We start from the raw sequence: 330,915 nt of genomic DNA, 5'->3' as shown, positions 1-330,915 counted from the left end.
CGCCCCCCGCGGGGCGGGGGCCGCCCCCCCCCACCCCCGGGGGGCGGCGGCCCCCCCCCCCCGGGCGCCCCCCCCCACCGCCCCCCCCCGGGGGGGGGGGGGGGAAAAACACCCCCACCCCTACCCCTCCCCCTCCCGATACGCCGCCGCCTCCTCCAAATCCAGCCTGCGCAGCAACGTCCGCATCATCTCGTCATCAATCCGCCGCGCATCCCGCAGGGACACGAACACCTCCCGCTCCGCTTCGATCATCGCCCGCGACAACCGCCGGTAGGTGTCGTCCGCCGACTCCCCCGTCTCCTCGTTGACCGCTCCCAGCCGCTCCCACACCGCGTTGCGCCGCCGCTCCAGAACCGTCCGCAGCCGGGCCGCGAGCGGCGGTGGCAGGGTGTTGCGCGCATCGGCCAGCAGCTCGTCGAGGCGGGCCTCTGCCGCGCGTGAGGCCTCGCTCTGGGCCTGCGCCTCGGCCAGCGTCTCGGCCTGGACGTCGCGCCCCGGCAGCTTGAGCAGCCGGATCAGCGGGGGCAGCGTGAGCCCCTGCACGACCAGCGTGCCGATCACCGTCGTGAACGTGAGGAACAGCACCAGGTTGCGGGCCGGGAAGGCCGAACCGTTCTCCATGGTCAGCGGGATGGAGAAGGCGATGGCGAGCGAGACCACGCCGCGCATCCCGGCCCACCCCACGATCACCGGCGCCGTCCAGTCGACCTCCGGCTCCCGCCGCCTGACCCTCTCGGACAGCGTGCGCGGCAGGAAGGTCGCCGGGAAGACCCAGACGAACCGGGCCGCCACCACCAGCGCGAACACCCCGACCGCGTACCAGATCGCCTCGCCGACCCCGTACTCCCCGAGCCCCTTGAGCACCACCGGCATCTGTAGTCCGATCAGGGCGAACACCGCCGATTCGAGGACGAAGGCGACCATCTTCCAGACCGCCTCCTCCTGGAGCCGGGTCGCGAAGTCCACCTGCCAGGAGCGGTGGCCGAGGTAGAGGGCCACGACCACGACCGCGAGCACCCCCGACGCCCCGACCTGCTCGGCCGCGGCGTAGGCGACGAACGGGATGAGCAGGGACAGCGTGTTCTGGAGCAGGGCCTCGCGCAGATGGCGGCGCAACCAGTGGATCGGCAGCATCAGGACGAGCCCCACCCCGATGCCGCCGACGGAGGCCAGCGCGAACTCCCTGAGCCCGCCGCCCCAGGTGGCCCCGGCTCCGACGGCCCCCGCGAGCGCCACCTTGTACGCGGTGATCGCGGTCGCGTCGTTCACCAGGGACTCGCCTTGGAGGATCGTGGTGATGCGGCTTGGCAGCCGCAGCCGGCGCGCGATGGCGGTGGCCGCGACCGCGTCCGGCGGTGCGATCACCGCGCCGAGCACGAGCGCGGCGGTGAGCGGGAGATCGGGCACCAGCAGGTACGCGAGAGCGCCGACCGCCACCGTCGCGAACAGGGTGTAGCCGACGGAGAGCAGCGCCACCGGCCGCAGGTTGGCGCGCAGATCGAGGTAGGAGCTCTCAAGGGCCGCCGTGTGCAGCAGCGGCGGCAGCACGAGCGGCAGCACGATGTGCGGGTCGAGGGTGTAGGCCGGGACGCCGGGCACGTACGCCGCGATCAGTCCCACCGCGACCAGGAGCAGCGGCGCGGGCACCGGCGTCCTGCGGGCGCCCCCCGCCACCGCCGCGCTCGCCGCGATCAGCGCCACCAGCGGCAATGCGTCCATCAGAACCGTCCGTCCCCACTCACCCGCTCCGGGCGCTCCGTCGTAACCTGGCCATCATGAGCGAGTGTCCGCACGTTGCAGAACTGCCGCGCCCCGAGCCGGTCCCGCTGAACGACACCTGCCCCGAGTGCTTGAAGGAGGGTACGCATCCCGTACAGCTGCGCCTGTGTCTGGTCTGCGGTCATGTCGGATGCTGCGACTCCTCGCCGCACCAGCACGCCACCGGCCACTTCAAGGAGACCGGGCACGCGGTGATGCGGACCTTCGAGCCCGGCGAGAGCTGGCGCTGGTGTTTCGTGGACGGACTGCTGGTGTGACGGCGGGGGTTCGACCCCCCGACGCCTGGGTACGTCAACCCGGTCCCGGTTCACAGCAATTGGGCACCGCAAACCTCTAGCCACTGTCCGTACTCATAGGCCTACCATGAGTGACAGCCGCCGGGAGAGCTTCCGGCGACAGGGCACCATGGATCGCGATAGCGTCGCCAGTCCAGGTACGGACCCCGTACCCACGGCCCCGGGACCTCCCCCCTCCCCGGGCCTTGACAGAGCTTGTGCCACCTTGGAGGTGAGGGTGTCCCAGATCGCAGGCGAGCCCGGGAATCAGGACTTCGTGGAAGTCCGGCTGCCGGCCGCGGGTGCCTACCTGTCGGTGCTGCGTACGGCCACGGCCGGACTCGCGGCACGGTTGGACTTCACCCTCGACGAGATCGAGGACCTGCGCATCGCGGTCGACGAGGCCTGCGCGATCCTGCTCCAGCAGGCCGTACCGGGCTCCGTGCTGAGCTGCGTGTTCCGCCTCGTCGACGACTCACTGGAGGTCACGGTCGCGGCGCCGACCACCGACGGCCGCGCCCCGGAGCGCGACACCTTCGCCTGGACGGTGCTCTCCGCCCTGGCCGGCAAGGTCGACTCCTCCGTGGCGGAGGACCGCACGGTCTCCATCAGCCTGTACAAACAGCGCGGCGCGGGACCCGGACCGGCGTGAGCGAGGAGGGTCCGGTGCGGGACGACGAGCGCATCCCCGACGTGCCGCGCTCCGCGGACATCCCGGAGCAGCAGGCACGGCCGCACCCGGTGGACAGCCCTGTGGATGGCCCAGATGGCGTTTTGTACGCGGCGGAGCAGGCGGAGCGGGCGGCCCTTATGAGCGAGCACACCGAGCACAGGCACCACGATCCCCACGATCGCAGCGGGGCGCGGGCGATGTTCATCGAGCTGCGCAAGCTGCCCGAGGGCTCGCCGGAGAAGGCCGAGCTGCGCAACCGGCTGGTGCGGATGCACCTGCCGCTGGTCGAGCACCTGGCACGGCGTTTTCGCAACCGGGGCGAACCGCTCGACGATCTGACGCAGGTCGCCACGATCGGCCTGATCAAGTCGGTGGACCGGTTCGACCCCGAGCGGGGCGTGGAGTTCTCGACGTACGCGACGCCCACCGTGGTCGGCGAGATCAAGCGGCACTTCCGCGACAAGGGCTGGGCGGTGCGGGTGCCGCGCAGACTTCAGGAGCTGCGGCTCGCGCTCACCACGGCGACGGCGGAGCTGTCCCAGCAGCACGGGCGCTCACCGACGGTGCACGAACTGGCCGAACGGCTCGGCATCTCCGAGGAGGAGGTCCTGGAGGGGCTGGAGTCGGCGAACGCCTATTCCACGCTGTCCCTTGACGTGCCGGACACGGACGACGAGTCACCGGCGGTGGCGGACACCCTGGGCGCCGAGGACGAGGCGCTGGAAGGCGTCGAGTACCGCGAATCCCTCAAGCCGCTGCTCGAAGACCTTCCGCCGCGCGAGAAGCGGATCCTGCTGCTGCGTTTCTTCGGGAACATGACGCAGTCCCAGATCGCCCAGGAGGTCGGCATCTCGCAGATGCACGTCTCCCGTCTGCTGGCCCGCACGCTGGCTCAGCTGCGCGAGAGGCTGCTGGTCGAGGAGTAGCCGGCCATCCGCGGGCCGGTGCGCGGCTACGCGTCGCGCACCGGCCCGCGGATGCCGAGCGCTTCGGTCGTGGCCGGGTTCACCAGGAACACCAGGCCGGTGACGGCCACCGCGGCGAGCGCGATGCCGGCCGGGATCCACGGGGCGCCGTCGGAGTGGAGGAACATCCAGGCGACCGGCAGCGCCATGATCTGGGTGATCATCGCGGGGCCCCGGCTCCAGCGGCGGCGCAGCAGCAGGCCGCGGGCGGCGATCAGCGGGATCAGGCCGAGGACCACCAGGGTCAGGCCGCCCGTCTCGGCCTGGGTGGGCCGGTCGGGCTTGCCGGTCAGGCCCATCACGAGCATGAAGAGGCCACCGGCGACCAGGGCGAGCCCTTCCAGCGCGGACAGCGCTGCCGCGGCGGTCAGCCGGCCGGGGCGCGGTCCTGCGGGGGCTTCGGGGGTCTGCTCAGTACTCACCCAGCCAGGGTAGCCCGCTCGGCGGGCCCTGCCCGGGTCCGGGCAGGGCGGCCCAGGTACGCCCCTGTACCCCCCGGTAGGTAGTCTGGCGCCCATGCGTGCACTTCTCGTGGTCAACCCGGCGGCTACCACCACCAGTGCGCGCACGCGTGACGTCCTCCTCCATGCCCTGGCCAGCGAGATGAAGCTGGAGGCGGTGACGACCGAGTACCGCGGTCACGCCAAGGACCTCGGGCGGCGGGCCGCCGAGAGCAATGACATCGACCTCGTGGTGGCGCTCGGCGGCGACGGCACGGTCAACGAGGTCGTGAACGGTCTGCTGCACAACGGACCGAGCCCCGAGCTCCCCGAATTCGCGGTGGTCCCCGGCGGCTCGACCAATGTCTTCGCGCGGGCCCTCGGTCTGCCCAATGACGCTGTGGAGTCGACCGGTGTCATTCTCGACGCGCTGCGCGAGAAACGGAGCCGGACGGTGAGCCTCGGTCTCGCGTCGGGAGTCCCGGGAAGCGTCGACGAGGGCGTTCCTGAACGCTGGTTCACTTTCTGTGCCGGGTTCGGATTCGACGCGGGTGTGGTCGGCCGGGTCGAACAGCAGCGGGAGCGCGGAAAGCGCTCGACGCACGCCCTCTATTTGCGCCAGGTGGCGCGCCAGTTCTTCGGCGAGCCCCACCGCAGACACGGCCAGATCACGCTGGAGCGGCCGGACGGTGAGACCGTCGAGGACCTGGTCCTGTCGATAGTCTGCAACACCTCCCCCTACACCTACCTGGGCAATCGTCCGCTGTACGCCTCTCCCGAGGCCTCCTTCGACGCGGCGCTCGACGTCCTCGCGCTGACCCGGATGACGACACCTTCCGCGACCCGGTACGCGACCCAGTTGCTCACTTCCACGCCAGAACGTGGTCCGCACGGCAAGCACGCCGTATCACTGCACGACTTGACGGACTTCACCTTGCATTCCAAGGCCCCGCTCCCCTTCCAGATGGACGGCGACCACCTGGGCCTGCGTACCAGCGTCGCGTTCACAGGCGTACGCCGTGCACTGCGTGTGATTGTGTGAGTGGAAGGGCCCAAAGTCCTTTCACTCGAACGTTTAGGCTGGCATCCACCCCATGGAAGTACGACTGTGACCCAGTCGACACCGAGGAATCCAAAAAAACTTTCCGGAAGGGGTTGTATCCGCCGCCGAGGTTTGCGAATCTCTACATGGCGATCGGGACGGCCCGCAACACCGGCCTCCACTGAAAGCCAGAACCCCTCCTCAAAACCAGGACCACCACCAGTCCAACTGGAAGATGGCCCTTCCGTTGTTGAGGGATTCGTGAAAGCGTTCACATTCACAAGCACCCCCCTGCACGTAACACCAAGAGAGGTAGCAGCCATGGACTGGCGTCACAACGCCGTTTGTCGTGAGGAAGACCCCGAGCTGTTCTTCCCCATCGGCAACACCGGTCCTGCGCTGCTGCAGATCGAGGAAGCCAAGGCCGTCTGCCGCCGCTGCCCCGTCATGGAGCAGTGCCTGCAGTGGGCGCTTGAGTCCGGCCAGGACTCCGGCGTCTGGGGTGGCCTCAGCGAGGACGAGCGCCGCGCGATGAAGCGCCGTGCCGCTCGCAACCGGGCGCGCAACGCGACCGCCTGAGCCCCCACTTCCTGCCTTAGCCCTGCGCGGCGCGTACAGAGCGTACGCATTCACCGCCCCCCGAGCCGCAGCGCGCAGCAGTAATGAACCCACAGCATTCGAGCCCCGAACCGTGTCTCATGGTTCGGGGCTCGCTGCTGTGCGCATGGCGGGGGGGTGTGGCCCGTCGGGCGCGGGGTACGCGTTATTTCTCGGGGCCGACCGGGATGTCGAGCACGACCTTCGTGCCGCGTTCGGCCGCCGGCACCATGTCGAAGTTTCCGCCCAACTCGCCCTCCACCAGGGTCCGTACGATCTGGAGGCCCAGGTTTCCGGTGCGCTGCGCGTCGAAGCCCTCGGGCAGTCCCCGGCCGTCGTCCCGCACGGTGATCAGCAGCCGGGAGTCCTCGCGGGTACCGCCGCGCAGCGCCGCGACCTCCACCGAACCCTCGTCGCCGGGGACGAACGCGTGCTCAAGTGCGTTTTGCAGGACCTCGGTCAAGACCATGGAGAGCGGGGTGGCGACCTCGGCGTCGAGTATCCCGAAGCGGCCGGTGCGGCGGCAGTCGATCCGGCCGGGTGAGATCTCGGCGACCATGGCGAGGACCCGGTCGGCGATCTCGTCGAACTGGACGCGCTCGTCCAGGTTCTGGGACAGCGTCTCGTGCACGATCGCGATCGAACCGACGCGCCTGACCGCCTCGTTGAGTGCTTCGCGGCCCTGGTCGGAGTCCATCCGGCGGGCCTGGAGCCGGAGCAGCGCCGCGACCGTCTGGAGGTTGTTCTTCACCCGGTGGTGGATCTCCCGGATGGTGGCGTCCTTGGTGATCAACTCCCGCTCGCGGCGGCGCAGTTCGGTCACGTCGCGCAGCAGTACGAGCGAGCCGATGCGGGTCCCCTTGGGCTTGAGCGGGATGGCGCGCAGCTGGATCACCCCGTCGCCGCCCTCGACTTCGGCCTCCCTGGGCGCGTAACCGCTGGCCAGCTTGGCGATGGCCTCGTCCACCGGGCCGCGCGAGGGCGCGAGGTCGGCGGTGAGCTGGCCCAGGTGCTGGCCGACGAGGTCCGAGGCGAGGCCCAGCCGGTGGTAGGCGGAGAGCGCGTTGGGCGAGGCGTACTGAACGACGCCCTCCGCGTCGAGCCTGATCAGGCCGTCCCCCGCACGCGGCGACGCGTCCATGTCGACCTGCTGGCCGGGGAAGGGGAAGGACCCGGCGGCGATCATCTGCGCGAGGTCGGAGGCGGACTGCAAGTAGGTGAGTTCGAGCCGGGAGGGTGTACGGACAGTGAGCAGGTTGGTGTTCCGGGCGATGACGCCCAGGACGCGCCCCTCACGGCGTACCGGAATGGACTCGACGCGGACCGGGACCTCCTCGCGCCATTCCGGGTCGCCCTCGCGCACGATGCGGCCCTCGTCGAGCGCCGCGTCGAGCAGCGGGCGCCGGCCGCGCGGGACCAGGTGGCCGACCATGTCGTCCTGGTAGGAGGTGGGGCCGGTGTTGGGGCGCATCTGGGCGACCGACACATAGCGCGTGCCGTCCAGGGTGGGGACCCAGAGCACCAGGTCGGCGAACGAGAGGTCGGAGAGCAGCTGCCACTCCGAGACCAGCAGATGCAGCCACTCCAGGTCGGACTCACTCAGAGCGGTGTGCTGGCGGACGAGGTCATTCATGGAGGGCACGGTGCGAGCGTACCCGCGTGCACCGGCCCGACATGACTGCGGGCCGCGGCGCCGGGACGGGACCCTCAGCCCGTCCGGGCACCGCAGCCCGATGGCCGGCCGGCGGGTGTGCGGTCCCCCCGGCCTCCAAGAGAGGTCACGACGCAGTCAGGGCAGAGAGCGCCGGGGCCTCGGTTCCGCCCGCCTGTGCGGGGTGGGCGGAAGTGCGATGTGTTCATTGTGGACTAGACCATTCCGTCATGTCCATCCATGTGCACCGGGCTGTTTCCGGGTCCGTCCGCGTCCCTCCATGCCCACGGGGCAATATTCCGGGTGGGAACGGAAGCCGCAACCCTCAGGCGCGGCCGGGTTTCTCCATCGGCCAGGCTCGCAGGGCCAGGTCGGCGACGGCTTCGAGTTCCGCGCGGGTGGCGCCGTCGCGGGCCTGCTGGGACATGCCCTGGAGAACGGCCCCGATGAACCGTGCGAGCGCGCCCGCATCCGCGCCCTCAAGGAGGCGGCCGGCCGCGATGTCCTCGGCGATCCGGCGCTCCATCGCGGCGAGGTTGTCGGCGCGCCGCTCGCGCAGCCCGTCGCTCACTGCCTCGGTGGCGCAGTTGGCGGCCGCGCTGGTCACCAGGCAGCCGTAGGGGTGGGCGGGGTCGGTGAACTCGGCGGCGGCCTCCCGCAGCAGGCGGGCCACGCCCGCCCGCGCGGTCGGTTCCTCGGCGAGCGCCCGCGCCCCGAAGGATGCGTAGGTCGCTCCGTAGGCCCGCACGACCTCCTCGAAGAGGGCCCGCTTGTCGCCGAAGGCGGCGTAGAGGCTGGGCGCGCCGATGCCCATGGCCCGGGTGAGATCGGCGACCGATGTGGCCTCGTAGCCGCGCCGCCAGAACTCCATCGTGGCCTGCTCCAGCGCCCTGTCCCGGTCGAAGGAGCGGGGGCGCCCGCGCTGTTTCGTCGCCATGGGCCCCACTGTACCCCTGTTCTGTAGCGGCCATTAGAGAATGTGTTACGTTCTTTTCGTAGCGACCGCTACAGAAATCTTTCGGGGTGGAAGGGGCGCGGCATGGGCTCGCTCGACGGAAAGACGGCGCTGGTCACAGGCGGTAGCAGGGGGATCGGGCGAGGCATCGCCGAACGGCTCGGCCGGGACGGGGCGCGGGTGGCGGTGCACTACGGCTCGAACGAGACGGCGGCCAAGGAGACGGTCGCGGCCATCGAGGCGGCCGGTGGCTCGGCGTTCGCCCTCGGCCAGGAACTGGGCGTCGCGGGGGACGCGGCCGCGCTGTGGGAGGCGTTCGACCAGCAGGCCGACGGGCTCGACGTCCTGGTGAACAACGCGGGGATCGGGCGGCCCGCGCCCTTCGGCGAGGTGACCGACGCGGCGTACGACCGGCACTTCGGCGTGAACGTCAAGGCGCCGTTCTTCGTGGCCCAGCTCGGCCTGTCCCGGCTGCGCGACAACGGCAGGATCATCAACATCTCCAGCGGGCTCTCGCGGGCCGCGATGATGCCGGACCAGATCACGTACGCGATGACCAAGGGCGCGCTCGACGTGTTCACGCGGTATCTGTCGAAGTCGGTCGGCACGCGGGGAATCACGGTCAACGCGGTGGCGCCCGGCATCATCGACACGGACATCAACGCGGACTGGCTGCGCACGGACGACGCGGCCCGGGCGCACGCGGCGGACTACTCCGTGTTCGGCCGGGTGGGCGAGCCCTCCGACATCGCGGACGTGGTGGCCTTCCTGGCGTCCGAGGACGCACGCTGGATCACCGGCCAGTGGCTGGACGCGACGGGGGGATCGCTGGCCTGAGACTCCCGGGGCCCCCGGCCGCCCGGCGCGTCCCCGGCGCATCCCCGGCGCGGGCGGGGCGGGCGGCGGGTGTGGGGTGGCCCGACGGCGGACCGTGGGACGGGGCGCGAGCACCCGGCGCAGGGGCGACCACTCTGCTAGATTGGTCTATACCACGCCCGTTGTAGTTTCACGTCTCCAGATCGGCAGGCCCACGTGGAAGTTGTCATCGTCCCGGACGCCAAGGCAGGCGGCGAGCTCATCGCGGAGTCGATCGCCGCCCTGTGGCGGCGCAAGCCCGACGCACTGCTCGGCGTGGCCACCGGATCGACTCCGATCCCGATCTACGACGCGCTGACCGCCAAGGTCTCCGCCGGTGACGTGGACGTGTCCCGGGCCCGCGTGTGCCAGCTCGACGAGTACGTCGGGCTCCCCGCCGGGCACCCCGAGTCCTACCGCGCCACGGTGATCCGTCAGGTCGTCGAACCGCTCGGGCTCGGCCAGGACTCCTTCATCGGCCCGGACGGCTCCGCCGACGACGTGCAGGCCGCGTGCGAGGCGTACGACCTGGCGCTCGCCTCGGCCGGCGGGGTCGACCTCCAGATCCTGGGCATCGGCACGGACGGGCACATCGGGTTCAACGAGCCCTGCTCCTCGATCGCCTCCCGCACCCGGATCAAGACGCTGACCGAGCAGACCCGGGTCGACAACGCGCGCTTCTTCGACGACGACATCGACCAGGTGCCGCACCACGTGATCACCCAGGGCATCGGCACGATCCTGGAGGCCCGCCATCTGGTGCTGCTCGCCACGGGTGAGGGCAAGGCGGAGGCGGTGGCGCAGACCGTGGAGGGGCCGGTCGCCTCGGTCGTGCCGGCCTCGGCGCTCCAGCTGCACCGGCATGCGACGGTTGTCGTGGACGAGGCGGCGGCGTCCAAGCTGAAGCTGGCGCCCTACTTCCGGCACACCTTCGCCAACAAGCCGGTGTGGCAGGGGCTGTAGCGGTCCCCGGGGCGCCGGGGTGGCACGCGGCCGCGCCCTTCCCCGCGCAGTTCCTCGCGCCCCTGGCACGCGCTCCGCGCCAGGGGCCGCCCCTGCCCCGCGAACGATGCCGCCAGTTCGCGCAGTTCCCCGCGCCCCCAAAGGCCTGCGCTCCGCGCACAGAGCCGCCCGTCACCTGCGGACCCACGGTGGCTAGTCGCGCAGTTCCCCGCGCCCCTTCAGGGCGCCTCGCACCGCCCCCCTCAGGGGCGCGAGGAACTGCGCGACCAGCCCACGACGACCCGCAGCCAAAAACATCGCCCCACCCCCCAGGGGCGCGGGGAACTGCGCGACCAGCCCACAACCACCCGCAGCCAAAAACATCGCCCCACCCCCCAGGGGCGCGGGGAACTGCGCAACCAGCCCACAACCACCCGCAGCCAAAACGTGGGGCCCCAGGGCCGCAGGGCGGCGCGGCATTGAGCGGACCGCCGCGCGCCGCAGGCAGCCCGCACTCCACCCGCCCCCACCCCGGAGGGGCTACGCGTCGGCCAGGGCGGGGAAGCGGATCCGGGTGCTGCACAGGGAGACGACCAGCGCGGAGACCGCGACCGCCCCCATCCCCCAAGCCAGACTCGTGCCGCTCGCGATGAACCCGATCATCGCGGGCCCGGCCAGCAGCCCCGTCGTCCCCATCGCCGCGACCAGCGCCAACGCGTCCGAGCCCTGCCGGGCCGCGGCCACGTACACGCACGGCGTGACCGCCGCGATGCCGAGCCCGACGCACGCGAACCCGAGCAGCGCCGGGACCACTCCCCCGGCCAGCAGCGCGACCGCGAGCCCCGCGCCGGCCAGCGCGCTGCCGAAGCGGACGACGCGCTCGTCGCCCCACTGGGTGCGCCAGCGGTCCGCGAAGAGGCGGGCGAGGACCATCATCACGGAGATGACGGCGATGCCCAGCGGCGCCAGTTCCGCCGGCGCGCCCGCCGTGTCCTTCAGATAGAGCGCCGACCAGTCGTTCATGGCGCCCTCGGTCACCGTGCCGAAGGCCATCGCGAGGCCCATCCAGATCGTCACCCGGGTCGGCAGGGTCAGCCCGCGCCGGGTCTTTCCGGCCGGCTCGGCGGCCCGCTCCGGCGTCGGGTCCTCCATCAGCAGGCCCGAGCGGGCCGCGAGGACGAGCAGGACCAGGACGACGGTGGCCGTGCCGAAGTGCGCGGGCAAGGATGAGGACAGCGCGGTGACGCCGGAGGCGAGCAGCGCGGCGGCCAGCGAACCCGCGCTGAAGGTCGCGTGCATCTTGGCCATCGTCGTCCGCCGGTACCTGACCTCAAGGGCCGCCGCCTGCGCGTTCATCGCGACGTTCAGACAGCCGACCGCGATGCCGTCGCAGCACACGATGAGCAGGGTGACCGGATAGTTCGGTGTGACCGAGAGGGCGAGCAGGACGGCCCCGAGCGCCAGGGCCGAAAGGACGGCGAGCCGGCGCGAGCCGAGTCTCCTGGTCAGGATCGCCACCAGCGGGAAGGAGATGGCCGCGCCGCCCCCGCAGACCATGAGGAGCAGCCCGAGTTCCGCCTCGGACAGGTCGAGTCTGGTCTTCAGCGTGGGTATCCGCGAGACCCAGGTGGCGTACTGGAAGCCGAGGAGACAGAAGAGTGCCGCGATCGCCACTTGTGATCGACGGTATTCATCGCGAGCGCGAAACATACGGATTTAGCCTACTTCCATGGACATGTACATCGCGTTCGTGCCGTAGCCCGGCGGTAGTTCGACCTCGGGGTGGGGGCGGTAGCCCAGGGGTGCCCATACGACGTGGGCTCCCCTGACGGCCACCATGGAGATCCGCTCGAAGCCCAACTCCCTTGCGGCGCACAGGAGATGGGTGAGGAGTCGGGGGCCGAGCCCTTGGCCGCGCAGCTCCTCGGCGATGACGAGGTCGTGCGCGTGCAGGTTGCGCGACGCGTCCGGTGCGGCCCCGTGCTCCTCGGCCCTGCTGAGGTCGGGGCTGGTGAACGGCGGGTACGGTAGGGCGAGGAGGTAGCCGCCGACGCGCCCCTCGTGCTCGATCACAAAACATGTACCGGCCGCGTGCCGGGACTTGAGGACGTCACGTCCTTCGGACAGGCCGTCCCGTGCGTAGGCGCCCGCTTCCAGGGCCACGATCGCGTCCCAGTCGTCGTCGGCCAGCGGACGGATGAGCATGTCGGTCTCCACCAGGGGCAGCAGGGGCATCTACCGCGCACCTCCTACACAGGTGTACGGCAGCGGGTCGAAGCCGTTGAAGCCCTGGGTCGTGTAGCCGATGGCGTAGGCGCCGCAGGAGTGGATCCACACCGGGTCGCCGGAAGCGGCCGCGGCGGGGACGCGCACCAGGCCGCTCTCGTGGCCGAACGCGTCGTCGCTGTCGCAGGTGGGTCCGGCGACGACGGCCGCAACGCGCGGGCCGTCAGGGTGGCCGGGGAATTCGAGGCGGTACTGCAACGCGTCCATCTCGTACAGGCCGTTGAACTTGCCGCAGCTCAGATACAGCCAGTGCCGGCGCTCACCGTCGTGCCCGCCGCGCGCCGAGAGCCGCGAGACCCGGGCCCGGATGGCGCCGTGGTCGGCGACCAGGTGGCGGCCGGGTTCCATGAGGAATTCCAGCGGGGACGCCGACTCCTCGCGCAGGCGCTGGATGCCTTCGCGCAGCACGGCGAAGATCTTGTCGATCGGGGGGTCGAGCGGCCTGCCCGCCGTGTCCAGGCAGCCGAGCGCGGGCAGCCCGCCGCCGAGGTTGATCCGGTCGAGGAGGATCCCGCGCCCGTTCAGGACCACGATCAGGTCGCTCAGGTCGTCGAGCGCGCTCTGCCAGGCCTCGGACGTCATCTGCTGCGAGCCGACGTGCACGGAAAGGCCCGACGGGACGAGACCGGCGTCCCCGGCCGCCTCCAGGACACGCACCGCGTCCTGTGCCGAGCAGCCGAACTTCCGGCTCAGGCCCCACAGGGCGCCGTCGCCGCTGGTGGCCAGGCGGCAGAACACCCGGGAGCCGGGGGCGTGTTCGGCGATCGCGGCGACGTCCTCGACGCTGTCGGTGGCGAACTCGCGTATGCCCATGCGGTACGCGTCGGCGATGTTCTCGTCCGACTTGATCGTGTTGCCGTAGTGGATCCGGTCGAGCGGCACGCCGGTCCGTACGGCCTGCTCGATCTCGTTGGGGCTCGCCGCGTCGAAGCCCGCGCCCTGCCGGGCCAGACAGTCGAGCACCTCGTCCACGGGGCACGCCTTCATGGCGAAGCGGACGGAGATGCCGGGCAGTTCGCGCAGCAGCTGCGCGTACTGGTCCTCGATTCCGGTGAGGTCGAAGAAGATCCGGTCGTCGGTGGCGGCGGCGAGGGCCGCCCGGATGGCCGTGCTCTCACGCATCGTCGACACCCCGGGCCGGGTTCTCGTGCCTGGCGGCCGCGACCAGCGGTCCCCAGGCCTCGATGAGCAGGGCGAAGTCCTCGATGTCGGCCTGCGCCTCGTCGAGCAGGCGCTCGCGCAGGGGTACCAGGTGGTCGGCGAACTCGGCGTATTTGCCGCCGAGTCTGCGGTAGCAGCGGTCGAGGACGTCGAGCCTGCGGACGTTCTCGGCCCGGTCGGCGCCCGCGCTGCGGCCGGCGAGCTCGGCGATCACGGCGGCGCGTACGTGGTGGTTCTCGTCGAGCAGCGCCCCGCGTGCCGTCTCCATCGCCGTGTAGATCGGGTAGAAGTAGAGCATCGACAGGAGGAACTTGGTCCACCGCAGCTGGTAGGCGGTGAAGCCGGGGCCCGTGCGCCGGTCGGGCGTGTAGTAGTTGACGATGTTGCGGTTGTGCACCACGCCGGGCAGGGTGGCGTCGCGTACCAGGTGCAGCAGGAAGTAGTCGCTTCCTATGGTGCTGGTGGCGGGCGGCAGCGGCACGCGTTCGTAGACCTCGTGGTCGAGGCCGATGTTGCACATGTCGACCCGCCAGATGTCGGGGGTGCCGAGCGTCGACTCGTCGTGGGTGAACACGTCGTCGCCGGCGCCGGTGAACGACTCGTCGACCAGCTCCCGGCGCTCATCGGGCGGGGTCCCGGCGTCGGCCCAGAGGCCGACCACCTCGTAGTAGGTCTCGGGGTCCAGGTCCCGGATCTCACCGATGTCCACGGACAGCTCGCCCACGAAGGAGCTGCCCACCATCGCGACGGGCTTGTGGACGTCGGCCGGGTCGAGCCGGGTCCGGGTGACCTCGGGTACGGCGTCCACGGCCCGCTTCCCCAGCGACAGCAGCTCGTGGTGGATGGGGTGGACGGGTTCGCCGGCCAGGATCTGGTAGCTGCTGTCGGAGTCCCTGCGGTGCACGGACCGGCAGCCCAGCGCGCTCGCGATCAGGAACGCCCGATTGGTGCAGGCCCCGTACGACAGGGCGGCGGGCAGCATGAGGTCGAGCAGCAGCTCGGGCTTGGTGGGCTGGGCCCGCTCGATGACCCGCTGGAGGAAGTCCCGCTGGCGCGCTTCGTCGAAGTGGTGCACGACGACCCCCGCGGGGGAGGTCAACTCGGCGATCGTACGGGCGTGTTCGGCGCGGTCGGCCTCGCCGGACGAGTCAAGGACGAGCAGGTGCACTTCGACGTCGAAGTGGGTGGCGGCGTGGGCCGCCTCCTCGTGCACCGCCACGATGGTGGCCGCGCACGCCCGGTTGGTGGGCAGGGTCAGGCAGACGCGTCGCACGCGGGCTCCTCGGTCGGTGTCGCGGGCCCGGTGGCGTGCCACGATTCGAGGCCGAGCAGCTTCGCACCGAGGTCGTTGAGGGTGGCGGTGGGGTACCGCAGGGACTCGGGCCGGCGCGCGTCGCCGACGAGCGTCTTGTTCCAGTTCGGGGTGGCGAGGCTGCGCCAGGACTCGACGCGGGACGTGCGCACCTCGTGGTCCGATTCGAGGGCGGGCATCATCGAGAGGTACTGGACGGCTCGGACACCGTTGTCGGAGGTGTTGCGGGCCACGCCGTGCGCGAGGAGACCGTTCCAGATCAGCAGGTCACCGGCCTTGAGTTCGGGCCGTACGACGGGGAACTCGGCGCGGTCGGTGCCCGGCCTGATGGGGTCACGGTCCCGGGGCTGTGCGACCTTCCACTCCTCGAAGCGGCGGAACAGCTCCGGCGAGCACTGGAAACCGCCGTGGTCCTCCTGGGTGTCGTTGAGCGCGATGATGCCCTGCACCCGCTGCGGCAGGACGCCGAGGGTGGTGTCGACGTCCCAGTGCAGCTCGATGTCGAAGCCCTTGTCGGTGGGTTCGATGTGCGCGCGGTCGCGGTCCTTGATGTTGGGCGGGTTCAGGTTGAGCCGGTCGAGGGTGACCCAGAGCTCTTCGCAGTCCCACACGTCGGCGAACGCGTCGTAGACCCGCTGGGACTGACGGCTGTCCCACAGGAGCTGGTGGTGGTACGCCTCGACGAACCCGTACACGTGCAGGTGCTGTTCCAGCTCGGAGGCGAACACACGGTCCTCGGAGTACCAGGTCTCGGGCCGCTCGGGGTCCAGGCCCTGGAAGTCCCAGGTGAAGTCGAGGAGGCGCCGGGCCGCGGCGGCCGGGATCGCCTCCTTCACTATGACGTAGCCGTACGTCTGCCAGAACGCGAAGTCGTCGTCGGACAGCACGCGCAGCGGGCGTGACTTCTCGATGTCCCGCAGCGGGGTGCGGGCCAGATAGGTCTCGCCGCCGTCCGAGCTGAAATACGGCACGTCGGAGGCGGCTCGGTAGAGGTATCGGTCGGGGGCCGGCATGCGATCACTCCAGGGGTCGGATGGTGGTGGCTGGGCGGATCCCCGGTGGCACAGGGAAACGGCCCGGGCGCGGGCGTCCTGAGGGTGGGGTCGGCGGGGTGCGGGCCGGAACGGGTCACGCGGCCGGCCGGGTGCGGTCACGGTCGGCGGCGAGGCGCTGCGGCTGTCGGGTTCGCCATCGGGCATCACGAGGGCAAACGGGCGCACGGCGACCGGACTCGGCACACGCGGCGCCTCGTCGCGCCGGCCGGTCACCCGGTGGGGAGGGTCGGTCTCCACGACGGCAGGGCCGGGGTGGCCACCTCCTTGCGCTCGGTGCCGCTCATGGGTCGAGGGCACCCCCACCGATCTTGCGTACCTCCAAGGTGGACTAGACCAACTTCTGGTGTCAAGCCCAGAGTTGGCGCCGCACACGTCCCGAAACGAACCGGTTCACGCACTGGAAGCACGAGGGATACGTACTGTCAAGTAGGCCTGTCCGCAAGCGAGTTGGCGACCGTTCGGGCAAGACATCCGGACCATCGCGCTCCGGATCGGCGGCACAAGTCGGCCCTCGCGTACACCGGAAGTCGGCCCCTTCGTACACCCTCTCCACCCGGCGCGCCCCGTACCCGCACATGCAAACGTGGCGGGGGGGGGGGGCGGCCCCCCCCCCCCCCCCCCCCGGGCGCGGGGGGGGGGGGCCCCCCCCCCCCCCCCCCCCCCCCCCCCCCCCCCCCCCCCCCCCCCCCCGGGGGGGGGGGGGGCGCCCCCCCCCCCCCCCCCCCCCGCCACGTGTCCTCGGTGGTGTCAGACCCCCGCGACGGCCTCCGCCGCCGCCCGGCCGCACACCCGCGCCGCGCCGTGCGTGGCGATGTGCAGCGCGCCGCGCGGGGTCGCCCTTGGCACCCCCATCTCGACCACGACCGTGTCCGGCCGGGCCGCGAGGAGCGCGTCGAGGGCCGCCGCCATCCACGGGTGGCGGTGTTCGTCGCGTACGACCGCGACGATCCGGCGCCCGCCCGCCGCGGCCAGCACATCGGCGGCGGCCGCGTCGGCGCCGTAGGTGCCGCTCTCGGTGCCCGGCAGCAGCGCGGCCAGCTCGGCGCCGATGCTCCAGGGAGTCTCACTGCTCACCGCGATGTTCATCACCGGCGTGAACGTCGCGACGTACGGGGCGCTCGTCAGGGGGCGCCACGACGGCGCGACGGTGACCCGGGCGGCCCGGCGCGCGGCCACGAGCCCGATGTCACTGTCGGTGCCGGGCGCGGTCCCCTCCTGCACTGCCGCGCCCGGCCCCGTCACGTCCCCCCTGGCCCGCTGGGCCCAGGCCGCCAGCGCACGGACGCGCGCCGCGGCGTCGGCCAGTCGCTCCTCCGCGAGCTCCCCGTCCCGCACCGCGGTGACCAGCGCGTCGCGCAGGCGCAGCACGGTGCCCTCGTCGCACAGCCCGCCGCCGACGCACAGGGCGTCGGCACCGGCCGCGATGGCGAGGACGGAACCCCGCTCGATGCCGACCGTCCCGGCGATGGCCTGCATCTCCACCGCGTCCGAGACGATCAGACCGTCGTAGCCGAGCTCGTCGCGCAGCAGTCCGGTGAGGATGCGCGGGCTGAGCGTGGCGGGACGGTCGGGGTCGAGCGCGGGAAGAAGGATGTGCGCGCTCATGACCGACTTGGAACCCGCCGAGATGGCCGCGCGGAAGGGCACCAGCTCACGCCGGTGCAGGGTGTCGAGGTCCACGTCGATGCGGGGCATCGCGTGGTGCGAGTCGACGTTGGTGTCGCCGTGGCCGGGGAAGTGCTTGGTGCAGGCGGCGACCCCGGCGGCCTGAAGGCCCTCGATGTAGGCGGCGGTGTGCCGGGCCACGAGCGCGGTGTCGGCCCCGAAGGCTCGTACGCCGATGATCGGGTTGTCCGGGTTGGAGTTCACATCGGCGGACGGCGCCCAGTTGAGGTTGACGCCGCATTCCGCGAGCCGGCGGCCGAGCTCGCGGGCCACCGCCCGGGTCAGGTCCAGGTCGTCGACCGAGCCGAGCGCCAGGTTGCCGGGGAAGGACGAACCGGTGCGGACCTCTATGCGGGTGACGTCACCGCCCTCCTCGTCGATGGCCACCAGGACGTCGTCCCGTTCGGCCCGCAACTGGGCGGTCAAGGCGGCCACTTGGGGCGCGGTGACGATGTTGCGGCCGAACAGGCCGACGGAGGCGAGGCCTTCGCCGATGCGGCGCAGCACCCAGTCGGGCGCGGTGGTGCCGGTGAACCCGGGCTGGAGGACGGCGAGCGCGTCGCGCGTCAGTGTGTCGGAACCCGTGGTCATAGTCGTCATGGGGCGGGGTTATCCCTTCACTGCGCCGGCCGTCAGACCCGCGGCCATCTTGCGCTGGACGAGGAGGAAGAGAATCACGATGGGCACGGCCATCATGGTGGATCCGGCCATCATCGGGGCGTACTCGGTGCCGTGCTGCGTGGTGAAGCTGGACAGCCACACCGTGGCCGTCTGGTGGTTCTGGCTCATCAGCATGAGGGCGTAGAGGTATTCGTTCCAGGCCTGGATGAATCCGTAGACCGAGGTGGCCACCATGCCGGGGGCGAGGAGCGGGAAGACCACGCGGATGAAGGCGCCGGTGCGGGTGCAGCCGTCGACCATGGCCGCCTCCTCCAGCTCCTTGGGGACGTTGACGATGAATCCGCGCAGCGTCCACACCGTGAAGGGGAGGATGAAGGTCAGGTACGTGATGATCAGGCCCGAGAGCTTGTCGTACTGACCGAGGTCGTTGAGCAGCAGGAAGACCGGGATGATCATCGCGACCAGCGGCACCATCTGGACCGCGAGGATGCCGACGATGACGATCTTGCGGCCGCGGAAGGCGAACCGGGAGATGGCGAGCGCGGCGAGCAGGCCGACCGCGATGCCGATGACCACCACGACGAGCGAGACGATCAAGGACCGGCCGATCGAGCCCCAGAAGTCGCCGATCTGGAGGGCGCGCTGGAAGTTGTCGAGCGTGAAGTGCGTCGGGAACAGATGCGGGTTCGGGTCGATCGCGTCCTTGGCGGGCTTGAACGCGGTGTTCAGCATCCAGTAGACCGGGAAGCCCGCGGTGGCGAAGACCAGCAGGCCGAGCACGTTCCAGCCCAGCTTGGTCTTCTTGCGGGGGGTCTTGTGGCGCGTGGCGGCGGGCGCCACGGCGGTCGAGGCAGCCATCGCTGCGCCGTCCTTTCCGATCGTGGCGCTCACTCGACGTCCCCGATCTTGAGCATCTGCCGCATGTAGACCGCGATCACACCGAGCAGCAGGACGACGGTGAGCAGGGCGATCGCGGAGCCCTGCGAGTAGTCGTTGACGACGAAGGCCTTGTCGTAGGAGTACGTGGTGAGGAGCTGGTACTCCGGCTCGGGGTGACCGCCGCGCATCACGAAGACCTGCGGGAAGACACCCATGTCCCAGATCACCGAGAGCGTCGCGAGCATCACGATGATGGGCTTGAGGATGGGCAGGGTGACGTGGCGGAACACGCCCCAGGAGCCTGCGCCGTCGAGCCGGGCGGCCTCTTCGAGCTCCTTGGGCACCTGGGTGAGGCCCGCGCTGAGCGTGATGACCACGAACGGCACCGCGCCCCAGACCACGAGCAGCATGATCACGGCGAGGCCCTGGGTGCTGCTGATGAACCAGTTGTGTCCGGTGACGTCCACTCCGGGCAACTGGCTGAGCAGCCAGTTCAGTACGCCGTAGTCGCTGTCGAACATCCACTTGAAGATGGTGATGGCGACGACGATGGGCATGCCCCAACTCGCCACGAGCGCCACGTTGATGAGCGTCTTGACCCAGCCCGAGACCTTCTGGAGCAGCAGGGCTATGAGCATGCCGATGACCATGGTCAGGACGACCGCGGATGCGGCGAAGAGGACGGTGCGCACGACGACGCGCCAGAACTCGGCGTCACCGAGGACATTGCTGAAGTTGTCGAAGCCGACCGACTCGGCGGCCTGGAAGCCCCACAGCTGGGGCTGCCCGAACTTCTCGAAGGGCAGGGTGACGAGGCGTACCAGCGGATAGCCGAGGACGATCGCGAGGACGATCAGACAGGGCGCGAGCAGTGCCCAGGGCACCGCCGCTCCCCCGCCCGTGCCCCGCTTCTTGTCCGGCTTTCCCGGCCGGCCGGACCCGGCGCCCGGTTGTGGGTCGCGCCGCGCCGGCGGCACCTTGGCGGTGGTTGTCTCTGCGGCACTCATCGCGCGCTCCTGGGGATCCCTCTCTGGAACTGGTCAGGCAGGGCCCCGTCGTGGTGCTGACGGGGCCCTGCCCGGAGGTCACTTGGTGTTGATGACCTTGTCGATCGCGGCGTCCGCGTCCTTCGCGGCCTGCTCGACCGTCTTCTTGCCGGTGCCGATCGCCTGGAGCATGTCCTGGAGGGTCTTGGCCTTCTCGACCTGGCCCCAGCCCGGCGCCATCGGGACGAACCAGCTGGACTCGGCCGCGGTGGCCGGCACCGCCGTCTTCGGGTCCGCCTTCAGGGGCGCGAGGTCCGTCTTGTTGTTGGGCAGGTTGCCCTTGGCGACCAGGCCCTTCTGGCCCTGGGTGCCGGTGAGCGCGTTGATCCACTCGGCCGCGAGGCCCTGCGCCTTGGACTTGACCGGGACCGCGAGGTCCGAGCCGCCGAGGAAGACCGGCATGGCCTTGCCGGACGGCGCCGGCATCACAAAGCTCTCGATCTTGGAGGCGAGCCCGCCGACCTTGTCGTTCTCCGGCAGGGCGGCGTTGGCGCCCTCCCAGGCCGGGCTGAAGACGAGGAAGGACTTGCCCTGGCCGTAGACGATCGGGCGGTCCGCCTCGTCCTTGGTCTTGTCGCCCTTCATGTACTTGTCGACGACGTTCTTGAACTCGGTGAGGCCCTTGATGGACTCCGGCGAGGACAGGTTGGCCTTGAACTTGTCGCCGTCCTGCTTGGCGATGGAGCCGCCGGCGTCGTACACGAAGGACATGGCCGCGTACCAGTCACGGGTGGGCTGGTACCAGGCGCTGAACTTGTCGCCCTGCTTGTCCTGCACCTTGTCCAGGTCGGCGGTCAGCTCGGCGTAGGTCTTCGGGGTGGCGGTGATGCCCGCGTCGGTGGCGATGTCCTTGCGCCAGGTCGCGGTGCGGCCACCGGCGTAGTAGGGGACGCCGTAGGTCTTGCCGTTGTACGTGACCGAGGCCTTGAGGCCGTCCAGCCAGGCGGCGGAGTTGTCGAACTTCGACGGGTCGACCTCGGCGAAGGCACCCTTGACCGAGTAGGCGAGCATCTCGGTGTTGCCCATCTCCACGACGTCCGGCGCCTTGTCGGTGGCGAGGACGGCGTCCAGCTTGGCGTTCTTGTCCGGCCAGCCGTAGTACTCGTGGTTGATCTTCAGACCGGGGTGCTTGGCGACGATCGCGTCGTCCGCGGCCTTCACCAGCTCGGGCCAGTTCTTCTGGGCGTCGACCGTCAGCCAGACGGTCAGCTCCTTGGCGTCGCCCCCCGCGGCGCCGTCCTTGCTGTCACTGCCGCCGCATGCCGCGGCACCGATCATGATGCCCGCGACGCCGATCGCCGCGATGAGCTTGCGCTTCACGCCACTCTCCTCAGGGATGAGAAACCCCCCGCCCACCGCGATGCCACATACGCGAAGTACTACCCGTGGGACTGGGATCTGGTCTTTAATGGTTTAGACCAGTACCGGGAGCTTGGCCTAGACCTATTGGGGTGTCAAGGGTCGATAAGAACGCTGAGACCGTCCGTTATCGGACCGACACCTCACCGTTCGCCGGGCCCCGCGACTCGGTCCCCACGGGCCCCGGCCGCCCCACTTCGAGCTGCCTCCGAGAGCCGCCTGGGCTTTAATGGTTTAGACCAACTTGCATACTCCCCCGCACGTCCGCCGCGCGGCGGTGTATAAGAAGGGCTTGTCGATCGCGTTACCGGACCGACCCCCTGACGGAGGGCGACGACCCGTGACCGGTCCGTGCCACCATGTGAGCCGCGACAGACGGAGGAGCCGGTGACGGCAGCAGCGCAGCACTCGGGAAGGCAGACCATGGCCGCCGACGGGAGCGGCACGACGGAGGCGGGCGCCGGCGTCCGCACCGCCCGCGTGCCGAAGTACTACCGCCTCAAGCGCCACTTGCTGGAGATGACGGAGACCCTTCCGCCCGGCACCCCCGTGCCGCCCGAGCGGACGCTCGCCGCCGAGTTCGACACCTCCCGCACCACCGTGCGCCAGGCCCTGCAAGAGCTGGTCGTCGAGGGCCGCCTAGAGCGCATCCAGGGCAAGGGCACCTTCGTCGCCAAGCCCAAGGTCTCCCAGCCGCTGCAACTGTCCTCGTACACCGAGGACATGCGCGCCCAGGGCCTTGAGCCGACCTCCCAGCTCCTGGACATCGGCTACGTCACCGCCGACGACACCCTCGCCGGGCTGCTCGACATCACCGCCGGCGGCCGCGTGCTGCGCATCGAGCGGCTGCGCCTGGCGAGCGGCGAGCCGATGGCCATCGAGACCACCCACCTGTCCGCGAAGCGCTTCCCCGCGCTGCGCCGCTCCCTGGTGAAGTACACCTCCCTCTACACCGCGCTGGCCGAGGTGTACGGAGTGCATCTGGCCGAGGCCGAGGAGACCATCGAGACCTCCCTGGCCACCCCGCGCGAGGCCGGGCTGCTCGGCACCGACGTGGGCCTGCCGATGCTGATGCTGTCGCGGCACTCCCTGGACGGCGGGGGCGAGCCGGTGGAGTGGGTGCGGTCGGTGTACCGGGGCGACCGCTACAAGTTCGTGGCCCGCCTCAAGCGCCCGACCGACTGAGCACGCCTCCACAACCGAGCCGCCACTGGGCCGTTCGGGCCCTTCCGGCACGTCCGGAATCCGGACGGGGGTTCCCTTGACCGAATCTCTCCCCTAGATTTCCTGCGCATTACAAGTGATCCAACGCACAGGTGATCGCGAGGGGACGGAGCCACCCAATGCCGGAATCGACGGAAATGAAGAGACCGGTGATCACGCCCGTGCGCGTGGTCATCGCGCTCTGCCTGATCGCGCCCCTCGTGGCGATGATGTGGGTGAGCTCGTACGCCAGGACCGACCCGAAACTGGGCGGCATCCCGTTCTTCTACTGGTACCAGATGCTCTGGGTGCTCATCTCCACCGCGCTCACGATGATCGCGTACAAGTTGTGGCAGCACGACCAGCGTTCGCGCCCGGCCTCCGCATCGCGCGCCTCCGACAACACCAAGGGGGGTGCGTCCAAGTGAAGGACGGCGTGAACGGCGTCGCACTCGGCGTCTTCATCTTCTTCTTCGTGGCCGTCACGGTGATCGGCTTCATGGCCGCCCGCTGGCGCAGGGCCGAGACCGAAGCGAGCCTGGACGAATGGGGCCTGGGCGGCCGGTCGTTCGGCACCTGGGTCTGCTGGTTCCTGCTCGGCGGCGACCTCTACACGGCCTATACGTTCGTGGCCGTCCCGGCAGCGATCTACGCGGCGGGCGCGGCCGGCTTCTTCGCGGTCCCGTACACGATTCTCGTCTACCCGCTGATCTTCACCTTCCTGCCGCGCCTGTGGTCGGTCTCGCACAAGCACGGGTACGTGACCACCTCGGACTTCGTGCGCGGCCGGTTCGGCTCCAAGAGCCTCTCGCTCGCGGTCGCGATCACCGGCATCCTCGCCACGATGCCGTACATCGCGCTCCAACTGGTCGGCATCCAGGCCGTGTTGGACGTCATGGGCGTGGGCGGCGAGTCCAGCAACTGGTTCGTCAAGGACCTGCCGCTGCTCATCGCCTTCGCGGTGCTCGCGGCGTACACGTACTCCTCGGGCCTGCGCGCCCCGGCACTGATCGCGTTCGTCAAGGACGGGCTGATCTACCTCGTCATCGCGGTCGCGATCATCTACATCCCGATCAAGCTGGGCGGCTTCGACGCCATCTTCAGCGCGGCGCAGCACAAGTTCGCCGGGCCGCCCGGGGGCAAGCCGACCGGGGCGCTCGTGCCCGGCGAGAAGAGCCAGTGGACGTACGCCACCCTCGCGCTCGGCTCGGCGCTCGCGCTGTTCATGTACCCGCACTCGATCACGGCGACGCTCTCCTCGCGCAGCCGCAACGTGATCCGCCGCAACACCACGATCCTGCCGCTGTATTCACTGATGCTGGGCCTGCTCGCGCTGCTCGGCTTCATGGCGATCGCGGCGGGCGTCAAGGTCACCAACGGGCAGCTCGCGATCCCGCAGCTCTTCGAGGACATGTTCCCCGACTGGTTCGCGGGCGTCGCCTTCGCGGCGATCGGCATCGGCGCTCTCGTGCCCGCGGCCATCATGTCCATCGCGGCCGCGAACCTCTTCACCCGCAACATCTACAAGGACTTCATCAAGCCCGACGCGACGCCCTCGCAGGAGGCCAAGGTCTCCAAGCTGGTCTCGCTGGTGGTGAAGGTCGGCGCGCTGGTCTTCGTCCTGACCATGGACAAGACCGTGGCCATCAACTTCCAGCTCCTGGGCGGCATCTGGATCCTCCAGACCTTCCCGGCCCTGGTCGGCGGCCTGTTCACGCGCTGGTTCCACCGCTGGGCGCTGCTGGCCGGCTGGGCGGTCGGCATGGTCTACGGCACGCTCGCCGCGTACGGGGTGGGCTCGCCCACCCAGAAGCACTTCGGCGGCTCCTCCAAGGAGATCCCGGGCATCGGCGAGATCGGCTACATCGGGCTCACCGCGTTCGTCCTGAACGTGGTGGTCACCGTGGTCCTCACCTTCGTCCTGCGGGCCGTGAAGGCCCCGGACGGCGTCGACGAGACGTCGCCCGAGGACTACACGGCGGACGCGGGCGACCCGGGTGTCGCGACCGAGCTGCCGCCGGCGACGGCGGGGACGGCGCACTGAGTTTGCGTTGAACGACGACGGGCCGTGGCACCCGGGGTGCCACGGCCCTTCGTCGTGAGCGGGTCAGCGCACCCAGTCCTTGAGCTGCTCGGTGGGGAGGGTGATGCCGACGGGCTCGGGAAGGTCGATGTCCTTGCCGAAGGGGACGGTACGGATGCTCTCGTACCGCATGCCGTCAGGCTCGCTGCGGACGATGACCTCGCAGCGCTCCCGGTCGATGAGGAGGTACACAGGAATGCCGGTCTCCGCGTAGGCGCGCGGCTTCTCGTTTCGATCACGCGCGTCCGTGTCGGAATCGTACGAGGTGACCTCGACAACCATGAGGACGGGTGCCGGATCGGCCCACTCCCCCTGCCCCACAAACGCGTCGTCCGGGGCCATGGACGCGTCCGGGCGCGCGCGACCCGAGCGGTATTCCTGAACCGCCAGACCCCGCTCGACGTGAAGCCACAGCTCAGGCCGGTGCTGCATACAGATGCGAGCCAGCCACAGCACGATTCGGTCGTGGTCCCCGTCCGGCACGGCCTTGACCCCCAGCTTCCCGTCAATGAATTCAAGCCGCAGCCCCTCGACCTCGCGGGCACCTATGCGCGCGAGGGTCTCGAAGTCTTCGGTCTGCATCTGGGCCCGGTGCGTCATGACGACCATGCCTCACTCGCCTTCCTCAAAGGTCTGTCATCGACGATAGCGGAGGCCAATGACAGTTGCCTGAGTTCCGTCCGACGCCCCCCACGAACACAGCGACACAACATGTGGGGGGTGCTCGATGAGGCAGCCCCCACATGTATGCTCGTCCTCGCTGTCGCCGCAGGGGAATCCGGTGCGAATCCGGAACTGTCCCGCAACGGTATGACCCGTACCCTTTTGTACGGGCCGAGTCCGAAGACCTGCCGATGGCGCATCCGGTTCGACCGATCCGGGTGCCAGACGTCCGGGCCTCGCGGTTGGGCCGGTGGACGACGCGCTGCGGGCTGCCCCGACGCGCGCCGACGCCTCCCCCGAAGGCCCCGTGCCGAGCGAGGGAGTGCCCCCACGTGACCATCGCCCCAGCGGATCCCGCTTCAGCGATCACCGATGAGCTCGCGGATGCCCCCGGGACCGCGCTGCTGCGGACCCTGACCGAGTTCACCGCCGACCTCCCGGACACCGACCCGGGCCGGGTCGCCGCCGCCGCGCTGCGGGGCCGCAACGCCCGCTCCGACACGGCCGAGCTGCGTGAGCTGGCCACCGAGGCGGCCGCGGGGCTCATCTCCGAGGACCCGGCGTACTCCCGCCTCGCCGCGCGCCTCCTCACCGTCACCATCGCCGAAGAGGCCGCGAGCCAGGGCGCGGTGTCGTTCTCCGCGTCCGTGGCCGTCGGCCACCGCGAGGGCCTGATCGCGGACCGCACCGCCGACTTCGTACTCGCCCACGCGGAGCGCCTGAACGCCCTCGTGGACGCCGCGCTCGCCGACGGCGCCGACGACCGCTTCGGCTACTTCGGCCTGCGCACCCTCTTCTCCCGCTACCTGCTGCGCCACCCGATCACCCGCAAGGTCGTCGAGACCCCCCAGCACTTCATGCTGCGCGTGGCATCCGGCCTCGCCGAGGACGAGTCGGTGCGCGCGCTGGACGAAGTGGCGTCCCTGTACGGCCTGATGAGCCGCCTGGACTACCTGCCGTCCTCCCCCACGCTCTTCAACTCCGGCACCCGCCACCCGCAGATGTCGTCCTGCTACCTGCTGGACTCGCCGCTCGACGAGCTCGACTCGATCTACGACCGCTACCACCAGGTGGCGCGGCTCTCGAAGCACGCGGGCGGCATCGGGCTCTCCTACTCCCGCATCCGTGGCCGCGGTTCGCTGATCCGGGGCACCAACGGCCACTCCAACGGCATCGTCCCGTTCCTCAAGACGCTGGACGCCTCGGTGGCCGCGGTCAACCAGGGCGGCCGGCGCAAGGGCGCGGCCGCGGTGTACCTGGAGACCTGGCACTGTGACATCGAGGAGTTCCTTGAGCTGCGCGACAACACCGGTGAGGACCAGCGCCGTACGCACAACCTGAACCTCGCGCACTGGATCCCCGACGAGTTCATGCGCCGCGTCGACGCCGACGGCACGTGGTCGCTGTTCTCGCCGGCCGACGTGCCCGAGCTCGTCGACCTGTGGGGCGAGGAGTTCGACGCCGCCTACCGCAGGGCCGAGGCCGCCGGGCTCGCCCAGAAGACCATGCCGGCCCGGGACCTGTACGGCCGCATGATGCGCACCCTCGCGCAGACCGGCAACGGCTGGATGACCTTCAAGGACGCCTCCAACCGCACCGCCAACCAGACGGCCGAGCCCGGCCACACGGTCCACTCCTCCAACCTGTGCACCGAGATCCTGGAGGTGACCGACGACGGCGAGACGGCCGTGTGCAACCTCGGCTCGGTCAACCTCGGCGCGTTCGTGGACACCGCTTCCCAGGACATCGACTGGGAGCGTCTGGACGAGGCCGTCCGCACCGCCGTGACCTTCCTCGACCGGGTCGTCGACATCAACTTCTACCCGACCGAGCAGGCCGGGCGCTCCAACGCCCGGTGGCGTCCGGTGGGCCTGGGTGCGATGGGCCTCCAGGACGTCTTCTTCAAGCTGCGGCTGCCCTTCGACTCCCCCGAGGCGAAGACCCTGTCGACGAAGCTGTCCGAGCGGATCATGCTGACCGCTTACGAGGCCTCCGCCGACCTCGCCGAACGGTCCGGCCCGCTGCCGGCGTGGGACAAGACCCGCACCGCGCGCGGAGTGCTCCACCCCGACCACTACGACGTCGAGCTGACCTGGCCGGAGCGCTGGGCCGCCCTGCGCGAGCGCATCGCCAGGGTCGGCATGCGCAACTCGCTGCTCCTCGCGATCGCGCCGACCGCGACCATCGCCTCCATCGCGGGCGTGTACGAGTGCATCGAGCCGCAGGTCTCCAACCTCTTCAAGCGCGAGACGCTGAGCGGTGAATTCCTCCAGGTGAACGGCTACTTGGTGCAGGAGCTCAAGAACCTCGGTGTGTGGGACGCCCAGTCCCGCGAGGCGCTGCGCGAGGCCAGCGGCTCGGTGCAGGGCTTCGGCTGGATCCCGGCCGACGTACGCGCCCTGTACCGCACGGCGTGGGAGATCCCGCAGCGCGGCCTGATCGACATGGCCGCCGCCCGCACCCCCTTCCTCGACCAGTCGCAGTCGCTCAACCTGTTCCTTGAGACGCCCACCATCGGCAAGCTGTCGTCGATGTACGCGTACGCCTGGAAGCAGGGTCTGAAGACGACGTACTACCTGCGCTCGCGTCCGGCGACCCGCATCGCCCGCGCCGCCCAGGCCAGCGCCACCATCCCCGTCCAGCAGGCCGCGCCCGACGCCGACGCGGTCGCCTGTTCCCTGGAAAACCCCGAGTCCTGCGAGGCCTGCCAGTAATGAGTTCCACCGACAAGGCCCCGATCAACAAGAACCTGCTCGATCCGGGCTTCGAACTGACCCTGCGTCCGATGCGCTACCCGGACTTCTACGAGCGGTACCGGGACGCGATCAAGAACACCTGGACCGTGGAGGAGGTCGACCTCCACTCCGACGTCGCCGACCTCGCCAAGCTCACGCCGGGCGAGCAGCACATGATCGGCCGCCTGGTCGCGTTCTTCGCGACGGGCGACTCGATCGTCTCCAACAACCTGGTGCTCACGCTCTACAAGCACATCAACTCCCCCGAGGCGCGGCTCTACTTGAGCCGTCAGCTCTTCGAGGAGGCCGTGCACGTCCAGTTCTATCTGACGCTGCTCGACACCTACCTGCCCGACCCGCAGGACCGCGCCGCCGCGTTCGACGCGGTCGAGGAGATCCCCTCGATCCGCGAGAAGGCGCAGTTCTGCTTCAAGTGGATCAACGAGGTCGAGAAGCTGGACCGGCTGGAGACCAAGGCCGACCGGCGCCGTTTCCTGCTCAACCTGATCTGCTTCGCGGCGTGCATCGAGGGCCTGTTCTTCTACGGGGCCTTCGCCTACGTGTACTGGTTCCGCAGCCGGGGCCTGCTGCACGGCCTGGCGACCGGCACCAACTGGGTGTTCCGCGACGAGACGATGCACATGAACTTCGCCTTCGAGGTCGTGGACACCGTCCGCAAGGAGGAACCCGAGCTCTTCGACGACGAGCTGGAGCAGCAGGTCACCGACATGCTGAAGGAGGCGGTCGCCGCCGAGCTCCAGTTCGGCCGCGACCTGTGCGGCGAGGGCCTGCCCGGCATGAACACCGAGTCGATGCGCGAGTACCTGGAGTGCGTCGCCGACCAGCGGCTGACCCGGCTCGGCTTCCCGCCGGTGTACGGCTCGTCGAACCCGTTCTCGTTCATGGAGCTCCAGGGCGTCCAGGAGCTGACGAACTTCTTCGAGCGCCGCCCGTCGGCCTACCAGGTGGCGGTCGAGGGTTCGGTGGGCTTCGACGAGGACTTCTAGTCCGTCGTGAACGGCCGAGGCCCCGCTCCCCCAGGCGAATTCCGGGGGGGGCGGGGCCTCAACTCGTGGGCGTACTACGTCAGTTGTTCGGGACCGTCTCGTAGCGGGCGGTGCCCTCCGCCATCTGCTTCAGTGCGTCCTTGCGGTCGCGCTTGGAGAGGCGGTCGATGTAGAGCCGCCCGTACAGGTGGTCCGTCTCGTGCTGGAGGCAGCGCGCGAAGTAGCCGGTGCCGCGCACCTTGATCGGGTTGCCCTCGGCATCCTGGCCGCTGACCTCGGCGTAGTCGGGGCGGGCCAGCTCGGCGTACGCGGTCGGCACCGACAGGCAGCCCTCGTTGGACTCGTCCAGGACGCGCAGCTCGGCGGGGAGCTCTTCGACGACCGGGTTGCAGACGACGCCGACGTGTCGCACGCCCTCGTCGTCGAGGCAGTCGTACACGAAGACCTTCAGGTCCACGCCGATCTGGTTGGCCGCGAGGCCCACGCCCTCGGCCGCCTTCTGGCTGGCGAACATGTCGTCGACCAGCTGGGCCAACTCGCCGTCGAAGGCGGTGACGTCCTTGCACTCCTTGTGCAGGACCGGGTTGCCGACGACCGTGATCGGTCGGGCGGTGCCGCGCTCGCGGTGGGCCAGCTCACGCGCCTCGCAGTCCTCCGTGTCCACGACGAACCCGTCGTTCTCGACCTGCTGGTCCGTCTGCTGCTGCGCCATGTCCGCCGTAAGCCTTCCTCAAAAACCCGATTCCGATCCCGTACAGCCTAAGGCCAGGCCCGGCCGGGTTCCGCTGCCGTTCAGCAGACTTCTTCCAGATCCCGCCACTCGCGGCTGTCCGGATTGTCGGCCACCCAGCCGTCGAGGAGCCCGCGCACCAGACCTGCCGGGGCCGCGATGCCGCACTCGCGTTCCGGGACCCACAGGTCGCCGTTGGTGCGGTGGCCCAGCGGGCCGGGGTGGCCGGGCTCGCTGTGGTCGTGCGGGTCGAGGTGTTCGCCGTCGCCCTCGTCGCTCGGCATCTGCGATTCGGAGCAGGCCCGGCACAGCAGGCGTACCGACGAGGACCAGTCCTCGGCGGCGAAACCCGCGTCGGCGGCCAGGCGCTCCAGGGCGTCCCGGTCGGCCTCGGTGGCCGCTTCGAGGAGGACCACCCAGGTCGGCACCGGCGAGGGCGCCCACAGCTCGATCTCGTCGAACACGGGGAAGGACGGACCCGCGGCGGTGGTGCGCTCGCCGTGCGGGACGCCGTCGTGCAGCACGACCTCGCCCCAGCGCCGGCCCGACGACGGCAGCGGGATGGACAGGACCTCCATGCGGGCCGGGTCGAGCCTGCGGCCCCACACCACCTCCGCCTCCCCCTCCGGCGAGAGGCGCACGGCGGCGCTGCCGAGCTCCATGCCGACGGGCTCGCCGCTGCCGGTGGCCTCGCCCGGCACCTTCAGGCCGTACGCCTGCCAGGCGCGGCGGGCCAGCGGCCAGTCCTGGAGCGCGGTGGCCGCGATGCCCACGTTCCACCAGTCGGGGGCGCCGGACTCCTTGTCGAGCAGCGCCACGGCACGCAGCCCGGCCGCCCGCGCCTGCTCCCAGTCGTGCCGGAACTTGTGGAGCAGCGCCAGGTTGAACCAGGACTCCGAAAGCCAGGGCTCCAGGTCCGCGGCGCGCGTGAGCAGCGCCCCGGCGTCCTCGTACCTGCCGTCGCCGATCAGCGTGAACGCACGGTCTGTGGCCTGCCGCCACGAGGCGGAGGGCCGGTGCCGTCCCTTGCCGAAGATCCTCACGATTCCCGCCTGCCCAGACCGGCCCCGGCTACCGGGTCGGTCTTACGGTCTCCCAGTTTTCTGGGTTCTTTCGCATCCAACCATGCCCGGCCGGAAGGCCGCTCATTACTCCTGGGTTACCCAGGCGGCACCCGGGTCAGACAGCCCCGGGCCAGCACGCGTGCCAGGGATTCGACCACGCGGGGATGGTAGTCACGGCCGGTGCCCAGGCGCAGCTGTTCGAGTGCGTTCAGGGAGCTGCCGGGGCCGTCGGCGCCCTCCGCGAGATCGTCGTAGGCGTTGACGGCGCGGATGATCCTCGCGGCGAGCGGCTGCTCCCAGTAGGGGTCGGCCTGCCGCTCGACGATCAGGGCGACGTCGGCGGGCACCCCGGTCTGGCGCACGACGGCGCCGCCGAGCAGGGCGATGCGGCGCTGCTCCGTGACGGGCAGGGCGGCGGTGGCGCCGGCGGGCACGGGGTCGAGCAGGGACAGCTGCCCGATGTCGTGCATGAGCGCCGCGTACTCCAGGACGGTCAGCTCGCTCTCGCACAGTCCCAGCTCGCGCCCGACGGCCCGGCTGAGCTCGGCGACCCGGCGGGCGTGGCCCGGCTTGGTGTATCCGGCGATCTCGGTGGCGCGGGCCAGCGAGGTGATGGTCTGGCGGTAGGTGGTGCGTACGGCCGCGTACCGCCGGAAGGCCAGCTGGGTGAGGAGCAGCGGCACGCAGAACACGGGCAGTGCCCACAGCCCGGCGACGGCGACCGCGAGGGCGATCACGGTGCCGGTGGCGCACACGGCGGACCCGATGCCGAGCAGGCCGCGCAGCTCGTCGCGCAGGAGCGGGCCGAAGGGGTACCGCGTGCGGGCGTACAGGAGCAGGGCCGCGACCACCGCGTCGCACAGGGCGGTCAGCACGAGCAGCAGCAGGAGGACGAACGCGAAGGACGGGCCGTGCCCGAACCAGTCGTCGAGCAGTCCCGCGTGGTAGAGCGGCTGGAAACAGACGGCGGCGAAGGCGACGGTGAGCACCCGGCGGGCCATCTCGTCCGCGCTCGGACCGCGCCCCACGGCCACGTGCGGTACGGAGCCGAGGAGCATCGCGGCCACCACGACGGCGATGACCTGGAGCACCCCGTGCCGGCCGGCGTGCCCGGCGACCTGGCCGAGCAGTGCGTAGGCCAGCGCTCCTGCGGACGCGAGCGGCGCGGGGTCCCGCTCGCCGTCCCGTGCGCCCCACCGGGCGAGTTCCCCCACCGCGATGAGCGCGCCGAAGGCGGCCGCGGTACGGGGCTCGGCGAGACCGTGCCGCAGGGTCGCCCCGAGCGCCCAGGCGGTGAGCGCCCAGGCCAGGGCGTGGGCGGCGAGCACGGGGGCGGTCGGCCGGGCGGCCATGTCAGGCCCCCCGGGCGTTGGAGGGCCGGTGTGCGGGGCGCGGACCGGCCGAGGACGGCGCGGCGGGGGACGGGGTGGCCGGGGACGGGGCCGCCGCGGGCGGGGTGGCCGGGGGTGGGGGCGGTGTCGTTCCGGGGGGCCTGGGCGGAGGCACGTTTCCGCGCGAGGCCCCCGCCTCGTCGGCGGTGACCTCCACATGCCAGCCGTACCTGGAGAGCGCACGGACCAGGCCGCGCACCATCCGGGGGTCGAACTGCGCGCCCGCGCACCGCTCCAGCTCGGTGACGGCCGCCGCGACGGGCCTGGCCCGCCGGTAGGAGCGGGTCGAGGTCATCGCGTCGAACGCGTCGGCCACCGCCACCACCCGCGCCGCCTCCGGGATCTGGGCGCCGACGAGCCCGTAGGGGTAGCCGCTGCCGTCGATCCGTTCGTGGTGGTGCAGGATCGCCGAGCGCGCCTCACCGAGGAAGCCGATGCCGCGCACCATCTCGTGCCCGTACTCGGGGTGCAGCTCGATCACCGCCCGCTCCTCCGGCGTGAGCGGCCCGTCCTTCCTGAGCACCCGGGTCGGCACCCCGAGCTTGCCGACGTCGTGCAGGATCCCGGCGAACCGGATGACCTCCAACCGCCCTTCCTCCATGCCGAGTTCACGCGCGATCATCTCCGAGGCGCGGCCGACGCGTTCGCTGTGGCCGCGGGTGTACTTGTCCTTGATGTCGACGGCCTGGACGAGGGCGCGGATGGTGGCCTGGTGGGCGGCGCGCTCGCGGTGGTACTGGGCGAAGACCCAGCAGGAGATGTACATGGGCAGCAGCACGAACAGCGCGGCGGGCGGCCCGAACCGGCTGCGCCACAGCACGGCCATCATCAGCCCCGCGAGCCCGTGCACACAGTGCGGCGCGAGTGAGCGCAGCAGCAGGCCGCGCCAGGCGGTACGGGCCGGGCGGTGTTCGGCGGTGCTGAGGATGAGCCCGTCGAGCGCGGTGAGCACCAGGCAGAAGACCAGCGCGGCGGCCCCTGCGGGCAGCAGGGCGTACGGGAAGTCGGGGGCCGCCCCCGCTCCCCCGCCGCCCAGCGCGGCCCGCCCGCCCAGCAGCGCGTGGATTCGGGCCGCGGCCGTCGCCGCGATCGCGAGCTGTGCGGCGTGCCAGACCCTGCGCAGTCGGCGCGGCTCCTCCTCGACGTACGCGATGAGCGCGCCCGGCACCGCGACGAGCGCGGCGGCGGCCGGCGGGAGCAGGAAGACGGCGGCGAGCAGCACGGGAAAGAAGGAGCCGGAGGCGATCGGCACGTTCACGCGGCCGGCGAGCACGGGGCAGCGGGCCGGCCATTCGCACAGCGCGTACAGGCCGGCCAGGAGCGCCACGGCCGGCCAGGGCGCAGCCTGGCGCAGTACGGGCAGGGCGCACGCGGCCCCGCCCACGACGGCGCCCGCGACGGCGAGGCGCGCGCCCGCCGGAATGTCACGCGGCCCCCGCGGCTCCGCCATGGCCACCACCTCCCCATCCGCCCGGGCAGCCCGTTGCGTACAGCTTCGCGAGGATAGGCCCGTGCGCGGCGGCGGTCAGGCGCATGGTCCAAATAGGGGGTTTCGGGCCGCCCGGATTAGCACCTTCGGGTGATGCGGGGGCCCAGAGGCGGACGGAAACACAGGAGAGCGGCCACGACACCCGGTCGTGGCCGCTCTCAACTGCGCTGCCCCGGGCGGCGGTTCAGCACCCGGGGGCGTGCGGGGCGCGCCCGGTCACTCGGACCTGAGCGTCGGTACCTCTCCGGTGACGACGTCCTGCTCGGGCACGGCCTGCCCCGAGCGGATCAGGTCGATGCGGCCCATCACCTTGGAGCGCAGGTCGCTGGGCACGTCGTCCGAGCCGCAGCAGCGCTTGACCAGCTTCTTCACGGCCTGTTCGAGGCCGTACTTCTCCAGGCACGGGTTGCACTCCTCGAAGTGCACCTCGAACTTGTTGCAGTCCGTGTCGGGCATCTCGTGGTCAAGGAACTCATAGAGATGGTCCAGGACCTCAGAGCAGTCCGTCTCGTGCGGCTCTCCGCAGCTCATGAGCCCGAGCCTTTCGCTTCGTCCGACTCGCCGGCGCCGGCCGGGACGAGCCCGCGGTCACGGGCGTAGTCCTCCAGCATTCCGCGCAGTTGGCGGCGGCCCCTGTGCAGTCGGGACATCACCGTACCGATGGGTGTACCCATGATGTCCGCGATCTCCTTGTACGCAAAGCCCTCTACGTCCGCGAGATACACGGCGATGCGGAACTCCTCCGGAATGGCCTGGAGCGCGGCCTTGACGTCCGAGTCCGGCAGGTGGTCGAGCGCCTGCGACTCGGCGGAGCGCAGCCCTGTGGACATGTGGGACTCGGCGCGCGCGAGCTGCCAGTCCTCGATCTCCTCCGCGGCGCTGCGCTGGGGCTCGCGCTGCTTCTTGCGGTAGGAGTTGATGAAGGTGTTGGTGAGAATCCGGTAGAGCCAAGCCTTCAGGTTGGTGCCCTCGCGGAACTGGTGGAACGACCCGTACGCCTTGGCGTACGTCTCCTGCACCAGGTCCTCCGCGTCGGCCGGGTTGCGCGTCATGCGCAAGGCCGCCGAGTACATCTGGTCGAGGTAGCCGAGGGCATCCCGCTCGAAGCGCGCGTTGCGCTCGGCGGTGGTCTCTTCCACGTGGCCGTCGTCGGTCCCTGTGACCGGACCCACCTCCTCGAACGGTGTGCTGAGCCCGAATGCGGACCCACTCGAATCGGAGGATAGACGACGATCCGCTCCGCCCGCCGCTCGGTCAGGAGCGGTCCTGGCCGCGGAAAGCACCGTCCACTCCAGGTCAGAGGCGGCCTTGCGGCTCGGGCAGATGGTCGAACCCATGCGACGGACTCCCTCTCCACAGCTGGTCTGCGTATCCCTTACGTCGGCCATAACAGCCGCCCCGCACCCGGCATTCCCGGCGTCACAGGGCAAGCCGGCCGAGCCACGCACCGGCCGCCGCGATGATCACCTCAAGTGCGTCCTGCTGGGTGAGGGAGGCCCGTTTGGGCACGGCGAACCCGTGGTCGGCGAACGGCACTTCCGTCAGCTCGTACGGCCCTTCGGGGAACTCGGCGGGCTTGCCGAAGGGGTCGTTGCCGCCCTGCACCACGAGGGTGGGCACGCCCGCGCCGAGCAGTTCCGGCGCCCTCGTCTTCTCGGGCCGGCCCGGGGGGTGCAGCGGGAAGCTCAACGCGAGGACGCCGGCCGCGCCCAGCTCCCCCGCCGTGCGGCAGGCCACCCGCGCCCCGGCGCTGCGCCCGCCCGCGACGACGGGCAGCCCCTGCGCGGCCAGGGCGGGCCACAGGTCGCGCCAGCCCGTGTCGAGCGTCTTCGGCGCCGGGGCCAGCCTCTTGCCCGCCACCCGCCAGGGCTGCTCCACCAGGGCCACGCTCACCCCGAGCGGGGGCAGCGCGGCGGCGAGGGCCTGAAGGTCGCGCGCCTCGATGCCGCCGCCCGCGCCATGGCTCACGGCCAGGACGAGGCGGGCCTTCGCGGCGGGCCGCCAGGTGATGCGCGCCTCACCGGCGCCGGTCTCCACGATCTCGCTGTCGCTCACGGGGTCCATCCTGCCGCCGGGGCGGGCGTGGACGGCGTACGACATGGGCGGCGCCCCGGGAGGACGGGGTCGGAACGACGGACGCGGAACGACGGGTGCGGAACGACGGGTGCGGAACGACGGGGTCAGAACAGGGTGCCCTCTTCCGGGCCGTCCAGTTCCTTCAGGAGCTCGGGGCCGTTGTTGCGTACGTTGCTGACGGCGGTGGACACGGGGTACGCCCGCATCAGGCCGCCGGGCGGCGGGGCGAGCAGGGCCCGCACCTCCTCGATGTCCTGGCGAGCCGGGTCGAGCCACGAGGACCAGCGGTCCGGCGTCAGCATCAGCGGCATCCGGGGGTGGATGTCGGCGAGGGAGGAGGGGCCGTCCGCGGGGGCCACGCCCAGCGGTCCTGCCTCCGCCTCGGTGGTGACCACCGCGCAGGTCACCCACCACGCCGACGGGTGGTCGTCGGGCAGGGTGCGGTCGCGCCAGAACTCGTAGAGTCCGGCCATCGCGAAGACCGAGCCGTCCGCCGGGGTCACGAAGTACGGCTGCTTGCGCGGTCGCTTCTTCTTGCCCTCGACCTCCAGCTCCCGCTCGCCCGTGCCGGTGACCCACTCGTAGTAGCCATCGGCGGGGATGATGCAGCGGCGCGAGGCGAACGCCTTCTTGAAGGAGGGCTTCTCGTGGATCGTCTCGGCACGCGCGTTGATCATCCGGGCCGCGCCCTCGGGCGACTTCGCCCACGAGGGTACGAGCCCCCACTTCAGCCTGCGCAGCTGACGGACCGGGCGGGGCTCCTCGGCGTCCTTCAGCGGGCGCTCAAGGACGACGTAGACCTCCTTGGTGGGGGCCACGTTGAAGTCGGGCTCCACCGTCCCGGCCGGATCCCACTCCCCGGGACTCGATCCCGCTCCGCCAGGGGGGACCCCCATCTCCACGTCGAAGATCCCGGCCAGATCCTCCGGCCCGCGACTCGCCGCGTACCTACCGCACATCTCCTGCCTCCCCTCTGAGCCGCACCCGCGCCGGCTGTGCAGCAGTGTCCTGCACCGAGCCGCCGCGGTGCCACGTGTTGGCAGCATCCAAGGGTGGCAGACCGCCGCCGACGGCTGTCGAGCGAGCCCGGCGGGCCCGTTCCGTACGGGGCGCCAGGGAGGAACCTTTCGCACGGCGGCGTTCGTCCTACCCGGCACACACCAGCGCAGTGCCCGGTGCCAGACTGCCACGGCGCCCGTACCTCATGAGGAGCCGTCCCCGACATGTCCCCGCTGCAAGACTTCCAGCTCTTCGGCACCCAGAGCGCGCCGGCCTCGTGGCTGGTCGTCGCGACGGGCGTGGCCGCCCTCGCCGCGGTCGTGCCGCACAGCCTCTGGCGCCTGTCCCGCAACGCCATCACCATCGCCCACGAGGGCGGCCACGGCCTGGTGGCCCTGGTCTCCGGCCGCCGCCTCGACGGCATCCGGCTGCACTCCGACACCAGCGGCCTCACCGTGAGCCGGGGCAAGCCGTACGGCCTGGGCATGATCCTCACCGCGGCCGCCGGCTACACCGCGCCCCCGCTCCTGGGGCTCGGCGGTGCCTGGCTGCTGGCCGCGCACCACGTCACGCTCTTCCTGTGGCTGGCCACGGCCCTGCTGCTCGCCATGCTGGTGATGATCCGCAACGCGTACGGGGTCCTGACCGTCGTGCTGACCGGCGCCGCGTTCCTGCTCGTCTCCTGGCTGACCGGCCCCGACGTCCAGTCGGCGTTCGCGTACACCGCCGTGTGGTTCCTGCTCATCGGCGGCGTACGCCCGGCCTTCGAGCTCCAGCGCAAGCGGCGCCGGTACAACGACGGGGACTCGGACGCCGACCAGCTCGCACGGCTCACCCATGTACCACCGGCGCTCTGGCTCTTCCTCTTCCACGCCGTTTCTGTCTGTTCGCTGATCGGCGGTGGCCGCTGGCTGCTCGGTCTCTAGGGCACGGCCCCATTAAAGTGAGGACCATGACCGAAACGCCCGTGCACCCCGCCCTCTGGCCCGCCCCCCTCGCGAGCAAAGCCGTCGACGCGACGGTCACCGTGCCCGGATCGAAATCGGTCACCAATCGAGGCCTGGTCCTGGCCGCGCTGGCCGCCGAGCCCGGCTGGCTGCGCCGCCCGCTGCGCTCCCGCGACACCCTGCTGATGGCGGAGGCCCTGCGCACCCTGGGCGTCGGCATCGAGGAGGGCGTGGGCCCGGACGGCTCGGGCGAGGCCTGGCGCATCATCCCGGCCGGCCTGCACGGCCCGGCCACCGTGGATGTGGGCAACGCCGGCACGGTCATGCGCTTCCTGCCCCCGGTCGCGGCGCTCGCCGACGGCCCGGTCCGCTTCGACGGCGACCCCCGCTCCTACGAGCGCCCGCTCGGCGGCGTCATCAACGGGCTCCGCGCGCTCGGCGCCCGCATCGACGACGACAACCGCGGCGCGCTCCCGATGACCGTGCACGGCGCGGGCGCCCTCGAAGGCGGCCGGGTGGAGATCGACGCCTCGTCCAGCTCCCAGTTCGTCTCGTCCCTGCTGCTCTCCGCACCCCGCTTCAACCAGGGCGTGGAGGTCCGCCATGTGGGCGCCGCCCTGCCGTCGATGCCGCACATCCGGATGACGGTGGACATGCTGCGCTGCGTCGGCGCCCAGGTCGACGAGCCCGAGACGGGCGGCGAGCCGAACGTGTGGCGCGTCACCCACTCCGCGCTGCTCGGCCGCGACCTGACCGTCGAGCCCGACCTCTCCAACGCCCAGCCGTTCCTGGCCGCCGCGCTCATCACCGGCGGCACCGTCGTCATCCCCGACTGGCCGGCCCGCACCACCCAGCCCGGCGACCAGCTGCGCCAGATCTTCACGGAGATGGGCGGCACCTGCCAACTGGCCGACCGCGGGCTGGTGTTCAGCGGTTCGGGCCGCATCCACGGCATCGACGTCGACCTGAGCGAGGTGGGCGAGCTGACCCCGGGCATCGCCGCCGTCGCGGCCCTCGCCGACTCGCCGTCCACGCTGCGCGGCGTCGCCCACCTGCGGCTGCACGAGACGGACCGCCTGGCCGCGCTCACCAAGGAGATCAACGAGCTCGGCGGTGATGTGACGGAGACCGAGGACGGCCTGCACATCCGCCCCCGCCCGCTGCACGGCGGCGTCTTCCACACCTACGACGACCACCGGATGGCGACGGCCGGCGCGATCATCGGCCTCGCGGTCGAGGGCGTGCAGATCGAGAACGTGGCGACGACCGCCAAGACGCTGCCCGACTTCCCCGACCTGTGGGAATCCATGCTGGCGGGGTCCGGAAGCTGAGCGGGACTTAAGACCATGCGCCGCTACGGCAAGAACCCGGACGAGGACGACATCCGCGTCCGCCCCAACCCCAAGGGCAACCGCCCCCGCACCAGCATCCGCCCCAAGCACGAGGACGCCGCCGAGGGCATGGTCCTCACCGTGGACCGCGGCCGGCTGACCTGTCTGGTCGGGGACCGCACCATCCACGCCATGAAGGCCCGCGAACTGGGCCGCAAGGCGGCCGTGGTGGGCGACCGGGTCGACATCGTGGGCGACCTGACCGGCAAGAAGGACACGCTCGCGCGGATCGTACGGATCGGCAAGCGTGCCTCGGTCCTGCGGCGCACCGCCGACGACGACGACCCGTACGAGCGCGTGGTCGTCGCCAACGCCGACCAGCTCGCCATCGTCACCGCGCTGGCCGACCCGGAACCGCGCCCCCGGCTCATCGACCGCTGCCTGGTGGCCGCGTACGACGGAGGCCTGGAACCGCTCCTGGTCCTGACGAAGTCGGACCTGGCATCGGCGGACGAACTCCTGGAGATGTACGGCGCGTTGGGCGTCCCCTACGTGGTCACCTCGCGCGAGGAGCTGTACGAGGGGGATGCGGCGGACCGGGTGCGCGAGCATCTGCACGGCCGGGTCACCGCGTTCGTGGGCCACTCGGGCGTGGGCAAGACGACGCTGGTCAACGCGCTGGTCCCGGAGGCCAAGCGGCGTATCACCGGTCATGTCAACGCGGTCACGGGGCGCGGCCGTCACACCACGACCTCGGCGCTCGCGCTGCCCCTGGACAGCGCGGACGGCGGCTGGGTCGTCGACACCCCGGGCGTACGGTCCTTCGGCCTTCACCACGTCGACCCGTCACGGGTGATCCTGGCCTTCCCCGATCTCGTACCGGGCACGGAGAACTGCCCGCGCGCGTGCAGCCACGACGAGGCGGAGTGCGCGCTGGACCAGTGGGTGGCCGACGGTCACGCGGATCCGGCCCGACTGTATTCGTTGCGCCGGCTGCTCGCGACGCGGGAGCGCCGCGAGGGCGACTGACCCTGTTGTGCGGGGCGCCGGGCAGCTGCCCCGGGTGCGGCCGGCTTGCTGTCCCGGGTGCGCCGACTGCTGTCCTGGGTGCCGCTGCCTGCTGTCCCGGGTGCCGGCTGCCTGTTGCGTGGTGCGGCCGCACTGGATTCTTACGAGTGCGGCCTGCCTGCTGCCCTGGGTGCGGCCTGCCTGCTTTTGCGAGTGCGGCCGGCTTGCTGTCCCGGGCGCGGTCTGCCTGCTTTTGCGCGTGCGGCCGGACTGATTGCCGAGAGCTCCGGGCGGGTTGGCCGGATCTGCCGGGGTGGTTCCCCGGGCGGTGGCCTGCCCTGCGTTGCATAATCGCACCAAGTGTTGACCATGCAGTCGGTTCGACGACGCGTTGCGGGAGGCCCTGGACATGGCGTGGCTGCTGGTCGTGGTGGCGGGAGTCCTTGAGACGGGGTTCGCCGTCTGTCTGAAGCTGTCGCACGGTTTCACCCGGCTGTGGCCGACGATCGCGTTCGCCTCGTTCGCGCTCGGCTCCTTCGGTCTGCTGACGCTGTCCTTGAGGAAGCTCGACGTGGGTCCGGCGTACGCGGTGTGGACGGGCATCGGGGCCGCCGGGACCGCGATCTACGGCATGGTCTTCCTTGGCGATGTGGTCTCGACGCTGAAGCTGGTGTCGATCTCCCTGGTCATCGTGGGTGTGATCGGCCTTCAGATCTCGGGCTCAGCGCACTGAGCCCGCGTCCCGAAGGCCGTTGAAGGAACGTCACGTCGGACGACGGGTCAGGCGAGGCGCCCGCGCGTCACCCGTCGAGCCGCTGTCCCATCGCGCGCACCGGCAGCCGCGCGAGCACCGCGCGGACGTACCCGGCGTGCCCCTCGCCCCGCCCCAGGGGTGCCACCACGAAGGACAGGCCGAGCCGCACCGCCGTTTCGCAGTACCGGGCCAGCTCCACCGGGTCGGCGCCCGGCGCCTCCCGTTCCAGCGCCGCGAGCGCCCGGTCGCGCACCGCGGCCACGAGTTCGGCGGGGCCCGGCACCCCGGCGTCGGCGCGCCGCTGGGCGGGCACCGCCGAGACCGAGACGACGGCACGGGCCGACGGCGCCGGGAGGCGTTCGCTCCAGCAGCCGGTGAGCAGGGCCCGCACAAGAGCGCTGGAACGGGCCGAGCCGCAGGTCCACTCCGCGATGCGGACCAGGCGGTCCGCGGGGTCGGTGTGCTCGGCGAGCGCTCGGTCGACGCCGCGCAGGTAAACATCGGCCTCCCGGCGCACGAGCGCACGGGCGAGGCCTTCCTTGCTGCCGAACTCGTTGTAGAGGGTCTGCCGCGAGACCCGCGCGGCGGACGCCACGTCCACCATCCGGACTCCCGACCACGGCAGTTCCGCCAGCGCCGAGAGAGCGGCGTCCAGCAGGGATTCCCGCGCTGTGGGCATGGTCGCCTCCCGAGCCCCCGAGGCCGTGCGAACGGCTCCGGATTCAGAGTTGACGGGCCCGGTGGGAGTGTCAAGGGGCGCCGGGGGCGGGCGCGGGGGCGTCCCGGAGTGCGGGCGCTGTGGTCCGCACAGCGGGCGGTCGCTACGGTGGTGGCCATGCCCGACTATCACGATGATCTGCGTCTCGCCCACGTCCTCGCGGACGCCGCCGACGCGGCCACCATGGACCGGTTCAAGGCGCTCGACCTGAAAGTCGAGACCAAGCCGGACATGACGCCGGTGAGTGAGGCCGACAAGGCGGCCGAGGAGGTCATCCGGGGGCATCTGCATCGGGCGCGGCCACGGGACGCGATCCTGGGCGAGGAGTTCGGCCTGGAAGGCACGGGCCCGCGGCGCTGGGTGGTCGACCCGATCGACGGCACCAAGAACTACGTCCGCGGCGTGCCGGTGTGGGCGACGCTGATCTCGCTGATGGAGGCCGGCGAGAACGGTTTCCAGCCGGTCGTCGGCGTCGTATCGGCGCCCGCCCTCAACCGGCGCTGGTGGGCGGCGAAGGGGCACGGCGCGTTCACCGGCCGCAGCCTGACCTCGGCGACGCGCCTGAAGGTCTCCAACGTCTCCAAGCTGGCCGACGCCTCGTTCTCGTACTCCTCGCTGAGCGGCTGGGAGGAGCGGGGCAGGCTCGACGACTTCCTCGACCTGACCCGGGAGTGCTGGCGCACCCGGGCATACGGCGACTTCTGGCCGTACATGATGGTCGCCGAGGGTTCGGTGGACTTCTGTGCGGAGCCCGAGCTGTCGATGTGGGACATGGCGGCCAATGTGATCGTGGTGCAGGAGGCCGGGGGCGTCTTCACCGGCCTCGACGGGCGGCCGGGCCCGCACAGCGGCAATGCGGCCGCGTCCAACGGGCTGCTCCACGAGGAACTGCTCGGCTACCTCGGCGATGCCCCGCAGGCCCCCGAGGCCCCCCGGGCCCCCGAGCGTCCGCAGTCCTGACGGGGGGCGGGGCACGCGCGCGGAGCGGGCTCGGAGGTCACGGCCGAGGTCCCCGAGGGGCGTGAGTCGTACTTTTACACGCCCCTCAACTGGCCTCTACCCACCCCTTGTTGACGGCCGGTCCGGATGCGACTCTGAGAGCTCCCCCACTTGTGAACTTGTGAATTCGTTCCGGAGCGGGCCGTGTTCGCCCTGCCGGAAGCCGAATCCGCCCAGGAGGTGGCTCCTTCCATGCTCGTCCGTGACGCCATGAGCACGATGATCCTCACCATCGGCCCCGACCACACCCTGCGCCAGGCCGCCCGGTTGATGTCCGCGCGCCGCATCGGCGCGGCCGTCGTCCTCGACGCCGACACCAGCGGCCTCGGCATCCTCACCGAACGCGACATCCTCAACTCCGTGGGCCTCGGCCAGGACCCCGACCTCGAGACGGCGAGCAAGCACACCACCACCGACGTCGTCTTCGCGGCGCCCTCCTGGACCCTGATCGAGGCCGCCGAGGCCATGACGCACGGCGGCTTCCGGCATCTGATCGTGCTCGACGGCCACGGCCCGGTCGGCATCGTCTCGGTCCGCGACATCATCCGCTGCTGGGCCCCGGCGCGCCGCGAGAGCGCGCTGGCCGGCTGACCACCAGGCCCGTGCGGCACCGGCGGACGCCGAAAGGCCGGACCCCCGAAGGGAATCCGGCCTTCCGTCCACCCTCGGCAGGCGGCCGTCCGTCAGCCGCGCAGGGCCTGGACCGCGGCTTCGAGCCGCTTGCCGAAGTCGGGGTCCGCCTGGCGGAAGTTGTTGATCGCGCGCTCGGCGATGTCGTCGCGCGACACCTTGGCGATGAAGCCCGAGAGGTTGTCGATCAGGCGCGCCTTCTCGTCCTCCGAATACAGCCGGTAGAGGTTTCCGGCCTGCACGAAGTCGTTGTCCTCGGCGTGTACGGGCGCCTGGGTGCTGCCGGTGACCCCGGTGACCTGGCTGCCCTGCCACAGCGGGCGGTCCGTCTGGAAGGGGCCGCCGAAGCTGTTCGGCTCGTAGTTCTTCGCGCCCTTGTGGCGGCCGTCGTACAAGTAGCCGTCACGGGAGTTGGTGCGCGCCTCGGTGGCGTGCGGGCGGTTCACCGGCAGGTGGTCGGCGTTGATGCCGACGCGGTAGCGGTGGGCGTCGCCGTACGCGAAGAGCCGGCCCTGGAGCATCTTGTCCGGGGAGGGACCGATGCCGGGCACGAAGTGCGCCGGGCTGAAGATGGACTGCTCGACCTCGGCGAAGATGTTCTCCGGGTTGCGGTTCAGCTCCAGCTTGCCGATCTCGATCGGCGGGTAGTCCGCGTGCGGCCACACCTTGGTGAGGTCGAACGGATTGAAGCGGTACGTCGCCGCGTCCGCCTCCGGCATGATCTGCACCTGCACGGTCCAGGACGGGAAGTCACCGCGCTCGATGGCCTCGCGCAGGTCCCGCTGGTGGCTGTCGGGGTCCTCACCGGCGAGCTTGTTGGCCTCGGCCTGGGTGAGGTTCTTGATGCCCTGGTCGGTCTTGAAGTGGTACTTGACCCAGAAGATCTCGCCGGCCTCGTTGTTCCACTGGAACGTGTGCGAGCCGAAGCCGTCCATGTGGCGCAGGGTGGCCGGGATGCCGCGGTCACCGAAGAGCCACGTGACCTGGTGGGTGCTCTCCGGGCTCAGGCCCCAGAAGTCCCAGACGTTGTCCGCCTCCTGGCTGCCCGTGTACGGGTCGCGCTTCTGGGTGTGGATGAAGTCGGGGAACTTGATGGCGTCCTTGATGAAGAAGACGGGCGTGTTGTTCCCGACCAGGTCGTAGTTCCCCTCCTCCGTGTAGAACTTCAGCGCGAAGCCGCGGGGGTCGCGCACCGCGTCGGCGGAGCCGAGGTTGCCGGCCACGGTCGAGAAGCGCAGGAAGGTCTCGGTCTCCTTGCCGACCTCGGAGAGGAACGCGGCGCGCGTCCACTGCGAGACGTCACGGGTGAGCGTGAACGTGCCGTACGCACCCGCGCCACGGGCGTGCACGATGCGCTCCGGGATGCGCTCACGGTTGAAGTGGGCGAGCTTCTCCAGGAGCGACTGGTCCTGGATCAGAACCGGACCGCCGGCGCCCGCGGTCGCGCTGTTCTGATTGTCGGCCACCGGCGCGCCGGCCTCCGTGGTGAGCGGTCCCTGCGTCATGTGCGCCTCCTGCGTCATGTCCTGCGCGTCCTGTCCCTGCATGTTCATCGGAATTGATCCTACAATGGACATTGTCTAAGTCAAGCAGAGATCCAAATCCACACCTGTTCGGAACTGGACCCTCTCCCCTGTTAGGCTGATGCTCATGAGTGACCTGTTGGAGCGACTGCGCGGCCGCGGCTGGCGCATGACCGCGCAGCGGCGCGTCGTGGCCGAGGTGCTCGACGGCGACCACGTCCATCTGACGGCTGACGAGGTGCACGCCCGCGCGGCGGAGCGACTGCCCGAGATCTCCCGGGCGACGGTCTACAACACGCTGGGCGAGCTGGTGACGCTCGGCGAGATCATCGAGGTCTCCACCGACCGCCGCGCCAAGCGGTACGACCCGAACGCGCACCGGCCCCATCAGCACCTGGTGTGCGCCCAGTGCGGCGCGATCCGCGACGTCCACCCGCAGGGCAACCCGCTGGCGGACCTCCCCGACACCGAGCGCTTCGGCTTCACGATCGCGGCCGTCGAGGTCACGTACCGGGGCACCTGCCCCAACTGCGCCGCGGCCTGACGGCGAGCGCCACAGTCTGACGGCGAGCGCCACGGTCCGACGGCGAGCGCCGCACCGGAACAGCGCCCTGAACTTGCCAGAACATGGCGGAGCCCTCCACCTCGCGAGTGGAGGGCTTCGCCATTTCTTGTGCGTGGGCCGGGGGCGGGGGCCAGTGGGTTGAGCCAGCGGCGGGGGCCAGTGGGTTGGGCCGCCTGTGCGAGACGCCCGCGCGTACCGGTCGCACGTACCAGTCGCACGTATCGGTCACGGCGCCGGTCGCGCCGGGGGCGCCAACGACTGAGGCCCGGATCCTCAAGGGATCCGGGCCTCAGTCTGCAAGTAGCGGGGACAGGATTTGAACCTGCGACCTCTGGGTTATGAGCCCAGCGAGCTACCGAGCTGCTCCACCCCGCGTCGGTGAATACGACCTTACGGGACACTGCCGACCAGCGCAAATCTGTTCCCCCGGGCCATCCGCAGGCCCGGCCCCCACTACGCCGTGAGCTCCTGGTGCAGCGCCTCGCGCAGGCGTGCCGCGCGCTCCGCGACCTCCGCGGGACCCAGCTCGACCGCCCGCGCGCACCAGCGCTGCCCCTCGCTCAGCTCGCCGTGCCGGGCGGCGAGCAGCGCGAGGCGCAGGGCGGCCCGGCCGTGTCCCGCGTGGGCGGCGCGGGTCCACCACAGGGCCGCCTCGCGCTCGCGGCCCTCGCGGGCCAGCAGCAGCCCGAGGTTGAAGGCACCGTTGCGGCTGCCCGCCTCGGCTGCCTCCCCGTACCAGCGTGCGGCCGCCTTCAGGTCGCCCCGGTCCGCCGCCAGCATGCCGACCCGGACCTGGGCGCGACGGTGTCCCTGCTGCGCGGCCCGCTCGTACCACTCCTCGCACTCGGTCTTCTCGGCCATCGGCTCGCCCAGCGCGGGCGGGCCGGGCGGCGGCTGGCGCGCGTCGAGAAGGGTGGCGAGCCGGAAGGCGGCCTCGGCGCTGCCGCCGCCCGCCGCGCACCGCAGATGACGCTCGGCGGCCTGCTCCTCGCCGTCCCGCAGCAGCGCGATGCCGACCTGGAGGGCGGCGTCGGTGTGCCCGGCGGCCGCGGCCCGCTCGTACCACTTCAGGGCCGTACGGTCGTCGTCGCGTCCGGCGAAGAGGATGCCGAGGTTGAAGGCGGCGTCCACGCTGCCGGCCTCGGCGGCCTTGGAGAACCAGGGCTCGGCGCCGGTCGGGTCGCCGGCCTGGAGCAGCAGGATGGCAAGCGCGTTGGCCGCCTCGCGGTGCCCGCTGTAGGCGGCCCTGCGGTACCACTGCTCGGCCTGCGCGGTGCGGTTCTGGGCGGCGCAGAGCAGCCCGAGGTTGTACGCCCCGTTCACGTCCCCGGCGTTCATCGCCTCCCGGTACCAGCGCTCGGCGGTCTGCTGTTCGCCGCGCGCGGCGTGCAGCGCGCCGAGCGCGTTGGCGGCGTTGCCGTCGCCGTCCTGGGCGGCGCGCAGCCACCACACGGCGGCGCTCTCCTCGTCACCCGCGTCACGCAGCAGGAAGCCGAGCGCGCAGGCGGCCTTGGCCTCGCCGTCCTTGGCGGACGTCAGGTACCAGCGGCCCGCCTCCCTGAGCTCGCCGCGCTTCTCCAGGATCGCGCCGAGGTGCAGCGCGGCCCGGCGGTGCCCTCGCGCGGCGGCCTGCCGGTACCACGGCTCAGCCTCGTCGAAGACCCCTTCACCCTCCGCCGTCGGCGCGACAGCGATGTCACCGGGCCCCTCGCCGCCGGCCTCCCCCTCGGCGCGCCGGTCGATGAGACGGGCCAGCCGGTAGGCGGCCTCCCGGTGGCCCTGCTCAGCGGCGGCCCGGAGCCAGCGCTCGGCGCCGACGTCGCTGCGGTGCTCCAGGAGGTCGGCGAGCGCGTAGGCGCCGAGCGCGTGGCCCTGCTCGGCGGACTGGCGCAGCCAGTACTCGGCGGCGGGTTCGTCGCCGCGCTCGCGGTAGTGGCGGCCCAGCGCGTGCGCTGCGGCGGCGGAGCCGGCGACGGCGGCGATGCGCCACCATCCGGCCGCCTCGTCCGCGTAGCCGCGCTGGTGGAGCAGGACACCCAGGTTGTTGGCGGCGGCCCGGTCGCCCTCGGCGGTGGCTCCGCGCAGGTAGGGCTCGGCGCTGTCGAGGTCGCCGCGGCGCAGCAGCAGGGAGCCGAGGACGCTCATGGACTCGGCGTCGCCGCCGTCGGCAGCACACCGGTGCCGCGCCTCGGTTTCGGCGTCGGCGGTGTCAGCGTCCTCATCGGAGCGTGTCTGCACAAACCGCCCTGTTTCCAACAGAGTTGCCCTGTCCCCCATAAATACCATCGTCGCACCACCCGCAACCCGCGTACACCTGGTATACCGCAGCCAGTGAGGTCACTTCAGCGTTTTGTCGACATGCCCACAGAGAGACACACCAAACCCCGTGTACCCCAACTCCCCCCGACAAGACCAGATTTCACGCCATAGGGTTCCAGCCACCGGCGGTCGGTTCTCTTCGATGGCACAGGGCCCGAACGCGACGAGGGCCCGGATCCTTGAAAGGATCCGGGCCCTCGTCAGTGAGTAGCGGGGACAGGATTTGAACCTGCGACCTCTGGGTTATGAGCCCAGCGAGCTACCGAGCTGCTCCACCCCGCGTCGGTAAACCCAACGCTACCACGGTGCGGGGTGGCCCCAGGACCGGAGCCGGCCAGGTTCCCCCAGGTCAGCTCCGGTCCGGCCGGGTCAGCTCGCGGGCTTGGCCGCCTTCGCCTCCGCGTCGGCCGCCTTCTGAAGGGCGTCCTGGAGCGCCTTCTGGCTGTCGCCGTACGCCTTCCAGTCGCCCTTGGCGAGCGCCTGCTGGCCGTCGTCGTACGCCTTCTGGGCGTCCTTGATGGCCTGGTCCACGGTGGCGTTGCCGGAACTCGGCGGGGTGGTGGGCGGCGTGGTGGTGGACGGCGGGTTCGTCGTGGACGGCGGCGTCGCCCCGTCGGCTCCGAAGGCCGCGCTCAGCGCGTCCGCCAGTGTGTTCCTGAAGACGGTCGTGTCTCCGTAGGAGACGCCGACCTTCTTCAGGAGCGGATAGTTGGCGCTGCCACCGCGTGCGTACACCGGCTCGATGTAGAGGAAGCCTCCGCCCAGCGGCACCGTCAGCAGGTTGCCGTAGTCGATCTCGGAGTCGGTGCCTCTCAGGTTCCGTACGAACTCGGCGACTTCGGGCAGGCCGTTCAGCTTGCTCTGCACCTGTTGCGGGCCCTGCACGTTGTCGGTGACGCGGAGCAGTCTGATCTTGCCGTAGTCCGGGCTCGCGGCATCGGCGTCGACCGCCATGAATCCGCCCAGGTTGGGCCGGCCGTTGGGTGTGAACGTCGTGGTCAGGGAGAACTTCTTGCCCTCGGACTCGGCGCCCGGCACCTTCATCGACAGGTAGTACGGCGGGACCGCGCTGCCATCCTTGTTGGTCGGGTCGTCCGGGACCTGCCAGGCGTCACTGCCGCTGTAGAACTGCGCGGGGTTGGTGACGTGGTAGCGGGTCAGGAGCTCGCGCTGGACCTTGAACATGTCCTGCGGGTAGCGCAGGTGGGCGCGCAGGTCCTCGGGGATCGCGGACTTCGCCTTCACCGTGCCCGGGAACGCCTTCATCCAGGTCTTGAGGACCGGGTCCTTGTCGTCCCACTGGTACAGCGTGACCGTGCCGTCGTACGCGTCGACGGTCGCCTTCACCGAGTTGCGGATGTAGTTGACCTGGTTCTGCTGGGCCACCACCGCGCGCTGGTTGTCGGTCAGCGAGTCCGTAGTGGTCTCGCCGAGCGTGGTGCGTGAGGCGTAGGGGTAGCCGTTGGTCGTCGTGTACGCGTCGACGACCCACTGGATGTGCTTGCCCACGACCGCCGGATAGGCGTCGCCGTCAATCGTCAGCCAGGGAGCGACCGCTTCGACGCGCTCCTTCGGGGTGCGGTTGTAGAGGATCTTGGATCCCTTGCCGATGGCACCCGAGTACAGGATCTGCGGCTCGTTGAAGGTGACGGCGTACGCGGCCCGGTTGAAGGGGTTGGACAGGCTCACGCCGCCCTTGCCCTCGAAGTTCGTGGTGACCTGGCCCTTGCCCTCGCTCTCGTAGTCGAGCTCCTTCTGGGGCCCGCCCACGATCGAGTACTGGTCGGTCTTCTCGCCGTAGTAGATGCGCTGCTGGTAGTCCGAGGGGAGCTGGCCGCTGGTGGGGAGCCCGGACTCGGTGAAGTCGGGCGCGCCGTTGACGTCCACGCTGGTGCCCTTGGCCGCGATCGCGCCGTAGCCGTGGGTGTAGGTGAAGTGGTCGTTGATCCAGTTGCGCTTGTCGATGCCCTTGAGGTCGAGCTCACGCAGACCGATGACGGTGTCCTGCTCCTTGCCGTCCTTGTCGTTGTAGCGGTCCACGTCCAGGGTCGAGGGGAACTGGTAGTACTTGCGCTCCTGCTGGAGCTGCTGGAACGCGGGTGAGACGACATTGGGGTCGATGAGGCGGTAGCTGGCCGCCGAGTCGGCGTCCGAGCGGAGCTTGGCGTTGTCCTTGGTGTCCGTCGTGCCCTTGTAGGGCGTCACATCCGCGTTGTCGATGCCGTACGCCTTGCGGGTGGCATCGATGTTCTTCTGGATGTACGGCGCTTCCTTGGCCTGCTCGTTGGGCTGGACCTGGAACTTCTGCACGATCGCCGGGTAGAGCCCGCCGATCAGGATCGCCGAGAGCACCATCAGGCCGAAGCCGATGACGGGCAGCTGCCACGTCCGGCGCCACAGGGTCGCGAAGAACAGCACCGCGCAGATGACCGCGATGCAGAACAGGATGGTCTTCGCCGGGAGATAGGCGTTGGCGTCGACGTAGCGAAGGCCCGTCCAGTTGTTGGTGGCCTTGAAGTCACTGGACTTGACCGCGAGCCCGTACCTGTCCAGCCAGTACGCCACGGCCTTCAGGAGCACGAAGACGCCCAGCAGCACCGAGAGGTGCCCGGTGGCCGCCCCCGTGGCGCGCGCGCCGGGGCTGGTGATGCGCAGGCCGCCGTACAGATAGTGCGTCAGGGCGGCCGCGATGAGCGACAGGACGGCGGCGGCGAAACCGAAGCCGAGCATGAAGCGGTACCAGGGCAGGTCGAAGGCGTAGAACGACACGTCCAGCTTGAACTGGGGGTCCTTCTGACCGAACGGCACCCCGTTGACCCACATCAGCCAGGTGCGCCACTGACCGGACGCGGAGGCACCGGCGATGAGCCCGATGATCGCGGCGACCCCGAGCAGCATCCACTTCTTGTACGGGGCGATGCCCATCCGGTAGCGGTCGAGGCTCTGCTGTTCGAGGGACATCGCGCTGAGCGGCGGCCGCAGCCGGTGCGCCAGCCAGATGTTCAGGCCGACGGCCACGGCCATCAGCAGCCCGAAGACGAAGAACAGCCCGATCTTCGTCCACAGCTGGGTGGTGAACACCGACGAGTAGTGGACCGAGCGGTACCAGAGCCAGTCGGTCCAGAACCCCGCGAACATGACGAAGGCCATGGCAAGCACGGCCAGAATGCCCAGTGTCATGAGCAGGGTCCGGACCCGGCGGGACGGCCGGCCGACTCTGATCCGTGGCCCGGACGGGCCTGAGCCGCGGTCCGGCATCTGGAAAGCCAACGTGCGCACCTCGAAGTTCGCTGTCGTATGGGCGGGCCCCGCGATCGTAGAGCCCACTCATGCAACTTACTGAGGCTTTACTCAGTTCCCGATCGGGGGGTGAAAGAGGGCAGGATGTTGTCCATGTCCAACGTTTCCCCCTCAGGCCCCCCGATGGCCGCGAGCCCGCTCACCCGCGCGGTGCTCGAAATCGACGAGTACGCATCCGGTCTGGGCTGGGACAAGCCGGCCCGTCTCTTCGCGCTGGTCGACACCGCGAAGCTCCGTGCCCAGGCGCCGAACCTGGTCTCCCCCGCCGACGACGCCCCGGTCTCCGGGCTGACCCCGATCGAGCAGGAGGAGATCCCTCGGAACAAGCCGCTGGACAAGTTCCTCGGCACCATCGCCTGGCCCGACTCGGTGGCCGGCTGCGCGCTCACGGTCGAGCGCCTGATGCTGCCGCCGTCCGCCGAGACCTCCGTGCCCGAAGGGCTCAGCGACAAGGAGCTCGCCAAGTGGGTGGCCACCCACCCCGACCGCCAGGAGGTGCGGATGACGGTGGCGGTGCTGCGCGGCGGCGCCCGCGAGTCCGCCATCCGGCTGCGCGAGAAGGACGCGGCCACGGAGGTCCTGACCGGCCCCGACCTGGTGCCGGGCCTCGCCGAGGCGCTGGCCGCGACCTTCGCCTGACGTACGTGCGGGGGGCGCCTGCGGCGTACCGGCGTACCGAGGGGCGTCTTCGCCGTACGGGCGTACGGGCGTACGGGGGGCCGCCTGCGCCGTACGGCCCGTCTCGGCCGTACCGGGGCGCGGCCTCAGCTCCGCAGGCGGGGGGCCCGCGGAGAAGGGGCGGCCCGGCTTACTTGGCCGAGCAGCTCGGCAGACCGGCCTTGTCCCCCGTGCGGATCTTGTCCAGCGCCTGGCGGGCGTCGTGGATGGTGTCGACCTTCACCAGGGTCAGGCCCGAGGGGATGTCGGCCGCAGCGGCGGCACAGTTGTCCTTGGGCGTCAGGAAGTAACGGGCGCCGGCCTTCCGCGCGCCGATGAGCTTCATCTCGATGCCGCCGATCGGGCCGACCTTCCCGGCGTCGTCGATCGTGCCGGTGCCCGCGACGAACTTCCCGCCGGTCAGGTCCTCCGGGGTCAGCTTGTCGACGATGCCGAGCGAGAACATGAGGCCCGCGCTGGGTCCGCCGACGTCGGCGAGCTTGATGTCGACGGTGAACGGGAACGCGTGGTCGGTGCCGGCCTGGATCCCGACGATCGCCCGGTCGCCGTCCGGCGCCTTCTCCGTGGTGAGGGTGACCTTCTCGCCGCCTTCGGGCTGCTTGCCCTTCTTCTTGGCGGCGTCGGCCTCCTTGGCGGAGACGATCGTGAAGACCACGTTCTGGCCGGGCTTGTGCTTGGTGACGAGCGTCGCGACGTCGGCCGGCTTGGTGACCTGCGTGCCGTCGACGGCCTGAATGGCGTCACCGGCGTGCAACTTGCCCTCGGCCGGAGTGCCCTTGACCACCGAGGAGACGATCACCCAGCTCTTCACGGGGATGTTCAGCTCGTTCAGGGCCGCCACCTTGGCGCTCTCCTGGGACTGGCTGAACTCCTCGGCGTTCTCCTGGTTGGACTGCTCGTCGGTCTTGCCGTCCGGGTAGAGCGTGTCGTGCGGAACGACCACGTTGTCGTGCGCAAGCCAGCCGTAGACCGCCTCGACCAGGTTCATGCGGTAGTCCGCACCGGTGACCCGGACGGTCGTCATGTTGAGGTGCCCGGTCGTCTGGTACGTCTTGCGGCCGGTGATCTGCAGCACCGGCTCGCCGCCGGAGTCTCCGAGCGTGTTCACGGTGGGCCCGGGGGACATCTCGGCGTACGGCACTTTGATGAGTACCCCGGCGCAGAGCAGCGCGATCAGCACGAGGGTGGAGGCGAGCATCGTCGCGGTGCGGCGTGGCATGGAACGACAGTACGGGACCGGTCTGTGCGCCCACCCCTGGGGCCGGTCCGTACGGGGTCCGTCGCGGACGGCGTACGAGCGAACGGCGGTGCGGGGTGCGGGTGGTGCGGGCCGGGTCGGCGGCGTACGGGGTGCCGGGGGCGAGGGCGTGTGCGCCGGCCGGGCGCCGGATCATGTGCCGTGGCCGGATGCCGCGGGGCCGGGCCGGGTCGAGCGGCGGGCTCTCAGGCGGCGTCGGTTCCGGAGTGCGATTTCTCCATCGCTTCACGGAACCGGCTGTAGCCGGCGAGTTCGGACACGTCGCCGATCGTGCGGTTGCGGGCTATCCAGCGCGCCCATATCGCCGCACCGAAAGCGGCGAAGAGCGGTATCAGCAACCAGACAAGTGCAGCCATTTCGACCTCCGTCCCCGATGAGCCGCGACTGACGGATCAGCAGACCAGTCGTCCGCGGTTCAACGCTGGTGCCCCGGGAGCGGTTACGCAAATCGGGGCGCGTGACACCCGACGGGGTTTCAGATGCGGGACCCCTCCAAGGAGGCGCTACGCCACCACCCCTCAACGAGGCGCTACGCGCCCACCCGACCACCACCCCCCACAGAGGCGCTACGCGCCCACCCTCCCACCCGTCGCCCGACCACCGCCCCCCAACGAGGCGCTACGCGCCCACCCACTCTTCTGTGCCGTCCGAGAACTGCTGGTGTTTCCAGATCGGGACCTCGTGCTTGAGGGCGTCGATCAGTTGGCGGCAGGCCTCGAAGGCCTCTCCGCGATGCGGGCAGGACACCGCCACGACCACCGCGATGTCGCCGACCTCAAGTTCGCCCACACGGTGGACGGCCGCCAGCGCGCGGACCGGGTACTCCGCGATCACCTTCTCGGCGATCCGGCGCATCTCCGCCTCCGCGGACGGGTGACAGGAGTACCCCAGCCTGTCGACGTCCGCGCCGCCGTCGTGATTGCGCACGGTGCCGACGAAGAGCGTGGTGCCGCCCGCCGCCGAGTCGCCCGCGGCGGCGAAGACCTCGTCCACGGACAGCGGGGTGTCACGGATCGCGAGGAGCCGGATGGGGTCCTGCGCCGGCTGCTCGCCGGGGTGCTCGGGGTACGTGCGTGCCATGGTTCCATCGTGCCGCACCCCACCGACATCCCGAAATAGCTCTTTCACCCGGGTGCCGCGATCGTCCGTAGGAGGGTCCTACAGCTCGTGGCGGGCGTCCTGGGAGCTCAGCGGCGGCGCGTCCTACAGCCCCCGGCGTTTGCGGGCCCTGCGCACCACGGCGGCGGCGCCGAGCAGCGCGACGGTCGCACCCGCGGCCCCGGCGGCGGTGGCGTCCTTGCGGCCGAGCCTGCGTCCCGCCACGGTGTGCCGGCCCGCGACCTCCTCCAGGAGCTCGGCGAGGACTTCCTCGTTGGTCCACTGCGGCCGCCAGCCGGCGTCGTGCAGCCGTCCGACGCTGACCACCCACGGGTGCATCGTGTACGCGAGATCGCCGGCGGGCGAGGGGGTGAGCCCGATCCGGTGCAGCCTCGCCGCCGCGCCGAGCGCCACCGCGGAGGGCAGCTCCATGCGGCGGATCCCGCTCAGCTCCTCGACCTCCTCCTGTTCAAGCCAGCCGTCGCAACCGACCGCGAACTCGCCGTCGGCCTTCTCCAGAGCCGCGTACTCCAAGGCGCTGCACAGGTCCTCGACGTGGCAGAACTGCCAGGTGGGCCGGGAACCGGCGACGACCAGGAGGCGCGGCGACTCGAAGTAGCGGGTCAGCGCGGTGTCGGTGCCGCCCACCAGGACGGCGGGCCTGACCACCGTCACGTTCAGGCCGGGATGGGCGCGCGGGGCCCGCCGTCCCAGGCGCTCGATCTCCAGGAGGTCGCCGACGCCCGTCGCCTCGGCCGTGGCCCGCAGCTCGGCGTCCTCGGAGAGCGGGATGTCGTTGTCGGGCAGCGCCCCGTAGACCATCGCGGAGGTGCACAAAACCACCCGGTGCACCCCTGCGGCGGCCGCCGCGGTCAGGACGGTCTGGGTGCCGCGCACGTTGTACGCGGTGCGCGCCGCCGCGTCCGTCTCCAGGTCGAGGTCGAGCGCCAGGTGCACCACGACGTCGGCGCCCCGCAGTTTCTCCGCGATCGCCGGGTCCCGTACGTCCAGGATGTGCCAGGTGGCTTCCGAGGTATCGCCACGGCGCTCGTCGATGGCGACGACCTGCTTGACCTCCTCGGACGCGGCGAGCCTGGCGGTCAGGAGCGCGCCGATCCCGGACGCCGCACCGGTCACGGCGACGACGGGACCGCGCGATGTCGAGGTTGAGAGGTTTCGCGCTGCGCGAACCTGCGGATCTGGGGAACTCACCGGGCGTCTCCAGCGGTTGTCTTCAGTACGTACGTTAATGACGCGTACGTACCAGGTGGCGTCCATCCTGCCGCAGGCCGCGAGGCGGCGGAGCACCGAGCCCCCATCCCGCTCGGATGTCTACGCTGGTGGTGTTGTGGGCCAGCCGCCGCCGGCAGGAGCCGGCGGCCTAACGAGCCGAGGAAACCCGTGAGTGACACCCCATTCGGATTCGGCCTTCCGCCGGAGGAGCCGGACAACGGCGACGGCAAGAAGAAGGACCCTGCCGGAGGCGGTCAGGGTGCCGGTGGCCAGGGCGGCAATCCCCTCGGCTTCGGCGGCCCGGGCGGCGCGGACAATCCGTTCGCCGCGATGTTCGGTTCGATGAACCCGAACGATTTGGGCGCCGCCTTCCAGCAGCTCGGGCAGATGCTCAGCTACGAGGGCGGTCCCGTGAACTGGGACATGGCCAAGCAGATCGCCCGCCAGACGGTCGCCCAGGGCACGGCGGACGGCACGAAGGACGCGAGCGTCGGCCCCGCCGAGCGCGCCGCGGTCCAGGAGGCCGTGCGCCTGGCCGACCTGTGGCTGGACGACGCGACGTCGCTGCCCTCGGGATCCACCACCGCCGTGGCGTGGAGCCGCGCGGAGTGGGTCGAGGCGACCCAGCCGGCCTGGAAGGAACTGGTCGATCCCGTCGCCGAGCGCGTGGGCGCGGCCATGGGCGGCGTGCTGCCCGAGGAGATGCAGGCCATGGCGGGCCCGCTGATCGGCATGATGCGCTCCATGGGCGGCGCCATGTTCGGCCAGCAGATCGGGCAGGCCATCGGTGTGCTCGCGGGCGAGGTCGTCGGCTCCACCGACATCGGGCTGCCGCTGGGCCCGGCGGGCAAGGCCGCGCTGCTTCCGCTGAACATCAAGGCCTTCGGCAAGGACCTGGGCGTCCCCGAGGACGAGATCCGGCTCTACCTGGCGCTGCGCGAGGCCGCTCACCAGCGGCTCTTCGCCCATGTGCCGTGGCTGCGCTCGCATCTGTTCGGTGCGGTCGAGGGCTATGCGCGCGGCATCACGGTCGACACGGCGAAGCTGGAGGACGCCGTGGGCGGGCTCGACGTGTCCAACCCCGAGCAGCTTCAGGAGGCGCTGCAGCAGGGTCTGTTCCAGCCCGAGGACACCCCGCAGCAGAAGGCCGCCCTGGCCCGCCTGGAGACGGCGCTCGCGCTGGTGGAGGGCTGGGTCGACGCGGTGGTCCACGCGGCCGCCAAGCCGCGCCTCACCTCGGCCGACGCGCTGCGCGAGATGCTGCGCAGGCGCCGGGCGACCGGTGGCCCCGCCGAGCAGACCTTCGCCACCCTGATCGGCCTTGAGCTGCGGCCGCGCCGGCTGCGCGACGCCTCGCGCCTGTGGGCCTCGCTCACCGACGCGCGCGGTGTGGACGGCCGGGACGACCTGTGGGAGCACCCGGACATGCTGCCGACCGCGACCGACCTGGACGACCCGGACGGTTTCGTGCACCGCGAGCACCTCGACTTCTCGGAGCTGGACAAGATGCTGGGCGAGGCCGCCGAGCAGAACGGGCCCTCCCTGAAGAAGCGCGAGGACAAGGGCGCGGCGAAGGACGAGGACAAGGGCGATCCGAAGAACGAGCCGAAGAACGAGCCGAAGGACGACAAGGGCGACGAGAGCGGCGCAGAGGGCGAGTCCGGCACGTGAGCCTGCATGACGACGCGGTCCTCGTGCTGAAGGCGTACGAGGACCAGCCCGAGCTGCGCCAGACCTACCTGGACCATCTGTCGGCGCACCCCGACGGCATGTGGAAGGCCTGCGAGGCGGGTCACCTCACGGCGAGCGCGCTCGTCATCGACCCGGAGCGGGGCCGTGTCCTGCTCACCCTCCACAAGAAGCTGAACATGTGGCTCCAGATGGGCGGCCACTGCGAACCGGGCGATGCCACGGTGGCGGCCGCCGCGCTGCGCGAGGCCGAGGAGGAGTCCGGTGTCGCCGGTCTCACCCTGCTTCCCGGCGGCCCGGTCCGGCTCGACCGGCATCCGATTCCGGCGCCCTGCCACTGGCACCTGGACGTGCAGTATGCGGCGCTGGCCCCGGCCGGCGCCGTCGAGGCGATCAGCGACGAATCGCTGGACCTGCGCTGGTTCGGCTACGACGAGGTGGCCGGGGTGGCCGACACCTCGGTGGTCAACCTGCTGGAAGCGAGCCGCGCGCGGCTGTAGCCGGAGGCGTCAGTGTCCGGACGGGGCAGTGTCCGGCACCCCGGCGCGGCTCAACCGCCGTACAGGTAAGGGGCGTTCGCCATGGCGAGCGCCCCTTACCGCGCCTTGGCCCCGCCGTGGGGCGGCACCCCCGGCCATGATCCACCAGACACCCCCTAGCTCCAGGCGTTGCCCTGGTTCTGCGCGTGGGCGCCCTGCTGGCCCATGCCGTACTGGGCCCGCAGGCCCTGGCCGATCACCGCGTTCTGCGGTGGCAGCACCTCGCTCGGCTGGACGAGGGCGAAGCCCTGGCCGAGGAAGCTCAGCTCCCATCCCTCACCGGTGTTGCCGCGGCGCCGCCAGACGCCGGTGGAGTGCGTCTGGGCCTGCATCTGGACGCGCAGCGACGTCGACCAGGCCACGATCGCGTCCGCGTCCGCGTTGACGTACTTGTCGGGTGTGACCTGGAGCACCAGCGGTTGGCCCGACGTCATCAGGACGACCTGGCCGGTGCCGGTGATGTTGAGCTGGTACTTGCCGGTCCCCGAGACGCCGTACTGGCTGTCCACGGCGATGACTTCGTGGTGCAGCGAGGAGTCCATCGCGAGGACGTAACCGCTGTCGACGGTCAGTCCGTCCCGGTCGACGTCCACGACGTGCACGTGCTGGGCCAGGTTGGCCAGGTAGACCGTGCCCTGCCCCGAGACGCGCATCAGGTCGAGCCCTTCGCCGGTGCGGGCGCGGGCGTTCTGCCGGCCGCTCGACTGGTACTCGCCGTCGAACTCCAGGAGCCCCTGGTAGGCGACCATCGACCCCTTGCGGGCCACGAGGTCGTCGTGGCCGGTGAGCACGGCGCGCAGCAGCTGCGGGTTCTGCGCCGTGTAGCGCTCCTGGGACTGCTGCTCGGTGTAGCTGAAAAGCGGGCTCTGCATGATGTCTTGCTCCCCTCAGCCCCGGGCCCGCAGGCGGTCCGTGCTGTCCTCACTCGGCTGTACGACGACGATGCCCTTGCCCGAGAAGGCCATCTGGTACGCCTCTCCGCTGCCCCGGCCGATCAGCGAGGACGCCTTGAAGCTGCGCTTGCCCTTCACCTTCAGGTTCGGTGACCAGGCGACCAGGGCGTCCGGGTCGACGTACGTCTCGTCCTCCCCGCTGCCGCAGTCCACGACGACCGGGGTGCCGCGCGAGGTCAGGGCGACCCAGCCGGTGCCGGAGATCTTCACATTGAACAGGCCCTGGCCTGCGAACTTGGCGAGCCCCTTGACCCGTTCGACGCCCCACTGGAGGCTCGCGTCGAAGGCGAGCACATTGGTGCCGTTGACGGAGAGCGCGTCGTTGTTGAGGTTGACGATCACGACGTTGGCACCGTAGTCGGCGAGGTAGAGCAGCCCGTCGCCGGTGCACTTCATGAGGGGCGCGCCCTCGCCGGTGATCCAGTCCCGTGCGATCTGGCGCACGGCGGGCGGGTTGGGCTCGTACTGGATGAAGCCCTCGTACGCCACCATCGAGCCGACCCGCGCGAACAGGTCCTGGCCGGTGGCCATGGCCACCTTGAGCATGGCGCTGCCGTGGTTCTCCATCCGGGCCGTGACGGGGGTGGGGGCATGGCCCGCGAGTTGCTGGTTCATTTCTTCGGGCTCCCTCAGACCTCGTACGGCTGGACGACGATGAAGTTGCCGGGGGCGCCCCGGAACTGGAGATTGACGGACTCGCCGCTGTGGCCCGGATAGGCGTTGCGGCGCAGCCGGACCTGACTGGAGACGATCACCTGGGACGCGGCGGACCAGGCGACGATCGCGTCGCTGTCGGCGAACGTCGTCGGGGTGACCGGCAGCACCACGGGGGTGCCCTGGGTCATCACGACGACGGTGCCGGTGCCCTGGAACAGCATGGTGAACAGGGCGCCGCCCGGAATGCCGTGACCCTCGATGCGGCGGACCTCGTACTGAAGCGACTCGTCGAAGGCCAGGACGTGCTCGGCGGAGACGCAGATGCCGTCGCCCTGGAGCTCGATGGGGTGCAGATGGGCGCTGTTCTCGGCGAGGAAGACCTGGCCGCGGCCGCTGCACCGCATCAACTGCATTTCCTGGCCGGTCGCGTTGCCGACGATCCGGCCGGCGAAACCGGCTCCCTTGTACCCGAAGTCGACCTTGCCCTGGTACATGACCATGCTGCCCTGGCGGGCGAGGACGGGCTGGCCGCCGGCCCCGAGGTCGACCCGGACCAGCTGCTTGTTCTGCGCGGTCCACCGCTGTCCGGTGGGCACTTCCTTGTACGCCTGGATGGCGGCGTGGAGACCGCCACCGCCCTGGGGCGCGCCCTGCGGCCGGCCATAGGGCGCGGGCTGACCGTAAGGCGCGGGCTGACCGTAAGGCGCGGGCTGACCGTAGGGCGCGGGCTGACCATAGGCAGCGGGCTGGCCGTACGGGGCGCCCGGCGGTGGCGTCTGACCCGGGATGTGGCCGGGGCCCTGCCCGAACTGCGGCTGCTGCGGCGGCTGTCCGTAGGCGGGCTGTTGCGGCTGGCCGTACGGCGCCGGCGCGGGCGGCGGCACGGTGCCGGGCACCAGATGCATCGGCGCGGCGATGGTCGGCGCCGCGTGGATCTGCGGGCTCGGCGCCGGAGCCGGGGGCGGCGTGGAGCCCTGGGGCGGCGGCGCGTAGTGCTGCGGGGCGGCCGGGGCGGGTGCGGGCGCCGGCACGGGCGCGGGCGCGCTGAAGGAGGGGGCGGGCTGCGGGGCCTGCGCCGGACCGCCGAACTGCGGGGCGGGCGCGCCGGACTGGGGCGGCGGCGCGAAGCCGGGGGCGGCCCCCTGCGGCTGCGGCTGCTGTGGCTGCTGGGGCGCGGCGGCGGGCTCCTCTTCCAGAACCTCCCCGCCGAAGTTCTTCAGGAGGGCTTCGAGGCCCCCGTCGAAGCCCTGCCCGACCGCGGCGAAGCGCCACACGTCCTTGAGGTAGAAGTCGCCGAGCATGACGGCGCGCTCGGTGCTGAACTCCGCGCCCGTGAACGCGTACCGCACCACTTCCGCACCGCCGGCGACCACCCGGATGTAGCCCGGGCCCACCTGTGACATCTGGCCCGCGCCGTCGAGCGTCGCGGTGAAGGACAGCCGGTGGACGGTCGGCGGGACGCGGTCCAGGGTGACGCGGAACGACTCGGTGTCACCGGACTGGGCACCGAGGAGCTGGATCGACCCCTCGGGAGACTGCGGCTGGTTGAAGAAGACGAAGTAACGGTCGTCGGACAGCTGCTCCTGGGCGTCGAGCCCGAAGCAGCTGATGTCGAAGGTCAGCCCTGGACCGCCGATCTGTACACCCACGTACAGATCCGTCCCTGCGGTGAGATCACTGACCTTGGCCTTGTGGCCGCGCTGGAATTCCCTGGCCATGCGTACCGACCGTCCCCCATCCCGAGGTGATTGCGTCGCGCCAGGCTAACGGCTGCCTCGGACAATCGGCCAAGCCGCTACACATTCGGTACAGAACCGCCGACGGCTACTCGCCCCGGGCGGCCGGCAGGTGCGGGAGCCGGTCGGCGGCCACCACGCCCTCCAGGTAGCCGCGGGCCCGCTCGGTCCGGGGGTAGGCGTCGAGCAGCTGCCAGAACCGGGGCCCGTGGCCGGGGACGAGAAGGTGCGCCAGCTCGTGGCAGAGCACGTAGTCGACGACGTACTCGGGCATGCCCTGCAACCGGTGCGAGAGCCGGATGCTGCCCTCGGCCGGGGTGCAGGAGCCCCAGCGGGTGTTCTGATTGGTCACCCAGCGCACCGAAGCGGGGCGGGCCCGGCCCTCGAAGTACTGCTCGGACAGCCGCTCGGCGCGCTCGGTCAGCTCCGCGTCGCCCAGCATGCGCTTGCTCTCCTGCGCGGCCAGCTTGTCGAGCATCACCGTCACCCAGCGCTGCTCCTCGGCCTCCGACATCCGGGCCGGGATCAGCACGATCGTGCGGTCGCCCTCGCGGTAGGCGGAGACCGTCCTGCTGCGCCGGGCGCTGCGGCGCACCTCGACCGCGCTCGTCACCGGGCCGCGTGGCGGCAGGCCGGCGGTGCGGCGAGGCGGGCTTCCGGCACTCTGCAGTGGGTCGGCGGGCACGCCCCGACGTTACCCGCTGTCAGTGGGGGAAGTCCCGCCTCCGGGGCGGTTGAGCCATGATCCATCCGCTGAGGTGCACCATTTGAATGACTAATACCCCTCGCCTGTGGACAACTTTTCACGCCTCGTGACGCGGCGGTGCATGGTGGCCTCATGCCGCGCGACGGCCTGCGAACGGGCAGGTTCCAAGGAGGCGCGGACGGGGACGACACGGGGGTAGGACCATGCATCCGATGCTCAAGCCGGCACTGCGCCGGGCCTGGCGGGACCGGGGGACCGTGCAGTTCGGGATCACACCCGCGCAGGCGGTGGTCCTCTCACCGGTGGACCCGGCGACAGGCCACTTCCTGGAGCTCCTGGACGGCACCCAGGGCATGCCGCTGCTGTACGAACGGGCACGCGCCCTGAACCTGACGCCGGTCCAAGTCGACGACCTGGTCGGGCGGTTGGCGGCGGCCGGCGTCGTGGACGATCCTGCGGCGGGGAGCCCCAAGGTCGAAGCGTTACGCGATCGGACGGACGCGCGGGAGCGACTACGGCCGGATCTGGCTTCTCTCTCCCTGCTCCACCCGGATCCTGGCGACGCGGCGAAGAGACTCGCGGCCCGCAGGGCCATACGGGTCCAGGTGCGCGGCGCCGGGCGGGTCGGCGCGACGATCGCCGCGGTGCTCTCGGGCTGCGGAGTGGGCCGGGTCGACGTCCTGGACGGAGGCGTCGCACAGCCCGGCGATGTGGCGCCCGGCGGCCTGCCCGGGCAGGCCGTCGGTGAGCGGCGCGCGACGGCGGCCCGGCAACTGGTGCGACGCACGTCGCCCGACGGCCCACCGCGCCAGGGGACGGACACGGATCAGTCGGCGCTGTCCTTGATCGTGGCCGCCCCGCGCGAGCCACTGGAGATGTACGCGCCGAACGCGATGGATGCCGAGGACTGGATCCGGGCCGGAATCCCCCACCTGTACGCGGGAGTTGTGGAGACGACGGGGGTGGTGGGCCCCCTGGTGCTGCCCGGCGGCACCGGGTGCGCGGGGTGTCTGGCGCTCGGCCGCGCGGATCGCGATCCCGCCTGGCCGCGGCTGCTAGCACAGTGGAGCTCGGGGCGGCAACGTACCTCCGTGCCCGCCTGTGATCTGGCGCTCGCGACGGCCGTGGCGGGTCTCGCGGCGGCGCACGCCCTGGCGTTTCTCGACGGCGATCTGCCGGCGAGTACCGGCAGCCGGTGGGAGGCGTCACTGCCTCAGCTCGACTGGCGGTCCACCCCGGTCCAGGCGCACGGCGACTGCTTTTGCGGCGCGGTCGGCAACACTCGGGGGGAGCAGGCCTCAACGGCCACCGAGCCACACGACACAATGGCCCGGTAGTGCCTGCGAGGGCGTGGCTGTCTGGGATTTGGAGGGGCGCATGTCTGATCTTCCCCGGAAGGCGGTCACCCGGACCGCCAAGCTGGCCGCACTGCCACTTGGCTTCGCCGGACGGGCCACCTGGGGGCTCGGGAAGCGGATCGGCGGAAAGTCCGCGGAGCTGGTCGCCCGCGAGCTCCAGCAGCGCACCGCCGATCAGCTCTTCAAGGTCCTGGGTGAGCTCAAGGGCGGCGCGATGAAGTTCGGGCAGGCGCTGTCCGTGTTCGAGTCGGCCCTGCCGGAGGAGGTCGCGGGGCCTTACCGGGCCGCTCTGACCAAGCTCCAGGAGGCGGCGCCTCCGATGCCGAGCCGCACGGTCCACGCCGTGCTGGAGGAGCGGATCGGTGCCGACTGGCGCGAGCTGTTCCTGGAGTTCGACGAGAAGCCGGCGGCCGCCGCCTCGATCGGGCAGGTGCACCGGGCGGTCTGGCACGACGGGCGCGAGGTGGCCGTCAAGGTGCAGTACCCGGGGGCCGGCGAGGCGCTGCTGTCGGATCTGACGCAGCTGAGCCGGTTCGCCCGGCTGCTGGGGCCGCTGATTCCTGGGATGGACATCAAGCCTCTGATCGCCGAGCTGCGCGACCGGGTCTCGGAGGAGCTGGACTACGGCCTGGAGGCGCGGGCCCAGCGGGAGCACGCGGCGGAGTTCGCCGGTGACGACGACGTGCTGGTGCCCGATGTGGTGCACCAGAGCGAGCAGGTCCTGGTGACCGAGTGGATGGACGGCATGCCTCTCTCGGAGGTGATCACCAACGGCACACCCGAACAGCGGGACCGGGCTGGGCAGTTGCTGATGCGGTTCCTGTTCTCCGGTCCCGCGAGGACCGGTCTGCTGCACGCCGATCCGCATCCGGGCAACTTCCGGCTCCTCGCACCGAAGACGGCGGGCGGCCCCGCGCGGCTCGGCGTCATGGACTTCGGCACCGTGGACCGGCTGCCCGGCGGACTGCCCCCGACGATCGGCGCGGCCCTGCGGATGACGCTTGAGGGCGATGCCGAGGGGGTCTACGACATGCTGCGCGAGGAGGGCTTCGTCAAGGAGTCCATCGACCTCGATCCGGAAGCGGTCCTCGACTATCTGCTGCCGATCATCGAACCGGCGCAGGCCGAGGAGTTCACGTTCAGCCGCTCCTGGATACGCGGACAGGCGGCCCGCATCGCCGATCCGCGCTCCCCCGCCCACCAGTTGGGCAAGCGGCTGAACCTGCCGCCCTCGTATCTCCTGATCCATCGGGTGACGCTGTCCACCATCGGGGTGCTCTGCCAGCTGGAGGCGACGGTCCGCATGCGGGACGAGCTGGAGGAGTGGCTGCCGGGGTTCCTGGCGCAGGGGCCCAGCGCCGCGGAGCCGGGAGCCGAGTCGGGCGCGGAGGCCGGGGCGGAGGCGAAGGCCGTGGCGGAAGCCGAGGCCGAGGCCGAGGCGGCGAGGGTGGTCGATGAGGCGGGCCTGGACGACCATGGCAGCCTGGCCGAGGTTCCCGAGGCGGCCCGGGAGGGGTGACGGCGGGCCCCGGGGGCTACCACCAAGCGGCGTCGAGTCTGCCTTCGATGGCCCTGATGTTGGCGCGGGCGCAGTCGTCGCAGTAGTAGCGGCCGGTGCCGTTCTCGACCGAGTAGGTCCAGGTCGCCGGCGGGCCCTCGGCCGGGGCCGGGGTCCCGCAATGGGAGCACACGATGGTTTCGGCCATGGGCCGATTCTGGTCGTCCACCTGCCGACAATACCGCCGCGCCCGGGACTTGGGGGGCACAACGCACCGCGGGGGCCGGTCCGTTCGGACCGGCCCCCGCGTTCAGCTTCGGGTTTGTTCTTTTTCGCTGCGTGATTCCTGGGTCCTGCCGGCGGGCGCCGACCGTCAGTGCATGACGGCCATGGCCAGCGCGCGACGGGCGCGCATCGACGCGCGTTCGGCGCGCCGCTGCAGTCGCCGGGCGGCGACCAGGCGCAGTGCCTGGCGCTCCACCTCGGCTTCCCGCAGCCGCTGATGCATATGCGCACGGGCCAGGGCTTCTGGCATGAGTTGCATTTCGAGGGTCCTGTTCTGGCGCGACTCGTTCGCGCCGGTGGTGGTGAAGTCTGGGGTCGCGGAGCCGGTGGGCTCGCTGGCGGACGTCGTCATCGGGGCCTGCTTCTGGGGGTCGTTCGTTCGGGGATGGTCGATGGTTCCCGGGCGGTTCATGCCGCGACCGGGTTCTTGCGCGGGCGACCACGCGGCCGCTTGCGGGCAACGACCACACCCTGGACGAAGAGCTCTCCGCCCCAGACGCCCCACGGCTCGCGCCGCTCCTTGGCACCCGCGAGGCAGGCGGCCATCAGGGGGCAGGTCTGGCAGAGGGACTTGGCGTACTCGACATCGGCCGGCGACTCGGCGAAGAAGACCTCCGGGTCGAAGGAGCGGCAGGGGACGGGTACGCCGAGGTTCTCGATGGCGTCGTCGAGCGCGGTGAGCGCGGTGAGGGGAGTCAAGGCGGGGTCCTCCGTGAGACCGGACGGGGGGAGAGTCGGGGCGGGCGGTACGGACGGGGCGTGCGCTTCGAGTTGCACGGTGTTTTTCTTCCTCGTCTTGTCGGCTGTGTCGGCCCGGCCGGTCGGCCGGGTTGCGGCTGGTACCGAGGCCCCCTTCACTCCGTCCGTCCCGTTCGGGACAAACAGAAGGGCCGCGGATCCCGGGTGGGGTTCCGCGGCCCTGAAGGCGCCTGCCTGATCTGCATCAGGCTGGATCACTCCAGGGTTCGAGCCCACGGAAGGCCCACATCGTGTGGTGCTGGTACTGCTTCGTCTGCTTTTCCGCTCCTGCGCCGGTCGCCGCAAAGGCGTGGGCCTGGGCCCGTCCCTTCGCTACTGCTGCTGCCGACGCCTGAATCGGTCGCTCATTGCGCTCATCACGCACGGGGAGGCTCGCCAGAGACGCCGGGGCTGCGACACACAGGCCGAGCAGACCGGAGACGCCGGTGGTCAGACCGGTGCCCTGGAACGAAGAGCCGAGTGTGCGGGTGGCGACGACCGAGCGGTCCGTCACTTTGGTGCTGATGTAGCTGGTCTTGGTCTCGATGTAGCTGGCCACTGGTCTCGCCTCCTCTCGGCGTCTCGGGGACTTCGGCCTTGGGGGCCTGATCCCATGCGTATTCGGATGAGTACAGCTAAGTACAACACGGAGACCCGGCTTCGTAGAAGCTCTCGTTTCCGTGGTTAAGAACCTATGGGGATTCCCGGGGCGGGCGCAAACTATTTTTCCGACGAGTTTTCAAGAGCCCTCCTCTTCGACTCCTCCAGGCTCCTCACCTGCACAGATGGCCAGCACATCGGTGCCGAACCGGTCCAGCTTGCGGGCGCCGACTCCTGAGATCACCGCGAGCTCGTGGCCGTTGGACGGCACGGCCTCCGCGATCGCCATGAGCGTCTTGTCGGTGAAGACGACGTACGGCGGCATGCCGAGGTGCCGCGCCTGGTGGGAGCGCCAGTCACGGAGCCGCTCGTACAGTGCCTCGTCCATGTCCGACGGGCAGTCCTCGCAGCGCATCAGCTTCATCTCGCCTGCTTCGGTGAGCGTCTTCCCGCACACCCGGCACAGGACCGGCCCGCGGCGGGTCCGCTTGCGGGCGGCGGGGCCGCGCTCGACGCCCGCCGCGCCGGCCGCGGTCGACCGGCCCGCGCGGGAGCCGGAGCCCGGGCGCAGGCCGTTGAGGAACCGGCTGGGGCGACGCGAGGCCCGGCCGCCGGGAGAGCGCGAGAGCGACCAGGAGAGCCCGAGGTGGACCCGGGCCCGCGTGACACCGACGTACAGCAGCCGGCGCTCCTCCTCGATCTGCTCGTCCGTCTTGGCGTAGGTGATCGGCATCATGCCCTCGGTGAGGCCGACCACGAACACCGCGTCCCACTCCAGGCCCTTCGCCGCGTGCAGCGACGCCAGGGTGACGCCCTCGACGGTCGGGGCGTGCTGGGCGGCCTCCCGTTCGCGCAGCTCCGTCACCAGGTCGGACAGTGTCGCGCCCGGCTTCGCCCGTGCGTAGTCCTCGCCGAGCCGGACCAGGGCCGCAAGCGACTCCCAGCGGTCGCGCACCGCGCCGGAGCCCGCCGGGGCCGTGGCCGTCCAGCCCTTGGTGCCGAGCACGGCCCGCACCTGGGAGGTCAGGTCCACGGCGTCGTCGAGCAGCGAGTCGTTGCCGCCGGCGCGGGCGGCGCCGCCGAGGGCGACGACCGCCTCGCGGACCTCGGGTCGTTCGAAGAACCGCTCGGCGCCGCGCAGCAGATAGGGCACGCCCGCGTCCGCGAGGGCCTGTTCGTAGATCTCGGACTGGGCGTTGATGCGGTACAGCACGGCGATCTCGCCGGCCGAGACTCCGGAGGCGATCAGGTCGCGGATGCGGCGGGCGACGCCCTCGGCCTCGGCGGGCTCGTCCCCGTACTCGGTGTAGACCGGCTCGGGGCCCGCAGGGCGCTGCGAGACCAGTTCGAGACGGTGCTCGGCGGCCCGGCCCGTGGCCTGGCTGAGCAGTCCGTTGGCGAGGTGCACGACCTGGGGGGTGGAGCGGTAGTCCCGGACCAGCTTGACCACCGTCGCGTTCGGGTGGCGGGTGCGGAAGTTCAGCAAATGGTCGGGGGTGGCGCCGGTGAAGGAGTAGATGGTCTGGCTTGCGTCGCCGACCACGCACAGGGTGTCGCGGTCGCCGAGCCACAGGTCGAGCAGGCGCTGCTGGAGCGGGCTGACGTCCTGATATTCGTCCACCACGAAGTGCTGGTACTGGCGGCGCACCTGGTCCGCGATGTCGTGCCGGTCCTGGAGCACGCCGACCGTGAGGAGCAGCACGTCCTCGAAGTCGATCACCGCGCGGTCCTGCTTCAGCTGCTCGTACATCCGGTAGATCTGGGCGATCTCGGCCGGGTCGCGCGGCGCCTCGCGGTGCGATTTGGCGACGGCCGCCGGATAGTCGCCGGGGACGGTCTGGGTGACCTTCGCCCACTCGATCTCGCCCGTCACGTCGCGCAGCTCATTGCGGTCGAGCCTCAGCCGGCAGCGGGCGGCCGCCTCGGCTACGAGCTGCACCTTGCGCTCGACGAGCCGGGGCAGCTGGCCACCGACCGCCTTGGGCCAGAAGTACTGGAGCTGGCGCAGGGCCGCCGAGTGGAAGGTGCGTGCCTGGACACCGCCCGCGCCGAGCTGACGCAGCCGGCCGCGCATCTCGCCGGCCGCGCGGTTGGTGAAGGTGACGGCCAGCACGCTGGACGGCTGGAGGATTCCGGCGCGCACCCCGTACGCGATCCGGTGGGTGATCGCGCGGGTCTTGCCCGTGCCCGCGCCGGCCAGCACGCACACCGGGCCGTTCAGGGCCGTGGCGGCCTCGCGCTGCTCGGGGTCGAGCCCGTCGAGCACCGCGTCGGCCGTCTCGGGGACCTGCGGGAAGAAAGTGGAGTGCGTTGCTGCTGTCACCCCGCCATGCTGCCAGGTCGCCCGGGGCGGTCGCGCCGCGTTGTCCACAGGGGGCGCCCGTGGTCGTACTAATCAGGCCTCGGCCGCGCACTCGTGCACCCCCGGCGCCAAGGGGGACGGCCCGGGCGCGGCAGCGCCGGGCGACCGTGCCGATTCGGTCACGCCGCAGCGCCGGGCAACCGTGCCGATTCGGTCACGCCGCGGCGACGGGCGACCGTGCCGATTCGGTCACATGCGGGAATGGCGGTCACCCTTCGTACGTTCTAGGCCGTGCGGAACCGCATTGGGCGGGGCGCGCACGCCATTCAGCGATACAGAGGAGCGCGAGAGACATGCCGGGCACTGCGACGATGTACAGCACCACCTGGTGCGGCTACTGCACGCGGCTGAAGAAGCAGATGGACCGCGAGGGCATCGCATACACCGAGGTCAACATCGAGCACGACCCGGCGTCGGCCGCGTTCGTGGAGAAGGCCAACGGCGGCAACCAGACGGTGCCGACCGTCCTCTTCGACGACGGCTCGACGCTGACCAACCCCTCGCTCGCGCAGGTCAAGCAGAAGGTCGGGGTCTGACACCGCTCGCCCCGGCCACGCGGAAGGCCCCCGTCGCGACCCTCATGGGGTGGCGGACGGGGGCCTTCCGCGTGGCTGGATCCGGTGCCTATGGGAGACCGCGGATCCGCGGGGTCCGCGGGTCCGCGGGTCAGCGGGATCGCGGGTCAGCGGGATCGCGGGCCCGCCGGCCAGCGGGCCCGTCGGTCAGCGTCAGTGCGTCGCCTTCGGCAAGGGTTCGCCGTACCAGAGCTCGATGAGGCGGGCCGCGATCGAGATGCCGTACGGGGGCAGGACCTCGCCCGAGGCGAAGGCGGCGGCCAGGTCCTCGCGGGAGAACCAGCGGGCCTCGTGGATCTCCTCGCCGTCCACGGTGATCTCGGACGACGTGGCCTTGGCCATGAAGCCGAGCATGAGGCTCGACGGGAAGGGCCACGGCTGGCTGGCGACGTACTCGACCGGGCCGACCGTGACGCCGGCCTCCTCGAAGACCTCGCGCCGCACCGACTGCTCGATGGACTCGCCGGGCTCGACGAAGCCCGCCAGCGTGGAGAAGCGCCCTTCGGGCCAGTGGACCTGACGGCCGAGCAGGGCCCGGTCCTGCTCGTCGGTGACCAGCATGATCACGGCGGGGTCGGTGCGCGGGTAGTGCTCGGCGCCGCAGGCCTGGCACCTGCGGATGTGGCCGGCCGCCGCGATCACCGTGCGCTCGCCGCAGCGGGAGCAGAAGCGGTGCAGGCGCTGCCAGTTCTCCAGGGCGACGGCGTGGGTCATCAGGCTCGCGTCGCGGGCGGAGAGCAGCAGGCCGGCCTCGCGCAGTCCCGCGGGGCGGGCCGACTGGTCCATGCGGCCGGGCAGCGAGTCCTTCTGGAGGGCGAAGTAGCTCACGCCGTCCTCGTCGGTGCCCAGGAAGTAGCGGTGGGTCTCGGTGACCGGCGCCTCGAAGGCGGGGGTCATGACGAGTTCCGTACGCCCCTCATCGCCGTCGGCGCCCGTGGCGGCATCGTCGATCAGGACCTGGCCGCCGGACACCACGAAGACCCGGGTCGTCGGGTGGCTCCAGGCAGCCGCGAGCCACGCCTCGTCGAGGCGGTGGTGGGCGGCGCGGTCGATGCCGCTCGGCTCGGTGAGGCCGATGGGCGTGGCGAGTCCGATCGGCCGGTCCGTGAAGACTTCACTGCTGGTGGTGCTCACAGGTGCTTCCAACTCCCCCGGGTGGATGGTGTGTTCAGCGATTCGTGTCGGCCGTGGCGCGGGCCGGCGGGTCAGGCCGTGGTGGCGGCGAGGTCGCTCCACAGGTGGGCGGCCGTCTCGACGCCCTTGAACAGGAGGTCGAGCTCGACCTTCTCGTTGGGCGCGTGCCAGCCGTCCGACGGGACCGAGATCCCGAGGAACAGGACGGGCGCCCCGAGGACGTCCTGGAGGTCGGCGGCGGGGCCCGAGCCCCCCTCCCGGGTGAAGCGGACCTTCGTGCCGAAGGCCGCGCTCATGGCCCGCACGACCGACGTGAGCGCCGGGTGACCGAGCGGCGTCAGGCACGGACGGGTGCCCGCGCTCCAGGTGATCTCGTGCCGGATCCCGGCCGGGACCTGGCTCGCGGCCCATGCGGTGACCAGTTCCTCGACGCGTTGCGGGTCCTGGCCGGCGACCAGGCGGAAGGACAGCTTCACCATCGCCGACGCGGGGATGATCGTCTTGCCGCCGGGGCCCTGGTAACCGCCGCCGATGCCGTTGACCTCGGCGGTCGGGCGCGCCCAGATCCGCTCAAGGGTGGAGAACCCGGCCTCGCCGTGGGTGGCGCTCGACTTGGCGGTGCTCAGCCACTCGGCCTCGTCGAACGGCAGCTCGGCGAAGAGCTCGCGCTCGGCTTCGCTCAGCTCGGCGACGCCGTCGTAGAAGCCGGGGACGGTGACGTGGCCGTCCGCGTCGTGCAGGGCGGCGACGAGGCGGGCCGCGGCCGTCGCCGGGTTGGGGACGGCGCCGCCGAAGGAACCGGAGTGAATGTCCTGGGCCGGCCCGTACAGCTGGATCTCGCACTCGGCGAGCCCGCGCATGCCGGTGCACACCGTGGGGGTGTCCTCGGACCACATGCCGGTGTCGGACACGATCACGGCGTCCGCCGCCAGGCGCTCCGCATGCTGCTCGACGAGGGCCCTGAAGTGCGGCGAACCTGACTCCTCCTCGCCCTCGACCAGGAGCTTCAGGTTGACGGCGGGGGCGGTGCGCCCGGTGGCCGCGAGGTGGGCACGGACCCCGAGGGTGTGGAAGAACACCTGGCCCTTGTCGTCGGCGGCGCCGCGTGCGTACATCCGGCCGTCCGCGATCACCGGCTCGAACGGGTCGGTGTGCCAGCCGTCCTCGCGGGCCGCGGGCTGGACGTCGTGGTGGCCGTAGACCAGGACGGTGGGCGCGCCCGGCTCGCCGGAGGGCCACTCGGCGTACACGGCGGGCGCGCCCGGGGTGTCCCAGATCTCGACGGCCGGGAAGCCGGTCTGCGTGAGCTTGGCGGCGAGCCAGTCGGCGCTGCGGCGCACGTCGCCGTCGTGGTCGGGCTGGGCCGACACGGACGGGATGCGCAGCCACTGCGCGAGGTCGTCGAGGAAGGCGGCACGGTGCTGCTCGATGTACGTGCGCACCGCCGCGCTGACGGTCTGGACGGCGTTGTCCGGGGTCGTGCTCATGCCCTTGAGCCTATCCGGCCGTGGACGGTGGCCGGTCGGCCGGTCCGCTCCGCGGACTGCGCCCGAGCAGGATCGCCTCCAGCTCGGCACGGCCCGGCAGATGCCCCGGACGCACCGTCTCACCTGTGCGTACGTACACAAACGCGGCCCCGACCGACTCCGGCGGGACACCCAGCTGCTCGGCCCAGGCGACCCGGTAGACGGCCAGCTGGAGGGGGTCGGCGGTAGCCTGCCGCCCGGTCTTCCAGTCGACGATCTCGTACGTGGCGAGCGCGCCGTCGCCCTCCTTGTAGACGGCGTCGATCCGGCCCCTGATCACCCGGCCCGCCAGCGTCAGCTGGATGGGGGCTTCGGTGCGGTACGGGGTGCGCGTCGCGTACGGGGTGCGCTCGAAGGCCTCCTTGAGGGCGGCCAGGTCTCGCTCGTCCGCGATGTCGGCCTCGCTGTCGTCGGCCCCGGGCAGCTCGTCCGGGCCCAGCATGGGCAGCGGCAGCTCTTCGAAGCGGGACTCCACCCAGGCGTGGAAGCGGGTGCCCCGGCGCGCGGCGGGCTGCGGACGGCTGGGCATCGGGCGGGCCAGCTCCTGTGCGAAGCCGTCCGGGTCGGCGGCCAGCCTCAGCAGCTCGGACGCGGTGAGCGAGGCCGGCACCGCGATCTCGCGGGTGGTGGCGCGGGCCCGCCGGAGCTCGGTGGTCAGCGCCTCCAGATCGCGGTCCCAGGAGTGCAGGGTGCGGCGGTCCTCGGGGGTGAGGCGGGGAGCGGGGACGGCCACGGGGGCCTCGGTACGGGTGTGGTCCCTGGCACCGGGGATGTCGCCGCCGGGCCGGCTCCAGGTGTGTTTCGGGTGCTCCGTCGGGTGCTTCGCTTCGTGGTGCGCCGGGTGCTCCGACTGGTGGTGCGCCTGGCGCTCCGTCAGGCGCTTCGTCTGCTGGTGTGCCGGGGCGGGCTCCTCCCCGAAGGGGGAGCCGGACGCGGACTCGCCCTCTTCGTACGGAGGGACGTCCTCGTACGGGAAGGGCTCATCGTCGGGCGGGAACGGCTCGTCCTTGAAGGGCGCGGCGTCCTCGAAGGGTGCGCTGTCCCCGTAGGGCTCGTCGTCCCCATAGGGCTCGTCGTCCCCGTAGGGCGTGCCTTCGTACGGCGTGTCTTCGTACGGCGTGTCTTCGTACGGCGTGCCTTCATGGGGAGCGTCCTCGGAGGCCGCAGCCTCATAAGAGGGGGAGGCCTCGTCGAGGGGCAGCGGGGCCGCCAGGTGGGCCAGGACCCGCTCCGCGGCGGCGCGGCGGCGGGCCAGGGAGTCCGGGTCGAGCGGCAGCGGCCAGGCGTGGCCCGCGGCGGACTCGTGCAGGGCCGGGTTCTCCGCGTCCTCGGCCGGTTCGTCGGCCCACGCCTCGATCTCGCCGTGGCCCGCCGCGCAGTGCTCGTACAGCGCGTGCAGGAAGGCGGAGGGTCCCCGGGGCTTCTTCTGGTTCGGGCCCCACCAGTGGCCCGAGCCGAGCAGCAGGGTGCGGGGGCGGGTGAACGTGACGTATCCCAGGCGCAGTTCCTCGGTGTGCTGGTGGTCCTTCATCGCCTCCTTGAAGGACTTGAGGCCCTTCGCGTCCCAGCCCTGGACCTCGGGCAGGGTCGGAGCGTCGCCGCGCAGCGCGTGCGGGAGGACCTTCGCCTGGGCCGTCCAGGCCTCTCTCGCCCTGGTGGAGGGGAACGCCCCGGTGACCAGGCCGGGGACGGCCACCACGTCCCACTCCAGGCCCTTGGACTTGTGGGCGGTGAGGACCTTCACCGTGTTCTCGCCGCCGGGCAGCGCGTTGTCCAGGCCCTTCTCGTACTGGGCCGCGGTCCGCAGGAAGCCCAGGAAGGCGAGCAGGGATGCCTCGCCGTCGAGCGCGGCGAAACCGGCGGCCGTGTCGAGGAATCCGGAAAGTGTTTCGCGCCGGCGTGCCGCCAGGGCGTGCGGCGACGCCGAGAGCTCGACTTCGAGGCCGGTGACCGTCAGGACGCGGTGCAGGACGTCCATGAGCGGGTCGGCCAGCGAGCGGCGCAGGTCGCGCAGTTCGGCGGCGAGGCGCGCGAAGCGGACGCGGGCCTCGGCGGAGAAGGGCAGGCCGTCGTCCTCGGCGCCCTCCAGGAACGTGTCGAGGGCGTCGGCGAGGGAGATCACCTCGGCGGGGTCGACGCCCTCGACGGCGTCGGCGAGACGCTGGTCGGGATCGTCGGAGTCGTTCGGCGTGCGCCGCACGAGATGGCGCGCGCGGCGGCCGAGCAGCGCCAGGTCGCGGGCGCCGATGCGCCAGCGCGGGCCGGTCAGGATCCGTACCAGGGAGGCGTTGGCGCCCGGGTCCTGGAGGACTTCGCAGACCGCCACCAGGTCGGCGACCTCGGGCAGGTGGAGCAGCCCGGAGAGCCCGACGACCTCGACGGGGACGTCACGGGCCACCAGCGCGCCCTGGATGTTCGGGAAGTCGCCCGCGGTGCGGCACAGGACGGCGATCTCGCCGGGCGCCTTGCCGGTGCGCACCAGGTGGGCGATCGAGTCGGCCAGCCATTCGATCTCCTGCTCGTGGGTGTCGAGCAGGGCGATGCGCACGCTCCCGTCCCGCTCGGCGCCCGGCGCCGGACGCAGCGCCTGCACTCCCTCGTGCATCGAACGCAGCGGCGCGGCAAGGGAGTTGGCGAGGTCGAGGAGGCGGCCGCCGCTGCGGCGGTTCTCGGACAGCGCGTAGCGGGTGGCGGGGCTGCCGTCGGCGTACGGGAAGTGGCGGGGGAAGTCGTCGAGGTTGGCGACGGACGCGCCGCGCCAGCCGTAGATGGCCTGGCAGGGATCGCCGACCGCGGTCACGGCGTGGCCGGTGCCGCCGCCGAAGAGGGCGGCGAGCAGCCTGCGCTGGGCGACGGACGTGTCCTGGTACTCGTCGAGGAGCACCACTTTGAACTGCTCGCGCAGGATCCGGCCGACCTCGGGGCGGGTGAGGGCGAGCTCGGCGCAGAGGGCGATCTGGTCGCCGAAGTCGAGCAGGTCGCGGCTCTTCTTGGCGGCCCGGTAACGGGTGGTGAGGTCGAGCAGTTCGAGCCGGGCGGCGGCCGCCTCGGGCACCTTGCGCAGCTCGGCGTTGCTGAGCTTGGCAGCGGCGAGCGTATGCAGCAGTTCGCGGTCGTGCGCGGACAGGCGGTCCGGGTGTACGAGGTGTTCCGCAAGCTCGCCGTCCAGCGCGAGCAGGTCGCTGACCAGGGTGGCGAACGACTTGGTCAGCGCGGGGTACGGGCCGGGGGCCTCGCGCAGCACCCTGGCGGCGAGCTGGAAGCGGGTGGCGTCGGCGAGGAGGCGGGAGGTGGGCTCAAGGCCTATGCGCAGGCCGTGATCGGTCAGGAGCCGGCCCGCGAAGGCGTGGTAGGTCGAGATGCCGGGCTCGCCCTGCTCGGGCTCCGGGGCGTCAGGATCGGTGATGCCTGCCCTGATCAGCGCGGTGCGCACACGCTCGGCGAGCTCGCCGGCCGCCTTGTTGGTGAAGGTCAGGCCGAGGACCTGCTCGGGCGCGACCTGGCCGGTGCCCACCAGCCACACGACGCGGGCCGCCATCACCGTCGTCTTGCCGGAACCGGCGCCGGCCACGACGACCTGCGGGGCGGGCGGCGCGATGATGCACCCCGTCTGCTCCGGGGTGAAGGGGATGCCGAGGAGTTCTTTGAGCTGGTCGGGGTCGGTGAGGTGGGTGGGCACGTCAGGAAGGGTAGTGGGGGGTGCTGACAATGGGGGATTTGTGCCGGTGAGTGGGGGTGGGGGGGCGCCTGCGGCGGGCTTGTCCCCCACCCCGCCCCTTCCCGAAACCCTCCGGGGGTGAGGGTGGTGGAGGGGGCTTTCCGGGTGCTCCGCCCCGGCCCCCGCGGGGGCTCCGCCCCTCGACCCCGGGCGGCCGTCGGCAGGGGGGGTTCGGCTGCGGGCCGCCGGCAGGGGGTTCGGCTGCGGGCCGTGCGGGGGGCGGCCGCGCCCCTGAGAGCGCGGGCGGCGCGCTACTCCACCACCTGCCGTCCCTCCGGCTGGGCCGTGCACGAGGCCCTGAAGGTGCAGTGGGTGCAGTGCGTTCCCGGGGTCGGGGTGAAGTGTTCGTCCAGGACCTTGCCCGCCGCCGTGGCCAGCAGATCGCCCACCCACTCCCCCGCCAGCGGTTCCTGCGCCTGCACCTTGGGGTACGCGTCGCCGCCCTCCCGCTGGGGGGCGGCCTGGCGCAGGTGGACCAGTTCGGCGCCGCCGGGGCTGGGGCGGCGGCCGTCGAAGGCCTCGTCGAGGGCGCCCTCGCGGACCGCGAGCTGGTAGACGGCGAGCTGCGGATGGGTCGCCACGTCGGCGGCGGTGGGCGCCTGCTTGCCGGTCTTGAAGTCGACCACGTAGGCGCGGCCCTCGACGTCCTTCTCCACGCGGTCCATGGAGCCGCGGATGCGGACCTCGTACTCGCCCGCCTCCAGGGTCACGTCGAAGCCGTGCTCCGTGGCGACCGGCGTGCGGCCCGCGCGGTCCAGGGTGTGCCACCGCAGGAAGCGTTCCAGCGCGGCGCGCGCGTTCTGCTTCTCCTGGAGCGACTTCCAGGGCGCGTCGAAGGCGAGCGCGTCCCAGACCGAGTCCAGGCGTTCCATGAGGACGGCCAGGTCGGCGGGCGTACGGCCGGACGCCACCTCGTCGGCCAGGACGTGCACCACGTTGCCGAAGCCCTGGGCGGCCGTCGCGGGGGCGTCCGCCTTCACCTCGCGGCCCAGGAACCACTGGAGGGAGCAGGTGTTGGCGAGCTGGTCGAGGGCGCTGCCGGACAGGGCCAGCGGCAGGTCGCGGTCGCGCAGCGGGACCTCGGAGCGGGTCGGCTCGTACAGGCCCCACCAGCGGTGCGGGTGCGCCGCGGGGACCAGTGGCTGGCCCTCGTCGTCGGTGAGCGCGGCGAGCCGGCCCAGGCGTTCGGCGGCGGCCTCGCGCAGCGCGTCGGAGGCGGCCGGGTCGACCGTGGTGGCGCGCAGCTCGGCGACGAGCGCCGCGACGGCGAGCGGGCGGCGGGGCCGGCCCGTGGTGTCGCGGGGCTCGACGCCCAGCTCGGTGAGGAAGCGGGAGGGCTGGTCGCCGTCGTCGGCGGGCGCCTTGACGGCGGTCACCACGAGGCGGTCGCGGGCGCGGGTGGCCGCGACATAGAAGAGGCGTCGTTCCTCGGCGAGCAGCGCGCCCGGGGTGAGCGGTTCGGCCAGGCCGTCGCGCCCGATGCGGTCGGCTTCCAGGAGCGAGCCGCGGCGGCGCAGGTCGGGCCAGAGTCCTTCCTGCACTCCGGCGACCACGACGAGGCTCCACTCCAGGCCCTTGGAGCGGTGGGCGGTCATCACCCGTACCGCGTCCGGGCGTGCGGCCCCGCGCGTCAGGGTGTCGGCCGCTATGTCCTGCGCGTCGACCTCTTCCAGGAAGTTGAGCGCGCCCCGGCCACCGGTGCGTTCCTCGGCGCGGGCCGCCGTGTCGAACAGGGCGCAGATCGCGTCGAGGTCGCGGTCGGCCGCGCGGCCGCCGGCTCCGCCGCGCAGCGCCGACCGTTCGAGGCGCTGCGGCCAGGGCGTGCCGTTCCACAGCTCCCACAGCGCCTCGGCCGCGGTGCCGCCGCCCTCCAGGAGTTCGCGCGCCTTGCGCAGCAGCGTGGCCAGGCGCTGGGCCCCGCGCGCGTACGAGGGGTCGTGTGCGACGAGCCGTTCGGGTTCGGCGAGGGCTCGGGCGAGCAGCACGTCCGAGGGGGCCGGCACGCGGGTGCCCGCGGCCCGCTCCTCGTCGCGCAGGGCCCGGCCCAGGCGGCGCAGGTCGGCGGTGTCCATGCCGCCGAGCGGCGAGGTGAGCAGGGTGTGCGCGGTCTCGGTGTCCAGCCACGCGGGGAGCTCGGCGCCATCGTCCTCGGCCCGCTCCCGCGCCGGGTGGCGCCCGGGGTGGACGAGGCTGACGGGCGCGGATGCGGCGCCCTCCACGGTTGCCGCCGGCCCCGGCGCGGGAGCGGGCGCTGCGCCCTCCACGGTGGCCGCCGGCCCCGGCGCGGACGCGGCGCCCGCCACGGTGGCCGCCGGCCCCGGCGCGGACGCGGCGCCCGCCACGGTGGCCGCGGGTCCGGACTGTCCGGCCGTCCCCTTCAGGGCGGCGTGCGCCACCGCCCGCAGCGCCGTCAGGAGCGGCGCCACCGCGGGTTCGTCGCGCAGCGCGGTGTCGGCGCCCGAGGTGTCCACGGGGACGCCCGCGGTGGTCAGGGCACGGCGAAGCGCCGGGACGGCACGGGTGCTCGCGCGGACCAGGACCGCCATGTCCTGCCAGGGGACGCCCTCTTCGAGGTGGGCGCGGCGCAGCAGGTCGGCGATGTTGTCCAGCTCGGTCGAGGCCGTGGGGTAGGTGTGGGCCTCCACGCGCCCGCCCGTGCGGGTGGGCCGCAGGTCGCGGTGGGCGCGGACCTGCTCGGCCGGGAGCCGCGGCAGCGGCATGCGACGGGTCAGCAGCCGGGTCGCGTCCAGGAGTGCGGTGCCGGAACGGCGCGAGGTGGTGAGGACTTCGACGGGTGCCGGGCTCCCGTCGGTACGGGGGAAGGCGTCGGGGAAGTCGAGGATGCCGTTGATGTCGGCGCCGCGGAAGGTGTAGATCGACTGGTCGGGGTCGCCGAAGGCGACCAGGGTGCGCCCGCCGCCCGCGAGCGCCGTCAGAAGTCGTACCTGTGCGGGATCCGTGTCCTGGTACTCGTCGACGAACACCGCGTCGTAGGAGGGCAGCGCGGTGCGTTCGGCGAGCAGCACCGCGCGGTGCACCAGCTCCGCGTAGTCCAGGACGCCCTGGAGGTCGAGGACGTCCAGGTACTCGGCGAGGAAGGCGGCGGCCGCCTTCCAGTCCGGGCGGCCCGCCCGCTCGGCGAAGCGGGCCAGGGCGTCCGGTCCGAGGCCCAGTTCGCGGCTGCGGGCGAGCACCGCGCGCACCTCGTCGGCGAAGCCCCGGGTGGTCAGGCAGGCGCGCAGTTCGTCGGGCCAGCTCACGTGCGCGAGGCCGGCGCGCTGGAGGCCGATCTGTCCGGCCAGGAGGTCGCGTACGGCCACGTCCTGCTCGGGTCCCGACAGCAGGCGCAGCGGCTCACGGAACAGCTTGGCGTCCTGATGGGCGCGGACGAGGGCGTAGCAGTACGAGTGGAACGTGGTGGCCTGCGGGCTCTTCGCGGCGGCGCCGAGCCGCAGCGCCATGCGGTCGCGCAGTTCGACGGCGGCCTTGCGGCTGAAGGTGAGCACCAGGACGCGCTCGGGGTCGGCGCCCGCCGCGATTCTGGCCGCGACCGCCTCGACCAGGGTGGTGGTCTTGCCGGTGCCGGGCCCCGCGAGCACCAGAAGCGGCCCCGCGCGGTGGTCAACCACCCTGCGCTGGGGCGCGTCAAGGAGGGGGGGATCCACCGGGTCCGGCGGGGTACGCACCAGCCGGTACGCGCCGGGGGTCGCCCGGCGTACCTGCTGGTACGCCGTACGCCCGGTGGAAGAGAAGGAGCTCACGTGGATCGCCGGTCCTGGTGGGTGTGCTGGTGGTGAGGGTGGGGGTGAGGCCCGCGCGGTCGGCGCGGACCCTCGACGGTACGCCGAACCGTGTCCGCGACGCAGCGAGTCATCCGTACGGTCCTCAGGCCGCACCGGGCGACGCCGGATGGCCCAAGCTGTCAGGTATGAGCCGCCTCGCCGCCGAGCACGCCGGACGCGCCGCCGCCGGAGCCGTCCCAGCGCGCGCGCTTCATGTCGAGCCGCGGCAGATGGCCGTCGGCGGACCGGGCCGCTTCGCGCAGCGGCGTGCCCTCGTCCCGGTAGTGCCCGAGGGCGCGCAGTTCGTGTCCGGGCAACAGCGCGCCGTCCGAGCGGACCACGCGCCACCAGGGCACCGCTGCGCCGTAGAGCGACATGACCCGGCCGACCTGGCGCGGCCCGCCCTCGCCGAGCCATTCGGCGACGTCCCCGTACGTCATCACCCGGCCGGGCGGGATGTGCTCGGTGGCCTCCAGCACCCGTTCCGCGTACTCGGGAACCTCGGGCAGCGGCTCGCCCGCCCGGTCCCTGCGCTGCTCGCTCATCCGCTCCATCCTGCCGTACGCCACCGACAGTCGCGTCGAGTCGGGTCATATCCGGGCGGAGCCGGTGCGCGGAGTGACGAAGGGGCGCAACTCACACAGCGCACGCCGGGGCAATGCACCCTGATGCCCCTCCGGGATCTCTGGACATGCCACCATCATGCGGGCGGTGAGCGGTGATACGAGACAGAGACAAGACGGACGAGTCGGCGAAGGAGCGGGGCGTGCAGCCACCCGAAGCGGCGGCGAGCGGCAGCCCTGAAGCCGGGCGGCAGGCCGCCGCATCCCAGGACCCGGCGCGTCCGGCCGAGGACGGACCGTCCGGCGGCACAACCGGACCCGAAGGCTCCAAGGATTCCGGTGCGGCCGCAGGACCCGAACGCTCCGAGAACCCCCGCGGCACCGCAGGCCCCGAAGACCCCGAGGACCCCCACCCCGCCGCAGGGCCCAAAGGCTCCGAAGGCCAGGAACGCCCCGAGGGTTCGCGCGGTGCGCGGTCCGGTGACGACGCCGGGATGTGCGAGGACTCGGGGTCCATCGAGCGCGTCTCCGTGGACGAACCGCTGCTGCCCGCACGCGTGCACCGTCCATCGGACCTGCTCCGGCTGCTCACCGGCATGCTGGCGATCGCCGTCGTCCTGGCCGTCGCGGCGTTCGCGCACGGCACCACGTCGGGCCTTGAGGACGACATCACCAAGGGCACCACCGGCACACCCGACGTCCTGATCCGCCTCGCCGGGCTCACCTCCAGCATCGCCGTCCTCGTGCTGCCCGTCGCCTTCGCCATCGAGCGGCTGATCAAACGGGACGGGCTGCGGATCGCGGACGGGGTGCTCGCCGCGGTGCTCGCGCACGGCGTGGCGCTCGCGACCGACCTGTGGGTGTCCAAGTCGGCGCCCGGCTCGATCACCGAGGCACTGACCCGGCAGTCCGCGTCGGGCGCCCTCACCGACCCCGTGCACGGCTATCTCGCCCCGGTCATCGCCTATATGACGGCCGTCGGAATGGCCCGCAGACCCCGCTGGCGGGTGGCCCTGTGGGCGGTGCTGCTGCTCAACTCCTTCGCGGTGCTCGTCGGCGGGCAGACCACCCCGTTCTCGATCGTCGTGACGATCCTGATCGGCTGGACCGTCGCGTACGGCACGCTCTACGCGGTCGGCTCGCCCAATGTGCGCCCCACCGGGCAGACCCTGCTCGCGGGGCTTCGCCACGTCGGGTTCAACCCGGTGACCGCGCTGCGCTCCGAGGACGTGCCGGACTCGCTGGAGCAGGGCGAACGGGGCCGGCGCTATCTGGTCACCCTGGAGGACGGCCCGCCCCTGGATGTCACCGTCGTCGACCGTGAGCAGCAGGCGCAGGGCTTCTTCTACCGGGTGTGGCGCCGTCTGACGCTGCGCTCCATCACCACGCGCCGCTCGATCCAGTCGCTCAGACAGGCCCTTGAGCAGGAAGCGCTGCTCGCGTACGCGGCGATCGCGGCCGGGGCGAACGCGCCCAAGCTGATCGCCACCTCCGAGCTCGGCCCGGACGCCGTGATGCTGGTGTACGAGCACACCGGTGGCCGTTCCCTCGACTCCCTGGAGGACAAGGAGATCACCGACGACCTGATGCGCGAGACGTGGCGCCAGGTCGAAGCGCTTCAGTCGCGGCGGATCGCCCACCGCAGGCTGGCCGGCGACGCGATCCTGGTGGATCGTTCCGGCAGGGTGATCGTGACCGATCTGCGCGGCGGCGAGATCGCGGCGGGCGACATCGTGCTCAGGATGGACGTGGCCCAGCTGCTGACCACCTTCGGGCTGCGGGTCGGCGCCGAGCGCGCCGTCGCCTCGGCCCTGGACGTGCTCGGGCCCGACGCGGTCGCCGACAGCCTCCCGCTGCTCCAGCCCATCGCGCTGAGCCGTTCCACCCGCGCGACGCTGCGCAGGCTCGGCCGTGAGCAGGCGCAGCGCGAACGCGAGGCGGTCCTTGAGGCGTCGGACGCGGCGCGGGAGGCCAAGGCCGCGGAGGCGGCCGCCGCCAAGGAGGCCGCCGCGCACCCCGAGGCGCTGGCCGCGACGGACGACCGCAAGGCCGTGAAGGCCGAGAAGAAGGCCGAGAAGCTGGCCATCGACGAGGCCCTTGAGGAGGCGCACGAGGACGATCTGCTCACCCAGATCCGCCGCCAGGTGCTGCTGATCCGCCCACAGGCCCCGGTGGAGCCGGTGCGTCTTGAGCGCATCAAGATGAAGACGCTGATCAGCTTTGTGGCGGGCGCCTTCGCCGCGTACTTCCTGCTGGTGCAGCTCACCAACATCAAGTTCGGCGATCTCGTGGCGAACGCCCAGTGGGGCTGGGTCGCGGCGGCGGCGCTCTTCTCGGCGCTGTCCTACCCGGCCGCCGCGGCCAGCCTGCTCGGCTTCGTGCCGGAGCGGGTGCCGTTCTGGCGGGCGGTGGTCGCGCAGGTCGCCGGCTCGTTCGTGAAGCTGGTGGCGCCGGCCGCGGTCGGCGGTGTCGCCCTCAACACCCGGTTCCTCCAGCGCGCGGGGGTGCGGCCGGGGCTCGCGGTGGCGAGCGTGGGCGCGTCGCAGCTGTTCGGGCTCGCCTCGCACATCTCGCTGCTGCTGATCTTCGGCTATGTGACCGGGACCGAGCAGACCTCGGAGCTGTCGCCGTCCCGGACGGTGATCGCGGGGCTGCTCACGGCGGCCGTGCTGATCCTGGTGGTCACCGCGGTGCCGTTCCTGCGGAAGTTCGTGGTCAGCCGGGTCCGCTCACTGTTCGCGGGCGTGGTGCCGCGCATGCTGGACGTGCTTCAGCGGCCGCAGAAGCTGGTCACCGGGATCGGCGGCATGCTGCTGCTGACCGGCGTGTTCGTGATGTGCCTCGACGCCTCGATCCGCGCGTTCGGCACGGGCAGCGAGCACACCCTGAGCTATGCCAGCGTGGCCGTGGTCTTCCTGACCGCCAACGCGCTCGGGTCCGCGGCTCCGACGCCGGGCGGTGTGGGCGCCGTCGAACTGGCGCTGTCCACGGCGCTGACGATCGCCGGCATGACCGCCGAGACCGCGACGTCCGCCGTACTGCTGTACCGGCTCCTGACGTTCTGGCTCCCGGTCCTGCCGGGGTGGCTGTGCTTCAACTACCTGACCAGGAAGGGTCAGTTGTAGTCGGATACGCCTGCTGCCGGGGCGGGCCGGCGGCGAAGCAGCACCACCCGCATGGGCCGCCCCGCTCGCGCGCCCCCCGTGCCCGCGCCGCAGGATGGGGGGATGGAACACCACCGTGCCCCACGCAAGCGGACCCGGGCCACCGCGCTCGGCGCCGTCGCCCTGCTGCTCGCCGCCGTCGGCTGTTCGGGCGGGGACAAGGACGACAACGGGATCAGCTCCGGCACCGCCGACCCGGCCAGGCTCGGCACGCAGAAGCTGAGCTGGAAGGCGTGCCAGGCACCCACCGCGGCCGAGGGCACGGGCGCGGCTCCCTCGGCGCCGCCCGGCGGCGGCCAGTGGAAGTGCGCCACCATGAAGGTGCCGCTGGACTACGCCGACCCCAAGGCCGGCACCCTCGATCTGGCCCTCATCCGCGCCGAGGCCACCGACAAGAACCAGCGCATCGGCTCGCTCGTCTTCAACTTCGGCGGCCCCGGCGGCTCGGGCGTGACCACCCTGCCCGCCGCGGCGACCGACTACAAAGCGCTGCGCGGCCGCTACGACCTGGTCAGCTTCGACCCGCGCGGGGTCGGCGCCAGCGCCCCGGTGCGCTGCGAGAACGACTCCCAGCTCGACACCTACTTCGCGCAGGACGCCACCCCTGCCACCCTGGCGCAGGAGAGGACGTACCTCGACGGCCTCAAGTCGTTCGCCACCGCCTGCCAGGACAACTCCGGCAAGGTGCTCCCGCACGTCGGCACCACCAGCGCGGCCCGCGACATGGATCTGCTGCGCCAGGTGCTCGGCGACCGGAAGCTGAACTACATGGGGATCTCGTACGGGACCGAGCTCGGCGGCGTCTACGCCCACCTGTTCCCCAAGAACGTCGGACGGGCCGTCTTCGACGGGGTCGTCGATCCCACCAGCGACGTCGAGCAGGGCGCGCTCGGCCAGGCCAAGGGCTTCCAGCTGGCCCTCGACAACTTCGCGCAGGACTGCGTGAACCGCGGCGACAAGTGCCTGCTGCGGGGCGCGAACGTGAAGGAGGTCGAGGACGTCATCGTCAAGCTGCTCGCCCAGCTCGGCGCGAAGCCCATCCCGGCCGGCAACAGCGGTCGCCAACTCACCCGGACCCAGGCCACCAACGGCATCGCGCAGGCCCTGTACTCCAAGGAGTACTGGCAGCTGCTCGAACAGGGCGTCGACGACGCGGAGGGCGGCGACGGCGCCCTGCTCCTCGTCCTGTCGGACGCCATGAACGGGCGCGCCAAGGACGGCACGTACAGCAACATCCAGGCGGCCAACGCGGCCGTCAACTGCGCCGACTTCAAGCAGCGTTACTCGGTGGAGCAGGCCAAGGCCAAGCTGCCCGAGTTCCGCAAGGCCTCGCCCGTGTTCGGCGACTTCATGGCCTGGGGGCTGCTCGGCTGCTCCCAGTGGCCGGTGGCCGGGCAGTGGACCACACCCGACGTGAGCGCGCCGGGCGCCGCCCCGATCGTGGTCGTGGGCAACACCGGCGATCCGGCTACGCCCTACGAGGGCGCCAAGAACATGGTGGACAAGCTGGGCCCGGGGGTCGGCGTGGAGCTCACCTACAAGGGGCAGGGCCACGGCGCGTACGACAGCGGCGACAAGTGTGTTCAGGGCGCGGTGAACGCGTATCTCCTGGAGGGGAAGGTGCCCTCGGCGGGGACGGTTTGCGAGTGACCCGGCGCGGCCGCTTACGACCGCGGTCGAGTTCGTTCGACCGCGGGCCGTTGTGGGCTGGTCGCACCGTTCCCCGCGCCCCTTGGGTCGTGCGGGCCGACCCGAACTGCTCGTGCGGGTCGGCCCCTTTGGCCGGTGGCGGCGCGGGGAACTGCGCGGACGGCCCCACCGGCCCACGGTCGAAAGACCGGGCGTCTAGTAGATCGGCTTCTCGGGTTCGATCTGGTTGACCCAGCCGATCACGCCGCCGCCCACGTGCACCGCGTCCGAGAAGCCCGCGGACTTGAGGACCGCGAGGACCTCGGCCGAGCGGACGCCCGTCTTGCAGTGCAGGACGATGCGCTTGTCCTGGGGCATCGACTCCAGCGCCGTGCCCATCAGGAACTCGTTCTTCGGGATCAGCTTGGCGCCCGGGATCGAGACGATCTCGTACTCGTTCGGCTCACGGACGTCGATGATCTCGATCTTCTCGTCCGCGTCGATCCACTCCTTGAGCTGCTTGGGAGTGATCGTCGAGCCGAGGGCCGCCTCCTGGGCCTCCTCGGACACGACGCCGCAGAAGGCCTCGTAGTCGATGAGCTCGGTGACGGTCGGGTTCTCACCGCACACCGCGCAGTCGGGGTCCTTGCGGACCTTGACCTGGCGGTACTGCATCTCCAGGGCGTCGTAGATCATCAGGCGGCCGACCAGCGGCTCGCCGATGCCCGCGAGGAGCTTGATGGCCTCGTTGACCTGGATGGAGCCGATGGACGCGCACAGCACGCCGAGCACGCCGCCCTCGGCGCAGCTCGGGACCATGCCCGGCGGCGGGGGCTCGGGGTAGAGGCAGCGGTAGCACGGGCCGTGCTCGGACCAGAACACCGACGCCTGGCCGTCGAAGCGGTAGATCGAGCCCCACACGTACGGCTTGTTGAGCAGCACGCAGGCGTCGTTGACCAGGTAGCGGGTCGCGAAGTTGTCCGTGCCGTCGACGATCAGGTCGTACTGGCTGAAGATGTCCATCACGTTCTCGGCTTCGAGCCGTTCTTCGTGCAGGACCACGTTCACATACGGGTTGATGCCGAGCACGGAGTCACGTGCGGACTCCGCCTTGGAGCGGCCGATGTCGGCCTGGCTGTGGATGATCTGGCGCTGGAGGTTCGACTCGTCGACCTCGTCGAACTCCACGATGCCGAGCGTGCCGACACCGGCGGCGGCCAGGTACATCAGGGCCGGAGAGCCGAGACCGCCGGCGCCCACGGCGAGCACCTTGGCGTTCTTCAGCCGCTTCTGCCCGTCCATCCCGACGTCCGGGATGATCAGGTGGCGCGAATACCTGCGGACCTCGTCTACGGTGAGCTCAGCTGCTGGCTCGACCAGGGGTGGCAGCGACACGAGAACCTCAATTACCAGTCGGTCGGTATGTCAGTACGGTTGTTCTTGTCCGTAACACTGCCACGCCCCTTCTCATTCCGAGATAGCAGGTCCGATCCGCGAGACAATTTCGTCCCAGTAGCCGGGCAGCGTCTCGAACGGGTCGACAGTCCCCGTTCCGCGAGGGGCCCGATCGGCGCGGTCCGTGAAGAAGATCGTGCCCGCGCCCTGCCAGCGGGCGATCCGCAGCGCCTCCTCCAGATGGGTCCTCGGCACCCCGTGCACCAGGTGGCAGAAGCGCTCCGGCGGGTGGTCGGCGGTCCATTCGGCCACCTGTGACCAGCGGTAGTCACGCCATGGACCGGCGTAGGTGATCAGCTGGTCGGCCGTCTCGGCGTAGCCGGGGCAGGGGTGCGTGCCGTGCCCGAACACGAGGTGGGCGTCGTCCCGCAGGGAGCGCAGCGCATCGGCGGTGTACCGCATTCCGGGAAGCTCGTCCCGCCCTGTGGGACAGCGGTCCAGGAGGAAGCCGGCGACGCGGTACCAGTCGAGGTAGCGGTGTGCTTCGGAGATCTGCTCCGCGAGGGCGCGCGTGCCGTATGCCGTGTCGAGGTGGCCGAGCACCCGGATCCCGGCGTTGCGGAGTTTGCCGGCCGCTTCGAGGCAGTGCGGGTCGGGGCGGCTGCCGGGCCCGCCCGGGGCTCCGCCGGACACATTGAGCACCGCCCAGTGCAACGGCGTTCCCGGGCGCGTGAGTTCGGCCCATTCGACGGGGGCGACGAGCGGATGGGCGTACCCGGGGATCCCGAGGCCGAGCCGGTCGGCGCCGGTCGCCGCGCGCTGTCGTGCGGTCCGGGTCAGATGCGGCATGCCGCCTCCATCCAGATGTCGGCGAGCGATTCCTCCAGGTTGATCCGGGGCCGCCAGCCGAGCCGGTCGCGGGCGGTGCGCACATCGGCCTGCTGCCAGCTGCCGCAGCCGTCGGGGTACGGGGAGGGCGCGGCGAGGTGGTCGAGCCCGGCGTCGCCGGAGCGCGGTGAGCCGATGAGGCCTGCTCGCATGGACGGCGGCCCGTCCAGTTCGTGCAGGGCGCCCCCATAGCCGGCGACCCGGGCCAGGACCGCCGCCGCGTCGCGGAGCTTCACCGAGCGTCCGGTGCCGATGTTGACCACGCCCTGGGCGGCCGAGAGCGAGGCGGCGTGTACGGCCCGTGCCACATCGCGTACGTCGACGAAGTCCCGCTGCACTCCGAGCCCTCCGAGCTTCAGCTCTCCGTCGCCGGACTGCATGGCGCGGCGCATCGCCTCGGCGAGTCGGCCGAGCGGGGAGCCGGCCGGGGTGCCGGGCCCGACGGGCGAGAAGACGCGCAGCACGATCGCGTCGAGCCCTGAGCCGAGGACGAGTTCGGTCGCGGCGAGCTTGGAGACGCCGTACGGTCCCCCGGGGCGCGGCACCGCGTCCTCTGCGGTGGACGAGCCGGGCTGCGAGGGCCCGTACTCGGAGGCGCAGCCGATCTGCACCAGGCGGGCTCCGCAGCCGCTGCGGCGCAGGGCCTCGCAGACGGTGGCGACGGCGACGGTGTTGTGCCGGGTCAGTTCGCGGGCGCCGCCACGGATGGCCCCGGCGCAGTTGACGACGACTCCCGGGTGCACGGCGTCGAGGAAGCGGGTGAGGGCTCCCGGGCTGCCGGTGGCGAGGTCGAACCGTACGTCGGCGTCGTCGCCGCGCCCGAGGGCGGTGAGCTGGACGGCGGGGTCGGCGAGCAGGCGGTCGGCGACGAACCGGCCGAGGTATCCGTTGGCTCCGAGCAGCAGCACCCTCATCGCACGGTCCTTCCGTGCGGGCGGCGGGAGGCCGATGGCAGGGCGGTCATGTGTCGTTCTCCTTCAATGGCGTGCCGCCTGCTCCGTGATGTGGTCAGGCGGGTTCGGCGCTTCGGTGGAGTGGGCGCGTCGGTCATCGGGCGCCTCACTGGTCACAGTGGGCCGAGGCGCGGGCGAGGACCGCGGCGGCTCGGGCGAGCAGGGCGAGGGCGGCGGCGCCGCACACGGCGGCGGGCAGTACGCCTGCGCCCCAGTTCTGGACGGCGGTCGCGACGGGCCGGCCGATGAGGGTCAGACCGGGCAGGCGCCCGGTGAACACGCTGCACAGCGCGAGCAGTTCGGCGCCCGCGGCGGCCGCGAGGACCTTGGCCGCGGCGCGCGCGAATCCGTGTGCGGCGAGCAGCCGGGCGAGCCACAGCAGCATCCCGAGCGCGGCGGCTCCCGCGAACGGCCCTGCGCCGTAAGCGAGTTGACCGATCAGCAGGCATCCGCCGAGGCCGAGGGCGAACAGTGCCGCGGTCCCCAGGAGCAGCGGTCGTGAGCGTCCGGTGAACTCCGCGAGGCCCCGACTGGTCGCGAGCTTGCGGCGGGCCTGTACGGAGAAGAGATGGGCACACCACAGGGCGGGGACGACGGCGAACGCGAGGCCGGTGGCCGCCGCGGGGTCGAGCGGCCAGCCCCCGTCGGGGCCGCCGTGTACGGCGTCGGTGAGCAGCCCGTCACCGCCGACCGCGTACGCCGGCAGCCAGCCGGCGCAGAGGCGGACGGCCAGTCCCGCGCGCGGCCCCGCGCGCAGCGGGCCGCGTCGCAGGGCCAGGGTGAGGGCCGCCACGAAGGCCGCCGCACCCAGGGCGCCCACGGCAGGCCGGACCCCGCCGGCCGCGAGCCGGACGCCCGCCACGGTGAGGACGGCGACGGCGCCCGGCAGCAGCGCCCACAGCGCCCATCCGGCGGGCGAGGGCGTCAACTCCTGTGCGGCGGGGGCGGTTTCGGCGCCGCGTGGTACGCGGGCGTAGAGCTCTTCGGCGAGCGAGAAGACGTCGCGGTGCCTGAAGCGCGCGGCGGTGCGGTCGGTGACGCCGTGCGCTTCGAGTCCCGCCGCGATCTCCAGCGGGTCGACGGCCCGCTCGCAGAGTTCACGGTGGCGGTGCATGAGCGCCTTGACGGGGTCGGCGGGGCCCCGCCGGGCGGCACCGCGTCCCGTGCCGTTCTGGGCGGTGGCGGGGGCGGGGGTGGAGTCGGGGTCGGCGTCGGCGGCGGCGCGTCCGGTGACGTTCTCGGCGGAGGCGGAGGCGGGGTCGGCGGCTGTGCCGCGTCCGGTGTCGTTCTGGGCGGAGGCGACGGCGGAGGTGGGAGCGTCCTTCGGGCGGGCGTCCCGGGGGGCGCCGTCGGCCGGAGCGGCGGGGATGTCACGCACGCGCCTCTCCCTCCGCCACGACCTCTTCGGCTCCTGCGACGCCTGCGGCTGCTGCGGCCGCTGCGGCTCCTTCGGCTACCTCGGCTCCTTCGACCGCATCGCCGTCGAGGCGTTCCTGCGTCAGGAGGGCGGCCCGGCCGCCCGCCCGGCCGGGGCCCGGGCCGAGCGGGGCGGCCGGGCCGCGGGCCGCGGTCGGTGCCGCCCAGCGTCCGGGCACATGGGCCTCGGCGGGGTGGGCGAAGGGCTGCGGGGCGGCCGTCTCGTCGGCGCTTTCGCGGTGCACCGGGTTGTGCGACATGAGCTCCAGGTACATGCCGCGAAATGCCGCGAGGTTCTGCTCGACGGTGAACAGTTCGAGCGCGCGGGCCCGGGCGGCCGCGCCCAGGCGCGCGCGCCGTTCGGGGTCGCGCAGCAGCGCGAGGCAGGCGTCGGCGAGCGCGCGGGGGTTGCGCGGGGGCACCACGAGGCCCGTGCCGCCGATGACCTCGACGACCGCGCCGGTGTCGGTGGAGACGGTGGCCCGGCCGCAGAACATCGCCTCGACGAGGCTGATCGGGAAGCCCTCGACGACGCTCGACAGGACGACGACGCTTCCGGTGGCGTACGCGTCGGCGAGTTCGGGCGCCTCGGGGCCGCCGATCTCCTCGAACGAGACGGGGTTGTCGCCGACCGCGTGGGCGCCCGTTGCCTCGTCCGGGAAGAGCTGGGCGGCCAGCGCGCGGCAGTGGGCGAGGTAGCCGGCGGCCCCGGGGTCCTGGGCGGGCGCCGCGAACAGCCGCAGCCGGGCCGCCGGTTCGGCCTTGCGGACCCCGGCGAAGGCGTGCAGCAGGGCGATGAGGTCCTTGGCCGGCTCGATCCGCCCCACCCACACCAGGGTGTGCGGGTCCCCGTCGTACGCGCCCTCGCCCACCGCGTGGAACCGGTCGGCCGGCATGCCGGGATAGACGGTGCGCAGCTTGGCGCGGTCGGCGCCGCAGCGCTCCTGCCAGCGCCGGGCATGGGTGTTGCCGGGGGTGATGAGGTCGGCCCGCGCGTAGACCTCGGCGGCGAGACGGAGCTGGAAGCCGGCCTGCAACGCCCGTACGGGAGCGGCGAGTTGGGCGTTGGCGAGGTACTGGGCGCGCAGCTGGACGCCGTACTCGGTGACCAGGAGCGGGACCCCGCAGAAGCGTTTGGCCAGGAGCCCGGGCAAAGCCGCCCGGCCGCCGGACGTGGCATGGCCGAGATCGACCGAGCCGAGGGCGTCGTCGCCGTACCAGTCGAGTGAGAGCGGGCGCAGGGCGCGTTCGAGGAGGCCCGCGAAGGCGAGGTGGTCGGGTACGCGGGCGGCCCGTACGGCACGGTTCGCGCCCGGCGCGCGGCAGGCGGCCTCCAGGATGCGGACGGCCGCCTCCGAGCGCAGCGCACCGCCGAGCCCGCCGTGGTCCCGGGCGAGGGCGGCGAGTCCGTAGAGCCCGTCGGCGAAGCCCTCGCCGCCCGGCTCCCCCGGGGCCGCCGGGCGCTGGGCGCAGATCGCCGTGGCCAGCAGCGCGAAGTGCGCGGCGAACTCCCGGCGTTCACGCCGTCCGTAGCCCCGCGCCTCGGCGCGCCCCCGGCCGGTGCGGCGCTCTTCGGCCGGGGCCCGGAGCGGGGCGGTGCGCACCTGGCGCACCTGGGGCGGCAGCGGGACAAGGCCCCGTTCCTCCTGGCCGGCGCTCCGGCTCAGCGCGTATATGTCGAACTCGTGCCGCGCGAGCCCGCGCACGAGCCGGTCGCACCACAGCCTCGACTCGCCGGTCGTGTACGGATAACCGCCATCCGTGAGCAGTCCGATCCGCATGTGCGCACCCCCGATCTCCCTTGTGGGCGGCCACCGTTGGCAACGGCGACTCGCAGCGGGGACGAACGTATGCGGATATGCCGATGACGCGACGGACGGTTGTCCATCGCGCCACCAGAAGGGGTGAATGCACGTAACTTTCCCGACCCGGTGGCGTTCGGTGGCGCTACGGGGCGATGTGCTCACGGATGGTCACGTCGGGGCCGCTTCTCGCGGGCGCCGCGGGGAGGAGGGGCCCCTCCGCGCGCCCCCGCGCGCCACCGGCCGCCCGCTGCGCACGCTCCCCGTCAGCCTTCGGGGTACACCCACGGGTTGGCCAGGCACTTGATGCCGTTCAGGTCCAGGGTCTTGGTCTGCTGCTGCATCACCGGGGCGAGCGTGCCGGCCGTGCGGCAGCTCTCGTGGTCGTGCCCGAGCCGGTGGCCGACCTCGTGGTTGATGAGCATCTGCCGGTACGCGTGGATCGCCGCGTCGCCGAAGGTCACCGAGCCCCGCGCCCACCGGTAGGCGTTGATCATCACCCGGTTGGTGGCGGCGGAGTCGCAGGAGACGTTGTCCTCCAGGGTGTCGAGCCCCGACTTGGCGCACCAGGTGCCGGTGGTCCCCGGGCTCGCCAGCGTGATCACGAAGTCCGGCTTGTCCGTGGAGACCCGGGCGAACGTCATCTTCCCCGCGTGCGACCAGCTGCGGTCGTCGTTGAGGGTCTTCTGGACGGCCTCGGCGAAGAGCGCGCCGTCCAGGCCGAGCCCCTGCTCCACGTCGACCCGGTAGTGGTAGACGTGCCCCTTGCCGGGCGCCGCGTCGGACCCTGGCACGGGCTCGAAGCGTCCCGACGCGGTGAGCTTGGGGTCGAGCGGGAACAGCTGGGCCATCTTCTGGTCGTACGTCGCGACCGCCGGCGCCACTTGGGGGGTGGAGCGCCCGCCGCCCCGCGAGGCGGAACCGTCGTCGTCCCGCGCCTTGTCGCTCGCGGACTGGTGGGCGACGTCGTGCTTGCCGCCGTCGGACGTGACCTGTCCTGCGACGACGACCGCGAGCACGGTGGTAACCGCGGCGGCCGCGATCCCGGTGTACGTCCGCCCCTTGGACACCTTGCCGGCCCCGCCCGCGGTGCCGGAGCCCTTGGCGTCCTCGCTCCGGGCGCCGGGCACAAGCGTGTCGGGCCCGTCCGGGGGGCCGTCCTTCGGGAGCGGCGCCGGCGCGGGGACTTGGACGGTGCGGCGCGGGCCGGAGCCGGCGGCCCCGGGCCCGTCGAAGGCGTCGGTGTAGGAGCGGCGCGGCCCCGGGATGCGGGCCGCCCCGCCGACGGGGCGCTGCTGCACCGGGTAGGGCCTGCCGTGCCGGTCGGGCGCCCCGCCCGCGCGCTCGCCCTCGCGGTGCTGGGGGTGTCCGCCGCGTACCTGCGCGGTGCCGAAGGCGGGGGTGCCCGGCCCGTGGTGCTGGGCGGGCCCTTCGCCGGGGACGTCGCGCCTGCGCCGTCCGCCTCCGGAAGGCCCGGCCTGCTCCTGCTGCCCGGTGCCCGGCGCCCCGGGTGCTTCGGGTATCGGCTCCGCGCCGCCGGAGCCCTTGGGTCGGCTGTGTCGTCCCACGCCCCGGATCAGCTCCTGTTGTCTCGGTCGTCGCCGCGGCGTCCGCCGCCGCTGTTCTCTTCGATCAGTTCCCGCACGGCCTGGGCGACCGTCTCGGGGTACTCCATCATCGCCACGTGCCCGCCGTCGGGCAGCGTGAGGAGGCGCGAGTCGCGGAAGGCGGCCGCCGCCCGGCGGGCCATCCGGAACGAGACGAGCTGGTCGCGCGCCCCGTACACCAGCAGCGTCGGCGCGAGCACCCGCTCCGCCTGCCGCCACAGACCGTGCTGGCCGCCCAGGGTGTAGGCGTCTACGATGCCACGGGCCGTGCGGGCCATCGCATCCCAGAAGTACGGCAGTTGGAGACGTCGCTCCATCTCGTGGACGGCGGCCTCGAAGCCCTCCGGGCTCACCCGGGCCGGGTCGCCGTAACAGAGCGCCATCACTCCCCTGGTACGGTCCTCCGCGCTCCAGCCCCTGGTCAGCCGGGCGAACAGGGAGGCCACGCCGGGCAGCGCGTCCAGCGCGGTCGGCCAGGCGTTGCGCTGGACGCGGATCTCCGGCAGCGCGGGCGAGATGAGTGTCAGGGTGCGCACCAGGTCGGGGCGTACGGCCGCGACGCGGGTCGACACGGCGCCGCCGAGGGAGTTGCCGACGAGGTGGACCGGGCCGCGCCCGGAGGCGTCGAGCAGACGGATCACGGCGCGGGCGTGCCCGGTGAGCGAGTAGTTGCCGTCGTCCGGCGGCGGGGAGTCCCCGAATCCGGGCAGATCGAGCGCCTCGCCGTCGAGCCGGTCCGCGAGCAGCGCCATCAGCGCCGACCAGTTCTGCGAGGAGCCGCCGAGCCCGTGGACGTACAGCGCGGGTTCGAGGCCGGGTGCGGCGCCGGGCCGGGACCGCACGTGCAGGGTGAGGCCCGGCAGGCTCACACAACGCATCTCCTCGCCCTCGGCCACCCGGACCGCGCTCACCCGTGGCGCCAGGGCGGCAGCGGCGGGGGTTTCCGGCAGCTCGGTCGAAGACATGCGGGCAATGTTACGAGACGATCACACCGTGGTTCATGTGTTCGCCGTCACAGGCCGTATAGCGACTTGCCCGGGGAACTCCTAGGCTCGTAAGGAAGCCCCCGAAGCACTCGAAGTGGACGAAAAGGGAGCAGTCATGCCGGTCGATCCCAGCGATCCGGAAACCTTCCAAGAAGAAGACGAGACCTCCACCGAGCTGCCCGAGGAGACCCCCGAGGCGGACGCGGCCGAGCAGCACAGGGATGTACGGCCGAGCCGCGACGACCCGCTGACCCGCGTCGACCCGGGTGCCGCCAACGAGGCGGACGCCGCCGAACAGGCACGCGTGGTCGCGCTCGACGAGGACGACTACCGGTGATGTGGGCGGGTTCCTGCCCATACCTCCGGCTACCCAGCGCGTCCGGTCCGTGAAATTCTGCGTTCGCACCGCGCACAGCCGGGTTACCCAAAAGTACGATGGCGGCGCGTGCATCGCGCACGAGAACAACTTTGGGAGGCGGCGTGACAGCCATCGAGCAGACCGAGGCGGCGCGCCCGCGAGGCACGCGTCTGCCGCGCCGGGCCCGCCGCAATCAGCTCCTGGGCGCGGCCCAGGAAGTCTTCGTCGCGCAGGGTTACCACGCGGCCGCCATGGACGACATCGCGGAGCGCGCGGGCGTCTCCAAGCCGGTGCTCTACCAGCACTTCCCCGGCAAGCTCGACCTGTACCTGGCCCTCCTCGACCAGCACTGCGAGTCACTGCTCCACGCGGTCCGCACCGCGCTGGCGTCGACCTCGGACAACAAGCTCCGCGTCGCCGCGACGATGGACGCCTACTTCGCGTACGTCGAGGACGAGGGCGGCGCGTTCCGTCTGGTCTTCGAGTCGGACCTGACCAACGAGCCCGCCGTGCGCGAGCGCGTGGACCGGGTCAGCCTCCAGTGCGCGGAAGCCATCTCCGACGTCATCGCCGAGGACACCGGCCTGTCCAAGGACGAGTCGATGCTGCTCGCCGTCGGCCTGGGCGGAGTGTCCCAGGTGGTGGCCCGCTACTGGCTCTCCAGCGAGTCGACCATCCCCCGCGACAAGGCGGTCACGCTGCTCACCTCGCTGGCCTGGCGCGGCATCGCGGGCTTCCCGCTGCACGGCACCGAGGGGCACTGAAACGCCCCTCGCGCGCTCATTCCTGGATTCTGTTCGCTCCTGGCGTTCAGCGGCGGGCCGTTCCAGGTCCCCTCTCCGGGCTAATGTGTGCAGCGTACGGCGCGGCTGACCGCGCACCGCACGAGGTCGGAGGGACATAGCCGTGGAGGTCAAGATCGGCGTGCAGCACGCACCCCGGGAGATCGTTCTGGAGAGCGGGCAGTCCGCCGAAGAGGTCGAGAGCGCGGTTGCCGACGCCCTCGCCGGCAAGGCGCAGCTGCTCAGCCTCACGGACGACAAGGGTCGCAAGGTCCTGGTACCGGCCGACAAGATCGCATACGTGGAAATCGGCGAACCGGCGGTCCGCCGCGTGGGCTTCGGCGCGCTGTAGTACACCGGACACCACACAAGGGGTGCCACCCGTTCGCACGGGTGGCACCCCTTGTGCATGCCCGCGGCGCGTTCCCCCGGGGGTCCCTTGGCGTATTGCTTCCTCCCAGTGAGGGGAGGGTTGCGTTCCGCGAGCCTCGGGTAGGACGGCTGTGACCGGTTCCGCCCTGGCCACCCTGGGAGGCGACGTACATGCTTCTGGAAGCCCTCGGCTCCGTACTGCTGGGATTCGCGCTCGCGTGGGCCGCCGCCGCCCGGCTGCCCCACCGGCTGCCCGACCGCCGCCTCGTGCTGGCCGCGGGCCCGCTCGCCGCCCTCTTCGGCGCCTTCCTGACCCACTCGGCGATCGGCCCCGGCCACGGCGTGACCACCGTGCTCGGCGCCGTGTTCGTCGCGGCCGTCCTGCTCTCGCTGCTGCTGCGCCCCACGCGCCGCCTGCGCCGGTCGGCGGCGTAGGCGGCATCGGTGAACCGGCGGAGCCGGATGGACTGACGGATCGTCACCACCCGGGCGCCGAGCGCCGGTGATTACGCGGCGAGCCCCAGAGCCGCCATCCGCTTGGTGTGGGCCTTGGTGATCCGGGTGAACATCTCGCCCACCGCAGCGAGATCGAAGCCCGCGGCCACGCCGTCCACCCCGCCGACCAGCATCGTGGAGAGCGCGTCGCGCTCGGCGACCACCCGCTGGGCCTGCGACAGCGCCTCCCCCATCAGCCGGCGCGCCCACAGCGCGAGCCGCCCGCCGACCCGCGGGTCCGCGTCGATCGCCGCGCGCACCTTCTCCACGGCGAAGTTGCCGTGCCCGGTGTCGTCGAGGACGGCGAGCACCAGGGAGCGGGTGTCGGAGTCCAGGTGGCTGGCGACCTCGCGGTAGAAGTCGCTCGCGATCGAGTCGCCCACGTACGCCTTGACCAGGCCCTCCAGCCAGTCCGATGGCGCGGTCTGGTGATGGAAGTCATCCAGGGCCTTGGCGAACGGCTCCATGGCGGCCGTCGGCTCGGCGTCGATCTGCGCGAGCCGGTCCCGCAACCGCTCGAAGTGCAGGAACTCCGAGGAGGCCATCTTCGCCAGCTCGGCCTTGTCCGCGAGGGACGGCGCCAGCTTCGCGTCGTCGGCAAGCCGCTCGAAGGCCGCGAGCTCGCCGTAGGCGAGGGCGCCGAGGAGGTCCACCACCGCCGCGCGGTACTGCGGAACCGCGGAGGCCGCCTCCCAGTCCTGGGCGGCGATGCCGGTGCGCTCGGGCTCCGGAGTGGTTTCTTCGGCCGTAGTGGCGTGCTCAGACGTCTCCATAAGCCGCACAATAGCCCGCCCGGGACAGGGTGTAAGGGCCTACTCGATCACACCCGCCGCACCCGCCTCGCGAATTCTCCCAACACACATGCGCGAATCCGGGGTACAGTGGTAATGCGCCTGCCGAGTATGTCGACGGGCTGCACGAATGAGGATGCCCGGTCGGTTCCCCGGTCGGCTCCGACCCGACAGCCCTCCGCAGGGCACGTTTCCCCACGTGTCACCGAAGAGGGATCCCTCAGCGGCACGAGCGCTTGAGCGACGGCAGTGGTCCCGCGCCACCCGGCAATCCGATCGAAATCTGATCTCCGCCGGACGAAATGGGCACGGTAGATCCGCCGCGTTCGCCTCCGTACCGCGTCTCACAGAAGAGGCAGCACCCTGACTACGTTCCGAGAGCTCGGGATCCTTCCCGAGACCGCCGAAGCCCTTGAAGCCGTCGGCATCGTGTCCCCGTTCCCCATCCAGGAGCTGACGCTCCCGGTCGCGCTCTCCGGCGCCGACATCATCGGCCAGGCCAAGACCGGCACCGGCAAGACGCTCGGCTTCGGCCTTCCGCTCCTTGAGCGCGTCACCGTCCCCGCCGACGTCGAGGCGGGCCGTGCCACGCCGGACAAGCTCACCAACACCCCGCAGGCCCTCGTCGTCGTCCCGACACGCGAGCTGTGCCAGCAGGTCACCAACGACCTCCTTACCGCGGGCAAGGTCCGTAACGTCCGCGTCCTTGCCATCTACGGCGGCCGGGCCTACGAGCCGCAGGTCGAGGCGCTGAAGAAGGGCGTCGACGTGATCGTCGGCACCCCGGGCCGGCTGCTGGACCTGGCGGGCCAGCGCAAGCTCGACCTGTCCCACGTCAAGGCCCTCGTCCTCGACGAGGCCGACGAAATGCTCGACCTCGGCTTCCTGCCGGACGTCGAGAAGATCATCCAGCACCTGCCGCCCAAGCGTCAGACCATGCTGTTCTCCGCGACCATGCCGGGCGCCGTCATCGGCCTCGCCCGCCGCTACATGTCGCAGCCCACGCACATCCGCGCCACGTCGCCGGACGACGAGGGCACGACGGTCGCCAACACCGAGCAGTTCGTCTACCGCGCCCACTCCATGGACAAGCCGGAGATGGTCGCGCGCATCCTTCAGGCCGAGGGCCGCGGACTCGCGATGATCTTCTGCCGCACCAAGCGCACCGCCGCCGACATCGCCGAGCAGCTCGCCAAGCGCGGCTTCGCCTCCGGCGCGGTGCACGGCGACCTCGGCCAGGGCGCCCGCGAGCAGGCGCTGCGCGCCTTCCGCAACGGCAAGGTCGACGTGCTCGTCTGCACCGACGTCGCCGCTCGCGGCATCGACGTCGAAGGCGTCACGCACGTCATCAACTACCAGTCGCCCGAGGAGGAGAAGACCTACCTCCACCGCATCGGCCGCACCGGCCGCGCGGGCAAGAAGGGCATCGCGATCACGCTGGTCGACTGGGACGACATCCCGCGCTGGCAGCTGATCAACAAGGCGCTCGACCTGAAGTTCCCGGACCCGCCGGAGACGTACTCGACGTCTCCGCACCTGTTCGAGGAGCTGAGGATCCCGGCGGGCACGAAGGGCGTTCTGCCCCGCGGCTCCCGTACCCGCGCCGGCCTCGCGGCCGAAGAGGTCGAGGACCTGGGCGAGACCGGTGGGCGCGGGCGCAAGTCCGCCGCGGCGGCTCCCGTCGTCACCGAGGAGCGCCCTGAGCGTACGCGGACGCCGCGTCAGCGTCGCCGCACCCGCGGCGGCTCGCACTCGGACGCCGCAGAGACCACGGCCGCGCCCGTCGCGGCGCCGGTCGCCGAGCCCGTCGAGACGGGTTCAGAGCCGCGTACCCCGCGTCGTCGTCGCCGTGCCCGGGTGGGTGCGCCGTCGGCCGCGCCGCAGGCCGCCGCAGCGCCGGTGACCGAGACCGCGCCCGCCGCCGCCGTCGCCCTCGCTGAGAAGGCCGTCGCGCAGGTCAAGGCCGAGCCCGTCGTCGCGCAGGTCAAGGCCCAGCCCCGTCGTCGTCCGGCGCCGGTCGTCGAGACCGTGGCCGCGCCGGTCGAGGCCAAGGCGCGTCGTCGTCGGGTGCGCAAGCCCGATGCGGCCTCCGAGGTCGGTTTCATGACGCCGGAGTCGGCCGCTCTTGAGCTGGCCAGGGCCGCGAAGGCCGCGACCACCGCCGCGATGAACGTCGTCGCCGATGCTCCGGCCGCCGTCGTGGCGGAGGAAGCCCCGGCGAAGCAGCGGCGGACCCGGGCGAGGAAGGCTGCCGAGCCCGTCGTCGAGACGGTCGAGGCCCCTGCCGCACCGCGCCGGACCCGGGCGAAGAATGCCGCCGAAGCCGTCGTCGAGACGGTCGAGACCGCCCCCGTCGCCCCGGCCGAGGCCCCCGAAGCCCCGGCCAAGCCCCGCCGCACCCGCGCCAAGAAGGCCGCCGAGCCCGTCGTCGAGACGACCGAGGCCCCTGCCGCACCGCGCCGCACCCGGGCCAAGAAGGCCGCCGAAGCCGTCGTCGAGACGGTCGAGGCCGCCCCCGTCGCCCCGGCCGAGGCCCCCGAAGCCCCGGCCAAGCCCCGCCGCACCCGCGCCAAGAAGGCCGCCGAAGCCGTCGTGGAGACGGTCGAGGCCCCTGCCGCACCGCGCCGCGCCCGCGCCAAGAAGGTCGCCGAAGCCGTCGTCGAGACGGTCGAGGCCGCTGAAGCTCCTGCCGCGCCGCGCCGGACCCGGGCCAAGAAGGCCGTGGAGGTCGCCCCCGAGGCGGCTGCCGAGGCCGAGGCTCCGGTGAAGCCGCGCCGCACCCGCAAGAAGGCCGCCGAGGCCGTCGTCGAGCCGGCCGAGGCCGTCGAGGCTCCGGCCAAGCCCCGCCGCACCCGCGCCAAGAAGGCGGCGGTCGCGCCGGAGGCGTAACCAGCACCACGCGAACGGCCCGGTCCCCCCTCGGGGGTGCCGGGCCGTTCGCGTGCCCGCCGCGGGATCTCGTACGGGCTCCCGACCGGGCGCGGCAGTGGGGCCTGGAGGGCCCGGTGGGCCCGCTGGGCAGGGCGGATACGCTCTACTCATGAGTAAGCCGCGCTCCCTCGACCTCCCCGCGCGTACACGTGCGTACCGGCTCGGCACGCCGCGCCAGGAGTTCGCGGTGCTCGATTCGCGACCCGGCGGGCAGGCGCGCGGGACCGTGCTCCTGGTGCCCGGCTACACCGGAAGCAAGGAGGACTTCCTCGCCCTCCTCGATCCGCTTGCGGACGCCGGTTACCGGGCCGTGGCCGTCGACGGGCGCGGGCAGTTCGAGAGCCCGGGGCCCCGGCGCCTCTCCGCGTACACCCCGCGCGCCCTCGGCGGCGACGTCCTGGCGCAGGTCGCCGCGCTGGGCGAGGGACCCGTCCATCTCGTCGGGCACTCCTTCGGCGGTTTCGTGGCCCGGTCCGCGGCCCGCCTCGACCCGACGGCCTTCCGTTCGCTGACGCTGCTCTCCTCCGGGCCCGGCCGGGTCGGACCGGAGCAGCGCACCAAGATCCGCATGCTTCAGGCGGCGCTGCCCGTGCTGCCGCCGTCGTGGGTGTGGGCGGTGACGCAGTGGCTCGACGGCAGGGACCCGGTCTACGTCGCCGACCCGCCCGAGATCGTGGCGTTCCTCGGACGACGCTGGTTCAGCACTCAGCCCGCCCAACTCATCGCAACGGGGCGGCAGTTGAGGATCGAGCCGGACCGCACGGAGGGGCTGGCCCGGCTGCCGCTGCCGCTGCACGTCGCGTACGGGGACGGAGAGAAGGTGTGGACGGTGGAGGAGCTGGCGCACATGGCCCGCAGCATCGGCGCCCGCCACACCGTGCTCCGCGGCGCCGACCACTCCCCCAATGTGTCCCACCCCAAGGAACTGACCGCCGCTCTGACGGAGTTCTGGACGACGATGTGCGGGGCGCCCGGCACGGAGTAGCCGGGGGCGCGGGGAACCGCGCGAGGAGCGGCCACGACCCGCAGACGAACCGGGTTCACAGGCACAGCGGACACAACGGGCACAGGGGTCACAGGGTGCTCAGTACTGGCCCTGCAAGTGCTGCCAGAACCCGTCCCGCAGCGCCCGGCGCAGGTCCGCGTGGCCGCGCAGCGAGTACTGGAGCAGCCGTTCCGCCTCGATGAGGAGGTCCTGGTCGACCGGGCCCGGCAGATAGGGATGGCCGGGCAGGAGGTCGGCGAGGGCGGCGCGGCCGCGCTCGGAGAGCCAGGTCGCCGCGATCCGGGCCCCGACGAAGCGCACGTCCTCGCGGCTCGGCGCGGGCCCCTCCCGCTCGTACATCGTGACGGGGCGCCGGGTGACGTACGGCTTGCAGAATTCGAGGTCGAAGGTGCGCTGGCTGTCGACCTCCCAGAGCAGCGGCTCCGCCTGGTTGCGCCCTTCGGCGGCCTCGATGCCCCAGAGGTGGACGCGGGCGCCGTACCCCTGCGCGGCCTCGACGGCCGAGACGAGGTCTTCGTCGCCGCCGATCAGCGCGGCGTCGCTGATCGCCCGGTGTCTGGCCAGTGATTCCAGGTCGGAGCGGATCAGCGAGTCGACGCCCTTCTGCTGGTTGTTGGCGTTCAGGTTGCCGAGCCGCACCTTGACGTCGGGGAGCTCGGCGATCGACTGCTGTTCGGTGGTGTGGATGCGGCGGCGGGCGCCGTCGTACCAGTAGACGCGGAGCAGCCGGCTGTCCGCGAAGATCGTGCGGGCCTTGTCGATGAAGGCTTCGATCAGCCCTTCCGCGTCGAGGTCGAAGGAGCGGCGGTCCTCGGTGCCGGTGACGAGGAGCCCGGCGGCCGCGTAGACATAGCCGGCGTCGACGAAGATCGCGTGCGTGGAGGGCGTCTTCGCGACCTCGGCGAGCATGCGCTGAAGCAGCTCGTTGGCGCGGTCGAGCTTGCGGTCCAGCTGGGCGGCGATGCCGTGGAGCGCCTGGGGTTCCTGGGAGTCGTCCATACGCTCCCCATTGTCCGCGCCGTGACGGACGGGGCACAACCGGGCACATGCGGTCGCCGCCGGGGCCCGGTCCTTAGCAACTCGAAAAATTTCCTTAGCGTAGGGAATGTTTGCTGGAGGCAACTCGTTACTCCTACGGAACGTGGTGCACAGCAGCCCCGCAATCCACTCTTAACGGGCGGGCAACCGCCTTGACGCCTCGCCGGGGCAGGCTGAGTATCAGCACCCCGCACCAGTAGTTCTCCTAGCAGGAGGATCAGACGAAGGGAGAAGCCATGCGCTTCGAAATCATGCGCCTGGACGACGTCGACGGCATCGCCGTTGACAGCACCGTCGTGGACGCCGCCTCCGTCAACCGGATCGTGCAGCAGGCCGCCGCAATGGGCCAGCGCATCTACATCCGCCCGGCCGAATCCACGGCCTCGTAACGCGTTAGAGGTAGTGCCCCCGCGAGCCGACGACCGGCCGCGGGTGCCGTATGCAGGAAGCGCCCCCGTACAGAGGTACGGGGGCGCTTCGGTCTGTACGGGGCCGCGCGACGGCCCGGGACGGCCCGCACTGCGCCGCACCGGGGCGCTCCGGGGGTGTCAGTTGGCGTGGATGACCTGGGTGATGCCGTTGATGATCTGCTGGACCGCCAGGGCGGAGAGCATCATGCCGGCGAGCCTGGTCACCAGGACCACGCCGCCGTCCTTGATGACGCGGATGATCAGCAGCGAGTACCGCATGGTCACGTACAGCACGACGTGGATCGCGATGATCGCGGCCCAGACCGAGACCTGCCCCGACACCGAGTCGTGGTTCTGGACGGCCAGGATCACCTGGACGATCGCGCCGGGCCCGGCGAGCAGCGGCATGCCGAGCGGCACGAGTGCGACGTTGACGTCCTTGGTCTGCTTGGGCTCGTCGGTCTTGCCGGTGAGCAGGTCGAGCGCGATCAGGAGCAGCAGCAGCCCGCCCGCGATCATCAGGGCGGGGACGTCGATGTGCAGATACGTCAGGATCTGGTGTCCGACGAGCCCGAAGAGCGTGATCACTCCGAGCGCGACGGCGGCGGCCTGCCAGGCCATCCTGCGCTGGACCTTGGCCGCCCGGCCGGCGGTCAGCGCGAGGAAGATCGGCGTGATGCCGGGGGGATCCATGATGACGAACAGAGTGAGGAAGAGGGAGCCGAAGACGGCGGCGTCGAACACGGTGAGCCTTGCAGGATGAGGGATGTACGGAGGAGGGCAGGCGCCGCGTGCCGCGCGGGGCCGGCCGGGCCCGGCCACCGTCAGCGCACGCGGGCGTGCCGGACGGAGGTTCGGGGAGCAGGGGATGGTGCCGGGGATGGCACCCCGGACGGCGGACGGGACGGATCCCGCTACGGGCGGTCGCTTCCGCCCGCGCCCGGCACGGGGAAGGCCCCTGTGGCGCGCCGGGTGATCTCGCCGTAGATCTCGGGGTCGGTGGTGAACTCCCCGAGCCGCACGGTCTTGCGGCTGCCGTGGTAGTCGCTGGAGCCGGTGGTCAGCAGGCCGAGCTCGTCCGCGATGGCGCGCAGCCGGGCCCGGGTGGGTGCGTCGTGGTCGGTGTGGTCGACCTCTATGCCGTCGAGTCCCGCGGCCGCGAGCTCGGCGATCACCGACTCGGGCACGACCTGGCCGCGCTTGACCGCGAGCGGGTGGGCGAACACGGTGACGCCACCGGCGGCCTTGACCAGCCGGATCGCGTCGAACGGGTCGAGCTCGTGCTTGCCGACGTAGGCGCGGCCGCCGTCGGCCAGCCAGTCGGGCACGAAGGCGTCGGAGACGGAGGCGACGACGCCGAGTTCGACCAGCGCCTCGGCCACGTGGGGGCGGCCCACCGAGCCGTCGCCCGCGATGCGCGCGACCTGTTCCCAGGTGACGGGCACGCCGAGCTCCTGGAGCTTGGTGACCATGCCCTGGGCGCGCGGCACCCGGTCGTCCCGTACGAGCTCGCGCTCGCGGGAGAGCTCGGGCTCCTCGGGGTCGAAGAGATAGGCCAGCATGTGCAGGCCGATGCCGTCGATGCGGCAGGAGAGTTCGGCGCCGGTGACGAGGGTGAGGTCGAGGTCCGGGAGCGCGGCGACGGCCTGCGCGTACCCGCGGGTCGTGTCGTGGTCGGTCAGCGCGACCACGTCGAGCCCGGCGGCCGCTGCGTTGCGGACCAGCTCGGCGGGGGTGTCCGTGCCGTCCGAAGCCGTGGAGTGGGTGTGCAGATCGATGCGCACGACGCGTACTCCAGGGCATAAGGGGCGGATCAGGGGGACAGCCAAGGATAACCGCCCGGCCCTCTCCCTCAGGACAGGATGCGCGGGGTGAGGGCCCCGCACGGCACCAGTTCGACCTCGGCGCCCGCGTCGCGCAGATCGGTCAGGACGAGCTCGTCGTACATGAGAAGCCCGGACTGCTCCGGCCACACGATCGCCCACAGCCACAGGCCGCGTGCCTCGCCCGCGAAGACCGCGCGGTCGTCCGGCGTCCGCGTGACGTGCCACAGCGGGGTCGGCCGGCCGGCCGCGAGGACCTTGCTGTGCGGGGGCTTGTCGACGCTCATGTACGGCCCGGGGTCGGGTCCTTCGATGCCCGCGTAGCGCGCGCCGAGCCCGACGCCCAGTTCCTCGGCCACCAGGATCAGCTCCCCCAGGCCGCCCAGCGGCCCGGGGCCCGAGCAGGCGACGGCGGTCGCCCGGCCGCCGGTACGGTCGTCACCCGCGTACCCGACGCCCGTGAACAGCCAGCCCACCGGCAGCGGCCAGGGCATCCACACCGGCACCTGCGCCCGGCGCACGACGACCTCAAGGCCCTCGACGCTCGGCGGGAGCACCGGCTGGAGCGGATGGACCGGGCCGTGGGCATCGCACTGCCAGGTATCGGCGAAGAGACCGGGCGCCCTGACCCGGCCTCCGCACTTCGGGCAACTGGGTTCGCCCCTCATAGGGCCCCACGCTCCTCCCCGCCCGTCGCCCCGTCAAGGACGATCACCCGTCCGGAGGGCGCCGCGCCCGTCGGCACCCCGGAACAGAAAAGTAGTTTCATGTTGCATTCATTAGCTTGGCTAAGTTATTGTGTGTAGTGCGCAACGATCTTGTGACCACACCCTCCACCGGAAGCGGGAGCAGCCATGCGGCAAGGAAAGGACCCTCTCGACGACGGCGCGGGAGCCGGCAGCGTCAGCCTGCTGCGTCAGCCCAAGGCGGTCTGGGCGACCGCGGGCGCGTCCGTCGTCGCCTTCATGGGCATCGGCCTAGTCGACCCGATCCTGCCCTCCATCGCCAAGGGCCTGGACGCCACACCCAGCCAGGTGTCCCTGCTCTTCACCTCGTACTTCCTGATCACAGCCGTCGCCATGCTGGTCACGGGATTCGTCTCCAGCCGCATCGGTGGCAAGAAGACGCTCCTGGCGGGCCTCGCCCTGGTGGTCGTCTTCGCCGCGCTCGCGGGCACCTCCAACTCGGTCGCCGAGCTCGTCGGCTTCCGGGCGGGCTGGGGGCTCGGCAACGCGCTCTTCGTCTCCACCGCGCTCGCCGTCATCGTGGGCGCCGCGGCCGGCGGGAGCGCCGCGGCGATCCTGCTGTACGAGTCCGCGCTCGGGCTCGGCATGGCCTGCGGACCGCTGGTCGGCGCGATCCTCGGCGACATGAAGTGGCGCTACCCGTTCTTCGGCACGGCGGCGCTCATGGCGATCGGCTTCGTCGCGATCACGGTGTTCCTGAAGGAGCAGCCCAAGCCGGCGCGCAAGACCTCGCTGCTCGATCCGGTCAAGGCGCTCGGCCACGGCGGCCTGGCCTCGGCGGCGGCGTCCGCCTTCTTCTACAACTACGCGTTCTTCACGGTCCTGGCCTTCACGCCGTTCGTCCTGAACATGTCGCCGTACAAATCGGGCGGTGTGTTCTTCGCCTGGGGCGTGCTGCTCGCGGTGTTCTCGGTGCTCGTCGCGCCGCGGCTCCAGAAGCGGTTCGGCTCGCTGAAGGTGCTCGGGGGATCGCTGGTGCTGCTCGCCGCCGACCTCGTCGTCCTCGGCTACGGCAACCACGCCACCGCCGTCACGGCGACCGTCGCGTCCGGCGCGTTCATCGGCCTCAACAACACGGTGTACACGGAGCTGGCGCTCGGCGTCTCCGACGCGCCTCGGCCGGTGGCGAGCGCGGGCTACAACTTCGTGCGGTGGTTCGCGGCGGCCGCGGCGCCGTACTTCGCGCCGAAGATCGAGGAGTGGAGCGACATTCACGTCCCGTTCGTGGTGGCGGCCGTCGCGGCGGTGCTCGGCGCGGTGATCGTGTGGGTCCGCCGTGGATCGCTCACGCACGAGGCGGAGGGGCTTGGGCCGGCGCATGCGGCCGAGGACGGCGTGTCCGCCTTCGCAACCTGAGCGCCCATCCCCCACCCCTCCGGCTGCTCGGTACGGGCCAGCGCGGCCTCCCCCAGCCCCTCCGGCTGCTCGGCTCCGGGCGGCACGGCATCCGTTCAGCCCCTCCGGCTGCTCAGTGCTGGGTAGCGCGGCCACCCCCAACCCCTCCGACTGCTCGGTACCGGGTAGCGCGGCCTCCTCCAGCCCCTCCGGCTGCTCGGCTCCGGGCAGCGCGGCCTCCCCCCAGCCCTCCGGCTGCTCCGTACCGGGCGACATGGCCATCCTCAGCCCGTCCGGCGATTGAGGACGAGCGCCGTTCAGGCGCGGCGGGGTCTGGGGCGCAGCCCCAGGGGTCCTCGCCTTTCGAGTGCGGACCGTGCGGGACTGATCGCGCAGTTCCCCGCGCCCCTTAGGTGCCCAGTGCCGACCCGCGTCGGGATCCTCAGCCCGCCCCGGCTGTTCGGTGCCGGGCGGCACGGGCCACCTCAGCCCGTCCGGCGATTGAGGACGAGCGCCGTTCAGGCGCGGCGGGGTCTGGGGCGCAGCCCAGAGGCCCGGCCTTCACGTGCGGACCGTGCGTGGCCGGGCGCGCAGTTCCCCGCGCCCCTGGCGGCACTGGCACAGACCCGCATCCCCAGCCCCAACCCCCCGCGGCACTGGCGCAGACCCGCACCCCCAGCCCCCGGCCGCGCCGGCGCCGCCCCGCATCGAGATGCGAGATGTCAGTCCAGCGGCACGGACTTGCGCAGCGGGTCCCGCAGGTCCGTGCCGTGGGACAGCCAGCGCTCCTGGAGCTCCTGCGCACCCCGCACCCGCTTCCACGCCGCCTCATTCGTGGTCATGGGCAGCAGCGGCAGGAAGCGGACCGGGTCCATCGGGGCGTCCAGGTCCAGGTCCTCGACCAGGCCGCCCGGCTCCGCGACGAGGACGGAGGTGAACGGGGCGCCCGGCCACAGTGGTTCGCCCGTGTCGAGCGAGGCGCCGGGGGCCACCACCAGGCCCTCCACCTGCGGGGAGGCGGCGAGCACCGCGAGTGCGCGGAGCACCTTGTCGGTGTCGGCGAGTCCCACGCGCACGGAAAGGATCAGTTCGGCGCGCGGACCCTTCACCGGATCGGCGAGCGCCGACGTCGGGTCGGCCATCGGCTGGGCGGACATGCCGAGGGTCGCGTACCGGACGATGTCGCCGTCGGTGAACCGCAGCACCTCGATCCGGTCCGTACCGAGAAAGGTGACCGCGGCGCGCGCGTCCGGCTCGCCCAGCGCGGTGCGCAGCCGGGCCTCGACCAGAGCAAGAACATCAACCATGGGCCGAGCATAGAAGGCGTATGCAAGCGGCAAAGACGGGGCTTGACGTGACGGCGGGCTGATAGTCTTGGCCGCTGTTCGGGACAGCAGGAAGTTCCCCACGGGGGACCGGCTGGAGGAGGTGGGGCTGCGATGGATCGAAGTCGGCCTGGCAGTACCAACCGCTCTTCCGCACGGCTGCGTTGTTCCCAGTGATCTGAGTTCTCGGTGATCCGAGAGCCTGTTTACCCGGCCCACGCGCCCGGAAACACCTGAACCTCATGGCGTTTCGCCCAACGGAAGAGCACATCGCCTCGCCCCGTCCGTTTCAGTAGCGAACGCCGTCCACGCGTGCCCCTGTGGTGCCGCCCGCTTTGCGAACGTGTGCAATCGACGCCTTCCGGGGTGATCCGCCCCTTGGTCTCCTTCGCCGCAGCACGTCCCCATTCCGGGCAGTTCCAGAGCGTCACGCCCTACGACGGCCCTCCGTGAAGGAGTCCTGCCATGTCGATGATCCGTGACCTGCGTGCCGTGGTCCGCCCCGCGCTGCGCAAGACCAGCGCCCCGTACAACGGCTACGACACCACCCGCGACCCGTCGGCGAGCAGTGCCGTCGTCGACTGCGCGGTCTACCGCGACGGGCAGCGCGTGCAGCCCGCCGAGTGCGCCGGAGCCCGCCCCGCCCAGTCCCCGTCCCACCAGTCCGCGTCCAGTCAGTCCGCGTCCAGTCAGTCCCCGTCCAGCCAGTCCGCGCAGGAGGCCGGATGCCTGACGCCGCGGGAGGCGATGCGCCGGGTGCGCGAGGACGGGGGCTTCGCCTGGATCGGCCTGCACGAGCCGACCGAGGCCGAATTCGCCGGTATCGCGGCCGAGTTCGGGCTCCACCCGCTCGCCGTGGAGGACGCGGTCCACGCCCACCAGCGCCCGAAGCTGGAACGCTACGACGACACCCTGTTCACCGTCTTCAAGACGATCCACTACGTGGAGCACGCCGAGCTCACCGCGACCAGCGAGGTCGTGGAGACCGGCGAGGTGATGTGCTTCACCGGCCGGGACTTCGTCATCACCGTCCGGCACGGCGGCCAGGGCTCGCTGCGCGCGCTGCGCAACCGCCTCCAGGGCGATCCGGAACTCCTCGCCAAGGGCCCGTCCGCCGTGCTCCACGCCATCGCCGACCAGGTGGTCGACGGATATCTGGCGGTCGTGGACGCGGTGCAGGACGACATCGACGAGGTCGAGATCGAGGTGTTCTCGGCGCCGGCCAAGGGCAGCCCGCGCGGTGTGGACGCCGGCCGGATCTACCAACTCAAGCGTGAGGTACTGGAGTTCAAGCGCGCCGTCTCGCCGCTGTTGCGGCCGATGCAGCTGCTCAGCGAGCGCCCTATGCGGCTGGTCGACCCCGACATCCAGAAGTACTTCCGTGACGTGGCCGACCACCTCGCCCGGGTACAGGAGCAGGTCATCGGCTTCGACGAACTGCTCAACTCGATCCTCCAGGCCAACCTCGCGCAGGCCTCGGTCGCCCAGAACGAGGACATGCGCAAGATCACGTCCTGGGCGGCGATCATCGCCGTACCGACGATGGTGTGCGGCGTGTACGGCATGAACTTCGACCACATGCCGGAGCTGCACTGGAAGTACGGCTACCCCATCTCGATGGGCCTGGTGGCGGTGGCCTGCTTCGTCATCCACCGCACCCTGAAGCGCAACGGCTGGCTCTGAAGCCCTAGGGGGTGTCTGGTGGATCATGGCCGGGGGTGCGGCGCCTGGCACGGCACCCTGACCGACCCTGATCCACCAGACACCCCCTAGGCCCTGCTCGCCCGTACGACGAGGGCGAGCCCGGCCAGGATCACGAGCAGCGCCGGGTAGGCGAGGACCGGCGGCTGCTGGCCGAGCCAGAGGGCCGCGATGAGGGCGGCGCCGGGGGTTTCGAGCAGGATCGCCGTCGAGGTGACGGACGCGCCCAGACTCGCCACCACCCGGTTGAGCAGCGAGTGCCCAAGGAGCTGGGCGGCGAGGGTGAGCACACCGAGCTTCAGCCAGGTCGCGCCGTCGTACGCGGTGAGTTCGGCCCCGCTGACGAGCGCGGCCGTCAGGAGCCCGGCGGCGGCCGTGCCGTAGCAGAGGTAGGTGTACGGAACGGTGTCCACGGTTCTGCGGACCTCGGCGCCGAGCAGCACATACCCGGCGGCCGCGATGCCACCGCCGAGGGCCAGCGCGTCGCCCGCGAGTGCGCGCGGCGACAGGCTGAGGTCGACGCCGGTGAGCATCACGACGCCGACGCAGGCGGCCAGGGTGCCGGCCCACACCAGGGCCGGGGGGCGGTGACCGCGCAGGCGCAGCGCGATGGTCGTCCAGATCGGGGTGGTGGTGCACAGCGCGGTCGAGGAGGCGACGGACGTCATGCTCAGGCTCGGCAGCCACAGCCCGAAGTGCAGTGCGAGCAGGGCGCCCGCGCCGATGGTCAGGCCCACCTCGCGCCGGGTCAGCGCGCGCAGCCTGGCCCGGTACTTGAACCAGGCCACCGGCGTGAGCGCGCCGACCGCGAGGGCGTTGCGCCAGAACGCGATGGCGAGCGCGGGCGCGGCGGTCGCCGCGATGAGCGGCGCGGACAGCGAGACGCTGGCGATGGCGACCCCGAGCAGGACGACGTCGATACGGGGGACGGCCGCGAGCTGCGGCGCCGGTTCGGTGGCGGTGGTGGTCACCCCCGCAGAGTAAGGGGCATGGGGCGATTACGGAACTGACTATTCCCCCGGGCCTCTACTGTGGTGCCATGACGCAGACGTTGCTCGACGAGGCCCTTGTCGAGGAGGCCACCAAGAAGTCCGGGCTCATCTGGGTGCGCGGCACCGGGGTGCCCGAGCGCGCCCTGTGGCACGCCTGGATCGACGGAGCGGCGTACGTCGTGGGCGGCGGCCCGGGCGAGCAGCCACTCGACGGGCTGGCCGACGGCGGCACGGCGCAGGTGCTGGTCCGCTCCAAGGACAAGGGTGGGCGTCTGGTGGCCTGGACGGCCCGCGTCCGCGAGATCCCGCCGGGCTCCCCCGCGTGGGACACGGCGGTGGCGGAGCTGAAGGGCAAGCGGCTCAACGCGCCCGACGGCGAGGCGATGCCGGCGCGCTGGGCGGCCGAGTGCCGCCTGCTGGGCCTGACGCCGCAAGGCTCCCTCGAACCCGCCCCGGACGGCTCGCTCGCCGCGGCCCCGGTCGCCTCCCCCGCCACGACGCGACACCCGGTCCCGGCCGCGCTGCCCAAGCTGCTGTTCCGACGCAAACGCCGCTGAGCCGGGCCGGGCGCCCTACAGGGGCGCGGGGAACTGCGCGGGTGCCCCAGCACGGTCCGCAGACGAAAGCGGCACGTTCCGCAGACGAAAGGCCCGCTACGTCGCAGGGAGCTGCTTGCCGTAGTCCACCGTCGCATCCTTCGCCGGCGGCGCAAGCGCGAAGTCCTTGTTCCAGTCGGCCAGTTCGAGGACACCCGCCCGGCCGGCCCGCTCGAAGCGCAGCGGGTAGGGCGTGCCCTGGAGGGCGACGTCCAGGGTGCCGCCCTCGCCGTCCTTGCCCGCCTCGATCCGTACCGTACGGACCGAGCCGACCTCGGAGTGGTCGCCCTTGGACAGCGTGCCCTGAAGGCCGAGCATGCCCTTGAGCAGTACCGCCTTCTCGGTGAACCCGCGCAGCTGCTGGTAGGCGGGGTCACCCGACGGCACCTTGACGTACTTGTCGTCGAGCTTGCCCGCGGCCGAGGCCCCGCCCCCCGACTCGCTGTGCGACCAGAACCCGGCGTCCGCCTTCAGGAACAGGTCCTCCCCGACCCGCAGCAGCCCGAACGTGCTCTTCTGCGAGGTGACGGTGCCCGTACCGCCGCTGCCCTTCAGCCTCATGTCGATCCTGTACGAGCCGCCCTTGCTGACCAGCGTCCCCGACAGGCGCACCGCGTCGGCGCCGTCGGCCGCGGTCCGCGCCTTGTTCTCGATCTCGGGGGCGGACAGCTTCCCGACGCCGTTGGTCCCCTCGTCCGGGTCCGAGCCGCACGCGGTGAGCGCCGCGGCGAGTCCCGCGCACAGCACGACGGGCAGGGCGGCCCGGCGGGCCCGTACCCGCGGGGACCAGGGGGATGAGGTCACCTGCGCACTGCCTCTCACATGGATGTAGGGGGACGGCAGACCGCACCCTACCCGCACGGTCCGCGCCGCCGGCCAGGGCGCCGGACGGACGACCCGCAAGGGCGTACCGCGCGGCCACCGGCTAGCCTGAAGCCCTTGTCCCGGGGTGAATCGCGGCACCTCGGACACCCGGAACAGAAGGAGGCGCACACATGGCGGCAGGCGCCCCCCGGGTCTTCGTCTCGCACCTTTCCGGTGTCGCCGTCTTCGACCCCAACGGTGATCAGGTCGGCCGGGTGCGCGATCTGGTGGCGATGCTGCGGGTCGGCCGCAGGCCTCCCCGGATGCTCGGCATCGTCGTCGAAGTGGCGAGCCGGCGGCTGATCTTCCTGCCGATGACCCGGGTCTCCGGGGTGGAATCGGGTCAGGTCATCACCACCGGCGTGGTCAATCTGCGCCGGTTCGAGCAGCGCCCCACCGAGCGTCTGGTGCTCGGTGAACTCCTCGACCGCCGGGTCACCCTGGTCGAGAGCGGCGAGCAGGTCACCGTCCTGGACGTGGCGATCCAGCAGCTGCCGGCCCGCCGCGACTGGGAGATCGACAAGGTCTTCGTACGCCGCGGCAAGGCGGGCGCGCTGCGCCGCAAGGGCGAGACGCTGACCGTGGAGTGGTCGGCCGTCACCGGGTTCTCCCTTGAGGAGCACGGGCAGGGCGCCGAGAACCTGGTCGCCACCTTCGAGCAGCTGCGCCCGGCCGACCTCGCCAACGTCATGCACCATCTGTCGCCCAAGCGGCGCGCCGAGGTGGCCGCCGCCCTCGACGACGACCGGCTCGCCGACGTCCTTGAGGAGCTGCCCGACGACGACCAGGTGGAGATCCTGGGCAAGCTGAAGGACGAGCGGGCCGCCGACGTCCTGGAGGCGATGGACCCGGACGACGCCGCCGACCTGCTCTCGGAGCTGCCCGAGGAGGACAAGGAACGCCTTCTCACCCTGATGCAGCCCGACGACGCGGCCGATGTGCGCCGGCTGCTCTCCTACGAGGAGCGCACGGCGGGCGGCCTGATGACGACCGAGCCGATCGTGCTGCGGCCCGACGCCACGGTCGCCGACGCCCTGGCCCGGGTGCGCCAGCAGGACCTCTCACCGGCGCTCGCCGCGCAGGTCTATGTGTGCCGGCCGCCCGACGAGACGCCGACCGGCAAGTACCTCGGCACGGTGCACTTCCAGCGGCTTCTGCGCGAGCCGCCGTTCGCGCTGGTCAGCTCGGTGGTGGACAGCGATCTGAAGCCGCTGCCGCCGGACGCGTCGCTGCCCTCGGTGACCAGTTTCCTCGCCGCGTACAACATGGTCGCCGCGCCCGTGGTGGACGACAGCGGCTCGCTGCTCGGCGCGGTCACCGTCGACGACGTACTGGACCACCTGCTGCCGGACGACTGGCGCGAGACGGAGTTCCACGGGCCGGAAGGGGTGCCGGATGGGAGGCACTGACCGGACCGAGGAGCGCACCCGGGCCAGCGGCGCCAGCGCCCTGCCGCGCAGCCGCACCCGGCTCGACCAGCCGCGTGCGCGGCGCGTGCGGCTGCTCCCGGAGTGGGACCCCGAGGCGTTCGGCCGGTTCAGCGAGCGGATCGCGCGCTTCCTCGGCACCGGGCGCTTCATCGTCTGGATGACCCTGATCATCATCCTGTGGGTCGCCTGGAACATCTTCGCGCCGGGCAGCCTGCGCTTCGACAACTACCCGTTCATCTTCCTCACCCTCGCCCTGTCCCTCCAGGCCTCGTACGCGGCGCCACTGATCCTGCTCGCGCAGAACCGGCAGGACGACCGCGACCGGGTCACCCACGAGCAGGACCGCAAGCAGAACGAGCGCTCGATCGCCGACACCGAATACCTCACCCGGGAAATCGCGGCGCTGCGCATGGGCCTCGGCGAGGTGGCCACCCGCGACTGGATCCGCTCCGAACTCCAGGACCTGGTCAAGGAGATGGAGGAGCGCAGAAACGTATTCCCGCCCGAGCGCGCCCACGGACGTGACGAAGGCGACCGCTGACAGGGCTTTCCGTACGGTGCGGTAGGCGCCGTACCATCGACCGTATGGCTACGGAAGACGCGGTGCTTGAGGCACTGGCGACGGTGAACGACCCCGAGATCCACCGACCCATCACTGAACTCGGCATGGTCAAATCGGTGGAGATCGGTGCGGACGGGGCGGTTGCCGTCACGGTGTACCTGACCGTCTCCGGCTGCCCGATGCGCGAGACCATCACGAAGAACGTGACGGAGGCGGTCGAGCGGGTCGAGGGCGTCAGCCGCGTCGACGTGACGCTCGACGTGATGAGCGACGAGCAGCGCAAGGAGCTGGCGTCCGCGCTGCGCGGCGGCACCGCCGAGCGCGAGGTGCCCTTCGCCCAGCCCGGCTCGCTGACCCGCGTCTACGCGGTGGCCTCCGGCAAGGGCGGCGTCGGCAAGTCCTCGGTGACGGTGAACCTGGCGGCCGCGATGGCGGCGGACGGCCTGAAGGTCGGCGTCGTGGACGCCGACATCTACGGCCACTCCGTGCCGCGCATGCTGGGCGCCGACGGCAAGCCCACCCAGGTCGAGAACATGATCATGCCGCCGTCCGCGAACGGCGTGAAGGTCATCTCCATCGGCATGTTCACGCCGGGCAACGCGCCCGTCGTGTGGCGCGGCCCGATGCTGCACCGCGCGTTGCAGCAGTTCCTCGCCGACGTGTACTGGGGCGACCTGGACGTGCTGCTGCTCGACCTGCCGCCGGGCACCGGCGACATCGCGATCTCGGTGGCCCAGCTGGTCCCGAACGCCGAGATCCTGGTGGTGACCACCCCGCAGCAGGCCGCCGCCGAGGTCGCCGAGCGGGCCGGCTCCATCGCCGTGCAGACCCACCAGAAGATCGTCGGCGTCGTCGAGAACATGGCGGGCCTGCCCTGCCCGCACTGCGACGAGATGGTCGACGTGTTCGGCACCGGCGGCGGCCAGAAGGTCGCCGACGGCCTGACCAGGACGACCGGCGCCACCGTGCCGGTGCTGGGCTCCATCCCGATCGACGTCAGGCTCCGCGAGGGCGGCGACGACGGCCGCCCCGTCGTCCTGTCCAACCCGGACTCCCCCGCGGGCGCCGCGCTGCGCGCCATCGCGGGCAAGCTGGGCGGCCGCGCCCGCGGCCTTTCGGGCATGTCGCTGGGCATCACCCCGCGCAACAAGTTCTAGTTCCCGTACGCCCACGGCAGCGGCAAGGGGCGCCCCGCGACAGCGGAGCGCCCCTTTGCGCGTGCCCGCGGCACGCACCGGCTCACTCGTACGAGGCGATGTCCTCGACCACCGAGAACGCGAGGCCGTAGGCGCTGAGGCCGCGCCCGTAGGCGCCCAGGTGCACGCCGCTGCGCGCCGAGCCCGCGAGGACCCAGCCGAACTCGGACTCGCGGTAGTGGAACTCGGTCGGCTCGCCGTCCACGGGCAGCGAGAGCGTCGACCAGTCGGGGCCCGCCAGATCGTCGGCGAGCTCCCAGGCCGTCTCGGTCTGCTGGTCGAGCCAGTCGCCGCGCAGCACGTGGTCCATCTGCGCGGGCCAGGTGAAGGACAGCAGGCCCGACCCGGCGAGCCACGCGGCCGAGGAGACCGAGGTGGCCTCCAGGACACCCGTGCCGTCCCCGCTGCGGCGCACCGGGTTCGCGGGAATGCTCACGACCACCGCGAACCGCTCCCGCTCGGCCGTGGCCGCCGCGTCGGGCCGTGTCGACGGCTCGTCGCCGTGCCCGATCGAACCGTGCTGCACGGTCCCGTCGGCGGCCAGGGCCACCTGCATCAGCCAGCGCCGGCCGGTGAACGCCTCGTCGAGGCCGTACCAGGGGAAGGGCGCGCGCAGAAAGCCGTCGACCGTACGCCGGGCCCCCGGCACTCCCTCCGGTGTGGTCTTGGCGCCCTGAGGCGCCTCTTGAGCGGACTGCCCCGCTGCCCGGCTTGTCGTCTCCATCTGCCCGGCCGCCTCCTAGATCAGTAGCGTCCGGAGCGGCCCGCCCCCCTCGGGCGTCCTGGCTTCCGGACAGATGGAGAATAGCCACCTGATCGCGGCTCGCCGGAAAAGCCCATGTGGGATTGGCGTGTATCAGCGTGTACGAGCGCTTGTCAGGTGGCGTCGGCGTCGAACGGAGGACGCTCGCCCGGGTCGAGCCCCTGGCGCTTCTTCACCAGGTCCGGGCCGCCCGAGCCGTTGACCGACCCGTTGGCGGCGGCCGTGGCCGGGGCCGACTCGCGGCCGTGCACGGCGTCCGCGACCTCTTCCATGTCCTTGCGCAGGTCGAAGCTGCTGCGGATCTCCTTGAGACCCAGGTCGTCGTTCTCCATCAGCTGCTTGCGGACGAACGTCTTGGGGTTCAGGTCCTCGAACTCGAAGTCCTTGAACTCCGGGCCGAGCTCGGCCCGGATGTCCTGCTTGGCGCTCTCGGAGAAGGAGCGCACCTTGCGGATCACGTTCGAGACGTCCTGGATCAGCTTGGGCAGCTTGTCCGGGCCGAAGATGAGCACGGCGAGGATCGCGAGGGTACCCAGCTCCATGGGCCCTATGTCAGTGAACACCCGCTGCTCCTCGTGTTCTCAGTGCTCGCGGTCCCGGCGCCCGTTCGGTCTCAGCTCCGCGTCCCGTCATGGACCGCTCCACGGTACCCGGCCGAACTGTCGACGCGGTACCTCCGGGGTGACCATTGGACATCGGAACAGGGCCGATCGCGCGGGAACCGCCCGTACGGCGGCGTCCCGGTCTCAGGACGCCGAACCGAGCGTGAGGGTCAGCTCCCGCTGCTTGCCGCCCCTGAGCACGGTCAGACCCAGCCGGTCGCCGGGGCGGTGCGCGCGGATCTTCACTATCAACTCCTCGGCGCTGTGCACCCGCTGGCCGTCCACCTTGGTGATCACGTCCTGCGCCTCGATGCCGGCCCGTGCGCCGGGTCCTTCGGGGACGACGGCCGGCTTGCCGTCGCTCGCCTTGTCGCCGACGCGGGCACCGTCGCCGCTGTACTTCATGTCGAGCGTGACACCGATCACCGGGTGCGTGGCCCGGCCCGTGTTGATCAGCTCCTCGGCGACCCGCTTGGCCTGGTTGACCGGTATGGCGAAGCCGAGCCCGATCGAGCCGGCCTGGCCGCCGCCTTCCGTGCTGCCGCTCCCGGCGGACCGGATGGCGCTGTTGATGCCGATGACACGCGCCTTGGAGTCGACGAGCGGGCCGCCGGAGTTGCCCGGGTTTATCGGAGCGTCGGTCTGGAGCGCGTCGACATAGCTGACGTCACTGCCGTCCCCGCTCTCGCCCCCGGCCGTGATCGGACGCTCCTTGGCGCTGATGATGCCGGACGTCACCGTGTTGGAGAGGTCGAAGGGCGCGCCGATGGCCACCACCGGGTCGCCGACCATCACGTTGTCGGAGTTGCCGAGCGCCAGGGGCTTCATTCCCGCCACGCCGTCCACCTTGACGACCGCCAGGTCGTACCCGGCGTCGCGCCCGACCACCTCGGCGGCGGCGCTCTCGCCCCCGCTGAACGTCACGGAGATCTTCCCCGAGGTGCCGGCGGGCTGCACGACGTGGTTGTTGGTCAGGATGTGTCCCGCGTTGTCGAGGACGAAGCCGGTGCCGGTGCCGGACTCGCTGGCGCCGGTGACATGGATCGTGACCACGCTCGGCAGCGCGCTCGCGGCGATCCCGGCGACGCTGTCCGGCGCACGGCCCTGCGGCTCCTTCCCGGCCTGCGGGAGGTGCACGCTGGTGATCCCGCCATTGCGCTCCACGTACGCCCCTACGCCGCCGCCGATGCCTCCGGCGACCAGCGCGAGCAGCACCGCACCCGCCAGCAGCGCGCCGCGCCGCCGCTTCCTCGGCTCGGGCCGGCCGGCCGAACCGACCGGCCCCAACGGCGTGCCCGGCATGCCCGGCTCGCCCCAGGGGTCGTACTTCGCCCACTGCGGCGCCGCCGCGGGCTGCAGCCCGGCCTGCGGAGGGACGGCGTACGGGGGGTGGGGCGGCGTGGGTGCGGTGGGGGTGGGGGCGTGGGGCGTCGGCGCGTGGGAGGTCGACGCGTGGGGCGCGGGTGCCTGCGGTACGGGTGCCTGGGGCACGGATGCCTGGGGCGCGCTGTAGGTGGGCTGTGGGGGCAGCACGGTGCCGCCGGGCGGCGTGGGCACCGGGCGCTGCACGGGCGGCGCGGGCGCCCAGGGCCCGGGCCCGCCGTAGGGCGGGGTGCCGTAGGGGTCAGGCGCGTGCAGGGGGCCCCGACGCTCGGTCTGCGGTACGCCGGGGGCGGCGGAGGCCGGGTGGCTGGACCCCACCTCCGGTGCCGGCTCGGGTGTCGGCTCCTCGGACGTCGGCTCGGGGTCCGTCGGCTCGGGGTGCGTCACCTCTGAGGCCGGCACCGCCTCCGCGTGCCCGGGCTCGGAGCCGGATCCGGCCCCGGACCCCGGCGGCGGCCCGTCCGCGGCTGCCGCCGGCGGGGCCAAGTCGTACGTGTCGGCCTCCGCTTCGGCGGGGTCTGCGGCACCCGGCGTCACGACGGCGTCGGCCGGGGCCGGGGGCTCGCCGGGCCGGGGGTGGTCGATCTGCGGACGGCTCCACCATTTGGGCCTCGGCCCGGTGGGCTTCTGCTCGTTCATGCTCTCCCCGCAACTGACCCCGCGTGCTCCGACGAGCACCCCTCCCCCGGATTCAACCAGGTCGCCGGGGACGACGGCAGGGCGCGGTCAGCGCCGGGCGGAGAGCGGCAGTCCGGAGGCCTGGGGGGCCGCCATCAGACTCACCGGCGCCGAGGAGACCGCGGGCCGGGCGACGGCGAGCACACCGCTGGACAGATCCGTCGTGGTGAGCGGGAGCGTCGCGACGGCCGGTCGTATCAGCGGGGGCAGGGACGAGCCGTTCAGGCGGCCCATGGGAAACGCGCCGCCCAGCGGCCGCACCGGCCCGTGCTGCCCCGGCATGGCGTCGAGGGCGCGGAAACCCGGCGGGACCGGGGCCCCGGGCTGGGCGGACATGGCGGACACCAGCTGAGCGGTGGCGCCGCCGCGGCGACGCTCCTCGGCGGGACCGCTGCTGCTCGATGCCGGGCTGCCCGGACGGAGCGGCACGACACTGCTGCCGCCGCCCGCGGCTCGGGCCCCGGAGGACGAGCCGAGCGGAAGGGTGCCGCCGAGCGCGATGGCCGCGAGGGACACGGCACTCGCGGCGGCGAACGCGAATCTGCGCCCGCGCCAGGGCGAGCTTGAGCGGTCCTGCTCGGATCTGCCCACCTCGTGGATGCGGAAGCCGCCGGCCAGCGCGTCGGGCAGGACCGTGGCGTGGGAGCCTGCCGGTACATAGCCGAAGTCGCCCGACCGCGGAGCGCGCGGGTCCACGGAGCCTTCGGCGGCGGGACTCGGCGCCCCGAGCCCCGCGAAGAACGCGTCGGCCCGGCGCCCTTCGGCGAACGGCCCGCCGGGACCGTCGTCGTCACGCCCTCTTCCCACGGAGCCACCGGGCAGCCCCTGGAGCCGGGCGAGGAAGCCCTCCGACGGGGGCGGCGGGGCCGCTTGGGCGAAGACGTTCTTCAGGGTGCGCTGGGCATCGGCCTCGGCCTTGCACTTGGCGCAGGTCGCCAGGTGGGACAGGACCCGCTCGCGGGCGTCGTGGTTCAGCTCGCCGTCCACCAGGGCCGCGAGCCGGTCCCCGAGGTGCTGTTCGGCCGGGGTGGGACTCGTGCCACTCACGCCATCCCCTCTCCGGCCACCCCGAGCGCTCCCGGCGCCACCCCCGCCAGCGCACGCTGCTGCTCGGCGCGGGCTTCGGGCGAACGGTGCTGGAGGGCCTTGCGCAGATGGGAGCGGCCACGGTGGATCCGGCTGCGGACGGTGCCGAGCTTCACTCCGAGGGTGGCCGCGATCTCCTCGTAGGAGAGACCTTCGATGTCGCACAGGACGACGGCCGCACGGAACTCGGGCGCCAGCGTGTCGAGCGCCTGCTGCACGTCGGCGTCGAAGTGGGCGTCGTTGAAGGCCTGTTGGGGGTTGGGCTCACGGCTGGGCAGCCGCTCCGCCGCGTCGTCGCCGAGCGCGTCGAAGCGGATGCGCTGACGGCGGCGGACCATGTCCAGGAAAAGGTTGGTGGTGATGCGGTGCAGCCAGCCCTCGAACGTGCCGGGCGTGTACGTCGACAGGGAGCGGAAGACACGGACGAAGACCTCTTGCGTGAGATCTTCGGCATCGTGCTGATTGCCCGTCAGGCGGTAGGCCAGGCGGTAGACGCGGCCGCTGTGCGTGCTGACGATCTCCTCCCACGTAGGGGGAGTCCACGCCTGGGAATCCGCGTCGGCGAACGTCGCGGTAGTAGCGGAGCTGGTAGCGCGGGAACGGTCAGCAATGTTGGTCACGGATTTCGGCTCACCCACCGACCTGAGGAAGCGCCGCAGCACTCCTCCCCGATCCACAGGCGCAGCCGCACCTCCCCTGTCGGCTCTGGTGGTGTCCAGCGGAGCCCCTACCATAGCCACCTCGCCCGTTAGCTCCGGATAAGAATCTTTACGTGCATTTGGGGTCGGCTTCCGCCCCTGTTCCGTGATCGCGCCCATGTGCTCCCCCCGCGGTTCCCCTGTCCTGCATAACGCGCGGTCCCATCTGCGGGTTCCCGACTCCAGCGGATACAGTCACCGTTGCGCCAACCAAGGGGACAGGAGAGGGCCATTACCGCCAACCGGCAGACGAGCTGGGCGTTCGCCGACGCCTTTGTCGCCGAGGACGACGCGCTGCGCTGGGCCCGGGACCGGGCGCGGGACGCAGGCCTGCGTTCGGTGTCCCCGGGGACAGGCGCCGCGTTGCGGCTGCTCGCTGCCACCGCGGACGCCAAGGCGGTCGCCGAGATCGGCACCGGAACCGGCGTCTCCGGCATCTATCTCCTGCAAGGCCTGCGGCCGGACGGCGTGCTGACCACCGTCGACCCGGAGCCGGAGCGCCAGCAGTTCGCCAAGCAGGCGTTCCGCGCGGCGGGCTTCGCGACGAACCGGGCCCGCTTCATTCCGGGCCGCGCCCTGGACGTGCTGCCGAGGCTCGCGGACGGCGGGTACGACCTGGTCTTCTGCGACGGCGACCGCCTGGAGTCGCTCGACGTGCTGGCTGAATCGTTGCGTCTGCTGCGCCCCGGCGGGATCGTCTGCTTCGAAGGCGTCTTCGCCGACGGCCGTACGGTCGACTCGGCGGCCCAGCCGGCCGAGGTCCTGCGCCTGCGGGAGCTGCTGCGCGCGGTGCGCGAGAGCACGGAGCTCGTGGCGTCGCTGCTGCCGGTCGGCGACGGACTGCTCTGCGCGGTACGGCGAGGCTGACCCGCCCGGCACGAATCAAGGCGCGCCGCGGCCCCGCCATGGCCCCACCGCGGCCCGCATCACGCCGGACGCACCACGGCCCCACACCACGCCCGGCACGAACCAGGGGGGCACACCGCGCCACCGTGGCCCCACCGAGGCCCGCATCAACCCGGGCACGACCCCGAGCGCACCACGGCCCCGCACCACACCCCGCACGAACCAGGGGGCGCACCGCGCCACCGTGGCCCCACCGAGGCCCGCATCACCCCGGGCACGACCCCGGACGCACCACGGCCCCGCACCACACCCCGCACGAACCAGGGGGCGCACCGCGGCCCCGCCATGGCCCCACCCGACGCCCGGCCCTCAGCCGTACCCGCACAGCCCGCACAGGACATGCCCTCACGCGCCGCGGCCGCACACCCGCACCCGGCCCGCGCCCGCCCCCACGGCGGCCCCACGCACAACACCGCCCCGGCACGGCATGCACTGTCGTGCATACCGAACCGGGGCGGCGAAGAGTCTGGGTCGAATCCGCTACCTCAGCCGACGACCTTCTTCAGGGCATCGCCGAGGGCATCGGCCTCGTCCGGAGTCAGCTCGACGACAAGCCGACCGCCGCCTTCGAGCGGAACGCGCATGACAATGCCCCGCCCCTCCTTGGTCACCTCGAGCGGGCCGTCGCCCGTCCGCGGCTTCATGGCCGCCATGCTCGTTCCCCTTCCTGAAACCAGCTCATCGTCAGCCGACGGCCCCCGGGATTGGGCACGCGTCACGGCATCGAACACATTGCTTCCAGGTCATTATCCCGCATCGCAGGACCCGATGACCAACATCGGTCCGCATCGCTTGAGCAACGCGCTCTATCAAAACCACCCAATTCGGCGATCCGCCTGCGATACTTCGCCGCCGCGGGTTCCCCGAAGCGGCCCGATTGTTTGACGCAGGTCACATGCCCAGCGCTCGTGATCTCCGCCATGCTGAGCGGATACGACGACCGAGAAGCATCCGCGACGGAGGGGACCCCCACCATGGCCGACACCGTGCTGTACGAGGTGAGCGACGGGCTCGCGACGATCACGATCAACCGGCCCGACGCCATGAACGCCATGAGCACGGAGGCGAAGGTCGCGCTCCGCGAGGCGGTGCGGGCCGCCGCTTCGGACCCCGCGGTGCGGGCCGTGCTGCTCACCGCGACCGGCCGGGCGTTCTGCGTCGGGCAGGATCTCAAGGAGCACGTCGCCTCGCTGACGGCGGACCGTGCGGCGGGCACCGGGCAGACCATGAGCACCGTGCGCGAGCACTACAACCCGATCCTGACGGCGCTCACCGAGATGCCCAAGCCCGTGGTGGCCGGCGTCAACGGGGTGGCGGCGGGGGCCGGGCTCGGGTTCGCGCTCGCGGCGGACTACCGCGTCGTCGCGGACACCGCCTCGTTCACCACCTCGTTCGCCGGGGTCGCGCTGACCGCCGACTCGGGCGTCTCGTGGACCCTGCCGCGCCTGATCGGCCAATCCCGCGCGGCCGATCTGCTGCTGTTCCCGCGTTCGATCTCCGCCCAGGAGGCGTACGAGATCGGCCTGGTCAACAAGGTCGTACCGGCCGACGAGCTGGCCGCTGCGGCCCTCGCGGTGGCGCGCACCCTGGCCGAAGGACCGACGGTGGCGTACGGCGCCCTGAAGGCCTCCCTGGCGTACGGGGCGGGCCACACGCTCGCCGAGACGCTGGAGAAGGAGGACGAGCTCCAGGCGATGGCCGGGGCGTCCGAGGACCACGCCATCGCGGTGGCCGCGTTCCTCGCCAAGGAGAAGCCGAAGTACGTCGGCCGCTGAGCGCCGGTCCCGTGCGGGGCGGTGCTCAGGCGCCGCCCCGCGCCACGCGGTCGGTCCGTGCTCAGGCACCGCCCCGCGCCACGCAGTCGGCGAGGTGGTCGTCGACCAGGCCGCACGCCTGCATGAGGGCGTACGCCGTGGTCGGGCCGATGAAGCGCAGACCGCGCTTCTTCAGGGCCTTGGACAGGGCCGTGGACTCGTCGGTGACGGCGGGCACCTCGGCGAGGGTGCGGGGGGCCGGGCGGGTGGCCGCGTCCGGCGCGTGGGACCAGATGAGGGCGTCGAGCTCGCCGGGCGACCAGGTGGCGAGCGCCTGCGCGTTGGCGACGGTCGCCTCGATCTTGAGGCGGTTGCGGATGATGCCCGCATCGGCCAGCAGCCGCTCCTTGTCGGCCTCGGTGAACTTCGCCACCGCCGCGATCTCGAAGCCGGCGAAGGCGCGCCGGAAGCCCTCCCGGCGGCGCAGGATCGTGATCCAGGAGAGACCCGACTGGAAGGCTTCGAGACAGAGCCGTTCGTACAGCGCGTCGTCGCCGTGCACCGGGCGGCCCCACTCGCTGTCGTGGTACGCCACGTAGTCCTCGGCGGAGAGGCCCCAGGGGCAGCGCAGCCGGCCGTCGGGGCCGGGGATCGCCTCGCTCATCGCTGGGGCTCCTCGTCGGAAGGCTCGGCCTCGGGGTGGCCCTGCGTGGTGCCCTGCGAGGTTCCCGGCATGGTGCCCTGCGTGGCGCCCTGCCGGGCAGCCGCGGGCCCCTGCCGGCCCTGGCCGGCCGCCGCGGACTGGAGCTCGGCGATCCGCTCGTCACGCTCGGCGAGCTCCGCGCCGAGCCGGCTCAGCACGTCGTCGACGTCGGCCATCCGGTAGCCCCGCAGCGCCACCGGGATGCGCAGCGCCTCCACGTCGGCCCGGGCCACCGGGCGGTGCTCGGGCAGCGGGTCCACCAGGTGCTCCGGCTCGGCCTCGGGCAGCACCCCGGCGTCGTCTCCGCCGCCCACCACGGCGAGGGTCACGGCGGTGACCACGACGACCATCGCGATCAGCAAGAACCAGAACACGAGCGAGCCTCTTCCCGACGCCGGAAACTGTCGGGTCCGATCGTGCCATGCGGCACTGACAGTTAGGGTCGCAGGCGGACAACGGCCCGGACCACAGCAAAGGACACAGGGGATGCACAGCGGAACGGACCGCGGGACGCTGCGGCTTGGCGGGCGCGAATTCACCGCGTACGAACCGGTGATCATGGCGATCGTGAACCGGACCCCCGACTCCTTCTACGACCAGGGCGCCACCTTCCACGACGAGCCCGCGCTGGCCCGCGTGGAGCAGGCGGTCGCCGAGGGCGCGGCCATCATCGACATCGGCGGGGTGAAGGCGGGCCCCGGCGAGGAGGTCACGGCCGAGGAGGAGGCGCGGCGCACGGTCGGTTTCGTGGCCGAGGTGCGCAAGCGGTTCCCCGACGTCGTCATCAGTGTGGACACCTGGCGGCACGACGTCGGCGAGGCGGTCTGCGAGGCCGGGGCCGATGTGCTCAACGACGCCTGGGGCGGCGTCGATCCGTTGCTGGCCGAGGTCGCGGCGCGCTACGGGGCGGGCCTCGTGTGCACGCACGCGGGCGGTGTCGAGCCGCGCACCCGGCCGCACCGGATCGCGTACGACGACGTGATGGCGGACATCCTGCGGGTCACCGTCGGCCTGGCCGAGCGTGCGGTGGAGCTCGGGGTGCGGCCGGACGGCATCATGATCGACCCCGGGCACGACTTCGGGAAGAACACCCGGCACAGCCTGGAGGCGACGCGGCGCCTCCAGGAGATGGCCGACACGGGCTGGCCGGTCCTGGTCTCGCTGTCCAACAAGGACTTCGTGGGCGAGACCCTGGACCGGCCGGTGAAGGAGCGGGTGATCGGGACGCTCGCGACGACGGCGGTGTCCGCCTGGCTCGGCGCCCGGATCTACCGCGTGCACGAGGTGGCGGAGACCCGGCAGGTGCTCGACATGGTGGCGTCCATCGCGGGCCATCGCCCGCCGGCGGTGGCCCGCAGGGGACTCGCCTAGGGGGTGTCTGGTGGATCAGGGTCGGTCAGGGTGCGGCGCCTGGTGCGGTGCATCGCAAGGCGCCGGAACGTCGTGATAGCGGAGCTATCGGGGCGTTTCGGCAACGCCGCGAGGTGCCGTGCCAGGCGCCGCACCCCCGGCCATGATCCACCAGACACCCCCTAGGGGGCGCGCGCCGGGCCCCGCCGGGCCGGCGGGACTGTCAAGGCACGGCCCAGGGCGGCCTGTCCGCTCAGGCTCCGCCCGTCTCCTTGGTGACGAGGGCGACCGCCTCGTCCACGTCGTCCGTGACGTGGAAGAGCAGCAGGTCGCCCTCGGATGCCTTGCCCTGGGCGATCACGGTGGTGCGCAACCAGTCCACGAGCCCGCTCCAGTACTCCGTGCCGAACAGCACGATCGGGAAGCGGGTGACCTTGCGCGTCTGGACCAGCGTCAGCGCCTCGAACAGCTCGTCCAGGGTGCCGAGTCCGCCCGGCAGCACCACGAATCCCTGTGCGTATTTGACGAACATGGTCTTGCGGACGAAGAAGTACCGGAAGTTGATCCCGATGTCGACATGCGGGTTCAGCCCCTGCTCGAAGGGGAGCTCGATGCCGAGCCCGACGGAGACGCCGTTGCCCTCCCGCGCGCCCCTGTTCGCCGCCTCCATCGCGCCGGGTCCGCCACCGGTGATCACGGCGAAGCCCGCGTCGACCAGGGCGCGTCCGATCCGTACGCCCGCCTCGTACTCGGGTGAGCCGGCCGGCGTGCGGGCCGAGCCGAACACACTGATGGCGCTGGGCAGTTCGGCCAGCGCGCCGAAGCCCTCGACGAACTCCGACTGGATGCGCATGACCCGCCAGGGGTCGGTGTGCACCCACTCGGAATCGCTCTCGGTGTCCAGGAGACGCTGGTCCGTGGTGCCGGCCTGCACCTGATCGCGGCGGCGCAGTACCGGTCCGAGCCGCTGTTCGAGCCGCTGCTCCGCCGGAAACGGTGCTCCCTCGGGGTTGGCCATGCCGTGCTCCCTCCGCTGACGATGTTGCGCGTGCTCAGCCAGGGTAGGTCGCCGAACGTTACGAATGGCGGAATTCCGGCGGGCCACACCCTGGCCGAGGCCCTGAACGACAGGCGCTCACGCCGTGCGCGGGCCGTCGGGACACCGACCCGGCGGCCGGGGCCGCCCCACGGGGTTGCCGCCGGGACACGGCCCGGCGCCCGGGGCCGCCCGGAGGGGTTGCCAGGTCGCTCTGCCCCGGCCTCAGTCGGTCAGCCAGGCCCGCAGCCGCTGCTCGCACCGGGTGATCCGCTCGACGACGACGTGCTCGTCGCGCTTGTGGGCCAGAAGCGCGTCGCCCGGCCCGTAGTTGACGGCGGGGATGCCGAGGTCGCCGAAGCGCGAGACGTCGGTCCAGCCGAACTTGGGGCGCGCGGTGCCGCCGACCGCCGCCATGAAGGCCGCCGCGGCCGGGTGCGAGAGGCCGGGCAGCGCGGCTCCCGAGTGGTCGTCGACGACGAACTCGGCGATGTCGCAGTCGGCGAAGACCTCGCGGACATGGGCGAGGGCCTGCTCGCCGGTGAGGTCGGGCGCGTAGCGGTAGTTGACGACGACCGTGCACGCGTCGGGGATCACGTTGCCCGCGACGCCGCCCTCGATGCCCACGGCGTTGAGTCCTTCGTGGTATTCGAGGCCGTCGATCACCGGCCGGCGCGGCTCGTAGGCGGCCAGCTTCGCGAGGACGGGGGCGGCCGTGTGGATGGCGTTGGACCCCATCCAGCTGCGCGCGGAGTGCGCGCGCTCGCCACTGGTCCGCAGCAGGACCCGCAGGGTGCCCTGGCAGCCGCCCTCGACCTCGGTGTCGGAGGGTTCCAGGAGCACCGCGAAGTCGCCGGCCAGCCAGTCGGGGTGGGCCTCGGCGATCCTGCCGAGGCCGTTGAGGTGGGCGGCGACCTCCTCGTTGTCGTAGAACACGAAGGTCAGGTCCCGGTTGGGCGCGGCCACCGTCTGCGCGATGCGCAGCTGCACCGCGACGCCCGACTTCATGTCGCTCGTGCCGCAGCCCCACAGCACGCCGTCCTCGTCGAGCCGTGCGGGCACGTTGCCTGCGATCGGCACGGTGTCGATGTGCCCGGCCAGGATGATCCGCTCGGCCCGGCCCAGGTTCGTGCGCGCCACGACGTTGTTGCCGTACCGGTCGACGGTGAGATGGGCCAGTTTGCGCAGTTCGCGCTCGATGGCGTCCGCCAGCGGCCGCTCGTCGCCGCTCACGGAGGCGAAGTCGACAAGGCGCGCGGTGAGCGTGGGCGCGTCGGCGGTGAGATCCAGGGTGGTGTCGGCCATGCGCCCGACCCTAACTCGACCGCGGGGGCTCTCTTCGCGCTCCAGTACGGTGGGCCCCGTGTCCGAGCCGATCAACCTTCCGCGCCCCTCCCGACGCGGCCGCCTCTTGCGTGTCGGGGCGGCCTTCGCCGTGCTGCTCGCGCTCGCCGGATACCTGGTGGTGCAGTACGTGAGCGGGGGCCCCGGCGCCCCGGAGTGCGTGGCGGGCGCGGGCGACGGGCGGGGTTCGACGTTCGAGCTCGGTCCCGAGCAGGCGCGGAACGCCGCGACGATCACGGCGGTGGGCGCCTCGCGCGGGATGCCGGAGCGGGCGGTGACGATCGCGCTGGCGACCGCGCTCCAGGAGTCGGGACTGCGCAACCTCGACCACGGCGACCGGGACTCGCTCGGCCTGTTCCAGCAGCGGCCCTCGATGGGCTGGGGCACCGCGGAGCAGATCATGGATCCGGTGTATGCGGCCGGGAAGTTCTACGAGCACCTGGCCGAGGTGCCCGGCTACGCGCGGCTTCCGCTGACCGTGGCCGCGCAGGAAGTCCAGCACAGCGGCTTCCCGCAGGCGTACGCGAAGCACGAGCCGGACGCCGCGGTCCTGATGGCCGCGCTGACCGGCCGCGAACCGGCCGCGCTGACCTGCACGGTGGCCAAGAACGCGCAGCCGGGCGACCCGGCGCAGGTGCGCGCGGAGCTGACGAAGGCGTTCGGGGACGGCGTGGCGCCGACGGGGAAGCCCGGGGACACGGGCCGGGACGTCGCCGTGCCGGTGCGGGTCACCGAGGGCGCCGCCGCCTCGGGCACCGGCGGTGAGCAGCGCGGCTGGGCGCTGGCGCACTGGGCGGTCGCCCAGGCCGCGGCCCTGCACATCGCGCAGGTCTCGTACGCGGGCCGCACATGGAGCGCGGAGGACTCCTCCGAGGGCTGGTCCGGCGCGCCCGTGCAGGGCGGCGGTACGCAAGAGGTGCGGATCACCCTCGCACCCTGACCGGGCACCTGTTCGTACCGGCACTCGGCCGGGGGACGGCACTCCTCGCGTGCCGACGGTTCGCACCCGCGTCCGGACGCCGACCCGGAGAATCGTCCATTCCCTTGCGCACCAAGGGATCTGACGGTCAATCAGGAAATGCCCGGGTGAATCATTTGCCCGTTTTTATCCAGAGTAGATAATGCGACGCATTACGAACTCTTTACCCCGGTCCACCGCAACCTCTCCTCCCCTCACGGCGGTTGTCAGGGCGTCCGAACGCCGGACAGCGACACATTTCCAACCCGTCTGAAGGAGCATCATGTCCCTCCCCCTGACCCGTCGGATCGCCCGCGCCGCGCTGCTCATCGCGGCAGGTGCAGCGCCCGTGGTCGGTGCGGCCGGCTCCGCAAGCGCCGTGGAACTCCCCCAGGCCGCGCCGAACCTGAGCGGCCTGACCCAGATGGACCCCAGCTCGGTAAGCAACGCCGTCGACGGCGTGACCCAGAAGGCCACCGGCATGGCCGGCACCACCGGAGCCGCCGCAGTCAAGAAGACCGTGCCGGCGGCGGGCAGGACGGTCGGCCAGACGGGCAAGGTGGCGACCCCCGCCGCGCAGAAGGCGGCCGGTGACGCGGCCGGCAGCGCGGGCGACATCCTCGGCTCGACCGCCAAGACCGCCACCGGAGCCACCGGAAGCGGCCTCCCGACCGGCGGTCTGCCCACCAAGGGCCTGCCGAGCACCGACCAGCTCCCCCTGAAGGGCCTGCCGCTCGGCTGATCCGGCCACAGGTGATGCGAAGGCGCCCGGGGAGTACAAACTCCCCGGGCACCTTGCGCGTCTGCCGCCCCTGCGCCTACCGCGCGAGGCGCTTCACGGCCGCCTCGACGCGCTCGTCGGTCGCCGTGAACGCGACCCGCACGAACCGCTCGCCCGCCGCGCCGTAGAAGTCGCCCGGCGCCACCAGGATGCCGAGCTCCGCGAGGTGCTTCACCGTCTCCCAGCAGCCCTCGTCGCGGGTCGCCCACAGATACAGGCTCGCCTCGCTGTGCTCGATCCGGAAGCCGTGCCCCTCCAGCGCCTCGCGCAGCGCCGCCCGCCGGGCCGCGTACCGCGCCCGCTGCTCCTGTACGTGCGTGTCGTCGCCCAGCGCCGCGACGGTGGCCGCCTGCACGGGCGCGGCGGTCATCATGCCGCCGTGCTTGCGGATCAGGAGCAGTTCGCCGAGCACGTCCGCGTCACCGGCGATGAACGCGGCGCGGTAGCCCGCCAGGTTGGACCGCTTGGACAGCGAATGGACGGCCACGACACCCTCGAAGGTGTCGCCGCACACGTCGGGGTGCAGCACCGAGACCGGCTCCGCCTCCCAGCCCAGCTCCAGGTAGCACTCGTCGGAGAAGACCAGCACGCCGTGCTCGCGGGCCCACGCCACGATGCGCACGAGCTCGTCCTTGGCCAGCACCCGGCCGGTCGGGTTGGACGGCGAGTTGAGCCAGAGCAGCTTCAGGCGGGTGGGGTCGAGCTCGGTGGGGTCGTCGCCGTAGACGACCGGCTCCGCGCCGCACAGCCGCGCGCCGACCTCGTAGGTCGGGTAGGCCAGGCTCGGGAAGGCCACCTGGTCGCCCGCGCCGAGGCCGAGCTGGGTCGGCAGCCAGGCCACCAGCTCCTTGGAGCCGACCACCGGCAGGATGTGGGTGTGCTCGACCGAGCGCGCGCCCAGGCGCTGCTCCAGCCATCCCTTGATCGCGTCCCGCATCGCGGGCGTGCCCCACACCGTGGGATAGCCCGGCGAGTCCGCGGCGCCGGTCAGGGCCTCCTGGACGAGCGCGGGGACCGGGTCGACGGGCGTGCCGACGGAGAGGTCCACGATGCCGTCCGGGTGGGCCGCGGCCGTCGCCTTGTACGGCTCCAGCTTGTCCCAGGGGAAGACGGGAAGGCGTGAGGAGACTGCGCTCACGGAAGGTGCTCACTTTCTCGTACGTACGGTGCTGTGCGACGGCGCCGGGAAACACCACGGCCCCGTACGGCAACTGAGCCGTACGGGGACCGGGGAAGCGCGATCAGCCGTTCTGCGGCGGCAGCGCTGCGATGAAGGGGTGGTCCCGCTCGATCAGGCCGAGCTTGGAGGCACCACCGGGCGACCCGAGCTCGTCGAAGAACTCCACGTTCGCCTTGTAGTAGTCCTTCCACTCGTCCGGAGTGTCGTCCTCGTAGAAGATCGCCTCAACCGGGCACACCGGCTCGCAGGCGCCACAGTCGACGCACTCATCCGGGTGGATGTACAAGGACCGGGAGCCCTCGTAGATGCAGTCGACCGGGCACTCTTCGATACACGCCTTGTCCTTGACGTCGACACAAGGCTGCGCGATGACGTAGGTCACGCTGTCGTTCCTCCTCGATAGGGCGCGGCGGGCCGATCTGCGGCTCCGTCCACGTGGCGCGCGGGAGCGCGGCGTCGTCGATGCCCGCACCTAGTATCTCCGGTTCGGGGCACGATCCGAACAGGAGGGGCGGAGAGACCTGTGGAATTCACCACCGGCGGGCGGCTTGAGGTCCGGATTTCAGCGGCCGATACGGGCAAACGCGTATCAGTCCGGCGCGTGAGCTCCAGTGGAACTCCGGGCTCCACGTTCACGGACACGGTCGGCGTCCTCACCTCCTGGGACCAGGGTGTGTTGTCGATCACACGAAAGAGCGGTGAGACGGTGCGGATCGAGGAGTCCACGCTCGTCGCCGGAAAGGTCGTTCCGGCCGCCCCGGCACGCCGCCGCGGCCCCGCCGCCTCCTTCGACGAGCTCGCGCCGGTCATGGCGCGCGCCTGGCAGCCGCTGGAGAGCGAGCGCCTGGGCGGGTGGACGCTGCGCGCCGCCGCCGGATTCACCCGCCGGGCGAACTCGGCCCTCCCCCTGGGCGACCCGGGCCTGCCCGTGCCGGACGCCCTCGACCGCGTACGCGCGTGGTACGCCGCCCGGGAACTCCCCGCCTACGTCCAGGCCGCGACGGGCGCCGATGGCACCCAGGAACGGCTCTGCGCGGACCTCGAACGCCTCGGCTGGGAGCGCGAGGTGAGCGCCGAGGTACGGATCGCGGCGCTCGCGCCGGTCGGCGACCTGGACGCGGACACCACCCGGGTACGTCTGGCCCGCACGGTCGACGACGCGTGGCTGAGCCGCTATCAGCGCTCGTCGGCTTCGTCGGAGCACGTCCTGAAGGTCCTCGGCAGCGGCCCTTCGGTGTGGTTCGCCTCGGTACCGGGCGAGGGGCCGCTGCCCGCGGCGATCGGACGGTGCGTGGTGGACGGGCGCTGGGCGGGGTTCATGGCGGTCGAGGTGGACCCGGCGCTGCGCCGCCAGGGCCTCGCGAGCGCCGTGATGACCGCGCTGGCCCGCCGCGCCCTGGACGAGGGCGCGTCGGCGGCCTGGCTCCAGGTGGAGACCGACAACGAGGGCGCTCGCGCGCTCTACGGGCAACAGGGCTTCTCCACACACCACAGCTACCACCACTTCCGGTCCCGCTGACCGGGTACGAGGCCGACATGGAACCGGAAACCACCGACTGGCGGCGGGAGTTCGCCGACCGGGCCCGCTCGGAGCGCCCCGATGTGGCGGCGCTGTGCCTGCTGCTCGGCGCGGTCGCCGACCCCGCGCTCGGCCAACGGGGCATCGACGAGGCCCACATCGAGCTCGACCGACTGGCCGGCCTGCTCCCCTTCGGCCTCACCGGCGCCCGCCCGTGGGCCCTCGCACTGGCCCGGCTCCTCGGCGGCGACTGCGGGTTCCGTGGCGCCGCCCACGACTACGAGCGCCTGGAGTCGTCGCTGTTGCACGAGGTGCTGCGGCGCCGTCGCGGCCTGCCCATCCTGCTCTCGGTGGTGTGGATCGAGGTGGCGAGGCGGGCCGGGGCGCCGGTGTACGGGGTGGCCCTGCCGGGCCATTTCGTGGTGGGCTTCGGGCCGCCCGAGCACCGGGTCCTGGCCGATCCGTTCGACGGGGGACGGCTCCTCGACCCCGCCGACGCGGAGCTCCTGGTGGCCGGCGCGACGGGCGCGCCGCTCACGGATTCGATGCTCGGCCCGGCCGAGCCGCTGGACATCGTCCTGCGCGTCCTCACCAACATCCGCGCCTGGGCCGCGGCCCGCCCGGAGCGCAGCGACGTGGGTCTGTGGGCCGTGGAGCTCTCGCTGCTGCTCCCCGCCCACCCGGCCACCCTGCGCTACGAACACGCCGAACTCCTGGTCCAGCGGGGAGACTTCCTGACGGGCGCCGCCGAACTCGACGACTACGCCGACGTGGTGGAACCTGTGGAGCCGGCCGTCGCGGAGACGGTGCGGCGCCGGGCGCGAGCGGCCCGGGCGATGCTGAACTGATCCGCCCCGGCGGCGCAGTTTAGGGTTCCGCCATGAACGACCGCCCGGCGCCGAGCACCGTCCACCCCGCCCCCTACCACGCCCAATGGGCCTCGCCCGAGCTGGTGGAGGCGATCGTCACCGGGTCGCTCGACGCGGCCGACGACCCGCTGTGGCGTGCTTACGGGGCTACGAGCGCCGAGGAGTACGCGTGGTGGTCGTGGCGGCTGTGCGGGGTGGCGTGCCTGCGGATGGCCCTCGAATTCTGGCAGGGCACGGCCCCCGGCGCGATGGAGCTTGCGCGGGAGTGCCTGGCCGCGGGGGCGTACGTACGCCGCGGTGACGGCCTCGACGGCCTGATCTACGCCCCGTTCGCGGCGTACGCCCATGAACGCTGGGGCCTGAAGGCGGTGGCCCGCCCCCATCTGCCCCTCGCGGAGCTGCGCCGGCTGATCGAGGCCGGGCAGCTGCTGCTGCTCTCCGTCCACCCCTCGATCCGGGAGCTCGCCCCCCACCCGGAACGCAGGGGCGGACATCTGGTCCTCGCGGTGGGGGCGGGCGAGGACGGCCTGGTCTTCCACAACCCCTCCGGCTTCAAGGGCCGCTCCCAGGAGTTCGTCTCCATCGCGTGGCAGGACCTGGAACGGTTCTACGCGGGGCGGGGCGTCGTACTGGGCCCCGGGACGGGGCGCCCCACGCACTGACCCCGCAGCACGCGGCCCGCCCGGCCACCGGGCACGGCCGCCGCTGCGGCCCGCCCCGGCCCACCGGGGCACGCGCGACGCACCACCCCGTCCTCCCCGTCCACCCCGCGCGGCCCGCCCCGGCGCCGGCCGCGCGCCATACCGCCACATCCAGCCATTTCCCGCGCCCCTGCGGAAAACCCTGCCGGAACGGCGACCGACGGTCACAATCTGTTGACGCACCCTCAGCAGGCCGTATGCCAGGGCCTGTTGAGGCGCACAGCCCTGTCCCGTTCCATGCCGTCGCGCCCCCGGGAGACCCCCTTGTCACGCTTGTCACGCTTGTCACGCCTGAGACCCATAGCCGCACGCCTCGCCCCCGCCCTGCTCCTCCCCCTCCTCGCCCTCCTCGGGCCCGCAGCACCGGCCCACGCGGACTCCGCGCAGGCCGATCTCTCGGTGACCCTGGCCGTCTCCCCCCAGGGGCTCGCCATCAACGCCGCCACGTTCAGCGCGCATGTCACCAACGCCGGGCCGTCCGACGTCAGCGCCGCCCGGGTGTGGTTCAGCTATCCGGCCGGCCTCACGGCGCCGTCCGCCTCGGGCTGCACGATCGACAAGGCGAACCGGACCGCGGTGTGCGCCCTCGGCGCGATCCCCTCCGGCACGACCGTCACGAAGAAGCTGACACTGCACGCGGGCCTCCTGACGATGAGCGGCAATCTGCCGGTCACGGCCGCCCTCGTCGACCTGGCTCCCGCCGACCCGGATCCGGGCAACAACGCGGCGGTACACGTCTGTTCGGCCCTCACGCTGCTCCTGCTGAGCTGCTGAGCTGCTGAGCCAGTGAGCTGCTGACGCCGGAGCGCGGCCTACAGCCAGCCCTTCTCGCGGGCGATGCTGACCGCCTCCGCCCGATTGCGGGCCGCCAGCTTCTGGATCGCCATGGAGAGGTAGTTGCGGACCGTGCCCTGCGAGAGGCGCAGGGCGGCGGCGAGCTCGGCGTTGGTCGCGCCCTCCTGGGCGGCGCGCAGCACGTCGCGCTCCCGGTCGGTCAGGGGGTTGGCCCCCTCGGCGAGGGCGGCCGCCGCGAGGGTGGGGTCGATGACCCGCTCCCCCGCGAGCACCTTGTGCACCGCCGTGGCGAGTTGGGCCGCGGGCGCGTCCTTGACCAGGAACGCGTCCGCGCCCGACTCCATGGCGCTGCGCAGATACCCGGGGCGGCCGAAGGTGGTCAGGATCACGATCTTCACGGCGGGCAGTTCGCGGCGCAGCAGGGCCGCCGCCTCGATGCCGGTCAGGCCCGGCATCTCGATGTCGAGCAGGGCGACGTCCACCGCGTGGGCGCGGGCCGCCGCCAGGACCTCGTCGCCCCGCGCCGCCTGCGCCACCACCTCCATGTCCGCCTCAAGGCCGAGCAGTGCGGCAAGGGCCTCGCGGACCATGGACTGGTCTTCCGCCAGGAGAAGTCGGATCATGCTCCGGATCCTAGAGGGACACCGGACGGGTCCGGCGTCAGCGGGATGCGCGCGGTCAGCGTGAAGCCCTTGCGACCGGCTTCGGCGTCCAGGACACCGGACACCTTCTCCAGGCGCTCCCTGAGCCCGGTCAGGCCGTTGCCCGGGACGGGCGTCGCGGATCCGGGCAGGCCCGGGCCGTCGTCCTTGACGCACAGTTCGAGGAACCGGCCGTCCAGGGTCTGGAGTTCGGCCAGGGTGACCGTGCAGTGCCGGGCGCCGCTGTGGCGTACGACGTTGGTGGCCGCCTCGCGCAGGACCCAGGCGAGCACTTCCTCCTCCGCCGCGGGCAGCCCTTCGGGTGCCTGGGTCGGTACGTCCGCCTGGATACCGGCGGCACACAACACCGTGCGGGCTCCCGCGAGTTCGGCGGGCAGCGTGGCCCTGCGGTAGCCGGCCACGGCGGCCCGCACGTCGGCGAGTGCCTGCCGGCTCACCTGCTCGATGTCGGCCACCTGCCGCGCGGCCTGCCCGGGATCCCCCGGCAGCATCCGCCCGGCGAGCTCACTCTTGAGCGTGATGAGCGAAAGGGAGTGGCCGAGCAGGTCGTGCAGATCGCGCGCCATCCGCAACCGCTCCTCGTTCGCGGCGAGTTGGGCGACGGTGGCGCGGGCCTCGCGCAGTTCCACCGAGGTACGGATGAGATGGCGCACGCCGGTCATCGCGAAACCGCCGAGCAGCGTCGGGACGACCAGGCTCGGCACGACACCGCCGACGTGGTCGACACGGACCCCGATCACGGTCATCGAGGCCGTCGCCGCGAGGATGGCCCAGGTCGCGAGGGCCAGCGGCAGTGTCGCGCCGCACGAGACGGACACGTACACGAAGAGCACGAGCCACGGACCGCCGAGGGTCAGCGAGAGCGTGAGGGCCAGGGCCGCGAGGAAGCCGAGGAGAACATGACCGGCGACGGTGGCCGGGGGCCGGGCGGTGTGCCGCAGCACCAGGGCCAGATAGACGGTGACGAAGCCGCCGAGGCCGAGCCAGCCGAGCACGGTGGGCACAGTGCTGTGGTCGCCGTCGAGCAGATCGCCGATCGGCGCGCCCATGAAGGCGAGCCAGATGCCGACCCACATCAGCTTCTGCACCACCTGGCGGCGCGTCTCGGGCCGCATCCCGATCCGTGCCGCCGGTGCCGTGTCGGGGCCCTGGTTCACGGCGCTCACGCCTTCAGGGTGTCCTTCCGGTACAGCCATGCCGCGCCGCCCGCGAAGAGCAGGAAGTAGGCGACGAGGATGGCGAGGTCCTTGCCGTGCGGGGCGTCGCCCAGCTCGATGGCCTGTCCCAGGGCAGCGTACGCGTGGGTGGGCAGCCACTCCGCGATGTTCTGGAGCCACTGCGGAAAGACCGTGCTCGGCATCCACAGGCCGCCCAGGATCGACATGCCGAAGTAGATGATCATCGTGATCGGGCGGACCGCGTCACCGCTTGCGATGTAGCCGATGGCCACGCCGAGCGCGGCGAAGCAGAGCGAGCCGGCCCAGATGGCGACGGTCAGCGCGCCCCACTGCCAGGCATCGAACCGTACGCCCTTGACGGAGGCGGCCACGAGGAAGACGACCACGATGCACGGCAGGGTCACGACGGCCGCGCTGGCGATCTTCGCGAGGACGTAGCCGCGGCCCGGCAGGGTGGTCAGGCGCAGCTGGCGCACCCAGCCCTTCTCGCGCTCCTTGGCGATCTTCTCGCTGTTGCCCATGAGGACGGCGGTGATCGCGCCGAAGGACGCCATCGAGACCATGTACAGGGCGGGGAAGGTGAGGTCGGTGCCCTTGACCTTGTCGGTGCCGTTCTGCGAGGCCGCGAAGAGCAGGTAGAGCGCCGAAGGGTAGATCACCGAGAAGAACATGAACTTCTTGTTCCGCAGGGTGCGGGTGATTTCGAGCTTGATCAGCGTGTTCATCGTGCGGTGGCCTCCTCGGCCGAGGTGATGGCGACGAAGGCCTGTTCCAGGCCGAGGCCCGCGACTTCGAGGTGGCGCGGGTAGAGGCCGAGCCCGTACACAGCGTGCATCGTCGCGTCGGCGTCGTGCGACTGGATGCGGACGGTGCGGCCCGAGATGTCGATGGTGGACAGGAAGGGAAGCCCGCGCAGGGCGGCCTCGGCGGGCCCGTCGACGGGTCCCTCCAGGTCGAAGCTGACCCGCCGGGCGCCCGCCTTCGCCTTGATCTCGGCGGCGGTGCCGTCGGCGAGGAGGCGGCCCTTGTGCAGCACGAGGACCCGGTCGGCGATCGCGTCGGCCTCTTCTAGGTAGTGCGTGGCGAACAGGACGGTACGGCCCTGGGCCGCCTGCTCGCGCATGGTCGCCCAGAACGCCTGGCGGGCGGTGACGTCCATGCCCGTGGTCGGCTCGTCCAGGACGATCAGGTCGTTGGCGCCTGCGGTGGCGAGCGCGAAGCGGACGCGCTGTTCCTGGCCGCCGGAGAGCTTGTTGACCCGGCGGTCGGCGATGCTGGTGATCCCCGCGCGGTCCATGACCTCGGCCACGGGGTGCGGCTCGGGGTGCAGGTCGCGGCCGAGCTTGACCAGCTCGCGCACGGTCACGTCCTCCATCAGGCCGCCGCTCTGGAGCATCGCGCCGACCTTGCCGGCGTTGATGGCCTGCGCGGGCGTCATGCCGAAGAGGCTGACCGTGCCGGAGTCCGCGGTACGCAGGCCGAGCAGCAGGTCGAGCGTGGAGGACTTGCCCGCGCCGTTGGGGCCGAGCAGGGCGACCGTCTCACCGGGGTTCAGCCGCAGCGAAAGTGCGTCCACGGCTCGTACGTCGCCGTAGCTCTTGCTCACGTTCTCGAAACTCACCACGGCGTGCGCGGTCGTCCGCTCGGTGGGGGGTGCTGTCTGCGTCATGCCCCCAGCCTCGCGCAGCCGCGCGGCGGCCGTCAGTGCCGCGCGTCGTGACTCCGCCATGACGAATGTCATGCCGCCGCCATGACGTGCCGGGTGCCCTACGGGGCCGCGGGCCCGCACCATCCACGCGGCTCCGCCACGGCGGGCGCGACCGACCCCGGGTGCCTTACAGGGCGCGGGCCCGCACCGCCTACGCGGCCCCGCCACGGCGGGCACGACCGGTCGACCCCGGGGGCCCTACGGGGGCGCGGGCCCGCACCGCCTACGCGGCCCCGCCACGCCAGGCGCGACCGACCGACCCCGGGTGCCCTACAGGGGCGCGGGGAACTGCGCGGCCAGCCACGCACGGTCCGCACCGGAAGGCGGCGGGGCTGCTGGGGCTTCGCCCCAGACCCCGGGAGTCACCCCACCCCGCCCCTTCCCGAAACCCTCCGGGGGTGGGAGAGGGGCTGAGGTCCAGGCTCCTGGGGCTCCGCCCCAGACCCCGTTCGCGCCTGAACGGCGCTCGTCCTCAAACGCCGGACAGGCTGAAGATGCCCATGCCGACCGGCACAGACCACCCAAGGGGCGCGGGGAACGGCGCGACCAGCCACGCACGGTTCGCACACCCCACGGCCCCCGGGGCCCCCGCCGCACCTGAACGGCGCCCGGCCGACACCAACCCCCCAAGGGGCGCGAGGAACTGCGCGACCAGCCACGCACGGCCCGCGCCCAAAAAGCGACCCCCCAAGGGCGCGAGCAGCCCGCACGGCCCGCGCCCCGGGGGCGGGCCGCTTACTGGATCGTGACGGTCCGCTCCGCCGACGTCTTGCCCCGCAGCGCCGTCTTCATGGCAACAGCCACGTCGTCCGCGGACACCTCGTGCTTCTGTCCGCCCTGGCTCACCAGCACGCCCTTGAACGTGCTGCCGATCAGCTCGGTGATCGCCTGCTTGTCGTAGACCTCGACCAGCTTCCCGTCGACCGCCTTCATCGAGAGAATCTTCGGCAGCGACTTCTTCGGCCCGAAGGGAAGCGACTTCCCGCCCGCCTTGATCGTCACGTTCGCCGACATCGCCGGCTTCGCGAACTCGTTCATCGCCCGGTCGATCTCGGCCTGGCCGACCGTCGGCTGACGGACCGAGACGGGCAGCGGCACCGCCCTCGCCTGGCCCGTCTGCACCAGCGTCCGATAGGCGTCCTTCACCGCGATCAGCGAACGGTTCACATCGAGCGCCTTGCCCGCCTTGCCCGGCACGGCCACCGCGTTGCCCGGTACGAACTTGATCGTGCCCTCGGTCGCCGAGCCCGAGGCGCCGGCGAGGTCGGTCAGCGCGACGCCCAGCTTCTCCTCGTCGACCGGGATCACCGGCTCGGCGACGCGCTTGCCGCCGAAGAGCGAGCCGATGACGGACATCGGGTTGTAGTCGGTGCCCGCCGCGGCCCGCACGGTGGCCTGGCTGTCGAGCGAGAGACCGGCGATCTCCGGCTTCAGCTGCTCCTGCTTGCCGTCGACCGTGAGGTTCAGCGGCTGGTTGGCGCGCTTGCCGAGCGTCTGGTCGAGCTTGGAGACCGCCGCTTCCTTTGTGCCGCCGCCGATGTCGACGCCGAGGACCGTGGTGCCCTTGGGGACCTCGGAGTGGTTCAGGACGAGCCCGGTGCCGTACGCCACCGCGACCAGGGCCACCAGGGCGCCGCCGAGCAGCCCCAGCTTGGAGCGGCCCTTCTTGGCGGGAGCCGCCGGGGTGCTCGTGCGGGCCGGCGCCGCCGGGGGCTCGGCGTCGTCGTGGTCCGGGCCGGGGGGCGGCGTGAGGTGCGGGCCGCCCGGGCCGGGCCCGCCGGACGGGAAGGACCCGCCCCGGTGCTCCGGCGGGACGACCGGGATGCCGCTGGTGAGCGTGTCGCCCGAGACATGGCCGCCGGGCGCGGCGGCCGCCGGGTTGACGGACGGGTTCGCGAGCGGGTTGCCCACCGACTGCGCGAACGGGCTCGGGGCCGGCACCTGCGGGGTGAGGATCGCCGTGTCGTCGGACAGCAGGGGCGCCTGCCCCTGTCCGCCGGGGGCGAAGGGATGGCCACCGCCGATGCCCGAGTCCTGCCCCTGCCCGGGGCCCGCGCCGTCGCCGGGAACGGGGGCGCCGGGGCCCGGACCGTCACCGCGGCCCATGTCGCCCACCGGGCGCGGTCCTTGACCGGGGGCGCGGCCCATGTCCGCTCCCCGGTCCTGAAGTTGCCCCGGGCCCGGGTCGAGGCCCGACGGGTCGGGGCTCCAGCCACCCTGGGCGTTGCGAGCGCCTTGTGCGTTCTGGGAGTTGTGGGGGTTCTGGGGGTTCTGGGGGTTCTGCGCGGAGGCGGCACCCTGGTTCATGCCCGTGCGGTTGCCGACGGGCCGGGTGGGCAGTGCGGCATGGCCGGTGACGGGCCCCGTGGTCGGGCCGGACGGCGCGGCAGGACCGCCAGCGCCTCCGAGCCCGGCCCCCCCGAGCCCGGCACCCGAACCGTCCGAGCCGTCCGAGAAGTACGGCAGGCCGGGCACCGGGGTACCGGACGGCGGGGTCGCCGAAGGGGCGGGCGCCGCCGGGGACTTGCGCGGCGCGAACCAGTTGCTGGTGGGCCCCTCGTCGGCGGCCGGCTCCTCGGGCTCCGCCTCGGGCGCCTCGGGCCGCGGCAGCGAACCGGTGCGCTCGCTCACGCCGTCCGCGTCCGCCGCTCTGGTGGCGTCACTCATCGGCGTACGCATCACGACCGGCGGGATGGGGCGCGAGCCCGGGATGTTGATCCGGATCCGCGTCGTCAGCGTGGTCTCGGTCTTCGGCTCGTCCGGCTCCGCGGCGGGCTCAGGAGTGTCCTGGCCCGCCGGTGACGGGGTCCCGTAGGGCGGAGTACCCGACGGATACCCGGCTGTGCCCCGCCCCTGCGGGCCGGAGGACGAACTGTCAGTTTCACGACTCAAGGCTGGTTCTCTCCCGATTGGCTCCGCCACCCGGTTTCGTTCGTGTGGTCCTTCTGTGCGGGCGGCTCGGCGGCGCGCACCACCATACTGGCCGCCGCCGTTGCGTACGGGGCGGGCCAGGGAAGGCGCACCCCGTCCCCTTCTACTGCGTCGCGGCGCCCGCGCACGTCACTTGCCCAGTCGGGTTGCCGGGCCGCCGGGTTGCGTGAACCCGCCGATCGTGGCGCAGATCACAGCGCCGGCCATGCCCCCGAGGAGGAAGACGTACGAGCCGATTCCGGCACCGAACACGAAGTCGCCCTCGGGACGCGAGGCGGTCAGCAGGATGACGGTGACCAGCCAGCCGGCCGCGGGCGCTCCCACTCCGCCCCGCCCGCCGGTCAGTTGCGTCCCGGTCCAGAAAAGGCCGACGGCGCCGGCGAGGGCCAGCACGAGGCCGCCCGGGAACCAGGCCGCCTGGACGAGCGCCCCGGCGGCGGCCACGAGTGCGCCGAGCACGACGAGCAGCGCGTACAGCGCGATGCGGGCGACGGTGCCGCCCGTCCTTGCGTCAGCCATGGCGGTACGACTACTCACTTGTCCACACCTTCAAACAGATCGTGCTCGCGCCGGCCGGCCGGAGCTCCGGAAACACCCGCCGCCAACTGGTAGTACTCGGTGGTGAAGATCGGCTGCCCCAGGTCGTTGGAGAGCGCGAACCAGGGCCCGTCGACGGCGATCTGGGTGGCGTGCGCCCGCATCGCCGCGCTCTTGGCGGCCGCGTACGCGCCGCCGTCGATCTCGGTCGTGATCTTTGACTCGTCCACCACGCCCGGCACGTCGTCGATGGCCGCGATGCCCGGAAAGGCCGGGTTCGCGGCGCGCAGCTCGGCGAAGGCGCGTTCGGCGACGGGGCGGGGCACACGGTTCCAGTAGATCTTCGCGATGGTGTGCGGCTCGCCCAGATCGGGGCGGTGGCCGGGCTCGGCGGCGCGTTCGGCGGCGCGCGTCGCGACCCGGTGCGCCTGGATGTGGTCGGGGTGGCCGTAGCCGCCGTCCGGATCGTAGGTGATCAGCACCTGCGGGCGCACCGAACGGATCACCTCTACGAGGGACACGGCGGCGGCGTCCACGTCGGTGTTCCAGAACGCGCCCGCGCGGTGGTTCTGTTCGACGCCCATCATCCCGGAGTCGTGGAACCGGCCGGTGCCGCCGAGGAACCGGTGGTCGGTGACGCCCAGTTCCTTCATCGCGGCGGCGAGTTCGCCGGCCCGGTGGGCGCCGAGGCCGCCGTCCCGGTCGGACGCGAGATGGGCGAGTCCGGGCGGAATGACCTCGCCCTCCTCGCCGAGGGTGCAGGTCACCAGGGTGACGTGCACGCCTTCGGCGGCGTACTTCGCCATGGTGGCGCCGTTGTTGATCGTCTCGTCGTCCGGGTGCGCGTGCACCAGGAGAAGACGGCGGGCGGGGAGTTCCGACATGGGGCAAGACTACGAGGCCCCGGCCCGGCCGCGCCTCCGGCACGGGCCGCCCACCGCTTTCAGGAGAGCCGCTAGAACTTGATCCCGCCGATCATCCCGGCGACATTGCTGGTGACTTGGCTGATGGTGGGGGCGATGGACGAACTCGCCAGATAGAAGCCGAGCAGGATGCAGACCGCCGCGTGTCCACCCTTGAGCCCGGATTTCCGGACCAGCAGGAAGACGACGATCGCCAGCAGCACCACCGCCGAAATCGAGAGTGCCACGGCGGTTCACCTCCATCTGTTCCGGTGGTCGAGCGGACCCAGCAGTGCGTACAGCCGGCAGGCTTCCTACCCACCGAGCGCTACGGATCATAACTATCCGTGGGACCGCATTGATCGGGGCATGGGGGCACAAGGGGCGCACGTGACTCGCTCCCGAGCGGGTCGCACGGGGGCCGACTAGGTTCCCCTCATGACGACCACCGCATCCAGACACCCAGAGGACTCCGGGCACCTCTCCTTTCCCCGGCACTCAGCACGGACCCAGCGTTTCACCCTCGGTGCGCCCCGCGCCTTCACCGTGTCACCGGACGGCGAGCGGGTCGCCTTCCTGCGTTCACCCTCCGGTACCGAACGCAGCCATCTGCTCTGGGTGCTGGACTTGGTGCGCGGTGGCACGGAGCGGATCGCGGCGGACCCCGGCGCACTCCTCGGCGGCCACGGCGAGCGGCTTTCCGCGCAGGAGCGGGCGCGCCGCGAACGCAGCAGGGAGGGATCGGCCGGAATCGTCGGCTACGCCACCGACGCGGCCGTGGAACTGGCCGCGTTCGCCCTCTCCGGGCGGCTGTTCACCGCCGAACTGCGCGCCGGCACCGCCCGCGAACTGTCGGTGCCGGGGCCGGTGCTCGACCCCCGCCCCTCCCCCGACGGCCGCCATGTGGCCTATGTGGCCCAGGGCGCGCTGCGGGTCGTGGGGGCCGAGGGCGGGGGCGACCGGGCGCTCGCCGAGCCCGAGTCGCCCGAAGTGACGTACGGCCTGGCCGAGTTCATCGCCGCCGAGGAGATGTCCCGCTCGCGCGGCTACTGGTGGAGCCCGGACTCGGACCGCCTGCTGGTGGCCCGCGCGGACGAGGCGCCCGTACGCCGCTGGTGGATCGCCGATCCGGCCAACCCCGGGCAGGAGCCGGCGCGGGTCGCCTATCCGGCCGCCGGCACGCCCAACGCCGAGGTGCGGCTCTTTCTGTACGCCCTGGACGGCAGCCGTACCGAGGTCGTCTGGGACCGGGCCCGCCACCCCTATCTGGCCCGCGTGCACTGGTCGTCCAACGGGGCGCCGCTGCTGCTCGTACAGGCCAGGGACCAGCGCACCCAGCTCCACCTCGCCGTCGATCCCGCGTCGGGCACCACCCGTACCGTGCATGTCGACGAGGACCCCGACTGGCTCGAACTCCTGCCGGGCGGACCGGCCTGGGCGCCGGACGGCCGGCTGGTACGGATCGCCGACGAGGGCGGCGCGCGGGTGCTCGCCGTGGGCGACCGGACCCTGACCGGGGCGCAGTTGCACGTCAGGGCGGTGCTCGACATCGGTGACAGCGATGTCCTGGTCTCCGCGTCCGCGGGGCGCGAGGCCCCCGCCGCCGCGGCCGACGCCTCCGAAATCGGCGAGATCCATGTGTACCGGGTCAATGAACTGGGCACGGAACGCGTCTCCCAGGACCCGGGCGTCCACTCGGCCGTGCGCTGCGGGGCGCTCACCGTGCTGAGCTCCGACCGGCCCGACCGGGCGGGGTCGGCCGTCCGGGTGCTGCGGGACGGCAAGGATCTGGCCACGATCGCGTCATATGCCGCCACGCCGGGTCTGTCGGTGCGACTCCGGCTGACCGAAGGGGGCGCACAGCGCATCCCGTGCGCCGTGCTGCTTCCATCCCACTACCGGGAGTCGGACGGTCCGCTGCCCGTACTCATGGATCCGTACGGCGGCCCGCACGGACAGCGGGTGCTGGCCGCGCACAACGCGCACCTCGCCTCGCAGTGGTTCGCCGACCAGGGTTTCGCGGTGGTCGTCGCCGACGGCCGCGGCACCCCTGGCCGCTCCCCCGGATGGGAGAAGTCGGTCAAGGACGATTTCACCCTCGCCCTCGACGACCAGATCGAGGCGCTGCACGGACTGGCCGGCGCCTTCCCCCTGGACCTCGGGCGGGTGGCGATGCGGGGCTGGTCCTTCGGGGGGTACCTCTCCGCGCTCGCCGTGCTGCGGCGCCCCGACGTCTTCCATGCGGGGATCGCGGGAGCCCCGGTGACGGACTGGGAACTGTACGACACGCACTACACGGAGCGGTACCTGGGTACGCCGTCCGAGCGCCCCGACGTCTACACGGCCAACTCCCTCGTGCGCCACGGCCAGTTGACCCGGCCCGCCGACCCGGCGCGGCCCTTGATGGTCATCCACGGCATGGCCGACGACAACGTGGTGGTGGCGCACGCCCTGCGGCTGTCCTCCGCCCTCCTCGCCGCGGGCCACCCCCACGAAGTGCTGCCCCTCACCGGGGTGACGCACATGACCCCGCAGGAGCAGGTCGCCGAGAACCTGCTGCTGGTCCAAGTCGACTTCCTGCGGCGGTCGTTGGGGATCACCCAGGGCTAGGACGGGGACGGAACAGGACCGGACGGGGGCCCGCCAGGGGCCCTCGGCGGGGGTCGGCGGGGGCCGGCGGGGCCGTGCGCGAGCGGCCCGGCCGGCCCCCGCGCCCGTGCCGCCGTACGGTGCCGGTCATGGCGTGTTCGCATATCGGGGACGCAACCGGCAAGATGCCTGCCCATTACGGAAATTGATGGGTATTTAACGCGAGATTCCGGGTATGCCGGAAGCCTGTCAAGCACGCGACCGCACCAAAGACGAAAATCTTGAGCCAAGTTAATCGATGAGTTCTACTCGGCCTGCGCAAACCCCTTGACGCCCACCGCCGGACGGTTGAATCTTCCGATCAACAAAGGACGCCACTCGGCGCTGATGAAACCTTCCGGTGCGGGGGGCAATGCGAAATGACGAGTTCCACAAGAGCTGCCATGGAGCCAACCGATCCACTTTCCGGAGAGGGCGACGAGCCCACCCCCGAAGGTGGTATAGGCGTAAACAAGAGTGAACTTGTCGGACGCTCTCCAGGACGTCTTGCGTGGGTCAGGTTCAAACGCGACAAGGTCGGAATCCTGTGCGCGTTTACGGTTCTTGGATTCATCCTGGTGGCACTGGCCGCTCCGCTCATCTCCAAGCTGTACGGCAAGGACCCGTATCAGCTGTACGGGCAGGACTGCGGGCTCCTGAACAGTTACGGCATTCCGCTCAAACCCAACGGCGGCATCGACGGCGACTTCTGGTTCGGCGTCGAGCCGAGGCTGGGCCGTGACGTCTTCACGCTGCTGGTCTACGGCATCCGCACCTCGCTGCTCATCGCGCTGGCGGTCACGGTCGTCGCGGTGTTCATCGGGGTGCTGGTCGGTCTCGTCCAGGGCTACATGGGCGGCCGGACCGACTACTTCGTCGGCCGCTTCTCCGACCTGATGCTGTCCTTCCCCGCGCAGCTGTTCTTCATCGCCTTCACGCCGGTGATCGTGGCCCTGTTCGTCTCTCCCACCGAGGAGGAGCCGACATATGTGCGGGTGGTCGCGCTGATCCTGGTGCAGCTGCTCCTCGGCTGGATGACGATGGGCCGGCTCATCCGGGCCCAGGTGCTGTCGCTGCGCGAACGCGAGTTCATCGAGGCGGCCCGGCTCAGCGGAGCCTCGGGCTGGCGGATCATCCGCAAGGAGCTGCTGCCCAACATCTGGTCGACCGTGCTGGTGCAGGCGACGCTGCTGCTGCCGGTCAACGTCACCGCGGAGGCGGGGCTCTCCTACCTCGGCGTCGGAGTCCACAGCCCGACCCCCGACTGGGGTCTGCTCTTCCAGTCCGGGGCCACGTACTACGACTCCGATCTCACCTTCATGTTCTTCCCCGGCATCGCGATGGTCGTCTTCGTCGTCGCGTTCAACCTGCTCGGGGATTCGGTCCGGGACGCTCTCGACCCCAAGACCGTGCGCTGAATTCCGATCATCCTGACAGGCAGGAATCCATGAGAATAAACAAGGCGCGCCAGGTTTCCGCGGTTCTGGCGGTGGGGGCCCTGGCGCTGACGGCCGCGTGCAGCAGCGGTGGGTCCGGCGACAGCGGTTCGGGCCCGGACTCGGGCAAGAAGGCCGAGGTGCAGAACTTCGGCGTGGGCACCAAGGCGGACTCCACGGGCCCCGCCGTCGCGGTCGACGGGGCCAAGACCGGCGGCACCGCCTACAGCCTGGACCAGGCGGGCTTCGACTACCTCGACCCGGGCCAGCAGTACGTGAGCGACCAGCTCTCGGTGCAATTGCTGTACAACCGCTCGCTCACCGGCTACAAGATCGACCCGAAGACCGGCAAGACGACCCTCGTCGGCGACCTCGCCACCGACGCGGGCACCCCGTCGGACGGCTCGAAGACCTGGACGTACACCCTGAAGGACGGGGTGAAGTTCGAGGACGGCACGCCGATCACCGCCAAGGACATCAAGTACGGCATCGAGCGGCTCTTCGCCGACTACCAGACACAGGGCCCCAGTTACGTCCAGAAGTGGATCTACGGCCCCGACTACCGCAAGGCGTATGCCGGTCCCTACGACGGCAAGGAGATCCCGGACAACCTGATCTCGACGCCGGACGACAAGACGATCGTCTTCCACTTCCTCGCGCCGCACGCCGACACTCCGTACGCGATGGCGATGCCCAACATCTCGCCGGTCCCCAAGGCCAAGGACGACCAGCAGAAGTACAACAACCACCCGGTCTCCTCGGGCCCGTACAAGATCGCGGACTACAAGCCGGGCAAGTCGCTGACGTTCGTGCGCAACACCAACTGGGACCCGAAGACCGACCCGATCCGCAACGCCTACCCGGACAAGTGGGAGTTCCAGCTCGGCATCCAGGAGCCGGGGCTCACCAACCGGCTGGCCGCCGACACCGGGACCGACAAGTTCGCCATCAACATGTCGAACTCGGCCGACCCGTCGAAGATGCAGTCGCTGACGTCGGACCCGAAGTACAAGAGCCGGACGGTCAACGAGTACCAGCCCTACGTCGAGGTGTTCAACCTCAACACCAAGCGGATCAAGGACCCGAAGGTCCGCCAGGCGCTGGCGTACGCCTTCCCGATGCAGCAGGTCCAGCAGGCCTTCGGCGGTGGCGCGCAGGGCGACCTCGGCACCACGCTGATCAGCCCGACGGTGTCCGGCTGGAAGAAGTTCGACCCGTTCGGCAAGCTCACCAAGCCCATGGGTGACCCGCAGAAGTCGCTGGACCTCCTCAAGGAGGCCGGTGTCACCACCCCGTACAAGATCTCGCTGGCCTACGCGAACACCCCGCGCTGGGACAACGTCACGCTGACCATCCAGAACGCGCTGGAGAAGGCCGGCTTCAAGGTCGAGCGCAAGGCCATCGACCCGACGTCGTACTACACCGTGGTCGGCAAGGTCGACACCCCGTACGACATGTACCGCACCGGCTGGGGCGCGGACTGGCCCAGCGGCTCCACGGTCATCCCGCCGACCCTCGACGGGCGCAACCTGGCGGACGGCACCAACAACTACTCGTTCCTGAACGACCCGAAGGTCAACTCCGAGATCGACCGCATCATGAAGATCACGGACTTGACCAAGCAGGCCGACGAGTGGCGCACGCTCTCCGAGTACGTGCTGAAGACCGACACGTCGCAGATCCCGTTCATCTTCGACAAGTACTTCAACCTGTACGGTTCCGGCCTCGGCGGAGTCACCTACAACGAGGTCTACGGGACGATCAACCCGAACACGATCTTCGTGAAGCAATAACACCTGCGGCTCGGTTTCCCCGGCCCCCGGCGGGCCGGGGAAACCGCTTAGCGACGGAAGAGTCAACCGATGTTGCGTTTCCTCGTGCGCCGCGTGCTCGGTGCCATGGTCATCCTGCTGTTGATCAGCATGATCACCTATTTTCTCTTCTTCTTCCTGCCCGCCGACCCGGCCCTGCTTTCCTGCGGAAAGCAATGTGATCCCCAGAATGTCGCCCTGATCCGCAAGAACCTCGGCCTCGATCTGCCGATCTGGACGCAGTACTGGCATTACATGGTGGGCATATTCGCGGGCCGGCACATGCCGATCGGTGACTGCGCGGCCCCCTGTTTCGGATACTCGTTCGCCGATCAGCAGCCCGTCTGGAGCACGATCTCCGACAGCTACCCGACCACGCTGACCCTGGCCATCGGCAGTTCGGCGGTCTTCCTCACCGTGGGCGTCTCGCTCGGCCTCATCTCGGCCTGGCGCCAGGGCACGGTCTTCGACCGGATCGCCAGCGCCACCTCGCTGCTGGGGCAGTCGGTGCAGATCTACTTCATCGGCCCGCTCGCGATCCTGCTGTTCTCCTACAAACTGGGGTGGCTCGACCGGGGCCACGACGTGGACTGGCGACATGACATCACCGGTTCGATCAGCGGCATGATCCTGCCCTGTCTGGTCCTCTCGGTGATCTTCTGGTCCAACTACAGCCGTCAGACACGGTCGTTGATGGTCGAGCAGCTGTCGGAGGACCACATCAGGGCGGCCCGCGCCAAGGGGATGTCGTCCCGTTACGTCTTCCTGCGCTACGCCCTGCGCGGCGCGATGGCCACCATCGTCACCATCTTCGGCGTGGACCTCAGCGCGGTGCTCGGCGGCGCGATCATCACCGAGGTCACCTTCGGTCTGCACGGCCTCGGGCTGCTCTCGGTACAGGCCGTGCTCCGCAGCGACCTGCCGCTGGAGATGGCCGTGATGCTCATCGGGGCCACCCTCATCGTGCTCTCCAACATCGTCGTCGACATGGCGTACGCCTTCATCGACCCCCGGATCAGGCTCACCTGACACCCGCAGACCCACAGGAGAACCGCCCGTGTCCACCTTGAGCCAGACCGCCGCCGAACCGGCGGCCCGAGGGGCCTCCTCCTTCCTCTCGGTCCGAGACCTGTACGTCCACTTCGCCACCGAGGACGGCACCGTCAAGGCCGTCGACGGCCTCTCCTTCGACCTGGAGCGCGGCTCCACGCTCGGCATCGTCGGCGAGTCGGGCTCCGGCAAGTCGGTGACCAACCTCGCGGTCCTGGGGCTGCACAATCCGCGCAACACCACGATCCAGGGCGAGATCCTGCTGGACGGGCAGGAGCTGACCGGCGCCACCGAACGGCAGCTGAACCGGCTGCGCGGCAAGAAGATGGCGATGATCTTCCAGGACTCGCTGGCCGCGCTCTCGCCGTTCTACACCGTGGGCCGTCAGATCGCCGAGCCCTTCATGAAGCACACCGGCGCCTCGCGCCGCGAGGCACGGGCACGGGCCGTGGACATGCTGCGCAAGGTCGGTATCCCCCAGCCCGAGCTCCGGGTCGACGACTACCCGCACCAGTTCTCCGGCGGCATGCGCCAGCGCGCGATGATCGCGATGGCACTGGTCTGCGACCCGGAGCTGGTGATCGCGGACGAGCCCACCACCGCGCTCGACGTGACCGTCCAGGCGCAGATCCTCGATCTGCTCAAGGACCTCCAGCAGGAGACGGGCGCGGCGATCATCATCATCACCCACGACCTGGGGGTGATCGCCAAGACCGCCGACGACGTGATGGTGATGTACGCGGGCCGGTGCGTGGAGCGGGGCACGGTCAAGGAGGTCATGCACCACCCCCAACACCCCTACAGCTGGGGCCTGATCAGTTCCATCCCGCGCCTCGACTCCTCCGTGGACATCCCGCTCGTCCCCATCCCCGGCTCCCCGCCGAGCCTGCTGTCACCACCGCCCGGCTGCCCGTTCCATCCCCGGTGCGGCTTCAGCGGCGAGGTGTCGGGCGACGCGTGCGGCACCGTCCGGCCTGCCCTGCCGCAGGACCGGCGGCGCGGCGCCGCCTGCCATCTGACGGACGCCCAGAAGGACGTCCTGTTCACCGAACAGATCCGCCCCCGGCTGCGCTAGAAGGATGCGGGACATCGTCATGAGTGAGAAAACCACCAGTGTCGCCGAGTCCCCGGCCGCGTCCGCCGGGTCCGGCGACACGACCCCGCTGCTTGAGGTGAACGGGCTCGCCAAGTACTTCCCGATCACCATGGGGTCCTTCTTCAAGCGGCACGTCGGCGACGTGCGCGCCGTGGACGGGGTCGACTTCCAGATCGGGCGGGGCCAGACCCTCGGCCTCGTCGGGGAGTCGGGCTGCGGCAAGTCGACGACCGGGCGGCTGATCACCCGGCTCCTGGAACCCACCGGGGGCCGGGTCGTCTACGCAGGCCAGGACATCACGCACGCCTCGCGCCGGGCGCTCGCCCCGATCAGGTCCGAGATCCAGATGATCTTCCAGGACCCGTACGCGTCCCTGAACCCGCGCCAGACGGTCGGTGACATCATCGCCAACCCGATGGTCGTCAACGGCATCAAACCGGCCGGCGGCATCGAGCGGCGGGTCCGCGAGCTCCTGGAGACCGTCGGCCTGAACCCGGAGCACTACAACCGCTTCCCGCACGAGTTCTCCGGCGGTCAGCGTCAACGCATCGGTGTGGCACGGGCGTTGGGCATGGGCCCCAAGCTGATCGTGGCCGACGAGCCCGTATCGGCGCTCGACGTGTCCATCCAGGCGCAGGTGGTCAACCTGCTCCAGGAACTCCAGCGGGAGCTGGACATCGCGTTCCTCTTCATCGCCCACGACCTGGCGATCGTGCGGCACTTCTCGCAACGGGTCGCGGTCATGTACCTGGGCCGGATCGTCGAGGTCGGCGACCGCGAGTCGATCTACCGGCGCCCCCGCCACCCGTACACCCACGCCCTGCTCTCGGCCGTGCCGGAGGCCGTCGTGGAGGAGGAGGGCGAGGGCCGCGAGCGGATCCGCCTCGCGGGCGACGTGCCGTCGCCGGTCAACCCGCCGTCCGGCTGCCGCTTCCGCACCCGCTGCTGGAAGGCGCAGGACAAGTGCGCCGCGGAGACGCCTCCGCTGGTGCGCATCGAAGGCAACCGGGAGGGGCACCTGACCGCGTGCCACTTCCCGGAGGAACCGACGGTCGCGGCCCGGGACGAGGACGTGGTCCTCGACCCGGCGCTGGTCGCGATCGAGGAGGCGACGGACACCGCCCGTTGACCCGAGTTCGTCGAGCCTCCGCTCGGAGGGCCCGGGTCCGCGCCCGCACACCCCGCCCCACCGCGGCCGCGGACCCGGCGCCCGACCCCGCCCGTTTGCGCAGTTCCCCGCGCCCCTTCAGTGCCCGCCTGCGGACCGTGCGGGGTTGCTCGCGCAGTTCCCCGCGCCCCTTCAGTGCCCGCCTGCGGACCGTGCTGGCCCACTCGCGCAGTTCCCCGCGCCCCTGGGGGGCCGGCTCCGGCCTTCGTGTGCGGACCGTGCGGGGTTGCTCGCGCAGTTCCCCGCGCCCCTGGGGGGCTGCCCCGTCCTTCGTGTGCGGGTCGTGCGGGGTTGCTCGCGTAGTTCCTCGCGCCCCTTGGGGGGGGCCGGCTCCGGCCTTCGTGTGCGGACCGTGCGGGGTTGCTCGCGCAGTTCCTCGCGCCCCTTCAGTGCCTGCCTGCGGACCGTGCGGGGTTGCTCGCGCAGTTCCTCGCGCCCCTGCAATGGTTAGCCTGCGGCCCCCGCCGGGGCGCGGGCGGACCGGGCTCAGTCCGTCGGTGGTACCACCCGTTTCTCCTCCGCGAAGTGGCACGCGGACGGGTGCCGGGCCGGGCCGGAGGTCAGGCGGAACTCGGCCGGGACCGCGAGCAGGGGCACTTCCTGCGCGCACCGCTCCCGCGCCTTCCAGCAGCGGGTGCGGAAGCGGCACCCCGAGGGCGGGTTCGCGGGCGAGGGCACGTCGCCGGTGAGGATGATGCGCTCGCGGCGCTCGCGCGCCGAGGGGTCCGGCACCGGCACCGCGGAGAGCAGCGCCTGGGTGTAGGGGTGGGTGGGGTGGTCGTAGATCTCCTCGTCCCGGCCGATCTCCACGATCCGGCCCAGGTACATCACGCCGACCCGGTCGGAGATGTGCCGCACGATGGACAGGTCGTGGGCGATGAAGACGTAGCTGAGGGAGAACTCGCTCTGGAGACGGTCCAGGAGGTTGACGACCTGGGCCTGCACCGAGACGTCCAGCGCGGAGACCGGCTCGTCCGCGACGATGATCTCGGGCCGCAGAGCCAACCCCCGTGCGATGCCGATGCGTTGACGCTGGCCGCCGCTGAACTGGTGGGGGTAGCGGTTGATGTACTCGGGGTTGAGCCCGACCACGTCGAGCAGGTCCTGGACCTTGGTGCGGCGGTTGCCCTTCGGGGCGACCTCGGGGTGGATCTCGTACGGCTCCCCGATGATGTCGCCGACCGTCATGCGCGGGTTGAGCGAGGTGTACGGGTCCTGGAAGACCATCTGGATGTTGCGGCGCACGGCCTTGAGGGCCCGCCCCGACATGGACGTGATGTCCTCGCCCTTGTACCTGATCTGTCCGGCCGTCGGCCGCTCCAGGTTGACCAGCATCTTGGCGACCGTCGACTTGCCGCAGCCCGACTCTCCGACGATGCCGAGCGTTTCGCCCGCGGCGAGGTCGAAGGAGACCCCGTCGACCGCCTTGACCGCGCCGATCTGCTTCCTGAAGAGGATGCCCTGGGTCAGCGGATAGTGCTTGACCAGGTCCCTCACCTCCAAAATGGCCTCAGCCATCGAGGGTCTCCTTCCAGAAGAAGCACGCGCTCTGCCGGTCGGGCGCCACGTCGAACAGGGGCGGCACCTCGGTGCGGCAGATGTCCTGGGCCATGGGGCAGCGCGGGTTGAAGGCGCAGCCCGGCGGGATGTGCATCAGGTTGGGCGGCAGACCCTTGATCGCGTACAGCTCCTGGCCCTTCTGGTCCAGGCGCGGGATCGATTCGAGCAGGCCCTTGGTGTAGGGGTGGGCGGGGGCCCGGTAGATCTCGTGCACCGGGGCCTGCTCGACGATCCGGCCCGCGTACATGACGGCGATCTTGTCCGCGACGTCGGCGACCACGCCGAGGTCGTGGGTGATCAGGATGAGCCCCATGTTCAGCTCGCGCCTCAACTCGGCGAGCAGGTCCATGACTTGGGCCTGCACGGTGACGTCGAGCGCGGTGGTCGGCTCGTCCGCGATGATGAGCGAGGGTTCCAGGGCCATCGCCATCGCGATCATGATGCGCTGGCGCATGCCGCCGGAGAACTGGTGGGGGTACTGGCCGACGCGTTCCTTCGCGGCCGGGATGCGGACCCGGTCCATGAGTTCGACCGCCTTGGCCCTGCCGTCCTTGCGGGACAGGCCCCGGTGGACGGTGAACATCTCCGAGAGCTGGTCGCCGACGCTGAGCACCGGGTTCAGCGAGGACAGCGCGTCCTGGAAGATCATGGCCATCTCGGAGCCGCGGATCTTGCGCCGCTCGTCCTCCTTCACCGTGAGGAGGTCCGTGCCCTTGAAGACGATCTCGCCGCCGGCGATCCGCCCGGGCGGCATGTCCAGGATCCCCATCACGGCCTGCGCGGTGACGGACTTGCCCGAGCCCGACTCGCCGAGCACGGCAAGCGTCTCGCCCGCCTCCACCGCGTAGGTGACCCCGTTGACGGCCTTGGCGACGCCGTCCCTGGTCCTGAACTCCACCTGGAGGTCGCGTACTTCCAGCAGCATGACGGGGCTCCTCACCGCAGCTTGGGGTCGAGGGCGTCGCGCACCGCGTCGCCGAGCATGATGAACGCGAGCACCGTCAGGGCCAGCGCACCGGCCGGCCAGAGCATCATGTGCGGGGCGTTGCGGATGTACTGCGAGGCGGACGAGATGTCGATGCCCCAGGAGACGGTGGGCGGCTTCAGGCCGACGCCGAGGTAGGAGAGCGTCGCCTCAAGGGCGATGTACGTACCGAGCGCGATGGTCGCCACGACGATGACCGGGGCGACCGCGTTGGGCGTGATGTGGCGCAGCAGCATGCGGGAGTTGGAGGCGCCGAGCGCGCGGGCGGCCTGGACGTAGTCGTTCTGCTTGGCGGTGATGACGGAGCCGCGGGCGATGCGGGCGATCTGCGGCCAGCCGAGCAGGATCATGAAGCCGATGACCGGCCAGACGGTGGAGGAGGTGACCACCGAGAGGAAGACCAGGCCGCCCAGGACCACCGGGATGCCGAAGAAGATGTCGGTGACGCGGGAGAGCAGCGCGTCCCAGCCGCCGCCGAAGAACCCGGCGAGCCCACCCACGAACGAGCCGAACAGGGCGACGCCGATGGTGGTGCACACGCCGACGGTGACCGAGGTGCGCGCGCCGTAGACCGTACGCGTGTAGACGTCGCAGCCCTGCCCGTTGAAGCCGAAGGGGTGTCCTGGCTGGGAGCCCTCCTGCGCCTTGGCGAGGTCGCACTGGAGGGGGTTGCCGCTCGCGATCAGGGAGGGCCACAGCGAGATGACGACCAGGAAGAGGATGACGAGGCCCGAGATGATGAAGACGGGGTTGCGCCGCAGGTCGCGCCAGGCGTCCGACCAGAGCGAGCGTGGCCTCTCCGCTGGGCCGGTGCCCCGCGGTCCGCCCGGGGTGCGCTCAAGGGTCGTCGCCTCGCTCGCCGCGAGGTCCATCGCCCCGCCGGCCCCCGTGCCGGCGATCGCTCCTTCGTCGAACGGCTCAGGCATAGCGGATCCTCGGGTCGAGTACGGCGTACAGGAGGTCGACGATGAGGTTGGCGACCAGGAAGACCAGCACGAGCACCGTCACGAAGCCGACCACGGTCTGGGTGCTCTGGCGCAGAATGCCCTGGTAGAGCTGGTAGCCGACGCCGTGGATGTTGAAGATCCGCTCGGTGACGATGGCCCCGCCCATCAGGGCGCCGACGTCGGTGCCGATGAAGGTGACCACGGGGATCAGGGAGTTGCGCAGCAGGTGCCGGGTGATCACGCGGCGCCTCGGCAGCCCCTTGGCGACGGCGGTGCGGACGTAGTCGGCGCGGGAGTTCTCGGCGATCGAGGTCCGGGTGAGCCGGGTGACGTAGGCCAGCGACACGGAGGCGAGCACGAGCCCGGGGATGAGAAGTTCGTCGAAGGGCGCCTCCGGCGACACGGTGGGCCTGACGACCCCCCATTCGACGCCGAGCAGCAGTTGCAGCAGCAGTCCCGTGACGAACACCGGGATGGCGATCACGATGAGGGTCAGCATCAGGACGACGGTGTCGACGGGCCGGCCGCGCCGAAGGCCGGTGACCACGCCGAGGCTGATGCCGATGACGATCTCGAAGACGATCGCCACGATGGTGAGCCGGATGGTGACGGGGAAGGCGGCGGACATCAGCTCGGTGACCTTCTGCCCGTTGAACGCGGTCCCGAAGTCGCCGGTGAACACGTTCCCCATGTACGTCAGGTACTGCTGCCACACCGGCTTGTCGAGCCCGAACTCCTTCGCGAGCTGCGCGGCGGTCGCGGGGTCGCACGCCTTGTCGCCGCAGAGGCCGGCGATCGGATCCCCCATCACGTTGACCATGAGGAAGATCAGCAGGGTGGCGCCGAAGAAGACCGGGATCATCTGGAGCAGACGCCGGATCACATACCGTCCCATGAGCCCTCCGGGGTTCTCGGACCTCTCAACGGCCGTGGCCCGGCGCCGCGTTGAGCGCCGGGCCGCGCGCCTACGGCGTCAGCTGACCTTGATCTGGTCGTAGACCGGGACGCTGAAGGGGTTCAGCGAGACGTGGGAGACGCGGTCCGAGTAGCCCGCGCTGCCGTTCTGGTACCAGAGCGGAATGGCCGCCATCTGGTCCCGTACGACCCCTTCGGCCTGCTGGAAGTCGGCGATCGCCTTCGCCTTGTCGGTGTCGGCGTTGGCCTGGTCGACCAGCTTGTCGAAATCGGCGTTGGTCCACTTGCCGTCGTTGGACGAGGCGCCGGTGTAGTACAGCGGCTGGAGGAAGTTCTGGATCAGCGGGTAGTCCATCTGCCAGCCCGCACGGAAGGGGCCGCTCATCTTGGACTGGGTGATCTGGCTGCGGAAGTCGGCGAAGGTGCCGACCGGGCCGCCGACGCACGCCTTGTCGTTGCCGAGCGCGTTGTTGATGCTGTTGCAGACGGCGTCCACCCACTCCTTGTGCGAGCCGGTGTCCGCGTTGTAGGCGATCTTCAGCTGGCCGCCGGGGATCCCGCCGCCCTCGGTGATGAGCTTCTTGGCCTCGGCCGGGTTGTAGTCGCAGCCGTCCCCGCAGAGCCCGGCCTTGTAGCCGCCGGCCTCGCCGAGCACGGGTGAGGTCCAGTCGGTGGCGGGGGTGCGGGTCTTCTGGAAGATGGTGTCGGTGATCTGCTTGCGGTTGATCGCCATCGAGATGCCCTTGCGGACCTTGGCCGCGTCCGGGGTGTTCCAGGCCGCGTCGTAGTACGGGAAGGCGAGGGTCTGGATGATGCCGGCCGGGGTGTTGATGTACCGGTCGCCGAGGTCGGCCTTGACGTTCTTGAGCTGGGAGGCGGGCACGTCGTCGACGAGGTCGAGGTTGCCGGCCGTCAGATCGGTGTAGGCGGTGTTGTTGTCGGTGTAGACCTTGAGGTCGATGCCGCCGTTCTGCGCCTTGTCCGCGCCCATGTACCCGGCCCACTTGCGCATCGAGAGCTTGGAGCCCTTGGTGTACGAGTCCACCGTGTACGGGCCGTTGCCGACGGGCTTGGACAGCCACGCCGCGTGGTTGTCGAAGAACGCCCGGGGCAGCGGCGCGAACGCGGGGTAGCCGAGGGTGTCGGGCCAGGTGGAGAACTTCTGGTTGAGCTTGACCGTGAAGGTCTTGTCGTCGACGACCTTGAGCCCGGACAGGGTGTCGGACTTCGCGCTGCCGCTCTTGGGGTGGATCTGGTCGTACCCGTCGATGTAGGAGAACATCGAGGCGTTCTTCTGGTTGTTCTTCAGGTTGGCGCCGTAGTTCCAGGCGTCCACGAAGGACTTGGCGGTGACCTTCTCGCCGTTGGAGAACGTCCAGCCGTCCTTGAGGGTAACCGTGAAGTTCTGCGAGTCCGATGTGTCGATCTTCTCGGCGAGCATGTTCTGGGCCGCGCCGGTCTTCGGGTCGTACCGCTTGAGCCCGCGCATCAGCATGTCGAGGACCTTGCCGCCCTGCACCTCGTTGGTGTTGGCCGGCTCAAGGGGGTTCTGCGGATCGCCCCAGGAGGAACTGACGATCCCGTCGGCACCTCCGGCGCCGCCGCCGCCTCCGCCACCGCAGGCCGTCGCCGCCAGGGCTACGACCACCGCACCTGCGGCCCACTTGGCGTGCGTGGCTCCGCGCATGGAGTCCTCCTAGAGTCCCACTGGGGTCCAAGTCTCACTTAGGCCCACATATCACCCCAGAATCATGCGTACCGCACCTTTACCGGCGCCGTACGGGCGCACAAACGGGTGGGCCCGCGGTTCCGGTCAGGAACCGCGGGCCCACCCGTGCGGAGATGCGTCAGGCCGCGCCGACGACGTCCTTCTCCTCGGCGAAGTGACACGCCGACTCGTGCGCCACCGGGCTGTCGAGGCCCTGGAACCGCTCGGGGATCGCGAGCAGCGGGAGCTCGGTCGCACAGCGGTCCTGCGCCTTCCAGCACCGGGTGCGGAAGCGGCAGCCCGACGGCGGGTTGGCCGGCGAGGGGACGTCACCGGTGAGGATGATCCGCTCGCGGTGCTCGCGCGCGTCCGGGTCGGGGACCGGGACGGCGGAGAGCAGTGCCTGGGTGTACGGGTGCGTCGGGTGCTCGTAGATCTGCTCGTCGGTGCCGATCTCGGCCATCTTGCCGAGGTACATCACGCCGACCCGGTCGGAGATGTGCCGGACGATGGACAGGTCGTGCGCGATGAAGAGGTAGGAGAGGTTGAACTCGTCCTGGAGCTTCCCCATCAGGTTGATGACCTGCGCCTGCACGGACACGTCCAGGGCGGAGACCGGCTCGTCGCAGATGATGATCTCGGGGTTGAGGGCCAGGCCGCGGGCGATGCCGATGCGCTGGCGCTGACCGCCGGAGAACTGGTGCGGGTACCGGTTGATGTACTCCGGGTTCAGACCCACGACGTCCAGGAGCTCCTGGACCTTGCGCCGCCGCTCGCCCTTCGGGGCCACCTCGGGGTGGATGTCGAAGGGCTCCCCGATGATGTCGCCGACCGTCATGCGCGGGTTCAGCGAGGTGTACGGGTCCTGGAACACCATCTGGATGTTGCGGCGGACCGCCTTCAGCGCGCGCCCGGACAGCTTGGTGATGTCCTGGCCCTTGTAGAAGACCTCACCGGCGGTGGCCTGCTCCAGGGTCATCAGGAGCTTGGCGACGGTCGACTTGCCGCAGCCGGACTCACCGACGATGCCAAGGGTCTCGCCCTTGTACAGGTCGAAGGAGATCCCGTCGACGGCCTTGACGGCGCCGACGTGCTTCTTGACGAGGATGCCGCTGGTCAACGGGAAGTGCTTGACCAGGTTGCGCACCTGGAGGATCGGCTCGCCCCGGTCGGCCGGAGCGTCCAGGATGGCCTCGACCTCGGAGGTCGTGGAGGCGTCGTGCTGTACGACGTCGGTGACGTTCGGGGTCTCGTCCGTCTTCTTGAGCTCAGCCATCGATCGTCTCCTTCCAGAAGTGGCAGGCGCTGCCGCGGCCGGTCAGCTCGGTGCCGTCCCGCTCGGTGACCGGGAGCAGCGCCGGGATGTCGGTGCGGCAGATGTCCTGCGCCATGGTGCACCGCGGGTTGAAGGCACAACCCGAGGGAACCTTCAGGAGGTTGGGCGGCAGGCCCTTGATCGCGAAGAGTTCCTGGCCCTTCTGGTCAAGGCGCGGGATCGAGGCGAGGAGTCCCTTGGTGTACGGGTGCGCGGGGCGCTTGTAGATCTCGTGCACCGGGGCCTGCTCGACGATCCGGCCCGCGTACATGACCGCGATCTTGTCCGCGACGTCGGCGACCACGCCGAGGTCGTGGGTGATCAGGATCAGGCCCATGTTGTACTCGCGCTGCAACTCCGCGAGCAGGTCCATGACCTGGGCCTGGACGGTCACGTCGAGCGCCGTGGTGGGCTCGTCCGCGATGATCAGGTCCGGTTCCAGGGCGAGCGCCATGGCGATCATGATGCGCTGGCGCATGCCGCCGGAGAACTGGTGCGGGTAGTCGTCGACCCGGGCCGAGGCGGCGGGGATCTTGACCCGGTCCATCAGCTCGATGGCCCTGGCCTTGGCGTCCTTCTTGGAGAGGCCCTGGTGCACCCGGAACATCTCGCCCAGCTGGTAGCCCACGCTGAGCACGGGGTTGAGCGAGGAGAGCGCGTCCTGGAAGATCATCGCGATCTTCTGGCCGCGGATCTTGCGGCGCTCCTCGCCGGACATCTTGAGCATGTCCTCGCCGCGGAAAAGGATCTCGCCCTGCGGGATCACACCCGGCGGCATGTCCAGGATGCCCATGATCGCCTGCGCGGTCACGGACTTGCCGGAGCCGGACTCGCCGAGGACGGCGAGGGTTTCGCCGGCGTTCACCGAGTAGTTGACGCCGTTGACCGCCTTGGCCACGCCCTCACGGGTGTGGAACTCCACGTGCAGGTCGCGGACTTCGAGCAGCGGACCCTGGTGGCTTTCCTCGCCTCGGGGGGCCGGGATGGTGGCGGTGTTGTCAATGATGCTCACGTCTATGCCCTCCTCAGCGCATCTTCGGGTCGAGGGCGTTGCGGACCGCTTCGCCGAGCATGATGAAGGCCAGCACGGTGATGCTGAGCATGATCGACGGGTACAGCATGATGTGCTGCGCCGTACGGATCTGCGCGATGCCGCCGGAGATGTCCACACCCCACGAGATGGCGGGGGCCGACAGGCCGAGTCCCAGGTAGGACAGGGTCGCCTCGGCCGAGATGAAGACACCGAGCGAGATGGTCGAGACCACGATCACCGGAGCCATCGCGTTCGGCAGGATGTGCCGGAACAGGATCCGGGGGGTGGACGCGCCCAGCGCCTTGGCGGCGTGCACGTAGTCCGACTGCTTGATGGTCAGCACCGCGCCGCGCATGACGCGGGCGGTCTGGGTCCAGCCGAGGAACGCCAGCGACAGCGACACCACCCACACCGAGCGGGAGGTGAAGGACTGGAGGACGACCATCGAACCGAGCAGGAAGGGGATGCCGAAGAACACGTTGGTCACGAAGCCGGAGAGCAGCGCGTCCAGCCAGCCGCCGAAGTAGCCGGCGATCAGTCCGACGAGCCCGCCGATTACGGTCACCAGCAGGGTCACGGAGATGCCGACGATGATCGAGGCACGGGTGCCGTGGATCAGACGGGCGTACACGCTGCGGCCCTGGCCGTCGTAGCCGAGCCATTCGCCCGAGCCGACCTTGCTGAGCTCCGGCTTGCCGAGGTAGTGGTGCACCAGGTCGCCCGTGGTGGGCGACACGTCGGTGAACAGCGTCGGGAACGCGGCGATGATCAGCAGCAGCAGGATCAGCACGGACGACACGATGAAGTACGGGTTGCGCCGCAGGTCGGCCCAGGCGTCGCCCCAGAGGCTGCGTGCCTTCTCGGGCTTCGCGGCGGGCGGCGGGATGGCGGGCCCGGCCTCGTCGGCCTCCGGAGCGGTCTTGATCAGGTCAGGCATAACGGATCCTCGGGTCCAGGACCGCGTACAGCAGGTCGACGATCAGAGCCATGACGAGGTAGACGATCACGAGGATGGTCACCAGGCCGACGAGGGTGGTGCCCTCGCGCCGGGCGATCGACTCGTAGATGGTTCCACCGATGCCGTGGATGTTGAAGATGCTCTCGGTGACGATGGCGCCGCCCATCAGCGCGCCGAGGTCGGTGCCGAGGAAGGTGACGACCGGGACGAGCGAGTTGCGCATCAGGTGGACGCCGATGACGCGCCGCCGGGGCAGACCCTTGGCGACCGCCGTGCGCATGTAGTCGGCGCGCAGGTTCTCGGCCATCGAGGTCCGGGTGAGCCGGACGACATAGGCGAGCGAGAGCGAGCCGAGGACCATGGCGGGCGCGATCAGTTCACTGGTGTTCTCGTCGAGGCTTACGGCCTGGACCCCGAAGACACCGGTGACGATGTTGCCGATCACGAAGACCGGAACCGAGATGATGATCAGCGTGAGGATCAGGATGGCGTTGTCGGCCAGCCGTCCGGCGCGCATGCCCGCGACGATGCCGAGGCCGATGCCGACGACGATCTCGAAGACGAACGCCAGACCCGCCAGACGCAGGGTGACGGGGAAGGCGCTGCCCAGGATGTCGGTGACCGGGCGCCCGCTGGCGATCTGGTTGCCGAAGTCGAAGTGCAGCACGATGCCGGACATGTAGTCCCAGTACTGCTTCAGGACGGGTTGATCAAGACCGAGGTCATGTCTGATCTTCGCGACGGTGCTCGGGTCGGCGGCCTTGTCGCCGAACAGCGCCGCCACGGGGTCGCCGGGCAGCGTGTAGACCATGAGGAAGATCAGCAGAGTTGTCCCGAGGAAGACCGGGATCATCTGGAGCAGTCGTCGTGCGACATAGCGCCCCATCGTGCCTCCATAGAAGTGGCAGCGGCAGCCCACGGGCCCTTCCCGCGGCCTGTGCCGAGCGGCGCAGGGGATCATGGAAGGGCCCGGGCCACAGCGTACGGCCAGGTGCGGGACCGGATGTGCGAGTCGCGGTCCCGCACCGCGTGCGAACTACGCTTCGGTGATTACTTCTTGTGAACCTGGACGTCCGTCAGGACCGGGTCACCCTGCTGGTTGTAGTCGACGCCGGAGACCGACTGCGAGTAACCGGCGTTGACCTTGTAGTACCAGAGCGGGATCGACGGCATGTAGTTGACCAGGTCCTTCTCGATGGCCTGGTACTGCTTCACCGAGTCGTCCAGGGAAGCCGCGGAGTCCGCCTTGGCGATCTTCGCGTCGAGGTCCTTGTTGGAGAACCCGCCCTGGTTGCCGCCGGCGTCCGTACGGAACAGGTCAGAGATGAAGTTCGCGTTCACCGGGTAGTCGAGCACCCAGCCGGAGCGGTACATCGACTTGACCGTCTTGTTGTTGCGGGCCTGGTTGTCGGCCTGGAAGTCGGGCTTGCTGTCGCCCGTGCACTTGACGCCGGTGGCCTGGGTGATGCTGTTGCAGACAGCCTCGACCCACTCCTTGTGTCCGCCGTCCGCGTTGTACTGGATGGTGACCTCGTTGCCGGGGACGCCACCGCCGTCCGCGATGAGCTGCTTGGCCTTGGCCGGGTCGAACTTGGTGATGTCACCGGCGGCGTCGGGCTGGTAGCCCAGAACGCCCTTGGCGACCCAGCCGGTTGCGGGCTCACGCGTGCCGTTGAGCACGGTCTTGGTGATCGTGTTCCGGTCGATCGCCATCGAAAGGCCCTGGAGCACCTTCGGGTTGGCGGTCTTCCACTGGTCCTTGTAGAACGCGAACGCGATCGTCTGGATGGCCGAGTACGGCTTGTCCACGGCGCGGTCGCCGAGGTCCTGACGGTACTTCGGCAGGTCCTTCGGGCCGATCTGGCGCAGCACGTCGACGTTGCCGGCCTTCAGGTCCTGGTAGGCGACCTCAAGGGTGGTGTAGTTCTTGAAGATCACACCACCGTTCTTCGCCTTGTCCGGACCCTTGTAGTCGTCGTAGCGGACGACCTTGATCTGCTTCTTGTGGTCCCAGCTCTCGAACTTGTAGGGACCGTTGCCGATCGGGTGCTCGCCCGCGGCCTTCGGGTCCTTGAAGAACGAGTCGGGCAGCGGCGAGTAGGCCGTGTAACCCAGCTTGTACGCGAAGTACGGCAGCGGGGCGTTCAGCTCGATGGTGAAGGTGTTGTCGTCGACGACCTTCAGGCCCGACATCGTGTCGGCGGTGGGCTTGGCGCCCTTGTCCGCCGGGTGGACGTCGGTGTAGCCCTTGATCGCGTCGAACCACGACGCGTTGATCTGGGCGTTGTTGACGTTCGCGGCCCAGTTCCACGCCTTGACGTAGGAGTTGGCCGTCACCGGAGTCCCGTCGTGGAACTTCCAGTCCTTCTTGAGCTTGACGGTCCAGAGCTTGCTGTCCGAGCTGGTGACGGACTCGGCGTTGACCATCGTGAGCTTGCCCTGCGCGTCGTAGTCGACGAGCTGGGAGAAGATCGAGTTGACAGCGAGGCTGCCGTTCGACTCCTGCGTGTTCGACGGAACCAGCGTGTGCTCCGGCTCACCGAGCTCCACGGAGAAGATGCCGTTCGGGTCGACTGCCCCCTTGGCCCCGCTGTCGCTCTTACCGCCACCGCCACAGGCGGTCGCAGCCAGGGCGATGATTGCCGCTCCCGCGACCCACTTGGCGCTCGTAGCACCACGCATGGGTTTCCTCCTCATGAGTCCACTTGTCACTACAAGAGAGGCACTTCTACGCGCGCTGACACCCCTGACAGCGCTGGTACGTCAAGTGCCCCGAGTGTGCTCGTGAGTCGGCACTCCCCACAGTGCGTGACCCATTGACCCGAGCTCAATGGAGCCAACTATTAAGTACGGCCGGGCTGTAAACCACACTTAAAGGGTCTCGTTTTGACAACATCAGTACCGGGCAACGGCCCGAAATCCGGACAAAATGAGCACAGACAGACACCCCCGAAACGGACCGTTAACGCATCTTCCGGAGAGCGACGGTCGATATCCGAACAGGGTGCCCCTTAAAACAACTTGACCCTAGAGGACCCCGAGGGCGGTTCGCGAGGCTCTTCCACACTCCTTCACACACCACCACCCGCGCGTGTGCACCCGGCCGTCCAAACCTCTTACGACAACGCCGAAGGCCCGGCTCCGCGGTGGGCGGGGCCGGGCCTTCGGGACTGTGCGGGGTACGTCAGTTCCGCTTGGCGCGGGACGCGGTGCGGCCGCGCTCCTTGGCGTCCAGGACGACCTTGCGGATGCGCACGGCCTCCGGGGTCACCTCGACGCACTCGTCGTCGCGGCAGAACTCCAGGGACTGCTCAAGGGAGAGCTTGCGCGCCGGCACCACGTTCTCGGTGTTGTCGGCGGAAGCGGCACGCATGTTGGTGAGCTTCTTCTCCTTGGTGATGTTCACGTCCATGTCGTCGGCGCGCGAGTTCTCACCGACGATCATGCCCTCGTACACCTCGGTGCCGGGCTCGGTGAACAGCACACCGCGCTCCTGGAGGTTGATCATCGCGAAGGGGGTGACCGAGCCGGCGCGGTCGGCGACGAGCGAACCGTTGTTACGGGTCGTCAGGGTGCCGAACCACGGCTCGTGGCCCTCGTGGATGGAGTGGGCGATACCGGTGCCGCGGGTGTTCGTCAGGAACTCCGTACGGAAGCCGATGAGGCCGCGGGAGGGAACGACGAACTCCATGCGGACCCAGCCGGAGCCGTGGTTGGACATGTTGTCCATGCGGCCCTTGCGGACGCCCATGAGCTGCGTGACCGCGCCCATGTGCTCCTCGGGGACGTCCACCGTCAGGCGCTCGACCGGCTCGTGCGTCTTGCCGTCGACCTGCTTGGTGACCACCTGCGGCTTGCCGATGGTCAGCTCGAAGCCCTCGCGGCGCATCTGCTCGACCAGGATGGCGAGCGCGAGCTCACCACGGCCCTGGACCTCCCAGGCGTCCGGACGCTCGGTGTCGAGCACGCGGAGCGAGACGTTGCCGATGAGCTCGCGGTCCAGGCGGTCCTTGACCTGGCGGGCGGTGACCTTGCGGTCCTTGACATGGGACTTGGCGTCCGCGCCCTTGCCGGTACCACCGCCGCGGCCGACCAGCGGCGAGGTGTTGGTGCCGATGGTCATGGAGATGGCCGGCTGGTCGACCGTGATCAGCGGCAGCGCGATCGGGTTCTCCGGGTCGGCCAGGGTCTCGCCGATCATGATGTCGGGGATGCCCGCGACAGCGCAGATGTCACCGGGACCGGCCACCTCGGCCGGCTTGCGGGTCAGCGCCTCGGTCATCATCAGCTCGGTGATGCGGACGTTGGAGATGGTGCCGTCCCGCTTGATCCACGCGACCGTCTGGCCCTTGCGCAGCTCGCCCTGCTCGACACGGAGCAGCGCGATGCGGCCGAGGAAGTTGTCCGCGTCGAGGTTGGTGACGTGCGCCTGGAGGGGGGCGCTCTCGTCGTACTCGGGGGCCGGGACGCTGGAGAGGATCGTCGAGAAGAACGGCTCCAGGTTCTCGCTGTCGGCCGGGACGGTGCCGTCCTCCGGCTTGGTCAGCGACGCGACGCCGTCACGGGCGCAGGCGTAGACGATCGGGAACTCGATCTGGTCCTCGTCCGCGTCCAGGTCGAGGAAGAGGTCGTACGTCTCGTTGACGACCTCGTCGATCCGCGAGTCGGGACGGTCCGTCTTGTTGATGCACAGGATGACGGGCAGGCGCTGCTGGAGCGCCTTGCGCAGCACGAAGCGGGTCTGCGGCAGCGGGCCCTCGGAGGCGTCCACCAGGAGCACGACCGCGTCCACCATCGACAGGCCGCGCTCGACCTCACCACCGAAGTCGGCGTGGCCGGGGGTGTCGATGATGTTGATGGTGATGACGTCGCCGCCATCCTTGGGGTGGTACTTGACGGCCGTGTTCTTGGCCAGGATCGTGATGCCCTTCTCACGCTCCAGATCGTTGCTGTCCATCATGCGGTCGTCGAGCGACTCGGCGGCGTGCGCGGCGAAGGCGCCGGCCTGCTTGAGCATGGCGTCGACCAGCGTGGTCTTGCCGTGGTCGACGTGGGCGACGATGGCGACGTTACGGATGTCGTGGCGCGTGGGCATACTGACTGGCGCTTCTCTCGATCGTGGGATCAGGCGTCTGACGCGGTCGAGTCCTCGTCCGCCCGCCGGGCAGACAGGCCACGGCTGCCTCCCATGGTACGGGGCGGCCGCGCCGACGGCCTCCCGGGCCGATTCCGGCGATCTTGAGCAGGGCGTCCGCCGGGGTCTGCGACGTGATTGAGCCTGGGTCAGGGGCGTGACCGACCTTGCCCGCCGGCGAGGCCGGCGGGCAAGGGAATTGAGCAGGTTCTGAGCTTGGACTTTCGTCGGCACGCCCCTTCTGACCTGCTGGTTTTCTGTTCTACTTCTTACTGTTGTTCTTGCTGTTCGCCGATCCTTCGTGCGCCGTTTGCGGCTTCTTGAACCCGATGTCCTGGAAGTGCGGGACGGCGAAGCCGAAGGCTCCCGCATTGGCCACGGTCGGTTTCACGGCGACCAGTTGCGGGCGCTGGTACAGCGGGATCGAGCCGGCCGCCGCCCAGATCCTGGCGTCGGCCTTCTGCACGAGGTCGCGGGCCTCGTCCGCGTCCAGCTCGCCGGCCGCCTGGTCGAAGAGCTGGTCGATGTGGTCGGTGCCGACCCGGCTGTAGTTCTGTTCGACGAGCAGCGAACCGTCCGCGGCGGGCTCCGGCTTGGCGTAGATCGGGCGGTCGTCGGTGGCCGGATAGGCGGTGCCGGGCCACGAGTACAGGGCCAGGTCGAAGTCGCCGGACGCGATGTGGTCCTTGAAGTAGCTGTCGTCGGCGACCTTGATGAGCTCGGTGTTGATGCCGACCGTCTTCAGCATGGCCGCGATCTTGTCCCCGACGTCACGCAACGTCTGCGAGCCGGGCCCCGAGGGCAGGACGAAACGCAGGGTGAGCGGCTTGCCGTCCTTGCCGAGCGGCCCGCTGTGGGCGGCGGGCGCCGCGGTGCCCTTGGGGGCGTACGCGCCGGGGGCGCCGCCCTTGTGCCTCGCCTCGGTCTTGGTGTGCTTGTCGGCGCCCTTCTTCTGCTCGGCGGGCTCGGTGTCGAAGACCCGGGCCTGGCTCAGGAGCGCGGCCCGCTGGAGGGCGGCGTCGCGGCCCGGTGCGAGCACGTACGTACCGGACGCGGCCCCGGCGCCCGAGCCGCCGTTCTTGTCGTCGCCGACGATGTAGGTGCCCTCGTCGTTGGGGTGGTCCCCGCTCGCCCGCCGCTTGCCGTCCTCGGACTCCTGCCCGGCCGCGGGCCTGCTACCGGCCTTGGCGGCGTCCTGCTTCGGCTTCTGCCGGGCCCCGTCGGCCGTCCACCCGGCGTCGGCGAGCAGCGCCCGCGCCTCCTGGGTGTCCTGGGTGCCGAGCGCGTCGCTGCTGTCGCTGTAGGCGTCCTGTCCGGCAAGGGCCAGGTGGCTGCCGGGGGGCTGGGCGGGCAGACCGAGCGGTTTCAGGACGGTTTCGGCGATCTCCTTGCGGTTCAGGGCGCGGGCCACCGCGCGCCGGACCCGTTCGTCGGAGAGCGGCCCGGACGCGCCGTTCAGGGCGAGCTGGGTGTAGGCGGGCTCCAGGGTCTTGCGGATGGCGAGGCCGCGCAGGCCGGCCTGCTCCGTGGCGTACTTCTCGACGGCGGCCAGGGTCTCCCTGCGGGCCCGGCGCTCCGCCTCGGCCTTCTCCTCCTCGCCGCTGTGGGCGATGGCCCAGGAGCGCAGCGCGGAGGCCGGCGTGATGGCGGCGCCGGGGCCGTGCGTGACGGCCTGGCCCTTGTCGCGTTCGGCGAGCGTGATGCGCTCGGCGTCCGCGCGGTCGATCTCGGCGATGTCGACGGTGCCCGCCGCGAGCTCTGCGGCCCGCTTGTCGCGCGCCACGGCCGTCAGGACGAGGCTGTCGAGCTTGGCCGGCCGGCCCCACCAGCGCGGGTTGCGTTCCAGGGTGACGGTGCCCCGTGCGCGGTCGGCGTCCTTGAGGGTGAAGGCTCCCGCGGTCGCCTTCAGCTTGGTGCGCGCCCCGTCGTTGAAGGCGTCGGGGGTGCCGGTGACGTCCTTGGGGTAGAGCGGGCTGAAGAGGGAGCGCCAGTCGGCGTACGGCTTGGCGAAGGTGACCTTGACCTCCAGGTCGTTGGCGCCCTTCTCGATCCTCTCGATGCGCTCGTACCCGGCGTTGCGTGCCGTCCAGTACGCCGAGTCCTTGCCGCTCAGGGCGCGCCACTGGGCGACGAAGTCGGGGGCGCCGATCTCCCGGCCGTCGCTCCACACCGCCTTCTGGTTGAGCTTGTACAGCACGACCTGCTTGGGCTCGCGCTTGACGACCTCGGCGGATTCCAGGTAGTCGGGGTTGCGCTGCGGCCGGCCGCGTTCGTCCAGCGTGAACAGCGCGGGCAGCACCGCCTGCGCGACCCGCTGGGTCGTGCTGTCGGCATCGGCCTGGAAGGTGTTGAGCGTTTCGGGCATCGCGTCGACGGCCCACTTCAGGGTGCCCCCGTCGGCGACGTGCGACCGGTCGGCGGCCCCGATGTCCTGGGGTGCGGCGCCTGCCGCGGGGCCGCTGTCGGCGGAGCCGCAGCCGGTCAGCACGGGGAGCGCGAGCACCCCGCTGGTCAGGAGCGCTACGGAACGCGACCGCCAAGAGGCCGCGGTCCGGATCGCCGCGACGATCCGGGGCGCCCTCCCGTTCGGGTCACCGACGTGGGACATGGCTTGTACCTCTTCGTCAGATTTATGGGATTTGATGCCATTTCGCGATGATCACACGTATCCCAGCCACTGAAGAGGACGGCTGCGCCCTTGGGGCCGCGACACGGCGCAGCGGGCCCCGAACCCCACCCGTGCGGCCGAACGCCGTGCGGACCCGGCCGCACCGGACCGCCCGTGTGGCCGACACCCGCTCCCCAGGGGGCGCCCACGGATCGCGCGACCCCACAACCCCGTGCACGCACCTTCACAACCGCGCGGGTGAGGCGCGACACTCTCAGGCGCATGAACATTGCCACCCGCTCCGGCGAAAGGCAGGCAAGTCATGTCCCTGCACGACGAGTTGACGGCCGCCCAGCGCTGCCTCGACGATCTGGTGCGCACCGTCGGACGGCTGGAGAAACAGGTCGGGCACGGCCTGGACATCCGGCGGGTACGGACCGACGCCGACCATCTGCGCGAAAGCCTGGCCCTGCTCCGCGAGGCGGCACCGCCCGGCGGCGCCCCCGCGCGGCCCGACGTGGTCACCATCCCCGACGCCCCCTACGACACCTCGCTCTGGACCGACTCGGACGACGAAGGGCTCGGAAGCACCCGGTCCCGCGGCCGGCGCACCCCCTGACCTCCACGGGCCCTGACCTCCACAGGAGTCACTTTGGCCACAGGTACCCAACCCTCTGCCCCGAGCGGGGACAGCACCGGCGTCCATGACGCCTCACGCGCCGCCATCGCCCCCCGCCACCTGCGCACCGACCGCTGGTGGCTGGCGCCGGCCGTGACCGCCGCGGGGCTGCTCGCCTTCGTCGTCTACTCGACCTGGCGGGCGTTCGCGAACGCGGACTACTACCACGCGCCCTACGTCTCGCCGTTCTACTCCCCGTGCCTCGCGGACAACTGCGCGCCCATGCGGCACGGCCCGAACGCCGACGTCTTCGGCGACTGGTGGGGCCTGTCCCCCGCCCTGCTCATCCTGATCTTCCCGCTCGGCTTCCGGCTGACCTGCTACTACTACCGCAAGGCGTACTACCGGGGCTTCTGGGCCTCACCGCCCGCCTGCGCGGTGGCCGAGCCGCACAAGAAGTACTCCGGCGAGACCCGTTTCCCGCTGATCCTGCAAAACGTCCACCGGTACTTCTTCTACTTCGCGGTCGTGGTCGCCTGCATCCTCACCTACGACACGGTGCTCTCGTTCCGTGACGAGCACTACCGGTGGGGCCACATGGGGCTCGGCAGCCTCCTGTTCCTGATCAACATCGCGCTGATCTGGACGTACACCCTGTCCTGCCACTCCTGCCGGCACATCATCGGCGGCCGGCTGCGGCACTTCTCCACCCACCCGGTGCGCTACCGGCTCTGGGGCTGGGTCGGCAAGCTGAATGCCCGTCACATGCTGCTCGCCTGGGCCTCGTTGATCAGCGTCGCGCTCGCGGACTTCTACGTGTACCTGCTCGCCACCGGGGCGTTCGACGATCCGAGGTTCTTCTAAGTGAAGGCAGCGTAGATGACTCAGCTGGAACGGCAGCAGTGGGACGTCGTCGTGGTGGGCGCGGGTGGCGCCGGACTGCGGGCCGCGATCGAGGCGCGCGAGCGGGGCAGGCGTACGGCGGTGATCTGCAAGTCCCTCTTCGGCAAGGCGCACACCGTGATGGCCGAGGGCGGCATCGCCGCCTCCATGGGCAACGTCAACTCCGGTGACAACTGGCAGGTCCACTTCCGCGACACCATGCGCGGCGGGAAGTTCCTCAACCAGTGGCGGATGGCGGAGCTCCACGCCCGCGAAGCACCCGAGCGCGTCTGGGAGTTGGAGACCTGGGGCGCTCTGTTCGACCGCACCCCCGACGGCCGGATCTCGCAGCGCAACTTCGGCGGCCACGAGTATCCGCGCCTGGCGCACGTCGGCGACCGTACGGGTCTGGAACTCATCCGCACCCTCCAGCAGAAGATCGTGAGCCTCCAGCAGCAGGACAAGAAGGAGTTCGGGGACTACGAGGCGCGCCTGAAGGTCTTCCAGGAGTGCACGGTGACACGGGTCCTGAAGGACGGGAACCGGGTCTCGGGCACCTTCTGCTACGAGCGCGAGAGCGGCCGGTTCTTCGTCCTTGAGGCGCCCGCGGTGGTCCTGGCCACCGGCGGGATCGGCAAATCCTTCAAGGTGACCTCCAACTCGTGGGAGTACACCGGCGACGGGCACGCCCTCGCGCTGCTCGCCGGGGCGCCGCTCCTCAACATGGAGTTCGTGCAGTTCCACCCCACCGGCATGGTCTGGCCGCCCTCGGTCAAGGGCATCCTGGTCACCGAGTCGGTGCGCGGCGACGGCGGGGTGCTGCGCAACTCCGACGGCAAGCGCTTCATGTTCGACTACGTGCCGGACGTCTTCAAGGAGAAGTACGCGGAGTCCGAGCAGGAGGGCGACCGCTGGTACGAGGACCCGGACCACAACCGGCGCCCGCCCGAACTGCTGCCACGCGACGAGGTCGCCCGCGCCATCAACGCCGAGGTGAAGGCGGGCCGGGGCACCCCGCACGGCGGCGTCTTCCTGGACGTGTCCACCCGGATGCCCGCCGAGGTGATCCGGCGCCGGCTGCCGTCGATGTACCACCAGTTCAAGGAGCTGGCGGACGTGGACATCACGGCCGAGGCGATGGAGGTCGGGCCCACCTGCCACTACGTGATGGGCGGCATCGCGGTCGACTCCGACTCGGCGGCGGCCCGCGGGGTGCCGGGCCTGTTCGCCGCCGGTGAGGTCGCGGGCGGCATGCACGGCTCCAACCGGCTCGGCGGCAACTCGCTCTCGGACCTGCTGGTCTTCGGGCGGCGGGCGGGGCTGCACGCCGCCGAGTACGCGGCCACGCTCGCCGTGCGCCCCGCCGTGGAGGAGAGCCAGATCGACACGGCGGCCGCCGAGGCCCTGCGCCCCTTCAGCGCGGAGGCCCCCGAGGACGGCTCGCCGGTCGAGAACCCGTACACCCTGCACCAGGAGCTCCAGCAGGCGATGAACGACCTGGTGGGCATCATTCGCCGGGAGGGCGAGATGCGCCAGGCGCTGCGCAAGCTGGCCGAGCTGCGGGCCCGGGCCCGGCGGGCCGGGGTGGAGGGGCACCGCCAGTTCAACCCGGGCTGGCACCTGGCGCTCGACCTGCGCAACATGCTCCTGGTGAGCGAGTGCGTGGCGCGGGCCGCCCTGGAGCGCACCGAGAGCCGCGGCGGCCACACCCGTGAGGACTGGCCGTCGATGGACCGCTCGTGGCGCCGCGTGAACCTGCTGTGTCACCTCGCCGACCCCACCGACGGCCTGGCGCCGCCCGAGTCGGAGCGCGGCCAGATCAGGCTCGCCCGCGAGGAGACCGACCCCGTCCGTGCCGATCTGCTCTCCCTCTTCGAGAAGGAGGAGCTGGTCAAGTACCTCGCCGAAGAGGAGCTGTACGAGTGACTACGTACGATGCGAGCTTCCGGGTCTGGCGCGGCGACACCGGTGGCGGTGCGCTGACCGATTTCACGGTCGAGGTGAACGACGGCGAGGTGGTCCTCGACATCATCCACCGCCTCCAGGCCACCCAGGCGCCCGACCTCGCGGTGCGCTGGAACTGCAAGGCGGGCAAGTGCGGTTCGTGCAGCGCGGAGATCAACGGGCGGCCCCGCCTGATGTGCATGACCCGCATGTCGGTGTTCGACGTGTCGGACGTCATCACGGTAACTCCCTTGCGGGCCTTCCCCGTTGTGCGCGACCTGGTGACGGACGTGTCCTTCAACTACGCGAAGGCCCGGGAGGTCCCGGCGTTCGTGCCTCCCGAGGGGGTGGCGCCCGGCGAGTACCGGATGCAGCAGATCGACGTGGAGCGCTCGCAGGAGTTCCGCAAGTGCATCGAGTGCTTCCTGTGCCAGGACACCTGCCATGTGGTGCGCGACCACGAGGAGAACAAGGAGGCTTTCGCCGGCCCGCGCTTCCTGATGCGCGTCGCCGAGCTGGACATGCATCCGCTGGACGCCGCCTCCGCCGCGGGCCTCGACCGCAAGCGGACCGCGCAGGACGACCACGGGCTCGGCTACTGCAACATCACCAAGTGCTGTACGGAGGTGTGCCCCGAGCACATCAAGATCACCGACAACGCGCTGATCCCGCTGAAGGAGCGGGCGGTGGACCGCAAGTACGACCCGCTGGTGTGGCTGGGCAGCCGGATCGGGCGACGCACATCCTGACGGGGGTGCGGGGGCCGGTCAGCTCCAGCCCTTGCGGTAGGCCGCCCAGTCCTCCTTGCGCTCCGCGAAGTCGACGTACAGGGCGACGCCGAAGTGCTGACGGTGGCGGTCGGTGCGGGCGAGCCCGAGCCGGGCTCCGCGCACGGCCGCCTCCACGGTCTCGGCGGAGCCGTGGTGGGTCATGCTCTCGTCGTCGTAGAACGGCAGCCCGATGAGCAAGTCGGTTTGTTTCGGGGTGACTTGCAGGGCGAGGGCGGTCTGCCGGGCGACGTATCCGCCGTACAGGCTCTGGAGGGGCATCGACGTGTCGTACGACATCACGGCGATCTGGTCGACCCGGCGGGCGACTTGGCCGAAGTAGGCCTGCGACCACCACTTGCCGTGGCCGGTGAGGTCACTGGCCGCGGTGTGCAGGGCGGGCAGCGGGTCTATCTGGTGCGCGGCCACGGACAGCAGGGCGCCGCGGGGCCGGGTGAGGGCGCGCAGCGAGTCGAGCAGGGCGAGGTAGTTCCGGTCGCCGGAGGGCAGGGGCTCCAGGTCGAAGTGGACACCGTCGACGTGGGCGCCGTCCAGCACCTGGCGGGCGGTGGTGACGACCGCGGCGCGGGTCGCGGCGTCGTCGAGCCGCAGCCCGACGGGTCCCTCACTCGCCAACTCGTCGCCGAGCCAGGCCTGTACGCGCACGCCGGGCAGCCTGCGGTGCACGCCTTCGACCAGCCAGGAGGCCCTCGGGTAGCGGGCGGCGGGAAGGGTGCCGTCGTGGTTGAGCGGTCCGGTGTGCACGAAGAGGTCCTTGATGCCGCTGCCGCGCACCTTGGCGGCGAAGGCGTCGAGATCCTGGTCGCTTTTGCGTCCGTCGACCCAGGCATGCCCGAGCCAGTACGCGTCCCGGTCGCGGGTCCTGGTGTCGGCGCCGGGAACGCCTGCGTACTGGGCGCGCAGGCCGACGCCGGCCGCGGCGACGGCCACGGTGAGGGTGAGGGCGGTGGTGAGCAGGGTGCGGCGCGTCCGGCGTCCGCCGCGGCCCCGCCACCAGGTACGTATCCCCGCCATGCTGCCTCCCCCTGCGCCCCCTGCCCCGGCGGCTTACCCTAGCCGCACGCGCCCGTCCGCCGGGCGGGCCGCCCCCCACGCACCCCGACTGCGCCCGGCCCCGGCGCGCCGCGGGGCCCCGGGTGCCTGCCGTCCCTGCCTGCACGCCGTGGATGGCTGAGCGCGCAGTTCCCCGCGCCGGCCCCTGGCGGGGTGGAGGCGCGCCCACTGCACCCGGGCCCGGTGCGCCGTGGGGCCTTGGTGTCTGCCGTCCCTGCCTGCACACCGTGCACGGCTGAGCGCGCAGTTCCCCGCGCCCCCTGGCGGGGTGGAGGCGCACCCACTGCACACGCGCCCGGTACGCCGCGGGGCCTTGGTGTCTGCCGACCCTGCCTGCACACCGTGCACGGCTGAGCGCGCAGTTCCCCGCGCCCCCTGACGGGGTGGAGGCGCGCCTCCTGCACCCGGGCCCGGTACGCCGCGGAACCTTGGTGCCTGCCGTCCCTGCCTGCACACCGTGCACGGCTGAGCGCGCAGTTCCCCGCGCCCCCTGACGGGGTGTGACTCGACCACCTCTCCGAGCGCGGCACCCCCTGGGACCGCATGCCGCCAGGGGCGCGGGGAACTGCGCGCCCGGCCACGCACGGTGCGCAAGCCGAAAGCCGTACCGGGTCCACCTGAGACCTGAGCCCGTCCGGCGATTGAGGACACAGGGTGCCCAGCCAACCCACGGGGCAAGCGTCGGCAACCCAGCCCGTCCGGCGATTGAGGACGCAAGGTGGGCAGCCGACCCACGAGGCGGGCGCCGGCAACCCAGCCCGTCCGGCGATTGAGGACACAGGGTGCGCAGCCCCCCGGACGCGGGAGGCGGCACTTTCCGGTCGCGAGGGATCCGTTCCAGCCATACGCTCGGTCGTGTGACGCCGCCCGCCAAGAGAGCCCGGCACCGTGCCGCCGCCCAAGGCCTCGCGGTGTCCGCGGCACTGTGCTGGACGCTGCTCACCGGCCCCGCCGCCCACGCCGCCCACGCCGGGCATCCCGGGCACGCCGCCCACCTTGGGCACCCCGGGCACCCCGGCCCCGCCGCCCACCTCGGGCACCCCGGCCCCGCCGCCCACGCCGGGCAGCTGGGAACAACCCCCCGCAGAACAACCCCCCGCACGAGCCCCGCACAGGACTCCGCCCGCCCCGCGCTCGCCAACGGCACCCACGGCGGCGGGAGTTCAAGCAGTGACCTCGTGCTGCCCATCGGCCTCGTCGTCGTGGCCGGCGCCGCCGCGGCCTACGCGTACGGCAAGCGGAAATGGCGTACCGCGTCACGGACCACGCCCGGCGGCTCGGCCGTGCACAATCGCTCCGTACCGCCCGCCCCCGTGGAGTTCGACGTGCTCGACGGCGAGGTGCGCGCCGCGCTGGTCGGCGCCGACGAAGCGGTCCGTACGCGCGAGCAGGAGCTGGCCCGCGCGCAGGAGCGGTGTGGCCCGGAGGCGGTACGCCCCCTCGCCGACGCACTCGCCCGTGCGCGGAGCGAGCTGGCCACCGCGTTCCGGCTGCGGCAGGAACTCGACGAAGGCCGGCCCCCAAACGAGGCGGCCCGGCGCCACGTACTCGCCGAGATGGCCGCCCGCTGCGACGGAGCGGGCCGGCATCTGGACGCGGAAGCAGAGGCTTTCGACCGCCTGCGCGCACACGAGCTGAGCCCCGCGCGGGCCCTGGCCCCCACCGAGGCGGCCTTCCGTGAGCTCACCACCCGTACCGGCGCCGCGGAAGCCTCGCTCGGCGCGCTGCGGCGGGAGTACGCCTCGTCCGCGTCGGCTCCGTTCGCCGGGCACATCGAGGACGCGAAGGACCGCCTGGTGTTCGCGACGACGAGCCTCAACGGCGCTCGCCAGGCTCTCGACGCGGGGGACGACGAGGCAGCCGCGGCCCGCGTCCGTGACGCCGAGGACGCCGTCGGCCAGGCAGACGTCCTGGTCGCATCGGTCGAGCGGCGCGGACGCGAGCTCGCCGACGCGGCACAGCAGCTGTCCGCGTCACTGACCGCGTGCGAGGCCGATCTCGCGGACGCCCGGCGGCAGTTGGAGGGCTTGAGCGAGCCCCCGGCCGGTCTGCCTGAGCGGATCAGTCGGGCGGAGTCCGTACTCGCGGGCGTTCGCGAGGAGTCGACCGCGGGCCCCTACGATCCCGTCGCGGGGTTGCGCCGGATCCTGAACGCCGACGCCGACGCCGACGCCGCACCGGCGGCTGGGGCGCACGAGGGCGAGGACGCCGTGCTGCGCGCGCCCGCGCTCCTCGACGCGGCGGACCTGACCGCGCGCGCCTCGATCGCCGCAGCGGACGACCACATCGCCACCCATCGCGGTGTGGCCGGCAGCGGGTCCCGTACCCGGCTCGCGGCGGCCCGGACCCGCCTGGAGCAGGCGCCGCCCCGTGCGACGGACGCGCCGGGCGCCCTGTCGGCGGCCCGGGCGGCCGACGCCCTGGCGCGAGAGGCCCTGGACCTCGCCGAGCAGGACGTGGCGGCGTATGCGCAACAGGGCTCGGCCGGCAGAGCCGGGAACGGCGCCCCGGGTGCCACGGCCAACAGCGAGGCCGCGGACGGCAATCCGGTTGCCCAGCCCCGCGGCAGGGCCGAGACCGACGCCCCGAGCACCAGCACACCCCACGCCGACGCCCAGGGCGGCAACCCGGGCGCCGCACCGAACCCCAAGGCCCCGGACGCCGCACCCCACCCCGAACCCCCCGACGCCACCCCGGACAGCCCGCCCGACGTCAAGGACCTGAACGACGGCCCCGCGTCCCGCCCCGGGCGGGCCGACGGTGGCGGGCTCTGAGCCGCACGGCGGGTGGGGATTCCCGAGACAGCTACGCGCGAGGAGAGAGCGATGAGCGACAAGCAGTCCGTGCTCGGCCGCGTCGTCCGGCTGGCGAACACCGACGTCGGCGCCCTGGTCGAGCGCGCCGAGGACCGCGGCGCCGTGCTCGGGCGGCTCGTACGCGACTACACCGCCGCCATCGCCGACGCCGAGCGGGCCGTGTCCACCACGCTCGGCACGCTGCGGCTGCTCGAACAGGACCATGCCGAGGACGTGAAGGCGGACGCGGAGTGGGGCGCGCGGGCCCGCGCGGTCAGCCGGAAGGCGGACGCGCTGCGGGCAACGGGGTCGGACGCGGCGGCGGACACCTTCGACCGGCTCGCCAAGGTCGCGCTCGGCAAACAGCTCAGGGCGGAGCGGGAGGCGACGGCGGCGGAGCCCGCGATCGCGGCCCAGCGGGACCTCGTCGCCCGGCTCGGCGCGGCGCTCGACGGGATGCGGACCCGGCTCGGCCGGCTGAAGTCGCAGCACGACGGGGTGCCGGCGCGCGAACGGACGCGGGATGCGGCCGACAGCGTCAACGTCCTTGACACCACGACCGAGTTGGGGCGTTTCGAGGACAAGGTGCGGCGCGAGGAGGCGCGGCTGGCGGGCGAGGGGGAGCTCGCCGCCTCCTGTCTGGACGCCGAGTTCGAGCGGCTTGAGCGCCCGGCCGACACGGCGGAGGTCGAGGCGAGGCTGGCCGCCCTGAAGGCGACCACCTGAGCCCAGCCCACCCCCGTGGCGTACCGACAGAACGTGACGCACTCCCGGCCGGCCACCCATCACGCCCCGCCCCGCACAGGGGCCGGGGCGGGGCGAGGCCCGCCGTCCTGAGGGCGACCGCCACGCCCACCCCGGTGTCATGCCGGGCCGCCGGGCGTGACGCAGCGTCAGAACATGCTCAGGATCTGCTCCTCGGTCAGCTCCGGGGGGCCCGAGTCCCCGTCCGGCAGGGCGAGTTCGAACCAGACCGTCTTGCCGCGCGGGGTGCGCCTGGCCCCCCAGGCGGCGCTGAGCAGCCCGACCAGTTGGAGTCCGCGGCCGCCCTCGTCGGTGTCGCGGGCCCTGCGCCGCCTCGGCTGCACAAGACCGGCGTCCCACACCTCGCACACGAGCGTACGGTCGCGAAGGAGCCGGAGCCTGATCTCCCCGTCGCCGTAACGCAGGGCGTTGGTGACGAGCTCGCTGACCAGGAGTTCGGTGGTGTCGACGAGGTCGTCGAGGTCCCAGGCGAGCAGCTGGGTGCGGGCGAGTTCGCGGGCGCGGCCCACCGAGCGGGGCTCGCGCGGCAGCCGCCAGTCGCCGACCGCGTCCGCGGGCAGGCCCTGGACGCGGGCGAGGAGCAGCGCGATGTCGTCCTCGCCGTGGCGGGTGTCGAGTGAGCCGAGCACCTGGTCGCAGACGTCCTCAAGGGGCCGGTCGGGGTCGGTGAGCGTCTTGCGGAAGGCGGTGAGTCCTTCTTCCAGCGGGTGGTCGCGGGACTCGACGAGCCCGTCGGTGTAGAGCGCGAGCAGGGCGCCCTCGGGCAGATCGACCTCGACCTCCTCGAAGGGCTCGCCGCCGACGCCGAGCGGCAGCCCTGGCGGCACGTCGAGGAGCATGGCGGGCTCCCCCGGGTCGTCGCCCGGCTCGACCAGGACGGGCGGCAGGTGCCCGGCGTTGGCGAACGTACAGCGCCGGGTGACCGGGTCGTAGACCGCGTACACACAGGTCGCGAGGTAGACCTCGGAGAGGTCGGCGTCGCGGGACTTGTGCGAGACCCGGGGTGCCTGCTGGCTGCCGCCCGGGGCGCCGAGACCGCGGGCGATCTCGTCGAGGTGCGAGAGCACTTCGGCCGGCTCCAGGTCGAGCAGTGCCAGGGTCCGCACGGCGGTGCGCAGTTCGCCCATGGCGACGGCGGCGCGCAGGCCGCGGCCCATGACGTCGCCGATGACGAGCGCGGTGCGGTGTCCGGGCAGCTCGATGACGTCGAACCAGTCGCCGCCGACCTCGGACTCGGCGCTGCCGGGGAGGTAGCGGCAGGCGATGTCGAGCCCGGTGGCCTCGGGGTCGCCGGGCGGCAGCAGGGAGCGCTGGAGGATCAGGGCGCGCTCGTGCTCCCTGCGGTAGAGGCGGGCGTTGTCGATGCAGACGGCGGCGCGCGAGGCGAGCTCGGTGGCGAGCGCGCGGTCGCGCTCGCCGAAGGGTTCGCTGCCCTTGGCGCGGGCGAACTGCACCAGGCCGACGACGGTGTCGTGGGCGACCATGGGGACGGCGAGGGTCGTGTGCACGAGGCCGCCGGGCGCGGGCACGGTGTGCACCCGCGCGGTACGCAGGGCGCTCGCGTACGGGGAGTGGAACCGGTAGCGGTGCACGTCGCCGACCTCCACCTCCACCTCGCCACCTGTCGGGGGTCCGTCCGACACGGCGCTCGCGAAGGCGACCCGGCGCAGTTCGCCCCGTCCGTCGGAGCTGCCGGGGCCGGGGTCGTCGCCGGCGAGCAGGGACTGGTAGAGGTCGACGGACGCCAGGTCGCAGAAGCCGGGGACGGCGATGTCGAGGAGTTCCCTGGCGGTGGTCTCCAGGTCGAGGGTGTTGCCCATCCGGGCGCCCGCCTCGTTCAGGAGGGCGAGGTTGCGGCGGGCGTCGGCGGCTTCGCGTGCCGCGTTGTGACGGCGGGTCACGTCGATGCCGAGGCCGGCCACCCCGATGGGGCGGCCGGTGCCGCTGTGCACCCGGTAGAGGTTGATCGACCAGTGCCTGCGGTCCTTGCCGCCGGGCGCCGAACCCACGATCTGGAGGTCTATGACGGACTCCCCGCTCTCCAGGACCCGGCGCAGGGCGGCGGACATCCGGTCGGCCTCGGGGCGGGAGAGGTAGTCGTGCACCGTGTGGCCGCGGTGCTCGTCGGGGGCGCCGCCGAAGACGGTGGCGAAACGCCGGTTGGCGCGCAGCACGGTGAGGTCCGTACCGAACAGCAGGAAGCCATAGGGAGATTGACCAAAAATGGCCTGCGATGCGGCCAGGTCGGTCTCGATCCCGCGCAGGGCGCGTACGTCCACGACGATACAGAGCGCGGCCCGCTCGTCGGTGGCCGTCCGGCTCGGCATGACGTACAGCTCGGCCAGACCCTGGGCGCGTTCGCCGCCCTCGGGTGACGGCACGCGGAACGGGACGACGCCCGTCCACTCCTTGCCGTCCAGGATCTCGGCGACCCGGCGGTGGCCGCGCGGGCGCAGCTCGGGGGGCATGAACGCCTCGACAGGATCGCGCCCGATCACGGCGGCCGCGGCAAGGCCGAACTGCTCCTCGGCCCGCAGGCTCCACTGCTCGATCAGTCCGTCCGGCCCGATCGAGAACGAGGCGACGCGGATGTAGTCATAGATCGAGCCAGGCGGGCTGCTCTGCCACACGACATCGCCAGCCGTCTCAGGTATCTCGCTCACGCGACCGTCCCCTCCAGCTCACCGCACCGGACCGGCCTTGACCGCAGTATTCAGCACTACGGCCCCAGTCGGCACGGCGTTCACGATCACATCCCGGTCTCGTTCTTTTCCGGCCGTTGTCGGCGCGTTTCCGTCGCCGTCGTGATCGTCCGTCCCTCACTCCTTCTAACCATGCAGAGCCAGCTCGAACCACACGGTCTTGCCCGTTCTGCCGCGGCGTGTCCCCCAGCGCCGCGCGGAACAGGCCACCAGCTGCATTCCCCGGCCCCCTTCGTCGTCGATTCCGGCGGTGCGTTCGACGGGCGCATCCGGAAGCGGATCGGAGACTTCCACCAGCAGGGTGGCACTGTCGAGCCGGTCGAGCCGGACGCCGATGGGTCCCGACGCGTAGCGAAGGGAGTTGGTCACCAGCTCACTGACCAGGAGGACCGCCACGTCCACGGCCCCGTGGTCGAGGTCCCAGCCGCGCAGCGCGTCCCGGACGGCATGCCTGGCGGTCCGTACGGCCCCCGGCTCAGCAGGGAAGGTCCACTCGGCGCACTCGCCCGAGGTGTCGATCACGCCGATCACCCGCATCCGATGGTTCGGGGGGTTTAGAAACGATTAATAGGCACATACCCGGTATTTGGGACGTCGTATCCCCAAGTGGGGCGGATGGCGGCACTAATGACGCAGGTTCCCCAGGATGCGCATCGCTTCGGCGACCGCGGGCAGGTCCTGAGGGAGCCAGTCGACGGCATCGGCCTCGTCGGGGGCGAGCCAGCGCAGTTCGTCGTGGTCCTGGAGCGGGCGGGGTTCGCCGTCGAGCAGCCGCGCGGTCCACGCATGCAGGACGAGCCCGGGCCTGAGCGGCCATTCCCCCGCGATCCGCTCCAGCGGCTCGGTCTCGATGCCCAGTTCCTCGCGCAGTTCGCGTACGAGCGCCTGCTGCGGGCTCTCGCCGGGTTCCACCTTGCCGCCGGGCAGTTCCCAGCGGCCGGCCAGCTCGGGCGGGGCGCTGCGGCGCGCTGCGAGCAGCCGGCCCCGGTCGTACACGGCTCCGGCCACCACGACGGTGTCATTCATGCGCCGGAGCGTAACGCGCACGCCCGCGCCTCTCCGCATCCTGTCCCGGGCCGACCATCGGAGACCGCCGGAGGCCGCCGCCGGGTATCTCTGTCGCGCGTCACCGTTGGACGCCACCAACGCAGGTCCCCGCCACACGCTCCCATCGCACGTCCCCGCCGCACGCCCCGCCGGAACGTCACTGCTGAGCGGGGGCGCCGATCCGCTCGACCCAGTAGAGCTGCTTGTGCCCGCGGTCGTCGAGGCGGTCGGCCATGCGCTGCGCCTCCGCCCGCGTGGCGTACTTGCCGACGCGGTACTGGTTGCCGTTGTCGTCCTGACGTATCACCAGCCAGGCGAGCACAGCACCACTGTCGTTCATCGCATCTCTCCCGGCGTCGGCGTGCAGGTCAGTAGGCATCCCCAGGGAACCGCAATCCGCATATGCCCGAGCCTACGCCTGACCTTTACTCAGCGGATCCGTGTTTGCACAAAGAGATACGAATTCGGTCAACGCGGCCCATGCGAACGGGGGCGCACCCATGGGTGCGCCCCCGTGTTCCGCGGCACGCCTCGGCGTGCGTACGGCAGTGGCAGTGGCAGTGGCAGTAACAGTGGCGGTCGTAGTGGCAGGGGCAGGAGGGGCCGGGGTTACTTCACCGGCAGGTGGTAGGCGATCCGGTAGCGGTCGGCGGGAACGACGACGTCCGCGGTCTCGACCGCGAGCCCCGACGCGTAGTAGGTCCGCTCGATGACGATGACCACGTGCCCGGGGACACCGCCGAGCGCCAGAAGCTCCTCCGCGAGCCCCGGCCGCGCGCCGACCTCCTCCACCACGTTGTCCACCACGATGTCGATCGCGGCCATCCGCTCGACCACCCCGCAGCCGCCGAGCGGCCCCTCCTCGGGCAGCATCACCGGGGTGCGGCCGGTGACGGACAGCGGCTCCCACGACGTGGACAGCATCATCTGCTCCCCCGCGTCCCGGAATCCGTACCGCGTCCGCATCACGCGGTCGCCGGGGCGGATGCCGAGCCGCTTGGCGATCTCCGGGGTGGCCTCCTCCTGCTCGCTGCTGGACTCCCACGTCCCGCGCGCCGCCTCCTCCGCCTGCTCCTGGCGGAACGGGCTCGCGCCCTTCGCGGTCCGGTACCCCGAGCGGGCGACACGGCGGGGCACCGGGCGCTCGCGCACATACGTGCCCGAGCCGGAGCGCCCCTCCACCAGGCCCTCCGCCATCAACACCTTGCGGGCCTCCAGGGCCACGGTGTCCGAAACCCCGTACTCCTCGCGGATCCTGGCCTGCGAAGGAAGCCGGGTGTGCGGCGGCAGCGAACCACTCACGATCTTCTCCCGCAGATCGCTGGCTACGCGCAGATAGGCCGGCTGCTCACCGAATGTCACTGGCCACTCCCATCAGGTTGACAGACTGCAACAGCGTGGCAACCGTGGGTTGACTCCCGCAAGCAGAGGCCAAACATTCACTCGAAGTGATGACTTGCCTCTGCCCAGGGCGTACCCGCGGTACAGCGGATACGTTCTGCCCCCCTCGCGACCTTCTCAGACGCTCTTGGAACCACCGGTTCCGGAACCGGTCCCGCTTCCGTCGCCCCGACCGCCGCCGGAGCCGCCACCGGAGCCGCCACCGGAGTCACGGTCGGTCGACGGCGGAGTGGTCGCGAGGGCGAGCGCACCGCGCGCGGCGATCTCCGCCGACTGCTTCTGCGCCGTGCCGGCCGCCGCGGAGTGCCGGTAGAAGGTGTCCGCGTCGGTGGCGTCCGCCGCCTTCGCCCACTCCTTCTGCGCGACCCTCAGCCCGTCGATGTACGGCTGCACGGCGGTGGCGGACGTGGACGGCCAGGTGTGTGCGCTCAACTCGCCCGTCTGCGTCTCCAGTACGCCGGCCACCTTGCCCGCCCACACCTTGAACCCGAGCAGGTCGTCCTCGACCGCGTCCTCGTCGGGCGCCTTGGCCATGACGTTCTCGACGGCGTCGGCCGCCTTCAGGAACGCGAGCTGATCGGCGTCCAGGGTGGTGTCGTCATTGCGCACGGAACCCTGGAGCTTGGCGCCCTGCGAGGCGAACGCGCAGGTCACCGTGTGGTCGCCCATGGCCCAGCTCTGCCTGCTCGGCGTGTAGTAGTAGGGGTCCGCGTTGGCCGGCACCTTCCACCGGTCCATGGCGTACGCCTGCTCCAGGTCGAGGCAGCGCGAGTCCGCCTGGGTGGAGATCGCGCTCTCGCCCGGGTAGAGGCCGTTGGCGTTCAGCCGGAACGAACCGGAGACCTCGGCGTCGTGCCGGTCCGCGCACGGCACGATCCGCACCGAGGCGACCTCACGCTCCAGCTTGCCGCCCGGCACGTCGAAGCAGTCGCCCTTGTGCAGGTTGAGGGTGCTCCGCGAGGAGGTGGAGTCGTTCCAGCCCTCCTTGAAGCTCTGCCAGTTGTCGGCGAGGCTGCCCGTCACGATCGAAAGGACCAGCAGGATCGTGGAGATCGTGGAGAGTGCGACGCCGGCGATGGCCAGGCCCTTGCCGCGCTGCCCCTTCTTCTTGATCTTCCCGAGGGCCAGTACGCCCAGGAGCAGACCGAGCGGGGGTATGCAGCACACGATGCCGGTGACGAACGAGGCGATGGCGAGACCGCTCATGGGCGGCTGCTGCGGCGCCGCCGGATACGGGTACCAGGGCCCGCCGTTCATCGGCTGCCCCGGGTACGGGCCCGGCGGGCCCCCAAGTGCCGCCGGATACGGGCCCGGCTGGGCCCCCGGCGCCTGGTTCGGTGCCGGCCATCCGAACCCCTGCCCCGGCTGCGGCTCCTGGGGCTGCCCGGGTGCGGGCGGCGGCGGTATCTCCACGGGAACGGTGCTCCTCATCGGGTGGTGCGAACGGTTGCGCGAATGCGCATCGTACGCGGGCGGCGACGGGGTGCAGCGGGCTGGCCCGCCCAGGGTCGGTCCCCGGCCGGGCGTGCCTCATGACCGCCTACGCGGCGGGCCGGCCCCCGCCCACCGGGTCGTGCCGCCCGGCCGGTGCCGTGCGCAGGACGGCTCGCGGCGCGGCGCCCGTCTCGTGCAGGTCACGCAGCATCGGCTCGGCCTCCCGCGCCGCGCGCAGCCGGCCGGGAAGCAGGTCGGCGACGACCAGTTCCTCCTCGGTGGGGCTCCCCTCGGCGACGACACGGCCGTCCGGTCCCCACACCGCGCTGCTCCCGCACGTGCGCCAACCGCCGGTCACGCCGATGTGGTTGGCGAGCACCGCGTACACCGTGTTGTCGAAAGCCCGGGCCGGGAACCAGATCCGGGACTCGTGATGGCCGTTGCCCTCGCTGAACAGCGCGCCCACGACGTAGGCGTGGCAGCCGTCGAGCGCGGCGGCGCGGGCGTGCTCGGGGAAGCCGGAGTCGTAACAGATCCCCAACCCCAGCCGCCAGCCGTCCACTTCGAGGGTGGCCCCGGCCGGGCCCTGCCGGTAGAGCGCCCGTTCCTGCTTGAACAGGGTCTGCTTGTCGTAGCGCCCGACGATTCCGGTCCCGTCCATCACGAAAGCGGACACGTACAGCTCTCCGCCGTCCAGGACGGCGGCTCCGACGACGGCGATGACCCCGGCCGCCCGGCACGCGTCGGCGATCGGGGCCAGCCGGTCGTCGCCCGGGTGCGCGGCGCAGCGCTCGGGGTCGGCGCGGATGAGGTCGGGCTCGTACCCGCTGAGGAACTTCTCGGGGAACACCACGACCCGTGCCCCGGCGTCGCCCGCGGCCCGCACCAGCCGCGCCACGGTGGCCGCGTTGACCTCGACCTCCCCCGGGGCGGCCTGCGCCTGCGCGGCGGCGATACGAAGGGGGGTCCCGGGAAGCTGGAATTCAGTCACGGGCCTCGACCCTACCGGCCGCCCGGGCGGCGCCCCCGGGCGCCAGCGCGGCGGCAGTTGCGAGGGCATTCGGGGTGCCGACGACTGTCCGTAATCGCTTGAAATGCGATGGAAGTCCCGTCGTGGCACGCTGATCGAGGCCCGGTGGAGCCGTGGGAAAAGCCCCGGTCCCCCAGCCCCTCAGACCTTGTAGGAGTGACCGCAGATGGGCATCAAGGACCAGTTCGACGACAAGGCGCAGGAGCTTGCGCGGAACGCCAAGGACGCGATGGGCTCGAAGGAGGACGAGACGCAGGAGCGGGCGCGTCAGGTCCGCGAGAAGGGCCAGGGCGACCCGCGGCGCTCCGAGCAGGACGCGCAGAGCGGCCTCGACCAGGACTACGAGGTCTGACACGGCGCTCCCCCCAGACGGAAGCGGCGCACCCGCGACACCGGGTGCGCCGCTTTCGCGCGCCGCGGCGACGCCGTCCGGCCGAGGCGTGAGGACGGCGGACGGGGTCCTCGCGGCGTGCCGGTGCAGGGAGCGCGCGCCGCCCCGGGGCCACCGAACGTGGATACGATCCCCTGAGCCACGGGTAACGAGGACTGAACGAACCCCAGGGGGAGCCCACATGACCGGCGCTGTCATCGCCATCGCCATCGTTTTGATCGTCATCGGCGGCATCACGGCGAGCGTGGTCGCGTACTTCGGGTTGCAGCGCCACCGCGCCGACGCCGTCGCCATGGCCGAGTACCGCAGACTCGCCGAGGAGGCCGTCGCCAACCAGGCCGCTCTGCAAGGGCAGTTCAGCGAGCTGCATGACCGCGTCAAGTCGGTCGAGAGCCTGCTGCGCAGCGTCGACTGACCACCTGCCCCCGGCCGCGGTCAGCCGCGGCCGGGGGGTGCGCCGGGCGGGTTCACTCGCGCAGGGCCGCCCCCGCGCCGGGCCGGCCGCGCAGGACGAGCGCGGCCGAGAGCAGCGTGGTGAGCAGTGTCAGGGCGAAGGCGGCGGCCACCACCGCGGCCAGGATCCACGGCGAGCCCTCGGGGACCGGCGAGCCCAGCACGCTCAGGCTGAGCGGCACCAGGGTCAGCGTCGCGACCAGTCCCCCGAGTACGAGCCCGGCCACCGCGACCAGGATCGCCTCCACCGTCATCATCCGCAGCACCTGGCGGCGGGTGGCTCCGACGAGCCGTTGCAGCATGAACTCCCCGCGCCGCTCGGCGGTCGCGAGGACCTGGGTGTTGACCAGGGCGATCGCCGCGTAGGCGATGACCACGCCGAGCACCAGGTACGCCATCCAGGCCTGGGTGTCGTCCTCGCTCTCGTGCACGGCGCCGACCATGGCGCGGGGCAGCACGGTGAGGCCGGGGTGCTGCCCGGCCAGCGCCGACAGGCTGTGCGCCAGGGCGCCGGGGTCGGTGCCGGGCGCGGCGGTCACCGTGATCTGCGGGACGAGGCCCGCGTCGGTGTGCTGGACCAGGAGCGAGGCCGGGAGCAGCGCGGTCTCGTAACCGCGGCGCGCGTCGAGGGTGGCGACCAGTCTCAGCGAGACCTCGGTGCCGTCGCCGAGCCGCATCGGGACCATGTCGCCGATCGTGAACCCGCCGGCTTCGGACGCCGGAAGGGCGACGCTGTCGCCGTGCAGCCCGTCGAGGCTGCCGGTCCTGGCGCGGAACGCGGTGGTGCCGCCCACGCCTTCGGCGGTGACGCCCTGCATCGGCATCTCGGTGGGCTCGAAGTCGCCCTCGTCGATCTCGGACCGGGAGGGCGGGGTCTTGGGCTCCAGGTAGCCGAGGCTGGAGATCTGGGCGGAGGCCGCCGCGACTCCGGGCTGTTTCCTGATGGTGTCCACCATGTCCGCGGGGAGGCCGCCCGCCACCGAGGTGACCGCCAGGTCGGCCCGCATGTTCTCGCTGAACGCCCGTTGGGATCCGCTGGACTGGGTGGTCTGGAGGTAGATCAGCGCGGTGGCGAGGCCGGTGGCGAGCATGACCGGCATCACCGCTGCGGCCGTCCGGCCGATCCGTGCCCGGGCGTTGAGGGTGGCGAGCCGGCCGGCGAGTCCCGTCACCGCACGCAGCGGCCAGTGGATCGCGGCCGTGATCACTTTGGCGAGGCCGGGTCCGAGCAGTCCGAATCCGGCGGTCCACAGCATCGCCGCCGGGGTCGCCGTGCTGCCCGCCATGGGGCCCGACATATGGGCGGTGACCAGGGCGAGCGTGGTGCCGCCGCCGAGGAAGAGCACGGCGAACACCAGCCGCGGCACGCTGACCCATCTGCGGTGCAAGGAGGCTTCGGCGAGTGCTTCGGTCGGCCGGGTGCGCGCCGCGCCGCGGGCCGAGATGAAGGCCGCGCCGAGCGCCGTGAGCAGGGCCGCGCCCACGCCCGTCACCATCGGGATCCAACCGGCGCGGTACGCCAGGGCGTCGGGCACCACGCCACCGCGGGCGAACGCGGCGAGCAGCCACCTGCCGACCCGCGGCCCGGGGTAGCAGGCGAGGCCGGTGGCGATGACGGCGATGAACAGGGTCTCGCCGAGGATCAGCCGGCGCAGCTGGCCGGGTGTGGTGCCGATGGCTCGCAGCAGCGCCATCTCGCGCTGTCGCTGCTGGATCGAGAGACCCGTGGTGCTGGACACCACGAAGACGGTGACCATCGCGGACAGGCCGCCGAACACCGAGGCCAGGGTGACCAGTTTGGTCCCGTCGGTGACGATGGAGGGGTTCTCGGCCCACCCGCGCCGGTCGCCGGTCAGTACGGAGACGGGGCTGCCCGCGGTGGCCTTCTCGATGTCCGCCACGATCCGGCCCCGGTCGGCCCCCGGCGTGGTGAGCACGCCGATGGTGTCGAGCGTGCCGGGCCGGCCGTCAACCTGTGCGGCCGACTGGTCGGAGAGGAACAGGGTGTCGCCGTCGCCGCTCGCGGTGGCGAGGCCGGACACCGTGAGCGTCTTGGCGCCGCCGTGCACGAGCAGCCGGATCCGCTGCCCGGCGCCGATGCCGGCCTTCGCGGCGAGCCGCGCGTCGAGCACGACCTGGCCGGGGCCGGTCGGCGCGCCGCCCGTGGTGAGCCGGTACGGGGCGAGGCGCGCGGAGGACCAGCCGTGGCCCGTGACCCGCACGGGAGCGCCACTGCCCGACTCGGGCGCCACGGCGGCGTCGAAGGAGACGTCCGGCACGGCGTCGGCCACGCCGGGCACCGCCTTGATCGTGGCGGTCAACGAGGCGTCCAAGCGCACGCGTTCGGTGAAGACGCTCTCGCCGTGGGTGCCGGGATGGCTCTGGTCGCCGGTGACGACGATCGGGGCGGCGCCGAGCCGCCCGGGGGGTGCGGCGCTGTGCAGACCGGTCTCGAAAAGACCGCCGCAGCCGATCACGATCGCGGCGCCGAAGAACAGCGCGATGAACGAGGCGATGAAGCCGCCCTTGTGGAAGCGCAGGGTGCGCAGCGCGATGCGGATCACCGGGGCGCCCCGTGTCCGGCCCGGGCCGCGACGGAGTCCTGGCCCCACGCGCCGAGCCCCGTCATGCGTTCGGCGACCTGGTCGGCGGTGGGCCGGTCGAGATGGCTGACGAACCGGCCGTCGGCGAGGAACAGCACGCGGTCGGCGTGCGATGCGGCGACCGGGTCGTGGGTGACCATCACCATGGTCTGGCCGGCCTCCCGCACGGCCTCGCGCAGCAGCATCAGGACTTCGCGGGCGGCGTAGGTGTCGAGCGCGCCGGTCGGTTCGTCGCCGAAGATCACCGCGGGCTCGGTGATGAGTGCCCGGGCGATGGCGACGCGTTGCTGCTGGCCGCCGGAGAGCTCGGCGGGGCGGTTGTGGCGCCGATCGGCCAGGCCGACGCGTTCCAGCGCCTGCGCCACGGCGGCCTTCTTGGGCCGGTGGCCCGCGAGCCGGAGCGGCAGGGCGACGTTGTCGACCACGCTCAGGGCGGGCAGCAGGTTGAACGCCTGGAAGATGAACCCGATCCGCTCACGGCGCAGCTTGGTCAACTGGCGCTCCTTGAGCGGCCCGAGGTCCACTCCGTCGAGCAGGACCGTTCCCGATGTGGGCCGGTCGAGTCCCGCCGCGCAGTGCAGGAACGTGGACTTGCCGGACCCGGAGGGGCCCATGACCGCGGTGAAGGTGCCGCGCGGCAGGCCGAGGGTCACCCCGTCGAGGGCGGCCACCCGGTTCTTGGAGTTTCCGTAGAGCTTGTGCACGGATTCGAGCCGTACGACGTCCTGGTGGTGCGGCGGGGTTGGCGTCCCCATCATGGTCGGTGTCCTTCGCTGAGGGTGGGCCCGGACCGCGGGCGCGTCGCTACGAGCGCCAGGGGGCCGGGCTCGGTGAGGATCTGCTTGGCCCGCGCCAGCGGGTCGGGCGGCGGGCGGAGCAGGGTGTGGGCGACGGTCAGGTGCAGCCGGGCCGCCGCGACCACGAGGTAGGAGGCGTACAGGACGAGCGCGAGGCAGAGCGCCGAGGTGACCAGCGCGGCCGGCCAGCTGTCGATCCACCCGCCCGGGGCGCCGTCGTCGGGCCCGCCGATCCACACTCCCCTGACGGAACTCCCGTCACTCTGACGGGAGTTGACGCTCCAGAACCACAGCGGCAGCGAGACGCCGGCGAGGAGCCCCAGCCACACCGTGAGCGCGAGGAGGTCGAGCAGCAGCAGGAACGGGAACAGGAGGACCACGCAGGCGATGTCCCGCAGCGTGACCGGGTCGGCGCAGCGCGCCCTGAGCTGCCCCGCGAGGCCCGGCTTCGCCGGCTGCCGGTAGGCGTACGGGACCGGCGCGTCGATGAGCACGGCGCGGCCCCGCTCGACCTGGGCGCAGCAGCGGACGACCCAGGCCGCGCCGACGGTCAGCGCCAGCGTGACGGTGAGCTGCATGAACACCAGGCCCAGCAGCAGGGCGGCGCCGGCGACGGCGAACAGAGCGGGGCCCGCCACCAGATAGCCGGCCAGATAACCCGTGGCGCGCCAGGGCGTGGCCGAGAACAGCATCCGCACCGGATGACGGTGGACGGGCAGCCGCCGGGCGGCCCTCAGCGCGCTCATCCGACGCTCCGCAGCAGGTTCTCGATGGAGCGCAACCGCTCGTCGAGGGCGCCCAGTTGGCTGTGCAGGGCCTGCTGTACGGCGGGCAACTCCTCGGCCAGTCGGCGGAATTCGGCCATGGCGACCGCGTCCGCCCGGTGCCTGAGCAGCCGGAAGTAGGCGACCACGCTGCCCGTGATGCCGCCCACGACGAGCAGCGTGATGGTGATGGTGATGACGGCGCCGGTCATGCCGCGGTCCCCTTTTTCATGGTGGCGGGCCCTTCCCTGTCCTGGGCGACGGCCCCGGCGATCGTGGCGGGGTCGTCCACGTACAGCTCGAACGGCGCCGACACGACGTACGTCGACACCCCGCAACCCCGGGGCCTGTAAGCCGAGACTTACACATGACTGCACACGCGGTCAAGGCCGGGCCTCCGCACTCCCGCACCCCCTCGGACCTGCATCCTGGCGCCTCCAACTCCCTTCACACACAAGGGGAATGGCGCGCGCGAGGGGCCCACCCGGCGCCCACGTCGAGGGTTGACGGCCCACCAGACCACGTGTAACTCTCGACTTACACCCGTCGGGTAGTAGTGACTTCTGTAAGGAGCTGGGTCAGTGAAGAGACAGCCAATCACCGTGAAGGTGGCGAGCTGGAGTGCCCTGCACCCAGGACGGGCCCTCATCGGCTGGTTCGTGTTCGTCGCCCTGTGTCTCGTCCTCGGCGGCGCGGTCGGCACGGTCGACGCCGGCGACAAGGACTACTGGGTGGGCGAGGCGGGCCGGGCCGAGGCCATCGCATCGGAGGGCAACCTCCAGCACAAGCCCGCCGAACGGGTCATGATCACCGACCGCTCGGGCGCCGCCCCCGGCACGGCCGCCCAGAGCGCCGCGCGGGACGTCGCCGCCCGGATGAAGCAGCTGCCCGAGGTCGCACAGGTCGCGGACCCCGTGCGGTCGGCCGACGGCACGATGCTCATGGTCGAAGTGACCATGAAGGGCCTGCGACTTGAGGCCCAGAAGCACATCCAGCCGCTGCTCGATGAGACCGCCGAGGTCCAGAAGAACAACCCCGGCCTGCGCATCGAGGAGTCCGGCGACGCCTCGGTCTCCAAGGGCCTCGACTCGTCGCGCGACGACGACCTCGCGACCTCCGAGGAGATCACCTTCCCGGTCACCCTGATCACGCTGCTGGTCGTGTTCGGCTCGCTGATCATGGTCGGCGTACCGCTGCTGCTCGCGGTCTCCTCGATCGGCGCCGCCATGGGCCTGTCCCAGCTGATCTCGCACCTGGTGCCCGACGCGGGCGTCGGCAAGAGCGTCATCCTGCTGATCGGGATGGCGGTCGGCGTCGACTACACGCTCTTCTACCTCAAGCGGGAACGGGAGGAACGGGCCCGCGCGGGCGGCCGGCTCAGCCCCGAGGCCCTGGTGGGGATCGCCGCCGCGACATCGGGCCGGGCCATCGCCGTCTCCGGCCTCGCCGTCGCCCTGTCCACCGCCACCCTCTTCCTCGCCACCGACATCATCTTCACCTCGCTGGCCATCGCCACCATCGTGGTCGTCCTGGTCGCCGTCCTCAGCTCGATGGTCGCGCTGCCCGCCCTGCTGGTCCTCATCGGCCGGCGTCTGGACCGCAGGACCGCCCGCGCGACAGCGCGCGGCAAGCGGATCAGGGCGCACAAGTCCGAAGAGCTCGGCCGGGTGTGGAGCGCGCTGCTGCGGCCCGCCAAGAACCATCCGGCAGCCACCCTGCTGGTCTCCGTGCTCGTGATGTGCGGCCTCGCGCTCCCCGCGTTCGGCATGCACCTGCGGGTGCTGAACACCGCCACGCACTCCCGGGCCATCCCGCAGATGAAGGTCTACGACCGGCTCAACGCGGCCTTCCCCGACCTGCTGGCCGAGCACTGGGTGATGGTGCGCGACAACAACCCCGGCGAGAAGGCCGAGGTGCGGTCGGCCCTGAACGAGCTGGCCGCCAAGGCCCAGGCCGACCCGATGTTCGCCAAGAAGGCCCCCCGGCTGGAGACGTCACCGGACGGCAGGATCAGCGTCCTGACCCTGTCCGTGCCCCACAACCTGAGCTCCCCCCAGGCGCACGACTCGCTGAAGGAACTGCGCCAGGACTTCCTGCCGGAGACCCTGGGGAAGGTGAAGGGCGCCGAGTTCGCGGTCAGCGGTCCCGTCGCCCAGGACGCCGACTACCTCGCCCACCAGAACGACAAGCTGCCCATCGTCGTCGGGTTCCTGCTCCTGCTGACCTTCATCCTGACGCTGTTCGTCTTCGGCTCGGCGACCATCGCCGCGCTGGGTGTCCTGCTCAACCTGCTGTCCGTCGGCGCCTCGTTCGGGCTGGTCGTCGTCTTCTTCCAATGGGGCCTGGCCTCCACGGTGTTCGGCTTCGAGGACGGCGCCACGCACGCCATCGGCTCCCGTGTACCGCTGTTCCTCTTCGTGATCCTGTTCGGCCTCTCGATGGACTACCAGGTCTTCGTCGTCAGCCGGATCAAGGAGGCGGCGCAGCGCGGAGTGCCCACCCGGCAGGCCGTGATCGACGGGATCGGCCACTCGGCCAAGGTGGTCACCAGCGCGGCGATCGTCATGGTCACCGTCTTCGCCAGCTTCATGTTCCTGCACCTGGCCGAGATGAAGCAGATCGGCTTCAGCCTGGCGGTGGCGGTCCTCCTGGACGCCTTCGTCATCCGGGTCATGATCCTCCCCGCCGCCCTGATGCTGCTCGGCAACGCGAGCTGGTGGCCGTCCCGCACGATGCGACGGGCACAGCGCCACGCCACCACCGCCCCGGCCGGTGACCCGACGGCCCTGAGCCCGGCGGTCCGTACCCATCATTAGGTCGCCGGGCGCCTGCGGCGGACGCCGGCCCGGACATCCCTCCGGTCCGGCGTCCGCCCCTTCCCGGGCCGGTGCGCCTGTAGGGCACGACGTACGTTTGACAGCCGTTCATGTCATGGGAAAGTCTCGACCTACAGGTTTCCGGAATGCCAGAGGTGGGGCCATGACCAGCGAGGAGCTACTGGCCGTACTTGCCGCCGTCGGCCACGCCCAGCGGCTCAGGGTCATCGCCGAACTCTCCGACGGCCGCATGTACGTCAGCGAACTCGCACGCCGTCTCGGCATGTCCCGGCCCCTGCTCTACATGCATCTGGAGCGGCTGGAAAAGGCCGGGCTCGTCCTCGGCAGCCTGGAGCTCTCCGAGGACGGCAAGGCCCTGAAGTACTTCGAACTGGCCCCCTTCGACCTGCATGTGAACGTCGCCACGATCCTCGCGGCCGTGGCGCAGGACGCCGCGGCGGGCCCCGTGGCAGGAGAGGCCGAAGAACCCGGACCGGCCACCGCGCCCAAGGCGAAGAGGAAGCGCGCCTAGGGGTGTCTGGTGGATCATGGCCGGGGGTGCGGCGCCTGGCACGGCACCCTGACCGACCCTGATCCACCAGACACCCCCTAACCCGCTCCCCGACGAAGTCGCCCCCGCCCCGGTCAGCCGCGGCCGGGGCGTACCGAACGGAGGATGTCCTCCAGTTTGGCGCGCCGGGCCCCGTCCCTGAGTACGCCGGTGTCCGTGGCCCGTTCCGGTGCGACGGCCTCGCTCCCGGCGAACACGGCCTGCCCGGTGCCGAGGAGGCGAAGGGCGTGTTCCTCGCACTCGGCGCGGATCGCGTCGAGCCGGTCGCGCAGGGTGCGGCGGCGCCCGCCCGCCGCGGACCTGATCTGTTCGCGGACCTGCCAGGCGTGCCCGTACAGCGCGTGGACCAGGTGGTAGCGGGCCTCCACATTGCCCGGGTCCGCCACGCACAGCTCCCGCAGCTCGTCCGCGAGCGGCCCGGCCCCGTCGGGGCGGTCGCGGTGCGGGGCCATGACCGCGCCGACGACCAGGACGCGACGGTTGTCGACCGTCTCGGGGTCGCTCCACCGCGCGAAGTCCTCGGCGATGCGCCGCGCCGGTGGTACGTGCTTGCCCGAGCTGATCCAGTGGTTGTACGCCTCGACCAGCAGCCGGCGCAGCCACGCGTCGTCGAAGCCGCCGTCCAGGAGCGCCCGTATCCGCGCGACGGCCTCCGCGTACGCGCCGCGTGCGATGTCGAGGCGGACGAACGACACGGCCAGTTGTCGTCGTCCGCGCTCCCCGAACGCCTCGTCGCCCGCCTTCGACAGCACCTCATGGGCCTCGTCGTGCCGGTCGAGACTGGTGAGCAGTCTGGCCAGGGCGCGGGCGGGCCCGGTGGCGCCGGGCAGTCGGGCCACCCACCGCGCGAGGCCGGTCACGCCGGCCTCGACGATGCGGCGCTCGCCGTCGTCGGCGGGGACGGCGGACGCCCCCAGGATCGCGAACGCGGAGCGCGCCGATGGGCGGTAGAGCTGCACCGGGTCGTCGAGCAGATCGGCGTACCGCTCGGGAATGGCGTCGCCGTTGCGCCCCCAGGAGCGTGCGGTACGTCTGAACCGCTCGGGGAAGTCCTGGGTGACCGGCCCCGCGGAGGTCTCCTCCGCCGCGCCGAAGATCTGGCCCAGCGCGAACGTGCAGGCCAGGACGGCGAGTTGGTTGTGGCGCCCGATGGTCTCCGCGGGGTCGCCCGGCACCCCGAGCAGCCGGGCCGTGCGCTGCACCAGCTCGTTCGCCGGGTCGAGGGGCAGCGCGTCGACGAGACGCAGGTTCGCGATCACGTCACCGGAGTACTCGGTGAGCGGCCACTCCGCCCGCTCCCCCGTGAGCGCGTCCGCGAGCCGCAGCTTCCACAGGACCCGCCGGCGCAGCCATTCCTCGTGCGCCCGCTCCTCGGCCTCGTCACCGGGCCTTCGGGTGCGGCGGTGCGTCTGCGACGCCTCGTGGTACGCCTCCTCGACCCGCTGCCCGCACAGCTTCGCGAACGGCTCCCGCACCCGGGCCGGCAGCGCCCGTACGGCCGCGTCGACCGCCTCCGTGGCGCGTTCACGTGCGGCGGCAAGCTCCGCCTCGCCCACCGCGCGGCCGACCCCCAGCAGGAGGGTCGGACCGCGGTGCGAGAGCGTGTGGTTGAGCTCTTCGAGGCGCAGGTGGGCGGTGGCGATCGTGACCTTGCCCGTGCCGGCCAGGACGGGTGGCACCTCGCGCAGGTCCCCCTCCAGTTCACTGCCGGGCGCGAGGGCGCACAGCGGGCCCGTGCCGAAGGAACCGGCCAGCACGCGGTGCGTCTCGGCGCGCTCGGCGGCCCCCCGGCGGATGTCGCCGTGTGCCAGGTCCCGCAGGTACAGCGCCTCCAGGTGGCGCCGCCACGCGGAGGCGGCCGGGGCCGGATCCCCCGCCACGGTGTGCGCCACCGCGAGGTTGCGCAGCACCGCGGGGTGCAGCGGGTCGTCCTTGAGCATGGCGACCCAGCGCCGCCGGGCGGCCGTGCTGCGGCCCAGCCGCAGATCGGACTCGGCCTGCTGTCCCCCGAGGTAGGCGCGCAGCAGGGTGACGGCCTCGCGGTGTTTCAGGTGCGGCGGATAGGCCTCAAGGGTCCGCCACGCGTCGTCGAAGTTCGCGTCGAGGCGGGCCTCGGCGGCCCCGAGTGCGTGGGCGACGCGTTCGCGCGGACCGGCGTCGGCGGGCGGCGGGGGCGGTTCGGGGATCCGGTCGGCCCCGGCGGCGCTCGCGCCCGCGGCCGCGATCCCCGGGGGCTGCCACGCCTCCAGGGCCGAAAGGCGCTCCCCGAGTGCCAGGGCCTGCGCGGAGGCGGCGGGCGCGGTCCCGGCGAACTCCTGCTCCCTGCCTGCCAGTTTCCGCTCCACCTTCTTGTGGAGGATGCTGCGCAGACTGCCCAGGGGCTGCTGGAACAGCGCCTCGCACTCCTCCACCCGTCGGCGGAATGCGTCGAACTCCATGACCAGACCGGCCGGTTCGGCGTCCTTGAACCGCTGGAGCGCTTCGAGCCACGCCTGCCGCACTCCTTCGAGGCCGCCCACCAGGCCACTCAAAATCTCCGTGTCGCCCAAGGCCCGGGCGAAGGCGGCCGCGTCGCTCACCGCGCTCTTCGCCAGCGTCTTGGCGTGGCCGAGCGCGTCGTCGCCGAGGGAGCTCAGCCGCGCGGCCGCCTCCTCGAACACCGCGAGCCGTTCATCGGGCCCGGCCGCCTCCCGCGCGGCAGCGGCGGGCGCGGCGGCGTCCTCCATCGGCGCGGGCGGCCCGGCGCCGAGCGCCTTGTGTGCGCAGCGCAGCGCCTTCTCGTGCCGGGCGGGGTCCTCGCCGTCCGTGAACGCCCTGGCCGCCGCGTGCGCGCCGAGGTCGGGGAACCGCAGCGGCCGCCAGAACAGGCGGTGCCGGTGGATCAGCGCGGTGAGCGTGTCCGGCAGCGACCCGTCGGCGAGGCACGCCGCGAGACGCCGCGGGAGCTCGGCGCGGTCGGTCTCGAACAGGTCGCAGACCAGGTTCAGGAGCCGGATCGCGGGCCCGTCGTCCTGCCTGAGCGGCTGCGCCAGGCGGCGTACGGTCGCGCTCGGATAGCCGTACACCATCCACTGCACGGCGAGCACGGTGAACGCGGCCGTGCCTCCCCGGCGCCGGGCCGCCAGTTCGGCGACGCTTTCCAGTTCGGCGGCCAGTACGTCCCGGCTGCGCTCGGCGGTCCGGCCGCGCAGCCGTGCGTCGGCCGCCATGTCGTGGACGCCGGACCAGCGGCACTCCCCCGGCCGCAGCAGCGGCAGCGCGGGCTCCGCGGCCCGCGCGGCTTCGGGGTCGAAGTCGTGGCGGCCCGCGCGGATCGTCTCGGCGATCGCCTCCGCGCGCGTGCGGTTGTCCTCGTGGCCGTCGTGGCCGTCGGCGCCGGACGCGGCGAGCTGTCGGTGCGCGAGGCTCAGATGGGCCCAGACGCGGTGGTGGGTCGGTGACAGTTCGGCGGCCGCGGTCAGCCAGCGCACGGCGGCGTCGAGGCGCCCGTGACGCAGGTGGAGCAGCCCCACGTGATAGGAGTGCTTGGGGTTGGCGTTGTCCAGGCGGTGGGCGCGGACCAGCAGGGTCAGCGCCCGCGCGGGCTCGGTTGCGGGGTGCACCCCGAGCCGGAAGGACGCCTCCACCAGAGCGTCCAACTGGCCCTGGGTGAGCGGGATGCGCTGTTCGTGGTCGGCCCACAGCCGTTCCGCCGTGCGCTCCAGGACATCGGGCCGGCTCTCCAGGGGCCGTGCGGCCCTCATGCCCGTTCCGCCTGCGTCGGGCCGTCGCCCAGCTCCGGCGACGGCACGACCAGCAGCCGTTCCCCGTCCGACACCGCGGCCCGCAGACCGTCGTCGGACACGGTCATCGGATGCCGGGACACATAGGTCGTACGGCCGTCGCGCACCAGCGCGTGCGAGCCGTCGGGGTGTTCGACGACCAGCAGCCACCCTCCTTGGGCGCAGGCCACCGGCCGCGCTCCCGGCACCGTGTGGAAGCCGACCCGCACCGCGAGCTCGGCGTCGAAGCAGACCCCCCGGCCCGCCGCGTCGACGATCGCGGTCAGCTCACCGCCGGCCAGCGCCCCGGTGACCGCGCCGACGGGCTGGGACACCTGGAGCAGCCGGCCGCCCGCCGGGTCGAGCCGGTGGATCCGCCGCTCGCCCACGACCAGCACGAAGTCGCGCACCTCCGTCATGGCCAGCAGCATCGGCTCCACGCTGTGCCGGGACACCGCCTGCCCGGCCGCGTAGCGGGTGAGGACGCCGTCGAGGCCGCCCACCAGCAGACCGTCGCCCGCGGCCGTCAACACCTGGACGCCCGCCGGGTGTTCGAGCACCCGCTCCGGCGGCCCGCCGTCCAGGGTGAGGCGCCACACCGTCCCTCCCCACAGGCCGGCGTACAGGGCGTCGTCCCCGTCGAAGGCCAGTGCTCCCGGCACGTTGAACCGTGCGCCCCGCGGGGCCGGAAGGTCCTCGGCCCGGACCCGGCCGTCCGGTCCCGCCAGGATCACCCGCCCCGACCAGTCGGCGACGGCGAGGCAGCGCCGCCCGCGCGCCCACAGCCGGGGCCGGTCCCTCAACTCCGCGACGCCGACCGCCTCGTACGCCGCCGTGTGGACCGTCAGGGCGCGGCCGTCGAGGACGGCGAGCGCCCGGCTGCCGGGGAAGAACACCGGACGTCCACGCGTGGCGAGCGCGGGCCGGTCCGCCTCGTCCCACGACGTGGGCTCCTCGGGTGCCCGTACCGGGAAGGGCGCGCTGGCGGCCGGTTCGCAGCCCGGCGCGGTCGCGACGAGCCGCACCTCGGCCGCGGTCGCCCGGAACGCGAGGCCGGTGAAGACGGCCGTGTTCCGGGCGACCGGCGCGGTGAGCGTGCCGGTCAGCTCCGCATCGGCCGGTTCGGCGCTGACGGTGACCGCGGCGTCGACCGGCCACGCCGGGGCGCCGTCCGCCACAGACCCGCTGACGCTCACCGCGGCCAGTGTGTGGCCGACGACGGCCTCGGTGAGCGATGTGTCGAACCGCAAGGTGGTGCGCGCCCCCGCGGGGCGCAGCCCCACCGCCCGGCGCACCTCGTCGATCCAGTGCGGCCGCGAGGTGGGGATCCAGTTGATCCGGTTCACGATGTAGGGAACCTTCGCGGCGGCGCCCGGGTCCATGAGCAGCGGAATGAGCCGGCCGCCCTCCGGCGGGTTCAGCTTGTACGCCTCGTGCAGCTCCCACTGGCAGACGGGCTTGTCGAAGTACGTCTGCGAGTAGAGCGCGACCACGTGCCGGCTGCGCGGCAGGGCCTCCTCAAGGAAGGTCTGCCAGTCCGCGCCCAGCGGGGTGCCGCTGGTGCGGGACACGTCGAGGTAGATCCTCGGCGCCCCGCCGTGCGCGGTCACGCAGCCGCTGAGGGCGTCGTGCAGGTCCTTGGCCTGGATGTAGTCCTCACGTGCGTAGCTGATGAACACGTCCCACTGCCCGGCGCCGGCCGGGGCCGGACCGCCGTCCGTCGCCGGGGCGCTCCGGCTGTCCGTCGTCATCGCAGCATCCCGGAGATCGTCCCGATCAGTTCGTCGAGGAGCGCCTGGTCACGGGCGTCCAGGGTGCGCTTGGCGCCGCGGCGCAGACTGCGCGCGTCGTCGAGGATCCGGCTGAGCCGGGAGCGCACGACGGCCGGCGGTTCGGGGCGCAGCCGCGCGAGGGGATCGGACAGCTGCTCGGCCAGCGCGTTGAACCGCCGTACCAGGGCGGACACTTCGATGCCCCTGGTCACCTTCTCGACCTCCGCACGGCGGGTGGCCACGAGGGCGGCCAGTTCGTCGACCTGTGCGCCCGTGCTCTTCGCCGCGCCCTTGCGCACGGCCTTGATCTCGGCGGCCAGCCCGTCCAGCAGCCGCCCGAGCCCGGCCGCCTGCCCGGCGTCGCGGATGCCGCCCTTGGCGGTGGACATGACGCGGTCGTACTTCTCGTAGAGCCCGCCCACGAGCATGGCATCGGCGACCTCCGTGAGCCGCTGTCCGACGGCCTGCCCGAGCTCGCGGACGATCCGGATGCCCGTCTCGCTGTGGACGGCCGACGACAGGGCGGGGAGTACGCGTTCCAGTTCGGTCAGGCGCAGCCGCAGCGCCGCGAGGCGTTCGACGCTCACCGCGCCGCGTACGGATTCCATCGCGGCGACGTACTCGTCCACCACGGGGTTGACGAGCGATGCCTCCTGCCAGCTCCTGATCGCCTCAAGGAGCTCGCCGGCCTGCGTGAGGGTGGGGTCGCGCAGCGCGATCCGCGCGCAGGAGGCCGCCCGGTCCGGGTCGCGCAGCAGGCGGTAGAGGCAGGCGGCGTACAGGAAGTTGAGCCAGGGGAAGCGGGGCACCAGCGCGAGCATGGGGGCGAGCAGCCGTTCGGCGTGTTCGGCCTGGCCGGCCCGCATCAGCTGGGCGGCGACCTGTCCGTCGGCGTCGGCGATCAGCGAGTAGAGGTCGTCGGTGCGGTCGGCGGGCAGCCGGGGCGCCGGGGGCGGTGTGCGCGGGTCCACCCGGGCGGGCAGGACGGCCAGATACGCGTCGAAGTCGGCGACGACGACGCTGTGGCGCCACCGGGGGTCCATCCGGGCCAGCTCGCGCCGGGCGCGGTCCAGATCACCGGTCTTGAACGCGGAGACGGCCGGCGCGACCTGGGGCGCGAGCAGCACGAGCAGCAGTCTGCGGGCGAGGGACGCCACCTGTTCGCGGTCGGTGTCCGCCTGTGCGGCGCCGCGCTCCGCGGTCTCAAGGGCCCGCTCCAGATCCCCTTCGCGTGCCTGGCCGAGGGCGAGGAGGTAGGACAAGGTGCCTTCCTCCGGGGCCAGTTCGACGAACGCCTCGACACGGGCCAGCGCCCCGCGCGGGTCACGGTGCGCGCTCTGCGTGTAGGCGGTGACCTCCGCCGGGGTGAGCCGGCGGCGCAGTTCGCGGCGCAGGTCCCGGATCCGCTCGCGCAGCCCGTCGTCGGCCAGGGACTCCTCACGCAGCGGACGCAGGATGCGCAGGGCCTCCAACTGCCGTGGCGCGTCCAGGTGGTAGAGGCAGTACGCGTGCAGATAGCGGCCTTCCTGGTGCTCGGGGTGCGCGCCCAGGTACTCGGTGAGCAGGTCGACGGCGAGCTCGTACTCCTGGGCCGCGGCGTTCGCCCGGGCGTCCTCCAGCAGGTCCTCGTCGTCGCTGCCGAGGTCGAGGGACATCTCCAGGAGCGCCGCCACGGGGGGCGCGAGGACCAGGGCGGTCTCCGACGCGGCCGAGGCCGCCGCCTCGCGGGCCAGCTCCTCAAGGCGCCGGTCGTGTTCGGTGAAGTCGCCGAGCCCCGCGACCTCGGCGAACTCGAAGGCAGGCGCGTGGAGCGACTGCACGGGACGGATTTCCTGGAACGTGTGGTCACGGCCGGTGCCGGTCATGTGCGGCGCTCCCCCTCCTCGGGTGCCTCGCCGGGATCGGGGACCGCGCCGAGCGCGTGCTCGGCCAGTTCCCGGCACAGCAGGTACTCGGCTTCCTGGTCCACCTTCACCATCAGGAGCAGCACCCGGGCGAGCGAGCTCTGCTCGAAGAGCTGGTCCTCGTCCGCCGCGGGCCGGTGCTCCACCGGCGGCAGCCGGTCGAGCAGGGCGGCGTGATCGGCGGCGGCGTGCTGGTGCGGCAGGAGCTTCCGCAGCCACCCGCGCGCCGCCCCGGACCGCCGGGTGGGCAGGTACCTGGTCACTGATCCCCCTCGGGCCGCTTGGCCTGCTCGGGCCCCTGGACCACCCAGGGCTCTCTGGGGTCGCTGGGGCGCCCGGGGCCGCTGGTGTGCCCGGGCTGTCGGGACGCTCCAGGTCGTCCGGGCTCTCCGGGGCCTGCGGGGCCTGCGGGGCCTGCGGGGCCTGCGGGGCCTGCGGGGCCTGCGGACACCTTGAGCTCCTCGGGCTCACCGGGCTCACCGGGCTCCTCGGGCAGCAGGATCTCTCCGGTGCTGGTGATGAGCCTCTGCTCGGCGCCGTGCAGGATCTCGGCGCCCTCGGCGTAGACCCCGCCGGCCCGGTCGAGGTCGGCGAGCAGTTCACGCAGGGCGCGCTTGGCCGGGGCGTCGTCGGGAAGGTCCCGCACGCGCGGGTGGACGATGAGCTCGATGCGCCTGCGCAGCGCCTGGGAGCGGCGCCGGTGGTCGTCGGGCGCGGCCCGCTGCTGTGGAACGATCCCCTCGTCGAGGTCACCGGGGTCGCCGAACGCAGTGAACTTGGCTTTGAGGCGCCGGAATTGGGCCCGGTCCTCGTCGGAGCGGTCGGGATCGTCAAGGAGCTCCGCGACGAGGGTGAGATAGCGGGAGATGGCGTCCCCCTCCCCGCCGAGCGCGCGCTCGCGCTCCATGAGGTCCAGCACCTCGGGCAGCATGATGCCCTTGGCCTGCTCGGTGCCGCCGTCCAGGACATCGAGTGCCTGCTCGCGCTCGGGCTGGCCGAAGGCGAAGTAGTAGCGCACAAGGCCCTCCACGAGGGCGGCGTCGCCGAGTTCGGGATCCGCCGCGCGCACCGCGCCCACCCGTCGCCGCAGCTCGTCGAAGTCGGCGGCCGACGGCGCCCCGGACAGCGCGGGCCTGGCCAGCCACTCCCGCAGGAGCGCGACGAGCCGCAGGACGGCGATGCCCGCACGCAGCCGTTCCACCGTGTCGTCGCCCTTCGGGGCGGGCTCGGCCTCGCGGGCTCCGCCACCTTCCTGGACGGAGGCGCCCTGCTGAGCGGGATCAGTTTGCCGAGCAGGGCCACCCTCCCGGCCAGAGCCACCCTCCCCGCCAGGGCCGCCCTCCCGGCCTGAGCCACCCTCCCGGCCAGGGCCGGCCTCATCGCCCCGACCGCGCTCGATCCGCTCCGCGAGCCGCGCCAGCCTTTCGGCGAGCCGCGCGGGCTCACCGTCCGCCCAGTCGCAGACGAGAAGCCCCAACTCGGCCTGCACGACCGTGACATCGCGCTCACCGTCCCGCATACCACCGCGCTCGGCTCCCCGCGCACCGGCACCCTCGGCGCCACCCGCAGTGCCCCCCTCACCGACACCCTCGGCGCCACCCGCAGTGCCCCCCTCAGCGGCACGCTCCACGGCACGCTCACGCGCATCGCCGAATGCCTCACGCGCGTCCTCGATGCGCCCGTCGAACACCGCCTGTACGCCCTTGACGAGCTGGAGGTCGTTCACCTCGGGCGGGATGGACTCGGTGAGTTCGCCGAGCTCCCGCACCCGGTCGAAGTGGTGCAGAGCCCCGTCGGTCTCCCGCCGGCGCCAGTGCGCGGCGGCCAGCCGCACGTGCGAGACGGCGGCGATGCGGCGGCTCTGCGGCCGGGCGTCGAGCAGGGCCTGGTGCTCGGCGTACAGGTCGGTGACGCGGTCGTGGTTGCCGAGCCGTGCCTGGACCCACAGTTCCAGGTAGGCGGAGTGTTCCGTGCGTCCGTCGGCGGTGATCAGCTCGTCGAGTACGGTCGCGGCGGCGCCGTAGCGGGCCGGTTCGTAGGTCCCCAGCATGGCCCGGACATAGGCCTGGGCGAACCGGATCCGGTTCAGCGCCCGGCCGCGCGGCCCCTCGTTGACGGCTCGCCCGAGCAGCCGGTCGGCGCGTTCGAGGGCGTCACGGTCGTCACTGGCGAGCAGGGGCAGGGACTCCTCGTACGGCACCCGCCAGCGGCTGGGCAGGACGAGCAGGAAGTACCCGGCGCTCGCCACACTCGTCAGGAACAGCACCGGCAGGACGGCGAACAGCAGAATCGTGGTCATGCGCGTGCCTTCCCGTGCCGTGCCTCGTGCAGCCGCAGATCGAAGTCCGCGAGCCGCATGCCGTGCTCGTGGACCTCGCCCCGGTCCATCCCGCCGGTCTCCCGCACCCGCCGCAGCCCCGCCCTGACCTGCTCCGAGATCTGGGCGGCGGCGTCGAGGTGGCCGAGGCCGAGGAAGCTCTCGCCGTAGTCGAGCATGAGGTCGAAGCGCCACCACATCAGCGTGGTCCCGTCGTGCAGCCACTGGTGCGCGAAGGCGTTGGCCTCGGCCAGTTCGCCCTGTCCCAGCAGGCAGGACGCCATCTCGTGCGCGTGCTCGCGGCGCTGCTCGTGCGGCAGCCGGCCGAAGGCCGCGCGGGCCGTCGCCTGGAGCCGCCGCGCGTAGGAGCCGTCGGTGGCACCGGCGAGGCGGACCCGCACCGCCGCCCAGCCGCCGATGACGGACAGCTGCGCCGCGTACGCCTCGGTGCGCTCCGGATCCGTCTGCACGGCGCGCTCCAGGAGCGACAGCGCCTCCAGGGGTTCGCCCAGGTCCCGGTGGGCGATCTCGGCCGCGAGCAGCAGGAGCGGGTAGCCGGGCCGGTCGACGAGCGCGGCGTGGGCCAGCGCGACGGCCCGGCGCGGTTCGCCCGCGTCGCGCAGGGCCCGTACCGCCGTGAGCGGGTCCATCGCGTGGCGCGCCCGGTCGAGGGCGTCGGCAAGTCGTTGCACCTCCTCATCGCCGAACACGGCGCCCCGTGGCCCGGTGAGTTCGCGCAGCTCATCGCGTACGGCCTGTACGGGCTCCACGCGCCGCATCCAGGACGCCAGGCGGCCTTCGCGCCGGGGCGGGGCGAACAGGTCCGCGCAGGCGACCCGTTGGAGCAGCCGTTCGGGCCCGTCGTCCGGCAGGGGCTCGAAGCAGCGCAGCGCCGCGACACCGAGGCTGTGCAGGCCGGGGTCGCGGTCCTCGGCCGGCAGCCCGCGAGCCCCCTGAGGCGTGAGGTGGGCGATGCGCTCCGGTTCGGCGAAGACCTCCGTGAGCGAGGGCGAGCCCCAGGCGGGCAGCGGCAGCAACAGCGGGCGGCGACCGGCCAGCACGATGTCGGCGGGCAGCGCGACGAGTCCGGCGCCGACCGCCGCGCGCCAGCCGGGGAACGCCCGCAGCGCGGCGGTCACGGAGGCGACCCGGTGGGCGGGCTCGGGCTCGGCGACGGCGTCGGACAGACTGCGCCCCGCGTCGGTCTCGTAGCTGACGATCTGGAACCAGCGATCGGCCAACTGCCGTTGCTCACCCCGCTCTTCGCGCACCACGGGCACCAGGTCGGGCCGGCGCGGGCGGGTCTGCCAGGCGAGCAGTTCGGCCCGCTGTTCGCCGCTGACCTCCTCGACCGGGATGAGCCGGTACCAGCGCCTGCGCCGGGGCGCGCGGTAGAGCGAGCCCCACCAGCCGGTCCCGGCGTACTCGGCGCCCAGCTCGTCCTCGATGGCCCGGGTCCGCTCACCGACGGCTGTGGTCATATGCGTCCTCTAGCCGGTCGGCGAGATCGTCCAGGGTGTCCTCGTCGGCGCCGGTGCGCACCCCGCCGAGGAACGCGTCCAGCGCATCGGTGAGCGCGGCCGTCGCATGACCGTCCCTGGCGGCCCGCAGCGCCTTCTTGACCATGCGGCGGTACTCGGCCGGCACGTCGCCGGGATCGGTCCCGGCGGCGGGCGCGGCCGCGGGCACCGGCACCGGCACCGGGACGGGGCTCTGGACGGGCTCCGGCACGGAGACGACGGGCCCCGGGAGCGGCGCGGCCACGGCTGCGGCCGCGGGCGGGGCGACGGGCGGGGGAACGGTGAACGCACCGGGCCCGGCGCCCGAACCGGCACCCGAACCGGCACCCGGGCCGGCACCCGGACCGGCACTCGACCCGGCACTCGGACCGGCACCCGGCCCGGCGGTCGGCCCCGCCCCAGGCATCTGGCGCGCCCCAGGCACCTGGCCCGCTCCAGCCGCGTCCGCAGCCGATGCCGCGTGTGCCACCGATGCCACCGATGCCGCCGCCGATACCGCCGGTGCCGCCCCGCCGGGCCGGACCGTGGCGTACAGGCCCATCAACGCCGCGCGCCGCTCGGCGAGTTCGTCGACCTTGCCGATGGTGGTGCTCTGGTCGAAGGTCGCCTGGTATTCGCGCCCGGTGTTGGTGTGGGTGACCTGCACCCCGAGCAGCCCGTTCACATCGAGCGAGAACTCGACCTCGAACTGGTGGTATCCCTCGGGCCTCGGCTCGATCTCGTCGAGGTGGATCGTGCCGATCAGCGCGTTGTCGTAGACGTAGTCGCCCTCGCCCTGGTAGATCGCCGCTTCGATGCGGTGGGCCTGCTCCGGGTTGGTGTACGTCTTCACCTGGCGGGCCGGGATCTTGGTGCCGCGCGGGATCAGCGCGTTGAACCGGCCCTGCTGGACCCCGACGCCGAGGGTGTGTTCGGTGATCAGGGTGACGGTGTAGTCCTGCTCGTCCGCGGACCGTTCGGCGTTCGGCCGGGTGGCGAGGTCGAACGCGGGCGACGGTTCGAACCGGTTGGCCACGATCGCGGCGCCCCGCGCGACCAGGGTGTCGGGGTTGGCGTCGCCGCGTACGAACCCCTCGTCCTGGTCGAAGTAGTCGAGCAGCATCTGCTTGACCCGGGGGATGCGGGTCGAACCACCCACGAGCAGCACGGCGTTGATGTGGTCGCGCTCCACACCCTTGGCGGTCCTGGCGAACCGCAGCGCCTCGTCGACCTGGTGCAGGGAACGGTCGAGGATGGGCTGGATCAGCGCCTCGAAACCGGCCCGGTCGAGTTCGAGAGGAGCGGTGGCGCCGCCGAGCCCGATGGTGGTGGTGGAACGCAGGGACAGCTCACGCTTGGCGACCTCGGCCGCGGCCTTGATCCGCAGCCGGTCCATGTCCTTCGGCAGCGTCTCGCCCAGGCTGTCGACGATCCACGCGGCGATCGCGTCGTCGAAGTCGCCGCCGCCGAGCCGCTGGTCCCCGGCGGTCGCGATGACCTCGATCTCGTCGTCCCGGGTCTCGATGATCGACACGTCGAACGTGCCGCCGCCCAGGTCGAAGACGAGGTAGATCTGCCGCTCGGACTCGGCCCGGTCGACTCCGTAGGCGATGGCGGCGGCGGTGGGCTCGGGGATGAGCTGGCGGGGGTAGAGCCCGGCGAGCAGGGCGGCTTCCTCGGTGGCCTTCTTCTGCCGCTCCATGAAGTACGCGGGCACGGTGACCACGGCGTCGTGGATCTCGGCGCCCAGCGCCTGCTCGGCGATGCGCTTCATCCGCATGAGCACGAGGGCGCTGATCTCCTGCGGCCGCAGCCACTCGTTGCCCAGCCTGGCCCGTACGGGGTCGTCGACCGCGTAGACGCCGCTCGCACCGAAGTGCTGGAGCAGTTCCGGCGTGAAGACGGCGCCCATCTCCCGCTTGATCTCGACCAGCGCGTCGCCCGCGCCCGCCTCCTGGCTGATGGCGTTCTTGGCGTCATGGCCGACGACGAGCGCGCCGGTGGCGGGGTCGATCCGTACGACGGAGGGGGTGGCGACGGCCGCCGCGCCCTCGTGCTCGGGGTCGGCGAGGATCTTGGGCGCGAAGTCGTCGGGGTCGTAGGCGGAGACGGCGGAGTAGGTGGTGCCGAGGTCGATGCCGACGACCCGGTGCAGCTCGTCTTCCATGCGGGATCCTTTGGGGTCGCTCGTCTTCACTCGTCGGCGAAGCCATCGAGCAGGTGGGTGCGGGTGAAGTCGCTGGTGAAGTCGGTGCGGGTGGTGTCCGTCGGGTGGTGGACGCTCTCGCCGGCCGCCGCGAGGAAGGTCTCGATCTCCCTGCGCAGCACGGTGAGTCCGGCGTCGCGGTCGTCCAGGACGGGCTCCCAGGTCGGCGCGAGGCGCAGCAGGGGCAGCGGCGGGAACCGGGCGTCGTGCGCGGCGCGGGCCTCGGCGCTCTCCAGGCTGACGGCGTGCGCGGCGATGATCTCGTCCTCGCTCGCGCCACGCGCCTGAAGCCTGGCGTCGTACCGGGCGGCGGCCGCGCGGATCTCCTCGGCGGTGGCCTCGGGCGCGACGCCGAGCCGGGCGTACTCGGTCGCCCGGGGCACGACCATGGGCAGCCCGAACAGCCCGCCGTCCCCCGTACCCCCAGCCGCCATCCCGCAGCCCCCGTTTCCCCGTGCCTGTACGCGTACCCGTGGCCCGCCGACCGCGCGCCGTCCTGCCGCGCGCCGCCCGTCCTGCCGGGCGCCGCCCGTCCTGCCGCGCGCCGCCCGGGACCGCCGGAGCCGCCCGCCCGGCGCCGAAGCGGGTCTCGACGAAGCGGATCGCGACGAAGCGGATCGCGACGAGGAGCGGCGCCCACCCCTCCCGAACCCACCTCTGACGTGCGGTCGATTGTAAGGGCGTACGCCACAACTTGCTGCTGATCCAAGGCAGTTGGTGAACCGTGAACGGATGTGGCCGAAAACGGTTTACCCCTGCGGCGGCCGGGGACCGCCCGGAACAGGCACGCGGACGGGCCGTCACCCACCACACCCCCGGCTCCCCCAGCACCCGGCACACGCAAGCCCGCCGCCCGACCACGAGGATTCGTGATCGGGCGGCGGGCTCAGTCTCTGGGAGCGGTCTCTCTGGGGCCTGAGGGACGTCGGTGTCCGCGAGTGGCGCCCGTCAGCTCGCCACCCCCGCCAGTACGGCTTCCGTCTCGGCCAGGAACTGCTTCAGGTCGTCCGGGGTGCGGGAGGTGATCAGCGGCCAGCCGTTCGCACCGCAGTTGAACACGGCCTCGTCGACCCAACTGCCGCCGGCGTTACGGATGTCGGTGGCCACGGAGGCGTACGACGTGAGGGTCTTCCCCTCGGCCACGCCGGCCTCCACCACGAGCCAGGGGCCGTGGCAGATCGCGGCCACGGGCCGGCCGGAACCCGCGAAGGCCCGTACGGTCTCGACCGCCTTCGGCTGAAGCCTGAGGGAGTCCGCGTTGACGGTGCCGCCGGGGATGAGGAGGAGGTCGTAGGAGGAGGCGTCGACGTCGGAGAGGGCGAGTGCAAGATTTCCGCAGCGCAATGAGAAGGAAGGTCTCACAATCGGCGGACATCGTACTCACAACCAAGGGAACAGTGGGACGTGTCGCCATGATTCCTGACGTCTCGCCAGAATTCGTCTACAGTCCTCAAGTTTGCTTCTTTCGGACACTCGACGAAAAAGTAATTACCGCCAAGTACCTGTACTACTGGCTACGCAGCGACGATTTCCGCCACCAATCTGCCGGCATGAAAGGGCAGACGGACATGGCGGACTACTTGAACCTGACCGATATCGGATCACTCAGAGTGTCCGCTCCTCCAATGGATGACCAGCGGGGCATCACCGAAGTCCTCGGAGCCCTGGACGCCAAGATCTCCGCCAATGAGCACATGCTCGACACCCTCAACGAATTGTGTTCAGCTTGGTACGAGCGCGTCATCAACTCCACAAATATTGGTACCTCTCGCCGCACGCTGGCACAACTCGTCGACGGCGGATTCATGGATCTCGGAGACGGATACCGAACCAAGCAGTCCGAACACGGCAAGCCCGGGATCCCGATTCTTCGGGTCGCCGATGTGGGACGCGGAATTATCACTCCCAGTTATACCCATTTCGTCAGTAATTCATACCGGTCTTCCATGGGTCCGAAGGTATCTCAACGAGGCGACGTAATCCTGACAACGAAGGGAACTGTCGGCCGCGTAGCACTTATCGAAGCGAGCCATCCGGAATTCGTATACAGTCCACAAGTCTGCTATTTTCGTCTCGCAAATGAAAGCCCAGTCTCCCCCTTTTACCTGCTTCATTGGTTCCAGGGAAAGGAGTTCTGGAGTCAGGCAGGGGGACTCAAGGGCCAGACGGACATGGCCGACTATCTCAGTCTTCGCGATATCCGCTCGCTCCAAATCACCATCCCATCGGCTCCCGACCTCGCTGAGTTCGACAGGATTTGCAACCCGATGCAGGAGCAATCCGAAGCCGGACGTCGCGAGAACGACACCCTCGCCGCGTTGCGCGACACCCTGCTACCTCAGCTCATCACCGGAAAGATCCGCGTCAAGGAAGCCGAACGCTTCGTGGAGGATGTCGCATGACCACCGACGGGGAGACGGGCGCTATGGAGATCGGCACGGCCGCTGGCCGTGCCATGTCTGAGGCGGACTGGGAGCAGCATGCACTCGAGCAGCTCGCCGTGCGTGGATGGCAGCACATTCGCGGCAAAGATCTCCGCCCCCGCGATGGGTACCGGAAAGGGTGGGACGACCTCATCCTCTACCCCCGGCTGCGCGCAGCCATCACGTCGCGCTACCCCGAACTGCCCTCGCCTGCAGTGGAGGACGCGATCGAGCGGCTACTCGATACCTACCCGGCAAACGAGGTCCGCCTGAGCTGGAGCTTCTACCAGAATCTGAAGGCTGGCGTGAAGGTGTCCTACACCAACCCCGTCACTCAGCAAGAACGGCATGTCACTGTCCGACCTGTCGATTTCACCAACCCTCACGGCAACGATCTCGTCGCTGCGAACCAGGTCCGCGTCAAGGGAGCCCGAGGACGCGTCTTCATATTCGACATCGTCCTGTACGTCAATGGAATCCCACTCGCGATCATCGAGTTGAAGAGAGCGGGCGGCACGGACGATTCCCGTTCCGCATACGACCAGATCCAGAACTACCGCCGCGAGCTCAAACTCGACCGCGTCTTTCGTACGCTGCTCCTCTCGCTCGCGAGCGACGGGATAACCGCCCGCCTTGGCACCCCGCATACCCCCTGGCAGCACATGGCCCCCTGGCACGCGGAGGAGGACGGTACTCTCCTCCGCAAGCATGAGCGGAACGACGACCTGGCGCTCGACCGCATGGTCCACGGCGCACTCGAGCCCGATCGCTTCCTCGACCTGATCGCGAACTTCCTCTCGTTCTCCGCCGAGGGGATGGGTGGTGAGGTCGACACCGTAAAACTTGCCAAGGCCCACCAGTTTGTTGCGGTGAGGCAGGCGATCACCGCCACCGCCTCAGCCGTCGCCACTGACGGTCGGGCCGGCGTCATCTGGCATACCCAGGGCGCGGGCAAAAGCGAGGAGATGCTCTTCTACACAGGACTCGCCGCCACCATCCCCGAGGTCGCAAACCCCACGGTCCTGCTGCTCACAGATCGCATCGACCTGGACTCCCAGCTCTTCGACACCTTCGCGCAAAGCAAGAGCCTGGAAATGGTCAGCGGCAGCCCGAAGAAGGCAACCAAGGCCAGCCAGTTGCGCAAGCTACTGACCCGCCGAGCAGACAGCGGGGGCATCGTCTTCTCAACGCTTCAGAAGTTCCGTGTGAGCGAAGAGGAACGGAAGGCCGGCGCCCGGCATCCCGTCATCACAGACCGACGTGACGTGATCGTTGTGGTCGACGAGGCCCACCGCAGCCACTATGACCTGGAGGATGGCTTCGCCCGAAACCTCCGCGACGCCCTCCCGAACGCCACCTTCATCGCCTTCACCGGCACCCCCATCGACAACCGGACTGGTTCCACTCACCAGGTCTTCGGGCCAACTATCCACACTTACGACCTCACACAGGCCGTCGACGACGGGGCGACCGTGCCCGTCTTCTATGAGCCGATCCTGCACAAGGTCAATCTCCCCGCAGGGATAGACCTGGACGAGCTCAACGCCAAGGCCGAAGGGCTCGTCGAAGGGCTCACTGCAGAAGAGCAAGCCCGGGCACGCGGCATCTTCGCCCGCTTCGAGGACCTAATCGGTGCCCCAGAACGTATTGGCTCCATCGCCGACACGATCCTCTCCCACTGGGACATCCGCCGCCAGGAGATGATCAAACTTACGGGCAGCCCCGGCAAGGCCATGATCGTCTGTTCCTCACGCCGTAACGCCGCCCGCCTCTTCCGAGCTCTGGCAGAACGCCGCGGGGAGTGGACCGGTACTCCCGATCCTGAGACGGAGCTCTACCCGGACGACTCCGGGAAGATCCGGGTGGTCTTCACCGGCAATCCCGGCAGGGACACGTCTGACATCGCAGACTACGTGCGCACCCCAACTCAGCTCAAGAAGATCCAAGACCGTGTGGGCAAACCTGAAGACGAACTTGAGTTGATCATCGTTCAGTCCTTGTGGCTGACAGGCTTCGACGCCCCTCCCCTGCACACTATGTACCTGGATCGCCGCATGCGCGGCGCCGCCCTCATGCAGGCCATCGCGCGCGTCAACCGCACCTGGGACGAGAAGCCCTCCGGCCTAGTGGTGGACTTCCTAGGCGTAGCCAGAGAACTCAAATACGCGCTGGCCACGTACTCGGAGGCCGACCAGGAGCAGGAGACTATCGGCGCGCACATCGCCGAGGCGGTCAAGTCTGTACGCGGCATGCACAGCAAAGTCGACGCTGTACTGCGGGACTGCTCCTGGCGCACAGCTCTGCGGGATGTCGGACACCGCGAAGCACTCCGTGAAGCCCTGGACCTTCTGGAGACCGCCGAGCCTGCCCTGCCACCGGGCGAGCCCACCCGGGCACAGCGCTTCCTGCACTTCGGCCGCCTGCTCTCCCAGGCGTTCTCTCTCTGCCCCGCCCATCCCGACGTGCAAGACCTGCTGCCCGACATCCACTTCTTTGCGACCCTGCGTACGACTTATCAGAAGCTGGCCGCGGAACATCGGCAGCAGCTCGGCCTGGCCACCGAAGCGGACGTTCGCCGCATGATCGAGCAGCTCAACGCTGAGATGGTGGCCGCGGACGGTGTCGTGGACATCTACGACGCCGCCGGCCTCACCAAACCCGATCTCTCTCACCTCGACGCGGGCTTCGTGCAGCAGTTGAGGGACAGCCGCCATCCGAACCTGGCGCTCAAGGCCCTGCGGGACGCCATCGCCCGCGAAATCCAGGAAGCGCACCCGAGCAACCTCACGCGACAGAAGGAGTACTCCGAAGCGATGAAGGCGGTGATGAACCGTTATCACAACGGCCTCATCGGCTCTGCCGAGGCAGCTCGACTCCTCGTCGAGATGGCCCAAGAGGTATCCGGTTCCCGCACGCTTGCTGCCGAACTCGGCTTGTCCGAACACGAGATGGCCTTCTACGACGCCATCGCAGCCAATCCGAAGGCCCTGGAAATGGGACAGGACATTCTGTCCAAGATCGCCCGCAAGCTGTACGAGCAGGTCGCGGGAGACGTCACTATTGACTGGCGCGTCAAGAGCCAAGCCCAGGATCGCATTCGCGCCAAGGTCAAACTGCTGCTCAACTTCTTCGGCTACCCCCCGGACGAGGAGCCGGACGCGGTCGACCGCGTCCTGAAGCAGACTGAGGTCATCGCGGACGATCTGGCCTGACGTCCGGCCGCTACCAGCATGCGAACGCTGACGGTGAGGTCTGAATCTCACCTTGTCAGAGGGCTGGGCGCGTCTCGGCGAGGAGCTGTCCGAAGCATCGGAGCCGAGGCAGATGGCAGTGTCAGCAGCTCATGAGAGGCTGACACCGCCATCCCCACTGGGGGAACAGAGGATCGGTAAGGAGGGCTGTGTGTACGTTACAGAGTTCGGCCTCTCCAGTGTCCGGGGTTTCCATGGAGCCCGTGCAGTTGACACACTCGCCCTGCCCCAGCCCGGCGATGGAGGCAGTTGGACTGTAGTCGCGGGACGCAACGGCTCCGGAAAGTCCACATTCCTGCGCGCCTTGGCCCTTGCGCTCGCCGGCCCGCGAGTCGCTCGTACCCTCACCCAGAACTTCAGCGGCTGGATCACTACTGGCGAGACAGCCGCCTGGTGTCAGGCTGCTGTCTCACCTGACTACGCAGTCGACCAGCTCACCGGCCGAGGCCGCGGACCGGACGGCCGCATGATGCTCGGTCTGGACTGGACGCTACCGAACGCCGACGACCTCCAGCGCGACACCTTCGGCGGCGCCGTACAGCCCTCGCTATCCCCATACGACGGCGTCAAGTACGGGTCTCCGTCAGCCGAGCGCGGCCCCTGGTCTGACAATCCGCAAGGTTGGTTCTGTGCCGCATACGGCCCCTTCCGACGCCTGATGGGGGGCAGCGGGGAAGCCCAACGGCTCATGCTCTCGCCGGGACCCGCGGGACGGATGGCCTCGCTCTTCCACGAGGACGCCTCGCTCGCCGAGGGCGTCAGCTGGCTCAAGGAGCTGCGGCTGCGGAGTCTGGAGGGCAGCGAGGAGGCCACGCAGCTCCTGGATACCGTTAAGGAGCTACTCTCCGACGGCCTGCTGCCCAACAAGTATCGGGCACTGCGGGTCTCGTCAGAAGGACTGTGGGTGGCACCGGCCGACGCCCCAGACCGGGCCTATCCCCTAAGGGAGATGAGCGACGGCTTCCGAACCGTCGTGGCCCTGGTTCTCGACATAGTCCGACAACTCCAGACCGCTTACGGGACCCTCGATTCCGGGACCAACAGCACCGGCCGTCCAATCGTGCGGATGCCAGGAGTGGTCATCATCGACGAGGTGGATGCCCATCTGCACGTCACCTGGCAACGGGCGATCGGCGACTGGCTGAAGTGTCACTTTCCACGAATCCAGTTCATCGTTACCAGCCATAGCCCCTACATCTGCCAGGCCGCCGATCCAGGTGGACTAATTCGGCTGCCGGGACCTGAGGAACAGCGTGCACCTGAGGTCGTAGCACCGGACCTGTACCAGCGGATCGTGTACGGAAGCGGCGAAGATGCCGTGCTCTCCGAGCTTTTTGGCCTAGAGACCCCGTACTCCGAGCACGCAGACAACCTGCGAAAGAGGCTCGTGCGTCTCGAAGAGAAGGTCTTCGATGAGGAAGCGAATGCCGACGAAGTCGCGGAGTACAAGGACCTGGCAGCCAAGCTGTCGAGTTCCCGCACCGCACGGATCTATGAGATGGCGGCGCACCTCGCAGGTGACGAATGATCCCCGTCCAACGCCTGCCTGCCACTGACGCGATGACCGAGCTCTGCGACTCCCGCACAAAGAAGATCCAAGACGCAGGAGCCACAAGCAAGGCAGCCGATGCACAGTGGAAGGGTGCGCGAGCTGCCAGAAGACATATCAAAAGTCTGCTGGAGCAGATGGCCCCCGGTCGTATCCGTTGCATGTACTGCCTGGATAACCAGGGAACCGACATCGACCACTTCGAGCCGAAGGCTCGTACCCCACTTCGGACCTTTTGCTGGGACAACCATCTGCTGGCCTGCTCTCACTGCAACAGCAACGAGAAACGCCACCTGTTTCCCTGCGACCCCGAAACAGGCGCTTTCCTGCTCATCGACCCGACAGTGGACGACCCTGCGGATCATCTGAAGCTACTGCCGAGGACGGGCAAGCTGAAATGCCTTACACCCAAGGGCAAGCACAGCATCGAGGTCTTTGGACTGAACCGCGAAGAACTGCGGAAGGGTCGCGCGGATGCCTGCGAAATTTTCATCTCCGGACTCATCCGATGGCACGACCAGGTACAGCTTGGGAAGGTCGAGGCCGCCACGCGCACAGCCGTACGACTGCACCGGGCAGACTTCCCAGAGGTGCTTCGCACTCTAGAAGGTCTGGCAGGAAATCCTCTCGCCTCCGTCCTGGAAGACCGGTTCTTTCCTGAGGCCCTGTCAGGCTGGGTCCTTCACCACAACAACGCGGCAACGATTCCTCATTCCCGCACGGGACTGGCTGGTCAACGCACCGCACGGCCGTAAGCAACTCCCGCGTAGCCCAATGTGCAATCGCTCAATAGGGTCATTGATCTCAACCGGCACGCCCAGGCACACATCAGTAGCCCTCAACGATGAAGCACGCCCGTTCGTATAGTTCGTCGAAGGTGATCACTTCGACGTCCTGGATAGACCGCCTGTACTGCTCGAATGAAGTGATCTTCTCTGCGTTCGCCCCACCTTGTTCTGTGAACTCGCTGAGGCTTCCGATCACCAGAACCTGTCGGGGACGGATGGTGGAGATCTCGATGTCGGTCGGGGCGCCATCGTCTCTGTAAAGCCTGTGCAGTTCGCCGGTAACCAGCCGAAGAGCCTTGTAGGCAGTCTTCTGAACTTGAGCCACAGCGCCGACGACGTCCTTGGAAACCTGATACACGTCCGGGGGCCGATAAGGCGCATTGGCCAACAAGGGGGTCAAGTGAGTCTTTATCTCGCAGAGCAGCAAACTACTGATGAAGCCCTTAGAGCGCATGACGGCGTCACTACGCTTACCCGCCCCAGTGAAGATGTTGGCGCCAGCCGTGATGCGCTCCAACTTGCCGCCGTCGAGCGGTTCGCATGCGACAAGGTTGAGGCCGTACCCGAAGATCCACGGGTTCTCTTCGAAGAAGCCCTGCCAGACCGCCTCTGGCCCTGCCACCCGGCTTCGCTCTCGCTCGAAGACCTCTGAGTCGGTCAGCAATTCCGCGAATCGCCGGAGTTGCGACTTCCGGTTGCCGATCCGTCTAATGTCCTCATCTGTAAGCGTGCCACCAATAGCGCTCCTTACTGCTTCGAGCAGTGTCCGGCGGTCTTGGTCAGCCAGCAGCCGAACCAACTCCGCCTCGTCGCCTACGACCAGCCGTCGGCTACCGCCAGGGATGTTGTTCAGTCCAACGCAGTTCTGGATGAAGCAGATGACCTTCCAGAAGTTTTCGTGTACGCCGTTTGTGTCGACGAGTGCTTTGATGACCTGCGTGGAATCGGTACCGGGGATGGCCTCCATGACCGCAGTCCTCGCGGCCTTGGTCTTGTCCTTCTTCCAGAGTTTGATTCTGGGTGAGAGGACGCCGTCCTTGTTGATGAGGGTGACTTGACACAGAGTGGCCACAAGAGGCCGGTCATCAAGCAGGAAATCCGTGATCTTTCGATGCGTGCGGGTGTCGTAGAAGTACGTGTATCCGTTGCCGCGGACCTCAAGATCGGAGAAGTCCTGCCGTGTGACATCGAACTCTGTGGACGGAAAGCTGATGCGGAAGCTTCTGCTGGCCCGCACTACGGGCTGGGCTGCCGGGATGGCTGGCAGCCCCCTAACGTCGCCTTCGACCACGAGGGACTGCACATCCTCGCGCTGGAGCCACGTGAGGAGAGGTTCGAGCCGGTCCCAGATCGTATCTATGACTGGTTTCGTGAACTCTGGCAAGAGCGCATGATCCACCGCCAGGACTGCCTCATAAGTCTCGGTCGTCCATCCGTCACCGGGCATGGGGTGATAGAAACCACCGTCACGGCGCAGCGATAGGACGGCAGTACGAAGCAGGTCCCGGGCCGTCTCCTCACCGTCCCGGTCAAGGAGGCTGTAGGTCTGCCCGAGGATCAGGTCGAGCTTCCCGGCGTCGCTGTCTTCGAGTGGTAGCGATACCAGTGGTCCGGTGGCATCTGCAGGGATCGGCGTGTAGATCGGCCGGCCCGAGAAGAACTCGAAGACACGGAGGGTCCAGCCGTCTGGACCCAGGAGCCGGTTCAGGTGCTCAACACGTTGTGTCGACTGATCTACGTCGGACTGCACTTCTGGATGCACGAGTCGCGCCAGGAAGTCGAGGAGTATCTGGTCCGAGCCTTCCAGGAGTTGGAATCGCGGGTCCTCGAAGATCCAGTCGTCGGGCCAGTCCATCGGATTGGTGATCCGGTGCTGGATGATGTCAGCTCGTGCAGTAGTGAACCTGCGATCCATTGACGGCAGCCCGTCAAGGTCGTAGAGACTCTCCAGGAAGTATGTCTCCTCGAGTTGTCCCCACCAGGCCCCCCGTCACCGCGCAGGTAGTCAAAGATGTCGCGTCGCGTCACCGCTGTGATCCTCGGCGTGCCACCCTGCACAGAGGAGTGATCGGACTGAGTCATACACCCAGAATGGACGCACCTCGGCTAGCCCGGCAGGTTATTGACGACTCTTGAGTCCGTCGGCGTCGGAGCGCGAGGTTTGGCAGTGCGGCAGTTAGTTCCCACATCCGCCCACCCTCAAGACTTCGTACGCAATTCGGGGTGCCCCACACACAACACAATGTCAGCACGGGACGGCATCCCGAGGGTGAGCACAGGTGCCGACAGGTGGTCAGATCCGGCCCTCCGGGACAGCACCCAGCGCCAAAGCACCGTCCGACCATCGATGGACCTGCAAGAGGGGCCCGCCTTGGGTTGATGGGCCCCTCTTGACCTGCGGTTATACGGGAAGAAATTTAGTTGAATATTTAATTAGACGTTGAAGCGGAACTCCACCACGTCCCCGTCCTGCATGACGTACTCCTTGCCCTCCATGCGGGCCTTGCCGCGCGAGCGGGCTTCCGCTACTGAGCCGGCGTCGATCAGGTCGTCGAAGGAGATGACCTCCGCCTTGATGAAGCCCTTCTGGAAGTCGGTGTGGATGACACCGGCCGCCTCGGGGGCCGTGGCGCCCTGGGGGATGGTCCAGGCGCGGGTTTCCTTCGGGCCGGCCGTCAGGTAGGTCTGGAGGCCCAGGGTGGCGAAGCCGACGCGGCCGAGGGTGGCGAGGCCGGGCTCCTCCTGGCCCATCGACTGGAGGAGTTCGAGCGCCTCGTCGTCGTCCAGCTCGATCAGCTCGGACTCGATCTTCGCGTTGAGGAAGATCGCCTCCGCCGGGGCGACCAGGGCGCGCTGCTCGTTCTTGAAGTCCTCGTCGACCAGCTCGTCCTCGTCGACGTTGAAGACGTACAGGAACGGCTTCGTCGTCAGCAGGTGCAGCTCGTGCAGCAGGTCGCCCTGCTCCGTGCCCTTGGTGATGCCCGCCGAGAACAGCGTCTCGCCCGCTTCGAGGATCTTCTGCGCCTTCTCGACCGCGGCCAGCACCGCGATCTTCTCCTTCTGGAGGCGGGACTCCTTCGTCAGGCGCGGCACCGCCTTCTCCACCGACTGGAGGTCCGCGAGGATCAGCTCGGTGTTGATCGTCTCGATGTCGTCCTTCGGGGACACCTTGCCGTCGACGTGGACGACGTTCTCGTCCTTGAAGGCGCGGATGACCTGGCAGATCGCGTCCGACTCGCGGATGTTCGCGAGGAACTTGTTGCCCAGGCCCTCGCCCTCGCTCGCACCGCGCACGATGCCGGCGATGTCGACGAAGTCGACCGTGGCCGGCAGGATCCGCTGCGAGTTGAAGACCTCGGCCAGCTTGGCCAGGCGGGCGTCGGGGACGCCGACGACGCCGACGTTCGGCTCGATGGTGGCGAACGGGTAGTTGGCCGCCAGTACGTCGTTCTTGGTCAGGGCGTTGAACAGGGTCGACTTGCCGACATTCGGCAGACCGACGATTCCGATCGTGAGCGACACGTGGCGACTTCCCGGTACGAGGGCGGTGGACGGTCCGGAGGGTGGACCGCCCACCAGTTTACGGGCGCGCGATCCCGGCCGTGACGCCCCGGCCGACGTGCCGATACGGGGCCGCGGCTCCGGCCGACGTGCCGATACGGGGGCGACGGCTCCGGTAACGGCATGCGCGACAGCGGGCGCGCGGCCCCGGCCCACATACGCGACACCGGACGCGACCGCCCCCGCCCACATACCCGGTACCGGACGCGACCGCCCCCGCCGACGTGCGCGAGCCCCGCCCCGGCCCGGCACACGCGGCCCCATCCGTCGCGGGCTCCGAACGTCGAAGCCGCTCCCCGCCGTCACGTCCCGCGGCCGCACCCCACGCTCGAACACCGCCCTCCGCAACCGCGTCGGAGCGTCGAACGTGAGGGCAAGCTCGGCCAAAGGGCGTGTCCAATGGGTGGTTCCTCCCCCGTGGCGACCTACGTTGGTGCGGTGGAGCACTACAGGACACGCACCCCGCAGCGCGGACAGCGACCCCGGACATCGGCGCCGGCGGCCTCCCGGGCGCCCCTCGGTGGGCCCGCCGGCGCGGCGGCGAGCGATGACAGCGCCGCCGTCCATCGAGCGGCCGGCCGCACCCGGCCGGTGCCGCCCGTCGTCCTCGCGCTGCGCAGACTGCCGTCCCCCCGGCTCACCGGCCTCGGCGGCGGCCTCTTCGCGGCGGCCCTGATGTTCGCGCTCGGCACGCTCGACTGGCTGCTCCTCGACGGCTCACCAGTGGTGTACGGGGTGCTGTTTCTGCTGGTCAGCGCGGTCACCGCGTTCTGGGTGCGGCCCGCCGACGTGGTGACGGCCCCGATCTGCGTACCCATCGCCTTCGCCGTCGGGATCATCCCGATCGCGGGCGGCACCGGAGGTTTCGGCGGGCAGACCATGGCCGTGGTCACGGCGCTCGCCCTGCACGCCGGGTGGCTGTACGCCGGAACGCTCGTGGCCGGGGTGATCGCCACCCTGCGCAAGATCCAGCAGATGGGACGCCGACGCACCCTCAAGAAGCCCGGCATCCCGGCCGGCCCCGCGAGTCCCGGCAGCGTCGGCAGCCCCGGCGGAACCGGTGGCTCCGCCGGCCCGGGCAGGCGCTGACCCCGCAATACGAACTCCGGCGGCCCCGCCAAACACTGACCCCGCAGTACGAACTCGCCGGCCCGGGCAGTCCGGCCGCGCAGCCATCGGCACCGTCCCCGCGGGCGCCAACTCCCCGGCCGGGCCCGGCAGTCGGCGCCTCGCGGGCGCCGCACCCTCTCAGGCGCCGCACCCTCTCAGGCCGCGGCCGCCCCGCACGCGTCCAGGCGGGCCGCCCGCGGCTACCGCTCCGCCGCCACCATCGCCGCCCCCACGATCCCCGCGTTGTTCTGGAGCTGCGCCGGGACGATCTCGGCCGTGATGCCCTCGATCAGCGGGACGAACTTGTCGGCCTTGCGGCTGACTCCGCCGCCGATGATGAACAGCTCGGGCGAGAACAGCATCTCCACATGGGCCAGGTACTTCTGGACCCGGCGCGCCCAGTGCGACCAGCTCAGGTCCTCGTCCTCCTTGACCTTGGTCGAGGCTCGCTTCTCGGCCTCGTGGCCGCCCAGTTCCAGGTGGCCGAACTCGGTGTTGGGGACGAGGTGGCCGTCCACGAAGAGCGCGCTGCCGATGCCCGTGCCGAAGGTCAGCAGGATCACCGTGCCCTTGCGGCCCCGGCCCGCGCCGCAGCGCATCTCGGCGACGCCCGCCGCGTCCGCGTCGTTCACGACGGTGACCGGCAGGCCGCCGAGGCGGTCGGCGACGAGGCGGGCCGCGTCGACGCCCACCCACTCCTTGGAAACGTTCGCGGCGGTCCGTACGGTGTTCGCGGCGATCACCCCCGGAAACGTCATGCCGACCGGGCCCGACCAGCCGAAGTGTTCGACCACCTGCGCGATGCCGTCCACCACCGCCTCAGGGGTCGCGGGGTGCGGGGTCAAGACCTTGTGGCGTTCCTGCGACACATCGCCGCGCGCCAGGTCGACCGGGGCACCCTTGATGCCGGATCCGCCGACGTCCACTCCGAACACGTTCCTCATGGCGTTCATGGACCCACCGTACGGGTGGACGGGGCGGACCGGCGGGGCTACTCGCCCGAGAGCTCGGCGGCCTCGGCGCGCAGGTCGCGGCGGAGCTCCTTGGGCAGCGAGAAGGTGATCGACTCGTCGGCCGTCTTCACCGTCTCCACGTCGCCGTAGCCGCGCTGGGCCAGCCATTCCAGGACGCCGTCGACCAGGACGTCCGGCACGGAGGCCCCCGAGGTCAGGCCGACCGTGGTGACGCCCGCCAGCCAGGCCTCGTCGATCTCGTCGGCGAAGTCCACCAGATGGGCGGCGGGGGCGCCGGCGTCGAGGGCGACCTCGACCATGCGGATCGAGTTCGAGGAGTTCTTGGAGCCGACGACGATGACCAGGTCCGCGTCCTCGGCGAGCTTCTTGACCGCGACCTGGCGGTTCTGCGTGGCGTAGCAGATGTCGTCGCTGGGCGGCGAGAGCAGGTTGGGGAACTTGTTCTTGAGCGCGCCGACCGTCTCCATCGTCTCGTCGACGGAGAGCGTGGTCTGGGAGAGCCAGACGACCTTCGACTCGTCGCGGACCTCGACGTTCGCCACGTCGTCCGGGCCGTCGACCAGGGTGATGTGGTCGGGGGCCTCGCCGGAGGTGCCGATGACCTCCTCGTGGCCCTCGTGGCCGATCAGGAGGATGTCGTAGTCCTCCTTCGCGTACCGCACGGCCTCCTTGTGGACCTTCGTCACCAGCGGGCACGTCGCGTCGATGGTGGCCAGCCTGCGCTCGGCGGCCTCCGCGTGGACGGTCGGGGCCACGCCGTGGGCGGAGAACATCACGATGGAACCCTCGGGCACCTCCGCCGTCTGCTCGACGAAGATCGCGCCCTTCTTCTCCAGGGTCTGCACGACGTACTTGTTGTGGACGATCTCGTGCCGGACGTAGATGGGCGCGCCGTACTGCTCCAGGGCCTTCTCCACGGCGATCACGGCACGGTCCACGCCCGCGCAGTAGCCACGGGGAGCGGCGAGGAGAACCCGGCGGGCAGCAGTAGCAGTCATGCCGTCCATGGTAGGGGCTGGCGCCGACAACCCCGCCGGGCCCACGCCCGCCCCGGGCGCCCGGCGGATCGGAACGCTCCGGCCGGTACGCCCCGGGCGCGCGCCCGACCGGCGTGCCCGGCGGCCCAAAGATCGCCCAGTCGGTGAGACTGGCCGCATGAGCGGCGTACGCGAGGAGCACCAAGGCCCGGGAGAGCCCCGTCACACGGGTGGGGCGGATCCGGGTGACGTGGCCGAGGGAGCCGGGCAGCTGCGGCGGAGTCTCGGGTTCCGGGACCTGGTCGTCTACGGGTTGCTGTTCATCGCCCCGATGGCCCCGGTCGGCATCTTCGGCACCCTGGACGCCAAGTCGCACGGCGCGGTCGCGCTGGTCTACCTGGTGGCCACGGTCGCCATGGGGTTCACCGCGTACAGCTACGCGCAGATGGTGCGGGTCGTCCCGCTGGCCGGGTCGGTGTTCGCGTACGCGCGCAAGGCGCTCGGCGAGGGGCCGGGGTTCATCGCCGGGTGGATGGCGATGCTCGACTATCTGCTGATTCCGGCCGTCGCCTACCTCTTCTCGGGCATCGCGATGAACTCCCTGGTGCCGTCCGTGTCGCGCTGGGTGTGGACGGCGATCGCGGTGGGGATCACCACGCTGCTCAACCTGTGGGGCGTACGGGCCGCGGCCCGGGTCGGTTTCGCGGTGCTCGCGATGGAGATCGTGGTGCTGCTCGTCTTCGTCGTGAGCGCGGTGGTCGTGCTCGTACGGGACGGTGCGCAGCGCGGCTGGCTCTCGCCGCTGAGCGGGGACGCGGGGTTCACGCTCGGCGCGGTCCTGGGCGCGGTGTCCGTCGCGGTCCTGTCCTATCTGGGCTTCGACGCGATCGCGACGTTCGCCGAGGAGGTGACCGGGGGCTCGGCGAAGGTGGCGCGGGCCGTGCTGTTCTGTCTGGTGCTCGCCGGGTCGCTTTTCATCGTGCAGTCCTATCTGGCGGCGCTGCTCGAACCGCTGTCGTCGGCCCAGCTGGCGGCCGACCCGGTCAAGCAGGGCTCGGCGTTCTACGACACCGTCGAGACCTCGGTCGGTGGCTGGCTGCACACCCTGGTGGCGGTCAGCAAGGCGATCGGGGCGGCGTTCGCGGCGCTCGCCGGGCAGGCCGCGGCGGGCCGGCTCGTCTTCGCGATGGCCCGCGACCGGCGGCTGCCCCGCGTCCTGTCGCACACCGGCTCCGGGGTGCCCCGGCCCGCGCTGCTGCTCGCCGCGGTGGTCACGCTGGTCGCGGCGGTGTGGGCGGCCCGGCGCGACGACGGCATGGACCACCTGGTGTCGGTCGTCGACATGGGCGCCCTGACCGCGTTCTTCCTGCTGCACGTCTCCGTGATCGCCTGGTACGCGGTGCGCCGCATGGAGGGCGCGCCCGACTGGCTGCGCCACGTGGTGGTTCCGGTGCTCGGCGCGGCCGTCATCGTCGCGGTGATCTGGGAGGCGACGGCCACGGCCCAGCTGGTCGGCCTCGGCTGGCTCGCGGTGGGCCTTGTGGTGCTGGCCATGCAGGGGGGCCGGCGCTCGGGACGCGATGCGGAGCCGCCGGAGCGGGGCGGGAGTGTCGGTGGCGCGGGCTAGCCTGCGTGCATGGCTCTGAATACGAGTGCGGACGCGCCCCTGCCCGTGGGCGAGGTGTCACGGCTCATCGGGGGGTGGATCAACCGCCTCGGCGCGGTCTGGGTGGAGGGGCAGATCACCCAGCTTTCGCGGCGGCCCGGTGCGGGCGTGGTGTTCCTGACGCTGCGCGACCCCTCGCACGACATCTCGGTGGGCGTCACCTGCTACCGCCAGGTGTTCGACGCGGTCGCCGACGTGGTGTCCGAGGGGGCGCGCGTCGTCGTCCACGCGAAGCCCGAGTGGTACGCGCCGCGCGGCCAGCTCTCGCTGCGGGCGGTGGAGATAAAGCCGGTCGGCATCGGTGAACTGCTCGCCAGACTGGAGCAGTTGAAGCGGAGCCTGGCGTCGGAGGGGCTTTTCGCCCTGGACCGCAAGCGTCCACTGCCCTTCTTGCCGCAGCTGGTCGGGCTCGTCGTGGGGCGGGCGTCGGCGGCCGAGCGGGACGTCCTGGAGAACGCGCGGCGGCGCTGGCCCGCGGTCCGCTTCGAGGTGCGCAACGTGGCGGTGCAGGGGGTGCACGCGGTGCCGCAGGTCGTGCGGGCGGTGCAGGAGCTGGACGAGCTGCCGGACGTGGACGTGATCATCGTGGCGCGGGGCGGCGGCAGCGTGGAGGATCTGCTGCCGTTCTCCGACGAGGAGCTGGTGCGGGCGGTCGGCCGCTGCCGTACGCCGGTGGTCTCGGCGATCGGGCACGAGCCGGACGCGCCACTGCTCGACCTGGTGGCGGACCTGCGCGCCTCCACGCCGACCGACGCGGCGAAGAAGGTCGTGCCGGACGTGGGGGAAGAGCTCGACCGGGTGCGCATGCTGCGCGACCGCGCGCGGCGCCATGTCGTCGGGCTCGTCGACCGCGAGGAGCGGGGCCTCGCGGGGGTGCTCGGGCGGCCCTGGTTGGAGCGGCCGCAGCGGATGGTGGACGACCGGGCCGACGAGGTGGACGCGCTGCTCCACCGCTCGCGCCGGGTGCTCGGCCACCTCCTGGACCGGGCCGACTCGGAGCTCTCGCACACCCACGCCCGCGTGGTGGCGCTCTCCCCCGCGGCCACCCTTGAGCGGGGGTACGCGGTGCTCCAGCGGGCCGGCGGCGAGGTGGTCCGCTCCCCCGGCGAGGTCGCTCCGGGGGAGGATCTGCGCGCCCGGGTCGCCGAGGGCGAGCTGCACGTCACTGTCGTACCGCGGACATAGGGTGGATCGCATGGCCAAGACGGAGGAGCCCGCGTCGGGTGACGCGGCACTGGGGTACGAGCAGGCGCGGGACGAGCTGATCGAGGTCGTACGGCGGCTCGAAGCGGGGGGCACGACCCTGGAGGAATCCCTCGCGCTGTGGGAGCGGGGCGAGGAGCTGGCCAAGGTGTGCCGGCGCTGGCTCGAAGGAGCCCGGGCCCGCCTTGACGCGGCGCTGGCAGACCCAGCCAAAGAAGCCTGACCACCCACCCCGCCAGGCCCGCGGGGCGCAACCCCGGCCCATCCCGACCCCGCCAGGGGCGCGGGGCGCGACCCCGGCCCACACCAGCCCCGCCAGGCCCGCGGGGCGCAACCTCGCCCCATACCGACCCCGCCAGGGGCGCGGGGCGCGACCCCGGCCCACACCAGCCCCGCCAGGCCCGCGGGACGCAACCTCGCCCCATACCGACCCCGCCAGGCCCGCGGGGCGCGACCCCGGCCCGCGCCGACCCCGCCAGGGGCGCGGGGGGTGCAACCCCGGCCCGCGCCGACCCCGCCAGGGCTGCGACCCAGGCCCGCGCCAACCCCGGCGGGGGCTGCGGGGTGCAACCCCGGCCCACGCCAACCCCGCCAGGGGCGCGGGGAACTGCGCGCCCAGCCGCGCACGGTCCGCAGCCGCAAGCCGGAGCTGGGGTTCCGCCCAAGCCCGGACCCCACCCCGCCCCTTCCCTAAACCCTCCGGGGGTGAGAGGACCTGGGGCTCCGCCCCAGACCCCGAACGCGCCTGAACGGCGCTCGTCCTCAAACGCCGGACGGGCTGAGGAGGCCCACACGGCCCAGCACCGAGCAGCCAGGGACGCGAGGCCCCCGCGAAAAGCGACCACGACCCGCACACGAAGTACGAACACTCAAGGGGCGCGGGGAACTGCGCGAAAAGCGACCACAACCCGCACCCAAAAGACAGCCACCCAAGGGCCGCGAGGAACCCGCGAAAAGCGACCACGACCCGCACCCGAAGTACGACCACTCAAGGGGCGCGGGGAACTGCGCGAGAAGCGACCACGGCCCGCACCCGAAGGACGGCCACCAAGGGGCGCGGGGAACCGCGCAAGCCACCCGGCACGGCCCGCACCGCACCGCACGGCCCGCACCGCACAGCCCGCGCAGCGCACCGCACAGCCCGCGCAGCGCACCCGCTGTGACCCTGGTCACGCCAACCCAGATTTAGTTGAAAGTTAACCTAACCCTGCCGTACCGTCGGAGACATATCGCTTGATCAACATTCTGGAAGGTATGACACAGATGTCGCTCGTTCTTGACCCCGCCGCCCAGGACCTCCTCTTCCGCGAGGCCCGCACCGCCAACACGTTCACCGACGAGCCGGTGACCGACGAGCAGGTCCAGGCGATCTACGACCTGGTCAAGTACGGCCCGACCGCCTTCAACCAGTCGCCGCTGCGCGTCACCCTGGTCCGCTCCCCCGAGGCCCGCGAGCGCCTGGTCAAGCACATGGCCGAGGGTAACCGTCCGAAGACCGCCGCCGCGCCGCTCGTCGCGATCCTCTCCGCCGACAACGAGTTCCACGAGGAACTGCCGGCCCTCTTCCCGGCCTTCCCCGCCGCCAAGGACGCCTTCTTCTCGGAGCGCCCGGTCCGCGAGGGTGCGGCCCTGTTCAACTCCGCGCTCCAGGCCGCGTACTTCATCGTCGGCGTCCGCGCCGCCGGCCTGGCCGCCGGCCCGATGACGGGTTACGACGCCTCCGGCGTCCAGAAGGAGTTCCTGGACGACGACCACACCCCGCTGATGATCGTCAACATCGGCAAGCCGGGCGAGGACGCGTGGCACCCGCGCAGCCCGCGTCTGGCGTACGACGACGTCGTCACCACCGTCTGAGCCGACCGCACGACGCACGCGCGGGGGCACGCACGACACCCCCACAGGGCACACTCAGGGCGCCCAGGGCACGTACCGCGCCCGCGTACGACGAGGGCCGCCGCACCCACCCGGTGCGGCGGCCCTCGTCGTACGCCCAAGCCAGGACGCCCATCGCGGCGCCCACGATCCCGGCGCGTCCCGACCGCCGCCGCGGAGGGTCAGGCCGCCGTCTTCTTGGACTCCAGCGCGCCCGCCATCGCCACCAGCTGCTCATACGGCGCCGTGCCCGTGACCACCGTGGTGGAGCCCTGGTCCTGGCGGACGAGGGCGTCGTACTTGGGGCCGTCCCAGAAGGTCCAGGTCGCGCCCGCGATCCGCTGCGACTTCTCGGTCTTCTTCGCCCGCTTGCTGACCTCGGTGACGAACTTGTCCGTGGCCGCGGTCGACTGCTCGATTGCCACGTACTGGTTCTGCGGGTCGAGGAAGCCCAGGTGCCAGGCGTTGTCCTTGGGGCCGTCGTACGAGACCGACGTCGCCTTCCACTTGTCCTGGTCGGGCAGGCCGACCGGGGCCGCCACCGGGTACGGGGCCGCCCTGCGCACGGTGGTCAGCTCCACCGTGTAGTTGACCGCCTTGAGCGGAGGGGCGTCCGCATCGTCGTGCGGGATGAACACATAGATCACAGCCGCCGCGATGCCGATCACCGCCAGCGACTGCAGCATGTTCCGGACTGTCTGCTTGGTGCCGCGCGTTCCTGCCACGACCCCATGTTCTCAGGTCATGTCGCCGCTCATACGTGGGCCCCTCTGCTCAATTTGTCGACGTGCCGATAGAGTCCTAGCACCCTCTTACCTTGCGGCCGTCGCCGTACAGAAAGGTGCGCTCCGATGACCGAGCATCATCTGCCGTCCGAACTTGAGGTCTCACCCGAGGCTCCCGACCGCAACCTGGCCCTGGAACTGGTCCGGGTCACCGAGGCGGCCGCCATGGCCGCGGGCCGCTGGGTCGGCCGCGGGGACAAGATCGGCGCGGACGGCGCCGCGGTCAACGCCATGCGGACCCTCGTCTCCACCGTCTCGATGAACGGCATCGTCGTCATCGGCGAGGGCGAGAAGGACGAAGCCCCCATGCTCTACAACGGGGAGCGCATCGGCGACGGCACCGGCGCCGAGGTCGACATCGCGGTCGACCCCATCGACGGCACCACCCTGAACGCCAAGGGCATGCCTAACGCGATCGCTGTGCTGGCCGCCGCCGACCGCGGCGCCATGTTCGACCCGTCCGCGGTGTTCTACATGGACAAGCTGGTCACCGGGCCCGAGGCCGCCGACTTCGTCGACATCAACGCCCCGGTCTCGGTGAACATCCGCCGGGTCGCCAAGGCCAAGAACTCCTCGCCCGAGGACGTCACCGTGGTCATCCTGGACCGTCCCCGTCACGAGGGCATCGTCAAGGAGATCCGGGAGACCGGCGCCCGCATCAAGTTCATCTCGGACGGCGACGTCGCCGGTTCGATCATGGCCGTGCGCGAGGGCACCGGCGTCGACCTGCTCATGGGCATCGGCGGCACCCCCGAGGGCATCATCTCCGCCTGCGCGATCAAGTGCCTGGGCGGTGTCATCCAGGGCAAGCTGTGGCCCAAGGACGAGGCCGAGCGGCAGCGCGCGCTCGACGCCGGGCACGACCTGGACCGTACGCTCTCGACCGACGACCTGGTCAGCGGCGACAACGTGTTCTTCGTCGCCACCGGCATCACCGACGGCGAGCTCCTTCGCGGGGTGCGCTACCGCGCGGAGACCGCGACCACCCAGTCGCTCGTGATGCGCTCGAAGTCCGGCACGATCCGCCAGATCGACTCCACGCACCGGCTCTCCAAGCTGCGCGCGTACAGCCAGATCGACTTCGACCGGGCCAAGTAGCCCTCGGCACAAGGCAGTTCGTACGTGAATGAAGGGGCGTCCCCGTTGTGCGGCGGGGGCGCCCCTTCATGCACGCGGAGCTGGGCGACGGAGCGTGGCGCCACGCTAGGCGGCGGACGCGGGCTTCTTCAGTTCGACCTCGCGCCGGCGTCGGCGGGCGATCACCACACGGCGTTCCGCCGCGGTCAGGCCGCCCCAGACACCGTACGGCTCGGGCATGAGCAGAGCGTGCTCGCGGCACTCGACCATGACCGGACACCGGGCGCAGACGCGTTTGGCGGCTTCCTCGCGAGAGAGCCGTGCCGCCGTCGGTTCCTTGGAGGGGGCGAAGAACAGGCCCGCCTCGTCCCGGCGGCAGACCGCCTCCGCGTGCCACGGGCCCGCTTGATCCTCCCTGGCTGGACCACGCTGCGGCGGAACGGCGGCGACCTGCAGGGAATGATGCGGCGGATGCAGCACGGTCTACTCCTGACGACGGCTTCGCGAGCGAGCGACGATGGCACAGTCCCTACCCGCTGTACGCGGGCCTATGCACTGAGTTCCGTAAGGCGGAACTGCGCTCGGGTGCCCGTTGGCCTGAACTCGCCGCCGCCGTGCGCCGGGCCCGCCGTCAGGATTCCAGCCGCTTGCGCAGCCGCTGGTGGAGGTCGGCGATCAGCTTGCCCCGCTTGGGCCTGGCCTCGATGTTGCCGAAGACGGAGTAGCCATTGACGACGACCACCGGAGCCTCGGGATCGTCGGCCTCCAGGGTGTGCACCTCGAAGTTGCCGAAAATTCCGGTGCCGTTCCCGCGCAGGCTCAGGTTCTCCGGGACCCGCACGTCCACATTGCCGAAAATCGCGGTCGCGTTGATCACGGTCAGGCGCTGTTCGAACAGCGCCTCGGTGAGGTCGATGTCCACGCTGCCGAACAGCGAGAAGACGTTGGTGCGCCGGCCCACCCGCCAGCGGCCCTTGCGGGTGGAGGCGGAGAAGATCGCGACCAGGTTCTCCGCGTCGACGGGCATCTGGCTCTCCGCCGCCTCGCGCGGCGCGGGCGCGGCCACCGGGCGGGTCCTGGCCCCGCTCGCCGGCAGGTCCTGGACCAGGGGTTCCAGTTCGCCGACCGTCTTGGCGCGGTAGACCGCGTCGATGCGCTCGGAGTGCTCGACGGCGTCGAGGCGGCCCTCGGCCAGCGCGTCGCGCAGGATGTCGGCGATCCGGTCCCGGTCGGCGTCGGATGCCCGCAGCGCCGGGGGCTCGGCATGCTTGATGAGGTCGGGCTTCGCGGGGCGAGCGGGGTCCGCCTTGGCGTGCTTTTCGAGGTCCACCAGGGCAGCGTACCCAAACGCGATAGATCGCGACTAGGGGGTGTCTGGTGGATCATGGCGGACTTGCGGGGCCCGGCCCGGAGGACAGGCCGTGCACGCCCGACGGCGGCGACGCGGCACCCGGGCGGCCGACTGAGCCCTACCTCACAGGACCGGCCCCCGGGCCGCGGCATACGCTGGTCGGTGCTGTGCCAATGGAGGCACAGCAGTCTGCCGAGTGAGGAATGGCCGTAATGTCCCTTGTCCCCCGCCCGCCCAGCCCGGCGTTTCAGTACTCCGACCTGCTCCCCCTGGGAGCGGACACCACGCCGTACCGCCTGGTGACCGCCGAGGGTGTCGCCACCTTCGAGGCCGACGGGCGGACGTTCCTCAAGGTCGACCCGGAGGCGCTGCGCACGCTGGCCGCCGAGGCGATCCACGACATCCAGCACTACCTGCGCCCGGCGCACCTCGCCCAGCTGCGGAAGATCATCGACGACCCGGAGGCATCCGGCAACGACAAGTTCGTCGCGCTCGACCTCCTGAAGAACGCGAACATCGCGGCGGCGGGCGTCCTGCCGATGTGCCAGGACACCGGCACCGCGATCGTCATGGGCAAGCGCGGCCAGAACGTCCTGACCGAGGGCGGTGACGAGGAAGCCCTCTCGCGCGGCATCTTCGACGCGTACACCAAGCTGAACCTGCGCTACTCGCAGATGGCGCCCCTGACCATGTGGGACGAGAAGAACACCGGCTCCAACCTGCCCGCGCAGATCGAGCTGTACGCGACCGACGGCGGCGCCTACAAGTTCCTCTTCATGGCCAAGGGCGGCGGCTCGGCCAACAAGTCGTTCCTCTACCAGGAGACGAAGGCCGTCCTGAACGAGGCCTCCATGCTGAAGTTCCTGGAGGAGAAGATCCGCTCGCTCGGCACCGCCGCGTGCCCGCCGTACCACCTGGCGATCGTGGTGGGCGGCACCAGCGCCGAGTTCGCGCTGAAGACCGCGAAGTACGCCTCCGCGCACTACCTGGACGAACTGCCGTCCGAGGGCTCGGAGTTGGGCCACGGCTTCCGGGACGAGGAGCTGGAGAAGAAGGTCTTCGAGCTGACGCAGAAGATCGGCATCGGCGCGCAGTTCGGCGGCAAGTACTTCTGCCACGACGTGCGTGTGGTGCGTCTGCCGCGGCACGGCGCCTCGCTGCCCGTCGCGATCGCCGTGTCCTGCTCGGCCGACCGCCAGGCCGTCGCGAAGATCACCGCCGAGGGCGTCTTCCTGGAGCAGCTGGAGACCGACCCGGCGCGGTTCCTTCCGGACACGACGGACGAGCACCTTTCGGCGGGCGACGACAACGTCGTGCGCATCGACCTCAACCAGCCGATGGACGCGATCCTGGCCGAGCTCACCAAGCACCCGGTCAAGACCCGTCTGTCGCTGACCGGCCCGCTGGTCGTGGCCCGCGACATCGCGCACGCCAAGATCAAGGAACGGCTCGACGCGGGCGAGGAGATGCCGCAGTACCTCAAGGACCACCCGGTGTACTACGCGGGCCCCGCCAAGACCCCCGAGGGGTACGCGTCCGGCTCGTTCGGCCCCACCACGGCCGGCCGGATGGACTCCTACGTCGAGCAGTTCCAGGCGGCCGGCGGCTCCAGGGTGATGCTGGCGAAGGGCAACCGCAGCAAGCAGGTGACCGACGCGTGCGGGACGCACGGCGGCTTCTACCTCGGCTCCATCGGCGGCCCGGCCGCGCGGCTCGCGCAGGACTGCATCAAGAAGGTCGAGGTCGTCGAGTACGAGGAGCTCGGCATGGAAGCGGTGTGGAAGATCGAGGTGGAGGACTTCCCGGCGTTCGTCGTCGTCGACGACAAGGGCAACGACTTCTTCCAGGCGCCCGCCGAGCCGCCGACGTTCCTGAACATCCCCGTGCGGGGCGCGGGACAGGCCTGATCCGGCGCGGGCGCCGACGGGCGCCCGCCCCCTCCCCCGCCGGTCCGCCCGGCGCGAATAGGGTCCAAAGGCCCTAAGGGCCCGGTGAATTGGCTGCCTATCCTGGCATGTGTCCGCAATCGCCCCTGCCGCCGCATCGGCCGGGGCGGTTCAACCACCGGGAGGGGTGGCGCAGTTGGGGTGGTTCACCGAGCCCGGCGGCTTACTGACGGGCCTGGACCGGACGCTGCTTCGGCGCCGGGCCAGGACGTCGCCGTCGGCCGAGGCGATGGTCGGCGCCGCGGGGCGGGTCGTCACTCCCATTCCGCGCGGCGGGTACGGCGAGGTGCTGTTCTGCGTGCACGGCCGGCCGCTGAAGTACGCGGCCAGGGCGCGCACCCCGCTCGGTTTCGGCGCCCGCGTGCGGGTGTCGGCGGCCCTGTCCCCCTCCGCCATCGAGGTGGCGCACCTCGGCCCCGCCGCGGACGGATGTCCGTGACGGGGCCGGGCGGTCGTCCGGATCAGGCGAAGCGCTGGCTCGCGGTGCCGTCGCAGGCGCGCAGGGTCAGCGGGTCCTGGGCTGCGCCGAGGGTGGCGCACAGGCCGGTGGCGGCCGCCGGGCGCAGGGTGTCCGCCACGCGCAGCCACTCCTGGTTCGCGGCTCCCGAGCAGTTCCAGATGATGAGCTCGGCGCCGGCGCTGTAGCGCGCTCCCGGCACGTCCAGGCAGCGGTCCTGGGTGAGCTGGGTGTGGACGGACTTGCGGTCGGCGTCGTACCACCAGTTCTGGTTGCGTCCGCCGTGGCAGCCCCAGCCGATGACCGCCGTACCGTTGGCGCTGGTCCCCCCGGTGACGTCGAGGCAGCTGCCGTTCGCCCCGTTCTTCAGCGGCCGGTAGGCGTCGTCCCAGGCGAGCGGGTAGAGCGTCGGGCTGCCGGTGGAGGCGGCGTCGGCGCAACTGCCTTCACGGACAGCGGAGTTGTAGAGCTGGGTGAGGCAGGAGGCGAAGGCGCCGTGGCCCCGGTAGTTGGGGTGGAAGGACTGGCGGACCGAGTTGGCGTCCGGCAGGCCCGGCTTGGACAGGTCGATGTAGAGGCCGCGGGCCCAGGTGTCCTCCATGCAGACCTCGTGGCCGTTGAAGAGTCTGGAGTTGTCGAGGTAGGTCACGCCGGTGTCCTCGGCGGCCTTGCGCATGCCGGTCTCGAAGGCGGGCACCGCGGTGTTGCGGCCCCACACGGTGTCGGAGTCGTAGCCGAGGCCGCCGCAGGCGAGCTTGCCGGGGAAGCCCGGGTTGTCGTGGAAGTCGGGGCCGATCGGGCTCGGGTAGCCCATCACGACGAGCTTGTACGAGCCGTCGGCGTAACCGGCGTCGCGCATCACCGTCTTGAGGTCGCTCACGGTCCCCTCGACCTTGGGCACGAGCGCGTCGACCCGGGCCTGCCAGCCGGGCTCGTACTTCGACTGGCACGGTCCCTGGAGCAGCAGATAGCGCTCGACGCAGTCGGTCATGACCGGGCCGAACTGGAGGTCGTCGTTGGCGCCCGCCACCAGCAGCACCATCTTGATGCGGGTGTTGCGTGCCTTGATGGCGAGGCTGTCGCTCTGCACGAGCTCGTCGGCGTACTGCTTGGTCCCGCCGATCCTGATGTTTCCGGTGTACGCGCCGGAGCAGGCGACGTTGTACGTCTCGTCGGCCGGGATGCCGGTGCGGTGGATCGCGGAGTCGGGCGAGCGGTGGCACCAGTTGTCGGGGCCGTTGGTGCCGGCCTCGTAGGTGCCGACGCCCTCGCCGGATATCTCGCTGTCGCCGAGCGAGATCAGACCGGTCTTGCGGTCGGCCATCGGCCGCTCGGCCGGATCGCCGTACAGCTGGGTGGCCTCCGCCGCCCGGATCTTCTCCAGGTCGGGCGGGAGCGGTGTGGACTGGACGGACGACGTGGCTGCGGCCTGCGCGGTGGTCGCGCCGGCCGCCATGCCGCCGAACGCGGCCGCCACGGTCACGGCGGCCGCCAGTGTGCGGCGAAGTCTGTGTCTCATGCGCGTCATGACGCCTCCCCGGTGGGTTCCCGGGGTACGGGGGTCGTCCCCCGGGAAAATGGAGCACCCCCGGTATTTACTGGCCGGTAGGGCGTGTTGGGAATAGGTAGAACAAGACAACTGCTCAACTTTCGTAGGAGGTTCCACCCCATGAGCGACAGCGAATACCGGACCGAGCACGACTCGATGGGCGAGGTGCGGGTGCCCGCACACGCCAAATGGCGGGCCCAGACCCAGCGGGCGGTGGAGAACTTCCCCGTCTCCGGGCAGCGCCTTGAGCGCGCCCACATCGAGGCGCTGGCCCGCGTCAAGGCGGCCGCCGCCAAGGTCAACGCCGGGCTCGGGGTGCTGGACAAGGACATCGCGGGCGCCGTCGAGGACGCGGCGGGCGAGGTCGCCGACGGCCGCTGGGACGAGCACTTTCCGGTCGATGTCTTCCAGACCGGATCCGGCACCTCCTCGAACATGAACATGAACGAGGTGGTGGCGACGCTCGCCACCGAGAAGCTGGGCCGCGACGTCCACCCCAACGACCACGTGAACGCCTCGCAGTCCTCCAACGACGTCTTCCCGTCCTCCATCCACATCGCCGCGACGGCCGCCGTCACCGGTGACCTGATCCCCGCGCTCGACCATCTCGCCGACGCCCTGGCCGCCAAGTCGGCCGCGTTCGCGGACGTGGTCAAGTCGGGCCGTACCCACCTGATGGACGCCACTCCGGTGACGCTCGGCCAGGAGTTCGGCGGCTATGCGGCGCAGGTGCGGTACGGCGTCGAGCGGCTGCGCTCCTCGCTGCCCCGCCTGGCCGAACTCCCCCTCGGCGGCACGGCGGTCGGCACCGGCATCAACACCCCGCACGGCTTCTCGGCGGCCGTGATCGCCGAGGTCGCGCGGACCACCGGCCTGCCGCTCACCGAGGCCCGTGACCACTTCGAGGCGCAGGGCGCGCGCGACGCTCTGGTGGAGACGAGCGGGCAGCTGCGCACCATCGCCGTCTCGCTCACGAAGATCTCCAACGACCTGCGCTGGATGGCCTCGGGCCCGCGCACAGGATTGGCCGAGATCAGTCTTCCCGACCTCCAGCCGGGCTCGTCGATCATGCCCGGAAAGGTCAATCCGGTCATTCCGGAGGCCGTCCTGATGGTCGCGGCCCAGGTCGTCGGCAATGACGCGACCATCGCGACGGCGGGCGCGGCGGGCAACTTCGAGCTCAATGTGATGCTGCCGGTGATCGCCAAGAACCTCCTGGAGTCGATCCGGCTCCTGTCCAACGTCTCCCGGCTGCTCGCCGACCGCACCGTCGACGGCATCACCGCGCATGTGGAGCGCGCCCGCGAGTACGCCGAGTCCTCGCCGTCCGTGGTGACCCCGCTCAACAAGTACATCGGCTACGAGGAGGCCGCCAAGGTCGCCAAGAAGTCGCTCGCCGAGCGGAAGACCATCCGCGAGGTCGTCCTCGAATCGGGGTATGTCGAGCGCGGCGATCTGACGATCGGCCAGCTCGACGAGGCGCTCGACGTCCTGCGGATGACCCGGCCCTGATCCGGTCGCGGGCAGCACGTCGTGATCCACGTCGCAGCGGGGTCTTGACCGCACTCCGTAATATCTGCACATGGCAGGCACAGGAGGCGGCACCCCACACTGGGCGCCGGGGGACCAGATCCTCTGGCGCTATCGCGACCATGCCCCCGGCGTGAAGGGGCGGGTCCACATCTGCCGCCCTGTGACGGTCGTCCAGGACACCGACGACCTGCTCGCGGTGTGGATGGCACCGGGCACGCAGTGCGTACGCCCGGTGCTCGCGGACGGCCGTCCCCTGTACAAGGAACCGCTGGCCACGCGGTACACCGCACCGCGCACCACGGAGCGTTCGCAGTGGTTCGGCAGCGGCGTGCTCAAGCTGGCCCGCCCCGGCGAGCCCTGGTCGGTGTGGCTGTTCTGGGAACGCGGCTGGCGTTTCAAGAACTGGTACGTGAACCTGGAGGAGCCGCGCGCCCGGTGGTCCGGCGGCATCGACTCCACGGACCACTTCCTCGACATCGCCGTCCACCCGGACCGCAGGTGGCACTGGCTGGACGAGGACGAGTTCGCCCAGGCCCAGCGGGTGGGCCTGATGGACGGCGAGCAGGCGGCGCGGGTCCGGGCGGCCGGGCAGGATGCGGTCGAGGTGATCAAGGCGTGGGGCCGCCCGTTCTCGGACGGCTGGGAGGCCTGGCGGCCCGATCCGCTCTGGCCCGTTCCCGCGCTCCCGGTGGACTGGGATCGCACTCCGGCGCACATGTCGTCGTGAGACCCTTGATGCGCCCCCGGGGTTCAAACGTAGGATCGTCCTCCGCGGGGCCGCGCAGTGCCTACCCGCGCCAATCGGCGGTCCCGGTGCAAGAATTGACCGTATGTCACCACAGGGGGGTGGAGCGTGCCCGGTGTCGCCGCCGCCCGGACGGGACCGCCTCCCTGCCTCAAGGACCTGGGGGAGGGTAGTGCGCGTGACGCGAACGCATCGCGCATCCTTACCCTGCCGCTGCCACTGCCGCCGCTCGCGGCAGGGCGGATGTCTCATCCCGGACGGACGGAACCCGACGCGTGACGGAGCCCCAGCCCACCTCGCACGAGAGCCGGCACAAGGAACGCGGCCGGCCCCCCGAGCAGACCCTCTCTCACGCCCTTGAGGAGCAGGGGAGGCCCCATGCCGACACACCGGCCGCCGCGCCAGCGGCGGCGGAGCCGTCCGGCGGGCGCGGCGCCGCGCCCGCCGGCCAGGACGCCGCGCGCGCCCAGGCCCGCGGGCCTGCCGGGCGCGGCCCGCTGGGCGCCCGCGCGGACGGCCGGAGCGGCGGCATGACCGCCTCCGTGCCCGGCCAGCCCGAGCGCGCCGGACGGGACGTGGCGGCCGCATCGGCCGTCCCCGGCCTCGGCCTGCCCGGCGACAGCCCTTCGGGCGGCGGATCCACGGCCCCCGCGCCCGGCGAAGGCGCCGACGCGGTGGCCCGCCGCGAGGGCGACCGGCTGCGTTTCGTGGGCGCCGCCACCCGCCGGATCGCCCGCGGCATAGACCTCGACGAGATCGTGCTGGGCCTGTGCCGGGCCACCGTGCCCACGTTCTCCGACGCCATCCTGGTCCACCTGCGCGACCCGCTGCCGGTCGGCGACGAGCGGCCCGCCACCCCGTTCGTGCTGCGCCTGCGCCGCACCGACCGGCTGCGTTTAGTCGATGAGGCGCTGAGCGAGAGCGCGGAGGCCGAGGGCCTGACCGTGCTCGGCGGGTCCGGCCCCGACCTCACCCCCGCGTCCGAGCTGTGCGAGGTGCGCAACGGCGGCGAGCTGAACGAGGTCCTGCGCGGGGTCCGCCCGGTCTTCGCCGAGTCCTCCGCCGCACGGGCCGCGCTGGCCGAGCTGCTGGGCCCCGACCGTACGGTGCCCGGTGGCCGCCGCGCGATCCTCGCGCCGCTCCGCGGCCGGCGCCGGGTGATCGGCGCCGCCGTCTTCGTGCGCGGCCCCGAACGGCCCGCCTTCGAGGCCAACGACCTGCTCGTGGCCGCCCAGTTGGCCACCCACACCGCGCTCGGCATCGACAAGGCGGTGCTGTACGGCCGCGAGGCGTACATCGCCGACGAGCTCCAGCGCACCATGCTGCCCGACAGCCTCCCCCAGCCGACCGGGGTGCGGCTCGCCTCGCGCTACCTCCCGGCGGCCGAGACCGCCCGGGTCGGCGGCGACTGGTACGACGCGATCCCGCTGCCCGGCAGCCGGGTCGCCCTGGTCGTCGGCGATGTCATGGGCCACTCCATGACCTCCGCCGCCATCATGGGCCAACTGCGCACCACCGCACAGACGTTGGCGGGTCTGGACCTGCCGCCCGCCGAGGTCCTGCACCATCTGGACGAGCAGGCCCAGCGGCTCGGCACCGACCGCATGGCGACCTGCCTGTACGCGGTGTACGACCCGGTCGCGCACCGCATCACCATCGCCAACGCCGGCCATCCGCCGCCGGTGCTGCTCCACCTCGGGGGCCGCGCCGAGGTGCTGCGGGTGCCGCCGGGCGCCCCGATCGGGGTCGGCGGGGTCGACTTCGAGGCGGTCGAGCTGGACGCCCCGGCGGGCGCCACGCTGCTCCTGTACACCGACGGCCTGGTCGAGTCACGCCTGCGCGACGTGTGGACCGGCATCGAGCAGCTGCGGGAACGGCTCGCCGCCACCGCCCAGTTGACCGGCCCCGACCACTCGCCGCCGCTCGAAGCGCTCTGCGACGACGTGCTGGACATGCTGGGCCCCGGCGACCGGGACGACGACATCGCGCTGCTCGCCGCCCGCTTCGACGGGATCGCGCCGAGCGATGTGGCGTACTGGTTCCTCGACCCGGAGGAGACCGCCCCCGGCCGGGCCCGGCGCCTGGCCCGCAGGGCCCTGGAGCGCTGGGGCCTTGAGGAGCTGACCGATTCGGTGGAGCTCCTGGTGAGCGAGGTCGTCACCAACGCGGTGCGCTACGCCGAGCGTCCGGTCACGCTGCGGCTGCTCAAGACCGACGTGCTGCGCTGCGAGGTCGGCGACGACTCGCCCCAACTGCCGCGCCAGCGGCGGGCCCGCGAGACCGACGAGGGCGGGCGCGGCCTGTTCCTCGTGAACCGGCTCGCCCGGCGCTGGGGCGCGACCCGGCTCTCCGGCGGCAAGGTGGTCTGGTTCGAACTGCCCACCCGCCCCTGAGCACGCCGGGCGTCCGCCCGCGGCACACGACGGCCCCCGCCCCCGGTTTCCCGGGGACGGGGGCCTCGGCCGTGTCGGCCGGCTACGTCAGTCGCCGCGTCCGCCGGGATTGAACGGGTCGTCCGGCAGGGACGGCTTGATGGAGTCGGACGGCGACGCCGGAGGCGACTTCGGCGGACGGTGCGAGACCGGAGCGCTCGGCGTGTCCGACGGCGACTTGGACGCAGGGACGCTCGGGGACTTGGAGATCGAGGCACTGGGCGACTTCGACGTCGAGGCACTGGGCGACTTCGACGCGGACGCGCTCGGCGACTTGGGCGGCGTGTAGGCGGGCTCCACGGCCGCGCCCTGGTCGGTGTCGAGGTCGAACTTGGCGGCGCCGCCCTTGACCGCGTCGAAGGTGTACGCGGCCCATATACGGGCCGGAATGGAGCCACCGTTGACACGGCCGTCCTCGCCGGCGCCGTCGATCATGGTGACCTGGCCGCCCTTGGGGACGTTCACGTCCTTGCCGTCGACCTTGACCACGCGCGGCGTGGCGGCCTCGCCCCACATCCCGACGGAGGTGACGAGGTCCGGGGTGTAGCCGGTGAACCAGGCCGACTTGTTGTCGTCGGAAGTACCGGTCTTGCCCGCGACCTGCTTGCCGTCGCGGTTGTCGGCGTCGGCCACCGACTTCTGGGCCGTACCGTCGTCGACCACGCCGGTGAGCACCGAGGTCACGGCGTCGGCCGCGTCCCTGCTGATGACCTGGCTGCCGATGGGATCGGGCCTGTTGTACGTGTGGTCCTTGTGCTCGGCCGATTTCACGATCGACGGCGTGACCTTCTTGCCGTGGTTGTCGAGCGTGGCGTACACCCCGGCCATCTGGAGCGGGCTCGCGCCGAGGGAGCCCAGGGTCATGGAGGGCACGGGGGCCTTGCCCTTGATGGACTCCATGCCCATCGCCACGGCGGTGTCGCGCACCTTGGAGAGGTTGGCGTCGACACCCATCTGCGCGAAGACGGAGTTGATGGACTTGTTCATCGCGACCTGGACACTGACGGGCCCGTAGCTGACGTCGTCCTCGTTCGGCGGAGCGAAGGCGATCTCGCTGCCCTTGACCGGCCGCCTGCTCTTGCCGTCATAGACGGTGTTCGCCTTGATCGGCTTGCCGTCCTGCGTCTCGGCGCCCTGGTTGAGCGCCGCGGCCAGGATGACCGGCTTGAAGGTGGAGGCGGGCTGGTAGGTCTCGTTGGTGGCGTTGCTGAGCTGGTGCTTGATGTAGTCCTGGCCGCCGTACAGGGCGACCACCGAGCCGGTCTTCGGGTCCACCGAGGCCGCTCCGGCCTGGAGGTCCGCGTCGACCTTGCGCTTCTTGGGGTCCAGCTTGCTGGTCAGCTTCTCCTTGACCGCGCTCTCCAGGAGCTTCTGCTTGGCGGGGTCGATGTTCAGCGTGATCGTCCAGCCGCCGCGGGCCAGCAGGTCCTCGCCGATCCTGTTGGCGTCCATCTCGGCGTTGGCGGCCTTGACCAGGTAGCCGGTCTGCCCCTCCATGCCGGGCGCGACCTTGGCGTCCATCGGCGGTTCGAACTTCATCTTCTGGCGCTCGTCCTGGGTGAGCCACTTCTTCTCGACCATGTTGTCGAGCGCCTTGTTCCAGCGGCCCTCCACCAGCTGCTTGCCGACGGGGCCCGCCGTCTGCCAGTCGTACTGGCTGGGAGCCTGGAGCAGCGCGGCGAGGTAGGTGCCCTCCTCCAGCGTCAGCTTGGAGACGTCCTTGCCGTAGTACGCCTGCGCCGCGGCCTGGATGCCATAGGCGTTCCGGCCGTAGTAGCTGGTGTTCATGTACCCGACGAGGATGTCGCTCTTGCTCTGCTCCTGGTCCACCTTGAGGGAGATCACGATCTCCTTCAGCTTGCGGGTGACCGTCTGCTCCTGCGTCAGGTAGTTGTTCTTGACGTACTGCTGGGTGATGGTCGAGCCGCCCTGGGCGCCCTTGCCCATGAGGGTCTTCAGGATGCCGCGGGTGGTGCCCTTGAAGTCGACGCCCTTGTCCTCGTAGAACGTCTTGTTCTCCAGCGCGACGAAACTGTGCTGAATCGGCACGGGGACCTTGTCGAGGGCGACCGCCTCGCGGTTCACCTGGCCGGAGCGGGCGAGTATCTGCCCGTTGGAGAGCTTGTAGATGTTGCTCTCCAGGTGGGCCTGGGCGTTGTCCTTGGGGATCGGCACCATCAAATAGATGACGTAGAACGCGCCCATCGCGAGGAGGCAGAGCCCGAAGAACGTGCCGAGCATCTTCTTCCAGGTGAAGAACCGGCGTATGCCCTTCTTCTTCACCTTCTTGTTGGCTCGGCGCGCCCCGCCCTGCCGGGCGCGCCGCTCTTCCGCTCGGCCCATAACCTCAGTCGCTCGCCTTCATATGACTCACCAGACTCGCCAGATCAGCTCAGAAAACTAACACCGCACGTATGGACATAGCGGATTCGATCACGCCTTTTCCGTACGTGAGAATCAGCACCTGCCCCATGGGAACCGACGATCGAATCGTCCCAAGGGTTGCGAGAGTTCAGGACACCGCCCCCTTTTGTCCCGTAATGACATGGTCTTCGGGCGCTATGCACCCCGGGTATACACAGTGGGTATACCTCGTGCGTATAGTGCTCCTCATGAAGCGACGCCTCCACGATCTCGCCCTCGGCACCCGGTTCGCCGTCAGCGGTGGCCGCGAGGGCTGGGTCCGCACCGTGCTCACCGCGGTCGGTGTCGGCCTCGGGGTCGCCCTGCTCCTCGGCGCCGCCTCGGTGCCGCACCTCACCGGCCAGCGGGCGCACCGCATCCACGACCGGCAGCCGTTCTCGGCGGGCTCGGACAGGAACGCCGGGCACCTGAAGGCCTCGCTCCTCTACACCACCGCCGACACCGAGTACCGCGACGACACCATCGGCGGGAAGCTGCTGCGCCCGGCCGGCGCCGATCCGGCGCTGCCGCCCGGCCTGACCGCGATACCGGCCCCCGGCACGATGGCCGTCTCCCCCGCGCTGCGCGCCCTGCTGTCCTCCCCCGAGGGCGACCTGCTGCGCCCACGGCTCCCGTACCGGATCACCGCGACGATCGGCGACGCGGGTCTGGTCGAGCCGTCGGAGCTCTACTACTACGCGGGCAGCGCCACCCTGGCCGCCGGCGGGGCCTCGTCGGCGGCCGGTTTCGGCAACATCTCCGATGCGCGGCCGCTCGATCCGATGCTGGTCGTGCTCGTCATCCTGAGCTGCGTCGTCCTGCTCATGCCCGTCGCCATCTTCATCGCCACCGCCGTGCGCTTCGGCGGCGAGCGGCGTGACCGGCGGCTCGCGGCGCTGCGTCTGGTCGGCGCCGACATCCGCGGCACCCGCTGGATCGCCGGCGGCGAAGCGCTGGCCGGAGCCGTACTCGGGCTCGTCACCGGCACCCTGCTCTTCCTCGGCGGCGCCCAACTCATCGGCCCGCTCGGCCTGTGGAGCTTCGGCTTCTTCCCCGGCGACCTGAGGCCACTGCCCTGGCTCGCGCTGCTGGTCGCGGTGGCGGTGCCCGCCCTCGCGGTGGGCGTGACGCTGACCGCGATGCGCTCGGTGGTGGTCGAGCCGCTGGGCGTCGTACGCGGTGCACGCACCCGGCGCCGCAGGCTGTGGTGGCGGCTCGCGCTGCCCGGCGTCGGCGTGGTGCTCCTGCTGGTGTCGCAGAGCCCCGATCTCCGGACGGCGCCGCTGTCGGCCGCGCCTCCCGACATCGCCTTCCAGGTGGCCGAGTACATCTCGCCGGTCTCCATCGGCGCGGGCGCCACCTTCGTCCTCACCGGGCTGATCACCCTGCTGCCCTGGCTGGTCGAGGCGGTGGTGGGGCGGCTGCGCGGGGGCTCACTGGCCTGGCAACTGGCCGTGCGCAGGCTCCAGTTGAGCAGTGGTCCGGCCGCACGCGCGGTCAGCGGGATCACGGTGGCGGTCGCGGGTTCGGTGGCATTGCAGATGTTCTTCGTCGGCATCCACGACGACTTCAACAAGGCGACGGGCGCGGACGCGAGCCGCGCCCAGTACACCGTCTTCGCCGAGTATCCGGACGCCGAGCTCGCCGAACGCATGATCGGGGCGTTCCGCGAGACGCCCGGCGTGCGGAAGGTGACCGGCTCCGTGAGCAGCTACGTGTCCTGGCCGGGCCCCGTCCCCCCGGACGACATCCGGCCCGTGACCACGCTGACCCTCGGCGACTGCGCGACCCTGCGCGAGCTGGCCCGCATCGACTCCTGCAAGGACGGCGACACCTTCGTGGTGCACCCCTCCGGCGACCGCGAGCAGGCCGCCCGGGTCGACCGCACGGCCCGCCTCGGCAAGCCGGTCAACACCGCGTCCGACGAGCCCGGCGTCCCGCAGAAGCTGTGGACGCTGCCCACCTCCGCCCGTACCGTCATCGCCCGCCCGGACCCCACGGGGGACATGCAGTACGGCATCTTCGTGACGCCGGGCGCCATCGACACCTCCCTGATGGCCTCGGGGGCGCGCACCACCGCCATGCTGACCGTCGACCAGCGGGTGCCCGACGCCGCCGAGCACATCCGCAACACCGCGGCCGCGCTCTCCCCGCAGCTGCGGGTCGACACGGTGCGCACCATCGAGCGGGACCGCCAGTACGCCGGCATCCAGACCGGGCTCCAGGCCGCCTCCCTCGCCACGCTCGGTGTGATCGCCGCCTCCATGCTCGTCGCGCAGGTGGAGCAACTGCGCGAACGCAGGCGCCTGTTGGCGGCACTGACCGCCTTCGGCACCCGGCGCGGCACGCTCGCGGGGTCGGTCCTGTGGCAGACGGCGGTGCCGGTGGTCCTCGGGATCGTGCTCGCGGTGGCGGGCGGCATCGCGCTCGGCGCCCTGATGCTGCGGATCATCGACAAGGCCGTCACCGACTGGTGGCTGTTCGTGCCGCCGGCCGGGGCGGGCACCGCGGTGATCCTCGCGGTGACCCTGCTGAGCCTGCCTGCCCTGTGGCGCCTGATGCGCCCGGACGGACTGCGTACCGAATGACGTTCACCAACTTCCCCAGCACGCAAGGCAGTTGAGAAGAGAGGAACATCCCATGTCCATCGGCCACACCCTCCTCGGGCTCCTTGAGTCGGGCCCCCGCCACGGGTACGACCTGAAACGCGCCTTCGACGAGAAGTTCGGGCACGACCGTCCGCTGCACTACGGGCAGGTCTACTCGACGATGTCCCGGCTCCTGAAGAACGGCCTCGTCGAGGTCGACGGCGTGGAGGCGGGCGGCGGTCCCGAGCGCAAGCGGTACGCCATCACCGAAGCCGGCGTCACCGACGTCGAGACATGGATCAGGCAGCCGGAGAAGCCCGAGCCCTACCTCCAGTCGACCCTCTACACCAAGGTCGTCCTCGCCCTGCTGACCGGCCGCGACGCCGGCGACGTCCTGGACACCCAGCGCGCCGAGCACCTGCGCCTGATGCGCGTGCTCACCGACCGCAAGCGGCGCGGCGACCTGACCGACCAGCTGATCTGCGACCACGCCCTGTTCCACCTGGAGGCCGATCTGCGGTGGCTCGAACTGACCGCCGCCCGCCTCACCCAGCTCGCCTCGGAGGTACGCGCATGACGCCCGCCGGATCCCTTCTGGTCGCCCAGGACCTGCACAAGGCCTACGGACCGACACCGGCTCTCGACGGCGCCGGGTTCTCCATCCACCCGGGCGAGGTCGTCGCGGTGATGGGGCCCTCCGGCTCCGGAAAGTCGACGCTGCTGCACTGCCTGGCCGGGATCGTCACCCCGGACTCGGGCACGATCATGTACGACGGCCGTGAGCTGTCCGCGATGTCGGACGCCGAACGCAGCGCGCTGCGCCGCACCGAGTTCGGCTTCGTGTTCCAGTTCGGCCAGCTGGTACCGGAGTTGACCTGTGTGGAGAACGTGGCGCTCCCGCTGCGCCTGACCGGCGTCAAGCGCAAGGAGGCCGAGCGCAGGTCGCTGGAGTGGATGGAGCGCCTTGAGGTCGCCGACCTCGGGCACAAGCGGCCCGGCGAGGTCTCGGGCGGTCAGGGCCAGCGGGTGGCGGTGGCCCGCTCGCTCGTGACCCAGCCCCGTGTCGTCTTCGCCGACGAGCCGACCGGCGCGCTCGACTCACTCAACGGCGAGCGCGTGATGCAGCTCCTGACCGACGCGGCCCGTTCCACCAACGCGGCCGTCGTCCTGGTCACCCACGAGGCCCGGGTCGCGGCCTACTCGGACCGCGAGATCGTCGTACGCGACGGAAAGTCCCGCGACATGATGCTGGAGCACTCCGTATGAGCCTGCGCCGCGACCTCGCACTCGGCGCCAGGTTCGCCCTCGCCGGGGGCCGCGAGGGCTGGATCCGCACCCTGCTGACCGCGGTCGGCGTGGGCCTCGGCGTCGCCCTGCTGCTCGGCACCACCGCGCTGCCGGGCGCCCTGAGCGCGCGCAACGCCCGCGACGACGCCCGCAGCGACTACGGGGCCTCGGTCAACAGCGGTCCCGCGCAGGACACCCTGCTGCTCGGACGCGCGGACACCCAGTACCAAGGTGACAGCGTGCGGGGCCGTCTGGTGCAGCCGGAGGGCCCCAAGGCGCCGGTCCCGCCGGGCATGTCGGCTCTTCCGGCGCCCGGCACCATGGTGGTGTCGCCCGCCCTGCGCGATCTGCTCGCCTCGCCCGGGGGAAAGCTGCTGCGCGACCGCCTTCCGTACCGGATCACCTCGACGATCGCCGACCAGGGCCTGCTGGGCCCGCACGAACTCGCCTACTACGCGGGCAGTGACGGCCTCAAGCAGCGCAAGGACGTCAACGACGCGGTCGAGGTGCTGCGCGTCAACGCCTTCGTGCACACGTCGCCGCAGGAGAAGATCGACCCGATCCTCGCGCTGCTCATCGTCATCATCTTCGTGGTGCTGCTCATGCCCGTCGGCGTGTTCATCGCGGCCGCCGTACGCTTCGGCGGCGACCGGCGCGACCGGCGGCTTGCGGCGCTGCGCCTGGCGGGCGCCGACCGCCGCATGACCCGGTGGATCGCGGCCGGCGAGGCGCTGGCCGGGTCCGTGGTCGGGCTCGTGATGGGCACCTTGTTCTTCGTGATCGGCCGCCAGTACGTGGGCGCCATCTCGATCGCCGGTCTCGACGTCTTCCCGGCGGACGTCGACCCGAGCCCGCTGCTCGCGGTGGGCGTGGCGCTCGCGGTGCCCGCCTCCGCGGTCGCGGTGACCCTGATCGCGATGCGCTCGGTGGTGGTCGAACCGCTGGGCGTCGTCCGCACCTCGGTGCCCCGCAGACGGCGCATGTGGTGGCGGGTGCTGCCGCCGCTGGCCGGCCTCGGCCTGCTCGCCCCGATGATGGGCCACGGCCGCGACCGCGGGACCTTCAACCAGATCCAGGTGATCAGCGGCACCGTCCTGCTGCTCATCGGCGTGACCGCCCTGCTGCCCTGGCTGGTGGAGGCGGTCGTGCGCAGGCTCGGCGGCGGCTCGGTGGGCTGGCAACTGGCCGTACGCCGACTCCAGTTGACGTCCGGTTCGGCGGCCCGCATGGTGAACGGCATCGCGGTCGCGGTGGCCGGCGCGATCGCGTTGCAGATGCTGTTCGGGGCCATCGAGGGGGACTACGTACGGTCGAGCGGCGAGGACACCAGCCGGGCCCAGCTGATGGTTCCGCTCACCGACCCCTCGCCCGACGCGCAGTTCCGCCGGATCAGTGCGATCAAAGACACCGCAGGGGTGACCGGCACGGTGGCCCTCGGCTCGCTGGAAGCCGGCGAGAAGGCCAAGGAGCCGGAGCATTTCACCCCGGTCACGATCGGCACCTGCGAGGACCTGAGCCAGGCCGCCGTCCTGCCGGCGTGCAAGGACGGCGACGCCTTCGTCGCGACCGGCGGCGACTGGGAGCCCGAGCGCGCCCTGACTCCGGGCGCCACGCTCTACCTCGACCCCACCAACGGCGGCTCCACCACCAGGGGCGCCGAGGTCCGCTGGACCGTCCCGGCCGGTACGCGCAAGGCGACGGCCCGGCCCGATCCGCTGGGCCAGCGCCGTCCCGGCCTCCTGATCACCCCGAGCGCGCTGCCGCACGACGCGGGCCTCCCGGTCCACTACACGGTGTTCGTCTCGACGGCTCACGGCGACAGCTCCGCCACGGAGCGGGTGCTGAACCTGGCCGCCAAGGCCGACCCGCTCACCCCGGCGCGCTCCCTGAAGGACGTCCAGACGTCGTTCCGGTTCGCGGGCGTCCGCAAGGGCCTCTACATCGGGGCCGCGGCGGTGCTGCTGCTGATCGGCGCGAGCCTGCTCGTGTCGATGCTGGAGCAGTTGCGCGAGCGCAAGAAGCTGCTGTCCGCCCTGGTCGCGTTCGGCACCAGGCGCACCACTTTGAGCTGGTCGATCCTGTGGCAGACCGCCGTGCCGGTGGCGCTCGGTCTCGCCCTCGCGGCGGCGGTGGGCCTCGGACTCGGCTCGGTCCTGCTGAGGATGGTGGGCCGGAGCGTGTCGGTCGACTGGGTGCCCGTGGTGTCGATGGTGGGCATCGGCGCCGGGGTGATCCTCCTGATCACGGTCCTGTCGCTGCCCCCGCTGTGGCGCCTGATGCGTCCGGAAGGCCTGCGCACGGAGTGACCCCACAACCCTGGGGCTCCGCCCCGGGCAGTTGAGGGGCGCGGGGAACTGCGCGACCAGCCCCGCACGGCCGGCAGACGCAAACGGGTTCAGGGGCGGAACTGCGCGACGGGAGGGCGCCGGGTCACTTGGCCACCCGTACCGGAAGGCCGCGCAGCGCCCCCCGCAGGGCCGCCGCGAACTCCTCGAACTCGCCCTGGCGCGCGGCACCCGTCCGCATCGCCAGGGCGATCGTGCGCGAGGGGGCGGGCTCGGCGAAGTACCCGGTGATCAGGCGGTCGTTGCGGCCGGTCTCGATCTCGACGGCGGTACGGGGCAACAGCGTCACCCCGAGCCCGCCGGCCACCAGCTGCACCAGGGTGGACAGGCCGGCCGCGGTCGTCGTCACCGGCGCCCCCTCCGTGCGCCCGGCCTCCCGGCAGATGTCGAGCGCCTGGTCACGCAGGCAGTGCCCCTCGTCCAGGAGCAGCAGATGCAGCTCGCGCAGCGCCTCACGGGGGATCTCGTCGCGCCCGCCGAGCCAGTGGTCCTGCGGCGTGACGAGCACGAAGTCCTCGTCGAACAGCGGGAGTTCACTGATACCGGGCACCCCGAGCGGCACCGCGAGCAGCAGCAGGTCGAGCCGTCCGGCGGTGAGCCCTTCGAGCAGCGACGTGGTCTGCTCCTCGTGCACCTGGAGGTCGAGCTCGGGATAACGCTCATGGACGAGCCGCAGTACGGCGGGCAGCAGGTAGGGCGCCACGGTCGGGATCACGCCGAGCCTGAGCACCCCGGTGAAGGGCGCCCGTACCGCCTCGGCCTCCTCCATCAGCTCACCGACCGCGTCGAGCACCGCCTTGGCCCGCACCGCGAGCCGTTCACCGGCGGGCGAGAGCAGCACCTTGCGGGTCGTACGCTCCAGAAGCTGCACCCCCAGCGCGTCTTCGAGCGCCGAGACCGCCCCGGACAGCGCGGGCTGGCTCATGCCGATGGCGGCGGCCGCGTCACGGAAGTGCAGATGCTCCGCGACGGCCGCGAACGCGCGCAGCTGCGCCAGGCTCGGCTGCTTGGCCCTGTTGCTCATGACGTGCCCCTCTTGCTCCCACCCACTGATAGGCACCCCCGATCACACCGACCCAGTCTAGCCATTCCCCTGATCAATGCGTCCTGGCCAGGGGCGCCTCCTGGCCATGGGCCCCGCCGATCGTCTCGGCACGCGGCGACGACCGGCGTGAGGGGTGGTCCGACGACCGACCCGAGGCCCGGCCATCACGAAGGGCCCCCTCCGACAGGAGGAGGCCCCGAAGATCGAGTTCGCGTCAGCGGGCGACGTGCGCGGCGAACTTCGCCCATGCGCCGGGATCGACCGTGATGACGCCCCGGCCGTGGTCCTTGGTGTCCCGGACGTAGACCATGGGCTCGTCGGTCACGCACTCGACGCAGTCGTTACCACCGCCGCCGCCACTGTAGGTGGACTTGTGCCAGCTCAGAGTCTCACTCACGTGTACCTCTTCAGTGCCTCAGTGATCATGCCTGTGGACGCGTCGGCCGCTAGCGCTCGGGACGCGAACCGATCATAGACCCGCTGGTACCGGAGGACTTCGGCCACTTCCTCCGTGTATTGGCCCGTGTGGAAGCCCTCCGTATATGCCGCTCTCGCCCCGCTGGGAAGCGTCAAGGTGTAGGTCGTTCCGCTGATGTGCCCGTCACCGAAGGGGAGGATCTGGATGGTGATGTTCGGTTGCGCCTGCGCGTCCAACAACCGCTGTATCTGGGTCGCCGTCGCCCGGTAGAGCGCCGATTCGTCAAGGACCGCGTTGAACCACGGGGGATCGGGGCGGCTCCAGACGGACTGCCGTTCCATGCGTTGATGAACGAACGAGTCGATGTCGCGGGGGTCTCCTGCCTGTCCGGCCAGCAGAAGCTCTCTCGCGTAGTCCTCGGTCTGGAGAAGCCCGGGCACCAGGAGCGACACGCACGAAAACATGACCGCCTCTTCCTGGCGGTCGATGAAGGGGGCCGCATAGTCGCTGACGGTCGTCTTCTCCCGAACGCGAACCAGGTTCACGAGCGAGCCGGCCGGGATCCCCAAGACGTGTTCGACCCGGTCGGCCAAGGAGCGGTCGAGGAACGCGATACCCCGTTCCAGCTTGGACACATAGCTCTGGCTCACGAACAGACGCTCAGCCAACAGGTCTTGCGTCCACTCCGGCCCCATGGCTTCCCGGTGCCTCCTGATCATGTCCCCGATGTACTGAGCCATGCTGCCGCCGGGGTCCAGGCGGCTCGTGTTGGGCATATGCGGTAGTCCGATCACGACAGGAATACTCAACTGCTAGTGATCGTACGGCTACAGAGCGATGGTGGGACCCGGAAGCAGAACCCTCCACACAAGGGAGCCCCACTGATGCACCCCTCCCCCGACCTCACCGCCGAGCCGCCGGCCCGCCTCACCGAGGACGAGCACGCCGTTCTGTACAAGCGCCTCGTCGCGGCCATCCAGGACGCGGGGCTCTGCGCGTCCACCGTGCACCGCGAGGGCGACACGTACATGTGGCGGTTCGGGCCCCACACCGCGCGTCTCGCCTCGGGCATCTTCAGGGCCGCGAGGAAGTCGTGATCATTCAGGTCGGCGACGCCCTGACCGACGCCCAGACGCTGCGAGTCGGGGAGGTCATCGCGGTGGAGGGCACCAAGGTCACTCTTGCCAGCGGCCCCTTTCACTGGGAGCAGGAGAAGCACCAGTGCCGTCCGGCAAGCATCGCCGAGCAGGCCTCCCTCGGCCCCGCGAACGCCGTCCGCGTCATCACCGGCGAGTACGGTCGGCTCCCGACGTGAAACTGGCCGGCACGCTCCTGGCGCTGGGCGCACTCGGAGTCCTCATCGGCTCCGTGGTGGCCTGGTTCTGCACCACATAGGCCACTCGGGACGAACCCAGGGTCCGGGAGGGGCGGTACCAGTGACGAGATCCGGCTGAACGTGCCTGAGCGGCCGGGGACTTGTTGCAACCCATCCAGGCTTCCGCCCCTGCCGGTTCCGGATCAGCCCCCTGCGGCAATCAATCGGACCCGGCAGGGGGGACGTTCAGGGAAGTGCCTTCCAGAGACACACGGACCGGCGTGCCCCAGCCCTCCCTGGCAGGCGCAGGAGAAGGCGGATTCCCCGGTGGCTCCGCTTCATCAGAACGCGGGGCGCCGGACATAGTCGATGAACGCCGCCCAGGCCTTAGGGCCGGCCTCGACCCCTGGAAGGCCCCGGTCCTTCGTATCGCGGATGCGGACCTTGGCGGGGTCGTTGTCGGCGACTTCGACGCACGTATCCGACTTCGTATGGCTGCTCGTACGCCAATTCAGCTCTTCATTCACGATTTCCCCTTCCCATGCGCTCAAAATGCTGGACCGCCTTCAGGATCAGTTCCCTTGCGGCCTGCCCGTAGACGGCAGACTGCCGGTGGAACTCGAATGCCTTCCGATATTGCTCGACTTCCCTTGGCTGCGTCACTGACATCTCCGCGGAGTAGGTCTCCACCATCACGAGCTTGTCGTCGAACATCGAGAAGGCATGCCCGATCCATAGGTCAAGGGGGGCGGACCGGGGGACGATGCCCAGGCTGAGTCGAGGCAGCGCCATCACGGCTATCAGTCGGTCAAGCTGAGCCCTCATGACCCCCGACCCGCCATGGTTCGAGTAGAGGGCCTGCTCACCGAGGAGCACGTTGAAGATCCGGTCGCCCTTGTAAAGACACGACTGTCGTTCGAGGCGCTTGGCCACGGCAGCTTCCGTATCGGCAGGTGACTCATAGAAGGTCGACACCTGTTCGAAGATGACCTCCGCGTAGTCCGAGGTCTGGATGGTGCCCCAGATCGTGGAAGGGTCCCAGATCCTGAACACCTTGGTCTTCTGGTAGAGCGGCAGGGACTTCTTCTGGCGGTTCTCAGTCCCCTCGTGGAGCTGCCGGCGCCACTCCATCCACAACTCGTCCATGTGCCGGACGGTGGCGACCAGGTCTGAGATCTCGGCCGAGCGGCCGGTCTTCTCACACCAGACCCGGATGTCGTCCTCGCTCGCGTTCTGCTTGCCGTTCTCGATGCGGGAGACCTTTGACTCCTGCCAACCGGTGACAGCAGCGAAGGCCCGGCCGCTGGTGAACCCCGCGTCCTTGCGGAATCCACGCAGCCGGGCGCCCAACGCCTCGCGAGTCTCCTGCGCCTGGTTGTTCACCGCTCGGTCAGGGCTTGTACTCGGAGTGCTGGACTGCTGAGCCCCAGAGGAGATCCCGGACACGGACGCATTCGGCGACCGTCTCGGGATCCTCGATCACTTCGGAGCCGAGGACCCTTCCGTTCTCGTCGAAGTGCCCGACTGCCAGGAGCTTGTCGTCGAAGAGCCACCAGTCGTTGCCTCCGACCGGAAAGACCAGCCCCTCGGGCACCTTGTGGCGCGGCAGCCATCGGATCTGCTCGCCGGCCTCCTCGTTGAGCGGAGTTCCCTCATGCTCCCAGCGGATGTACGGCGTGTGCGGCTCAGTCACGACGCGGACCCGCCGCACACTCTTGCCCTGCTGGGTGAGCCCTCGAACCATCGACAGCCACGAGTCCATGAACGCGTTGTCGACTGCTCCCTTGAGCCACTTCTCGTACGGCCCGTCCTCCAGTGGCACTGAGTAGTCGTCCCTCAGCTCCAGATGGAAGGCATCGTGCGCGGCAGCCTCAATGAGACGGTTGCGCTCGGCGCTGGAGATCAGCTCCACGTGGTTCCTCCAGGAGGACTGCGATCGCGGCCTTGGGGACCTCGACCACGGTCTCGTAATCCGGAATCGACATCTGGGACAGAGCCTCGGGATCAGTCACCTCCCGGCCCTGCACAACGTACGTGCCTCCCGGTGTGATGACCATGAGAGGGTCCTCAAGGCGCTTGAACTCGCCAGGGGAAAGGCCATCCTTCTCCAGGTGCTTGAACAGCTCGGCGGGGACCTCGACAGCCGTCTTGCCCTCCGGGATGTCGAGACTCACTCGCGGGTCATCAGAGATGATCTTCCATCCCTGAACGAGGTAAGTGTCACGGTCGGTGGCGTAGAGGGTAGGGCAGTCGCCCACTTTGGAGTCCTTACCAAGGAACCGTAGTTTCATGGTCGTTCTCCTGTCGTCTGCCTTGCGTGAGATTGCGCGGCGCCTCGATGGTCGAGGACGCGTTCGACGCCGTCAATCGACTTGCTGCAAACTCGCGCAATCTCCTTGGGGGGTGATTACGGACCGCTCTACGGTCATTCCGTACCGAGCAGCCGAGGTCCGCAAACCGTGCCATCCCGAGGGGAGATGCGTGGTGCCCAACGTGATCAAGAGACCGGGGACGCCGGTCGATGACTTGCCCATAGATGAGGAATTGATCAGAGACAGCGTCGACGCCACCCTCAACATGGGGCTGAGCACGTCGACCCGCGACGACATTGACGGCAAGACCAGGGCCTTGATCGGGCACATGAACTTGCTCCTCTCCGACGGGTTGGGCACGGACGACGACCGCTCGGCCGGCGCCGGTGGAACTTCCAGGGCCGCATGACCGGCGCCTCGGCGGCGGTCTGCGGTGTCTGTTGGGCGCTCATCCGATGATCTTCCGTCCCTGAGGTGCTGTACGCCGACTCCTCCCCTGCGGCACCCCTCGGGAGCGGAACCCAAATCCCACGCCGGCCGGCCCGTACCCCGAAGAAGGACGGGTCGGGCCGAGGTGGGTGCAAGGCGGCGCGGAGAACGACTCTCCGCACAGCACATGCGCAAGGAGGACCATTCCGTGCAGAACCTCTACACCCTCCCCGCTGTCGACGACAGCGCGTTCGAGAACTTCTGCGGCGGCAACCTCGGCGGCGAGCACGAGTCGTGCATCGACGTTGCGGCGATCCCCGGTGCCGTGGAGGCGTTCGAGCTGCGTGACTCGAAGCCCGAGGGCGTCGGCCGGAGTATGCGCGTCACCGCAGCCGAGGTCGACGACTTCGTCGTTGGCTGGGCCGAGAAGCGGGGTCTGGCGCTCTAGTCTGACGCTTCCCCCATCCAGGACAAGACGGGCCGCCCTGTTGCGGCGGGGCGGCCCCGCGCTTCCAGAAGGGCACAAATGAGCTGCTCAGGGCACTGGCATGGATACGGGCCGTGGATCGGTCCGTCGGCGGTGTACGGGAAAGAGGGAGGCCGCCGCCCCCCTCACCCCAACGGCCCGCTCTCGCTCCTGGACGCCGAGGACAAGAAGCAGCAGGCCGTCCTCGACCGGTACAAGGAAGCCGCCGCCGAATTCGCGTCGGGCAACGTGCCGCCCACCATGACCGGGTGGTGGCTCATGAAGAAGAATCAGGTGTCCGCCGATCGCACCTGGGCTGACGTGGGTATCGCCCTCGCGTGGCTGACCAAGCAGTACGAGGAGAACCCCCCGTTCGTGCGTGCGGACGGCAAGCAGGCGTACTGCGGCCTCGACCTCAAGCTGGAGTACGCCATCGACGTACTGCCCCACGGTGTCGACGTGAGCTGGGTGTACTACCTGCCGTGCGAGCGGCTGATCTCGTTCTCCATCGTGTGCTGCCCGAACCGGTTCCACCCCGAGATCCCCTGTCCGCTCCCGCCTGCGTAAGGAGTCGACGTCATGTCGCTGCGCCTCTTACTGCCCGAGGAAGGTGTCACCGAACTGCTGGCCTCCTGGCCGGACACTCCGCGCGTGTACGAGCGCCCCACGTCGGCCCTCGACGAGTCGGTCACCGCGGAGTCCATCCGCGGCTACCTCTACTCGGGATGTGTCCCGGCCAGTGAGATCGCCGCCATCAAGGCGCCGAACCCATCACTGAGCCAGAACGCCTACATGACGAACGGCCGGACGGACCGCGCCAAGCTCGCCCGGCTGTACGAACACGGCTTCACCATCCGCCTCGGCAACCTTCAGCGAGTGGTCCCCGCCCTGGCCGGGATGTCCGGAACCATCCAGACGGAGACCGGCTACTCGAACTACATCCACGCCTTCCTGACCCCGCCCGGTGAACAAGGACTCCGCCACCACTGGGATCAGCAGATGGCGGTGATCGTCCAGATCGCGGGAACGAAACGGTGGCAGCTCTGGCGACCACCGGTCGCGGCCCCCATGCGCGAGTACAACGAGAGCTTCCGCGTGTGGAAGGACGAGTTCATCCCGACGTGGGAGGCGGCCGGGCCGGACGTGGAGGTCGACCTGAAGGCCGGCCAGTCCCTCTTGCTCCCGCGGGGATGGGTCCACAACCCCCACGTCGTCGACACTGAAGAGCACAGCATCCACCTGACGTTCGCGATCCGTGAGCGCACCCGCCTGTGGCTGGCCGAGAAACTGCTCGCCGGTGCCATCGCCGAGGAGGAGTTCCGGGACATCGTCCTCCCGCGCAAGCTGGGCGGGGAGGGGCTGATACAGCAGCTCGGAAAAGCGCGTGAGGCGCTGGTGACGTACGTGCAGGGCCTCGACCTGGCCGCGCTCGCACCGACCGTCGTCAAGGACGCGTTGACGGAGTCGGAGTACACGTCCTGAGTGGATGAATGATGGGCAGGCGCCTTGGTGATCCCGGTGATCCCCCGGGATCCTGTGGCCCCGTGATCGCGGCCAGGATGTCGGCCGCTCCCTGGGCGAGCAGGTCTGCCGCGACACAGCCGCCCCCCTTCTCCGGGTCGTCCACCGGCCCGGACCCTGCTGCGGCCACCCGTGTCGTCCCGCCCAGTGAGGTGACGGCGGCCGACGCAGCTGACAAGGAGAGGGGTGCCCCTCGGAGGTCTCCAGGTGGGGCCGGACCCCCTGCGTACCGCTCCGCGGACTTCGATAGGCCGCCCAACTGCCCTGGGCTTGAGCGCCGACCTTACTGATCTTTCCGGTCACCCTCGCGCGCACGAGAAGAGAGGAGTGATATGCCCGTTCGATCAATGCGAGCAGGGTTGGCTATTTCCCTGATCAATGCCTCCTGTGCCAGGATCGGTAATCCGTCCAACCCCACAGGAAGGTTCCCGAATCCGCTCGATTCGGACTTCCTCGCTTCGCAAGGAGAGCGCGTGCTCACTGTTGGTGACCAGTTCCCCACGTACGACCTGACTGCCTGTGTGTCGCTGGAGAGCGGCCAGGAGTTCCAGCAGATCGACCACAAGACCTACGAGGGCAAGTGGCGCGTGGTCTTCGCGTGGCCCAAGGACTTCACCTTCGTCTGCCCCACCGAGATCGCCGCGTTCGGCAAGCTGAACGACGAGTTCGCCGACCGCGACGCGCAGATCCTCGGCTTCTCCGGTGACTCCGAGTTCGTGCACCACGCCTGGCGCAAGGACCACCCGGACCTGACCGACCTGCCCTTCCCGATGCTGGCCGACTCCAAGCACGAGCTCATGCGTGACCTCGGCATCGAGGGCGAGGACGGCTTCGCGCAGCGCGCCGTCTTCATCGTCGACCCGAACAACGAGATCCAGTTCACGATGGTGACCGCCGGTTCCGTGGGCCGTAACCCCAAGGAGGTCCTGCGGGTCCTCGACGCGCTCCAGACCGACGAGCTGTGCCCGTGCAACTGGACCAAGGGCGAGACCACCCTTGACCCGGTCGCGCTGCTGGCCGGTGAGTAATCCATGTCCCTCGACGCGCTGAAGTCCGCCGTACCGGACTACGCCAAGGACCTGAAGCTCAACCTCGGCTCGGTCATCGGCAACTCCGAGCTCCCGGCCCAGCAGCTGTGGGGCACGGTGCTCGCCACCGCCATCGCCTCGCGCAGCCCGATCGTGCTGCGTGAGCTGGAGCCCGAGGCCAAGGCCAACCTCTCCCCCGAGGCGTACACGGCGGCCAAGGCAGCCGCCGCGGTCATGGCCATGAACAACGTCTTCTACCGCACCCGCCACCTGCTCTCCGACCCGGAGTACGGCACGCTGCGGGCCGGTCTGCGGATGAACGTCATCGGCAACCCGGGCGTGGAGAAGGTCGACTTCGAGCTGTGGTCGCTCGCCGTCTCCGCGGTGAACGGCTGCGGCCAGTGCCTCGACTCGCACGAGCAGGTGCTGCGCAAGGCCGGTGTCGACCGCGCGACGATCCAGGAGGCCTTCAAGATCGCCGCGGTGGTCCAGGCCGTGGGCGTCACCCTGGACTCCGAGGCCGCGCTCGCCGCGTAGTCCGCGTAGTCCGCGTAGTCCGCGCAGTGCATGCGGTCCGTGCGGTCCGCGTGGCCCGCGCCGCGCAGTCCGCGTACGGACATGAACGCCAGAAGAGCCCCGCCGGTGCGACACCGGCGGGGCTCTTTCGCGTCCTGGTGGGCCGTGGGGCGGCGCTACTCCTGCTCGCCGCCCGCGCCGCCCGCACCGGATGCGGTCCCGGCGGGTGCGGTCCCGGCCTTCGATTCCTGTCCTGACGGGCCGTCGCCGGTCGGGCCGTCGGCGGGCCCCGCGGGCCTCGCCCCACCGGCCGGCGTGCTCCCGTCCTCCGGGTGCGTCGCGGTGTGCACCGCGTTGTCGCGGGCGTACTGGCGCAGGTAGCCGACCACGGTGTTGGTGACGGCGACCAGCGGGACCGCGACGACGGCCCCTCCGATGCCGGCCACCAGGCCGCCGGCGGCCACCGAGAGCACCACCGCGAGCGGGTGCACCCGCACCGCCCGGCCCAGGATGAAGGGCTGAAGGACGTGGCCCTCGATCTGCTGCACGGCGAGGACGACGACCAGCACCATCAGGGCGTTGAACACGCCGTCGGTGACGAGGGCGACCACGACGGCGAGCGCGCCCGAGACGACCGCGCCCACCAGCGGGATGAAGGCGAAGAGGAAGATGAACACGGCGAGCGGCACCGCCATGGGCACGCCCAGGAAGTAGATGCCGACGCCGATGCAGATCGCGTCGATCAGGGCCACTATCACCGTGCCGCGCACATAGGCGGTGAGCGTGCGCCAGGCCTTGGGGCCCGCGCCCGCGACGCCCGGCCGGGCGGCCTCCGGCACCAGCTTGAGCACCCACTGCCAGATCTTCGGGCCGTCGTACAGCAGGAACAGCGTCGAGAACATCGCCAGCAGAATGCCGGTCAGCACCTCGACGACGACGGTCACACCCTGGAGCCCGGCGGAGGTGATCTCGTTGGTGTTGGACCCGATGGTGTCGCTGAGGTTCTTGGCGATCTGGTTGATCTGGTCCTCGGTGACATGGAACGGGCTGTTCAGGGCCCAGCTCTTCAGCTCCTCGATGCCGCCCTGCACCTTGTGCGACAGGTCGTCGAGGTTGTCCATGACCTGCCAGACCACGAACCAGCCGACGAGCCCCATGATGACGAATCCGGAGACCGCGGTGACCGCGGTGGCGAGCCCGCGCGGCAGGCCCATCCGCTTCAGCCGGGCGACGGTCGGCTGGAGCAGCGCCGTGACCAGCAGGGCCGCCACGAACGCGAGGACCACCAGGCTGACCGCGCTGATGATCTGCGTCAGTACGTAGATGGCTCCGGCCAGCACGAGCAGCCGCCAGCCGACCTCCGCGGCGACCCGCATGCTCCACGGCACGGCGGCGACCGGGTCGGGCCGCGCGGCTACGGCGGGTGCGTACAGGGGCGGCGGCGGTACGTGCTCGGGGGCGTGCTCGGGGGCGTGCTCCTGCGAAACGTCCGTCGGCTCCGCCGACTTGGCGTCGGCCGCCGGGGCCACCGGAGCGACCGGCGCGGTCGCGGCCTGCGCCACAGGGGCCGCCGCCGCGGGGGCGTCCGCCGGGGTGGCGCCTTCGGCTTCGGCCTCTGCCTCGGCCCGGCGCTCCTCCAGGAGCTCTCCCATCCGGGTCAGTCCGGCGCCTAGCCGTCCGAGCAAACCGGGCACTGTCGACATGATCCCGCCGTTTCCTTGTCCCCCGCCGCTGAGTCTCCCCACCGAGCTCTCCCCCGTGCTGTCCGAAGTTGACCGTACACGGGCGGAGCCCCGCACCGAAGGACGGTGCGGGGCTCCGAAAGGTTGCGCGGCCCCGGGCGTTCGTCCGCCGGGCCGACCCAACTACCGGCCGATCTCTAGTACCAGCTGTGGGACTGCCAGTACGACCAGGCGCCGCAGGGGCTGCCATAGCGTTCGTTCATGTAGTTGAGGCCCCACTTGATCTGGGTGGCCGGGTTGGTCTGCCAGTCGGAGCCGACCGACGCCATCTTGTTGCCGGGCAGCGCCTGGACGAGGCCGTACGCGCCGGAACCGGAGTTCGTGGCCTGGTAGTTCCAGCTCGACTCGTTGTTCACGATGTGGCTGAAGCACTGGAACTGACCGGCGGGGACGATCTGCCGGGCGATCGACTGGATCTCGGAGACCGAGTAGGAGCTCTTGACCGCGAAGTCGGTGCGGCTCGCCGAGCGGCTTGCGGCCTGGGTCTCCAGGTCGCGGGCCTTGGCGTCCTTGTCCGCCTTCTCCTTGTCCGCGGCGTCCTTCTTGTCCTTGGCGGCCTGGGCGGCCTGAACGCGCGCGGCCTCCTCGGCGGACTTCTTCGCCGCGGCGCTGGCCTGCGAGGCCTGGGCGTCCGCCTGCTGCGTCAGGGACGCGGTCTGCACCTGGGCCTGCTGGCCGGCGGGGAGATCCGCGAGCAGCGTCGTGTCGGCCGCGGTGGCCTCGAAGTTGTCGTTCGAAGCGGCGGCGGGACTTCCCGCGGCAACGCCGACGACGGCGCCAACTGTGGTGACCGCAGTGGCAGACGCCACCGCGAATCCCCGGACCGAGATCCGGCTCACACGGTTTCCTTCCAGCAGCGTCCGCACGGGTGACCTCGCGAACGCGATCGTGCCCCTGGCTCTCTCCTCCCAACTACAGGGTCACGGGAGGAACTGACCCGATGGACAACTCCCTTGCGGGAAGTGCCGCGTGATGCGCGGGCGGCATACGGCTCAGCTATGGAGTTGCGTGGGTACCGAGGTACCCGGGATACAGGGGTGCCGTATGCGGGGCCTGACGGATGCAAGACTCTGCCGGAAGCGGACGCCGCTAAGCAATTCCGCGTTGCGTGTGAAACCTCACACCTGGCCCGCGCCCATAATTTTCGCCAACTCCTCGCACAGGAAAGCGCCGCCCGGCTAGGCTGCTGCGCTCGCCGGACGGCGCCAACTGGTCGGTACTGCCTCAGATCGAGACGTCCTCCAGCATTTCGGTCACCAGGGCGGCGATCTGCGATCGCTCGGACCGGGTGAGGGTGACATGCGCGAACAGCGGGTGTCCCTTCAGCTTTTCGACGACCGCCACGACACCGTCGTACCGGCCGACCCTCAAGTTGTCGCGCTGGGCCACGTCATGAGTGAGCACCACCCGGGAATTGGCCCCGATCCGGGACAGAACGGTCAGCAGAACGTTCCGTTCCAGTGACTGCGCCTCGTCCACGATCACGAAGGCGTCATGCAGGGAGCGGCCCCTGATGTGGGTGAGCGGCAGGACTTCGAGCATGCCGCGCGAGGTGACCTCCTCGATGACCTCACGGCTCGTCACCGCGGACAGCGTGTCGAAGACGGCCTGGGCCCAGGGGCCCATCTTCTCGGCCTCGGAGCCCGGCAGATAGCCGAGTTCCTGGCCGCCCACCGCGTACAGCGGCCGGAAGACCATCACCTTCTTGTGCTGCCTGCGCTCCAGGACGGCTTCCAGGCCGGCGCAGAGCGCGAGCGCCGACTTGCCGGTACCGGCCCGGCCGCCCATCGAGATGATGCCGATCTCGGGGTCGAGCAGCAGATCGAGCGCGATGCGCTGCTCGGCGCTGCGGCCGTGGATGCCGAACGCCTCGCGGTCGCCCCGTACGAGCTTGACGTTCCCGTCCGGCGCGACCCGGCCGAGCGCCTTGCCGCGCTCGGAGAGCAGCACGAGCCCGGTGTGGACGGGGAGCTCGGCGGCCTCCGGAACGTACAGCCTCTCCTCCTCGAACAGGAGGTCGACCTGCTCACCGCTGAGCGGCAGTTCGGCCATGCCGTTCCAGCCGGAGTCGGTGATGGCCAGTTCCGCGCGGTACTCCTCCGCGAGCAGCCCCACCGACGACGCCTTGATCCTGAGCGGGAGGTCCTTCGACACGACGGTGACGTCGTATCCCTCCGCCTGGAGATTGCGGGCGACGGCGAGGATCCGGGAGTCGTTGTCCCCCAACCTGTAGCCGGCGGGCAGGACGCCGGGATCGGAATGGTTCAACTCGACACGGAGGGTGCCGCCGAGCTCCCCCATGGGGATGGGGGCGTCGAGGCGTCCGTACCGGACCCGGAAGTCGTCGAGCAGGCGCAGTGCCTGCCGGGCGAAGTAACCGAGCTCGGGATGGTGCCTCTTGGCCTCCAGCTCCGTGACCACGACGATGGGGAGCACCACTTCGTGCTCCTCGAACCGGGTCATCGCTTTGGGGTCGGCCAGCAGGACGCTGGTGTCGAGGACGTAGGTGCGCCGGTCGGGCATGCGGCGCTTTGTGCTGGTCACCACGGAAGGACGTACCCCCTCGTAAGAGGCGCATGAGAACGGGGTGCGACGGCGTCGCGGAAACGGGGACCGGGCTTCGACCGCGCTGCGCGGGCCGAGCTCCGGCCCTCCACGTCGCCCGCGCGCGGTGCGCGGTCGTCCTGGTGCAAAGGGCCTCCCGGGCGGGTGGCATTGCTGCCGCCCACTGAGATCCGACGCCCGTGGACCGGGCGTCGACCTGGTGGGGTTATGCCCTCGAACACGCGAAGCCATGCCCCGTCATATGCCTGGAGTTCCCCCTGGGGCTCCGCCCCCACATGCCGGCCGGCACCAAGCCCTGCCACCCGCTCACACCTGAAGGGCGCTCGTCCTCAATCGCCGGACAGGCTGAGGTGCCCGGTGCGGGCCGGCACCGAGTAGTCAGGGGCGCGGGGAACTGCGCGGGTGCCCCACCACGGCCCGCACCCTGGAGCCGGGGTCGCCGGGGCTCCGCCCCAAACCCCGTTCGCGCCTAAAGGGCGCTCGTCCTCAATCGCCGGACAGGCTGAGGTGCCCGGTGCAGCCCGGCACCGAACAGCCCAGCAGGCTGAGGTGTGCGTGCCGCCCGGCGCCGAGTAGTCAGGGGCGCGGGGAACTGCGCGACCAGCCACGCACGGCCCGCACGCACAAGCCGACCCCTTGGGGCTCCGCCCCAAACCCCGTTCGCGCCTGAACGGCGCTCGTCCTCAATCGCCGGACAGGCTGAGGTGACCCACGCAGCCCGGCACCGAACAGCCCAGCAGGCTGAGGTGGCCGGTGCGGGTCGGCATCAGCGCTGACAGGGGCGCGGGGAACTGCGCGACCAGCCACGCACGGCCCGCACCCGAAAGCGCACCCGAAGCACACCCGAAGCGGCACCCTCAGGTGCCATACCTCCGATGCCGCGCAGCATAATCACGCAGGGCCCGCAAAAAGTCCACCTTGCGGAAGGCCGGCCAGAACACTTCGCAGAAGTAGTACTCGGAGTGCGCCGACTGCCACAGCATGAACCCGGAGAGCCGCTGCTCACCGCTCGTGCGGATCACGAGGTCGGGATCGGGCTGGCCCCGCGTGTACAGGTGCTCCGAGATGTGCTCGACGTCGACGATCTCCGCGAGCTCTTCGAAGGACGTACCCTTCGCCGCGTGCTCAAGCAGGAGCGAGCGGACCGCGTCCGCGATCTCCTGGCGTCCGCCGTAGCCGACGGCGACGTTGACCAGTATCCCGTCGATGTCGTGCGTGGCCTGTTCGGCCTCCTTGAGCACGGACTGGGTGTGCCCCGGCAGCAGATCCGCGTTGCCGACGTGGTGGACGCGCCAGCGCCCGTCCGCCGCCAAGTCCCGCACCGCGTCCTCGATGATGCCGAGCAGCGGGGTCAACTGGTCCTCGGGGCGGTCCAGGTTGTCGGTGGAGAGCAGCCAGAGGGTGACGACCTCGACATCCGTCTCGGCGCACCAGCCGAGCAGTTCCTGGATCTTGCTGGCACCGGCCTGGTGGCCCTGCTCGGGGCTGCGGGCCGATGCCTTGGCCCAGCGCCGGTTGCCGTCCAGGATGACGCCGATGTGCTTGGGCACCTGGTCGTGGTCGAGGCGGCCTTCCACCCGGCGCGCATAGAGCCTGTAGACCAGGTCGCGCAAACTCACCGATTTCACCCTCTCGTTGCCTTCCAGGGGCCCGCCGCCGCCCCGCACACCGGCCGCCCCAGGGAAAGCACAGTACTGCGGACGGGTCATGGCGGCCCAACTCGGTCTGTCACAAGTCCGTGATAAGCAGGGAAACGTGACTGAATCCCTCCACTTCCTCGCCGCCCCCGGCCGCTACGACTCCATGGAGTACCGCCGCACCGGCCGCAGCGGCCTCAAACTCCCCGCCGTCTCGCTCGGCCTGTGGCACAACTTCGGCGACGACCGGGCCCTGGAGTCCCAGCGCGCGATCCTGCGCCGCGCCTTCGACCTGGGGGTCACCCATTTCGACCTGGCCAACAACTACGGTCCGCCGGCCGGCTCGGCCGAGCTGAACTTCGGCACGATTTTCGGCCAGGACTTCGCCCCGTACCGGGACGAGCTCGTCATCTCCACCAAGGCCGGCTATCTGATGCACCCGGGGCCTTACGGCGAGTGGGGTTCGCGCAAGTATCTGATGTCCTCGCTCGACGCCTCGCTGAAGCGCATGGGCCTCGACCACGTCGACATCTTCTACTCGCACCGCTTCGACCCCCACACTCCGCTGGAGGAGACGATGGGCGCGCTCGCCTCCGCCGTCCAGCAGGGCAAGGCGCTGTATGTGGGCGTCTCCTCGTACACCAGCGAGCAGACCGGGCAGGCGGCGCGGATGCTGCGCGAGATGGGGGTGCCCGCCCTGATCCACCAGCCCTCGTACTCGATGATCAACCGCTGGACGGAGCAGGACGGGCTGCTCGACACCCTGGAGGCGGCCGGCATGGGCTGCATCTCCTTCGCGCCGCTCGCCCAGGGCCTGCTCACCGACAAGTACCTCAAGGGCATCCCGGAGGGCTCCCGCGCCAGCCAGGGCAAGTCCCTCGATCCGGACCTGCTCTCCGACGACGTGGTGCGCCGCCTGGGCGGCCTGAACGACATCGCCGCCCGGCGCGGCCAGTCGCTCGCCCAGCTGGCGCTGACCTGGGTGCTGCGCGACCCGCGCATGACGTCCGCGCTCATCGGCGCCTCCAGCGTCAAGCAGTTGGAGGACAACGTGGCGGCGCTGGCCGGACCGGCGCTCACCGACGCGGAGTTGAAGGAGATCGACACCTTCGCCGTGGACACCGAGGGCACGAACATCTGGGCCGCGCGCAGCTGAGACGGAGCGGGGGCGGGGCGGGCGCGGGGCGACGGTTGTGGCGTCGGCCGGGACCCCGCCCGGGCCGGCCGGGGACGTGTGTCCGGGCGGGCCGGGGACGTGTGTCCGGGCCGGCCGGGGACGTGTGTCCGGGGCCCGGAAAAGAAAAAACGGGCCGGTCCGTGGGGGGGATACGGACCGGCCCGAGGGGGGGTTTCCACCATAACCCTTCGTAAGTGCTGCTGGGTGCCACGGCGCCACAGAACTACGCTCCGGAGCCGGGCCAGTACGGTGTCGCGGTCCCCCGCAGGGGTGACCCAGCCGCCGGGCCCGATCTTGACCGTGCAGGTCAGAGGGGTCGCGGCCGGGCGGGGGCGCCCCCGGAGGCCGGTCCCGGCCCGCGGAAATCCCCTCCGGGTGAGCTTCACCCCACTGGCGCAGGCGGGGCGGCGCGTTGTGACCGTCCGGTGTCAGCGCGTGCACGAGGAGGCGCATCCGGGGGCGCCCGCACGGCGGAGCCGCAGGAGGAAGACGCCGTCCGCCTGCGCCACCCGTACGTATCCGTACCTCGCGAGCGCCAGGGCGTACTCGTGCTCCTGACGCTCCGCCGGATAGGGCCAGGGGCCGGGCGGATAGGGCCAGGACTGCGGAGGCCGGCGGTCGTAGGCGATCCACTGTGCCGTGGGGCGCGGGATGGAGCGGTCCCTCTCGTACAGCCTGCCCGCCACCGGGAAGGCCGGGAACAGGACGACTGTGGTGCGTGAAGTCAGCTGGGGCGCAAGGCGGTTGGAGGCGGCGACGGTCGCGCCGTCGGGGATGCGCCGCAGCAGGCCGTGTACGGCGAGGACGTGCGGGTCGGTGCGCCAGGTGGAGCGGTGGGCGAGCTGGGCGAGGGGGAAGGACGGCGCGAGGACGAGGGTGACGGCGAGGACCGTCGCGAGTGAGGCCCGCACATGGCGCCGGGACAGCGGATCGCCGGCGGCGGCGTACGGTCGCAGCGCGTCGGTGAGGGCCGCGAGGACGACCGGCATCAGGACGGCCGTGTAGTGGAAGGCGGTCCCCCAGTGGAAGGCGTTGGCGGACAGCATCCGCCAGCCGAGGGTGGGCACGGCGATCAGGGCCAGCGGGGAGCGCAGGGCGATGAGCGCGGCGGGGGCGAAGACGAGGACGAGGGTGGTCGCCTTCACCTCGGGGCGCACCGCGTCAAGCGGCGCCAGCAGGAGCGTGGTGAGCGGCGAGTGGTGGGCGGGCGCGAGGTTCGCGGCGTGCGCGTAGGTGCCCGTCGGGTTGAAGAACGGCATCAGGACCGTGAAGGCGAGCGCGCTGCCCAGCAGGCCGAGCGCCGCAATCGCAAGGCCCAGCCGGCGCGGTCCGCGCCAGGCCACGTACGCGCCGATCGCGGCGAGCGTGAGCCCCAGGTCCTCCTTGACCAGGAGCAGCGGCACGGCCCAGGCGACCGCGCGCCGCCACCGTCCGCGGGCCAGCGCTTCGAGGGCGTACGAGGCCAGCGGCACCGCGAAGCAGACCTCGTGGAAGTCGAAGCCGACCGCGGAGGCGATGCCCCAGCTCAGCCCGTACCCGAAGGCGATGACATGGGCGGCTCGGCGGCCGATGACCCGCGCGGCCTGCCGGGCGAGCGGCACCACGGCGAGCGCGAGCAGCGCGGCCTGCGCCAGGAGCAGCGTGTACGGGGAAGGGGCGAGGCGGTAGAGGGGGGCGAGGACGGCGAGCACGGGGTGGAAGTGGTCGCCGAGGAGGTTGAAGCCGTCGCCGCGCAGGGGCGCGACGGGTGCGCGGAGGTGGGCGTAGGCGCGGACCGCCTGCTCGAAGATGCCGAGGTCGTAGCCGGTGGTGCGGACCAGCGCCTGACGGCGGGCGGAGACGGTCGCGTACAGGGCGAAGAGCGCGCAGGCCCACCCCCACCACAGGAGGGCGGGCCTGCCGAGGCGTACGCGCGGGATGCGGGAGAGGGCGAGTACGGGCGCGCTCGGCGGCTGCGTGCGCCGCCCTACTCGTTGATCGGCGATTGTCCCCATATGCCCCGATGCTAAGCAGCCCGCGTCGGCCTCAGCGGCTTCCGCGCCTCGATCAGGAACCGTGTCGTGTGCGCGACGAAGGGGCCTTCGGTACGGATCTGCTCGTCGAGCGCCTTCAGCTGGTCGCGGTACTCGTCGACGGTGAAGCCGGGCACCATCCAGATCACCTTGCGCAGGAAGTAGACGACGGCGCCGATGTCGTTGAACTCGGTGCGCAGCTTCTCAGGCCGCAGATCGACGACTTCGAGCCCCGCACTCTCCGCCTCCTTGCGCGCCTTGCCGGGGTCGCGCCCGCCGCGCACCTCGGGCGGCTGCGGCCCCAGGAAGTACTCGACGAGCTCGAACACGCTGGCCGGGCCCACCTGTTGGGAGAAGTAGGTGCCGCCAGGGGACAGCACGCGGGAGATCTCGCCCCACCAGGTGGTGACGGGATGCCGGCTGACGACGAGGTCGAAGGCGCCGTCGGCGAACGGCAGCGGCGGCTTGTCCTCGTCGGCGACGACGGCCACTCCGCGCGGGTGGAGCAGGCCGGTGGCGCGGGCGACGTTCGGGGGCCAGCCCTCCGTCGCGACGGCGAGCGGCGGCAGCTGCGGCACGGCGGCCAGGACTTCGCCGCCGCCGGTCTGGATGTCGAGCGCGGCGGTCGCCCTTGCCATCCGCCCGGCCATCGCACGGGCGTACCCCCAGGACGGCCGCTCCTCGGTGGCCCGGCCGTCGAGCCAGGAGAAGTCCCAGCCGTCGACGGAGACGGACGCGGCCTCGTCGATCAGTTCCTCGAAGGGACGGTTGTTGTGGTTCCTGATGTTTCGGCCCATGTTGCGGACCCTACGCGGCGGCCCCGCGAGCCACTACCGTTTATCCATGGGCCGATGGAGGGACGGAACGGGCGAGTTGAGCGTGCTCGACGGCGCCGGGGTGACGGTTCTGCTGGAGATCGCCGCGTCCTACGGGGCCCGCACGCGGGGCCTGCTCGGCCGCGACGGCATCGAGGGCGCGCTCCTGCTGACCCCGGCGAGCAGTGTGCACACCTTCCGGATGCGCTTCGCGATCGACGTGGCCCACCTGGACCGGCACCTGCGGGTCATCGCGGTACGCACCATGGCGCCGGGCCGGCTCGGGGCGCTGCGGCCGCGCGCGCGGCACGTCCTGGAGGCGGAGGCGGGCGCGATGGCGGGCTGGGGGCTGCGGCCGGGCGTCGTCGTCTCGGTCGCGACCGGTCAGGATCTCAGGACTTGAGCTTGGCCGCCTGCGCAACGGCGAGCTGGGACGGGATCTGGGGCGTGTCGTCCCCGGTGACGTCGACGGCGTAGTACGTGACGACCGTCGTCCCGCTGCGCACCACCTGGAACACCATCGGCACGGGGTCGCCCTGGGCGACGCCCATCAGCTCGTACGCGATGGCCTCGTCGCCCACGTCCGGCGTGGGCAGCTCCTTGACCTCGGAGAACGCCGAGGGCTCCAGGTCGCCGCCCCTGGTGGTGAACCCGTCGGCGCAGGCCTCGACGGCGGTACGCAGCCGGCGCAGCACGTCGGCGGCCCCCTCGGGGTGGGCGCCCAGGACCTCGGTGACGACGGTCTGGTCGGCCTGGCCGTCCTCGGTGGTGTTCACGAGCCGTCGGAAGACGGTCGCGGAGGGCGCGGGCTGCGGGGTGCCGTTGATGACGGCCACGAAGGGCATGCACTCGGGCTTCGAGGTCCGGGAGCTGCCGGTGGGGGCGCCGCCCTCCAGGGGTTCGGCCGCGAAGTCCTTGACGTCACCGGTCACGAGCGCGGCCGCGGCGAGCTGGTCGCCGGTGAGCACGCCGGGCGCCGCCTTCACCTGCGTGGTGGCGCTCGCGCCGGGCGCGGCCCCGGTGTCACGGACCGAACCGCCCTCGCCCTTGCCACCCCCCTGAGCAGGCCCGCACGAGGCCGCGGCGGCAAGCGCGACGAGACACACCCCGGCCGTCGCCGCACGGCTCCGTAGCAGCCTTGGCTTCATACCCAGCACCGTAACAACCACTCCTGTGGATTGGCTGGGTCCTGCCCCGCCCAAATTCCGCGCGACGAAAACCGCCGACACCCGACGTGTCCCGGGTACCCGGACGAGAGCGAATCCAACTCATGGGCTGGGGCGCCCGGTTGGGCGGGTGGGGCGGGCCGGTGCGGGCCGGTGCGGGCCGGTGCGGGCCGGTGCGGGCCGGTGCGGCCGAGCCTCGGGGAAGCGGAGCCCCGGGCGTCGAACCGTTCCGCACGAGTCGGGGTCAGAACTCTTGGTCCAGCTTCGTCCCCTCGGGGGCGCGGAAGCAGCCCGATGTCACGGTAACCAAGATGAGCGGGTTGGATTCCTTACCGGCTCCCGGGCTGGACACCACCAGTTCGGCATTGATCGAGTAGCGATCCTTCATCGAATCAGCGGTGAGTTCGAGAGTCTTCGCTTTGCTCTTGTTCGGACCGTATTCGACGATTTTCCATCCACCCTTGGGCAGATTTTCGCGCAGCCGCTGAAATCCGTTCCGCAGCACCTCTTCGGAAAAGACAGAATAGACGGACCAAGGATGGTTGGCCCGGTACAGGTGGCTCGGATATCCCTCGCACGGGGAGATACCCGGGCCCGGTTCCGTCACCTTCCCCTCCTTGATCCCCATCATTTCGAGAATCTGACTGGACACACTGCTGGTCTTCTCGCGCGCCTTTCCCACGGACAGGGTCTCTGGAGTGTTGGCGGGGTTGCTGTACACGTCGTCAGCACATCCTGTCGCGAAGAGTAGGGCGCCGAGGGACACAGACAAAGCGCTTGCTGCGCGCTTGCGGAAGGTCGTCCGGTGCAGGTGCGGGTGCGGGTGCGGGTGCGGGTGCGGGTGCGGCTCAGCATCTAGTCGTCTTCCTCTACGCGGTTGTAGCGGCCCACTACGACCCATGCCTGGTTCTTCAGCGAGTGCGAGTCCTAGTTCCAGTAGTCGCTGCGCCCGCTCGTGTCGACATCCACGCGATGCGCTCCGAACGATTCGTCAGAGGGGATCGACTCGATGTACCCGGCGTCGTACGGGACACCGTTCCACGTGTTGACGCCCCACTTCCATCCCGCGAGATTGATCTGCATGCGGGTGCTGTGCCGATCGGCCGCCTGGGCCTTCAGTTGCTCCCACTCGTCCCACGCCACGCGTGGCTCCTCCCCCTCGGCCAAGCGTGACCTCGGAGGCCGCGTCACCCGGCTGCCTTTGCGCTCATTGAGGCTGGCGGGACGGACGTTAACCGAGCAGAGCGGCCCCCGACGTCCGTGCGATCACTCAAGCGGCCTGAGTATCCGTACTCAGGCAGTCGCGGTGCGGCGGCGCCCCGACCTCACATTCCGCCGCGGGCAGACGTGTGCGACGTCGAACGACTAGCCGCCGCTCCGGGTGAAGCTGACCTCCACGCGGCGGTTCTTCTTGCGGCCGTCCTCCGTGGAGTTGTCCGAGATCGGGTAGTCCTCGGCGTACCCCCGGATCTCGAAGGTGACATCGGGGCCGAGGGAGAGGGAGAGCGCCTTCTGGACCGCGTCCGCGCGTTCCTTCGACAGGACCACGCCGTGCTCGTGCGTACCGAGGTTGTCGGTGAAGCCGAAGACACGGACACTGGTCGCCTTCTGCTTCTTGACCTCCGCGGCGATGCCCTGGATGCGGTCATTGGCGTCGGGCGACAGGGCCGCGCTGTCCATCGCGAACAGCACCTCCGCCTGCAACGCGAACGTCACGCTGGTGTTGGTGTCGGAGCGCCGTTCCTCACCGCCCTGGTCCTCGACGATCGACTTGATGTCCAGCACCTTCGGCGCCGCTAGCGTGCCGCCCTCGGGGAGCTTCAGGTTCGGTGAGGTCCCGTCGACCTTCATCGAGGGGTCGGACGTCGCCTCGGTGCCGGGCAGTGGGGGGCTGCTCGGCGTATCGTCGGCGTACGCGGCGCCCGCGCCGACGGTCAGAACGAGCGCGGCGGCGAATGCTGCGGCTGCGTGCCGGGTTCTGGTCATGGCGCGATCACCCGGAGACGGGAACGGTCATGGTGGGGAAGGTCGGAAGCTGGAAGTCGACTTCCTTGGTGCCGTTGGGTGGGGCGGGGAACTGAGCGAAGAAGGGAGTGCTCTGGCCGGCCTTGATGCTGGAAATCCCCATGGTGCAAAGGCACTTGCCGCCCGTATCGCGCAAGACGTAGTACCGCTTCTTTCCGACCTTGTCGACCAGTGTTGCACCGGCGACCGAATCACCGCTCGCCAGCACATCCCGCTCCGTGCCGGCCCAGGGCGACGTGGCGACGAAGTCGTCACCCCCGGTGTTCTTCACTTGTCCTGCGACCGTGAGGAACCCGCCCGTATCGCGCTTCACACTGTTGATGGTGAGGACGACGCCGCCCTCCCCGGTGGACTCCGCGAGCTTGGCCGTAGCGGGAGGCGAGACCGATGCGTCCGCCTGCCGGCCAGGATCGGAAGACGTGGCCGACGACTGCGACGAAGCATCCGCGTGCGGCTTGTCGTCCTTACCGCCGTCGCCGCATCCAGAGACGGTGAACGCCAGAGCGACGACCACCGCCACCACGGCCCCGTTCCGGGGCCTCAACGTATGCCGAACACTCATCGGTGTCATTCCTCTGCTCGTCACTCGCTGTCAGTCGACCAGTTTCACGGTGAAGATCTTCTCCAGGTCGGGCAGGGGATCGACCGGCATGTCCTTGCCGTCACATGTGATCGTGACGGGAGGCGGCGGCTTGGGATCGTTCCCGTCACCGTTACTCGGCGGAAGACCGCAGCGCAGCTGGATGACCGCCGTGGCATCGGCAGTCGCGTGGTCCTGTTCGGTGCCGGGGATCACTGTCTTGCCGACGGTGTACTGGGTCCGGACACCCACGGTGAACCTGAACTGTCCGACACCACCGGGTTGAGGATCCCATTCGCGGAGGTCGGCGTGGTTCCGCGCGGCGAAATTCACAGCTTCGTCATGGGCAAGCGCGATGGCTCCGTCATCCTTGAAGATGTCATCGAGACCGCCGGGTGTGGTGAGCGCGAGGAGAACCTTCGGCCCCAACTCCTCACGGGCACGCTGCGCGGCAGCGAGCGCCGCCGAATCGGCTGCCCCCTGGGCGCCGTTACGCGTGGCAGACGCCTGTCCGACCGCAAAGAAGGCGAACGCAAGGAAGAGCAGACCCGCCACCATCACGACGTAGATGGGGAAAGCCTGCCCTTGGTCACCGTGAAATCGTGAAGTCAGCCGCCGGCCTTGATCTTGGTGATCTGCTCCTTGATCTTGGTGGTGATCTCGCTCCCGATCCCCGTCGCCATAATCCCGCCGATGATCGCCACCACCACCAGAATGATCCCCAGGTACTCGAACGACGTCTGCCCCCGCTGCCGGTCCGCTGCCGCGTAGCGGCGTCGGGCTCGGGCCACCGTCGTGTTCCTCCAGCCGGCCACCCGCATCTGCGCAGCGACGGCGGTCCTCAGCAGCGTGTCCTGCGGCATCTCGCGGCTCTCCTCCGGTTGCGGCATCGCGTACGTCACCGGGAACGTAGACCGGGGCCGCGGTGGCCACCGAGGGTCCAGGGGCCCAAACCCGGGCCCAAATACGGGGGTTACGCATGGCGGCCCCCCAGCCAGCGGGCGATGGCCTCGCCGCGGGTGGCGCTGTGCAGCTTGGCGAAGATGCGGTTGATGTGGTTCTTGACCGTCTTCTCGCTGATGAAGCACGTGGCCGCGATTTGCTGGTTGCTCATGCCCGCCGCGATCAACTCCATCACCTCGGTCTCCCGCGAACTCAGCCCGAAAACTTCCCTGTTCCGCATCGGTTCCACTCGCCGTGCAGTTGAAGACTGTGCCACAAACGGTTGCAGTTGCGAAAGGGATGGTGCGGAAATGGCGACCGCCGGGTGCGGGGCCGGCTGCTCGCGTACATGGGCGAGCAGGGCGTTCGCCGCCGTGGCGGTGAAGGCGGCAACCCCCTCCCGCATCCCCCGTACCGCCGCGGCCAGTTCGTCCGCCGTGAACTCCCCGTGGACCAGGTATCCCCCGGCGCCCAGGCGCAGGGCCTCCCGTACGGTCTCGCTCTCCCGGCTGTACGTCAGCATCATGACCGGAGCAAGGCGCACCAGGTGCGGGAGAGCCGTCATGCCGTCGACGCCCGGCATGCGGACGTCCAGCAGGATCACGTCCGGGCGGTGGCGCAGCGCCGCCTCGTAGGCCTGGCGGCCGTCGGCGGCCTCCGCGGCCACCTCGATGTCGTGGCGGCCGTGCAGCAGCGCGGCGAGGCCCGCCCGTACGACCGGGTTGTCGTCCGCGACGACGATCCGCAGCGGCCGTACCGCCGCGCACGCCTCGGCGCCCGGCGCCCGGTCCTGCCCGGCCCGCCACCGGGCCGGGCCGTACGCGATGTCGTCCTGCATGACGCCTCCCTTCCACAGGTTTCACGAGGGTCGCACGGTTGCGTCAGGATGGCGGCGACTCGGGAGGAGACGCCAAGGGGCCGTTGGGTAAAGGGAGTTCGACGCGTACCTCTGTTCCTCGCTCCGCGCCGCCCCGGCCCACTCTGATGCGCGCGCCCATGGCCGCCGCCCGCTCCACCATGCCCACCAGGCCGAAGTGGCCGTCGCGTTTGAGGTCGTCGAGGGTGGTGGAGGGCGGCAGGCCCCGGCCGTCGTCCTTGACGCTGAGGCGAAACAGGGCGCCTTCGACGCCCGCCGTCACCTCGGCGCCCGCCGTCGCCTCGACACCCGCCGTCACCTCGACACCCGCCGTCACCTCGACGCGGGCCGGCCCCGCGTGCCGGTGGGCGTTGTCCATCGCCTCGTTCGCGATGGTCAGAAGCTGGCGGGCCGCCCCCGCCGGGAGCAGGGGTGCCGGCACGGCTCCGAGCGCCGTCCAGCGCGCCGGCACGCCAGTACGTCGGGTGAAGTCCCTTACAGCGGACGCCAGTTCGGGCAGGATGTCCACCTCTCCCTGTACGCGCCTGAGGTCTCCCAGCAGTTCGCGGGACTCCGCTGCCGCCCGGCGCGCGGCCCGCGCCACCAGTTCGGCCCGGTGGCGGACCGCGGGCGGGTCCATGCGGTCGGCGGACGCGGCCAGGCCGTCGGCGGCGAGGGCCAGGCCGTGCAGGGTCTTCGCCACCGAGTCGTGCATGTCCCGGGCCAGGCGCGCCCGCTCCTCCTCGACCGCGTCGTGCACGGCCAGGCGGGCCCGGGTCTCCGTGAGGGCCTGGCTCGCGGCGCCGAAGCGGAACAGGAGGTTGCGGATGGTCACTCCGGCCGCCCCCACGATCACGCAGAAGCCGGGCAGCAGCAGGGCGGACGTGTCGGCCGGCTGGGAGTGCCGGCCGGTCGCGTACACCAGGGCCAGGATCGCCACCTGGAGGCCCGCGAAGATGCCCGCGCCGCGCCAGCCGTAGACCAGGCCCGCCAGGAGCGGGGTGCAGACGGTGACGTAGCCGAGGGGGGACTCGGGCGTCGCCGTGACCAGGAGCAGCGCGCCGAACACCGCGTCGACCGCGAGCAGCCAGGGATGGTTCAGGAGCAGCGGCCCGAAGCGTTCCCAGTCGCGGAACAGGACGTACGAGCCCATGAAGGTGACCAGGACCGCGGAGCCCACCAGCAGCCCGGGCGCCCCATCGGCGGCGCCGGCGAGCGCGAAGGGCGCGCCTATCGCGATCATGGCCAGACGGAAGCCGAACACCTGCCGGCACATCGCCTGGAGCGCGTTGACCTGGAGGGCGAGGGCGGGGGGCGGTGCCGGGTCCGTCGTTCCGCGACGCGTCATGGGCAACCACAACCATTCTGTACCCAGCGTCAGTTGAAGGCTCACTTGGGGCCGCCGAGGAAACCGCCGAAGTCCAGGTTCGCTCCGTACACGAACCCGACGCTGAGCAGGATCAGGGTGCCCGGCAGCAGAAAGGTGGTCACGGCGAAGGTGGCCTTGGGGACCGCGCGGGCCGCTTTGCGGCGGGCGTTCTGCGCGTCGGTGCGGCGCATGTCGGCGGCGATCGCTATCAGTGTCTCGACGATGGGCGCGCCCAGCTCCTCGCCCTGCTGGAGCGCGGTCACGAACATGGCGACCTGTTCGGAGTCGTTGCGCTTGCGCAGCTCTTCGAAGGCCTGACGGCGGCTGACGCCCATGTCCATCTGGCGCAGGGTGATGCGCAGCTCGTCGGCCCAGGGCCCCTCGTACTTGTCGGCGACACGGTCGAGGGCCTGACGGAAGCCGAGGCCCGCGCTGACGACGACGGCCAGGACGTCCAGGAAGTCGGGCAGGGTGCGTTCGATGTGGTCGCGGCGGACCCGGACGGCCGACCAGATGCCGGCCTCCACCCAGAACAGGGCGAACGCCACCATCACCAGGGCGATGATCCAGTGCCCTTCGAGCAGCATGACCAGCGCGGCCACCGCGCCGAGCGCGCCGTACACCGCGCGGCGGGCGGCGTACCGGTCGACGGTGAGCCCGCCGGGGTTGCCCGCGAGGTCGATCTGGCGGCGTTTCCTGGCGACCCTTTCGGGGCCCATCATCCGCAGTACGGCGGGCGCCCAGCGCATGCCGATCCGGTCGACGGCCGAGCCGACGGCCGTGGTGCGCGTCGCGCCGACCTCCAGGGCCACCGCGAGGTCGCTCGGGAGCTTCACCTCGGCCCGGTACATGCGGATGCCGAGGAACATCCCGTACACGCTCAGGCCCATCAGGGCCGCGAAGAGCAGTCCCATGTGCCGCTCACTCCCCTCTCTCGTACCGGTGGCTGTGGTGACGGCTCATACGTCGATGCGGGACAGGCGGCGGACCACGAAGAATCCGAGGGCGTACAGGGCGATCGAGACCAGGACCGCCGCCTGGCCGAGGAAGGCGCCCGTCATGCGGTCGAGCGCGCCCGGCATCACCGCGTTCAGCATGAGCAGCGCGGCGATCCCGAATCCGGGCACGGCGTACGCGGTGACCGTCACCTGGGCCAGTGTCGTGCGCACCTCGCGCCGGGTCTCCTTGCGCTCCTCCAGGGTGCTGGTGAGGTTGCGCAGCGAGCTGACGACGGTGCCGCCGGCCCGGTTGGCGAGCACCAACGTCGTGACCAGCACGACCAGTTCGCGTGAGGGGAGCCGGTCCGCGATCTCGCCGAGCGCGTCGTCGAGGGATTCGCCGACGGCCAGCCGGTCCGTGACCCGGCCCAGCTCCTCGCCGGCGGGGGCCTCCATCTCCTCGGCGGCCATGGCGATGGCGGTCCGCAGCGCGAGGCCGGCCTGGGTGGCGTTGGCGAGGATGCGGGAGAGCTCGGGAAGCTGGTTGATGAACCGCTCGATGCGTTTTTGGCGTTGCCAGTTGAGGAAGGAGTTGGCACCCCACAGGCCGGCGAGGCCCGCGAGGGGGCCGAAGAACGAGGCGAGGACGGCCGCGGCGATCAGCCACAGCGCGGCCACCCCGGCCAGCATGGCGACGAAGAATTCGCCGGGGGTCAGATCGAGGCCGGTCGCGGCCAGCTTCCGTTCGATGCGGTGGCCCAGTTTCGTGCCGCGCAGTCGGCGGTCCACGCCGCGGAAGGGGCGGTGCCGGCCGGTGGCGGACCGGGCGCCGGGGTTGCTGAGCCGGTCGATGAGGGCTTCGCGCTGGGCGCGGCCCGCCCCGTAGGAGCGCAGCCCCAGGACCGCCAGCACCCCGGCGAGCAGGGTGACGCCGAGCGTGAGGAAGGAGAGATTCATCTGCGCGTTCCCTGTCGGTTGGCGTGCGGGCTCAGTTGGTGTGGCGGACGGCGAGCTGTTCCGTGCTCGACGCGACTCCGTACGCCTGCGGGACCGGCTGGTTGGCGAGGTAGAGGCGGTCGGCGACGCGGCGGGGCAGCGGGAAGTACTGGAAACGGCCGTGGATGAGGCCGTCGGCGGCCATCGGCTGGGCGTCGAAGCGGCAGACGGTGGTGATGCGGTACGGGTCGCGGCCGTGCGATTCGAGCAGGGCGATCTCGGTGATCTTGCGGGCGCCGTCGGCATGCCGGGTGAGCTGCACGATGACGTCGACGGCCGAGTTGATCTGGTCGTGCAGGGCTTCGAAGGGGACCTCGACCTCCGACATCGAGGCGAGCGTCTGGAGGCGCATCAGGGCGTCCTCGGCGCTGTTGGCGTGGACGGTGGCGAGCGAGCCGTCGTGACCGGTGGACATCGCCTGGAGCATGTCGAGCGATTCGCCGCCGCGGACCTCGCCGACCACGATCCGGTCGGGTCGCATGCGCAGCGAGTTGCGTACGAGGTCGCGGATGGAGATGTGGCCCTTGCCCTCCACGTTCGGGGGGCGTGACTCCAGGCGGATGACGTGGGCCTGCTGGAGCTGGAGCTCGGCGGAGTCCTCGATGGTGATGATGCGCTCGTGCGGCGGGATCAGACCGGACAGGGCGTTCAGGAGCGTGGTCTTGCCGGTGCCGGTGGCGCCCGACACGATGATGTTGAACCGGGCCTGTACGAGCCCGGCGAGCAGCAGCAGCATGTGCTCGTCGAGCGAGCCGAAGGTGATCATCTCCTGGAGCGTGAACGACCTCGGGAAGCGCCGGATGGTGAGCGTCGCGCCGGTCAGCGAGAGCGGCGGAATGATCACGTTGACCCGCTCGCCGGAGGGTAGCCGGGCGTCGACCATGGGGTTCGATTCGTCCACGCGGCGGTTGACGGTCGACACGATCCGCTCGATGGTCTGCATCAGCTGCTCGTGCGAGGCGAACCGGAGCGGCAGTTGCTCCACCCGCCCGCCGCGCTCCACGAAGATCTGGTCGGGGCCGTTGACCATGATCTCGGTGATGGAGGCGTCTTCGAGGAGCGGTTCGAGGATGCCCAGGCCCAGCGCCTCGTCGACGACCCGGCGGATCAGCTGGGCCCGTTCGGTCGTGGAGAGCACCGGGCCCTCGCGGCTGATGATGTGCCCCAGCACCCGCTCAAGGCGCGCCCGGCGCTCGGCGGCGGCCAGCGAGGACATCTCGGCGAGGTCGATCTCCTCCAGGAGCTTGGCCCGGTAGGAGGCGACCAGATGGCCGTCCTCGCGCCCGGCGCCGCTCTCCTCGGGGGCGGCGATCCGTGCCCGCAGACTCATGTCTCGTCTCCACTCGTCTCGGGTCGGGTCAGGTCGGGTCGGGTCGGGTCGGGTCAGTTGTGGTGCTGGAGCTTCGGCATGGTGGACGTGCGGGTCGTCGTGCCGAAGTCGGAGATGCCGGGGATGACGCTGGGGATCGTGATGGTGACGGTGTAGGCAACCGCGTCCCCGCCGCCCCCGGCGGCCGTGACCTTCGGGTGGAGCCAGTCGCTGACCGCGGCCGTTGCGGCGGCACCGGCGTCCAGCGTGGGCTCACCCGGCCCGGGATCGTCCAGACTCGCCGCCCGCGCCGCCGCCCGCGCCCCCGTGCCCGCCTGGTTCGCGGCGTACGCGGCGATGCCCAGCTGGATCGCGGCGAGCCCCACGAACAGCAGGATGGCGATGAACCCGATGTATTCCAGGGCCACTTGGCCCCGGTCGCGCCCTGGTTGCGTACGGCTGCGCACGGCTCAGCGCTCCTTCACATGGGCGGCGGTGCCGTGGACGGGGTAACTGTTCAGGACGCCCGGGATCAGGATCGGGATCTTCAGGGTGACGGTGGCCCGGTACATGCCGGTCCCGTCGGCGTGGCAGTCCGGGACGCCCTCGAAGGACGACGGCACCTCATGCAGCGCCGCCGCCCGGCACGCCCCGTCCCCGCCCTCCGCAGCCGCCCCCGCCCGCGCCCCCTCGTCCGCCGCGTTGCCCGCGAGCACGAAGGTGTAGCCCACCAGCGCGCACTGCCACAGCGCGACGAGCAGCAGCAGGATCAGCGGGACCACGCCGACGAACTCGATGACGGTCTGCCCCCGGTCCCGCTCGCCCCTGGGGATCCGCCCGGAACCCCGCATCAGCTCCCCCTGCGCCGCAGGACGAGCCCGGAGCCCCGGGCGGCCCGCGCCTTCGCCCTGCCCTCGGGGGCCTTGAGGAGGCCGAGCTCTCCGGCCAGCGCCCACACGGCCTGCTTGACGGTGCTCTTCTGGTCCAGGTCGTGAAGCCGGCCCGCGTCCACGGCGGACTGGAGCTCCTTGAAGTGGGCCGGCACGGACGTCTGGGCGACGCGGGTGCCGGTGATCTTCTGGACGAGCGGGGGCTGGATCTCGGTGGTGCGGGTGTGCCGGTTGACCACGGTGGTGGTCTCCTCGGCCTTGCGGATCTGGAGCCGGTCCCACATCCGTACGGTGCGTTTGGCGCCCCGTACGGACACGACGTCGGGCGTGGTGACGAGCAGCGCCACGTCGGCCATCTCCACCACGGCGGCGTTCGCGGCCGTCATCTGGGTGCCGCAGTCCACGATGACGGCCTCGTAGCGGGTGCGCAGGGCGCCGACGATCTGGCGGGCGGCCCGGTCGGTGACCTCTTCGCCGCGTTCTCCCTCGCCGGGGGCGAGCAGCAGGGCGAGGCCGCTCTCGTGGTTGAAGACGGCGTCGGCCAGGACGCGCGGCGAGATGTCGGTGATCGAGGCGAGGTCGGCGATGGAGCGCCGGAACTGGACGTCGAGGTAGGAGGCCACGTCGCCCGCCTGGAGGTCCAGGTCGAGCAGCACGGTGGTGCGGCCCGACGCCCGTGCCGCGAGGGCGAGTTGGACGGCGACGAGGGTGGTGCCGACGCCGCCCTTGGCTCCGGTGACGGTGGTGACGGTGCCGCCGGGCCCGGCGAAGACGTCGAGGCTCGCCCCCAGGTGGCGGCGTACGCCCGCGGACCACTGGGCCGCCGCCTGGACGCGTACCGCCAGCTCCTCGTACGACAGGGGCAGCGCGACGAGGCCGCGGGCGCCCGAGTCCATGGCGGCGGAGAAGACGGCGGGCCCGGCGTCGGACGAGATCAGGACGACGCCGATCGCGGGAAAGCGCAGCGCGACCTCGCGGATCAGATCGAGGGCGGGGACGGGACCGATGCGTTCGTGGACCAGGACGACTTCGGGGAGTTCGTCCAGGGACTCGCCGGCGAGCCTGGCGAGGGTGTCCAGGAGCTGGGTGGAGTCGCCGACGGGCACGGCGGGTTCGGCGTCGGGGAGCTGACTGAGCAGGGTGGTGACGGACCGGGCGGCGTCCGCGTCGGCGACGGCCGGCAGGATTCGAGTGGTCATCCGCACCTCACTGGTCCTTTTCGAGCCGGTACGTACGGTCACCGGGCGGGATCGTGCTGTCGCCGTTGCCGCGGCCGACGAGCGCGAGGCGGACATGGGTGGCGAACGACTCGGCGTAGGCGACCCGTTGGGCGTCAAGGGTGCTGAGGGCGAAGGTGATGGGGACGGCCTGGGTGGCCTGGTTCTTGTCGGACGAGCCGGGGTTGAGCGCTTGGACGGCGCCGACCTGGATGACCCGGGCGTTCGCCACGATGAGCTTGGACTCGGGGGTGTCACCCTGCTTGGTGGCGGCGAACGTGGCGAAGATGTTGACGCTGTCGTTTCCGTTGATCTTTCCGGCGACCCCGGTCGAGGCGTCGATCATGATGGCGATCTCCTGTTCACCCGGCTTGAGTTGGGGCCGGTCGGTGAACATGCCGTCCTGGAGCAGTGACCCCTTGGTGAGGTGGGTGGCGGCCATCTTGCCGACGACGTCGGAGAGGTCGGTCACGGCGCCCTGGGAGAGCCAGCGCTTGGGCATGCGGGTCTTCTCGAACTGCGCGGCCCGCAGCGGCGCGTAGGCGTCTATGTCGTCCTTGAGTTTGTACGCCGTCACCTCAGGCCCCACCTTGGAGTCCACGTCGCTGATCACCGCGAGCACTCCGGCGAAGGCGCCGAGGGCGCACAGGACCGAGAGGAGGAGAAGGATGATGCCGCGGCGCTGGCGGGAGTTCATTGACCGTACGACCTCGTTCGCTGACGTGGGGCAGAGCGGGCAAGTGCGGTGCTGCTGAGGCGCGTTGGAGTCAGGGTCCCGGAGCGATGGCGCGGCGGCGCTCGGCCCGGGTGAGGGGCCGGGCGTGGTGGGCGGAGGCGGGGACGGGGCTGAGCGCGGCGGCGCCGTACGGACCGCCGTACTCCTCGTCGGCCGGCTGCCGCGAGGCGCAGAAGCCGCAGCGGTCGCCGATGAGTTCCATGGCGCACCAGCGGCACTGCTCGCGCCGCACGGAGGCGACGAGCTGGTAGAGGACCGAGATGTCCGGGAGGTGGGCGACGAATTCGGTCAGTTTGCCGGCGCCCCACCAGGCGGCGGAGTCGGCGGGCGGCGCGGCCTCCTGCACGGCGCCGGTCCGCCAGGCCGGAGCGAGGCTTTCGGCGACCCAGTCCGCGCCGACGGCGCCCTTGGCCACCAGGAGGTGGCAGGCGAAGTCGGGTCCGGTGAGGGCGCCCGCCGAGCCGACCTTGATGAGCTGGGGTTCCGGGTTGGCCAGGACGGCGAACTGACTCCCGGGCATCCAGGACCTGGCGTGCGCGGTGAGACCCACCGGGACGCGTTCCAGCCGGGCCACGGAGTTCAGCACGGCGCCCGCGTGGATGTAGTGGGAGAGCAGCCGGGCCGCCGACGCCATGACGCCGGGACTGAAGTCGCAGACCGAGAGCTGCCTCAACTGCCTTACCAGGACGGCGAGTCCAAGGGGCGGCAAAGGAGATTTGATCAGCGTGAGGCGATCGGTTTCCAGAAGCGAGCGAACCGTATGCAGCCGGTGTTCATGGGCAGCGGAAAGCGACGCCGGATAGAGGGCGATGACGTAGCCGTGCTGTTCCAGGAGACGGTGCATGTCGACGAGCGCCGCGTCCAGGGGCTGCGCGTGCGGCGACTGGAGCAGGGCCGCGAGCGGCGTCTGCGGGTCGGTCGGCGCGAGCACCAGGTCGGGGCTGGTGACGGCTATCGCGGTCGGCATGTCACGGGCCCCCGTTCACTGATCGCGGTCGCCACCGCGGCCCCCGTTCCCTTGGACGCGCGAGCCTGTGCGAGCCCTCACGACCGCAACTGATCCCTGCATTTCCCACCTGTCTCAGCACTTTATCCACGACCTACCGGCGGGAGAACCGTCTTCTCCTTTCCTGTGTGCCTGCGCGGCTGGATTTGGTACGGGCGGGACGGCAGTTGCGTACGAAGTCGGCCAGTGCGGCGGCCGGAATTGATCCTTCGCGTCCCGCGCCCCGACGGCGGGGCCTTGAGGCGGCCGCTCCCCGCCTCCTCGCCCGCATCCCCGCCCCCCGCCTCCGCGCGAAGTCTTGACAACCCAATTGGTCTGGACCATGTTGTGCGACCAGGACGACGACGCCCCCACCTCGTACGCCGTCCCGCTTCCACCCCCCTGCCCTCCTCACCCCTGCCCACCCTCCCCGCTCCCCTCCCGGAGGCAGCAAGTGAACCGCGCGAGACATGCAAGACTCGCCCTGGCCGTGGCCGCGGCCGGTGCTCTGTCCATAGCCGGGCTCTCCGGCACCGCTCAGGCGGCCGACGTCAACAACGTCAAGAACGCCGGGTTCGAGTCGGGCCTCGGCGGCTGGAACTGTTCGGCCGGGAGCGGCGCCGCCGTCTCCTCGCCCGTGCACGGCGGAGCCGCCGCCCTCAAGGCCACCCCCTCGGGGTCCGACACCGCGCAGTGCTCACAGACCGTCGCGGTCAAGCCCAACTCCACGTACACGCTGAGCGCCTGGGTGCAGGGCAGTTACGTCTACCTCGGCGCCGGCGGCACCGGCACCACCGACGTGTCGACCTGGACGCCCGGCACCGGCGGCGGCTACGGGCAGCTGTCCACCACGTTCAAGACCGGCGCCTCCACCACCTCGGTGCAGATCTACACGCACGGCTGGTACGGCCAGAGCGCGTACTTCGCGGACGACCTCTCCGTGTACGGGCCCGACGGCGGCGGGGGCGGCGACCCGGCTCCGACGGTCCCGGCGGCGCCCGGCGGCCTCGCGGTCGGCTCGGTGAGCTCGTCCTCGGTGAACCTGTCGTGGGGCGCGGTGTCCGACGCGACCGGGTACAACATCTATCAGGGCGGCACCAAGGTGCAGTCGGTGACGGGCAGTTCGGCGACCGTGACCGGGCTGAGCGCGTCGACCTCGTACCAGTTCCAGGTGAGCGCGACCAACGCCGCGGGCGAGTCCCCGAAGTCGGCGGCGGTGACCGGCACCACCTCGGCCTCCGGCGGGAACCCGGGCGGCGGAAGCGTGCCCAAGCACGCGGTGACCGGCTACTGGCAGAACTTCAACAACGGCGCCACCGTTCAGAAGATCAGTGATGTGCCGGCGAACTACGACATCATCGCGGTCGCCTTCGCCGACGCCACCAGCACGCCGGGCGCGGTGAGCTTCACCCTCGACACCAAGGGGCTCGGCGGGTACACCGTCGACCAGTTCAAGGCCGACATCGCCGCCAAGCACGCGGCCGGCAAGTCGGTGATCATCTCGATCGGCGGCCAGAACGGCACGATCTCGGTCAGCGACTCCGCCTCGGCGAACAACTTCGCCAACTCGGTCTACTCGCTGATGCAGACGTACGGCTTCGACGGCGTCGACATCGACCTGGAGAACGGCCTCAACTCCACGTACATGACCCAGGCGCTGAAGGCTCTGTCCGCGAAGGCCGGCAGCAAGCTGGTCATCACGATGGCGCCGCAGACCATCGACATGCAGTCCCCGTCGAGCGGCTACTTCCAGACCGCCCTCAACATCAAGGACATCTTGACCGTCGTCAACATGCAGTACTACAACAGCGGTTCGATGAACGGCTGCGACGGCAACGTCTACTCCCAGGGCACGGTCGACTTCCTGACCGCGCTCGCCTGCATCCAGCTCCAGGGCGGCCTCGACCCCTCCCAGGTCGGCCTCGGCCTGCCGGCCTCCACGTCCGGCGCGGGCAGCGGGTACGTATCGCCTTCGGTGGTCAACGCGGCGCTGGACTGCCTGACCAAGGGCACGAGCTGCGGCACCTTCAAGCCCGCCAAGACGTACCCGACGCTGCGCGGCGCGATGACCTGGTCCACCAACTGGGACGCCACGTCGGGCAACGCCTGGTCGAACGCGGTCGGGCCGCACGTCCACGCCCTGCCGTAACCCCGCACGACGGACGGCGGCGCCCCCCGGTCCCCCGGGAGGCGCCGCTGTCACATCGGGTCTACCGCGTCACGGCTTGGGCGGGATACAGCCCGCGCAGGTCCACCACGTCACGGCTTGGGCGGGGTGCAGCCCACGCAGGTCCACCGCGTCACGGCATGGGCGGGGTGCAGCCCACGCAGGTCCACTGCGTCACGGCTTGGGCAGGGTGCAGCCCGCCCGGTTCAGGTCGATCTTGTTGCCGGCGCCGACGCACGACACGATGATGTACGTCTCCTCGGCGTAGTTGATGCCCTGGCGGACGGTGACGTTGCCGTTCTCGTCCACCTCGCACGGGTTGTTCTCCGTGCAGCGCTCGCCGTCCTCGTTACCGGTGTTGTTGACGGCGACGACCTTGCCGGTCGCCGTGTCGATCACCGGGGAGCCCGAGGTCCCGCCGATGGTGTTGCAGGACGAGGTGTAGCGGAGCGAGTCCTTCCAGGTCCAGTCGCCCTCCTTCAGGCGGTAGACGAAGCCGTCCACGTTGCAGCTGTAGGTGCGCTTCCAGTACCCCGAGACGACCTTGATGGCCGAACCCTGCGTCGGGTGCGTGTCGTTGAGGGTGAGCGGGCTGATCCCGTAGCTGCTCTGGATCTGGGCGTAGGTCTTGGTGAGCTGGTAGATCGATATGTCCGTGTCGGTCATCGTGGCGTACGCGACCTTGCCGGCCCGCAGGGTCGCGACCTTCGAACCCGAGGCGTTCAGGAGCGAGAACGAGCGGGACGAGGGCTGGTCGGTGATGACCTCGCCCGGGCCGGGGAACCCGGTCTCCAGGCAGTGACCGTTGGACAGGACGAGCGCGGGGTCGCTCGGCTGCGAGCTGGGCGTACGGATCACGGAGCCCGAGCAGTTGCTCAGCGCCACCGTGCCGGCGAAGGTGACCGCCTTGACGGTGGGTTTGGCGGGCGACGCCGTTGGTGCGGCCAGGGCCGGGGCTGCGGAGGCTCCGACGAGGAGCAGGCCGAGCAGCGCGCCGACGAGAGGCTTCTTCATGTGGGGGTTCCCCTCTGAATGACGGTGCCGAAGATCTTTCGGCTTGTCATGGGCACCGCCATTCTTGGGTCCACCGCCCCAACCGACAAGTAGGCGTGCGCGGTTGGCCCCGCCAATTTCCCCATCCATTCCCCCGCCCATTCCCCGGCCGACGCCCCTCATGGACGCTCCGGGCCCGCGAACCGGGCGTTCTCCAGGCCGGGGCGGGCCTCAGATCACCAGGCTGAGCAGCGCCGCCACCACGAAGCCCGCCACCGACAGGACCGATTCCAGGACCGTCCAGGACTTGAGGGTGTCGCGTTCGGTGATGCCGAAGTACTTGGCGACCATCCAGAACCCGCCGTCGTTGACGTGCGAGGCGAAGATCGAACCCGCCGAGATCGCCATGATGATCAGCGCCAGATGGGCCTGCGAGTAGCCCGCGCCCTCCACCAGGGGCACCACGATGCCGGCCGTCGTGACGATCGCGACCGTCGCCGAGCCCTGCGCGACCCGCAGGACCACCGAGATCAGCCAGGCCAGGAGGATGACGGGCAGGCCCACGTCATGGAAGGTCGTGGCCAGTGCGTCCGCGATGCCGGACGCCTTCAGGACCGCGCCGAACACACCGCCGGCGCCGACCACGAGCAGGATGTTGCCGACCGGCTTGAGGGACGAAGTGGACACCGTCTCAAGGGACTTGCGCGACCAGCCGCGCCGGATGCCGAGCAGGTAGTAGGCGAGCAGCAGCGCGATGGTCAGGGCCACGAACGGGTTGCCGAAGAACTCCAGGACCGAGCGCAGGGTGCAGGGATCGAGGGCGATCGAGGAGAACGTCGCGGCCAGGATCAGGATCAGCGGGGTGCCGATGATGGCGAGCACCGCGCCGAGCGGGGCGGGCTCCTCTCGGGGGGTGACCCCGGCGGCTGCCTGTTCGGCGGCGACGGCGGCCTTGGCCTCCTCGGCCGCCTCGACCATGTCCTGCGGGACCTCGACGAAGATGCGCTTGCCGATCCAGGCGGCGTATCCCCACGCGGCGAGCACGGACGGGATGCCGACCAGGGCGCCCATGAGGATGACCCAGCCGAGCGAGACGTGGAACAGGCCGGCGGCGGCCACCGGACCCGGGTGCGGCGGCAGGAAGGCGTGGGTCATGGAGAGGCCCGCGAGCAGCGGCATGCAGTACAGCAGGATCGACTTGCCCGACCGCTTGGTGGCGGCGTACACGATCGGCGCGAGGACGAAGATGCCGACGTCGAAGAAGACCGGGATGCCGAAGATCAGGCCGGTCAGGCCCATCGCGAGGGGGGCGCGCCGCTCGCCGAAGAGGGTGAGCAGCCGGGCGCTCAACACCTCGGCGCCGCCGCTGACTTCGAGGATCGCGCCGAGCATCGTGCCGAGCCCGATGATGATCGCGACATGACCGAGGATGCCGCCCATGCCGGACTCGATGGTCGAGACGGCGGCCGATCTCTGCACCGTGCCGAACAGCTCGGTCACCGAGAGTCCCGCGCCGAGGCCGACGGCTATGGACACCGCGAGCAGCGCCACGAAGGGCTGGAGCCTGACCTTGATGATCAGGAAGAGGAGGAGGGCGATCCCGAGGACGGCGACGGTCAGCAGTCCCGCGGTGCCGCCGAGCAGGGGCAGGATGCCGCCCGTGTGGACGGGCGGTGGCGGTGCGGCGGCCGCGACAGGGTGGAACAGCATGTGCCAACTCCGTTGTACAGCAGGGGGATTGCGGGCATGGGGGACCGCGGCACGGCGCCCCGGCGGTCCGGGGCGCCGCACCGTGCGGCGGGTCGAGCGGTGGAGCTGAGACGATCAAGGAGTTACGCGTCCAGGACCGCGAGGGCGTCGATCTCGATGAGGAGGCCGGCCGGGAGTCCGACGTACACCGTCGTGCGGGCCGCGGCCGGGGCCTTGAGGTTCTGCTCCTCGAAGTACGCGTTGTAGATCTCGTTCATCTGCGCGAAGTGGTCCACGTCGGTGAGGTAGACGCGCATCATCATCACGTCGTCCCAGCTCGCGCCGCCCTCCTCCAGGATCGCCTTGACGTTGGCGAAGGTCTGGAGGGTCTGCTCACGCAGGGTGGGTCCTGCCGGGGTCGGGGCCCGGCCCTCGACGGCCGGGAGGAAGCCGACCTGGCCCGCGACCTGGAGGATGTTCCCCTTCTTCACGCCGTGCGAGAACTTGGCGGGCGGGGTGGTGTGCGTGGCCGGGGTGATGGCGGTCTTATCGGTCATCGGAACGTCCTTGTGCGGATGGGGTGTTGGTTGCGGTGCCGGAGTACTCCCGGCTGATGTCCTGCGCGGTGCGGCGCACCTGCGGGAGCAGTGCGAGGAGTTCTTCGGCGGTGACGACGACGTTGGGCGCGGAGACCGACATGGCGGCGACGACCCGGCCGTCCGCGCCGAGTACGGGGGCCCCGACGCAGTTGATGGACTCCTCGTGGCCACCGAGGTCGGTGGCCCAGCCCTGTTCGCGCACCGTCGCCAGCTCCTTGAGGAAGGCAGCGGCGTTGGGCGTCGAACGGGACGTGTAGGCGGGGTAGTCGAGCTTGTCGGCGACGGCGCGGCGCTCGGCCTCCGGCAGGTCGGCGAGCAGCAGCTTGGCCACCGCGGCCACCGTGATCGCGACGGGCTTGCCGATGCGGGAGTACATCCGCACCGGATAGCGGCTCTCGACCTTGTCGATGTACAGGACCTCGCCCTCCTCGTGCACGGCGAGGTGGACGGTGTGGCCGATCCGCTCGTTGAGCGCGACCAGGTGGGGGTGGGCGATCTCGCGCACGTCCAGGTTCTCGACGGCTTCCTGCGCGAGGGCGAAGAGGCGGGCGCCGAGCCGGTAGCGCTGATCCTCCTGGCGGTAGACGAGCCCGTGCTCGTGCAGGGTGCGCAGGAGCCGCAGCGCGGTGGACTTGTGCACCCCGAGCCGGTCGGCGACCTGCCCGAGGTCGGCGGGGCCCTGCGCGAGCAGCGGCAGGATGCTCAGCGCCCGGTCGACGGTCTGGCTCATCTCGTACGTACCTCCTGGTCGTCCCCCGTCCACCCGGGGCCGAGACGAAGTCTCCCCCAGGCGGTGTCGTCCAGGGCCACGAGCCGGTCGGCATGGGCGCGCGCCGGAGGCTGGGTGAGGTCGCCCGGGACGGTGAGCACGGCGGCGGCCATGAGGTGCCCGTGCCGGATCCGGTCGCGGACGGGCAGGCCGCGCAGGGTGGCGCTGAGGAACCCGGCGGCGAAGGCATCGCCGGCCCCGACGGGGGCGACGACGTCGACGACCGGGGGACGTACGAGGGTGGCGGCCCGGGCGCCGTGCCCATCGGCCCCGGCCCGGGCGCCGTGCCCATCGGTCCCGGCCCGGCCGCCATGCCCATCGGCTCCGGCCCGCTCCATGACGACGGCCCCGCCCGCGCCCAGCTTCACGACCAGGACTCCGGGCTCGGGCAGCGCGTCGCCGATGGCCCGGGCGCCCCGCAGGCCCCACGCCGCCTCGGCCTCGTCCGCCCCCACGAAGACGATGTCCGCGCCCCGCGCCAGTTCGAGCAGCACCCGCGGCCCGGCCGCGTCCCGCCACAGTCCGGGGCGGTGGTTGACGTCGAACGAGACGAGCGGGCGCCCGGGACGGCGCGCGAGGAGGTCGCGCATCAGGGCGAGACAGTCGTCGGACAGGGCTGCGGTGATCCCGGAGAGGTGCAGGATCCGGCCCGACCACAGATCCCGGTAGGGCACGGTGGCCGGCGACATGGCGGAGGCCGCCGATCCGGCGCGGTAGTACACCACCTCGTGGCCGTCGTCGGTCCGGTCGTCGGCGGTGCGGAAGTAGACGCCGGTGGGCCGGTGCGCGTCGCGGCGCACGGCGCCCACATCCACGCCGTACGAGCCGATCGCCTCGACCAGATGGTCACCGAAGCCGTCCGCGCCGACCCGGCTGACCCAGCGTGCGGCGTGCCCGGCGGCGGCGAGCGCGCAGGCCACATTGGACTCGGCGCCACCGATCGTCCGCTCGAAGGCGGGCACATCGGCGAGGCGGCCCGGCCGCAGGGGAAGAAAGGTGACCATGGACTCCCCCAGGCAGACGACGTCGACGGGGGTGTCGGCGGCCTCCGCGGCGGCTGGGGATCCGGTGGTCACTGCGGGGCTCCTCGCTGCTGGGCGGTCCGGGCCGGTCATTGACCCGGCGTTGGCCCGGATGTTAGACAGCACCAAGCGATATGCGCAATGGGTGTTGCAAATGATGCAACGCCTCCGTTCCGAGAGGGTGAGGTTTCCGTGGCAGCCATCCATCGCGAAGACAGGCTCGAAGCCCTGGGCGCCGAACGCGTCGACCACCGCTTCAAGGGGCTGCCCCCGGACGCGGAAGGGCTCACCGTCGCCGAGCTCGCCGCGCAGCGCCGCGACCTGTTCACCGGCGGCTTCACCACACCCGTCCTGACGCTGTCCGCGGAAGCGCTCGACCACAACCTCGCCCTCCTCGAAACGTACGCACAGCGCCACGGCCTGGCGTTCGCGCCGCACGGCAAGACCTCGATGGCGCCCCAGCTCTTCGCCCGCCAGATCGAGCGCGGCGCCTGGGGCATCACGCTCGCGGTGCCCCACCAGGTGCGCGTGGCACGGGCGTTCGGGATCGAGCGGATCTTCCTCGCGAACGAGCTCGTCGACGCGGCGGCGCTGCGCTGGATCGCCGGCGAGCTGGAGCGCGACCCGGCCTTCCGCTTCATCTGTTACGTCGACTCCGTACGCGGCGTCGAGCTCATGGACCAGGCGCTGCGGGGCGCCGGCGGGCGGCGGCTCGACGTGGTGGTGGAACTCGCGGCGGGCGACGGCGCGCGCACCGGGGTGCGTACGGAGGCGGAGTGCGCGCGGGTCGCCGACGCGGTGGCGGGCACGGGCACGCTGCGGCTCGTCGGGGTCGCGGGGTACGAGGGCGAGGTGCCGCGCGCCGACCCCGAGCGGGTACGGGACCATCTCACCCGGCTCGTCTCGCTGGCGGCCGGCTTCGACAGGGCGGGGCGGTTCGCCGGGCTCGGGGCCGAGGAGATCGTGCTCAGCGCGGGGGGCTCCGCGTGGTTCGACGTCGTGGCGGACGTGTTCTCCTCCGCCGTACCCGAACTGTCGCTCCCCGTACTGAAGTTGCTGCGTTCCGGGGCGTACGTCTCGCACGACGACGGGCACTACCGGAAGCTGACCCCCTTCAACCGGGTGCCCTCGGAGGGCTCCCTTCAGCCCGCGTTCCGGCTCTGGGCCCAGGTCGTCTCCCGGCCCTGCGCCGAGCAGGCCTTCGTCAACGCGGGCAAGCGGGACGCGGCGTACGACCTCGATCTGCCCGAGGCGCAGGTCGTGCGGGACGCGCGGACGGGGGTGGTGCGGTCCGCGGCGGGTCTTTCCGTGACCGGGCTCTCCGATCAGCACGGGTGGTTGCGGGTGGCGGAGGGGGTTTCGCTGTCCGTGGGGGACTGGGTGGGGATGGGGCTTTCGCATCCGTGCACGGTGTTTGACAAGTGGGGGCTTATTCCTGTGGTGGAGGGGGATGGGGGGGTGTCGGATTACATCCGCACGTGCTTTTGAGGCGGGGGGCGGCGTTTTCCCACCCTCCCGCCCGTGCGACTACTTGAGAGTGCAGCCCCCGGGGCTCCGCCCCAGACCCCGGGCGGATCCTCCCACCCACCCACCCGTACAGCGCATCGAATGAGCCGACCCCTGGGGCTCCGCCCCAGACCCCACGCGGGGGCTCCGCCCCCTGCACCCCCGTTCGCGCCTGAACGGCGCTCGTCCTCAATCGCCGGACAGGCTGAAGATGCCTCCGCTCGCACCCTGCCAGGGGCGCGCGGAACTGCGCGAGAAGCAACCACGGCGCGCGGTGGAGAACGGGGTGTTCAGGGGCGCGGGGAACTGCGCAACCAGCCACCCACCACCCGCAGCCGAAAGCGGGTTTCAGGGGCGCGAGGAACGGCGCGAGAAGCGACCACGACCCGCGGTCGAAAGGAGGTTAAGGGGCGCGAGGAACGGCGCGACCAGCACCCACGACCCGCGGACGAAAGCGGGTTTCAGGGGCGCGAGGAACTGCGCGAGAAGCGACCACGGCGCGCGGTCGAAAGGAGGTTAAGGGGCGCGGGGAACTGCGCGACCAGCCGCCCGCGGGTCGCGGACGAAAGCCGGTCCCTGAAGGGTCGCGGGGAACCGCGCGAGACGTCACACACTGTCTGCTGTCGGACCGGCCCCGGGGGCCGGAGGGGCAGCCACCGGACTTGAGAGGCCACCATGGACCTGGTCATCCGCGACGCCCGCGTCATCGACGGCACCGCAACCCCCTCCTACCGCGCGGACATCGGCCTCACCGACGGCCGCATCGAGCGGATCCGGCGCCCCGGGCAGCCCCCGCTCGGCGCCCCCCGTACGCTCGACGCCCACGGTCTCGCCCTCTCCCCCGGCTTCATCGACATGCACGCCCACTCCGACCTCGCCCTGCTCCGCGACCCCGATCACAGTGCGAAGGCCGCTCAGGGCGTCACCCTGGAAGTGCTGGGTCAGGACGGGCTCTCGTACGCGCCCGTCGACGACCGCACCCTCGGCGAGGTCCGCCGGGCCATCACCGGGTGGAACGGCGACGGCTGCGACATCGACTTCGACTGGCGCACCGTCGGCGAATATCTCGACCGCCTCGACCGGGGCATCGCCGTCAACGCCGCCTACCTCGTCCCGCAGGGCACCGTACGGATGTACGCGGTCGGGTGGGACGACCGGCCCGCCACCGCTCAACAGCTCGACCACATGCGGCAGTTGGTGGCCGAGGGGCTTGAGCAGGGCGCGGTCGGCATGTCCTCAGGGCTCACCTACACGCCGGGCATGTACGCCACCGACGCCGAGCTCACCGAGCTCTGCCGGGTCGTCGCGCGCTACGACGGGTACTACTGCCCCCACCACCGTTCCTACGGCGCCGGCGCCCTCGACGCGTACGAGGAGATGACGCGGCTCACCCGGGACGCGGGGTGCGCCCTCCACCTCGCCCACGCCACCATGAACTTCGGCGTGAACAAGGGCCGCGCACCCGCACTGCTCGACCTGCTCGACGCCGCCCTCGCCGACGGCGCGGACATCACCCTCGACTCGTATCCGTACACGCCCGGCTGCACCACCCTCGTTGCCCTGCTGCCCAGTTGGGCCGGCGAGGGCGGACCCGAGGCGGTGCTCGCGCGGCTGCGCGACGACGAGAGCGCCGAACGGATCCGGCACCACCTGGAGGTCGTCGGCGCGGACGGGTGTCACGGCGTGCCGATCGACTGGGACACCATCGAGATCTCCGGCGTGAGCCGTCCCGGCCTCGCCGGGTGCGTCGGCACGACCGTCGCCCGGGCGGCGGCGCTGCGCGGCGAGGCGCCCTGGGCCACCGCGCGCCGGCTGCTCATCGACGACGCACTGGGGTCCACCATCCTCCAGCACGTCGGCCACGAGGAGAACGTGCGGGCCATCATGCGCCACCCGGTGCACACCGGCGGCAGCGACGGCATCCTCCAGGGCGACAAGCCGCACCCGCGCGCCTACGGAACGTTCCCGCACTACCTGGGCCACTACGCACGGGACGTGGGCATCCTCTCCCTGGAGGAGACCGTCGCCCACCTCACCTCCCGGCCCGCCGCACGTCTGCGGCTGCCCGACCGGGGGCTCGTCCGTGAGGGCTACCGCGCGGACCTCGTCCTGTTCGACCCGGACACCGTCGCCGCGGGCTCCACGTTCGCGTCCCCGCGCACACTGCCCGTCGGCATCCCGTACGTCCTGATCGACGGCCGGTTCGTCATCGAGGAGGGCAGCAGGACCGGTGTGCTGGCGGGCCGCTCGGTTCGGCGGACGCCCGGGGCGCGCTGAGCGGGCCCGTCGCCAGTTCCCGTGCGGCGGCCAAGTAGACCGAGCGCAGGGGCCCGTACTCGGCCGCATAGGCGAGCTGGGTGAGCGCGAGGGCCTGCAACGCCTTCGCGCTGCGCAGCGCGGCGACGGGCACGGCGGCGCCGACCACCTGGTCGAGGAGTTCGATCACCTTGTCGTAGTGCGGAGCGGGGGCGTCGTACTCCCGCTGCGCGGCGGCCAGCAGCCCTCGCCAGCGCAGCCGCCCACGGGACCGGTCGGTCGCGTTCACGGTCACGGTCACGGTCATGGCCACTGCCTCCTGATGCGTACGGAGCGACGGACGAAGGGACGCGTAACGGACGCTAGGAACAGCCCCGGGCCCGGCACAACAGCGCTCCCCGGGGCGTGGCTCAATCCGCCCCGGCCCTCGCGCCCGGGTCTTCGGCCCCCGGCCCCGCGTCCGGTCCTCACGGCCGTGGCCGGATCCGCACCGACACCTCCCCGGCGCCGCCCGCACCCGAAGCGACGCGCAGGATGCGGGACTTGGCGTCCCAGCCGTTCTGCGTGCCGCCCGTGACCACGCCCCCGCGCGGGAAGAACCGGGCGGGCAGATACACCTCGGTGTCGCCGCGCACGCCCGGCTCCGGACGCCAGCGCACGGCCAGCGTGCGGCTGGGTTCGTCCCACGTGTACGCGACCGGGTCCCCGGCGATCGCACGCGGTTCCGGGCGGTCGAGGACCGGGAGCAGCGGGGTGCGGCGCAGGTTGTGGTCCCAGGGGGCCCAGGGGCCGGGGTCGTTGGACCAGTACGCGGTGCCCGCGCCCATGTCCTGCGCCATCGTCCGCACCTTCTCGACGTACCGCAGTGCGCCGGGCAGCTTGATGTCGAGGCCGTACTCGCCGATGAGGACGGGAGCGCCGAGCCGGCGGGCGGTCTTCTCGGTCTGCTCGCGCCAGGAGGCCAGTGTGCGGTCGACCCACCGCGCGCTGTCCCCGGTGTAGCCGCCGCCGAGGTCCATGGGCAGGGGGTAGAGGTGGGGCGCGTACGAGATGCGCGCCCGGTCGCCGGTGCCGCGCGGGTCGGCGAGGTACGGAAGGCCGCTCGGCAGGCCCCAGTTGGCGCTGACCGCCTCGGGTTCCACGAAGATCCAGGAGTCGTGGTCGACCTCGCGGACGGCGGTGATGGTCCGGCGGTAGAGGGCGGCGAGCGGGCCCGCCTCGAAGGCGGGGCCCTGGACGCTGCCGCCGAAGGGTTCGTTCATCAGGTCGTAGCCGAGGACGGCGGGGTCGTCCGCGAACCGCGCCGCGACGTGCGCCCAGGCGGCCGCGTAGTGCGCGCGCAGATCGCGGCTCGCCGTGCGCGTGCCCCAGAAGTTGTCGAAGGCCCGCACCGTTCCCGGCTCGATGTACTTGAGCTCCCACTGCCCCCGCTCGGCGACCGGAAGCCCCTCGGCCTCGGTCGCCCACGCGGGTGCGCCGTTTCCCTTGACGGCGGGTCCGTAGACGTCCTGGTGGAGGTCGAGCATGACGTGGAAGCCCCGCGCCCCGTACCAGCGCACCCGCTCGGCGATCGCGTCGAGATAGCCGTCGTCGTACGCGCCAGGCGCCGGCTCCACGTTCCGCCACTGGATGAGCAGGCGTACGAAGTCGGAGCCGAGCTCGTCCGATTCGCGCCGCACGTCCGTCTCCTTGATCCAAGGGAGGCCGTCCGGGCGGGACTTGGCGCTGCTCGCGGTGTTCAGGCCCGTGAGGACGAGTGCGCGGCCCTGGTCGTCGGTGATCCAGCGGTGGCCCGCGGCGGTGTGCGCGGGGCCCGCGCCGGCCGGGCCGACCGCCACCAGGAGCGCGACGGCCACCGCCGCCGCCGTGCCCGCCGCCGTCCACCTGATCGCCCGTGGCGTCGCCCGTAGCCGCATGGCCGGACTCTAAGGGCTCCGCGCACTCCTCAACACCCCTGATCACAGCCGTAGTTGAGAATTGTTCAGCATCTTCTCTTCGGGTGCTCCGTGCTCTAGGGTCCGGCCATGCGCCTGCCCAGAATCGCTCCGGCGGTGGCCGCCGTGGCCGGGCTCTGCCTGCTGCTCGCCCTGCTCCTCGGCCTCACTCCGGTCCTGACCGCGCTCACCGCACACGCCGGCTGGACCCTGGTCCCGAGCGCGCTCGGAGTGCCCCTGGGGTTGCCGCCGCTGCGCGCGGTGCCGCTCGGGAGCACGGGCTGGGCCCAGCTCCTGTGCGAGGACTTCGCGGTGGTCGTCCTGGTGACGGTGGCGGCGCTGCGGATGCGCCGGCACGTGCGGCTCCGCCCCGCGGCGGGCCGCGTACGGCGTGCCCTCGCGGGCTGGACCGCCCTGCTGGCGGCCGGCGCGGCGTCGGGCCTGTGGCGCGGCGTGGTCACGGCCCGCATGGCCGACGCGGGGCTGCTCGGCTGGCTCGCGTACGGGGTGGTGGGGGTGGTGTTCGGGGCGGCGTGGGGGCTGACCCTCGGCTGGCTCCCAGGCGTGGCCGCGGCGGCCCTGACCAGCCGGCGCCGCCCCGCGTCCTCGCCGGACCCGCGGGGTCCCGGCCTCCGTGCCCGGACCGCGCCCGACCGACCGCGCAGTTCCCCGCGCCCCTGAACCCGTTCTCGTCCTCGCACCGTGGACGCTTCTCGCGCAGTTCCTCGCGCCCCTGAAACCCGCCGTCCTGTGCGGGCCGTGCTCGCTTCTCGCGCAGTTCCCCGCGCCCCTGAAAGCCATTTTCGGCTGCGGGCCGTGGGTGGCTGGTCGCGCCGTTCCCCGCGCCCCTGAACCCGTTCTCGTCCTCGCACCGTGGGCGCTTCTCGCGCAGTTCCTCGCGCCCCTGAAACCCGCCGTCCTGTGCGGGCCGTGCTCGCTTCTCGCGCAGTTCCCCGCGCCCCTGACCACTCGACGCCGGACGGGCTCGCATCCTCAGCCCGCACCGCGCCCCCGACCACTCGACGCCGGACGGCATCACATCCTCGGCCCGCGCCGCGCCGCCGCCTACTCGACGCCGGTCGGGCTCACATCCTCAGCCCGTCCGGCGATTGAGGACGAGCGCCGTTCAGGCGCGAACGGGGTCTGGGGCGGAGCCCCAGGAGATCGGCTGCACCCCTCCAACCCCCGGAGGGTTACGGGAAGGGGCGGGGTGGGGAAGATCTCACCCCCCACCACCCGCACCGCATTCCAAGCCCCGCCCACCCCCCAACCCCCATTCCCCGCCCCCGCCCAACCCCGCCGCATTGCGATGGAAGCCGACCGACGCCGACCCCGGGCCGCCCGCACCCGGGCGGCCCCGAATCGCGAGGCACCCCGCCGGACGCGCCCGTAAGGTGGCCGTCATGCAGGTGATCCAGTCGACGAAGCTCGCCAATGTCTGTTACGAGATCCGGGGCCCGGTGCTCGAAGAGGCCATGCGCCTCGAAGCGCAGGGCCACCGCATCCTGAAGCTGAACACCGGCAACCCCGCGGCGTTCGGTTTCGAGTGCCCGCCCGAGATCCTGGAGGACATCCTCCGCAACCTGTCGGGCGCGCACGGCTACGGCGACGCGAAGGGCCTGCTGTCGGCGCGGCGCGCGGTCATGCAGCACTACCAGACGAAGGGCATCGAGCTGGGCGTCGAGGACGTCTACATCGGCAACGGTGTCTCCGAGCTGATCCAGATGTCGATGCAGGCGCTGCTCGACGACGGCGACGAGGTACTGGTCCCGGCCCCGGACTACCCGCTGTGGACCGCCTCCGTCTCCCTCGCGGGCGGCACCGCCGTGCACTACCGCTGCGACGAGCAGGCCGACTGGATGCCGGACCTGGCGGACATCGAGCGCAAGGTCACCGACCGCACCAAGGCGATCGTCATCATCAACCCGAACAATCCGACGGGTGCGGTGTACGACGACGAGATGCTGCGCGGGCTCGCCGAGATCGCCCGGCGTCACAACCTGGTGGTCTGCTCGGACGAGATCTACGACCGCATCCTGTTCGACGGCGCCACCCACACCCCGACCGCGGCGATCGCCCCCGACCTGATGGTCCTCACCTTCAACGGGCTTTCGAAGAACTACCGGGTGGCCGGCTACCGCTCCGGCTGGCTCGCGGTGTGCGGGCCAAAGGCCCACGCCTCCTCGTACATCGAGGGCCTGACCATCCTCGCGAACATGCGGCTGTGCGCGAACATGCCGTCCCAGCACGCCGTGGCGACCGCGCTCGGCGGCAGGCAGTCGATCGAGCAGCTGGTGCTGCCGGGCGGCCGGCTCCTTGAGCAGCGGGACACCGCGTACGACCTGCTCACGCAGATCCCCGGTGTCACGTGCGTGAAGCCGAAGGGCGCGCTGTACCTGTTCCCGCGGCTCGACCCGAACGTCTACAAGGTCAAGGACGACCGGCAGATGGTCCTCGACCTGCTGCGCGCCGAGAAGATCATGGTGGTGCACGGGACCGGGTTCAACTGGCCCGAGCCCGACCACTTCCGGATCGTGACGCTGCCGACGGCGAAGGACCTGGCGGACGCGGTGACCCGGATCGGGAACTTCCTGGACGGCTACAGCCAGATGTGACCCGAGCCCGCCGCCACGCCCGCCGCCCCCGTCACCACGACGGCCACCACGACAGCCACCAGGACGGCCGTCCCAGAGGCTGGGCCGGGCTCAACTTTAGACAGAATCTAAGCTAGGATGGCTTCCTGAAACGTTCAGGAGGCCATTCCCATGTATGAGCCGATCCGCACCAAGTCGGTCCACCGCACGATGGCCGCCGACAGTGAGCGCATCCCGCACCGCTCCCGCGAGGACGAACTGGACATCCAGCTCGCCGGGCACCTCTCCGCCCTGCTCGCCGTCACCGACGAGCTCGGACTCACCGAAGCCGGGGACGCCATCGCCCGCCAGGTCGCCCGGTTGCGCGGTGGACTGCCGCCGGTGCGCCACGCGGGGCTCAGCGGCGCCGGATCCGACGCCCTGCACGCGCGTGCGCACGCGCTCGCGGGCCGCGCCCTTCTCGTCGCCGCCTCGCGCGCCGACACCGCGGCGGCGATCCTGGCCGCGCAGCGCATGGACGCCCATGCCGCGGCCCGCGCCCTGACCGCCGCCTCCTGAGCGGCCCACCGACCGGCCCCGGTCCGCGAGCCGCGAAGGTCCGCGGACCGGGTGCCCTTGCTTCACCCGGCCCCCGGCACCCGCACGAGCCGCCCAACCCACACGGTCCGGCCCGCGCGCCTGCCGGGCCCCGTCCGCGCAACTCGGCGCCGCTGCCTACGATGTGGGCGTGTTCGCCTATGCCCTCGCGGCCCTGTTCCTCGTCCTGTTCGGCGTCGGCGTCCTGCGTGACCGGCGGCGCTTCAGCAACGCCGTCCACCTCGGCCTCACCGTCATCTTCCTGACCGTGGCCCTGGTGGTGCTGGTCGACGACACGACCGGCCCCGCGCACCCGTTCCTCAAGTGGTTCACGGTCGCGGTGCTCCTGGTGCCGGTGCTCGGCGCGCTCGTGCTGCCCTTCCTGCTGCTCGCCAACGGCGTGAAGATGATCCGCAGGGAGGGGCGCAGCCCGGCCAACCTGCTGTCCTTCCTGGCCGGCCTCGGCATCCTCGCGCTCGTCGCCCTGCTCCTGACCGCCGCCGCCAGCGGCTCACGCACGCTGACGATCATCGGCGTCACCCTGGCGCTGATCGTGGGTTACGTGTCGTTCCTGTTCTTCTGCTTCATCGGGTACGCCTTCCTGTACGGGCGCCTCCAGCCGCGCCGGAACCTCGACTACGTGGTCGTCCTCGGCTGCGGACTCACCGACGGGGACCAGGTGCCGCCGCTGCTCGCCAGCCGGCTCGACCGCGGGCGGCGGGTGTACGAGTCCCAACTCGCCCGGGGCAACCGGCCGTTGATCATCGCCTCGGGCGGCCGGGGCACCGACGAGCAGGTGCCCGAAGCCCATGCGATGGCCGACTACCTGATCGCACGGGGTGTTCCCGCCGAGCACGTCCTGCGCGAGGACCGGTCCCGTACGACCGAGGAGAACCTGCGCTACAGCGCGGAGCTGATGTCCGCCGGGTCGCCCGACTACACGTGTGTGATCGTGACCAACAACTTCCACGCGTTCCGTGCGGCGTTGATGGCCCGCGCGACGGGGGTCGACGGGCAGGTGGTGGGGGCGGCCACGGCGGCGTACTTCTGGCCCAGTGCCACGCTCCGCGAGTTCGCGGCGGTGTTCCTGGCGCACAAGGGCGTCAATCTGACGGTCTGCGGCGTCCTGGCCGCGCTCGGGGCGGGGGCCTGGCTGCTGAGCTGAACGACGCCAACGGTGTCCGGATCCGGCAGGGGCACGCGCGTCCCGCAGACCGGGAAAAGGGCCGGCCCCCGGAGCCGTGAGGGGGCTCCGGGGGCCGGCCGATGCGCGGCGGGTCACGAGTGACCCCACAGGTCAGGGCGGATGTCGAACCGACCCGCCGCTCACACCTCCGGCCCGGCCGTGCCAGGACAGGCGGCAGGCCACGACCGGAGGGAGTTTCGCGAGGGCGGTTCAGCCCAGGCGGGACACCAGCGAGCGGTACTGGTCCCACAGCTCCTTGGGCGCGTGGTCGCCGAAGGTGTTGAGGTGGTCGGGGACCAGCGCCGCCTCCTCGCGCCAGACCTCCTTGTCGACCTTGAGCAGGAAGTCCAGGTCGGCCTCCGGCAGGTCGAGGCCGTCGGTGTCCAGGGACTCCTTGGTCGGCAGGATGCCGATGGGGGTCTCGACGCCCTCGGCCTTGCCCTCAAGGCGCTCCACGATCCACTTCAGGACCCGGCTGTTCTCACCGAAGCCGGGCCACACGAACTTGCCCGCGTCGTTCTTGCGGAACCAGTTCACGTAGTAGATCTTCGGCAGCTTGGCGGCGTCGGCGTTCGCCCCGACCTTGACCCAGTGGGCCATGTAGTCGCCCATGTTGTAGCCGCAGAACGGCAGCATCGCGAACGGGTCGCGGCGCAGCTCGCCGACCTTGCCCTCGGCGGCGGCGGTCTTCTCCGAGGCGACGTTCGCGCCGAGGAAGACGCCGTGGTTCCAGTCGAAGGACTCCGTCACCAGCGGCACCGCGGAGGCGCGGCGGCCGCCGAAGAGGATGGCCGAGATCGGCACGCCCTTGGGGTCCTCCCACTCGGGCGCGATGGTCGGGCACTGCCCGGCCGGCGTGGTGAAGCGGGCGTTGGGGTGGGCGGCCGGGGTGTCGGACGCGGGCGTCCAGTCGTTGCCCTTCCAGTCCGTGAGGTGCGCGGGCGTCGTCTCGGTCATGCCCTCCCACCACACGTCGCCGTCGTCGGTGAGCGCGACGTTGGTGAAGACGGAGTTGCCCCACAGCGTCTTCATGGCGTTGGCGTTGGTGTGCTCGCCGGTGCCGGGTGCGACGCCGAAGAAACCGGCCTCGGGGTTGATCGCGTACAGCTGGCCGTCCTCGCCGAAGCGCATCCAGGCGATGTCGTCGCCGATGGTCTCGACCTTCCAGCCGGGGATGGTCGGCTCCAGCATGGCGAGGTTGGTCTTGCCGCAGGCGCTCGGGAAGGCTGCCGTGACGTACTTGGCCTCACCGTTCGGCGGGGTCAGCTTGAGCACGAGCATGTGCTCGGCGAGCCAGCCCTCGTCGCGCGCCATGACGGACGCGATGCGCAGCGCGTAGCACTTCTTGCCGAGCAGGGCGTTGCCGCCGTAGCCCGAGCCGTAGGACCAGATCTCGCGCGACTCGGGGAAGTGCGAGATGTACTTGGTGGTGTTGCAGGGCCACGGCACGTCGGCCTCGCCGTCGGCCAGCGGAGCGCCCAGGGTGTGGACGGCCTTCACGAAGAAGCCGTCGCTGCCGAGCTCGTCCAGGACGCGCTGTCCCATGCGGGTCATGGTGCGCATCGAGACGGCGACGTACGCGGAGTCGGTGATCTCGACGCCGATCGCGGAGAGCGGCGAGCCGACCGGGCCCATGCAGAAGGGGACGACGTACATGGTGCGGCCGCGCATCGAACCGCGGAAGACGCCCTGCTCGCCCGTGAAGATGTCCTTCATCTCGGCGGGGGCCTTCCAGTGGTTGGTCGGGCCCGCGTCCTCCTCCTTCTCGGAGCAGATGAAGGTGCGGTCCTCGACCCGGGCGACGTCACGCGGGTCGGAGGCGGCGTAGTACGAGTTGGGGCGCTTGGCCTCGTCCAGCTTCTTGAACGTGCCCTTGGCGACGAGCTCCCCGCACAGGCGCTCGTACTCGGCCTCGGATCCGTCGCACCAGACCACACTGTCCGGCTGGGTCAGTTCCGCGATCTCGTTGACCCACGAGATCAGTTCCTGGTGCTTGGTGGGGACAGAGAGGGGAGCCGCGATGTCGCGCGCCACGATCGCTCCTAGATGAGGGTCTTCTGGACGGGTTTGACGTACTTCTTCATTGCCGCCCCGTGGGGGCTGCGACCCGGATGCTGACCCCGTGGATCACCTTGGCGCTCATCCGGTGCCGACCGCACTCATCTGATCTTCCGCGTCGTTCGCCCATATGTCCAGGGGGCCTCTCACGTGAGCATCACCACTTACCGCCTTCTTAACTGCCATTTGCCGTTCACTTACCCGACGGCCGCCCGACGCTCGGTAACGGGCCGTACCTATGCGTAACTTACGGGGGCGTAGGTAGCATGCGGAGCATGACTGATGAGGTGATGGCACACGCGATCGACCCGGTGACGCAGATGGTGAAGCCGAAGATGCGCGGCTGGCTGCACGCCGGGATGTTCCCGGCCGCACTGATCTCCGGCCTGGTGCTCACCGCGTTCGCGGGGTCCACCAAGGCGCGGATCGCCTGCGGGATCTTCGCCCTCACCGCCTGTCTGCTCTTCGGGATCAGTGGCCTCTACCACCGGGGCACCTGGGGCCCGCGCGGCGAGGCGATTCTGCGCCGCCTGGACCACGCCAACATCTTCCTCATCATCGCGGGCACCTACACCCCGCTCACCCTGCTCCTGCTGCCCGGCTCCACCGGCCGGGTCCTGCTGTGGGCGATCTGGGCGGCCGCGGCAGCCGGCATCGCCTTCCGGGTGTTCTGGATCGGCGCCCCGCGCTGGCTCTACACGCCCTGCTATCTGGCGATGGGCTGGGCGGCGGTCTTCTTCCTGCCCGACTTCATGCGGGCCGGCGGCGTCGCCGTACTGGTCCTGGTCGTGGTGGGCGGACTGCTCTACAGCGCGGGCGGCATCATCTACGGCATCAAGCGCCCGAACCCGTCACCGCGCTTCTTCGGCTTCCACGAGGTCTTCCACTCCCTGACGCTGGCGGCGTTCATCGTGCACTACGTGGGCATCTCGCTGGTGGCCTACCAGCACGGATAACCCTCCGCCCACCGACACCCAGCCCCCGCGAAGGGCCCCGGCGCACGCTGCGCCGGGGCCCTTCGCGTGCCCGGGTGCCCGGGTGCCCGGTGAACGCGCGACGCGATGGGCACCCGACCATCATTTGACAGTGACATTCTTTTGCGAGTTACTGTCAAACATAACGGTACGTGCTGCGGAACGCTCGGAACGCGTGGAACGCGTCCCACGGGAGGAGCCCACCCATGACCGCCCCGACCCCCCTCGCCACCGGCGCCGCCGCGCCCCCCGCACCCGTCCCCGACCCCCGCCGCTGGTGGGCGCTGGGCGCGATGGTCGCGAGCATGCTGGTGCTCGGCTTCGACATGACGATCCTGAACGTGGCGCTGCCGACCATGGCCGGCCGGCTCGGCGCCACCACCGGCCAACAGCAGTGGATGGCGGACGCGTACGTCGTCGTCTTCGCGGCGCTGATGCTGCCCGCGGGGCTGCTCGGCGACCGCTTCGGCCGCCGCCGGATGCTGATCACGGGCCTCGGCATCTTCCTGGCCGGTTCCGTGCTCGGGTCGCTGGCCGGCAGCGTCGAGCCGGTCATCGCGGCCCGTGCGGTCATGGGGATCGGCGGCGCGCTCGTGATGCCCCTGGCCCTGGCTGTGCTGCCGTCCCTCTTCGCCCCGGACGAGCGCGGCAAGGCCGTCGGCATCGTCACCGCCGCCTCCGCGCTCGGCATGCCGCTCGGCCCGATCATCGGCGGCTTCCTGCTCGACCACTTCTGGTGGGGCTCGGTCTTCCTGATCAACGTCCCGATGGTCGCCATCGGCATAGCCGCCTGCGCCTTCCTGCTGCCCGAGACCCGCGACCCGGCGGCGCCGAGGGTCGACGTCCTGTCCACGGCCCTCACCGCGGCCGGGCTCGGCGCGCTGATCTACGCCATCATCGAGGCGCCCGGCCGGGGTTGGGGCAGCCCGCTGGTCCTCGCCATGCTGGGCGGCGGGGCGGTCCTGATCGCGGCTCTGGTCGTACGGGAGCGGCGGTCACCGCGTCCGATGCTGGACCTCACCCTGCTCGGCCACCGGCCGTTCCTCCTGAACACCCTCGCCGCGACGCTGGTCATGTTCGTCCTGTCCGGCCTGCTGTTCGTGCTGCCGCCCTACTTCCAGGCGGTCCTCGGCAGCGACGCGTTCGGCACCGGCCTTCGCCTGCTGCCGCTGATGGGTGGCCTCCTGGTGGCGGCCAGGGGCACCCCGGGTCTGGTCGTACGGTTCGGGGCGCGCGGGGTGATCAGCGCGGGGCTCGTGGTCCTGGCCTTCGCGGCGCTGCTCGGCAGCATGATCGGCGTCGAAGACGGCTATGGCTACACCGCGCTGTGGCTCTCGCTCGCCGGGCTCGGCTTCGGCTGCGCGATGGTGCCCGCGATGACGGCCGCCCTCGCGACGCTGCCCCCGGACCGCGCGGGCAGCGGCTCAGGACTGCTCATGACGGTGCGGCAGGTCGGCAGCGCCGTCGGCATCGCGCTGCTCGGCTCGCTGCTCTCCGGCGCGTACGCGCACGGGCTGCCGTCGGGGGCGCCGCCCGCGGCCGGCGACTCGGTGGTGGCGGCGCACCTGGTGGCCGCGGCGACCCACGATCCCCGTCTGGCGCCGGCCGCCGACACCGCGTACGTCCATGGCATGGGCGTCGTCCTGTTCGTCTGCTTCGCCGCGGCCCTGGCGACGGCGCTGCTCGCCGCGGCCCTGCTGGCGAAGTCCGAACCCGCAGGTCCGGCCCTCGGGAAGGTGGTCGGGGGTGGGGGCGACCGCGTAGCCGGTGGCGGGGGCGATGCCGGACAATGACGACCATGGCCGCCACCCCCCGTACCAGCCCCGCCGTCGGCTCGCTCGCCGAGAGCCTTCAGCCGCAGCTGAGCCTGCGCGAACGCAAGAAGCTCAAGACGCGCGTCGCGATCCGCCGGGCCACGTACCGGTTGGTCGCGGAGCAGGGGTACGAGGCGACGACGGTCGAGCAGATCGCGGAGGCGGCGGAGGTCTCCCCGTCCACGGTGTTCCGCTACTTCCCGACGAAAGAGGACATTGTCCTCACGGACGAGTTCGACCCGATCCTGCTGCGGGAGATGCGGTCCCGGCCGGCCGGGGAGCCGCCGTTGCGCTCGCTGCGGTACGTGATGACCGAGGCGATGCGGCTCGCGCTGCTCGACGACCACGAGGAGACGGTGCAGCGGACGCGGCTGATGGTGGAGGTGCCGGCGTTGCGGGCCCGGATGATGGAGTCGATGGCGTCGACGAGCCGGCAGCTCTGTGAGGTGCTCGCGGAGCGGAGCGGGAGGGAGGTCGATCTGGAGGTGCGGGTGTTCGCGATGGCGGTGCTTGGGGCGCTGCACGAGACGACGGTGTACTGGGCCGAGCGGCACCACGAAGACGACATCTTCGTGCTGATCGGCCGCACGCTCGACGCGTTGGAGGCGGGCCTCCCTCTGGCGGGCTGACGCCGGGCTGCGCCTACTCTCCCCGTGGCCCGTAGCTACTCGATGCCGACCGGCGCGGACATCCTCGGCACCCTTCGCGCAGTTCCCCGCGCCCCTTGGCTACTCGATGCCGGCCGGCATGCACATCCTCAGCCCCCTTCGCGCAGTTCCCCGCGCCCCTGAACTACTCCATGCCGGCCGGCGAGGACATCCTCGGCCCCCTTTGCGCAGTTCCACGCGCCCCTGAGCTACTCGGTGCCGGGCTGCATGGGCATGTTCAGCCCGTCCGGCGATTGAGGACGAGCGCCCTTAAGGCGCGAACGGGGTCTGGGGCGGAGCCCCAGCAACCCCGCCTCCGTCTGCGGACCGTGCCCGCGTCCCGCGCAGTTCCCCGCGCCCCTGAACTACTCGATGCCGGGCTGCATGGGCATGTTCAGCCCGTCCGGCGATTGAGGACGAGCGCCCTTAAGGCGCGAACGGGGTCTGGGGCGGAGCCCCGGGGGCTGCACTCTCCAGTAGCCGCACGGGAGGTGGGTGGGAGAACGCGCGAACGGGGTCTGGGGCGGAGCCCCGGGGGGCTGCACTCTCCAGTAGCCGCACGGGAGGTGGGTGGGAGAACGCCCCGCGGGGTCAGGTCAGGGCGGCTGCCAGGGCCTCCGGGGTCGTCACCGGTGCGTCGCACGTGAAGCGCCGGCACACGTACGCCGCCGGGGCCCCACCCACCAGCCCCCGATCCGCAAGCAGCGGGAACTCGCCCTCCGGCACCCCCACCGCCACCACCGCCCCCGGCGCAGAGGCAAGCAGCGCCGTGCGGTGGAGCGCCCCCGTCAGGGGGTCGGTGGGCGTGCCCACCACCGCCACCTCGCGGGGCCCGTCGAGCACCGCCTCGGCCGCGGCGAGCCCCCACCCGATGAACCGCGGTGCCCGTGGCCCGAGCGCCTTGACCACCCCGAGTGCCCCCTCCGCCGCCTCCCGGTGCGCGGAGGACCCCGTGTGCGCCGCATAGGACAGCAGGGCCGAGGCCGCGGCCGTCCACCCCGAGGGCGTCGCGTTGTCGGTCGGGTCCTGCGGACGGCGGATCAGGCGTTCCGCGTCGTGCGGGGTGTCGTACAGGACGCCTCCCTCGCCCCTGAACTGGTCGAGGACGATGTCGAGCAGGAACCCGGCGAACTCCAGCCAAACCCCTTCCCCGGTCACTCCGGCCAGCGCGAGGAAGCCCTCGGCGACGTCGGCGTAATCCTCCAACACCCCGCCGTTCGGGCCGACTTGCCCGTCCCGCGAGGTGCGGGCGATGCGGGCGTGGTCGTCCATGTGGACCCGGACGAGAACGTCCGCCGTCTCGGTCGCGCGCTCGACCAGGTCGGGCCGGTCGAAGAGCGCACCGACCTCGGCGAGCGCCGCGATCGCAAGTCCGTTCCAGGCCGCGACCAGCTTGTCGTCCCGCCCGGGCCGCTCCCGCAGCTCGCGCGCCGCGAGCAGACGGTCGCGCACACCATCCGCCAACTCCTCCCCGCCATCGGGGAGTTGGAGCACGGACGAGCCCTCCTCGAACGTGCCCTCCTCGGTCACCCCGAAGTGCCGTGCCGCAGTCGCTCCGTCCTCGGCGCCCAGCACCTCGGCGAGCTGCGCGGGCGTCCACACATAGAACGCGCCCTCCACATGGTGCCCCGCACCGTCCTCGCTGTCGGCGTCGAGCGCGGAGGCGTAACCGCCCTCGTTGGTGCGCAGTTCGCGCACCATGAAGTCGGCGGTCTCCAGGGCGACCCGTCGCGCGAGCTCGGAGCCGGTGACCCGCCACAGGTGGGCGTACACCCGGCACAGCAGGGCGTTGTCGTACAGCATCTTCTCGAAGTGCGGTACGAGGGTGGCCCCCGGGCGCGGGCGCAGGACGTAGCGGTGGAAGCCGCCGCCCAGCTGGTCGTAGAGGCTGGAGCGTGCCATGGCCTCGCACATGCCCTCGGCCATTTCGAGGGCCGCCTCGGACCCCGTCCGCGCGTGGTGGCGCAGCAGGAACTCGATCACCATGCCCGGCGGGAACCGGGTGTCGCCGTTGCCGAGCCAGCCGCTCTCCGGGTCGTACTCCCGGGTGATCCCGAGCAGCGCCTGGGCCAGCTCCTCCTCGCCCGGCAGGCCGCCCGCGCCGTGGTCCAGCTCGCGGGACGCCAGATCGCGGGTGATCTTCCCGGCGACGTCGGCCACCTCGTCGCGCCGGTCGGCCCACGCGCTCCGGACGCCTTCGAGGACCTGCCGGAAGGAGGGCATGCCGTGCCGGGGCTCGGGCGGGAAGTACGTACCGAAGTAGAAGGGCTCGCCGTCCGGGGTCATGAAGACGGACATGGGCCAGCCACCCCGCCCGGTCGCCGCCTGCACCGCCTCCATGTACACGGCGTCCACGTCGGGCCGCTCCTCGCGGTCCACCTTGATGTTCACGAAGTGCTCGTTCATGTAGGCCGCGGTGGCCTCGTCCTCGAACGACTCATGAGCCAGCACATGACACCAGTGACAACTGCTGTACCCGACACTCAGGAACACCGGCACCCCCCGCCGCCGCGCGTCCGCGAATGCTTCGTCTCCCCAGGGCCACCAGTCCACCGGGTTGGCGGCGTGCTGGAGGAGGTACGGGGACTGGGAGTCAGCCAGTCGGTTCATGCCGGTCACCTTCCCACGTCTGTATGTCCGGCCCACAGTAGGCACGGGGACGGCCTCGACGCGAAGCGCGACCCGGCCCACTTGGGCGGCGGCCCGGTTGTCCGGTCACATGGACGGAGGCCCGGTCACGTGGTCGGAGGCCCGGTCACGTGGGCGGCGGCCCCGTCAGGCGGCGGGCCGTCGTTTTCGGCAGGGTCGCCGCCGTGTGGTGGCTCTCTTCGAGGCCGGGGGTGCCGGACGTGCCGGTTGCCAGCAAGTAGCCCAGGTGTGTGCGGTTGCGGGCGCCGAGGTGGGACATGAGGCGGGCGATGTGCTGGCGGCAGGTGCGTTCGCTGATGCCGAGCTGGCGGGCGATCGCCGCGTCCTTGTCCTCGTGGAGCAGCAGCCGGGCGATGGCCCGCTGCATGTCGGAGACGATCACCTTCTGCTTGCGGGTCTCGTACGCGGAGGCGTACGGGATGGCGCTGCTCCAGGCCGCCTCGAACGTGCCCACCATGAAGGTGATCAGGTCCGGCTGGCTGATCCTCAGGGCGCCGCTGCCGTTGTCGGCCTGTACGAAGGCCAGCCGTCGGTCGAAGACGATCAGGCGCGGGAAGAGGGTGTTCAGGGTGCGGATCTCCGCGCCGGCCGCCGTCAGGCGCTCCGCGTACGCCTCGGTCGCGGGGCTGTACCGGGCGCTGTGCTGGTAGATGGTGCGCATCCGCACGCCCCGCTCCAGCAGCTCGGAGTCCCGGGTCAGGGCCTCGGCCAGGACCTCGACGGGGCGGGGGCCGCCGGGCTGGGCGGTCATCAGGTCGCTCGCGCACTCCGCGGCGGCCTTGTTCAGCATGACGTTGACGTCGGCGGCCTTGAGGACTTCGACGTTCAGGTCGTCGGCCGCCCGGCCCACCGCGTCCGCGTACACGGCGCGCAGGGCGTCGAACTCGACTGTCGCCCCGGCTATGCGCTCCTGCGCGTCCCGCAGCCGGTGGCGCAGCGGTTCGAGCGTGTGGACCTCCGCCACCTGGGGAGCGCACGCCCGGTAGGTGTCGGCGCCGTCCTCCGCGGGCTGGAGCAGATGGAGCGTGCGCAGGCGCTCGAAAGCGGTCTCGGCCTCGGCGCGGGGCAGGCCGGACCGTACGGCCAGCTTTCCCCGTGTCGTCGCCCCTTCGCGCAGGGCCGCGGCATACATCCGCCGCAGGCCGGGGGCGTCCGCGAGCCCGGCGGCGGAGAGGCCCGGGACACCCCCGTTTTGGTCGTTTACCTGGTGTTCAGATGTCATTTGTGCTGCCTTCATATTCCGTCATTGCCGGTTCATGATCCCTGACCGGCATGGTGCCGATGCGGCCCACCCGTGATGATCGAAAAGAGCCGAGCGTCAAGAACGACCTTCCAATGCGTCGGCTTTGTACGCACTGTGTGAACAAACGGGGTGGGATTCATCATGAACATGAAGACGAAGACCAAGCGCTGGGTTCTCGCGCTCACCGCGGCGCTAGCCGTGACCGCCGGCCTCCACTCGGCCGCCGCCGGACCGGCGACCGGTCCTGGGCGGACGGTCGCCATCGCGGCCGCCGCCATGGACACCGGCTGGGGGTGATCCGGTCGGCACCGGCAGCCTCCACTTTCGCCCCCGCTCCGAACGCGCCCGTCCCCCAGGGGAGTTGACGCCGCGAACGTCGTAGCGGGCGCCCGACGCGACGGCTGCCGTGCCACCGACCGGACCCGACTCAGCACCGAACGAAAGTAGTTGTCATGGATGCGAGGGCCCTTCTTCTGCTGGTCCGCGTGGGGTGTCTGCGTGAGCAGGCACTCACCTCCTGGACCGCCCGGCCCGACGTCGAGCTGGCCGTGGCCGAAAGCGCCACCGCCGCCTACCTCAGGCTGGCCGACCGGCAGATCCCGCTCTCCCCCGACCGTCCCGCCGACGAGATGTACGAGGCCTGCCGCGCCGCCCTGGCCGCGGCGCCCGGCCCCAAGGGCGTGACCGGATTCCTCGACTCGACGCTGCCCGTGGTGGCGCGCCTGGCCGAGGAGTTCGGGCTGCCCGGCTGCTCGCCCGACACGCTCAAGTCCCTCACCGACAAGGCGTGGGCGCGTGAGCGCTTCGCCGAGTCGGGGGTGCCGGGTCCCCGGTTCCGTACCCTGCCGGCGGCGCTGCCCGCGGCCGACCGCGGCGAGGCGGTCGCCGGGCTCGCCCATCCGCTGATCCTCAAGCCGGTGGACTCCTCCGCCGGTCGCGGCGTGGTCAGGGCCGGCGGCCCCGCGGAGCTCGACGCGGCCTGGGAGACGGCGGCCCGCTTCACCAAAACCGGCACCCTGCTCGCCGAGGAGGAGCTGATCGGCGAGGAGATCAGCGTCGAGACGGTCACCGTCGCAGGCCGCACGGTGGTGCTGGCCTGCACCGAGAAACTGAGCACCCGCGGCGAGGTGTTCGTCGAGCTCGGCCAGGCGAGCCCGGCCCGGCTCCCCGCATCCCTGGACGCCGAGGTCCGCGCCGTCGCGGCCGCCGCCCTGAAGGCGGTCGGCTTCGACCACGGCATCGCGCACACCGAGATGATCCTGACCGCCGAGGGCCCCCGGATCATCGAGGTCAACCCGAGGCCGGCCGGCGACTGCATCCTGGACCTCATCCGGCTCACCACCGGCGTCGACGTGTACGACATCGCCGCCGATCTGGCGCTCGGCGTGCCGGTCGACCTGGACGCACTGGAGCGCATGTCCTTCACGGGCGGCGCGGCGATCCGCTTCCTGACCGGCGAGCCCGGCGTCGTGCGGCGCGTCGAGGGTGTCGCGGAGGCCGCGGCCCGCCTGGACCCGGCCCGTGAGCGGCTGGTGCTGCTGACCAGGCCGGGCGACACCGTCGAGTCCGTCTCCAGCAATCTGCACCGCCTCGGATACGTCATCGCGGTCGGCGCGGACACGCGGGCGGCGCTCGCGCGGGCCGAGGAGATCGCCGCGCTCGTCTCCATCAGCACCTCCCCCGCCGAGGCGGACGAACAGCCCGTACGCAGGCTGCCCAGTTCGGAGTGCTGGACCTGATGGCCGCCCGTACCACCACGACAAGGAATTCCATGCGATCCCCCGACTCCTACTGGCTCGCCACAGGACCGGACTGGAGCCGGCGCGGCGCGGCCCTGCCCGAGCGGGCCGACGTCTGTGTGCTGGGCGCCGGGGTGATGGGCTCGACCCTCGCCTACTGGCTCACCAGGTCCGGCGCGCGCCCGCTGGTCATCGACCGCAACGCCGCACCCGCCATGGGGTCGTCCGGCCGCAACGCCGGCCGGCTCATCCAGGGCGGCCACGCCCAGCACGCCCTGGCCATCGACGCGCACGGCCACGACGAGGCGCTGGCCATCTACCGGGCGACCCTCACCAACCGGGACCTGGTGCGCGAGGTCACCGCCCGCGAGGGCATCGAGGCCGCCCTCTTCCCGACGGCCAAGCTGGACCTGGCCGTCGAGGAGGACGAAGCCCTCGAACTCAAACGGACGGCCGAGGCCCTGCGGGCCGACAACATCGCCGCCGAATGGCTCGACCTGCCCGGCGCACGCGCGGTGTTCGGCACCGACCTGCCCGACACGGTGCTCGGCGCCCTGCACCGGCCCGACCAGGACGCGGTGCACTCGGTGGGCTACGTACGGGGCATCGCGGAGGCCGCCGCGCGCGGTGGCGCCGAGTTCGCCTGCGGGGTCACCGCGACCTCGGTCGAACCGGCCGCCGGTGGCGGCTGGCTCGTCGTCACCGACGCGGGCCGGGTGCTCGCCGACCAGGTGGTCGTCGCCCTCAACGTCTGGACGCCGCGTCTGCTGCCGGAGCTCGCTCCGGTCATCACACCCGTACGGGGACAGCTGGTGCAGACGGCGCCGGTGCCCTTCCGCATCCCGCAGTGGGGCCTGGACCGCGGCCTCCTGTACGGCGGGCAGACGCCGGACGGCTCGCTGCTCGTCGGCGGCCTGCGCACCACCGTGCCGGGCCGCGACGAGGGGATCGAGGTGCCCGATGGCAGCAACACGCCCGGCTTCGCACCCGATCTGGCCGAGCGTCTGGCCGAGGCACTGCCGTCCGTGCTGCCCGCCGCCACCGGCGTGCCGGTGGTGCGGGCCTGGAGCGGTGTCATGGCCTTCACACCCGACCGCTGCCCGCTGGTCGGCGCCTGGCCGGGCGCCGAAGGCCTGTGGGTGATGGCCGCGTTCAACGGCCATGGCATGCCGTATTCCCAGGTCATGCCGGAACAACTCGCGGAGCGGATCCGCGGCGGCCGGGGTGCCGGCATCCCCGTCGGCTTCGATCCCGCCCGCTTCCTGTGACCGGGGGCATCATGTCGAGCTCAACCACCCTTTCCCATCCCGTCGCCGAGCCGTGGCCGAACGCCCGGCACTCGGGCGCGCCGCTCCTGGTGATCGGCGCGGGACCCAAGGCCATCGCCCTCGCCGTGAAGTCGAGCGTGCTGCGCGCCGCCGGATTCGACGTGCCCGAGGTCGTCGCCGTCGAGCGGGACCGCACCGCCGCCAACTGGCGTGAGGGCCGCGGCTGGACCAACGGCCTGCAACGCCTCGGCACCCTGCCCGAGAAGGACCTCGGGTTCCCCTACGACGGCTCCGCCTGGGGAGACGCCGACGACCCGATCGCCGGTGAAGTCGTCCAGCGGATGGCCGCGTACAGCTGGGCGGGCCACCTGCGGGACCGGGGCGCGTACGCGCGCTGGATCGACCGGGGCCGGCCGCAGCCGAGCCACCGGGAGTGGGCCGACTACCTGCAATGGGCGGCGGTCCGCGCCGGCCTGCGGACCGTGAACGGACAGGTTCTGGGCGCCGAACTGGCCGACGACGGCTGGACGTTGACCGTCCAGGACGGCGAGCTGCGCTCGCAGGTCCACGGCCGCGGCCTGCTCGTGTCGGGCCCGGGACCGGTCGCCCCCGTCGTCGCACCGGACGGCACCCGGGTGCTCACCACCGGGGACTTCTGGCGGCTCGCCACCGAAGGGCTGCCCGACTGGGCCCGCCAGGTGACGGTCGTCGGTGCCGGTGAGACCGCGGGCACCATCGTGCGCGAACTGGCCGTGGGCCTCGACCGCCAGGTCACCGTCGTCACCCCCCGCGCGACGCTGTACAGCAGGGGCGAGAGCGTCTTCGAGAACCGTTACTACAGCGACCCCACCGGCTGGTCCGGGCTCACCGAGGCGGACCGCCGCGAGTTCATCCGGCGCACCGACCGCGCCGTCTTCTCGCAGGACGTCCAGGCCGACCTGGCCGGGACGAAGAACGTGGCGTGGGAGCCCGGCCGCGTCGTCGGCACCCGTCAGGACGGCGCGGGCCGCGTCGAGGTGGAGATCGCCTACGGGGGCCGGCAGCGCGTCCACAGCGCCGATCTGGTCGTCGACGCGACCGGCGGCGACCCCCTGTGGTTCACCCGGATCCTCGGCCCGCGCGCCGATGACGCCCTGCGGGCCGCGCTCGGCGGGACCGTGACGCGCGAGCACGTCGAGCGGGCCATCGACGCCTCGCTCGCCGTCGCCGGCCTGCCCGCTCCTCTGCACGTGCCCAACCTCGCGGCCCTCGCCCAGGGTCCCGGATTCCCCAATCTGAGTTCCCTCGGCCTCCTGTCCGACCGGGTCCTCGCGGCCTATGTCCCCTCCGTGTGCCCCGGACTCGCTCCGGCCGCCGACGACCGGCCCGCGGACCTGTCCGCCGTCAACCAAGGAGCAGCACAACGATGACCCGGCACCCCAACGACCCCGCCCTGAAGGTCGACTTCGTCCAGCTGCTCTTCAGCGACATCGCGGGCCGCCTCAAGACCCTTGAGGTCCCCGCGGCCCGCTGGTCCGAGGTCCGCGACAGCGGCTGGACCCTGGACGGATCCGTACTGCTCGGCTACGGCGACGCCGAACACAGCGACCTGCGGCTGGTGCCGGACGTCTCCACGTTCGTCCACCGCCCCTGGACCACGCCGTCGGGCCGGTCGGTCGGCATGGTCTTCTGCGATGTGCTCGACGCCGAGGGACAGCCGTTCGCCGCCGACCCGCGGGCCGTGCTGCGCCGGGCCGTCGAGGCGTCCGAGGCCCGCGGGCAGCGCCCGGTGTTCGGTGTCGAGGCCGAGTTCTACCTGCTGCGCGACACCGGCGCGGACGAAGCGGGCGAGCCCGTGGACGGCGCGGGCTACTGGGATCTGAGCGTGGACGAGCAGGCCGACGAGGTCTGCCGCGACATCAGCGAGGCGCTGGCCCTGATGGGGTTCACCGTCGACGGCCACCACCACGAGGTCTGCCCCGGGCAGCGCGAACTCGTCTTCCGGCACGGTGACGCCCTGACCACGGCGGACCGGCTGCTGCTCCTCAAGCACACCGCCAAGGTGATGGCCCGGCGGCGCGGCATGTCGGCCGTCTTCATGCCCAAGCCGCTCGCCCATCTCTACGGCAACGCCCTGCACGTCCACGTCTCGCTGGAGGGCACGGGCGCCAAGGAGGGGCCGCTGTTCCACGACGCGGCCGACCCGGGCGGCATGTCCGAGCTGTTCCACCACGCCCTCGCCGGTGTCCTCGACCACGCCCCCGCACTCACCGCCCTTGGCAACCCCACGGTCAACTCCTACAAGCGTCTCGTCCCGGCCTCCGGCACTCCGGTGCACGCCAGTTGGGCCCGCCGCAACCGCTCCACCGCGTTCAAGGTGGCGGGCGACAGCGCCGTACCGCGCTCGCTGCGCCTCGAACTGCGCAGCCCCGACCCGGCGGCCAACCCGTATCTGCTGTTCGCGGGTGTGCTCGCGGCGTTCGCCGACGGGCAGGACCGGCGCCTGAAGCTGCCGCAGGCGTGCGAGGAGCCGGCGGACGCCCTGACCGGGGACGACCTCACGGCCCGCGGCATCGTCTCGCTGCCCACCGATCTGCCGTCCGCGCTGCGCGCCCTCGACGAGGACGGCCTGGTGCGCCGCACCCTCGGTGAGCTCGCCGCCGGCGCGGTCGCCCGCAACTCCCGCGCGGACTGGGCCGCATGGCACCGTGTGATCACGCCGTGGGAGATCGAGCGGTACGCGCAGACCGTGTGATCCACCGGCGTCAGCCCCCGTACCGCCCGCACCCATCCCCTGAGGAACCACCATGCATGTCACCGTCGAGAGCACCCAAGGCCCGGTCGGCGTCCCGTCCGAGGAGCACCGCTGGACCGCGCTGTTCTTCATCACCGAGCCGGGCATCGGCGAGGTCCTGCCCGAACTGGCGGGCTGCACCACGGGGTTGTGCTCCGTGCGTGACGACGCGGCCCGCTTCGCCCGGGCCGGCGTCCGTGTCCTCGGAGTCAGCGCGCACGCCCCGGGCCATCTGGCCGAGTTCGCCCGCTCCCGCGACCTCGGCTACCCGCTGGTCGGCGACGGCGACCTGGCACTCGGCCGGGAGCTCGGCGTGCCCGAGGTGACGGCGGACGGGCGGACGCTGTTCGCCCGGGCCGCGGTGATCCTCGACCGCACGGGCGAGGTACGGGCGCTGCTGCACCCCGTGCCGGACCCCGCACGGCACGCGGCGCTCGTCCTGGACAAGCTGGACGAGCTCATGGCGGCGGAGGCCGACGGTGCCTGAGCCCTCCGGCGGCGGGCGCACCCCGTCACGGGGGCGGATACGCGCGCTGCTGCCGGAGCCCGGCGCGCCGCGGGCCCTGGCCCTTTCCACGCTCGTCGGCCAGACCGGCAGCGGGCTGTTCCTGCCGGTGAGCGCGCTGTTCTTCACCCGCTCCGTGGGGCTCTCGCCCGCGCAGGTCGGTCTCGGCCTCGGCGTCGCGGGCCTCATCGGGCTCGCGGCGGCCGTCCCCATCGGGCGCGTCGCGGACCGCTTCGGCGCCCGCGGCACCTACGGGGTCTCCCTGCTCGGCCAGGCCGCGGCGACGGCCTCCTTCGCGCTGGTCCACTCGCTGTGGGCGTTCGTCGTGACCAGTACGCTCGCGGCGCTCGCCCAGCGCGGCGGCAGCGCGGCCCGCGGCGCCGTCATCGGCAGCCTCGGCGAGGGCGAACAGCGGGTCAGGCTGCGGGCCCTGCTCAAGTCGGTGACCAACGCGGGCCTGAGCATCGGCACGGCGCTCGCCGCCCTCGCCCTGGCCGCCGACACGCGCGGCGCCTATCTGACCGTCGTCCTGCTGAACGCCGCCACCTACCTCGGGGCCGCGCTGCCCCTGCTGCGCGTCCCCCCGGTCGCCCCCCACGGCGGCGGTCCTGCCGCGGCGCCGCGCCGCGCGGTGCTGCGCAACCGCCCCTACACGCTGGTCACGCTGCTGTGCGGGCTCACCAGCGTCCACTACGACGTGCTGTCCCTGGCCCTTCCGCTGTGGATCGCCGGGCACAGCGACGCCCCCCGGTGGAGCATTTCCGCGGTCATCATGGCCAACACCGTGCTTGTCGTCCTGCTCCAGGTGCCGTTCTCGCGCGGCACGGGCGACGCGGCGACCGCCGCTGCCGCCGTCCGCCGCTCCGGGTGGATCCTGTGGGCGAGCTGGACGGTGATCGCGGGCGCCGCCTTCGCCGGCTCCGCCGCCCTGGCGTTCACACTGCTCGTCGCGGGCATGGTGCTGCACACCGCCGGTGAACTGTGGCACTCGGCGGGCAGTTACGGACTGAGCTACGAGCTGGCGCCCGCCGGATCGCACGGCGAGTACCAGGGCTTCTTCTCCCTGGGGCGCGGAGCCACGGCCGCGCTCGCCCCGCTGGTGGTCACCACCGTGTGCCTGGCCAAGGGTTCCGCGTGGCGGCCCGCCACGGGCTGGTGCCTGCTCGGCCTCGTGGTGGCCGTGGCGGCGGCCGCGGTGCCCGCCGCGACCCGCTGGGCCGAGCGCGACGCCGCCCACGCCACGCACCGTACATCCGCCCCCATCGGGGCCCTTCCCCTTCAGGAGCCGGCATGACCACCTCCGCCCCGGCACACGACCACGACGCCCCCGCCCCTGCCCCTGCCCCTGCCCCGGCACACGACCGCGCCACCCCCGGCCCGCCCGGGCCCGCGGTCCTGGTGCTCGGCGGCGGCACCCGGCTGCCCGAGGCCCTGCGCAGGCACGGCTGGTACGTCGTCTACGGCGGCGCACCCGAGGAGTTCACCCCCGCGCACCACCGGGCGTGCGACGAGGCGTGGCTGCACCCCGACGCCGAACCCGGGGCGTGGGTGCGCCGGGCCGTGGCCGTGCACCACCTGGTGCCCTTCGAGCGGGTCGTCACCGTGCGCGAGCGGTACCTGACCACGGCGGCCCGGATCGCCGACACCCTCGGGCTCGGCGGCAACCCGCTGGACACCGTGCTGCTGCTCAAGGACAAGTCGCTGATGCGGGCGGCCTTCGACCCCCTGACCGACGAGAGCGCGGTACGCGCCCGCATCATGGACACGCCGCACGACGTGGACGCGTTCGTGGCGTGGGCCGGACTTCCCGTGGTCCTCAAGCCGCGTGACGGGTCCGGCAGCGAGGGCATCGCGATCGTCCGCGACGCACCGGACATCGCCGCCGCGCGCGCCCGCGTCGAGGAGCGGCCCAGCACCCTGCTGGCCGAGGAATTCCTCGACGGCCCCGAGTTCAGCGTCGAGACGTTCTCCGGCCACGGGCAACACCGCGTCCTGGCCGTCACCGAGAAGTTCACCGGGGACAACGCGGTGGAGATCGGCCATGTCGTGCCCGCCCGCGTGACCGCGCCCGACCGCGCCGCACTGGAAGCCGCGGCCTGCCGCTTCCTCGACGCGATCGGGCTCACCGAGGGCCCCGGGCACACCGAGATCATCCTCACTCCGCGCGGCCCCCGCGTCGTGGAGTCGCACAACCGGCCCGGCGGCGACGGCATCGTCGACCTCGTCCGGCACGTCACCGGCCTCGACATCCGCGACCTCCTCGCGGCCCAGGCGGCCGGTGTGCCCGCCCCGGAGCCGGACCCGGAGCCGGCCGGCGCCGCCGCCACCTGGTTCCTGACCGCCGCCCCCGGGGTCGCCACCGAGGTGTCCGGCTGGGACACGGCGGCCGCCGCGCCGGGCGTCGTGTCCGTGGCGCCCGCCACATCGCCCGGGGACACCGTGCGCGAACTGCGCGGCTCCGGCGACCGGTGCGGCTCGGTGACCGCGGTGGCCGCCACGCCCGACGAAGCCCTCGCCCGGGCCCGCGGCGCGCTCGCCCACATCACCCTCCACACCGACGCCGTACCCGGCGCGCCCACCTCTCCGAAGCGAGCAGGCCGATGACCACCGCCTCCCCCGCCTCCACCGCCGCCCCGGCCGGCGGCGCCCGCAACACCCTCACCGAGCGCTACCTCGACTCACCTGCGGCCCGGCACGCGGTGTGGCCCGACGCCCCCGACCAGGCCCGTCTGCGCCGGGTGAACCTGGCCCTTGAGGACCGCTTCCTGACCCGTCCCGCCTTTGTGGACAGCGCCGAGGCGGCGCGCCTGGAAGCGGACCTGAACGGCGCGATGGATCTGCTGTTCTCGCTGCCCGACCGGCTCTTCGGCGGTGACGCGCACGCCTTCGCCGCCGCCGTGGGGCTCCGCCCCGAGCAGGCGCGTCTCGCGCTGCGCATCCCGGGTCAGGAGCCGGCCCGTATCGGCCGCGCGGACCTCTACCACGACGGCGACACCTTCAGGCTGCTGGAGTTCAACCTCAGCAGCGCCCTGGGCGGCCTGGAGAACCCCGAGCTCAACCGGCTCCTGCTCCAGGACCCGACGTTCGCCGCCTTCGCCTCCGATCGGCGCCTGACGTTCCCCGACACCCTCGGCGCCCTCGCCGACCTCATCATCGCGACCGCCCAGGAGGCGGGCCACGACACCGTCACCCCGCGCGTCGCCGTCATGGACTGCCCGGACGGATACCTCAAGACGGAGCCCCAAATCCGGGCGGTGGCCGAGCACTTGGAGCAGTACGGCATCGAGGCCGTGCCGTGCGACACCGCCCAGGTCCAGGAGAGCGCGGGCCGCATCCTGCTGCACGGGCGCTCCGTCCATCTGGTCTACCGCTTCTTCACGCTGGGCGAACTCACCGCCGACGCGGCGTCCATCACGGCCGCCGAGGACTTCCTCGACGCCTTCGCGCGGTGCGGCGTCCCCGTCCTGTCCCCCGTGCGCACCTCCATGCACGGCAACAAGCGCGCCCTGTCCATGCTGTGGGAGGACCGCTGCCTCGACACCTACGACACCGCCGAGCGGGCGCTGGTGGAACGGCTCGTGCCGTGGACCCACGCGCTGCGGCCGGGCACCGCCGTGATCCGCGGCGAGGAGCGGGACCTGCTGGCCCACTGCGTACGCCACCGTCGTGACCTGGTCCTGAAGCCGTCGCACGGCCTCGGCGGCACCGGCACCGTGCTCGGGCGCGCCACCGGCGACCAGGAGTGGGCCGAGCTCCTGACCCGGGCGGCGGCCGGCGGCCACATCGTCCAGGAACTCATCACCCCCCGCCCGGAGTTGTTCGCCGACCCGCACAGCGGCGCGCTCACCCCCTGGGTCATCAACTGGGGGGCCTTCCTCATCGGGCGGCGCTACGCGGGCTCCTTCCTGCGGGGCCTGCCCGCCGACCGCGCGGACGTCATCTCGTACGGCAACCTCGCATACGGAGGCTGCGCCTTCCAGCCCGCCACCGACTGAACCCGCCGGGCCCGGCCAATCCGGGGAAACCCCCACCCGGCCTCCCCCGCACGGGAGATGATCCGCCGACTCCCTCGCGCCGACGCATGTCACGCACGACACTTGGGGAGGCAGGCGGACGACGGGCTCTCGGAGGGGGACGCACATGCGGGACAGCCATCGGGCCGAGGCCGAGCGGCTGCTGGTACGCGCCGTGGAGGAAGAGGTGCGGCGCTCCGGCGGGCGGTCCGACGCCGGCACGCTGCTCTCCCGGGGCCGTGGCGCGCTCGACGCGCTGGCCCAGAGCGCGGCGGAGGAGTACGCGGCGTACACCCGCGCCCTGGACGAGGCGGCGATCGGGCAGCTCTCGTTCACGGAGCGCTTCCGGCGCGACGGCGGCCCGACCGGCCTGCTGGCCACGGGAGTCGGCGCGGCCGTCGCGGCCGTCGTCGACGGGGCGCTCGGGCTCGGCGCGGGCGGCGCGGTGGGTGCGGGGGCGGCCGTGCTGGTGGCCGGGGCCGCGGCGACGGTCGCCAAGGTGACGGCCTCGCACCTGCCGGCCGCGCACCGCAGGGCCGGGGCGCTCGGCCGGCCGGGCGGCCTGGAACAGCTGCGGTTGCAGTGGCTGACCGCCCTCGAAGTGCGGGGCATCCGCCCCTTCCTCGACCAGCAGCGGGCGGTGAGCCCCAAGCAGCAGCCGAAGAAGAAGGTGCCGACGCAACTGCGCGGCACCGACAAGAGCGCGGCTGCCCGGCGCAGGTCGGTCCTTGAGCAGTCGTTCGGCCATCTGCCCGACGCCCAGGGCCCGTTCGCCGGGCGGCGGGCCGAGCTCGCGCGGATCGGGCAATGGGTGCAGGCGGCCCGCGCCTCGACCGAGACCCGCCCGGTGGTCGTGGTCCTGCACGGCGCGCCCGGCTCGGGCCGCAGCACCCTGGCGCTGCGGGCCGCGCACGGCCTTCGCGACCAGTTCCGCGGCGCGTGCCTGGTCGACATGCGCGGCGGCGGCCTCGCGGGTGAGAGCCCCCTGTCCACCCGGGACGCGCTGCTCCACCTGCTCAACCGGCTCGGCGCACCCCGCGAGCAGTTGCTGTTCCGCGAGAGGTCGTCGCCCGAGCAGCAGGTGCGCCGGCTCGCCGAGCTCTACCACCAGCATCTGACCGGCCTCGCGGTCACCGTCGTCCTGGACGACACCGACGACCCCGAGCAGGTGTGCGCCCTGGTGCCGCAACGCTCCGAGGGCCTGGTCCTCGTCACCGCGTCCAAGCCGCTCGACCTGCCAAGCGACTTCCCGGCGTGGGTGCACCAGCTGGCCGTGGAACCACTGGACGCGGCGGGCGCGGAGGAACTGCTGCGGGAGGCCGCCGAGGAGAAGGACGCGGGCCCCTACAACGCCGAATCCACCGATCTGGTACGGCAGTTGTGTGGTGGTCTGCCCCTGGCGCTGCGCGTCGCCGGGTCCTCGCTCGGGCCGCGTTCGGCGCGTGCGCTGGCCGCGGATCTGGGAGCGTACGGCCCGGTGGCGCCCGCCGAGCGGGCCCTGTGGCTGCGCTACACCGACCAGGCGGAGCCGGCCCGCCGCCTCCTGCGCCGCCTCGCGCTCGCCGGCCGGGCCTCGCTGGGCGCGGCCGCCGCGGCGGCGCTGCTCGGCGCGGACGAACAGGAGGCCGAGCGCCAACTCACCGCGCTCGCATCGGCGGGGCTCATCGACCATGTGCGGGGCAGTCGCTACCGGCTGCACGACGTCGTACGGTCCTTCGCCGATGCGCGCCTCGCCGACGAGGAGGATCCGGCCGAGCGCGCCGCCGCGCAGGAGCGGCTGATCCGGAATTACGCGCAGCTCGCGGACGCGGTGGGCCGCATGGTCGACGGCAAGATGTCGACGCGGGCCGGCCAGTTCGGCGGGCACGGCTTTTCCTCCCTCGATGCGGCGCTGCGCTGGCTCGACGACGAGTCGAGCTTCATCACGGCGGCCCTGCGCCAGGCGGAGGGCGTCGACCAGGAGGCCGTCCTGAGCCTGCTCGGCGCGCTGTGCGACTACTGCCTGCTGCGCGGCGACCTCTACCGCCTGGGCGAGACCAGTGAGCTGACGCAGGCCGTCGACCAGGGCCTGCTCGTGCGGTCGGTGCAGTGGCGCACCGGCATCGCGGCCCGCCAGCTCGGCGAGCTGGACACGGCGCGTACGACGCTGTCCTCGGTGGTCACCCTGTACCGCGAGGCGCAGCACGACGCGGGCCAGGCGCTCGCGCTCTGTTCGCTCGGCATCACCCTGCACCACCAGGGCAATCTGGCGGAGGCGGCGGCCCGGCTGCGCGAGGCGATCGACCTCCAGGCGGGCGACGAGCTGGCGGGCGACCGCGCCTGGTCGCTGCACGCGCTCGCCGCCGTGGAGCGCGACCGCTCCAATCTGTCCGGCGCCCGCACCCTGCTCGCCACCGCCCTGACCCTGCACCGTGAGAACGAGTCGCTGCACGGCGAGGCCTGGACGCACTTCCAGCTCGGCCAGCTGTACTTGCGCACGGGTGAAGTACCGCGCGCGGAGGGCGAGTTGCGGACCGCTCTCGATCTGTACGGGCGTACCCGCGACGGCCGCGGCGAGGCCTGGGCGCTGACCCAGCTGGCCCGCGCCCGGCTCGTCGACGGCGAGGCGGGCACCGCCGTCGAGGGCCTGCGCCACGCGCTGACACGCCACCGCGAGCAGGAGGACGCGCGCGGCGAGGCCTGGACGCTGTACTACCTGGGCCAGGCCCTTGAGGAGCGCGGCGACCGCGACCAGGCGGTGCGCGAGCTGGAGCGGGCCCGCACGATGTTCTCGCGGATGCGCGACGTGTACGGGCTTGCCTGCGCCCGCCACCACTCGGGCCGCGTCACCCGCGACCAGCGCGCCGCGCAGACCGGCAACCTGCGCAACTCCGGCTTCGCCCGGCAGCTCCTGGTCGACGCGCGCGCCGACTTCCACCGCATCGGGGTGGCGCACGGCGAGGCATGGACCTGTCTTGAGCTGGCGTTGATCGACGCGGGCAACAACCGTCCAGGACCGGCGCTCGCCCTGTGCGACGAGGCGACCGCCCTGTTCGCCTCGTACGACGACCGGCGCGGCGGCGACTGGTCCCGCTTCCTGCGCTGCACGCTGCTGCCGTACGCGGGCGCGGGTGGCGTGGACGTGGGCACCGCCGTCGCGCAGGAGGAGGTGGCCCAGCTGCTGCGTGCCGCGCACGACGCCCGCGACAGCAAACTGGAGGACTGCGCGGAGGCCTACGCCCTGATGCTGGAGCGCGGCGTCTCCCTGGAGGCGGGCTGGCAGGCCTGGCAGCTGGGCATGGTCCCGGACCGGCACGCCCGGGAGGTCATGGGGGTGCCGGACCCGGCGAGGGACAGGCCGTCGTCGACGTACCCGTCGGCCCCTTAGGGGGTGTCTGGTGGATCATGCCGGGGCCGGCCGAGCCCGGCCCGTCCCCGCATCTCACCCTCCCCCTCCGGGCAGGCCGAGGTGCGGGGACGCCGGGACAGTGCCCTCGGCGACCCCGGCCGGCGTGCCGGGGGTTCAGGCCTTCTTGGCCGGACCCTTGGCTGCCGGGGCGGACCCGACGGGCTCGGCGGACCCGGCCTGCTCCGCGGACCCGGCGGACTCGGCCTGCTCCGCGGACCCGGGCTCCGGGGCCTCCTCGAAGTCGACCTTGCCCATGTGGCGGTTCATCGACTTCATCAGGACCCACACGCCGAGGGCGAGGGCCGCGAAGACGATGAACCCGAGAACACCGGGCGTCACCTTGTCGTCGTTCATCTCGTCGGCCAGGGAGACCAGGTGCGTCATTGCGAGGCTTGCGCTCATATCAGGCATTGTCGCGTACGCCCGCGAAGAGGTCGTCCTCGGGGAGGGAAGTGTCCACGAGCGACTTCGCCAGCTCGTACTCCTCGGTCGGCCAGACGTCCTTCTGGAGGTCGAGCGGAACGCGGAACCAGCCGCCGTCGGGGTCGATCTGGGTGGCGTGCGCGATCAGCGCCTTGTCCCGGATCTCGAAGAACTCCGCGCACGGAACATGCGTGGTCAACGTGCGTTCGGCGCGCTCCAGCTCCTTCCAGCGCTCCAGCCACTCCCCGTACGGGGAATCCATCCCGCGGGCCAGCAGCGCCTCGTGCAGGGCGACCGTGCGCGGCTTGTTGAAGCCCTGGTTGTAGTAGAGCTTCTGCGGCTGGTACACGGGCCCGAACTCGTCCTCGGGGAACTTCTCCGCGTCCCCCGCGCCCTCGAAGGCGACCATCGAGATCTTGTGGGTCATGATGTGGTCGGGGTGCGGATAGCCGCCGTTCTCGTCGTAGGTCGTGATGACCTGCGGACGGAAATGACGGATGGAACGCACCAGGCGCCCGGCGGCCAGGTCCACGTCCTCCAGGGCGAAGCAGCCCTCGGGCAGCGGCGGCAGCGGGTCGCCCTCGGGCAGCCCCGAGTCCACGAAACCGAGCCATTCCTGACGGACGCCAAGGATCTCCCGAGCCTCGTCCATCTCTCTCTTGCGGACCTCGTGGATGTGCTCCTCGATGTACTTGTCGCCCTGGAGCTTGGGGTTGAGGATGGAGCCGCGCTCGCCTCCCGTGCAGGTCACGACCAGCACGTCCACCCCCTCGGACACATACTTCGCCATGGTGGCCGCGCCCTTGCTCGACTCGTCGTCGGGGTGGGCGTGCACGGCCATCAGTCGCAGCTGCTCAGTCAAGACTCGATCCTCGGTGACTCAGTAAGTGAATAAGCGAATGGGGCGCCCTCTGTGATCGACGCAATGGGCGGCTTCTATAGTGACCGAATCGGGGGACGGAAAATTCCGGGACCCCCACCAGCAGGAGGACGATCATGGCCGCTGTGCGCGAGCAGCTTCCCCAGGGGCGCTACGGGCGCTCGGCGGACGAGCGCGCGGACCGCAAGCTGAAGATCGTCGGCACGGCGCTCGGCGTCGTGCTGCTCGCCGTGGTCGCCTGGATCGGCTTCGACTACGTCGGCGGGCAGTCGCTCTCCGCGCAGGTGATCAAGTTCAAGGTCGTCTCGGACACCTCGGTCGAGGTGCACCTGGAAGTCGTCAAGGACAAGGACGCCAAGGGCACCTGCACCCTGCACGCCCAGGAGACCAACGGTGACGACGTGGGCCGGGCCGACTTCCGGTTCGACGAGCCGGCCAAGCAGGTCGACAAGGTCGTCACGATCACCACGACCTCACGGGCCACCGCCGCGTCCCTGGTCAGCTGCCAGTCCGACTGAGCCGCACCCGCCCGCACCGGTCCGCACGGTCCGACGTGCTGGTCGTGATGGCCGACGTACCCGCGCCGACCTGCACCGACGCGGTTCCGGCGGCGTATGTCCTCCCCCTGGGGCGGCTGAATTGTTAGGCTCGTGGTTTCGCCCACCCATCAAGGCACATGCTTCTGGGTAGGGCGATGCTTTGTATACCCAGTACCGACGAGGAGCACCTGTGACCCAGACCAGCGACAACGTCACCTGGCTGACCCAGGAGGCGTACAACCAGCTCAAGGCCGAGCTGGAGTACCTGTCTGGTCCCGCGCGCACGGAGATCGCCGTAAAGATCGCGGCGGCCCGTGAGGAGGGTGACCTCCGGGAGAACGGCGGGTACCACGCGGCCAAGGAGGAGCAGGGCAAGATGGAGCTCCGGGTGCGCCAGCTCACCCAGCTCCTGGAACACGCCAAGGTGGGCGAGGCGCCCGCCGCGGACGGCGTGGTGGCTCCCGGCATGATCGTCACGATCGCCTTCGACGGCGATCCGGACGACACCCTGGAGTTCCTGATGGCCTCCCGCGAGTACGCGTCGACGGAGATCGAGACGTACTCGCCGCAGTCGCCGCTCGGCTCCGGCGTGAACGGCAAGAAGGTCGGCGAGGACGCGGAGTACGAGCTGCCCAACGGCAACAAGGCCATGGTGCGGATCCTCGCGGCCGTCCCGTTCACCGGCTGACGCAGCCGAGCCCCACGCCGAAGCCCTGGCCGCCTGTGAGGCGGCCAGGGCTTCGCGTCGTATCCGAATCGGCGTGCCCGCCCGTGCGGGGCCCTGGGCGGGCTGCTCGGTGCGGGAGCCTGGGGGCGTGGGTCGTGCCGGGCCTGGCGGACCACTTGGTGCGAGTTTGGCGGCGTGGTCGGTGCCGGGCCTGGGCGGCACGGCTGCCGGGCCTTGGTCGCGTGGTCCGTGCCGGGCCTGGGCGGCACGGCTGCCGGGCCTTGGTCGCGTGGTCCGGGCCGGGCCTGGGGCGTGGGGCCACGCCGGCGGGGTGGGTCGTTACTTCGTAGCCTTCTCGTAGGCCTCGCGGAGCTCCGCCGGCACCCGGCCGCGGTCGTTCACGTGGCGGCCGTTCTCCTTGGCCCAGGCCCTGATCGCCGCGGTGTCGTTGCTGCCGGTTGACCGGGCCGGAGCCGCCGCCTTGCCCCGCCCGGCGCGGACCCGCCGGCCGGCCTTGGTGAAGGGGGCCACCGCTTCCAGGAACTTGTCGTAGCTCTCCGGAGCGAGGTCGATCTCGTAAGCCACGCCGTCAATGACGATCTGGTGCGTGGCCGCCTCGGTGGTTTCTTCACCCGTGAGGTCATCGGTGTAGATGGTGACGATCTTCTGTGCCATGGGGGGAGTCTAGGCGCGTTTCCAGCTACGCCCATCCCTCCATGAGAGGTGGGCGATCGGCACCTCGGCGTCCGGAACGCCGTTTCGGGTCATCCGTGCCGGCCCGCGTACTGGATGGCCATCGCGGCGCAGAAGGCCCCGGCGGCCAGGGCCATGAGGATCACGGACGCCACCGCGAGGACGAGATGACGCGGATGGCTCCGCCGGGGGTGAGGGACTCGGCCTCGACGGGGCTGGCGGGCCTGCACTGGTCGGCCTCCTGCTCCCACACGCCCCGGCCGCCCGAGCGGGCCAGGGTCAGTACGTTTCCGTGGACGTCCTTGATCTGGCCCGCCAGGTTCCGGGCCATGTCCACGACGATTTCGCCCTTTCTGTATTTCACCTCGGCTGCCTCCGCGCGGACCGGCAGAGGTCGGTCAGTTTCTTGGCCCCGGCGATCGTGACCCGGCCGAACCGGATGGTGTGGAGATCGACGTGGCGTCCGGCGGCGGGGTCCCAGGCCTGCGTGAACTCCAGCGTGAGCTCCCCCACGTCGACCCCGGCGTCCTCCAGCGCCGCCCGCAGGTCCAGGTAGACCTCGTCCACGCTGTCGGCTCCGGGCGGAATGAAGGGGGTTTTTCTTGTTGGCATGGGCATGTTGCTAGCGAACACGTATTCGTCCTTCCTCGGGCTCAACTCCGTTGCGCAATAGAAGAGTTCCTGGTTACGGGTACTCTCACCAGTAGCTGAATACCGGAGTCCGACAGAGGTAAAAGGCATATGCCAAGAACGCGTGAACTGGAGCCGGGCGACAGCCTTGAGCAGTACCTCGGGCACCTTGTCCGGGAAGCTCGCGCCGCCATGGATAAGGCCGAGGGCAGGAAGCTCTGGACACAGGCGCACCTCGCCGAGCGCGTGTTCGTGAGTCAGACCCGGATCTCCGAAGTCGAGCTGGGTGAAGTGCCACCGGACCGGAGCCTGGCCGAGAAGATCGAGCGGACGCTCAACATGCGATCGGGATCATTGGTCGATCTGGTCAAGCTGCTGGAGCGGGAGAACGTTCGCGACTACGCCAAACCCTTCGTGCGCCGACAGGAGGAGGCCCGGCTGATTCACGACTTCCGGCTGACCGTCCCCGCACTTCTCCAGACCGGCGACTACGCACGCGCCCTGTTGGTCACCGGCGACGCGGACCCCAGGGCGATCGACACGTACGTCGAGCAACGCATGGAGCGGCGGCGGATTCTGGAACAGGACGATCCTCCGTGGTTCGCGGCGATCGTGGATGAAGCAGTGCTCCTCCGAGGCACCGGTTCGGGCCCCATCATGGCGGCGCAGCTCAAGGTGCTGCTGGAAGCCCAAGAAGTCCCAACCACCAGCATCCGGATACTCCCGCTCGGATCACCCCACGTCATTGCCGGCTCGTTCACGCTCGTCACCCTGGCCAACGGGGTCCGCGGCGCGTACACCGAGGGGTTCTCGACCGGTAACTACACCGAGGAATTCGCCGAGGTGATGACGTACCAGAGGGTCTATGATCGGCTCGCCGCCAGCGCGCTGACAGCCGAGGCGTCCACAGCCCTGATCTACGAGGCGATGGAGAGGTTCAAGTGAACGAAGCACCGAACTGGCACAAGTCGTCGTACTCCGGGGGCAACACCAACGACTGCGTCGAGGTCGCGGACGACCAACCCCGCATCCTGGTCCGTGACACGAAGGACCACAGCATGGGCACCCTGACTCCGTCCCACCCAGCCTGGAGCGCCTTCGTGACGTACGCCAAGCGCATCACGGGCTAACGGCTCCGCCCGCCTCGACCGAGCGGCAGCGCATGCCGTGGGCCCCTTCTCCAGGCTCGGCGGAGAGGGGGCCCGCGACACGTCGGCTCAGGCGCGACCAAAACCCGCCATGGGGCGATCACGCGGGTGCATCACCCCGCCGCCCGCCGGTACTTGCGGACCGCCAGGGTGCGGAAGACCAGCAGGATCAGGAGTGACCACAGGACCGACGCCCAGATCGCGTGCCTCATGGGCCACGCGTCGGGGGTGGCGAAGCCCGGCGGCAGGTTGCCGAACAGCTCCCGTGCCGCCTGGACCGTGGTGCTGAACGGGTTCCACTCCGCGATGTGCCGGAAGAACGCGGGCAGGTGGTTGGAGTCCACGAAGGCGTTCGAGATGAACGTCAGCGGGAACAGCCAGATCAGTCCGCCCGACGTGGCCGCCTCGGGGCTGCGTACGGACAGGCCGATCAGGGCGCCGATCCAGGAGAACGCGTACCCGAGCAGAAGCAGCAGCCCGAACGCGCCGAGCGCCTTGGGGATGCCGTCGTGGATGCGCCAGCCGATGAGCAGGGCCACCCCGGCCAGGATCACCAGGGTCACCGTGGTCTGCGCGAGGTCCGCGAGCGTACGGCCGGTGAGGACCGCGCCGCGTGCCATGGGCAGGGAGCGGAAGCGGTCGATGAGCCCCTTGTGCATGTCGTCGGCGATGCCCGCGCCCGCGCCTGCCGTCGCGAAGGTGACGGTCTGCGCGAAGATGCCGGCCATCAGGAACTCGCGGTAGGACTGCTGCGAGAGCGAGCCGCCGACCTGGATGGAGCCACCGAAGACGTAGGTGAACAGCACGACGAACATGATCGGTTGGATCAGGCCGAAGAGAACGACTTCGGGGATCCGCTTCATGCGGATCAGGTTGCGCTGGGCGAGGACCAGCGAGTCGGTCATGGCACTCACGTCGTCTGCTCCTTCTCGGTGTCGGACCGCCGGGTTTCCGCGCCGCCCGCGTCGGCGCCCGCCTCGCTCTCTTCCGTGGGGCTCTCCGCCGCGTGGCCGGTCAGCGAGATGAAGACGTCGTCGAGGGTGGGGCGGCGCAGGCCGATGTCGTCGATCTCGACGCCCCTGCCGTCGAGTTCGCGGATGACCTCGGCGAGCAGCTTGGCGCCGCCGGTGACCGGGACGGTGAGGCGGCGGGTGTGCTCCTCGACCTTGACCTCGCCCTTGCCGAAGCCCGCGAGCACGTCGCGGGCCGGGGTCATCTGGTCGCTCTGGTGGACGACGACCTCGACGCGCTCGCCGCCGGTGCGGGCCTTGAGCTGGTCGGAGCTGCCGCGGGCGATGACCTTGCCGTGGTCGACGACGCAGATGTCGTGGGCCAGGCGGTCGGCCTCCTCCAGGTACTGGGTGGTGAGCAGCAACGTGGTGCCGCCCGCCACCAACTCCTGGATGACCTCCCACAGTTGCTGCCGGTTGCGCGGGTCGAGGCCGGTGGTCGGCTCGTCCATGAACATGACGGGCGGCGACACCACGAGGGCGGCCGCGAGGTCGAGGCGCCGGCGCATGCCGCCGGAGTACGTCTTGGCGGGGCGGTCGGCGGCCTCGGCGAGGTTGAAGCGGTCCAGGAGCTCACCGGCCCGCACCTTCGCCGCCTTGCTGTTCATCTGGTAGAGACGGCCCACCATCCGCAGGTTCTCGCGGCCGGTGAGGTATTCGTCGATGGCCGCGAACTGGCCGGACAGGCCGATCGCGCGGCGGACTTCGGTCGGCTGCTTGAGGACGTCGATGCCCGCGACGACCGCCTTGCCGCGGTCGGGCTTGAGCAGGGTGGTCAGGACGCGCACGGTGGTGGTCTTGCCGGCGCCGTTGGGGCCGAGCAGGCCGAGGACGGTGCCCTCAGGGACATCGAGGTCCACGCCGTCCAGAGCCGTGACGTCGCCGAAAGTCTTCACCAGGCCTTCGGCGTAGATGGCGCCTGGCATGTGAGTACCCCCAGAGATGGATGTGACTTTCTGGACAAATCCTAGATTTTCCGGTCACACGCTGCCCGATGAGGCCGAGCCCGCCGGGCTGTGCCGCCACACCATAACGCGATACATCGCGTCACGTCAGCGATTTCCCTCGTCTCCCATCGCTGGCCCCTGGCCCGTCGCCCATGGCTGGCCGCTGGCCCGTCCCCCTGTCGCCCCGCCCCGCCCCGCCCCGCCCCGCCCAGCACGGGACCCGGTACGCCACCCCACCCCACCCCACCCCGGCCCGGCACGGGACCCGGTACGCCACCCCCGGCTCAGCCCAGGACGATGTACCCCGCCTCCCCCAGCGCCGAAGCCACCTCGGCGCAGTGCTCGGGCCCCTTCGTCTCCAGGTGCAGCTCCACCTCCACCTCCGTGAGGCCGAGCCGCGGGTCGGTCCGTACATGGCTCACGTCCAGGACGTTGGCGTCGAGCACCGACAGCTCGCCCAGGAGCGAGGCCAGCGCGCCCGGCCGGTCCTTCAGGCGCACCCGCACCGACAGATAGCGGCCCGCCGCCGACATGCCGTGCCGCAGTATCCGCTGCATCACGAGCGGATCCACATTGCCGCCGGACAGCACCGCGACCACCGGCCCCCGGAACGACTCGGGCCGGCTCAGGAGCGCCGCCACGGGGCTCGCCCCCGCGGGCTCCACGACCAGCTTCGCCCGCTCAAGACAGAGCAGCAACGCGCCGGCGAGCTCGTCCTCGGACACCGTACGCACCTCGTCCACCAGCTCGCTGACCAGCGAGAACGGGATGTCGCCCGGCCGCCCGACCTTGATCCCGTCGGCCATCGTGGGGGCCGGCTCGATGAGGACCGGGCGGCCGGCGGCCAGCGAGGGCGGATAGGAGGCGGCGGCCGCCGCCTGCACCCCGACGATCCTGACGTCGGGCCGCAGCGCCTTCACCGCGACCGCGATGCCGGCCGCGAGCCCGCCACCGCCGATGCCGACGACGATGGTGCGGACCTCGGGGCACTGCTCCAGGATCTCCAGGCCCACCGTGCCCTGCCCCGCGATGATGTCCGGGTGGTCGAAGGGGTGGATGAACACCGCGCCGTGCTCTCGCGCGTACGCCTGGGCGGCGGCCAGCGTCTCGTCGACGACCGTGCCGTGCAGGATGACCTCCGCGCCGTAATGCCGTGTCGCCGCCACCTTGGGCAGCGGGGCGCCCATCGGCATGAACACCGTGGAACGCACCCCGAGCAGCGAGGAGGCGAGGGCCACGCCCTGCGCGTGGTTGCCCGCGCTCGCGGCGACCACCCCGGCCGCCCGCTCCTCGGGCCGCAGCCCGGCGATCCGCACGTACGCGCCGCGCAGCTTGAAGGAACCGGTGCGCTGCAAGTTCTCGCATTTGAGCAGGACGGGTGCGCCGACCAGCGACGACAGGTGGCGGGACCCTTCCATCGCGGTCATGCGGACCACCCCCGACAGCATCTTCTGCGCGCCCCTGACGTCGTCGAGGATCACGGGGTGCATGGGGCGGGTCGTACCGAAGCTCATGACCTCAAGTCTCGCAGCTCACCCCCGTCGCGGCTGTCCGGATTCCGATCGCCCGGGGAGTTGTCCACAGGTTTGCGCACCGCTGGTACGTATGCCGGTCAGGCCGCGTACTCTGTCCCCCACCACACCGACACCCGCACGAGAGAGCCCCGGCCATGCCCCCAGTTCAGGACATGACTCCCCCGCTCGACCCCGGCCTCCTCGATGCCCTCCAGCACCAGGTGGCCGTGTTCGCCCGCCGCGCAGAGCAGACCAGGCTCGGTGGCGTAGGACAGGTCCGCAACTCGATGGACCGGGCCGCGTACCTGCTGCTCAATCGGCTTGATCTGGAAGGCCCGATGGGCGTCAAGGCGCTCGCGTCGGGCATGGGGATCGACTCCTCGACCGTGACCCGCCAGGTCGCGCCGCTCGTCGACACCGGCCTGGTGAAGCGCACGTCGCACCCGGAGGACGGGCGTGCGGTCGTCCTTCAGCTGTCCCCGCGCGGCCAGTCCCGCCTCGAAGAGGTGCGCTCCTCGCGGCGCGAGCTGATGGCTCAGGTCACGGACGGCTGGACGGACGACGAGCGGGAGTCGTTCTGCTCCCTCCTGACGCGCTTCAACTCGGCGCTCTCGGCCCGCCAGTCGGCCACGCAGGAGCCGGCGGCGCCGACCTCTTGACCCGGGGCTCGCGCCTGCCCTCATATGAGGCTCATGCGCGAGCGGCACCTCACCGGACACCGCCGCCGCACCCGGGAGTTCGAGACGTTCGTGGCGGGCGCGGGAGGCCGGTTGCTGCATGCCGCCACCCTGCTGACCGCCGAGCCGGCCGACCTGAACCCGCGCGCCCTGCGCCTGCTGACGGCCGCCCTCGCCGAGACGTACGCCCGCTGGCACCGGCTGCGCGGCGAGGACCCGTACGACCGCACCCGCCAGGAGCTGGCCGCCCGCTTCGCCCGCACCGCCTGGCGCCACCACCGGCCGACGGTCCCCGGCGTACCCCGCCCTCCCCTCGGCGAGGGACTGCTGGCGCGACTGACCCCGCAGGAACGTCTCATCCTCGTGCTGCGCCTGTACGAAGGGGTCGCCGAGGAGCAGACGGCGGCGATGGTCGGGCTGCCCGTGGACCGGGTCCGCGCCATCTGCACCCGGGCGATCGCCGCGATGCGCAGCACCCCCACGACGCCGCCCACGACGCCGCCCACGCCCACCGCCCGGGACGGCGGCACGAACGGCCCCGCGCACGGCCCCGCGAAGCGCCCCGCTAACGGCCGCGACGGCCGGGAACGAGGAACCCAGGAGCGCGAGAGCCGAGGGGGGCCGGCCGTCCGATGAACCTGCCCGACCGCAAGACGTCCGAGGTCCGCCGCCTCCTCGAAACCGGAATCCATCCGGCCGTACCCCCCGAACTCGCCGCCCTGGCAGCCCAGTTGGGGCTTCGGATACTGCACAGGCGGCGCATCGTGCGCCGCCTGCTGTGGCTGCTCGCCGCGGCGGCGGTGATCGCCTTCGCGGTCTGGGCCTCGATGGCCCAGCCCTGGGTGACGCCGCCCACCACGGTGACGCCACCCGTGGGGCTCTGAGGTCCTTCGACCGGATCACGCGGCCTCGGCAGGGCCCGGCACCGCTCTCCCACCCGGGCCGATCCGGACAGAAGCCCTAGGGGGTGTCTGGTGGATCAGGGTCGGTCAGGGTGCGGCGCCTGGTGCGGTGCATCGCAAGGCGCCGGAACGTCGTGATAGCGGAGCTATCGGGGCGTTTCGGCAACGCCGCGAGGTGCCGTGCCAGGCGCCGCACCCCCGGCCATGATCCACCAGACACCCCCTAGCCCAGGGCCTGCTGGAGGTCGGCGAGGAGGTCGTCCGCGTTCTCGATGCCCACCGAGACCCGGACCAGGTCCGCGGGGACTTCCAGGGCCGAGCCCGCGACGCTCGCGTGCGTCATCCGGCCCGGGTGCTCGATCAGCGACTCGACGCCGCCGAGGGACTCGCCCAGCGTGAACAGCTTCGTACGGTTGCAGACCTCGACGGCCGCTTCCTCGCCGCCCTCGACGCGGAAGGAGACCATGCCGCCGAAGGCCCGCATCTGCTTGGCCGCGATCTCGTGGCCCGGGTGCTCGGGCAGCCCCGGGTAGAGGACCTTGGTGACCTTGGCGTGCCGGGACAGCATCTCGGCGACCTTGCCCGCGTTCTCGCTGTGCCGGTCCATGCGCACCGGGAGCGTCTTGATGCCGCGCAGCACCAGCCACGAGTCGAAGGGCCCGGCGACCGCGCCCATCGCGTTCTGGTGGTACGCCAGCTCCTCGCCGATCTCCGCGGAGCCCGCGATCAGCGCGCCGCCCACGACGTCGGAGTGACCGCCCATGTACTTGGTCAGCGAGTGCACCACGATGTCCGCGCCCAGCGCGAGCGGCTGCTGGAGATAGGGGCTCGCGAAGGTGTTGTCGACGACGAGCCGGGCGCCCGTGTCCGCCGCCACCTGCGCGACGGCCGCGATGTCGGTGATGCCGAGCAGCGGGTTGGACGGCGTCTCGACCCAGATGACCTTCGTACGGTTGGTGACGGCTGCGCGCACCGCGGCCGGGTCGGAGGTGTCGGCGACCGACCACTCGACGCCCCAGCGCGAGACGACCTTCGCGAACAGGCGGAACGTGCCGCCGTACGCGTCGTTCGGGATCACCACGTGGTCGCCGGGCGCGAGCAGCGTACGCAGCAGGCAGTCCTCGGCGGCGAGCCCGGACGCGAAGGCGAGACCGCGCCGGCCGCCTTCCAGGGCCGCCAGGTTCTCTTCGAGGGCGGTCCTTGTCGGGTTCCCGCTGCGGCTGTACTCATAGCCGCCGCGAAGACCGCCGACGCCGTCCTGCTTGTACGTGGAGACCTGGTAGATCGGGGGTACGACCGCTCCGGTCAACGGATCCGCGGTGTTGCCGGCGTGGATCGCGATGGTCTCGAAGCTCTTGACCGCGTCGTCTGCGTGCTTGTGGCTCATGGCTCCAGAGCCTAGTTCGTCGGCTCACCGAGTTCGTCATATCCCGCCGCAGTCTGGTTCGCTGGGGGTCATGGAGATTCTGTGGACCCTGATCGCGCTCGGCTTGATCGTCGCGGTCGTCGGCCGGTTCGTCTTCCGCCGTGACCGCGGCATCCAGCTGTCGCAGCCCGGTGCGCCGGACGCCGCGGACCCGGCG

The 330,915-nt window shown here is 71.3% G+C and carries 292 protein-coding genes, 2 tRNA genes, 1 pseudogene and 1 riboswitch (1 of these 296 running past the window's edge); of the genes and pseudogenes, 122 read left to right on the top strand and 173 right to left on the bottom strand.

The window, feature by feature from the left end; all coding sequences use genetic code 11:
- Positions 1-120 precede the first annotated feature (120 nt).
- Positions 121-1,719, bottom strand: a complete 1,599-nt coding sequence (locus ACGFW5_RS04780) for a Na+/H+ antiporter (protein ID WP_393832716.1) — start codon at positions 1,717-1,719, stop codon at positions 121-123.
- 56 nt (positions 1,720-1,775) lie between these two features.
- Between ACGFW5_RS04780 and ACGFW5_RS04775 the strand changes: the two genes are divergently transcribed.
- The 3 genes from ACGFW5_RS04775 to ACGFW5_RS04765 all read left to right on the top strand — a co-directional run bounded on the left by ACGFW5_RS04775 (position 1,776) and on the right by ACGFW5_RS04765 (position 3,653).
- The gene (locus ACGFW5_RS04775) at positions 1,776-2,036 is read left to right on the top strand and encodes a UBP-type zinc finger domain-containing protein (RefSeq protein ID WP_393832715.1); all 261 of its coding nucleotides are present in this window, start codon (positions 1,776-1,778) and stop codon (positions 2,034-2,036) included.
- 256 nt (positions 2,037-2,292) lie between these two features.
- Positions 2,293-2,706 carry an anti-sigma regulatory factor gene (locus ACGFW5_RS04770; protein WP_393832714.1) on the top strand — a complete coding sequence of 138 codons (414 nt, stop codon included), beginning with the start codon at positions 2,293-2,295 and terminating at the stop codon, positions 2,704-2,706.
- 14 nt (positions 2,707-2,720) lie between these two features.
- Positions 2,721-3,653: an RNA polymerase sigma factor SigF gene (locus tag ACGFW5_RS04765; protein WP_393832713.1), complete on the top strand. Its 933-nt coding sequence runs from the start codon at positions 2,721-2,723 to the stop codon at positions 3,651-3,653.
- A gap of 26 nt (positions 3,654-3,679) precedes the next feature.
- On the opposite strand, the gene ACGFW5_RS04760 is transcribed toward ACGFW5_RS04765, so the two are convergent.
- A complete protein-coding gene (locus tag ACGFW5_RS04760) occupies positions 3,680-4,114 on the bottom strand; it encodes a hypothetical protein (RefSeq protein ID WP_393832712.1) in 435 nt (144 codons plus the stop codon).
- Positions 4,115-4,208: 94 nt separating this feature from the next.
- Between ACGFW5_RS04760 and ACGFW5_RS04755 the strand changes: the two genes are divergently transcribed.
- Both ACGFW5_RS04755 and ACGFW5_RS04750 read left to right on the top strand, forming a co-directional pair.
- Positions 4,209-5,174, top strand: coding sequence for a diacylglycerol/lipid kinase family protein (locus tag ACGFW5_RS04755; RefSeq protein WP_393832711.1), 966 nt, complete (start codon positions 4,209-4,211; stop codon positions 5,172-5,174).
- 321 nt (positions 5,175-5,495) lie between these two features.
- Positions 5,496-5,753, top strand: coding sequence for a WhiB family transcriptional regulator (locus ACGFW5_RS04750; protein WP_004937597.1), 258 nt, complete (start codon positions 5,496-5,498; stop codon positions 5,751-5,753).
- A gap of 184 nt (positions 5,754-5,937) precedes the next feature.
- On the opposite strand, the gene ACGFW5_RS04745 is transcribed toward ACGFW5_RS04750, so the two are convergent.
- Both ACGFW5_RS04745 and ACGFW5_RS04740 read right to left on the bottom strand, forming a co-directional pair.
- Positions 5,938-7,404, bottom strand: coding sequence for a sensor histidine kinase (locus ACGFW5_RS04745; RefSeq protein ID WP_393832710.1), 1,467 nt, complete (start codon positions 7,402-7,404; stop codon positions 5,938-5,940).
- Between the two features lie 343 nt (positions 7,405-7,747).
- Complete coding sequence (locus ACGFW5_RS04740) at positions 7,748-8,359, bottom strand: TetR/AcrR family transcriptional regulator (RefSeq protein ID WP_393832709.1); 612 nt, start codon at positions 8,357-8,359, stop codon at positions 7,748-7,750.
- A gap of 102 nt (positions 8,360-8,461) precedes the next feature.
- Here ACGFW5_RS04740 and ACGFW5_RS04735 point away from each other — a divergent pair, with 102 nt between their 5' ends.
- Together ACGFW5_RS04735 and nagB are read left to right on the top strand one after the other, a co-directional pair.
- Positions 8,462-9,214: an SDR family oxidoreductase gene (locus tag ACGFW5_RS04735; protein WP_393832708.1), complete on the top strand. Its 753-nt coding sequence runs from the start codon at positions 8,462-8,464 to the stop codon at positions 9,212-9,214.
- A 195-nt stretch (positions 9,215-9,409) separates the two neighbouring features.
- A complete protein-coding gene (gene nagB, locus ACGFW5_RS04730) occupies positions 9,410-10,195 on the top strand; it encodes a glucosamine-6-phosphate deaminase (protein ID WP_393832707.1) in 786 nt (261 codons plus the stop codon).
- A gap of 519 nt (positions 10,196-10,714) precedes the next feature.
- Here nagB and ACGFW5_RS04725 read toward each other — a convergent pair.
- From ACGFW5_RS04725 to ACGFW5_RS04685, 9 genes are all read right to left on the bottom strand, one after another.
- Entirely contained in the window at positions 10,715-11,884 is a 1,170-nt protein-coding gene (locus ACGFW5_RS04725; protein ID WP_393832706.1) for an MFS transporter, read from the bottom strand.
- 6 nt (positions 11,885-11,890) lie between these two features.
- A complete protein-coding gene (locus ACGFW5_RS04720; protein WP_393832705.1) occupies positions 11,891-12,409 on the bottom strand; it encodes a GNAT family N-acetyltransferase in 519 nt (172 codons plus the stop codon).
- Positions 12,410-13,582 (bottom strand): type III PLP-dependent enzyme, encoded by a 1,173-nt coding sequence (locus ACGFW5_RS04715; RefSeq protein WP_393832704.1) that lies wholly within the window; start codon positions 13,580-13,582, stop codon positions 12,410-12,412.
- Positions 13,575-14,894 carry a DUF6271 family protein gene (locus ACGFW5_RS04710; RefSeq protein WP_393832703.1) on the bottom strand — a complete coding sequence of 440 codons (1,320 nt, stop codon included), beginning with the start codon at positions 14,892-14,894 and terminating at the stop codon, positions 13,575-13,577. Before ACGFW5_RS04710 ends, ACGFW5_RS04715 begins: the two co-directional genes overlap by 8 nt.
- Positions 14,876-15,946 carry a phytanoyl-CoA dioxygenase family protein gene (locus tag ACGFW5_RS04705; RefSeq protein ID WP_393832702.1) on the bottom strand — a complete coding sequence of 357 codons (1,071 nt, stop codon included), beginning with the start codon at positions 15,944-15,946 and terminating at the stop codon, positions 14,876-14,878. Before ACGFW5_RS04705 ends, ACGFW5_RS04710 begins: the two co-directional genes overlap by 19 nt.
- 789 nt (positions 15,947-16,735) lie before the next feature.
- Complete coding sequence (locus ACGFW5_RS04700) at positions 16,736-18,253, bottom strand: glycoside hydrolase family 3 protein (protein WP_393832701.1); 1,518 nt, start codon at positions 18,251-18,253, stop codon at positions 16,736-16,738.
- A gap of 9 nt (positions 18,254-18,262) precedes the next feature.
- A complete protein-coding gene (locus ACGFW5_RS04695; protein WP_393832700.1) occupies positions 18,263-19,132 on the bottom strand; it encodes a carbohydrate ABC transporter permease in 870 nt (289 codons plus the stop codon).
- A 29-nt stretch (positions 19,133-19,161) separates the two neighbouring features.
- The gene (locus ACGFW5_RS04690; RefSeq protein ID WP_393832699.1) at positions 19,162-20,160 is read right to left on the bottom strand and encodes a carbohydrate ABC transporter permease; all 999 of its coding nucleotides are present in this window, start codon (positions 20,158-20,160) and stop codon (positions 19,162-19,164) included.
- A 78-nt stretch (positions 20,161-20,238) separates the two neighbouring features.
- The gene (locus ACGFW5_RS04685; protein WP_393832698.1) at positions 20,239-21,519 is read right to left on the bottom strand and encodes an extracellular solute-binding protein; all 1,281 of its coding nucleotides are present in this window, start codon (positions 21,517-21,519) and stop codon (positions 20,239-20,241) included.
- 462 nt (positions 21,520-21,981) lie between these two features.
- Between ACGFW5_RS04685 and ACGFW5_RS04680 the strand changes: the two genes are divergently transcribed.
- The 3 genes from ACGFW5_RS04680 to mctP all read left to right on the top strand — a co-directional run bounded on the left by ACGFW5_RS04680 (position 21,982) and on the right by mctP (position 24,805).
- Positions 21,982-22,743: a GntR family transcriptional regulator gene (locus tag ACGFW5_RS04680; protein ID WP_393832739.1), complete on the top strand. Its 762-nt coding sequence runs from the start codon at positions 21,982-21,984 to the stop codon at positions 22,741-22,743.
- A 158-nt stretch (positions 22,744-22,901) separates the two neighbouring features.
- Positions 22,902-23,189: a DUF3311 domain-containing protein gene (locus ACGFW5_RS04675; protein ID WP_393832697.1), complete on the top strand. Its 288-nt coding sequence runs from the start codon at positions 22,902-22,904 to the stop codon at positions 23,187-23,189.
- Positions 23,186-24,805, top strand: a complete 1,620-nt coding sequence (gene mctP, locus ACGFW5_RS04670) for a monocarboxylate uptake permease MctP (protein ID WP_393832696.1) — start codon at positions 23,186-23,188, stop codon at positions 24,803-24,805. Before ACGFW5_RS04675 ends, mctP begins: the two co-directional genes overlap by 4 nt.
- Positions 24,806-24,868: 63 nt before the next feature.
- Here mctP and ACGFW5_RS04665 read toward each other — a convergent pair whose 3' ends face one another.
- Positions 24,869-25,453: a Uma2 family endonuclease gene (locus ACGFW5_RS04665; protein WP_393832695.1), complete on the bottom strand. Its 585-nt coding sequence runs from the start codon at positions 25,451-25,453 to the stop codon at positions 24,869-24,871.
- 117 nt (positions 25,454-25,570) lie between these two features.
- A riboswitch (cobalamin riboswitch) is annotated at positions 25,571-25,715 on the top strand.
- A gap of 124 nt (positions 25,716-25,839) precedes the next feature.
- On the opposite strand from ACGFW5_RS04665, the gene ACGFW5_RS04660 reads away from it, so the two are divergent.
- Positions 25,840-28,221, top strand: coding sequence for a ribonucleoside-diphosphate reductase subunit alpha (locus tag ACGFW5_RS04660; RefSeq protein ID WP_393832694.1), 2,382 nt, complete (start codon positions 25,840-25,842; stop codon positions 28,219-28,221).
- The gene (locus ACGFW5_RS04655; protein WP_393832693.1) at positions 28,221-29,249 is read left to right on the top strand and encodes a ribonucleotide-diphosphate reductase subunit beta; all 1,029 of its coding nucleotides are present in this window, start codon (positions 28,221-28,223) and stop codon (positions 29,247-29,249) included. Before ACGFW5_RS04660 ends, ACGFW5_RS04655 begins: the two co-directional genes overlap by 1 nt.
- A 79-nt stretch (positions 29,250-29,328) precedes the next feature.
- Here the strand turns inward: ACGFW5_RS04655 and def are convergent, their stop codons facing one another.
- From def to ACGFW5_RS04615, 8 genes are all read right to left on the bottom strand, one after another.
- Positions 29,329-29,961 (bottom strand): peptide deformylase, encoded by a 633-nt coding sequence (gene def, locus ACGFW5_RS04650; protein WP_393832692.1) that lies wholly within the window; start codon positions 29,959-29,961, stop codon positions 29,329-29,331.
- Between the two features lie 80 nt (positions 29,962-30,041).
- Positions 30,042-31,022 carry a tetratricopeptide repeat protein gene (locus ACGFW5_RS04645; RefSeq protein WP_393832691.1) on the bottom strand — a complete coding sequence of 327 codons (981 nt, stop codon included), beginning with the start codon at positions 31,020-31,022 and terminating at the stop codon, positions 30,042-30,044.
- 116 nt (positions 31,023-31,138) lie between these two features.
- Positions 31,139-32,395, bottom strand: coding sequence for an HD-GYP domain-containing protein (locus ACGFW5_RS04640; protein ID WP_393832690.1), 1,257 nt, complete (start codon positions 32,393-32,395; stop codon positions 31,139-31,141).
- Between the two features lies 1 nt (position 32,396).
- Complete coding sequence (locus tag ACGFW5_RS04635) at positions 32,397-33,884, bottom strand: HD-GYP domain-containing protein (protein ID WP_393832689.1); 1,488 nt, start codon at positions 33,882-33,884, stop codon at positions 32,397-32,399.
- Positions 33,885-34,139: 255 nt separating this feature from the next.
- Positions 34,140-34,454 (bottom strand): mycothiol system anti-sigma-R factor, encoded by a 315-nt coding sequence (gene rsrA, locus ACGFW5_RS04630; RefSeq protein ID WP_393832688.1) that lies wholly within the window; start codon positions 34,452-34,454, stop codon positions 34,140-34,142.
- Complete coding sequence (locus ACGFW5_RS04625; RefSeq protein WP_167157084.1) at positions 34,451-35,095, bottom strand: sigma-70 family RNA polymerase sigma factor; 645 nt, start codon at positions 35,093-35,095, stop codon at positions 34,451-34,453. Before ACGFW5_RS04625 ends, rsrA begins: the two co-directional genes overlap by 4 nt.
- Positions 35,096-35,342: 247 nt before the next feature.
- A complete protein-coding gene (locus tag ACGFW5_RS04620; RefSeq protein WP_393832738.1) occupies positions 35,343-35,987 on the bottom strand; it encodes an alpha/beta family hydrolase in 645 nt (214 codons plus the stop codon).
- A gap of 116 nt (positions 35,988-36,103) precedes the next feature.
- Positions 36,104-36,958, bottom strand: a complete 855-nt coding sequence (locus tag ACGFW5_RS04615; protein ID WP_393832687.1) for an SOS response-associated peptidase — start codon at positions 36,956-36,958, stop codon at positions 36,104-36,106.
- A gap of 264 nt (positions 36,959-37,222) precedes the next feature.
- On the opposite strand from ACGFW5_RS04615, the gene ACGFW5_RS04610 reads away from it, so the two are divergent.
- The 4 genes from ACGFW5_RS04610 (at position 37,223) to ACGFW5_RS04595 (ending at position 41,017) form a co-directional block, all read left to right on the top strand.
- On the top strand, positions 37,223-37,924 hold the full coding sequence (locus ACGFW5_RS04610) for a M50 family metallopeptidase (RefSeq protein ID WP_393832686.1): 702 nt from the start codon (positions 37,223-37,225) through the stop codon (positions 37,922-37,924).
- A 26-nt stretch (positions 37,925-37,950) separates the two neighbouring features.
- Positions 37,951-39,276 (top strand): 3-phosphoshikimate 1-carboxyvinyltransferase, encoded by a 1,326-nt coding sequence (gene aroA / locus ACGFW5_RS04605; RefSeq protein WP_393832685.1) that lies wholly within the window; start codon positions 37,951-37,953, stop codon positions 39,274-39,276.
- Positions 39,277-39,291: 15 nt separating this feature from the next.
- Complete coding sequence (gene rsgA, locus ACGFW5_RS04600; RefSeq protein ID WP_393832684.1) at positions 39,292-40,305, top strand: ribosome small subunit-dependent GTPase A; 1,014 nt, start codon at positions 39,292-39,294, stop codon at positions 40,303-40,305.
- Positions 40,306-40,693: 388 nt separating this feature from the next.
- Entirely contained in the window at positions 40,694-41,017 is a 324-nt protein-coding gene (locus tag ACGFW5_RS04595; RefSeq protein ID WP_393832683.1) for a DMT family transporter, read from the top strand.
- 67 nt (positions 41,018-41,084) lie between these two features.
- On the opposite strand, the gene ACGFW5_RS04590 is transcribed toward ACGFW5_RS04595, so the two are convergent.
- Positions 41,085-41,717, bottom strand: a complete 633-nt coding sequence (locus ACGFW5_RS04590) for a TetR/AcrR family transcriptional regulator (protein ID WP_393832682.1) — start codon at positions 41,715-41,717, stop codon at positions 41,085-41,087.
- Between the two features lie 156 nt (positions 41,718-41,873).
- Here ACGFW5_RS04590 and hisN point away from each other — a divergent pair, with 156 nt between their 5' ends.
- On the top strand, positions 41,874-42,716 hold the full coding sequence (hisN, locus tag ACGFW5_RS04585; RefSeq protein WP_393832681.1) for a histidinol-phosphatase: 843 nt from the start codon (positions 41,874-41,876) through the stop codon (positions 42,714-42,716).
- A gap of 231 nt (positions 42,717-42,947) precedes the next feature.
- Positions 42,948-43,346, top strand: a complete 399-nt coding sequence (locus ACGFW5_RS04580; RefSeq protein WP_393832737.1) for a cyclic nucleotide-binding/CBS domain-containing protein — start codon at positions 42,948-42,950, stop codon at positions 43,344-43,346.
- 92 nt (positions 43,347-43,438) lie between these two features.
- Here the strand turns inward: ACGFW5_RS04580 and ACGFW5_RS04575 are convergent, their stop codons facing one another.
- Complete coding sequence (locus ACGFW5_RS04575) at positions 43,439-44,890, bottom strand: catalase (RefSeq protein WP_393832736.1); 1,452 nt, start codon at positions 44,888-44,890, stop codon at positions 43,439-43,441.
- 145 nt (positions 44,891-45,035) lie between these two features.
- On the opposite strand from ACGFW5_RS04575, the gene ACGFW5_RS04570 reads away from it, so the two are divergent.
- A complete protein-coding gene (locus ACGFW5_RS04570; protein WP_393832680.1) occupies positions 45,036-45,452 on the top strand; it encodes a Fur family transcriptional regulator in 417 nt (138 codons plus the stop codon).
- A 322-nt stretch (positions 45,453-45,774) separates the two neighbouring features.
- On the opposite strand, the gene ACGFW5_RS04565 is transcribed toward ACGFW5_RS04570, so the two are convergent.
- From ACGFW5_RS04565 to ACGFW5_RS04550, 4 genes are all read right to left on the bottom strand, one after another.
- Positions 45,775-45,848: transfer RNA gene (locus ACGFW5_RS04565), tRNA-Met, on the bottom strand.
- A 78-nt stretch (positions 45,849-45,926) separates the two neighbouring features.
- Positions 45,927-47,759 carry a sel1 repeat family protein gene (locus ACGFW5_RS04560; RefSeq protein WP_393832679.1) on the bottom strand — a complete coding sequence of 611 codons (1,833 nt, stop codon included), beginning with the start codon at positions 47,757-47,759 and terminating at the stop codon, positions 45,927-45,929.
- A gap of 241 nt (positions 47,760-48,000) precedes the next feature.
- A tRNA-Met gene (locus tag ACGFW5_RS04555) sits at positions 48,001-48,074 on the bottom strand.
- 87 nt (positions 48,075-48,161) lie between these two features.
- Positions 48,162-51,050: a UPF0182 family protein gene (locus ACGFW5_RS04550; protein WP_393832735.1), complete on the bottom strand. Its 2,889-nt coding sequence runs from the start codon at positions 51,048-51,050 to the stop codon at positions 48,162-48,164.
- A 135-nt stretch (positions 51,051-51,185) separates the two neighbouring features.
- On the opposite strand from ACGFW5_RS04550, the gene ACGFW5_RS04545 reads away from it, so the two are divergent.
- Positions 51,186-51,731: a PPA1309 family protein gene (locus tag ACGFW5_RS04545; RefSeq protein WP_393832678.1), complete on the top strand. Its 546-nt coding sequence runs from the start codon at positions 51,186-51,188 to the stop codon at positions 51,729-51,731.
- A 169-nt stretch (positions 51,732-51,900) separates the two neighbouring features.
- Here the strand turns inward: ACGFW5_RS04545 and ACGFW5_RS04540 are convergent, their stop codons facing one another.
- From ACGFW5_RS04540 to ACGFW5_RS04525, 4 genes are all read right to left on the bottom strand, one after another.
- Positions 51,901-52,989 carry a PDZ domain-containing protein gene (locus tag ACGFW5_RS04540; RefSeq protein WP_393832677.1) on the bottom strand — a complete coding sequence of 363 codons (1,089 nt, stop codon included), beginning with the start codon at positions 52,987-52,989 and terminating at the stop codon, positions 51,901-51,903.
- A 224-nt stretch (positions 52,990-53,213) separates the two neighbouring features.
- Positions 53,214-53,384, bottom strand: a complete 171-nt coding sequence (locus ACGFW5_RS04535) for a hypothetical protein (RefSeq protein ID WP_393832676.1) — start codon at positions 53,382-53,384, stop codon at positions 53,214-53,216.
- Positions 53,385-53,646: 262 nt separating this feature from the next.
- Positions 53,647-54,108 (bottom strand): molybdenum cofactor biosynthesis protein MoaE, encoded by a 462-nt coding sequence (locus ACGFW5_RS04530; protein ID WP_393832675.1) that lies wholly within the window; start codon positions 54,106-54,108, stop codon positions 53,647-53,649.
- Between the two features lie 123 nt (positions 54,109-54,231).
- The gene (locus ACGFW5_RS04525) at positions 54,232-55,338 is read right to left on the bottom strand and encodes an SDR family oxidoreductase (RefSeq protein ID WP_393832674.1); all 1,107 of its coding nucleotides are present in this window, start codon (positions 55,336-55,338) and stop codon (positions 54,232-54,234) included.
- Between the two features lie 189 nt (positions 55,339-55,527).
- Between ACGFW5_RS04525 and ACGFW5_RS04520 the strand changes: the two genes are divergently transcribed.
- Entirely contained in the window at positions 55,528-57,030 is a 1,503-nt protein-coding gene (locus tag ACGFW5_RS04520; protein WP_393832673.1) for a zinc-dependent metalloprotease, read from the top strand.
- Positions 57,027-57,548 carry an NUDIX hydrolase gene (locus tag ACGFW5_RS04515; protein ID WP_393832672.1) on the top strand — a complete coding sequence of 174 codons (522 nt, stop codon included), beginning with the start codon at positions 57,027-57,029 and terminating at the stop codon, positions 57,546-57,548. The genes ACGFW5_RS04520 and ACGFW5_RS04515 overlap by 4 nt, the downstream gene beginning before the upstream one ends.
- A 155-nt stretch (positions 57,549-57,703) precedes the next feature.
- On the opposite strand, the gene ACGFW5_RS04510 is transcribed toward ACGFW5_RS04515, so the two are convergent.
- From ACGFW5_RS04510 to ACGFW5_RS04495, 4 genes are all read right to left on the bottom strand, one after another.
- Complete coding sequence (locus ACGFW5_RS04510; RefSeq protein WP_393832671.1) at positions 57,704-58,459, bottom strand: AIM24 family protein; 756 nt, start codon at positions 58,457-58,459, stop codon at positions 57,704-57,706.
- A 15-nt stretch (positions 58,460-58,474) separates the two neighbouring features.
- Positions 58,475-59,155: an AIM24 family protein gene (locus ACGFW5_RS04505; protein WP_393832670.1), complete on the bottom strand. Its 681-nt coding sequence runs from the start codon at positions 59,153-59,155 to the stop codon at positions 58,475-58,477.
- 14 nt (positions 59,156-59,169) lie between these two features.
- Positions 59,170-60,915 (bottom strand): TerD family protein, encoded by a 1,746-nt coding sequence (locus ACGFW5_RS04500; protein WP_393832669.1) that lies wholly within the window; start codon positions 60,913-60,915, stop codon positions 59,170-59,172.
- A 106-nt stretch (positions 60,916-61,021) separates the two neighbouring features.
- Complete coding sequence (locus tag ACGFW5_RS04495; RefSeq protein WP_393832668.1) at positions 61,022-61,618, bottom strand: M48 family metallopeptidase; 597 nt, start codon at positions 61,616-61,618, stop codon at positions 61,022-61,024.
- A 224-nt stretch (positions 61,619-61,842) separates the two neighbouring features.
- On the opposite strand from ACGFW5_RS04495, the gene ACGFW5_RS04490 reads away from it, so the two are divergent.
- Both ACGFW5_RS04490 and ACGFW5_RS04485 read left to right on the top strand, forming a co-directional pair.
- Positions 61,843-62,976 (top strand): ThiF family adenylyltransferase, encoded by a 1,134-nt coding sequence (locus ACGFW5_RS04490; RefSeq protein ID WP_393832667.1) that lies wholly within the window; start codon positions 61,843-61,845, stop codon positions 62,974-62,976.
- A gap of 40 nt (positions 62,977-63,016) precedes the next feature.
- Positions 63,017-64,516, top strand: coding sequence for an ABC1 kinase family protein (locus ACGFW5_RS04485; protein WP_393832666.1), 1,500 nt, complete (start codon positions 63,017-63,019; stop codon positions 64,514-64,516).
- Between the two features lie 16 nt (positions 64,517-64,532).
- Here ACGFW5_RS04485 and ACGFW5_RS04480 read toward each other — a convergent pair whose 3' ends face one another.
- The 5 genes from ACGFW5_RS04480 to ACGFW5_RS04460 all read right to left on the bottom strand — a co-directional run bounded on the left by ACGFW5_RS04480 (position 64,533) and on the right by ACGFW5_RS04460 (position 68,441).
- Positions 64,533-64,703, bottom strand: a complete 171-nt coding sequence (locus ACGFW5_RS04480) for a hypothetical protein (RefSeq protein ID WP_393832665.1) — start codon at positions 64,701-64,703, stop codon at positions 64,533-64,535.
- Positions 64,704-64,868: 165 nt separating this feature from the next.
- On the bottom strand, positions 64,869-65,192 hold the full coding sequence (locus ACGFW5_RS04475; protein ID WP_350232541.1) for a hypothetical protein: 324 nt from the start codon (positions 65,190-65,192) through the stop codon (positions 64,869-64,871).
- A complete protein-coding gene (locus ACGFW5_RS04470; RefSeq protein WP_120721502.1) occupies positions 65,189-65,557 on the bottom strand; it encodes a WhiB family transcriptional regulator in 369 nt (122 codons plus the stop codon). Before ACGFW5_RS04470 ends, ACGFW5_RS04475 begins: the two co-directional genes overlap by 4 nt.
- Before the next feature lie 166 nt (positions 65,558-65,723).
- Positions 65,724-66,077: a hypothetical protein gene (locus ACGFW5_RS04465; RefSeq protein WP_393832664.1), complete on the bottom strand. Its 354-nt coding sequence runs from the start codon at positions 66,075-66,077 to the stop codon at positions 65,724-65,726.
- A gap of 180 nt (positions 66,078-66,257) precedes the next feature.
- Positions 66,258-68,441, bottom strand: a complete 2,184-nt coding sequence (locus ACGFW5_RS04460) for an ATP-dependent DNA helicase UvrD2 (protein WP_393832663.1) — start codon at positions 68,439-68,441, stop codon at positions 66,258-66,260.
- Between the two features lie 332 nt (positions 68,442-68,773).
- Here ACGFW5_RS04460 and ACGFW5_RS04455 point away from each other — a divergent pair, with 332 nt between their 5' ends.
- Complete coding sequence (locus ACGFW5_RS04455) at positions 68,774-69,016, top strand: mycoredoxin (RefSeq protein ID WP_393832662.1); 243 nt, start codon at positions 68,774-68,776, stop codon at positions 69,014-69,016.
- A gap of 192 nt (positions 69,017-69,208) precedes the next feature.
- Here ACGFW5_RS04455 and nudC read toward each other — a convergent pair whose 3' ends face one another.
- The 5 genes from nudC to ACGFW5_RS04430 all read right to left on the bottom strand — a co-directional run bounded on the left by nudC (position 69,209) and on the right by ACGFW5_RS04430 (position 79,760).
- Complete coding sequence (gene nudC, locus ACGFW5_RS04450) at positions 69,209-70,189, bottom strand: NAD(+) diphosphatase (RefSeq protein WP_393832661.1); 981 nt, start codon at positions 70,187-70,189, stop codon at positions 69,209-69,211.
- 71 nt (positions 70,190-70,260) lie between these two features.
- Positions 70,261-71,676: a dipeptidase gene (locus ACGFW5_RS04445; RefSeq protein WP_393832660.1), complete on the bottom strand. Its 1,416-nt coding sequence runs from the start codon at positions 71,674-71,676 to the stop codon at positions 70,261-70,263.
- A 10-nt stretch (positions 71,677-71,686) separates the two neighbouring features.
- On the bottom strand, positions 71,687-75,394 hold the full coding sequence (locus tag ACGFW5_RS04440; RefSeq protein WP_393832659.1) for a UvrD-helicase domain-containing protein: 3,708 nt from the start codon (positions 75,392-75,394) through the stop codon (positions 71,687-71,689).
- Between the two features lie 290 nt (positions 75,395-75,684).
- Complete coding sequence (locus ACGFW5_RS04435; protein ID WP_393832658.1) at positions 75,685-79,194, bottom strand: ATP-dependent helicase; 3,510 nt, start codon at positions 79,192-79,194, stop codon at positions 75,685-75,687.
- Between the two features lie 161 nt (positions 79,195-79,355).
- Positions 79,356-79,760: an MGMT family protein gene (locus ACGFW5_RS04430; RefSeq protein WP_393832657.1), complete on the bottom strand. Its 405-nt coding sequence runs from the start codon at positions 79,758-79,760 to the stop codon at positions 79,356-79,358.
- 173 nt (positions 79,761-79,933) lie between these two features.
- Here ACGFW5_RS04430 and ACGFW5_RS04425 point away from each other — a divergent pair, with 173 nt between their 5' ends.
- Together ACGFW5_RS04425 and ACGFW5_RS04420 are read left to right on the top strand one after the other, a co-directional pair.
- Positions 79,934-82,903, top strand: coding sequence for a lysylphosphatidylglycerol synthase domain-containing protein (locus ACGFW5_RS04425; protein ID WP_393832656.1), 2,970 nt, complete (start codon positions 79,934-79,936; stop codon positions 82,901-82,903).
- Positions 82,904-83,005: 102 nt separating this feature from the next.
- Positions 83,006-84,592 carry an alpha/beta hydrolase gene (locus ACGFW5_RS04420; protein ID WP_393832655.1) on the top strand — a complete coding sequence of 529 codons (1,587 nt, stop codon included), beginning with the start codon at positions 83,006-83,008 and terminating at the stop codon, positions 84,590-84,592.
- A 195-nt stretch (positions 84,593-84,787) separates the two neighbouring features.
- Here ACGFW5_RS04420 and moeZ read toward each other — a convergent pair whose 3' ends face one another.
- The 7 genes from moeZ to ACGFW5_RS04385 all read right to left on the bottom strand — a co-directional run bounded on the left by moeZ (position 84,788) and on the right by ACGFW5_RS04385 (position 93,597).
- Positions 84,788-85,966, bottom strand: coding sequence for an adenylyltransferase/sulfurtransferase MoeZ (gene moeZ, locus ACGFW5_RS04415; RefSeq protein WP_393832654.1), 1,179 nt, complete (start codon positions 85,964-85,966; stop codon positions 84,788-84,790).
- 72 nt (positions 85,967-86,038) lie between these two features.
- On the bottom strand, positions 86,039-86,815 hold the full coding sequence (locus ACGFW5_RS04410) for a spherulation-specific family 4 protein (RefSeq protein WP_393832653.1): 777 nt from the start codon (positions 86,813-86,815) through the stop codon (positions 86,039-86,041).
- Positions 86,803-87,768: an NAD-dependent epimerase/dehydratase family protein gene (locus ACGFW5_RS04405; RefSeq protein ID WP_393832652.1), complete on the bottom strand. Its 966-nt coding sequence runs from the start codon at positions 87,766-87,768 to the stop codon at positions 86,803-86,805. Before ACGFW5_RS04405 ends, ACGFW5_RS04410 begins: the two co-directional genes overlap by 13 nt.
- Positions 87,769-87,913: 145 nt before the next feature.
- Positions 87,914-89,185, bottom strand: coding sequence for a hypothetical protein (locus ACGFW5_RS04400; protein WP_393832651.1), 1,272 nt, complete (start codon positions 89,183-89,185; stop codon positions 87,914-87,916).
- Positions 89,178-91,004 (bottom strand): DUF3492 domain-containing protein, encoded by a 1,827-nt coding sequence (locus tag ACGFW5_RS04395; RefSeq protein ID WP_393832650.1) that lies wholly within the window; start codon positions 91,002-91,004, stop codon positions 89,178-89,180. Before ACGFW5_RS04395 ends, ACGFW5_RS04400 begins: the two co-directional genes overlap by 8 nt.
- Positions 91,005-91,291: 287 nt before the next feature.
- Complete coding sequence (locus tag ACGFW5_RS04390) at positions 91,292-92,593, bottom strand: DUF3152 domain-containing protein (RefSeq protein ID WP_393832649.1); 1,302 nt, start codon at positions 92,591-92,593, stop codon at positions 91,292-91,294.
- Positions 92,594-92,601: 8 nt separating this feature from the next.
- Positions 92,602-93,597, bottom strand: a complete 996-nt coding sequence (locus tag ACGFW5_RS04385; RefSeq protein WP_393832648.1) for an alpha/beta fold hydrolase — start codon at positions 93,595-93,597, stop codon at positions 92,602-92,604.
- A 136-nt stretch (positions 93,598-93,733) separates the two neighbouring features.
- Between ACGFW5_RS04385 and ACGFW5_RS04380 the strand changes: the two genes are divergently transcribed.
- From ACGFW5_RS04380 to ACGFW5_RS04365, 4 genes are all read left to right on the top strand, one after another.
- Positions 93,734-93,955, top strand: coding sequence for a hypothetical protein (locus ACGFW5_RS04380; RefSeq protein ID WP_393832647.1), 222 nt, complete (start codon positions 93,734-93,736; stop codon positions 93,953-93,955).
- Between the two features lie 143 nt (positions 93,956-94,098).
- Positions 94,099-94,740 (top strand): TetR/AcrR family transcriptional regulator, encoded by a 642-nt coding sequence (locus tag ACGFW5_RS04375; protein WP_393832646.1) that lies wholly within the window; start codon positions 94,099-94,101, stop codon positions 94,738-94,740.
- 142 nt (positions 94,741-94,882) lie between these two features.
- Positions 94,883-95,110 (top strand): DUF3107 domain-containing protein, encoded by a 228-nt coding sequence (locus tag ACGFW5_RS04370; protein ID WP_120721528.1) that lies wholly within the window; start codon positions 94,883-94,885, stop codon positions 95,108-95,110.
- Positions 95,111-95,301: 191 nt separating this feature from the next.
- Positions 95,302-95,565 carry a hypothetical protein gene (locus ACGFW5_RS04365; protein ID WP_393832645.1) on the top strand — a complete coding sequence of 88 codons (264 nt, stop codon included), beginning with the start codon at positions 95,302-95,304 and terminating at the stop codon, positions 95,563-95,565.
- 71 nt (positions 95,566-95,636) lie between these two features.
- On the opposite strand, the gene ACGFW5_RS04360 is transcribed toward ACGFW5_RS04365, so the two are convergent.
- Entirely contained in the window at positions 95,637-96,398 is a 762-nt protein-coding gene (locus tag ACGFW5_RS04360) for a ferritin-like fold-containing protein (protein ID WP_393832644.1), read from the bottom strand.
- Positions 96,399-96,731: 333 nt separating this feature from the next.
- Here ACGFW5_RS04360 and ACGFW5_RS04355 point away from each other — a divergent pair, with 333 nt between their 5' ends.
- The gene (locus ACGFW5_RS04355; RefSeq protein WP_393832734.1) at positions 96,732-99,305 is read left to right on the top strand and encodes a DEAD/DEAH box helicase; all 2,574 of its coding nucleotides are present in this window, start codon (positions 96,732-96,734) and stop codon (positions 99,303-99,305) included.
- Between the two features lie 151 nt (positions 99,306-99,456).
- Entirely contained in the window at positions 99,457-100,332 is an 876-nt protein-coding gene (locus tag ACGFW5_RS04350) for an alpha/beta fold hydrolase (RefSeq protein ID WP_393832643.1), read from the top strand.
- 99 nt (positions 100,333-100,431) lie between these two features.
- Here ACGFW5_RS04350 and ACGFW5_RS04345 read toward each other — a convergent pair whose 3' ends face one another.
- Positions 100,432-101,352, bottom strand: a complete 921-nt coding sequence (locus ACGFW5_RS04345) for an NYN domain-containing protein (protein WP_393832642.1) — start codon at positions 101,350-101,352, stop codon at positions 100,432-100,434.
- A gap of 275 nt (positions 101,353-101,627) precedes the next feature.
- Here ACGFW5_RS04345 and ACGFW5_RS04340 point away from each other — a divergent pair, with 275 nt between their 5' ends.
- Positions 101,628-101,780, top strand: coding sequence for a hypothetical protein (locus ACGFW5_RS04340; RefSeq protein WP_393832641.1), 153 nt, complete (start codon positions 101,628-101,630; stop codon positions 101,778-101,780).
- A gap of 159 nt (positions 101,781-101,939) precedes the next feature.
- Here the strand turns inward: ACGFW5_RS04340 and ACGFW5_RS04335 are convergent, their stop codons facing one another.
- The 3 genes from ACGFW5_RS04335 to ACGFW5_RS04325 all read right to left on the bottom strand — a co-directional run bounded on the left by ACGFW5_RS04335 (position 101,940) and on the right by ACGFW5_RS04325 (position 104,292).
- Entirely contained in the window at positions 101,940-102,545 is a 606-nt protein-coding gene (locus ACGFW5_RS04335; protein WP_393832640.1) for a MarC family protein, read from the bottom strand.
- Between the two features lie 170 nt (positions 102,546-102,715).
- A complete protein-coding gene (locus ACGFW5_RS04330) occupies positions 102,716-103,585 on the bottom strand; it encodes a PHP domain-containing protein (protein WP_393832639.1) in 870 nt (289 codons plus the stop codon).
- A 68-nt stretch (positions 103,586-103,653) separates the two neighbouring features.
- Positions 103,654-104,292, bottom strand: coding sequence for a DUF6758 family protein (locus ACGFW5_RS04325; protein WP_393832638.1), 639 nt, complete (start codon positions 104,290-104,292; stop codon positions 103,654-103,656).
- Between the two features lie 186 nt (positions 104,293-104,478).
- Here ACGFW5_RS04325 and ACGFW5_RS04320 point away from each other — a divergent pair, with 186 nt between their 5' ends.
- Positions 104,479-105,726, top strand: coding sequence for an MFS transporter (locus ACGFW5_RS04320; RefSeq protein WP_393832637.1), 1,248 nt, complete (start codon positions 104,479-104,481; stop codon positions 105,724-105,726).
- Between the two features lie 701 nt (positions 105,727-106,427).
- Here the strand turns inward: ACGFW5_RS04320 and ACGFW5_RS04315 are convergent.
- Positions 106,428-107,012 carry a suppressor of fused domain protein gene (locus ACGFW5_RS04315; protein ID WP_393832636.1) on the bottom strand — a complete coding sequence of 195 codons (585 nt, stop codon included), beginning with the start codon at positions 107,010-107,012 and terminating at the stop codon, positions 106,428-106,430.
- A 483-nt stretch (positions 107,013-107,495) separates the two neighbouring features.
- On the opposite strand from ACGFW5_RS04315, the gene ACGFW5_RS04310 reads away from it, so the two are divergent.
- On the top strand, positions 107,496-108,713 hold the full coding sequence (locus tag ACGFW5_RS04310) for a magnesium and cobalt transport protein CorA (RefSeq protein ID WP_393832635.1): 1,218 nt from the start codon (positions 107,496-107,498) through the stop codon (positions 108,711-108,713).
- An 86-nt stretch (positions 108,714-108,799) separates the two neighbouring features.
- On the opposite strand, the gene ACGFW5_RS04305 is transcribed toward ACGFW5_RS04310, so the two are convergent.
- On the bottom strand, positions 108,800-109,702 hold the full coding sequence (locus tag ACGFW5_RS04305) for a DMT family transporter (protein ID WP_393832634.1): 903 nt from the start codon (positions 109,700-109,702) through the stop codon (positions 108,800-108,802).
- A gap of 68 nt (positions 109,703-109,770) precedes the next feature.
- On the opposite strand from ACGFW5_RS04305, the gene ACGFW5_RS04300 reads away from it, so the two are divergent.
- A complete protein-coding gene (locus ACGFW5_RS04300; protein ID WP_393832633.1) occupies positions 109,771-110,280 on the top strand; it encodes a hypothetical protein in 510 nt (169 codons plus the stop codon).
- A 96-nt stretch (positions 110,281-110,376) separates the two neighbouring features.
- Here ACGFW5_RS04300 and ACGFW5_RS04295 read toward each other — a convergent pair whose 3' ends face one another.
- Complete coding sequence (locus ACGFW5_RS04295) at positions 110,377-111,123, bottom strand: hypothetical protein (RefSeq protein ID WP_393832632.1); 747 nt, start codon at positions 111,121-111,123, stop codon at positions 110,377-110,379.
- 191 nt (positions 111,124-111,314) lie between these two features.
- Between ACGFW5_RS04295 and ACGFW5_RS04290 the strand changes: the two genes are divergently transcribed.
- Genes ACGFW5_RS04290 through ACGFW5_RS04280 form a run of 3 tightly spaced genes read left to right on the top strand, consistent with a single transcriptional unit; the run spans position 111,315 to position 114,332 of the window.
- Positions 111,315-112,592, top strand: coding sequence for a magnesium transporter MgtE N-terminal domain-containing protein (locus ACGFW5_RS04290; RefSeq protein WP_393832631.1), 1,278 nt, complete (start codon positions 111,315-111,317; stop codon positions 112,590-112,592).
- Positions 112,579-113,154 (top strand): DUF1003 domain-containing protein, encoded by a 576-nt coding sequence (locus tag ACGFW5_RS04285; RefSeq protein ID WP_393832630.1) that lies wholly within the window; start codon positions 112,579-112,581, stop codon positions 113,152-113,154. Before ACGFW5_RS04290 ends, ACGFW5_RS04285 begins: the two co-directional genes overlap by 14 nt.
- Before the next feature lie 44 nt (positions 113,155-113,198).
- Positions 113,199-114,332 (top strand): Mrp/NBP35 family ATP-binding protein, encoded by a 1,134-nt coding sequence (locus tag ACGFW5_RS04280; RefSeq protein ID WP_393832629.1) that lies wholly within the window; start codon positions 113,199-113,201, stop codon positions 114,330-114,332.
- 82 nt (positions 114,333-114,414) lie between these two features.
- On the opposite strand, the gene ACGFW5_RS04275 is transcribed toward ACGFW5_RS04280, so the two are convergent.
- The 5 genes from ACGFW5_RS04275 to sigE all read right to left on the bottom strand — a co-directional run bounded on the left by ACGFW5_RS04275 (position 114,415) and on the right by sigE (position 119,617).
- Complete coding sequence (locus tag ACGFW5_RS04275) at positions 114,415-115,095, bottom strand: hypothetical protein (protein ID WP_393832628.1); 681 nt, start codon at positions 115,093-115,095, stop codon at positions 114,415-114,417.
- 152 nt (positions 115,096-115,247) lie between these two features.
- The gene (locus tag ACGFW5_RS04270; protein WP_393832627.1) at positions 115,248-115,697 is read right to left on the bottom strand and encodes a sec-independent translocase; all 450 of its coding nucleotides are present in this window, start codon (positions 115,695-115,697) and stop codon (positions 115,248-115,250) included.
- A gap of 183 nt (positions 115,698-115,880) precedes the next feature.
- Entirely contained in the window at positions 115,881-117,758 is a 1,878-nt protein-coding gene (locus tag ACGFW5_RS04265; RefSeq protein WP_393832626.1) for a trypsin-like peptidase domain-containing protein, read from the bottom strand.
- 87 nt (positions 117,759-117,845) lie between these two features.
- Positions 117,846-118,844 carry an anti-sigma factor family protein gene (locus ACGFW5_RS04260; RefSeq protein WP_393832625.1) on the bottom strand — a complete coding sequence of 333 codons (999 nt, stop codon included), beginning with the start codon at positions 118,842-118,844 and terminating at the stop codon, positions 117,846-117,848.
- The gene (gene sigE, locus ACGFW5_RS04255) at positions 118,841-119,617 is read right to left on the bottom strand and encodes an RNA polymerase sigma factor SigE (RefSeq protein ID WP_393832733.1); all 777 of its coding nucleotides are present in this window, start codon (positions 119,615-119,617) and stop codon (positions 118,841-118,843) included. The genes ACGFW5_RS04260 and sigE overlap by 4 nt, the downstream gene beginning before the upstream one ends.
- A 165-nt stretch (positions 119,618-119,782) precedes the next feature.
- Here sigE and ACGFW5_RS04250 point away from each other — a divergent pair, with 165 nt between their 5' ends.
- Entirely contained in the window at positions 119,783-120,448 is a 666-nt protein-coding gene (locus tag ACGFW5_RS04250; protein WP_393832624.1) for an O-methyltransferase, read from the top strand.
- Positions 120,449-120,972: 524 nt separating this feature from the next.
- On the opposite strand, the gene ACGFW5_RS04245 is transcribed toward ACGFW5_RS04250, so the two are convergent.
- Entirely contained in the window at positions 120,973-121,140 is a 168-nt protein-coding gene (locus ACGFW5_RS04245; protein ID WP_003966491.1) for a DUF3117 domain-containing protein, read from the bottom strand.
- A 321-nt stretch (positions 121,141-121,461) separates the two neighbouring features.
- Here ACGFW5_RS04245 and ACGFW5_RS04240 point away from each other — a divergent pair, with 321 nt between their 5' ends.
- Entirely contained in the window at positions 121,462-122,262 is an 801-nt protein-coding gene (locus ACGFW5_RS04240; protein WP_393832623.1) for an enoyl-CoA hydratase/isomerase family protein, read from the top strand.
- 61 nt (positions 122,263-122,323) lie between these two features.
- On the opposite strand, the gene ACGFW5_RS04235 is transcribed toward ACGFW5_RS04240, so the two are convergent.
- Together ACGFW5_RS04235 and ACGFW5_RS04230 are read right to left on the bottom strand one after the other, a co-directional pair.
- Complete coding sequence (locus ACGFW5_RS04235) at positions 122,324-122,905, bottom strand: DNA-3-methyladenine glycosylase I (protein WP_393832622.1); 582 nt, start codon at positions 122,903-122,905, stop codon at positions 122,324-122,326.
- Entirely contained in the window at positions 122,902-123,318 is a 417-nt protein-coding gene (locus ACGFW5_RS04230; RefSeq protein ID WP_393832621.1) for a DivIVA domain-containing protein, read from the bottom strand. Before ACGFW5_RS04230 ends, ACGFW5_RS04235 begins: the two co-directional genes overlap by 4 nt.
- 112 nt (positions 123,319-123,430) lie before the next feature.
- Here ACGFW5_RS04230 and folP point away from each other — a divergent pair, with 112 nt between their 5' ends.
- Complete coding sequence (gene folP, locus ACGFW5_RS04225; RefSeq protein WP_393832620.1) at positions 123,431-124,315, top strand: dihydropteroate synthase; 885 nt, start codon at positions 123,431-123,433, stop codon at positions 124,313-124,315.
- Positions 124,316-124,547: 232 nt separating this feature from the next.
- Here folP and ACGFW5_RS04220 read toward each other — a convergent pair whose 3' ends face one another.
- Both ACGFW5_RS04220 and dapE read right to left on the bottom strand, forming a co-directional pair.
- Positions 124,548-125,312, bottom strand: coding sequence for a TIGR00730 family Rossman fold protein (locus ACGFW5_RS04220; RefSeq protein WP_393832619.1), 765 nt, complete (start codon positions 125,310-125,312; stop codon positions 124,548-124,550).
- A gap of 243 nt (positions 125,313-125,555) precedes the next feature.
- Positions 125,556-126,635 carry a succinyl-diaminopimelate desuccinylase gene (dapE, locus tag ACGFW5_RS04215; RefSeq protein ID WP_393832618.1) on the bottom strand — a complete coding sequence of 360 codons (1,080 nt, stop codon included), beginning with the start codon at positions 126,633-126,635 and terminating at the stop codon, positions 125,556-125,558.
- A 58-nt stretch (positions 126,636-126,693) separates the two neighbouring features.
- Here dapE and ACGFW5_RS04210 point away from each other — a divergent pair, with 58 nt between their 5' ends.
- The gene (locus ACGFW5_RS04210; RefSeq protein ID WP_393832617.1) at positions 126,694-127,614 is read left to right on the top strand and encodes a hypothetical protein; all 921 of its coding nucleotides are present in this window, start codon (positions 126,694-126,696) and stop codon (positions 127,612-127,614) included.
- Positions 127,615-127,915: 301 nt separating this feature from the next.
- The gene (locus ACGFW5_RS04205; RefSeq protein ID WP_393832616.1) at positions 127,916-128,374 is read left to right on the top strand and encodes an ATP-binding protein; all 459 of its coding nucleotides are present in this window, start codon (positions 127,916-127,918) and stop codon (positions 128,372-128,374) included.
- 76 nt (positions 128,375-128,450) lie between these two features.
- On the opposite strand, the gene dapC is transcribed toward ACGFW5_RS04205, so the two are convergent.
- Both dapC and fdxA read right to left on the bottom strand, forming a co-directional pair.
- On the bottom strand, positions 128,451-129,551 hold the full coding sequence (gene dapC / locus ACGFW5_RS04200) for a succinyldiaminopimelate transaminase (protein WP_393832615.1): 1,101 nt from the start codon (positions 129,549-129,551) through the stop codon (positions 128,451-128,453).
- Between the two features lie 103 nt (positions 129,552-129,654).
- On the bottom strand, positions 129,655-129,975 hold the full coding sequence (gene fdxA, locus ACGFW5_RS04195; RefSeq protein WP_018845645.1) for a ferredoxin: 321 nt from the start codon (positions 129,973-129,975) through the stop codon (positions 129,655-129,657).
- Between the two features lie 141 nt (positions 129,976-130,116).
- Here fdxA and ACGFW5_RS04190 point away from each other — a divergent pair, with 141 nt between their 5' ends.
- The 4 genes from ACGFW5_RS04190 to ACGFW5_RS04175 all read left to right on the top strand — a co-directional run bounded on the left by ACGFW5_RS04190 (position 130,117) and on the right by ACGFW5_RS04175 (position 133,456).
- On the top strand, positions 130,117-131,112 hold the full coding sequence (locus ACGFW5_RS04190) for a GNAT family N-acetyltransferase (RefSeq protein WP_393832614.1): 996 nt from the start codon (positions 130,117-130,119) through the stop codon (positions 131,110-131,112).
- A gap of 17 nt (positions 131,113-131,129) precedes the next feature.
- Positions 131,130-131,960: a transglutaminase-like domain-containing protein gene (locus ACGFW5_RS04185; protein WP_393832613.1), complete on the top strand. Its 831-nt coding sequence runs from the start codon at positions 131,130-131,132 to the stop codon at positions 131,958-131,960.
- Positions 131,961-131,992: 32 nt separating this feature from the next.
- Positions 131,993-132,643 carry a C39 family peptidase gene (locus ACGFW5_RS04180; RefSeq protein ID WP_393832612.1) on the top strand — a complete coding sequence of 217 codons (651 nt, stop codon included), beginning with the start codon at positions 131,993-131,995 and terminating at the stop codon, positions 132,641-132,643.
- Positions 132,644-132,964: 321 nt separating this feature from the next.
- Complete coding sequence (locus ACGFW5_RS04175; protein WP_393832611.1) at positions 132,965-133,456, top strand: hypothetical protein; 492 nt, start codon at positions 132,965-132,967, stop codon at positions 133,454-133,456.
- A gap of 38 nt (positions 133,457-133,494) precedes the next feature.
- On the opposite strand, the gene ACGFW5_RS04170 is transcribed toward ACGFW5_RS04175, so the two are convergent.
- The 8 genes from ACGFW5_RS04170 to ACGFW5_RS04135 form a co-directional block, all read right to left on the bottom strand.
- A complete protein-coding gene (locus ACGFW5_RS04170) occupies positions 133,495-134,100 on the bottom strand; it encodes a response regulator (RefSeq protein WP_393832610.1) in 606 nt (201 codons plus the stop codon).
- Positions 134,097-135,254, bottom strand: coding sequence for a sensor histidine kinase (locus tag ACGFW5_RS04165; protein ID WP_393832732.1), 1,158 nt, complete (start codon positions 135,252-135,254; stop codon positions 134,097-134,099). Before ACGFW5_RS04165 ends, ACGFW5_RS04170 begins: the two co-directional genes overlap by 4 nt.
- A 47-nt stretch (positions 135,255-135,301) precedes the next feature.
- Complete coding sequence (locus ACGFW5_RS04160; protein WP_393832609.1) at positions 135,302-136,042, bottom strand: ABC transporter permease; 741 nt, start codon at positions 136,040-136,042, stop codon at positions 135,302-135,304.
- Positions 136,039-136,986, bottom strand: a complete 948-nt coding sequence (locus ACGFW5_RS04155) for an ABC transporter ATP-binding protein (protein ID WP_393832731.1) — start codon at positions 136,984-136,986, stop codon at positions 136,039-136,041. Before ACGFW5_RS04155 ends, ACGFW5_RS04160 begins: the two co-directional genes overlap by 4 nt.
- A gap of 774 nt (positions 136,987-137,760) precedes the next feature.
- Complete coding sequence (locus tag ACGFW5_RS04150; RefSeq protein WP_393832608.1) at positions 137,761-139,917, bottom strand: hypothetical protein; 2,157 nt, start codon at positions 139,915-139,917, stop codon at positions 137,761-137,763.
- 168 nt (positions 139,918-140,085) lie between these two features.
- The gene (locus ACGFW5_RS04145) at positions 140,086-140,475 is read right to left on the bottom strand and encodes a DUF6113 family protein (RefSeq protein WP_393832730.1); all 390 of its coding nucleotides are present in this window, start codon (positions 140,473-140,475) and stop codon (positions 140,086-140,088) included.
- Positions 140,476-140,489: 14 nt separating this feature from the next.
- Entirely contained in the window at positions 140,490-141,377 is an 888-nt protein-coding gene (gene mshB / locus ACGFW5_RS04140; RefSeq protein ID WP_393832607.1) for an N-acetyl-1-D-myo-inositol-2-amino-2-deoxy-alpha-D-glucopyranoside deacetylase, read from the bottom strand.
- Positions 141,378-141,448: 71 nt separating this feature from the next.
- A complete protein-coding gene (locus ACGFW5_RS04135) occupies positions 141,449-141,643 on the bottom strand; it encodes a hypothetical protein (RefSeq protein WP_393832606.1) in 195 nt (64 codons plus the stop codon).
- A 190-nt stretch (positions 141,644-141,833) separates the two neighbouring features.
- On the opposite strand from ACGFW5_RS04135, the gene ACGFW5_RS04130 reads away from it, so the two are divergent.
- The 6 genes from ACGFW5_RS04130 to ACGFW5_RS04105 all read left to right on the top strand — a co-directional run bounded on the left by ACGFW5_RS04130 (position 141,834) and on the right by ACGFW5_RS04105 (position 150,545).
- Complete coding sequence (locus tag ACGFW5_RS04130) at positions 141,834-144,005, top strand: prolyl oligopeptidase family serine peptidase (RefSeq protein ID WP_393832605.1); 2,172 nt, start codon at positions 141,834-141,836, stop codon at positions 144,003-144,005.
- 398 nt (positions 144,006-144,403) lie between these two features.
- On the top strand, positions 144,404-145,441 hold the full coding sequence (locus ACGFW5_RS04125; protein ID WP_393832604.1) for an ABC transporter permease: 1,038 nt from the start codon (positions 144,404-144,406) through the stop codon (positions 145,439-145,441).
- Between the two features lie 29 nt (positions 145,442-145,470).
- Complete coding sequence (locus tag ACGFW5_RS04120; protein ID WP_393832603.1) at positions 145,471-147,252, top strand: ABC transporter substrate-binding protein; 1,782 nt, start codon at positions 145,471-145,473, stop codon at positions 147,250-147,252.
- A 69-nt stretch (positions 147,253-147,321) separates the two neighbouring features.
- On the top strand, positions 147,322-148,299 hold the full coding sequence (locus ACGFW5_RS04115) for an ABC transporter permease (RefSeq protein ID WP_393832602.1): 978 nt from the start codon (positions 147,322-147,324) through the stop codon (positions 148,297-148,299).
- Positions 148,300-148,327: 28 nt separating this feature from the next.
- Positions 148,328-149,395, top strand: coding sequence for an ABC transporter ATP-binding protein (locus ACGFW5_RS04110; RefSeq protein ID WP_393832601.1), 1,068 nt, complete (start codon positions 148,328-148,330; stop codon positions 149,393-149,395).
- Positions 149,396-149,414: 19 nt separating this feature from the next.
- Complete coding sequence (locus ACGFW5_RS04105) at positions 149,415-150,545, top strand: ABC transporter ATP-binding protein (protein ID WP_393832600.1); 1,131 nt, start codon at positions 149,415-149,417, stop codon at positions 150,543-150,545.
- Positions 150,546-151,070: 525 nt separating this feature from the next.
- Here ACGFW5_RS04105 and ACGFW5_RS04100 read toward each other — a convergent pair.
- The 12 genes from ACGFW5_RS04100 to ACGFW5_RS04045 all read right to left on the bottom strand — a co-directional run bounded on the left by ACGFW5_RS04100 (position 151,071) and on the right by ACGFW5_RS04045 (position 167,747).
- A complete protein-coding gene (locus ACGFW5_RS04100) occupies positions 151,071-152,102 on the bottom strand; it encodes an ABC transporter ATP-binding protein (protein ID WP_393832599.1) in 1,032 nt (343 codons plus the stop codon).
- The gene (locus tag ACGFW5_RS04095; protein WP_393832598.1) at positions 152,095-153,069 is read right to left on the bottom strand and encodes an ABC transporter ATP-binding protein; all 975 of its coding nucleotides are present in this window, start codon (positions 153,067-153,069) and stop codon (positions 152,095-152,097) included. The genes ACGFW5_RS04100 and ACGFW5_RS04095 overlap by 8 nt, the downstream gene beginning before the upstream one ends.
- 11 nt (positions 153,070-153,080) lie before the next feature.
- Positions 153,081-154,055: an ABC transporter permease gene (locus tag ACGFW5_RS04090; RefSeq protein ID WP_393832597.1), complete on the bottom strand. Its 975-nt coding sequence runs from the start codon at positions 154,053-154,055 to the stop codon at positions 153,081-153,083.
- Positions 154,048-154,971, bottom strand: a complete 924-nt coding sequence (locus tag ACGFW5_RS04085) for an ABC transporter permease (protein ID WP_393832596.1) — start codon at positions 154,969-154,971, stop codon at positions 154,048-154,050. The genes ACGFW5_RS04090 and ACGFW5_RS04085 overlap by 8 nt, the downstream gene beginning before the upstream one ends.
- Positions 154,972-155,049: 78 nt before the next feature.
- The gene (locus ACGFW5_RS04080; RefSeq protein WP_393832595.1) at positions 155,050-156,678 is read right to left on the bottom strand and encodes an ABC transporter substrate-binding protein; all 1,629 of its coding nucleotides are present in this window, start codon (positions 156,676-156,678) and stop codon (positions 155,050-155,052) included.
- Between the two features lie 160 nt (positions 156,679-156,838).
- Entirely contained in the window at positions 156,839-157,975 is a 1,137-nt protein-coding gene (locus ACGFW5_RS04075) for an ABC transporter ATP-binding protein (RefSeq protein WP_393832594.1), read from the bottom strand.
- Entirely contained in the window at positions 157,968-159,026 is a 1,059-nt protein-coding gene (locus tag ACGFW5_RS04070; protein ID WP_393832593.1) for an ABC transporter ATP-binding protein, read from the bottom strand. The genes ACGFW5_RS04075 and ACGFW5_RS04070 overlap by 8 nt, the downstream gene beginning before the upstream one ends.
- A 13-nt stretch (positions 159,027-159,039) precedes the next feature.
- A complete protein-coding gene (locus tag ACGFW5_RS04065; RefSeq protein WP_393832592.1) occupies positions 159,040-159,984 on the bottom strand; it encodes an ABC transporter permease in 945 nt (314 codons plus the stop codon).
- Positions 159,977-160,891 carry an ABC transporter permease gene (locus ACGFW5_RS04060; RefSeq protein WP_393832591.1) on the bottom strand — a complete coding sequence of 305 codons (915 nt, stop codon included), beginning with the start codon at positions 160,889-160,891 and terminating at the stop codon, positions 159,977-159,979. The genes ACGFW5_RS04065 and ACGFW5_RS04060 overlap by 8 nt, the downstream gene beginning before the upstream one ends.
- Before the next feature lie 164 nt (positions 160,892-161,055).
- Positions 161,056-162,687, bottom strand: a complete 1,632-nt coding sequence (locus ACGFW5_RS04055) for an ABC transporter substrate-binding protein (protein ID WP_393832590.1) — start codon at positions 162,685-162,687, stop codon at positions 161,056-161,058.
- A 502-nt stretch (positions 162,688-163,189) separates the two neighbouring features.
- Positions 163,190-165,100 carry a translational GTPase TypA gene (gene typA / locus ACGFW5_RS04050; RefSeq protein ID WP_393832589.1) on the bottom strand — a complete coding sequence of 637 codons (1,911 nt, stop codon included), beginning with the start codon at positions 165,098-165,100 and terminating at the stop codon, positions 163,190-163,192.
- Between the two features lie 301 nt (positions 165,101-165,401).
- Positions 165,402-167,747, bottom strand: a complete 2,346-nt coding sequence (locus tag ACGFW5_RS04045) for an ABC transporter family substrate-binding protein (protein ID WP_393832588.1) — start codon at positions 167,745-167,747, stop codon at positions 165,402-165,404.
- A gap of 322 nt (positions 167,748-168,069) precedes the next feature.
- Here ACGFW5_RS04045 and ACGFW5_RS04040 point away from each other — a divergent pair, with 322 nt between their 5' ends.
- From ACGFW5_RS04040 to ACGFW5_RS04025, 4 genes are read left to right on the top strand one after another with little or no spacing between them, the layout of a single operon-like run.
- Positions 168,070-168,366, top strand: coding sequence for a hypothetical protein (locus tag ACGFW5_RS04040; protein ID WP_393832587.1), 297 nt, complete (start codon positions 168,070-168,072; stop codon positions 168,364-168,366).
- A 33-nt stretch (positions 168,367-168,399) separates the two neighbouring features.
- Positions 168,400-169,230: a hypothetical protein gene (locus tag ACGFW5_RS04035; protein WP_393832586.1), complete on the top strand. Its 831-nt coding sequence runs from the start codon at positions 168,400-168,402 to the stop codon at positions 169,228-169,230.
- 15 nt (positions 169,231-169,245) lie between these two features.
- Entirely contained in the window at positions 169,246-171,174 is a 1,929-nt protein-coding gene (locus tag ACGFW5_RS04030; RefSeq protein ID WP_393832585.1) for a fumarate reductase/succinate dehydrogenase flavoprotein subunit, read from the top strand.
- Positions 171,171-171,941, top strand: coding sequence for a succinate dehydrogenase/fumarate reductase iron-sulfur subunit (locus ACGFW5_RS04025; protein ID WP_393832584.1), 771 nt, complete (start codon positions 171,171-171,173; stop codon positions 171,939-171,941). The genes ACGFW5_RS04030 and ACGFW5_RS04025 overlap by 4 nt, the downstream gene beginning before the upstream one ends.
- An 18-nt stretch (positions 171,942-171,959) precedes the next feature.
- Here the strand turns inward: ACGFW5_RS04025 and ACGFW5_RS04020 are convergent, their stop codons facing one another.
- Positions 171,960-172,994, bottom strand: coding sequence for a hypothetical protein (locus ACGFW5_RS04020; RefSeq protein ID WP_393832583.1), 1,035 nt, complete (start codon positions 172,992-172,994; stop codon positions 171,960-171,962).
- Between the two features lie 896 nt (positions 172,995-173,890).
- Here ACGFW5_RS04020 and ACGFW5_RS04015 point away from each other — a divergent pair.
- On the top strand, positions 173,891-175,807 hold the full coding sequence (locus tag ACGFW5_RS04015) for a TPM domain-containing protein (protein ID WP_393832582.1): 1,917 nt from the start codon (positions 173,891-173,893) through the stop codon (positions 175,805-175,807).
- A gap of 51 nt (positions 175,808-175,858) precedes the next feature.
- Entirely contained in the window at positions 175,859-176,554 is a 696-nt protein-coding gene (locus ACGFW5_RS04010; protein WP_393832581.1) for a PspA/IM30 family protein, read from the top strand.
- Between the two features lie 167 nt (positions 176,555-176,721).
- Here the strand turns inward: ACGFW5_RS04010 and ACGFW5_RS04005 are convergent, their stop codons facing one another.
- The 7 genes from ACGFW5_RS04005 to ACGFW5_RS03975 form a co-directional block, all read right to left on the bottom strand.
- On the bottom strand, positions 176,722-179,256 hold the full coding sequence (locus ACGFW5_RS04005; protein WP_393832580.1) for a SpoIIE family protein phosphatase: 2,535 nt from the start codon (positions 179,254-179,256) through the stop codon (positions 176,722-176,724).
- Positions 179,257-179,421: 165 nt separating this feature from the next.
- The gene (locus ACGFW5_RS04000; protein WP_393832579.1) at positions 179,422-179,826 is read right to left on the bottom strand and encodes an ATP-binding protein; all 405 of its coding nucleotides are present in this window, start codon (positions 179,824-179,826) and stop codon (positions 179,422-179,424) included.
- Between the two features lie 93 nt (positions 179,827-179,919).
- Entirely contained in the window at positions 179,920-180,321 is a 402-nt protein-coding gene (locus tag ACGFW5_RS03995) for a (deoxy)nucleoside triphosphate pyrophosphohydrolase (RefSeq protein WP_393832578.1), read from the bottom strand.
- Between the two features lie 178 nt (positions 180,322-180,499).
- On the bottom strand, positions 180,500-180,682 hold the full coding sequence (locus tag ACGFW5_RS03990) for an SPOR domain-containing protein (protein WP_393832577.1): 183 nt from the start codon (positions 180,680-180,682) through the stop codon (positions 180,500-180,502).
- A gap of 269 nt (positions 180,683-180,951) precedes the next feature.
- Positions 180,952-181,704, bottom strand: coding sequence for a GntR family transcriptional regulator (locus tag ACGFW5_RS03985; protein WP_393832576.1), 753 nt, complete (start codon positions 181,702-181,704; stop codon positions 180,952-180,954).
- A 156-nt stretch (positions 181,705-181,860) separates the two neighbouring features.
- On the bottom strand, positions 181,861-182,949 hold the full coding sequence (locus tag ACGFW5_RS03980) for a DUF4190 domain-containing protein (protein WP_393832575.1): 1,089 nt from the start codon (positions 182,947-182,949) through the stop codon (positions 181,861-181,863).
- Positions 182,950-183,283: 334 nt separating this feature from the next.
- Positions 183,284-184,168, bottom strand: coding sequence for a carbon-nitrogen hydrolase family protein (locus tag ACGFW5_RS03975; protein WP_393832574.1), 885 nt, complete (start codon positions 184,166-184,168; stop codon positions 183,284-183,286).
- Positions 184,169-184,373: 205 nt separating this feature from the next.
- Between ACGFW5_RS03975 and ACGFW5_RS03970 the strand changes: the two genes are divergently transcribed.
- Together ACGFW5_RS03970 and ACGFW5_RS03965 are read left to right on the top strand one after the other, a co-directional pair.
- Positions 184,374-184,559, top strand: a complete 186-nt coding sequence (locus tag ACGFW5_RS03970; protein WP_393832573.1) for a hypothetical protein — start codon at positions 184,374-184,376, stop codon at positions 184,557-184,559.
- A gap of 220 nt (positions 184,560-184,779) precedes the next feature.
- Positions 184,780-185,013, top strand: coding sequence for a hypothetical protein (locus ACGFW5_RS03965; RefSeq protein WP_393832572.1), 234 nt, complete (start codon positions 184,780-184,782; stop codon positions 185,011-185,013).
- 52 nt (positions 185,014-185,065) lie between these two features.
- Here ACGFW5_RS03965 and ACGFW5_RS03960 read toward each other — a convergent pair whose 3' ends face one another.
- From ACGFW5_RS03960 to ACGFW5_RS03940, 5 genes are read right to left on the bottom strand one after another with little or no spacing between them, the layout of a single operon-like run.
- Positions 185,066-187,615 (bottom strand): ABC transporter permease, encoded by a 2,550-nt coding sequence (locus ACGFW5_RS03960; protein WP_393832571.1) that lies wholly within the window; start codon positions 187,613-187,615, stop codon positions 185,066-185,068.
- A complete protein-coding gene (locus tag ACGFW5_RS03955) occupies positions 187,612-188,409 on the bottom strand; it encodes an ABC transporter ATP-binding protein (protein ID WP_393832729.1) in 798 nt (265 codons plus the stop codon). Before ACGFW5_RS03955 ends, ACGFW5_RS03960 begins: the two co-directional genes overlap by 4 nt.
- Positions 188,409-189,197 (bottom strand): sensor domain-containing protein, encoded by a 789-nt coding sequence (locus ACGFW5_RS03950; RefSeq protein WP_393832570.1) that lies wholly within the window; start codon positions 189,195-189,197, stop codon positions 188,409-188,411. Before ACGFW5_RS03950 ends, ACGFW5_RS03955 begins: the two co-directional genes overlap by 1 nt.
- A complete protein-coding gene (locus ACGFW5_RS03945; protein ID WP_393832569.1) occupies positions 189,194-189,427 on the bottom strand; it encodes a hypothetical protein in 234 nt (77 codons plus the stop codon). The genes ACGFW5_RS03950 and ACGFW5_RS03945 overlap by 4 nt, the downstream gene beginning before the upstream one ends.
- Positions 189,424-189,546, bottom strand: a complete 123-nt coding sequence (locus ACGFW5_RS03940) for a hypothetical protein (RefSeq protein ID WP_393832568.1) — start codon at positions 189,544-189,546, stop codon at positions 189,424-189,426. Before ACGFW5_RS03940 ends, ACGFW5_RS03945 begins: the two co-directional genes overlap by 4 nt.
- A 250-nt stretch (positions 189,547-189,796) precedes the next feature.
- Here ACGFW5_RS03940 and ACGFW5_RS03935 point away from each other — a divergent pair, with 250 nt between their 5' ends.
- Together ACGFW5_RS03935 and ACGFW5_RS03930 are read left to right on the top strand one after the other, a co-directional pair.
- On the top strand, positions 189,797-192,031 hold the full coding sequence (locus ACGFW5_RS03935) for an MMPL family transporter (protein WP_393832567.1): 2,235 nt from the start codon (positions 189,797-189,799) through the stop codon (positions 192,029-192,031).
- A gap of 163 nt (positions 192,032-192,194) precedes the next feature.
- On the top strand, positions 192,195-192,563 hold the full coding sequence (locus ACGFW5_RS03930; protein WP_393832566.1) for an ArsR/SmtB family transcription factor: 369 nt from the start codon (positions 192,195-192,197) through the stop codon (positions 192,561-192,563).
- 113 nt (positions 192,564-192,676) lie between these two features.
- Here ACGFW5_RS03930 and ACGFW5_RS03925 read toward each other — a convergent pair whose 3' ends face one another.
- The 9 genes and pseudogenes from ACGFW5_RS03925 to ACGFW5_RS03885 form a co-directional block, all read right to left on the bottom strand.
- Positions 192,677-196,345 (bottom strand): hypothetical protein, encoded by a 3,669-nt coding sequence (locus tag ACGFW5_RS03925; protein WP_393832565.1) that lies wholly within the window; start codon positions 196,343-196,345, stop codon positions 192,677-192,679.
- Entirely contained in the window at positions 196,342-198,114 is a 1,773-nt protein-coding gene (locus ACGFW5_RS03920; protein WP_393832564.1) for a toll/interleukin-1 receptor domain-containing protein, read from the bottom strand. The genes ACGFW5_RS03925 and ACGFW5_RS03920 overlap by 4 nt, the downstream gene beginning before the upstream one ends.
- Complete coding sequence (locus ACGFW5_RS03915) at positions 198,111-200,000, bottom strand: hypothetical protein (protein ID WP_393832563.1); 1,890 nt, start codon at positions 199,998-200,000, stop codon at positions 198,111-198,113. Before ACGFW5_RS03915 ends, ACGFW5_RS03920 begins: the two co-directional genes overlap by 4 nt.
- Positions 199,997-200,302 (bottom strand): hypothetical protein, encoded by a 306-nt coding sequence (locus tag ACGFW5_RS03910; protein WP_393832562.1) that lies wholly within the window; start codon positions 200,300-200,302, stop codon positions 199,997-199,999. Before ACGFW5_RS03910 ends, ACGFW5_RS03915 begins: the two co-directional genes overlap by 4 nt.
- Positions 200,299-202,338 carry a hypothetical protein gene (locus ACGFW5_RS03905; protein WP_393832561.1) on the bottom strand — a complete coding sequence of 680 codons (2,040 nt, stop codon included), beginning with the start codon at positions 202,336-202,338 and terminating at the stop codon, positions 200,299-200,301. The genes ACGFW5_RS03910 and ACGFW5_RS03905 overlap by 4 nt, the downstream gene beginning before the upstream one ends.
- On the bottom strand, positions 202,335-203,837 hold the full coding sequence (locus ACGFW5_RS03900) for a hypothetical protein (RefSeq protein ID WP_393832560.1): 1,503 nt from the start codon (positions 203,835-203,837) through the stop codon (positions 202,335-202,337). The genes ACGFW5_RS03905 and ACGFW5_RS03900 overlap by 4 nt, the downstream gene beginning before the upstream one ends.
- Positions 203,818-206,022 carry an Hsp70 family protein gene (locus tag ACGFW5_RS03895; RefSeq protein WP_393832559.1) on the bottom strand — a complete coding sequence of 735 codons (2,205 nt, stop codon included), beginning with the start codon at positions 206,020-206,022 and terminating at the stop codon, positions 203,818-203,820. The genes ACGFW5_RS03900 and ACGFW5_RS03895 overlap by 20 nt, the downstream gene beginning before the upstream one ends.
- Before the next feature lie 26 nt (positions 206,023-206,048).
- Positions 206,049-206,495 (bottom strand): hypothetical protein, encoded by a 447-nt coding sequence (locus ACGFW5_RS03890; protein WP_393832558.1) that lies wholly within the window; start codon positions 206,493-206,495, stop codon positions 206,049-206,051.
- A gap of 514 nt (positions 206,496-207,009) precedes the next feature.
- Positions 207,010-207,387, bottom strand: a pseudogene (locus ACGFW5_RS03885) (DJ-1/PfpI family protein); the annotation flags it as partial.
- Positions 207,388-207,404: 17 nt separating this feature from the next.
- On the opposite strand from ACGFW5_RS03885, the gene ACGFW5_RS03880 reads away from it, so the two are divergent.
- From ACGFW5_RS03880 to ACGFW5_RS03865, 4 genes are all read left to right on the top strand, one after another.
- The gene (locus tag ACGFW5_RS03880) at positions 207,405-208,463 is read left to right on the top strand and encodes a restriction endonuclease subunit S (protein WP_393832557.1); all 1,059 of its coding nucleotides are present in this window, start codon (positions 207,405-207,407) and stop codon (positions 208,461-208,463) included.
- A complete protein-coding gene (locus ACGFW5_RS03875; RefSeq protein WP_393832556.1) occupies positions 208,460-211,696 on the top strand; it encodes a type I restriction endonuclease subunit R in 3,237 nt (1,078 codons plus the stop codon). The genes ACGFW5_RS03880 and ACGFW5_RS03875 overlap by 4 nt, the downstream gene beginning before the upstream one ends.
- Before the next feature lie 190 nt (positions 211,697-211,886).
- Positions 211,887-213,263 (top strand): AAA family ATPase, encoded by a 1,377-nt coding sequence (locus tag ACGFW5_RS03870; protein WP_393832555.1) that lies wholly within the window; start codon positions 211,887-211,889, stop codon positions 213,261-213,263.
- A 32-nt stretch (positions 213,264-213,295) separates the two neighbouring features.
- A complete protein-coding gene (locus tag ACGFW5_RS03865; protein WP_393832554.1) occupies positions 213,296-214,039 on the top strand; it encodes a hypothetical protein in 744 nt (247 codons plus the stop codon).
- A 73-nt stretch (positions 214,040-214,112) separates the two neighbouring features.
- On the opposite strand, the gene ACGFW5_RS03860 is transcribed toward ACGFW5_RS03865, so the two are convergent.
- A complete protein-coding gene (locus ACGFW5_RS03860; RefSeq protein WP_393832728.1) occupies positions 214,113-215,996 on the bottom strand; it encodes a Shedu anti-phage system protein SduA domain-containing protein in 1,884 nt (627 codons plus the stop codon).
- A gap of 509 nt (positions 215,997-216,505) precedes the next feature.
- A complete protein-coding gene (gene ychF, locus ACGFW5_RS03855) occupies positions 216,506-217,594 on the bottom strand; it encodes a redox-regulated ATPase YchF (protein WP_393832553.1) in 1,089 nt (362 codons plus the stop codon).
- A gap of 477 nt (positions 217,595-218,071) precedes the next feature.
- On the opposite strand from ychF, the gene ACGFW5_RS03850 reads away from it, so the two are divergent.
- Positions 218,072-218,722: a DUF6542 domain-containing protein gene (locus tag ACGFW5_RS03850; protein ID WP_393832552.1), complete on the top strand. Its 651-nt coding sequence runs from the start codon at positions 218,072-218,074 to the stop codon at positions 218,720-218,722.
- 221 nt (positions 218,723-218,943) lie between these two features.
- On the opposite strand, the gene ppgK is transcribed toward ACGFW5_RS03850, so the two are convergent.
- Both ppgK and ACGFW5_RS03840 read right to left on the bottom strand, forming a co-directional pair.
- Positions 218,944-219,696, bottom strand: a complete 753-nt coding sequence (gene ppgK / locus ACGFW5_RS03845) for a polyphosphate--glucose phosphotransferase (protein ID WP_393832551.1) — start codon at positions 219,694-219,696, stop codon at positions 218,944-218,946.
- Positions 219,697-219,734: 38 nt separating this feature from the next.
- Entirely contained in the window at positions 219,735-220,724 is a 990-nt protein-coding gene (locus ACGFW5_RS03840) for a 4-hydroxy-3-methylbut-2-enyl diphosphate reductase (protein ID WP_393832550.1), read from the bottom strand.
- Positions 220,725-220,872: 148 nt separating this feature from the next.
- On the opposite strand from ACGFW5_RS03840, the gene ACGFW5_RS03835 reads away from it, so the two are divergent.
- The 4 genes from ACGFW5_RS03835 (at position 220,873) to ACGFW5_RS03820 (ending at position 225,417) form a co-directional block, all read left to right on the top strand.
- A complete protein-coding gene (locus ACGFW5_RS03835; RefSeq protein WP_393832549.1) occupies positions 220,873-222,321 on the top strand; it encodes an APC family permease in 1,449 nt (482 codons plus the stop codon).
- Between the two features lie 9 nt (positions 222,322-222,330).
- Positions 222,331-223,545, top strand: a complete 1,215-nt coding sequence (gene xseA, locus ACGFW5_RS03830; protein ID WP_393832548.1) for an exodeoxyribonuclease VII large subunit — start codon at positions 222,331-222,333, stop codon at positions 223,543-223,545.
- Positions 223,546-223,555: 10 nt separating this feature from the next.
- Entirely contained in the window at positions 223,556-223,786 is a 231-nt protein-coding gene (locus ACGFW5_RS03825) for an exodeoxyribonuclease VII small subunit (protein WP_393832547.1), read from the top strand.
- Between the two features lie 1,040 nt (positions 223,787-224,826).
- On the top strand, positions 224,827-225,417 hold the full coding sequence (locus ACGFW5_RS03820; RefSeq protein WP_393832546.1) for a malonic semialdehyde reductase: 591 nt from the start codon (positions 224,827-224,829) through the stop codon (positions 225,415-225,417).
- Between the two features lie 200 nt (positions 225,418-225,617).
- Here the strand turns inward: ACGFW5_RS03820 and ACGFW5_RS03815 are convergent, their stop codons facing one another.
- Positions 225,618-226,121: a DUF4245 domain-containing protein gene (locus tag ACGFW5_RS03815; RefSeq protein ID WP_393832545.1), complete on the bottom strand. Its 504-nt coding sequence runs from the start codon at positions 226,119-226,121 to the stop codon at positions 225,618-225,620.
- Between the two features lie 165 nt (positions 226,122-226,286).
- Between ACGFW5_RS03815 and glpX the strand changes: the two genes are divergently transcribed.
- Complete coding sequence (glpX, locus tag ACGFW5_RS03810) at positions 226,287-227,318, top strand: class II fructose-bisphosphatase (RefSeq protein WP_350232418.1); 1,032 nt, start codon at positions 226,287-226,289, stop codon at positions 227,316-227,318.
- A gap of 105 nt (positions 227,319-227,423) precedes the next feature.
- Here the strand turns inward: glpX and ACGFW5_RS03805 are convergent, their stop codons facing one another.
- Both ACGFW5_RS03805 and ACGFW5_RS03800 read right to left on the bottom strand, forming a co-directional pair.
- Positions 227,424-227,777 (bottom strand): WhiB family transcriptional regulator, encoded by a 354-nt coding sequence (locus ACGFW5_RS03805; RefSeq protein ID WP_393832544.1) that lies wholly within the window; start codon positions 227,775-227,777, stop codon positions 227,424-227,426.
- A gap of 151 nt (positions 227,778-227,928) precedes the next feature.
- Positions 227,929-228,627 carry a DUF1707 domain-containing protein gene (locus ACGFW5_RS03800; protein WP_393832543.1) on the bottom strand — a complete coding sequence of 233 codons (699 nt, stop codon included), beginning with the start codon at positions 228,625-228,627 and terminating at the stop codon, positions 227,929-227,931.
- 233 nt (positions 228,628-228,860) lie between these two features.
- Between ACGFW5_RS03800 and ACGFW5_RS03795 the strand changes: the two genes are divergently transcribed.
- Entirely contained in the window at positions 228,861-230,555 is a 1,695-nt protein-coding gene (locus tag ACGFW5_RS03795) for a fumarate hydratase (RefSeq protein WP_393832542.1), read from the top strand.
- Between the two features lie 166 nt (positions 230,556-230,721).
- Positions 230,722-231,033, top strand: coding sequence for a hypothetical protein (locus tag ACGFW5_RS03790; protein WP_393832541.1), 312 nt, complete (start codon positions 230,722-230,724; stop codon positions 231,031-231,033).
- A gap of 22 nt (positions 231,034-231,055) precedes the next feature.
- On the opposite strand, the gene ACGFW5_RS03785 is transcribed toward ACGFW5_RS03790, so the two are convergent.
- The gene (locus ACGFW5_RS03785) at positions 231,056-232,579 is read right to left on the bottom strand and encodes a ricin-type beta-trefoil lectin domain protein (RefSeq protein ID WP_393832540.1); all 1,524 of its coding nucleotides are present in this window, start codon (positions 232,577-232,579) and stop codon (positions 231,056-231,058) included.
- A 141-nt stretch (positions 232,580-232,720) separates the two neighbouring features.
- Here ACGFW5_RS03785 and ACGFW5_RS03780 point away from each other — a divergent pair, with 141 nt between their 5' ends.
- The 3 genes from ACGFW5_RS03780 (at position 232,721) to ACGFW5_RS03770 (ending at position 237,271) form a co-directional block, all read left to right on the top strand.
- Positions 232,721-234,112: a class II fumarate hydratase gene (locus ACGFW5_RS03780; RefSeq protein ID WP_393832539.1), complete on the top strand. Its 1,392-nt coding sequence runs from the start codon at positions 232,721-232,723 to the stop codon at positions 234,110-234,112.
- A 70-nt stretch (positions 234,113-234,182) separates the two neighbouring features.
- Positions 234,183-234,860 carry a DUF402 domain-containing protein gene (locus ACGFW5_RS03775; RefSeq protein WP_393832538.1) on the top strand — a complete coding sequence of 226 codons (678 nt, stop codon included), beginning with the start codon at positions 234,183-234,185 and terminating at the stop codon, positions 234,858-234,860.
- A 548-nt stretch (positions 234,861-235,408) separates the two neighbouring features.
- Positions 235,409-237,271, top strand: coding sequence for a SpoIIE family protein phosphatase (locus ACGFW5_RS03770; protein ID WP_393832727.1), 1,863 nt, complete (start codon positions 235,409-235,411; stop codon positions 237,269-237,271).
- Between the two features lie 87 nt (positions 237,272-237,358).
- Here ACGFW5_RS03770 and ACGFW5_RS03765 read toward each other — a convergent pair whose 3' ends face one another.
- Positions 237,359-239,653 (bottom strand): transglycosylase domain-containing protein, encoded by a 2,295-nt coding sequence (locus ACGFW5_RS03765; protein WP_393832537.1) that lies wholly within the window; start codon positions 239,651-239,653, stop codon positions 237,359-237,361.
- Positions 239,654-239,922: 269 nt separating this feature from the next.
- Between ACGFW5_RS03765 and ACGFW5_RS03760 the strand changes: the two genes are divergently transcribed.
- From ACGFW5_RS03760 to ACGFW5_RS03745, 4 genes are read left to right on the top strand one after another with little or no spacing between them, the layout of a single operon-like run.
- Positions 239,923-242,301 (top strand): FtsX-like permease family protein, encoded by a 2,379-nt coding sequence (locus tag ACGFW5_RS03760; RefSeq protein ID WP_393832536.1) that lies wholly within the window; start codon positions 239,923-239,925, stop codon positions 242,299-242,301.
- Between the two features lie 52 nt (positions 242,302-242,353).
- A complete protein-coding gene (locus tag ACGFW5_RS03755; protein WP_393832535.1) occupies positions 242,354-242,878 on the top strand; it encodes a PadR family transcriptional regulator in 525 nt (174 codons plus the stop codon).
- Entirely contained in the window at positions 242,875-243,567 is a 693-nt protein-coding gene (locus ACGFW5_RS03750) for an ABC transporter ATP-binding protein (RefSeq protein ID WP_393832534.1), read from the top strand. Before ACGFW5_RS03755 ends, ACGFW5_RS03750 begins: the two co-directional genes overlap by 4 nt.
- The gene (locus tag ACGFW5_RS03745; protein WP_393832533.1) at positions 243,564-245,894 is read left to right on the top strand and encodes an FtsX-like permease family protein; all 2,331 of its coding nucleotides are present in this window, start codon (positions 243,564-243,566) and stop codon (positions 245,892-245,894) included. Before ACGFW5_RS03750 ends, ACGFW5_RS03745 begins: the two co-directional genes overlap by 4 nt.
- A gap of 124 nt (positions 245,895-246,018) precedes the next feature.
- Here ACGFW5_RS03745 and ACGFW5_RS03740 read toward each other — a convergent pair whose 3' ends face one another.
- The 3 genes from ACGFW5_RS03740 to ACGFW5_RS03730 form a co-directional block, all read right to left on the bottom strand.
- Positions 246,019-246,957 (bottom strand): LysR substrate-binding domain-containing protein, encoded by a 939-nt coding sequence (locus ACGFW5_RS03740; RefSeq protein WP_393832532.1) that lies wholly within the window; start codon positions 246,955-246,957, stop codon positions 246,019-246,021.
- A 235-nt stretch (positions 246,958-247,192) separates the two neighbouring features.
- Positions 247,193-247,375 (bottom strand): DUF397 domain-containing protein, encoded by a 183-nt coding sequence (locus tag ACGFW5_RS03735; protein WP_393832531.1) that lies wholly within the window; start codon positions 247,373-247,375, stop codon positions 247,193-247,195.
- Positions 247,372-248,136, bottom strand: a complete 765-nt coding sequence (locus ACGFW5_RS03730) for a Scr1 family TA system antitoxin-like transcriptional regulator (RefSeq protein ID WP_393832530.1) — start codon at positions 248,134-248,136, stop codon at positions 247,372-247,374. Before ACGFW5_RS03730 ends, ACGFW5_RS03735 begins: the two co-directional genes overlap by 4 nt.
- A gap of 144 nt (positions 248,137-248,280) precedes the next feature.
- On the opposite strand from ACGFW5_RS03730, the gene ACGFW5_RS03725 reads away from it, so the two are divergent.
- Positions 248,281-248,493, top strand: coding sequence for a hypothetical protein (locus ACGFW5_RS03725; protein ID WP_393832529.1), 213 nt, complete (start codon positions 248,281-248,283; stop codon positions 248,491-248,493).
- Entirely contained in the window at positions 248,490-248,711 is a 222-nt protein-coding gene (locus ACGFW5_RS03720; RefSeq protein WP_393832528.1) for a hypothetical protein, read from the top strand. The genes ACGFW5_RS03725 and ACGFW5_RS03720 overlap by 4 nt, the downstream gene beginning before the upstream one ends.
- Before the next feature lie 341 nt (positions 248,712-249,052).
- Here ACGFW5_RS03720 and ACGFW5_RS03715 read toward each other — a convergent pair whose 3' ends face one another.
- Genes ACGFW5_RS03715 through ACGFW5_RS03700 form a run of 4 tightly spaced genes read right to left on the bottom strand, consistent with a single transcriptional unit; the run spans position 249,053 to position 251,002 of the window.
- Positions 249,053-249,238, bottom strand: coding sequence for a DUF397 domain-containing protein (locus ACGFW5_RS03715; RefSeq protein ID WP_393832527.1), 186 nt, complete (start codon positions 249,236-249,238; stop codon positions 249,053-249,055).
- Positions 249,231-250,094, bottom strand: coding sequence for a helix-turn-helix domain-containing protein (locus tag ACGFW5_RS03710; RefSeq protein ID WP_393832526.1), 864 nt, complete (start codon positions 250,092-250,094; stop codon positions 249,231-249,233). The genes ACGFW5_RS03715 and ACGFW5_RS03710 overlap by 8 nt, the downstream gene beginning before the upstream one ends.
- Before the next feature lie 7 nt (positions 250,095-250,101).
- Positions 250,102-250,623, bottom strand: coding sequence for a DUF6879 family protein (locus tag ACGFW5_RS03705; protein WP_393832525.1), 522 nt, complete (start codon positions 250,621-250,623; stop codon positions 250,102-250,104).
- Positions 250,583-251,002, bottom strand: a complete 420-nt coding sequence (locus ACGFW5_RS03700; RefSeq protein WP_393832524.1) for a hypothetical protein — start codon at positions 251,000-251,002, stop codon at positions 250,583-250,585. The genes ACGFW5_RS03705 and ACGFW5_RS03700 overlap by 41 nt, the downstream gene beginning before the upstream one ends.
- Positions 251,003-251,195: 193 nt before the next feature.
- On the opposite strand from ACGFW5_RS03700, the gene ACGFW5_RS03695 reads away from it, so the two are divergent.
- The 6 genes from ACGFW5_RS03695 to ACGFW5_RS03670 all read left to right on the top strand — a co-directional run bounded on the left by ACGFW5_RS03695 (position 251,196) and on the right by ACGFW5_RS03670 (position 255,004).
- A complete protein-coding gene (locus ACGFW5_RS03695; protein ID WP_393832523.1) occupies positions 251,196-251,432 on the top strand; it encodes a hypothetical protein in 237 nt (78 codons plus the stop codon).
- Between the two features lie 228 nt (positions 251,433-251,660).
- On the top strand, positions 251,661-251,900 hold the full coding sequence (locus ACGFW5_RS03690) for a DUF397 domain-containing protein (protein ID WP_393832522.1): 240 nt from the start codon (positions 251,661-251,663) through the stop codon (positions 251,898-251,900).
- 78 nt (positions 251,901-251,978) lie between these two features.
- Positions 251,979-252,485, top strand: coding sequence for a hypothetical protein (locus ACGFW5_RS03685; RefSeq protein ID WP_393832521.1), 507 nt, complete (start codon positions 251,979-251,981; stop codon positions 252,483-252,485).
- 12 nt (positions 252,486-252,497) lie between these two features.
- Positions 252,498-253,400, top strand: a complete 903-nt coding sequence (locus tag ACGFW5_RS03680) for a JmjC domain-containing protein (RefSeq protein ID WP_393832520.1) — start codon at positions 252,498-252,500, stop codon at positions 253,398-253,400.
- 512 nt (positions 253,401-253,912) lie between these two features.
- Positions 253,913-254,467, top strand: a complete 555-nt coding sequence (locus ACGFW5_RS03675; protein ID WP_393832519.1) for a peroxiredoxin — start codon at positions 253,913-253,915, stop codon at positions 254,465-254,467.
- Between the two features lie 3 nt (positions 254,468-254,470).
- Entirely contained in the window at positions 254,471-255,004 is a 534-nt protein-coding gene (locus ACGFW5_RS03670) for an alkyl hydroperoxide reductase (RefSeq protein ID WP_393832518.1), read from the top strand.
- A 155-nt stretch (positions 255,005-255,159) separates the two neighbouring features.
- On the opposite strand, the gene ACGFW5_RS03665 is transcribed toward ACGFW5_RS03670, so the two are convergent.
- The 4 genes from ACGFW5_RS03665 to ACGFW5_RS03650 form a co-directional block, all read right to left on the bottom strand.
- Positions 255,160-256,686, bottom strand: a complete 1,527-nt coding sequence (locus ACGFW5_RS03665) for an AI-2E family transporter (protein ID WP_393832517.1) — start codon at positions 256,684-256,686, stop codon at positions 255,160-255,162.
- A gap of 176 nt (positions 256,687-256,862) precedes the next feature.
- Complete coding sequence (locus ACGFW5_RS03660) at positions 256,863-257,564, bottom strand: transglycosylase SLT domain-containing protein (RefSeq protein WP_393832516.1); 702 nt, start codon at positions 257,562-257,564, stop codon at positions 256,863-256,865.
- A gap of 385 nt (positions 257,565-257,949) precedes the next feature.
- Positions 257,950-259,272: a PhoH family protein gene (locus ACGFW5_RS03655; RefSeq protein ID WP_393832515.1), complete on the bottom strand. Its 1,323-nt coding sequence runs from the start codon at positions 259,270-259,272 to the stop codon at positions 257,950-257,952.
- Between the two features lie 875 nt (positions 259,273-260,147).
- Positions 260,148-260,909 (bottom strand): isoprenyl transferase, encoded by a 762-nt coding sequence (locus ACGFW5_RS03650; RefSeq protein WP_393832514.1) that lies wholly within the window; start codon positions 260,907-260,909, stop codon positions 260,148-260,150.
- 136 nt (positions 260,910-261,045) lie between these two features.
- Between ACGFW5_RS03650 and mgrA the strand changes: the two genes are divergently transcribed.
- Entirely contained in the window at positions 261,046-262,083 is a 1,038-nt protein-coding gene (mgrA, locus tag ACGFW5_RS03645) for an L-glyceraldehyde 3-phosphate reductase (protein WP_393832513.1), read from the top strand.
- Positions 262,084-262,532: 449 nt separating this feature from the next.
- Here the strand turns inward: mgrA and ACGFW5_RS03640 are convergent, their stop codons facing one another.
- Positions 262,533-264,098 (bottom strand): DUF2079 domain-containing protein, encoded by a 1,566-nt coding sequence (locus ACGFW5_RS03640; RefSeq protein WP_393832512.1) that lies wholly within the window; start codon positions 264,096-264,098, stop codon positions 262,533-262,535.
- A gap of 11 nt (positions 264,099-264,109) precedes the next feature.
- Positions 264,110-264,913 carry a class I SAM-dependent methyltransferase gene (locus ACGFW5_RS03635; RefSeq protein ID WP_393832511.1) on the bottom strand — a complete coding sequence of 268 codons (804 nt, stop codon included), beginning with the start codon at positions 264,911-264,913 and terminating at the stop codon, positions 264,110-264,112.
- Positions 264,914-264,959: 46 nt separating this feature from the next.
- On the opposite strand from ACGFW5_RS03635, the gene ACGFW5_RS03630 reads away from it, so the two are divergent.
- Positions 264,960-265,334 carry a DUF192 domain-containing protein gene (locus ACGFW5_RS03630; protein WP_393832510.1) on the top strand — a complete coding sequence of 125 codons (375 nt, stop codon included), beginning with the start codon at positions 264,960-264,962 and terminating at the stop codon, positions 265,332-265,334.
- On the opposite strand, the gene ACGFW5_RS03625 is transcribed toward ACGFW5_RS03630, so the two are convergent.
- The 17 genes from ACGFW5_RS03625 to ACGFW5_RS03545 form a co-directional block, all read right to left on the bottom strand.
- Positions 265,324-266,079: a hypothetical protein gene (locus tag ACGFW5_RS03625; RefSeq protein WP_393832509.1), complete on the bottom strand. Its 756-nt coding sequence runs from the start codon at positions 266,077-266,079 to the stop codon at positions 265,324-265,326. The genes ACGFW5_RS03630 and ACGFW5_RS03625 overlap by 11 nt on opposite strands.
- Before the next feature lie 262 nt (positions 266,080-266,341).
- Positions 266,342-266,818, bottom strand: a complete 477-nt coding sequence (locus ACGFW5_RS03620) for a hypothetical protein (RefSeq protein WP_393832508.1) — start codon at positions 266,816-266,818, stop codon at positions 266,342-266,344.
- 206 nt (positions 266,819-267,024) lie between these two features.
- Positions 267,025-267,240 (bottom strand): hypothetical protein, encoded by a 216-nt coding sequence (locus tag ACGFW5_RS03615; protein ID WP_393832507.1) that lies wholly within the window; start codon positions 267,238-267,240, stop codon positions 267,025-267,027.
- A 222-nt stretch (positions 267,241-267,462) separates the two neighbouring features.
- On the bottom strand, positions 267,463-268,083 hold the full coding sequence (locus tag ACGFW5_RS03610; RefSeq protein WP_393832506.1) for an OmpA family protein: 621 nt from the start codon (positions 268,081-268,083) through the stop codon (positions 267,463-267,465).
- A gap of 7 nt (positions 268,084-268,090) precedes the next feature.
- Positions 268,091-268,642, bottom strand: a complete 552-nt coding sequence (locus ACGFW5_RS03605) for a hypothetical protein (RefSeq protein WP_393832505.1) — start codon at positions 268,640-268,642, stop codon at positions 268,091-268,093.
- 72 nt (positions 268,643-268,714) lie between these two features.
- The gene (locus ACGFW5_RS03600; protein WP_393832726.1) at positions 268,715-269,314 is read right to left on the bottom strand and encodes a pilus assembly protein TadG-related protein; all 600 of its coding nucleotides are present in this window, start codon (positions 269,312-269,314) and stop codon (positions 268,715-268,717) included.
- Positions 269,311-269,565, bottom strand: coding sequence for a hypothetical protein (locus ACGFW5_RS03595; protein ID WP_393832725.1), 255 nt, complete (start codon positions 269,563-269,565; stop codon positions 269,311-269,313). Before ACGFW5_RS03595 ends, ACGFW5_RS03600 begins: the two co-directional genes overlap by 4 nt.
- Positions 269,566-269,675: 110 nt before the next feature.
- Positions 269,676-270,482, bottom strand: a complete 807-nt coding sequence (locus ACGFW5_RS03590; protein WP_393832504.1) for a response regulator — start codon at positions 270,480-270,482, stop codon at positions 269,676-269,678.
- A gap of 43 nt (positions 270,483-270,525) precedes the next feature.
- Complete coding sequence (locus tag ACGFW5_RS03585) at positions 270,526-271,848, bottom strand: sensor histidine kinase (RefSeq protein WP_393832503.1); 1,323 nt, start codon at positions 271,846-271,848, stop codon at positions 270,526-270,528.
- A gap of 41 nt (positions 271,849-271,889) precedes the next feature.
- Positions 271,890-272,783, bottom strand: coding sequence for a DUF5936 domain-containing protein (locus ACGFW5_RS03580; RefSeq protein ID WP_393832502.1), 894 nt, complete (start codon positions 272,781-272,783; stop codon positions 271,890-271,892).
- Positions 272,784-272,828: 45 nt separating this feature from the next.
- Positions 272,829-273,764 carry a type II secretion system F family protein gene (locus ACGFW5_RS03575; protein WP_393832501.1) on the bottom strand — a complete coding sequence of 312 codons (936 nt, stop codon included), beginning with the start codon at positions 273,762-273,764 and terminating at the stop codon, positions 272,829-272,831.
- A gap of 31 nt (positions 273,765-273,795) precedes the next feature.
- On the bottom strand, positions 273,796-275,133 hold the full coding sequence (locus tag ACGFW5_RS03570) for a CpaF family protein (protein WP_393832500.1): 1,338 nt from the start codon (positions 275,131-275,133) through the stop codon (positions 273,796-273,798).
- A gap of 53 nt (positions 275,134-275,186) precedes the next feature.
- Positions 275,187-275,579: a hypothetical protein gene (locus ACGFW5_RS03565; protein ID WP_393832499.1), complete on the bottom strand. Its 393-nt coding sequence runs from the start codon at positions 275,577-275,579 to the stop codon at positions 275,187-275,189.
- 3 nt (positions 275,580-275,582) lie between these two features.
- Entirely contained in the window at positions 275,583-275,963 is a 381-nt protein-coding gene (locus tag ACGFW5_RS03560; RefSeq protein WP_393832498.1) for a TadE/TadG family type IV pilus assembly protein, read from the bottom strand.
- A complete protein-coding gene (locus tag ACGFW5_RS03555) occupies positions 275,963-277,201 on the bottom strand; it encodes a CpaE family protein (protein WP_393832497.1) in 1,239 nt (412 codons plus the stop codon). The genes ACGFW5_RS03560 and ACGFW5_RS03555 overlap by 1 nt, the downstream gene beginning before the upstream one ends.
- A gap of 7 nt (positions 277,202-277,208) precedes the next feature.
- Positions 277,209-277,916, bottom strand: a complete 708-nt coding sequence (cpaB, locus tag ACGFW5_RS03550) for a Flp pilus assembly protein CpaB (RefSeq protein ID WP_393832496.1) — start codon at positions 277,914-277,916, stop codon at positions 277,209-277,211.
- Positions 277,917-277,986: 70 nt separating this feature from the next.
- Positions 277,987-278,922: a hypothetical protein gene (locus tag ACGFW5_RS03545; RefSeq protein ID WP_393832495.1), complete on the bottom strand. Its 936-nt coding sequence runs from the start codon at positions 278,920-278,922 to the stop codon at positions 277,987-277,989.
- A gap of 361 nt (positions 278,923-279,283) precedes the next feature.
- On the opposite strand from ACGFW5_RS03545, the gene ACGFW5_RS03540 reads away from it, so the two are divergent.
- Positions 279,284-281,089 carry a chitinase gene (locus tag ACGFW5_RS03540; protein WP_393832494.1) on the top strand — a complete coding sequence of 602 codons (1,806 nt, stop codon included), beginning with the start codon at positions 279,284-279,286 and terminating at the stop codon, positions 281,087-281,089.
- Positions 281,090-281,281: 192 nt separating this feature from the next.
- Here ACGFW5_RS03540 and ACGFW5_RS03535 read toward each other — a convergent pair whose 3' ends face one another.
- From ACGFW5_RS03535 to ACGFW5_RS03515, 5 genes are all read right to left on the bottom strand, one after another.
- Positions 281,282-282,121, bottom strand: coding sequence for a serine protease (locus tag ACGFW5_RS03535; RefSeq protein ID WP_393832493.1), 840 nt, complete (start codon positions 282,119-282,121; stop codon positions 281,282-281,284).
- Between the two features lie 210 nt (positions 282,122-282,331).
- On the bottom strand, positions 282,332-283,810 hold the full coding sequence (locus ACGFW5_RS03530) for a GntP family permease (RefSeq protein ID WP_393832492.1): 1,479 nt from the start codon (positions 283,808-283,810) through the stop codon (positions 282,332-282,334).
- 122 nt (positions 283,811-283,932) lie between these two features.
- A complete protein-coding gene (locus tag ACGFW5_RS03525) occupies positions 283,933-284,346 on the bottom strand; it encodes a RidA family protein (protein ID WP_393832491.1) in 414 nt (137 codons plus the stop codon).
- Positions 284,336-285,118, bottom strand: coding sequence for an IclR family transcriptional regulator (locus tag ACGFW5_RS03520; protein WP_393832490.1), 783 nt, complete (start codon positions 285,116-285,118; stop codon positions 284,336-284,338). The genes ACGFW5_RS03525 and ACGFW5_RS03520 overlap by 11 nt, the downstream gene beginning before the upstream one ends.
- Positions 285,115-286,272: a sugar kinase gene (locus ACGFW5_RS03515; protein WP_393832489.1), complete on the bottom strand. Its 1,158-nt coding sequence runs from the start codon at positions 286,270-286,272 to the stop codon at positions 285,115-285,117. Before ACGFW5_RS03515 ends, ACGFW5_RS03520 begins: the two co-directional genes overlap by 4 nt.
- 99 nt (positions 286,273-286,371) lie before the next feature.
- Here ACGFW5_RS03515 and ACGFW5_RS03510 point away from each other — a divergent pair, with 99 nt between their 5' ends.
- Positions 286,372-287,667, top strand: coding sequence for an alanine racemase (locus ACGFW5_RS03510; RefSeq protein ID WP_393832488.1), 1,296 nt, complete (start codon positions 286,372-286,374; stop codon positions 287,665-287,667).
- A 693-nt stretch (positions 287,668-288,360) separates the two neighbouring features.
- Complete coding sequence (locus tag ACGFW5_RS03505; RefSeq protein WP_393832487.1) at positions 288,361-289,962, top strand: amidohydrolase family protein; 1,602 nt, start codon at positions 288,361-288,363, stop codon at positions 289,960-289,962.
- Here ACGFW5_RS03505 and ACGFW5_RS03500 read toward each other — a convergent pair.
- Positions 289,892-290,248, bottom strand: a complete 357-nt coding sequence (locus ACGFW5_RS03500; RefSeq protein ID WP_393832486.1) for an alkyl sulfatase dimerization domain-containing protein — start codon at positions 290,246-290,248, stop codon at positions 289,892-289,894. The two genes, ACGFW5_RS03505 and ACGFW5_RS03500, sit on opposite strands and share 71 nt — an antisense overlap.
- 160 nt (positions 290,249-290,408) lie before the next feature.
- The gene (locus ACGFW5_RS03495) at positions 290,409-291,857 is read right to left on the bottom strand and encodes a cellulase family glycosylhydrolase (RefSeq protein WP_393832485.1); all 1,449 of its coding nucleotides are present in this window, start codon (positions 291,855-291,857) and stop codon (positions 290,409-290,411) included.
- Between the two features lie 108 nt (positions 291,858-291,965).
- Between ACGFW5_RS03495 and ACGFW5_RS03490 the strand changes: the two genes are divergently transcribed.
- From ACGFW5_RS03490 to ACGFW5_RS03475, 4 genes are all read left to right on the top strand, one after another.
- Positions 291,966-292,556, top strand: coding sequence for a hypothetical protein (locus ACGFW5_RS03490; protein ID WP_393832484.1), 591 nt, complete (start codon positions 291,966-291,968; stop codon positions 292,554-292,556).
- 722 nt (positions 292,557-293,278) lie between these two features.
- A complete protein-coding gene (locus ACGFW5_RS03485) occupies positions 293,279-294,490 on the top strand; it encodes a pyridoxal phosphate-dependent aminotransferase (RefSeq protein WP_393832483.1) in 1,212 nt (403 codons plus the stop codon).
- A gap of 150 nt (positions 294,491-294,640) precedes the next feature.
- Positions 294,641-295,027, top strand: coding sequence for a hypothetical protein (locus tag ACGFW5_RS03480; protein WP_393832482.1), 387 nt, complete (start codon positions 294,641-294,643; stop codon positions 295,025-295,027).
- A gap of 169 nt (positions 295,028-295,196) precedes the next feature.
- Positions 295,197-296,210 (top strand): YdcF family protein, encoded by a 1,014-nt coding sequence (locus ACGFW5_RS03475; protein WP_393832481.1) that lies wholly within the window; start codon positions 295,197-295,199, stop codon positions 296,208-296,210.
- 231 nt (positions 296,211-296,441) lie between these two features.
- Here the strand turns inward: ACGFW5_RS03475 and ACGFW5_RS03470 are convergent, their stop codons facing one another.
- Positions 296,442-298,265 (bottom strand): phosphoenolpyruvate carboxykinase (GTP), encoded by a 1,824-nt coding sequence (locus tag ACGFW5_RS03470; protein WP_393832480.1) that lies wholly within the window; start codon positions 298,263-298,265, stop codon positions 296,442-296,444.
- A gap of 290 nt (positions 298,266-298,555) precedes the next feature.
- Here ACGFW5_RS03470 and ACGFW5_RS03465 point away from each other — a divergent pair, with 290 nt between their 5' ends.
- The 3 genes from ACGFW5_RS03465 (at position 298,556) to ACGFW5_RS03455 (ending at position 301,706) form a co-directional block, all read left to right on the top strand.
- Complete coding sequence (locus ACGFW5_RS03465; protein WP_393832479.1) at positions 298,556-299,245, top strand: hemolysin III family protein; 690 nt, start codon at positions 298,556-298,558, stop codon at positions 299,243-299,245.
- 224 nt (positions 299,246-299,469) lie between these two features.
- Positions 299,470-301,056: an MFS transporter gene (locus ACGFW5_RS03460; RefSeq protein ID WP_393832478.1), complete on the top strand. Its 1,587-nt coding sequence runs from the start codon at positions 299,470-299,472 to the stop codon at positions 301,054-301,056.
- Complete coding sequence (locus tag ACGFW5_RS03455; RefSeq protein WP_393832477.1) at positions 301,053-301,706, top strand: TetR/AcrR family transcriptional regulator; 654 nt, start codon at positions 301,053-301,055, stop codon at positions 301,704-301,706. Before ACGFW5_RS03460 ends, ACGFW5_RS03455 begins: the two co-directional genes overlap by 4 nt.
- 609 nt (positions 301,707-302,315) lie before the next feature.
- Here the strand turns inward: ACGFW5_RS03455 and ACGFW5_RS03450 are convergent.
- Complete coding sequence (locus tag ACGFW5_RS03450) at positions 302,316-304,334, bottom strand: thioredoxin domain-containing protein (RefSeq protein ID WP_393832476.1); 2,019 nt, start codon at positions 304,332-304,334, stop codon at positions 302,316-302,318.
- 145 nt (positions 304,335-304,479) lie between these two features.
- Positions 304,480-305,595, bottom strand: coding sequence for a LuxR C-terminal-related transcriptional regulator (locus tag ACGFW5_RS03445; protein ID WP_393832475.1), 1,116 nt, complete (start codon positions 305,593-305,595; stop codon positions 304,480-304,482).
- A 162-nt stretch (positions 305,596-305,757) separates the two neighbouring features.
- Here ACGFW5_RS03445 and ACGFW5_RS03440 point away from each other — a divergent pair, with 162 nt between their 5' ends.
- The 10 genes from ACGFW5_RS03440 to ACGFW5_RS03395 all read left to right on the top strand — a co-directional run bounded on the left by ACGFW5_RS03440 (position 305,758) and on the right by ACGFW5_RS03395 (position 319,281).
- The gene (locus tag ACGFW5_RS03440; protein ID WP_393832474.1) at positions 305,758-305,913 is read left to right on the top strand and encodes a hypothetical protein; all 156 of its coding nucleotides are present in this window, start codon (positions 305,758-305,760) and stop codon (positions 305,911-305,913) included.
- A gap of 155 nt (positions 305,914-306,068) precedes the next feature.
- A complete protein-coding gene (locus ACGFW5_RS03435) occupies positions 306,069-307,355 on the top strand; it encodes an ATP-grasp domain-containing protein (RefSeq protein ID WP_393832473.1) in 1,287 nt (428 codons plus the stop codon).
- Between the two features lie 32 nt (positions 307,356-307,387).
- Entirely contained in the window at positions 307,388-308,623 is a 1,236-nt protein-coding gene (locus ACGFW5_RS03430; RefSeq protein WP_393832472.1) for an NAD(P)/FAD-dependent oxidoreductase, read from the top strand.
- Between the two features lie 11 nt (positions 308,624-308,634).
- The gene (locus ACGFW5_RS03425; protein WP_393832471.1) at positions 308,635-310,032 is read left to right on the top strand and encodes a SidA/IucD/PvdA family monooxygenase; all 1,398 of its coding nucleotides are present in this window, start codon (positions 308,635-308,637) and stop codon (positions 310,030-310,032) included.
- Entirely contained in the window at positions 310,029-311,357 is a 1,329-nt protein-coding gene (locus ACGFW5_RS03420) for a glutamine synthetase family protein (RefSeq protein ID WP_393832470.1), read from the top strand. The genes ACGFW5_RS03425 and ACGFW5_RS03420 overlap by 4 nt, the downstream gene beginning before the upstream one ends.
- Positions 311,358-311,409: 52 nt before the next feature.
- Entirely contained in the window at positions 311,410-311,883 is a 474-nt protein-coding gene (locus tag ACGFW5_RS03415; RefSeq protein WP_393832469.1) for a redoxin domain-containing protein, read from the top strand.
- A complete protein-coding gene (locus tag ACGFW5_RS03410) occupies positions 311,876-313,195 on the top strand; it encodes an MFS transporter (protein WP_393832468.1) in 1,320 nt (439 codons plus the stop codon). The genes ACGFW5_RS03415 and ACGFW5_RS03410 overlap by 8 nt, the downstream gene beginning before the upstream one ends.
- Complete coding sequence (locus ACGFW5_RS03405) at positions 313,192-314,505, top strand: ATP-grasp domain-containing protein (RefSeq protein WP_393832467.1); 1,314 nt, start codon at positions 313,192-313,194, stop codon at positions 314,503-314,505. The genes ACGFW5_RS03410 and ACGFW5_RS03405 overlap by 4 nt, the downstream gene beginning before the upstream one ends.
- Complete coding sequence (locus tag ACGFW5_RS03400; protein WP_393832466.1) at positions 314,502-315,896, top strand: hypothetical protein; 1,395 nt, start codon at positions 314,502-314,504, stop codon at positions 315,894-315,896. The genes ACGFW5_RS03405 and ACGFW5_RS03400 overlap by 4 nt, the downstream gene beginning before the upstream one ends.
- A 145-nt stretch (positions 315,897-316,041) precedes the next feature.
- Entirely contained in the window at positions 316,042-319,281 is a 3,240-nt protein-coding gene (locus ACGFW5_RS03395; RefSeq protein ID WP_393832465.1) for a tetratricopeptide repeat protein, read from the top strand.
- 135 nt (positions 319,282-319,416) lie between these two features.
- On the opposite strand, the gene ACGFW5_RS03390 is transcribed toward ACGFW5_RS03395, so the two are convergent.
- Together ACGFW5_RS03390 and mca are read right to left on the bottom strand one after the other, a co-directional pair.
- Positions 319,417-319,704 carry a hypothetical protein gene (locus ACGFW5_RS03390; protein ID WP_393832464.1) on the bottom strand — a complete coding sequence of 96 codons (288 nt, stop codon included), beginning with the start codon at positions 319,702-319,704 and terminating at the stop codon, positions 319,417-319,419.
- 1 nt (position 319,705) lies between these two features.
- Positions 319,706-320,587, bottom strand: coding sequence for a mycothiol conjugate amidase Mca (mca, locus tag ACGFW5_RS03385; RefSeq protein ID WP_393832463.1), 882 nt, complete (start codon positions 320,585-320,587; stop codon positions 319,706-319,708).
- A 134-nt stretch (positions 320,588-320,721) separates the two neighbouring features.
- Between mca and ACGFW5_RS03380 the strand changes: the two genes are divergently transcribed.
- Complete coding sequence (locus ACGFW5_RS03380; RefSeq protein WP_393832462.1) at positions 320,722-321,123, top strand: DUF4307 domain-containing protein; 402 nt, start codon at positions 320,722-320,724, stop codon at positions 321,121-321,123.
- 211 nt (positions 321,124-321,334) lie between these two features.
- The gene (greA, locus tag ACGFW5_RS03375) at positions 321,335-321,832 is read left to right on the top strand and encodes a transcription elongation factor GreA (RefSeq protein WP_393832461.1); all 498 of its coding nucleotides are present in this window, start codon (positions 321,335-321,337) and stop codon (positions 321,830-321,832) included.
- Between the two features lie 318 nt (positions 321,833-322,150).
- Here greA and ACGFW5_RS03370 read toward each other — a convergent pair whose 3' ends face one another.
- The 3 genes from ACGFW5_RS03370 to ACGFW5_RS03360 form a co-directional block, all read right to left on the bottom strand.
- Positions 322,151-322,486, bottom strand: coding sequence for an Lsr2 family protein (locus ACGFW5_RS03370; protein ID WP_393832460.1), 336 nt, complete (start codon positions 322,484-322,486; stop codon positions 322,151-322,153).
- Between the two features lie 160 nt (positions 322,487-322,646).
- Positions 322,647-322,868 (bottom strand): hypothetical protein, encoded by a 222-nt coding sequence (locus ACGFW5_RS03365; RefSeq protein ID WP_393832459.1) that lies wholly within the window; start codon positions 322,866-322,868, stop codon positions 322,647-322,649.
- A complete protein-coding gene (locus ACGFW5_RS03360) occupies positions 322,865-323,116 on the bottom strand; it encodes a hypothetical protein (RefSeq protein WP_393832458.1) in 252 nt (83 codons plus the stop codon). Before ACGFW5_RS03360 ends, ACGFW5_RS03365 begins: the two co-directional genes overlap by 4 nt.
- Positions 323,117-323,245: 129 nt before the next feature.
- Here ACGFW5_RS03360 and ACGFW5_RS03355 point away from each other — a divergent pair, with 129 nt between their 5' ends.
- Both ACGFW5_RS03355 and ACGFW5_RS03350 read left to right on the top strand, forming a co-directional pair.
- Positions 323,246-324,079 carry a Scr1 family TA system antitoxin-like transcriptional regulator gene (locus ACGFW5_RS03355; protein WP_393832457.1) on the top strand — a complete coding sequence of 278 codons (834 nt, stop codon included), beginning with the start codon at positions 323,246-323,248 and terminating at the stop codon, positions 324,077-324,079.
- Complete coding sequence (locus ACGFW5_RS03350) at positions 324,076-324,264, top strand: DUF397 domain-containing protein (protein WP_393832456.1); 189 nt, start codon at positions 324,076-324,078, stop codon at positions 324,262-324,264. Before ACGFW5_RS03355 ends, ACGFW5_RS03350 begins: the two co-directional genes overlap by 4 nt.
- Positions 324,265-324,395: 131 nt before the next feature.
- Here ACGFW5_RS03350 and ACGFW5_RS03345 read toward each other — a convergent pair whose 3' ends face one another.
- The 3 genes from ACGFW5_RS03345 to ilvA all read right to left on the bottom strand — a co-directional run bounded on the left by ACGFW5_RS03345 (position 324,396) and on the right by ilvA (position 327,753).
- Positions 324,396-325,187 carry an ABC transporter permease gene (locus tag ACGFW5_RS03345; RefSeq protein WP_393832724.1) on the bottom strand — a complete coding sequence of 264 codons (792 nt, stop codon included), beginning with the start codon at positions 325,185-325,187 and terminating at the stop codon, positions 324,396-324,398.
- Between the two features lie 5 nt (positions 325,188-325,192).
- Entirely contained in the window at positions 325,193-326,218 is a 1,026-nt protein-coding gene (locus ACGFW5_RS03340) for an ATP-binding cassette domain-containing protein (protein WP_393832455.1), read from the bottom strand.
- 305 nt (positions 326,219-326,523) lie between these two features.
- Entirely contained in the window at positions 326,524-327,753 is a 1,230-nt protein-coding gene (gene ilvA / locus ACGFW5_RS03335) for a threonine ammonia-lyase (protein WP_393832454.1), read from the bottom strand.
- Positions 327,754-327,908: 155 nt separating this feature from the next.
- On the opposite strand from ilvA, the gene ACGFW5_RS03330 reads away from it, so the two are divergent.
- Genes ACGFW5_RS03330 through ACGFW5_RS03320 form a run of 3 tightly spaced genes read left to right on the top strand, consistent with a single transcriptional unit; the run spans position 327,909 to position 329,314 of the window.
- A complete protein-coding gene (locus ACGFW5_RS03330) occupies positions 327,909-328,412 on the top strand; it encodes a MarR family winged helix-turn-helix transcriptional regulator (RefSeq protein ID WP_393832453.1) in 504 nt (167 codons plus the stop codon).
- Between the two features lie 33 nt (positions 328,413-328,445).
- A complete protein-coding gene (locus ACGFW5_RS03325; protein ID WP_393832452.1) occupies positions 328,446-329,066 on the top strand; it encodes a sigma factor-like helix-turn-helix DNA-binding protein in 621 nt (206 codons plus the stop codon).
- Entirely contained in the window at positions 329,063-329,314 is a 252-nt protein-coding gene (locus ACGFW5_RS03320; protein ID WP_393832451.1) for a hypothetical protein, read from the top strand. Before ACGFW5_RS03325 ends, ACGFW5_RS03320 begins: the two co-directional genes overlap by 4 nt.
- Positions 329,315-329,555: 241 nt before the next feature.
- Here ACGFW5_RS03320 and ACGFW5_RS03315 read toward each other — a convergent pair whose 3' ends face one another.
- Positions 329,556-330,719: a cystathionine gamma-synthase gene (locus tag ACGFW5_RS03315; RefSeq protein ID WP_393832450.1), complete on the bottom strand. Its 1,164-nt coding sequence runs from the start codon at positions 330,717-330,719 to the stop codon at positions 329,556-329,558.
- A 70-nt stretch (positions 330,720-330,789) separates the two neighbouring features.
- Here ACGFW5_RS03315 and ACGFW5_RS03310 point away from each other — a divergent pair, with 70 nt between their 5' ends.
- On the top strand, positions 330,790-330,915 hold the start of the coding sequence (locus tag ACGFW5_RS03310; protein WP_393832449.1) for a hypothetical protein. Its footprint extends 981 nt past the window's final position; only the first 126 of its 1,107 coding nucleotides appear in the window; it begins with the start codon at positions 330,790-330,792; the stop codon falls past the right edge of the window.

Source organism: Streptomyces sp. NPDC048416, from assembly GCF_043200435.1.
Classification (GTDB): Bacteria; Actinomycetota; Actinomycetes; order Streptomycetales; family Streptomycetaceae; genus Streptomyces.
The sequence above is the reverse complement of the archived record's forward strand: the minus strand, read 5'-3'. Positions and strand labels throughout refer to the sequence as shown.

Bases quoted from the DNA above. Each gene is read 5' to 3' on its own strand.
- ACGFW5_RS04060 (WP_393832591.1), bottom strand. From the start codon at position 160,891: ATGGGGCGCTATGTCGCACGACGACTGCTCCAGATGATCCCGGTCTTC.
- ACGFW5_RS04120 (WP_393832603.1), top strand. From the start codon at position 145,471: ATGAGAATAAACAAGGCGCGCCAGGTTTCCGCGGTTCTGGCGGTGGGG.
- ACGFW5_RS04115 (WP_393832602.1), top strand. From the start codon at position 147,322: ATGTTGCGTTTCCTCGTGCGCCGCGTGCTCGGTGCCATGGTCATCCTG.
- ACGFW5_RS03755 (WP_393832535.1), top strand. From the start codon at position 242,354: ATGTCCATCGGCCACACCCTCCTCGGGCTCCTTGAGTCGGGCCCCCGC.
- ACGFW5_RS03945 (WP_393832569.1), bottom strand. From the start codon at position 189,427: ATGACCGGCGCCGTCATCACCATCACCATCACGCTGCTCGTCGTGGGC.
- ACGFW5_RS04780 (WP_393832716.1), bottom strand. From the start codon at position 1,719: ATGGACGCATTGCCGCTGGTGGCGCTGATCGCGGCGAGCGCGGCGGTG.
- ACGFW5_RS04545 (WP_393832678.1), top strand. From the start codon at position 51,186: ATGTCCAACGTTTCCCCCTCAGGCCCCCCGATGGCCGCGAGCCCGCTC.
- ACGFW5_RS04405 (WP_393832652.1), bottom strand. From the start codon at position 87,768: ATGAGGGTGCTGCTGCTCGGAGCCAACGGATACCTCGGCCGGTTCGTC.
- ACGFW5_RS03950 (WP_393832570.1), bottom strand. From the start codon at position 189,197: ATGAGCGCGCTGAGGGCCGCCCGGCGGCTGCCCGTCCACCGTCATCCG.
- ACGFW5_RS03980 (WP_393832575.1), bottom strand. From the start codon at position 182,949: ATGAGCGGTCTCGCCATCGCCTCGTTCGTCACCGGCATCGTGTGCTGC.
- ACGFW5_RS03875 (WP_393832556.1), top strand. From the start codon at position 208,460: ATGACCACCGACGGGGAGACGGGCGCTATGGAGATCGGCACGGCCGCT.
- xseA (WP_393832548.1), top strand. From the start codon at position 222,331: ATGGCTCTGAATACGAGTGCGGACGCGCCCCTGCCCGTGGGCGAGGTG.
- ACGFW5_RS03955 (WP_393832729.1), bottom strand. From the start codon at position 188,409: ATGGGGACGCCAACCCCGCCGCACCACCAGGACGTCGTACGGCTCGAA.
- ACGFW5_RS04100 (WP_393832599.1), bottom strand. From the start codon at position 152,102: ATGGCTGAGGCCATTTTGGAGGTGAGGGACCTGGTCAAGCACTATCCG.
- dapE (WP_393832618.1), bottom strand. From the start codon at position 126,635: ATGGCCGACACCACCCTGGATCTCACCGCCGACGCGCCCACGCTCACC.
- ACGFW5_RS03430 (WP_393832472.1), top strand. From the start codon at position 307,388: ATGCGATCCCCCGACTCCTACTGGCTCGCCACAGGACCGGACTGGAGC.
- ACGFW5_RS03820 (WP_393832546.1), top strand. From the start codon at position 224,827: ATGTCGCTCGTTCTTGACCCCGCCGCCCAGGACCTCCTCTTCCGCGAG.
- ACGFW5_RS03535 (WP_393832493.1), bottom strand. From the start codon at position 282,121: ATGAAGAAGCCTCTCGTCGGCGCGCTGCTCGGCCTGCTCCTCGTCGGA.
- ACGFW5_RS03455 (WP_393832477.1), top strand. From the start codon at position 301,053: ATGACGACCATGGCCGCCACCCCCCGTACCAGCCCCGCCGTCGGCTCG.
- ACGFW5_RS03420 (WP_393832470.1), top strand. From the start codon at position 310,029: ATGACCCGGCACCCCAACGACCCCGCCCTGAAGGTCGACTTCGTCCAG.
- ACGFW5_RS03380 (WP_393832462.1), top strand. From the start codon at position 320,722: ATGGCCGCTGTGCGCGAGCAGCTTCCCCAGGGGCGCTACGGGCGCTCG.
- ACGFW5_RS03590 (WP_393832504.1), bottom strand. From the start codon at position 270,482: ATGCAGGACGACATCGCGTACGGCCCGGCCCGGTGGCGGGCCGGGCAG.
- ACGFW5_RS03880 (WP_393832557.1), top strand. From the start codon at position 207,405: ATGAGAAGGAAGGTCTCACAATCGGCGGACATCGTACTCACAACCAAG.
- ACGFW5_RS03495 (WP_393832485.1), bottom strand. From the start codon at position 291,857: ATGCGGCTACGGGCGACGCCACGGGCGATCAGGTGGACGGCGGCGGGC.
- ACGFW5_RS04350 (WP_393832643.1), top strand. From the start codon at position 99,457: ATGAGTAAGCCGCGCTCCCTCGACCTCCCCGCGCGTACACGTGCGTAC.
- ACGFW5_RS03525 (WP_393832491.1), bottom strand. From the start codon at position 284,346: ATGACCGATAAGACCGCCATCACCCCGGCCACGCACACCACCCCGCCC.
- ACGFW5_RS04775 (WP_393832715.1), top strand. From the start codon at position 1,776: ATGAGCGAGTGTCCGCACGTTGCAGAACTGCCGCGCCCCGAGCCGGTC.
- ACGFW5_RS03585 (WP_393832503.1), bottom strand. From the start codon at position 271,848: ATGACGCGTCGCGGAACGACGGACCCGGCACCGCCCCCCGCCCTCGCC.
- ACGFW5_RS03680 (WP_393832520.1), top strand. From the start codon at position 252,498: ATGTCGCTGCGCCTCTTACTGCCCGAGGAAGGTGTCACCGAACTGCTG.
- ACGFW5_RS04030 (WP_393832585.1), top strand. From the start codon at position 169,246: ATGACTCAGCTGGAACGGCAGCAGTGGGACGTCGTCGTGGTGGGCGCG.
- ACGFW5_RS03530 (WP_393832492.1), bottom strand. From the start codon at position 283,810: ATGCTGTTCCACCCTGTCGCGGCCGCCGCACCGCCACCGCCCGTCCAC.
- ACGFW5_RS04615 (WP_393832687.1), bottom strand. From the start codon at position 36,958: ATGTGCGGTAGGTACGCGGCGAGTCGCGGGCCGGAGGATCTGGCCGGG.
- ACGFW5_RS04205 (WP_393832616.1), top strand. From the start codon at position 127,916: ATGTCCCTCCCCCTGACCCGTCGGATCGCCCGCGCCGCGCTGCTCATC.
- ACGFW5_RS04410 (WP_393832653.1), bottom strand. From the start codon at position 86,815: ATGCCGCATCTGACCCGGACCGCACGACAGCGCGCGGCGACCGGCGCC.
- ACGFW5_RS04720 (WP_393832705.1), bottom strand. From the start codon at position 12,409: ATGCCCCTGCTGCCCCTGGTGGAGACCGACATGCTCATCCGTCCGCTG.
- ACGFW5_RS03640 (WP_393832512.1), bottom strand. From the start codon at position 264,098: ATGGGGACAATCGCCGATCAACGAGTAGGGCGGCGCACGCAGCCGCCG.
- ACGFW5_RS04310 (WP_393832635.1), top strand. From the start codon at position 107,496: ATGTCGATGATCCGTGACCTGCGTGCCGTGGTCCGCCCCGCGCTGCGC.
- ACGFW5_RS04570 (WP_393832680.1), top strand. From the start codon at position 45,036: ATGAGTGACCTGTTGGAGCGACTGCGCGGCCGCGGCTGGCGCATGACC.
- ACGFW5_RS03835 (WP_393832549.1), top strand. From the start codon at position 220,873: ATGAGCGGCGTACGCGAGGAGCACCAAGGCCCGGGAGAGCCCCGTCAC.
- ACGFW5_RS03895 (WP_393832559.1), bottom strand. From the start codon at position 206,022: ATGGAAGACGAGCTGCACCGGGTCGTCGGCATCGACCTCGGCACCACC.
- ACGFW5_RS03815 (WP_393832545.1), bottom strand. From the start codon at position 226,121: ATGCTGCAGTCGCTGGCGGTGATCGGCATCGCGGCGGCTGTGATCTAT.
- ACGFW5_RS04655 (WP_393832693.1), top strand. From the start codon at position 28,221: ATGAGTTCCACCGACAAGGCCCCGATCAACAAGAACCTGCTCGATCCG.
- hisN (WP_393832681.1), top strand. From the start codon at position 41,874: ATGCCCGACTATCACGATGATCTGCGTCTCGCCCACGTCCTCGCGGAC.
- ACGFW5_RS04345 (WP_393832642.1), bottom strand. From the start codon at position 101,352: ATGGACGACTCCCAGGAACCCCAGGCGCTCCACGGCATCGCCGCCCAG.
- ACGFW5_RS04055 (WP_393832590.1), bottom strand. From the start codon at position 162,687: ATGCGTGGTGCTACGAGCGCCAAGTGGGTCGCGGGAGCGGCAATCATC.
- ACGFW5_RS03610 (WP_393832506.1), bottom strand. From the start codon at position 268,083: ATGACCAGAACCCGGCACGCAGCCGCAGCATTCGCCGCCGCGCTCGTT.
- ACGFW5_RS03725 (WP_393832529.1), top strand. From the start codon at position 248,281: ATGCACCCCTCCCCCGACCTCACCGCCGAGCCGCCGGCCCGCCTCACC.
- ACGFW5_RS04265 (WP_393832626.1), bottom strand. From the start codon at position 117,758: ATGAACGAGCAGAAGCCCACCGGGCCGAGGCCCAAATGGTGGAGCCGT.
- ACGFW5_RS03580 (WP_393832502.1), bottom strand. From the start codon at position 272,783: ATGGGACTGCTCTTCGCGGCCCTGATGGGCCTGAGCGTGTACGGGATG.
- ACGFW5_RS04540 (WP_393832677.1), bottom strand. From the start codon at position 52,989: ATGCCACGCCGCACCGCGACGATGCTCGCCTCCACCCTCGTGCTGATC.
- ACGFW5_RS04535 (WP_393832676.1), bottom strand. From the start codon at position 53,384: ATGGCTGCACTTGTCTGGTTGCTGATACCGCTCTTCGCCGCTTTCGGT.
- ACGFW5_RS04325 (WP_393832638.1), bottom strand. From the start codon at position 104,292: ATGAGGGGCGAACCCAGTTGCCCGAAGTGCGGAGGCCGGGTCAGGGCG.
- ACGFW5_RS03925 (WP_393832565.1), bottom strand. From the start codon at position 196,345: ATGAGGGCCGCACGGCCCCTGGAGAGCCGGCCCGATGTCCTGGAGCGC.
- ACGFW5_RS04130 (WP_393832605.1), top strand. From the start codon at position 141,834: ATGACGACCACCGCATCCAGACACCCAGAGGACTCCGGGCACCTCTCC.
- ACGFW5_RS03395 (WP_393832465.1), top strand. From the start codon at position 316,042: ATGCGGGACAGCCATCGGGCCGAGGCCGAGCGGCTGCTGGTACGCGCC.
- ACGFW5_RS04395 (WP_393832650.1), bottom strand. From the start codon at position 91,004: ATGCGGATCGGACTGCTCACGGATGGCGGTTATCCGTACACGACCGGC.
- ACGFW5_RS04580 (WP_393832737.1), top strand. From the start codon at position 42,948: ATGCTCGTCCGTGACGCCATGAGCACGATGATCCTCACCATCGGCCCC.
- ACGFW5_RS04560 (WP_393832679.1), bottom strand. From the start codon at position 47,759: ATGGTATTTATGGGGGACAGGGCAACTCTGTTGGAAACAGGGCGGTTT.
- ACGFW5_RS03915 (WP_393832563.1), bottom strand. From the start codon at position 200,000: ATGACCGGCACCGGCCGTGACCACACGTTCCAGGAAATCCGTCCCGTG.
- ACGFW5_RS04695 (WP_393832700.1), bottom strand. From the start codon at position 19,132: ATGGCTGCCTCGACCGCCGTGGCGCCCGCCGCCACGCGCCACAAGACC.
- typA (WP_393832589.1), bottom strand. From the start codon at position 165,100: ATGCCCACGCGCCACGACATCCGTAACGTCGCCATCGTCGCCCACGTC.
- ACGFW5_RS03445 (WP_393832475.1), bottom strand. From the start codon at position 305,595: ATGACATCTGAACACCAGGTAAACGACCAAAACGGGGGTGTCCCGGGC.
- ACGFW5_RS04430 (WP_393832657.1), bottom strand. From the start codon at position 79,760: ATGAGCGAGCAGCGCAGGGACCGGGCGGGCGAGCCGCTGCCCGAGGTT.
- ACGFW5_RS03625 (WP_393832509.1), bottom strand. From the start codon at position 266,079: ATGAAGCCAAGGCTGCTACGGAGCCGTGCGGCGACGGCCGGGGTGTGT.
- ACGFW5_RS04385 (WP_393832648.1), bottom strand. From the start codon at position 93,597: ATGTCTTCGACCGAGCTGCCGGAAACCCCCGCCGCTGCCGCCCTGGCG.
- ACGFW5_RS04735 (WP_393832708.1), top strand. From the start codon at position 8,462: ATGGGCTCGCTCGACGGAAAGACGGCGCTGGTCACAGGCGGTAGCAGG.
- ACGFW5_RS04715 (WP_393832704.1), bottom strand. From the start codon at position 13,582: ATGCGTGAGAGCACGGCCATCCGGGCGGCCCTCGCCGCCGCCACCGAC.
- ACGFW5_RS04445 (WP_393832660.1), bottom strand. From the start codon at position 71,676: ATGAGCACGACCCCGGACAACGCCGTCCAGACCGTCAGCGCGGCGGTG.
- ACGFW5_RS04590 (WP_393832682.1), bottom strand. From the start codon at position 41,717: ATGCCCACAGCGCGGGAATCCCTGCTGGACGCCGCTCTCTCGGCGCTG.
- ACGFW5_RS03990 (WP_393832577.1), bottom strand. From the start codon at position 180,682: ATGAACGACAGTGGTGCTGTGCTCGCCTGGCTGGTGATACGTCAGGAC.
- ACGFW5_RS04300 (WP_393832633.1), top strand. From the start codon at position 109,771: ATGACGCAGACGTTGCTCGACGAGGCCCTTGTCGAGGAGGCCACCAAG.
- ACGFW5_RS03545 (WP_393832495.1), bottom strand. From the start codon at position 278,922: ATGCCGACCGCGATAGCCGTCACCAGCCCCGACCTGGTGCTCGCGCCG.
- ACGFW5_RS03320 (WP_393832451.1), top strand. From the start codon at position 329,063: ATGAACCTGCCCGACCGCAAGACGTCCGAGGTCCGCCGCCTCCTCGAA.
- ACGFW5_RS04320 (WP_393832637.1), top strand. From the start codon at position 104,479: ATGCGGCAAGGAAAGGACCCTCTCGACGACGGCGCGGGAGCCGGCAGC.
- ACGFW5_RS04510 (WP_393832671.1), bottom strand. From the start codon at position 58,459: ATGCAGAGCCCGCTTTTCAGCTACACCGAGCAGCAGTCCCAGGAGCGC.
- ACGFW5_RS04085 (WP_393832596.1), bottom strand. From the start codon at position 154,971: ATGGGACGGTATGTGATCCGGCGTCTGCTCCAGATGATCCCGGTCTTC.
- ACGFW5_RS04665 (WP_393832695.1), bottom strand. From the start codon at position 25,453: ATGGTCGTCATGACGCACCGGGCCCAGATGCAGACCGAAGACTTCGAG.
- ACGFW5_RS04635 (WP_393832689.1), bottom strand. From the start codon at position 33,884: ATGGCGGAGCCGCGGGGGCCGCGTGACATTCCGGCGGGCGCGCGCCTC.
- mshB (WP_393832607.1), bottom strand. From the start codon at position 141,377: ATGTCGGAACTCCCCGCCCGCCGTCTTCTCCTGGTGCACGCGCACCCG.
- ACGFW5_RS03345 (WP_393832724.1), bottom strand. From the start codon at position 325,187: ATGACCGACTCGCTGGTCCTCGCCCAGCGCAACCTGATCCGCATGAAG.
- folP (WP_393832620.1), top strand. From the start codon at position 123,431: ATGCACAGCGGAACGGACCGCGGGACGCTGCGGCTTGGCGGGCGCGAA.
- ACGFW5_RS03505 (WP_393832487.1), top strand. From the start codon at position 288,361: ATGGACCTGGTCATCCGCGACGCCCGCGTCATCGACGGCACCGCAACC.
- ACGFW5_RS04285 (WP_393832630.1), top strand. From the start codon at position 112,579: ATGGGAGGCACTGACCGGACCGAGGAGCGCACCCGGGCCAGCGGCGCC.
- rsgA (WP_393832684.1), top strand. From the start codon at position 39,292: ATGCGCCGCTACGGCAAGAACCCGGACGAGGACGACATCCGCGTCCGC.
- ACGFW5_RS03775 (WP_393832538.1), top strand. From the start codon at position 234,183: ATGGCAGGCACAGGAGGCGGCACCCCACACTGGGCGCCGGGGGACCAG.
- ACGFW5_RS04340 (WP_393832641.1), top strand. From the start codon at position 101,628: ATGCGCTTCGAAATCATGCGCCTGGACGACGTCGACGGCATCGCCGTT.
- ACGFW5_RS04420 (WP_393832655.1), top strand. From the start codon at position 83,006: ATGGAACACCACCGTGCCCCACGCAAGCGGACCCGGGCCACCGCGCTC.
- ACGFW5_RS03425 (WP_393832471.1), top strand. From the start codon at position 308,635: ATGTCGAGCTCAACCACCCTTTCCCATCCCGTCGCCGAGCCGTGGCCG.
- ACGFW5_RS03630 (WP_393832510.1), top strand. From the start codon at position 264,960: ATGGGCCGATGGAGGGACGGAACGGGCGAGTTGAGCGTGCTCGACGGC.
- ACGFW5_RS03390 (WP_393832464.1), bottom strand. From the start codon at position 319,704: ATGAGCGCAAGCCTCGCAATGACGCACCTGGTCTCCCTGGCCGACGAG.
- ACGFW5_RS04640 (WP_393832690.1), bottom strand. From the start codon at position 32,395: ATGGCCGCCCGGCCGACCGCCCCCGTGCTCGCCGCCCACGCCCTGGCC.
- ACGFW5_RS03865 (WP_393832554.1), top strand. From the start codon at position 213,296: ATGACCGAGCTCTGCGACTCCCGCACAAAGAAGATCCAAGACGCAGGA.
- ACGFW5_RS03355 (WP_393832457.1), top strand. From the start codon at position 323,246: ATGCCAAGAACGCGTGAACTGGAGCCGGGCGACAGCCTTGAGCAGTAC.
- ACGFW5_RS04505 (WP_393832670.1), bottom strand. From the start codon at position 59,155: ATGAACCAGCAACTCGCGGGCCATGCCCCCACCCCCGTCACGGCCCGG.
- ACGFW5_RS03780 (WP_393832539.1), top strand. From the start codon at position 232,721: ATGAGCGACAGCGAATACCGGACCGAGCACGACTCGATGGGCGAGGTG.
- ACGFW5_RS03330 (WP_393832453.1), top strand. From the start codon at position 327,909: ATGCCCCCAGTTCAGGACATGACTCCCCCGCTCGACCCCGGCCTCCTC.
- ACGFW5_RS03745 (WP_393832533.1), top strand. From the start codon at position 243,564: ATGAGCCTGCGCCGCGACCTCGCACTCGGCGCCAGGTTCGCCCTCGCC.
- ACGFW5_RS03555 (WP_393832497.1), bottom strand. From the start codon at position 277,201: ATGACCACTCGAATCCTGCCGGCCGTCGCCGACGCGGACGCCGCCCGG.
- ACGFW5_RS04740 (WP_393832709.1), bottom strand. From the start codon at position 8,359: ATGGCGACGAAACAGCGCGGGCGCCCCCGCTCCTTCGACCGGGACAGG.
- ACGFW5_RS04095 (WP_393832598.1), bottom strand. From the start codon at position 153,069: ATGCTGCTGGAAGTACGCGACCTCCAGGTGGAGTTCAGGACCAGGGAC.
- ACGFW5_RS03730 (WP_393832530.1), bottom strand. From the start codon at position 248,136: ATGGCTCAGTACATCGGGGACATGATCAGGAGGCACCGGGAAGCCATG.
- ACGFW5_RS03970 (WP_393832573.1), top strand. From the start codon at position 184,374: ATGGGCATCAAGGACCAGTTCGACGACAAGGCGCAGGAGCTTGCGCGG.
- ACGFW5_RS04080 (WP_393832595.1), bottom strand. From the start codon at position 156,678: ATGCGCGGAGCCACGCACGCCAAGTGGGCCGCAGGTGCGGTGGTCGTA.
- ACGFW5_RS04020 (WP_393832583.1), bottom strand. From the start codon at position 172,994: ATGGCGGGGATACGTACCTGGTGGCGGGGCCGCGGCGGACGCCGGACG.
- ACGFW5_RS03840 (WP_393832550.1), bottom strand. From the start codon at position 220,724: ATGGACGGCATGACTGCTACTGCTGCCCGCCGGGTTCTCCTCGCCGCT.
- ACGFW5_RS04010 (WP_393832581.1), top strand. From the start codon at position 175,859: ATGAGCGACAAGCAGTCCGTGCTCGGCCGCGTCGTCCGGCTGGCGAAC.
- ACGFW5_RS04610 (WP_393832686.1), top strand. From the start codon at position 37,223: ATGTCCCCGCTGCAAGACTTCCAGCTCTTCGGCACCCAGAGCGCGCCG.
- ACGFW5_RS04485 (WP_393832666.1), top strand. From the start codon at position 63,017: ATGTCTGATCTTCCCCGGAAGGCGGTCACCCGGACCGCCAAGCTGGCC.
- ACGFW5_RS03665 (WP_393832517.1), bottom strand. From the start codon at position 256,686: ATGTCGACAGTGCCCGGTTTGCTCGGACGGCTAGGCGCCGGACTGACC.
- ACGFW5_RS03890 (WP_393832558.1), bottom strand. From the start codon at position 206,495: ATGGCGGCTGGGGGTACGGGGGACGGCGGGCTGTTCGGGCTGCCCATG.
- ACGFW5_RS03405 (WP_393832467.1), top strand. From the start codon at position 313,192: ATGACCACCTCCGCCCCGGCACACGACCACGACGCCCCCGCCCCTGCC.
- ACGFW5_RS03340 (WP_393832455.1), bottom strand. From the start codon at position 326,218: ATGCCAGGCGCCATCTACGCCGAAGGCCTGGTGAAGACTTTCGGCGAC.
- aroA (WP_393832685.1), top strand. From the start codon at position 37,951: ATGACCGAAACGCCCGTGCACCCCGCCCTCTGGCCCGCCCCCCTCGCG.
- ACGFW5_RS03575 (WP_393832501.1), bottom strand. From the start codon at position 273,764: ATGAATCTCTCCTTCCTCACGCTCGGCGTCACCCTGCTCGCCGGGGTG.
- ACGFW5_RS04380 (WP_393832647.1), top strand. From the start codon at position 93,734: ATGCCGGTCGATCCCAGCGATCCGGAAACCTTCCAAGAAGAAGACGAG.
- ACGFW5_RS03520 (WP_393832490.1), bottom strand. From the start codon at position 285,118: ATGAGCCAGACCGTCGACCGGGCGCTGAGCATCCTGCCGCTGCTCGCG.
- ACGFW5_RS03515 (WP_393832489.1), bottom strand. From the start codon at position 286,272: ATGACCGGCCCGGACCGCCCAGCAGCGAGGAGCCCCGCAGTGACCACC.
- ACGFW5_RS03450 (WP_393832476.1), bottom strand. From the start codon at position 304,334: ATGAACCGACTGGCTGACTCCCAGTCCCCGTACCTCCTCCAGCACGCC.
- ACGFW5_RS03995 (WP_393832578.1), bottom strand. From the start codon at position 180,321: ATGAATGACACCGTCGTGGTGGCCGGAGCCGTGTACGACCGGGGCCGG.
- sigE (WP_393832733.1), bottom strand. From the start codon at position 119,617: ATGGTAGGGGCTCCGCTGGACACCACCAGAGCCGACAGGGGAGGTGCG.
- ACGFW5_RS04155 (WP_393832731.1), bottom strand. From the start codon at position 136,986: ATGACGCAGACAGCACCCCCCACCGAGCGGACGACCGCGCACGCCGTG.
- ACGFW5_RS03540 (WP_393832494.1), top strand. From the start codon at position 279,284: ATGTTGTGCGACCAGGACGACGACGCCCCCACCTCGTACGCCGTCCCG.
- ACGFW5_RS03760 (WP_393832536.1), top strand. From the start codon at position 239,923: ATGAAGCGACGCCTCCACGATCTCGCCCTCGGCACCCGGTTCGCCGTC.
- ACGFW5_RS04680 (WP_393832739.1), top strand. From the start codon at position 21,982: ATGGCCGCCGACGGGAGCGGCACGACGGAGGCGGGCGCCGGCGTCCGC.
- ACGFW5_RS03670 (WP_393832518.1), top strand. From the start codon at position 254,471: ATGTCCCTCGACGCGCTGAAGTCCGCCGTACCGGACTACGCCAAGGAC.
- def (WP_393832692.1), bottom strand. From the start codon at position 29,961: ATGGCGCAGCAGCAGACGGACCAGCAGGTCGAGAACGACGGGTTCGTC.
- ACGFW5_RS03570 (WP_393832500.1), bottom strand. From the start codon at position 275,133: ATGAGTCTGCGGGCACGGATCGCCGCCCCCGAGGAGAGCGGCGCCGGG.
- ACGFW5_RS04490 (WP_393832667.1), top strand. From the start codon at position 61,843: ATGCATCCGATGCTCAAGCCGGCACTGCGCCGGGCCTGGCGGGACCGG.
- ACGFW5_RS03825 (WP_393832547.1), top strand. From the start codon at position 223,556: ATGGCCAAGACGGAGGAGCCCGCGTCGGGTGACGCGGCACTGGGGTAC.
- ACGFW5_RS03795 (WP_393832542.1), top strand. From the start codon at position 228,861: ATGTCCCTTGTCCCCCGCCCGCCCAGCCCGGCGTTTCAGTACTCCGAC.
- ACGFW5_RS03400 (WP_393832466.1), top strand. From the start codon at position 314,502: ATGACCACCGCCTCCCCCGCCTCCACCGCCGCCCCGGCCGGCGGCGCC.
- ACGFW5_RS04245 (WP_003966491.1), bottom strand. From the start codon at position 121,140: ATGGCGGCCATGAAGCCGCGGACGGGCGACGGCCCGCTCGAGGTGACC.
- ACGFW5_RS04090 (WP_393832597.1), bottom strand. From the start codon at position 154,055: ATGCCTGAGCCGTTCGACGAAGGAGCGATCGCCGGCACGGGGGCCGGC.
- ACGFW5_RS03920 (WP_393832564.1), bottom strand. From the start codon at position 198,114: ATGACGACGGACAGCCGGAGCGCCCCGGCGACGGACGGCGGTCCGGCC.
- ACGFW5_RS03700 (WP_393832524.1), bottom strand. From the start codon at position 251,002: ATGAAACTACGGTTCCTTGGTAAGGACTCCAAAGTGGGCGACTGCCCT.
- ACGFW5_RS03370 (WP_393832460.1), bottom strand. From the start codon at position 322,486: ATGGCACAGAAGATCGTCACCATCTACACCGATGACCTCACGGGTGAA.
- ACGFW5_RS03480 (WP_393832482.1), top strand. From the start codon at position 294,641: ATGTATGAGCCGATCCGCACCAAGTCGGTCCACCGCACGATGGCCGCC.
- ACGFW5_RS03965 (WP_393832572.1), top strand. From the start codon at position 184,780: ATGACCGGCGCTGTCATCGCCATCGCCATCGTTTTGATCGTCATCGGC.
- ACGFW5_RS04160 (WP_393832609.1), bottom strand. From the start codon at position 136,042: ATGAACACGCTGATCAAGCTCGAAATCACCCGCACCCTGCGGAACAAG.
- ACGFW5_RS04725 (WP_393832706.1), bottom strand. From the start codon at position 11,884: ATGTTTCGCGCTCGCGATGAATACCGTCGATCACAAGTGGCGATCGCG.
- ilvA (WP_393832454.1), bottom strand. From the start codon at position 327,753: ATGAGCTTCGGTACGACCCGCCCCATGCACCCCGTGATCCTCGACGAC.
- ACGFW5_RS04125 (WP_393832604.1), top strand. From the start codon at position 144,404: ATGACGAGTTCCACAAGAGCTGCCATGGAGCCAACCGATCCACTTTCC.
- ACGFW5_RS03685 (WP_393832521.1), top strand. From the start codon at position 251,979: ATGAGCTGCTCAGGGCACTGGCATGGATACGGGCCGTGGATCGGTCCG.
- ACGFW5_RS04705 (WP_393832702.1), bottom strand. From the start codon at position 15,946: ATGCCGGCCCCCGACCGATACCTCTACCGAGCCGCCTCCGACGTGCCG.
- ACGFW5_RS03315 (WP_393832450.1), bottom strand. From the start codon at position 330,719: ATGAGCCACAAGCACGCAGACGACGCGGTCAAGAGCTTCGAGACCATC.
- ACGFW5_RS03930 (WP_393832566.1), top strand. From the start codon at position 192,195: ATGACCAGCGAGGAGCTACTGGCCGTACTTGCCGCCGTCGGCCACGCC.
- ACGFW5_RS04480 (WP_393832665.1), bottom strand. From the start codon at position 64,703: ATGGCCGAAACCATCGTGTGCTCCCATTGCGGGACCCCGGCCCCGGCC.
- ACGFW5_RS03905 (WP_393832561.1), bottom strand. From the start codon at position 202,338: ATGACCACGATTCTGCTGTTCGCCGTCCTGCCGGTGCTGTTCCTGACG.
- ACGFW5_RS04290 (WP_393832631.1), top strand. From the start codon at position 111,315: ATGGCGGCAGGCGCCCCCCGGGTCTTCGTCTCGCACCTTTCCGGTGTC.
- ACGFW5_RS04065 (WP_393832592.1), bottom strand. From the start codon at position 159,984: ATGCCTGACCTGATCAAGACCGCTCCGGAGGCCGACGAGGCCGGGCCC.
- ACGFW5_RS04045 (WP_393832588.1), bottom strand. From the start codon at position 167,747: ATGTCCCACGTCGGTGACCCGAACGGGAGGGCGCCCCGGATCGTCGCG.
- ACGFW5_RS04475 (WP_350232541.1), bottom strand. From the start codon at position 65,192: ATGAACCGCCCGGGAACCATCGACCATCCCCGAACGAACGACCCCCAG.
- ACGFW5_RS03750 (WP_393832534.1), top strand. From the start codon at position 242,875: ATGACGCCCGCCGGATCCCTTCTGGTCGCCCAGGACCTGCACAAGGCC.
- ACGFW5_RS04240 (WP_393832623.1), top strand. From the start codon at position 121,462: ATGGCCGACACCGTGCTGTACGAGGTGAGCGACGGGCTCGCGACGATC.
- ACGFW5_RS03360 (WP_393832458.1), bottom strand. From the start codon at position 323,116: ATGCCAACAAGAAAAACCCCCTTCATTCCGCCCGGAGCCGACAGCGTG.
- ACGFW5_RS03435 (WP_393832473.1), top strand. From the start codon at position 306,069: ATGGATGCGAGGGCCCTTCTTCTGCTGGTCCGCGTGGGGTGTCTGCGT.
- ACGFW5_RS03785 (WP_393832540.1), bottom strand. From the start codon at position 232,579: ATGACGCGCATGAGACACAGACTTCGCCGCACACTGGCGGCCGCCGTG.
- ACGFW5_RS04455 (WP_393832662.1), top strand. From the start codon at position 68,774: ATGCCGGGCACTGCGACGATGTACAGCACCACCTGGTGCGGCTACTGC.
- ACGFW5_RS03740 (WP_393832532.1), bottom strand. From the start codon at position 246,957: ATGAGCAACAGGGCCAAGCAGCCGAGCCTGGCGCAGCTGCGCGCGTTC.
- ACGFW5_RS04180 (WP_393832612.1), top strand. From the start codon at position 131,993: ATGAACGACCGCCCGGCGCCGAGCACCGTCCACCCCGCCCCCTACCAC.
- ACGFW5_RS04550 (WP_393832735.1), bottom strand. From the start codon at position 51,050: ATGCCGGACCGCGGCTCAGGCCCGTCCGGGCCACGGATCAGAGTCGGC.
- ACGFW5_RS04185 (WP_393832613.1), top strand. From the start codon at position 131,130: ATGGAACCGGAAACCACCGACTGGCGGCGGGAGTTCGCCGACCGGGCC.
- ACGFW5_RS04755 (WP_393832711.1), top strand. From the start codon at position 4,209: ATGCGTGCACTTCTCGTGGTCAACCCGGCGGCTACCACCACCAGTGCG.
- cpaB (WP_393832496.1), bottom strand. From the start codon at position 277,916: ATGAACTCCCGCCAGCGCCGCGGCATCATCCTTCTCCTCCTCTCGGTC.
- ppgK (WP_393832551.1), bottom strand. From the start codon at position 219,696: ATGAACGCCATGAGGAACGTGTTCGGAGTGGACGTCGGCGGATCCGGC.
- ACGFW5_RS04500 (WP_393832669.1), bottom strand. From the start codon at position 60,915: ATGGCCAGGGAATTCCAGCGCGGCCACAAGGCCAAGGTCAGTGATCTC.
- ACGFW5_RS04075 (WP_393832594.1), bottom strand. From the start codon at position 157,975: ATGGCTGAGCTCAAGAAGACGGACGAGACCCCGAACGTCACCGACGTC.
- ACGFW5_RS03595 (WP_393832725.1), bottom strand. From the start codon at position 269,565: ATGCCGCAGGACACGCTGCTGAGGACCGCCGTCGCTGCGCAGATGCGG.
- ACGFW5_RS03560 (WP_393832498.1), bottom strand. From the start codon at position 275,963: ATGCGGGGTTCCGGGCGGATCCCCAGGGGCGAGCGGGACCGGGGGCAG.
- ACGFW5_RS04365 (WP_393832645.1), top strand. From the start codon at position 95,302: ATGCTTCTGGAAGCCCTCGGCTCCGTACTGCTGGGATTCGCGCTCGCG.
- ACGFW5_RS03325 (WP_393832452.1), top strand. From the start codon at position 328,446: ATGCGCGAGCGGCACCTCACCGGACACCGCCGCCGCACCCGGGAGTTC.
- ACGFW5_RS03770 (WP_393832727.1), top strand. From the start codon at position 235,409: ATGACCGCCTCCGTGCCCGGCCAGCCCGAGCGCGCCGGACGGGACGTG.
- ACGFW5_RS04575 (WP_393832736.1), bottom strand. From the start codon at position 44,890: ATGACGCAGGGACCGCTCACCACGGAGGCCGGCGCGCCGGTGGCCGAC.
- ACGFW5_RS04275 (WP_393832628.1), bottom strand. From the start codon at position 115,095: ATGGAGACGACAAGCCGGGCAGCGGGGCAGTCCGCTCAAGAGGCGCCT.
- ACGFW5_RS03415 (WP_393832469.1), top strand. From the start codon at position 311,410: ATGCATGTCACCGTCGAGAGCACCCAAGGCCCGGTCGGCGTCCCGTCC.
- ACGFW5_RS04145 (WP_393832730.1), bottom strand. From the start codon at position 140,475: ATGGCTGACGCAAGGACGGGCGGCACCGTCGCCCGCATCGCGCTGTAC.
- ACGFW5_RS04315 (WP_393832636.1), bottom strand. From the start codon at position 107,012: ATGGTTGATGTTCTTGCTCTGGTCGAGGCCCGGCTGCGCACCGCGCTG.
- ACGFW5_RS03465 (WP_393832479.1), top strand. From the start codon at position 298,556: ATGCGGAGCATGACTGATGAGGTGATGGCACACGCGATCGACCCGGTG.
- ACGFW5_RS04750 (WP_004937597.1), top strand. From the start codon at position 5,496: ATGGACTGGCGTCACAACGCCGTTTGTCGTGAGGAAGACCCCGAGCTG.
- ACGFW5_RS04040 (WP_393832587.1), top strand. From the start codon at position 168,070: ATGTCCCTGCACGACGAGTTGACGGCCGCCCAGCGCTGCCTCGACGAT.
- ACGFW5_RS03635 (WP_393832511.1), bottom strand. From the start codon at position 264,913: ATGGGCCGAAACATCAGGAACCACAACAACCGTCCCTTCGAGGAACTG.
- ACGFW5_RS03765 (WP_393832537.1), bottom strand. From the start codon at position 239,653: ATGGGCCGAGCGGAAGAGCGGCGCGCCCGGCAGGGCGGGGCGCGCCGA.
- ACGFW5_RS04360 (WP_393832644.1), bottom strand. From the start codon at position 96,398: ATGGAGACGTCTGAGCACGCCACTACGGCCGAAGAAACCACTCCGGAG.
- ACGFW5_RS03500 (WP_393832486.1), bottom strand. From the start codon at position 290,248: ATGACCGTGACCGTGACCGTGAACGCGACCGACCGGTCCCGTGGGCGG.
- rsrA (WP_393832688.1), bottom strand. From the start codon at position 34,454: ATGAGCTGCGGAGAGCCGCACGAGACGGACTGCTCTGAGGTCCTGGAC.
- ACGFW5_RS03490 (WP_393832484.1), top strand. From the start codon at position 291,966: ATGCGCCTGCCCAGAATCGCTCCGGCGGTGGCCGCCGTGGCCGGGCTC.
- ACGFW5_RS04690 (WP_393832699.1), bottom strand. From the start codon at position 20,160: ATGAGTGCCGCAGAGACAACCACCGCCAAGGTGCCGCCGGCGCGGCGC.
- ACGFW5_RS04235 (WP_393832622.1), bottom strand. From the start codon at position 122,905: ATGAGCGAGGCGATCCCCGGCCCCGACGGCCGGCTGCGCTGCCCCTGG.
- ACGFW5_RS04220 (WP_393832619.1), bottom strand. From the start codon at position 125,312: ATGGCCAACCCCGAGGGAGCACCGTTTCCGGCGGAGCAGCGGCTCGAA.
- ACGFW5_RS04280 (WP_393832629.1), top strand. From the start codon at position 113,199: ATGGCTACGGAAGACGCGGTGCTTGAGGCACTGGCGACGGTGAACGAC.
- ACGFW5_RS04105 (WP_393832600.1), top strand. From the start codon at position 149,415: ATGAGTGAGAAAACCACCAGTGTCGCCGAGTCCCCGGCCGCGTCCGCC.
- glpX (WP_350232418.1), top strand. From the start codon at position 226,287: ATGACCGAGCATCATCTGCCGTCCGAACTTGAGGTCTCACCCGAGGCT.
- ACGFW5_RS04165 (WP_393832732.1), bottom strand. From the start codon at position 135,254: ATGCGGCCCGAGACGCGCCGCCAGGTGGTGCAGAAGCTGATGTGGGTC.
- ACGFW5_RS03900 (WP_393832560.1), bottom strand. From the start codon at position 203,837: ATGACCACAGCCGTCGGTGAGCGGACCCGGGCCATCGAGGACGAGCTG.
- ACGFW5_RS04595 (WP_393832683.1), top strand. From the start codon at position 40,694: ATGGCGTGGCTGCTGGTCGTGGTGGCGGGAGTCCTTGAGACGGGGTTC.
- ACGFW5_RS04675 (WP_393832697.1), top strand. From the start codon at position 22,902: ATGCCGGAATCGACGGAAATGAAGAGACCGGTGATCACGCCCGTGCGC.
- ACGFW5_RS04170 (WP_393832610.1), bottom strand. From the start codon at position 134,100: ATGATCCGACTTCTCCTGGCGGAAGACCAGTCCATGGTCCGCGAGGCC.
- ACGFW5_RS04530 (WP_393832675.1), bottom strand. From the start codon at position 54,108: ATGGCACGCACGTACCCCGAGCACCCCGGCGAGCAGCCGGCGCAGGAC.
- ACGFW5_RS03485 (WP_393832483.1), top strand. From the start codon at position 293,279: ATGCAGGTGATCCAGTCGACGAAGCTCGCCAATGTCTGTTACGAGATC.
- ACGFW5_RS04700 (WP_393832701.1), bottom strand. From the start codon at position 18,253: ATGACGACTATGACCACGGGTTCCGACACACTGACGCGCGACGCGCTC.
- ACGFW5_RS04745 (WP_393832710.1), bottom strand. From the start codon at position 7,404: ATGAATGACCTCGTCCGCCAGCACACCGCTCTGAGTGAGTCCGACCTG.
- ACGFW5_RS03440 (WP_393832474.1), top strand. From the start codon at position 305,758: ATGAACATGAAGACGAAGACCAAGCGCTGGGTTCTCGCGCTCACCGCG.
- ACGFW5_RS04620 (WP_393832738.1), bottom strand. From the start codon at position 35,987: ATGGACCCCGTGAGCGACAGCGAGATCGTGGAGACCGGCGCCGGTGAG.
- ACGFW5_RS03460 (WP_393832478.1), top strand. From the start codon at position 299,470: ATGACCGCCCCGACCCCCCTCGCCACCGGCGCCGCCGCGCCCCCCGCA.